Annotated in this window: 405 protein-coding genes, 16 tRNA genes and 3 pseudogenes (2 of these 424 running past the window's edge); 242 read left to right on the top strand and 182 right to left on the bottom strand. The window is 64.7% G+C overall.

All coding sequences use genetic code 11. The features are described from left to right. The 35 genes from rpoB to NDK18_RS04920 form a co-directional block, all read left to right on the top strand. Positions 1-3960: the 3' portion of a DNA-directed RNA polymerase subunit beta gene (gene rpoB / locus NDK18_RS05090; RefSeq protein WP_250625399.1), read on the top strand. It extends 210 nt beyond the left edge of the window; the window shows 3960 of its 4170 coding nt (coding positions 211-4170); the start codon falls outside the window, past its left edge; it ends in the stop codon at positions 3958-3960. Between the two features lie 25 nt (positions 3961-3985). Next, positions 3986-8197 carry a DNA-directed RNA polymerase subunit beta' gene (rpoC, locus tag NDK18_RS05085; RefSeq protein WP_250625400.1) on the top strand — a complete coding sequence of 1404 codons (4212 nt, stop codon included), beginning with the start codon at positions 3986-3988 and terminating at the stop codon, positions 8195-8197. A gap of 174 nt (positions 8198-8371) precedes the next feature. Continuing rightward, positions 8372-8752: a 30S ribosomal protein S12 gene (gene rpsL / locus NDK18_RS05080; protein WP_250625402.1), complete on the top strand. Its 381-nt coding sequence runs from the start codon at positions 8372-8374 to the stop codon at positions 8750-8752. A 12-nt stretch (positions 8753-8764) separates the two neighbouring features. Continuing rightward, complete coding sequence (rpsG, locus tag NDK18_RS05075; RefSeq protein WP_250625403.1) at positions 8765-9232, top strand: 30S ribosomal protein S7; 468 nt, start codon at positions 8765-8767, stop codon at positions 9230-9232. A gap of 51 nt (positions 9233-9283) precedes the next feature. Further along, positions 9284-11401 carry an elongation factor G gene (fusA, locus tag NDK18_RS05070; protein WP_250625405.1) on the top strand — a complete coding sequence of 706 codons (2118 nt, stop codon included), beginning with the start codon at positions 9284-9286 and terminating at the stop codon, positions 11399-11401. A 49-nt stretch (positions 11402-11450) separates the two neighbouring features. Then, the gene (tuf, locus tag NDK18_RS05065) at positions 11451-12641 is read left to right on the top strand and encodes an elongation factor Tu (RefSeq protein ID WP_250625393.1); all 1191 of its coding nucleotides are present in this window, start codon (positions 11451-11453) and stop codon (positions 12639-12641) included. A 153-nt stretch (positions 12642-12794) separates the two neighbouring features. After that, positions 12795-13106: a 30S ribosomal protein S10 gene (gene rpsJ / locus NDK18_RS05060; RefSeq protein WP_250625406.1), complete on the top strand. Its 312-nt coding sequence runs from the start codon at positions 12795-12797 to the stop codon at positions 13104-13106. Between the two features lie 20 nt (positions 13107-13126). Next, positions 13127-13768 carry a 50S ribosomal protein L3 gene (gene rplC, locus NDK18_RS05055; RefSeq protein WP_250625407.1) on the top strand — a complete coding sequence of 214 codons (642 nt, stop codon included), beginning with the start codon at positions 13127-13129 and terminating at the stop codon, positions 13766-13768. A gap of 10 nt (positions 13769-13778) precedes the next feature. Further along, a complete protein-coding gene (gene rplD / locus NDK18_RS05050) occupies positions 13779-14381 on the top strand; it encodes a 50S ribosomal protein L4 (protein ID WP_250625408.1) in 603 nt (200 codons plus the stop codon). After that, complete coding sequence (gene rplW / locus NDK18_RS05045; RefSeq protein WP_250625409.1) at positions 14378-14671, top strand: 50S ribosomal protein L23; 294 nt, start codon at positions 14378-14380, stop codon at positions 14669-14671. The genes rplD and rplW overlap by 4 nt, the downstream gene beginning before the upstream one ends. Positions 14672-14688: 17 nt before the next feature. Continuing rightward, complete coding sequence (rplB, locus tag NDK18_RS05040) at positions 14689-15510, top strand: 50S ribosomal protein L2 (RefSeq protein WP_250625410.1); 822 nt, start codon at positions 14689-14691, stop codon at positions 15508-15510. 12 nt (positions 15511-15522) lie between these two features. Further along, a complete protein-coding gene (gene rpsS, locus NDK18_RS05035) occupies positions 15523-15795 on the top strand; it encodes a 30S ribosomal protein S19 (RefSeq protein WP_250625411.1) in 273 nt (90 codons plus the stop codon). Further along, positions 15795-16130, top strand: a complete 336-nt coding sequence (gene rplV, locus NDK18_RS05030; RefSeq protein ID WP_250625412.1) for a 50S ribosomal protein L22 — start codon at positions 15795-15797, stop codon at positions 16128-16130. The genes rpsS and rplV overlap by 1 nt, the downstream gene beginning before the upstream one ends. 15 nt (positions 16131-16145) lie before the next feature. Further along, positions 16146-16874, top strand: a complete 729-nt coding sequence (gene rpsC, locus NDK18_RS05025) for a 30S ribosomal protein S3 (RefSeq protein ID WP_250625413.1) — start codon at positions 16146-16148, stop codon at positions 16872-16874. An 11-nt stretch (positions 16875-16885) separates the two neighbouring features. Beyond that, positions 16886-17299, top strand: coding sequence for a 50S ribosomal protein L16 (gene rplP, locus NDK18_RS05020; protein WP_250625414.1), 414 nt, complete (start codon positions 16886-16888; stop codon positions 17297-17299). Further along, entirely contained in the window at positions 17299-17484 is a 186-nt protein-coding gene (gene rpmC / locus NDK18_RS05015) for a 50S ribosomal protein L29 (RefSeq protein WP_250625415.1), read from the top strand. The genes rplP and rpmC overlap by 1 nt, the downstream gene beginning before the upstream one ends. An 11-nt stretch (positions 17485-17495) precedes the next feature. Continuing rightward, positions 17496-17759 (top strand): 30S ribosomal protein S17, encoded by a 264-nt coding sequence (gene rpsQ, locus NDK18_RS05010; RefSeq protein WP_250625416.1) that lies wholly within the window; start codon positions 17496-17498, stop codon positions 17757-17759. 15 nt (positions 17760-17774) lie between these two features. Continuing rightward, on the top strand, positions 17775-18143 hold the full coding sequence (rplN, locus tag NDK18_RS05005; RefSeq protein ID WP_250627245.1) for a 50S ribosomal protein L14: 369 nt from the start codon (positions 17775-17777) through the stop codon (positions 18141-18143). Between the two features lie 13 nt (positions 18144-18156). Then, positions 18157-18471, top strand: a complete 315-nt coding sequence (gene rplX / locus NDK18_RS05000) for a 50S ribosomal protein L24 (RefSeq protein WP_250627244.1) — start codon at positions 18157-18159, stop codon at positions 18469-18471. A 12-nt stretch (positions 18472-18483) separates the two neighbouring features. Continuing rightward, positions 18484-19023, top strand: a complete 540-nt coding sequence (rplE, locus tag NDK18_RS04995; protein ID WP_250625419.1) for a 50S ribosomal protein L5 — start codon at positions 18484-18486, stop codon at positions 19021-19023. 16 nt (positions 19024-19039) lie between these two features. After that, positions 19040-19345 (top strand): 30S ribosomal protein S14, encoded by a 306-nt coding sequence (rpsN, locus tag NDK18_RS04990; protein ID WP_250625420.1) that lies wholly within the window; start codon positions 19040-19042, stop codon positions 19343-19345. A gap of 130 nt (positions 19346-19475) precedes the next feature. Then, complete coding sequence (gene rpsH, locus NDK18_RS04985; RefSeq protein WP_250625421.1) at positions 19476-19874, top strand: 30S ribosomal protein S8; 399 nt, start codon at positions 19476-19478, stop codon at positions 19872-19874. 10 nt (positions 19875-19884) lie between these two features. Beyond that, positions 19885-20412, top strand: a complete 528-nt coding sequence (rplF, locus tag NDK18_RS04980) for a 50S ribosomal protein L6 (protein WP_250625422.1) — start codon at positions 19885-19887, stop codon at positions 20410-20412. Positions 20413-20435: 23 nt separating this feature from the next. Next, on the top strand, positions 20436-20792 hold the full coding sequence (gene rplR / locus NDK18_RS04975) for a 50S ribosomal protein L18 (RefSeq protein WP_250625423.1): 357 nt from the start codon (positions 20436-20438) through the stop codon (positions 20790-20792). 126 nt (positions 20793-20918) lie between these two features. Further along, the gene (rpsE, locus tag NDK18_RS04970) at positions 20919-21428 is read left to right on the top strand and encodes a 30S ribosomal protein S5 (protein WP_250625424.1); all 510 of its coding nucleotides are present in this window, start codon (positions 20919-20921) and stop codon (positions 21426-21428) included. Further along, complete coding sequence (rpmD, locus tag NDK18_RS04965; protein ID WP_250625425.1) at positions 21421-21627, top strand: 50S ribosomal protein L30; 207 nt, start codon at positions 21421-21423, stop codon at positions 21625-21627. Before rpsE ends, rpmD begins: the two co-directional genes overlap by 8 nt. A gap of 3 nt (positions 21628-21630) precedes the next feature. Continuing rightward, entirely contained in the window at positions 21631-22062 is a 432-nt protein-coding gene (gene rplO / locus NDK18_RS04960; RefSeq protein WP_250625426.1) for a 50S ribosomal protein L15, read from the top strand. Between the two features lie 4 nt (positions 22063-22066). Further along, a complete protein-coding gene (gene secY / locus NDK18_RS04955) occupies positions 22067-23395 on the top strand; it encodes a preprotein translocase subunit SecY (RefSeq protein WP_250625427.1) in 1329 nt (442 codons plus the stop codon). A gap of 126 nt (positions 23396-23521) precedes the next feature. Then, on the top strand, positions 23522-23878 hold the full coding sequence (rpsM, locus tag NDK18_RS04950; RefSeq protein WP_250625428.1) for a 30S ribosomal protein S13: 357 nt from the start codon (positions 23522-23524) through the stop codon (positions 23876-23878). 11 nt (positions 23879-23889) lie between these two features. Further along, entirely contained in the window at positions 23890-24276 is a 387-nt protein-coding gene (gene rpsK, locus NDK18_RS04945) for a 30S ribosomal protein S11 (protein WP_007513384.1), read from the top strand. 10 nt (positions 24277-24286) lie between these two features. Next, positions 24287-24913 carry a 30S ribosomal protein S4 gene (rpsD, locus tag NDK18_RS04940; protein WP_250625429.1) on the top strand — a complete coding sequence of 209 codons (627 nt, stop codon included), beginning with the start codon at positions 24287-24289 and terminating at the stop codon, positions 24911-24913. A gap of 16 nt (positions 24914-24929) precedes the next feature. Continuing rightward, positions 24930-25928, top strand: coding sequence for a DNA-directed RNA polymerase subunit alpha (locus NDK18_RS04935; protein ID WP_250625430.1), 999 nt, complete (start codon positions 24930-24932; stop codon positions 25926-25928). 35 nt (positions 25929-25963) lie between these two features. Continuing rightward, positions 25964-26347, top strand: coding sequence for a 50S ribosomal protein L17 (rplQ, locus tag NDK18_RS04930; protein WP_250625431.1), 384 nt, complete (start codon positions 25964-25966; stop codon positions 26345-26347). A 159-nt stretch (positions 26348-26506) separates the two neighbouring features. Beyond that, positions 26507-27037: a disulfide bond formation protein B gene (locus NDK18_RS04925; protein WP_250625432.1), complete on the top strand. Its 531-nt coding sequence runs from the start codon at positions 26507-26509 to the stop codon at positions 27035-27037. Further along, the gene (locus tag NDK18_RS04920) at positions 27034-28407 is read left to right on the top strand and encodes a class II 3-deoxy-7-phosphoheptulonate synthase (RefSeq protein ID WP_250625433.1); all 1374 of its coding nucleotides are present in this window, start codon (positions 27034-27036) and stop codon (positions 28405-28407) included. Before NDK18_RS04925 ends, NDK18_RS04920 begins: the two co-directional genes overlap by 4 nt. Here NDK18_RS04920 and rapA read toward each other — a convergent pair. From rapA to ompR, 7 genes are all read right to left on the bottom strand, one after another. After that, positions 28400-31231, bottom strand: a complete 2832-nt coding sequence (rapA, locus tag NDK18_RS04915; RefSeq protein WP_250625434.1) for an RNA polymerase-associated protein RapA — start codon at positions 31229-31231, stop codon at positions 28400-28402. The genes NDK18_RS04920 and rapA overlap by 8 nt on opposite strands. A 74-nt stretch (positions 31232-31305) precedes the next feature. After that, positions 31306-31992, bottom strand: coding sequence for a tetratricopeptide repeat protein (locus NDK18_RS04910; protein ID WP_250627243.1), 687 nt, complete (start codon positions 31990-31992; stop codon positions 31306-31308). After that, positions 31992-34262: a TonB-dependent receptor gene (locus tag NDK18_RS04905; RefSeq protein ID WP_250627242.1), complete on the bottom strand. Its 2271-nt coding sequence runs from the start codon at positions 34260-34262 to the stop codon at positions 31992-31994. Before NDK18_RS04905 ends, NDK18_RS04910 begins: the two co-directional genes overlap by 1 nt. Positions 34263-34472: 210 nt before the next feature. Continuing rightward, on the bottom strand, positions 34473-35282 hold the full coding sequence (locus tag NDK18_RS04900; protein ID WP_250627241.1) for a sterol desaturase family protein: 810 nt from the start codon (positions 35280-35282) through the stop codon (positions 34473-34475). 11 nt (positions 35283-35293) lie between these two features. Next, the gene (locus tag NDK18_RS04895; RefSeq protein ID WP_250627240.1) at positions 35294-35569 is read right to left on the bottom strand and encodes an EF-hand domain-containing protein; all 276 of its coding nucleotides are present in this window, start codon (positions 35567-35569) and stop codon (positions 35294-35296) included. Between the two features lie 98 nt (positions 35570-35667). Further along, positions 35668-36930: an ATP-binding protein gene (locus tag NDK18_RS04890; protein WP_250627239.1), complete on the bottom strand. Its 1263-nt coding sequence runs from the start codon at positions 36928-36930 to the stop codon at positions 35668-35670. After that, entirely contained in the window at positions 36927-37652 is a 726-nt protein-coding gene (gene ompR / locus NDK18_RS04885; RefSeq protein ID WP_250627238.1) for an osmolarity response regulator transcription factor OmpR, read from the bottom strand. The genes NDK18_RS04890 and ompR overlap by 4 nt, the downstream gene beginning before the upstream one ends. A gap of 182 nt (positions 37653-37834) precedes the next feature. Between ompR and NDK18_RS04880 the strand changes: the two genes are divergently transcribed. The 3 genes from NDK18_RS04880 (at position 37835) to NDK18_RS04870 (ending at position 42695) form a co-directional block, all read left to right on the top strand. Continuing rightward, positions 37835-38437 carry a hypothetical protein gene (locus NDK18_RS04880; protein ID WP_250627237.1) on the top strand — a complete coding sequence of 201 codons (603 nt, stop codon included), beginning with the start codon at positions 37835-37837 and terminating at the stop codon, positions 38435-38437. Between the two features lie 19 nt (positions 38438-38456). After that, on the top strand, positions 38457-39293 hold the full coding sequence (locus tag NDK18_RS04875) for an alpha/beta hydrolase (protein WP_250627236.1): 837 nt from the start codon (positions 38457-38459) through the stop codon (positions 39291-39293). A 66-nt stretch (positions 39294-39359) separates the two neighbouring features. Next, a complete protein-coding gene (locus tag NDK18_RS04870) occupies positions 39360-42695 on the top strand; it encodes an autotransporter domain-containing protein (RefSeq protein WP_250627235.1) in 3336 nt (1111 codons plus the stop codon). A 25-nt stretch (positions 42696-42720) separates the two neighbouring features. On the opposite strand, the gene NDK18_RS04865 is transcribed toward NDK18_RS04870, so the two are convergent. Beyond that, positions 42721-43332 (bottom strand): TetR/AcrR family transcriptional regulator, encoded by a 612-nt coding sequence (locus NDK18_RS04865; RefSeq protein WP_250627234.1) that lies wholly within the window; start codon positions 43330-43332, stop codon positions 42721-42723. 57 nt (positions 43333-43389) lie between these two features. Between NDK18_RS04865 and NDK18_RS04860 the strand changes: the two genes are divergently transcribed. Then, positions 43390-43794, top strand: a complete 405-nt coding sequence (locus tag NDK18_RS04860) for a hypothetical protein (protein ID WP_250627233.1) — start codon at positions 43390-43392, stop codon at positions 43792-43794. Here NDK18_RS04860 and NDK18_RS04855 read toward each other — a convergent pair. After that, the gene (locus tag NDK18_RS04855; RefSeq protein ID WP_250625446.1) at positions 43791-44252 is read right to left on the bottom strand and encodes a PAS domain-containing protein; all 462 of its coding nucleotides are present in this window, start codon (positions 44250-44252) and stop codon (positions 43791-43793) included. The genes NDK18_RS04860 and NDK18_RS04855 overlap by 4 nt on opposite strands. A 121-nt stretch (positions 44253-44373) precedes the next feature. Further along, complete coding sequence (locus NDK18_RS04850; RefSeq protein WP_250627232.1) at positions 44374-46164, bottom strand: peptide-N4-asparagine amidase; 1791 nt, start codon at positions 46162-46164, stop codon at positions 44374-44376. A 404-nt stretch (positions 46165-46568) separates the two neighbouring features. On the opposite strand from NDK18_RS04850, the gene NDK18_RS19395 reads away from it, so the two are divergent. Continuing rightward, positions 46569-47009, top strand: a complete 441-nt coding sequence (locus tag NDK18_RS19395) for a tyrosine-type recombinase/integrase (RefSeq protein ID WP_345777068.1) — start codon at positions 46569-46571, stop codon at positions 47007-47009. Positions 47010-47115: 106 nt separating this feature from the next. Here NDK18_RS19395 and NDK18_RS04845 read toward each other — a convergent pair whose 3' ends face one another. The 3 genes and pseudogenes from NDK18_RS04845 to NDK18_RS04840 all read right to left on the bottom strand — a co-directional run bounded on the left by NDK18_RS04845 (position 47116) and on the right by NDK18_RS04840 (position 48731). Next, on the bottom strand, positions 47116-48018 hold the full coding sequence (locus tag NDK18_RS04845) for a DUF2971 domain-containing protein (RefSeq protein WP_250627231.1): 903 nt from the start codon (positions 48016-48018) through the stop codon (positions 47116-47118). A gap of 15 nt (positions 48019-48033) precedes the next feature. After that, positions 48034-48180: pseudogene (locus NDK18_RS19465) on the bottom strand (helix-turn-helix transcriptional regulator); the annotation flags it as partial. A gap of 392 nt (positions 48181-48572) precedes the next feature. Next, entirely contained in the window at positions 48573-48731 is a 159-nt protein-coding gene (locus NDK18_RS04840) for a hypothetical protein (RefSeq protein WP_250627230.1), read from the bottom strand. A 319-nt stretch (positions 48732-49050) separates the two neighbouring features. On the opposite strand from NDK18_RS04840, the gene NDK18_RS04835 reads away from it, so the two are divergent. Further along, positions 49051-49743 (top strand): hypothetical protein, encoded by a 693-nt coding sequence (locus tag NDK18_RS04835; protein ID WP_250627229.1) that lies wholly within the window; start codon positions 49051-49053, stop codon positions 49741-49743. 410 nt (positions 49744-50153) lie between these two features. Here NDK18_RS04835 and NDK18_RS04830 read toward each other — a convergent pair whose 3' ends face one another. Both NDK18_RS04830 and NDK18_RS04825 read right to left on the bottom strand, forming a co-directional pair. After that, complete coding sequence (locus tag NDK18_RS04830) at positions 50154-50552, bottom strand: hypothetical protein (RefSeq protein WP_250627228.1); 399 nt, start codon at positions 50550-50552, stop codon at positions 50154-50156. After that, complete coding sequence (locus tag NDK18_RS04825) at positions 50549-50920, bottom strand: hypothetical protein (protein WP_250627227.1); 372 nt, start codon at positions 50918-50920, stop codon at positions 50549-50551. The genes NDK18_RS04830 and NDK18_RS04825 overlap by 4 nt, the downstream gene beginning before the upstream one ends. Positions 50921-51283: 363 nt before the next feature. Here NDK18_RS04825 and NDK18_RS04820 point away from each other — a divergent pair, with 363 nt between their 5' ends. Next, positions 51284-51841: a glycoside hydrolase family 24 protein gene (locus NDK18_RS04820; RefSeq protein ID WP_250627226.1), complete on the top strand. Its 558-nt coding sequence runs from the start codon at positions 51284-51286 to the stop codon at positions 51839-51841. A gap of 104 nt (positions 51842-51945) precedes the next feature. On the opposite strand, the gene NDK18_RS04815 is transcribed toward NDK18_RS04820, so the two are convergent. The 3 genes from NDK18_RS04815 to NDK18_RS04805 form a co-directional block, all read right to left on the bottom strand. Continuing rightward, entirely contained in the window at positions 51946-54084 is a 2139-nt protein-coding gene (locus tag NDK18_RS04815; RefSeq protein WP_250627225.1) for a M13 family metallopeptidase, read from the bottom strand. A 73-nt stretch (positions 54085-54157) separates the two neighbouring features. Then, positions 54158-55963: a M14 family zinc carboxypeptidase gene (locus tag NDK18_RS04810; protein ID WP_250627224.1), complete on the bottom strand. Its 1806-nt coding sequence runs from the start codon at positions 55961-55963 to the stop codon at positions 54158-54160. Continuing rightward, the gene (locus NDK18_RS04805; protein ID WP_250625450.1) at positions 55963-56619 is read right to left on the bottom strand and encodes a DUF502 domain-containing protein; all 657 of its coding nucleotides are present in this window, start codon (positions 56617-56619) and stop codon (positions 55963-55965) included. Before NDK18_RS04805 ends, NDK18_RS04810 begins: the two co-directional genes overlap by 1 nt. Positions 56620-56809: 190 nt before the next feature. Here NDK18_RS04805 and NDK18_RS04800 point away from each other — a divergent pair, with 190 nt between their 5' ends. Genes NDK18_RS04800 through NDK18_RS04755 form a run of 10 tightly spaced genes read left to right on the top strand, consistent with a single transcriptional unit; the run spans position 56810 to position 67998 of the window. Further along, on the top strand, positions 56810-57433 hold the full coding sequence (locus NDK18_RS04800; protein WP_250625451.1) for an XrtA/PEP-CTERM system exopolysaccharide export protein: 624 nt from the start codon (positions 56810-56812) through the stop codon (positions 57431-57433). Positions 57434-57446: 13 nt separating this feature from the next. Beyond that, positions 57447-58997: an XrtA system polysaccharide chain length determinant gene (locus tag NDK18_RS04795; protein ID WP_250625452.1), complete on the top strand. Its 1551-nt coding sequence runs from the start codon at positions 57447-57449 to the stop codon at positions 58995-58997. Next, positions 58994-59743, top strand: coding sequence for a P-loop NTPase family protein (locus NDK18_RS04790; RefSeq protein WP_250625453.1), 750 nt, complete (start codon positions 58994-58996; stop codon positions 59741-59743). Before NDK18_RS04795 ends, NDK18_RS04790 begins: the two co-directional genes overlap by 4 nt. Before the next feature lie 30 nt (positions 59744-59773). Then, positions 59774-61105 carry an outer membrane beta-barrel protein gene (locus tag NDK18_RS04785; protein ID WP_250625454.1) on the top strand — a complete coding sequence of 444 codons (1332 nt, stop codon included), beginning with the start codon at positions 59774-59776 and terminating at the stop codon, positions 61103-61105. Next, positions 61102-61872, top strand: a complete 771-nt coding sequence (locus NDK18_RS04780) for a serine aminopeptidase domain-containing protein (RefSeq protein ID WP_250625455.1) — start codon at positions 61102-61104, stop codon at positions 61870-61872. The genes NDK18_RS04785 and NDK18_RS04780 overlap by 4 nt, the downstream gene beginning before the upstream one ends. Next, positions 61869-62699: an alpha/beta fold hydrolase gene (locus NDK18_RS04775; RefSeq protein WP_250625456.1), complete on the top strand. Its 831-nt coding sequence runs from the start codon at positions 61869-61871 to the stop codon at positions 62697-62699. The genes NDK18_RS04780 and NDK18_RS04775 overlap by 4 nt, the downstream gene beginning before the upstream one ends. Continuing rightward, positions 62696-63700, top strand: coding sequence for a UDP-glucose 4-epimerase GalE (gene galE / locus NDK18_RS04770; RefSeq protein WP_250625457.1), 1005 nt, complete (start codon positions 62696-62698; stop codon positions 63698-63700). The genes NDK18_RS04775 and galE overlap by 4 nt, the downstream gene beginning before the upstream one ends. A gap of 10 nt (positions 63701-63710) precedes the next feature. Continuing rightward, positions 63711-65327, top strand: coding sequence for an AGE family epimerase/isomerase (locus NDK18_RS04765; RefSeq protein WP_250627223.1), 1617 nt, complete (start codon positions 63711-63713; stop codon positions 65325-65327). Then, entirely contained in the window at positions 65324-66868 is a 1545-nt protein-coding gene (locus tag NDK18_RS04760) for an oligosaccharide flippase family protein (protein WP_250625459.1), read from the top strand. Before NDK18_RS04765 ends, NDK18_RS04760 begins: the two co-directional genes overlap by 4 nt. After that, positions 66865-67998, top strand: a complete 1134-nt coding sequence (locus NDK18_RS04755) for a GNAT family N-acetyltransferase (RefSeq protein ID WP_250627222.1) — start codon at positions 66865-66867, stop codon at positions 67996-67998. The genes NDK18_RS04760 and NDK18_RS04755 overlap by 4 nt, the downstream gene beginning before the upstream one ends. A gap of 3 nt (positions 67999-68001) precedes the next feature. Here the strand turns inward: NDK18_RS04755 and NDK18_RS04750 are convergent, their stop codons facing one another. From NDK18_RS04750 to NDK18_RS04690, 13 genes are all read right to left on the bottom strand, one after another. Beyond that, positions 68002-69534, bottom strand: coding sequence for a polysaccharide deacetylase family protein (locus NDK18_RS04750; RefSeq protein WP_250627221.1), 1533 nt, complete (start codon positions 69532-69534; stop codon positions 68002-68004). After that, positions 69527-70708: a hypothetical protein gene (locus NDK18_RS04745; protein ID WP_250627220.1), complete on the bottom strand. Its 1182-nt coding sequence runs from the start codon at positions 70706-70708 to the stop codon at positions 69527-69529. Before NDK18_RS04745 ends, NDK18_RS04750 begins: the two co-directional genes overlap by 8 nt. After that, positions 70705-71871 (bottom strand): glycosyltransferase family 4 protein, encoded by a 1167-nt coding sequence (locus NDK18_RS04740; RefSeq protein ID WP_250625463.1) that lies wholly within the window; start codon positions 71869-71871, stop codon positions 70705-70707. Before NDK18_RS04740 ends, NDK18_RS04745 begins: the two co-directional genes overlap by 4 nt. After that, positions 71868-72506 (bottom strand): polysaccharide deacetylase family protein, encoded by a 639-nt coding sequence (locus tag NDK18_RS04735; protein WP_250625464.1) that lies wholly within the window; start codon positions 72504-72506, stop codon positions 71868-71870. Before NDK18_RS04735 ends, NDK18_RS04740 begins: the two co-directional genes overlap by 4 nt. Next, positions 72503-73675 carry a glycosyltransferase family 4 protein gene (locus NDK18_RS04730; protein WP_250627219.1) on the bottom strand — a complete coding sequence of 391 codons (1173 nt, stop codon included), beginning with the start codon at positions 73673-73675 and terminating at the stop codon, positions 72503-72505. The genes NDK18_RS04735 and NDK18_RS04730 overlap by 4 nt, the downstream gene beginning before the upstream one ends. Then, entirely contained in the window at positions 73672-74790 is a 1119-nt protein-coding gene (locus NDK18_RS04725) for a glycosyltransferase (protein WP_250627218.1), read from the bottom strand. The genes NDK18_RS04730 and NDK18_RS04725 overlap by 4 nt, the downstream gene beginning before the upstream one ends. Further along, complete coding sequence (locus NDK18_RS04720) at positions 74787-76151, bottom strand: phenylacetate--CoA ligase family protein (protein WP_250625467.1); 1365 nt, start codon at positions 76149-76151, stop codon at positions 74787-74789. The genes NDK18_RS04725 and NDK18_RS04720 overlap by 4 nt, the downstream gene beginning before the upstream one ends. Continuing rightward, positions 76148-77407: an O-antigen ligase family protein gene (locus tag NDK18_RS04715; protein ID WP_250625468.1), complete on the bottom strand. Its 1260-nt coding sequence runs from the start codon at positions 77405-77407 to the stop codon at positions 76148-76150. Before NDK18_RS04715 ends, NDK18_RS04720 begins: the two co-directional genes overlap by 4 nt. Then, the gene (locus tag NDK18_RS04710) at positions 77395-78504 is read right to left on the bottom strand and encodes a polysaccharide deacetylase family protein (RefSeq protein ID WP_250625469.1); all 1110 of its coding nucleotides are present in this window, start codon (positions 78502-78504) and stop codon (positions 77395-77397) included. The genes NDK18_RS04715 and NDK18_RS04710 overlap by 13 nt, the downstream gene beginning before the upstream one ends. Then, entirely contained in the window at positions 78498-79628 is a 1131-nt protein-coding gene (locus tag NDK18_RS04705; RefSeq protein ID WP_250625470.1) for a glycosyltransferase family 2 protein, read from the bottom strand. The genes NDK18_RS04710 and NDK18_RS04705 overlap by 7 nt, the downstream gene beginning before the upstream one ends. Positions 79629-79658: 30 nt before the next feature. Continuing rightward, positions 79659-85724, bottom strand: a complete 6066-nt coding sequence (locus NDK18_RS04700) for a non-ribosomal peptide synthetase (protein WP_250627217.1) — start codon at positions 85722-85724, stop codon at positions 79659-79661. Then, positions 85721-92833 carry a hybrid non-ribosomal peptide synthetase/type I polyketide synthase gene (locus tag NDK18_RS04695; protein WP_250627216.1) on the bottom strand — a complete coding sequence of 2371 codons (7113 nt, stop codon included), beginning with the start codon at positions 92831-92833 and terminating at the stop codon, positions 85721-85723. The genes NDK18_RS04700 and NDK18_RS04695 overlap by 4 nt, the downstream gene beginning before the upstream one ends. A gap of 163 nt (positions 92834-92996) precedes the next feature. Beyond that, positions 92997-93800 (bottom strand): hypothetical protein, encoded by an 804-nt coding sequence (locus NDK18_RS04690; RefSeq protein ID WP_250627215.1) that lies wholly within the window; start codon positions 93798-93800, stop codon positions 92997-92999. 49 nt (positions 93801-93849) lie between these two features. On the opposite strand from NDK18_RS04690, the gene NDK18_RS04685 reads away from it, so the two are divergent. Continuing rightward, positions 93850-94518, top strand: coding sequence for a DnaJ domain-containing protein (locus NDK18_RS04685; protein ID WP_250627214.1), 669 nt, complete (start codon positions 93850-93852; stop codon positions 94516-94518). Between the two features lie 7 nt (positions 94519-94525). Here NDK18_RS04685 and NDK18_RS04680 read toward each other — a convergent pair whose 3' ends face one another. The 6 genes from NDK18_RS04680 to NDK18_RS04655 all read right to left on the bottom strand — a co-directional run bounded on the left by NDK18_RS04680 (position 94526) and on the right by NDK18_RS04655 (position 103010). Next, the gene (locus tag NDK18_RS04680) at positions 94526-95926 is read right to left on the bottom strand and encodes a TIGR03013 family XrtA/PEP-CTERM system glycosyltransferase (protein ID WP_250627213.1); all 1401 of its coding nucleotides are present in this window, start codon (positions 95924-95926) and stop codon (positions 94526-94528) included. Positions 95927-95989: 63 nt separating this feature from the next. Next, positions 95990-96766, bottom strand: coding sequence for a 4'-phosphopantetheinyl transferase family protein (locus NDK18_RS04675; RefSeq protein ID WP_250627212.1), 777 nt, complete (start codon positions 96764-96766; stop codon positions 95990-95992). A gap of 5 nt (positions 96767-96771) precedes the next feature. Further along, positions 96772-98451 carry a GMC oxidoreductase gene (locus NDK18_RS04670; RefSeq protein WP_250627211.1) on the bottom strand — a complete coding sequence of 560 codons (1680 nt, stop codon included), beginning with the start codon at positions 98449-98451 and terminating at the stop codon, positions 96772-96774. Between the two features lie 19 nt (positions 98452-98470). After that, positions 98471-99481 (bottom strand): NAD-dependent epimerase, encoded by a 1011-nt coding sequence (locus tag NDK18_RS04665; RefSeq protein WP_250625478.1) that lies wholly within the window; start codon positions 99479-99481, stop codon positions 98471-98473. Positions 99482-99503: 22 nt separating this feature from the next. Then, positions 99504-100781, bottom strand: coding sequence for a Vi polysaccharide biosynthesis UDP-N-acetylglucosamine C-6 dehydrogenase TviB (gene tviB / locus NDK18_RS04660; RefSeq protein WP_250625479.1), 1278 nt, complete (start codon positions 100779-100781; stop codon positions 99504-99506). A gap of 312 nt (positions 100782-101093) precedes the next feature. Continuing rightward, the gene (locus tag NDK18_RS04655) at positions 101094-103010 is read right to left on the bottom strand and encodes a M61 family metallopeptidase (RefSeq protein WP_250625480.1); all 1917 of its coding nucleotides are present in this window, start codon (positions 103008-103010) and stop codon (positions 101094-101096) included. 359 nt (positions 103011-103369) lie between these two features. Between NDK18_RS04655 and NDK18_RS04650 the strand changes: the two genes are divergently transcribed. Beyond that, positions 103370-104836 (top strand): FAD-dependent monooxygenase, encoded by a 1467-nt coding sequence (locus NDK18_RS04650; RefSeq protein WP_250627210.1) that lies wholly within the window; start codon positions 103370-103372, stop codon positions 104834-104836. A 4-nt stretch (positions 104837-104840) separates the two neighbouring features. Here NDK18_RS04650 and NDK18_RS04645 read toward each other — a convergent pair whose 3' ends face one another. Further along, positions 104841-105155 (bottom strand): DUF417 family protein, encoded by a 315-nt coding sequence (locus tag NDK18_RS04645; RefSeq protein WP_250627209.1) that lies wholly within the window; start codon positions 105153-105155, stop codon positions 104841-104843. 159 nt (positions 105156-105314) lie between these two features. Between NDK18_RS04645 and NDK18_RS04640 the strand changes: the two genes are divergently transcribed. Continuing rightward, positions 105315-106268 carry an AraC family transcriptional regulator gene (locus NDK18_RS04640; RefSeq protein ID WP_250627208.1) on the top strand — a complete coding sequence of 318 codons (954 nt, stop codon included), beginning with the start codon at positions 105315-105317 and terminating at the stop codon, positions 106266-106268. Positions 106269-106281: 13 nt separating this feature from the next. Here the strand turns inward: NDK18_RS04640 and NDK18_RS04635 are convergent, their stop codons facing one another. After that, positions 106282-106695 (bottom strand): winged helix-turn-helix transcriptional regulator, encoded by a 414-nt coding sequence (locus tag NDK18_RS04635; RefSeq protein WP_250627207.1) that lies wholly within the window; start codon positions 106693-106695, stop codon positions 106282-106284. Between the two features lie 263 nt (positions 106696-106958). Here NDK18_RS04635 and NDK18_RS04630 point away from each other — a divergent pair, with 263 nt between their 5' ends. Further along, positions 106959-107486: a hypothetical protein gene (locus NDK18_RS04630; RefSeq protein WP_250627206.1), complete on the top strand. Its 528-nt coding sequence runs from the start codon at positions 106959-106961 to the stop codon at positions 107484-107486. A 7-nt stretch (positions 107487-107493) separates the two neighbouring features. On the opposite strand, the gene NDK18_RS04625 is transcribed toward NDK18_RS04630, so the two are convergent. Next, complete coding sequence (locus tag NDK18_RS04625; protein ID WP_250627205.1) at positions 107494-108444, bottom strand: alpha/beta hydrolase; 951 nt, start codon at positions 108442-108444, stop codon at positions 107494-107496. 188 nt (positions 108445-108632) lie between these two features. Here NDK18_RS04625 and NDK18_RS04620 point away from each other — a divergent pair, with 188 nt between their 5' ends. Further along, the gene (locus NDK18_RS04620) at positions 108633-109394 is read left to right on the top strand and encodes an AraC family transcriptional regulator (RefSeq protein WP_250627204.1); all 762 of its coding nucleotides are present in this window, start codon (positions 108633-108635) and stop codon (positions 109392-109394) included. Positions 109395-109446: 52 nt separating this feature from the next. Then, complete coding sequence (locus NDK18_RS04615) at positions 109447-111339, top strand: M3 family metallopeptidase (RefSeq protein WP_250627203.1); 1893 nt, start codon at positions 109447-109449, stop codon at positions 111337-111339. On the opposite strand, the gene NDK18_RS04610 is transcribed toward NDK18_RS04615, so the two are convergent. Beyond that, a complete protein-coding gene (locus NDK18_RS04610; RefSeq protein WP_250627202.1) occupies positions 111287-111730 on the bottom strand; it encodes a hypothetical protein in 444 nt (147 codons plus the stop codon). The genes NDK18_RS04615 and NDK18_RS04610 overlap by 53 nt on opposite strands. 144 nt (positions 111731-111874) lie before the next feature. Here NDK18_RS04610 and NDK18_RS04605 point away from each other — a divergent pair, with 144 nt between their 5' ends. From NDK18_RS04605 to NDK18_RS04590, 4 genes are all read left to right on the top strand, one after another. Beyond that, a complete protein-coding gene (locus tag NDK18_RS04605; RefSeq protein WP_250633809.1) occupies positions 111875-112255 on the top strand; it encodes a BlaI/MecI/CopY family transcriptional regulator in 381 nt (126 codons plus the stop codon). Further along, complete coding sequence (locus NDK18_RS04600; protein ID WP_250627200.1) at positions 112252-113484, top strand: M56 family metallopeptidase; 1233 nt, start codon at positions 112252-112254, stop codon at positions 113482-113484. Before NDK18_RS04605 ends, NDK18_RS04600 begins: the two co-directional genes overlap by 4 nt. Positions 113485-113558: 74 nt before the next feature. Beyond that, the gene (locus tag NDK18_RS04595) at positions 113559-114878 is read left to right on the top strand and encodes a hypothetical protein (protein ID WP_250627199.1); all 1320 of its coding nucleotides are present in this window, start codon (positions 113559-113561) and stop codon (positions 114876-114878) included. Between the two features lies 1 nt (position 114879). Beyond that, entirely contained in the window at positions 114880-115842 is a 963-nt protein-coding gene (locus NDK18_RS04590; RefSeq protein ID WP_250627198.1) for a DUF3667 domain-containing protein, read from the top strand. A gap of 16 nt (positions 115843-115858) precedes the next feature. Here the strand turns inward: NDK18_RS04590 and NDK18_RS04585 are convergent, their stop codons facing one another. The 3 genes from NDK18_RS04585 to NDK18_RS04575 all read right to left on the bottom strand — a co-directional run bounded on the left by NDK18_RS04585 (position 115859) and on the right by NDK18_RS04575 (position 117892). Further along, complete coding sequence (locus NDK18_RS04585; RefSeq protein ID WP_250627197.1) at positions 115859-116044, bottom strand: 4-oxalocrotonate tautomerase; 186 nt, start codon at positions 116042-116044, stop codon at positions 115859-115861. A 115-nt stretch (positions 116045-116159) separates the two neighbouring features. After that, positions 116160-116525 (bottom strand): nuclear transport factor 2 family protein, encoded by a 366-nt coding sequence (locus NDK18_RS04580; RefSeq protein ID WP_250627196.1) that lies wholly within the window; start codon positions 116523-116525, stop codon positions 116160-116162. A gap of 647 nt (positions 116526-117172) precedes the next feature. Further along, positions 117173-117892: a phytanoyl-CoA dioxygenase family protein gene (locus NDK18_RS04575; RefSeq protein ID WP_250627195.1), complete on the bottom strand. Its 720-nt coding sequence runs from the start codon at positions 117890-117892 to the stop codon at positions 117173-117175. Between the two features lie 571 nt (positions 117893-118463). On the opposite strand from NDK18_RS04575, the gene NDK18_RS04570 reads away from it, so the two are divergent. Beyond that, positions 118464-118760 (top strand): hypothetical protein, encoded by a 297-nt coding sequence (locus tag NDK18_RS04570; protein WP_250627194.1) that lies wholly within the window; start codon positions 118464-118466, stop codon positions 118758-118760. A 51-nt stretch (positions 118761-118811) separates the two neighbouring features. Here NDK18_RS04570 and NDK18_RS04565 read toward each other — a convergent pair whose 3' ends face one another. The 6 genes from NDK18_RS04565 to cyoA all read right to left on the bottom strand — a co-directional run bounded on the left by NDK18_RS04565 (position 118812) and on the right by cyoA (position 124551). Next, on the bottom strand, positions 118812-119324 hold the full coding sequence (locus NDK18_RS04565; protein ID WP_250627193.1) for a hypothetical protein: 513 nt from the start codon (positions 119322-119324) through the stop codon (positions 118812-118814). A 443-nt stretch (positions 119325-119767) separates the two neighbouring features. Then, on the bottom strand, positions 119768-120538 hold the full coding sequence (locus NDK18_RS04560; protein ID WP_250627192.1) for an SURF1 family protein: 771 nt from the start codon (positions 120536-120538) through the stop codon (positions 119768-119770). 2 nt (positions 120539-120540) lie between these two features. After that, positions 120541-120930 carry a cytochrome o ubiquinol oxidase subunit IV gene (gene cyoD / locus NDK18_RS04555; protein WP_250625500.1) on the bottom strand — a complete coding sequence of 130 codons (390 nt, stop codon included), beginning with the start codon at positions 120928-120930 and terminating at the stop codon, positions 120541-120543. Further along, positions 120927-121565, bottom strand: a complete 639-nt coding sequence (gene cyoC / locus NDK18_RS04550) for a cytochrome o ubiquinol oxidase subunit III (protein WP_425502732.1) — start codon at positions 121563-121565, stop codon at positions 120927-120929. Before cyoC ends, cyoD begins: the two co-directional genes overlap by 4 nt. Beyond that, entirely contained in the window at positions 121558-123531 is a 1974-nt protein-coding gene (cyoB, locus tag NDK18_RS04545; RefSeq protein WP_250625905.1) for a cytochrome o ubiquinol oxidase subunit I, read from the bottom strand. The genes cyoC and cyoB overlap by 8 nt, the downstream gene beginning before the upstream one ends. Before the next feature lie 66 nt (positions 123532-123597). Next, positions 123598-124551: a ubiquinol oxidase subunit II gene (gene cyoA / locus NDK18_RS04540; protein ID WP_250627191.1), complete on the bottom strand. Its 954-nt coding sequence runs from the start codon at positions 124549-124551 to the stop codon at positions 123598-123600. A 159-nt stretch (positions 124552-124710) separates the two neighbouring features. Between cyoA and NDK18_RS04535 the strand changes: the two genes are divergently transcribed. Continuing rightward, positions 124711-126054 (top strand): MFS transporter, encoded by a 1344-nt coding sequence (locus tag NDK18_RS04535; RefSeq protein WP_250625502.1) that lies wholly within the window; start codon positions 124711-124713, stop codon positions 126052-126054. A 148-nt stretch (positions 126055-126202) separates the two neighbouring features. Next, positions 126203-126595 carry a hypothetical protein gene (locus NDK18_RS04530; RefSeq protein WP_250627190.1) on the top strand — a complete coding sequence of 131 codons (393 nt, stop codon included), beginning with the start codon at positions 126203-126205 and terminating at the stop codon, positions 126593-126595. A 6-nt stretch (positions 126596-126601) separates the two neighbouring features. On the opposite strand, the gene NDK18_RS04525 is transcribed toward NDK18_RS04530, so the two are convergent. Together NDK18_RS04525 and trxA are read right to left on the bottom strand one after the other, a co-directional pair. Then, positions 126602-127060, bottom strand: a complete 459-nt coding sequence (locus NDK18_RS04525) for a DUF4442 domain-containing protein (RefSeq protein WP_250625504.1) — start codon at positions 127058-127060, stop codon at positions 126602-126604. Next, a complete protein-coding gene (trxA, locus tag NDK18_RS04520; RefSeq protein ID WP_250627189.1) occupies positions 127060-127935 on the bottom strand; it encodes a thioredoxin in 876 nt (291 codons plus the stop codon). Before trxA ends, NDK18_RS04525 begins: the two co-directional genes overlap by 1 nt. Positions 127936-128110: 175 nt before the next feature. Between trxA and NDK18_RS04515 the strand changes: the two genes are divergently transcribed. The 11 genes from NDK18_RS04515 to NDK18_RS04465 all read left to right on the top strand — a co-directional run bounded on the left by NDK18_RS04515 (position 128111) and on the right by NDK18_RS04465 (position 138067). After that, positions 128111-128728, top strand: a complete 618-nt coding sequence (locus tag NDK18_RS04515) for a paraquat-inducible protein A (RefSeq protein WP_250625506.1) — start codon at positions 128111-128113, stop codon at positions 128726-128728. Beyond that, the gene (locus tag NDK18_RS04510) at positions 128725-129351 is read left to right on the top strand and encodes a paraquat-inducible protein A (RefSeq protein ID WP_250625507.1); all 627 of its coding nucleotides are present in this window, start codon (positions 128725-128727) and stop codon (positions 129349-129351) included. Before NDK18_RS04515 ends, NDK18_RS04510 begins: the two co-directional genes overlap by 4 nt. Then, positions 129344-131038: a PqiB family protein gene (locus NDK18_RS04505; RefSeq protein WP_250627188.1), complete on the top strand. Its 1695-nt coding sequence runs from the start codon at positions 129344-129346 to the stop codon at positions 131036-131038. The genes NDK18_RS04510 and NDK18_RS04505 overlap by 8 nt, the downstream gene beginning before the upstream one ends. Continuing rightward, positions 131035-131640, top strand: a complete 606-nt coding sequence (locus NDK18_RS04500; RefSeq protein ID WP_250625509.1) for a PqiC family protein — start codon at positions 131035-131037, stop codon at positions 131638-131640. The genes NDK18_RS04505 and NDK18_RS04500 overlap by 4 nt, the downstream gene beginning before the upstream one ends. Positions 131641-131724: 84 nt before the next feature. Next, positions 131725-134358: a leucine--tRNA ligase gene (gene leuS, locus NDK18_RS04495; RefSeq protein WP_250625510.1), complete on the top strand. Its 2634-nt coding sequence runs from the start codon at positions 131725-131727 to the stop codon at positions 134356-134358. A 5-nt stretch (positions 134359-134363) separates the two neighbouring features. Further along, positions 134364-134906 carry an LPS-assembly lipoprotein LptE gene (locus NDK18_RS04490; protein WP_343219677.1) on the top strand — a complete coding sequence of 181 codons (543 nt, stop codon included), beginning with the start codon at positions 134364-134366 and terminating at the stop codon, positions 134904-134906. A gap of 7 nt (positions 134907-134913) precedes the next feature. Continuing rightward, entirely contained in the window at positions 134914-135924 is a 1011-nt protein-coding gene (gene holA / locus NDK18_RS04485) for a DNA polymerase III subunit delta (protein ID WP_250625512.1), read from the top strand. Between the two features lie 8 nt (positions 135925-135932). After that, positions 135933-136562, top strand: a complete 630-nt coding sequence (gene nadD, locus NDK18_RS04480; RefSeq protein WP_250627187.1) for a nicotinate-nucleotide adenylyltransferase — start codon at positions 135933-135935, stop codon at positions 136560-136562. Positions 136563-136668: 106 nt separating this feature from the next. Beyond that, positions 136669-137016, top strand: coding sequence for a ribosome silencing factor (gene rsfS / locus NDK18_RS04475; protein ID WP_250625906.1), 348 nt, complete (start codon positions 136669-136671; stop codon positions 137014-137016). Between the two features lie 9 nt (positions 137017-137025). Beyond that, on the top strand, positions 137026-137496 hold the full coding sequence (gene rlmH / locus NDK18_RS04470) for a 23S rRNA (pseudouridine(1915)-N(3))-methyltransferase RlmH (RefSeq protein ID WP_250625514.1): 471 nt from the start codon (positions 137026-137028) through the stop codon (positions 137494-137496). A 1-nt stretch (position 137497) separates the two neighbouring features. After that, the gene (locus tag NDK18_RS04465; protein ID WP_250627186.1) at positions 137498-138067 is read left to right on the top strand and encodes a Maf family protein; all 570 of its coding nucleotides are present in this window, start codon (positions 137498-137500) and stop codon (positions 138065-138067) included. Between the two features lies 1 nt (position 138068). Here NDK18_RS04465 and NDK18_RS04460 read toward each other — a convergent pair whose 3' ends face one another. Both NDK18_RS04460 and NDK18_RS04455 read right to left on the bottom strand, forming a co-directional pair. Next, a complete protein-coding gene (locus NDK18_RS04460; protein ID WP_250627185.1) occupies positions 138069-139451 on the bottom strand; it encodes an ATP-binding protein in 1383 nt (460 codons plus the stop codon). Then, on the bottom strand, positions 139448-140113 hold the full coding sequence (locus NDK18_RS04455; RefSeq protein ID WP_250627184.1) for a response regulator transcription factor: 666 nt from the start codon (positions 140111-140113) through the stop codon (positions 139448-139450). The genes NDK18_RS04460 and NDK18_RS04455 overlap by 4 nt, the downstream gene beginning before the upstream one ends. 110 nt (positions 140114-140223) lie before the next feature. Here NDK18_RS04455 and rng point away from each other — a divergent pair, with 110 nt between their 5' ends. The 4 genes from rng to tldD all read left to right on the top strand — a co-directional run bounded on the left by rng (position 140224) and on the right by tldD (position 147699). Continuing rightward, the gene (gene rng / locus NDK18_RS04450; protein ID WP_250627183.1) at positions 140224-141708 is read left to right on the top strand and encodes a ribonuclease G; all 1485 of its coding nucleotides are present in this window, start codon (positions 140224-140226) and stop codon (positions 141706-141708) included. A 27-nt stretch (positions 141709-141735) separates the two neighbouring features. Continuing rightward, the gene (locus tag NDK18_RS04445) at positions 141736-145575 is read left to right on the top strand and encodes a YhdP family protein (protein WP_250627182.1); all 3840 of its coding nucleotides are present in this window, start codon (positions 141736-141738) and stop codon (positions 145573-145575) included. A 108-nt stretch (positions 145576-145683) separates the two neighbouring features. Then, positions 145684-146178, top strand: a complete 495-nt coding sequence (locus NDK18_RS04440) for a hypothetical protein (protein ID WP_250625520.1) — start codon at positions 145684-145686, stop codon at positions 146176-146178. An 81-nt stretch (positions 146179-146259) separates the two neighbouring features. Beyond that, a complete protein-coding gene (gene tldD / locus NDK18_RS04435) occupies positions 146260-147699 on the top strand; it encodes a metalloprotease TldD (RefSeq protein ID WP_250625521.1) in 1440 nt (479 codons plus the stop codon). 14 nt (positions 147700-147713) lie between these two features. Here the strand turns inward: tldD and yjgA are convergent, their stop codons facing one another. Continuing rightward, entirely contained in the window at positions 147714-148277 is a 564-nt protein-coding gene (yjgA, locus tag NDK18_RS04430) for a ribosome biogenesis factor YjgA (RefSeq protein ID WP_250625907.1), read from the bottom strand. Positions 148278-148291: 14 nt separating this feature from the next. Then, the gene (locus NDK18_RS04425) at positions 148292-148522 is read right to left on the bottom strand and encodes a DUF1653 domain-containing protein (RefSeq protein WP_250625522.1); all 231 of its coding nucleotides are present in this window, start codon (positions 148520-148522) and stop codon (positions 148292-148294) included. Positions 148523-148641: 119 nt separating this feature from the next. Between NDK18_RS04425 and pmbA the strand changes: the two genes are divergently transcribed. Both pmbA and NDK18_RS04415 read left to right on the top strand, forming a co-directional pair. Further along, positions 148642-149994 carry a metalloprotease PmbA gene (gene pmbA, locus NDK18_RS04420; RefSeq protein WP_250627181.1) on the top strand — a complete coding sequence of 451 codons (1353 nt, stop codon included), beginning with the start codon at positions 148642-148644 and terminating at the stop codon, positions 149992-149994. Between the two features lie 71 nt (positions 149995-150065). After that, positions 150066-150458, top strand: a complete 393-nt coding sequence (locus NDK18_RS04415) for a DUF4870 domain-containing protein (protein WP_250627180.1) — start codon at positions 150066-150068, stop codon at positions 150456-150458. On the opposite strand, the gene NDK18_RS04410 is transcribed toward NDK18_RS04415, so the two are convergent. The 20 genes from NDK18_RS04410 to rpsB all read right to left on the bottom strand — a co-directional run bounded on the left by NDK18_RS04410 (position 150451) and on the right by rpsB (position 172457). Beyond that, a complete protein-coding gene (locus NDK18_RS04410; RefSeq protein WP_250625525.1) occupies positions 150451-151350 on the bottom strand; it encodes a polyprenyl synthetase family protein in 900 nt (299 codons plus the stop codon). The genes NDK18_RS04415 and NDK18_RS04410 overlap by 8 nt on opposite strands. Beyond that, positions 151334-151579, bottom strand: a complete 246-nt coding sequence (locus NDK18_RS04405) for an exodeoxyribonuclease VII small subunit (protein ID WP_250625526.1) — start codon at positions 151577-151579, stop codon at positions 151334-151336. The genes NDK18_RS04410 and NDK18_RS04405 overlap by 17 nt, the downstream gene beginning before the upstream one ends. A 32-nt stretch (positions 151580-151611) precedes the next feature. Further along, positions 151612-152871: a tRNA lysidine(34) synthetase TilS gene (gene tilS, locus NDK18_RS04400; protein WP_250627179.1), complete on the bottom strand. Its 1260-nt coding sequence runs from the start codon at positions 152869-152871 to the stop codon at positions 151612-151614. Next, a complete protein-coding gene (locus NDK18_RS04395; RefSeq protein ID WP_250627178.1) occupies positions 152868-153602 on the bottom strand; it encodes an NYN domain-containing protein in 735 nt (244 codons plus the stop codon). Before NDK18_RS04395 ends, tilS begins: the two co-directional genes overlap by 4 nt. 42 nt (positions 153603-153644) lie before the next feature. After that, positions 153645-154601, bottom strand: a complete 957-nt coding sequence (locus NDK18_RS04390) for an acetyl-CoA carboxylase carboxyltransferase subunit alpha (RefSeq protein ID WP_250625529.1) — start codon at positions 154599-154601, stop codon at positions 153645-153647. 114 nt (positions 154602-154715) lie between these two features. Then, positions 154716-158255 carry a DNA polymerase III subunit alpha gene (gene dnaE, locus NDK18_RS04385; RefSeq protein ID WP_250625530.1) on the bottom strand — a complete coding sequence of 1180 codons (3540 nt, stop codon included), beginning with the start codon at positions 158253-158255 and terminating at the stop codon, positions 154716-154718. An 8-nt stretch (positions 158256-158263) separates the two neighbouring features. After that, on the bottom strand, positions 158264-158899 hold the full coding sequence (rnhB, locus tag NDK18_RS04380) for a ribonuclease HII (RefSeq protein ID WP_250627177.1): 636 nt from the start codon (positions 158897-158899) through the stop codon (positions 158264-158266). Continuing rightward, positions 158886-160097 (bottom strand): lipid-A-disaccharide synthase, encoded by a 1212-nt coding sequence (lpxB, locus tag NDK18_RS04375; RefSeq protein ID WP_250627176.1) that lies wholly within the window; start codon positions 160095-160097, stop codon positions 158886-158888. Before lpxB ends, rnhB begins: the two co-directional genes overlap by 14 nt. A 4-nt stretch (positions 160098-160101) precedes the next feature. After that, positions 160102-160875: an acyl-ACP--UDP-N-acetylglucosamine O-acyltransferase gene (gene lpxA, locus NDK18_RS04370; protein WP_250625533.1), complete on the bottom strand. Its 774-nt coding sequence runs from the start codon at positions 160873-160875 to the stop codon at positions 160102-160104. A 19-nt stretch (positions 160876-160894) separates the two neighbouring features. Further along, positions 160895-161365 carry a 3-hydroxyacyl-ACP dehydratase FabZ gene (gene fabZ / locus NDK18_RS04365; RefSeq protein ID WP_250625534.1) on the bottom strand — a complete coding sequence of 157 codons (471 nt, stop codon included), beginning with the start codon at positions 161363-161365 and terminating at the stop codon, positions 160895-160897. Further along, positions 161358-162389 (bottom strand): UDP-3-O-(3-hydroxymyristoyl)glucosamine N-acyltransferase, encoded by a 1032-nt coding sequence (lpxD, locus tag NDK18_RS04360; protein WP_250625535.1) that lies wholly within the window; start codon positions 162387-162389, stop codon positions 161358-161360. The genes fabZ and lpxD overlap by 8 nt, the downstream gene beginning before the upstream one ends. Positions 162390-162484: 95 nt before the next feature. Next, a complete protein-coding gene (gene bamA / locus NDK18_RS04355) occupies positions 162485-164878 on the bottom strand; it encodes an outer membrane protein assembly factor BamA (RefSeq protein ID WP_250627175.1) in 2394 nt (797 codons plus the stop codon). Between the two features lie 144 nt (positions 164879-165022). After that, complete coding sequence (rseP, locus tag NDK18_RS04350; RefSeq protein ID WP_250625537.1) at positions 165023-166363, bottom strand: RIP metalloprotease RseP; 1341 nt, start codon at positions 166361-166363, stop codon at positions 165023-165025. 32 nt (positions 166364-166395) lie between these two features. Beyond that, a complete protein-coding gene (locus NDK18_RS04345) occupies positions 166396-167574 on the bottom strand; it encodes a 1-deoxy-D-xylulose-5-phosphate reductoisomerase (RefSeq protein WP_250625538.1) in 1179 nt (392 codons plus the stop codon). A 5-nt stretch (positions 167575-167579) separates the two neighbouring features. Next, a complete protein-coding gene (locus NDK18_RS04340; RefSeq protein WP_250625539.1) occupies positions 167580-168398 on the bottom strand; it encodes a phosphatidate cytidylyltransferase in 819 nt (272 codons plus the stop codon). Continuing rightward, positions 168391-169146 (bottom strand): polyprenyl diphosphate synthase, encoded by a 756-nt coding sequence (uppS, locus tag NDK18_RS04335; RefSeq protein WP_250625540.1) that lies wholly within the window; start codon positions 169144-169146, stop codon positions 168391-168393. The genes NDK18_RS04340 and uppS overlap by 8 nt, the downstream gene beginning before the upstream one ends. A gap of 28 nt (positions 169147-169174) precedes the next feature. Then, a complete protein-coding gene (frr, locus tag NDK18_RS04330) occupies positions 169175-169732 on the bottom strand; it encodes a ribosome recycling factor (RefSeq protein WP_250627174.1) in 558 nt (185 codons plus the stop codon). Positions 169733-169791: 59 nt separating this feature from the next. Beyond that, entirely contained in the window at positions 169792-170514 is a 723-nt protein-coding gene (pyrH, locus tag NDK18_RS04325) for a UMP kinase (RefSeq protein ID WP_250625542.1), read from the bottom strand. A 111-nt stretch (positions 170515-170625) separates the two neighbouring features. Then, positions 170626-171504 carry a translation elongation factor Ts gene (gene tsf / locus NDK18_RS04320; protein ID WP_343219676.1) on the bottom strand — a complete coding sequence of 293 codons (879 nt, stop codon included), beginning with the start codon at positions 171502-171504 and terminating at the stop codon, positions 170626-170628. A gap of 80 nt (positions 171505-171584) precedes the next feature. Then, positions 171585-172457 carry a 30S ribosomal protein S2 gene (gene rpsB, locus NDK18_RS04315; protein ID WP_250625543.1) on the bottom strand — a complete coding sequence of 291 codons (873 nt, stop codon included), beginning with the start codon at positions 172455-172457 and terminating at the stop codon, positions 171585-171587. A gap of 338 nt (positions 172458-172795) precedes the next feature. Here rpsB and map point away from each other — a divergent pair, with 338 nt between their 5' ends. From map to dapE, 6 genes are read left to right on the top strand one after another with little or no spacing between them, the layout of a single operon-like run. Next, positions 172796-173563 (top strand): type I methionyl aminopeptidase, encoded by a 768-nt coding sequence (gene map, locus NDK18_RS04310; RefSeq protein WP_250625544.1) that lies wholly within the window; start codon positions 172796-172798, stop codon positions 173561-173563. Between the two features lie 55 nt (positions 173564-173618). Beyond that, positions 173619-176285, top strand: coding sequence for a [protein-PII] uridylyltransferase (gene glnD / locus NDK18_RS04305; protein WP_250627173.1), 2667 nt, complete (start codon positions 173619-173621; stop codon positions 176283-176285). Further along, complete coding sequence (dapD, locus tag NDK18_RS04300; RefSeq protein WP_250627653.1) at positions 176272-177102, top strand: 2,3,4,5-tetrahydropyridine-2,6-dicarboxylate N-succinyltransferase; 831 nt, start codon at positions 176272-176274, stop codon at positions 177100-177102. The genes glnD and dapD overlap by 14 nt, the downstream gene beginning before the upstream one ends. Then, entirely contained in the window at positions 177102-177464 is a 363-nt protein-coding gene (locus NDK18_RS04295; protein ID WP_250625546.1) for a Spx/MgsR family RNA polymerase-binding regulatory protein, read from the top strand. Before dapD ends, NDK18_RS04295 begins: the two co-directional genes overlap by 1 nt. Before the next feature lie 43 nt (positions 177465-177507). Continuing rightward, positions 177508-177993, top strand: a complete 486-nt coding sequence (locus tag NDK18_RS04290) for a DUF2165 family protein (protein ID WP_250625547.1) — start codon at positions 177508-177510, stop codon at positions 177991-177993. 34 nt (positions 177994-178027) lie between these two features. After that, positions 178028-179158, top strand: coding sequence for a succinyl-diaminopimelate desuccinylase (dapE, locus tag NDK18_RS04285; protein WP_250625548.1), 1131 nt, complete (start codon positions 178028-178030; stop codon positions 179156-179158). Here dapE and NDK18_RS04280 read toward each other — a convergent pair. Further along, the gene (locus NDK18_RS04280; protein ID WP_250627172.1) at positions 179155-181542 is read right to left on the bottom strand and encodes a penicillin acylase family protein; all 2388 of its coding nucleotides are present in this window, start codon (positions 181540-181542) and stop codon (positions 179155-179157) included. The two genes, dapE and NDK18_RS04280, sit on opposite strands and share 4 nt — an antisense overlap. Continuing rightward, complete coding sequence (locus NDK18_RS04275; RefSeq protein WP_250627171.1) at positions 181539-182342, bottom strand: phosphodiester glycosidase family protein; 804 nt, start codon at positions 182340-182342, stop codon at positions 181539-181541. The genes NDK18_RS04280 and NDK18_RS04275 overlap by 4 nt, the downstream gene beginning before the upstream one ends. A 77-nt stretch (positions 182343-182419) precedes the next feature. On the opposite strand from NDK18_RS04275, the gene NDK18_RS04270 reads away from it, so the two are divergent. Further along, a complete protein-coding gene (locus tag NDK18_RS04270; protein ID WP_250625551.1) occupies positions 182420-182908 on the top strand; it encodes an NUDIX hydrolase in 489 nt (162 codons plus the stop codon). 239 nt (positions 182909-183147) lie between these two features. Next, positions 183148-184194 carry an SMP-30/gluconolactonase/LRE family protein gene (locus NDK18_RS04265; RefSeq protein ID WP_250627170.1) on the top strand — a complete coding sequence of 349 codons (1047 nt, stop codon included), beginning with the start codon at positions 183148-183150 and terminating at the stop codon, positions 184192-184194. A gap of 75 nt (positions 184195-184269) precedes the next feature. On the opposite strand, the gene NDK18_RS04260 is transcribed toward NDK18_RS04265, so the two are convergent. The 8 genes from NDK18_RS04260 to NDK18_RS04225 all read right to left on the bottom strand — a co-directional run bounded on the left by NDK18_RS04260 (position 184270) and on the right by NDK18_RS04225 (position 192673). Then, positions 184270-184545: an acyl carrier protein gene (locus tag NDK18_RS04260; protein WP_250625553.1), complete on the bottom strand. Its 276-nt coding sequence runs from the start codon at positions 184543-184545 to the stop codon at positions 184270-184272. After that, positions 184545-186785, bottom strand: coding sequence for a DNA topoisomerase IV subunit A (gene parC, locus NDK18_RS04255; protein WP_250627652.1), 2241 nt, complete (start codon positions 186783-186785; stop codon positions 184545-184547). Before parC ends, NDK18_RS04260 begins: the two co-directional genes overlap by 1 nt. A 98-nt stretch (positions 186786-186883) precedes the next feature. Beyond that, positions 186884-187888, bottom strand: a complete 1005-nt coding sequence (gene gnd, locus NDK18_RS04250; protein ID WP_250625554.1) for a phosphogluconate dehydrogenase (NAD(+)-dependent, decarboxylating) — start codon at positions 187886-187888, stop codon at positions 186884-186886. 75 nt (positions 187889-187963) lie between these two features. Next, positions 187964-188971, bottom strand: a complete 1008-nt coding sequence (locus NDK18_RS04245; RefSeq protein ID WP_250625555.1) for a glutathione S-transferase family protein — start codon at positions 188969-188971, stop codon at positions 187964-187966. 85 nt (positions 188972-189056) lie between these two features. Next, positions 189057-189983 (bottom strand): aspartyl/asparaginyl beta-hydroxylase domain-containing protein, encoded by a 927-nt coding sequence (locus NDK18_RS04240; protein ID WP_343219710.1) that lies wholly within the window; start codon positions 189981-189983, stop codon positions 189057-189059. A 202-nt stretch (positions 189984-190185) separates the two neighbouring features. Then, positions 190186-191565 (bottom strand): PhoH family protein, encoded by a 1380-nt coding sequence (locus NDK18_RS04235; protein WP_250625557.1) that lies wholly within the window; start codon positions 191563-191565, stop codon positions 190186-190188. A 39-nt stretch (positions 191566-191604) separates the two neighbouring features. Continuing rightward, positions 191605-192066 (bottom strand): peroxiredoxin, encoded by a 462-nt coding sequence (locus tag NDK18_RS04230; RefSeq protein WP_250627169.1) that lies wholly within the window; start codon positions 192064-192066, stop codon positions 191605-191607. Positions 192067-192109: 43 nt separating this feature from the next. Then, complete coding sequence (locus NDK18_RS04225) at positions 192110-192673, bottom strand: glycine cleavage system transcriptional repressor (RefSeq protein WP_250627651.1); 564 nt, start codon at positions 192671-192673, stop codon at positions 192110-192112. A gap of 126 nt (positions 192674-192799) precedes the next feature. On the opposite strand from NDK18_RS04225, the gene dapA reads away from it, so the two are divergent. Both dapA and NDK18_RS04215 read left to right on the top strand, forming a co-directional pair. Beyond that, positions 192800-193684, top strand: a complete 885-nt coding sequence (gene dapA, locus NDK18_RS04220; RefSeq protein WP_250625911.1) for a 4-hydroxy-tetrahydrodipicolinate synthase — start codon at positions 192800-192802, stop codon at positions 193682-193684. A 37-nt stretch (positions 193685-193721) separates the two neighbouring features. Further along, entirely contained in the window at positions 193722-194279 is a 558-nt protein-coding gene (locus tag NDK18_RS04215) for a hypothetical protein (RefSeq protein WP_250625560.1), read from the top strand. A 48-nt stretch (positions 194280-194327) separates the two neighbouring features. On the opposite strand, the gene fdxA is transcribed toward NDK18_RS04215, so the two are convergent. After that, positions 194328-194651: a ferredoxin FdxA gene (fdxA, locus tag NDK18_RS04210; RefSeq protein ID WP_250625561.1), complete on the bottom strand. Its 324-nt coding sequence runs from the start codon at positions 194649-194651 to the stop codon at positions 194328-194330. A 23-nt stretch (positions 194652-194674) separates the two neighbouring features. Then, positions 194675-194750 (bottom strand) — tRNA-Glu (locus NDK18_RS04205). Between the two features lie 139 nt (positions 194751-194889). Here NDK18_RS04205 and pcnB point away from each other — a divergent pair. From pcnB to pgi, 6 genes are all read left to right on the top strand, one after another. Beyond that, positions 194890-196251 (top strand): polynucleotide adenylyltransferase PcnB, encoded by a 1362-nt coding sequence (gene pcnB / locus NDK18_RS04200; protein WP_250627168.1) that lies wholly within the window; start codon positions 194890-194892, stop codon positions 196249-196251. Positions 196252-196253: 2 nt separating this feature from the next. Beyond that, positions 196254-196745 carry a 2-amino-4-hydroxy-6-hydroxymethyldihydropteridine diphosphokinase gene (gene folK / locus NDK18_RS04195; RefSeq protein WP_250625563.1) on the top strand — a complete coding sequence of 164 codons (492 nt, stop codon included), beginning with the start codon at positions 196254-196256 and terminating at the stop codon, positions 196743-196745. A gap of 58 nt (positions 196746-196803) precedes the next feature. After that, positions 196804-197643 (top strand): 3-methyl-2-oxobutanoate hydroxymethyltransferase, encoded by an 840-nt coding sequence (gene panB / locus NDK18_RS04190; RefSeq protein WP_250627167.1) that lies wholly within the window; start codon positions 196804-196806, stop codon positions 197641-197643. Between the two features lie 9 nt (positions 197644-197652). Further along, a complete protein-coding gene (panC, locus tag NDK18_RS04185) occupies positions 197653-198498 on the top strand; it encodes a pantoate--beta-alanine ligase (protein ID WP_250625565.1) in 846 nt (281 codons plus the stop codon). 125 nt (positions 198499-198623) lie between these two features. Then, complete coding sequence (gene panD / locus NDK18_RS04180; RefSeq protein ID WP_250625566.1) at positions 198624-199004, top strand: aspartate 1-decarboxylase; 381 nt, start codon at positions 198624-198626, stop codon at positions 199002-199004. A gap of 65 nt (positions 199005-199069) precedes the next feature. Next, the gene (pgi, locus tag NDK18_RS04175; protein ID WP_250627166.1) at positions 199070-200686 is read left to right on the top strand and encodes a glucose-6-phosphate isomerase; all 1617 of its coding nucleotides are present in this window, start codon (positions 199070-199072) and stop codon (positions 200684-200686) included. Here pgi and queG read toward each other — a convergent pair. Then, positions 200683-201732, bottom strand: coding sequence for a tRNA epoxyqueuosine(34) reductase QueG (gene queG, locus NDK18_RS04170; RefSeq protein ID WP_250627650.1), 1050 nt, complete (start codon positions 201730-201732; stop codon positions 200683-200685). The two genes, pgi and queG, sit on opposite strands and share 4 nt — an antisense overlap. 91 nt (positions 201733-201823) lie before the next feature. On the opposite strand from queG, the gene NDK18_RS04165 reads away from it, so the two are divergent. The 5 genes from NDK18_RS04165 to NDK18_RS04145 all read left to right on the top strand — a co-directional run bounded on the left by NDK18_RS04165 (position 201824) and on the right by NDK18_RS04145 (position 208355). Next, positions 201824-203302 (top strand): NAD(P)H-hydrate dehydratase, encoded by a 1479-nt coding sequence (locus NDK18_RS04165; protein WP_250627165.1) that lies wholly within the window; start codon positions 201824-201826, stop codon positions 203300-203302. Further along, positions 203295-203747: a tRNA (adenosine(37)-N6)-threonylcarbamoyltransferase complex ATPase subunit type 1 TsaE gene (gene tsaE, locus NDK18_RS04160; protein WP_250625569.1), complete on the top strand. Its 453-nt coding sequence runs from the start codon at positions 203295-203297 to the stop codon at positions 203745-203747. Before NDK18_RS04165 ends, tsaE begins: the two co-directional genes overlap by 8 nt. 165 nt (positions 203748-203912) lie before the next feature. After that, on the top strand, positions 203913-205526 hold the full coding sequence (locus NDK18_RS04155; protein ID WP_250625570.1) for an N-acetylmuramoyl-L-alanine amidase: 1614 nt from the start codon (positions 203913-203915) through the stop codon (positions 205524-205526). A 22-nt stretch (positions 205527-205548) separates the two neighbouring features. Continuing rightward, positions 205549-207369: a DNA mismatch repair endonuclease MutL gene (gene mutL, locus NDK18_RS04150; RefSeq protein ID WP_250627164.1), complete on the top strand. Its 1821-nt coding sequence runs from the start codon at positions 205549-205551 to the stop codon at positions 207367-207369. A gap of 92 nt (positions 207370-207461) precedes the next feature. Next, entirely contained in the window at positions 207462-208355 is an 894-nt protein-coding gene (locus NDK18_RS04145) for a DUF1684 domain-containing protein (RefSeq protein ID WP_250625572.1), read from the top strand. A gap of 30 nt (positions 208356-208385) precedes the next feature. Here the strand turns inward: NDK18_RS04145 and NDK18_RS04140 are convergent, their stop codons facing one another. Beyond that, positions 208386-209168: an enoyl-CoA hydratase-related protein gene (locus tag NDK18_RS04140; protein ID WP_250627163.1), complete on the bottom strand. Its 783-nt coding sequence runs from the start codon at positions 209166-209168 to the stop codon at positions 208386-208388. A 142-nt stretch (positions 209169-209310) separates the two neighbouring features. Here NDK18_RS04140 and bamJ point away from each other — a divergent pair, with 142 nt between their 5' ends. The 3 genes and pseudogenes from bamJ to NDK18_RS04125 all read left to right on the top strand — a co-directional run bounded on the left by bamJ (position 209311) and on the right by NDK18_RS04125 (position 211695). Continuing rightward, on the top strand, positions 209311-210036 hold the full coding sequence (gene bamJ / locus NDK18_RS04135) for a BamJ family beta-barrel-assembly machinery protein (RefSeq protein WP_250625574.1): 726 nt from the start codon (positions 209311-209313) through the stop codon (positions 210034-210036). A 38-nt stretch (positions 210037-210074) separates the two neighbouring features. Continuing rightward, positions 210075-210859, top strand: a pseudogene (locus NDK18_RS04130) (NUDIX hydrolase). Next, positions 210856-211695, top strand: coding sequence for a sulfurtransferase (locus NDK18_RS04125; RefSeq protein WP_250625575.1), 840 nt, complete (start codon positions 210856-210858; stop codon positions 211693-211695). The pseudogene NDK18_RS04130 and the gene NDK18_RS04125 overlap by 4 nt, the downstream one beginning before the upstream one ends. Here NDK18_RS04125 and NDK18_RS04120 read toward each other — a convergent pair. The 4 genes from NDK18_RS04120 to uvrA all read right to left on the bottom strand — a co-directional run bounded on the left by NDK18_RS04120 (position 211692) and on the right by uvrA (position 217405). Then, positions 211692-212450 carry an enoyl-CoA hydratase/isomerase family protein gene (locus NDK18_RS04120; RefSeq protein ID WP_250625576.1) on the bottom strand — a complete coding sequence of 253 codons (759 nt, stop codon included), beginning with the start codon at positions 212448-212450 and terminating at the stop codon, positions 211692-211694. The two genes, NDK18_RS04125 and NDK18_RS04120, sit on opposite strands and share 4 nt — an antisense overlap. Before the next feature lie 53 nt (positions 212451-212503). Then, positions 212504-213970 carry a DUF4139 domain-containing protein gene (locus NDK18_RS04115; RefSeq protein ID WP_250627162.1) on the bottom strand — a complete coding sequence of 489 codons (1467 nt, stop codon included), beginning with the start codon at positions 213968-213970 and terminating at the stop codon, positions 212504-212506. Positions 213971-214034: 64 nt separating this feature from the next. Beyond that, positions 214035-214469, bottom strand: a complete 435-nt coding sequence (locus NDK18_RS04110; protein ID WP_250627161.1) for an acyl-CoA thioesterase — start codon at positions 214467-214469, stop codon at positions 214035-214037. After that, positions 214466-217405 carry an excinuclease ABC subunit UvrA gene (gene uvrA / locus NDK18_RS04105; protein WP_250627160.1) on the bottom strand — a complete coding sequence of 980 codons (2940 nt, stop codon included), beginning with the start codon at positions 217403-217405 and terminating at the stop codon, positions 214466-214468. The genes NDK18_RS04110 and uvrA overlap by 4 nt, the downstream gene beginning before the upstream one ends. 142 nt (positions 217406-217547) lie before the next feature. Here uvrA and NDK18_RS04100 point away from each other — a divergent pair, with 142 nt between their 5' ends. From NDK18_RS04100 to cgtA, 4 genes are all read left to right on the top strand, one after another. Further along, positions 217548-218279 carry a DUF2059 domain-containing protein gene (locus NDK18_RS04100; protein WP_250627159.1) on the top strand — a complete coding sequence of 244 codons (732 nt, stop codon included), beginning with the start codon at positions 217548-217550 and terminating at the stop codon, positions 218277-218279. Between the two features lie 98 nt (positions 218280-218377). Further along, positions 218378-218692, top strand: a complete 315-nt coding sequence (rplU, locus tag NDK18_RS04095; protein WP_250625581.1) for a 50S ribosomal protein L21 — start codon at positions 218378-218380, stop codon at positions 218690-218692. A 20-nt stretch (positions 218693-218712) separates the two neighbouring features. Beyond that, a complete protein-coding gene (rpmA, locus tag NDK18_RS04090; protein WP_250625582.1) occupies positions 218713-218970 on the top strand; it encodes a 50S ribosomal protein L27 in 258 nt (85 codons plus the stop codon). Between the two features lie 85 nt (positions 218971-219055). Beyond that, positions 219056-220120: an Obg family GTPase CgtA gene (cgtA, locus tag NDK18_RS04085; protein WP_250627158.1), complete on the top strand. Its 1065-nt coding sequence runs from the start codon at positions 219056-219058 to the stop codon at positions 220118-220120. A 352-nt stretch (positions 220121-220472) separates the two neighbouring features. On the opposite strand, the gene rpsT is transcribed toward cgtA, so the two are convergent. Further along, on the bottom strand, positions 220473-220736 hold the full coding sequence (rpsT, locus tag NDK18_RS04080; RefSeq protein WP_250625593.1) for a 30S ribosomal protein S20: 264 nt from the start codon (positions 220734-220736) through the stop codon (positions 220473-220475). Positions 220737-220999: 263 nt separating this feature from the next. Between rpsT and murJ the strand changes: the two genes are divergently transcribed. From murJ to NDK18_RS04040, 8 genes and pseudogenes are all read left to right on the top strand, one after another. Next, positions 221000-222583 (top strand): murein biosynthesis integral membrane protein MurJ, encoded by a 1584-nt coding sequence (murJ, locus tag NDK18_RS04075; protein ID WP_250627649.1) that lies wholly within the window; start codon positions 221000-221002, stop codon positions 222581-222583. Between the two features lie 104 nt (positions 222584-222687). Then, positions 222688-223644: a bifunctional riboflavin kinase/FAD synthetase gene (locus NDK18_RS04070; RefSeq protein ID WP_250627157.1), complete on the top strand. Its 957-nt coding sequence runs from the start codon at positions 222688-222690 to the stop codon at positions 223642-223644. 28 nt (positions 223645-223672) lie between these two features. Beyond that, on the top strand, positions 223673-226537 hold the full coding sequence (ileS, locus tag NDK18_RS04065) for an isoleucine--tRNA ligase (protein ID WP_250627156.1): 2865 nt from the start codon (positions 223673-223675) through the stop codon (positions 226535-226537). Beyond that, positions 226528-227040, top strand: a complete 513-nt coding sequence (lspA, locus tag NDK18_RS04060; protein WP_250625596.1) for a signal peptidase II — start codon at positions 226528-226530, stop codon at positions 227038-227040. Before ileS ends, lspA begins: the two co-directional genes overlap by 10 nt. Positions 227041-227048: 8 nt before the next feature. Further along, positions 227049-227993 (top strand): 4-hydroxy-3-methylbut-2-enyl diphosphate reductase, encoded by a 945-nt coding sequence (gene ispH, locus NDK18_RS04055; protein WP_250625597.1) that lies wholly within the window; start codon positions 227049-227051, stop codon positions 227991-227993. Positions 227994-228036: 43 nt separating this feature from the next. Continuing rightward, positions 228037-228112: transfer RNA gene (locus tag NDK18_RS04050), tRNA-Thr, on the top strand. Between the two features lie 779 nt (positions 228113-228891). Next, a pseudogene (locus NDK18_RS04045) lies at positions 228892-236685 on the top strand (autotransporter-associated beta strand repeat-containing protein); the annotation flags it as partial. Between the two features lie 119 nt (positions 236686-236804). Further along, positions 236805-237740, top strand: a complete 936-nt coding sequence (locus tag NDK18_RS04040; protein ID WP_250627154.1) for a CPBP family intramembrane glutamic endopeptidase — start codon at positions 236805-236807, stop codon at positions 237738-237740. On the opposite strand, the gene NDK18_RS04035 is transcribed toward NDK18_RS04040, so the two are convergent. The 4 genes from NDK18_RS04035 to NDK18_RS04020 all read right to left on the bottom strand — a co-directional run bounded on the left by NDK18_RS04035 (position 237729) and on the right by NDK18_RS04020 (position 239706). After that, positions 237729-238163 (bottom strand): hypothetical protein, encoded by a 435-nt coding sequence (locus NDK18_RS04035; protein ID WP_250627153.1) that lies wholly within the window; start codon positions 238161-238163, stop codon positions 237729-237731. The two genes, NDK18_RS04040 and NDK18_RS04035, sit on opposite strands and share 12 nt — an antisense overlap. Before the next feature lie 118 nt (positions 238164-238281). Next, positions 238282-239121: a hypothetical protein gene (locus tag NDK18_RS04030; RefSeq protein ID WP_250627152.1), complete on the bottom strand. Its 840-nt coding sequence runs from the start codon at positions 239119-239121 to the stop codon at positions 238282-238284. 23 nt (positions 239122-239144) lie between these two features. After that, on the bottom strand, positions 239145-239282 hold the full coding sequence (locus tag NDK18_RS04025) for a hypothetical protein (protein ID WP_250625602.1): 138 nt from the start codon (positions 239280-239282) through the stop codon (positions 239145-239147). Positions 239283-239382: 100 nt separating this feature from the next. Beyond that, entirely contained in the window at positions 239383-239706 is a 324-nt protein-coding gene (locus tag NDK18_RS04020) for a YXWGXW repeat-containing protein (protein ID WP_250625603.1), read from the bottom strand. A gap of 181 nt (positions 239707-239887) precedes the next feature. Here NDK18_RS04020 and NDK18_RS04015 point away from each other — a divergent pair, with 181 nt between their 5' ends. Beyond that, positions 239888-240637, top strand: a complete 750-nt coding sequence (locus NDK18_RS04015; protein ID WP_250625604.1) for a hypothetical protein — start codon at positions 239888-239890, stop codon at positions 240635-240637. Between the two features lie 66 nt (positions 240638-240703). Beyond that, positions 240704-240934: a hypothetical protein gene (locus NDK18_RS04010; RefSeq protein WP_250625605.1), complete on the top strand. Its 231-nt coding sequence runs from the start codon at positions 240704-240706 to the stop codon at positions 240932-240934. Here the strand turns inward: NDK18_RS04010 and NDK18_RS04005 are convergent. Both NDK18_RS04005 and NDK18_RS04000 read right to left on the bottom strand, forming a co-directional pair. After that, positions 240931-241164: a hypothetical protein gene (locus tag NDK18_RS04005; protein ID WP_250625606.1), complete on the bottom strand. Its 234-nt coding sequence runs from the start codon at positions 241162-241164 to the stop codon at positions 240931-240933. The two genes, NDK18_RS04010 and NDK18_RS04005, sit on opposite strands and share 4 nt — an antisense overlap. A 96-nt stretch (positions 241165-241260) precedes the next feature. Continuing rightward, complete coding sequence (locus NDK18_RS04000) at positions 241261-241446, bottom strand: hypothetical protein (protein WP_250625607.1); 186 nt, start codon at positions 241444-241446, stop codon at positions 241261-241263. Between the two features lie 166 nt (positions 241447-241612). Here NDK18_RS04000 and pilV point away from each other — a divergent pair, with 166 nt between their 5' ends. From pilV to NDK18_RS03955, 8 genes are read left to right on the top strand one after another with little or no spacing between them, the layout of a single operon-like run. Next, positions 241613-242149: a type IV pilus modification protein PilV gene (gene pilV / locus NDK18_RS03995; protein WP_250625608.1), complete on the top strand. Its 537-nt coding sequence runs from the start codon at positions 241613-241615 to the stop codon at positions 242147-242149. Then, positions 242146-243267: a PilW family protein gene (locus NDK18_RS03990; protein WP_250627151.1), complete on the top strand. Its 1122-nt coding sequence runs from the start codon at positions 242146-242148 to the stop codon at positions 243265-243267. The genes pilV and NDK18_RS03990 overlap by 4 nt, the downstream gene beginning before the upstream one ends. A gap of 2 nt (positions 243268-243269) precedes the next feature. Next, the gene (locus NDK18_RS03985) at positions 243270-243977 is read left to right on the top strand and encodes a pilus assembly PilX family protein (protein ID WP_250627150.1); all 708 of its coding nucleotides are present in this window, start codon (positions 243270-243272) and stop codon (positions 243975-243977) included. Between the two features lie 12 nt (positions 243978-243989). Next, a complete protein-coding gene (locus NDK18_RS03980) occupies positions 243990-249500 on the top strand; it encodes a pilus assembly protein (protein ID WP_250627149.1) in 5511 nt (1836 codons plus the stop codon). A gap of 8 nt (positions 249501-249508) precedes the next feature. Further along, positions 249509-249919: a type IV pilin protein gene (locus tag NDK18_RS03970; RefSeq protein ID WP_284691523.1), complete on the top strand. Its 411-nt coding sequence runs from the start codon at positions 249509-249511 to the stop codon at positions 249917-249919. Between the two features lies 1 nt (position 249920). Further along, positions 249921-250361 (top strand): DUF4124 domain-containing protein, encoded by a 441-nt coding sequence (locus NDK18_RS03965; protein WP_250625612.1) that lies wholly within the window; start codon positions 249921-249923, stop codon positions 250359-250361. Continuing rightward, on the top strand, positions 250351-250941 hold the full coding sequence (locus tag NDK18_RS03960) for a GspH/FimT family pseudopilin (protein ID WP_250625613.1): 591 nt from the start codon (positions 250351-250353) through the stop codon (positions 250939-250941). Before NDK18_RS03965 ends, NDK18_RS03960 begins: the two co-directional genes overlap by 11 nt. A gap of 40 nt (positions 250942-250981) precedes the next feature. Further along, entirely contained in the window at positions 250982-251578 is a 597-nt protein-coding gene (locus NDK18_RS03955) for a hypothetical protein (protein ID WP_250627148.1), read from the top strand. A gap of 64 nt (positions 251579-251642) precedes the next feature. Here the strand turns inward: NDK18_RS03955 and gntA are convergent, their stop codons facing one another. Further along, positions 251643-252329 (bottom strand): guanitoxin biosynthesis heme-dependent pre-guanitoxin N-hydroxylase GntA, encoded by a 687-nt coding sequence (gene gntA, locus NDK18_RS03950; protein ID WP_250627147.1) that lies wholly within the window; start codon positions 252327-252329, stop codon positions 251643-251645. A 683-nt stretch (positions 252330-253012) separates the two neighbouring features. Continuing rightward, positions 253013-253087, bottom strand: a tRNA-Val gene (locus tag NDK18_RS03945). Between the two features lie 96 nt (positions 253088-253183). Here NDK18_RS03945 and NDK18_RS03940 point away from each other — a divergent pair. Further along, positions 253184-253528, top strand: a complete 345-nt coding sequence (locus NDK18_RS03940) for a lipid-A-disaccharide synthase N-terminal domain-containing protein (RefSeq protein WP_250625616.1) — start codon at positions 253184-253186, stop codon at positions 253526-253528. Here NDK18_RS03940 and metH read toward each other — a convergent pair. From metH to NDK18_RS03925, 3 genes are read right to left on the bottom strand one after another with little or no spacing between them, the layout of a single operon-like run. Further along, positions 253525-256215, bottom strand: coding sequence for a methionine synthase (gene metH, locus NDK18_RS03935; RefSeq protein WP_250627146.1), 2691 nt, complete (start codon positions 256213-256215; stop codon positions 253525-253527). The genes NDK18_RS03940 and metH overlap by 4 nt on opposite strands. After that, positions 256212-257282 (bottom strand): homocysteine S-methyltransferase family protein, encoded by a 1071-nt coding sequence (locus tag NDK18_RS03930; protein ID WP_250627145.1) that lies wholly within the window; start codon positions 257280-257282, stop codon positions 256212-256214. The genes metH and NDK18_RS03930 overlap by 4 nt, the downstream gene beginning before the upstream one ends. A 10-nt stretch (positions 257283-257292) precedes the next feature. After that, complete coding sequence (locus NDK18_RS03925; RefSeq protein ID WP_250625619.1) at positions 257293-258222, bottom strand: ArsR/SmtB family transcription factor; 930 nt, start codon at positions 258220-258222, stop codon at positions 257293-257295. A gap of 171 nt (positions 258223-258393) precedes the next feature. Here NDK18_RS03925 and NDK18_RS03920 point away from each other — a divergent pair, with 171 nt between their 5' ends. The 10 genes from NDK18_RS03920 (at position 258394) to NDK18_RS03875 (ending at position 269435) form a co-directional block, all read left to right on the top strand. Then, a complete protein-coding gene (locus NDK18_RS03920; protein ID WP_250627144.1) occupies positions 258394-259557 on the top strand; it encodes an acyl-CoA dehydrogenase family protein in 1164 nt (387 codons plus the stop codon). 526 nt (positions 259558-260083) lie between these two features. After that, on the top strand, positions 260084-261247 hold the full coding sequence (locus NDK18_RS03915; protein ID WP_250625621.1) for an ATP-grasp domain-containing protein: 1164 nt from the start codon (positions 260084-260086) through the stop codon (positions 261245-261247). Beyond that, positions 261244-262119, top strand: a complete 876-nt coding sequence (locus NDK18_RS03910) for a succinate--CoA ligase subunit alpha (RefSeq protein WP_250627143.1) — start codon at positions 261244-261246, stop codon at positions 262117-262119. Before NDK18_RS03915 ends, NDK18_RS03910 begins: the two co-directional genes overlap by 4 nt. Beyond that, positions 262109-263314 carry an acyl-CoA dehydrogenase family protein gene (locus NDK18_RS03905; RefSeq protein ID WP_250625623.1) on the top strand — a complete coding sequence of 402 codons (1206 nt, stop codon included), beginning with the start codon at positions 262109-262111 and terminating at the stop codon, positions 263312-263314. The genes NDK18_RS03910 and NDK18_RS03905 overlap by 11 nt, the downstream gene beginning before the upstream one ends. Positions 263315-263331: 17 nt before the next feature. Then, entirely contained in the window at positions 263332-264039 is a 708-nt protein-coding gene (locus NDK18_RS03900; RefSeq protein WP_250625624.1) for a dienelactone hydrolase family protein, read from the top strand. Further along, positions 264036-265064 carry an amidohydrolase family protein gene (locus tag NDK18_RS03895; protein ID WP_250625625.1) on the top strand — a complete coding sequence of 343 codons (1029 nt, stop codon included), beginning with the start codon at positions 264036-264038 and terminating at the stop codon, positions 265062-265064. The genes NDK18_RS03900 and NDK18_RS03895 overlap by 4 nt, the downstream gene beginning before the upstream one ends. Next, positions 265061-266437: an MFS transporter gene (locus NDK18_RS03890; protein WP_250627142.1), complete on the top strand. Its 1377-nt coding sequence runs from the start codon at positions 265061-265063 to the stop codon at positions 266435-266437. Before NDK18_RS03895 ends, NDK18_RS03890 begins: the two co-directional genes overlap by 4 nt. Next, positions 266434-267192 carry a class II aldolase/adducin family protein gene (locus tag NDK18_RS03885; RefSeq protein WP_250625627.1) on the top strand — a complete coding sequence of 253 codons (759 nt, stop codon included), beginning with the start codon at positions 266434-266436 and terminating at the stop codon, positions 267190-267192. Before NDK18_RS03890 ends, NDK18_RS03885 begins: the two co-directional genes overlap by 4 nt. A 210-nt stretch (positions 267193-267402) precedes the next feature. Then, on the top strand, positions 267403-268755 hold the full coding sequence (locus tag NDK18_RS03880) for a carbohydrate porin (protein WP_250627141.1): 1353 nt from the start codon (positions 267403-267405) through the stop codon (positions 268753-268755). An 11-nt stretch (positions 268756-268766) separates the two neighbouring features. Beyond that, on the top strand, positions 268767-269435 hold the full coding sequence (locus tag NDK18_RS03875; protein WP_250627140.1) for a dienelactone hydrolase family protein: 669 nt from the start codon (positions 268767-268769) through the stop codon (positions 269433-269435). Here the strand turns inward: NDK18_RS03875 and NDK18_RS03870 are convergent. The 3 genes from NDK18_RS03870 to NDK18_RS03860 all read right to left on the bottom strand — a co-directional run bounded on the left by NDK18_RS03870 (position 269432) and on the right by NDK18_RS03860 (position 275514). After that, complete coding sequence (locus tag NDK18_RS03870) at positions 269432-270319, bottom strand: LysR substrate-binding domain-containing protein (RefSeq protein WP_250627139.1); 888 nt, start codon at positions 270317-270319, stop codon at positions 269432-269434. The genes NDK18_RS03875 and NDK18_RS03870 overlap by 4 nt on opposite strands. A 734-nt stretch (positions 270320-271053) precedes the next feature. Next, positions 271054-274311, bottom strand: a complete 3258-nt coding sequence (locus tag NDK18_RS03865) for a multidrug efflux RND transporter permease subunit (RefSeq protein WP_250625631.1) — start codon at positions 274309-274311, stop codon at positions 271054-271056. Between the two features lie 12 nt (positions 274312-274323). Continuing rightward, positions 274324-275514, bottom strand: a complete 1191-nt coding sequence (locus NDK18_RS03860; RefSeq protein ID WP_250625632.1) for an efflux RND transporter periplasmic adaptor subunit — start codon at positions 275512-275514, stop codon at positions 274324-274326. A 491-nt stretch (positions 275515-276005) separates the two neighbouring features. Here NDK18_RS03860 and NDK18_RS03855 point away from each other — a divergent pair, with 491 nt between their 5' ends. After that, the gene (locus tag NDK18_RS03855; RefSeq protein ID WP_250627138.1) at positions 276006-280931 is read left to right on the top strand and encodes an NAD-glutamate dehydrogenase; all 4926 of its coding nucleotides are present in this window, start codon (positions 276006-276008) and stop codon (positions 280929-280931) included. Between the two features lie 56 nt (positions 280932-280987). Here NDK18_RS03855 and NDK18_RS03850 read toward each other — a convergent pair whose 3' ends face one another. Further along, positions 280988-281755, bottom strand: a complete 768-nt coding sequence (locus NDK18_RS03850; protein WP_250625634.1) for a response regulator — start codon at positions 281753-281755, stop codon at positions 280988-280990. A gap of 155 nt (positions 281756-281910) precedes the next feature. Here NDK18_RS03850 and NDK18_RS03845 point away from each other — a divergent pair, with 155 nt between their 5' ends. From NDK18_RS03845 to NDK18_RS03800, 10 genes are all read left to right on the top strand, one after another. After that, positions 281911-283815 (top strand): YdbH domain-containing protein, encoded by a 1905-nt coding sequence (locus NDK18_RS03845; protein ID WP_250627137.1) that lies wholly within the window; start codon positions 281911-281913, stop codon positions 283813-283815. Between the two features lie 19 nt (positions 283816-283834). Beyond that, on the top strand, positions 283835-284431 hold the full coding sequence (locus tag NDK18_RS03840; RefSeq protein WP_250625636.1) for a DUF1318 domain-containing protein: 597 nt from the start codon (positions 283835-283837) through the stop codon (positions 284429-284431). A 77-nt stretch (positions 284432-284508) separates the two neighbouring features. Next, complete coding sequence (gene rlmD, locus NDK18_RS03835) at positions 284509-285807, top strand: 23S rRNA (uracil(1939)-C(5))-methyltransferase RlmD (RefSeq protein ID WP_250625637.1); 1299 nt, start codon at positions 284509-284511, stop codon at positions 285805-285807. Between the two features lie 10 nt (positions 285808-285817). Further along, positions 285818-286339 carry a CYTH domain-containing protein gene (locus tag NDK18_RS03830; RefSeq protein WP_250625638.1) on the top strand — a complete coding sequence of 174 codons (522 nt, stop codon included), beginning with the start codon at positions 285818-285820 and terminating at the stop codon, positions 286337-286339. Then, the gene (nagZ, locus tag NDK18_RS03825) at positions 286333-287337 is read left to right on the top strand and encodes a beta-N-acetylhexosaminidase (RefSeq protein WP_250627136.1); all 1005 of its coding nucleotides are present in this window, start codon (positions 286333-286335) and stop codon (positions 287335-287337) included. The genes NDK18_RS03830 and nagZ overlap by 7 nt, the downstream gene beginning before the upstream one ends. Next, positions 287334-287891 (top strand): hypoxanthine-guanine phosphoribosyltransferase, encoded by a 558-nt coding sequence (locus NDK18_RS03820; protein WP_250627135.1) that lies wholly within the window; start codon positions 287334-287336, stop codon positions 287889-287891. Before nagZ ends, NDK18_RS03820 begins: the two co-directional genes overlap by 4 nt. After that, on the top strand, positions 287888-288631 hold the full coding sequence (locus tag NDK18_RS03815) for an S-methyl-5'-thioinosine phosphorylase (RefSeq protein WP_250627134.1): 744 nt from the start codon (positions 287888-287890) through the stop codon (positions 288629-288631). Before NDK18_RS03820 ends, NDK18_RS03815 begins: the two co-directional genes overlap by 4 nt. 142 nt (positions 288632-288773) lie before the next feature. Continuing rightward, entirely contained in the window at positions 288774-288977 is a 204-nt protein-coding gene (locus NDK18_RS03810) for a cold-shock protein (RefSeq protein ID WP_250625642.1), read from the top strand. A gap of 117 nt (positions 288978-289094) precedes the next feature. After that, a complete protein-coding gene (locus tag NDK18_RS03805; RefSeq protein WP_425502746.1) occupies positions 289095-290069 on the top strand; it encodes a glycosylasparaginase in 975 nt (324 codons plus the stop codon). A 2-nt stretch (positions 290070-290071) separates the two neighbouring features. Then, positions 290072-290806, top strand: coding sequence for a copper homeostasis protein CutC (locus NDK18_RS03800; protein ID WP_250625644.1), 735 nt, complete (start codon positions 290072-290074; stop codon positions 290804-290806). Between the two features lie 468 nt (positions 290807-291274). On the opposite strand, the gene NDK18_RS03795 is transcribed toward NDK18_RS03800, so the two are convergent. From NDK18_RS03795 to NDK18_RS03780, 4 genes are all read right to left on the bottom strand, one after another. Continuing rightward, positions 291275-293047, bottom strand: coding sequence for an ABC transporter transmembrane domain-containing protein (locus tag NDK18_RS03795; RefSeq protein ID WP_250625645.1), 1773 nt, complete (start codon positions 293045-293047; stop codon positions 291275-291277). A gap of 69 nt (positions 293048-293116) precedes the next feature. Next, entirely contained in the window at positions 293117-294142 is a 1026-nt protein-coding gene (locus NDK18_RS03790; protein ID WP_250627132.1) for a hypothetical protein, read from the bottom strand. Beyond that, positions 294139-294693 carry an RNA polymerase sigma factor gene (locus NDK18_RS03785; protein ID WP_250627131.1) on the bottom strand — a complete coding sequence of 185 codons (555 nt, stop codon included), beginning with the start codon at positions 294691-294693 and terminating at the stop codon, positions 294139-294141. Before NDK18_RS03785 ends, NDK18_RS03790 begins: the two co-directional genes overlap by 4 nt. 62 nt (positions 294694-294755) lie before the next feature. After that, positions 294756-296555: a vWA domain-containing protein gene (locus NDK18_RS03780; RefSeq protein WP_250627130.1), complete on the bottom strand. Its 1800-nt coding sequence runs from the start codon at positions 296553-296555 to the stop codon at positions 294756-294758. A gap of 102 nt (positions 296556-296657) precedes the next feature. On the opposite strand from NDK18_RS03780, the gene NDK18_RS03775 reads away from it, so the two are divergent. Next, positions 296658-297278 carry a YrbL family protein gene (locus tag NDK18_RS03775; protein ID WP_250625649.1) on the top strand — a complete coding sequence of 207 codons (621 nt, stop codon included), beginning with the start codon at positions 296658-296660 and terminating at the stop codon, positions 297276-297278. Positions 297279-297284: 6 nt separating this feature from the next. Here NDK18_RS03775 and NDK18_RS03770 read toward each other — a convergent pair whose 3' ends face one another. The 6 genes from NDK18_RS03770 to NDK18_RS03745 all read right to left on the bottom strand — a co-directional run bounded on the left by NDK18_RS03770 (position 297285) and on the right by NDK18_RS03745 (position 305452). After that, on the bottom strand, positions 297285-298976 hold the full coding sequence (locus NDK18_RS03770; RefSeq protein ID WP_250627129.1) for an ArnT family glycosyltransferase: 1692 nt from the start codon (positions 298974-298976) through the stop codon (positions 297285-297287). A gap of 57 nt (positions 298977-299033) precedes the next feature. Further along, complete coding sequence (locus NDK18_RS03765; RefSeq protein ID WP_250627128.1) at positions 299034-300485, bottom strand: aldehyde dehydrogenase family protein; 1452 nt, start codon at positions 300483-300485, stop codon at positions 299034-299036. Positions 300486-300572: 87 nt separating this feature from the next. Next, positions 300573-301913 (bottom strand): exodeoxyribonuclease VII large subunit, encoded by a 1341-nt coding sequence (gene xseA / locus NDK18_RS03760; protein WP_250627127.1) that lies wholly within the window; start codon positions 301911-301913, stop codon positions 300573-300575. 25 nt (positions 301914-301938) lie between these two features. Further along, positions 301939-303546: a carboxyl transferase domain-containing protein gene (locus tag NDK18_RS03755; protein WP_250627126.1), complete on the bottom strand. Its 1608-nt coding sequence runs from the start codon at positions 303544-303546 to the stop codon at positions 301939-301941. Positions 303547-303695: 149 nt separating this feature from the next. After that, a complete protein-coding gene (locus NDK18_RS03750; protein WP_250625654.1) occupies positions 303696-304088 on the bottom strand; it encodes a hypothetical protein in 393 nt (130 codons plus the stop codon). 182 nt (positions 304089-304270) lie between these two features. Continuing rightward, a complete protein-coding gene (locus tag NDK18_RS03745) occupies positions 304271-305452 on the bottom strand; it encodes an acetyl-CoA C-acyltransferase (RefSeq protein WP_250627125.1) in 1182 nt (393 codons plus the stop codon). A 174-nt stretch (positions 305453-305626) separates the two neighbouring features. On the opposite strand from NDK18_RS03745, the gene NDK18_RS03740 reads away from it, so the two are divergent. Then, entirely contained in the window at positions 305627-308431 is a 2805-nt protein-coding gene (locus NDK18_RS03740) for a S8 family serine peptidase (protein WP_250627124.1), read from the top strand. Positions 308432-308434: 3 nt separating this feature from the next. On the opposite strand, the gene NDK18_RS03735 is transcribed toward NDK18_RS03740, so the two are convergent. The 12 genes from NDK18_RS03735 to NDK18_RS03680 form a co-directional block, all read right to left on the bottom strand. Further along, positions 308435-309592 carry an isovaleryl-CoA dehydrogenase gene (locus NDK18_RS03735; protein WP_425502731.1) on the bottom strand — a complete coding sequence of 386 codons (1158 nt, stop codon included), beginning with the start codon at positions 309590-309592 and terminating at the stop codon, positions 308435-308437. An 86-nt stretch (positions 309593-309678) separates the two neighbouring features. Further along, complete coding sequence (yccS, locus tag NDK18_RS03730; RefSeq protein WP_250627123.1) at positions 309679-311808, bottom strand: YccS family putative transporter; 2130 nt, start codon at positions 311806-311808, stop codon at positions 309679-309681. A 53-nt stretch (positions 311809-311861) separates the two neighbouring features. Beyond that, positions 311862-312590 (bottom strand): 3-oxoacyl-ACP reductase FabG, encoded by a 729-nt coding sequence (gene fabG / locus NDK18_RS03725; RefSeq protein WP_250627122.1) that lies wholly within the window; start codon positions 312588-312590, stop codon positions 311862-311864. Then, positions 312587-313063, bottom strand: coding sequence for a hotdog family protein (locus NDK18_RS03720; RefSeq protein ID WP_250625660.1), 477 nt, complete (start codon positions 313061-313063; stop codon positions 312587-312589). The genes fabG and NDK18_RS03720 overlap by 4 nt, the downstream gene beginning before the upstream one ends. Beyond that, a complete protein-coding gene (locus tag NDK18_RS03715) occupies positions 313060-313515 on the bottom strand; it encodes an acyl-CoA thioesterase (protein WP_250627121.1) in 456 nt (151 codons plus the stop codon). The genes NDK18_RS03720 and NDK18_RS03715 overlap by 4 nt, the downstream gene beginning before the upstream one ends. Continuing rightward, the gene (locus NDK18_RS03710; RefSeq protein ID WP_250625662.1) at positions 313505-314182 is read right to left on the bottom strand and encodes a 3-hydroxyacyl-ACP dehydratase FabZ family protein; all 678 of its coding nucleotides are present in this window, start codon (positions 314180-314182) and stop codon (positions 313505-313507) included. The genes NDK18_RS03715 and NDK18_RS03710 overlap by 11 nt, the downstream gene beginning before the upstream one ends. Next, a complete protein-coding gene (locus NDK18_RS03705; RefSeq protein ID WP_343219675.1) occupies positions 314179-314964 on the bottom strand; it encodes a lysophospholipid acyltransferase family protein in 786 nt (261 codons plus the stop codon). The genes NDK18_RS03710 and NDK18_RS03705 overlap by 4 nt, the downstream gene beginning before the upstream one ends. Beyond that, a complete protein-coding gene (locus tag NDK18_RS03700) occupies positions 314961-316160 on the bottom strand; it encodes a beta-ketoacyl-[acyl-carrier-protein] synthase family protein (protein ID WP_250627120.1) in 1200 nt (399 codons plus the stop codon). The genes NDK18_RS03705 and NDK18_RS03700 overlap by 4 nt, the downstream gene beginning before the upstream one ends. Further along, entirely contained in the window at positions 316160-317383 is a 1224-nt protein-coding gene (locus NDK18_RS03695; RefSeq protein ID WP_250627119.1) for a beta-ketoacyl-ACP synthase, read from the bottom strand. Before NDK18_RS03695 ends, NDK18_RS03700 begins: the two co-directional genes overlap by 1 nt. Continuing rightward, complete coding sequence (locus tag NDK18_RS03690) at positions 317380-318156, bottom strand: glycosyltransferase family 2 protein (RefSeq protein ID WP_250627118.1); 777 nt, start codon at positions 318154-318156, stop codon at positions 317380-317382. Before NDK18_RS03690 ends, NDK18_RS03695 begins: the two co-directional genes overlap by 4 nt. A 12-nt stretch (positions 318157-318168) precedes the next feature. Then, complete coding sequence (locus NDK18_RS03685; protein WP_250625666.1) at positions 318169-318438, bottom strand: acyl carrier protein; 270 nt, start codon at positions 318436-318438, stop codon at positions 318169-318171. Positions 318439-318742: 304 nt separating this feature from the next. Beyond that, on the bottom strand, positions 318743-319846 hold the full coding sequence (locus tag NDK18_RS03680) for a Glu/Leu/Phe/Val dehydrogenase dimerization domain-containing protein (protein WP_250625667.1): 1104 nt from the start codon (positions 319844-319846) through the stop codon (positions 318743-318745). Between the two features lie 215 nt (positions 319847-320061). Here NDK18_RS03680 and NDK18_RS03675 point away from each other — a divergent pair, with 215 nt between their 5' ends. From NDK18_RS03675 to NDK18_RS03660, 4 genes are all read left to right on the top strand, one after another. After that, complete coding sequence (locus NDK18_RS03675; protein ID WP_250627117.1) at positions 320062-320952, top strand: alpha/beta fold hydrolase; 891 nt, start codon at positions 320062-320064, stop codon at positions 320950-320952. A gap of 57 nt (positions 320953-321009) precedes the next feature. After that, positions 321010-322179: an acyl-CoA dehydrogenase family protein gene (locus tag NDK18_RS03670; protein ID WP_250625669.1), complete on the top strand. Its 1170-nt coding sequence runs from the start codon at positions 321010-321012 to the stop codon at positions 322177-322179. A 19-nt stretch (positions 322180-322198) separates the two neighbouring features. Beyond that, entirely contained in the window at positions 322199-322696 is a 498-nt protein-coding gene (locus NDK18_RS03665) for a nucleotidyltransferase family protein (protein ID WP_250627116.1), read from the top strand. Positions 322697-322829: 133 nt separating this feature from the next. Next, positions 322830-325094 carry a thiamine pyrophosphate-dependent enzyme gene (locus NDK18_RS03660; protein WP_250625671.1) on the top strand — a complete coding sequence of 755 codons (2265 nt, stop codon included), beginning with the start codon at positions 322830-322832 and terminating at the stop codon, positions 325092-325094. 2 nt (positions 325095-325096) lie between these two features. Here NDK18_RS03660 and NDK18_RS03655 read toward each other — a convergent pair whose 3' ends face one another. Together NDK18_RS03655 and NDK18_RS03650 are read right to left on the bottom strand one after the other, a co-directional pair. Further along, complete coding sequence (locus tag NDK18_RS03655; RefSeq protein WP_250625672.1) at positions 325097-326839, bottom strand: GGDEF domain-containing protein; 1743 nt, start codon at positions 326837-326839, stop codon at positions 325097-325099. A 238-nt stretch (positions 326840-327077) separates the two neighbouring features. After that, positions 327078-327332 (bottom strand): hypothetical protein, encoded by a 255-nt coding sequence (locus NDK18_RS03650; protein WP_250625673.1) that lies wholly within the window; start codon positions 327330-327332, stop codon positions 327078-327080. Between the two features lie 210 nt (positions 327333-327542). Here NDK18_RS03650 and NDK18_RS03645 point away from each other — a divergent pair, with 210 nt between their 5' ends. The 9 genes from NDK18_RS03645 (at position 327543) to NDK18_RS03605 (ending at position 338846) form a co-directional block, all read left to right on the top strand. Then, on the top strand, positions 327543-331259 hold the full coding sequence (locus tag NDK18_RS03645; RefSeq protein WP_250627115.1) for a bifunctional diguanylate cyclase/phosphodiesterase: 3717 nt from the start codon (positions 327543-327545) through the stop codon (positions 331257-331259). A 26-nt stretch (positions 331260-331285) separates the two neighbouring features. Then, positions 331286-332164 carry a YihY/virulence factor BrkB family protein gene (locus NDK18_RS03640; RefSeq protein ID WP_250627114.1) on the top strand — a complete coding sequence of 293 codons (879 nt, stop codon included), beginning with the start codon at positions 331286-331288 and terminating at the stop codon, positions 332162-332164. Between the two features lie 112 nt (positions 332165-332276). Next, on the top strand, positions 332277-332930 hold the full coding sequence (locus NDK18_RS03635) for a DsbA family oxidoreductase (RefSeq protein ID WP_250627113.1): 654 nt from the start codon (positions 332277-332279) through the stop codon (positions 332928-332930). Positions 332931-333116: 186 nt separating this feature from the next. Beyond that, positions 333117-333686 carry a fimbrial protein gene (locus tag NDK18_RS03630; protein ID WP_250627112.1) on the top strand — a complete coding sequence of 190 codons (570 nt, stop codon included), beginning with the start codon at positions 333117-333119 and terminating at the stop codon, positions 333684-333686. A 68-nt stretch (positions 333687-333754) separates the two neighbouring features. Further along, a complete protein-coding gene (locus NDK18_RS03625; protein WP_250627111.1) occupies positions 333755-334507 on the top strand; it encodes a fimbrial biogenesis chaperone in 753 nt (250 codons plus the stop codon). Positions 334508-334610: 103 nt separating this feature from the next. Next, the gene (locus tag NDK18_RS03620) at positions 334611-337328 is read left to right on the top strand and encodes a fimbria/pilus outer membrane usher protein (RefSeq protein WP_250627110.1); all 2718 of its coding nucleotides are present in this window, start codon (positions 334611-334613) and stop codon (positions 337326-337328) included. Beyond that, positions 337325-337819: a fimbrial protein gene (locus tag NDK18_RS03615; protein WP_250627109.1), complete on the top strand. Its 495-nt coding sequence runs from the start codon at positions 337325-337327 to the stop codon at positions 337817-337819. The genes NDK18_RS03620 and NDK18_RS03615 overlap by 4 nt, the downstream gene beginning before the upstream one ends. Before the next feature lie 14 nt (positions 337820-337833). After that, a complete protein-coding gene (locus NDK18_RS03610; protein WP_250627108.1) occupies positions 337834-338316 on the top strand; it encodes a fimbrial protein in 483 nt (160 codons plus the stop codon). Positions 338317-338327: 11 nt separating this feature from the next. Further along, complete coding sequence (locus NDK18_RS03605) at positions 338328-338846, top strand: fimbrial protein (RefSeq protein WP_250627107.1); 519 nt, start codon at positions 338328-338330, stop codon at positions 338844-338846. 1 nt (position 338847) lies between these two features. On the opposite strand, the gene NDK18_RS03600 is transcribed toward NDK18_RS03605, so the two are convergent. The 3 genes from NDK18_RS03600 to NDK18_RS03590 are packed head-to-tail and all read right to left on the bottom strand — an operon-like array spanning position 338848 to position 342010. Next, positions 338848-339609 carry an ABC transporter permease gene (locus NDK18_RS03600; RefSeq protein WP_250625683.1) on the bottom strand — a complete coding sequence of 254 codons (762 nt, stop codon included), beginning with the start codon at positions 339607-339609 and terminating at the stop codon, positions 338848-338850. Next, the gene (locus tag NDK18_RS03595) at positions 339606-340556 is read right to left on the bottom strand and encodes an ABC transporter ATP-binding protein (RefSeq protein WP_250625684.1); all 951 of its coding nucleotides are present in this window, start codon (positions 340554-340556) and stop codon (positions 339606-339608) included. The genes NDK18_RS03600 and NDK18_RS03595 overlap by 4 nt, the downstream gene beginning before the upstream one ends. 23 nt (positions 340557-340579) lie before the next feature. After that, a complete protein-coding gene (locus NDK18_RS03590; RefSeq protein WP_250627106.1) occupies positions 340580-342010 on the bottom strand; it encodes a DHA2 family efflux MFS transporter permease subunit in 1431 nt (476 codons plus the stop codon). A gap of 171 nt (positions 342011-342181) precedes the next feature. Here NDK18_RS03590 and NDK18_RS03585 point away from each other — a divergent pair, with 171 nt between their 5' ends. Further along, entirely contained in the window at positions 342182-342619 is a 438-nt protein-coding gene (locus tag NDK18_RS03585; RefSeq protein ID WP_250627105.1) for a hypothetical protein, read from the top strand. 12 nt (positions 342620-342631) lie between these two features. Here NDK18_RS03585 and NDK18_RS03580 read toward each other — a convergent pair whose 3' ends face one another. Continuing rightward, the gene (locus NDK18_RS03580) at positions 342632-343576 is read right to left on the bottom strand and encodes an MASE1 domain-containing protein (RefSeq protein ID WP_250627104.1); all 945 of its coding nucleotides are present in this window, start codon (positions 343574-343576) and stop codon (positions 342632-342634) included. 268 nt (positions 343577-343844) lie between these two features. Between NDK18_RS03580 and pdxR the strand changes: the two genes are divergently transcribed. Further along, complete coding sequence (pdxR, locus tag NDK18_RS03575) at positions 343845-345341, top strand: MocR-like pyridoxine biosynthesis transcription factor PdxR (protein ID WP_250627103.1); 1497 nt, start codon at positions 343845-343847, stop codon at positions 345339-345341. Here the strand turns inward: pdxR and NDK18_RS03570 are convergent. Continuing rightward, on the bottom strand, positions 345338-345886 hold the full coding sequence (locus NDK18_RS03570) for a hypothetical protein (protein WP_250627102.1): 549 nt from the start codon (positions 345884-345886) through the stop codon (positions 345338-345340). The two genes, pdxR and NDK18_RS03570, sit on opposite strands and share 4 nt — an antisense overlap. 230 nt (positions 345887-346116) lie before the next feature. On the opposite strand from NDK18_RS03570, the gene NDK18_RS03565 reads away from it, so the two are divergent. Beyond that, entirely contained in the window at positions 346117-346665 is a 549-nt protein-coding gene (locus tag NDK18_RS03565; RefSeq protein WP_250627101.1) for a DUF1579 family protein, read from the top strand. Between the two features lie 47 nt (positions 346666-346712). On the opposite strand, the gene NDK18_RS03560 is transcribed toward NDK18_RS03565, so the two are convergent. Further along, a tRNA-Ala gene (locus NDK18_RS03560) sits at positions 346713-346788 on the bottom strand. Between the two features lie 61 nt (positions 346789-346849). Beyond that, entirely contained in the window at positions 346850-347962 is a 1113-nt protein-coding gene (locus tag NDK18_RS03555; RefSeq protein WP_250627100.1) for a ribonuclease D, read from the bottom strand. A gap of 120 nt (positions 347963-348082) precedes the next feature. Between NDK18_RS03555 and NDK18_RS03550 the strand changes: the two genes are divergently transcribed. Continuing rightward, positions 348083-350032: an SUMF1/EgtB/PvdO family nonheme iron enzyme gene (locus tag NDK18_RS03550; RefSeq protein WP_250625692.1), complete on the top strand. Its 1950-nt coding sequence runs from the start codon at positions 348083-348085 to the stop codon at positions 350030-350032. 16 nt (positions 350033-350048) lie between these two features. Here the strand turns inward: NDK18_RS03550 and NDK18_RS03545 are convergent, their stop codons facing one another. The 3 genes from NDK18_RS03545 to NDK18_RS03535 form a co-directional block, all read right to left on the bottom strand. Next, positions 350049-350516 (bottom strand): YaiI/YqxD family protein, encoded by a 468-nt coding sequence (locus NDK18_RS03545; RefSeq protein ID WP_250625693.1) that lies wholly within the window; start codon positions 350514-350516, stop codon positions 350049-350051. Beyond that, positions 350513-351394, bottom strand: coding sequence for a PhzF family phenazine biosynthesis protein (locus NDK18_RS03540; RefSeq protein WP_250627099.1), 882 nt, complete (start codon positions 351392-351394; stop codon positions 350513-350515). The genes NDK18_RS03545 and NDK18_RS03540 overlap by 4 nt, the downstream gene beginning before the upstream one ends. Positions 351395-351469: 75 nt before the next feature. Further along, positions 351470-352687, bottom strand: a complete 1218-nt coding sequence (locus tag NDK18_RS03535; RefSeq protein ID WP_250627098.1) for an NAD(P)/FAD-dependent oxidoreductase — start codon at positions 352685-352687, stop codon at positions 351470-351472. A gap of 128 nt (positions 352688-352815) precedes the next feature. Between NDK18_RS03535 and NDK18_RS03530 the strand changes: the two genes are divergently transcribed. The 4 genes from NDK18_RS03530 (at position 352816) to NDK18_RS03510 (ending at position 356282) form a co-directional block, all read left to right on the top strand. Then, positions 352816-353418, top strand: a complete 603-nt coding sequence (locus tag NDK18_RS03530; RefSeq protein ID WP_250625916.1) for a rhomboid family intramembrane serine protease — start codon at positions 352816-352818, stop codon at positions 353416-353418. Between the two features lie 151 nt (positions 353419-353569). Then, on the top strand, positions 353570-354529 hold the full coding sequence (locus tag NDK18_RS19305) for a histone H1-like repetitive region-containing protein (RefSeq protein WP_284691798.1): 960 nt from the start codon (positions 353570-353572) through the stop codon (positions 354527-354529). Positions 354530-354626: 97 nt separating this feature from the next. Further along, on the top strand, positions 354627-355208 hold the full coding sequence (locus tag NDK18_RS03515) for a hypothetical protein (protein WP_250627097.1): 582 nt from the start codon (positions 354627-354629) through the stop codon (positions 355206-355208). A gap of 9 nt (positions 355209-355217) precedes the next feature. Next, positions 355218-356282 (top strand): aminopeptidase, encoded by a 1065-nt coding sequence (locus NDK18_RS03510; RefSeq protein WP_250627096.1) that lies wholly within the window; start codon positions 355218-355220, stop codon positions 356280-356282. Here NDK18_RS03510 and NDK18_RS03505 read toward each other — a convergent pair. From NDK18_RS03505 to NDK18_RS03490, 4 genes are all read right to left on the bottom strand, one after another. Next, positions 356251-357072: a cytochrome c gene (locus tag NDK18_RS03505; protein ID WP_250627095.1), complete on the bottom strand. Its 822-nt coding sequence runs from the start codon at positions 357070-357072 to the stop codon at positions 356251-356253. The genes NDK18_RS03510 and NDK18_RS03505 overlap by 32 nt on opposite strands. A gap of 1 nt (position 357073) precedes the next feature. After that, on the bottom strand, positions 357074-357865 hold the full coding sequence (locus NDK18_RS03500) for a MetQ/NlpA family ABC transporter substrate-binding protein (protein ID WP_250625699.1): 792 nt from the start codon (positions 357863-357865) through the stop codon (positions 357074-357076). Between the two features lie 69 nt (positions 357866-357934). Then, a complete protein-coding gene (locus tag NDK18_RS03495) occupies positions 357935-358621 on the bottom strand; it encodes a methionine ABC transporter permease (protein WP_250625700.1) in 687 nt (228 codons plus the stop codon). Continuing rightward, positions 358618-359622 carry a methionine ABC transporter ATP-binding protein gene (locus tag NDK18_RS03490; RefSeq protein WP_250625917.1) on the bottom strand — a complete coding sequence of 335 codons (1005 nt, stop codon included), beginning with the start codon at positions 359620-359622 and terminating at the stop codon, positions 358618-358620. The genes NDK18_RS03495 and NDK18_RS03490 overlap by 4 nt, the downstream gene beginning before the upstream one ends. A gap of 92 nt (positions 359623-359714) precedes the next feature. Between NDK18_RS03490 and NDK18_RS03485 the strand changes: the two genes are divergently transcribed. Further along, a complete protein-coding gene (locus NDK18_RS03485; protein WP_250627094.1) occupies positions 359715-360209 on the top strand; it encodes a glutathione peroxidase in 495 nt (164 codons plus the stop codon). Between the two features lie 68 nt (positions 360210-360277). Beyond that, entirely contained in the window at positions 360278-360760 is a 483-nt protein-coding gene (locus tag NDK18_RS03480) for an FKBP-type peptidyl-prolyl cis-trans isomerase (RefSeq protein ID WP_250625702.1), read from the top strand. Positions 360761-360821: 61 nt separating this feature from the next. On the opposite strand, the gene NDK18_RS03475 is transcribed toward NDK18_RS03480, so the two are convergent. From NDK18_RS03475 to NDK18_RS03465, 3 genes are all read right to left on the bottom strand, one after another. Beyond that, on the bottom strand, positions 360822-361916 hold the full coding sequence (locus tag NDK18_RS03475; protein WP_250625703.1) for a phospholipase A: 1095 nt from the start codon (positions 361914-361916) through the stop codon (positions 360822-360824). A 122-nt stretch (positions 361917-362038) separates the two neighbouring features. After that, complete coding sequence (locus tag NDK18_RS03470; protein WP_250625704.1) at positions 362039-362536, bottom strand: EF-hand domain-containing protein; 498 nt, start codon at positions 362534-362536, stop codon at positions 362039-362041. Positions 362537-362573: 37 nt separating this feature from the next. Beyond that, entirely contained in the window at positions 362574-363086 is a 513-nt protein-coding gene (locus NDK18_RS03465; protein ID WP_250627093.1) for a hypothetical protein, read from the bottom strand. A gap of 338 nt (positions 363087-363424) precedes the next feature. On the opposite strand from NDK18_RS03465, the gene NDK18_RS03460 reads away from it, so the two are divergent. From NDK18_RS03460 to NDK18_RS03440, 5 genes are all read left to right on the top strand, one after another. Then, positions 363425-363634, top strand: coding sequence for a cold-shock protein (locus NDK18_RS03460; protein WP_250625706.1), 210 nt, complete (start codon positions 363425-363427; stop codon positions 363632-363634). Between the two features lie 73 nt (positions 363635-363707). Beyond that, the gene (locus tag NDK18_RS03455; RefSeq protein WP_250625707.1) at positions 363708-363920 is read left to right on the top strand and encodes a cold-shock protein; all 213 of its coding nucleotides are present in this window, start codon (positions 363708-363710) and stop codon (positions 363918-363920) included. An 81-nt stretch (positions 363921-364001) separates the two neighbouring features. Further along, positions 364002-364859: an alpha/beta hydrolase family protein gene (locus NDK18_RS03450; RefSeq protein ID WP_250627092.1), complete on the top strand. Its 858-nt coding sequence runs from the start codon at positions 364002-364004 to the stop codon at positions 364857-364859. 53 nt (positions 364860-364912) lie between these two features. Beyond that, positions 364913-365971 (top strand): NADH:flavin oxidoreductase/NADH oxidase, encoded by a 1059-nt coding sequence (locus NDK18_RS03445; protein ID WP_250627091.1) that lies wholly within the window; start codon positions 364913-364915, stop codon positions 365969-365971. A 12-nt stretch (positions 365972-365983) separates the two neighbouring features. After that, positions 365984-366289: an Mpo1-like protein gene (locus NDK18_RS03440; protein ID WP_250625710.1), complete on the top strand. Its 306-nt coding sequence runs from the start codon at positions 365984-365986 to the stop codon at positions 366287-366289. Between the two features lie 48 nt (positions 366290-366337). On the opposite strand, the gene cqsA is transcribed toward NDK18_RS03440, so the two are convergent. From cqsA to NDK18_RS03420, 4 genes are all read right to left on the bottom strand, one after another. Continuing rightward, positions 366338-367606: an alpha-hydroxyketone-type quorum-sensing autoinducer synthase gene (gene cqsA, locus NDK18_RS03435; protein WP_250625711.1), complete on the bottom strand. Its 1269-nt coding sequence runs from the start codon at positions 367604-367606 to the stop codon at positions 366338-366340. A gap of 327 nt (positions 367607-367933) precedes the next feature. After that, entirely contained in the window at positions 367934-368971 is a 1038-nt protein-coding gene (locus NDK18_RS03430) for a response regulator (protein ID WP_250625712.1), read from the bottom strand. Then, a complete protein-coding gene (locus NDK18_RS03425) occupies positions 368968-370335 on the bottom strand; it encodes a sensor histidine kinase (RefSeq protein ID WP_250625713.1) in 1368 nt (455 codons plus the stop codon). The genes NDK18_RS03430 and NDK18_RS03425 overlap by 4 nt, the downstream gene beginning before the upstream one ends. 27 nt (positions 370336-370362) lie before the next feature. After that, positions 370363-370752: a cytochrome c gene (locus NDK18_RS03420; protein WP_250627090.1), complete on the bottom strand. Its 390-nt coding sequence runs from the start codon at positions 370750-370752 to the stop codon at positions 370363-370365. A gap of 94 nt (positions 370753-370846) precedes the next feature. Here NDK18_RS03420 and tcdA point away from each other — a divergent pair, with 94 nt between their 5' ends. Continuing rightward, positions 370847-371656, top strand: coding sequence for a tRNA cyclic N6-threonylcarbamoyladenosine(37) synthase TcdA (gene tcdA, locus NDK18_RS03415; protein WP_250627089.1), 810 nt, complete (start codon positions 370847-370849; stop codon positions 371654-371656). A 14-nt stretch (positions 371657-371670) separates the two neighbouring features. Here tcdA and phbB read toward each other — a convergent pair whose 3' ends face one another. Both phbB and gluQRS read right to left on the bottom strand, forming a co-directional pair. Continuing rightward, the gene (gene phbB, locus NDK18_RS03410; RefSeq protein WP_250625716.1) at positions 371671-372411 is read right to left on the bottom strand and encodes an acetoacetyl-CoA reductase; all 741 of its coding nucleotides are present in this window, start codon (positions 372409-372411) and stop codon (positions 371671-371673) included. Positions 372412-372463: 52 nt separating this feature from the next. Beyond that, positions 372464-373324: a tRNA glutamyl-Q(34) synthetase GluQRS gene (gene gluQRS / locus NDK18_RS03405; protein ID WP_250627088.1), complete on the bottom strand. Its 861-nt coding sequence runs from the start codon at positions 373322-373324 to the stop codon at positions 372464-372466. 117 nt (positions 373325-373441) lie between these two features. Here gluQRS and htpX point away from each other — a divergent pair, with 117 nt between their 5' ends. The 8 genes from htpX (at position 373442) to NDK18_RS03365 (ending at position 383566) form a co-directional block, all read left to right on the top strand. Continuing rightward, the gene (htpX, locus tag NDK18_RS03400) at positions 373442-374329 is read left to right on the top strand and encodes a protease HtpX (RefSeq protein WP_250627087.1); all 888 of its coding nucleotides are present in this window, start codon (positions 373442-373444) and stop codon (positions 374327-374329) included. Between the two features lie 93 nt (positions 374330-374422). Continuing rightward, complete coding sequence (htpG, locus tag NDK18_RS03395; RefSeq protein ID WP_250627086.1) at positions 374423-376288, top strand: molecular chaperone HtpG; 1866 nt, start codon at positions 374423-374425, stop codon at positions 376286-376288. Between the two features lie 87 nt (positions 376289-376375). Next, positions 376376-377284 (top strand): AEC family transporter, encoded by a 909-nt coding sequence (locus tag NDK18_RS03390; RefSeq protein ID WP_250625720.1) that lies wholly within the window; start codon positions 376376-376378, stop codon positions 377282-377284. Next, positions 377281-377688 (top strand): RNA-binding S4 domain-containing protein, encoded by a 408-nt coding sequence (locus tag NDK18_RS03385; RefSeq protein WP_250625721.1) that lies wholly within the window; start codon positions 377281-377283, stop codon positions 377686-377688. Before NDK18_RS03390 ends, NDK18_RS03385 begins: the two co-directional genes overlap by 4 nt. 47 nt (positions 377689-377735) lie before the next feature. Beyond that, entirely contained in the window at positions 377736-378071 is a 336-nt protein-coding gene (locus NDK18_RS03380; RefSeq protein WP_250625722.1) for a hypothetical protein, read from the top strand. Positions 378072-378237: 166 nt separating this feature from the next. Next, a complete protein-coding gene (locus NDK18_RS03375) occupies positions 378238-379395 on the top strand; it encodes a TolC family protein (protein ID WP_250627085.1) in 1158 nt (385 codons plus the stop codon). 8 nt (positions 379396-379403) lie between these two features. After that, the gene (locus NDK18_RS03370) at positions 379404-380468 is read left to right on the top strand and encodes an efflux RND transporter periplasmic adaptor subunit (RefSeq protein ID WP_250625724.1); all 1065 of its coding nucleotides are present in this window, start codon (positions 379404-379406) and stop codon (positions 380466-380468) included. After that, on the top strand, positions 380468-383566 hold the full coding sequence (locus tag NDK18_RS03365) for an efflux RND transporter permease subunit (RefSeq protein ID WP_250627084.1): 3099 nt from the start codon (positions 380468-380470) through the stop codon (positions 383564-383566). The genes NDK18_RS03370 and NDK18_RS03365 overlap by 1 nt, the downstream gene beginning before the upstream one ends. 43 nt (positions 383567-383609) lie before the next feature. Here the strand turns inward: NDK18_RS03365 and mutS are convergent, their stop codons facing one another. Then, a complete protein-coding gene (gene mutS, locus NDK18_RS03360) occupies positions 383610-386189 on the bottom strand; it encodes a DNA mismatch repair protein MutS (RefSeq protein ID WP_250627083.1) in 2580 nt (859 codons plus the stop codon). 75 nt (positions 386190-386264) lie between these two features. Between mutS and NDK18_RS03355 the strand changes: the two genes are divergently transcribed. The 6 genes from NDK18_RS03355 to NDK18_RS03330 all read left to right on the top strand — a co-directional run bounded on the left by NDK18_RS03355 (position 386265) and on the right by NDK18_RS03330 (position 391893). Next, positions 386265-386774 carry a CinA family protein gene (locus NDK18_RS03355; RefSeq protein ID WP_250625727.1) on the top strand — a complete coding sequence of 170 codons (510 nt, stop codon included), beginning with the start codon at positions 386265-386267 and terminating at the stop codon, positions 386772-386774. A gap of 133 nt (positions 386775-386907) precedes the next feature. Then, on the top strand, positions 386908-387942 hold the full coding sequence (gene recA, locus NDK18_RS03350; protein WP_250625728.1) for a recombinase RecA: 1035 nt from the start codon (positions 386908-386910) through the stop codon (positions 387940-387942). A 77-nt stretch (positions 387943-388019) separates the two neighbouring features. Continuing rightward, positions 388020-388520 (top strand): regulatory protein RecX, encoded by a 501-nt coding sequence (locus NDK18_RS03345; protein WP_250625729.1) that lies wholly within the window; start codon positions 388020-388022, stop codon positions 388518-388520. A 79-nt stretch (positions 388521-388599) separates the two neighbouring features. Beyond that, positions 388600-391233 (top strand): alanine--tRNA ligase, encoded by a 2634-nt coding sequence (gene alaS / locus NDK18_RS03340; protein WP_250627647.1) that lies wholly within the window; start codon positions 388600-388602, stop codon positions 391231-391233. 292 nt (positions 391234-391525) lie between these two features. Further along, on the top strand, positions 391526-391717 hold the full coding sequence (gene csrA, locus NDK18_RS03335) for a carbon storage regulator CsrA (protein ID WP_250625730.1): 192 nt from the start codon (positions 391526-391528) through the stop codon (positions 391715-391717). Between the two features lie 83 nt (positions 391718-391800). Further along, positions 391801-391893 (top strand) — tRNA-Ser (locus NDK18_RS03330). 38 nt (positions 391894-391931) lie between these two features. Here the strand turns inward: NDK18_RS03330 and NDK18_RS03325 are convergent. Together NDK18_RS03325 and NDK18_RS03320 are read right to left on the bottom strand one after the other, a co-directional pair. Then, positions 391932-392006: transfer RNA gene (locus NDK18_RS03325), tRNA-OTHER, on the bottom strand. 147 nt (positions 392007-392153) lie between these two features. Further along, positions 392154-392230 (bottom strand) — tRNA-Pro (locus tag NDK18_RS03320). Positions 392231-392387: 157 nt separating this feature from the next. Between NDK18_RS03320 and hisS the strand changes: the two genes are divergently transcribed. The 11 genes from hisS to hisIE all read left to right on the top strand — a co-directional run bounded on the left by hisS (position 392388) and on the right by hisIE (position 403163). Further along, positions 392388-393782 (top strand): histidine--tRNA ligase, encoded by a 1395-nt coding sequence (gene hisS, locus NDK18_RS03315; protein ID WP_250625731.1) that lies wholly within the window; start codon positions 392388-392390, stop codon positions 393780-393782. 15 nt (positions 393783-393797) lie between these two features. Then, a complete protein-coding gene (locus NDK18_RS03310; protein WP_250627082.1) occupies positions 393798-395693 on the top strand; it encodes an HAL/PAL/TAL family ammonia-lyase in 1896 nt (631 codons plus the stop codon). A gap of 116 nt (positions 395694-395809) precedes the next feature. After that, a complete protein-coding gene (locus NDK18_RS03305) occupies positions 395810-396133 on the top strand; it encodes a YerC/YecD family TrpR-related protein (protein ID WP_250625733.1) in 324 nt (107 codons plus the stop codon). Next, on the top strand, positions 396130-397023 hold the full coding sequence (hisG, locus tag NDK18_RS03300) for an ATP phosphoribosyltransferase (RefSeq protein ID WP_250627081.1): 894 nt from the start codon (positions 396130-396132) through the stop codon (positions 397021-397023). The genes NDK18_RS03305 and hisG overlap by 4 nt, the downstream gene beginning before the upstream one ends. After that, complete coding sequence (hisD, locus tag NDK18_RS03295; protein WP_250627080.1) at positions 397020-398330, top strand: histidinol dehydrogenase; 1311 nt, start codon at positions 397020-397022, stop codon at positions 398328-398330. Before hisG ends, hisD begins: the two co-directional genes overlap by 4 nt. Then, a complete protein-coding gene (gene hisC / locus NDK18_RS03290; protein ID WP_250625736.1) occupies positions 398327-399385 on the top strand; it encodes a histidinol-phosphate transaminase in 1059 nt (352 codons plus the stop codon). Before hisD ends, hisC begins: the two co-directional genes overlap by 4 nt. Continuing rightward, a complete protein-coding gene (gene hisB / locus NDK18_RS03285; RefSeq protein ID WP_250627079.1) occupies positions 399382-400446 on the top strand; it encodes a bifunctional histidinol-phosphatase/imidazoleglycerol-phosphate dehydratase HisB in 1065 nt (354 codons plus the stop codon). The genes hisC and hisB overlap by 4 nt, the downstream gene beginning before the upstream one ends. Next, a complete protein-coding gene (gene hisH / locus NDK18_RS03280) occupies positions 400446-401039 on the top strand; it encodes an imidazole glycerol phosphate synthase subunit HisH (protein ID WP_250627078.1) in 594 nt (197 codons plus the stop codon). The genes hisB and hisH overlap by 1 nt, the downstream gene beginning before the upstream one ends. Continuing rightward, positions 401036-401782, top strand: coding sequence for a 1-(5-phosphoribosyl)-5-[(5-phosphoribosylamino)methylideneamino]imidazole-4-carboxamide isomerase (gene hisA / locus NDK18_RS03275; RefSeq protein WP_250627077.1), 747 nt, complete (start codon positions 401036-401038; stop codon positions 401780-401782). Before hisH ends, hisA begins: the two co-directional genes overlap by 4 nt. Positions 401783-401784: 2 nt before the next feature. Further along, positions 401785-402555: an imidazole glycerol phosphate synthase subunit HisF gene (hisF, locus tag NDK18_RS03270; protein ID WP_250627076.1), complete on the top strand. Its 771-nt coding sequence runs from the start codon at positions 401785-401787 to the stop codon at positions 402553-402555. Continuing rightward, positions 402552-403163 (top strand): bifunctional phosphoribosyl-AMP cyclohydrolase/phosphoribosyl-ATP diphosphatase HisIE, encoded by a 612-nt coding sequence (hisIE, locus tag NDK18_RS03265; RefSeq protein WP_250625741.1) that lies wholly within the window; start codon positions 402552-402554, stop codon positions 403161-403163. Before hisF ends, hisIE begins: the two co-directional genes overlap by 4 nt. On the opposite strand, the gene NDK18_RS03260 is transcribed toward hisIE, so the two are convergent. Genes NDK18_RS03260 through NDK18_RS03245 form a run of 4 tightly spaced genes read right to left on the bottom strand, consistent with a single transcriptional unit; the run spans position 403147 to position 406086 of the window. Next, positions 403147-404178, bottom strand: coding sequence for a C13 family peptidase (locus tag NDK18_RS03260; RefSeq protein ID WP_425502837.1), 1032 nt, complete (start codon positions 404176-404178; stop codon positions 403147-403149). The two genes, hisIE and NDK18_RS03260, sit on opposite strands and share 17 nt — an antisense overlap. A 23-nt stretch (positions 404179-404201) precedes the next feature. After that, positions 404202-404885, bottom strand: coding sequence for an acireductone synthase (gene mtnC, locus NDK18_RS03255; protein WP_250627075.1), 684 nt, complete (start codon positions 404883-404885; stop codon positions 404202-404204). Next, on the bottom strand, positions 404885-405454 hold the full coding sequence (locus NDK18_RS03250) for a 1,2-dihydroxy-3-keto-5-methylthiopentene dioxygenase (protein ID WP_250625744.1): 570 nt from the start codon (positions 405452-405454) through the stop codon (positions 404885-404887). Before NDK18_RS03250 ends, mtnC begins: the two co-directional genes overlap by 1 nt. After that, the gene (locus NDK18_RS03245; RefSeq protein ID WP_250625745.1) at positions 405451-406086 is read right to left on the bottom strand and encodes a methylthioribulose 1-phosphate dehydratase; all 636 of its coding nucleotides are present in this window, start codon (positions 406084-406086) and stop codon (positions 405451-405453) included. The genes NDK18_RS03250 and NDK18_RS03245 overlap by 4 nt, the downstream gene beginning before the upstream one ends. Before the next feature lie 162 nt (positions 406087-406248). Here NDK18_RS03245 and NDK18_RS03240 point away from each other — a divergent pair, with 162 nt between their 5' ends. Further along, complete coding sequence (locus NDK18_RS03240; protein WP_250625746.1) at positions 406249-406587, top strand: high-potential iron-sulfur protein; 339 nt, start codon at positions 406249-406251, stop codon at positions 406585-406587. Between the two features lie 398 nt (positions 406588-406985). Here the strand turns inward: NDK18_RS03240 and NDK18_RS03235 are convergent, their stop codons facing one another. The 3 genes from NDK18_RS03235 to NDK18_RS03225 all read right to left on the bottom strand — a co-directional run bounded on the left by NDK18_RS03235 (position 406986) and on the right by NDK18_RS03225 (position 411158). Next, positions 406986-408470 (bottom strand): amino acid permease, encoded by a 1485-nt coding sequence (locus NDK18_RS03235; RefSeq protein WP_250627074.1) that lies wholly within the window; start codon positions 408468-408470, stop codon positions 406986-406988. Between the two features lie 67 nt (positions 408471-408537). Continuing rightward, the gene (locus NDK18_RS03230; RefSeq protein WP_250625748.1) at positions 408538-410028 is read right to left on the bottom strand and encodes an amino acid permease; all 1491 of its coding nucleotides are present in this window, start codon (positions 410026-410028) and stop codon (positions 408538-408540) included. Between the two features lie 125 nt (positions 410029-410153). Continuing rightward, positions 410154-411158 (bottom strand): hypothetical protein, encoded by a 1005-nt coding sequence (locus NDK18_RS03225; protein WP_250627073.1) that lies wholly within the window; start codon positions 411156-411158, stop codon positions 410154-410156. 116 nt (positions 411159-411274) lie between these two features. On the opposite strand from NDK18_RS03225, the gene NDK18_RS03220 reads away from it, so the two are divergent. Then, positions 411275-411787, top strand: coding sequence for an NUDIX hydrolase (locus tag NDK18_RS03220; RefSeq protein ID WP_250625750.1), 513 nt, complete (start codon positions 411275-411277; stop codon positions 411785-411787). On the opposite strand, the gene NDK18_RS03215 is transcribed toward NDK18_RS03220, so the two are convergent. The 3 genes from NDK18_RS03215 to NDK18_RS03205 form a co-directional block, all read right to left on the bottom strand. Continuing rightward, a complete protein-coding gene (locus NDK18_RS03215; protein WP_250625751.1) occupies positions 411784-412305 on the bottom strand; it encodes a 3-hydroxyanthranilate 3,4-dioxygenase in 522 nt (173 codons plus the stop codon). The genes NDK18_RS03220 and NDK18_RS03215 overlap by 4 nt on opposite strands. Positions 412306-412309: 4 nt before the next feature. Next, on the bottom strand, positions 412310-414199 hold the full coding sequence (parE, locus tag NDK18_RS03210; protein WP_250625752.1) for a DNA topoisomerase IV subunit B: 1890 nt from the start codon (positions 414197-414199) through the stop codon (positions 412310-412312). A 110-nt stretch (positions 414200-414309) separates the two neighbouring features. After that, positions 414310-416109, bottom strand: a complete 1800-nt coding sequence (locus NDK18_RS03205) for an aminopeptidase P family protein (protein WP_250627072.1) — start codon at positions 416107-416109, stop codon at positions 414310-414312. A gap of 107 nt (positions 416110-416216) precedes the next feature. Between NDK18_RS03205 and pyrG the strand changes: the two genes are divergently transcribed. The 8 genes from pyrG (at position 416217) to truD (ending at position 424028) form a co-directional block, all read left to right on the top strand. Beyond that, on the top strand, positions 416217-417893 hold the full coding sequence (gene pyrG / locus NDK18_RS03200) for a CTP synthase (protein ID WP_250625754.1): 1677 nt from the start codon (positions 416217-416219) through the stop codon (positions 417891-417893). Then, on the top strand, positions 417890-418720 hold the full coding sequence (gene kdsA, locus NDK18_RS03195; protein ID WP_250625755.1) for a 3-deoxy-8-phosphooctulonate synthase: 831 nt from the start codon (positions 417890-417892) through the stop codon (positions 418718-418720). The genes pyrG and kdsA overlap by 4 nt, the downstream gene beginning before the upstream one ends. 104 nt (positions 418721-418824) lie before the next feature. After that, complete coding sequence (eno, locus tag NDK18_RS03190) at positions 418825-420123, top strand: phosphopyruvate hydratase (RefSeq protein ID WP_250627071.1); 1299 nt, start codon at positions 418825-418827, stop codon at positions 420121-420123. Between the two features lie 10 nt (positions 420124-420133). Then, on the top strand, positions 420134-420478 hold the full coding sequence (gene ftsB / locus NDK18_RS03185) for a cell division protein FtsB (RefSeq protein ID WP_250625757.1): 345 nt from the start codon (positions 420134-420136) through the stop codon (positions 420476-420478). Next, positions 420478-421161, top strand: coding sequence for a 2-C-methyl-D-erythritol 4-phosphate cytidylyltransferase (gene ispD / locus NDK18_RS03180; RefSeq protein WP_250627070.1), 684 nt, complete (start codon positions 420478-420480; stop codon positions 421159-421161). Before ftsB ends, ispD begins: the two co-directional genes overlap by 1 nt. Next, positions 421161-421634, top strand: a complete 474-nt coding sequence (ispF, locus tag NDK18_RS03175) for a 2-C-methyl-D-erythritol 2,4-cyclodiphosphate synthase (RefSeq protein ID WP_250625759.1) — start codon at positions 421161-421163, stop codon at positions 421632-421634. The genes ispD and ispF overlap by 1 nt, the downstream gene beginning before the upstream one ends. After that, on the top strand, positions 421631-423016 hold the full coding sequence (mgtE, locus tag NDK18_RS03170) for a magnesium transporter (RefSeq protein WP_250627069.1): 1386 nt from the start codon (positions 421631-421633) through the stop codon (positions 423014-423016). The genes ispF and mgtE overlap by 4 nt, the downstream gene beginning before the upstream one ends. 4 nt (positions 423017-423020) lie before the next feature. Further along, positions 423021-424028: a tRNA pseudouridine(13) synthase TruD gene (gene truD, locus NDK18_RS03165; RefSeq protein ID WP_250627068.1), complete on the top strand. Its 1008-nt coding sequence runs from the start codon at positions 423021-423023 to the stop codon at positions 424026-424028. A 10-nt stretch (positions 424029-424038) separates the two neighbouring features. On the opposite strand, the gene NDK18_RS03160 is transcribed toward truD, so the two are convergent. Further along, positions 424039-424587, bottom strand: a complete 549-nt coding sequence (locus NDK18_RS03160; RefSeq protein WP_250627067.1) for a Smr/MutS family protein — start codon at positions 424585-424587, stop codon at positions 424039-424041. 128 nt (positions 424588-424715) lie between these two features. Here NDK18_RS03160 and surE point away from each other — a divergent pair, with 128 nt between their 5' ends. The 4 genes from surE to NDK18_RS03140 all read left to right on the top strand — a co-directional run bounded on the left by surE (position 424716) and on the right by NDK18_RS03140 (position 427888). Next, positions 424716-425498, top strand: coding sequence for a 5'/3'-nucleotidase SurE (gene surE, locus NDK18_RS03155; RefSeq protein WP_250625763.1), 783 nt, complete (start codon positions 424716-424718; stop codon positions 425496-425498). Next, positions 425495-426175: a protein-L-isoaspartate(D-aspartate) O-methyltransferase gene (locus NDK18_RS03150; protein ID WP_250625764.1), complete on the top strand. Its 681-nt coding sequence runs from the start codon at positions 425495-425497 to the stop codon at positions 426173-426175. The genes surE and NDK18_RS03150 overlap by 4 nt, the downstream gene beginning before the upstream one ends. Positions 426176-426203: 28 nt before the next feature. After that, complete coding sequence (locus NDK18_RS03145; protein ID WP_250625765.1) at positions 426204-426812, top strand: YqaA family protein; 609 nt, start codon at positions 426204-426206, stop codon at positions 426810-426812. Positions 426813-426895: 83 nt separating this feature from the next. Beyond that, positions 426896-427888 carry a peptidoglycan DD-metalloendopeptidase family protein gene (locus NDK18_RS03140; RefSeq protein ID WP_425600626.1) on the top strand — a complete coding sequence of 331 codons (993 nt, stop codon included), beginning with the start codon at positions 426896-426898 and terminating at the stop codon, positions 427886-427888. Positions 427889-427891: 3 nt separating this feature from the next. Here NDK18_RS03140 and NDK18_RS03135 read toward each other — a convergent pair whose 3' ends face one another. After that, positions 427892-428269, bottom strand: a complete 378-nt coding sequence (locus NDK18_RS03135) for an Mth938-like domain-containing protein (RefSeq protein WP_250625766.1) — start codon at positions 428267-428269, stop codon at positions 427892-427894. A gap of 14 nt (positions 428270-428283) precedes the next feature. Continuing rightward, on the bottom strand, positions 428284-428580 hold the full coding sequence (locus NDK18_RS03130; protein WP_250625767.1) for a YhbY family RNA-binding protein: 297 nt from the start codon (positions 428578-428580) through the stop codon (positions 428284-428286). Between the two features lie 77 nt (positions 428581-428657). Here NDK18_RS03130 and rlmE point away from each other — a divergent pair, with 77 nt between their 5' ends. From rlmE to NDK18_RS03040, 18 genes are all read left to right on the top strand, one after another. Next, the gene (gene rlmE / locus NDK18_RS03125) at positions 428658-429308 is read left to right on the top strand and encodes a 23S rRNA (uridine(2552)-2'-O)-methyltransferase RlmE (protein ID WP_250625768.1); all 651 of its coding nucleotides are present in this window, start codon (positions 428658-428660) and stop codon (positions 429306-429308) included. Next, positions 429305-431236: an ATP-dependent zinc metalloprotease FtsH gene (gene ftsH / locus NDK18_RS03120; protein WP_250625769.1), complete on the top strand. Its 1932-nt coding sequence runs from the start codon at positions 429305-429307 to the stop codon at positions 431234-431236. The genes rlmE and ftsH overlap by 4 nt, the downstream gene beginning before the upstream one ends. Before the next feature lie 165 nt (positions 431237-431401). Next, positions 431402-431478: transfer RNA gene (locus NDK18_RS03115), tRNA-Arg, on the top strand. A gap of 181 nt (positions 431479-431659) precedes the next feature. Then, positions 431660-431736: transfer RNA gene (locus NDK18_RS03110), tRNA-Pro, on the top strand. A 24-nt stretch (positions 431737-431760) separates the two neighbouring features. Next, positions 431761-431837: transfer RNA gene (locus NDK18_RS03105), tRNA-Arg, on the top strand. A 16-nt stretch (positions 431838-431853) separates the two neighbouring features. Next, a tRNA-His gene (locus tag NDK18_RS03100) sits at positions 431854-431930 on the top strand. 20 nt (positions 431931-431950) lie between these two features. Next, positions 431951-432026 (top strand) — tRNA-Lys (locus NDK18_RS03095). A gap of 66 nt (positions 432027-432092) precedes the next feature. Further along, a complete protein-coding gene (locus NDK18_RS03090) occupies positions 432093-433766 on the top strand; it encodes a phosphoethanolamine transferase (protein WP_250625770.1) in 1674 nt (557 codons plus the stop codon). Positions 433767-433996: 230 nt separating this feature from the next. Further along, positions 433997-434179 (top strand): hypothetical protein, encoded by a 183-nt coding sequence (locus NDK18_RS03085; RefSeq protein WP_250627066.1) that lies wholly within the window; start codon positions 433997-433999, stop codon positions 434177-434179. Positions 434180-434262: 83 nt separating this feature from the next. Then, positions 434263-434347, top strand: a tRNA-Leu gene (locus NDK18_RS03080). 232 nt (positions 434348-434579) lie between these two features. Then, positions 434580-435872 (top strand): trigger factor, encoded by a 1293-nt coding sequence (tig, locus tag NDK18_RS03075; protein WP_250625772.1) that lies wholly within the window; start codon positions 434580-434582, stop codon positions 435870-435872. 54 nt (positions 435873-435926) lie between these two features. Next, positions 435927-436553, top strand: a complete 627-nt coding sequence (gene clpP, locus NDK18_RS03070; protein ID WP_425502744.1) for an ATP-dependent Clp endopeptidase proteolytic subunit ClpP — start codon at positions 435927-435929, stop codon at positions 436551-436553. 97 nt (positions 436554-436650) lie between these two features. Further along, positions 436651-437955: an ATP-dependent Clp protease ATP-binding subunit ClpX gene (clpX, locus tag NDK18_RS03065; RefSeq protein ID WP_250625774.1), complete on the top strand. Its 1305-nt coding sequence runs from the start codon at positions 436651-436653 to the stop codon at positions 437953-437955. 170 nt (positions 437956-438125) lie between these two features. Beyond that, positions 438126-440627, top strand: coding sequence for an endopeptidase La (gene lon, locus NDK18_RS03060; protein WP_250627065.1), 2502 nt, complete (start codon positions 438126-438128; stop codon positions 440625-440627). 299 nt (positions 440628-440926) lie between these two features. Further along, entirely contained in the window at positions 440927-441199 is a 273-nt protein-coding gene (locus NDK18_RS03055; protein WP_250625776.1) for an HU family DNA-binding protein, read from the top strand. 23 nt (positions 441200-441222) lie between these two features. Further along, a tRNA-Val gene (locus tag NDK18_RS03050) sits at positions 441223-441297 on the top strand. A 9-nt stretch (positions 441298-441306) separates the two neighbouring features. Next, positions 441307-441383, top strand: a tRNA-Asp gene (locus NDK18_RS03045). Positions 441384-441443: 60 nt separating this feature from the next. Further along, positions 441444-443351: a SurA N-terminal domain-containing protein gene (locus tag NDK18_RS03040; RefSeq protein WP_250627064.1), complete on the top strand. Its 1908-nt coding sequence runs from the start codon at positions 441444-441446 to the stop codon at positions 443349-443351. A 10-nt stretch (positions 443352-443361) separates the two neighbouring features. On the opposite strand, the gene NDK18_RS03035 is transcribed toward NDK18_RS03040, so the two are convergent. Together NDK18_RS03035 and gloB are read right to left on the bottom strand one after the other, a co-directional pair. After that, positions 443362-444537, bottom strand: a complete 1176-nt coding sequence (locus NDK18_RS03035; protein WP_250627063.1) for a transglycosylase SLT domain-containing protein — start codon at positions 444535-444537, stop codon at positions 443362-443364. Further along, the gene (gene gloB / locus NDK18_RS03030; RefSeq protein WP_250627062.1) at positions 444534-445295 is read right to left on the bottom strand and encodes a hydroxyacylglutathione hydrolase; all 762 of its coding nucleotides are present in this window, start codon (positions 445293-445295) and stop codon (positions 444534-444536) included. Before gloB ends, NDK18_RS03035 begins: the two co-directional genes overlap by 4 nt. 170 nt (positions 445296-445465) lie before the next feature. Between gloB and NDK18_RS03025 the strand changes: the two genes are divergently transcribed. The 3 genes from NDK18_RS03025 to dnaQ are packed head-to-tail and all read left to right on the top strand — an operon-like array spanning position 445466 to position 447350. Continuing rightward, positions 445466-446143 carry a class I SAM-dependent methyltransferase gene (locus tag NDK18_RS03025; protein WP_250625780.1) on the top strand — a complete coding sequence of 226 codons (678 nt, stop codon included), beginning with the start codon at positions 445466-445468 and terminating at the stop codon, positions 446141-446143. A 20-nt stretch (positions 446144-446163) separates the two neighbouring features. Continuing rightward, on the top strand, positions 446164-446616 hold the full coding sequence (gene rnhA / locus NDK18_RS03020) for a ribonuclease HI (protein ID WP_250625781.1): 453 nt from the start codon (positions 446164-446166) through the stop codon (positions 446614-446616). Then, the gene (gene dnaQ / locus NDK18_RS03015) at positions 446613-447350 is read left to right on the top strand and encodes a DNA polymerase III subunit epsilon (protein ID WP_250627061.1); all 738 of its coding nucleotides are present in this window, start codon (positions 446613-446615) and stop codon (positions 447348-447350) included. The genes rnhA and dnaQ overlap by 4 nt, the downstream gene beginning before the upstream one ends. A 10-nt stretch (positions 447351-447360) precedes the next feature. On the opposite strand, the gene NDK18_RS03010 is transcribed toward dnaQ, so the two are convergent. Next, on the bottom strand, positions 447361-448059 hold the full coding sequence (locus NDK18_RS03010) for a PP2C family protein-serine/threonine phosphatase (RefSeq protein WP_250627060.1): 699 nt from the start codon (positions 448057-448059) through the stop codon (positions 447361-447363). A gap of 139 nt (positions 448060-448198) precedes the next feature. Here NDK18_RS03010 and NDK18_RS03005 point away from each other — a divergent pair. Next, a tRNA-Ser gene (locus NDK18_RS03005) sits at positions 448199-448288 on the top strand. Positions 448289-448830: 542 nt separating this feature from the next. Here NDK18_RS03005 and NDK18_RS03000 read toward each other — a convergent pair. From NDK18_RS03000 to NDK18_RS02975, 6 genes are all read right to left on the bottom strand, one after another. After that, positions 448831-449124 (bottom strand): hypothetical protein, encoded by a 294-nt coding sequence (locus tag NDK18_RS03000; protein ID WP_250627059.1) that lies wholly within the window; start codon positions 449122-449124, stop codon positions 448831-448833. 39 nt (positions 449125-449163) lie between these two features. Next, positions 449164-453855 carry an RHS repeat-associated core domain-containing protein gene (locus NDK18_RS02995; protein WP_250627058.1) on the bottom strand — a complete coding sequence of 1564 codons (4692 nt, stop codon included), beginning with the start codon at positions 453853-453855 and terminating at the stop codon, positions 449164-449166. 321 nt (positions 453856-454176) lie between these two features. After that, positions 454177-454569 carry a hypothetical protein gene (locus tag NDK18_RS02990; protein ID WP_250627057.1) on the bottom strand — a complete coding sequence of 131 codons (393 nt, stop codon included), beginning with the start codon at positions 454567-454569 and terminating at the stop codon, positions 454177-454179. Further along, positions 454569-454850, bottom strand: coding sequence for a hypothetical protein (locus tag NDK18_RS02985; RefSeq protein ID WP_250627056.1), 282 nt, complete (start codon positions 454848-454850; stop codon positions 454569-454571). The genes NDK18_RS02990 and NDK18_RS02985 overlap by 1 nt, the downstream gene beginning before the upstream one ends. Before the next feature lie 597 nt (positions 454851-455447). After that, positions 455448-456371, bottom strand: coding sequence for a DNA adenine methylase (locus NDK18_RS02980; RefSeq protein WP_250627055.1), 924 nt, complete (start codon positions 456369-456371; stop codon positions 455448-455450). Positions 456372-456384: 13 nt separating this feature from the next. Beyond that, a protein-coding gene (locus NDK18_RS02975) for a hypothetical protein (protein WP_250627054.1) crosses the window boundary here: on the bottom strand, positions 456385-457532 show its 3' portion. 277 nt of this gene lie beyond the right edge of the window; the window shows 1148 of its 1425 coding nt (coding positions 278-1425); its start codon lies off the right edge, out of view; the stop codon is at positions 456385-456387.

The raw sequence follows: 457532 nt of genomic DNA, 5'->3' as shown, positions 1-457532 counted from the left end.
GCCCTTGAATACGTCGAATACCGCCTCGGCGAACCCGCGTTCGACGAACGCGAGTGCCGTAACCGCGGCATGACCTTCGGTGCGCCCCTGCGCACCACCGTGCGCCTTGTCATCTACGACAAGGACAGCCCGGCATCGAAGAAGGCCGTCAAGTACGTCAAGGAGCAGGAGGTCTACATGGGCGAAATTCCGCTCATGACCGACACCGGCACCTTCATCATCAACGGCACCGAGCGCGTCATCGTCTCGCAGCTGCATCGTTCCCCGGGCGTGTTCTTCGACCACGACCGCGGCAAGACGCACAGCTCGGGCAAGCTGCTGTTCTCCGCGCGCGTGATTCCTTACCGTGGTTCGTGGCTCGACTTCGAGTTCGACCCGAAGGATGCCCTGTTCACCCGTATCGACCGTCGCCGCAAGCTGCCGGTCACCGTGCTGCTGCGCGCGCTGGGCTACAACAACGAAGAGATCCTGCGGATCTTCTTCGAGCACAACGTGTTCCACCTGGGCAAGAAGGGTGGCATCACGCTCGACCTCGTCGCCGAGCGCCTGCGCGGTGAAACCCTCACGTTCGACCTGATGCTCGACGGCAAGGTGCTGGTGGAAGCCGGCAAGCGCATCACCGCGCGCCACGTGCGCCAGCTCGCCAGCGAGAAGATCGCCCAGTTGGAAGTGCCCGACGATTACCCCGTCGGCCGCATCCTGGCCACCGATATCGTCGACAAGGCCACGGGCGAACTGATCGCCTCGGCCAATGACGAAATCACCGTCGAGAACCTCGAAGCCTTCCGCAAGGCCGGCATCGAGACGGTCGCCACGCTGTACGTCAACGACCTGGATCGCGGCGCCTACATCTCGAACACGCTGCGCATCGACAACACGCGCACGCAGCTCGAGGCGCTGGTCGAGATCTACCGCATGATGCGTCCGGGCGAGCCGCCCACCAAGGACGCTGCGCAGAACCTGTTCTTCAATCTGTTCTTCACCTTCGACCGCTACGACCTCTCGGGCGTCGGCCGCATGAAGTTTAACCGCCGCGTCGGCCGCAAAGACGTGGTCGGCCCCGGCGTGCTCTACGATCACAAGTACTTCTCCGAGCGCAAGGAAGAAGAATCCCAGCGCCTGGTGAAGGAACAGGGCGACACGTCCGACATCCTCGAAGTGCTCAAGGTGCTGATCGACATCCGTAACGGTATCGGTACCGTCGACGACATCGACCACCTGGGCAACCGCCGCGTGCGTTCGGTCGGCGAAATGGCCGAGAACACCTTCCGCATCGGCCTGGTCCGCGTGGAACGTGCCGTGCGCGAGCGCCTGTCGCTGGCCGAGTCCGAGGGCCTGACCCCGCAGGAACTGATCAACGCCAAGCCCGTCGCGGCCGCGGTGAAGGAGTTCTTCGGTTCGTCGCAGCTTTCGCAGTTCATGGACCAGAACAACCCGCTGTCGGAAGTCACGCACAAGCGCCGTGTCTCGGCGCTTGGACCGGGCGGCCTCACCCGTGAGCGCGCCGGCTTCGAAGTGCGCGACGTGCATCCCACGCACTACGGCCGCGTCTGCACCATCGAAACGCCTGAAGGCCCGAACATCGGCCTGATCAACTCGCTGGCCGTCTACGCCCGGACCAACCCGTACGGCTTCCTGGAAACCCCGTACCGCAAGGTCACCAACGGCAAGGTCACCGACAAGGTCGACTACCTCTCGGCCATCGAGGAAGGCGACCACGTGATCGCGCAGGCGAACTCGCCTCTCGACAAGGAAGGCGCGTTCCTCGAAGACTTCGTCTCCTGCCGTTTCCGCGGCGAGTCCGAGCTTCGTCCGTCCAGCGAGATCAACTACATGGACGTCTCGCCCATGCAGACGGTGTCGGTGGCAGCGGCGCTCGTTCCGTTCCTGGAGCACGACGACGCCAACCGCGCGCTGATGGGCGCCAACATGCAGCGCCAGGCCGTACCTACGCTGCGCAGCGAAAAGCCGCTGGTCGGCACCGGCATCGAGCGCGCCGTGGCGCGTGACTCGGGTGTCACCGTGTCCGCCCGCCGCGGCGGCGTCATCGACCAGGTCGATGCTGCCCGTATCGTGGTGCGCGTGAACGAGGAAGAAGTCGGCGACAACGACGCTGGCGTGGACATCTACACCCTCACCAAGTACACCCGCTCCAACCAGAACACCAACCTCAACCAGCGTCCGCTGGTGAACGTCGGTGACGTGGTGGCCGTGGGCGACACGCTGGCCGATGGTTCTTCCACCGACCTTGGCGAGCTTGCGCTCGGCCAGAACATGCTGGTCGCCTTCATGCCGTGGAACGGCTACAACTTCGAAGACTCGATCCTGATCTCCGAACGCGTGGTGCAGGAAGACCGTTACACCTCGATCCACATCGAGGAGCTCACCTGCATCGCCCGCGATACCAAGCTGGGTTCGGAAGAGATCACCGCCGACATCCCGAACGTGGGTGAGCAGGCGCTGGCTCGTCTGGACGAGAGCGGCATCGTCTACATCGGTGCGGAAGTGAAGGCCGGCGACATCCTGGTCGGCAAGGTCACGCCCAAGGGCGAAAGCCAGCTCACCCCGGAAGAGAAGCTCCTGCGCGCGATCTTCGGCGAGAAGGCTTCCGACGTTAAGGACTCCTCGCTCCGCGTGCCGCCGGGCATGGACGGCAACGTCATCGACGTGCAGGTCTTCACCCGCGACGGCATCGAGAAGGACAAGCGCGCCAAGCAGATCGAAGAAACCGAACTGAAGCGTATCCGCAAGGATCTCGACGACCAGTTCCGCATCCTCGAGGGCGCGATCTACGCCCGCATGCGCACGCAGCTGCTGGGCAAGGTCGCCAACTCCGGCCCCGGTGGCCTCAAGCGTGGCGCCGAGATCGACAACGCCTACCTCGATACGCTGAAGAAGGACGACTGGTTCAAGGTCAACGTCAAGGACGAGGAAGTCACCGAGTTCCTCGAGCGCGCGGCCGACCAGGTCAAGCGCCACAAGGAAAACTTCGAGAAGCGCTTCAAGGAAAAGCAGGGCAAGATCACCCAGGGTGACGATCTCGCCCCGGGCGTGCTGAAGATGGTCAAGGTGTACCTGGCCGTGAAGCGCCGCATCCAGCCGGGCGACAAGATGGCTGGCCGCCACGGCAACAAGGGCGTGGTCTCCATGATCGTGCCGGTCGAGGACATGCCGTTCTCCGCCGACGGTACGCCGGTGGACATCGTGCTGAACCCGCTGGGCGTGCCTTCGCGTATGAACATCGGGCAGATCCTCGAGGTTCATCTGGGTTGGGCTGCCAAGGGCCTGGGCAAGAAGATCGCCCGCATGCTCGAAGCCAACGAGAAGGCCGGCGAGGTGCGCAAGTTCCTCGAGCAGGTCTACAACCACGGTGATGCCGGTGCCGAGGGCGCCACCCGCCTGGTCAACCTGAAGTCGCTCAAGGACTCCGAGATCCTCGACCTCGCGGCCAACCTCAGGGCAGGCGTGCCGATGGCAACGCCGGTCTTCGACGGTGCCGAGGAGTCCGAGATCAAGGCCATGCTGAAGCTGGCGGACCTGCCCGAGTCGGGCCAGACCACCCTGTTCGACGGCCGCACCGGCGAGGCGTTCGATCGCCCGGTCACCGTCGGCTACATGCACATGCTGAAGCTGAACCATTTGGTCGACGACAAGATGCACGCCCGTTCCACGGGTCCCTACTCGCTCGTCACCCAGCAGCCGCTGGGCGGCAAGGCGCAGTTCGGTGGCCAGCGCTTCGGCGAAATGGAAGTGTGGGCGCTGGAAGCCTACGGCGCGGCTTACACCTTGCAGGAAATGCTCACGGTGAAGTCGGACGACGTCCAGGGCCGCAACCAGATGTACAAGAACATTGTCGACGGCAACCACGAGATGGCCGCGGGCATGCCGGAATCCTTCAACGTGTTGGTGAAGGAAATCCGCTCGCTTGCGATCGACATCGACCTGGAAGAGATCAAGTGATCGGCGCGGTCATCGGAGATTTCGCATGAAAGACTTACTGAATCTGTTCAACCAGCAGCGTGCAACGCCGGATTTCGACGCGATCAAGATCGCGTTGGCGTCGCCGGAGCTGATCCGCTCGTGGTCGTACGGCGAAGTGAAGAAGCCGGAAACCATCAACTACCGTACGTTCAAGCCCGAGCGTGACGGCCTGTTCTGCGCCGCGATCTTTGGTCCGGTCAAGGACTACGAGTGCCTGTGCGGCAAGTACAAGCGCATGAAGCACCGTGGCGTGGTCTGCGAAAAGTGCGGCACCGAGGTCACCCTGGCCAAGGTCCGTCGCGAACGCATGGGCCACATCGAGCTTGCCAGCCCCACCGCGCACATCTGGTTCTTGAAGTCGCTGCCTTCGCGCATCGGCCTGATGCTGGACATGACGCTGCGTGACATCGAGCGCATCCTGTACTTCGAAGCATTCGTCGTGATCGATCCGGGCCTTACCGCCCTGGAGCGCGGCCAGCTGCTCTCCGAAGACCAGTACCTGGAAGCCACCGAAGAGCACGGCGACGAGTTCGATGCCCGCATGGGCGCCGAGGCCGTCTATGAGCTGCTGAAGTCGCTCGACCTTCCGGCCGAAGTGATTCGCCTGAAGGAAGAAATCACCTCCACCAATTCCGAGACCAAGCTCAAGCGCCTCACCAAGCGCGTCAAGCTGATCGAGGCGTTCCTGGAGTCGGGCAACAAGCCTGAGTGGATGGTGCTTACCGTGCTTCCCGTGCTGCCGCCGGACCTCCGTCCGCTGGTGCCGCTGGACGGTGGCCGCTTCGCCACGTCGGATCTGAACGACCTCTACCGTCGCGTGATCAACCGCAACAACCGCCTCAAGCGCCTGCTGGAACTGGCAGCGCCGGACATCATCGTGCGCAACGAAAAGCGCATGCTGCAGGAATCGGTTGACGCGCTGCTCGACAATGGCCGCCGCGGCCGTGCCATCACCGGCACGAACAAGCGCGCGCTGAAGTCGCTGGCCGACATGATCAAGGGCAAGCAGGGCCGCTTCCGCCAGAACCTGCTCGGCAAGCGCGTGGACTACTCCGGCCGTTCGGTCATCGTGGTCGGTCCCACGCTCAAGCTGCACCAGTGCGGCCTGCCGAAGAAGATGGCGCTCGAGCTCTTCAAGCCCTTCATCTTCGCCAAGCTGCAGGCCCGTGGTGAAGCCACCACGATCAAGGCCGCCAAGAAGCTGGTCGAGCGTGAAGAAGGGCAGGTGTGGGACATCCTGGAAGACGTCATCCGCGAGCATCCGGTGCTGCTTAACCGCGCACCCACGCTGCATCGCCTTGGCATCCAGGCGTTCGAGCCGACCCTGATCGAAGGCAAGGCGATCCAGCTGCATCCGCTGGTCTGTACCGCCTTCAACGCCGACTTCGACGGCGACCAGATGGCCGTGCACGTGCCGCTCTCGATCGAGGCGCAGCTGGAAGCCCGCGCCCTGATGATGTCTTCGAACAACATCCTGTCGCCCGCCAACGGCGAGCCGATCATCGTGCCGACCCAGGACGTCGTCCTGGGCCTGTACTACATGTCGCGCGAGCTGGTGAACGCCAAGGGCGCCGGCATGGTGTTCGCGAACATCGCCGAAGTGCGTCGCGCCTATGACAACCGTGCGGTGGAACTGCACGCCAAGGTCAGGGTGCGCCTGCGCCAGGTGTCCACCGATGAAACCGGCAAGTCCAGCGAAACCTTCGGCCTGGTCGATACCACCGTGGGCCGTGCGCTGCTGGCCGAGATCATCCCCACCGGCCTGCCGTTCGCCCTGGTCAACACCGAGCTGTCGAAGAAGAACATCTCTCGCCTGATCAACCAGAGTTACCGCCTGCTGGGCCTGAAGGACACCGTCGTCTTCGCCGACAAGCTCATGTACACGGGCTTCCGCTTCGCCACGCGTGCCGGTATCTCCATCGGCATCGACGACATGAAGATCCCGGCCGAGAAGAAGGGCATCCTGGAAGAAGCCGAGAAGGAAGTGGTCGAAATCCAGGAGCAGTACCAGTCGGGCCTGGTCACCGCCGGCGAGCGCTACAACAAGGTGGTCGACATCTGGTCGCGTACCAACGAACTGGTCGCCAAGGCCATGATCGACGGCATCGGCACCGAGAAGGTGGTCGACGCCGAAGGCAAGACGGTCAACCAGAAGTCGATGAACTCGCTGTACATCATGGCCGACTCCGGCGCGCGAGGCAGCGCGGCGCAGATTCGCCAGCTGGCCGGCATGCGCGGCCTGATGGCCCGTCCCGATGGCTCGATCATCGAGACGCCCATCAAGGCGAACTTCCGTGAAGGCCTGAACGTGCTGCAGTACTTCAACTCCACCCACGGTGCCCGTAAGGGCCTGGCGGATACGGCGTTGAAGACGGCGAACTCCGGCTACCTCACCCGCCGACTGGTCGACGTGGCCCAGGACGTGGTCATCACCACGCACGATTGCGGCACCGAGAACGGCGTCACCATGACTCCGATCGTCGAAGGCGGCGATGTGGTCGAGCCGTTGCGCGAGCGCGTGCTCGGTCGCGTGGTGGTGGAGGACGTCTACGCCCCCGGCGACGACGACCAGCCCATCGTCACCCGCGACACGCTGCTCGACGAGGCCCTGGTCGACAAGCTTGACCGTGCCGGCGTGCAGCTGCTCCAGGTGCGTTCGCCCATCACCTGCCAGGCTGCTCATGGCGTTTGCGCGCTGTGCTACGGCCGTGACCTTGCCCGTGGCCACCTGGTCAACATGGGTGAAGCCGTGGGTGTGGTCGCCGCGCAGTCGATCGGCGAACCCGGCACCCAGCTCACCATGCGTACGTTCCACATCGGTGGTGCCGCTTCCCGTGCCGCCGCCGTGGACAACGTCACCGTGCGCACCACCGGCGCGCTGAAGTTCAACAACCTCAAGACCGTCCAGCACAACCAGGGTCACCTGGTGGCAGTGTCGCGTTCGGGCGAAGTGAGCGTGCTCGATGCCAACGGCCGCGAGCGCGAGCGTTACAAGGTGCCTTACGGCGCCACCATCGCCGTCAAGGATGGCGACCCGGTCAAGGCTGGCCAGACGGTCGCCAACTGGGATCCGCATACCCATCCGATCGTCGCCGAAGTGGCCGGCGTGGTGCGCTTCATCGACTTCCTCGATGGCGTCACCGTGCAGTCGCAGACGGATGAGCTCACCGGTCTTGAAAGCGCGGTGGTCACCGATCCGAAGCGTCGCGGCACGCAGGCGAAGGACCTTCGCCCGATCGTGCGCCTGGAAGATGCCAAGGGCCGTGAGCTCAAGCTCCCCGGTACCGACATCCCGGCACAGTACTTCCTGCCGGCCGGCGCCATCGTCTCGATCCAGAACGGGGCCGAAGTGGGCGTGGGCGACGTGGTTGCCCGTATCCCGCAGGAAACCTCCAAGACCCGCGACATCACCGGTGGTCTGCCGCGCGTGGCGGACTTGTTCGAAGCCCGCAAGCCCAAGGAGCAGGCGATCCTCGCCGAGCGCTCGGGCGTGGTCAGCTTCGGCAAGGACACCAAGGGCAAGCAGCGCCTGGTGATCAAGGACGTCGACGGCAACGAGCACGAAGAGCTGATTCCCAAGTGGCGCCAGGTCATCGTGTTCGAAGGCGAGCATGTGGAGAAGGGCGAAACCGTCGTCGACGGCGAGCCGAATCCGCATGACATCCTGCGTTTGCTGGGTGTGCAGCCGCTCGCGGCCTACCTCACCAAGGAAATCCAGGACGTCTACCGCCTGCAGGGCGTGAAGATCAACGACAAGCACATCGAAGCGATCATTCGCCAGATGCTGCGCAAGGTCGAGATCACCGATCCGGGTGAAAGCCACTACCTCCGTGGCGAGCAGGTCGAGCGGGTCCGCATCAACGCGGAAAACAACCGCGCGGCCAGCCGTGACCAGCGTCCGGCCGAGTTCGAATCGGTCCTGCTGGGCATCACCAAGGCATCGCTGGCGACCGAGTCGTTCATCTCGGCGGCCTCCTTCCAGGAGACCACCCGGGTCCTGACCGAGGCGGCCGTCCGCGGCACCCGTGACATGTTGCGGGGCCTCAAGGAAAATGTTATTGTTGGGCGTCTTATCCCTGCAGGCACCGGCCTGGCGTATCACGCCGCGCGCCGCCGCTCGGGCGGGCTCTCGGCAGCGGACCTCGATACCCTTACGGGTGCCTCGTCCGGCTTGTCCTTCTCCGAAGCCCCGGTCAGCAGCGATACCGCCGAATAAGGCGCAGTTTCCTTACTCGGTTACATACGAAATGAGGCGCATGGATGCGCCTCGTGTTCGGGACAAGGACGGCAGGGCCTAGCTTGCTGGTGCGGGCTGCCCATGTTAAATTCCCGCTTCTTGGCAGACCGAGCTTGATCGGTCTGCCTTTATGTTTCTCAGGAATAGCTTCGCATGACGACAGTCAACCAGTTGGTGCGCAAAAACCGCAGCCCGAAGACCTACAAAAGCGCTTCGCCTGCCCTGCAGAGCAGCCCGCAGCGTCGCGGCGTCTGCACGCGCGTGTACACGACCACCCCCAAGAAGCCGAACTCGGCCCTGCGCAAGGTCGCCAAGGTGCGCCTGACCAACGGGTATGAAGTCATCAGCTACATCGGTGGCGAAGGCCACAACCTCCAGGAGCACTCCGTGGTCCTGATCCGCGGCGGTCGCGTCAAGGACCTCCCGGGCGTTCGTTACCACACCGTGCGCGGCACGCTCGACTGCGCCGGCGTCACCAAGCGTCGCAAGTCGCGTTCGAAGTACGGCGCCAAGCGCCCGAAAGCTGCCAAGTAAAGGATTCAGATAATGTCGCGTAAAGGTTCACATCCCGCCCGTCTGGTCCTCCCGGATCCCAAGCACGGCAGCCAGCTCATCGCCCGTTTCATCAACATGGTGATGAAATCCGGCAAGAAGTCGGTCGCCGAAGCCATCGTTTACGGTGCGCTGGAGCAGATCGGCCAGAAGAACGCCGAGCCGGTCGCCCTGGTCGAGAAAGCCCTGGGCAACATCGCCCCGTCGGTCGAGGTGAAGTCCCGCCGTGTCGGTGGCGCCACCTACCAGGTGCCCGTCGAAGTGCGTCCCGGCCGCCGCATGGCCCTGGCCATGCGCTGGGTGATCGACGCCGCCCGCAAGCGTGGTGAAACATCCATGCCCCGCAAGCTGGCCGCCGAGCTCCTGGAAGCCGCGGAAAGCCGTGGCGGCGCTGTCAAGAAGCGCGAAGAAACGCACCGCATGGCGGAAGCCAACAAGGCCTTCTCGCACTACCGCTGGTAATCAGCACGCGGGTACCCCATATACCCGCTTTCGTTTTTGAGGATCGACGACGTGGCACGCACCACCCCCATCGAGCGCTACCGCAATTTCGGCATCATGGCCCACATCGATGCCGGCAAGACCACGACCACCGAGCGCATCCTGTTCTACACCGGCGTCAGCCACAAGATTGGCGAAGTCCATGACGGTGCGGCCACGATGGACTGGATGGAGCAGGAGCAGGAGCGCGGCATCACCATCACTTCCGCTGCCACCACGGCATTCTGGAAGGGCATGGACCGTTCGCTGCCCGAGCACCGCTTCAACATCATCGACACCCCAGGGCACGTCGACTTCACCATCGAAGTCGAGCGTTCGCTGCGCGTGCTCGACGGTGCCGTGTTCGTGTTGTGCGCCGTCGGTGGCGTGCAGCCGCAGTCGGAGACTGTCTGGCGCCAGGCCAACAAGTACCACGTGCCGCGCCTTGCCTTCGTCAACAAGATGGACCGCACCGGTGCCAACTTCTACAAGGTCGTCGAGCAGCTGAAGGCCCGCCTGGGTGCGAATCCCGTGCCGATGCAGGTGCCGATCGGCGCCGAAGACAACTTCGAAGGCGTGGTCGACCTCGTCAAGATGAAGTCGATCATCTGGGACATGGAATCCCAGGGCATGAAGTTCGAATACCAGGAAATCCCGGCCCATCTCCTTGAGAAGGCCCAGGAAGATCGTGCCTTCATGATCGAGGCTGCGGCGGAAGCCAACGAAGACCTGATGAACAAGTACCTGGAAGGTGGTGACCTCACTGAAGAGGAAATCATCTTCGGCCTGCGCACGCGCACGCTCGCCAGCGAAATCATCCCGGTGTTCTGCGGCACGGCGTTCAAGAACAAGGGCGTGCAGGCCATGCTCGACGCAGTAGTGAACCTGCTGCCGTCGCCGGCCGATCGTCCGCCCGTGGCTGGCCTGGACGAAGACGAGAAGGAAGATCATCGCAAGGCCGATGACTCCGCCCCGTTCTCGGCGCTTGCCTTCAAGATCATGACCGATCCGTTCGTCGGCTCGCTTACGTTCTTCCGTGTCTATTCGGGCACGTTGAACGCCGGCGACGCGGTGTACAACCCGGTCAAGTCCAAGAAAGAGCGCATCGGCCGTATCCTGCAGATGCACGCGAACGAGCGTCACGAACTGAAGGAAGTCCGCGCCGGTGACATCGCCGCCGCGGTTGGCCTGAAGGACGTCACCACCGGTGACACGCTGTGCGCGCAGGATCACATCATCACCCTGGAGCGGATGACGTTCCCGGAGCCGGTGATCTCGATGGCTGTCGAGCCGAAGACCAAGTCCGACCAGGAGAAGATGGGCGTTGCCCTCGGTCGCCTGGCCGCGGAGGATCCGTCCTTCCGCGTGCGTACGGACGAGGAATCCGGCCAGACGATCATCTCGGGCATGGGCGAGCTGCACCTGGACATCCTGGTCGATCGCATGCGCCGCGAGTTCAACGTGGAAGCGAACGTCGGCAAGCCGCAGGTGGCTTACCGCGAGACCATCCGCTTGTCGGACGTCAAGTCCGATTACAAGCACGCCAAGCAGTCCGGCGGTAAGGGTCAGTACGGTCACGTCGTGATCGAGCTCTCCCCGATGACCGAAGCCGACCGTGCCGATTCGAGCGTGAAGGACGACTTCCTGTTCATCAACGACATCACCGGCGGCGTGATCCCGAAGGAATTCATCCCCTCGGTCGAGAAGGGCCTGCGCGAAACCATCACCAGCGGTCCGCTCGCGGGCTTCCCGGTGGTGAACGTGAAGGTCAAGCTCGTGTTCGGTTCGTACCACGACGTCGACTCGTCGGAAATGGCGTTCAAGCTGGCCGCCTCCATGGCGTTCAAGCAGGGCTTCGCGAAGGCGTCGCCGGTACTGCTCGAGCCCATCATGAAGGTCGAAGTGGTCACGCCGGAAGACTACGTCGGTGACGTCATGGGCGATCTGAGCCGTCGTCGCGGCATGCTTTCCGGCCAGGAAGACACGCCGTCGGGCAAGACGATCGACGCCATGGTGCCGCTGGGCGAGATGTTCGGTTACGCGACCACCATCCGCTCGCTCACGCAGGGCCGCGCCACGTTCACGATGGAATTCGACCATTACGCCGAGGCGCCGAACAACATCGCCGAGCAGGTCATGAAGAGGGCCTGATAAGGCTCTCCTCCCATCCAACACCGTTCTTTTTTAGAGGTTTTTAGTCATGGCAAAGGGTAAATTCGAACGCACCAAGCCGCACGTCAACGTCGGCACCATCGGTCACGTGGACCATGGCAAGACGACCTTGACGGCAGCGCTGACGAAGGTTGGCGCCGAGCGCTTCGGTGGAGAATTCAAGGGTTACGACCAGATCGACGCGGCGCCGGAAGAGAAGGCGCGCGGCATCACGATCTCGACGGCCCACGTGGAATATGAATCCGCGGTGCGTCACTACGCGCACGTGGATTGCCCGGGCCACGCCGACTACGTGAAGAACATGATCACGGGTGCGGCGCAGATGGACGGCGCGATCCTGGTCTGCTCGGCCGCCGACGGCCCGATGCCGCAGACGCGCGAGCACATCCTGCTGTCGCGCCAGGTGGGCGTGCCGTACATCGTGGTCTTCCTGAACAAGGCGGACATGGTGGACGACGCCGAGCTCCTGGAGCTGGTGGAAATGGAAGTGCGCGAGCTGCTGTCGAAGTACGAGTTCCCGGGCGACGACACCCCGATCATCCACGGCTCGGCCAAGCTGGCGCTGGAAGGCGACCAGTCGGAAATCGGCGTGCCGGCGATCATCAAGCTGGTCGATGCGCTGGACACCTACATTCCGGAGCCGGTGCGTGACATCGACAAGAGCTTCCTGATGCCGGTGGAAGACGTGTTCTCGATCTCCGGTCGCGGCACGGTGGTCACCGGTCGTATCGAGCGCGGCATCATCAAGGTCGGCGACGAAGTGGAAGTGGTCGGCATCATCGACACGGTCAAGACCACGGTCACGGGCGTGGAGATGTTCCGCAAGCTGCTCGACCAGGGCCAGGCGGGCGATAACGCCGGTCTGCTGCTGCGCGGTCTCAAGCGTGACGACGTGCAGCGCGGCCAGGTGCTGGCCAAGCCGGGTTCGATCAAGCCGCACACGACCTTCGAGGCCGAGGTGTACGTGCTGTCGAAGGACGAGGGTGGCCGTCATACGCCGTTCTTCAAGGGCTACCGTCCGCAGTTCTACTTCCGCACCACCGACGTCACCGGCGCTTGCGAGCTGCCCGAGGGCGTGGAAATGGTGATGCCGGGTGACAACGTGAAGATGGTGGTCACCCTGATCCACCCGATCGCGATGGACGACGGCCTGCGTTTTGCCATCCGTGAGGGCGGTCGTACCGTCGGCGCGGGTGTCGTGGCCAAGATCATCAAGTAATACGCATCAACCCTGCAATTTGCGGGAAAATGCAGTAAGATAGGCGGCTACCGTCCTCAAGGGCGGTAGTCGCTTACGCTTTTCAAGAGTAATCAGGTCACTGATAAGTGCCTGAAATACATAACGTTCTTTCGACAACAGGACACGGTTTTTATGGCGAACCAGAAGATTCGCATTCGGTTGAAGGCGTTCGATCATCGTTTGATCGACCGTTCAGCCAGTGAGATCGTCGAGACGGCCAAGCGTACCGGTGCAACGGTGCTGGGCCCGATTCCGCTCCCGACCAAGATCGAGCGGTACACCATCCTGACGTCCCCGCACGTCGACAAGGATGCTCGCGATCAGTATGAGACCCGCACCCACAAGCGTGTGCTGGACATCATCGACCCGAATGACAAAACCGTGGACGCGCTCATGAAGCTTGATCTCGCCGCTGGCGTAGACGTACAGATCAAGCTGGGCTGAGCGGACAAAGGGATACACATATGAGTATCGGACTAGTAGGCCGCAAGTGCGGCATGAGCCGGCTCTTCACTGAAGATGGCCGCTCGATTCCGGTGACGCTGATTGAAGCGACGCCCAATCGCGTGACCCAGGTGAAGACGGACGAAATTGACGGCTACAGCGCCGTGCAGCTCGCGGCAGGCGTCAAGCGCGCCTCGCTGCTGACGCAGCCGCTGAAGGGCCATTATGCAAAGGCGAAGGTCGAGCCGGGTCGCGTCATCCGCGAGTTCCGCGTGTCGGCCGACGACGCCGCCAAGTACGCCGTGGGCGCCGAAATCAAGGCCGACGACGTGTTCTCCGTGGGCCAGGTGGTCGACGTGCAGGGCGTGTCCAAGGGTAAGGGTTTCCAGGGCACCATCAAGCGTCATCACTTCAAGATGGGTGATGCCACTCACGGTAACTCGCTGTCGCATCGCGCGCCGGGCTCCATCGGCCAGCGCCAGACGCCAGGCCGCGTGTTCCCAGGCAAGAAGATGTCCGGCCACATGGGTGCGGTCAACCGCACGCAGCAGGGCCTGGAAGTGGTCAAGGTCGATGCCGAGCGTCACCTGATTGCGGTCAAGGGCGCGGTACCGGGTGCTCCCGGTGGCGACGTCGTGATCCGTCCGACGACGAAGGGCTGAGGAGAACGCCATGGAACTCAATGTCATTGGCGCCCAGCCGCTTACCGTGTCCGACGAGGTCTTCGGTCGCGAGCTGAACAACGCCCTGATCCACCAGGTCGTCACCGCGTATCGCGCGGGCGGCCGAGCCGGCACCAAGGCGCAGCTGTCGCGCGGCGAGATGTCCGGTACCACCAAGAAATTCAAGAAGCAGAAGGGCGGCGGCGCCCGTCACGGCGACTACCGCGCACCGATCTTCGTCGGTGGTGGCGTCACCTTTGCCGCCAAGCCGCGCAGCTTCGAGCAGAAGGTCAACCGCAAGGCCTACCGTGTCGCGATCCGCTCCATGTTGTCGGAGCTCAACCGCGCCGGCCGCCTGAAGGTCGTCCCGGGTTTTGATTTCGAGAAGGCGCAGACCAAGGCCATGATCTCCAAGCTCGCCGAGCTTGAAGTCTCCGGCCGCGTGCTCCTGGTTTCCGAGGAAGCCACCGAGGCGATGTACCTGTCTGCCCGCAACATTCCGTACCTCCACGTAGTGGACGTGCTGGCGCTGAACCCGGTTAGCCTGGTCGGTTCCGATTACGTCGTGCTCACGGTAGACGCGGTCAAGAAGGTCGAGGAGTGGCTGGCATGAGCAACGAACGCACCCTGAATACGCTGCGCGCGCCGCACATTTCCGAAAAGACCGCCCGTCTTGCCGAGGGTAACCAGTATGTTTTCGTCGTAGCCCCGGAAGCCACCAAGGCTGACGTCCGCGCCGCCGTGGAACACCTTTTCGACGTCAAGGTCGAAAACGTGAACCTCGTCAATGGCAAGGGCAAAGCCAAGTCCTTCCGTCAGCGCGCTGGCGTTCGCCAGGGTAAGCGCAAGGCATACGTGCGACTCGCCGCTGGCCACACGATCGACGTGTCGGCCAAGGCCTGAGCCAGGAGTTATTCGAGATGGCACTAATCACACACAAGCCGACCTCGCCGGGCCGTCGCGACGCTGTAAGCGTCCGCACCCCGGGTCTGCACAAGGGCGCTCCGTACGCTCCGCTGACCGAGTCGCAGTCCAAGTCCGGTGGCCGTAACCATTACGGCCGCATCACGGTCCGTCACCGCGGCGGTGGCCACAAGCAGGCCTACCGCATCATCGATTTCAAGCGCGACAAGGAGTCCATCGTGGCTCGCGTCGAGCGCCTGGAATACGATCCGAACCGCACCGCGCACATCGCGCTGCTGGTGTATTCGGATGGTGAGCGCCGTTACATCATCGCGCCGAAGGGCGTGCAGGTGGGTGACCGCCTGGTATCGGGTACCGATGCGCCGATCAAGGCTGGCAACTGCCTGCCGCTGCGCAACATCCCGGTGGGTTCGACCATTCACTGCATCGAGATGAAGCCGGGCAAGGGTGCGCAGATCGCGCGCAGTGCCGGCGCCTCGGTACAGCTGGTGGCGCGTGAGCAGGGCTACGCCACGCTGCGTCTTCGCTCCGGCGAAATGCGCCGCGTGCCGGTGGAATGCCGCGCCACGATCGGTGAAGTGGGCAACGGGGAGCACAGCCTCCGTAAGCTCGGCAAGGCCGGCGCGAAGCGCTGGATGGGTATTCGTCCCACCGTTCGCGGTGTGGTGATGAACCCGGTGGACCACCCGCATGGCGGTGGTGAGGGCAAGACCTCTGGCGGACGTCACCCGGTATCTCCGTGGGGCACTCCGGCCAAGGGCTACAAGACGCGCAGCAACAAGCGCACCCAGCAGTTCATCGTGCGTCGCCGCAAGTAACGGATATCCAATATGCCTCGTTCACTAAAAAAAGGTCCGTTTGTCGACCTGCACCTCGTAAAAAAGGTGGATGCCGCGGTTGCGGCCAACAACAAGCGTCCGATCAAGACCTGGTCGCGCCGCTCGATGATCCTGCCCGAAATGGTTGGGCTGACCATCGCCATCCATAACGGACGCCAGCACGTGCCCGTGTTGATCAACGAGAACATGGTCGGGCACAAGCTCGGCGAGTTCGCGGTGACCCGCACGTTCAAGGGCCACTCCGGCGACAAGAAGGGTAAGTGATGAGCACCGAAGCCAAAGCAATCCTCCGGGGCGCCCGTATTTCGGCGCAGAAGGCTCGCCTGGTGGCTGACCTGGTCCGCGGACTCCCCGTGGGCAAGGCCAGCGACGTGCTCGCCTTTACCAACAAGAAAGCCGCCCACCTGGTTCGCAAGGTGCTGTTGTCGGCTGTCGCCAATGCCGAGAACAACCTTGGCGCGGATGTGGACGAGCTTCGCGTGTCCAGCATCTTCGTCGACGAGGGTCCGGCCATGAAGCGTATGTTCGCCCGCGCCAAGGGTCGTGGTTCGCGCATTCTCAAGCGCACCGCGCACATCACCGTTGTCGTCGGCAACTGACTGAGGAAATAGACGATGGGTCATAAAGTACATCCCACCGGTATCCGCCTCGGCATTGCCAAGGACTGGAACTCGAAGTGGTACGCCAACAAGGGCGACTACGCCAAGTATCTCTCGGCCGATCTTAAGGTCCGCGAGATGCTTCGCAAGAAGCTGGCTCAGGCCGGCATCAGCAAGATCCAGATCGAGCGTCCGGCCAAGACCGCCCGCGTGACGATTCACACCGCCCGTCCGGGCGTGGTGATCGGCAAGAAGGGCGAGGACATCGAGAAGCTGCGCAAGGAAGTCACCGCGATGATGGGTGTTCCCACCCACATCAACGTGTCCGAAGTGCGCAAGCCCGAACTGGATGCCCAGCTGGTGGCCGAGTCGATCGCCCAGCAGCTCGAGCGTCGCATCATGTTCCGTCGCGCCATGAAGCGTTCGGTCGGCAATGCCATGCGCCTCGGCGCCCTGGGCATCAAGATCAACGTTTCCGGTCGTCTGAACGGCGCCGAGATCGCCCGCTCCGAGTGGAGCCGTGAAGGTCGCGTCCCGCTGCATACCCTGCGCGCGGATATCGACTACGGCACCGCCGAAGCCAAGACCACCTACGGCATCATCGGTGTCAAGGTGTGGATCTATAAGGGTGAAATCTTCGACCTCGCGGCCGCTACGGCCGAGGCGTCGAAGGAAGAACAGTCGCAGCCGCCGCGTCGCGAGGGTGGTGAAAACCGCCGCGATCGCGAGCGGGCTGCCAAGTAAGGAGCGTTGCCATGTTGCAACCAAAGCGCACCAAGTACCGCAAGATGCACAAGGGTCGTAATGACGGCCTGGCATTTTCCTCCAACCTCGTCAGCTTCGGCGAGTACGGCCTGAAGGCGACCACCCATGGTCAGCTCACGGCCCGTCAGATCGAAGCTGCGCGTCGTTGCATCACCCGCTTCGTCAAGCGAGGCGGCAAGCTGTGGATCCGCGTGTTCCCGGACAAGCCGATCACCCGCAAGCCGATCGAAGTTCGAATGGGCGCGGGCAAGGGCAGCGTCGAGTTCTGGGTCGCCCCGATCCAGCCCGGCCGCATGCTTTATGAAATCGAGGGTGTCGACGAGACCACGGCGCGCGAAGCGTTCCGCCTGGCCGCGGCGAAACTCTCTGTCCAGACGCAATTCGTTTCCAGGGCGGTGATGTGATGGCCACCAAGCAGATCAAAGACCAGTCGGCAGACGAGCTCAAGAAGCACCTGCTGGACCTTCGCAAGGAGCAGTTCAATCTGCGCATGCAGAAAGGCTCCGGCCAGCTCACCCAGCCGCACCAGCTGCGCCGCGTTAGGCGCGATATTGCCCGCACGAAATTCGTGCTCGGCAGCAAGAAGTAAGGACGGCGGATATGAGCGATAACAAGAAAGCCGCGCGCACCCTCGAGGGCCGCGTGATCAGCAACAAGATGGTCAACACGGTTACCGTGCTGGTCGAGCGCCAGGTCCAGCACCCGCTGCTGGGCAAGATCGTCCGTCGTTCCACCAAGTTGCACGCCCATGATGAAACGGGCGCCAACGAGGGCGACGTGGTGCGGATTGCCGAGTGCCGTCCGCTGTCGAAAACCAAACATCATCGCGTGGTGGAAATCATCACCCGCGCTGACATTGTCTGACGGGAGGGTGCAGCCATGATCCAGATGCAAAGCACGCTTCAAGCCGCGGACAATAGCGGCGCCAAGGAACTGATGTGCATCAAGGTGCTCGGCGGCTCCAAGCGTCGGTACGCCTCGGTTGGCGACGTGATCAAGGTCACCGTCAAGGATGCCATCCCCCGCGGCAAGGTGAAGAAGGGCGAGGTCTACAACGCCGTGGTGGTTCGTACCGCCAAGGGTGTTCGCCGCGCCGACGGCTCCACCATCCGTTTCGACGGGAATGCGGCCGTCCTCCTCAACAACAAGCTCGAGCCGATCGGTACCCGTATTTTCGGGCCGGTGACCCGCGAGCTGCGCAGCGAGAAGTTCATGAAGATCGTCTCGCTCGCGCCTGAAGTGCTCTGAGCGGAGGCCAGACATGAACCGTATCCGTAAGGGTGACAACGTCGTCGTTATCACCGGCAAAAACAAAGGCCAGCGCGGTGACGTGCTGCGCGTTGATGGCGACCGTGTGGTCGTCTCCAACGTTAACGTGGTGAAGCGTCATACCAAGCCGAATCCGCAGGCCAACCAGGCCGGTGGCATCGTCGAGCGCGAGGCTTCGATCCACATCTCCAACGTACAGCTGTTCAACTCCGCTACCGGCAAGGGTTCGCGCGTTGGCATCAAGACTCTCGGTGACGGGAAGAAGGTGCGCGTGTTCCAGTCCAACGGCGAAGTAGTGGACGCGTAAGGAAGACATGTCATGACGCGCCTCGAAAACTTTTACAAAGAATCCGTCATCAAAAAGCTCACCGAGCGTTTTGGTTACGACAATGTGATGCAGGTTCCCCGCATCACCAAGATCACGCTGAACATGGGCGTGGGTGAAGCCGCCGGCAACAAGAAGATCCTGGACAACGCCGTGGCCGATATGGCCGCGATCGCTGGCCAGAAGCCGATCACGACCAAGGCCCGCGTGTCGGTAGCCTCGTTCAAGATCCGCGACGGTTGGCCGATCGGTTGCAAGGTCACGCTGCGCCGTGCGCAGATGTGGGAATTCCTTGACCGCCTGATCAACATCTCGCTGCCGCGTACCCGCGACTTCCGCGGTGTCTCCGGTCGCGCCTTCGATGGCCGTGGTAACTACAACTTCGGCATCAAGGAACAGATCATCTTCCCGGAAATCGACTTCGACAAGGTCGATGCGATGCGCGGTATGGACATCGCCATCACCACGACGGCGAAGACCGACGAAGAGGCCAAGGCGCTCCTCGAGGCCTTCAGCTTCCCGTTCCGTAACTGATAACGCGAGACAAACCATGGCAAAGACCTCGATGGTCAACCGCGACATCAAGCGGACCAAGCTCGTCAAGAAGTACGCTACCAAGCGTGCGGAGCTGAAGGCGCTCGTCCTCAGCCCCACCGCTTCGTACGAAGAAAAGATGGAAGCACAGGCCAAGCTGCAGAAGCTGCCCCGTGATGCCAGCCCCTCCCGCCAGCGTAACCGCTGCGCGTTGTCGGGCCGCGCACGTGGCGTCTACCGCAAGTTCGGCCTGGGCCGTAACAAGCTCCGCGAAGCCACCATGCGTGGCGACGTGCCGGGCCTGCGCAAGGCCAGCTGGTAAACCACGCTAGCTTTTCGCTGCAAAAACCTGCTATAGTCGTCGGTCTGCGTTCTCGCAGGCCGGCGCGTGCCGGCATACAACTCAAGATTTCCGGTCAATCGGATATCGGTGGACTCATCAGGAATTACCCATGAGCATGACTGATCCTATCGCCGACCTGTTTACGCGCATCCGCAACGCCCAGTCCATGGGCAAGCCGGTTGTCCGTATGCCGTCGTCGAAGCTGAAGGTGGCAATTGCCAACCTTCTGAAGAATGAAGGCTACATCCTCGACGTCGCCGCCACGGCTGACGAAACCGGCAAGCCGGTCCTCGAATTGAAGCTCAAGTATTTCGAAGGCCAGCCGGCCATCGAGACGATTTCCCGTGTCAGCCGTTCGGGCCTCCGCGTGTACCGCGGCAAGGACGAACTGCCGAAGGTGCTGGGTGGTCTGGGCATCTCCATCATTTCCACCTCCGCCGGCCTGCTGACCGACGCCCAGGCCCGCGCTCGCGGCCTCGGCGGCGAAGTCCTCGGCCAGGTGGCGTAAGGAGCGAACGATGTCCCGCGTATCCAAACAGCCGATCAACCTGCCCAAGGGCGTGGAAGTCACCGTCGGTAACGACGCCATCACGGTCAAGGGCCCCAAGGGCACCCTGAGCACCCATCGCCTGCCGGGTATCGACGTCAATGTCGACGGCGGCGTGACGCACGTGGTGGTCACCGAAGGCGCCGACCACAAGTTCGGCGGCACCGCCCGCGCGATCCTGGCCAACATGGTCACCGGCGTGTCCACCGGTTACGAGCGCAAGCTCGAGCTGGTCGGCGTCGGCTACCGTGCCGCCATGACCGGCAAGTCGCTCAACCTCACCCTGGGCTTCTCGCACCCGGTGGTCTTCGAGGCGCCCGCTGGCGTCACCATCGAAGTCCCCACGCAGACGGAAATCCTCATCAAGGGTGCCGACAAGCAGGTCGTCGGCCAGGTTGCCGCCAAGATCCGCGCCTACCGCGCTCCCGAGCCGTACAAGGGCAAGGGCGTCCGTTATGCCGGCGAGAAGATCACCCTGAAGGAAGCCAAGAAGGCCTAATCGGCCTATCCGCTTTCGAGGAAATGAGCATGAACAAGAACGAATCCCGCCTGCGTCGCGCCAAGTCCACCCGTTCGCACATCCGCGAGCTGGCGGTCCATCGCCTGAGCGTCCACCGCACCGGCCAGCACATCTATGCCCAGGTGTTCGCACCCGATGGCAAGGTCGTCGCTGCCGCTTCCACGGTGCAGAAGGCCGTCGCCGAGGGTCTGAAGAGCAAGCGCAACATCGAGGCCGCCACGGTCGTCGGCAAGACGGTCGCCGAGCGCGCCCGGGCTGCCGGTGTCGAGTCGGTCGCCTTCGATCGCTCGGGTTTCCGCTACCACGGTCGCATCAAGGCCCTGGCCGATGCCGCCCGCGAAGCTGGCCTGCAGTTCTAAGTAGTCGCATCACAGGGCACGGCTGGGCTGCTGGCCGCGCACCTTAAGTTCCATACAACTCCAAGCGGCGACCAAGCCGTAAACGAAAGTCCCGGGCAAAACGTCCCGGGCGTACAGGAAACGAAGATGTCTTCGAATGATCGTGAAAATTCCGACGGGATGCTGGAAAAGCTCATCGCTGTCAACCGCGTGGCCAAGACGGTCAAGGGCGGTCGCCAGATGAGTTTCACCGCGCTCACGGTAGTGGGCGATGGCGAGGGCCGCGTCGGCTTCGGTTATGGCAAGGCACGTGAAGTGCCGGTCGCCATCTCCAAGGCCATGGAGCGCGCGCGCCGCCAGATGGTGAGCATCGAACTGAACAACGGCACCCTGTGGTACGCCATCAAGGCCAACCACGGCGCTGCCCGTGTCTACATGCAGCCCGCTTCCGAGGGTACCGGCGTGATCGCTGGCGGTGCCATGCGCGCCGTGCTCGAAGTGGTCGGCGTGAAGGACGTCCTGGCCAAGGCCGTGGGTTCGCGTAACCCGATCAACCTGGTCCGCGCCACCATCAAGGGCCTGCAGGCCGTGGCCTCGCCCAAGCGCATCGCCGCCAAGCGTGGCAAGACGATCGAAGAGGTGCTGGGTAATGGCTAAGAAGAACGAAGCCGCCGCTAACGCCGGCACCGTGCGCGTACGTCTGGTCAAGGGCCTGCGCGGCGTCAAGGGCCGCCATCGCCTGAGCGTCAAGGCCCTTGGCCTTGGGAAGCTCAACAGCGTGCGCGAGCTGAAGGATTCCCCCCAGGTCCGTGGCCTCATCAACACGGTCTACTACCTGGTTCAGGTTGAGGATTAAATCATGCGTCTGAATGACATCAAGCCCGGCAAGGGCGCCCGCAAGTCCCGTCTTCGCGTGGCCCGCGGCATTGGTTCGGGCATGGGCAAGACGGCTGGCCGTGGCCACAAGGGCCAGCACGCCCGTGCCGGTAACACGCACCGCGTCGGTTTCGAAGGCGGCCAGATGCCGTTGCAGCGCCGCCTTCCCAAGGTGGGCTTCCGCTCGCTGAAGAAGGTCGAGACCCAGCAGGTGTTCCTGTACCAGCTCAACAACCTCAAGGGCGACACGTTCGACCTGGTCACGCTGCACGCAGCAGGCCTGGTGGACAGCCGCGCCAAGAAGGTCAAGATCGTCGCCAAGGGCGAGATCGGCCGCAAGATCAAAACGACGGGGCTTCTGGCCACCGTCGGCGCCAAGGCAGCCATTGAGGCTGCCGGCGGAAGCGTGGAGTAGTCGCATGGCCGGAGCTCAGGGCAATACGCTCGGCTCGCTGGGCAAGCTGACGGAACTGCGTCAGCGCATCTTCTTTGTGATTGGTGCGCTGATCGTCTTCCGCCTGGGCTCGTTCATCCCGGTCCCGGGCGTCAATCCGGAAGCGATGACTCGCCTGGTGGAGCAGGGCGGCGGCCTGATGGGCATGTTCAACATGTTCTCGGGTGGCTCGCTGGCTCGCTTCTCGATCTTCGCGTTGGGCGTGGTGCCCTACATCTCGGCATCGATCGTGGTGCAGATGATGGGCTCGGTCATCCCCTCCCTGGCGCAGCTGCGCAAGGAAGGCGAGGCCGGTCGTCGCAAGATGACCATGTACACGCGTTTCGGTACCGTTGGCCTGGCCGCCTTCCAGGCGTTCATGCTGGCGGTGGGGTTCCAGGGCCAGGTGGCCCAGGGTTCGGGCGCTCCGGTGGTGTACCTGCCGGGTGCCGGGTTCGTGATGTCGGCGGTGGTTGGCCTTACGGCTGGCACCATGTTCCTGATGTGGCTGGGTGAGCAGATCACCGAGCGCGGCATCGGTAACGGCATCTCGCTGTTGATTTTCGCCGGTATCGTGGCGGGGCTTCCGGGCGCCGTGGCGCATACCCTGACCATGGCTTCGAACAACGAGCTCACGCCGCTGCGCCTGATCATGGTGGTGGTACTGATGCTGGCCACGATCGCCTTCGTGGTGTTCATGGAGCGCGGACAGCGACGGATCACGGTCAATTACGCACGCCGCCAGGGTGGCCAGCGGGCGTATATGAACCAGACCTCCCACCTGCCGCTGAAGATCAACATGGCGGGTGTCATTCCGCCGATCTTCGCCTCGAGCCTGTTGCTTTTCCCGGCTACCGCCGCCAATTGGCTGGACAAGTCGCATCAGTCCCGCTGGCTGCAGTACCTGACGACGTCGTTGACCCAGGGTGAACCTGTCCACGACCTCGTGTTCGCTGTGCTGGTGATTGCGTTCGCCTTCTTCTATACGGCGATCGTCTTCAACTCGCAGGAAACGGCTGACAATTTAAAGCGCTCCGGCGCGCTGATCCCAGGCATCCGCCCGGGTCGCGCCACCGGGGAGTACATCGATGCCGTGATGACCCGTCTTACCGGTGTGGGCGCGCTGTACCTGGTGCTGGTCTGCCTGGTACCGACGTTCATGCAGAACCTGTGGCACGTGCCGTTCTACTTCGGTGGCACTTCGCTGCTGATCGTGGTGGTCGTGGTGATGGACTTCACTGCACAGGTGCAGGCGCACCTGGTCAGCCACCAGTACGAGAGTTTGCTCAAGAAGTCCAACTTGCGCCGTAGCTGAACGCGGCGCAGGCCCCCAAAAACCGTGGAGGGCAGTGGCCTTAGGGCCACAGGGCTTTCCGTTTGATTCAATTCAGGTTAGAATTGCGCGTTTACCGCGCACGAAACGCATCGGAGATAGAACATCATGGCGCGCATCGCGGGTGTCAATTTGCCGGTCCAGAAGCATGTCTGGGTCGGTTTGCAGAGTATTTACGGCATCGGCCGTAGCCGGGCCAAGCAGGTCTGCGTGGACGCGGGTGTCACCGCGACCACCCAGATCAAGTCGCTGAGCGAGGGCGAAGTGGAGAAGCTTCGCGCCGAGATCGCCAAGTACACCGTCGAGGGCGACCTCCGCCGTGAGATTGGCATGGCCGTCAAGCGCCTGATGGACCTGGGCTGCTACCGCGGCCTCCGCCACCGTCGTGGCCTGCCGGTGCGCGGTCAGCGCACGCGTACCAATGCACGCACCCGTAAGGGTCCGCGTCGCCCGATCAAGAAGTAACGGATTCCATTATGGCTAAGCCGGTTAAAACCAAGAAGAAGATCAAGCGTGTCGTCACGGATGCCGTGGCCCACGTGCAGGCTTCCTTCAACAACACCATTGTCACCATCACCGACCGCCAGGGTAATGCCCTGTCGTGGGCGACGGCTGGCGGCGCGGGTTTCCGCGGTTCGCGCAAGTCCACCCCGTTCGCTGCCCAGGTCGCCGCCGAGAAAGCCGGCCGCGCCGCCGGCGACTACGGTGTGAAGACGGTCGAGGTTCGCATCAAGGGCCCCGGCCCGGGCCGCGAGTCCGCCGTACGTTCGTTGAACGCCCTGGGTTACAAGGTGCTCAACATTATTGATGTCACGCCGATTCCGCATAACGGCTGCCGTCCCCCCAAGAAGCGTCGAGTCTAAGGAGACCACCATGGCCCGTTATCGTGGAGCTACCTGCAAACTCGCCCGTCGCGAGGGTGCGGATCTCGGTCTGAAGAGCCCGGCGCGCGCGCTGGACTCCAAGTGCAAGCTGGAAAACAAGCCCGGCCAGCATGGCGCCAACAAGCGCGCCCGTCTGTCGGATTACGCCGTGCAGTTGCGTGAGAAGCAGAAGGTCAAGCGCATCTACGGCGTGCTTGAGCGCCAGTTCGCGAACTATTACACCAAGGCGTCGACCCAGAAGGGCAACACGGGTGAAAACCTGCTGCGCCTCCTGGAACAGCGCCTGGACAACGTCGTCTACCGCATGGGCTTCGCGGTCACCCGCGCCCAGGCCCGCCAGCTTGTCTCGCACAAGGCTGTCGTGGTCAACGGCAAGAAGGTCAATGTCCCCTCTTTCCACGTTCGCCCGGGTGACGAAGTCTCCCTCACCGAACGTGCCAGGACGCAGTTGCGCGTACAGGAAGCGGCCACCGTGTACGACACGATGGACCTCCGCCCGATGTGGGTCGAAGTGGATGCCAAGAAGTTCGCGGGGACCTTCAAGTCCGTGCCGGACCGTGGCGATCTGCCGGCCGACATCAACGAAGCGCTGATCGTCGAGCTTTACTCGAAGTAATTCACCGGAGCCTTGCATGGCAGTTTCGTCAACTAGTGTGCTGCGGCCACGCGGCCTCAGCGTCGAGCAACTTGGTGCGAATCGCGCCAAGGTCGTGGTCGAGCCGCTCGAGCGTGGTTTCGGCCACACCCTGGGCAACGCGCTGCGTCGCGTGCTGCTCTCGTCCATCCCTGGCAGCGCGATCGTCGAAGTTGAAATCGACGGCGTGCTCCACGAGTACACCACGCTCGAGGGCCTGCAGGAAGACGTGATCGAAGTCCTGCTGAACCTGAAGGACGTCGCGATCCGCCAGCACAGCGGCGATGAGGTCACCCTCACGCTGTCGAAGAAGGGCAAGGGCGTGGTCACCGCCGGCGATATCGCCGTCGACCACTCGGTGGAGATCGTCAACCCCGAGCACGTGATATGCCACCTGACCAAGGACGTCGCCCTCAACATGCGCCTTAAGGTGCGTCGCGGCGTCGGCTACCAGCCGGCCAGCGCGCGCCAGCACCCGGACGATGACACCCGTCCGATCGGTCGCCTGCAGCTGGATGCTTCGTTCGCTCCGGTCCTGCGCGTGGCCTACGAAGTGGACGCCGCCCGTGTGGAGCAGCGCACCAACCTCGACAAGCTCGTGCTCGACATCGAGACCAACGGCACCATCGGTGCCGAAGACGCGGTCCGCAAGGCCGCTGAGATCATCAACGACCAGCTGGGCGTGTTCGGCGATTTCTCGCGCCGTGAAAGCGACACCAGCAAGGCGGAGAAGGGCGGTTTCGATCCGCTGCTGCTGCGCCCGATCGACGACCTCGAGCTCACCGTTCGTTCGGCCAACTGCCTGAAGGCCGAGAGCATCTACTACATCGGCGATCTGGTTCAGAAGACCGAAGTGGAGCTGCTCAAGACCCCGAACCTGGGCAAGAAGTCGCTTACCGAAATCAAGGACGTGCTGGGCGGTCGTGGACTCGCTCTCGGCATGAAACTGGAAAACTGGCCGCCGCCGGGCCTCTCGCACGGCATGCAGCTGGGCTAAGCCCGCTTAGCCCTCTTTAGAACTGGAACAAGACCATGCGCCACCAAAAATCCGGACGCAAACTCAATCGCACGAGCAGCCATCGTGAAGCCATGTTCCGTAACATGGCCTCCTCGCTGGTCAAGCACGAGCTGATCCGCACGACCTTGCCCAAGGCCAAGGAACTGCGTCGCGTCGCTGAACCGCTGATCACCCTGGCCAAGAGCGATGGCGTTGCCAATCGTCGTCTTGCTTTCGCGCGCCTGCGCGACAAGCAGGCCGTCGGCAAGCTCTTCGTCGAGCTCGGTCCCCGTTATCGCGAACGCGCCGGCGGTTATCTGCGCATCCTCAAGTGCGGCTTCCGTCCGGGTGACAATGCGCCGATGGCGTACGTGGAACTGGTCGATCGCCCGCAGGTCGAGGCTGTCGACGCCGAATAACGCCCTCAAAAGCGTTCTTCAAACGAAAAGCCCCGGCCGGGAAACCTGCCGGGGCTTTTTCGTTACCGCGATTGTTTCAGCTGTAACGCTTGCGCCGCGGGACTTCCCTCATCGCCAGCTTGCGCGTAACGTGACTATCCCGCACTGCATCATGACTCTATGAATCCCCTCGCCTGGTCCTTCCGCTCCCGCTATGCCCTTGGTTTCGTCGTTTGTGCCGGCCTGATGGGGTTCGCCCTGTATGCGCAGTACGTGATGAACCTCGATCCGTGTCCGCTGTGCATCTTCCAGCGCGTAGCGGTGTGCTTCATGGGCTTGTTCTTCCTGGTCGGCGCGCTGCATGGCCCCGCGCGCGGTGGCCGCAAGGTGTACGCCACGCTGGTGCTGCTGGGCGGGCTTGCCGGCATCGCGGTGGCCGGGCGCCATCTTTGGCTGCAGAGCCTGCCGGCTTCCGAAGTGCCTTCCTGTGGGCCGGGGCTGGCCTATCTGTGGGACACATTCCCACTGCTGAAGATGTTCAAGCTCGCATTCACCGGTTCCGGTGAATGCGCCAAGATCGAACCCATCCTGGGCCTGCCGATGCCGGCCTGGACGCTCCTCTGGTTCATCGTGCTCTCCATCTGGGCCCTGCTGCCCGGTACCCGCCGCAACCGCAACACCCTACGTCCGCTACAGGCCAGCCGCTTATGAAACTGCATCCCGTGAACGAAGCCGCCCAATGGGCCCCGGAATCCTGGACGGCGCGCACCGCGCTCCAGCAGCCGGCCTATGAGGACGCCGCGGAACTTCGCGATGTGCTGGCCGAGCTCGGGCAGCTGCCGCCCCTGGTGACCTCATGGGAAGTGCTTGCGCTCAAGGAGCGCCTGGCCGAGGCCCAGGAAGGCAAGCGCTTCCTGTTGCAGGGGGGCGATTGCGCTGAGAGCTTCGCCGACTGCAACAGTTCGATCATCTCCAACCGGCTCAAGGTGCTGCTGCAGATGAGCCTGGTGCTGGTGCATGGGTTGAAGCGTCCGGTACTGCGCGTGGGCCGCTTCGCCGGGCAGTACGCCAAGCCGCGCTCGGCCGACACCGAAACCCGCGACGACGTCACCCTGCCAGCCTTCCGTGGCGACCTCATCAACAGCCCGGACTTCACCCCCGCCGCCCGCCGCGCCGATCCGCGTCGCCTGATCAAGGCCCACGCCCGCTCGGCGATGACGATGAACTTCGTCCGCGCGCTCATCGATGGTGGCTTCGCCGATCTTCACCATCCCGAATACTGGGACCTGGCCTGGGTGGAGCATTCCCCGCTGGCTGCCGAGTACCGCCGCATGGTGGCGAGCATCGGCGACTCGCTGCGCTTCATGGAGACCCTCGCCGGCCAGTCGATCAACAGCTACCAGCGGGTGGATTTCTATACCTCGCACGAAGCGCTGTTGCTGCACTACGAGCAGGCGCTAACCCGCCAGGTGCCGCGCCAGTGGGGCTGGTTCAACCTGTCCACGCATTTCCCATGGATCGGCATGCGCACCGCCGCGCTCGATGGCGCGCATACCGAATATTTCCGTGGCATCCGCAACCCGATCGCGGTGAAGATCGGCCCGTCGGTGAAGCCCGATCAACTCATGCGCCTGGTGGATGTACTCAATCCTGGCGATGAACCCGGCCGCCTCACCCTGATCCACCGCATGGGCAACACCGGCATCGCCGAAGCGTTGCCGCCGCTGCTCGATGCGGTGAAGTCGGAAGGACGCCGCGTGCTGTGGGTGGCCGACCCGATGCATGGCAACACCGAATCCACCAGCAACGGTTACAAGACGCGCCGCTTCGCCAACATCAGTGGCGAGCTCGACCAGGCCTTCGATATCCACGCCGCCGCCGGCACCCGCCTGGGTGGCGTGCACCTGGAGCTCACCGGCGAGGACGTCACCGAATGCACTGGCGGTGCGCGCGGGCTCGATGAAATTGGCCTGGAGCGTGCCTACAAGTCGATGGTCGATCCGCGCCTGAACTACGAGCAGGCGCTGGAAATGGCCATGCTGATCGTGCGCAAGTCCGGAGGCATGGCAACGCCTATTTAAGCGCCAGGAAATCGCCGCTCACCACGAAGCGCACGGCGTCCAGCCGCATGCGCGCCGCGGGCAGGGCGGCGAGCAGGGCATCGCGTTCGGTGGCGACGGCGTTGAGTTCCGCTTCGCTGATCGACGGATTCACCGCGCGCAGGGCGGCAAGGCGTCCATGTTCGCCATCAAGTTCGGTGCGAGCGGCCTCGATGGCCGCTTCCACCAGGCTGTCCGCGTGCGTCTTGGCCAGCGCCTCGGCCTTTTCCAGCATCGGCGGCACCAGTTTGGCGAGGAACTTGCGATAGCGCAGCACTTCGATGTTGCGGTCGGCGGCGCGGCGCAGCCCTAGGTCACTCGGCGCGAAATTGGCCCGTTCAGCCAGGCGGGTATCCACCGTGTAGACGATCGGCGTGGCGGGTAGGAACCGCTCCGCGTCGAGCTTGCGGTCGGCCACGCATTCCACCACGTACACCGCCTGCAGCAATGCGGTGCGCGCGGGCAGCACGTCGTCCACCATGAAAGCGGCGTTGCCGGTTTCGCCACCGACCATCAGCTCGACGGCCGAGGCCACCATCGGATGGTCAAGGCGCAACAGCGGCAGTTCCTCGCGGGCCAGAGCCAGCTCGCGGGAGCCGGTCACCGATACCGGGCCGTCCTCGAAGCCAGGCAGGCCGTCGGTGGATAGATATTGCGGGTCAAGCAGGGTGACCTCGCGGGCCAGTTCCTCCGAATGCACGCCGAAGTGCTCGAACAGGCGATGGATGAAGTCATCGCGCCCGGCATCGTCGTCGTCGGTTGCGAAGGCGCGGACCAGGTCGTCCGCGTGCAGGTCGCGGCTGGAGGCCAGTTCCAGCAAATGATCGCGCCCGGACTGGATCAGCGCCGAGAGCTCGGCATGGACGCCTCGCGTTTCCACGATCAGCCCCTCGAGCTCCTGGTCGCGATTGTCCACGCCGCGGGCGTGTTCATCGGCAAGGTGGGCTAAGTCCTGGCCAAAACGGCGCAGCAGCTCGCGGCCATCGGCCGGGCTGGAACGGAAGGCATCGAGCCCTTCGTCATACCAGCGGGCCAACACGTGCTGTGCGCTGTCGGCCACCACCGGCACATGGATGATGATGTCGTGTTTCTGGCCGATACGGTCCAGGCGACCGATACGCTGCTCAAGCAGATCCGGATCTAGCGGAAGATCCCATAGCACCAGCCGATGGGCGAACTGGAAGTTGCGGCCTTCCGAGCCGATTTCCGAACACAGCAGCAGGCGTGCTCCACCCTCGGAGGCGAAGAACGCCGCGTTGCGATCGCGCTGCACGATCCCCAAGCCTTCGTGGAAGCGAGCCACGCCCACGCCGCTGCGCGTGCGCAGGGCTTCTTCCAGGGCAACCACCTTCGCCTGGCTGCGGCAGATCAACAGGAACTTGTCGTCGGGGTGGGTTTCGAGCAGGCGCACCAGCGCTGCCAAGCGCGGATCGTCGGCGTAGTCGGGTTCGATCGGGCCAGGCGGTTGTTGCGCATCGGCGCGGAATTCCGCCAGCAACGCCTGCTTGTGCGTCTCGTCGAGGCCGTCGGCGTCCAGTACCTCGATCGCGGGCTTGCGCGAGGGGAAACCGCCAATGCCGGCACGCCGGTTGCGAAACATCACTCGTCCAGTTCCGTGGCGGTCGATCAGGGCGGCCAGGATCTCGCGCGAGGCGTCTTTCTTGTCCAGTGCGGCCAGGATCTCCGCATCGTTGGTGAAGCGGTCGGCAAGCAAGGCGCGTTGCGCTGCGGACAGGGGCGATCCCTCCACCAGCGTGTTGGCGACCTCGGAAAGCTCGTGGAAGCCGTCCGATTCCCCGATATAGGCTTCCAGCGAGTGGTAGCGCTGTGGATCGAGCAGGCGCAGGCGGGCGAAATGGCCCGTGCGGCCCAGTTGTTCGGGAGTGGCGGTGAGCAGGATCACGCCCGGAGACGTCGCGGCCAGGGCCTGGGCCAGTTCATAGCGGGGACTTGCGCCCTCGGGCGACCATTCCAGGTGGTGCGCTTCGTCCACTACCACCAGATCCCAGGCAGCATCGCGCAGCTGCCCAGCCCGTTTGGGATGGTGTTCGAGGAAGGCGAAATCGGCGATGACGAGCTGTTCGTCCTCGAAAGGATTACGGCCGTCACCGGATTGCTCGATGGCCTCGCAGCGATCTTCGTCGAAGATGGCGAAGGCCAGGTTGAAACGACGCAGCAATTCGACGAACCACTGGTAAACCAGGGTGTCGGGCACCAATACCAGCACGCGGCCGCTACGTCCGGTGGCCAGCTGCCGGGCGAGGATCATGCCGGCCTCGATGGTCTTGCCCAGACCCACTTCGTCGGCCAGCAGTATGCGCGGCGGCCGACGGGCGGCGGCGATACCAGCCACGCGCAGCTGGTGCGGCACCAGGCCAATACGGGCCGACTGCAATCCCCACGAAGGTGAACGACGCGCCGCGGCGTGGCGTTGCAGCGCTTCCAGGCGCAAGTCGAAACGGTCGACCGGGTCGGTGCGGCCGCCGATCAGGCGGTCGTCGGCCTGCGAGACGCTTTGTTCATCGTCGAGCTGGCCTTCTTCCAGTTCACGGCCTTCGCCGCGGTAAACGAACAATCCTTCGCGAACTTCGATGCGCTCGACAAGGAAGGCCACGCCCTTGCCAGCCACGCGCTGTCCGGCGCGGAACTCTGCGCGTACCAGCGGCGCGCTGTCCGATGCGTAAGGGCGCAACACCCCCGCCTTGGCGAACAGCACCTGGACGCCACGCCCTTCCACGCGCAGGATGGTGCCGAGGCCAAGCTCGGGTTCGGCGGTGGAGATCCAACGTTGGCCAGGCTGATACATCGATTAAGGCACTTCATGGGGCTTCGGGTCGTAGATTATCCCCCTACCTTTGCCGTGCTGCCTACCCGTAGTTCCTATAAGCGTCCGCTGGCACGGATCTGAGTGGCGATATCGTGCAACGCCTGATGTGGTGAAGCATCAAGCGCGCCAGCCAGCGGTTCGAGGAAATGGCCCGGTGCATCGGGTATCGCGGCCCGCAGCAAGGCGGCGGCATCGTCCACCTGTCCGCGGCCGGCCAAGACGGACGCCCAGGCACAGCGCCCGCGGTAATCGCCCAATTCGGCTGATTTCTCGTACAAGGCACAGGCGCGGGCCACGTCCACCGGCACGCTTAAACCGTGCTCGTGGTAATGGCCCAAGAAATACATGGCGCGCGCATGGCCCATGGATGACGCATGGGCAAAAAGGGCAAAAGCGCGCGTTACATCGTGCGCGGCGCCGCGGCCATTGGCGTGGGCGTGGGCCAGGTTATAGAAACCCCAATCCAGTCCATGGTCGGCGGCACGCCGGTACCAGGCCACGGCACGCTCGCAGTCAACCTGTGTACCCCAGCCATTCTCATGGCAGCGCCCGACCATGTTCATCGCCATCGGCACGCCGCGGTGGGCGGCTTCCTGGAACCAGTAGAAACCTTCCGCCGCATCGCGCGGCAGGCCATGGCCGTCCAGATACAACTGGCCCAGCGTGGCTTGCGCCGCCGCGTCGCCGCCGCGCGCGGCGTCGCGCATTCGCGTGGCGGCGTTGGCGGCGTCGATGGCCATCAGAAGTGCATGTTGGCCGTGATCAACGCCGAACGGCCCGGGGCCACCGTGGCGTAGTGCGAGCTGTAGATCTTGTCGTAGTACTTCTTGTCGGTGAGGTTCTGCACGTTCAGCTGCAGGTTCAAGGTGTCGTTCACCTGCCAGGCGGCCATCGCGTCGAAGCGTGTGTAGCCTGGGATGTACTTGGTGTTCTGCACGTTGCCGTACTGTTTGTCGATGGCGAAGGCACCCACGCCCACGGTGATCCGCCTGGCCACCGCATAGGTTGTCCAGAGGCTGCCGCTGTTGCGCGCGGTGTTGGGGAACTGGTTGCCGTTGTTGGCGATATTCGCCGCACCCGGACCGTTGTCCACCAGCACCGGGTTCAGGTGGGTGACGCCGCCGAACACGCTCCACTTCTCCGTGATGCGCCCGGTGAGGCCCAGTTCGATGCCCTCCACGCGCTTGGTACCGGCCAGCACCGTGGTGGCCGCGTCAATCGCCACGCGCGCGTTGGTGATCTCCGAGCGGAACACGGCGGCAGTCAGGTTCAGGCGTTCATCGAACACGTCCCATTTCGCACCCACTTCGATGTTCTTGCTCTTCTGGGGCTTGAGGTCCTGCGTCTGCACGCTGATGTTCGCGTTGTCGCCGCTGCCCTCGCCGTTAGCCACGCCCGAGGGGTTGGCCGAGGTGCCGTAGGAAACATAGATGCTGCCGTTGGATACCGGCTTGAACACCAGGCCTGCCTGGTAGGTCCAGAAATCCACGTCCGAACGAAGGTTGCGCGCCGCCGGCGTGGCGCCGGTGGGCACGAACACGCGGGTGCTGAAGTCGTCGTAGCGCAGGCCCAGGTTCAGCAGCCACTGCTCGTTGAAGGTGAGCGTGTCGAAACCGTAGGCCGAGCGGGTGAACGAGCGATTCTGCGTGGGCGTGTTGCGCGGTGCGTAGCTGCCCAGGAACGGATCGTGCGGATTGGGATTCTGCAGCGACGTGCAGGCGAACTGGCTCAAGAAGAGCGGGCTGGCCGCGCAGTTGCGACCGGCGATGCCCGGGCCCGGCGGTTGCACCACGTTGTACTGGTCGACGTTGGATTTCTCCAGCGCGAATTCCAGGCCGGTGGCGAAGTTGTGCTTGATCGAGCCGGTGGTGAATTCACCTGTAAGGTCGGTCTGGTTCACACCCGTGCGGGTATCGGCGATGCGGCTCTTGGCCGAGCGGTAGACATAGCCGAAGGGCAGGTTGCCGGAGCTGTCGTCCGGGTTCGTCCAGATGTAATTGTTCGAGGTAACGCCATAGCGTGTGGTGTTGCGGATGGTGAAGGTGTCGGCGAAGTCGTGCTCGAAGCGCACCGTGCCGATATCGGCTTTCGTCTTGCGGAAATCGCGGTCGGCGAAGCCGTAGAAATTGTTGCGGTCCACGTGCGCGGGTTTGCCGGTACCGGTACCGGCGAAGGGGCCGGTGGTGTACGGGCCGTCGAGCGGAATGCCGCTATCGGGCAGGTCGTAGGTGTTGAGGTGGTAGTAGTCGAGCGTGAGGCGCGTGGGCGTGTTGATGCCGAAGGTGACCGACGGGGCGATGCCGAAGCGCTTGCCCCAGACTTCGTCGCGGCCGGGCACGTCGTTCTTGTGGCCCATGACGTTCAGGCGTGCTGCGATGTGGTCGCTCACCAGGTAGTTCGCGTCCAGCGTGCCACGCTTGTAGTTGTCGGTGCCCAGGCCAAGGCTTGCATCGGTGAAGTTCTCGGCCTTCGGTGCCTTGGTGACGATGTTGATGCTGCCACCCGCCGACCCTCGGCCGGTGTATACCGACGACGGACCCTTGATCACGTCGATCTGTTCCACGTCGAAGGTTTCTCGGGTCTGAGTCCCTGAGTCGCGAACGCCGTCGACATAGATATCCGACACCGCGTCGAAGCCACGTATCAGCGGGCGGTCGCCCACAGCCGTGCCGCCTTCGCCGGCGGCGAAGGTGATGCCCGGCACCGTGCGCAGGGCCTCGGTGAGGGTGGTGGAAGCGGTGCTCTGGATCACCGCCTTGGGGATCACCGATACCGCGCGCGGCGTATCGAGCAGCGGGGCGGTGAGCTTGGGAGAGGCAGCGTTGACGGTATTGGCGCGGACGGCGATCTCGTCGAGCTTGGTCGCTTTCTGGGGGTCCAGGGCGTCGGGCGCGGACGCGGCGGCAGGTTCAGCAGCCGTGGCGGGAACGGCAAAGGCCAGACCCAGGGCGGTAGCAAGCAAGCGGCGGGGGCTCGAGGCCGCCGCGGTCACGAAGTCGAGGGAACGCATCGGGGAGGATCCTTGGCAAGTCAGTTCGGTTCGCTGGCTCGACCGGTGCTGCCGGCCTGGCTCTGGGATGTCGAATCGAAGACCGGCGCGTCCGTTGCGCACTGCCTGCAGGCTGCTTTCCGGTCCCGAAGACCCGGGTAAAACCCGGGCAGACCATCAAGATATCATTAATTACGAATGATTCGCAACTTCATGCGCATTCGCAATTACTCACGGCGGCCCTATCGCCGCCATGACTCGGGCCCACGTTCCCCTCGCCCCACGGACCTTTCGCCACAGCAGCCACCAGCCATGCGTGGCGATGCGGAACGGGTTGTGCGACAGCAACGGCTCGGTAAGGCCGTAGCGACAGGGCTCGCCCGCCTGCTCGGCCGCAAAGCTGCCGAAAAGGCGATCCCAGACGATGAAGACGCCGCCGTAGTTGCGGTCCAGGTAAGGAGCGTTACTGGCGTGGTGCACGCGATGATGCGAGGGCGTGTTCAACACCCACTCCAGCCAGCCAAGCTTGCCGATCAGTTCCGTATGCAGCCAGAACTGATAGAGCAGGTTCGCCGCCGTCACCAGCAGGATCGCAGGCACCGGGAAACCCAGCCACGCCAGCGGTGCGAAGAATACCGCGTTGCTGGTGATGCGCGAGGTCCAGCCCAGCCGGTAGGCTGCGGACAGGTGAAAGCCATTGGTGGAGTGGTGCGCCGCATGCGAAGCCCAGAACCAGGCCACGCGGTGGTCGGCGCGATGCATGGCGTAGTAGCAGAGGTCATGCAGCACCCCCAGCAGCGGCCACGCCCACCACATGTGCATTGGCACCGTCGCCACGCGATGGGCGAAGACGAAAGCCAGTACTGAGCCGGCGATTCCCAGGCCCAGGACGCGCGTGACCACGGCGCGGCCGATCACGTCGCCCAGCGAGGCGAAGTAGTCGCGCCAGTCAAATCGGTCCGATCGCTGCAACCAAAGGTAGATGCCTTCGGCCGCGGCAAGCACCAGCAGCACAGGCGCGGTATATGCAAGCTGGTGCATGCCCGCGGGCATTACGAGCTCTTGGACTGGCGTGTAGCCACCGCATAGGCGCGGATTTCATCCAGTGACACCTGCCCGTCGTGATTGGCATCGATCTCGTCGAAATGCGAGGAAACGCGCGGCATCGCCTTGGCTTCCTCGCGCGTGAGCATGCCATCACCGTTGATGTCAGCCTTGGTGAAGCGTTCCGCCATTTGCTGGGCGATCTTCTGCATGCGGCCGTTGTCCTGCGCGCAGGCGCTGACGGCGATGAAGCAGAGCGAGAGGAGAATGAAACTACGGCGCATGGCAGGTGCCTTAAGTGGGGGAGGTGCGGACACTTTAGGCACGGCGCCCATGCGGGGCTTTTCGCCGGTGTAGTTAATTTGTAAGCGGATGTTGCCCGTCAGCCGCTGGCCTTGAGAGTCAGCACGGCAAGGAATCCGGTGCCGGGCTGGTTCTCAAGGTCAAGCGAGCCCCCGTGGGCCATCGCCACGCGCCGCACACTGGCAAGCCCCAGGCCGCTGCCAAGGGCATCGCTGCGCGCACTGTTGCCACGCACGAAGGGTTCGCCCAGCAGCGGCAGCAAGGCTGCCGGTACGCCTGGTCCATGGTCGGCGACGGCGAAACGCACAGTGCCGGCCGATTGCGAAAGTTCCACGCGGTAAGGCGGCGCGCCGTGCCTGCGCGCGTTGGCGATAAGGTTGTCCATCGCGCGACGCAGCGCCATCGGCCGGCCGCGCACGTTGAGCGTGGCCGGGCTTTGCACAAGCCATTGAGTCCGGTCGCGTGCGAGCGTTGCGATGAGCTCGGCCAGCACGGCGGCCAGATCCACATCGGCCACGGGTTCTTCCGTGCCATCGCGAACGAAATCGATGAATTGCCCGCTCAGCGTATCGATGGCCGCTATGTCGGCCTCCATGCCTTCGCGCAGCGTGGCATCACCAGGCGGCGCGATCTCCAGCGCAAGGCGCATGCGTGCCAGTGGTGTACGCAGGTCGTGTGACAGCGCCGCCAGCATCAGGTCGCGATCGCGCCGGCTACGCTGCCGTTCGGCTGCGGCCTGGGTAAGGGCTGCGTGCAGTTCCTTGAACTCGCGCGCCGCGCGTGGCGGCATCGGTGGCACGGTACCGCCGGAGACGACGTCGCCCGCGGCATCGGCCAGCATCTTCAAGGGCCGGGTGAGGCTGCGTGCATAGGCCGCGGCGATCAGCAACACCAGCAGGCCCGCCAGCACCGCCGTGACGATCGCCGTGCGGAACAGCGGCGCGCGGAAGCCCGGCAGCGAAAGGCCGATCCAGCCTCGACTGGGTGCGGCGGCCGACACCCAGACGAAGGCACGTAGCCGGCCCTGCATGCGCACCTGACGGTCGGGAAGCTGCGCTTGTAACTCCTCCTGGAGGTTGCGCAACATCGGAAGCACGGGGCGAATGGCCAATGGCGCGGCGGCCGAATGCTCGATGCCCATGGAGGCCAGCTGATCGTCGTGACCTTGTGCCAGCAGGATATCCGCGGCATGTACCTGGGTGGCCAGCACCCGTGCCTCGTAGTCGCTGGCGACGCGGCTGCCGCTGTAACGCAAGGTCGTCGCGCCGATCACCACGATCAGCAGCACCGTAGCCAACAGCAACCACAGCAGGCGGCGAAACAGCGAGGTCGAGGATGTCATGCGCCAGCTTCGTCGGGCACGAACACATAACCATGCCCCCACACCGTCTGCAGGTAGCGTGGCTGGCGCGGGTCTTCCTCGATCAACCGGCGCAGGCGGCTGACCATCACGTCCATGCTGCGGTCGAAGGCGTCATGTTCGCGTCCCCGTGCCGCGCTCATCAGCTGATCGCGGGTGAGCGGCAGGCCCGGCCGGCCGACCAGGGCAGAGAGCACGGCGAATTCGCCGGTGGTCAGCCGCTGCGGTTCGCCGTCGCGCAACAGCCGGCGCGTGCCTAGTTCCAGCACGAACCTGCCGAAGCAAACCTGGCCGCCGTCGATGCGCGGGCCGCCGCCGGGTGCGCGGCCCCGGCGCAGCACGGCATTGATGCGCGCCACCAGCTCGCGCGGGTTGCCGGGCTTCCCCAGGTAGTCGTCGGCGCCTATTTCCAGGCCGACGATGCGGTCGATGTCGTCGCCGCGGGCGGTGAGCATGATGACGGGTGTTTCCACGCCCTGGCCACGCAGGCGCCGGCAGATCGAAAGCCCGTCCTCGCCCGGCAGCATGAGGTCGAGCACGATCAGGTCGACGTGGCCGCGCGAGAGTGCCTTGTCCATTTCCTTGCCGTCACCCACGGCCTGCGCGCGGAAGCCTTGCTGCTCCAGGTAGCGCACGAGCAAATCGCGCAGGCGCGCATCGTCGTCGACGACGAGAATATTTGCAGGGGGCGGGGTTTCGGCCATGGGGGAATTCTGCACCGTGTCCACCGGGGCGACGAGTGCTGCGTTTGTAACAGGATGTTTCCCGGTGCCCGGATGGCAACAGCCCGTTGCAAGCGCTTGCAACGGGGCTGCGGATCGCGGCAAGGGAAGCGCGCAGCATGGTGGCCGGGGCAATCGGCCCCGTCGATGCGAGGAGCGGAACCATGGTACGCATGATGATGTGTGGTGTTGCCCTGGCCGTGCTGGCCGGGATGTCGCTGCCCGCCGATGCCGCGGGCCGTTTCGCGGCCGGCGGCATTGCCCGTGGCCCTGCCGGCGGCTTCGTTGCCGGGCACGCAGGTGGCTTCCGGGGCCCGCGCGGCGCCGCAGGTATCCACGGCCGCACCACTACCGGCGATGGTGCCGGCGATCGCCGTACCGCCAGCGCAGGCGCGGTGCGTGGTCCCAATGGCAGTACGGCCGAACGCGCGGGCAGCACCACGCACTCGGCGGACGGCTCCATGCAGCACCAATCCGGTTTCAAGGCCAATGGCGCCACGGGCGGCTCGATCAGCAGCCAGGGGTCGTCGTACCGCAATGCCGATGGCAGCGCCGGTGTCAGCCGCACGACCACCGCCACCGGTGCCAACGGCGGCACCTACCAGGGCTCCACCACTGGCGCGACCGGGCAGGGCGTGACACGCACGCGCGAGGTGACCGGGGCCAACGGCAACACCTATAACGGGCAGACCACGGTAAGCAAAGACGGCATCACCCATACCGGTGGCTGCACCAACGCCTCGGGCCAAGCCATCGCCTGCCGCTGACATCTTACGGAGAACCACGATGTCCCGCCGAAACCTCCTCACTTTCATGCTGTTGCTTTGCGGGTTCCTGCTCGCCGGCATGGGCCGGGCCGACAGCGTGCTGCGCGACGAGTCCTGGGGCACGGGGACGAGGCGGACGATGGATGTCTATACGGTGCCGGCGAGGTCGCTGGCACCGGTCATCGTGATGGTGCACGGTGGCGGCTGGCGCATCGGTGACAAAGGCAATCCTGGCCTGGCCGAACCCAAGGCCGCGCACTACAACGCGATGGGTTATGTATTCATTGTCATCGACTACCCGCTCCTGCCTGAGGCCGACCCGCTGACCCAGGCACGCGAGGTGGCGCACGCACTGGCCTTCATCCAGCAGCACGCAGCCCGCTGGCATGGCGATGGGCGCCACGTGGTGTTGATGGGCCACTCGGCGGGCGCGCACATCGTGTCGTTGCTGGCATCGTCGCCGGAACTCGTGCGCCAGGCCGGCGCCGTGCCGTGGCTTGGAACTGTGGCGCTGGACAGCGCGGCGCTGGATGTCGGGCGGATCATGCGCGGTCCGCATTTGCCGCTTTACGACCAGGCTTTCGGCAACGATCCTGGCTACTGGTCGCAGGTGTCGCCATTGGCCCGGCTGGGTGCGCGGCCTGCACCCATGTTGCTGGTGTGTTCGAGCCTGCGGCTGGAATCATGCCCGCAGGCGCGCGCATTCGCCGCGAAGGTTGCGTCGCTGGGTGGCACTGTTCGCATGCAGCCAGAAGCGCTTTCCCACCGCAACATCAACATCACACTGGGCAAGCCAGGTGCGTACACCAACGCCGTCGACAATTTCCTGCGGTCGCTCGGCGGAGCCATGCCATGAATCGGTAAAGATTCTGTCATTGATGCCTCCCCACACTGGGACTTTTATCCCACCTGGCAGGCATCGATGAAAAAGCTCACCCTCGTCCTCGGCATCCTCATGGCGCTGGAGGGCGGCCAGGCGATGGCTGCGAACTTCACCGTGACCAATGGTCAGACCCTCACGGCGGGGCAGACGCTTGCCGCAGGTCAGGCCGGCACGGTGGCGGCGGGCGGCACGCTGCAGGTGGGCGGCAGCACCAACGCCGTGACCATTACCGGTTCATCCACGTTTACCAATAGCGGCACGGTTGCCCAGACCGGTACCGGTCGCGCCATTCGCGACAACACCGGCAGCCTTACCCTCACCGTCACCAACAACGCCGGCGCCAGCATGAGTGCGGCCGATGGCGATGTGATCCAGATGAACAAGGCCAACAGCAACATCACTTTCTACAACAGTGGCCTGCTGAGTTCGGCCAACGCCTCCGCGGGCGGTTCGCAGGCGATCGACTTCAACGCCATTACCACCGGCCAGAACACGCTCTACAACTACGCCACCGGTGTGATCACGGCCAACGAGGCGGACGCTGTGCGTCCCGGCGTCAACGGCTTCGTCTACAACGACGGTATCATCCGCGCCACGGTCAACCCCGGCAGCACCAGCAGCAGCGATGGCGTGGACTTGCAGGCGAACAGCGGCATCACCATCGTCAACGCCACCACGGGCTCAGCTTCCGTGGTGGGAACCGGGACGATTGAAGGCGCGCGCCACGGCATCACTGGCGGCAATACCGATACCAGCACGGATGGCACGTTCACCCTGAACGTCACCAACAATCTCGGCGGCACCATCCGTGGCGACAGTGGTTCGGGCATCAACCTGGACGGTTTCAACAACAAGGAGAAGGTAACCGTCGTCAACCACGGGACGATCACCGGCGGCAGCACCACCGGCGATGGCGATGGCGTGGACATCGACGGCGTGGTGAACCTCATCAACACCGGCACCATCATCTCGCGCCAGGCCTTCAACGACACCAGTGAAGGCGTTACCGTCGGCGGTGGCAGCATCGTCAACAGCGGCACCATCGAGGGCGACAACGTCAATGGTGGCGTCGGCCGCGGCATCACGCTAGCGGGCCTGGATAAAGATCCGGTAACGGGCAACCCGATCCCGGTGCAGGGTATTTTCGCCGACACGTCGGTGACCAACAGCGGACTGATCCGCGGACAGAGCGATTCGGCCATTGCCTTCACCGGCGCCGCCACGCCTTTCAACGTGACCTTGACCAACCTTGCCGGTGGCACGCTCGAAGGCGGCGGCAGCGCAGCCGTCGTGTCGACCGGCGCGCAGGACGCGACGGTGGTGAACTACGGCACGATCACTGCCGATGGCGGCGGCAAGGCGGTGGACCTCGGTAGTGGCCATTCGCAGCTGCAGATCCTTGGGGGTTCGGCGGTGGTCAACGGAGATATCTCCGGTGGCACCGGCGACAGCTCGTTGCTGGTGGCGCCTGGTTCCGGCAACGCCTTCAGCTATGGCGGGATCATCTCGAACTTCGCCTCGGTCGGCACCGGTGCTGGCACGGTGACGCTCACGGGCGCCAATACCTATACGGGCGACACCACCGCGACCGACACACGGCTAGTGCTGGGCAACGCCAGCGCACTGGGCACGGGTCGCCTGCTAGCCGTACGTCCGACGGTGGTTTACGGCAGTGGCCTGTCTATTGGCAATGCGATCGTGCTCCAGGGGGACACCACGCTGGAGGTGGACGGCGCGGACATCGCCACGCAGGCAGGCGTGATCTCCGGTGCGGCGGCATGGCAGAAGGCCGGCACCGGCACCCTGGTGCTCTCGGGCGTCAATACCGCGACCGGTGGCACCACCGTGCAAGCGGGTAGTTTGCAGGTGGGTAGCGCCGCGGCGCCCTCGGCGAGCCTGGCGGGCAACGTGCAGGTGGCTGCAGGCGCCACGCTCACCGGTGGCGGCAGCATCGGCGGCAATGTGGTCAATGCAGGCACCGTGGCTCCTGGCGTGGGCCTGGGCACGCTCACCATTGCTGGCAACTACACGCAGCAGGCCGGTGGCACGCTTGCCATCGACGCGACACCCGCGGGCCAGTCCGACCAACTGATGGTTAGCGGCAAGGCTGCCATCGCTGGTAGCACGCTGGTGTTGGGGCTGGGTGGAAACTGGGCGCCTCGCACCAACTACACCATCCTTACTGCCGCGCAGGGCGTCAGCGGGCAATTCGCCAGCGCTTCATCCAGCCTGGTGTTCCTCAACCCCGTGCTTTCGTACACCGCCAACACCGTGGGCCTGTCGCTTGAGCGCAACGACATCGCCTTCGCCTCGACGGCAGTTACCGCCAATGAGCGTAATGCCGCCGGTGCGCTGGAGAGCCTGGGCTTTGCCAGTCCGCTTTACAGCGCAGCCACCTTGCTCGATGCGGCATCCGCCGCGAAGGCGTTCGACCAGGTATCGGGTGAACTTCATGCCAGCACGCGCACGGCGCTGATGGACGATAGCCGTTACGTGCGCGATGCCATCAACCAGCATCTGGCCAGCACCGCTTCCGGCGGCGGAGCTCCTGCCGTTGATGCCTGGACGGCGGCCTGGGGCCACGGCGGCGACCACGACGGCAACGACAATGCTTCGCGCCTGCAGGCCAACGGCAGTGGCCTGCTGCTCGGTGCGGATATCGCCGCCGGTGCCAATGGTCGCGTCGGTGCGGTGGTCGGGACAGGGCAGAACTCGCTGAGTGTGGACGGTCTGGAGTCCTCGGCGCATGTGACCGCCACGCATGCCGGCATCTACGGCGGTACCGCGTTTGGCGGCCTGCGCCTGCAGGCAGGCGTCGCTCACGCATGGCAACAGGTGGACAGCCACCGCTTCCCGGTCGTTGGGAATTTCAACGGCGCCACGAGTGGCAGTTACGACGCATCGACCACGCAAGCCTACGTGGAAGGTTCGTATCGCTTCGAACTGGGCGGCGAGTCGTCGGTTGAGCCGTTCCTCAACGTGGCTGACGTACGCCTGCATACCGATGGCTTTACCGAGCATGGCAGTGATGCCGCGTTGGTCGTCCAAGACCAGACGAGCCACCAGGTGCTGGGGACGCTTGGGCTGCGCGGTAGCTTCGAACTGGCGCCGGGCGGCATCTTCGCGCACGCAAGCCTGGGCTGGCAGCACGCCTCAGGCGACCGCGACGCGACGGCACGCGAGCGCTTCGCCGCTGGCGGCGTGGATAGCTTCAATGTCGATGGCGTGCCTGTGGCGGCTAACGCCGGGGTCGCCACGCTGGGCGTTGGCTTCCCCATCGGTCGCTACACCACGGTCGACGCCAGCTACCAGGGCCAGTTCGCCAGCCATGCCACCGACCAGGGCGCACGGCTGTCGTTGTCCGTGGCGTTCTGATCGGCAGCGGTGCGATGGACTGGCGTCAACCGGCCCGTCGCACCGCGTCGTCCGTCGCGCCTTTGATCATCTTCAGGGCTGACGCCTTGCTTCTGCCCTTTGCCACAAGCTGGCTATAGACCGGCAGACCGGTCAGCACGAACAGCATGTCGGCAAGGTCGGTGGCTGAACGCGCACGGATGTCGCCTTGCTTCACCATGCGATCAACCACGGTCGACATGGTCATCCGTCGCCGCTCGTGGCGCGATGCAAGGCTTTCGGTGAATTCAGGATCCGACCCCGCGGCATCGTGCAACCGGGCCAGGGGTACGTGGTCGATACTCCAGAAATCGCAAAAGATATTCACCAGGGCGTCGAGGGTGGCATGGGGATCCTCCAACGCCATCGCCTGCGGGATGCGGTGCAGGCCGCCACGCTGGGCGACATCATCGAACACGGCTTCCAGCAACGCGCGGCGTGAGCCGAGTTGGTTGTAGACGGTCAGGCGTGTCACACCCGCCGCCTTCGCTACGTCTTCAAGAGAGAACGACGGGCCTGCACCTTCCCGGAGCAGGGTCAGGGCGGCCTCGACGATGCGCGCGCGCGTCTGCGCGGCGGCTTCCTCGCGTGACTGGTTCTTGTACGGCCGGGTGGCCATGTTGCGAACTCCAAAAATTAACTATACAGTCTGTATATCCAAATGAGGAATACAACCATGCAGTGGATCGTGATCGCGTTGATTGTGTTGCATGTGGTGACCGGTGTCTTCTGGGCCGGATCGTCCTTCGTGCTCGCCCGCATGGGCGGCCTCCTGGTCGAAAAGCTTGCCTTTCCGCAGTTTGGCGCGGGCGTTGCCACGCTGTGCTTGGGGATGGCTACGTGGTTTCTAGCCCTGCGCGGGCTGCCGCCGACGCCCGGATTTCATGTGCTGGGAATCGGCGCGGCATGTGCGGTGCTGGCGCTTATCGTCCAGGCCAGCGCGCTACCTGCGGTAAAAACGCTGAAGGGTGCCCAAGGGGACTCATCACCCCAGCAACGGCGGGTACTGATCAGCCAGCGTGTGGCCGCCGGCCTTTTGTTGCTGGCGGTTCTGGCAATGGCTTCCTGGAGCCATGTCTAGCTGGTAGCGGGTTTTTCTTGCCCGGCAGAGTCCATCGGGACACAAAGCAGGATGCCGCCGACGCGATTGCCGTCTTCGTCGTGCAGCGGGTAGGCGGAGCCTGTGGCGGCAAGCACCGAGCCATCGGGGCGCCGGATGCGCCAACGCGATTCGAGCACGGTTTCACCGTGGCGTACCGCGCGGACCAATGGCAGGTCGGGTGATGGGAAGGGGCGGCCTTCCACGGTGAACAGGCCATGCAGCAGGCTGTAGTCGTCCGGCACGGCGCCCAGGCGTATCGTGCCGTGCATCGCCATCGCGGGTGGATTGGCATAGACCAGTTCGCCCGTGGCGTTGGCGATGATCACGCCTTCATCCCACGCGTTCAGCCGTTGGCGGGCGTCCTCGTCGAACACCCATGGTTGGTCGAGCAGGGTATTGAGGTCGACGAAGTGCAAAGCCTTTAGGCCCCCTTCCATCCACGCCCGACGCGTGGCTTAGCTTGGCACCGCCGGCCACGCGCGCGCAATCGTCCAAACAGAAGAGCCCCGCCGATTGGCGGGGCCCTGTCTGAAGCCTTCTTCCAATGATCTGCTGCGGTTAGAAGATATAGGGCGTTTCCGTCCGCGAGGTATCGGGCGAGCCATCAGGATGGGTGAACCACAGCAGCAGGTTCTTCCCGCGCGGGCAGCCGGTGCCGTCCACGACGCTTGCCAGCGTGCCGCTGCTGGTGCCGATGTCGCGGGCGTAGCAGCTGCCCAGGCTGTCACCAAAGCGGAAGGCCTGGGTGCTGGCCTGGCCGGTGTGGCCGGTGACAGCGTTGTCGGTGAAGGTGAGGGTGTCACCGGTATGGATGGTGTTGCTGGTGTCGGTACGGTAGAGGGTGAGGCCCCCGGCCTTCTTGATGAAGTGCCGTTCGAAGCCCTGCGCTACGGAACTGGGCGCCGACACGTAATTGCCGGCGTCGTCGAAGTTGTAGGTGAAGTCGGCCTTCAGGGGATAACTGGCCGTCAACGTGGCCGTCACCGGCAGGCCGAAGATGCCTTCGCGCGTGGTGGTGGTGCTGTTGACGCTTGTCGTCTGGTCGATGGCCTGGTTGTAGGTGGTGGTGTTGATGGAGAAGGCCTGGGTATTGGCGAAGGCCACCGTCTGTTTCACGCTGGTGCTTACGCGGCCGTGCGAGGTATCGACATAACCGGCGAGCTCGAATGTGCGCGACGCGTTGGTGACCACGTTGCCGCCGATCACGCCATCGGTATCGGTGAGGTTGTTCGCCACCGTGGCCTGCGGCGGCTGGCTTGCCAGCGTATTGGCGGTCACCGCACCCGTTACCACTTTGCGATGGTGGTCCAGGTAAACGAAGAGGTTTCCCGTGACCGAGAAATAACTGTTGGCGCCGGTAACGCCGATCGCAAGCGTATGCGCCTTGCCGTCGTTCAATTGCGAGGCGAAGGGCGTGAGGTCTACACGGTAGGGCAGGAAGTTCAACGTCTGCACGCCCGTGGTGGGCCGCCACATGTACGGATCGATGCCGCCAGTGAAGATCCACGGGTAGATCGGTGCCACACCAGCCGCCTTGCCATCGATGCTTACCTGTGTCTCGCGGTAGGCGCCGCCGCCGCAGCTTTCCGCTTCGTCGGCGACTTCATTGGGAACGCACGAATACCAGAACTCATCGCCTTGCTGGCCTTGCGCGAATACGTCCACATAGGCCCGTTCGATGTTGGTGGGCAGGGTGATGCTCCGTGACAGCAGGTCCGCGCCGGTGTTGAGGTTCACCGGGCTGCCGGCGCCGCCATCGGAAAGTGCATATACCGCATCGGGCGATTGCGCCGCCGGGACGAGCAGGGATGATTTATAGAACACCAGCTTCGCCGAGCCATGGATCACGCCGGTATAGGTGTCGTCGACGATGTTTCCCAGCACCGCCTGGCCCGTCTGCGCGCTGCTTAGAAGGCTTGAGAAGTCGGTGACGTCGCGCTCGATGTGCCAGCTCGGCGCCACCGCGGCGGAGGGCTCCTCCGTGGTACCGAAATAGATGTTGGAGCCAGCCAGCCACAGCGACGCCGTGCGGTCGAACTGGCGCCCGGCGGTGACGGAGAAATCGCCTTCCAGCACGACCTTCGACCAGGGTCCCTTGCAGCCGGCGGGCGGCGCATAGGTGTAGGGGTGGTTGGAGAAGTCGGTGAAGGTGAAGTCGCTGAAGAGCTGCACCGTGCAAGACGCCGTGTTTGGGCGCGGCACGGACGGATCGGCCACGGCCACGTTGGGCGAGCCGAGCGTGAAGCCGGGCGGCGTGGCAGCGGATGCGCCACCGGCAAACAACGCCGCCAGGGAAATGAGTGCAGCCAGGCGCAAGTTCTTGCGCCAAGGAACGCGGATAACGGACATGTTTTTGAGCCCTCGCGAACAGCCGATGACCCCCTGTCCGCCGAACGTAGCATGCCCGAACCCTACAAAGACATACGTGGGTCACGATTGGACGGCCATACGCGGTCGCCAGCGTTGAGATTGAGCATCGTCCGATGTGTCGGCCGAGTTCATTTTGAGAAAATCCGTATGGATTCGCCTTGCGGGGCCCGCGATCATGCACGCGCTGCCGGGGTACCGGCAGCCGGGGAATAGAAGCCCCCGTCGCATGGTCCGGCCCCGCAGCAAGTGTTGCGGGGTTCGGGTTTCCCGCCTTCCGGCGGGCGACCAGGTGGGCGCAAGCCCAGCCGTCCATGTGCGGTCTTCTATCCTGGCTCGCCCGCCACTCCTACCTCGAAATAGGGACCGGCGAGCTATGAGGGCGAATGGACGTGCCCGGCTTGCTGAAGCAAGCCCGCGTTGTTTCACTGTCGTGTAGAAAGCGGCACGCGGACCAGGGCGCAATGCCTGGTGCGTTCATTCGCTTAATCCGTTTGAAGCAAAATTCATCTCGGGTCCGACGCTTTTCGCGAACTCGTTGTTCTCTAAAACTTCACGGTAGTCGTCCAGGGAAAGAATTGTCGCGCCAGGTCCAGGCGATCCTCGAAGAACTTCGTCCCCTGACAGGCAATGGGAAGTATGTTTTCCCTTCACTGCGGGGTCTGACGCGGCCGTTTAACGAGGGCACCATAAACATGCCTCTGCGTAATATGGGCTACGCGAGCGACGTTCAGGCGGTCCATGGCTTCCGGTCGATGGCGTCGACGATCCTCAACGAGGACGGTTGGAATCCCGACTGGATCGAGCGCCAGCTGGCCCACATTTAGGCTAGCACCCCGGTCGACTATAACTATTCGCAATACCTTCCCGACCGCCCGCGCATGATGCAGGCTTGGGCAGACCTGCTCGACACCCTCCGAAAGGGCGCCGACATCATTCCGCTGTTTCGTAAAGGCTCTGCTGCGTAAAGGCCATTTTCCACCGATCACGGGCGAGTACCGCTCGACTCAGTGCTGCATGCGGATACTTGGCGTCGGCAAGGGCTTTCACCTTGTCGACGAATTGCGGTGTAGCCCTGCATCCAAGGTAAATCGCTGTTAGCTCTCGTGGGTCAAACGGCGCAAACTCGAAGTCATCATTCGGATTTCTGCCCGCTCCGGTTGCGATTCGCCATTCTTGCTCATAGCTCCAAGCCGAAGCTTTCGCGGCAATGATGTTTCGCGTAATTCGCCTGTCAAAAGCGTTTTCATCGCCAGCAAACATAGCCGCTATAGCAGTGGTCGTAGCTATCATCGGGACTTGTTCCAAATAATCCACGGGGAAAGCTTCTTTGTAGGGGCTGTCGAGATCCGGATGATCCTTGAATTCAAGGACGGCGCCACGGTGATCTTCCGCATAGTGCGACCACATCAAAAGGCTATCGTTGATCTCGCTAAGACAAAGGATCTTCGTCCTCGCCATATCTTCCCTAATGTCGCGGCAAAATCGTTCGGTTAGACCGGGAAGCCCCACAAGTGATTCGCGAATACCGACCGCAATATGGTCGCGGAAATTGTGTTCACCCATGCTCAAAAAGTGATCAGAGAACCGCGTGAGCAGACGGCCCATTTCGTTTTGCGGCGGATTGGCCGCCCGGCCACTCACTCTTGCCCAGCATCTGTCGGTCGCTAACACTAGGACTTCTTCGTGGTCATAGTCCGCACGAAGATCGAAATTCATATCGAACGGATCGTTAAAACAACTGGGTCGAGACCACTTTAGTGATTCGTTTCCCAGAATGGCTAGAGCGGATGCCGACGTTACATACTTATAAAAAGCCGCCGGTTGTTGTGGCATTGACGTTTCCCATAGCTAGGCGGCCATATTATCTCGTTCGGCAATTCTTGAGTCGATCCAGCCTTGAACCTCTATGTCTACCCACGCCGATGAAGTGCCAAACTTCACTGGCTTGGCGAATGTGCCGGCAGTCATGCGAGCGTAGATGGCGCTTCGGCTGAGCGCCGTCCGGCTTTTACTTCTTCAAGCTTTAGCAGCTGGCGATCGCTCATCGCCTTACCTTTTCATTGCTTGCGGTGTCCTCGGTCTCATGACCGGGGGATCCATGGTTTTTTCCTTTTCGAAAGTGGGTGTGCCGTGTGGCGGGGGTATGTAGAAACGGCACGCCAGTAGGCCGCCATTAGCCCTTTGCGCTTGCCCCAGGCCTTCTCGGCCTCATCATTCGCCTGATGACGCAAGTCCCTCATCAGGGCTTCAAGCGGTGCACGCAGCCTAGCTGGCAGTGCTGTGAGGGTGGCGCCGGCGGGCAGGTCGAGCAGGGGGTTCTTGTAGCCCATTAGTTGCAGCGCCTCTGGATCGCGAGCACCATCGGTGCAGAGAAGTGAATGGGGATATCACGCATGGGCTTGGCTCTCCTGCTTCGCCCCTACAACGCGGAACTGGGGTTGTGGACGAACGTCGCGTTCGGCGTTGGGCTGCTGTTGTTTCTGGCGGTCGGTCTTGTGGCCGGGTTCGTTCATCGATGGAAGACCCGACACGAGCGGGGACGCCATGCAGCCCTGCACCGGGTCCGTGAACGGCAGAACAGGCGCCCCTAGCGCCGCGCCCACCTCTAGGCGCACCTTGAAGGGTGGATACTGAGATTGGAAGTGCAGGCATGAATGAGTACAGCGCGCCGGACTTTGTTCCATATGTCGAGCGTGTGGAAACTAAGGGGATGTCATCTGGTTCGGCCTATTGCTGACGAGTTTTGACCGCAAAGAGGTGTAGCGATCGCTGGCATGCATTGATGAGGCGTCCGCCTTGCGAGCGGCGAGAGATGAGTTGTTCAATAACATCGATCGGTAGTCGTCACGGAAGGGGGGATTACGCATGGCACTGGCCTTTGCATCAGGCAGTAATTGGCTGGCCGAACATCCGCATACTTTGATCAGCTTCGCTTTGGGGCTGCTTGCAGGTTCGGTCATCACCATTCCGCTGGGATGGACCTTGCCGGGCACCGCGGCCTCTCTCGTCGGAGCGACCGTTGGAGTAGCAGGAGCGGTGGGAGGCGGCCTTTGGGCGGCGAACGCTAAGCAACGACAGGAGGAGCGGCGTGCGGACATGGCGAACCATGATATGGCTGCCATGGTTGCTTCGGCGATCGTTCCTGAAATTGCATCCGCGCGCAAAACTCTCCTCCTCATATCCACGTCCCTTAGGTCGGCAATTGATATCGCCGATAAGGACAAGAGTACGGCTGCCGTAGCAGGCGTTTTGGGTGCGGCAAATATTGAGACCGCAATGTGCGAGCGATTTATGGGCCAATTCCAGGTCTTCGGATCGCATGCCGCAGAGTTGGTGGAGGCTGTGGGTGCAATGATGGATGTAACGAAAACGAGTGAGACGGCGTTCCGCTTGGTGAAATCTGTCTCTTGGAGTGAAATGCGAGAGGTCATGGTCCAGCGCACCAAACTTGCGAACTACTACGCAGCCAATTTGGAATCTGCCATTAAGATTCTTCGTACATTCCATCCTCGCGGCTCTCAGGACCAGTTCTGGAACATTTGGCTTGGAGTGGTGTAGAGAAATGGAGGCCATTTTGGCGATCACGCGGTCTCACCATCACAACCAGCCCCGATAGCACCACGATCAGTTGTGGCTGTGAACGTCTTCCAGTTGACCCAGCCGCGGCGGCAGTGAAAGCCCCACTCCCGGAGCCGCGGCCCGGTAATGAACAGTGCGGCACGTCTCGCTCGGCAGCAGGGAGATGCGGTGCGCGGCCCGAGCCCTGCGGAAGACCGCGGCGCCTGGCTGGCGCACCACCTAGTGCTCGATGCCCCCGGCGCGGATGGTGTGCTCGGTATACCGGCCCTCGATGAGGATGTTGCAGTTCCGCCACGGATGGCCGCCTGGCTAAAGTTGCCTTTTGACGAGCCTCTGGACCCAGATGAGGCGGGCGCCATGCTCGAATACATCGCGAACTAGAAGCTGAATCACTCGGGCTTCCAGTCCTTTCCTAACAAGTCGGACAACGATCCCGGGGTCGCCCGCGGAGGGAGTCCAGAAAAGGGCGGAACGAGGGGCGGAATGAGGGGCGGCATAGCCGGATCGGGCATATGCTTATGAGCGTCCACGGGGCTCTTAATGAACTCCCACGCCGGTGGCGGAAGCCACCCATAGGAATTTACTCCACCGGAAACGTCGACGATGATGAAGATCCGGGTGGGGAACGTCTCATGGATAAAGTTCGTCAACTCAACGGGCGTGCGCCACGATGCAATCAGCACTCCAGTGTCCACGACCTTCATCCAGTTTCGAACCATGAAAGTGCTGTCCAGCAGCGCGATATAGCTGTCCCGATCGTAGTCGACCGTTAGAAGGAAGGATTTCATGCGTTGTCTCCGTGTTCGATCACAGGATTTGGGACAGGCTGTTCAGAGACGACGCGCGCAGTGTAATCGTGGCTGGGGCTCTGGCGGGCATTGAACTGGAGATTCAGATTCAATGCCTCGATCCGATATGGCTCTGTTTGCAGTCGGTCGGGGTCCTTAAAGCTCCAGAAGACATAGGCGGTTCCGGTCAACACTGCCGATCCACCAAACAACCAGCGACTCAGGGATCGCAAATGCTCATCTGGCTGTAAGTGGCAAACGAAACATATGATCCCCAACGCGACCGTGAGCCACAGCAATGGCGCGACGATGCTTCTCGTCCGAACAATACCGAGCTTGTCCGTAAGGCCTTTGAAGGCATTCTTCATCTAGTTCCCCTATACCGACTGGCGGTGCCAGCTGGCCGCAAGTAGTTTACCTGCCGTAAGGCGCGTGGCCCCATTGATTCTTATAAATAATCTGCTGCGATCCTGTCATCGCAGGAAGTAACCACTCATCAAAGCCTCCGCCAAAGCCGGGGCTTTTTCGTTTTTGACGGGATAGATCAGCGGTCAGATCGCTGGGCCCATAACCCGGAAGTCCCGGGTTCGAATCCAGGTGCCGCCTCCACCGCGCCGTCCTCATCGGGGGCGCCGGGCATCGTCGCAGCCTCCCCCTCTGCGACGGTGGCCACTTATTCGAGGATCCAGCTATGGCCCGATCGCCGCAGATCAGGCTGGCGGCGAGAACGTGTGCACATTTCTGGATATGCGCCCGCCTGGTCGGAGATCGGTAGCGACCTGCTCGCTCGGTCGGACGACGGCTACAACGTCCTGGTGGGCTCTACGGCCGCCGTGCCGCTGCTGTTTAAGAGCTATGCCGAACCCCCGATGGTGCACAACGCGGCCATGAACTCCGATGCCGCCGGCCGCTACCAGTTCATGGTCCGCTATTGGCGTGCCTATCAGGAGCAGATGGCGCTCCCTGACTTCGGACCGGTGAGCCAGGACATCTGGGCCATCCAGGTCATTCGCGAGTGCAAGGCCCTGGAAGACATCAGGGCCGGGCGCCTAACGCTTGCCATCGATAAGTGCAAAAGCTGCTGGGCCAGCTTTCCCGGTTCGCCTTATGGGCAGGACACAAACACCGCCATGCAGCGAACCTACCTGGCAGCAGGTAGGAAGTTCGGTGTCGCCTGTTGGATATGCCGCAATTGCCGGATATCTGGCTCGGCTAGTCCACAGCCGTCCGAGGCCAACCACCTCAGATTGCAAGTATGGGTGTGGCTAGGATTGCGTGAGGGTGACTGAAAGTGTGGTGCCCAAGCGCCTGTCGGCCATACTTCGATTCCTATTTCCGCAAAAAAAACCCCGCCACGAGGGCGGGGTTTTGTACTTCCATCAAGCCGCTTCGATTACCAGATCTTCACCTGGTGATCGGCGTCGCGGACCATCTTGTCGCCCGGCTTGCACTGGTAAGCCTTGGCAAAGGCTTCCATGTTCGACGGGGCGCCGATGGCGCGGAGCTGGGCCGGGGCGTGCGGATCGACGTTGAGATACAGCAGCGCCTGTTTCTCGCGGATGGCGCCGCGCCATACGCGGGCCCAGTTCAGGAAGAAACGCTGGTCCTGGGAGTAGCCGTCGATCTTCTCGTCAGCTTCCTTCGGGTTCTTCTTAAGCGCTTCCTGCAGCGCGTCGTAGGCCACGTTCAGGCCGCCGAGGTCGGCGATGTTCTCGCCCAGGGTCAGCTGGCCGTTGACGTGCGCATCGGGCTTGTCCTTGATCGGGGCGTAATCGTTGAACTGGGCCACGAGCTTGGCGGTACGGGCGTCGAACTTGGTGCGGTCGTCCTTGGTCCACCAGTTCTCGTTGTTGCCGTCGCCGTCGAACTGGCTGCCCTGGTCGTCGAAGCCGTGGCTGGCCTCGTGGCCGATCACGGCGCCAATGCCGCCGTAGTTGATGGCGTCGTCACCGTTTGCATCGAAGAACGGAGGCTGCAGGATCGCGGCCGGGAAGTTGATCGTGTTGTCGGTGGGGTTGTAGTAGGCGTTGACCGTCTGCGGGGTCATGCCCCATTCCTTGCGGTCGGTCGGCTGGCCGATCTTGGCGATGTCGTAGTGGTAGTTGAAGTCCGCCGCGGCCATCACGTTGCCGTAGTAGTCGTCGCTCTTGACGTTCAGGCCCGACCACTCACGCCACTTGTCGGGGTAGCCGATCTTGGGCAGGAAGGTGTTCCACTTGGCGATGGCCTTGGCCTTGGTGGCGTCGCTCATCCAGTCGAGGTTCTGGATGCGCACCTTCAGTGCATTGCGCACGTTGTCCACCAGCTCCTGCGCGCGGGCCTTGGCCTCGGGCTGGAACACCTTGTCGACGTACAGCTTGCCCAGCGCCTCGCCCATGGACGAGTTCACCGCCGTCAGCACGCGCTTCCAGCGGGGCTTCTGTTCCGGCTGGCCGGCGAGCGTCTTGCCGTAGAAGTCGAACTTGTTGTCCTGGAAATTCTTCGAAAGGTACGGCGAGGCGTCGTCGATGGCATGGAAGCGCAGGTACGCCTGCCAATCGTTGACCGGAGTGGCGGCCAGCATCTTGTCGAACTCGGCGAAGAACTTCGGCTGCGACACCGAGAAGCCCTTGTCGACCTTCACGCCCTGGGCGTCGAAGAACTTCTCCCAGTTGAAGTGCGGGGTGATCTTGTCGGCATCTTTCACCGAGACGAAGTGGTACTGGTTTTCCGGCTTGCGCAGTTCCACCGGCGCCAATGAGGCCGCCGCCAATTGCGTTTCGAACTTCATCACGGCGTCCGCCTGCTTCTGCGCGTCGGCCTCGGCCACGCCGCCCAGCTGCAGGGTCTTGGCGATGTATGCAACGTACTGCTTGCGTAGCTCCGCGTGCTCGGGCTTGGTGTAGTAGTCCTTGGTGGGCAGGCCCAGGCCGCTCTGATTCACGTAGCCGATCTGCATCTTGGCGTTCTTGAAGTCGGCGCCGGAGCTGAAGTCGAACACCTTGCTGTCGCCGTGCGAGAAGCTGTCGTTGATGAAGGCGACAAGGTCGGCCGGGGTCTTCAGGCCGTCGATCTTCTCAAGCTGCGGCTTGACCGGATCGATGCCCGCGCGGTCGACCGAGGCTTCGTCCATGCCCGAGTGATACAGCCAGCCGATCTTCTGCTCGACCGAACCTGCAGCCGCGCTGTCGGCGTTCTTGGCTGCGGAGTCAACGATATCGTGCTGGGTGTTGAGGCTGGCTTCGGCCAGCTTGTCGAACGCACCCCAACGGGTGCGGTCATTCGGGATCGGGTTGGCGGCGATCCACTTGGAGTTCACGAATCCGTTGAAGTCGTCGCAGGCCTGGATCGAGGTGTCGATATCGGCAATGTTGAACGTCGGGCCGGCTGCGGACGCGGCGGCGGCCGGGGCAGCGGCGGTCGAGGCGCTGGCGGCGCTCTGTGACGGGGCCGGCGTGCTGGCGGGGGCGGCATCGTCGTGTTTGCCGCAGGCGGTAGCCGCCAGGGCCAGGCTGACGGCGAGCGCCAGCGGCTTGATGAACTGGGTGGTCATGGATGTCCCTCTGTGTGGAAACGACCCCGGCGGCCGGGGGTGACGGTCGAGACTAGGCAAAAAGTCATGGTGTCTACAGTGTCGAAGGTAACGCCGGTTTCTGCTGCAACCGCAGCACGGGGTAGGCCCCCACGCCCTGCACGGTGTACCAGGGCGAGCGTACGAAGAAGAAAAACAGCCGCGCCCGGGCATTGGCGGCGAACGCCTTGTCGTCGTTCAATTTTTTCTCAAATTCGGCTTTGAGGGCAGGATCGGAGTCCATCATCTTGCGGGCCAGGGCCTCCAGTACCCGGGGTTCACCGTATTCCTTCGGCTCGAAGGTGGCATCGAAGAAACCCCAGTGCAGGAGCGAATCAGGTGCCTGGGGCTCGAGCAGTTCGATCGCCACGTTGGCGGCGCGCTGGTCCATCGGCACGATCACCGAGCCTGCCGGCAGGGTCACGTGGCGCTTGACGGTTGCCTGGGTGAACGATTGCAGCATCAGATGCCCTTCGAAGGGCTTGGAGGCCCAGACCGGGTTGTCCAGCTGGTAGCCGTCGGCATCGACGGTGAGGGGCGCTAAGAGCCTGTGGTAGGTGATGCCGTGGGCGTCGAGCCGGGCGATGGCTTGCGTCCACTGGGCGGGGACGGCGTAGGCCGCTGGCGGCGTGATGCTTATGTCCGGCAGCAGGCCGTCCTGGTCTTCGATCTGGTAGGTCTTTTTCTTCGTTGGGTCGTATTGCACCCAGATGTCGCCGGAGACGTCGCTCTTGGTCTGGCTGAAGGCGTAGCCCTTCAACGCCCGAGTGGTGGTGGCCGGATCCGGTTTGAAGGTGATCGGCACGCTGGCACTCAACTTCGAAGCCCGGGCGACGGTGGCGGCATCGGCCTTCGTGGTGGCGGCGGTAAGTTCTTCCGGATGTGCCGCGATATCCCGCAGCAGTTGGGCCACCAGATCGTACGTGGCGCGCACGCGCACTTCGTAAGATTTAAGCATGTGGGTTTCGATCAGCAGCGCCGGGCGGTTCTGCAGCGCCGCGTAGCCGGTGGAGAAGCGTGGCCCGGAGCCGAAATTCTCGATGCCCTTGGTGATGTCCCGACCGTCCTTGAATTCAAGATAACGGGAATTCAAATGCCCCATGCGATCGAAGGCCGGCATCACCCGCGCCAGGGTAGCGCGCTGCCAGGCATCGATGCCTGGATCGAGCTTGTGCGGATCCTCGGTGTACCAGGTGAGGTCGTACTGGTAGTCCGCGCCATCGGTGGTGTGCACGTCCACCAGGAAATCCGGCAGCCACGTGTTCCAGAGCGAAAGCCACGCGAGCATCTCCGGCGCATCGGCCTTGATGTAGTCGCGGTTCAAATTGAGGTACTGCGACTGCCCACGGAAGCCCATCGATTCGGGGCCGTCCTGGTTGATGCGGTTATAGGGGCTCGACTGCTCGTGGCCATCGACGCTGAACACCGGGATGTACACCAGCACCACATGGTCGAGCACGCCTTTGAATTTGCCGCCCAGGGCGAGGTCACGCAGCAGCAAAAGGCCGGCGTCCTTGCCCTCGATCTCACCGGGGTGGATGCCTGCCTGCACCAGCAGCACAGGAAGGTGACGCTCGCGGGCCACGGCGGGGGTGATGCCAGGGACATTGCTTGCCACGACCACTTCCATCGGCCGGCCCTGGGGCGTGGTGCCGAAGGACATCAGTTGAAGGCGCCCCGGGGCAGCCGTGACCAGGCGCTTGAGGTAGTCCACCGTGGTGGCGTAGTCGGGCGTGGTATGGAAAGCCGAAGCCTCGGCGGGGGTTGTCCATGTCCCCTTGTCCGGGGAAGGGGTCGCCCAGGCGTGGGCAACCATGGCAAGGGTGGCAAGCAGGGCAGGGGCCAAGGCGATACGGCGCATCAGTGTCCTTCCACGGGCAGTCGGGATGGCAGGGTGTCCGGCGCAACGGCGCCGCCGGAGATGATGAAGGCCATCGCCTGGTCCATGGTCCAGTCGGTAGGCGTAAGTTCTTCCACGGGCACCAGTTCCAGGTAACCGCCGGTAGGGTTGGGCGTGGTGGGGATATACACCGCGGCGATCTCCCTTCCTGAGTGTTCCTCCACCATGACCCGGGTGACGAAGCCCACCACTTTCATGCCGTCACGGGGAAAATCCACGAGCACCACGCGCTGCAGGCCGCCGGGCTGGTTCTGCAGTACCGACATCAGCTTTTTGGTGCCGCCGTAGATTGTCTGCACCAGCGGGATGCGGTTGAGCACGGCATCGAACGCGCCGATCAGGCGCTTGCCGACCACTCGGCTGGCCAAGAGGCCCACCAGGTAAAGCGTGGCCAGGGTAAGTACCAATGCCAGCAGCCAGGTAAACCAGCTGTCGCGGATGGCAGCTTCCGTGGCAGGCGATACCCAGCCCACGGCATGCATGGCAACTACCACCAGGGGCGCGCCGATGCCGGCCAGCAGGTTCACCACGAAAGAGAGCACCAGCCACGTCACCCATAGCGGGATGAAAGTGAGCAGGCCCGTGACCAAGTAGCGTTTGATGCGAAGCGATGGCATGGGTAAAGGCAATGGCTGGGGGAATACCTAGTGTAGCAACGTGGCTTTCCCGGGCCGCCGGAGCCGTTCAAGGTCTACCCAACCAAAGTACTAGACGCCATGGACGAGCCTTTCCAGCCGTGTAGTGAATCGTTTTGCCGTGGGCATCTGGTTACCGTGACATCAGTTCCAGCCACTGGCAGTGATGCTCATGAAGATGCTCCGTTTCCTGGCGACCGTAGGACTGGCAGGCGCGCTCACCGCGTGTGCCACGGGGGGTTCCACCGAACCGCCGCCCAAAGTGGATTCGGCAACGCAGGCGGTCAATACGTATCTGATCGGCGTGGACGACCAGTTGCAGGTAACGGTGTGGCACAACCCCGACCTTAGCGTTAGCGTGCCGGTACGGCCCGACGGCAAGATCACCGTGCCGCTGATCGGCGACGTCGAGGCGGGCGGCAAGACCACCGCGGACGTATCGACGGAAATCAGCGCGAAGCTCTCTTCGTTTATCCGTGACCCGCAGGTGGCGGTGATCCTTACCGCCCTGCGCAGCCACGAATACCTCTCGCGCGTCCGGGTGACCGGCGCGGTGCGCAGCCCCATTTCCATTCCTTACCGGCAGGGCATGACCGTGCTCGATGCGGTGCTGGCCGCTGGCGGCACCACCGAATTCGCAGCGCCCGATCGCACGGAACTCTACCGCCACGGCGAGACGGGGGCGACCACGTCGTACGCGATTCGCCTGGAGAAGATCCTCCAGCAGGGTGACCTTGCCAACAACTACCCCGTACAGCCCGGTGACGTGATCACCGTGCCGCAACGCGCGTTTTGAAGAGGGGAAACCGATGAGTGGTGAACTGATGCCGTTGAGCGGCCTGTTGCCGGCGCTGGTCAGCGAAGCGAAGCGTCGCCGGCTGGCCATTGCCCTGGTATTTGCCGCCATAGCCCTGGCGGCCCTGGCGACGGGCCTGTTGTGGCCGCGCAAATACGAGGCAAGCACCACCATCCTGGCCCAGGAAAGCAGCATCATCACGCCGTTGATGGAGGGCGCAGCCTCGACCACGGGGAACAAGAACCGCGCCGGTATCGCCCGCGACGTGATCTTCAGCCGTAAGGTGCTGTCGGAGATCCTGGTGGCCGGCGGCTGGATGGCGACGAACCCGACGCCGATCGAGCAGGACAAGATCATCGAAGGCATCAAGTCGCGCACGAACCTGCAGACCACGCGCGACAACATCATCACCATCTCCTATTTCGATTCGGACCCGCGGCGCGCCTTCCTGGTGACGCGGCAGTTCGCGCAATTGTTCATTTCCGAAAGCCTGGCTTCCAAGCAGCAGGAAAGCCGCGACGCCTACGACTTCATCAACAGCCAGGTCGAGGCCTATCGGACCAAGCTCACCGATGCCGAGGACAAGCTCAAGGCCTATCGCGACGCCAACGCCGATGCGCGCCCAGGCAGCGAGACCGACACCAACGCACGCATCGGCCAACTGCGCAACCAGATCGAAAACACGCGCATGATGCTGATGGAGAAGAATTCCCAGGCCGCGGCGATCCAGGCGCAGCTATCGGGCGAGTCGGAGGTCAACGCCGTGCAGACCGCGCAGGGCGTGGCGCAGACGCAGATGGCAGCGCTGCAGCAGCAGCTGGACACGTTGCTGTTGACCTACACCGATTCGTATCCGGACGTGATCCGCCTGCGCCACCAGATCCAGGACCTGCGCGTGCAGGCCCAGGGCGAGGAAGCACGCCGCAACGCTGCCAGGATGGCCGGCGTGCCGATCCCGGTGGACAACGGCACCCAGATGAATCCGATGTACCAGCAGTTGCGCATGCAGCTGGCTGCCACACGCAGCGAGGCGGCCGCCGCCGGTGCCCGTATCGGCGCCAGCGAGGGAATGCTGCAGAACGAACTGGAGCGTAGCCGCCGCATCGCCAATTCCGAAAACGTCACCTCGGAGCTGACCCGCGACTACACGGTGAACCGCGACGTCTACCAGGATCTGCTCAAGCGCCGCGAGAGCGCCCGCGTGTCGATGAACCTCGATGCCGAGCAGCGCGGCCTGACCTTCCTGGTACAGAACCCGGCGGTGATGCCGCTGCAGCCCACCGGCATCCGCTTCATGCACTTCGGCCTGGCTGGTGTGGCGTTGTCGCTGGCCATCCCCTTTGGCCTGCTCTTCGGCGTGACCCGCTTCGACCCGCGCGTGCGCTCGGTGTGGCAGCTGGAGCAGGGGACCGGGCTTACCGTGCTCGCCGCCATTCCCTACTACCCCACGCCGCGCGATCGCCGCCGCGACCGGGTACGTAATTCCCTGCTTGGTTTCATCGTGGCCGGTGTCGCGGTCGTGTACCTGGTGGTTTTCTGGCTTCGCCTGAAGGGGTGGGTATGAACGCGTCGACCAATGATTCGACCGTGGTGTCCTCGGCGGAATTCACCCGCGGTACTGGCCATTCGATCGCCAGGATGGAGGAACCGGGTGGTGCCCTGGCGCCGCTGCAGCTGGAAGAACGCCGGCTGATCCATCGCGAGGAATCGGTGAGGCTTCAGTCCGATGCCTTCCGCAACATCCGCACGCGCCTGCTCGGGCTTGCCGGCGAAGGGAATTTCGTCACCCTGGTGGTGCCTGTGAGCCCGCGCTCCGGTGGCAGCTTCGTGGCACGCAACCTTGCCGCGGCCTTTGCCTTCGACGAGGCACGCACCAGCCTGCTGCTCGACTGCAACCTGCGTTATCCCGAACAGCATCGCGCCCTGGGCGTGGAGGTCGGCCACGGTGGCCTGATCGACTACCTGGAGCATCCATCGCTGGGCATCGAACGCATCCTTTACCACACCGGTATCCCGCGCCTGCGGTTGATCCCGGCGGGCAAGGCGCGGGAGAACAGCAGCGAGTACTTCTCGTCATCGCGCATGCGCACCGTGCTTGATTCGCTGCGCTCACGCTACAACGACCGCTATGTGTTCCTGGATGGGCCGGCGATCAAGGGCTCGCCCGACGCACGCATCCTGGCCGACCTTGCCGATTTCGTGGTGGTGGTGGCCGGCTACGGCCGCGATACCCCCGGCGCGATCAGCACGGCCGTGGCCAACTTCGAGCCGGGCAAGCTCGCCGGCGTGGTTTTCAACCAGGCGCCCTGACGGGTGCCGGCAGGGGAAGGGAGCAGGGGCATGCTGGCACGAAGGGCCGTGGCGGGTGCGGTATTGGTGGCGTTGGCCGCCGGGCCGACGGCCGTTTGCGCCGGACAGTTCGATTATTCCCTGTACGGGGGCATCGAGCACAGCAACAACGTTGCACTTTCCACCGACAATCCACAGTCGGCGAATATTTTCATTCCGGGTGCCAACTTCACCTATCTGCAGCAGGGCTCCACTTTCCAGGCCAACGTGGCAGGGACCGTGGAATACCGCCACTACGCCACCAGCAGCTTCGACGATACGACGCAGACGGAACTTGCCGCCACCGGCAACTGGACGGTGATTCCCAGCCGGCTGGACTTCACCGTGGCCGACTATGCAGGCGTCCGTCCGGTGGATTCGCTGGCCAGCGACTCGCCGGATAACCAGCAGCAGACCAATGTGCTGACCCTGGGGCCCGTATTGAAGCTTCGCTTCGGCGATGCCATGCGCGGCCAGGTGGAACTGCACTACATCAACAGCTACGCCTCGAAGGTGGATGATTTCAATTCGTCCCGCGGGGTACTGGCTGGCCGGCTGTTCCGCGACATAAGTCCCACCGACGTGGTGTCGTTGAACGTCGAGACGCAGCGGGTGACCTTCCAGAACGATGCCGCCGGCTCCAATTACAGCCGCGACGAGGGGTTCCTGCGCTACACCAGCCAGCTGGCGCATTTCGACGCCGACCTGACAGTGGGCTACTCGCGCCTGGACTTCGATCACGGCGGCACCGAATCCAAGCCGCTGCTGCGCGCGGCTATCGGCTGGCAGCCGACCACGCGGAGTTCTTTTGGCATTTCCGGTGCCTACCAGTTCTCCGATGCCGCGCAGGATCTCTCAACCCCGCTGTCGCCATTCGTGCTTAGTTCCACCCTGGAGCCGGGGCCAGGACAGACCAGCCTTGGCGGAAACACCGTGGTCGGCAATACCGTGGTCGACTCGGACGTGTACCTGCAGCGTGAACTGCAGGCCAGTTATTCCTACCAGGGCACGCGCCTGTCGTTCACCGTCTCGCCGATGTTCCGCAAGCTCGAGTACATCAACGACCACACCTTCGACCAGACCGGCCGCGGCGGAAGCGCCGCGCTGACCTACCGCGTGCGGCCGACGATGGACCTGTCGTTGTTCGCTACCGCGGAAAAGCTCGACTACAACGTGATTTCCCGCACCGACAAGACCTGGCGCTTTGGCGCGGCTTTCCAGCACACCCTTACATCGCACTGGAGCTGGCGCGCGGCGATTTCGCGCGAGAAGCGCGACAGCAACGCCGCCGGCCAGAGCTATCGCGAAAACGAAATCTTTGTGGGCGTGGTGTACCGGCGATGATCGACGACGACGCTGAACTGCCATTCTTCTTCGGGCCGCGGCGTGAGCTGTTTGGCATGTACCACGCCAGTGGCGGCCATCCGCGGAAGGCCGTGCTGCTGTGCCCGCCGCTGGGCCAGGACCAGATCCGCTGCCACCGGCTTTACCGCCAGCTGGCCCAGGCGCTGGTGGCCGACGGCGTCGCGGTGCTGCGCTTCGACTACTACGGCACCGGCGATTCGGCAGGCGCCAGCGCCGATGTCGATCTTGCCCGGTGCATCGCCGATACGGTGCTGGCGGCACACGAATTGCGTACCCGCAGCGGAGCGGGGCGGGTCACCGCCTTCGGCGCAAGGCTGGGCGGCAACATCGGCCTTGGCGCGGCGTCGGCCGCTCAGTTGGCCGGCATCGTCGCCTGGGATCCCATCCTGGACGGGCACGCCTATGTCACCCGGCTGGACGCCATGCAGGCGGCGATGGGCATGGACGCGCAGCGGTTCAGCCAGCCGCGCATGGTCTCGGATGTATCGGCGCAGTGGCTGGGCTTCAACGTTTCGGACCGGCTTCGGCACCAGCTTGTTGAATTGAAGCTGGAGGCATCGCCCGTGCCATTGCTGGTGCTCGATACGATCGGCCAGGAAATTCCCAGGAGCCTGAGCGTGCGCGAGGCGGTGATACGCAGCCTGCAGCCACCGACCCCCTGGGACGACCTGGCCCGGCTGGAGATGGCCATCCTGTCCCACCCCCTGATCCAGACCGTGACGGGCCACGTCCGGGAGGCCGCATGATGCAGGAACAGGCCTTCCGTTTCGGCCGCGCCCGACACCTGGTGGGTATCGCCGGCTTGCCGGCGGCAGCGAGTGATGGTGTAGGCGTGATCGTGCTCAATGCGGGCCTTGTCAATCGCATCGGCCCGTTCCGCCTGCATGTTGAAATGACCCGGCGGCTCAATGCCCGCGGGTACCCTACGCTTCGATTCGATCTGTCCACCCTGGGCGACAGCGGCGCCTCCCAGGAATCACGTACCCGCGTGGAGCAGGTGCGTGCGGACGTCGACGATGCGATGAGCCTCCTGGAAAGGCAGGCCGGGTGTTCGCGCTTCGTCCTTGTGGGCCTTTGTTCCGGAGCGCAGAACGCGCATTCGGTGGCCTGCACCGAAGCCCGGGTGGCGGGGGCGGTATTTCTGGATGGTTATGCCTACCGCACCCTCGGCTACAAACTGCGGTACTACCTGCCGCGCCTGATCGATCCTGCGCGCTGGAAACGCCTGCTGTCGCGTGGTGCGCCCAAAGCTGCGGAAAAGAATGCCGAGCCTGTGTTTTCCGTGGCGCCCCTGCCGCAGGCAGTGGTGAAGGCCGACCTGGCCAGCATGCTCGATCGGGGCTTGAAACTCTGCCTGATCTACAGCGGCGGCATCAGCAACTACTTCAACCACCAGCGGCAGTTCGGCGAACAGTTCGGGCCGCTGGTGAAACACCCTGGCATCTACACGCGTTTCCTCAAGGAAACCGACCACACCTACATCCTGACCGGCGATCGCCACCGCCTGTTGGACAGCATCGAGCACTGGCTCGGTGCCAGCTTCCCGGTGGCGCACGCGGGAGTACAACCATGAAAACCGTCCTGGTCACCGGCGGCGCCGGTTATATCGGCAGCCATGTGGTGCAGCAGCTCACCCGGCGCGGCGACCGCGTGGTGGTGCTGGACAACCTATCCACCGGCTTCCGCGACGCGGTGGTGGGCGCCGAGCTCATCGTCGGCAACGTCGGTGACATGGCCCTGGTAACGCGCGTGCTCACCGATTGGCAGGTCGACGCGGTGATGCATTTCGCAGCGCATACCGTGGTGCCTGATTCGGTAACCGATCCGCTGCGCTACTACGGCAACAACACCTGCAACACGCGGAACCTTTTGGCCGCCTGCGCGGAAGTGGGTGTGGACAAGTTCATTTTCTCATCCACCGCGGCGGTGTACGGGATCACCGCCGAGGGTATCGCCGACGAAGACACGCCCACCGCGCCGATCAACCCGTACGGCACGTCCAAGCTGATGTCCGAGACGATGTTGCGCGACCATTGCGCCACCGGTGCCATGCGCCATGTGATCCTGCGCTATTTCAATGTGGCCGGTTGCGATCCGACGGGCCGCATCGGTCACTCGACTCCCAACGCTACGCTGCTGGTAAAAGTGGCCTGCGAGCATGCCGTGGGCAAGCGTGAGTGCCTGTCGATCTTCGGCACCGACTACGACACGCCCGATGGCACCGGCATCCGCGACTTCATCCACGTCGAAGACCTCGCTGCCGCGCACCTGAACGCCCTGGACCACCTGCGCCAGGATGGCGAAAGCCTGGTGCTCAATTGCGGCTACGGCCATGGCTACAGCGTGCGCCAGGTGATCGAATCGGTGCAGCGTGCCGCCGCCCGCCCGCTCACCGTGGTGGAATTGCCGCGCCGGAAAGGTGATATCCCGCACCTCATCGCATGCTCGGACCGCCTCCAGCAGCGCCTGGGATGGGCACCGCGGTATGACGACCTCGATGTCATCGTGGCCACGGCGCTGCAATGGGAAGAGACGCTGTTACGGCGCGAAGCGCCGTTGACAAGCGCGGCGTGAGGTGGCAGCGGTGATCCGTTGGCTGGCCGTGTTGCTGCTTCTGCTGCCGTTGGCTGCCGTCGGATCGCAAGCGATCATCGTGCACAGCGATGCCGCAAGTACGACGCCGCGATTGGTATCCGTGGGCATTCCGTTTCCCCCCGGCGCGCTGCGCGATGCAAGGCTGCTGCGCGTGCTCAATGCCGGGGGGGAGGAAATTCCCGCCGCGGTGCAGCCGACCTTGCACTGGGTGGGCGGCGATGCATCCATTCGCGCGGTAAGGGTGCAGTTCTCAAGCGCCCTTGCCAAGGGCGAGACCCGCTTCAGCTTCGACCTTGGCAAACCCCGCGCGAAACAGTTCACGCCAGTTCCCTATGACACTGGCCTTGTCGATGGCGGTCATGGTGTCCGCGTGCCGGCGGTGATCGCCACCCTGGATGCGGCCTGGTTGTGCGATTCGCTGATCGCCGGGCCGCAGCGGGCGGCACGCAGCGGCGAGGCGTACGCTGCTTACGTCGATCGCCAGTTCCAGTGGGCGCGCGCACTTCCCACGGACGATCCGACGGCCTGGCTGTTCGATCGGCCGACCACCCTGTTCAAGGCTTACGTACGCACCGGTCGCGCCGACTACCTCGCCTCGGCTGCCGAGAGCTACCGCTTCTATATGAAGTACATCAAGCGCGACGGCATGGCGATCCATCCATCGTGCGCGGGCGGCTGGACGCTCGGCGGCAAGCCGTGCGACGTGAAGTACGTTTATGTCGAGCCCATCGTGTTGGCGATGGGCCTGTTGGGGGACGATGGCGCCCACGACAGTGCCACCGTGGACAACATGATGGCGTTGTGGGATTCCGGTGGCTGGAACACGCGGCCCGGTCCCTATGAGCGGCCCTCCACTTATTTCACTGAGCGACTGGCAGGGCTTGGCCTGATCGAGACTGTCAGTGGTTATGAACTGACCGGCGACACGCGTTACCTGGAGCAGATACGTGCGCGCGTGGGCTGGCTTGCCGACCACCAGGCAAAGAATCCCGATGGCCTGGGCGATGACGGGTCGTGGCGCAACAGCTGGAACCTGCACGAAAACGACGACTGGAACCCGGCTACCGATGTCCGCGGAACATCGCCGTGGATGAGCGAGAACATCATCGACGGCCTGTGGCATGCCTGGCTTGCCACCAACGATGCACGCATCCCGCCCATGATCGCAGCCTATGGGCACTACCTGGAGCGTTACGGCTGGATCGACGGCGCGATGCTTGTGAATCCGCACGATTGGCGAAATTCCTGTTCAGGACCCGGTGGCCAGATCGCCTGGTACTGGTCGTCCAGCCACGCCACCCAGGCGCAGCTGATGAAGATCCAGGAATCGGAAGGCTGGTACAGCGACGCACATACGGTGGAACTGGCCCTGGCGGTTGCCGCGGCCCGTTACTTCGATGCGGACGCCGCGGACGGCGCGGCCTACGAAAAGCGTTTCCGTGCCATTGGCGGTTCGTACGCCGCCGGGTGTGCGGCGCAGAACGACACGCTTCGCCGCTTCAACTGGAACAACCGGGGCAGCGGCGTGGCCCAGTGGATGATGAGCCAGCCGGCGGGCGCCGGTTTGTCCGGCTCGCCGATGGCCGCGCGGCGGGCTTCGCCATGAACAGGCGGCTGGAAGTACTGCGCAGCGTCACCATCGTTTCGGTGTCCACGTATATCGAATACGCACTGGGCCTGGTGGTAAGCATCTGGATCGCCCGCGCGCTGGGGCCGGCGGACTTCGGCCGCTACGCATTCACCATCTGGCTGTGCGGCTGGCTGATCACTTGCAGCAACCATGCATTGACCACCTCGAGCACCAAGTTCATCGCCGAGGCCGACGGAGCGGGCGCGCGTTCGATCGCAGCGCACATCGCCTGGCGCCTGGGGCGCGTGCAGACCATCAGTTCAGTGGTGGTGATCGGCCTGTTCGTGCTCGGTACCTGGATCACCCGGCCCACCGAGTGGTCCGACCTCTGGCTGCCGGTAACAGCCCTGGTGGCCGTGGCGGTGGTGGCCAAGGCCAACTACGCGATGCTGGTGGCCATCGCCAAGGGTCAGGAGCGGTTCGAACCGGAGGCCATCGCCACGGTGCTGGCGGGCCTGATCGGCGTGGTGCTTATCATCGCGGCCACGTGGCTGCACGCGGGCCTGCTTGCCTTCGTCGCGTTGTTCGCCGTGGCCTGCCTGATGCTGAACCTGTTCAACCGCGTGGCCTATCGCCGCTACTGCAGTCCGCCCGAAGTGGGCGAGGTGCCGGCAACGCTGCGCACGCGGATCAACGTGCATCTTCGCCTGACCGCCGTGCTGGTGCTGCTGGGCTCGCTCAAGGCTGGCACCATTGAGATCTTCCTGCTCAATGCGCTGGCGTCGCCGACGGCGGTGGGATTCTTCGCCATCGCGCAGACGCTCACCCGCGGCGCCGTGCAGCTGTTCTCGGTGGGCCTCACCGCCACCTTGCTGCCGTACATGGCGCGTTCCTACGGCGAACGCGGCCAGGAGCACGCCACACGGTTCCTTTCCGAGGCCACGCGCTTCTACTGGGCGGTGGGCCTTGCCATTGCCGGGATCGGCATGGTCACCACCCCGGGCCTGGTGACGCTGCTGTACGGCCAGAAATATGCGCAGGCCATTCCCGCCATCGAGGCGACGCTGGTGCTGGCCGGCCTGTTGTTGATCGGCAATGGCATTGCCGCTTTCCAGACGGTGGTCGATCGCCAGGCCGACCGTGTGCGCATCACCGTGTTTGCGCTGGCGGCCAATGCCTTGCTGGGCTTGTTGCTGATTCCGTCCTTCGGCCTCGCCGGCGCGGTGCTCACTTATGCCGGCACGCGCGTGACGGAACTTGCCCTTGCCGTGTACTACCTGCGCCGGGCCACGCGCGGCGGCATGCCGCTGGCAGCCATGTCGCGCCTGCTGGCGGTGGCATTGCTTGCCACGGCCCTGGCCTGGCTTGCCGGGGAGGCCACTCCCGGCCGCTTCGGCTTCGTCGTCGGCGGCGCGGTATTCACCTTTGTCTACGTGCCCGCCAGCGTGCTGGTTCGCTATTGGAACAACGACGACATGTTGATGATCGGGGCGATCACGCGGCGGCTGGGGCCACCCGGCCGCTGGCTGATGGCGGTGCTGAAAATGCTGCAAGGGCCAGCGAGGGTATTGCCATGATCTACACCTCTGATGCGCGGCTGCCGCGCCTTGTGCTGGATTCGGCACAGGAACTCTCGGCCATGCATGGCGAGTTGGCCCGCCTGGCGGAAATGCCTGGCGCGGCATCCTCGCCCGTGCAGCACCCGGACTGGCTCGCTTACGAATTGGCAAGCCGCGGCGACCGGGCGCGGGCGCATGTCCTGTTGGCCCGCGACGACCGCGGCCGATTGCTTGGTTACGCGCCGTTCCTGGTCGAAGACCACCACGCACGGATTGCCTTCGGCGACCATCGTCTGGGGGTGTATCGGGGGCGCGTATTGCGCCTGCTCGGTAGCGGGGTGGTGGCCCAGCCGTCATCCCGCGCAGCGGCGGAGGCTGCCATCGCCATGCTGCTGCGGGCCGATCGTGGCGCAAGGGTGTTGCGTATCCAGGAGACGACGCTTCCCAATACCTTCATGCAGGCACTCGCGGGGCCCGGCCGGGGGTTTTCAAGCGTTGCCGCGAACCTGCTCGACCAGGTGAACTGGACGATTGCACCGCAGGCCGATGCCGCCGGCTGGTTGGCCGGCATGGACTCGAAGAAGCGCAACGACCTGACACGCCGTTTACGCAACGTGTACAAGAAGCTCGGCGATGGCGCCCGCCTGCGCGTGTTCACCACGCCTGGGGAGATGGATGAATACTGTGCGTTGATGAACCAGGTGTATGCCCGCAGCTGGCACGCCGACGCCCAGGCGATCGACTGGAACGAGCCTGCCAGGCGTGCGTGCTTCGCCACGCTCGCTTCCAGTGGGCGCATCGTCGGGCACATGTTGCTGCTGGGGGAGCGACCCGTTGCCTACGTGCACGGTTACCGCCTCGGCGGCCGCTACCTGCTCGACGACACCGGATACGACGAGGCCTTCGCGGCGCTGGGTGTGGGTTCGGCGCTGGTGTTCCAGGCCGTGCAGGACCTCATGGCACGCCATCCGGGCGAGACCATCGACTTCGGCTACGGCGACAACCAGTACAAGCGCGTACTGGCCACCGACCAGGCGCATTGCGCGTCGCTGTACCTGGTTCGCGGTCCGGCTGCACGCCTGCGCTTTGCCATGGTCGGGCCCATGCGCGCGGCCTATCGCATGGCGCGCCGGCTACGCCAGAAATAACCTTCAGGCCCGCGCGGCCATCATGCGATGCCGCACCAGGCGGTAGACGGGACCTGCAAAGCGCTTGAGCGGCTTCTTGGTGTTCCATAGCAGCCACTGCCGCATCCTGGCAATACCATCGCCATTGGCCAACGCTACCGCCACCGGCGCGCCCATGCCGCGCCACAGCGCATAGCGGCCGACCACCAGGCAGTCGCCCACCCGATGCGTGCGCACCGTAGGTTCGGAGGTGAAGAGGGTGCGGATGCCGGCCGCCGCCGCCGATGCCGCCACGGCAGGGGAATAGAACCCGCCGGGTATCGAGGCCACGGTTACCGGCGATCCCAAAATGCCTTCCAGTATGCGTACGCTGCTGAGCCACTCCGCGTCCAGCGCCGCGGAAGACAGCCGCGATATTTCCGACGGATGGGTGTGCGAATGGCTGCCCACCACATGGCCGGCGGCATGCAGTTCGCGCAACGCATGGGCATCGATGAAGCCCGGGGTGCCGATGCGCGAGGTGGTGATGAAGAAGTGGCCGCGCATGTCCCGGCGTAGCAGTTCGCGGCCGATGGCACCGGCCGAGGCGCCGCCATCGTCGAAGGTCAAGGCGTAGGGCGTAAGCGCGCCGAAGTCCAGCCGTGTGCGTTCGAGCGCATTCATGTGGCGTGAGAAATCGTCGGTGTCGAGCTTGTACCGGCCGGCCGCGGGGCCGGAAAAGCCGCTGCTGTCGCTGGCGCCGGGCGCCACCACGTCGTGGTACATCAGGGCCACGCGGTGCCCGTCGCGCCTTGCTGCGCGCTTCCAGGCGATATGGCGGCTCAGCCACGGCTGGCCCCAGTCAGCGCCTGCGCGGTGGCCTGTATCCACCGGCTGCGCGAAGCCTGCAACGATCTCCTTGAGCTTCATGGCCACCGCGTCGAGGTTTTCATAGACGGCGCGATACTGGATGCGGGAGTGGCTCTCTGCCCGCTCGTCGAAGGCATAGCTGTAATGCCCGTACACCGGGCCCGTATCCACGCCGGCATCGATCTTGAGCAGGGTCATGCCCACCTTGCCCATGTCGCGGCGTGCCAGTGCCCAGAAGCAGCCATGGGCGTTGCGATATTCCGGGCAGATGCCCGGGTGCATCACGAAGGTGCCGGTGCGAGCCACCGACAGGGTCTTCTTCTTGAGCAACTGTTTGGCGCGCGCGATAACGATGTCGGGCCGGGCCTGGCGAAGGAAGGCGAGCACTGCATCGTCATTGACGTTCGCAGCCTCGATCGTGGGCACGTCGCCGGCCACGCCGTAACGCACGCGCATGGCCTGGACAGTGGCTGCCATCCAGGCCGCATCGCCTCGATGGGCAAGCTTCTGCCACAGGCGCATGGCAGCGACGTCGGCGAAACGGATGGGGCCCACGCGTTTGAGCTCCCGCTTTAAGCGGGCGATCTTCTGCGCACGCGTTTCTTCCAGCACCACGATGCCGGTGAGGGAACTGAACGACGCCAGCCACGCCGCCAGGCCCTCGCGGTCGAAGGTGTCGCCAGCGTGGCAGATAAGCACGCTACGCATGATGTCGGATCGGCATGTGGTGTGGCGCGGGAAGCTCGAAATCGCGCCACTGGTTAGGGTTGCCTTCCTTGCCGGCTTCGGCCGCCTTGACGATGTTGTACATCTCCCGCGCCGTCACGTAGTGCAGGATGTAACGCTTGCCATCGTTGTACTTCGATTCCAGGTGCGCATGCATGGCGTGCACGGCATCGCCCAGCAGCGTATCCATGTCCCGCTCCTGGGTGCCGTGGGTGTGGACCTTGACGAATACCCAGTCGGGCTTTCCCTGCACATGGATGCCGGTATCCACCCATGCGTCAACGCGCGAAGGCGTGGGCGGGCAGGCACGGCGCACATCGGAATTCTCGATGCGGGGAATGATGCCGAAGCGCCGCTCGCGCCAATTCAGCCCGAGCGGGCCCTGGATGATCATCAGGTCGCCCGAGGGCTTGCCACCCACGCGCACCGGCTCACCGGTGTCGTGCGACTTGGGCTTGAGCGGATCATCCGTGGCGTAGTAGATGGTGTTGATGGTGCGGGTCTGGGTTTCGCTGGGTGCGGAGGGCAGGGTGAAGTCGGCGTAGCAGCCCAGTTCGCGCAGCAGCACCAGTTCGTTGTTGATGCCGCACCAGCGTCCGTCGGCACGCGAGTTGTCAAGGCACCAGTTGCCGTGGATGAAGGCGAAGCGCAACTTGCCGGTGACGGGATCGCGCGGCAGGGCGCCATGGCGCTCGTGCAGGAGCTGGTTGAAGCGGTCGATGGTGGCGCGGAAATTCTCCGGCGTGTCGTTGTCGTGGTGCAGGTGGATTTCCAGCTCGCCGAAGCCGTCGGCACACAGGCCCGCGATCTTTTCCAGGTGTTCCTCGACGTATTCCTCTTCCGGGTAGAAGAAGCTGTGTTGCGGATGGCGGCCGTCGGCATCGCGGTGCCGCGAAGCCATGGCGCGGTAATCGGTGCACCAGCGGTCCACGCGGGCGCGCTGGGTGGGCATGTCCACGCGTCCCCAGTTGGGTTCGAAATGGTCGACGAAGGCAAACATCACGTGGGTCGGGCCGTCGCCGCGGGCAGGCTTGCGACGCCGGATATACGAACCCAGCCATACCTGCATGTTGCGCGCGCGGATGGCCCAGGCCACGGCGAGCAAGGCCACCAGGGCAACCACTACCACCAGGGCAAGGATCATCATGGCCATCATGCGACCGTCCGTTCGCCGACGAGGCTCAGCAACTGCTCGGCATTGTTGCGCCACTGCCGTTCGCGCTGGATATAACTGCGCGCGGCCGCGCCCACGCGGCGCCGTTCTTCCTCACGCGTGGCAAGTTCCAGCACGCGCTCGACGCAGGCGGCGGTTTCCCCCCGCGGGAACAGCCATCCCGTGGCGCCGTCGCCGATCACCTCGGCGACGGGTGCGTAATCGGGAGCCACCACGGCCACGCCCATGCCCATGAACTCGAACAACTTCATCGGCGAGCCGTAAAGATTGGAGTCGGGAAGCACCGCGTAGTCCATGCAGGCGATCCAGCTGGCGATCTCGTCGTGCGGGACACGGCCGGGCAGCAGTACGCGATCGGCCAGGCCACGGCCGGCAACGAGCGCGCGCACGGCCGGCAGCGTCTTGCCATCGCCCACGAACACCAGGGCCAGGTCCGGCACCTCGGCCAGGCGCGCGGCGATCGCTTCGACGAAGCCGTCCACGCCATGCCAATGGGCGAACACGCCGATATGGCCGCAGACGATGCGCTGGTCCAGGCCCCGGGCAAGGCGCAGCGCCTGGCGATCGAAACGCGCAGGGTCGAAACGAGCAAGGTCGGCGGCATTGGGCGAGATCACCGACGGAGCGATGTCACCGTGGGCCTTGATCGCCTCGTCGCGGAAATAACTTGAGATGAACACCAGGCCCGTGGCGTTGCGCAGGCACCAACCTTCAATGCGACGCGCCAGCGACTTCAGTTTCAACGGCCGCACGCGATGGACCAGGGCCGAGTCGTTGATTTCCAGTACCAGCGGGATGTTCCGGCGCCGTGCCATCCATACCGTGGCGCACAGGAACAGCGAATAGCGCTCGTAGATCAACGCTGGTTCGTGCGCGGCGATGGCACGCGCCATGCGCGGCACGGTGATGATGTTGTAGCCAAGCTCCAGCAGTTCGAACAGCACGCCGGGAAGCCGTGCGATGAAGGCCGCCAACCGGCCCTGCTTGCCCGGTTCATGCGCCGGTGCCTCGTGCTCGGGGTCCGCGCCGGGGAATGACAGTACGCTTACCCGGTGCCCGAGGTCGCGTAGCGCATGCACGATGCCCCGGATGTGCACGCCCTCGACGTGGCGTCCGCGGGTACGGTGGTGATAGAGGATATTCATGCCTGCACCGGTAGCGGCGCGAAGGTATATCCGCGTTCGAGCCATGCCGGTATCACATCGACCAGCGCGTCCGCCGCCGCGCCGCTGTCGTCATGCATCAGGATGATGTCGCCCGGGGCAGGCGGTGCGTCGAGCAGGCGCGCCACGAGATCGTCGTGACCGGGTTTCTGGTAGTCCATGCTGTCGTACGACCAGTGCACCAGGTTGCGGCGATTCAGGGCGAAATGCCACAGCAGGGCCGGAGCCATGTGCCCCGCGGGCGGACGCATGCGATGGATCGAATGTCCCGTATGGGGTTCGAGAAGTTCGTCGGTCTGGCGGATTTCCTTCAGTCTGCAAGCCTGGGTCATCGGCTTGAACGACCAGTGCGAGTAGGAATGATTGCCCAGCATGTGTCCTTCGGCCGCGATGCGCGCAACGATCTCCGGATGCCGTTCGACCTTCTGCCCGACGACGAAGAAACTCGCCTTGATTCCGTGCGTGGCCAGGACGTCCAGCAGGCGCGGTGTGTGCTGGGGATTCGGGCCGTCATCAAAAGTAAGGTAGAGGGCGCCGCCGTGGCGACGCTGATGCGTCACGACGAGGCTCGGAGGCAGCAGGTCGAGAAAGTCCTGCTTGCGTGGTTTCAATGTCATGCCGAGGCCCCTGCGGAAACGGCGTGGATGGGTGGCAGCGTGGCCAGGATCGATTCGAGCCGGTCGATGTTGTCGTCCCAGCGGAAATGTGACGCGTGCGCGGTGATGGCGGCGGTGTCCCAGTCGCGGCCCAGGGCCTCGAGCAGGGCACCGGACAAGGCCGGCTGCATGCGCGGTTCCACCAGCATGCCGGCAAGTTGCGGCAATACCTCGGGGATGCCGCCGACGTTGGTGGCGACCACCGGCGTACCGCAGGCCATGGCCTCGAGCACCACGTTGGGCACGCCTTCGTTGTGGCTGGGCAGACACAGCACGCTGGCGGCGCGGAACCAGTGGGGAAGATCAGCGTGCGCCACGGCGCCGGCGAATCGTACGTTCTCCAGACAGCCCAGCGCTTGCGCGCGCGCAGCCATCACCGCTTGTTCGCGGCCCTCGCCCACATAGACAAGCAGCGTGTCGGGCCGCTGCGAAAGCACGGCCGGGAATGCTTCGAGAAGGTCGTTGCAACCCTTGGTGTCCTTCAGATTGCCCACGAACAGCACCAACGGAATGCCGGCGGGAAGCGAAAGATGCTCACGGGCCGTCTCGCGCTGGCCAGGCCGGAACAATTCGCCATCCACGCCGTTGTAGAGCACGTGGGTGCTCGATGCATCGGCGCCAAGCTCACGCGCCTTGTCCGCGAGCGCGCCGCTGACCGTGATCACGGCGCCGGCGCCGTGGAGCGCCGAGCGGATCTGCTTGCGCCGCATGGCGTGGTTGGCCTGCACGTTGAGATCGCTCCCATGCAGTTTCACCGCATAGGGAATACCCAGGTGGCGCGCCAGCACACTTGCACCCACGGCATCCGGATAACCCCAGCTGGCAAGCACGGCGTCGTACCGCGCGCGGCGGATCGCCCGACCCTTCTGCAGTTCCAGGCTCGCCCACCAGCACGCTGCATGCAATGCGCGACCGATGCGCGGCGGGTAGAAAAAAGTGAAATAGTCGCAGCGCAGCCCCGGCACGCCGGCGAAGGGCTGGCGTTTGCCCATGCGCTGGCGGAAGTCGACCGCAGTGATGACATCCACCTCGTGCCGCCGGCCCAGGCGTTCGAACTGTTGGCGGTTGAAGGTGCCGCGCAGCGGATCCCAGGGCGTGGGGAACAGGTTGGTCAATACCAGGATCTTCATACCGTAAGGCCGTTGCCGCCGTCGTAGAGTCGGGCATAGTGCAAGGCCATGGCTTCGAGCGAACCATTGGCCTGTACCCACGTGCGCGCAGCCTCGCCAAGGCCCCGTGCCTGGCGCGGCTCGCGCAGCATGGCAAGCATCGCGTCAGCGAGTTTGGGCGCGTTGCCCGCCGGCACCAGGCGGCCGGTCTGGCCGTCGTGCACGATCTCGCGGTTGCCGCCGACGTCAGTGGCAAGGATCGGCAGGCCCGTGGCGCTGGCTTCCAGCAACGCCATGGAATAGCCCTCGCTGGTCGATGACAGCACGAACAGGTCCAGGCCCTGCAGCAGTTCGTGCACGTCGTTGCGGTCACCCAGGAAATGCACGCTGCCGGCCACGCCCTCGTCGAAGGCCAGCATGCGAAGGTCTTCGCGCAATTCGCCGTCGCCGATCAGCACAAGCGCCGTATCGGTCTTGCGCCGGTGCACGCGGGCGAAGGCGCGGATCAGGTTCACCTGGTCCTTGGCCCAGTTAAGGCGCCCCACCGTGCCCACCATCTGCGTGCGCTGCGGCACGTTGAGCATCCGCGTCAGGCGCTCGTGCATCGAATCGGAGGCCGGGGCGAAGGCATCCACGCGGATGCCATTGGTGACCACGCGGAAGTTTCTCGGCGGCACGATGCCGCGGGCCACCGCGTCGCTGCGCGCGGCCTCGCAAACGGCCACCACGGCATTGGTACGCGCCAGCGCCCGGCGGTAAAGCCATTCGCGGCGCGCGGCGCGGCGATTGCCGCCCATGCCGTGGCGTGTGTTGATCACCTTGCCGATGCGAAGGCCCCAGGTGGCCAGCACCGCCTGGTAGTGGGCCACGGCGTTGTGCGTATGCAGGATATCGGTGTCGTGTTCGCGCACGTAGTGGCGCGCACGCTTGAGCGCGCGAAGATCCAGGCCGTTGCGCTTGCCGCAGGCATATACCGGGATGTCGTGGGCGGCGAGTTCGGAAGCTAGTGTGCCTTCGTCGTACAGGCACACCACCTGGCAGGCATGGCCTTGCGCCTGCTGCAGCTTCACCAGCTCCAGCACCATCCGCTCCAGGCCACCACGGTTGAGGTTCTCGACGAAGTGCGTGATGTTCATGGCATGCAGTCCAGCTCGCAAATGGTCACCCGGTGCTTGCCGCTGGCGGTGAGCGGGATATCCGGGACAAAGCGGCAATCCACCGTGACGCTGTCGCCCAGCACCTTGGCTACTTCGCGGCGGATGTAGGCCACCGAGGCATCGTTGAATTCTTCTCCGCGCACGATGGAAAGTTCCAGGCGTTCAAGTTCACGCTGCACCAGCTGGAAACGCAGCAGGCCCGGGACGTCCTTGAGCATGTGCGGGAAGAATTCCCCGGGCAGGCGATGGCCGTTGGCGGTGATGATGGCGTCGAGCACGCGGCCATCGACGCTGTCGAGCATCGGCAGGCAGCGGCCACAGGCACATACGCGCGTGCTCATGGTGGCCATGTCGCCGTTGGCATAGCGGATGAAGGGGAAGCCATAGTTGAAGAGATCGGTCACCACCACTTCGCCCGAGCATCCCAGCCGCGTGGGCCGCTCACTGGAGCGCAGTTCCAGCACCAGGTGGTCGGCATTGACATGCAGCCCCTGCCGCTCTTCGCATTCGCTGGCCACCAGCATGAATTCCCGGCAGCCGTAGGTGTTGTAGGCCGGGCAACCGAAGGCCTCCTGGATCACTTCCCGCTGGAATCCGTGCAGGGCTTCGGCACCGCCGATCACCGCCGACGGACGCCAGACGGTGCGCTTGTTGTCGACGATCCATCGGGCCAGGCGTACCAGCGGGCCGACGTAGCCGACGATGACCTGCGGCCGGTAGCGGTCGATCGCCTCGGCGTATTCGTGGAGGTTTGCCTCGGTCATGTGGAAGCTGTCGAGGATCTTGCGCGCGAAGGCGGCGTTGTACAGGCGATCCTTCCACTGCTTCGATCGCGTGGGGTCGCCCACCGCGCCGCCCCAGAGGTAAAGCGTGCGGCGGCCCATGCGTGCACCTGCCCAGCCGTAACCGCGCCACATCACCGCGGCGCGACGGTCGTTGCTTTCGCGCGTGTAGCCGAAGCGAAGCGGGTCGCCGGTGGAGCCGCCGGTGGCCTTGAACAACAATTCCCCGCGCATGGAGTCCGCCTGGAGGCCGGAAAAATTCGCGCGAATGTCGTCCTTGCGCAGCACCGGGAGCTGGGCGAAGTCTTCCAGGTCGCGCATGCCCCGCGGTGAGAAACCGATCTTGCGCCATTGCTCGCGATAGTAGGGAACGTCGCGTTCGCAGTGCTCGAGCAGGCGCCGCAGGCGGTCCAGTTGCAACCCGGCAAGTTCATCAGCGGAGAGCCACTGGTCGTGCCGGTAGGCCGCCAGGTGTTCGAGCGTGCGGCGGCCGCGAAGGCCAGCTTCGTAGGCCGGATACAGCACGCGCTGGAAGGCATGTTCGTAGAAGGCGGTCATGTGGTGCGCAACAACACGGCAACGAGGAGGAACAGGGCGGCGATGCTGCCCATGGAAATGGGGACCCAGCGCCAGCCCCCGCGCGAGAACTTCAGTTCCGGAAGCTCCGGGAAGCGCTCGCGGGCGCCCATGTAGGCGCCGGTGGCCATGGCGGCGAAGAAATACAGCACGATCATGTAGCTGCGGCTAAGGAAGAAGGCGCAGGTGAACAATCCCAACAACGCCAGCAGCAAGGCCAGGGCAGTTATCCGCTCGTCATGCCATCGCCGCGCGAGCGCTGCGTCGCCGCCCGCATCGAACTTGTGGCGCAGGATATTGGCGAGCATCCAGAAGGTGTAGCCCACGAACGCCAGCCACAGAAGGAAGCCGGCGAAGCCGGTTTCGGCCAGCACCAGCACGAAGGAGTTGTGCGCGGTAAGGTCGTTGTACTCGGTGAAGTTGCCCGCGCCCACGCCGAAGGTCGGGTGCGACATGAACATGTGCAGTCCCGAGTACCAGGCATCCACACGACCAGAGGCTGATTCTTCTTCGGCATCGAGCTCGCCCATGCGCGAGGACACCAGCTTCATGCAGGCCAGGCCCGCCACCCCGAGCACACTTGCCGTGACCACGCCGCGCCGGTACCACACGTAGCTTCCGGCCACCATCAGCACCGCCAGCATCGCGCCGCGGGAGTTGGTCAGGTACACGCCGTAGAGAATGAGCAGCATCCCGGAAAGCCAGAACAGCTTGCCGATGAACTTCGATCGCATGGCCAGGTATGCGGCCAGCGGCACCGTCGCTGCAAACAGCAGGCCCAGGTCGTTCGGATCGTTGAAGATGCCCACGTACTGGATGCGGCCGTCTTCGCCGATGGGGATGCCGGTCCAGCCCATGCCGGTCTTGGCCTGGCCCACGCCATGCATGGCCAGCACCATCGAACAGACCACGAGGGTGGCCATGGTGAGGGTGAGGCGGCGCGGCGAGGTACAGGCGGTGGCCAGGATGTAGAACGCGATCACCGTCGGGCCGAACTTGGCCAGCTCGTCGATCGCACCGCCGCTCCAGCCATTGGTGACCTGGGAGATCATCAGCACCAGCATGAAGGCCGGCAGGATGAAGAATTGCGGCGCGGCGAAGCTCTTCTTGCCCACCGCCCACGCGCCGAAGGCCAGCACCAGCACTGCAGGCAGCAGCGGCACGCCTTCGAGCCCCGGGACATAATCCTGGGGACGGATGACGGTGAGCACCACGTAAAGGAGGATCAGGACGAACATGCGGGCTCGGCCTCGCGTTCGATCTCCCGGTGTTGCGTGGGATAGCTCATCAGGCTCGGCAATGCCAGCATCGCGGCGAACCAGCCCGGGCCCATGTTGCGCTCTACCGGCAGGCGGTGCAGGGCGTAACGGTTGGAGGCGGGATTCGGATTGGTGCCGCAGATGTAGCAGACCGCGGCGTCGAAACCCGCCTCCCGGGTGGCATCCATCACCGTACGGTCGTAGGCGCGGTCGCCACCCACCGGATAGGACATCACCACGGTATCGGCGCCGATCTCGCGATCGAGCGTAGCCTTCGATTCGCGTACCTCTCGCACCATGGCATCGGGGGACATCTTGGCCAGCATGCGGTGGTGCACGCCATGCGATCCGATCTCGAGCCCGGCGGCGGCCATCTGGCGCAATTGGTCCCAGCTCATCGGCCGGCAGTCGTCGGGCGTATGGTCGCAGGGTAGGTTCCACTCGCGTTCAAGCCGCGCGATCAACGCCTCCTGCGCGAAGGCATCGATGTTCTTCATCTGCAGCAGCACATTGCCGCCCAGTTCGCGGCGCCGGGCGCGTTCGGCGGGCATGGGCACGTCGATGCCCAGTTCCGGCAGGTCAAGCCGCGGGGCGTGCGTGAGCAGGATCATGTGCATCAGCCAGTCGTAACCGAATGGCCTGCCGGTATCGATGTGGCCGGTGGAGACGAAGAAGGTGGCCGGTATGCCCAGGTCCTTCAGGATGGGATAGGCGTAGCGGTAGTTGTCGTCGTAACCGTCGTCGAAGGTGATGGCCACGGCATTGGGTGGCAGCGACTGGCCGGCGTCCATCGCCGCCACCACATCGGTCAACCGCATCGGCCGGAAGTGGCGCTTGATGCGCGACATCTGTTCGTGGAAGCGCTCAGGCGTGGCGCTGATCAACTCCAGGTCGAATTCATAGGTGTCCGGATCGGGAACGGGCATGATCCGGTGATAGGCCAGGATGCGCAGTTCCTTCTGCAGCATGGCGCGCATGGCCTGCAGCGGCGGCAGCAGGCCGCTGGAGTAACACATCTCGCCGATCCTGCCGCGGATGCCGGTTGCCCGGCCGTCGCCTTCCACCTGGCTTACCATAAATGCAATCCCCGTTTCCGGGCGAAGGCAAAAAGTGCCTGCGCCGCGAATAGATTGAGGTAATAGAAGGCCAGCGCCAATCGCACGGGCAGCCATCGGCCAAATGGGGGAAGCAGCTTGCCGGCGGCGACCATCAGCGCGGCTGCCACCAATCCGGAGAACATCAGCGCATACAGCGGGCTGCGCGTGAAGAGCGCCGCCGTGGACAGCGTCAACAGCAGCACCAGCCAGGGTGCGGCCAGGCGCAAAAGCTTGTGGCTGACAAAACGAAACCACAGCGGGTTGCGCCACGGCGACAGTAGCCATGGCGCCAATTGCGCCAGCTGGTAATTCCCGGCGAGGGTGCGGATCTTGCGCCGGCTCTCAGCGACCGGCTCCTGCGACGGCTGGTCCCAGGCCAGGGCCTTCGGTTCGAACACCACGCGATAACCGTGGGCCGCCACCTGCATGGGCACCAGCACGTCGTCGAGCACCGTGCCCTGGGGCAGGCCTTCCCAAAGGTCGCGTCGCATGGCGTAGATCGCGCCACTGACGCCAATGGTGGAACCGGACTGGCTCTCCGACTGGCGGATCAGTTTTTCGTAGCGCCAATAGGCATCCACGCCCTTGGCAAAGCCCGTGCGCACGTTTTCAAGATGCAGTTCGCCGCCCACCGCGCCCACTCGGCCGTCGGCGAGGTTGGCCACCAGCTCGCGCAGGGCCATGGGGGAGAGTTTCTGGCGGACGTCGGTAAGCAACAGCACGTCGCCGGTGGCCGCGGCCACGGCATCGTTCAGGCAGGCGGCCTTGCCGCGGCGCACGTCGAATTTCAGCAACCTTACCCGCGGATCCCGGCAATGCCGTACCAGCGCCGGGGTGACATCCGTGCAGCCATCGCAGGCCACGATGATCTCCACCAGGTGCGCCGGATAGTCCAGGGCAGCAAGATTACGCAGCTTGCCGCGGATATAGCGATTGCCATCGTGCACGGCGATCACCACCGATACCGTGGGCGTGACCGGCTGTTTGTCGACCGGACGTGGATGCAGGATGGCCTGCATCCACACCAGCAGCGGATAGCCCACGAAGATATGCGCCAGCAGGAAAAAGCTGCCCCAGCAGGCGAGCCATGCGATCATCGTCATGTGTGCGTCCCCCCGACGCGCGTGTTCATGTCAACGAAGGCCAAGCAGGCCCAGCAGGCCGCCTCGCGAGGACTTCGAAGGCTTCGCCGACGGCGGCGGCGCCGCGGCGATCTCCGCAGCGAGCGTCCCCAAGGTGCCATTGGCGATGTCCAGGAGGTTCAGCCGGACACCGGTTTCCTGTTGCACGCGGGTTGCCATGTCCACGGCAAGCAGCGAATGGCCACCGACGTCGAAGAAGTTGTCGCCCGTACGCACGCTTTCCAGCGACAGCAGCGATTTCCAGATCGCCGCCAGCTTTTCCTCAGCCGGGTTCATGGGCGTTGCCGAAGGCGCCGGTTTGACCGGTGCCCGCCATGCCTGTTCCTGCATGGGTCCGGTCACCTGAAGCTGGCCGCCGGGCAGGCGGCGGCCACGGAAGCCGGTGCGCACAAGGCCCGGCGCTGCCGGATGGGCGCCACCGCGGTGGCCAAACGGCACACTGCGCAAGGTCCCGCCGATGGCCACTTCGCCCAGGGCCCCGATGGGGCGTGGCAGGTCGTCCGGACCCAGTACCTGGATATCGGCATGGAACAGCGGATGACCGGCGTGTGCGCCGTCGGCAGGGTTCTCGACCTTGCCCGCGGCAGCCACTGGCGCGATGCCGGTGATGCCGAAGAGCGTCCACAGCGCCTGGCAGCGTTCGCCGATCTGGCGCGCGGTTTCAGGCGCCAGGCTGCCGCCGGTACACACGGCGTTGAGGTCCGCCTGGCCTTTCCAGCCGGCCGCCTGCAGCGATGCCCAGGCTTCGGCTGTTGCGAAGAGGTAATCCGGCCGCCGGCTGGCGACGAGTTGCCGCAGGTCATCGGTATCGGTGGCAAGGATCAGTTCCGCACCACTGGCCAGCGGCAGGAGATGCTGCACGATGGCCTTGGGTGAGGATGGCCGCGCCGTGACCAGGGCCCGGCTGGCCGATGGCATGGCGAATGTGGCGGCAAGGTCACCGAGCATCTGGCCCAGCGCCCGCTGGCTGATACCCACAGCTTCCGGATGGGCATCGTGTCCATGCGGGTAGCCCGCGATCGCGATGTCATCGGCAGCGGGCACCGCGGCAGGGGCATCGGCGCTGGCGGCGACCAGTTCGAGGTTGTCCACGTCGAACCACAGGGCGCGCCCGCGTGACCACTGCAGCGGTGCTTCGAGCGTACTGTCGCCCAGCAGCACCGTGACACCACTGTCGGCGATGCGGTCGGCCAGCGCGGCCAGGCCGTCGGCCGGGTCCAGCAACACGCAAGTGATGCCGGTCTTAAGGCAAGCGATCAAGGCAGCGACGCGGTTGATCCCGGACTCCACCGCCAGTCCCACCACGGTGCGCGAGGTGCCGGCGCGCTTGCGCAGGCAATGGGCGATGCGGTTGGCGCGTCCGTCAAGTTCCGCGTAGCCGATCGACCAGCTTTGCGAGGTAAGCGCCGTGGCATCGGGGGCGCGGTCCACGTGCGCCTGGAACATCGTGGCGAAGCTGGTCGCGGTGTCCTGGGCACCGATCTCCGGTGCAACTGCCTGCGCACCCACGTCCGCGCCGTTGAGCTGGGACAACGTTTGCATCGGATCGCCGTCCACCCGCGACATCAGTTCGATGTAGCGGTCGCGCAGCATGCGCGCGGTGTCCCCTTGCAGGATGTCAGCGTTGTACGTGACGCCCCCGACCATGCCGCCAGCACCTTCCAGGAACCAGAGCCCCAGGTCCTCGGTGGCCCCGCTCTGGAACAACAGGATCTGTTCATGGGCCAGGCCGCCCCAGTCGACATTGCGGCCGCGGGCGTCCTGGAAGGAGAACAGCGCCTGGTAGAGCACCGCTCCCTGGCCATTACCCACTTTCAGTTCCCGCTGGAGGTATTCCAGCGGGACATCCGGGTGACCGAAGCTGTCGATCGCCACTTCGCGCACATGCCGGACGAAGTCCACGAAGGAGAGGTTCTCGTCCACGTTCACGTGCAGGGGAAGCAGGTTGTTGAAGTAACCCATCACCGATTCAAGCTCGGTGTGGTTGCGGCCGCGTACCGGTGTGCCGATCACCAGTTCCCGCTGGCCGGTCATGCCCGACAACAGCACGTAGTACAGCGCCAGCAGCGTCATGTTGAGCGTGGCGTCGGCCTTGCGCGCCACCTCGTGCATGGCATCGGTGGTTTCGCGCGTGATGCGGATCCACTCGGTGCGGCCAAGGCCCGACATGCCCGGGCGGCGCGGGTAATCGGTAGGCAGTGCGGTGATGCCCTGCATGTGTGCGAGGCGGTCCTTCCAGTACGCAAGCTGCAACTTGAACTGGGGACCCTCCAGCCAGCGCGCGTGCCACTGGGCGAAATCGCCGTAGCTGATCGGCAGTGCCGGCAGTACGGGCTCCGTACCTTCGGCAAACGAGCGGTACAGGTGCGACAGTTCGTTGTACAGGATGTCGAACGACCAGCCGTCCCAGATGATGTGGTGCGGCATGAAGAAGAACACGTGTTCATCGTCGGCCAGGCGGAACATGCTGGCGCTGAACAGGGGGCCCTGGCGCAGGTCGAACGGCGTGTCGGTAAGTTTCTGCAGGCGCTGCATCAGCACCTCTTCGCGCTCGTCGCCGGCAAGCCCCGAGAGATCCTCGGCGGGGAACAGCTTCAGTTGTACCGTCCTTGCCACCACCTGCTCGACGGCATCGTCGATGCGGTGGAACGAGGTGCGCATCGACGACTGCCGCGCAATGAGCGCGGCAAAGGCGCGTTCGAAGGCGGCCTCGTCCAGCTTGCCGCGCAGGCGATGCGCAGATGGCGCGTTGTAGGTCACCCGGCCCGGCTGCAATTCTTCCAGCGAATACAGGCGCTGCTGCATCAACGACAACGGCGCGCGGTCCTGCTGGAGCTGGGCCACCAGTGGTTCAGTCGCCAGGGCCTGGCCACCGTCGCGTTGCCTGGCCACGGCCAGGGCAAGGTCGGCGATGGTCGGCGCATCGAACAGCGTGCGGAACGACAGCGCCACGCTGAACTCGCGGTTGAGCCGCGCGGTAAGCTGCGCGGCCAGCAGCGAATGGCCGCCCAGCGCGAAGAAATTGTCGCGCACGTCCAACGAGGGTAGCGCAAGGATCGCCTCCATCGCCGCCGCCACGCGGAGCTCGTCCTCATTGCGCGGCGCCAGTCGCACCGTGTCGGCCGCCACCGAGCGCACGGTGGGCGCGGGCAGCGCCTTGCGGTCGATCTTGCCGTTGGGCAGCAGCGGGATCGACGGCATGTCGATGATGTGCTGCGGCACCATGTAGTCGGGCAGGCGGGTTTTCATCCGCGCCACCAGTGCTTCTTCGTCGAAGGCGGCGCCGTCGCGGGTGACCACGTATGCCACCAGTCGCACGTCGCCTGGGCGGTCTTCCCGGGCAATCACTACTGCGCGCGCCACCGCCGGCGCATCGGCCAGCACATTCTCGATCTCACCAGGCTCGATGCGATAGCCGCGCACCTTCACCTGGAAATCCAGGCGGCCCAAGTGTTCGAGCTGGCCGTTGGCCAGCCACCGGCCGCGGTCGCCCGTGCGGTACATGGTGGCGCCGGCATCCTCACTGGAGGTATCGGGAATAAACCGGTCCGCGGTGAGCTCGGGGCGGTCGAGGTAGCCCAGGGTGACACCGGCACCACCGATGACGATCTCGCCCGGCACGCCCAGAGGGCAGGGCACACCATGCGCGTCGAGCACGTGCACCTGGGTATTGGCGATCGGCGTGCCGATCCAGATGCCTTCGCGAGGCGCTGCCACTTTCCACCACGTCGACCACACGGTGGTCTCGGTGGGGCCATAGGCGTTGAACACCTGCCCGCAGCGCGACAACAGCGCCTCGGCAAGGTCCAGCGCGAGCGGTTCGCCACCGGTGATGGCGCGGAAGCCACGGCTACCTTGCCAACCGGCCTCGATCAGCACGCGCCATCCGGCCGGCGTGGCCTGCATCAGCGTCGCCTGGCTTTCTTCCGCCAGCGTGCGCAGCGCCGTGCCGTCGCGGACATCGTCGGCACCGGCCAGCACCACGGTGGCGCCCACGCATAGCGGCAGCATCAGTTCGAGGAAGGCGATATCGAAGGAGAGCGTGGTGACTGCCACCAGGCGGTCATCGGCGCCTATGCCGGTGAGCTCCTGCATGGAAGCGAGGAAATTCGACGTGGGCCGGTGCGGTACGCGCACGCCCTTGGGCCGGCCGGTGGAGCCGGAGGTGAAGATCACGTACGCGATCGACTCTGGCGTCGCGGCGGACTGGTCGCGTGGCAGGCGCGTACCATCCAGTGCATCCAGGAGTGCGGCGTCGCGGGAGAGCGACAGCACGCGGGCCTCATCCAGGGCGATGCCGACGGGCGCGGTGTCGTCGGCGATCAGCGCGGCGAGTTTCGCGTCCTCGGCCATGAAGCCCAGGCGTTCGGCCGGGAACAGCGGATCCATCGGCACGTAGCCGGCGCCGGATTTCATCACACCCAGCAGGGCGGCAAGCATGTCCGGACCGCGGCCAAGGCAGATGCCGACCAGGTCGCCGCGGCCCACGCCGCGCTGGCGCAGCGCGCGCGCGATGCGGTTGGCCCGGGCTTCCAGCTCGCCATAACGCAAGGCTGTCTTGCCATGGCGCACGGCAACGCGATCAGGTGCCTGGTCGACGGAAAGTTCGAAATGCTCGTGGGCAAGGCGCTGGCGCGGAAACGGCGTGGCCGGCGGTTGCAGGGCGGCAATCGATTCGCGCGCGGTGGGCGAAAGCAGGTCCAGTGCGCCCGCGGGCGTGGTGGCGTTCGCCACGGCGCTCCGCAACAAGGTTTCATAGGCGTCGAGCCAGCCACGGATGGTTTCACCGCGGAACAGCTGGCTGTTGTACTGGCATTCCAGGCGCAGGCCGCCGTCAACCTGCACGGCGTTGATGAAGAGCTCGAAATTCTCGAAGGCGCGGGGGACGCCGGCGAATTGGAACGACAACCCCGGGAAGGTCACGGTCGACTCATCCAGGGCCTGGTCGAGGTTGAACAGCACGCTTACCAGCGGCAGGCGCGACGGGTCGCGCGGCAGTGCCAGGCGGGCGAGGAGGCTGCCCAGGGTGTATTGCTGGTGTTCGAAGGCATCGAGGAGATCTGCGCGTACCTGCGCCAGGACGCCCTCGAACGGCGTGGCGGGATCCGGCGAACAACGCAGCGGAAGCACGTTCACGCAATGGCCCACTAGCGCATGATGGCCGCCCGCCGCCTGGCCGGCGGTCGGGATGCCGATCACCACGTCGTCCTGTCCGGCCAGTCGCTGCAGCAGGATGCCAAACCCGGCCAGCAGCGTGGCATAGAGGCTGGCGCCGCGCTTGGCACCAAGTGCACGGATGGCCGATACAAGCTCGCGGTCAATGGCGTGGTCTTCCCGCTGCGAGGAAAAGCCTCGCTGCCGCGGTCGCGCACGATCGGTGGGGAGGTCCAGCGAAGGCGCCCCGCTGGAGAACCGTTCCACCCAGTAATGTTCGTCGGCAGGATCGCTGCCCGATGCCTGGGCGCGTGCAAAATCGCTGAAGGCCTCGGCAGCGCCGGGCGACGGTGCCTGGCCGGTGGCCTCGGCGTACAAGGCGGCCAGGTCGTTCACGATGACGCCGAACGACCAGCCATCGCAGATCACGTGATGGGCGGTGAGCACCAGTACATGCTCGTCGGTGGCCAGCCGGAGCAACTGGGTGCGCAGCAGCGGCCCGTGTTCCAGGTCGAAGGGAACGGTGACCACATGGGCCAGCACCGCCTTGACCTGTGCTTCGCGAGCGGCTTCATCCAGGTTCGAAAGGTCGTCCAGCGGGCATGCCAGGCTGAGCGCATCGACGATGAGCATCTCCTGGCCGTCCGCGCTGATGGTGGCGCGCAACGATTCGTGGCGATCGACCAGGCGTTGCAGCGCAGCCTGCAGCGCGGCGATATCCAGTGCGCCGCGCAGGCGCAGCGAGATCGCCTCGTTGTAGGCCAGCGATGCCTCCGGTTCCAGGGAGGCCGCCAGCCAGATCTCGCGCTGTGGCGCCGTGGTGGGCGCGACCTTCGAAAGTGCTGCCTGGGCGAACGGGTCGTACTCGACCGCCGTGGTGGCGATGATGTCCTGCGCACTCATGCACTCACCCTCATGTACTTGCCCGGCGCCTCGGGATTGGGCACGAACCAGGCGGGATTGCCCTTCTCGTCCTTGCCCAGGCGGGCGCCGGCGACGGGCGGGTTGTCGGCGTCGAGCGAACGCACGTCGATGCGCCGCGGCAGGAATTCAGCTTCCTGCAGTTCCAGCACCGATTCGCGGAAGGCCGTGGCGATGGTGGCGAAGTCATTGGCCGAATGTGCGGTGGTGAAGAAGCAGGGGAAGTTGTCCAGCACGTGGATCCCGCGGCTGCGCATCATGGCGAACAGCAGGTCCTGCAGCGGGTGTTCCTCCATGAAATTCACCTTCCACACCGAGGCGAAGTGGGTGAGCTTGATGGGCGCGCCCACCGCGGTGCAGAAGGCGTTCAGTTCGTCGATCATCGCCGTGGTGCGGCCGTTCAAACCCTTTTGCAGCTCGCCACCTTCGTCGGCCAGGTGGGTGAGCACGGCGTGGGCGGCGGCCAGGGCCAGCGGATGACGGACGAAGGTGCCGGCGAAGTAGGTCACGCCGACCGTCGGGATCGAGGCGTCGCCAAATTGCCAGCCGCCGCCGTCCAGCGCGTCCATGAACTTGCGCTTGCCGGCGATCACGCCGATCGGGAAGCCACCGCCGACGACCTTGCCGTAGGAAGCAAGGTCCGCATCGATGCCCAGCACCGCCTGCGCGCCTCGCGGGTGCGAGCGGAAGCCCGTCACCACTTCGTCGAAGATCAACAGTGCACCGGCGTCGGCAGTGATGGCGCGCAGTTCCTGCAGGAATTCACGCGGCTGGAAATCAGGACGGCGGCTTTGCACTGGTTCCACCAGTACGGCTGCAATGGTGGAAGCCCGCTCGCGGATGATCGCCAGCGACTCGGGCGTGCCGTAGTCGAGCACCAGCACGTTCTCGGAAGTGTTCTTCAGGATGCCTGGTGCTGCCGGTACCGAGCGAAGCTTCTTGGTGCCGCGCACGATCACTTCGTCGAAGATGCCGTGGTAGGAGCCGGTGAAGATCACCAGCGTGTCGCGGCCGGTGACGGTGCGGGCAATGCGGACGGTGCCCATCACCGCTTCGGAACCCGTATTGCAAAGCGCCGCGCGGTCGAAGCCGGTGAGCTCGCACACCTGCTTGGCCACCACGCCTGCCAGCGGATGCTGCGGGCCGATCTCGTAGCCGTCGTCCAACTGCTTGCGAACCGCGTCGATGACGAAGTCAGGCTGCCAGCCGAACAGGTTCATGCCGAAGCCGTTCAATGCATCGACGTATTCATTGCCGTCCAGGTCCCATACCCGCGATCCCTTGGATTTGCCTACCACCACCTGGTAGATGATTTCCTTCAGCAAGGGGCGGAAGCCATTGACCACGCGCGGATCGGCCAGGTGGTCGCGATGCTCCTGGGTATAGGCCTTCGATGCCTTGGTGCGTTCGATGTAGCGGCGGGTGAAGGCTTCCAGGCGTGCACGCTGGCGCGCGGTGAGATCGGTATTGCCCGAGTGGATACGGGCGATGGCGCCAAAGGCCTTCTTCACGTCGTAGCTGGTGTGGGCAAGCGCGGCTTCCTCGTCCTGGCCGTCGTTGGCGGCTGGGGGAGGGGTGTTCACGACCGGAGCCGGAGCGCTGGTCGCGGCCATCGCGGCCGGCTGCACGGGCGCGGCGGCGACTGGTGCCGCGGCGACCGGCGGTGCCGCCATCGGCGCGCCGGAGAGCAGGGCCAGTTGCTGCTGCATGATGGCCATCTGCTGGGCGATCACATCCTGCACCAGGTTGCCGCTGGCCGCCATCGGCATTGATACAGCGGCCATGGGCATGGCCGCGGGCGCACTGGCGATGCTTGCGGGGCTTGCCGCTGCCACCGGGGCAGACGCGGCTTCCGGCGGCAACAGGCGATCGATGTGCTTGGCAAGGGTCTCGAAGCTCGGGCACGATTCCATCAGTTCGCGGAAGGTGATCTTCAGCGCGAAGGTCTTCTGCAGTTGCAGCGCGACCTGGGTCAGGGACAGCGAATCGAGCCCCAGTTCCATGAAGGTCGATGTCGGATCCACGTCGTCCATGTCGGCGCCGGAGACGTCCTCGAACAAGGCGGTGAGCTGGCCGATGAGGCGGCTGGCGCGACCGGATGAAGTGTTCGGCTGGGAATTCTGGACGGGCATGACGGGCTCCGGAAGGGCGGTCGGGGCGGGGACAAAAGTGGCGGCCTGGATAGGCGCAGCCTCAATGGCAGTACGAAGCGCCGGGGTGGCATCCACCCAGTGGCGCTTGCGTTCGAAGGGATAGGTAGGCAGGCGGATGCGCAGCTTGCGTGCGCGTGTATCGAGCGAGGCCATGTCCAGCGGCATGCCGGTGGACCACAGCGCTCCAGCGGCATCGAGCCATGCTGCCTGTTCGCCGGCGGGCGTGTCACCGAGGCTGGCCACAATGGTGCGGCCACGGGCAGCCTTCTGCATGCGCGTGAGCGCGGCCAGCGTGCCGCGAGGGCCAGCGTCGACGAAGACCAGGTCCGGTTCCTCCAGCAGGCTTGCCACCGCCGTTCCGAAGCGTACGGTGCCGCGCAGGTGGCGCGTCCAGTAGTCGGCCGAGGTAGCCTCCGCGTCGGTGAGGGTGTCGCCGGTAAGCGTGGAGACGATGCGGATCGACGGCGTGGCAAGGCGGATCGACGCCACTTCGGCGGCGAAAGGCCCCAGCACCGGATCCATCATCGATGAATGGAAGGCGTGCGAGGTGTGCAGGGCGCGGCAGGCCACGCCATCGGCCTCGAGTCGGGCTTGCAGCTGGGCGATGGCGTCGGAAGGGCCGGACACCACGCAGGCCGTGGGACCGTTCTCTGCAGCCAGCGACAACACCGGCGGAAGCATCCGTTGCAGATCGGCCGCGGCCATCTTCACTGACAGCATGTTGCCGGCAGGCAATGCCTGCATCATGCGGCCGCGGCGGGCCACCAGGCGCGCGCCATCTTCAAGGCTCATCACCCCGGCAAGCACGGCAGCGGTGAATTCCCCGACGCTGTGGCCGAGCATGGCCACCGGCTTGATGCCACGGGCCATCCAGGCGCGGGCCAGCGCGTATTCGATGGCGAAGGTCGCCGGCTGCGTCAGCCCTGTTTCGCGCAGCGCGTCGGCGTCGTCGGCGAACATGCGCTCGCGCAGGTCGAAGCCAAGCTCTTCTTCCAATGCCTGTGCGCAGGCATCGAGCGCGTTACGGAAGTCTGCGTCCGTGGCATGCAGGACACGTCCCATGCCTGCGTACTGCGAGCCCTGGCCCGGGAACATGAAGACGATGCCTGGTTCCTGGGCCGAGGCTTTGCGTAACGTCGCCGCGGCAAGCCGTTCGACGGCCTCGGTAGCGTTGGCAGCGACCACATGGGCGCGGTGGGCGAACACCTTGCGTCCCACCACCAGGGTGTGTGCGGCGTCGGCGAGGTTGATCGCCGGGTTCATCGCCAGGTGGTCGCCAAGGTTCAGTACGGCGGCCTGCAGCGAAGCCTCGCTGCGCGCTGAGAGCACCAGCAGCTGCGGGCCCTGCGCTGGAGTGGAAGCTTCGCGTTCGGGTGCTTCTTCCAGGATGGCATGGGCATTGGTACCGCCCACCCCGAACGAACTTACTCCCGCGCGGCGCACGCCATCGGACGTCCATTCACGTAGGGCAGCATTGACGACGAAGGGTGACCCTTCCAGCCCCAGCCGCGGGTTGTTCGCAGTGAAATGCAGGGACGGCGGAAGCTGTCGCGACGCCAGCGAGAGCGATGTCTTGATCACCCCGGCGACGCCTGCGGCCATGACCAGGTGGCCGACGTTGGATTTGAGCGAACCGATGGCGCAGAACGCTGCATCCTTGGTGTGCCGGCGGTAAGCGCGCGACAAGCCCTCGATTTCGATCGGGTCGCCAAGCGGCGTGGCTGTACCGTGCGTCTCGACATAGGAAATCGAGCGGGGATCGACACCCGCCACATCCAGCGCCCGCGTGATCACCGCTGCCTGCCCGGCGGCGCTCGGTGCGGTGAAGCTGGCCTTGATGCCGCCGTCGTTGTTGACCGCGCCACCGCGCATCACCGCGATGATCGGATCGCCATCGCGCAGGGCGTCGGCCAGGCGCTTCAACAGCACCACGGCCGACCCATCGCTGAATACGGTGCCCTGGGCACCGATATCGAAACTGCGCGTGTGGCCATCGGGCGAGAGCATGGAGCCCTCCTGCGCCACGTAGCCACTGCGCGGTGGGCAAGTGATCGACGAGCCACCGGCCAGTGCCATGTCGCAATGGCCCAGGCGCAGCGCATCGAAAGCCTGGCAGATGGCCACCAGCGACGTGGAGCAGGCGGTGTTGAGGCTGACCGCCGGGCCATTCAGGTTCAACTTGTGCGCCACTCGTGTCGCGATGTAATCCTTCTCGTTGGCCAGCATCACCTGGAACGCACCGAGCTTGTCGATGAGGTCTGGGCGATGGGCCAGGTGCTTCTGGAAATACGTGGCGTTGTGCATGCCGGCGAACACGCCGACCGTACCGCCGGCGTTGTCGGGCACATGGCCGGCACGCTCTAGGCATTCCCAGCACAACTCAAGGAAAACGCGTTGCTGCGGATCGGTAAGCTCCGCTTCGCGCGGCGACATGCCGAAGAAGCCGGCATCGAAATCTTCCACGCCATCGACGATGCCACGCGCGGCGACGTAGCCTGGTTCGTTGCTTTCCGATCCGTCAATGGCAGGATCCAGCTCACCAGGCCCGAAGAACGTGATCGATTCGCGGCCTTCGCAGAGGTTCTCCCAGAAAGCCTCCACGTCGTGTGCACCGGGGAAGCGGCCGGCCATGGCGATGATGGCGACCGGCTCGGCAAGCTTGGCGCCGGCGTTGCTTGCTTCAGGGGTTGTTTGCACCGCGACGCCGTCGATCAGCGCACCAAGGGCCGCGGGCGTGGGCTCGCCGAAGAAGTCGACGATGCTTGGCCGGGTGGAAAGCTCGGCATGGATCCGCGCCAGTGTCTTTACCGCCAGCAGGGAATTGCCGCCGAGGTCGAAGAAATGATCGTTACGCCCGACACTATCGATGCCAAGGATTTGCGCGAAGATCGCGCAGATCCTGGCTTCGGTCTGGCCATGGGCCGGTACGTAGCGGTCGGCGAGCTCCGAGCGGCTGGCGTCGGGCGAGGGCAGGGCGCGGCGATCAAGCTTGCCGTTGGCCGTGATCGGCAAGGCATCCAGGCCCATCCATGCCGAAGGCAACATGAAGTCGGGGAGGGTTTCGGCCAATGCCGCACGCAGGCCGCGCGCGTCCACCGACGGATTGGACGCCACGTAATAGGCCACCAGGCGCTTCTGGCCCCGATCGTCCATCGGCACCACGGCGCAGGCACGCACGCCTTCCAGGCGCAACAGTGCAGCTTCAATCTCGCCGACCTCGATGCGGTAGCCGCGGATCTTCACCTGGCCATCGGCGCGGCCGATGAATTCGATGCTGCCGTCGGCGAGCCAGCGCACCAGGTCGCCGGTGCGGTAGAGCCGGCCGCTGCCGGTGCCGAATGTATCGGCAACGAAGCGCTCGGCGGTGAGTTCGGGCCTGGCCAGGTAACCGCGGGCCACGCCGGCACCGCCGATATACAGTTCGCCGATCACGCCTACCGGCAGCAACTGGCCGCGTCCTCCAAGCACGTACAGCGTGGTATCGGCGATCGGCCGGCCAATGGGAATGGAGGTAACGGTATCGGCAAGGTCGCGCGGTATGCGCCAGGTCGTGGCGAAGGTGGTGCACTCCGTCGGACCGTAGCCGTTGATCAGCACCACGTCATCGAGCGCGGCGTAGGCCTTGCGGATGTGACCGGGCGACAGGGCCTCGCCGCCGGTCAGCAATTGCTGAAGGCCGCGCAGGTGGGTAGGGTCTTCATCGACCACGGCATTGAAGAGCGCCGCCGTGAGCCAGGCGATCCTGGCGTCGTGGCCACGGATGGTCGCGGCCAGGCCCAAGCCCGTGGGAATCTTCTCCGGGTGCACGATCACCGTGCCGCCGTTAAGCAACGCGCCCCAGATCTCCAGGGTCGAGGCATCGAAGCCAAGCGGTGCGGCGTGCAGCATGCGCGGCGCCGTGCCGAAGGCGACGTAGTCGACGCCGCGCACCAGGCGGATGATCCCGCGATGGGGAATTTCCACGCCCTTGGGCGTGCCGGTGGAGCCGGAGGTGTACATCACGTAGGCCAGCGCATTGCCGTATACCACGGGCGTCGACAGCGGCGAGCTCTCAAACAGCCCGGCCAGCGAGACGACGGGCGCTTCGGCGCCCGCCAGCGGATCGCTGCCTTCGGCACGAACGATCAACGCCGCCTTGGCATCATTGGCAACGAAGGCAAGGCGGCCAGCAGGTTGCAGGGGATCGAGCGGAAGGTAGGCGGCACCGGCCTTGAGCACGCCCAGCAAGGCCACGATGGCGTCGGCCGAGCGGTCCAGCAGCAGCGCCACGCATTGACCCACGCCCACGCCGCGCGCGATGAGCGCACCGGCCACGCGGTTGGCCTGCTCGTCGAGCTCGGCATAGGTAATGGCGCGGTCGCCTTCCTCGATGGCGATGGATGCTGCGTGCTCGTGCGCCACCTGCGAGAACAGGCCGTGGACCGTGTCGGTGACCTGGCGGGAGACGGCCGTCCGGTTCCACTGGCCCAGCATCTGGCTGCGCTCGGACGGATCGACGATGTCCACCGCGTTGCCGGCACTGAGCGCGCGCAGGGCGTGCACGGTGGCCTGCCCCATGATCCGGGCGGCTTCTGCACCGAAAGGCGCGCGGTAATCCACGCACAGGCGATCGCCGTGAAGCGTCCACACGCTCGCCGCATCAGCGGCAGGCTCTGTGCCATCGCCGACCGACCACGCACCGTGTGCATCATCGCCGGCTTCGCCCGCATGCATGCCATCGGTACCGGTGAGCGCGGCATCCACCGCCGCCAGGGCGCGACGCAGCTGCGTTGCAGGAAAGCACCCGGGCCGCTCCGAGGCGCTGTCGATGGCCGCGGCGAGGGCCGGGTCGAGGATGAGCTCAAGATGCGACGGCGCCGCGCCGAGGCCGGCGGGAGGCAGCACGTCGAAGAGGGGCGACGTCGTTTCCGTCGCTGGCGCGGTGGTTGTGTTTGGCACCTGGGTCTTCCCCTCTCGCGCATGCGGCATGCAGCTAGTGTCGAGGGCACGCACGTGGGCTTCCATATGCAGTTCAGTCGTCAAACGGCATGGCCGTAAGGAATAGGTTGCGGTGCCCGCCACGTTGCCGCGGCGGCGCGAAACACCCTCTAGGCCGTATGGGCTAGTGCGCGCGGGCTACCGATGGCGGCACGTCCGGTGTGCCTGGCGGTGCCTGGAAAGCAATCAGCCAGAGAATGGCGCCCTGCACGGGTGCTCCGGTCCAGGTCACGCTGTAGGTGCCGGCGGCGTCCACGCTGCGCGAGGCCACGGCGCACTGCACGCCGCTTTCGTCGGGAAGCTTCAGGAAACTGTCGACGATGGCGAAGCCATCGCCAGGCTCGGCGGTCATGCGCTTGACCCCGCCATCGCCCCACCAGAAGGCCAACAGCAGGGCAGGCCCGGTGGTGGTCACCTTGCCGCTGGTCACCTGCAGGCCGGGTTCGGCATAAGTCTGGGCGATGTCCTTCACCACGCCGCCACGGATTTCGATGAAAGGCACGGAAATCTCGCCCTTCGGCTCGCCGCGCTTGGCGAACGTCAACCGGTGGCCCTGGCCGCCCTTGGCACCGACCACGACATAGCTGGAAACGTTGAAGCGGTCGTAACCGTTGCCGAAGGCCACCGCGCGCTGCAGCGATTTGAAACGATTCCTGTAATTGTCGCTGGGCGTGTCCGCGTTGCTGGCGTAGCCGCCGTTCATCAGCAGCAAGGTGCTGCCCGGCTGGGTATCGATGGGGTCGGTGACGGTAGGGCTGACCCCTAAGCCTTCGCCGTGGGCGAGCAGGGTATGCGCGCCGAGTACCGGTGCAGCATGCAAGGGCGAGGCGATCATGGTGAAGCACCCCAGGGCGAGAAAAGCCAGCAAACACCTTGCGCTGGCGGTAAGCATGCGCGACGCTAGCGCCCGCAGGCGGGACATGTGCATGGACGCATCGACGTCGTGGTGCCCGCCATCGAACCCCTGGGGAGCTGGCTTGGCCGTCGAGACCGATTTCCTCGCGTTGTATCGCCAGCTTGGCTTGTCGCCAGGCTGCAAGCTCGCCGACTTCAAACAGGCATACCGCCGCCACGTTTCCATCCTGCATCCGGATCGCAACGACGCCGCCGCGCCGGAAGACCACGAGCGCTTCGGCCGCCTGGTATTGCAGTACAACGCGGCCATGGACTTCCATCGCAGGCATGGCCGGCTACCCGGCGCCCCGGTCGGCGCGCGTTCGGCAGCGCCCGATGCGCCATCGCCGGCCGAACCTGTCGCACCCAGTCCGCTACCCCCGCGACGCGAGCGTGTCACGCACACGCCGCGACCGATGTTGCTGGTGGTCGTGGCGCTGGTGGTGATCGCGTTGATCGCCTGGGGCGTTGGACCGATCGGCTCGACATCCGGTTCCGACACCAGCAAGCCGGCGCCGGAACCGGCTGCGGCCGACAGCGAACCCACGGTGCAGGCGCCGCAGCTGAGCGTTGGCATGACGCGGGAAGATGTGAAGGCGATCGAGGGCGAGCCCACCTCCGTGCAAGGTGACCGTTGGGAATATGGACCATCCTGGGTGCGCTTCGAACGCGACGTGCTGGTGGACTGGTACAGCTCACCCTTCCGTTCGCTCAAAGCCGCCAGCACACGGCCACGCGGCGAACGCGACTGAGCCATCGTCAGCGCGCGCCTCGGCCGAACAGCACGATCTCGAACGTCTCGACCAGGATCACCAGGTCAAGGAACATGTTGTGGTTCTTGACGTAGAAAAGGTCGTACTTGAGTTTCTCGGCGGCATCTTCTTCCGATGCGCCGTACGGATACGAAAGCTGTGCCCAGCCGGCAAGGCCCGGCTTTAGGGAGTGCCGCAAGCCGTAGTAGCGGATCTTGGTGGCAAGGTCGGCGACGAACTGCGGACGTTCCGGGCGCGGTCCGACGATGCTCATTTCACCCTTGAGCACGTTCCACAACTGCGGCAGTTCGTCGAAGCGAAGCTTGCGGCAGATGCGTCCGACGCGGGTGACGCGGTCGTCGTTCTTGGTCGCCCAGCGCGCCACGCCGTCCATCTCGGCGTCCGTGCGCATGCTGCGGAACTTGTATAGCCAGAACGTGCGGCCATGTTCGCCGACGCGTTCCTGACGATAGAGGATGGGCTGCCCCTTGCCCGACTCCAGCCGGATGGCAAGGGCAGTGAGCAGCATCAGCGGCCACAGCAGCAGGGTCATGGTTGTGGCCATCAATACGTCGAAACCGCGCTTGAGCATCAGGTTCAGCGGGGTGGCATTGAAGCCGCCGGAAAACACCAGCCACGACGGGTCGAGCAGGTTCAGCTGCACGCGGCCGGACTCCCGCTCGACGAAGGTGGTGAGGTCGGTCACGGTCACGCCGGCCTGGCGGCAGTCGAGAAGGTCGTCCATCGGCAGGTTGCCGCGGCGATCGTCCACGCCCACCACGATCTCATCCACCTGGTGGCGCCGGCACACGTCGCGCAGCGAACCGGTGCGATGCAGGATGTAGTCGTCGGGCACCACGCTTTCTTCGTGGCAGCCACGGATGTAGCCGACCACGAAGAACCCGCGGCGATCGGCGCGGCGACGCATGCGGGTGTGGATCTGGCCAGCGCGCTGGCCGGCTCCAAGGATCAGCACGCGGCGCTTGAAGGCGTCCACTTCCACCAGGCGCATGAACAGCGTGCGGAAAGCCGCCAGCAGCACGAAGCCAATCAGCAAGGCCATGCCGAGTACGCCGCGGCCGAGGTAGGCCTGCGGCAGCAGGTAGAACACCACCACCAGCGCCAGGCCGCCCATGCCGAAACCCAGCGCCTGGCGTGCCACCAGCCCGATCCAGCTACTGCGAAGGTGCGCGCGGTATTGACCCAGCGCCGCCATGGTCACGAACACCACGCCGGCGAACAGCAACGATCGCTGCGGCAGCGCCGTGGCGTAGGTAGCCAGATCGTCGGGGCTCAAGAAAAAACGAAGGTAGGTCGCCAGGTTCAGCGCCGCTGCCAGAAGAAGGAATTCACTGACCCCAAGGAGCAGGAGCCAACGTACGAATTGCTGTCGCAGGAAACGAAGCATGCGGTAGTCCCCAGGGATGCCGCGGGAAGGGCTTGAAGGAATCCGCCGGCAGTGTGTGGAAAGCTACGCGTGCGAACTGCCCGGCGCTATTGGCTGGACGTAAGAGCGGGATAGGCCATCCGGGGTGACTGGCCTGGCCAGTACCCTGGCCAAGGGCAAGGTGGTTACCGTGTCCAGATGCAGGGGAGCGGCAAGCGCCCCTTTCAGGCTTGGGCCGGTATCGAGCGCATGGATGCGCAGCGTGGCATGGCCGGGGTGGGCAAGTTCGATGCCGCCGTCGGCATCGATCGTGGCCGGGTCCATGCGCAGGCCCGTGCCGTAGGCCTTGAGCAAGGCTTCCTTGCGCGTCCACAGGGCAAGCAGGGCGTCTTCGCGCGTATCGATGGCCAGGGCCATCACCGCCGCATGCTCGCGCGGTGTGCAGATCGACGGCGCCAGCGCCTGCAGTTTCCTTCGTGGAGGGTCGCGCTCGATGTCCAGGCCAACGGTGGCGGCCATGGCGATGGCGATGGCAATGAAATGGCCCGTATGGCTAAGGCTGGTGGCCAAGCCTGTGCCGGGCAGCATCGGTTGCCCAGCCTCGGAAAAGGTAAGCGGCACATGGTGCGTGCCCAGCGCCAGGCTCAATGCGCTGCGCCACAATGCATGGGCCACCAGGTACGTATCGGCGTCACGGGCAAAGCGGAACCGCCCGGCGCGCGCACGTTCGCTGTCGTCCAGCATCATCCGCGCGGCGTTGAATTCCCCTGTGAAGTCCGTTGCCGATGCCAGTAGCACCAGGGCCTCGCCGGCGCGGGGCCGGGTGAAACCGGCCTCGTGTAAGGTGTCGGCGGCGAACATGAGGACTAGGTAATGCCCGCCACGTTGCAGTCGGTGAGCAATACCTGCAGGTGGGTGGCCAGGCGCAGGCTCAGCGCGACGATGGTGAAGGTGGGAAAGGCCCATCCTCCCGTGGGGAATACCGAGCTTCCGGCCACGTGCAGGTTGGCCAGCCCGTGGACGCGGCAATCGCGGTCCACCACGCCTTCCTCGGCGTGTTCGGCCATGCGCGTGGTACCCAGGTGGTGCGCCGTGCCATGTACCGGCAACGGCGCGTCGTCGTTGGCGTCTACCCAGGGTTCCGGCTCGAAGCGGCCGTTGCAGGTGCGCGCCAGGTGCTCGCCGAACAGGCGGGCCGCCGTGCGAATGGTATGGCGGTCGATGTCCGAAAGTTGCCAGTCCACGCTCACCTTGCGCAGGCCCAGGGCGTCGGTGTCCTCACCGAGCATGACGCGGCTGTCGCGGTTGGGCGCCTGCTCGAAGTAACCGATCAATTCCACATGCTGGCTGCGCACGGTGGGGCGGTCGGCGAGTTTCTTGGCGAATGCACGCACGATGTCACCGGCACCCAGCCCCATGCGCAGCGCCAGCATGCCCAGGTTGGGCGTGGCTGCGGGGAGTGCGGTTGCCAGCATCGGACCATTGCGCATGCTTTCGCACATGCGCATCTCAAGCAGTTCTGCCTCATCGCGCACCGGGGGCCTCATCGCGGCGCGGAATTCGCGCAAGGCGCGCACGCCGAAAGGCACTTTTCCCTCGATCGGGAAGGGATGCACACGGCCAGCGAGCATCTGGTGCTCGCGTTGGGCCTGCACCGACAACGCTATCTCGGGGGACACCGGGGCCGCGGCCTTGCCCAGGTGACGCTCGTAGGGGCGGGTGAGAGCGTCCGGATCGTCAGTGGCCACCACACCCAGCCTACCGCTGGGATGGTCCATGAAATAGCGGCCTACCAGATCGTGCGCATTGCCCAGCCCTTCGGGAGAAACCGAATCGGAGAGCAGCAGCAGGCGCGCATTCTCGATGCCGCCGGCAGCAAGCACGTACTGGCGAGCGGTGATGCGGCCGCGGCGTCCATCCATGCCGCCGATGCAGGCGTGGGTTACCGATGCGCCGTCGGCCGTGGCCTCGAGCGACATCAGGTTCGCATGCAGCAACACCATGATGTTCTCGGCAGCGTCCAGTTGCGCGCGGTAATGCTTGCCGAAGAACATCGGACTGCGCGCGAACACGGGATTCACCAGCGTGCCTTCGTCGAAGCTGCATGGCGTGCGCGCCGGCGGCGTCAGGAAACTGCCGTCGGTGAAATCATGCGCATCGATGCCCAGGTAGCCGCGGGCCTGCGCGTACCAGGGTTCCAGTTCATCGTAGCTGAGCGGCCAGCCGGAGCCGGGGACCCAGTCGCGTTCCGCCAGGTCGTGTCGCGAGAAGGTAATGCAACCGCCACCCCACAGCGTGCAGCTGCCGCCGAACACGCGCATGCGCGAACTTGACGTGTCAAAGGGCGTGGAACCGATCGATTCACCCTCGTACAGCGACTGGCTGCGTTCTTCACCCGCAAGACCGCCACCCTCCACCACGCATACGCGTGTGCCGGTGCCGATGAAGCTACGGGCAATGGCGATCCCTGCCGCGCCTGCGCCCACGATGCACAAGTCGGCTTCGACGTCGTTGGGCGACGTCGAGTCGAGGTAATCGATGATCACAAACGCTAGCCTTTGGCGATCAAACGCCGTAGTAATCCCGGTACCAGCGTACGAAGTTAGCCACGCCTTCCGCTACGGGGACCTTAGGCGTATATCCAACGGCCTGCATCAGGTCACGGACATCCGCCTCGGTATCGGGAACATCGCCCGGCTGCAGGGGAAGCATCTGCATTTTGGCCTTCTTGCCAAGGCAGGCTTCGAGCACTTCGATGTAGCGCAGCAGCTCAACCGGTTCAGCATTGCCGATGTTGTAGATGCGGTACGGCGCCACGCCGCTGGAGGCGGGATCGGGCGTGAGGCCATCCCATTCAGGATTCACCCCCGGCACCGTGTCGAGCGTGCGGATCACCCCTTCGACGATATCGTCGACATAGGTAAAGCTGCGCTTGTGCTTGCCATGGTTGAACACGGGGATGGGTTCATCGGCCAGGATCGCCTTGGTGAACATGAACAGCGCCATGTCCGGGCGGCCCCAGGGGCCATAGACGGTAAAGAAACGCAGGCCCGTGCACGGAAAGCGGTACAGGTGCGCATAGGCATGGGCCATCTGTTCGTTGGCTTTCTTGGTGGCCGCGTACAAGGTAAGCGGGTGCTCGGTGCCCTGGTGCTCGGAAAACGGCATGGCCAGGTCCGCGCCGTATACCGAGCTTGTGGACGCGAACACCAGGTGTTCCACGCCGTGGTGGCGGCAGCCTTCAAGGATGTGCAGGAAGCCGGTGACGTTACTTGCCACGTACACATGGGGGTTCTGCGCGGCATAACGCACGCCCGCTTGGGCTGCCAGGTTCACCACGCGCTGCGGCTTGTGTTCGGCGAAGGCGGCTTCCACCGCCGCGCGATCGGCAAGGTCGGCCTGGATATGGGTGTACTTGGGGTGGTCGATGAAGCGCGCCAGGCGCGCCCTCTTCAGGGTGACGTCGTAGTAGTCGTTCAGGCTATCGAAGCCGATCACCTCGTCGCCGCGCTCGAGCAGGCGTAGCGCGACGTGCGAACCGATGAAGCCGGCGGTGCCGGTAACCAGGACTTTCATGGGGCAGCCTTATCGGGCAGTGCTACAGGCGCCCATCGACCGCGGCGCGGGGAAGCACGTATTTTACATCGTAAAGCACGCTCTGGCCCTTGCCGAAGGCGCGGATGCCTTCCGGCCCCATGGCCACGAACTCCCTGTGGCCCACGGCCACGATCACCGCGTCGTAGCTGCCGTTTTCAGGGTTGTCGATGGGTGTAAGGCCGTATTCGTGCTCAGCTTCAGCGCTGTTCACCCAAGGATCGTGCACGTCGACATGGGCGTTGTAGCCGCGCAGCGCACCGACGATATCCACCACGCGGGTATTGCGAAGATCCGGGCAGTTTTCCTTGAAGGCCAGGCCCAGCACCAGCACGCGCGCCTTCACCGGATTGATGCCCTTGCGCACCATCAGCCGGATCACTTCGGAGGCCACGTACGGGCCCATCGAGTCGTTGGTGCGGCGCCCGGCAAGGATCACGTCGGGATGGTGGCCCACTTCCTGCGCCTTGTGGGTGAGGTAGTACGGGTCCACGCCGATGCAATGCCCGCCCACCAGGCCCGGCCGGAACGGCAGGAAATTCCACTTGGTGCCCGCGGCCTGGAGCACTTCCAGGGTATCGATGCCCAGTTTATTGAAGAGGATGGCAAGGTCGTTGACCAGGGCGATGTTGAGGTCGCGCTGGGTGTTCTCGATTACCTTGGCGGCCTCGGCCACCTTCAGCGAGCTCGCCTTGTGGGTGCCGGCGGTGATTACCGAGCCATACAAAGCGTCGACGAAATCGGCCGTTTCCGGCGTGGAGCCGGAGGTTACCTTCAAGATGCTGGTGACCCGGTGCTGCTTGTCGCCAGGATTGATCCGCTCGGGGCTGTAGCCGGCGAAGAAATCCTCGTTGAACTTCAACCCCGAGACACGCTCGAGGATCGGCACGCACACTTCCTCGGTGCAGCCGGGGTAGACGGTGCTTTCGTAAACCACGATATCGCCACGGTTCAACACCTTGCCCAGCGACTCGCTGGCCTTGACCAGGGGGGTCAGGTCCGGGCGCTTGGCCTGGTCGATGGGGGTGGGCACCGTCACGATATAGACGTTGCAACCGGCGATGTCGGCCAGGTCGCTGGAATAGGTAAGGCGCCCGGCATCGGCCAGCTCCGCAGCATCGAGCTCCAGCGTATTGTCCACGCCGCGCCGCAGCTCATCGATGCGATTACGGTTGATGTCGAACCCGGTGGTGTCGTACTTCTTGCCGAATTCCACCGCCAGCGGCAGTCCTACGTACCCCAGGCCGACGATAGCCAGCCTGGTGTCCTTTAGATTCCCCATGTCTAACATCCCGGTAAGAAGCCTGCGTTCGGGAGGAAAGATAACAGGCGCGATGAATTCCGGCTGCTAGGGCGAATGGTTGGCTGGTCGAAAGGCGTAGCGTCGCTGGCGTCGCCAGGGGCGGGAGCGGGCGGCGGTCACCCTGGTCGCTAAGTCCTCGTCGGGCTTTGCCCTCCTGCGGAAGCGCTCCCAGGGTGACCGCCGCCCGCTCCCGCCCCTCCGTCCGGTGGCGCAATACGGGTCGGCAAAAGCGGCAAAAAAGCGGGGTCAGAGTGATAACTCTGACCCCGACCCTCAACGCTCGAGCGCGGCTTATTTCACCGGTGCGGTGATGTCGCTGATCAGGTCCTTGCCAGTGGATCGCTCCAGGTGGGCGTACTGCAGACCCCCGTGGTAATCCACTTTCACGGTGCTGAACTCGTCGACGTTCTTTACCAGCAGTTCGATGGGCGCCGAGCCGCCCTTGGCGGTCTTGATGGCGTCCTTCAGGGCATCGGCTGAGTAGTCCTTGCCGTTCACCGCCACCACCGTCAGGCCCGGCACCAGGCCCGCCTTGGAAGCGGCGCTGCCCCACTGCACGTCGCTGATGTCGCCCTTGCCCGAAATGGCAATGCCGAGCGAGGCCGACAGGTTCACGCCGTGGCGGATCTTCTCCGCGCCCTTGTCGAATTCGCTGGGCTGGTCGTTGTACACCACTTTCCAGCCGCCGCCTTCGATGCCCTTTTCCGGCAGCGTGTCGCCGACGTAATCCAGGCGATCGCGCAGGAACTTGGCCCAGTCATAGGCCTGCACGCCGTTGAGCGTGGAAACGACATCCTCGAAGGTGTAGGTCTTGGTGACGTAGCTGCCGTTCTCGATGCCGTAGAAGGCCTTGGCGAAGTCGTCAAGCGAGTGCTTGCCCTTGGACAGGTCGCGGATCTTGGTATCCACGTCCAGCCACAGCAGCTGGCCTTCGGGGTAGAAGTCGGTGCCGCGGCGGTAGTTGGCCCAGCCGCCACCGCCGTAATAGGTAAGCGGAGCGGCGTCCGCAGTGTCCTGCAACGAACGCCAGGCGCGGCCGGTGCGGTGGCTCATGGTGCCGACGATTTCGGCGATGGAATCGCGGTACTGGGCCGGGGTCCAGATGCCTGAGCGGGCCGTCAGGACGCCGCACCAGTAATCGGTAAGGCCCTCATACACCCACAAGAGGTCGTCCTGCATCGGCTCCATGAAGGTTGGCGTCCACAGGTCCGCCGGGCGGCGGAACTTGCCGTTCCACGAATGCACGTACTCGTGCGGCATCAAGCTGCCGGCCAGCTTGTTCATCTGCGGATCGGTGAAGAATTCCGCCGGCAGGCGGTCGTCGCTGGACTGATGGTGTTCCAGGCCGAAGTGGCCGGTATGGTCCGAAAGCGTCAGCAGGAAGTCGTAGTGCTCGTAGTGGTGAGCGCCAAACAGCTTGTTGGTCTGCACCACCACGGCGCGCTGGTCGGCCAGCTGTTTGTCGGTCAGCTTCACGTCCTCGGCCGAGTCGCCCACCACGTTAAGGTGCACGGGAGTCTTCGCGCCGGGGGCAAGGTCCACCCGGTTGAAGTACTTGCCGGCGATGATCGGCGAGTCCACCAGGTTGTTGAAGGTGATCGGCTTGAACTTGGTGGTATCGCCCGACTGGCTGGCCGTTTCCATCGCGGTGGCGAATTTCCACCCGGCGGGCAGGGTGACCGTCGGCTCGATGGTGATCTGGCGGGTGAAGTGCCCGGCCGGATAGAACGCCACCTGGTTCAGCTCAAGATCCACCAGCGACGGCGTGGACGAGGCCGAGGCACCGAAGGAACCGCCGCCGCCCGGGGAGAGGAATTCGAACGAGAGATCGATGGACGACACGCCCTGGGGCACGTCCACGTGCAGCGCGTACATTTCCTTCAGGTCGCGGCGCCAGGGAATCTGCTTGCCACCGGCGGTGATGACGACACCGGCCACGTTCTGGATCGGGCCCGACGGCGAATGCTCGCCCGGGATCCACTTCGGGTAGTACAGGATATTCGCGCCCGCGGTAACGGGTATCGTTTCCTTGACGTGGAAGATCCGCTGCGGGGCCTGGGTAAGGTCCACGTTTAGCGTGAGGTTGCCGCTGTAGGGCGTGTCGGCTGCGGCGGGCAGCTCGTCGGCCAGTGCAACGCCAGTGGGAACGGCAAGTGCGGCAACGACCGCCGCGGACAAAAGACGGTGGCGCAACGTGGAAACGATCAAGGCATGGCTCCTGCGAGGGCTCGCCGGGCGGCCCCAACGGCACCGGCGATCAAGGGGCTCCCCCGCGCGGCGAAAACGTCGCGGGCATCCCTTCGGGGAGCGGTATCGCCCGATGGTAGGTGGCCGGTTTACAGGGGGCGTATGCCAGAGGTCACGGGGAGGGTGGGCAGGTTCTTGCGGCAGCCGTGCTGCTATCTCATTCGGCGCGAGCGATACGAGACCGCCTTCGCCAAAACAGCAACGAAAATCCACCTCTTCCCGTTTCAATATCTTATCAAACAGGGGACTTGCGGCAAGGCCCCTGTCGTAGTGCCCAATCTCCCGCCCAAGCAGCAGGGCTTGCGTAGCGGAGAAGCAGTATGACCGAGCATGCGGTGGCGATTGCAGGATGTGGTCCGACAGGGATGATGCTGGCGGCAGAACTGGCATTGGCCGGGGTGGATGTCGTGGTCATTGAACGACGCAGCAATCAGGATCTGGACGGGTCGCGCGCGGGAGGTCTTCACTCGCGCACGGTCGAAGTTCTTGATCAGCGTGGCGTCGCCGAACGATTCATTTCGGAGGGGAAGATCCACCTGACATTTCCCCATTCATTGGTCTGCCTGGACTTCAGCGAACTGCCCAGCCGCCACAATTATGTGCTTGGGTTATGGCAGCGCCATATCGAGCGCATCATGTCCGCCTGGATCGAAGAGCTCGGCATCCGGATCCTGCGCGGTTGCGAGGTGGTTGGCTTTGCCCAGGACAACACTGGCGTCGACGTCAAGCTGTCCAACGGCAATTCGCTTCGGGCTGAATATCTCGTCGGCTGCGATGGAGGGCGCAGCGTGGTCCGCAAGGCCGCGGGCATCGACTTCACTGGATTGGAACCATCGACAAGCTGGCTGATCGCCGAGGTCGAGATGGATCAGGAGCCCGAGGCCGGCCTGCGTCGGGACAGCCATGGCACCCACGGCATGGGTCGGACGGAAGAGGGTGGACCGATTCGGGTTGTACTGACCGAAAGGGCTCTCCAACGTGCTGGCGATCCCGGTATGGACGAGCTTCGCGAAGCCCTTGTCGCGGTGTACGGCACGGACTATGGCCTTCGCAGTGCCAGCTGGATATCCAGGTTCACCGACATGACGCGCCAGGCGGTGTCTTACCGCAAGGGCCGTGTGCTGCTGGCTGGAGATGCCGCGCATATTCATCCCCCGCAGGGCGGGCAGGGCCTCAATACCGGTGTGCAGGATGCGATGAATCTGGGGTGGAAGCTTGCGCAAGTGGTGAAGAGAACATCACCGGAGAGCCTGCTGGACACCTACCATGCCGAACGGTATCCAGTGGGCGCCCGTGTGTTGCGTAATACAGTGGCGCAAGTGGTGCTGAGCATGCCTGACGACCGTCATCAGGCCCTGCGCGCGACGATGATCGAACTGCTTGATACGAACGAGCCGCGCAGGCGCTTTGCCGCGATGCTCTCCGGTCTGGACATCCATTACGACCTTGGTGATGGACACCCGTTGCTCGGACGGCGCATGCCCGACCTGGACCTGCATACCGCCGATGGGCCTATGCGTGTTTTCACCCTATTGCACCAGGGCCGGCCGGTCCTTATCAAGTTCGAGGAGCGGGGGAATTTCGATAAATCCTCGTGGGCGGATCGAATCCAGTTGGTCGACGCCAGCTATGACGGCAAATGGGAGCTGCCGGTACTCGGTGAGATCGCTGCCCCTTCCGTCGTGCTGATTCGACCTGACGGATATGTGGCTTGGGCAGGGGATCACGCGAACGCGGGACTCACCGAAGCTTTAACCGCGTGGTTCGGTCCCGCGCCTCATCACTGATGGATCAAGCGTCATTCGCGGGCACGGATGCCCGCACGACATCCTGCTTCCTCCAGAAGCCCGCGAGGATCAAGGCGCCAAACGTCCATTCCGATACGCCGAGGAACCAGCTGGCACCACGGATGCCCAACGCCGGATACATCCAGGAAATAAGCGGGCCATTGCTTATGAATGGAATCAGCGTCTGCGCTTCGTATTCGAACCACTTCTGGTAGCCGAAGAAGAAGAACATGATCACCGTGGAAGCGCGAACCAGGTGGTAATCGAGATCCTTCTTTAAAAGCCCTGAATTTGCCAAAACGTTGATGAGCGATTTCATGATCGATACCTCATCCTGTCGGAATGGGTGAATTGGGAAACCCCCGGAGCCGGCGACGGATCGCCTGCTTGATGGGTATGCACTTTACGTAGGGGATTCGAGCCTGTTAATGTCGAAAATGATCATTTTCATGCTTATTCGGCTCACTGGAATCCTCACGTGTCCCCGCCCCTGGACTGGCTAAGCCGCCTGCTGGAAATGACGCCTGTTCGCGGCCAGCTTGACCTGCGCTGTTATTACAGCGCGCCCTGGCGTATCGATCAGGACGCTTCCGCCGCGGGTGAGATCCCGTATCACGTCGTGGTAAGTGGATCTGCCTTACTGGAGGACCCGGCAGGCGGAGCAGCGCAGCGTCTTGCCCCGGGGGACATTCTTCTGCTGGCCAATGGCGAAGCCCATTCGCTGCACGATGGCAGCGGCGCTCGCCCCAAGCCTGCTCGCGAGCGCATGGCGGCGAATCTTGTCTTCAGTGAGAACATCGGCAAAGGCGATCGCCTGGACATGTTGTGCGGCCGTTTCGTGTTCACCGCCGCGCACGCGCGCCTATTGCGCACCTATTTGCCGGAGCGATTGATCGTGCGGTCGTCCGGTCAAAACGGCTTTGGAGAAACACTTGAATCAGGCGCGGATCTGGCTGGCTTGCTGGCGCTCATGCGCAAGGAATCGGGCGTGGACAGTCTTGGCGGCCGCGCCATGCTCAATGCATTGTCCGCCGCGCTATTTGCACTTACCTTGCGCTTTGCCAGCGAGTCGGGCGAAGCGCCGGCCGGCATGCTTGCCCTTGCCGGCTACCCACGCCTGGCCCCCGCGATGGAAGCCATGTTTCACAGCCCAGGGCATCCCTGGACTCTTCCCTCGCTGGCAAGCCTTTGCAACATGTCCCGGGCGACGTTCGTGCGCCTGTTCCGGGAGAAGCTGGGGCGTTCGGCCAGTGATTTCCTGACCGATATCCGCATGACGCTCGCGTCCAACGAACTTCGCAAACCGTCTGCATCCACCGGCGCCGTGGCGGACATGGTCGGCTATCAATCGGAGGCAGCATTCCAGCGGGCTTTCAAGTTGCATATCGGCGTGACGCCTGCGCGCTGGCGGAAGACGGCAGATCTTGATTAGGACCACTGGAACGTTATCGAGCCGCTCCCACGCGCCTGTGGCGTGAGGTCTTCTCCGGCGTCTTGGTTCCATCGCTCGCCTGGCCTGCCTTCATCACCACCGTACCCGGTATGTGCTGCGTGCCCCAGCGCACGAATGCGAGCAGCACATTGCCAAGGTCCTTTCCTTTCGGGGTGAGCGTATAGGAGTAACGCACGGGGCGTTCCTGGTACGGCGCCTTTACAAGGATGCCGGAAGCTTCCAGGCGCTTGAGGCGATCAGCAAGGATGTTGGTGGGAATGCCCTCCCGCGAATCGGCGAGCTCCCCGTAGGTGTGCTTGCCCTGCAGCAGGTCACGCACCACCAGCAACGACCACCTGTCGCCAACCAGGTCGAGTGAATTGGCGAGGGCGCAGGGGGAGCGCAGGAAGGCCTTGTGGGTGCTCACGTGTCCGGTTCTCCGTTGCCCAGGGGCAAGTTACTTGCAGAGTGCAAGTCATAGTGCTACGTTCGCCACACACTTGCAAAATGCAAGTTACTGGAGAGCCCATGGAAACTACCGCCCTTCAACACCCGGCCGGGTTGCCGACAACTGGATCCCGCGGTGTTCGCGTCAACATGATCATCGTTTTGGCCGTTTGGTTCGTGCTTGTCTTATCCCTGGGTGCAGAGGGGCTTTTCCTTGGCCCTCCGGGGAAGCCGCCCATTGCCATGGCGCTAGGCTTCAGTGCGCCCTTGCTGCTGTTCTTTGCATGGCTGCGGCTCTCGCGGTCATTCCGCGAATTCATTCTTTCGCTTGATCTGCGTCTCATCACGGGTATGCAGGCATGGCGGTGGGAGGGCTTCGGCTTCCTTGCCTTGTACGCCAACCACGTGTTGCCTGCGGGTTTCGCCATAACGGCCGGGCTTGGGGATATGGCCGTCGCTTTCGCCGCGCCGTGGATGGTGCGTGGACTGATACGGCGACCGGAATTCGCAGCCAGCGCCGCCTTCGTCCGCTGGAACGTCCTGGGCATACTGGATCTTGTCGTGGCGGTCAGCCTTGGCGCCATAAGCGCCACGCTAGCCGCAGCGCATCCGGGAGAGCTCAACACCACGCCCATGGCAACCCTGCCATTGATTCTGATCCCTGCATTCCAGGTGCCGTTGTTCATCATGCTGCATGCAACGGCGCTGATGCAGAGCCGGCAGATGGCCCGTGAAGTTGCAGGCCGCTTACCCGTCCAGGCAAGCGGCTAGCCCGAATCTACGGTGCGGCCACGGGAATCATCCCGATGCTGCCCATCCACGTCTCGGCCAGGGCAGGCCAGTGCGTAATCGGATTCTCCGTCGGCCTTAGCCCGAACGCGTGCCCCCCGTGGGGATACAGATGCATTTCCACGGGCACGTCGGCGTTCTTCAAGGCGGCATAATAAACCTGCGTTTGGTGCACGCCATCCACATGGTCGTCCTCCGCCTGTAGCAGGAAGGTCGGTGGCGATGCATGCGAAAACGGCAGGTTGGGATTCAAGGTGTCGCGATCGGTCGCCACATGCCCCGGATAAATCGCCAGCGCAAAGTCCGGGCGGCTGCTTTCCTTGTCGGCCGCATCGACCGGTTTATAGGTCTGGCGCTTGAAGTTCGTGCTGACCTCCGCCACCAGGAATCCACCCGCGGAAAATCCGAGCACTCCCACCTTGTGGGGATCGATGTGCCATTCCGCGGCGCGGGAGCGCACCAGCCGTATCGTTCTTTGCGCGTCCTGCAAGGACGGCATCGACAATTGCAGGTTGTGGGGGCGGCAATCGCACTGCCATTCATAGGGAATGCTTGGCACGCGATACTTGAGGAGCACGCAGGTAACGCCTTTGGCCGTCAACCAATCGCAGACATCGGTGCCCTCCAGGTCCATGGCCAGTATCTCGAAGCCGCCGCCTGGAAACACCACGACCGCAGCGCCGGTGTTTTCCCCTTTCGGGGCATAAACCGTCATCGTCGGTTGCGATACGTTTTTTACACCGCTTACGGTTTTACCGCCGATCAGATCTTTCTGGTTTGTCCACGTGTCTTCCGGTCCGGGCATGGGCTTGGAGTCGGGCGGCGGTCCTGGCCATATCGGTGTTTGCGTATACCCGGCTGCGGGCTGCCAAGCATTCGTCTGTGCATGTGCGCTTCCGCATGCCGCCAGCAGGCACACGGCAATGACCCAAAGCTTCATAACGCTTCTCCCTTGTGGCGCTCGGCCAAGTGAAACCCCTTTCCCGGATCCTGCGCGACGCATCGGCCCGATGGCGGTCGCTTCCATGGATTTCTTCGGGCAAGCTTCTTTCAAGCTCATGGCGCGTGTCTTGCCAGCCAGCGCCTCGCGGCGTCATAGTCTGGTGCATCGTTGCGGGGAGGACGGCAATGGGCTCAATCGTTGATCTGCATGTTTCGCGGTACCAACCCAATGGCCAGATGGCCGAGCACCGGCATGATGAGGCCTGGTTCTGCCTGGTGTTGGACGGTGCCTACGAGGAAACCGTGCTGGGCATGCGCAACGAACACGCGCCGGGCGACCTGCTGTATTGCCCCGCCCACGCCGCGCACGCCCAGCACTTCGGCCAGGTGGGCGCCCGCAAGGTGATCTTCGCTGTCGACGAAAACCTGGCGGCGATTCTGGCCGAACACCGCACGCGGATGGATGGACGTCCGTTGCTGCGCCGCTCGCGTCGACTTCTGGCGATGGGACGTGCCATCGTCGATGCCATGGCGGTCGGTGACGTCTTCGCCCCGATGTCCGCGCAGGCGCTCGCGCTCGACCTCCTGGCCGAGACCGGGCGTGGGCTGGCCGAACTTACCCATGCCGAGCCAGGCTGGCTGCGACGGGTGCGCGCTCGCCTGCATGAAGATCCCGCTGCGGACATGACGCTGGAGACCTTGGCCAAACTGGCCGGTCGCCATCCCGTGCACCTGGCCCGGAGCTTCCGTAGCTTCCATCACTGCACCGTGGGCGACTACGTCAGGCGCCTGCGCGTGGAGCGTGCCGCACACTTGCTGCGCACGACGCGCCGGCCCCAGCTGGAGATCGCCCTGGATTGTGGTTTTGCCGGTGCCACGCAATTTTCGCGCTCGTTCCGGGCCGTGCATGCCACCACGCCTTCCGCGTGGCGCCAGGCCATGCGCTAGCCGCGCTAATCCTGGTAAAGCAAGCCACGTGCTCCCTTGTTAGGGTGCGCGAATGAAAACACTCCCTATGCTTTGCCTGCTGGCTTTCGCCAGCCCCGCGGTGTTTGCTCAGGATCATCGGATCGACGGCGGCGCCTATTTCGCCAGCCCGGCCCAGGAAGCAACCGATCGAGCCCAACTGGCCACCGACATCGCCGCGTTGCCGGTGCTCGATGCGCCCACGCCAACGGCCTTGCTGGACTATCTACATCGCAGCGAGGCCTTGCTCTCGCGCGCCCAGCGCCATGGCGCCTGGCTGCACCTGCAGACGGCGCGGGACATCGACGACCAGGCAGCGGCCCAGGCAAGTTCCGATGTTGGTGCTGAGCGCGACACCCTGGTGACACGCGCCCAACAGACCCTGCGCAAACTCGGCAAGGACGGATTCGATCGCGACGTCGCGGCGTTGCCCGAACTGGGCCGCTACCGCTGGCTGTTCGAGGGCGCCACGCGCAACCTTCCGCACGAGTTGCCCGAGGGTGAGCAGAAAGTTATGGATGACCTTTCCGACCAGGCCAGCACCGCCTACTGGAACATCTACCAGAAGACGCGCCGCGCCACGGCCTACGGCAAGGTGCTGGGCAGCCACGGCGAGCTCGACGCCGGTAAGGACGCCGACGCATTGGCGACGGACCCCGATCGCAACGTGCGCCAGCGCGCGTGGCTGCAGCGCGAGCAAGCGCTGGCCGCGCAGGGTGAAACCTACGCTTCCATCCTGGTCGGCATCGTCGGGGTCAACGACCATACGGCCAGGTTGCAGAATTTCGCCGACGCGCCCGAGGCTATTTATTTCGCCCGCATGTTCGACCGCGCCGACGTCGACGCCACGGCCAGGGCCGTCCAGGCACAGGCCTCGGCGCTGATGGACTACCAGCGCCTGCGCGCGGCGCACATCGGACGCCAGCTCGGCTTGGAGACGGTGCACAGCTGGGACCTGGCCGTGCCACTGGCGGGGTTCACGCCGCCGGCTTTCGACTACGACGAACTGCGCCGGATCATTCCGCTCGCGCTTGCACCCCTGGGCCGGGACTACACCGAGCATTTCCGTCAGCTGCTCGATCCCGCCAACCAACGCACGGATCTGGCCACCGCGCAGGGGAACCGTGTCAACGATTCCTTCTCCATAGAGGCTCCAGGCGTTCCCACTGGCCTGTTCCTGGGCCAATGGAAGCCCACGCTGAAGGCGGCCAGCGTGGTGGCCCACGAAGGCGGCCACGCCCTGCACAGCCAACTGATGAACGAGCACGGCGTGTCGCCCTTCTATAACCACGGGTCCAGCTGGATGCAGGAAGGCGTGGCCATCCTCAACGAGATGCTGTTCTATGAATACCTTTACCGGCATGCGGACAGCCCCGCCGCCAAGGCGCACTACCTGCAGGCGCAGCTCGATGAAATGACCTTCGAGATATTCACCTCGGCCGAGGAAGCGCAGCTGGAAGCAGGCATCTACGACGGCGTTGTCGCCGGGAAGATCCATGGTGCCAGCGACATGGACAAGCTCACATTGGAGACAACGCGCCGCTTCGAGATCTGGCCGTCCGTCGACCCGGAGCTGGCCCATGCATGGATCGGCAAGCGGCTGATGTTCGAAGACCCGTTGTACCTGGCCAATTACCTGTACGCCGGCCTGTGGGCGACGAAGATGTTCGATATGGCCACTCACGACCCGGCCGATTTCCAGAAGCGCTACGCCGCGCTGATGGCCGAAGGCTTCGACGCTTCGCCCAAGGTGTTGCTAAACCATTTCTTCGGCCGCGACCTCGCTCCGGATCAACTGGTGGGTGACGCCAGTGGCGTCATCCGGCGCAAGACTGCGGCCCTACAAGCCCTTTACCGGCAGCTCGACAGCCATATTACGGCGACTGTGTCGGCCGCTTCGCACGCCAAGGCTCCATCGGAGCCTTGATATAGCGCCTGTATACATACCCCCAGGGCAGTGCGATGGGCACCAGCACCACGCCCATCATGCAGGCGAAAAGTGTTTGGGCCGCATAGTCGTCCAGGCCGCCGTGGAGCCACATGCGGAACGCGAAGGCCACGACCCAGATCACCTTCCAGATGAGCTCGAAAAGCAGGATCGGAATCATCTGCACTGGATAACGAAGGCCAAGCGCGCACATCACCGACAGGCCTCCCAAGAGGGCGTGGATCACGGTCTCCTGGTTGGCTGCCGTTCCAGGCGGCGCGATGATGTCCGGCCATACGGTTAGTGCCAGGCCCACGGCAATGAACAAGTACATGCCACGCAAAAGGAAGAGCCGAAGGGTGCTGACTTCATAAACAGGTGTGTTGTTCATGTCGGTCGCCTGGACGAGGGAGCTTCGAAACTTCTCACGAGAGTTGCTGATCGACCCGAATCGAGCTTACGCGTGTCGAGGTCGGCCAACAATCCGTTTGGCGGTCCCCTTGCGTCGTGCCCATTACCGCTGCATCCTGCGCCGATGAAAGCAATCGCTCCCACCGCGGCGGAATTGACGATCCTGCGAGTGCTTTGGCGCCGAGGGCCCTCCACCGTGCGTGACGTTCACGAAGAGGTTTATGCCGAGACCGGAACCGGCTACACCAGTTCGCTGAAGATCATGCAGAACATGCTGGCCAAGGGGCTGGTAACGCGGGCAGAGGATGCCAGGCAGCACATCTACGCGGCGGCGGTTTCCGAACGCCCCACGCTCAACCACCTGGTGAGCGGCTGGATGGACAGCGCTTTTGACGGATCTTCCCTTGCGCTCGCCATGCAGGCGCTTGACGCGCGCCCGGTGGCTGCCGACGAACTCGCGCAACTCAAAGCCCTGATCAAGAAGCTCGAGAAAAACGTGTCGTGAGCTTCTTCACCTTCGCCTACCTGATTCGGCTTGGCGTGTGGGGATTGGCGGCTGCACTGGTCCAGGGCGGACTGCTGGCGTTGTCCTGGCTTGCTTGGGAACGGGTCATGGCGAATGCGACGGCCGCCTTGCGGCATCGCATGGCCTGCATCCATTTTGCGGCACTCGTTGTCCTGCCGGTGTTGACCGTCGTGGTCGTGTACTGGACGGTCGCAGGCATGGGCGTTCCTGCCTTGCCCGGCTCGCCCGCGGCCGAACTGCCATTACTCATGGCCAGTTATCGCAAGGTCTTCTGGCTCTGCCTGTCGCTGGTCATGCTGTGGTTTGCCGGGGCATTGTTGATGATGCTGCGGTTGGCCATGGATGCACGCCGAGTGGCTCGACTCCATCGTAGACGCGCGCCCGAGGCGCTGGTCGAATCGGTGCACCGGTTGGCTCGCGATCGGATGAGCGTAAGGGTGCAAGACATCCAGATAGCCGATGTCGCCACACCGCAGATCATCGGCGCGTGGCGGCCGGTACTCCTGATACCGCGCGATCTGGCGTGCGTCCTGTCGATGGCGCAATGGGAAGCCGTGCTGCTGCACGAACTGGCGCACGTGCGGCGACGCGATTTTGGCTGGAACCTGCTGCAGCGCCTGCAGCTTGCGCTTCTGTGGTTCCATCCCGCGGCCTGGACGCTCTATGGCCGCGTGTCGCGGGAGCGCGAGGCCTGCTGCGACGCCCTGGCGGTACGCCACGGCGCGTCGGCCACGGGCCTGGCCCAGGCGCTGGTTTGCCTGGCGGAAAACCGTGTCTCGCCGCATTTGGGCATGGCGATTTCAAGCCAGGGCGAGCTCACCACTCGCGTCCATCGGCTGCTTGGCGTCAACCGCACAGGCCCTCTGCCGGCCGGCCTGCGCTTGGCAGCCATCGCAACCTCGATGCTTTGTCTCCTGGCGCTTGGGGCAGGGCGGCTGGGGCTCGTCGATCCGTCGATGGCCGATGTCTACAACGCAAGCGCCTTCGGGCCCATGATCCTGGTCGACGCTCATGACGACGCAGGGTCGTTTGCGCTTCGCATCAAGCAGGGACGGGTGATCGAAGCCTCGGTCGGGAACCAGCAGCTTCCGAGCGACCGCATCGTGCAGGAAAACGACCGCGTCCTCCTGATGAGTGCCAGGCGGCAACCCATCGTGGCACTGACGGTGACGCCGCAGGCCCGGATCGAATGGGAAGGCCGGCGCTGAAAATTCCCGTGCCGGATTGACAAGGTACGATGCTCGTCGTACAACGCTACGACGCTTATCGTAGAGGTGCCGTTATGCCTACTGCCCGTGGTTCGATTTCGCGGATGCTTGCCCTGTCCATCAGCCTGGCCGGGCTGGCGGCGACACCCGCGATCGCGGCCATCAACCCCGACGATGCCGCCAGAGTTTTCGACGAGGCCAAGGTTATTTGCAACCGCGATGCGGGGGCCCTGTGGGGGCACACGCTGTGCGGTCCGATGCTGCTGGTCGACCCGGCCGATCGCTCCGCGGTGGCCAACCAGGCCGATGCCGGCGGCGTGTTGAAGGCCTCCGGGCCGGTATTCATTGGAGTTTTGCCACCGTCGGAGATCATGGCCAATACTTCGATCCAGTGGTCGGGAACCCGCTGGAGTGAAATTCTGTGGCCCCTGCCGGAGAACACTGAAAAACGACACGTGATGATCGCGCACGAGTCGTTCCACCGTATCCAGCCTGACCTGAAGATGGTGCTGCACGAAGGCGACAACCGGCACCTGGACACCCTGGAAGGGCGATATCTATTGCAGTTGGAATGGCGTGCCTTGGCCAAGGCGCTGAATGCGACGACCAGCGCCGACCGCAAGGTGGCGATCGGCGATGCGCTTTTATTCCGGAGCGAGAGATATCGAATCTTCCCGAATGCGGCAGAAGGCGAGGGCGCGCTCGAGTCGAACGAAGGGGTGGCCGAATATACCGGTGTGAGGTTGGGGCTTCCGACGCCGAAGGCTCGCATCAGCTACGCCATCGGCGACCTCTCCGCTTTCGTGGAGGTCCCGAGCTTTGTCCGTTCCTTCGCCTATGCCACCGGTCCCGCCTACGGCCTGATGCTTGATCAGGCCGATCCCGACTGGCGCCGCAAGCTCGCCTCCGGCCAGCGGCTGGACCAGTTGTTGAGTGCGGCACTGAAGCTTCCTTCGCCGGCGTTCGCCACCCTCAAGGCCCGCGAGGCGATCTACGATGACGGAACCTTACGCACCCACGAGGTGAAACGTGAGCAGGCGAAGATCGCGCACATGGCGGCGTTGAAGGCCAAGCTCGTCGATGGCCCTGTGTTGACGCTGCCACTCAAGCACAGCAACTACCAGTTCAACCCGCAAACACTGCAGCCGCTGGGCGACTTGGGCATCGTCTATCCCACCATGCGCTTGACCGATGAATGGGGCGCACTGGATGTGGATGGCGACGCCCTGGTCAACCAGGAGAAGAAGGTGGCGAACGTCTCGGCCGCGGGCTTCGATCCGTCGAAGCTGAAGGGTGCAGGCTGGAGCCTCACTTTGAACAAGGGTTGGATCGTCGTGCCTGGTACGCGCAAAGGTGACGTGATCGTGCAGAAGGTTGAAGACCCAGGTCACTAGCATGTCTGCCCCGATGGAGGATCCAGGGCACGCGGTGCTGGACAAGGAGTGCCTGAACTGCGGCGCAAACCTGCACGGCCGCTATTGCTCGGACTGCGGTCAGTCATCCGATGACCATAAGCGCCCGATCCTGCATCTTCTGCGAGAAGGCTTGGAGGGGCTGGTTCATCTCGATGGACGATTAATCCGGACGCTGCCGCTTCTCTTCTTTCGTCCAGGGCAGTTGGCGCGCGATCACATGGACGGCCGCCGCATGCGCCACGTGCCGCCGTTTCGTCTGTTCCTGGTAAGCCTCTTCCTGTTCATGCTGTCGATGGAAGTTGCCGTGCATGGAATGCCCCATGGACATGGGATGACGATCACCGTGCATGAAGGGCCTGTTACCCGGGTTGTCGAGGCAACGCCAAGCCAGATGGCCGATATTCTTTCAGGTGAGAAGACACCGGAGCAGATTGCCAACGGAGTCGGTGTCGCGAGCCCTAGTGCGGGCCGAGAAACACAGGCCGGGCCGAACGAACATTTCTGGTCCGATCCTCGATCATGGACTCGCGGACGCCTCCAGCGCGCGCTGTCCAACCCGGAGTACTTCGAGCTGCTGGTGTTCACCTGGGCGCACAGGCTGGCCATCCTGCTTCTGCCGATCTTCGCCGTCGAACTGATGCTGCTTTATTCGCGGCACAGGCAGTTCTATGCCTATGACCACCTGGTGGTGTCGATGCAGTTCCTGGCCTTCGTGTTTCTCGTCACGGGCCTGGCTTGGCTGGCGCCCGGCCCGTTACGTGGCGCTGCAATCTTTGGCGCGGCGGTGTGGGTTCCTGTCAACCTGCACGGGCTGCTCCGAGGCGCTTATGGCTCAGGCTTCGCGGGAGCTCTTACCCGAACCATCGGCCTGTGGCTTAGCACACAGATCGTATTCATCGTGCTGGTGGTGGGACTGTTGGCCTTTGGCCTTCAGCTGCTTTGACGGGCGGCTTCGGAAGTCAGCCGTCCGAACGCAGCTTGCCGCCCTTGGCCCAGGCGTCGCGCGCCACTTCGGTGATCACGATTTCAACGGTATCCTGCGGGCATTGCAGGATCTCCACGGTGACGCGGGTGGCTTCCTGCACGAAGGCACGCTTTTGCTCAAGCGTGCGTCCGGGATGCATTTCCAGGCGTAGAACGGGCATGGTGATGACGCTCTCATGGATGCCCTGAAGGCGGGCGGTGGCAACATGATGCGCGTGGGCAGGGCGCTGATAAACGTGCGGTAATTTTGCACGCGGTGAACCTATAGGTTCTCAATCAGCTCGACGTCATAACCTTCTGGACGATCTTCCACGTTCCATGAACCTTCAGGCATGACAGCATGTCCGTGAAGACACGCGGCGGGACTAGTAATGTTACCTTCAGGACCGCGAGCTCCTTCTCGACATCTATTGAAAGAATCCGGTCATCGCGCTCGAAGCCCTGGTCCTTTGGCGCGGGTATGTTGCGTACGGCTGCGAGCCACGTTGCAATCGGCGTCACGCTTACGTTGCCGTCATCACCGATCCTTGTCACCGAACTCGATGGATGAAATAGGGATGCAAATTTCTCGGCGTCCATTTCGTAAGCGGCGTCGAAGTAGGTCTGCGCAATCGAACGCAAAGCGGAAACATCCGGAGTCATAGCTGTCCTGGAAGGTTGTTACGCGGAATCGATTCATGCGCCTGGCAATCTGTGCCAAGCGTCGAGTGCCTCGGTATCGGCTGAGTCTTGGCGTTAACTGGCCGACCAAGCCTAGGGCAGGATCTCTATGGCGACTAGCGCTGTTGCGAACGAAGGTGTCATGACCGGGGTTCATAAGTCATGAGAACGAACTGAACTTACTCGCTTCAGTTCAACGGGTACATTCGGAAAGACACGAGTCTTCAAAGAGTATGAACGACTTCGTGCGAAAGTCGTCTGGTGCCCCAGGGCATCGCGAGATAACGGTCATGCCCCATTGCTGCGTGCATACCTGTCGGCACGTCGTAGTACACATCCACTACAAAAGGCCAAGTCACCTGTGATCTCACAGGAATAGACTCGAGTCCGACAGTGCGTCCGTCAAAGGTAAATCCCTCGACACGATTCACGACTAGCTGGTGCGATGTGTCTCTCATGCAGTCATTCTTTGAGGCGACCGCCAGACCAAACCCACCGGTCGCGAAGCATGCGGCTGTCAGGGCACCTACGCCAATCCATTTCTTTGCTGCCGACATCCCCATCGCCATCTCCATTGTTGTGCTGTTCAAACACGCTCCTGGCACGGCTCGAGGTCCCCGGTGTAAAGACTACCTTGCCCAGGAGATACCTGCGGGTAGAGGAGGGCCGTAGAGGTAGTGCAGAACGCGGCGGGGCATGGAAGCTCGTGGCTTGCCGGAGGAGTGGATGAGCAGCGGGTGCATGACTAGGACGCCGCCCCTCGGGACAGTGCAACTGACCCTGTGTGCGGCATGCTGGCTGACCGAAGCGCTCGTCATCCGCCCATTTGCATGGCTTCCGGGTACGACCTCGAGCGGCCCGGTTTCCGAGGCATGATCGTCCAGTTGAAGGCGTACGGCGATCAGCTGTTCCAGGACCGATGTGGGCGGCTGGACGAACCACACGTTCTCTTTCCTTGACCAGCCGGACCAGCCAGGGGTGTCGACACGGTCAGAGACAGGAATACTCAGGTCTTGATGGGGCGTTACCGACCAGGTCGCATCCACTCCCTTGGCGAATAAAGAGCATTGCACGACCCGGTGTGCTTCGCTCATCAAGCCCATGGCGATGAGTTGCTGTTGTAGTTCCACGGCTGTTCGATCGACAGCTGGCAAACCCAGCAGACTACGTGAGCCCGGTTTGCCCGGAGCTGTCGTCGAGATGGTTTCGATCAGTTCATCGCACGCCTGAAGCGAAATGAGCTCCGGCACTATGACAAAGCCATCGTCTGGAAACGCCACGGCGAGTCCTTCCGTTCGATATTGGCCGCCTTTATGACCGCTTTGTGATGTGGACTCAAGCGATGGCATGGCAGTCAATCCGACGTGGACGGAAGAACACGATTCCTTCGGTCGAAATTCGGGCTCAACTTTGAGACGCTTCTGATGGAAGTGCCGATGCGGATTCAGGAGAATGTTCGTGTTGCCGGTACATCGGCAACCGGGTGTAGCAACCTGAAGAAGTGGCGGACGCCGTGGACATCACGGCGCTTCGCTTCCCCCTTTTATGGCGGGCGGTCAGGCGGACTTCGGTCCGGCCGGCTACTTCTCCGGTTTGCTACCCTGGCTCGCTCGCCGCTCCTTCTGCTTTTCCGTAAGCGGTGTACGAGTCTTGTGGAACGGCATGGACGCATCGGGCAGGTGACAATGTTCCGGGGTACGCTGGTCGGGAGCGTGACAACGACCGATCTCGCTTCGTCGGCGCAAGCCGGGGGCGTCCATTCCGTCCCAACCGTTCTGGGACGCGACACCCGGGGGCATGACCCCACCTGAACGGAAAGGAACTATTCCAGGCTACCCGTTTATCCGGGCGCAAGGAATTGCAAGGCACACTCGAGCCGGTAATAACCCCGGCCTCGTGCCTTGTACGGAGATAAACCCCATGCGCAAGCCCGCCCTGCTACTGGCCACTTCCCTTGGCCTTGTCCTGGCCTCGCACGCCTTTGCTTCCGACCGGCCCGATCCGGGCAAACTCACCACCCGCTGCCTGGATGCCGCAGCGAAGAAATTCGACGTCAAGAACGACTACATCCAGCTGCAGCCGGTGCAGGCCGCCGACAGTGGCTCGGGCTATTCGATCGCCGGCGTCGCCGACGCGGGCATGGACGGCAAGAAGAGTTTCACCTGCCAGTTCGACAAGAAGGGCAAGCTGGCGAACCTCGTCCCCGAGGGTAAGTAAGCGAAACCTCCGCGTCGCGCGCAGGGCGCGGCGCGGAGATTTACCGGCTGATCAGTCCTTACCACCCGACGAGCAAGGCTTGATGATCGGCTTGAGGGTTTCCTCAAGTTGGCCTTGCTCATCCTTCTGCGACAAGTCGTCGATGAAGGGGATGCGATCAGCAGGGTGCGCGGCGATCATCGACCGGTAGGCAAGGATCATGCTGTGTACGCCGGCCACCTGGTTTGTCAGCAATTGGCCCTTCCGCGTGGGGTCGATCAACTGTGAGGCTGCGCTGCCGAAGATGTATTGGCGCATCAGCTGCGAGGCATTGGGCGTCTTCTTCGCCATCAAGGGAGTGACGACACCCGGACAGACAACGTCCACCACATCCTTGCTCTTGTCCTCCCAATCCAGCAGCCATACTTGCACGGCGGCTGCGTTCGGGTCGAACGGATGGGCTTCCAGGAAGGCGGTGAACTTGACCACCTTTTCGGCGTCGCTCATGTCTTCGAGTTTTTTCGCCGGCTCGGCGAAAGCAGTCAAGGCCAGCATGACGCCGGCCACCATCAATGCAGCTCGCATGGGTTCCCCTTGAGAGTCGCCTCCCCGGCGACGCGGGCAACTATAAGGCACTCCGCTCCAGCTCGAACGAGGCTGGAACAATAATTCGGGGCGCTACGCCAGTGCCAGTGCCGTTATCAGCGACAGCCTGCGCGCGCTGCAAGCGCGCGATGCCGCCATGGAGCGATGGCTTCGAGAAGAAGTAGTCCCGGCGTACAACGAACTGCGCGCCGATCCTTCGAAGGGGTTTACCGTTGAGCAGGCCCGCGCCGAAGTGAGCCGCCGCCTTAAGCAGCGAGGGTGACGTTGGCAGTGTTGTGCCATAAGGTCATCGTGGCGCGGCAAGTGGTGGCCAAGACTATGAAAGCGAGTTGCACGCACTCAACATCGAAGCCATCAAGCGCGATGCGGATGCGGAATCGGCGCGTATGGCGTGATGCCGTGGCAATCGAGCGGGAAATTCCTCAATCCCGCCGCTTCTTCCGCTCGTCCTTCCAGACGATCCAGCCGCCGAACAGCGTCATCAGCGCCAGGCCGAACCAGGTGAGGGCGTACATCAGGTGATTGTCGGGGAAGGCGATCACGGTGAGGCCGCCGACGGGGCTATCGCTGCCGTCCCGTCCGGGGGACGATGCGGCATCGGCATCCACGAAATAGGGTGCAGTGGCATCCAGCCCCTTGGCGGCGGCGATGGCAGCAACGTCCCGCGAATACCAGCGATCATGCGCCGGGTCGTTTGCCTGCAGGAAAGCGCCTTTTGGTTCGCTGATGCGCAACAGGCCTACGACCGTTGTCTCGCCCGTGGGGCCGGATGCACAGATCGCCTTGCCACCGCACCACGTCGTCGCAACGAAACCACGGTTTACGATTACCTCGCTGCCGTCCTGCGTGCGCATCGGCGTCAACAACCAGGAACCTGCGCCAAGCTCCGTACTGGCACGCACCCGCACGCTCTTTTCAGGCGCGAATGTACCAGTGAGTTTCACCCGCCGGTATTCATCGTTCGCCGTATTCACCGCAAGCCACCGGTCGCGGTCCGGTGCCATCACCGGCTCCGCATGCACCCGCGCATCCACGCGTGCAACAAGGTCATGCTTCCACGCACGGCGATGCACCTGCCAAAGTCCCAGCGCGATAAATCCCGCGAACACCGCCGCGCCAAGCACGGCTAGCAACCCCAGAACGAAAACGCCGCGCGGTCGGCGCGGCGTCTTCGTGTCGTCTGGCGCATGCATGCTCAAGGCAGGTTCTTGGCCTGCTGCTCGGTCATGTCGTGGGACATGCCCGGCATCATGTTCGAGTTGAGGTGGAACATCACCCAGATGGATCCACTGAGCGTGATCACTACCAGGATCGCCGTAAACATCAGCGCCAGCATGTTCCAGCCGCCTTCGGAGTGGGCGTTCATATGCAGGAAGTAGATCATGTGCACCACGATCTGCATGGCCGCGAACACCAGGATCACCACCGCCAGCGTCTGTGCGTTGGGTATCACCTTGCCCATGACCAGCCAGAAGGGAACCGCCGTCAGGAACACGGCCAGGAAGAACCCCATCAGGTAGCCCTTCAGCGTGCTGTGCGGCGCACTGTCATCGTGGTGGTCGTGCGACTCGGCATGTGCGCTCATGGCAGCGCTCCCATCAGGTAAACGAAGGTGAAGACGCCGATCCACACCACATCCAGGAAGTGCCAGAACATCGACAGGCACAGGATGCGGCGCTTGTTGGCCGGCGTGAGGCCGAAGCGGCCCACCTGGAACAGCAGGGTGACCAGCCAGACGATGCCGAAGGTCACATGCAGGCCGTGGGTACCCACCAGGGTAAAGAACGACGACAGGAACGCGCTGCGTTGCGGGCCCGCGCCCTGGCCGATGAGCTCGGAGAATTCGTGCAGCTCGATGCCAAGGAACCCCAGGCCGAAGAGGCCCGTGATCACCAGCCACGCCATCATCGTGCCGCGGCGATCCTTCTGCATCTCAAGCACGGCGAAGCCGTAGGTGATCGACGAGAGCAGCAGCAAGGTGGTGTTGATCGCCACCAGCGGCAGGTCGAAGAGCTCGGCGCCCGTGGGACCGCCTGCGTAACTGCGTCCGAGCACCCCATAGGTGGCGAACAGGCAGGCGAAGATGAGGCAGTCGCTCATCAGGTAGATCCAGAACCCGAGCAACGTACCGTTGGCCGGGTGGTGGTCTTCCTTCATCCAGAACTCGACGTCCTGGTTTCCGGCGAGGGCCGCGGAAGGCGTGGCGTTCATGTCAGACATGGGCGGCAAGCGCCTCCGTGCGGGCGGTCTCTGTGCGGGCCACTTCGTCGGCGGGGATGTGGAAATCGCGCTTGTAGTTGAAGGTGTGACCGATCGCTGTCACCAGCAGGCCAAGGAAAGCCAGGCCCGCGATAAGGAACATGTGCCAGATCATGGCGAAGCCGACCACGAAGGCGAAGGCAGCGAGGTAGATACCGGCGCTCGTATTCTTCGGCATGTGGATGGGCAGGTAGCCCTCGGTGCGACGCCTCTGGTTGCGCTCTTTCATGTCCCACCAGGCATCGGCCTCGTGGATGATCGGGGTGAATGCAAAGTTGTAGGCCGGCGGCGGCGAGGAGGTGGACCACTCCAGCGTACGGCCATGCCAGGGATCGCCGGTGACGTCACGCAGCTCCTCGCGGCGCTTGTAGCTCACCCACAGCTGGACCAGGAACGAGCCGATGCCCAGCGCGATCAGCACCGCGCCGAAGGCGGCGATCTGGAACCAGATCTGCAGCGACGGATCTTCGAAGTGGTTCATGCGGCGGGTCACGCCCATGAAGCCCAGGATGTACAGCGGCATGAAGGCGAACCAGAAGCCCACCAGCCAGAACCAGAACGAGCACTTTCCCCAGAACGGATCGAGCTTGTAGCCGAAGGCCTTGGGGAACCAGTAGTTGATGCCGGCAAACAGGCCGAAGATCACGCCGCCGATGATGACGTTATGGAAGTGCGCCACCAGGAACAGGCTGTTGTGCAGCAGGAAGTCGGCCGGGGGGATCGCCAGCATCACGCCGGTCATGCCACCGATCACGAAGGTGAACATGAAACCCATGGTCCAGAGCATCGGCACTTCGAACTGGATGCGCCCGCGATACATGGTGAACAGCCAGTTGAACATCTTCGCGCCCGTGGGGATCGAGATGATCATGGTGGTGATGCCGAAGAACGAGTTGACGCTGGCGCCCGAACCCATGGTGAAGAAGTGGTGCAGCCACACCAGGTACGAAAGCACCGTGATCACCACGGTTGCATACACCATCGATGCGTAACCGAACAGGCGCTTGCGGCTGAAGGTGGAGACGACTTCCGAGAACACGCCGAACACCGGCAGCACCAGGATGTACACCTCCGGATGGCCCCAGATCCAGATCAGGTTCACGTACATCATGGGGTTGCCGCCCATGCCGTTGGTGAAGAAGTTGGTGCCCACGTAGCGGTCGAGCGAGAGCAATACCAGCACGGCGGTGAGCACCGGGAAGGCGGCCACGATCAGCACGTTGGTGCACAGCGAGGTCCAGGTGAAGATGGGCATCTTCATCATGGTCATGCCCGGTGCGCGCATCTTCACGATGGTGGCGATCAGGTTGATGCCCGACAGCGTGGTTCCCACGCCCGCCACCTGGAGCGACCAGATGTAGTAGTCCACCCCGACATCTGGACTGGCCTCCAGGCCTGCGAGCGGCGGATAGGCCAGCCAGCCTGTGCGGGCGAATTCGCCCACGAACAGAGACGCCATCACCAGCACGCCGCCGGCGACCGTCATCCAGAAGCTGAAGTTGTTTAGGAACGGGAAGGCGACGTCACGCGCGCCGATCTGCAGCGGCATGATGAAGTTCATCAGGCCAGTGACCAGGGGCATGGCCACGAAGAAGATCATGATCACGCCGTGGGCGGTGAAGATCTGGTCGTAGTGGTGCGGTGGCAGGAAGCCCGGATTGCCGTTGAAGGCCATGGCCTGCTGGGCGCGCATCATCAGCGCGTCGGCGAAGCCGCGCAGCAGCATGACCACGCCGAACACCATGTACATGATGCCGATCTTCTTGTGATCGATGCTGGTGAACCATTCCCTCCAGAGGTAGCCCCAGAGCTTGTATTTGGTGATCAGCCCAAGCAGGACGGCGCCAATGATGGCCACGCCGGCGAACGTGGCCAGCAGGATCGGCTCGTGGTACGGAATCGCCTCGAGGGTGAGGCGTCCGAAGATCAGTTTTTCTGCATCGGGCATGTTCATTACGGGACTCGCTAAGGCTTCAATCGAAAGAGGCTGCCGCTATTCGTGCGGGTGCCCGGCAGGTGCCATGCCAGCCATACCGTGATCATCGTGCTGCTCGTGTTTCACCATGTCGCTCATGCACATCTGGCCTGCCGCGACGCACTGGTTGAGGATGGCGTTGTAGAGGCCAGGATCCACCGTGCCGTAGTAGTGGACAGGTTCCTTTTCGCTGGGCTTTTCGAGCTTGATGTAGTCCGCGCGGGCAAGGTGGCCGCCATCGGCCTTCGCCTTGGCCACCCACGCATCGAAATCGGCATCGGACACGCTATGCAGCGTAAAGCGCATGTCGGAGAAGCCCGCGCCGCTGTAGTTGGCCGAGATGCCTTCGAAGTTGCCGGTTTTGTTCATGACGCCGTGGAGCTTGGTCTCCATGCCCGGCATGGCATAAATCATGCCGGCCATGGATGGCACGAAGAAGGCGTTCATCACGGTGGAGGCGGTGATATGGAATTCGATGGGGCGATCCACCGGGGCGGCCATCTCGTTGACCGTGGCGATGCCCTGTTCCGGATAGAAGAACAGCCATTTCCAGTCGAGCGCCACCACTTCAACCACCAAAGGTTTGGTATTGGGCGCCACGGAGCGGACGTTGTCGACCCGCTCTAGCGGCCGGTACGGATCGAGCTTGTGGGTGCTGGTCCAGGTGACCGCGCCCAAGGCGATGATGATCAGCAGCGGAGCCGCCCAGATCAGCAGTTCCAGCACCGTGGAGTGGTTCCACTCCGGGTCGTACTCGTGGTGCGCGGCTTTGTTCGATTCGCGGTATTTCCAGGCGAAAACGAAGGTCATCACGATCACCGGGATGATGATGATGAGCATCAGGACGACGGAAATGATGATCAGGTCGCGCTGCTGCCTGGCGACATCGCCGGCAGGGCTGAACAACACGGCATCGCAGCCTGACAAAAGCAGGGCAAGGGCGAGGACCGGCAAGCCGCGCAACGTCTTCATGAACATTCGCATGGTGGAGGAATTACCCTTGGGACCGGTAAAAGTTACGCCAAACCGTCGCCGGGGGCGATAGGACACTTTGTCCCATGGCGCTGACGCGTCTTCGGGTTCATCCTTGGCTATGCTTTAAACAACACCTCCCCCGACCGGGCGAACACGATGCCGAGCATTTCACAAGTTCATCACGGTGCCGAGAAAGCGGAAGAAGACGTCCGCCGCCAGCACCAGGGAAGCCATGCCGCCGTAGCCCCCGGCGAGATCGCCGTGGGGGTGGTCATCGGCCGGGCCTCAGAATATTTCGATTTCTTTACTTACGGCATTGCCTCGGTCCTGGTATTCCCGTCGGTGTTCTTCCCGTTCTTAAGCCGGGTAGACGGCGTCCTGCTGGCGTTTGCCATCTTCTCCTTCGCCTTCATCGCGCGCCCGATCGGCACCACCTTGTTCATGGCGATCCAGCGGCACTGGAGCCGCGGCACCAAGCTCACCGCCGCGCTGTTCCTGCTGGGCACCTCCACGGTCTGTATCGCCTTCCTGCCGGCGAACACCTCGAACGGCTACGGCGTCATCGTGATTCTCTCGGCCCTGCGCTTCCTGCAGGGCATCGCCCTGGGGGGCTCGTGGGATGGCCTGCCTTCGCTGCTTTCGCTCAATGCGCCGAAGGCCCGCCGCGGCTGGTATTCGATGCTTGGTCAGCTAGGCGCCCCCACTGGCTTCCTGATCGCCGCATCGCTGTTCCTGTTCTTGCACACGCAGCTGTCGAACGAAGATTTCCTTAGTTGGGGATGGCGTTACCCGTTCTTCGTCGCCTTCGCGATCAACGTGGTGGCCTTGTTCGCCCGCCTGCGCCTGGTGGTCACCGAGGAATACACGCACCTGATGGAAGAAGGCCAGCTCGAGCCGATCGGCACCCTGGAGATGCTCAATGCCCAGGGCTACAACCTCTTCATCGGCGCCTTCGCTGCGCTTGCCAGCTACGCCCTGTTTCACATCGTGACGATCTTCCCGCTGTCCTGGATCACCTTGAACCGTTCGCAGGCGATCAACGACGTCCTGATCGTGCAGATCATCGGTGCCTTTATTGCCATCGGCGCCACCGTAGCCTCGGGCGTCCTCGCCGACAGGTTCGGCCGCCGCAACATGCTCGGCGCCATGGCGGTATTGATCGGCCTCTTCGCCATCGCTTCGCCCTGGTTGCTCGGCGGCGGCAGGGCGGCGCAAGATGCCTTCCTGTTGATCGGCTTCGCGCTGCTGGGCCTGTCTTACGGTCAGGCGGCAGGCACGGTCACGGCGAATTTCGCCAAGCGCTTCCGTTATACCGGTGCGGCCCTGACGTCCGATTTCGCCTGGCTGATCGGTGCGGCATTTGCGCCACTGGTGGCGCTGAGCCTGTCGATGCGCTTCGGCTTAGGGGCCGTCAGCGTCTACCTGCTGTCGGGCGTGGCCTGCACCTTGCTGGCGTTGCGCATCAACCGGGCGCTGGAGACGGATCGTAACAAGGCCTGATTGCCGGGGGTGATCAACCTTGGATCGCCGTAAAACATCATTCCTCGCGAAGCTGCCAGGCCTTCTCTGCACAGTGCCGATGGCGGCGGCGCCACTATGGCCACTCCTGGCGCAGGCAGCGATGCCCACCCTGGCATCGACAAGTCCCATGGACGTTGTCAATTCCATACTGAGTTTCCGGCTTGCGCGCGGAGCTGTCACGATCGAGGAATTCGCTCTGGTCGAGCGCTGGATATCGCCAGGGCTGATGCAGGCCTGCAGTGAATATCGGCGGCGCCTTGATGGCCCGAATGCGGTGAACATAGGAGTGCCCAGCGTCCAGACCGATCCGGTGACAGGCGCGCAGGAGGCCTTAAGCGAGAGATTCCTGCTTGATGCGCCGCAGGACAAAGGCAGCACCCAGATCATCATCGCCCACTTGTTCCATCCTGACGGAACGCCGTACGGTTCCCGCCGCTTCGTCCTGGCAAATTTGCCAAGCTACGGATGGCGGATTACCAACATGGGTTTTTTGAGGACCCAATGTGAGCAAGGTCCTTAGCGAGGCTTACGTCGGCCGTACCCTCGGCTTCTGCCGCACATAAAGCTGCTTGCGCACTTTCGCTACCAGGTCGCCTTGTGCGGTGGTGATGTCCACTTCGAACCACCGCAACACCTTGGCCCCACTGGCGGCTTCGGCGCGTAGGGCTTCCACGGCCTGATCACTCATCACGAAGTGGGCGTAGACATCTTCCTTGCCCGGCGCGATGAATTCGATCTCGCCGGCCTTGTCCCACACGTAGTAGTCGTCACCCAGCCGATGCATGCCCATCAGCATGAAGAACGGATCGGCCATGGCGAAGAGGTTGCCGCCGAACTGCGTGCGCACGAAGTTCTTGTTCCAGGGACGAAGACGCAGGCGTACGCGGACTTCCGACCAGTCGTCGCTGATGTCGGTCACGGCGATGCTGTTGAAGAGGAAGGGCGGCCACAGGTTCATCAGCCGCCTGAAAGTGCCAGGTTTCATCAGAACAACAGGCTTGCCATCTTGCGGCGATAGCGGCCGACGAGTTCGGCATCGTTGAGCGTGGTGAAGGCAGCCAGCAGGCGCTTCTTCGCCGCGCCGTCGTTCCAGTCGCGCTGGGTCTTGAGCAGTTCCAGCCACTGGTCCATGCCGGCGGCGGGGTCGCCCTCGAGCAACAGGCGCACGCCCAACTGGTCGCGTGCCTCGGCATCGGCGGGATTGGCCTCGACGCGGGCGCGCAGTTCTGCGGCGGACGGCGCGCCCGCGGCGGCCTTGGCCAATTCCAGCTCACTGCGCAGCCGTACGGCGCGAGGGTCCACCGAAAGATTGGCGGGCAGGCCGTCCAGTTCCGCCGCGGCGGCATCGGTGCGGCCGGCGTGCATCAGGGCCACGGCCAGATCCAGCTTCAAGCTCGCAGTGTCCGGCTCGGCGGCGATGGCCTGCTGCAGGCGGTTGATGGCGCCTTCGGGCGTTTCGGCCTCGATTTCGGCGGCCGGCTCCGGGGTGTCGTCCTCGGCGGCATCCAGCGGCTGCAGGTGGCGGCTAAGGAATTCCCGCAGCTGGCCTTCGGGCAGGGCCCCGGCGAAGCCGTCGAGCACCTGGCCGTCCTTGACCAGCATCACCGTGGGGATGCTGCGGATGCCGAACATGGCGGCGATCTGCTGCTCGGCGTCTACGTCGACCTTGGCCAGGGCGAAGGCGCCGTTGTATTCGGCGGCGAGTTTATCCAGGAGCGGGCTGAGCGCCTTGCAGGGCTCGCACCAGCTGGCCCAGAAATCCACCAGGATGGGCGTGGTCAGCGACGCCTTGAGCACGGCGTCCTCGAAATTGGCCGTGGTGACGTCGAAGACGTAGGTATTTTCGCTGGCCTGGCTCACTGGGGAACTCCGGAAAAACGCTTGTGGAATGCCCGCATAGGTCGGGCAAGCAGGCAAGGATATCAAGTGGCTTGCCGTTCCGGGGAGCGTTCAGGCAACCTCCCGCACCCTTCGTCGCGCTATCTCCACGTTAATTTGCGACCATAGGCGGGAAAAGGAAAGGACACCCAAGGATATGCATGTGACACCCGGGCAACCGTTGATGGTCTGTGAGCACTGCGACGCGGTCTATCGGCGCCGTATCCTTGCGCGTCGCGAGGTGGCCCATTGCACGCGTTGCGGAGCGATCCTGGAGCGCCACCAGTGGCTGAGCCTGGATAAGCAATTCGCCCTGATCGTGGCCGCGGGCATCGTCTTCATCATCGCCAACGTCGAGCCGATCGTGCAGGTGAGCCTGGGCAGCAGCAATGCCACCACCACCCTGTGGGGCGCTGCCATCGCCATGTGGAACGATCAGTCGCAGGTGGTGGCGGTGCTGGCGGCGCTTACCCTGTTCTTCTTTCCGTTGACGCAGATACTGACTTTCGGCTGGCTGCTGGCCTTTGCCCGGCGCGGCGAGCGTGCGCCGGGATTCCGCCAGGCCATGGTGATGGTCCACTACGTGCGCCCCTGGAGCATGATCGAGGTGTTCATGCTAGGCACGCTGGTGGCGGTGGTGAAAGCCTCCAGCTACTTCAAGGTGGTGCCCGGCGCGGGTATCTGGTCGTTCGGCGTGCTCACCTTGCTGATCACCGTCTTCGCCAGCCACGATCCCCGCCAGCTATGGCACAAAACCGTGGGGAGCAACGAATGACGGGCGTGGTGACGGCCCGCGAGCGGGGCTTGGTGGGATGCCATGTCTGTGGCCTGGTCAGCCGCGCCAAACACGTGCCGCCGGGCGCCATGTGCCCGCGATGCCACGCGCCGCTGCACCGGCGCAAGACCAACTCGCTCACGCGCACCTGGGCGCTGTTGATCGCCGCCGCCTTGCTCTACCTGCCAGCCAACCTGTTACCGATCATGCGCACGGTGAGCTTGGGCAACGTCGACGACAACACCATTCTTTCCGGCGTGATCGAATTGTGGCGCAACGACTCGTGGGACCTGGCCATCATCGTCTTCGTGGCCAGCATCGTGGTGCCGATGATGAAATTCCTGGTGCTGGGCACGCTGCTGGTGTCGGTCCAAAGAAAAAGCCGCTGGGCGCTGAAGCAGCGGGCGCGCTTCTACCGGTTGGTGGAGCTGGTGGGCTACTGGTCCATGCTCGATGTCTTCGTGGTGGCGCTGTTGTCGGCGCTGGTGCATTTCCAGGTATTGAGCCGGGTGGAGCCTAAGCCCGGCGTGATCTACTTCGGCCTGGTCGTCGTGCTGACGATGCTGGCCTCGATGAGCTTCGACCCCCGCCTGATCTGGGATCGCAAGGAAACCGATGACTGAGCCTGAACAACCGCGCGACGAGCGCGACGACCTCCCCGAACCTGTGGTGCAAAAGCGCCGCGTGGGTATCTCGCTGATCTGGCTGGTGCCGCTGGTGGCGGCCATCGTCGGCGCCTCGCTGCTGGTGCACGGCTGGCTGGGGCAGGGGCCGAGCATCATCGTGACCTTCCAGACCGCCGAGGGACTGGAGGCCAACAAGACCCAGGTCAAATACAAGAACGTGGTGATCGGCAAGGTCACGCAGATCGCCCTGAACCGCGATCACAGCCAGGTGAAGGTGAAGATCGACCTGGAAAAGAACGCCGAGAGTTTCGCCACCAAGGACACCCGTTTCTGGGTGGTCAGGCCCCGCGTGGGCATCGGCGGCGTATCGGGTGTCGATACCTTGTTCTCCGGCGCCTTCATCGGTGCCGACACCGGAGACTCCACCGACGAACAGGATGAGTTCAAGGGCCTGGAAACGCCGCCCCCGGTGCTGCACGGCCAACCCGGCAGGCGCTTCACCCTGCACAGCGGCGACCTGGGTTCGCTGGACATCGGCTCACCGGTATATTTCCGCCGCGTGCAGGTGGGCCACGTGGTGTCCCATGCGCTCGATGAAAACGGCAAGGGCGTGAGCCTGCAGGTTTTCATCGATGGGCCCAACGACAGGTACGTGTCGAAGTCGTCCCGCTTCTGGAACGCCAGTGGCGTGGATGTATCACTCGGCGCCGATGGCCTGAAGCTCAACACGCAGTCCCTGGCCACGGTGCTGGCCGGCGGCGTGGCTTTCCAGTCGCCCAACGGTCCGCACGATGACACCCCTGCTGAAGAGAACACCGACTTCGACCTCTACAACGACCAGGCCTCGGCGATGGCGCCACCCGATGGCGAACCGCGTTATATCCGCATGCGCTTTGACCATTCCCTGCGAGGCTTGCGCGTGGATTCGCCGGTGGAGTTCCTCGGCATCAACGTGGGCAAGGTGGTGTCGCTGAATCTCGACTACGACATCCAGACACAGCGCTTCCCGGTGATCGTGGGCGCCGTGGTGTACCCCGAGCGCCTGGGCAAGGCCCATCAGAAACTGATGGCCGCGGCGATCGGCAGGGGCGATACCGACTGGTCGCAGATGGTCGGCCGCATGGTCGAGCACGGTCTGCGCGCGCAGGCGCGGACCGGTAACCTGCTCACCGGCCAGCTGTATATCGCCATCGACTTCGATCCGAAGGCCAAGCCTGTCGCATTCGATTCCGCGGCCAAGCCGCTGGAGTTGCCCACGACGTCCGGCGACTTCGACAAAATCCAGGAACAGATTGGCAGCATCGTCGACAAGATCCAGAAGATCCCCTTCGACACCATCGGCAAGAACCTGGATGAAAGCCTGAAGCAACTTTCCGGTACCTTGAAACAGGTGAATGAGAGCCTGGCGCCGGAGGCCACCAAGACCTTCAAGCAGGCACAGCAGACGCTTGGCGCGGCCAACAATGCCTTGTCGAACGACTCCCCGTTGCAGCAGAACCTTGGCCAGACCCTGCAGGAACTGCAGCGCACGGCCCGCTCGCTGCGGGTGCTTACCGATTACCTGTCCCGCCATCCGGAGTCGTTGATCCGCGGCAAGGGCAAGGACGCGGCGCCGGCGCAAGCTTCGCCTCCGCCGGCCGCCCCGGCCACTTCCACGAACCCGCCGCAAGGAGCCAAGCCATGATCCGCCGGTTGCCGTTGTTAGCCCTCGGGATGCTGGCCGGCTGCGCCTCGGCACCCACGCAGTACCACACGCTGGTGCCGCGGGCCGTGGCACCCACCACGCCGCCGGCGGGCTTCGTGGTGGAGGTACTTCCGGTGACGGTGCCGCCCCAGGTAGACCTGCCGCAACTGGTGCTGCGATCGGGTGCCTCCGACGTGCAGGTGCTGGAAAACCAGCGCTGGCTGGCGCCGCTGGGCGATGAGGTGCGCGGCGCGTTGTCCGCCGATATCACCTCTGCACTGAACACCCACGATATTTACGGCCTGTCAAAGCCCCCAGGCAGCACCGACATCCGCATCAAGGTCGACATCCGCCGCTTCGACTCCGAGCTTGGCGGCAGCGCCACGGTCGAAGCCAGCTGGACGCTGCGCAAGGTCGATGGCACGGAAGGTCCGGGCCTTGCCTGCGCCACGCGGGTGAGCGAGCCGGCGGGCAGCGACTACGCGGGCCTCGTGCAGGCACACCAGCAGGCCCTGGGCAGGCTCTCAGGTGCCATTGTCCAGGCTGCGCGCGCGCTGGCCTCCGGTTCGGCATCGGGCTGCCCCATGGTCGACGGGGGCTGAAAAGCGCCGCGGCCATGGCGAAGCGGGCCGGGCTTGGGCTAACCTGTCGCGTTAGCCCATTTCGCTTTACCGGTACGGATATCCATGCAGCACGACACTGACCAGGCGCCCCGCGAAGCCGCAAGCTACCACCCGGCCGCCGTGGAAGAAGGCGCGCAACGCTTCTGGAACGAGCAACGCGCCTACGAGGTGAAGGAAGATCCTTCCCGCGAGAAATATTATTGCCTTTCCATGCTGCCGTACCCGTCCGGTGCGCTGCACATGGGTCACGTGCGCAACTACACCATCTCCGACGTGATCAGCCGCTACCAGCGCATGCTGGGCAAGAACGTGCTGCAGCCGATGGGATGGGACGCCTTCGGCCTTCCGGCCGAAAACGCCGCCATCAAGAACAACACGGCCCCGGCGAAGTGGACGTACCAGAACATCGACCACATGCGCACGCAGTTCAAGCGCCTGGGGTTTGCCTACGACTGGACCCGCGAATTCGCTACCTGCGATCCGGACTACTACCGCTGGGAACAGTTGATGTTCACGCGGTTGATGAAGAAGGGCCTGGCCTATCGCCGCAATGCGGTGGTGAACTGGGATCCGGTCGACCACACGGTGCTGGCCAACGAGCAGGTGATCGACGGCCGCGGTTGGCGCTCAGGCGCGCTGGTGGAAAAGCGCGAGATCCCGCAATGGTTCCTGCGTATCACCGATTACGCGCAGCAGTTGCTCGATGGCCTGGATACCTTGCCCGGCTGGCCGGATGCGGTAAAGACCATGCAGCGCAATTGGATCGGCCGCAGCGAGGGCCTGGATATCCAGTTCACCGTGCCGGGCGAAAGCGACCCGCTCACCGTGTTTACCACCCGCCCGGATACGCTGATGGGCGCGACCTTCGTTTCCATCGCCGGCGAGCACCCGCTGGCGCAGAAGGCCGCGCAGTCGAACCCGGTGCTTGCGGCATTCCTTGCCAATTTGCGCCAGGGCGGCGTGTCCGAAGCCGAACTTGAAACGCAGGAAAAGCGCGGCATGGACACGGGCATCAAGGCCGTGCACCCAGTGTCGGGCGAAGACATACCCGTGTGGGTGGCCAACTTCGTGCTGATGGGCTATGGCACCGGCGCCGTGATGGCCGTGCCCGGCCACGACGAACGCGATTTCGAATTCGCCAACAAGTACGGCTTGCCGATCCGCCAGGTGATCGCGGTGGAAGGGGAAACCTTCGATCCGAAGCAATGGCGCGACTGGTATTCGGATAAAACCCGCAGCGACATGCGCGTGGTCAATTCCGGCGACCTGGACGGCAAGAGTTATCGCGAGGCCTTCGAATTCCTCGCAAGCAAGCTGGAGGCATCGCACCTGGGTTCACGCCGGGTGAACTGGCGCCTGCGCGACTGGGGCGTGAGCCGCCAGCGCTACTGGGGCTGCCCGATCCCGGTGATCCATTGCCCCTCGTGCGGCGATGTCCCCGTGCCCGAAGACCAGTTGCCCGTGGTGCTGCCCCAGGATGTCGCCTTCAGCGGCGTGGTGTCGCCGATCAAGGCCGACCCGGAATGGCGCAAGACCACATGCCCCACCTGCGGCGGCCCGGCCGAGCGCGAAACGGACACCTTCGATACCTTCATGGAGTCGAGCTGGTACGTGGCGCGCTACACCAGCCCCAAGGCCAACGCGATGGTGGATGAGCGCGTCAATTACTGGATGCCGGCCGATCAGTACGTCGGCGGCATCGAGCACGCGATCCTGCATCTTCTGTACTTCCGCTTCTATCACCGGCTCATGCGCGACGAGGGCATGGTCAACAGCGATGAGCCGGTGACCAACCTGCTGACCCAGGGCATGGTGGTGGCCGAAACCTTCTATCGCGACGAAGCCAACGGCGGCAAGCACTGGTACAACCCGGCCGACGTCGATGTACTGCGCGATGACCGTGGCCGCATCACCGGTGCGATCCTGCGCGAAGACGGCGCCCCGGTGCACATCGGCGGCATCGAGAAGATGTCCAAGTCGAAGAACAACGGCGTGGATCCCCAGTCGATGGTGGGCAAGTACGGTGCCGACACCGTGCGCCTGTTCTCAATGTTCGCCGCCCCGCCGGACCAGTCGCTGGAATGGAACGAGGCTGGCGTGGAAGGCATGAGCCGCTTCCTGCGCCGCCTGTGGCGCGAAGTGCAGGCGCATGCCGATGCCGGTGCCGCGCCCGTGCTGGACATTGCCTCGCTCGACGGCGCCCAGAAAACCATGCGCCGCCAGTTGCACGAGGCCATCGCCAAGGTCGGCGACGACGTCGGCCGCCGGCAATCCTTCAATACGGCCATCGCAGCGCTCATGGAACTGATGAACGCCCTGGGCAAGTTCGACGATGCCTCGCCGCAAGGCCGCGCCGTGCGCCAGGAAACGCTCACCGCCGTGGTGCTGCTGATCAACCCGTTCACCCCGCATGCCAGCCACGCCTTGTGGCAGCTGCTGGGTCATGCGGAAACCGTGCTGGAAGACCAGGCCTGGCCCGTGGCCGACCCGGCCGCCATGGTCCGGGACTCCCTGACCCTGGCCGTACAGGTCAATGGCAAGCTTCGCGGTACCATCGAGGTACCGGCGGCGGCTTCGAAGGAAGACGCCGAGGCCGCGGCGAAGGCCGATCCGGCCGTGGCCAAGCAGCTCGAGGGGCTCACCATCCGCAAGGTGATCGTGGTCCCGGGCAAGATCGTCAACATCGTCGCAGGATGAATTCCATGCTCCGCATGCTCCGCCTCCCGCTGTTGCTCGTCGCCCTGGCCGCCCTGTCGGCCTGCGGTTTCCACCTGCGCCGAAGCGCGGCACTGCCTGAGTCGATGAAGCAGGTGCACCTGACGGTAAGCGGCGGCGGCAAGCTGGAGCGCAGCTTGAGCCGCGCGCTGGAACTTGCCGGTTCCACCGTGCTCGACCACGGCGGTACCGGTATCGCGGAGCTGAAGGTGCCCACGGCCGCCTTCAGCACGCAAACGCTCACCGTCGGCGGCACGGCCCGCGTCACGGAATATTCCGTGCGCTACCACGTCGACTTCAGCCTCTCCGATGGCCAGGGCAACGTGGTGATCCCGCAGCGTGGCATCGATATGTCGCGCGACTTCAGCTACGACGCGCTCAACACCATCGGTACGGCGGCGCAAACCGAACAGCTGCAGAACAGCCTGGTGGACGACATGGTCCAGTCGATCCTGTTCCGCCTGGAAGCTGCGGCAAAGCATCCGGAAGTGATCCAGCCCGCTGTTACCCCGGCGCCCAAGGCCGACTGACGCACCCATGCCGCTCAGTCCGGGACAGTGGCACAAGCAGCTCGCTGGCAGCGAGCTGGCCCCGGTGTACCTCCTGGCCGGCGAGGAGCTACTGGTGCTCGAGGCTGCCGACGCCCTGCGGGCCCAGGCCCGGCGCCTGGGGTACGACGAGCGCGAGGTGCTGGAGGCCGACGCCCGCTTCGACTGGGACGACCTCGCCCGCGCCGGCGCGGGCATGTCGCTGTTCGCCACGCGCCGCCTGATCGACCTGCGCCTGCCCGGCGGTCGCGCCGGCAAGGAGGGCGGGGCGGCGATCACGGCATTTTGCGCGGCGTCGCCACCGGATACCACCTTGCTGGTCACCGCCACCGAATGGAGCAGCAAGCATGAAAGCGCCTGGAGCAAGGCGATGGACGCCGCCGGCGTGCAGGTGGTGTTCAATGCGCCGCGGCCGAACGAATGGGCCGCCTGGATCGGCGCGCGCCTTGCTTCGCGCGGGGTGAAGGCCACGCCGGGTGCGGCGGCCCTGTTGGCTGAGCGGGTGGAAGGCAACCTGCTTGCCGCCGCCCAGGAAATCGACAAGCTGGTGGTGCTGGCCGGCGACGCGCGGGTGGACGAAGCCGCGATGGAAGGCTACGTGGCCGACAGCGCCCGCTTCGACGCCTTCAAGCTGACCGACGCCGCTTTTGCCGGTGACGGCGGCCGAGCCTTGCGCATCCTTGCGGGCCTGAAGGCCGAGGGCGAAGAACTTATCCCGCTGATGGGCTGGCTGGTGAACCAGTTGCAGATGGCCATGCGCCTGGCCAATGCCCGCGACTTCGCTTCGCAGGCCCGGGCCGAGCGCCTGTGGCCAGCACGCGAACAGCTTTTCCGCCAGGCCCTGCGCCGCGCGCCGCGAGAGCACTGGCTCGCGTGCCTGGCCCGCGCCGCCGCCATCGACCGCATGGCCAAGGGCCGCGAGCAGGGTGACCCCTGGCGCGCCGCCGAGCGCCTGGTGGCGGCGATCGCCGAGCCGCGCGCGACGGCGGCCCTGGCCTGAGCCGGCCGATGCGTCCACTGGCGATCCTGGGCGGCACTTTCGATCCGGTCCACCTGGGCCATCTGTGCGTGGCCTGGGAAGCGGCCGAGGCGCTCGATGCCGAGATCGCCCTGGTGCCGGCACACGTGCCTCCCCACCGCCCTCCGCCTCGCGCGACGGCGGCGCAGCGGGTAGCCCTGCTCGAGGCAGCGCTTGCCGGCCAAGACGTGCTGCGGCTGGACACACGCGAACTGGAGCGGGAAGGCCCTTCCTATTCGGTGGACACCCTCGCCGAGCTCCGCGGCGAGATCGGCCCGGACCGGCCGCTGCTGCTGCTGGTGGGCGCCGACGCCTTCGCCGGCCTGCCGCGCTGGAACCGCTGGCGTGAAATCTTCGGCCTGGCCCACGTCGGCGTGCTGACCCGGCCAGGCGAACATCCGGTGCTGGACCCTGAGCTCGCCGACGAAATCGCGCCCCGGCGCGCAAGGGTGCCCGCGGGACCGGCGGGGCAGGTGATCCCGATCACCGTGACCGCGCTGGACATCTCGGCCACCGCCATCCGCGATCTGCTGGCCGCCGGACGCATGCCGCGTTACCTGCTGCCGGCGGGGGTGGTGGACCGGCCCGGCCTGTTGGCGCCCTATACGGAAGTCCCTTAGGCCCTTTCGCTGGCGAAGCTGGACGGGGCTATAATCGGCCCACCTACCCTTCAGGTCCGCCCTTTTGAGCCAAAAGTCCAATCGCAAACCGTCCCACGCCCCCAACATCAACGAGACCCTGCGCAAGCGAGTGATCGACGCGCTAGAGGAACTGAAGGCCAAGGACGTCCGCGAACTGGATGTGCGGGGCAAAACCTCCATCGCCGATACCCTGGTGATTGCCTCGGGCACCTCCGCCCGGCACGTCAAATCCATCGCCGACGAAGTGATCAAGTTCGCCAAGGAAGCGGGCGTGATGCCGCTGGGCGTGGAAGGCCAGGTCGAGGCCGAATGGGTCCTGGTGGACCTGGGCGACATCATCGTCCACATCATGTTGCCGCGCATCCGCGAGTTCTATGGCCTTGAGCGGCTGTGGACGCTTGGCGACGATGGTGCGGAAGCCGCCAACGACTAACGTGCACTGATGCGGGCGCGTCTGATCGCCGTTGGCGAACGCATGCCTGCGTGGGTGGCTGAAGGTTTCGGCGAATACCGTAAACGCCTGGCGCACGATCTGCCGCTGGAGCTCATCGAGCTCAAGCCCGGCTTGCGTGGCAAGGGCCGTGACGATGCGCGCGCGATGGCCGACGAGGGCGCGGCGATCCTCGCCGCCTTGCCGCGCGATACCCACGTGGTGGCCCTGGATGGACGCGGTAAACCGTGGTCGAGCGAAGAACTGGCCACGCAACTGGCTGCGTGGCGGATGTCCGGACGAGACCTCGCTTTCCTGATCGGCGGCCCCGACGGTCATGCCGCCGAAGTACTGGCGCGCGCCGACCAGCGCTGGTCGCTGGGTCCGCTTACCCTTCCACACATGCTCGTTCGCCTGGTGCTTGCCGAGCAGCTTTACCGCGCCACCACGCTGCTGGCCGGCCACCCCTACCATCGGGCCTGACATGCTTTACCTTGCATCGCAATCACCGCGCCGCCGGCAACTCCTGGCGCAGATCGGCTTCGCTTTCGAACCGCTGGACCTGGACATCCCCGAAGTCCGCGAGCCACACGAAACGCCGCTGGGTTATGTCACGCGCGTCTCGGGCGAAAAGGCCGCGGCAGGGCGGCGCAAGGTGTCGGCGACGGACTTCGTGCTGGCTGCCGATACCGAGGTGGTGTTGGACGATGAAGTGTTCGGCAAGCCCGTGGACGACGATGACGCGGCCGGCATGCTGCGGCGCCTGTCGGGTCGCACGCATGAAGTGATAACCACGGTGTGGCTGGTGGGACCGGAATTCGCCCGCTCGGTGACCTCGACGTCACAGGTGCGCCTAACGACACTGGATGAAGACGCCATCGCCGAATATCTCACCACTGGCGAGCATCGCGGCAAGGCAGGTGCCTATGCCATCCAGGGCCATGCAGGCGCTTTCATCGAACATCTCTCAGGCAGCTTCACCGGTGTCATGGGCTTGCCGTTGCACGAAACATATCTGTTGCTGCAATCCGCCGGTATTCGCCGCGCCCCTTGAGCTAGCGCACCCGGGCATGCAGCCGCTGGGCCTGGTCCAGCTCGAAGCTTAAATTCCGGCCCAGCGCATGCGCGGCCGCGGCCGCCAACGATACCCCCAGGCCCGCATGCCCCGCTTCGCCGGTGTGCTTGCGCCAGAAGCGGTGGCCGAGCTGCCCGACGTCGGCCTGGCTAAGCTCCGGCGCGTCGTTGGACACATCCAGGGCCTCGCCATGGCGGGCCAGCGACACGCGGCCGGCTTCCGGCGCATGGCTCACCGCGTTGGCAATAAGGTTGCCCATGAGCATGTCCAGCAGCGCCGGGTCGGTGATCATCGTGCTGCCGGGTTCGAAGCCTTCGATGTCCAGTACCAGCCCGCGCCGCGTGATGGTGGCCTGGTGCAGGGCAAGCGTGCGGGCCAGCCATGCACCCATGTCCACGCTCTCGCGGCGGGCTGGCTCGAAGCCGGCCTCCAGCCGGGTCAGTTCCAGCAGGGCGGTGACGGTGGCCTCGAGTTCCGCGCCGATCGCTCCGACTTCGGCCATCACCTCCCGCGGGCTTCGTTCACTGGGGAAGCGCGTTTCAACGTCCACGAGGCTGCGCAGTTCCGCCAGGCGGGTGCGAGTCTCGTGGGCCAGCCCGCTGGCAAACTGCCGTTCGCGGGCGAGCACTTCGTCCATCCGGGCCAGCACCTCGTTGAAGCGCGCCACCAGGGGCTCAAGCTCCTCCACCCCGGCCTCGGGCAGGCGGCTGGCTGGCGCCTGCGGACCGATGCCACGCATGCGTTCGGCCAGCGTGCGCAGGGGAGCCAGCCCGCGGCGCACCAGCCAGGGCACAGCCAGCAACATGGCCAGGGAGGCCGCCACCGGCCCCAAGGCCAGGATCCAGTCCATGGTCAGCAGGAGCTGGTCCATGTCGTGACGTGGGCGGCTGACCAGCAGCCAGCAGGTCCGGGGAGCCTGCGCGGTGGCGTGCGGACGCACCCCGCGGGCGGCCGGGTAGGGGGCGTCGAAACGAAACATCACCGTCTGCGTGCCGCCAGCGTCGTCCAGTTCGTCGAAACGGGGCGTGGTGGTGGCCTGTTCCGGCCAGCCGGGCGGCGCGGGTGGCGCCGGATCGCTGCGCGAAGCCGCACGCCCCTCGCAGCGAAGTTCGTATGAAATGGGCGCATCGCCGCCCAGCAGCGACGGTTGGGTGCCGTTGGAAGACGCCACCAGGCGGCCTTCCTCGAACTCCACCACTGTGGTCAGGGCCTTGGCCTGGGCCAGCAGGGCATCGTGGAAGCGGGCATCGAGCTCGCTGTCCACCTGGTGGTCCATGAACAGGGCGACGGCGCCCATCGCCAGCAGTACTGCCAGCGCCAGTGGCGCGGTCAGCCGCCACGCCAACGACGCGGATCGGCTCACGGGATGATGTATCCGGCGCCGCGACGGGTTTCGATCAAGAGGGGTAGGCCCGCCGCGTCGAGCTTCCGCCGCAGGCCGAAGACCATCACCTCCACGCTGCGGTCCGAGGTGCCGGTATCGCTGCCGGCTGTGCGTTCGAGGATTTCCGCCCGGCTGAAGGCGCGCCCGCGGTGGCGCAGCAGCAGCGAGAGTATGCCGAATTCACGTGGGGTGAGGGCCAGTACATGGCCGTTGACACGGGCTTCGCGGGCCCGGGGATCCACGGACAGGCCACCGAGGGTCAGCGTGGCCGGCTGGGCCTCCCTGGGACGCCGGGCCAGCGCATGCAGGCGGGCCAGCAGTTCGTCAAAGGAAAAAGGCTTCACCAGGTAATCGTCGGCACCAGTGTCCAGTGCCTGGATGCGGTCGCCCACGGCGTCGCGGGCGGACAACACGATCACCCCCGGCCGCTGGCCGCCGCGGGGCAGCTCCTTGAGCACCCCAAGGCCATCCAGGCGGGGCAGCATGAGGTCGAGCACGATCAGTTCGTACTCGTAGGCAGCCAGGAACGATAACGCCTCCACGCCGTCGGCGGCGGTGTCCACGGTAAACCCGGCGGCCGCCAGGCCCCGCGACAGGGTGCCGCGGAGGCGGTCCGAATCCTCAACCAGAAGAAGCTTCATGGGCGCCGACAATAACCGATGTGCGGCCCATCGCTGCAGGGTTGGCATTACTGCATCGACAGGTTCTTGATCCAGCAGCTATAAAGATGGATCAAAGAAGGATCAATGCGGTGAGTGAAGAAATCCTGATCAACGTCACCCCCCGCGAAACCCGCGTGGCCGTGGTCGAAAACGGCATGCTGCAGGAGGTCCACGTCGAGCGCGCGCTCAAACGCGGCTATGTGGGCAACGTCTACAAGGGCAGGGTGCAACGGGTCATGCCGGGCATGCAGGCGGTGTTCGTGGAAATCGGCCTGGACCGGGCCGCCTTCCTTCACGCCTCGGACATCGTCAGGCCGCAGCCGACCGGCGGCGAAGGCGAAGCCAACGGCAATGGCAACGGCGGCCCCACGCCCAGCATCAGCGAGTTGGTGCACGAGGGCCAGGAAATCGTGGTCCAGGTGGTCAAGGACCCGATCGGCACCAAGGGCGCTCGCCTGTCCACGCACCTTTCCATCCCCTCCCGCTACCTGGTGCTGCTGCCGCAGGCCCGTACCCTGGGCGTGTCGGTGCGCATCGAGGACGAATCCGAACGCCAGCGCCTGAAGGATGTCCTTACTCCCCTGCTGGGGGAAAAACCGCTTGGCTATATCGTGCGCACAAATGCCGAGGGTCAATCGGAAGAATCACTCGCCTTCGATGTCACCTACCTTGGCAAGGTCTGGCGCGTCGTGCAGGAAAACATCGTCAAGGCGAAGGTCGGCGAGCGCGTCTACGAGGAACTCTCCCTGCCGCTTCGCGCTTTGCGCGATTCACTCAACGACGGCATCGAGAAAGTGCGGGTGGATTCGCGCGAAACCTTCGAGAAGGTCGCAAGGTTCGTGCACAAGTTCATGCCGGTGCTCGACGACCGCATCGAACACTACGCCGGCGAACGGCCGATCTTCGACCTCTACGGCGTCGAGGACGAAATCCAGCGCGCGCTACGCAAGGAAGTGCCGCTCAAATCCGGCGGGTACCTGATCGTCGACCAGACCGAGGCGATGACCACCATCGACGTCAACACCGGTGGTTACGTCGGCAGCCGCAACCTGGAGGAAACGGTCTACCGCACGAACCTGGAGGCGGCGCAGGCGGCCTCGCGGCAGCTGCGGCTGCGCAACCTCGGCGGCATCATCATCATCGACTTCATCGACATGGTGGACGACGAACACAAGCGCCAGGTGCTGCGCATGCTCGAGAAAGGCCTCGCCCGAGACCACGCCAAGACCACCGTCTACCCGATGTCGGCGCTGGGGCTGGTGGAAATGACGCGCAAGCGCACCACCGAGAGCCTCGAACGCCAGTTGTGCGAACCGTGCCCCGCCTGCAGCGGCCGGGGCACGCTGAAGACCGCCGAAACCGTCACCTATGAAATTTTTCGGGAAATTACCCGGGCGGTGCGCCAGTTCAATGCCGAGAAACTGCTGGTGATGGCCAGTCCCAAGGTGGTGGGCCGCATCCTCGAGGAGGAGTCCGCCGCCGTGGCCGAACTGGAGGAGTTCATCTCCAAAAGCATACGCTTCCAGGCCGAAGAACATTATTCGCAGGAACAGTTCGATGTGGTCTTGCTCTGACCGACCGCGCGCCGTGGCGTGCCGTCGGTGACGCACCCCTGGCTGCACCGCTGGCGCCGGCTGCGCTTCGCCCTCATCGGCCTTGTCGCCGGTGTGCTGATCCTTGCCGCCGTGACGATGGCACTGGGGCAGTTGCTGCTGCCGTTGGCGGCACGTTATCCCGCGCGCGTGGCGTCGATCCTTAGCGACCGCCTGCACCGCGACATCCGCTTCGCCACCCTGGAAGGGCACTGGCAGCCATCCGGGCCAGTACTGGTAGCGCACGATGTCACCCTGCAGGGTGTCGACGGCGCACCGCCGCTGATGTTGCCCACGGCTGAATTCAAGCTCGACTTCGGTGCGCTGTTCATGCGCTCGCGCAATTGGCTGAACTTGCGCCTTGGGGGCGTGCGACTGCAGTTGCGCCGTGATACGGCCGGTGTGTGGCATGTCGACGGTTTTGGTGCGGGTGGTGGACGGCAGGCTTCATTGGGCGATCTGTCGGCTGACCTCTGGGTAAGTGATTTCGGTGTGTCGCTGCTCGATGAAAGCACCGGTCACCGCTTTGAACTGCGCAGCCCGCAGGCGCACCTGCGCAAGCGTGGCGGCAGCGTGCGTTTCGCCGGCGACCTGATGCGCGTGGGCAGCCCCGGACGTCTGCATGCGGTAGGGCTGTTCGCCGACGACGGCAGCTTCGGGCGGGTCTACGGGCGTGGCGACAATGTCGACCTCAAGGCCATGGTCGGCGACCTGGATGTCGATGGCTATGGCGTGAGCGCGGGTACCGGCAGTTTCCAGCTTTGGAACGACTGGCGTCGTGGCGTGGTGGTGCGCAGCGTCGCGCGCCTGGACCTGGCCAATCTCGCCATGCACGGGCCCACCCAGGCCGTGGCCACCAGCGGGCTGCACGGCCTGGTCGATTTCCAGCGCCGCGCCGATGGCGACCATGTGCTCTGGGCCGACGACGACAAGGGCGTGCTGACACTCACCATCGGCGCGCAAGGCAACCTGGACATCGCGGCCCACGAAGTGGACCTTGCGCCGCTGCTGCCCTGGGCGGCAGTGCTGCCAGCCACACCGCCGGGCGTGGCGGCGTGGCTGGCCGGGGGGCGGCCGCGCGGCAAGCTCACCACCGCCACCGCGCATTGGGGTGACGACGTCGACGCGCGCTCGGTGGCGGCCAGTTTCCAGGGCCTTGGCATCGACGCCGTGGGCAGCCTTCCCGGCATCGACCACGTCCAGGGCGATGTGCGCGGCGATGGCAGCGCGATGGCCTTGCAGTTGCCACGCCAGGCCATCACGGTGTCCTTTCCCAACGTGTTCCGCAAACCCTTCCTGATGTCGGCGATCGACGGCGATATCGCCGCCTGGCATGACGACGGCAACTGGCACCTGGGCGTGGATACGCTCGACTTCACCGGCGAGCAGTTCGCCGGCCAGGCCCGTGGCGAGATCCTTTTTCCCGATGCCGGCGGCCGTCCGTTCCTGGATCTCTACGCCAGTATTTCAGGCGGGCAGGTTTCCGCCGCCAAGCTGTTCTGGCCCTACCATTCCATGCCCGAGGGCACCATCCACTGGCTCGACCGCGCGCTGGTATCGGGCACGATTGAATCGGCCGCGGCGCTGGTACGGGGGAGCCTGGCTGACTGGCCCTTCAAGGGGCACGAAGGCCGTTTCGAAGGTCGCGCCGTGCTTCGCGACCTCAACCTTAATTACAGCGACAACTGGCCCGCGGCCGAGCACGTCAATGCCGTGGCGAGCTTCGTCGACAACGGCATGCAAGTGGATGTGACCTCTGGCCAGGGGCGCCAAGTGCGCGTGGAGAAGGGTCAGGCCACCATCGCCGACTTCGGCGATTCGGTGCTGGACCTTGGCGCTTCCGGGGGAGGTACGGCGGCGTCCTTGCTGGACTTCGTCCGCAACAGCCCGGTGGCGCGCAACAGCGCCGATACGCTGGACAAGCTCAAGCTCGGCGGCGATGCCAGCTTCGACTTCCACCTGCTGATGCCGCTGAAGAAAGGCGAGGATTTCAACCTGCAGGGCACGGCCCAGCTCAAAGGCGCCGACCTTACCGCCGATGCCTGGGGATTGAAGCTGGGCAAGCTCACCGGGCCGCTTACCTTCGATGGCAAGGGCATGAAGGCCGGCCCGTTGCAGACAACCTACCGTGATCGGCCCGCCACGCTTGCACTGGGCGTGGCCGATGGCACGGGTGATCCGGACAAGATCTTCAACGCACGCCTGCAGGGTGATTTTTCCGTCGCCGAACTCGTTGCCGGTTACGACAACATCAAGTGGCTCGGCGACCTGGCCAATGGCCGCGCCAGCTTCGATGTCGGTTTCGATGTCTCCCGTGCAGGCAACGACAAGACCACGCAGGCGCTGCATGTGAGTTCGGATCTTCGCGGCATCGAGCTGAAACTCCCGGTGCCTGCCAAGAAGAAGGCCGACACGGCGCTGCCGATCAGCGTGGACCTGGGCCTGCCCACCGACGGCGCGGAACTGCGCCTGGCATTGGGTGACGCGGTGCGCGCGCGCATGCGCCTGGGCGCCGACAAGGGGCCGCCGTTTGCCGCTACCTTCAACCTGGGCACCTCCATGCCTACCACGCTGCCGGACAAGGGCATGCGTTTTGCCGGCCACGGCGACGTGGTGGATGTTTCCGGATGGGTGCAGTACGCAACCAGCGTTGGCGATGGCGGGCAGGGTCCCGGCCTGGATGGCATCGACATCAATGCCGATCATGCGTTGGTGTTCGGCCAGGACTTCGGCCAGATGCACCTGGCGGCCACCCCGGGTGCTGACGCGCTGAAGATCACCGTGGACAGCCCCAACCTCGCCGGCAGCTTCGATGTGCCTTCCACTGATCTCACGCGCCGCGGGGTAACCGCACGTCTGCCGCGTGTCTATTGGCCACGCGACGACGCGGCCACCGCCAAGGGCAAAGCCGGGACCAAGGCGTCTACAGCATCGGTGGTGGCGCCCGCCGCCGCGAGTGCTACGGCAGCCGTGCCGCCGTTACCGAAGCCTGCCGAGCCCGGCATCGCACCGGCCAGCGTGCCGCCGCTGCACCTTTTCATCGGCGACCTGCGGCTGGGCGATGCCAAGCTTGGCGAGGCGCGCCTGGAAACCTGGCCCACCGACAAGGGCATGCACATCGACCAGCTGCGCAGCCAGTCCAGCAGCATCCAGGTCACCGCCAGCGGCGACTGGAATGGCAATGCCACGGCCAGCCGTACGCACCTGGCGATGGATTTTGCCGCCGAGAACCTTGGCGGCATGCTCGATGCCTTAGGCTTCGGTGGCCTGTTCGAAGGCGGCCGTACCCAGGCGCGCCTGGACGCCACCTGGGCTGGCGGACCGTCGGCGCTGACACTTGCCAACATGAATGGCCAGCTGCGCGTGGACGTGGCCAAGGGGCGGATTCCCGAGGTGCAGCCGGGCGTGGGACGTTTGTTCGGCCTGGTCTCGCTGTCGGAGTTGCCGCGGAGACTGTCGCTGGATTTCGGCGACGTGCTTGGCAAGGGCCTTTCCTTCGATTCGATCAAGGGCGATTTCCAGTTGGCCGATGGCAACGCCTCCACCAACAACCTGCAGATCCTCGGGCCGGCGGCGGACATCACCATCACCGGCCGCACCGGATTGCGCGCACGCGATTACGACCAGCAGGTGCTGGTGGTGCCTCACCTGGGCAACAGCCTGCCGGTGGTCGGTGCCCTGGCTGGCGGGCCGGTCGGGGCGGCGGCGGGTTTCGCCGTGCAGGGACTGCTCGGGCGCGGCCTGAACAAAGCCTCAGGCAAGCGCTATACGGTAAAGGGCGGTTGGGACAAGCCGGTTTTCACACCGGTGGACAAGAAAGAAGGCGCTCCGCCGAAGACCTACGAATAATTGCGGCTTGCAGGCCTACAAAGCCTCATGGCAGCTTACGCCCCTCGGGGCCTTCGCCGGGATCCTTAAAAGATTCCTCCGACATTGGCCGTCAGACGGAAAAGCAACATGTATTCCAGGAAGGAAATCGTCAGCCTCGGTATCGCCACGGGATTCTGCCTGGCCTGGGTGCTGGTGCTTTTTGGCGGCCTCGTGGCCACGGGCGACTTGTCTCCGCATGGCCTTGTTGCCGAATTCGGGCAGGGGCCGGTGCTCGGTGCATGTATTTCCGTGGTCGTCATGGTGGCTGGCTTGCTGGTGTCATACCTGCATGCGCTGGTATACGGCACGGCTGTCAGCGAAGAGCGCAAGCGCTTGTGGGCAGTACTGTTGGTCGTGGCCCATGTCTTCGCCATGGCGGCGTTCTGGACCATGCACATGTATTTGCCCTTTCGCCGTGAGAACGCCGCGCGAGCGGCCCGTCGCCCGCTGATGCTCAGTGCACGTCCGATACCGCCTCGACCGCCGCCCAGCCGCAAGACACGGCCTGGAGCCGTCGATGTGCCACCGGTCGAGGTCGGGTCAACACCTGAGGCGACGGCAAGCGACCGTAGCGATGCCTGAGGCTTGCGCCGGCGGGTTTAACCCACCAGCATCAGGCCCCATGTAAGCGGTTTCCCCAGCCGCATGGCCCAAGAAGTGACGATGGATTCCACCCTAGCCCTCGCCGAACGCCGCCTGCTCGCCCCGGGTGGCCTTGCCACCGGTGACCTCGACCGTGTGTTCTCCCAGCTGATGGGCCCGTCGATCGATGCCGCCGACCTCTACTTCCAGCACTCGCGTAGCGAGTCCTGGGTGCTTGAGGAAGGCATCGTCAAGGACGGCAACCATTCGATCGAACAAGGCGTGGGCGTGCGCGCCATGTCCGGCGAGAAAACAGGTTTCTCCTACTCCGACGACATCGTGTTGCCGCAGCTGCTCGAGGCCTCACGCGCCGCGCGCGCGATCGCCCAGGGTGGCGCCGGCCAGGGACGCCCGCTGGCACTGGCCACCGGCCGCGCCCTGTATCCGGCGATCGATCCGGTGGAGAGCCTGCCCAACGAAGAAAAGATCGCGGTGCTGCGCGAAGTCGACGCCTATGCCCGCGCGCGCGACCCCCGGGTCAAGCAGGTGGTGGTAAGCATGTCGGCCACGTTGGATACGGTATTGATCGCGGCCTCCGACGGTACGCTCGCCGCCGACGTGCGCCCGCTGGTGCGCCTGAACGTACAGGTGATCGTGGAACAGAACGGCCGCCGCGAGCAGGGCCACAGCGGCGGCGGCGGCCGCTATGGTTATCGCCAGTTGCTCGAGAATGGCCGCGCCCATGCGTTCGCCGCCGAGGCCGTACGCCAGGCGTTGGTGAACCTGGAAGCGGTGGATGCGCCGGCCGGCGGCATGACCGTGGTGCTGGGACCGGGCTGGCCTGGCATCCTGCTGCACGAAGCCATCGGCCACGGCCTGGAGGGTGACTTCAACCGCAAGGGCAGTTCGGCGTTTGCCGGGCGCATCGGTGAGCGCGTGGCGGCGAAGGGTGTGACCGTGGTCGACGACGGCACGCTCGATGGCCGCCGCGGATCGCTGAACATCGACGATGAGGGCACGCCCACCGAATGCACCATGCTGATCGAGGACGGCATCCTGCGTGGCTACATGCAGGACAAGCTCAATGCGCGCCTGATGGGCGTGAAGTCCACCGGCAACGGCCGCCGCGAATCGTTCGCGCAGCTGCCGATGCCGCGCATGACCAACACCTACATGCGTGGTGGCGACCGCGATCCGCAGGAGATCATAGCCTCGGTCAAGCGCGGCCTGTACGCGGTGAATTTCGGTGGCGGCCAGGTGGACATCACCAACGGCAAGTTCACCTTCTCCGCCAGCGAGGCCTACCTGATCGAGGACGGCAAGGTGACGCGGCCGGTGAAGGGCGCCACCTTGATCGGCAACGGTCCTGAGGCACTCACGCGCGTGTCGATGATCGGCAACGACATGAAGCTCGACGAGGGCGTGGGCGTGTGCGGCAAGGATGGCCAGAGCGTGCCGGTGGGCGTCGGCCAGCCCACCTTGCGCATCGACAACATGACGGTGGGCGGCACCGCTACCTGAAAACGGGTCGCGGTTTAGAGTTCGTCGCTGGCTTGTACGCGGCTTTCGGGCGCGTCGTCTTCGGCGTCGGCATCACCGGCGCCTGAAAGATCCTTGAGCATCTGGAAAATTTCCCGGTAGGCGCGCGGGGGCTTGTTGGCCTCGCGTTCGCTGCGCGCCTGGCGGATAAGTGAACGCAGATGCTGGCGGTCGACGCCGGGATGTTCGGCGATGAACGGCGCCAGCGCGTCGTCATCGGCCAGGAGCTTGTCGCGCTGGTTTTCCAGCCGGTGCATCGCGGCGGTTTCCTGCCGCTGGCGCTCGCGGTTCTCGCCCATCGCCGCGCGCGCGTCGTCGAAATCGGCGTCGTCGTGGCGTCGCATGATCTTGGCCAGGTACGCCAGCTGCCGTTTGCGCGCGCCATGGGCGGTGATGCGCCGCACGTGGCCGATTTCAGTCAGGACGTCGTCGGGAAGGTTCATCTTGCCCACGCGCGTGGCCGGCAATTCGCACAGCTGGGTGGCAAAGGCGAGCACGGCCAGGGCATCGCGGCGTTGCTGGGTGCGGGTGGGGCCGAAGTCCTCGCCGGTATCGGTCATGTCGGTGTCGTTGCTCACGAGGCGGATCCTTCGTTCTCTTCGGTGAGGGCAAAGCGCGGCACGCACTCGCCGGCCACCTCCACCGATTCGGCGAACATCGAGGCCGGGCGCACCCACAGGCCGTGGTCGCCATATAGCGCGCGGTAGACCACCAGTTCCTCCATGGTCTCGCTATGCCGGGCGGTACCCAGCACGCTGTAGAGATTTCCCTTGTAGTGGCGGTAGAGGCCGCAGATGACAGTCATGACGGGGGTTCCGAGGCGCTGCTGCGCTTTTGATCGGCTGGGCCGGACCCCATGTCGGGTCGGGCAGGGCACGCCGTGGCCCGTTATTCTACCCCGTCGTCCAAGCAGGAACCTACGTAGTGAACCAAGTCGCCCGTGTCGCCGACACCAGCCTGCAAGATTCCGACCGCCTGGCCAACCTCGCCGAGGACGTCATCAGGCGCGCCCTGGCGGCTGGCGCCAGCCAGGCCGAGGTCTCGGCCAGCATCGACACCGGGCTGAGCGTGAACGTTCGCCTGGGCGAGGTGGAGACCGTCGAGCACACCCGGGACCGCGGTTTCGGCCTCACGGTGTATTTCGGCCAGCGCAAGGGCTCGGCGAGCACGGCGGACCTGCAGCCGGATTCGATCCAGGCCACCATCGAACAGGCCTGCGCCATTGCCCGCTACACCGAAGCCGATGCTTTCTCGGGCCTCGCCGACGCTTCGCGCATGGCCACGCAGTTCCCCGAGCTTGATCTTTATCACCCGTGGGACCTGGATGTGGAAGCGGCGATCGCGCTGGGCATCGAGGTCGAACAGGGCGGCCGCGCCATCGATGGCATCACCAATTCCGACGGCGCCAGTGTCAGCGCCGGCCAGAGCATCTCGGTCTACGCCAATTCCCATGGCTTCGTCGGACGCGAGCGTGGCACCCGGCACGGATTGTCGGTGGCATTGATCGCCGGCGACGACGAAGGCATGCAGCGCGACTACTGGTATGAAAGCGTGCGCGATGCGCGCCGCTTCGGCGATGCGGCGGCGATCGGGCGTAAAGCCGCCGAACGCACGCTGGCCAGGCTTGGCGCACGGCGCCTGTCCACGCGCCAGGCGCCGGTGCTGTTCGCGCCGGAGGTGGCCCGCTCGCTTATCGGCCACCTGATCGGCGCGGTCAGCGGTGGTTCGCTGTACCGCAAGGCCAGTTTCCTGGTCGACCATGCCGGCAAGCAGATCCTTCCCGAATGGTTCGCCATCGACGAACGGCCGCATCTGAAGGGCGGCCTGGCATCGAGCGCATTCGATGCCGAGGGTACCGCCACGGCCGATTCGGCCCTGGTCACCGGCGGCGTGTTGCAGCGGTACATCCTGGGCAGCTATTCGGCCCGGAAGCTGGGGCTTCAATCCACCGGCAATGCCGGTGGCGTGCACAACCTCATCGTGAGCACCGGCGAGGACGACTTCGCCGGCATGCTGCGCCGCCTGGGTACGGGCCTGCTGGTGACCGAGGCCATGGGCCAGGGCGTGTCGATCATCACCGGCGACTACTCCCGTGGCGTGTCCGGGTTCTGGGTGGAAAACGGACAAATCCAGTTCCCGGTCGAGGAAATCACCATCGCGGCGAACCTGCGCGACCTTTACGCGAACATCGTGGCGGTGGGCAACGACGTCGACCACCGCTCGCACGTGCTGACCGGATCGATCCTGGTGGAACGGATGACCATCGCCGGGGAGTGACCCTTGCGCCTTGACAGGGGGCCAGCGGTTGCCGACAGTGGCTGGGCGAATGATCGCGGGGAGGAATAGCCATGAGCATACCGCCGGACCAGGTGCCACCGTCCACGCCGCCACCGTATGAGGCCGCTCCACCATCGGCCGCGGCCGACGACCGCAACCTGGCCATGCTGACGCACCTGTCAGGGTTTCTCTTCAGTTTCATCGTGCCGCTGATCGTGTGGCTGGTCCACAAGGACCGCCCCGAGAAGGCCTACCTGATCACCGAGGCAAAGGAAGCACTCAACTTCCAGATCACCGTGATCATCGGCTACGTGATCTGCTGGATCCTCACCATCATCATCATCGGCGTGTTCCTGACCTGGGTGCTTTGGATCTTCAACCTGGTCATGTGCATCATCGCCGCCACGCGGGTGAGTTCGTCCGGGTCGTACCGCTACCCGTTCGCCCTGCGCCTGGTCAACTGACGCGTTCGACGGCGAACCGGGCGAGCGCGGCAAGGGTATTGCCGCGTTCGCCCAACGGCTCGACCGCGGTTAGCGCTTCGTTGACGAGTTCGTCCAGGCGGTGATGCGAAGCGTCCATGCCGATGATCGAGACGAAGGTAGGTTTGTCGGCCGCGGCATCCTTGCCTTGAGTCTTGCCGATCACGGCGGCGTCGCCTTCGACGTCGAGGATGTCGTCGCGTACCTGGAAGGCCAGGCCCACGGCACGGCCAAACCTGTCCAGTGCATCGAGCGTCGCTGAGTCGCGGCAGCCACTGGCTAGCGCGCCGAGCATCACCGAGGCCCGGATCAGCGCCCCGGTCTTGTAGTCGTGCATGCGCTCGAGTTCGGCAAGATCCAGACGATGCCCTACGGCCGCCAGGTCGAATGCCTGCCCACCCGCCATGCCTTCGGCGCCGCAGGCGCGGCCGAGCACCTGCAGCATGCGCAAGCGCGTTTCCGCATCGTCGATGTCGGCCGCATCGGCCAGGATCTCGAAGGCCAGCGCCTGCAGGGCGTCGCCGGCGAGGATTGCCATGGCTTCGCCGAAGACGATGTGGCAGGTAGGCCTGCCGCGGCGCAGGGCATCGTCGTCCATTGCCGGCAGGTCATCGTGCACCAGCGAATAGGCATGGATGAATTCCACCGCGCAGGCGGCGGCGTCCAGTGCATCCAGGTTAGCGCCCAGCGCGATGCCGGCGGCGTAGACCAGCAACGGGCGTAGCCGCTTGCCGCCACCCAGTACGGCATAGCGCATGGCGCGATGCAGTTCGACGGGTGGCTGGTGTTCGGCGGGAAGGGCTTGGGCGAGGGCTTGGTCGGCGCGTGCGATCAGGGTGTCGATCGACGGCGCGGCCTCATGATTCTGGTTCAAAGGGTTCGGCGGTGTCGGGCGCGTCGGGATCGAGCAGCAGGCGCACCCGCTGTTCGGCCTGTTCCAGCGCGCGCTGGCAGGTGCGATACAGTCCGATGCCGCGCTCGAAGGAGGACAGTGACTCGTCGAGCGAAAGCTCGTTGCCTTCCATGCGCGTGACCAGTTGTTCGAGTTCGTCCAGCGAGTGTTCGAATTCAGCGACGGACGGCGTGGCAGGGGGAGTCGACATGGGCGACAAACTAGCTCAGCAGCGGCTTGGATTCAATCGTTTACGTGCGTAACGTGCACGCTTTGGATCCATGGCAGGGCCTGATCGGACCACCACAGTCCGGGTACCGCCACCAGTTCAGGGCCGACGAAAAGCAGCGGCAGCCGCTGACGCCGCCAGGGCGGCACCGCATCGCGCTGGAAGAGGTCGCGCAGCTCCCGGGTATGGGCCTCGCCGGCCGGCCGGATACGCTCGCCCCCGCGGCGCAGGCGCACGGTGAGTCCGGGGAGGCTCGATCCGGCCTCGGCCTGCAAGGTGGCGCCGCCGGGTACGGAAAGCGCGCCGCCGCTCCAGGGGGCTTCCCAATGAGCCGGCAGTGGCGGATGGCGGCGCACCGCGTGCAGCGCGCCACGCCATACATGTACCTCGGTGTCCCGCCAGCCCACGCAGGGCAGGCGGTCGGCCGCGGCGTGGGCGATCTGTGCCTCGAGCTGCCGGCGCTGGGCGGTGGTGGGTGCGCGCAAGCCTCGCCCGTGCAGCCACGCTTCGAGCAGCGGCACGCGCAAGGCTTCATGCAGGGCCAGCCAGCCGGTGGCATCCAGCGCGCCGCCGCGGTCCAGGGCCTGCCAGGCCTGCCGCCAGTTCCCTTCGATGAAATTCGCGGCAGCCAGGCTCGCGTTCGCCGCATGCACGATGCTCTCGGCGGCCTGGGGCCAGTGCCGCGCCAGGCGCGGCACGATTTCGGCGCGGAGGTATGAGCGGGCCATCGCATGGTCGGTGTTGGAGGGATCCTCCAAGGGCGTGAGCCCATGGCGATCGAGGTACTGGCGAAGCTCGGCCTGCGGCACGTTGAGCAAGGGTCGCAGCAGCCGACCCGGCCCGAGCGGACGGGAGGAAGGCATCCCGCCGAGCCCCGCCGGACCCGCCCCGCGCAGCAGCTTCAGCAGTACCGTTTCCACCTGGTCGCCGCGGTGATGGGCCAGCAGGAGCACTTCGTCTTCGCCAAGCTGCGCGGCGAAGGCCGCATATCGTGCGTCACGGGCTGCGGCCTCCGGGCCCTGGCCACCGGCCACATCCACCTCGACCCTGGCGACGGTGAGGTGCACACCCAGGCCATCGCAGAACGATGCACAGCGCCGCGCCCAGTCGTCGCTTGGCTGCTGCAATCCATGGTTCACATGCAAGGCGCGCAGCTTCGCCGGCCGCAAGGCTGCGACCGCGTGCAGCAAGGCCATCGAATCGCCACCGCCGCTGAAGGCGATGCAGAGCGGGGCATCGGCGGGCAGCGCCGCCAGGGCCGTCGCCAGGTTCACGGCTTTGGCTTCGCCCGTACGAAGATGGCCTTGCCGTTGCCCACCTGCTGCTCCTCGATCTCGAACAGGCCAATGCCGTTCAGGAGTCCGGAGAGCTTGCTATAGCCGTAGTTGCGCGAATCGAAGTCGGTGGACTGTTTGCTAAGGATGCTGCCCACCGCGCCGAGGGAGGCCCAGCCGTCGTCGTTGGAGGCGCCGTCGATGGCGTTGCGCAGCATGTTCATAAGCTTCGTATCCGATCGCAGTTCCTTCGCCGTGCGCTGTACGGGGGCCTGGTTGGGCTCTTCCTTGGCCACAGTGCGCATGAAGACGTCGGTGTAGATGAACTTGTCGCAGGCCATGCGGAAGGCCTCGGGTGTCTTGCGCTCGCCGAAGCCGAACACGGTGAGGCCCGATTCACGGATACGCGATGCCAGGCGGGTGAAGTCGCTGTCGCTGGAGACCAGGCAGAAGCCGTCAAGCCGGCCGGTGTAGAGCAGGTCCATCGCGTCGATGATCATCGCCGAGTCGGTAGCGTTCTTGCCCTTGGTGTAGGCGAACTGCTGGATGGGCTGCACGGCGTGCGCCGGGAGCGCATCCTTCCAACCGGAGAGATTGGTGCGCGTCCAGTCGCCGTAGATGCGCTTGACGTGCGCCGCGCCGTAGATGGCGACCTCGGCCATCAGGCCTTCGATGATGGCCGGCGATGCGTTATCCGCATCGATCAGGACGGCTAGCTTGGTGGTGGCCATGGGGGCTCAGCGCGTAGCGGAACGAGCCTAGGATGATGCCACTTACTCGGCGTAGGCGCCGTAACCGCGCAGCCGCGCATAACGCTTTTTCAGCAGATCATCGATCGGCATGGCTTCCAGTTCGTCGAGCTGGTTCATCAGCACGGCCTTCAGGCGCGTGGCCATCGATGACGGGTTGCGGTGGGCGCCGCCCAGTGGCTCGCGGACGATCTTGTCGATCAGACCGTTTTCCATCAGGCGGGGGGCGGTGAGGCCCATGAATTCGGCCGCGTCCTTGGCCTTGTCGGCGCTTTTGAACAGGATCGAGGCGCAGCCTTCCGGGGTGATCACCGAGTAGGTGGAATATTGCAGCATGATGGTGCGGTCGCCCACGCCGATGGCCAGCGCACCGCCGGAGCCACCCTCGCCGGTGACGGTGCAGATGATCGGCACGCGGAGCTCGGACATTTCCATCAGGTTGCGGGCGATGGCCTCGGACTGGCCGCGTTCCTCGGCATTGATGCCCGGCCATGCACCGGCGGTGTCGATGAAGGTGAAGAGCGGCAGGCTGAACTGCTCGGCCATCTTCATCAGGCGCAGCGCCTTGCGGTAACCCTCAGGGCGCGGCATGCCGAAGTTGCGCTTGACCTTGCTCTTGGTGTCGCGGCCCTTCTGGTGGCCGATGATCATCACCGAGCGGCCATTGATCCGGCCCAGGCCACCGACGATGGCGGCGTCGTCGGCGAACATGCGGTCGCCCGCCAGCTCGTGGAATTCCTCGCACATGCCGTTGATGTAGTCCAGCGTGTACGGCCGCGCCGGGTGGCGCGAGAGCTGGCTGATCTGCCAGGGGGTGAGGTTGCGGAAGATTTCCGCCGTCTTGACCTTGAGCTTCTCGCGGAGCTTGCCCACTTCCTCGTCGATGTTGAACGCCTGGCCATGGCTGGCATGGCGAAGCTCTTCGATCTTCGCGTCCAGTTCGGCGATGGGTTGTTCGAAATCGAGGAAGTTGGGATTCATGGTTTACGCGCAAAGGGCTAAACGAGAATTATACCGGGGCGGCAAGCCTGCGGGTGTGCGCTGCCGTATGGTCTTGCGGTGGCGGCTTTTTCCATCCGTCCGGGCCGCCGTGGGCTATTCCTGCGGCCTGGCAAGGCGAAGCTCGGCGGCCAGCACCCCGGGGATCACCCTCAGCGCCCGGAGGAGGTCGGGCAGGGCCTTCACCTTCCACTCCTCACCGAACTCCATGTCGGCCTGGGCGACCGTGTTCCGGTAGCCCTGCAGCATCAGCGGGGTGCGGCCGCCCTTGTAGCCGGCCAGGGCGTGGCGCAGGTGGGTGTTGAAGTCGGGGCCGATGCCGTTGACCTTCACACGTAGCAGGCGAGCGTAGTGCTCGCAGGCATCGGAGAGCGAATAGGCCCGGCGCGCCCGCAGCTGGTAGCCGCCGGCGAAATCGTCAAAGCGCAGGCCGCCCTCGACGATGATCATCTGGTCGCGCGTAAGCAGGGGCGAGGCCTCGGTAAATACCTCGCGGAAGAAGCTGCATTCGATCTGCCCGGTGCCATCCTCGATCCGCACGAAGGCATCGCTGTCGCCGCGCTTGCGCATGCCGGTCACCATGCCGGCCACGGTCCAGGGCGTTTCCGGCGTACGGCGGAAGCGGTTGGCGTTCTCGTCGTCATCCTGGCGCCGCGGGCGCGGCGGCTGGTAACGCTGGGCGATCTCGCCGATCGGGCAGCTGGCGAGCTGGGCCAGGGTGTCGGCCCAGGGATCGGTGGGATGCCCGGAGAGGTAATGGCCCAGCGTCTCGCGCTCGCCGTGCAGCAGTTGTTCGAGCGGCCATTCGGGCACGGATCCGGACAGCTGGATCACCACCGGTTGGCCTGCCGCCTGGCCGAAGATGTCCACCTGGCCGGCGGCGCGGTTCTTCGCATCCTGGTCGGCGGCCTTCATCGCCTCGGGGATGTGCATCATCATGGTGGCGCGGTTGATGCCAAGGCCGGTGAGCGCACCGGCCTGCACCAGGGCTTCCATGGTGCGCTTGTTGAGCTTGGAGCTACCCACGCGCTGGCAGAAGTCGACAAGCGAAGTAAACGGCCCACCGGCGGCCCGCTCGGCGACGATGGCCTCGCACACGCCCTGGCCCACACCCTTGATCGCTCCCAGGCCGTAGCGCACGACCTTCGGCTCCGTGGCGTGGAACATCCAGCCGGAACTGTTGACGTCCGGTGGCAGCACGTTGATGCCGATCGCGCGCGTCTCGTCCAGGAAGGTCACCACCTTGTCGGTGTTGTCCATGTCCGAGGAGATCGTCGCCGCCATGAACTCGGCGGGGTAGTGCGCCTTCAGCCACGCCGTCTGGTACGACACCAGCGCATAGGCGGCGGCATGCGACTTGTTGAAGCCGTAGCCTGCGAATTTTTCCATCAGGTCGAAGATGGCATCGGCCTTGTCGCCGTTCAGGCCGTCCTTCGCTGCGCCTTCGCGGAATTTGGCCCGCTCCTTGGCCATTTCCTCGAGTTTCTTCTTGCCCATGGCGCGGCGAAGCAGGTCCGCGCCGCCGAGCGAGTATCCGCCTACGATCTGCGCCATCTGCATCACCTGCTCCTGGTAGACCATGATGCCGTAGGTCTCTTTCAGGATCGGCTCGACGCGCGGATCGGGGTATTCCACGACCTCCTTGCCGTGCTTTCGCGCGCAAAAGCTGGGAATGAGGTCCATGGGGCCCGGGCGGTACAGCGCGCCCAGCGCGATGATGTCTTCGAAGCGGTCGGCCTTGGCGTCTTTGAGCAGGCGCTGCATGCCCGCCGATTCGAACTGGAAGATCGCAACCGTCTGCGCTTTCTTGAAAACTTCGTCGTAGGTGAAGGCGTCGTCCAGCGGGAGCGCTGCGATGTTCAGCGCTTCTTCGCCCGTCTCGGCGCGGCGCACGTTGATCGCCTTCACCGCCCAGTCGATGATGGTCAGCGTGCGCAGGCCAAGGAAGTCGAACTTCACCAGGCCCACGGCTTCCACGTCATCCTTGTCGAACTGCGTGACCACGCCTGCGCCACCCGGCTCGCAATAAAGCGGGGCGAAGTCGGTCAGTGCGGTGGGTGCGATGACCACGCCGCCGGCGTGCTTGCCGGCATTGCGCGTAAGGCTTTCCAGCTTCAGGGCCAGGTCGATCAGCGAGCGCGATTCGTCGTCCTGGTCGTAGAGGTCGCAGAAATCCTTGACGACTCTTTCGGTTTCCTTCTTCGACTTTTCAGATATGCCCAGTGCGTCGCTCAAGGTGAGGTCGAGCGGGCGGTTGGGAATCAGCTTGGCAAGTTTGTCGACCTGGCCGTAGCCCATGCCCAGCACGCGGCCGGAGTCGCGAAGCACGGCCTTGGCGGCCATGGAGCCGTAGGTGATGATCTGGCTGACATGGTCACGGCCATACTTGCGCGCAACGTAGTCGATCACTTCGTCGCGGCGGTCCATGCAGAAGTCGATGTCGAAGTCGGGCATCGATACGCGTTCGGGATTGAGGAAGCGCTCGAACAGCAAGGCGAACTGCAGGGGGTCCAGGTCGGTGATGTTCAGCGCCCAGGCCACCAGCGAGCCCGCACCCGAACCGCGGCCCGGCCCCACGGGAATGCCGTTTTCCTTTGCCCAGCCGATGAAGTCGGACACGATCAGGAAGTAGCCGGGAAAGCCCATGTTGACGATGACGTCGACTTCGCGCTCAAGGCGGCTTTGGTAGTCCTCCAGCGCGCGACCTGGGGCCATCGGGTGCGCGGCCAGGCGATCGGCCAGGCCCTCGCGGGCGCGGACGCGGATGTAGCTGGCCAGGTCGTGTCCTGCGGGGACGGGAAAATCCGGCAGGTAGTACGTGCCGAATTTCAGTTCCAGGTTGCAGCGGCGGGAGAGCTCGACGGTGTTTTCCAGCGCCTCGGGGACGTCGGCGAACAGCTCGGCCATTTCCGCCGGTGTTTTCAGGTACTGCTCGGAGGAATAATCGCGCGGGCGCTTCGGATCGGCCAGCACGCGGCCCTGGTTGATGCACACGCGCGCTTCGTGCGATTCGAAATCGTCCTGGTCGATGAAGCGCACGTCGTTGCTGGCGATGACGGGCAGGTCCATCGCGCCGGCCACGGCAAGGGCTGCGTTGTTCCACAGTTCCTCGCCCTCCCGGCCGGTGCGCGTGAGCTCCAGGTACAGGCGGTCGGGGAAGATGCGTGCGAGCGGCGTTAGCTTCAGCACCGCGGCCTCGACGCCACCGGAAGGCGCCACCCGCGCTGCCTCGCTTTCGCGGCCGCAGATGGCGATCAGGCCTGCCATGGACGGTGATGTCATCCAGCCGGCCTCGACGAAGGCCTTGCCGCCGTGCTGCCCGTCACGCCAGGCCTTCGACACGAGCCGGGACAGATTCAGATACCCGGCGTGGTCCTGGCAAAGCAGGGTGAGTCGCCAGGGGCGGGGATCGTCATGGCCCACCACCCAGACATCGGCGCCCGCGATCGGCTTGATACCGGCGGCCTGGGCGGCCTTGTAGAACTTCACCAGGGCGAACAGGTTGCTTTCGTCCGTCAGCGCGACAGCCGGCATGCCGGCCCGTACGCAGGCGGCGATCAATGCCTTGATGCGGATGGTCGAATCGACCAGCGAATATTCGCTGTGCAGATGCAGGTGTGCGAAGGGCGTGGACATGGCGGTGATCAGACTTCCATCGCCAGTTGCATGGCTTCGAGTGCAAGCAGGCTACGCACTGGCGCGAAACTGCGGCGGTGTTCGTGGCAGGGGCCAAGCCGTCCCAGCGCTTCGACGTGTTCGGGCACGGCGTAGCCCTTGTGCCGGGCGAAGCCGTAGCCGGGATATACCAGTTCCAGCGCGTGCATGTGGCGGTCGCGGCTGACCTTGGCCAGGATCGAGGCCGCACTGATGGCCGGCTCCAGGGCATCGCCGCCAACCACCGCGCGTGCCGGGCACGGCAGCGTGCGCGGCAGGCGATTGCCGTCGACCAGGGCGAACTGGGGGGGCACGGCCAGCTGCATCAGCGCACGGGTCATGCCGAGCATGGTGGCCTGGAAGATGTTCACCCGGTCGATTTCCTCGCGCTCGACGAACACCACCGACCATGCCACCGCGCGTTCGATGATGCGCGCGTAGAGCACTTCGCGGCGTTCCTCGGTGAGCTGCTTGGAATCATCCAGGCCGCGAATCGCATGCGTGGCATCCAGGATTACGGCGGCCACCACCACGGGGCCCGCCAGCGGACCGCGGCCAGCCTCGTCGACACCGGCGAAGATCGTCCCCGGGTCGAGTTCGCGGCTGGCAATCCTACGGCGTGGCATGGGGTGTGATGATCTCGGCGATGGCTTCGGCGGCATGGTCGGCGGCATCGCCTTCCAGGCTGCCGCGCAGTGCATTGTGCAGGTATTCGAAGGCGGCCACGATATTGCCGCGGCGCTCGGGATCGCGCAGCAGTTCGAGCGTCGCGGCGGTGAGTTTTTCCGTGGTGAAATCGTCCTGCATCAATTCGGGCACCAGGCGTTCGCGGCCCAGGCCGCAGGCGCGCGCCAGGATGTTCGGCAGGGCGTAGACGTCGGTCTTCAACATGTTCATCAAACGCGCGATGCGGTAGCTGACCGGCGACACCTTGTAGCCCACCACCATCGGTCGCTTGGCCAGCATGGCTTCGAGCGTGGCGGTCCCTGAGGCCAGCAGTACGACGTCCGCGGCCAGCATGCTGTCGTGGGCATGGTTCTGAAGGACCAGCGGCGGCACGCCTGGAAACGGTGCGCGGGCGATCATCTGCTCAATGGTGGTCATGGCAGTGGCGTTGGCCGCGGGAACCACCGCGCGCAAGGCGGGAATGGCCTCGGCGACCTTGCGCGCGGCTTCAAGGAAACCTGGGCCCAGGCGCTCCAGTTCACTGCGGCGGCTGCCCGGCAGCACGGCGAGCACGGGGGCATCCTGGGGCAGGCCCAGGCGCACGCGGGCGGCAATGCGGTCGGCCACCAGGGGGAAACGGTCGGCCAGGGGGTGGCCTACGAAGCGGGCATCCACCTTGTGCCGGGCGTAGATCGGCGGCTCCATGGGAAACAGGCACAGCACGCGGTCGGCAGCGCGGCCGATCTTCTCGGCGCGTTTCTCACGCCACGCCCACACCGACGGACTGACATAGTGCACGGTGCGCAGCCCGGCGCGGCGGACGCGCTCTTCCACCCCGAGGTTGAAATCCGGTGCATCGATGCCGACCACCACGTCGGGCCGGAGCGCGATCAGCCGCCTTACCAGCGCGCGGCGCAGCTTTAAGAGGCGCGGCAGGTGTTTGATCACTTCGGCAAAGCCGAACAGGGAGAGTTCGCGCATGTCGAACCAGGAATCGAGCCCCTGGGCCTGCATGCGCGAACCGCCGATGCCGACGAAGCGGGCGTCGGGGAAGCGGCGGCGCAATGCTGCGATCAGGTCGCCACCGAGTTGGTCGCCGGATTCCTCTCCCGCCAGGATGGCGATGACGGGCGAGCCCGTTGTGCGGGTGGTCGCCATGTCCTTACCGCGCGAGCGAACGCTCGCTACGGTCGAGGAAGGCAAGCATTTCGCGCACGTCCTCGCTGTCCTGTGCCTGGACTTCCAGTTGCTCGCGGGCTTCGGCCAGCGGCAATCCGGCCATGAACAGGGTGCGATAGGCGCGCTTGATGGCCCCGATGCGGGCGGCGTCGAAGCCGCGGCGCTTCAGGCCCTCGCTGTTGATGCCGCGGGGGCGGCCGCGGGCTTCGTTGGCCATCATCACGAAGGGTGGGACATCCGAGCCCACCAGGCAGCCCATGCCGATGAAAGCATGCACGCCCACCTTGCAGAACTGGTGCACGCCTGAATATCCGGAGAGGATCGTCCAGTCGCCGATCTCCGCATGCCCGGCCAGCGCCGAGTAGTTGGAGAACACCACGTGGTCGCCCACGATGCAGTCGTGGGCGATGTGGACATAGGCCAGCAGCCAGTTGTCGTTGCCTATGCGGGTGAGGCTGCCGCCCTCACCGGTACCGCGGTTGATGGTGACGAATTCGCGGATGAGGTTGCGATCGCCGATCTCAAGCTCGGTACGCTCGCCGGAGAATTTCTTGTCCTGCGGCGGCCCGCCAATGGAGGCGAACTGCGAGATGCGGTTGTCCTGGCCGATGCGGGTGGGGCCTTCGATCACCACGTGCGGGCCGACGACGGTGCCGTCACCGATGGACACGTCGGCGCCGACGATGGTGTAGGCACCGATGGTGACGTTCGCACCGATGCGGGCGGAGGGGTCGATTTGCGCGGTCGGATGGATCATGGCTGGTGCCGTTCCTTCGTCAGTCTGCGCGACGCGCGCTCATCAGCTCGCAACTGGCCACTTCCTGGCCATCGACCAGCGCGCGGGCCTCGAAAATACCCATGCCGCGGATCATCCGCTTCAGGCGAACTTCCATGCGCAGCTGGTCGCCCGGTACCACCGGCGCGTTGAAGCGGGCCTTGTCCACCTTCACCAGGTAGAAGAGCGGGTTTTCCAGGCAGCTGCCCGCCGCGGCGGTCAGCTGGATCAGGAGGCCCGAAGCCTGCGCCAGCGCTTCGATGATCAGCACGCCGGGCATCACCGGGTGGCCGGGGAAGTGCCCCTGGAAGAACGGCTCGTTGCTGGTGACGTTCTTGATCGCCACGATGGTTTCGCCGGCAGTGAATTCCAGTACGCGGTCGACCAAAAGGAACGGATAGCGATGCGGCAGCAAGCGCTGGATGTGTTCGATGTCGACGGGTAGTGTCACGCCCGGGCCCTGCTCATTCATGTTTCTTATCCTTTTCCAGCGCCGCCACGCGACGCGCGTACTCGTCCAGGTGCTTGAAGCGGGCCGCGTTGCGCCGCCACTGGCGGTTTTCCTGCAACGGGGTACCCGAAGAATATTCACCAGGCTCGGAAATCGAACTGGTCACCAGGCTCTTGGCGGTAATGGTAACGCGGTCGGCTACCTCAAGGTGCCCCAGGATGCCGGCATTGCCGCCTACCATGCAGTAACGGCCGATTTTCGCACTGCCGGCCACCGCCGCGCAGCCGGCCATCGCCGTGTGCGCACCCACATACACGTTGTGGGCGATCTGGATCTGGTTGTCCAGGCGCACGTCTTCCTCGAGCACGGTGTCATCCAGCGCGCCGCGGTCGATGGTGGTGTTGGCGCCGATCTCGCAGTCGTCGCCGATGCGCACGCCGCCCAGCTGCGGCAGCTTGATCCAGTGGTCGCGGTCGAAGGCCAGGCCGAATCCGTCCGAGCCGATCACCGCGCCCGGGTGGATGAGCACGCGCTTGCCCAGGGTCACGCTGGTGACCAGGGTAACGCGGGCCACCAGCCGGCTTTGCGCGCCGACAACGCAGCCTGCGCCCACCATGCAATGGGGGCCCAGCATCGCGCCGTCCTCGATCACCGCGTTGTCTTCGACCACGCAGCAGGGGCCGATGCTGGCGCTGGCGGCCACGCGCGCGGAGGGCGATACCACCGCACTGGGGTGGATGCCCGGCGGGTAGGCCGGCAGGCGTTCGAACAAGGCCGCGATCTTGGCGTAAGCCACATAAGGGTCGCGGGCGATCAGGCTGGCGCCCTGGCGGGCGCCGGCATCCTCGGCGCGCAGCACCACGATGCCGGCCTGGCTCACCGCCAGCTGCGAGGTGTATTTCGGGTTGGAGAGAAAGGTGAGCTGGCGGGGGGTGGCCGCGGCCAGCGTGCCCACGCCGTCCACCTGCGTGTCGCCGTCGCCCCGGGCTTCCAGTTCGAACATCCGTGCAAGCTCGGCCAGCGAATAGGGCCTGGGTCCGCTCATGGTCCGTTCCCGGCTTGGAGAAAAAAGAAAGGGTGGCATGGGTTTCGCGCCCATGCCACCCCGCGATGATAGTACGTCGGCGCGATAGCGCTGGTTTAGAACTGGCTACCGAAGGTGAACTGGATGCGCTCTTCGTAGTGCTTGTCTTCGTCCTGGTCGCGGAACGGGATGGCGAAGTTGATGATCAGCGGTCCGATCGGGGCCTGCCACTGCAACGACAGGCCGGTGGAAGCGCGCAGGTCCTTCGCCTTGAAGGCGCCGAAGTCGGAGTACACGTTACCCACGTCCATGAACCAGGACACGCGCGCGGTGTTCACGTCCTTCAGGAACGGTAGCGGCAGGAACACCTGTGCGGTACCGAGCACCTTGAACGCGCCACCGATCGGCTGGGCGTAGTTGTAGTAGCTGTCGGTACACTGGCCCTTCTTATCGGGCGGCACGCTGACCTGCTTGGTCGGATCGTTCGGGAACCTCGGATCCTGCATTACGCCCGAGCACAGCTTCGGACCGAGCGTGTTGTCCTGGAAGCCGCGCACGTCGCGAACGCCGCCGGAGAAGAAGTTGTTCCAGAACGGGAAGGCGAGGTCCTTATCCTTGCCGTAGGTATTGCCGTAGCCGAGCTTGCCGTCGAGGTACAGCACGAAGCCGCGGCCGACCGGCCAGTAATGGCCCAGATCGGTGTTGATCGTGTAGTAGCTGACGGTGGAACCGGGCAGGGCGATTTCGCTCGAGATGCTCATCACGCCACCGCGCGTGGGCGCCCAGTAGCCGTTGCGGGTGTCGTGCGACCAGCCCAGATTCGCCGTCCACGAATGGATGGTCTGGTTGCCCACCGTGTTCTGGTAGTTGATCAGTTCCTGCGGGGTGAAGCCCGGCGAGGTGTTGATCTTGTTGCTGGAGATGCCAAGGCCGGCGGTGACCGAGTCGAAGTCGGTGACCGGGATGTTCAGATAGGCCGAGAACGCCGTGGTGCTGTAGGTGTAGTTGGCGAAGTCGGTGTCGCCGTAATCCAGCTTCGAGTAGGTGGCGTTGTAGCCCAGCGCGATGCCCGAGTCGGTGAGGTACGGGTTCACGTACGAGGCGTTGACGCGCTTGTAGTAGTCGGAGGTTTCAGCGCCGACGGAGAAGCGGTCGCCCGTGCCCAGGAAGTTGTTCTGCGACACGGAGGCCGACAGGATGATGCCTGAGTACTGCGAGTAACCCACGCCGAACATCAGGCTGCCGGCGGACTGTTCTTCCACCTTCACCGTGACGTCCACCTGGTCGTCGGTGCCCGGCACCAGTGCCTTGTCTATCTTCACCGTCTTGAAGTAGCCCAGGCGGTCAAGGCGCGTCTTGGAGCGGTCGAGGGCTGCCTGCGAATACCAGGTGCCTTCGAGCTGGCGCAGCTCGCGGCGCATGACGTCGTCTTCGGTGCGGGTGTTGCCCTGGAAGACCACGCGGCGCACATAGACACGCTTGCCAGGCTCGATGAAGAGCGTGAGGTCGACCGTGCGGTTGTCGCGGTCGAGCTTCGGGATCGGGGTGACCTTGGCGAAGGCGTAGCCAAGGTTGGCCAGGATGCCCTTGATCGCATCGGAGCTGGCTTCGATGGCCTTGCGGTTGAAGATCTCGCCCTTGTGGATGAAGACCAGCTTGCGCAGCATGTCCTCAGGAAGGATGAGCTCGCCCAGCAGCTTCACGTCCGACACGGTGTAGATCTCGCCTTCCTTCACCGAGGCGCTGATGTACATCTCGCGCTTGTCGGGGGCGATGGTGACCTGGGTGGAGTCGATGCCGAAGTCGGCGTAGCCGCGGTCCATGTAGTAGGAGCCGAGTTTTTCCAGGTCGCCGGAGAGCTTCTCGCGGGAATACTGGTCGTCCTTGGAATACCACGACAACCAGTTCGAGGTGTTCTGCTCGAAGCCGCTGCGGATATCCTTGTCGGTGAAGGCCTTGTTGCCGACGACGTTGATTTCCCGGATCTTGGCGGCCTTGCCCTCGCGGATCTCGATATCGATGGCCACGCGGTTGCGATCCAGGCGCGTGACGTGCGGATCGACCGATACGTTGTACTTGCCGCGGTTGTAGTACTGGCGGATCAGTTCCTGCTGCACGCGGTCGAGCGACAGGCGGTCGAAGGTTTCACCTTCCGACAGGCCGATTTCCTTCAGGCCCTTGCGCAGATCATCTTCCTTGATGTCCTTGTTGCCGCGCAGCGTGAGCTTGGCGATGGCCGGACGCTCGATGACCTTGATCACCATGATGCTGCCCTGGCGATCAACTTCTACGTCAGAGAAGAATTTTGTCTGGTAGAGGGCGCGGATGGCGGCCTGGGCGCGATCGTCGGTGAGGGTGTCCCCCTTCTCGATCGGCAGGTAGCTCAGCACCGTACCCTGTGCGATGCGGGTCAGGCCATCGATGCGGATATCGGAAACGACGAACGGTTCAAAGGCAAGGGCCTGCGCAGAGAGGGAGGCGAGCAAGATCAGGGCGGCGATACGCTTCATCGTCGATTCCGTAAGGTTAATCGTGGCGACCGGCGACGAAACCGGGCGCTGGATATTCGCGCGTGGCAGGCACGGGGCCGGCAACGCAAGAGGATGGTAAAGCCGCAAAACCGATGGCGCTGGCGCCGGGCCCCGAAGTCACGGTCACGATACGAAGTGACGGTGAATGTCGTTGAAGAAGGCCAGGCCCATCAGCGTGAACAGCAAGGCCAGGCCAACGTACTGGCCGGCAATCATCGTTCGTTCGCTGACCGGGCTGCCCTTGACCAACTCAATAAGGTAATACAGCAGGTGTCCGCCGTCCAAGACCGGGATCGGCAGCATGTTGAGAATGGCAAGGCTCAAGGACACCATGGCCAGGAAATTGAGGAACCAGGCCACGCCCCGGCCGGCCGAATCGTTGGCTGCCTCGGCGATGCCGACGACGCCTGAAAGGTTCTTGGTGGAGGCCTGGCCCGAGACCATCTTGCCGATCAGGTTGAAGGTGGTCTGGGTGCTGGTCCAGGTGGCTTTCAGCGCCTGGCCGAGCGCCGGCACCAGCGCATAGCGCTCGGTGGCTTCCTCGCCGGCGCGGCCCATCACGCCGACGATCCAGCGGGTGGTGCCGTCTTCGGTGGAGCGGCGGGCGGTGACGGCAAGGGTGAGGTCCTGGCTGCCGCGGTGCACGCCCAGCTGCACGCTTGGGTTCTTTTCCGCCGCCTTGGGCAGCAGTTTCATGAAGTCGGTGAAATTGCCCACGGCCTGGCCATTGACCGAGGTGATCAGGTCGCCGGCCTTGACGCCGGCAAGTGCTGCCGGGTCGCCGGGGCGTACGGTATCGACGATCGCCGGGCGGAAGGCATCCAGCCCCAGGGCGTCGAACCCCTTGCCGATGTCCTGGCTGTTGTCCAGGGTCTGCAGGGGCAGCACCACGTTGCGCTCGCTGCCATCCTGGCCACGAACATGCACGGGTAGCGCTTCGTGGTTGAGCAGGCCGTTGGAGAGGGCCTCCAGGGCGGTGCTCCAGGTGGTGACCTCGTTGCCATTGACCGAGATCAGCCGGTCGCCTTCGCGAAGGCCCGCTTGGGCCGCGATGCCGGCGGGATCAGGGCTGACCAGCGGCGCCATGTCCGGGCGGCCGATGATGAACATGGCCCACAGTGCGACGATGGTGAACAGCAGGTTGAAGGCGGGACCTGCCACCACGATGGCGATGCGTTGCCAGACGGGCTTGGCGGTGAATTCATGGCCGTGATCGGCCGGGTCGACGTCTCCCTCGCGGGCGTCGAGCATTTTCACGTAGCCACCCAGTGGAATGGCGGCAATCTGGTATTCGGTGCCGTCGCGACCCACCCGGCGCCATATGGCCCGGCCGAAACCGACGGAGAAGCGCAATACGCGCACGCCACAGCGGCGGGCGACCCAGTAATGGCCGAACTCGTGGAAGGTCACCAGCACGCCGAGCGTGACAGCCAACCAGAATATCGAACCGAAGAATGGACTCATGTATCAGGAAGCGCCGTAAGTGTCGGGCAATATTAGCAGTAAGCGCGGCTGAGCACCCGGCGCGCTGCAGCCCGCGCCGCCCCGTCCCGTGCCACGAGGGTCGGGATATCGACCACGGGTTCGGGCGGCAGTTCCGCAAGTACCGTCTCGACGATGTCGGCAATGCCCAGGAAGTGCAAGGTGCCGCCCAGGAAGGCGGCCACCGCAACCTCGTTGGCGGCGTTCAGGATCGCCGTGGCATCGCCGCCGGCCCGCAGGGCCGCGAAGGCCAGCGCCAGGCAGCGGAAGGTCTCGGTGTCGGGGTCTTCGAATTCCAGCTTCCCGGCCGTGGCCAGGTCCAGCGGAGGCACCCCGGCCTCGATGCGTTCAGGATAGGCCAGCGCATGCGCCAGGGCCGTGCGCATGTCGGGATTGCCCAGCTGGGCCAGTACCGAGCCGTCGAGGTATTCCACAAGCGAATGGACCAGGCTCTGGGGGTGCACCAGCACCTGGATGTCGTCGGGCGCGGCGTTGAAGAGGTAGTGCGCCTCGATCACCTCCAGGCCCTTGTTCATCAGGGTGGCCGAATCCACCGAGATTTTCGGTCCCATCGACCAGCGCGGATGGGCTACGGCCTGGGCGGGGGTAATGGCCGCAAGGTCGGCCCGGGTGCGACCGCGGAACGGGCCGCCGGACGCGGTGAGGATGATCCGCCGCACACCCGCCGCTGCCAGGGCCGGGCGGCCGCCGGGCAGGCACTGGAAGATCGCATTGTGTTCGGAATCGATCGGTACCAGGTCGCCGCCACCCTCGCGCAGGGCGGCCAGCAGCAGGGGCCCGGCCATGACGATGGATTCCTTGTTGGCCAGCAGCAAACGCTTGCCGGCGCGGGCCGCGGCGAGGGTGGATTCCAGCCCCGCGGCGCCGACGATGGCGGCGACCACGGTATCGCAAAGCTCGCCCGACGCCGCGGCGGTCACCGCATCGGGACCTCCGGCCACGGCACAGTCCACGCCGGCATGGCGGAGCTTGCGGGCCAGTTCGTTCTCCAGCGCCGCGTCGGCGATCACGGCAAGCCGGGGCCGGAAACGCACGCAAAGGGCGACCAGTTCGTCCACCTTGCTGTGGGCGGCCAGTACGCTGGCGGTAAAGCGTGCCGGGTGCCGTGCAATGACATCGAGCGTGCTGGCACCGATGGAGCCGGTGGCACCCAGGACGGCAACGCGGCGCATGGTGCTCACAGGCCCAGCAGCAACGTGCCGGCGGCGAACACCGGCAGGGCGGCGAAGACGCTATCCATGCGATCGAGCAGGCCCCCGTGGCCCGGGAACAAGGTGCCTGAATCCTTCACCTGGGCATGGCGCTTGAGCAGGCTTTCGAAAAGGTCGCCGATCACCGATGCGCCCACCACCAGCACGCCCAGTATCGCCATGCCGGCCACGCGCGCATCGTGCACGCCCAGCAGCCATCCACCACCCACCGCGACAGCCGCGCCGGCTACCAGGGCACCGTACACGCCGGCCCAGGTCTTGCCCGGGCTGATGGTGGGCGCGAGCTTGCGCCTGCCGAAGAAGCGACCACTGAAATAGGCGCCGGTGTCGGCAGCCCAGACGATGACCAGGGCGAGCAGAGTCCAGTAGTGGCCGTTCGGGCCGCTCCCATGGATCGAAACCAGCGCGACCCAGGTGGTGACGACCACAAGCACCCCGATCGCGGCCTTCAGCCAGGTGTTCTCGGCATTCGGGGCGGCGGCGAAGCTGAATTGCCGCAGCCAGAAGCAACAGGCCACCCACCAGGCCACGCCCAGGCCCAGCACAAAGGCCCAGCTGCCGTTGCCGCGTATGGCCCAGCACAGCAGCACAAGCGCCGCGACCGCGACGATATAGGCCACGCGCAGGGCTGTGTTCCGGATGCCGGCCAGCGCGCTCCATTCCCAGGCGCCGCCCAGGAAGACAAGCCCCGCCACCGGGGCGAACCAGGCCGTGGGCAGCGCCAGGATAACCGCCAGGACGATCGGCAGCAGGATCAGGGCGGTAACGACGCGCTGCTTAAGCATGGGTGTCCTTCAAGGAGCGCGTGACCTGCGCACCGGTGCGGCCGAAGCGGCGTTCGCGTCCAGCGTAATCGGCCAGGGCGTCGGCAAGCACGGCCTGGTCGACGTCGGGCCAGAGAGTATCGGTGAAATACAGTTCCGCGTAGGCCAGCTGCCAGAGCAGGAAATTGCTTACGCGGTGTTCGCCGCCGGTACGGATGAAGAGGTCGAGCGGGGGCTGGTCGGCCAGGCACAGGTGCTGGCCGAGCCAGGCCTCGTCGATGGCCTCGGCGGCGATCTCGCCACGGGCTACGGCGTGGACTGCCATTTGCGCGGCCTGGGCGATGTCCCAACGGCCGCCGTAATTCACCGCCACGTTCATGTTCAGGGCCGTATTGCCACGGGTATGGGCCATGGCCTTGAGCATGCCCTCGCGCAGGGCCGGCTCGAAGGCGTCGAGGTTGCCGATGAAGCGGATGCGCACGCCGTTCTGGTGCAACTGGTCGACCTCGCGCTCAAGCGCGCGTACGAACAGTTCCATCAGCGCCCGCACTTCAGCCGGCGGCCGTTGCCAGTTCTCACTGGAGAATGCGAACAGGGTGAGCGATCCGATACCTTTCCCAAGGCAGAACTCCACGGCCTGGCGCACGGCCTTCTGGCCGGCGCGATGGCCGAAACTGCGCGGCCGCCGGCGTTGTTTCGCCCACCGGCCGTTGCCGTCCATGACGATGGCCAGGTGGCGCGGTACGCGCCCGGCGGCGGATCCGGTCATGAGGAATTAAGAGCCGTTGGCGCGCTTCTCAGAGCGCCATCAGCTCTTCTTCCTTGGTCTTGCAGACCTGGTCCACTTCCTTCACGAAGCGGTCGGTGAGCTTCTGCACGTCGTCATCGGCGCGGCGCTCGTCGTCCTCGGTGATGAGCTTTTCCTTCAACATTTCCTTGATGTGCTGCAGGGCATCGCGGCGCACGTTGCGGATGGCGATCTTGGCGTTCTCGCCTTCGGCGGCCACGTGCTTGGCAAGTTCCCTGCGGCGCTCCTCGGTGAGCGGCGGCATGTTCAGGCGGATCACGGTGCCGGCGGTATTGGGCGTGATGCCGATATCGGAGGCCATGATGGCTTTTTCGATCAGGGCCACCAGGCTTTTGTCGAACGGCGTGATGATGAGCGAGCGCGAATCGGCCAGCGACACCGTGGCCACCTGGTTCACCGGGGTATCCGCGCCGTAATAGGACACCTTCAGGCCGTCGACCAACGCCGTGCTGGCGCGGCCGGTGCGCAGGCGCATGAGGTCGTGGCGAAGCGAGTCGATGCTCTTGCCCATGCGGGTCTGGGCGTCGGACTTGATGTCGTCGATCATGGGGCGATTCCGGCCAGCCAAGGTAGCCGGGGATTATAGCAAGCGGGGGGCTTAGGGTGTCAGGAGGCGTCGACCAGGGTGCCGATGTGCTCACCGTGCATCAGGCGCATCAGGTTGCCCGGAACCGTCATGTCGTAGATGCGCATGGGCATCTTGTGGTCGCGGCACAGGGCGATGGCGGCGGTATCCATCACCTCCAGCCGGTGCTCGATCACCTGGTTGTAGCTCACGTGCTCATAGCGGCGGGCGCTGGGGTCGCGCTTGGGATCGGCGGTGTAGATGCCGTCCACCTTGGTGGCCTTGAGCAGCAGGTCCGCGCCGATTTCGATGGCACGCAGCGCCGCGGCCGAGTCGGTGGTGAAGAAGGGGTTGCCGGTGCCGGCGGCGAACAGCACGATGCGGCCCTTTTCCAGGTGGCGCACGGCGCGGCGGCGGATGAAGTCTTCGCAGACCTCGTTGATCTTGATAGCGCTCATGGTGCGCGCGTCGCCTCCGGCCTTCTCGATGGCGTCCTGCATGGCCAGCGCGTTCATCACCGTGGCCAGCATGCCCATGTGATCGCCGGTGACGCGGTCCATGCCGGCCTTGGCCAGGCCCGCCCCGCGGAAGATATTCCCACCGCCGATAACCACGCCCACCTGCACGCCGGCACGCTGCACTTCGATGATCTCGCGGGCCAGGCTGCCGATGACCTTCGGGTCGATGCCGTAGTCTTCGGCCCCCATCAGGGCTTCACCGGAAAGCTTGAGCAGGATGCGGCGGTGCTTCACTTCATTGCTCATGGTGTACTCCGGTGTTGATCGTGATGATTGTAGCGTGAGGCGCATGCGGTGGTCCGCCAAAAAAAAAGGCCGCGACATGCGCGGCCCTTTTTCATTCAGCGTGGCGTGCCATTAACCCTGCATCGCCTTGGCAACTTCAGCCAGGTAGTCTTCCTGGATCTTCTCGATGCCTTCGCCGACTGCCAGGCGCAGCACGGAGACGACATCGGCGCCTTCCTTCTTCAGTGCCTCGCCAACGGTGATGTTGGTGTCGAGCACGTACGGCTGGCCGACCAGCGTGACGTCGGAAATGATCTTGTTGATCTTGCCCGAGATGATCTTCTCGAGGATTTCAGCCGGCTTGGCCTTGTCCTTTTCGGTCATCTGGCTGAGGGCGATTTCCTTTTCCTTGGCCACGAATTCGGCCGGGACGTCGCTGGGCTTGATGTGCGCGGGGTTCATCGCCGCCACGTGCATGGCGATGCCCTTGGCCAGCTCTTCGGAGCCGCCCTTCAGCGCCACGATCACGCCGATGCGGCCGCCGTGCGAATACGTGGCCAGCGGACCGTCGGCCTTGACTTCGAACATGCGGCGCAGCTCGATCTTCTCGCCGATGGTGGCGATCTGCGACTTCACCGCTTCCTGCACCGTGCCGCCGGCGGGGTAGGCCGCGCCGTTGAGGGCAGCGATATCGGTTGCGCCGGACTTCAGCGCGACATCGGCGATCTCATTGGTGAAGGCGATGAAGTTCGGGGCCTTGGCGACGAAGTCGGTCTCGCTGTTGACTTCGACCAGCACGGCCTTGTTGCCGGCCTGGGCGGCCGCGACGCGACCTTCCGCAGCGATGCGGTCGGCCTTCTTGTCGGCCTTGGCCAGGCCGTTCTTGCGCAGCCATTCGATGGAGATGTCGAGGTCGCCGTTGTTTTCGACGAGCGCCTTCTTGCACTCCATCATGCCGGCGCCGGAACGCTCGCGCAGTTCCTTCACCATCTGTGCGGAAATCTGGGTCACGGGAAAATCCTCTTGGGAGATGCTTTCGCTGCGCGAAGCGACCGGTGAGGGCCGCCCCGCGCGCGGGTGGTGCTTATCTATCAGGCGCTGGCGCCGTCGCGCGGACCACGGCCGCCGTCACGCGGCGCACCCTTACGGGCCGGGCCACGGTCGTTGCGGTCGCCGCGGTCGTTGCGGCGCGGGGCGGGCTTGCGGTCTTCCTTGGCCACCGGGTTGCCTTCCTCGTCGAGTTCGACGAAGTCATTGGCATCGCCGGCACCGGCGTTCGGCGCTGCGGCCTTGCCTTCCAGGATGGCGTCGGCAGCGGCGCGGGCGTACAGCTGGATGGCGCGGATGGCGTCGTCGTTACCCGGGATGGCGTAGTCGACCAGGGCCGGATCGTAGTTGGTGTCGACCACGGCGATCACCGGGATGCCGAGCTTGCGGGCTTCCTGAACAGCGATGTCTTCATGGCCGATGTCGATCACGAACAGGGCATCCGGCAGGCGGTTCATGTCCTTGATGCCGCCCAGCGAGTTCTGCAGCTTGTCGCGCTCGCGGCGGCGGGCCAGCACTTCGTGCTTGACCAGCTTCTCGAACGAACCGTCGGTCTCGGCTGCTTCCAGTTCCTTCAGGCGGGCCACGGACTGCTTGACCGTGCGGAAGTTGGTGAGCATGCCGCCGAGCCAGCGGGCGGTGACGAAGGGCTGGCCGGCGCGGGCGGCCTCTTCGGCCAGCGTCTCGCGCGCCGAGCGCTTGGTGCCGACGAAAAGGATGGTGCCGCGCTTCTGGGCCAGGCCCGAAAGGTAGTTCATCGCGTCGGTGAAGAGCGGGAGGGTCTTCTCGAGGTTGATGATGTGGATCTTGCCGCGGGCGCCGAAGATATACGGGGCCATCTTCGGGTTCCAGTAACGGGTCTGGTGGCCGAAGTGGACGCCGGCTTCGAGCATCTGGCGCATGGTGACCTGGGGCATTTCTTTATTCCTTTGAAGCTCGATCCATTAAGGATCGAAGGGGGTTGGGACCTCCACGTGCCCCCGGTTTCGACCGCGGCGCCTCCGGTGGGAGAGCTCCGCAGCACCCCGAAAACGGTGCCGGCACGTGTGTGGCGTTGGGTTGCGGCTTGCGCCGCCGATCGCAGCGCCGCGGACCATTGGGGCGTCCGGGCGGTTACAATCGTGTTTCGCCATGCGCTCGCGGGCCCGATTCGCGGGTGTTGGGCGACGCGCATAACTCGCTGATTATAGCTGGACGGCGTTATCCGCAGCAAGTTGCTGGAAATGCCCGTCTACAGGCCACATCTGGGTCCATTATGGCAGTCATCCCCAAAACCCCCGAAGAAATCCAGGCCATGCGTGTGGCAGGCGCCCTTGCCGCCGACGTCCTGGCCATGCTCAAGGACCACGTCAGGCCCGGCGTGACCACCGAACACCTCGACCGCCTGGCCCACGACTACATCGTGGACGTGCAGAAGGCGATTCCGGCCAATGTGGGCTACCGCGGCTTTCCCAAGACCGTCTGCACCTCGGTCAACCACGTGATCTGCCATGGTATCCCCACCGAATCGAAGGTCCTGAAGGACGGCGATATCGTCAATATCGACGTCACGGTGATCAAGGACGGCTGGCACGGCGATACCAGCCGGATGTATTTCGTCGGCACCCCCGGCGTACTTGCAAAGCGGTTGGTGGACACCACCTACGAGGCCATGATGCTGGGCATCGGTGCGGTCAAGCCTGGCGCCACCCTGGGCGACGTCGGCGCAGCCATCCAGAAGCACGCGGAGGCTGCGGGTTTTTCCGTGGTCCGCGAGTACTGTGGCCATGGCATCGGGAAGGTCTACCACGACGAGCCCCAGGTGCTGCACTACGGCCGCAACGGCACGGGCCTGGAACTCAAGCCCGGCATGACCTTCACCGTCGAGCCGATGATCAACGCCGGCAAGCCACAGACCAAGCAGCTGCCCGATGGCTGGACGGTCGTTACCAAGGACCACTCGCTCTCGGCCCAGTGGGAGCACACGGTGGCCGTGACCGAATCGGGTTTCGAAATACTCACTCCCTGGCCTGACGCCGCCTGACGCACCTCCCGTTCGAAAGAGCAGTACAACTTGAGTTCCACGCTGACGAGGCCCCATGACCGCACCCGCGCTGCCGCCCTTGCCCCGTCTGCCGGCCGTGGTGCCGCGTTCAGGCGTGTCGCCGGAGGCGCGCCGGGCCCTGCGGCAGCTGCTGGGCGATACCGAACGGGCGATCGCCACCGCCTTCGATGAGGGCGGTGACGCCACGGCGCTGTCCCGGCGCCGCAGCGAGGCGATCGACAAGGTCGTGGTGCATGCGTGGAAGGCGTGCCTGGGCGATCTTGCCGCCGCCACGTTGTTCGCCGTAGGCGGCTACGGCCGGGGCCTGCTGTTCCCCCGCTCAGACGTCGACCTGCTGGCCATCGTGGGGGAAACCTCGCCGCCGCTCTATCGGGCGTTGGAGAATTTCTTCGCCTGCTTGTGGGATATCGGCATCAAGCCGGGGCACGCGGTGCGCGAGATCGACGAATGCCGTGCGCTGGCGATGCAGGACGCCAGCGTCTTCACCAGCCTGATCGACGCCCGCCGCCTGGTGGGCCAGCCCATCCTGGAAACCCGCTTGCGCGGCATCCTTGAAGATCCCGCCGTGTGGCCGCCCCGCGAATACCTGGCGGTGCGCCTGCGCGAGCGCGATGCCCGCCACGCGCGCTTCGACGACACCGCGCACAACCTCGAACCCAACCTCAAGGACGGCCCCGGCGGCCTGCGCTCGCTCGACGCCATGCGCTGGCTTGGCCGCCGTCTCGCCAATGCGCCGGATTTCGACGCCATGGTCCAGGAAGGGCTCCTTGATCAGGTGGAATGCGATGCGCTGCTTCGCGCCGAGCAAACCCTCCGCCGCTACCGCTTCGCCTTGCACCTGGAGGCCGGCCGCGCCGAGGAGCGCCTGCTTTTCGACTACCAGCGGGCGATCGCCGCGCGATTGGGCTTTGAAGACGAACACGAAAAGAACCTCGGCGTCGAACAATTCATGCAGGGCTATTACCGTGCCGCCAGTACCATCGAACGGGCCGGCGTGCAGGTGGTGGAGCGATTCGAGGAAATGCTCGAGCCGGCGATCGAACCCCGCGCGGTAGGGCAGGATTACGTCCGCTTCGGCAATCGACTGGCCTTGCGGGACGCTGAGCTTTTCGTCGGGCAGCCGGCGGCATTGGTGGACATCTTCATAGCGCGGCTGGACGAGCCGGGCATCACCGGCTTCACCGCCCAGACCATGCGGCGCATCCAGCACGCCGTCTCGCTGCACGATGGCAAGCTGGCCGACGATTCCTCGGTGCTGTCGAGCTTCCTCAAGCTCCTGCGCCGCGGCGCGCCGGCGGTGGAGGCCCTTTGGCGGATGAACCGCTACGGCCTGCTCGCCGCCATCATCCCGGCCTTTGGCAGGATTGTCGGCCGCATGCAATACGACCTCTTCCACATGTTCACCGTGGACGAACACACCTTGCGCGTACTGCGCAACGTTGCCCGCTTCGCCGATCCGGGCTCACATGGCGAATTCCCCTACGCGGTGGAAATCTGGCCAACCCTCGACAAGCCGGAGCTGCTGTTGCTGGCCGCCCTGTTCCACGACATCGCCAAGGGCCGCGGCGGCGATCATTCGGTGCTGGGCGAGGAAGAGGCCCATGCCTTCGGCAAGCGGCTGGGCCTGCCGGCGGAAGACATCGCGCTGGTGGGCTGGCTGGTTCGCTGGCACCTGTTGATGAGTACCACCGCGCAGCGCCAGGACATCACCGATGCCGACGTGGTGCAGCGTTTCGCGGGCCTGGTCGGCGACTGGGAACACCTGGACAACCTCTACCTGTTGACCATCGCCGACATCATCGGCACCAGTCCGAAGCTGTGGAACGCGTGGAAGGACCGCCTGATGGCCGACCTCTACACTTCCGCCCGCTATGCGCTGCGCAGCGACCAGGCGCAGAGCCCGCGCGTGGACGCCCGCGCCCGTGACTGCCGCGATCGCGCCCTGGCGATGCTGGTATCGCCTGACGTGGGTGCGACGGCGGTGGAGAAAGTCTGGGCCGATTTCCCCGAGCTCTCCTTCCTGCGCCACCGGCCTGAGCAGATCGCCTGGCAAACGGCTGCGATCCTGCGCGCCGGCAAGGTGCGGCCGGTGGTGGAAGTCCATCCGTTTTCCGTTCGCGGCAGCACGGAGCTGTTTCTTTACGCGCCCGATCGCGACGGGCTTTTCGCCACCGTCACGGCGGTCCTTGACCGCCTGCGGTTTTCCGTGGTCGAGGCGCGGATCCTTTCCTCGCCCACCGGCATGGCGCTGGATACCTTCCTGTTGCTTGAATCCGACTCCCAGGCGCCGGCCAGCCTGCAGCGTGCCGAAGAATTGCGCACGCGCATGTGCAAGGCGCTCAGCGATAACCGCGTGGCGCAACTTGCCAAGCGCGGACTGTCACGCCACCTGCGGTATTTCCAGATGGCACCGCGCGTGGAATTTACCGACGCTGGCGAGCGCACGCAGCTGGCCTTCGTGTGCACCGACCGCCCGGGATTGCTTGCTGCGGTGGCGCAGGCCTTGGCCGAAGCGAAGGTTCGCGTGCATGATGCGCGGATCGCCACCTTCGGCGAGCGCGTTGAAGACTTTTTCCAACTGACCGACCGTCACGACAAACCGCTGTCGGCCAACCGCAGGAATATCCTGCGCGAAGCCCTGCTGCGGCATGTCGGACATGCACCGAGGACCGAAGTACCCCATGCAGATGCAAACGCTTGAGACCCTGATCGACGACGCCTTCGAACGCCGCAACGAACTGGCCCAGACGGAAATCGACACGCACCTGCGCCCGGCGGTGGACCAGGTACTTGACCTGTTGGAGACTGGCGAACACCGGGTGGCCGAGCCCGACGGCCAAGGCGGCTGGAAGGTCAATGCGTGGATCAAGAAAGCGGTGCTGCTGTACTTCCGCATCAACGGCAACCGGGTGATGGACGGCGGCGTGGCTGCTGCATTCGACAAGGTGCCGGTGCGCTTCGGCGGTGCGGACGAAACCACCTTCGGGCAGGTCGGCGCGCGGGTGGTGCCTGGCGCCATCGTGCGCCGCGGCGCGCACATCGCGCGCGATGCGGTGTTGATGCCCAGCTATACCAACATCGGCGCGTATGTCGGCGCCGGCAGCATGATCGATACCTGGGCCACGGTGGGTTCTTGCGCGCAGATCGGCAAGGGCGTGCACCTTTCCGGCGGCGTGGGCATTGGCGGGGTGCTCGAGCCGCTGCAGGCTAATCCCACCATCATCGAAGACAACTGCTTCATTGGCGCGCGGTCGGAAGTAGTGGAAGGCGTAGTGGTGGAGAAGGGCAGCGTGATCGGCATGGGTGTGTTCCTGGGCCAGTCCACCCGCATCTACAACCGCGCCACCGGCGAGGTCAGCTATGGCCGCGTCCCCGCGGGCAGCGTGGTGGTGGCAGGCTCCCTGCCGGCGAAAGACGGCAGCCACAGCCTCTACGCCGCGATCATCGTCAAGCAGGTGGACGAGAAGACACGCAGCAAGACCGGCATCAACGAACTGCTGCGCGCGGGCGACGCCTGATGGCGGCGGTCACGCTTTACGGCTTGCCCAACTGCGATACCTGCAAGAAGGCGCGCAACTGGCTCGGCCGCTTCGAGGTGGAGCATGTTTTCGTCGACTATCGCGCGCAGCCCGTGCCAGCGGCCACGCTCAAGGCCTGGGCGGCTGAACTGGGTGGCTGGGAGAAGCTGGTGAACAAGTCCAGCACCACCTGGCGCAACCTGCTTCCCCAGCGGAAAGATCCCCGCAGCGATCCTGAGTGGACCTTGCTGCTGAAGGAATACCCCGCGCTGATCCGGCGGCCGGTGGTCCTGCGCGAAGGCGAGCCGGTGACGGTAGGTTTCACCGACAACGGCTTCAAGAATCTTTTTTCCAGGGAATAGGTTCCAAACGCGAAGCCAGGGAATCCAACCAGAAGGAAAAGGCATGCGCACGGTCAAGATTCTCGGCACGGCCTCGATGGGGCTCATGCTCGGGCTATTCGCCTTCGGCAACCTCACCGATTACAACGTGAATTTCCAGTTCGTCCGGCACGTGCTGTCGATGGATACGATCTTCCCCGACTCGGGTATCCAGTACCGTGCCATCACGGCGCCCTGGGCGCATCACCTGGCTTATGCCCTCGTCATCGCCACCCAGGTAGTCGCCTCCGCGGCTACCTGGCTCGGCGCGTGGCGCATGTGGAAAGCGCGCCATGCGCCAACGGCGGTGTTCGTTCAGGCGCGCCGCGCCGCGGTGTTTGGCCTGGCGCTGGGCGCTGCGCTTTACTTGGTCGGCTTCATGACTGTGGGCGGCGAGTGGTTCGGCATGTGGATGTCGTCGCAATGGAACGGTATCGCCAGCGCCTTCCGCTTCCTCGTGTGTTTAGGCGGCATGCTGGCTTTCCTTGGCATGCGCGAGGACCACGGCTAGGCTGTGACGCTAGTCCCGCGAACGATACCCTGCCATGCCCGATGTCCTTGATCTCGCCTGCGAACTGATCCGCCGACCCTCCGTGACACCGGCTGACGAAGGCTGTCAGGCGATGATTTCAGAAAGGCTCGCCACGGCCGGCTTCATGTGCCGGCACCTGCGTTTCGGTGAGGTCGACAACCTCTGGGCCACCCACGGTACGGATGGCCCGGTGCTGGCGTTTTTAGGCCACACCGACGTGGTGCCCCCAGGTCCGCATGGCGCCTGGGCCAGCCCACCGTTCGAACCGACCGTTCGCAATGGCCTGCTGTATGGCCGCGGGGCTGCGGATATGAAAGGCTCGGTAGCGGCGATGGTGGTGGCGCTGGAAGACTTCGTCCGCGCCTACCCGGATCACCCGGGAATCGTTGCGCTCCTGATCACCAGCGACGAGGAAGGCGTGGCGGTCGATGGCGTCAAGCGCGTGGTGGAAACCTTCCAGGCTGAAGGCGTGCGCATCGACTACTGCGTTGTGGGCGAGCCGTCGGCGAAAGCGGCACTGGGCGATCTCATCCGAGTCGGCCGGCGCGGATCGTTGTCCGGAACCGTGCGCGTACGAGGCATACAGGGCCACGTGGCCTATCCGGAAAAGGCCCTCAATCCCATCCATGCCTTCGCGCCGGCCCTGGCCGAGCTTGCAGCCGAACACTGGGACAACGGGAACGAGGATTTTCCGCCCACCTCGTTCCAGGTTTCCAACCTCAACTCAGGTACCGGCGCCAACAACGTGATCCCCGGCGAACTGGTGGCGCTGGTGAATTTCCGTTATGGCACGGTGAGCGCGGCGGCCGACCTGCAGGCTCGTGCCGAAGCCATCCTCGCCCGCCACGGCGTGGATGCGTCCATCGAGTGGTCCACGTCAGGCGCGCCGTTCCTGACACCTGCCGGCGGCCATCTGCGCGAGGTGGCGGTGGAGGCCTGCCGTGCCTTGCGTGGCGAAGCGCCCGAACAGAGCACCGGCGGCGGCACATCCGACGGACGCTTCATCGCGCCGATGGGTGCGGAGGTGGTGGAGGTGGGGCCGGTGAACGCAACCATCCACAAGGTCGACGAATGCGTCCGCATTGCCGACCTCGAACGCTTGCCAGGCCTCTACCGCGACATCATGCAGCGGATGTTCGCTTAAGGGTCAAGTTCCAGCGTGTGCGCGGTCTGTCCCGGAAGCAGCGGTGTTGCTCGCCCTTCCACCCAGTCGCGGTGCCCGCTGCCGTGGAAGGGCGACAGCGGATGGTCCGACTGTCCGCCGGGCATCTGCAGGTAACTGATGCCCTCGTGGCCGGGCATGATGCCGAAGCGCTCCGAGGCACCGAAGGCCGGCGCCTGCACACGTGGCATGTCGCGGTCGCCGGGCAACGGTTCACGCGGCATGTCGATCAACCTCGCCAAGAATGGCGGCAACGCGCGCGAAAGCGGATGCACGATGGCAGCCGTATTCGCTTCGCCCCAGGTGCGCGCGGCAAGGCCGCCGGGCTGGCTGCCCAGGTCATCGACGACTTTCTGCGCGGCGGCCCGGAGCAGGTCGTTCCAGTCGGCATAGCGGGGGTCGAGCAGGTTCGGCGGCTGTTGCTGCACCATCGCCCACACCGCAGCTTCGGTGCTGATGTCATGGGGCCAGGCAAAGCCCGGGAAGCGCCTGGCCACCCGCTCGACGAAGGGCGCAAGGACGGCGGCGCGCACATTGTCACGGAAGGCGCGTACCAGCCGGTAATCGACATTGCCGACGTCCGCCCGCGCGCTCCATCGTTCGGTCAGTACACGCAGCTGCGACAGGCCCTCGTCGTTGCTGCGCTTAAGCGTCGCCTGCAACAGCTGTTGCCAGCGGGTGAGGAATACCGCGCGGTCGTCGAGCTGGATCGACAGCATGTCACCTGGCGCGAAGCTGGCGCGTGCTTCCAGGTCGTCGGCGATCTGTTGTGCGCGGGCGCCGACATCATGGCCGCCATCGCCCAGCACGGCGAGGTCGCGGCCTGCCACCACGCGGTTGTTGGCTGTCCACAGGCGGTCGCGACCGGTGATGCGGGGGTAATCGCCGGGCGCCAGGAAACCCGCCCAGCCGCTGCCGGGCATGGACCAGTCCGATGGCAGCAGCGCGTTGTAATCCGAGCGCACGGGGATGCTGTTGCCGACGATGGTCCATGCCACGTGGCCCCGGGTATCGCCGAAGAGGGCATTCTGCGGCGGGATGCCGGCAAGCGGAGCGATGGCAAGCGCCGCGTCCACGTTCGGGGCCTGCTCCAGTTTCATCAACGCCATGTTGTAGGCACGGGGCAACTGGCCAATCCACGACAACGCCAGCGGCGCGCCGTCGGCATCGCGCGCGAGGATCGGACCGAAGCGGGTCTGGGCGACATCCAGGTGGCGGTCTGCTGCCCCCTGCACATGGATCACTTCGTCGTAGTGGGTGACTTTTTCGTTCGGCACGCGTACCCAGTCGGCCCAGTCGCCGTAGCTATTGGTGAAAGCCCACCCTACCTGGCCATTGGAGCCGGCCACGAGCGCCGGCGTGCCGGGCAGGGTGACGCCGTTGAGGTCGCGCATGCCGCCGGGTGCGCTGGCGTCGGGGTAGCGCAACCGTGCGCGGAACCAGATGTCGGGGGTACGCAGGCCCAGGTGCATGTCGCCGGCGACGATCGCGGCTCCGCTGCCGGTGAGCTTGCCCGACACCGCGAAGCTGTTACTGCCTGGCTTGCCCGCTTCAGGCGATACGCTGGCGGCGGGCGCAGGAGTGATGCCTGCATCGGCATGGCGCAGGTCCAGGTCCGTGCTTTCGGGCATATAGGCCGGTGGCGATGCCACCCCTTGCATCGGCGATTCCCAGCGACCGTCGGGCGCGGTCAGGAAGCTGACCACCACGCGCGGGAACGTTGCCTGCAACTGTGCCAGCGCCATTTCACGCTCGTTCTCGCCGTTGGCGTTGAGATCCAGGTACATCGCCGCCGTGCTCAGCAGGCTGTCCTCGCTACGCCAGGGCGTAGGCTTCTGGCGCAGCAGCAGGTATTCGAAGGGCGGCACGCGCAGCGCCGCAAGGCCGGCATTGACGCCATCGCGATAGGCATCGAGCATCGAGCGTTGGTCTTCGGGAAGCTGGGCGAGCGCGGCTTGCGCGACGCTGCGCAAGCGATGCCGGCGGACATCGAGATCCCGGTCGATAGCGCCGGCACCGACAAGCTCGGACAGCTCACCTGCTGCCACCCGCCGTTGCAGGTCCATCTGGAAGTAGCGCTCCTGCCCATGGACGAAGCCAAGCGCAAAGGCAACGTCCCGGCGATTGGCGCCTTCCACGGTGGCCGTGCCCAGGGCATCGCGGGTGATGGTAGTGCGCGCGCCGAGGCCTGCGACACGGCGATGGCCATCAAGCTGCGGCAGGCTGCCGGACAATTGCCACCAGCCGTAGCAGGCCACGCCGGCCACCAGCAGCAACACCAGCACCAGCAGCGTGCCCACGACCTTCGGCCAGCGCCGTCGGCGGCGGGAGGCCGTGGAGGCGGGCAGGGCGACGCCGCGGTTCATGGCGCCTTGTCGAATACGGCGAACATGCCGGCGTAGGGCTTGAGCATGAAGGCAGGCGCACCAGCATAGCCCTGACCGTCGATATAAGCCTGCGAAATGGTGCCGTCCAGGAACAGGGCGTCGCGGCATTGCAGCCGGTCGCGGAAAAGCCGGGCGAATGCGTGGAAATTCACCGGCGACTCGGATACGGCGAATACCACTTCATCGCCCGACACCGCGCAGACGCCACTTCGCCATTTCATGCTTTCCGACGCATCGGTAAACGCAGGATTCACTGATCCATCGATCAGCAGCATGGGCCCTGATTGCGTGGCCAGGCGTGGAGTGGGCATGGCCGCCGACTTCCACGCTTCGCTGGTCATCACATGGGCCTTACCCTGCGCGTCGATGGCGAACACGCCGTTGGGCAGCAGGGAGAAATTCCCCGACGCCGGATTGCCGCGCGCCAGGTTCAACGGCACGCGCTGGCGGCCGTCCTCGACGTACAGCCCCAGCGGCGCGAACTTGTGATCGTAGATGCCCGCGTTGGTGGCAAAGGCCAGGTGGCGGCCCCGGGACTGTCCCCAGGCCCGGAGCGACTCGATATCACCAAAGGGCTGGCCCGAGCCGTCCTTCCAGTGCAGTTCCAGGTTGTCGGCGCGAAGGTCCACGCGGATCACGCGGAACCCTAGATCCTCGAACACCATGCGCTGGCTTTGCACGGCATGGGCGGCGGGAACGATGGCGAGCAGCACAAGAAGGCACGCGGCGAGACGGCGGGGCAGGCGTCGCGTCGACGCGGGGGGATTCGGGAACGTCATGCGCCTACTGTGGCGGCGCGCCCGGGCGGCTGGCAAGGGGGCGTTGTAAACTTAGGGTTTCCGTGCCTGGCCAGACCATGCCCTACACCCCGATCGCCGCCACCCTGGGCTATGTGCTCTCCGCCGACGGCAAGCGCGTGCTGCTGGTGCATCGCAATGCCCGACCGGACGACCAGCACCTGGGCAAGTACAACGGCCTGGGCGGCAAGATGGAACTGAACGAAGACATCGCCGAGTGCATGCGCCGCGAGATCGCCGAGGAAGCGGGCATCGAATGCACCTCGATGCAGTTGCGCGGCACCATCAACTGGCCGGGCTTCGGCAAGCAGGGCGAGGACTGGCTCGGCTTCATCTTCCTGATCGACGGTTTCACCGGCCAGGCACACGGCGAAAACGAAGAGGGCACCCTGGAATGGGTGCCCCTGGAATCGATGTATGACCTGCCTATGTGGGAAGGCGACCGGCATTTCCTGCCGCTGATCTTCGACGGCGATCCGCGTCCCTTCCATGGCGTGATGCCCTACAAGGACGGTCGCATGCAGAGCTGGGCATTTAGTAGGTACTAGGCCCCACATAGGCGAACAAGGGAGTGGCATGCCCTGGGCGATCCGGCGACGGAAGATGCGCTCTACGAAATCGAGTCGATGCGCCGATGGGAGATGCCCCGGATCACGGCCAGGTTTCTGCGTAGTACTGCGCCTACAAAGCGCGGTGGAAGACCCCTATCGGCTTCTGTCCAGAACAAGCCCACCATTCGTGCGTGCCGCCGACAGCGGCTTTCAGCCCCCAACGAATGGAGACAGCCATGTATCAACTCCCCGCACGCAGTCGCTCCCTATCACGCCATCTTGGTTTACTCCTCGCACTGGGCGCGATCATCGTTCCCCCGTCCCATGCCGGGATTGTCCCGCCCGACACCAGCTATGCCCTCGCTGGAGACCAGGTTTTTCCGGAAAGCATCGCCATCGATCAGGCGAGCGGTCGGTTCTGGGTCGGCTCGGTCAAGGACGGCACGATCTTCACCGGCATCGTCGGCAATGATGCCCCCGTCGAGGTCTTTTCGCCCGCGGGCGCCGATGGCCGCAACATCGTCACGGGCGTTGCCTTCAGTGGTGGCCGACTTATCGTCCTGGGGCGGCAAAGCGGCCAGGCCTTCGTCTATGACGCCAAAACGGCACGCTTGCTCGGCAAGACACAAAATGGCCTGGCACCTGCCGAAACGTTTCTCAACGATCTTGTGGTAACCGCCAACGGCGACATCTACATCACCGACTCGGTTGCCGCCGTGTTGTGGAAGTTCAACATCCAGAACCACCATTACACCCTGGAACGGTTCATCGACTTTTCCGGAACGATCGTCAGGTATCGCACGGCCAAAGGTGCGGACGGGATCAACGTCAACGGCATCACGGCAAGCGGGGATGGTAAATACCTGATTATCGGCAAACGGAACGACAACGCGCTGTTCCGGATTCGCGTGGCCGACAAGAGCATTAGGCGTATCGACGTGGCGCCCCATGTGCTGAGCACGGCGGATGGCCTGGTGCTGTCGGGGCAGACCTTGTATGCCGTGGAAAACATACCGGGTAGCGTCGAGACGCTGACGATGTCACACGATTTCACGCAGGTCCTGGTCAGCCGGGAAACCATGCATGCATCGTTTGCGTTTCCTACCGGCGCAGCCCTCTGTGGTTCCCGGTTGCTGGTCGTGAATTCGCAGTTCAATTCGCTGGGTAGCCCTGCCGCGGTGGTGGGAACAACGCCGCCTGTGCTGCCGTTCCGGGTGACGGATATGGCTGTGCCGGGTAAGCAGGCTGCAGGTGCTGCGGCGGGTGGGTGCGTCGATCAGTGATAGCGGGTTGGTGCGCGGCGTGTTCTGTAGGAAGAGCGGAACATGCCGCGCTGGGAGTGTCCTAAAGCGCACCGCCTAGCCTGCCGGGCGCATGTCGTCCACCAGGTGGCGGCGTTCCAGTGCAGAAAGAGTCATCGACACCATCTCGCCTACGCGCAGGTCGCGGCTCACCGTGGGCTCGAAGATCTGCACCTGGTACTGGCGCTCGATGTCCATGCACAGGGATACCGCGGTGAGGGAATCTACCCCCAGGTCGCGCAGGCTCGATTCTTGTGTGACCACGGCGACATCGGTGCCGATGCCGCGCGCGATCATGGTGGCGATTTCGACCCCGAGCGCTGCGCGATCCATCAGCTGGTGGTCTCGATCCGCTCGACACGGCGCAGGCCGCGGGGCAGCAGGCCGCCGCGGCCGGCACGGTTGCCGCCGTATTCGACCAGGTCCGCCCAGCGCAGGGTGAGCTTGCGGGCGCCGGCGTACAGGGTGACCTCGCCCTTCGATTCGGCGACCACGGCTACGCCTGCTACGCGCTCTTCGCCCGAGGAAAGCTTCGCCTTGGGAATTTCCACCAGCTTGTTGCCCTTGCCCTTGTCCAGTTCCGGCAGTTCGGCCACCGAGAACATCAACAGGTGCCCCTCGGTGGTGACCACCACGATGCGGTCGCGTGACGGATCGGCGCTGATCGCCGGCTGCAGCACGCGTGCACCGTCCGCCAGGCTGATGATCTGCTTGCCGGCCTTGTTGCGGCCGGTGAGGGCCTCGAAGCGGGTGACGAAGCCATAGCCGAAGTCGGTAGCCAGTACCAGGCGCGTGTCGTTGTCGCCGGCGACCACCGCGTCCATGCGAGCGCCCGCGGGCGGACTGAAGCGGCCGGTGAGGGGTTCGCCGTTGCCGCGCGCGGAAGGCAGCGTGTGGGCCGGTGTGGAATAGCTGCGACCGGTGGAGTCGATGAAGGCCACCTGTTGCGTGGTGCGCGCACGCACCGCGGCCAGGAGGCTGTCGCCTTCGCGGTAGGACAGGCCTTCGGCGTCGATGTCATGGCCCTTGGCAGCCCGTGCCCAGCCCTTGGCCGACAGCACCACGGTGACCGGCTCGGATACCACCAGGGCGCTTTCGTCCAACGCCTGCGCAGCGTTGCGCGACACCAGTGGCGAGCGCCGTTCGTCGCCGTGTTTTTCAGCGTCGTGGCGGAGTTCTTCCTTGATCAGGCCCTTCAGCTTCGCCGGCGACTTCAGCAGCACGTTGATGCGCGCGCGTTCTTCCTCGAGCTGGTCCGCCTCGGCGGTGATCTTCATTTCCTCGAGCCGGGCCAGCTGGCGCAGGCGGGTCTCCAGGATGTAGTCGGCTTGTTCTTCGGAAAGGCGGAAGCGGGCCATCAAGACCGGCTTGGGTTCTTCCTCGGTGCGGACGATGCGGATCACTTCGTCCAGGTTGAGATAGGCGATGCGCAGGCCTTCGAGCAGGTGCAGGCGGCGCTCTACCTTGGCCAGGCGATGGCTCAGGCGCTTGGTGACGGTATCGGTGCGGAAGCGCAGCCATTCGGTAAGGATCATCTTCAGATCCTTCACCTGCGGGCGCCCGTCCAGGCCGATCATGTTGAGGTTGACGCGGAAGCTCTTCTCAAGATCGGTGGTGGCGAAGAGGTGCGGCATCAATTCATCGGCGTCGATGCGCGAGGATCGCGGCACCAGCACCAGGCGGATCGGGTTCTCGTGGTCGGACTCGTCGCGCAGGTCTTCGATCATCGGCAGTTTCTTCGCGCGCATTTGCGCTGCGAGCTGCTCGAGGATCTTCGAGGGCGATACCTGGTGCGGCAGCGCCGTGATCACGATGTTGTTTTCCTCGCGGCGGTAGATCGCCCGCGCGCGGAGGGAGCCGGTGCCGGTCTGGTACATCGAGAGCAGTTCGGCGCGCGGGGTGATGATCTCGGCGGGCGTGGGGTAGTCCGGTGCCAGCACGTGTTCGCACAGGTCCGCTACCGTGGCGTCGGGATCATCCAGCAGGCGGATGCAGGCGCTGGCCACTTCCCGCAGGTTGTGCGGCGGGATGTCGGTGGCCATGCCTACCGCGATGCCCATGGAGCCATTGAGCAGCACATGCGGCACACGTGCCGGAAGCCAGGACGGCTCGTCCATGGTGCCGTCGAAATTGGGTACCCATTCCACCGTGCCCTGGCCAAGCTCCGACAGCAGTACCTCGGCGATCGGGGTGAGGCGGGATTCGGTGTAGCGCATCGCGGCAAAGCTTTTCGGATCGTCCGGCGACCCGAAGTTGCCCTGGCCGTCCACCAGCGGATAGCGGTAGGAGAACGGCTGGGCCATCAACACCATGGCCTCGTAGCAGGCGCTATCGCCGTGCGGATGGAACTTGCCGATCACGTCGCCGATGGTGCGGGCGGATTTCTTCGGCTTCGCCGTGGCGGCGAGGCCGAGCTCGCTCATGGCATAGATGATGCGGCGCTGGACAGGCTTGAGCCCATCGCCCAGGAAGGGAAGGGCGCGGTCCAGCACCACGTACATGGAGTAATCCAGGTACGCGCGCTCGGCATATTCACGCAGCGGGATCTGTTCGTAATTGGCTTGCAGGGTCATCGGGGGCATGGCAATCCGTGATGCTCAAGCCCCGAATGGTGCCATGGGTAAGTCTCAGGGGGTGAGCCCCAATGAGCCTGTACCCGCTAACGCCTTGATCAGGAAGCCTCGCCCTGCTTGGGCGGGGCGCCCCGGCCTTCCACGTGTCCACCGAAGCCCAGCCGCATGGCCGACAGCAGCCGCTCGGCGAAGGTGTGCTCCTGGCGCGAACGGAAGCGCGCGTACAGGGCGGAACTCAAGACCTCCGCGGGCACCGCTTCCTCGATGGCGGCGTTGATGGTCCAGCGGCCTTCGCCGGAGTCGTCGACGAAGCCTGAGAACCCATCCAGCTGCGGTGCCTTGGCCAGGGCGCTGGCGCACAGGTCCAGCAGCCACGAGGACACCACGCTGCCGCGGCGCCACACCTCGGAAATGTCCGCCACGTCCAGGTCGAAACGGTCGTCCTCGGCCAGCGTGGCCTGGTCGCGGTTGCGCAGGATGTCGAAGCCCTCGGCGTAGGCCTGCATCAGCCCGTATTCGATGCCGTTGTGGACCATCTTGACGAAGTGGCCGGAGCCCGCGGGACCGGTATGCATGTAGCCCTGTTCCACGCGGGCGTCGCGGCCCTCGCGGCCGGAGGTCCGGGGGATGTCGCCGTTACCCGGGGCAAGCGTTGCGAAGATCGGATCCAGGCGGTCTACCTGGGTTTTGTCGCCACCGATCATCATGCAATAGCCACGCTCCAGGCCCCAGACGCCACCGGAGGTGCCCACGTCGATGTAGTCGATGCCCTTGGCTTTCAGTGTCTTGGTGCGGCGAACGTCGTCGCGGTAGAAGGTGTTGCCGCCGTCGATCACGGTATCGCCTTCGGACAGCAAGCCACCCAGCTGGGCGATGGTCGTCTCGGTGATCTCGCCGGCAGGGAGCATCACCCACACCGCGCGCGGCCCCTTGAGCGTCTGCACCAGGGCTTCGACGGAATTGACCGCGGTGGCACCGTCCTTGGCCAAGGATTCGCGGGCCTGGGCGTTGACGTCATACACCACGCACTGGTGGCCGTCGCGAAGCAGGCGGCGCACGATGTTGCCGCCCATGCGGCCGAGGCCGATCAGTCCAAGTTCCATCGCGTTGATCCTTATGGTGGGGGCTTAGGAGAAGGCAAGGCTCCCAGCATAGCCGCCGAAGGGTCAAGCCGCCGTTTATGCCGGCTGGCCGAAATCCACCACCACGCGGGGCCGCCCCCAGTCGGTGGGCGTGGCAAGGTCCATATCCGGGCCCACGGGAACGATGCCGGTGGGGTTTATCTGGCGATGGCTCATGTAGTAATGCTTCTTGATGTGTTCGATGTCCACCGTCTGGGCGATGCCCGGTTGCTGGTACATCGCGCGGGTGTATTCCCACAGGCGCGGGTAATCCACCAGGCGCCGCACATTGCACTTGAAGTGCCCGTGGTAGACCAGGTCGAAACGCAGCAGCGTGGTGAACAGGCGCCAGTCGGCCTCGGTCTGTAGCTCGCCGCATAGCCAGGGCCGGTCGGCCAGGCGTTCCTCGAGCCAGTGGAGCGTGTCGAACAACGGGCCTATCGCAAGTTCGTACGCCTCTTGCGTGGTGGCGAAGCCCGCCTTGTACACGCCGTTGTTGAGCGTGTCGTAGACGCGCGCGTTCACCGCGTCGATGTCTTCGTGCAGGGGGCCGGGGTAGTAGTCGCCCAGCTTCGCGCCCACGCCATCGAAGGCACTGTTGAACATGCGGATGATGTCGGCCGATTCGTTGCTGACGATGGTGTCCCGCTCGCGGTCCCAGAGCACGGGCACGGTGGAACGGCCGGTGACGGTGGCATCGGCCCGCTGGTACAGCTGGTAAAGGAAGCGCGTGCCATGCAGCTTGTCGCCGGTGACGCCGGGCGCGGGTTCGAAGGTCCAGCCGTCTTCGCCCATCAGCCAGTGCACCACCGAGTAATCGATGATGTCCTCCAGGCCCTTGAGTGTCCGGAAGATCATCGCGCGGTGGGCCCAGGGACAGGCGCGGGCGATGTACAGGTGGTAGCGGCCAGGTTCCGCGCGGAAGCCGCCGTCGCCGGTCGGGCCGGGGCTGCCGTCGGCGGTCACCCAGTGGCGGAACCGGCTCTCCTCGCGGACGAACTGGCCCTGGCTTTTTCCGGGGGCCGGGGCCTGGCGGGTCCAGTGTCCTTCGTTCAGGTAACCCATGGCGGCGGCCTCATCATCTGATCCGCCGATGGTGTGGCCTTGGCGATGAATTTGGCATCTAGGCTTGACGGCCTATGACCGGACGCTAGCCCTTGTAGAAGGGGTAGGGCGCGAAGAAGATCACCCATAGCGCCAGCACGATGCCGGTGTATTTGATGGCTCGGAAGAGTTTCGGATTCTTCTTCTTGAAGCGTTTTGAGCGTGCGCGGCCGCGTGCGTTGAGCGCAAACATGCGGTTGACGAATCCGACCGACTCCTTTCCGTCGTCGGCATTGGGCGAGGCGGTGATCGAACCCATGAAGGCGCCCACGCGATGATTGATCGCGCTCATCAGCTTCGTGCGCAGCGGACGCTCGACGTCGGCGAACAGGATCACGCGCGTCTGGTCGGTACGGTTCTCCGCCCAGTGCACGTAGGTTTCATCGAAGACGATATCCTCGCCGTCGCGCCAGCTATGCATCTGGCCATCGACGAAGATGCGGCAATCGTCGGAGTTGGGGGTGATGAGGCCCAAGTGATAGCGAAGCGACCCTGCGAACGGATCGCGATGCGGGTTGAGCTTCGAGCCCGGAGGCAGCAGGGCGAACATCGCCGCCTTGACGTTGGGGATCGAATTGAGAAGCTTCACTGTGTTCGGGCACAGTGTCTCGGCCGAGGCCAGCGGCTCGCCATACCACTTCAGGTAAAAACGCTTCCAGCCCTGCTTGAAGAACGAATTGAAGCTGGCGTCGGCGTGTTTCTCCGCCGCCTTGATGAAACCCTCGTCGAAAAGGTGCATCGCTTCATCGCGAATCACCTGCCAGTTCTGCTGCAGCGGGTCGAGCTGCGGAAAGCCGCGGCGATCGAGGATCGGCCGCGCAGGCACTGCCGAGAACGCGTACATCAAAAGGTTGTACGGCGCGAAGATCGCCGAGTGGTCCACCAGCTGGCGGTCGAAGCGCAGCCGCGAACGCCCGCGCAGGTGCACCAGCAGCACGCACAGGGCGAAAGCCAGCAGCACGTACAGGATGATGAAACGGGGGCCTAGCAGATTCATCGGAGCGCTCGGGGGACCTGAAGGGGCGATAGGGAAGGTCAGGGCGACTGGGCCCCGGTTCAATCGGGGCTGCCGGTGTCCATGATAACGCTGCATGGGCCCTGATCGGCGCCAAAGGCCCCGCGGCCCGTTTGGGACCGCGGGGGCGTTACCCGGGAAAACCCTTCGATCCTTAGGGCTACAGCGCCTCGGAAGCGAAGTCGGCCAGGCGGGAGCGCTCGCCGCGCCGCAGGGTGATATGGCCCGAATGCGCCCACTGCTTGAAACGGTCCACCGCGTAGGTGAGGCCCGATGTCGTTTCGGTGAGGTAGGGCGTGTCGATCTGCTCCACATTGCCCAGGCAGACGATCTTGGTGCCGGGGCCAGCACGGGTGATCAATGTTTTCATCTGCTTGGGCGTGAGGTTCTGCGCCTCGTCGATGATCAGGTACCGAGACAGGAAGGTACGGCCGCGCATGAAGTTCAGCGAGCGGATCTTCACCCTGGAGGCGAGCAGGTCGTTGGTGGCCTGTCGGCCCCAGGAGCCGCCTTCCTCGGGGTTGGCCAACACTTCGAGATTGTCGGTAAGCGCGCCCATCCACGGCGTCATCTTTTCTTCCTCGGTGCCGGGCAGGAAGCCGATGTCCTCGCCCACCGATACCGTGGCGCGCGTCATGATGATCTCGCGGTAGCGCTGCTGGTCCATCACCTGGGCCAGGCCCGCGGCCAGGGCCAGGAGTGTTTTGCCGGTGCCGGCGGTTCCCAGCAGGGTGACGAAATCCACGTCCGGGTCCATCAGCATGTTCAGGGCGAAATTCTGTTCGCGGTTGCGCGCGGCGATGCCCCACACCGCGTGGTTGGCGTGGGAGTGGTCGTCCATCAGCACCAGCGTGGCGCGATCGCCGTTGAGTTCGAGTACGCGCAGTTCGACCGAGTTCTCGCCGGGAAGATACAGGCACTGGTTGGGATACCAGTCTTCGTCTTCGCGTTTGGTCAATTCATAGTACGTGCGGCCGCGCTCGGTCCAGGAACGCACCTCCGGGTGGCCATCCCAGAAATCCTCGCCGGTTTCCTCAGCGCCTGTGAACAACAGCGCGAAGTCGTCCAGCGCACGGTCGTTCTCGTAGTCTTCGGCGTGGATGCCGAAGATGGTGGCCTTGATGCGGAGGTTGATGTCCTTGGTGACCAGGATCACCAGCGCATCGGGGTTCTCATCGCGCAGGTCGATCACCGATGCCAGGATCTGGTTGTCGGCCTTGCCGTTGTTGGCAGTGGTGCGCTGCTGGAAATGCAGCCGTCCTACCGCCTGGCCACGTTTCAGGTTCAGCCCGCCGGGGCTTTGCAGCGGAATGCCGTCGGCGATGCCGTGGCCATTGCCTTGCTCGATCAGTTCGTTGAGGAAGCGACTGACCTGGCGCCCGTTTCGCGAAACTTCCGATGCACCTTTCTTTTTTTCGTCGAGTTCTTCAAGCACCGTCATCGGGATGAAGACGTCGTGTTCCTCGAAGCGGTAGAGGGAGGTCGGATCGTGGAGCAGCACATTGGTATCCAGGGCATAGATACGCTTAGCTACGGTCATGCGTGGGCGACCTCTTGCGTTGGGATGTGGTGCGGAGGGTTAGCGTGGCGGAATCCTTTCCAGCACGGCGTCGACGTGACCGGCAACCTTGATGTTGCGCCATTGATGCGCAAGCTTGCCGTCGGGATCGATAAGGAAGGTGGAGCGCACCACGCCCATGTGGCGCTTGCTGTACAGCACTTTTTCGGCGATCACGCCGAAGGCGTTGCACCAGGTTTCGTCGGTATCGGCGATAAGGGGAAATGGCAGTGACTGCTTGGAGGCGAAGTTCGCATGTGATTTCTCAGAATCACGTGACACGCCGATGACTTCGGCGTTGCGTTCGCTAAATTCGTCGTAGGCGTCGCGGAAGCCCTGGGCCTCGGTGGTGCAGCCGGGCGTGCTGTCCTTCGGGTAGAAGTAAACCACCACCCATTTGCCTTTTAGCGACGACAGGGAAAGCGACTGGCCGCTTCCCGTGTGACCCTTCAGTGCTCCGACTTTCTTGCCTACTTCTACCATGATGCTTGGATACCCCTAACGCGGGTTCTTGGCAAGAGGTTTTTCAGAACTTGACCGGGTCCATGATCGCATCGAGGTTGAGCCCGTCGCACAGCTCGAGGAAATCGTCGCGCAATGCGGCGATGTGCGTCTCGGAGGGAATGCCGATGGTGATCTGCGCCTGGAACATGTCCGCACCGGTTTGCATGGCCTGGTAGCGCATGGAGGTGAGCTGCTCGGTGCTGATGTCGCGCCGCGAAAAGAATTCCACGATCTTCACCAGGATCCCGGGGCGGTCGGCGGCGATCACTTCCACCAGGTAAGGCAACAGGTGCGCCGCAGGCTCGCGCGGTGTGGTGCGGTAGTGGATCAGCTGGACGTCTTCATCCCGGGCGAATTTGCCCAGGGCCGTCTCCAGCTTGGCCACCGCGTCCCATGCGCCGGAGGCCAGCAGCATCACCGAGGTGTCGCTGCCGATGGTGGAAACCCGGGCGTCGGCCAGGTTGCAGCCGGAATCGGCGATACGGCGGGTGAGGGCCAGCAGGGGCGCGCGCTGCGCGGGGGACAGGGTCTGGATCAGCAGGTGGTTGTCCGAAGGAGCTGCGCGCGGCGCGGAAGGATTCAAGATGAACTACCTGACTTAAAGGGGCCGTGCGAAGCGCGGCCTTGGCCTCCGGGCAGCTTACTTGCCCGCGCGAGGACCCCGCAAGTAACATGCAGGGTGTTCGTTTCTCCTTTCCCGTTGGGCTTGAAGTTGACCATTTCCGGAAGTATCTGCGCGCTGGTGACGCCTTTCACGGTGTCCGGCGAACTCGACCTTGAAGCTTTCGGCCGCCAGCTGGAGTACCAGCTCGAGGGCGGCACGCAAGGCGTGGTGGTGGCCGGTTCCACCGGTGAATCACATTTCCTCGAGCACGGGGAATGGGACCAGCTGCTGTCGTTCGCGGTCGACCGCATTGCCGGCCGAGTGCCGGTGATCGCCGGTACCGGCGAGGCTGGTACGGCGAAAACCATCGCCCTGACCCGACGCGCCAAGTCGTTGGGCGCCGACTTGGCCCTGGTGGTGGCGCCGTTCTACGTGCGCCCCACCCAGGAAGGCCTGCGCCGCCATTTCACCGAAGTGGCCGACCAGGGCGGCCTGCCGGTGCTGCTCTACAACGTGCCCTCCCGCACCGGGTGCGACATCGAGCCTGCTACCGCTGCGATCCTGCGCGACCATCCGGCCATCATCGGCATCAAGGAGGCCCGGGGCGATGCCGCACGTATTTCGGCCATTGCGGAACTTGTGCGCGCGGATTTCGTCTATCTGTCCGGCGACGACGGTACGGGCCACCAGGCGATGCTGTCGGGCGCTGCCGGGGTGATCTCGGTCGCTGCCAACCTGGTGCCGCGGGCCTTCAGGGCGTTCTGCGACGCCTCGCGGGCGGGCGACACCGGGGCCTACGGCGGTTCGCTGGCAAGGCTCGTCGAGGCCCTTAATTGCGCGCCCAACCCCATCGCGGTCAAGGCGGGGCTGGCGGAGCTGGGGCTGGGCCTGGACATCCCGCGGCTGCCGCTGGTGGCGCTGGCGGAGGGTCCTGACCGGGCCCGTTTGCGCGAAATGCTCGGCTCTCTGGCACCATTGGCGACTGCGGCCTGATTCAACGCAGGCGTTTTTCCCCTTACGGAACCTCTTCATGAAGAAAAATTCGCTCCTCCTGGCCGTGCCCGCCGTGGCCATGTCCGCCGTCCTCCTGACCGGCTGCGGCATGTTCCGCTCGCACAAGGCCTGGGACAAGGCGCAGCAGGAGAGCCCGCTGGAGATTCCGCCGGGCCTTGATACGCCCTCGACCAGCGCTGCCCTGGTGATCCCGGAACCGGGTGCGGGCCAGGCCAACCGGCCGCGTGAAACCACCGACAGCTTCGTCATGCCGGGCACCGTGGATGACGTCTACAAGCGCGTGGGCGAGTCGTTCAATGCTGGCGATCTGGGTCAGGTCACCGCGCACGACGACAACGCCCACACCTACGAACTGGCCGTGTCGCAGCAGACCATCGATGCGAAGAAGCCGGGCATGTTCAAGCGCATGTTCAACGGCAAGTCGAAGGAATCCACCGATGCGTCCTCGCCCGATGCCCGCAAGCTCACCGTCTCGGTGGTGGCCAGCGGCACGGGTAGCCAGGTCAGTGCCCAGGGTGACGGCGCCGCCGTGACGAAGGTGATCGAGTCGCTGCGCGGCCGCCTGACCAAGTAAGTCCAACGGGTTGCCGACAATAAAAACCCCGCATCGAGCGGGGTTTTTTTATTTTTCCAGCAGGTCGATCTTGTCCGGCTTGCCTTCCCATTCCTTGGCATCGGGCAGGCCATCCTTGCGCTCGGTGATCACCGGCCAGGATTTGGCGAGCTCAGCGTTGAGCGCGACGAAGCCTTCCTGGCCGCCGGGGACGTCGTCCTCGGGGTAGATGGCATTGATCGGGCATTCGGGTTCGCACAAGGTGCAATCGATGCACTCGTCAGGATTGATGACGAGGAAGTTCGGGCCTTCATGGAAGGCATCGACTGGACAGACTTCGACGCAATCGGTGTACTTGCACTTGATGCAGTTGTCGGTGACGACAAAGGTCATGCGGACGCCAAGCAAGCGGTAAGTGGTGCTCCCTACGAGACTCGAACTCGTGTTCCCGCCTTGAGAGGGCGGTGTCCTGGGCCACTAGACGAAGGGAGCGGGGTACGACGAAGCGCGGTAGTATAACGGAAATCATCCGCCCGGCAATGGCGTCACAAGCCGACCATCGTAAGCGGCGGCAAGTTTGGTTACATTAAGAAAATGTCGGGCGCGGGGCGTCCGCAAGGACCACCAACGCTTGAACTCCGACCCAAGGAACGACGCCGCCACCGCGCCACGGATCATCCCGCGCGAGCAGCACTCCATCTCGCGCAAGAACATCTCCAAGGCCGCGCTGCGGGTGCTCTACCGCCTCCATGAATCCGGTTACTCCGCGTTCCTGGTGGGCGGAGCGGTGCGCGACCTGCTGCTAGGCGGTCACCCGAAAGACTTCGACGTGGCCACCAACGCCACGCCTGACGAAGTCAAGAAGCTCTTCCGCAACTGCCGCCTGATCGGCCGGCGCTTCCGCCTGGCCCACGTGGTATTCGGCCCGGAGATCATCGAGGTGGCGACCTTCCGCGGCCTGGGCGAGGAAGGTGCCGAGGGTGGCGACCGCCATATCGTCGATGGCCGCATCGTGCGCGACAACATCTGGGGCAGCATCGAGGAAGACGCCGTCCGCCGCGACTTCCGGGTCAATGCGCTCTACTACGACATCGCCGATTTTTCCGTACGCGACTACGTCGGCGGCATGCAGGATCTGGCCGATCGCAGCATGCGCCTGATCGGCGATCCGGAACTGCGCTACCGCGAGGATCCGGTGCGTATGCTCCGAGCAGCCCGGCTGGCGGCGAAACTCAATTTCCGGATCGACCCGGCTGCGGCCGCGCCCTTTGAAAACCTGGGCTACCTGCTGGCCGAGGCTCCATCGGCACGCCTGTACGACGAATCGCTGAAAATGTTCCTGTCCGGCCATGGGCTGAAGAGCTTCCGCATGCTCGAGGCTTGCGGCCTGCTGAAGTTCCTGTTCCCGGCTACTGCGCGCGCGCTCCAGCGTGGCGACCAGGCGCTTCGTTCGTTGGTGGAGCAGGGCCTGGCCAACACCGATGCCCGCGTCAAGGAAGATAAATCGGTCACCCCGGCCTTCCTGTTCGCCGTGCTGCTGTGGGGCGAGGTGCGCGATCAGGCCTTGGGCTGGATCGCCCGCGGCATCGAACCTACCGAGGCCTGGCAGCGGGCCGCGGTGCGAGTGGTGGGCGAGCAGTGCCAGCGCGTGGCGATCCCGCGCCGTTTCACCCTCACCATGGAAGAGATCTGGGCCCTGCAACCGCGCTTCGAGCAGGTGCAGCGCAAGCGCGTGTTCCGCCTGATGGCCCACCCGCGTTTTCGCGCGGCGTTCGATTTCCTCCTGCTCAGGGCCCCGGAGTCGGCCGCCATGGCGCAGTTGGGTGCATGGTGGCAGCACGCCCAGGCCTTGCCGCAAGAGATGCTGGCCACGGCCCTGGGAGGCGGTCCGTTGCCACCCTCGCCCGACGACAAGCCGTTGACGCCCGAGCGTCCGCCCGTGCGCCGCCGCCGGCGTGTGCGTCGACCCAAGGGCGGCAAGGCCGAATCCTGACCATGTCGGTGTCCGTGCTTGCCCACGTCGGGTTGGGCAGCAACCTGGGCGATTCCCGCGCCACCGTCGCCCAGGCCGTCCAGGCCCTGGGCGGCTTGCCCGGTTGCGAACTACTGGCCCGCTCGGCCGACTACCAGAGCCCGCCCTGGGGGCCGGTGCCCCAACCCGATTACATCAATGCCGCGGTGCGCCTGCGCACCCGGCTTACCGCCCCGGACCTGCTCAAGGCCCTGCTTGCCACCGAACGCGCCTTCGGCCGGATGCGTCCGGGCGAGCGCTGGGGTCCGCGCACGCTGGATCTGGACCTGCTGCTCCATGGCGACACGGTGTGCGATACGGAGCATCTGCAGATTCCGCACCCGCGCATGGGAAGCCGGGCCTTCGTGCTGCTGCCGCTGGCCGATATCGACCCTTTTCTTGTGATCCCGGGGCAGGGGACCGTGGCGTCCCTGCTGGCCCGGGTGGACGCTACAGGCTGCCGGCGCCTGGACTGATCGAAGTCCGTCCTTGAGCTTTGCTGCGTTGCGGCAGGATAATCGAAGTTTCAACTTCATGACGGAGCGCCACGTGTACGCGCAAGATCCGAATGCTCCCGAGCGCAAGGCCGTGACGGTACCCGCCTTGCGGGCCATGAAGCAGGCGAAAACACGCATCACCATGCTGACCGCCTACGACGCGAGCTTTGCCGCGAAGCTGGAGGCCGCCGGGATCGACGTCGCCCTGGTGGGCGATTCGTTGGGCATGGTGGTGCAGGGGCACGGCAGCACGCTGCCGGTGACGGTCGAGCACATGGTCTACCACACCGCCGCGGTGTCCCGGGGACTGAAATCCACCCTGCTGGTGGCGGACCTCCCGTTCATGAGCGATCGCGACGTGGCCACGGCGATGGCCACGGCCACCCGCCTGGTGGCCGAGGGCGGCGCGGCGATGGTGAAGATCGAAGGCGCCGGGCATATCTGCGAGGTGATCAGCGCCCTGGCCGACCGGGCCATCCCGGTGTGCGCCCACCTGGGCCTGACCCCGCAATCGGTCCACAAGTTCGGTGGCTACCGGGTGCAGGGCAAGGGTGAAGAAGCCGCGGCGCGCCTCCTGGCCGATGCCCACGCCGTGCAGAAGGCCGGCGCCGACATGCTGGTCCTGGAATGCGTGCCTTCGGCGCTGGCCGCCGGCATCACCGCGGAGCTTGAGATTCCCGTGATCGGCATAGGCGCGGGTGCCGACTGCGACGGCCAGGTGCTGGTGGTCTACGACATGCTCGGCCTTACGGCCGGTAAGCGCCCCCGGTTCAGCAAGGATTTCCTCGCCGGGCGTGACAGTGTCGCAGCGGCGATCGAGGCCTACATCAAGGATGTGCGCAGTGGCGCCTTCCCTGCTCCCGAACACAGCTTCTAGAAGAATCCTATGCAAACCGTGCAAGACGCCGTCGCCCTGCGAGCCATGGTCCGCGGCTGGCGCCAGGCAGGCCAGACCATCGGCTTCGTGCCCACCTTAGGCAACCTGCACGCGGGCCATCACTCGCTGCTGAAGCTGGCCCGTGCCCGTACCGACCGCGTGGTGGCGAGCATTTTCGTCAACCCCACCCAGTTCGCCCCGGGTGAGGATTTCGAGCGCTACCCACGCACCATGGCGCAGGACCAGGCGGGCCTGGCCGAGCTCGATATCGACCTGCTGTTCGCACCGGAGGTGTCCACGATTTACCCGTTCGGCCCCGAAAACAGCGTCAGCATCCATGTGCCGGGCGTGAGCGAAACCCTGGAAGGCGCCCACCGGCCCGGCCATTTCGACGGCGTGGCCACCGTGGTGAACAAGCTTTTCAGCCTGGTCCAGCCCGACATCGCAATGTTCGGCCAGAAGGATTTCCAGCAGCTGAAGGTGATCGAGCGGATGGTGCGCGACCTGGCCCTGCCGGTGAAGGTGATGGCAGGTCCGACCCTCCGCGATGCCGATGGCCTGGCGCTGAGTTCGCGCAACCAGTACCTCACACCCGCCGAGCGCACCCGCGCGCCCCAGCTCGCTGCGGCGTTGAAGCAGATGAAGGCGCTGTTCGGGCAGGGCCATGCCCGCCTGGCCATCGAGCAGGCCGCGGCCGCCCGCCTGCAACGGGCGGGTTTCGTACCCGACTACATCGTGATCCGCCGGGAAGAAGACCTCGCCGAGCCGGCCGACGACGAGCGGACGGGCCTGGTGGCGCTGGCCGCCGCCCGGCTGGGTGCCACCCGCCTGATCGACAACCTGTCGTTCGACTGATATCCCCTTGATCGGCAAGGCCCCAGCCCCATCTTCTGGCCCGAAAGGCGCTGCTTAACCTTTCGCCAGCGCGTGCCGATACACTGCGCAACTTTTAACGCCTACCCGCACACCCGGACTTTCCCATGCACCTGAACATGCTCAAGGCCAAGATCCACCGCGCGACGGTGACCCACGCCGAGCTCCACTATGAAGGTTCGATCGCCATCGACGGCAACCTGCTGGACGCGTCGGGCATCCGCGAGTACGAGCAGATCCACTGCTGGAACATCAACAACGGCAAGCGCTTCACCACCTACGCGCTGCGGGCCCAGGAAGGCTCCGGGATCATCTCGGTGAACGGTAGCGCGGCACATCGCGCCGCGCCCGGCGACCTGGTGATCATCGCTGCCTTCGTGGGCCTCTCCGAGGCCGAGCTTGCCGCGTTCAAGCCGACCATGGTGTACGTCGACCGCGACAACCGCATCACGCACACCAATCACTCGATCCCCAAGCAGGCCGCTTAAGCCACGCTTTCGTCAACTTCGCTGCGCTACCATCGGAGGCTTACCGTCACTGTCCGGAGCCTCCCATGGATGCCATCACCGATCGCGTGCCATCGTTCGCCGAGCACGCTTCCCGTCTTGCCAATACCCACCTGCGGGAATTGCTCAAGGACAAGGCGCGCGGTGACCGCCTGCGCAAGCGGGTCGGGCCGGTACTGCTGGACCTCTCGCGCCAGAAGCTCGACCTGGCCGCGCTCGACGCCGTGGGCGCCTACGTGCAGGGCACGAACTGGGAAGCTGCACGCGACGCCATGTTCTCAGGCGCGCACATCAATACTTCCGAAGACCGCGCCGTGCTGCATACGGCGCTGCGCGCCGGTGGCTCGAAGCTGAAGTCCCCCGCGCCCGCCGCGGACCTGGAAGAAATCGAGGCCACGCTCAAGCGCATCGAGTCGATCGTCGGCGCCGTACACGCGGGCAAGGGCCCTGAAGCAGGCTTGCCGGCCACCATCACCGACGTCGTCAACATCGGCATCGGCGGTTCCGATCTCGGCCCCCGCCTGGCGGTCGATGCGCTGGCGCAATTCCACGTGCCTCATCTTCGCAGTCATTTCCTCACCAACGTCGACGGCCACGCCGCCGCTGGCCTGATGAAGTCGCTCGATCCGAAGACCACGATCGTGCTGCTGGTATCGAAGAGCTTCAATACCCAGGAAACCCTGCTCAACGGCAACGTGCTGCGCGACTGGATCGCCACCGTCTACGGCGGCGACCTGAAGAAGGCCGCCGGGCATTTCCTCTCCGTCAGCTCCAACACCAAGGCTGCCGCCGACTGGGGCATTCCCGCCGACAAGGTGCTGCCGATGTGGGACTTCGTCGGTGGCCGTTTTTCGCTGTGGTCAGCGGTAGGATTGTCGATCGCCTTTGCCGTGGGCATGGAGCACTTCCGCGCGTTGCTCGCAGGGGCCGCGATGATCGACGACCATTTTCGCAGCACGCCCTGGCAGGAAAACCTGCCCGTGCAACTGGCCATCGCCGAGATATGGAACCGCAACGTGCGTGGCAGCACCAGCCGTGCGGTGGTGCCCTATGTGGATCCGCTGATCGACCTTCCTTCCTACCTGCAGCAGCTGGAGATGGAAAGCCTCGGCAAGCACGTCACGCCGGAGGGCAAGCATGTCGGCGGGCGCACGGTGCCGGTGGTGTGGGGCAGCATCGGCACCAACGCGCAGCATGCGTATTTCCAGGCGCTGCATCAGGGCACCGACATCGTGCCGCTGGAGTTTATCGGCATCGTCAAGCCAGGCCATGCGCTGGCAGAAAACCACCGCGTGCTGCTGTCGAACCTGTTGGCCCAGGCGGCGGCGCTGGCACTGGGCAAGACCACCGAGGAAGTCCTGGCCGAATCGAAGGACGGCAACCAGGCGATCGCTGCCCAGCGTACGTTTGAAGGCGATCGTCCGAGCACGGTGATCCTTCTCGATGCCCTCACGCCCGAAGCCCTGGGCGCGCTCATCGCGTTGTACGAACACAAAGTGTTCATGCTTGGCCACCTGTGGGGCATCAATGCGTTCGACCAATGGGGCGTGGAGCTCGGCAAGCTGATCGCCAAGCAGATCCAGCCGGCGCTGGCGGGCAAGCCCGACCCGAGCTTCGACGCTTCCACCCAGGCACTGATCGCGGAAATCGCCGCGCGCAGCTAACGCTCGGCGTGCTCGGCCAACGCCCAGGCGACGTGCTCGCGCACGATGTCCGATGCATCGAGTTGGCGCGCTTCAAGCGCGCCCACGACATCATCGGATGTCGGCGCATTGCCTAACGCCACCGCGATATTGCGCAACCATCCTTCGTAACCGGTGCGGCGTATCGCCATGCCTTCGGTGCGCGAGAGGAATTCCTCTTCGCTCCACGCGAACAGTGATGTCAGCTTCGCGCCATCCAGGCTATGCCGTGGCGCGAAATCAGGTTCGGTGGTTTCCTGGGCGAACTTGTTCCACGGGCATATCAACTGGCAATCGTCGCAGCCAAAGATGCGGTTGCCGATGGGCTTGCGCAGGTCCTCAGGAATGCTGCCGCGCAGTTCGATCGTGAGATACGAAATGCAACGCCGCGCGTCCAGCCGGTACGGTCCCACGATGGCCTGCGTCGGGCAGATGTCGATGCACCGGCGGCAGGTCCCGCAGTGCGCCGTGGCCGGTGTGTCCACGGGCAGGGGAAGGTCCGTATAAAGCTCGCCAAGGAAGAAATAGGAACCGGCATGCCGATTGATCAGCACCGTGTGCTTGCCGATCCATCCCAGTCCCGCGTTGCGTGCCAGGGCTTTCTCCAGCACCGGCGCGGAATCCACATAGGCGCGGTAGCCGAAATCGCCCACCACCTCGCCAATGCGCTGCGCGAGCTTCTGCAGGCGGTTGCGCATGAGCTTGTGGTAGTCGCGGCCAAGCGCATAGCGGGCCACGTAGCCCAGCTCGCCATCGGCGATCACGGGCCACGCGTGTTGCGTGCCCGGGGGCACGTAATCCATGCGTACCGAGATCACCCTTTGCGTGCCGGGTTCCAGTTCCGCCGGACGGCTTCGTTTGGAGCCGTGGCGCGCCATGTACTCCATTTCCCCATGGTGTCCCTCGTCCAGCCAGCGCAGAAGGTGGGTTTCGTCCTCGCCAAGCGACGTGCCGGAAATGCCGGCCTCGGCGAAGCCGAGCTCACGTGCCCAGAGCCTGATGTCGTCGGCGAGCTTCCGGTAGTCCATGGGCGCATTGTAGTGAATCGGGCCGGCCACCCCTTCGCTTGAGGTCCGTTGTGCAGTCACCGTCACGGCCAGCCTCCCTATAATAGCCGCCATGACCACGCCAACGCTTGCCGCGGCACTGTTCACCGCGGCCCAATCGCATGCGATCGACGCCCAGGCCATGCAGATCCTGGGAGTTGATTCCCCCACCTTGATGGCGCGTGCCGCCGATGCCGCCTTCCGTGCCTTGCGGCGGCGATGGCCGGAGGCGCGGCGCATCGTGGTGTTGTGTGGCCCGGGGAATAACGGCGCAGACGGCTATCTGCTGGCGCTGCGTGCACGTGAGGAAGGACTTCCCTCACGCGTGGTGGCCGTGGTTCCGCCTGCGACGGAAGGCGCCAGGGCAGCGCACGACCGTTTCGTCAAAGGCGGCGGCGATGTCTCGGCAAGGCTCGATCTTGGCGGTGCCGACGTGCTGGTCGATGCCTTGCTGGGTACGGGCCTGTCGCGGCCGCCAGGCGATGCCATGGCCGAGGCCATTGACGCGATCAACGCTGCTGGTTTGCCGGTACTGGCGGTGGATATTCCCTCCGGCCTTTCCGCCGACACAGGCACCACGGCAGGCCGCTGCGTGCGCGCCGATGCTACGGTCACTTTCATCGCGCACAAGCGCGGCATGTTCACCCAGGATGCGGCCGACCATGTCGGCGTGCTGGAACTGGCGAGCCTGGGCGCGGACGATCGCGTGATCGCCGATCAGCGTCCTTCGGCCATCCTGATGCAGCCGCAGGCGCTGCCGCGCCGGCCACGGCAGTCGAACAAGGGCCAGTACGGCCATGTGCTGGCGATCGGCGGCGACCATGGCACGGGCGGTGCGGTGCTGATGTGCGCAAGCGCGGTGTTGCGCGTGGGTGCGGGACTGGTGAGTGTCGCTACGCGCGCGGAGAACATCGTGGCGTTGCACGCGGCGCGGCCGGAGCTGATGCCGCGTGCCGCAGACGGCCCGCAGTCGCTCGAGCAGCCGCTGGAGAAAGCGAGTGTGCTGGCCGTGGGGCCGGGGCTGGGACAGGGCTCCTGGGGCCATGCGTTGTGGCTGACGGCGCTCGACGCCGGCAAGCCCATGGTGCTCGATGCCGATGGCCTGAACATGCTGGCCAAATACCCGCGCCGTTTCACTGCGCCGACCATCCTTACCCCGCACCCGGGCGAAGCCGGTCGGTTGCTGGGCTGCGACACCCGCGACATCCAGGCCGACCGCTTCGCCGCCGCCGCGGCGATTGCCGGCAAATACCAGGCAGTGGTGGTGCTCAAGGGCACCGGCAGCATCGTCGCCGCACCGGACGGACGCCTTCAGGTGTGCCCCTGGGGCAACCCCGGCATGGCCAGCGGCGGCATGGGCGACATCCTTACCGGCGTGATCGCGGGCTTGCTGGGGCAGCATGCCGAGGACCCCTTCGCCGCAGCATGCCTGGGTACTTCGGTGCACGCGCGCGCCGGCGACCTTGCCGCGACTGGTGGTGAAATAGGGCTTGCGGCCACGGACCTTCTGGACACCCTGCGCGCGGTCCTCAACGGCGTCGACCATGCGTGAGTTCATCCTGGCCGACGAGGCCGCAACGCAAGGCATTGCCCAGGCGCTGGCCACGGGTGTCGACGGCGGCCTGGTGATGTACCTGCACGGCGACCTAGGTGCCGGCAAGACCACCTTTGCCCGTGCATTCCTCAGGGCACTGGGCGTGGGCGAACGGGTGAAGAGCCCGACCTACAGCCTGGTGGAATCCTATGAGTTTCCCGGCCACGTCGCCTGGCACCTGGACCTGTATCGCATTGCCGATCCGGGTGAACTGGAATGGCTGGGGCTCGATGCGTTGTCCGATGAGGCCGCGCTGGTGCTGGTGGAGTGGCCAGAGCGGGGCGCGGGAGCCTTGCCGACGGCCGATGTCCATCTTCGCCTCGCCCACGACGGCGAGGGGCGTCGGTTGCGGCTCGAATCGGCCACAAAGCGGGGCGACCGCTTCCTGGAAGGGATTAAGTGATTGTTTTTTAGTCGCAAACTGTCTTGCGACGGCCCGGCGACTCCTGATCGAAAACCGTCGCTTGGCGACACTTCCTGCACGAACGCTGACGAATGATGTGCAGGTTATGGATTTTTCAGGGAATTCCTCTTGCTTTCGGCTGACCGTTGCAGTTCAATCCCGGCCATGAGGGGAATTATCGCCACCATTGCCGCCGCTTGCCTTGCCACCATGGCAAGCCAACCCGCCGTCGCCACCGATATCAAGGCGGCCCGCGTCTGGGCCGGCCCTGAATACACGCGCGTGGTGTTCGATCTCTCCGACAATGGCAAATACAGGGTTTCCCCGGGCGACAAGCCGGGCGACATGGTGATCGAGCTTCCAGGTGGAAGCCTCGCCGGGAGTTTCCGTGCGCCAGGAGCGCAGGGCCTGTTCAAGGGGCTCGATACCACGGGCAAGTCGGCGCGTCTGGTCGCGCATGTGGATCCCACAGCCAAGCCCAAGAGCTTCATGGTCAAGCCCGCGGGCGACTACGGTTACCGCTTGGTGCTGGATCTTTACCCGGGCGATCCAGCGTTGGCTAAGGTCGGGCAGAAGAACGCCGGCACCAGCGACGACGACAGTTCCGACGATGGCGATGACACGGCGGCGCCCGCCGCGGTCCGCGATCCCCAGCCGCTACGCACGGCCTCCACGGGCAAGCGCGGGCGCACCGCGCCGGTGTCATCCGCTCCCGTGGCGTCGATGCCCTCCAGCGAACGCAAGGTGGTGGTGGCGGTCGATGCCGGCCACGGTGGCGAAGATTCCGGCGCCCGCGGGGCCACGGGCCTGCTCGAGAAAGACGTCACGCTGAACGTGGCCCGCGAACTGGCCGCGCAGATCAACGCACAGCCGGGCATGCAGGCGGTACTCACGCGCAATGGCGACTACTTCATCCCCTTGAAGCGCCGTTACCAGATCGCCCGCGAACACAACGCCGACCTCTTCGTTTCGGTGCACGCCGACGCCTTCAAGAACAGCGATGCCAAGGGCTCGTCGGTGTGGGTGCTCTCGCCGCGTGGCAAGACCAGCGAAGCCGCACGGTGGCTTGCCGACCGGGAAAACCGCGCCGACCTCGTCGGCGGCGTGTCACTGGACGACAAGGACGACACGCTCGCCGCGGTACTGCTGGACCTGCAGCAGGGCTACGCCATGCAGGCCTCCGAAGCCATCGCCAACAACGTGCTCAAGGCCGTCGGCCAGCTCGGTCCTACCCACCGCGGCTATGTCGAGCGCGCCAATTTCGTGGTGTTGCGCTCGCCCGATGTGCCCTCGATCCTGGTCGAGACGGCTTTCATCACCAACCCCTCCGAAGAAACCAAGCTGCGTAGCAGCGCCCACCGGCAATCGCTGGCCACGGCGGTGCTTGGCGGCATCCGCAACTATTTCGCCACCACGCCGCCCCCGGGTACCTGGTTCGCCGCCCAGGCCGCGCGCCGCAACGGCAACACCCTGGTGGCCATGGCGAAGCAGGCTGAGCCGATGGTCGAGGCAGCCTCGCAAATCCAGGCGTCGCCGGTGGTCGGTACTGCCACGGCGGCCAGCAAGGCCGCCAACAATGCGGCCAAACGAACCGCCAAGGCGGCAAACATTGCGCGCGCCGACGACAATGTGCGCGACCTGCACCGTGTCGAGCGGGGTGAGACGCTCCGCGGCATCGCCCAGCAGTACGGCGTCAGCGTCGGCTCGCTGCGGCAGGTCAACCAGATTCCCGACAGCGGGGTAAGGGTAGGCACGGTGCTGGCCATCCCGTCATCCTGACGGCCTTTGCTATCCTGCGCCGATGGCATCCATTCGCGCGCTTCCCCCTGAACTGATCAACCAGATCGCCGCCGGCGAAGTCATCGAGCGCCCGGCCTCGGTGGTCAAGGAATTGGTCGAGAACAGCCTTGACGCAGGCGCCGGGCGCATCGAGATCGACATCGAGCAGGGCGGCGCCCAGCTGATCCGTGTGCGCGACGACGGCGGCGGGATCGCCCACGACGAACTGGAGCTTGCCGTGGCCTCGCATGCCACCAGCAAGATCGGCAGTTTCGACGACCTCGAGCACGTAGCCAGCATGGGCTTCCGCGGCGAAGCGCTGGCGTCGGTGTCGTCGGTGGCAAGGGTGGCGCTGACCTCCCGCCAGCGCGGCGCCGATGCCGCCTTCCGCCTGGAAGTGGATGGCGGCAAGTTGCGCCAGGCGCGGCCGGCGCAACATCCGCAGGGCACCAGCATCGAGGTGCGCGATCTTTTCTACAACGTGCCGGCGCGCCGGAAATTCCTCCGTGCCGAGCGCACGGAGTTCGCGCATATCGACGACCTGCTCAAGTCGCTGGCGCTGGCGCGCGAAGGCGTCGAGTTCCGCCTCAGCAACAACGGGCGGCCGGTGCGCATCATCAAGGCAGCGCGCGACGAGGCCGGTGCCCTGGCAAGGGTGGCGGAGGTACTGGGCGAGGAATTTCCCTCGCGAAGCCTGCGCGTGGACCACTCGGCCGCGGGCTTGCACCTGGGAGGCTGGGTGGGTCTGCCCACCGCTTCGCGTTCACAGGCCGATCAGCAGTTCTTCTACGTCAACGGCCGCCTCGTGCGCGATCGCGTGGTGGCGCATGCGGTGCGCCAGGCCTATGCGGATGTGTTGTTCCATGGGCGCCATCCGGCGTTCGTGCTGTTCCTCACCCTCGATCCCGCCGGCGTGGACGTAAACGTGCATCCGGCCAAGAGCGAAGTGCGTTTCCGCGAGCAGCGCCTGGTGCACGATTTCCTTTACCGCACCTTGCACGAGGCACTGGCGCAGACCCGGGCCGGCGTGGCGCCAGTGCAGGCCGTGGTATCGGCGCCCAACGTATCGTGGACACCGGCGTTGACGGGCGCGGCGAACGAGCCAGGCCTTTCGCCGATGCCATGGGGCGCACGGCCGCTCAACCAGCCGCGCCTCACCCTTGGTGTGCGCGACGAACCGCTTGCCGAGTACGCCGCATTGTTCGGCAACGCGGCCTCCGCCGTGCAGGTGCCGTTGCCCGATACCGACGACAGCCAGGCACCGCCGCTGGGCTTTGCCATCGCGCAGCTGAAGCAGGTGTATGTGCTGGCCGAGAACGAGCAGGGCTTGGTACTGGTGGACATGCACGCAGCGCACGAGCGCATCACCTACGAGAAACTCAAGAACGGGCGTATCACCAGCGCTCTGCGCTCGCAGTTGCTGCTGGTGCCGCTGTCGATCGCTGTGGGTGCCAAGGAAGCGGCCGCGGCCGAGGAACACGCCGACGCGCTGGCCGAATGGGGTCTTGAACTTTCGCGCAGCGGTCCCTCGGCGGTGGTGGTGCGCCGCATTCCCGCACTGCTCGAGGGTGCCGACGTCAGCCAGCTGGCGCGCGATGTCCTGTCCGAGCTTGCCGCCCATGGCAGTTCGCGGCGCCTTGAGGAACTGGAAAACGAATTGCTCTCGACCATGGCCTGCCATGGCTCGGTGCGCGCCGGCCGACGGCTGGGCATCCCGGAGATGAATGCCCTGCTGCGCGAGATGGAAGCCACCGAGCGATCGGGCCAGTGCAACCATGGCCGGCCCACCTGGATCCAGCTGTCGCTGACGGAACTGGACAAGCTCTTCATGCGTGGGCGCTAAAGCCGTCTAGATGGCTATTCGTGACAGGCGCCCTTGATCAAGGCGGCTTGAGGCCTCATTGTCAGGCTTCTACCCTTTCCAAGGCGCCACCCATGCTCCGCTCCCTTGCCATCGCCTCAGTCCTTGCCGCAGGAACAGCGAGTGCCGCCGGGGCGGACCCAGACTTCATCCGCCAGACCCAGGCCTGGCAGGCGACGCGCGCGGCCAACCTCACGGCTCCCGATGGCTGGCTGAGCCTTATCGGCCTGGAGTGGCTCAAGGAAGGCGCCAACCGCGTGGGTTCGGCAGCCGACAACGACATCGTGCTGCATGCCGGCCCCGCCCACCTGGGTACGGTGACCCAGGCGGCCGATGGCTCGCTTTCCATCACGCTGGCTGGAAGCAGCGGCGCCACCATCGATGGCAAGCACGTGGCCAGCGCGCCGCTCATCGATGATATGCACGCCACCGGCAAGCCCACCACGGTAGCGTTCGGATCGGCCAGCTTCTTCATCATCGACCGCGATGGCAAAAAGGCCTTGAGGGTGAAGGATGAAAAGGCCGGCACCCGTACAGGTTTCCTGGGCCTTGATTACTTCCCGATCGACGCCTCCTGGCGCGTGGAGGCTACCTGGGTGCCATTCGATCCGCCGCACGAGCTGGAAATCGGCTCGGTGCTCGGTACCGTGAACAAGGAGAAAGTGCCTGGCAAGGCGGTGTTCACCCGTGATGGCCATACCTTCGAGCTGTATCCCATCCAGGAAGACGCCGATTCCCTGTTCTTCGTCTTCGCCGATCGCACCAGCGGCAAGGAAACCTACGGCGCGGCGCGGTTCATCACCACGGGCCTGCCGAAAGACGGCAAGGTGGTGGTTGATTTCAACCAGGCGTATAACCCGCCGTGTGCGTTCACGCCGTATGCCACTTGTCCGCTGGCGCCGCCGGAAAATCGCCTGGACCTCCGCGTCACGGCAGGCGAACTGAAGTACCGCGGCAGCCATCACTAAAATCGCACGCGGCACGCCAGGTGCCGCGGGTTAGCGGCCGTGGAAGGTGGCTTTGCGTTTTTCCAGGAAGGCGCCGGTGCCTTCGCGCATGTCGTCGGTGGCGAAGGCCAGCGCAAAGCCCTGGGTTTCGAATTCGAGCCCGACGTCGATGCCGGCCTCGCCACCTTGCAACACGGCGTTGAGGATGCCCGCCATCGCCAACGGCGCGGAGGCCGCCAACTGGTCGGCTACCTGGGCCACGGTCTCATCCAGCGCCTCGGGCGCGACCACGCGGGTGACGACGCCCAGGACCGCCGCGCGGGCAGCATCGATGGGCGTGCCCAGCAGACACAGTTCAAGCGCCGCGGCGCGGCCAGCCAGCCTCGCCAGTCGCTGGGTGCCACCGAAGCCCGGGATCAGGCCCAGGTTCACTTCCGGCTGGCCAAAGCGGGCCTTCTCGCTGGCGATGCGCAGGTGGCAGGCCATGGCCAGTTCCATGCCGCCACCCAGCGCGAAGCCCTGGATGCGGGCCACCACGGGCTTGCCCAGGCGCTCGATCGAGGTCATCAGGCGTTGTCCGGCCCGTGAGAACGCTTGCGCCTGCGCTGGTGTGAGGCCGTTCATTTCGCTGATGTCCGCACCAGCCACGAAGGCCTTGTCGCCGGCGCCGGCGAGCACCACGGCGCGTACAGCGTCGTCCTGCGCGGCCTGGGCGAATGCCAGGGTGAGTTCGCCCAGGGTCTCGCGGTTGAGCGCGTTGAGCTTGTCGGGGCGGTTGACGGTGAGGGTACGGACCGCGCCCCGGTCGGCGACGAGAACGTTACGGAAGGCCATGCTCTTCTCTCCGGTGAAATAGCCCTCGATGGTAGCGCCGGGGACCGGACGGCGGGAACCTTCCGGCCCTTAAGCTTTCCAAGAGCATCGACGGATCGCTTATGCTGTGCCGTCGCCCCCAAGGGCGAAAGTGGAGGTTCGAATGTCACGACTGCGTTGGTTGCTGCCTTGCCTGGTGTTGGGGACGGCCCCCGTACACGCCCAGCAAGCCGCATCGAAGGCAGCGCCGGCACAACCGGCCACCGTGGCGGTGGAGAAGGGCAAGCTGTCCTACGCCATCGGCTACCAGATCGGTGCGCAGTTCGCCCGCGACGGCAGCCCGGATGTCGATATCGCCACGCTGGTGCGCGCGTTGCAGGACGGCTACGCCAAGCGCACCCCCGCCGTGGCGATGCAGCAGATGCACGACCAGCTGATCGCCTATGACACCCGCCAGCACAACGATGCATTGGCCGAGTTCCAGCGCATCGGCCAGGAAAACGCCCGCAAGAGCGCGCAATTCCTGGCGCGCAACAAGGCGCAGCCTGGTGTTGTCACGCTGCCATCGGGCATCCAGTACGCGGTGATCAAGAACGGCACCGGTGGCGTGCATCCCCGCGTGGATAGCACCGTCACGGTGAATTACCGCGGCGCGCTGGTCGACGGTACGGAATTCGACAGCTCATGGGCGCATGGCAATCCGGTGACTTTCACCGTCAACCAGGTGATCCGCGGCTGGCAGGATGTCATTCCCCGCATGCAGGTGGGTGATACCTGGCGCGTGGTAATCCCCGCATCGCTGGCCTATGGCGAGCGTGGCGAGTTGCCGCGCATCGGCCCGAACGAGGCCCTCGTTTTCGAGATCGAATTGCTGCAAATCAAGCAGTAAGCGCGCCTTTAGGCGAAACGCGATAATATTCCCGGTCGATGACCGACTCTCTTGCGCAAGCCATTCTTTCACCCTGCACCGGCATTTGCCGGCTCGATGCGCGCGGCCTTTGCGAAGGCTGCCTGCGTACGGGCGACGAGATTGCACGCTGGCGCAGCATGAGCGATGGCGAGCGCCGCCATCTGATGGACAACATATTGCCTTCGCGGGAAACGCACTGATGGACGGCGATCGCGACTCACTGGCGCGCGCGCTGCTTCCGCTCGACGCGCCGCCGGCAGGTCCAGGATGGAACCAAGCCGAGATGGCCGACCTCCTGGGCCAGTCGCCGCGCGCGCCGGCAGCGGTGATGCTGGGCTTCCGTGATGATCGCCAGCAGCGCCTGGTGCTCACCGTGCGCACGCACACCTTGAGCGAACACGCCGGACAAGTGGCGCTTCCCGGTGGACGCGTCGATGAGGGCGATGCCAGCGTGGTCGATGCAGCCCTGCGCGAAGCCGAGGAGGAAATCGGCCTGCACCGTTCGGCGGTGCGGCCATTGGGTTTCCTCGATCGATACGAAACCATCAGCGGCTTCGTGATCACGCCGGTGGTGGCGCGGATCGACGCCGACGCGCGGTTGCATCCGGCGCCGGGCGAGGTGGCAGAGATCTTCGAGGTACCGCTGGCCTTCCTGGTGGATCCTGCAAACCTGCGCCGCTATACCATGGACTATCGTGGCCACCGGCGGGATATGGTCGAATTCGTCCATGCCGGCCATCGCATCTGGGGTGCGACGGCGGCTATCGTATTGAACCTGCTGCGACGGATGGGACACGCATGAGCCTTGCACCTGTAATCGATGCCGGCACCGCGGCAGGCTTGCAAAGCCCCCTCTTCGTTGACTGCCGTTTCGAGCTTGCCGACCCTGAAGCGGGCGAGGCCGCCTACCAGGCCGGCCACTTGCCCGGCGCGGTCTACGCCCATCTTGATCGCGACCTTTCCGATCATGGCTCGCGTGCCGAGCACGCCGGCCGGCATCCACTGCCGACGGCCCCCCAGTTTGCCGCGCGCCTGTCGGCGTGGGGCTGGCTGCCGGGCCGGCACGTGGTGGCCTACGACGGGGCAGGCGGCGCATTGGCGGCGGCGCGCCTGTGGTGGCTGCTGGTGATGTCAGGCATCCCGGCCTCCGTGCTCGATGGCGGGATCCAGGGCTGGACAGCGGCGGGGCAACCCCTGTCCACCGATATCCCGAAACCCCCGGACACCCACGTAGATATCGCCTTCGATACCGACCTGCTGGTGGATGCCGACGAACTTACCCACCTGATGGCGGAGAACCACGCGGTGCTGGTGGATGCCCGCGCCCGCCCGCGTTACCTGGGCGAGGTCGAACCCATCGACAGGGTGGCCGGCCACGTGCCCGGCGCGCTGAACCGTCCCTTCGAACAGAACCTCGCCGACGGGCGCTGGCGGACTTCCGCGGAACTGCGCCAGTCGTTCGAAGCGCTGCTGGGAAGCCGCCACCCGGGCGACGTGGTGCACATGTGCGGGTCGGGTGTCACGGCCTGCCACAATGTGCTGGCGATGGCCCAGGCGGGCCTGGAAGGCTCGCGCCTGTTCGCACCGTCCTGGAGCGGCTGGTCGAGCGACCCGGACCGCCCCGTCGCGCGCGGTTAGCGCGGTTTCTTCAGTCGCGCGACCAGCGCGGCAAGCGTGGCCTGTGTTTCCTCGCTGAAGAAATCATCCAGGAACCCATCCAGTGGCAGGGCGTCGACATCGGCGAAGGTAGCGGCAAGGTCCGCACGCGCCAGTGCGCGTGTGCGCAGCATCGCCTGGCGGGGAAGCGCAAGCAGTTCACGTAGCCAGACGTGGGCGCGGGTAGTGACCTGTTCCAGGCCGGCAAGTTCGTCCACGAATCCCACCGCTTGCGCCTGCTCGGCATCGAGCATGGCTCCGGCCACCAGAAGGCGCTCGGCACGATAGGGACCCACCACGCGGCGCAGCGCCACCTGGATCGCGTCAGGTACCGACAACCCTACCTGTACCTCGTTCAGGCCGATGCGATAGGGCCCGTGCGCCATCACGCGGTAGTCGCAAAACAGCGCCAGCACCGCGCCGCCGGCGGGGCTGTGCCCAGTGACGGCTGCCGCCAGCGGCAGCGGCGAGTTGGCCAGGGCGCCGCAAAGCAGGAAGAATTCCCGCCAGTATTCGCGCACCGTGGCACGGTCCGCGCCGATCAGCGAAGGCACGTCCACGCCGGCGGAGAACATGCCCTGCGTGCCCGACAGCACGATGCCCTGGGTTCCCTGCGCCGGGCATTCTTCGATCGTCTGGCGCAGCAGCCGAACCAGTTCGACGTTCAGCGCATTGACCGGCGGCCGCGCCAGGCGGATTTCGACGATGCCGTCGTCTTGGGGAAGGATGTCGAGCATGGGGCGGGTCCTTTGCGTACGGTCGGTCGCTGTGGCTTAAGGGTGGATACCGGTCAATGCGCCGGAGCGTCGGCGGCCGTCCAGTTATAGGTTACCGCGTAGTCGAGGGTCGTCTTGCCATTGGCGGGTACGTCCACGTGGAACTCCAGCGTGTCCGGCGTCTGCTTGGTGGGTTTTGCCGACGACGAAACGAGCTTCCAGTGGTTCCAGCGATAGGGATGGACGATCACCGTGACCGTCTTCACTTCGTCGCCGCCATTGCTCAGGGTGATCCGGCGGCCTTCATCCATGCGGTGCGCAGCCTGGTCGACATTGAAGGTGGTCAATTCGTTCTTGCCACGCAGGTCGATCGCATTGCCCAGCACGACATTGGCCTTCTCGCCCTTGGGGGTGTCGGCCATGCGCGTCTCGCCCAGAAGCTCGGCGTTGCCGTCGCGGTCGACGGTCAGCACGCGCAGGTAGCCGGCCGGCAGCGTGTCGAAGGCGTCGAAGCGAAGTTTGCTCGTCACTTCCTGGCTATCACCCAGGTTGAAGGAACGGTTGATCATCGGTTGGCCCGACTGGAAGCCCGTGCCGGGCAACTCGTAGACGCTCTCGCGCTCGCAGGCCACGTCGCGTGTGGCATATAGCGGCACCTGGCTGATGCTGCCGTCGGGCAGCGATACAGCACCAGGCAAGGTGTAGGTGCGGTAGTCGCCAAGGGTCTGCTGGCGTACGTCGGTGCTCGACGAGTCCATCGCCATCAATCCCGCCTTGCGCATCATCGGGGCTGGCGCCGCGTTGGCATAGGCGACGGGCTTCTCCATGTTCGGCGAACCGGCCACCAGCTTGACCTGGGCATCGGTCCAGTCACGGCCGCTGCGGTTGGCGACGCTGGCGCGTGCCTGGAAGCTCATGCGGCAGCTGCTGCCGGCTGCCAGTGTGCCGATGTAGGAGGCGCGCCACCCTAAACCCTGGGTGGGGTAATCGAGCGCGGCGGCATCGTTGCCGGCGCTGCCGTCGGCTACGCGCACGGTAAGCGTGGCGCCGGTGTCGGGGAAGTCGCCATGCGAGGACACGGCTGCGAAATCCCGGACCACGATGGTGGAGCCCGTCCCATCGCGCAGCTGCAAGCCATCGCCTGCACGCAACAGGGTGCCGGTGGTGATGGGTTGACCGGCGGTACCGATCACGGTCACCTGCTTGCCCACCATGGCCGCCAGGGTGGCATTACCGCCGGCAGCCGACGTCAGCCGCTGCGAGGCGACGCGTGCCTTGCCGGAAAAGCGCAGGGACAACGCCTCGGTATCGAGGAAATAGGGGAAGCCGCCCAGCACGATGTCCTGGGTGCCGCCGGTGAGCGCGATGTCCCGCTTCTCGTGCACCACGGCGTAGCCGTCCTGCACCGGTCCATTGGCCTGGACGCCGAACAATTCCGCGCCATCGGCACGATAGATCGTGAGGTTCACGCCGTCGGCGGCGAACGCCACCGGGGTGGCAGCAAGGAAGCCAAGCAGGCAGGCAAGCGGTCGCTTGATCACGGACGAACTCCATTCGTGGCGGGTCCGCCGATCATAGCGACCGACCATGAACAAAAGCATCAGGTCAGTCGGCCAACGCGCGCTCGCCCGCCCTCCGAATACCTGCCGGCAACGGCACCGGCTTGCCGTCGTGCGGATTCATCCATACCAGTACCACGTTGCCATCGCTGTACAGGCGATGGCGGTCGGCGATGTCGACGATGCGGTGGGCGATGGTGAGCGAGCTGTTGCCAAGCCGTTCGCAGTAAAGCTCTACCGCCAGCTCCGCGGGCCACGCGATGGGCGCGCGGTAGTTGAGCGAGCTTGCCGCCAGCACCGGCACGGCGTTCTCGTCGTACCAGCCTGGCACGTGGTGCAGCCATTGCAGGCGGGCTTCTTCCAGGTAGGTGAGGTAGCTGGAATTGTTGACGTGGTTGAAGGCATCGAGGTCCCTCCAGCGCACGAGAATCGGTGCGCGGTGGAGAAGGCCCGGGGTGTCATCGACGGCACCTTCGGTCACGCGGTCTTCCTTTTCTTCTCGGCCGCCTGTGTTGTCGTGGTGGCCTTGCTCGCTGCGGTGCCCTTGCTGACGGCGGTCTTGCCGGATTTTTTTGCTGCTGCCGGCTTCGCCTGGGTTGCCAGGTGCGATTTCAGGAACCGGCCCGTGTGCGACGACGGCGTGGCCGCCACCGTCTCGGGCGTGCCGTTGACCAGGATGCGACCGCCGCCGGCACCACCCTCGGGACCGAGATCGACTACCCAGTCGGCCGTCTTGATCACGTCCAGGTTGTGCTCGATCACCACCACGGTGTTGCCCTGTTCCACCAGCTGGTGCAACACGTCGAGCAATTGTTCGATGTCGTGGAAGTGCAAGCCCGTGGTGGGCTCGTCCAGGATGTACAGCGTGCTTCCGGTATCGCGCTTGGACAATTCCTTGGACAGCTTCACGCGCTGGGCCTCGCCACCGGAGAGGGTGGTCGCGCTCTGTCCGAGCTTGATGTAGTCAAGGCCCACTGCGCGAAGCGTCTCGAGCTTGCGCGCGATCACCGGCACCGGTTCGAACAGCTTCAAGGCATCTTCCACCGTCATCGCCAGTACGTCGGCGATGGTGTGGCCCTTGTAGTGGATCTCCAGCGTTTCGCGGTTGTAGCGCTTGCCGTGGCACACGTCGCATGGCACGTACACATCCGGCAGGAAGTGCATCTCCACCTTGATCATGCCGTCGCCTTCGCAGGCCTCGCAACGTCCACCGCGCACGTTGAAGCTGAAACGGCCGGGCAGGTAGCCGCGGACACGCGACTCGGGCACCTGCGAGAACAATTCCCTGAGCGGGGTGAACAGACCCGAGTAGGTGGCCGGGTTCGAACGCGGCGTGCGGCCGATCGGCGACTGGTCGATGTCCACGACCTTGTCGAACAGTTCCAGGCCCTCGATCGATTCGTACGGCGCCGGCTGTATCGACGAGCCGTTGAGCTCGGCGGCGGCTAGCGCGAACAGCGTGTCGTTCACCAGCGTCGACTTGCCCGAGCCCGATACGCCGGTAATGCAGGTGAACGTGCCGGTGGGGATCTCAAGGTCCACACCCTTCAAGTTGTTGCCGGTAGCGCCACGCAGTGCTAGCCAGTAGTCGTCCTTGGCTCGGCGCCGCTTTTCGGGAACCGCGATGCCGCGCTTGCCCGAAAGGTATTGGCCGGTGATCGAGCGCGGCGAGTTGAGCAGGTTGGCAAGCGTGCCCTGGGCAACGATCTCGCCGCCGTGCACACCAGCGCCCGGGCCGATGTCCAGCACGTGGTCGGCGGCGCGGATGGCATCTTCATCGTGTTCGACCACGATCACCGTGTTGCCGAGGTCGCGAAGGCGCGTGAGCGTGCCCAGCAGGCGCTCGTTGTCGCGCTGGTGCAAGCCGATGGAGGGCTCGTCCAGCACGTACATCACGCCCACCAGGCCCGCGCCGATCTGGCTGGCCAGGCGGATGCGCTGCGCTTCGCCGCCGGAGAGCGAATCGGCTTGACGATCGAGCGTGAGGTAGTTCAGGCCCACATCATTCAGGAAGGTCAGGCGCTCGCTGATCTCCTTGACGATCTTCACCGCGATCTCGTTGCGCCAGCCGGTGAGTTTCAGCGTGCCGAAGAATTTGAGCGAGTCGTCGATCGGCAATGCGGTGATCGACGGCAACGGCTGGTCGGCCACGAACACATTGCGTGCCGAACGGTTCAGGCGCTGGCCGCCGCAATCGGGGCAGGGATGGTCGCTGATGTACTTGGCCAGTTCCTCGCGCACGGCTGCGGATTCGGTTTCCTTGTAGCGACGTTCGAGGTTGGGCAGGATCCCTTCGAAACGATGTTCGCGGGTGACCTTGCCGCCTCGTTCGGTGAGGTAGCGGAAGGCGATCACATCCTTACCCGAGCCATGCAGCACGGCCTGCTTGGCCTTGGCCGGAAGACCCTGCCACGGTTCGTCAGGATCGAAGCCATAGTGCTTGGCCAGCGACATGATCAGCTGGAAATAGTGCGCGTTGCGCCGGTCCCAGCCGCGGATCGCGCCGCCGGCAAGGCTCAGCTCCGGATGGCCCACTACGCGCGTGGCATCGAATACCTGGGTGACACCCAGGCCGTCGCAACCGGGGCAGGCACCGGTGGGTGAGTTGAACGAGAACAGCCGCGGCTCGAGCTCCGGGAGCGAGTAATCGCACAGCGGGCATGAAAACCTGGAGGAATACAGCTGCTCGGGTGCCTTGGCATTGTCCATGTTGACCACGATGGCGATGCCGTCGCCCAGGCGCAGCGCGGTTTCGAACGACTCGGCCAGGCGCTGCTTGATGTCCGCGCGCGGCTTGAAGCGATCGATCACCGCTTCGATGGTGTGCTTCTGGCGCAGGGTGAGCGGCGGCACGGCGTCCAGGTCGTACACCACACCGTCCACGCGCGCACGGACGAAACCCTGGGCGCGCATCTGCTCGAACACCTGTACGTGTTCGCCCTTGCGGTCGCGGATCACCGGGGCCAGCAGCATCCAGCGGGTGTCGGCGTCCAGGGCCAGGGTGTTGTCCACCATCTGGCTTACCGTTTGCGCTTCCAGCGCGATGCCATGGTCGGGGCAGCGCGGCGTGCCCACGCGTGCATAGAGCAGGCGCAGGTAGTCGTAGACCTCGGTGATGGTGCCCACGGTGGAACGCGGGTTGTGCGAGGTCGATTTCTGTTCGATCGAAATGGCCGGCGAAAGGCCTTCGATATGATCGACGTCGGGCTTTTCCATCATCGACAGAAATTGCCGGGCATACGCGGAAAGCGACTCCACGTAACGACGCTGGCCTTCGGCATAGATGGTGTCGAAAGCCAGCGAGGATTTACCCGAGCCGGACAGTCCCGTGATCACGATCAACTTATCGCGCGGGAGGTCCAGGTCGATGTTCTTGAGGTTGTGCGTGCGGGCGCCGCGTATGCGGATGGTATCCATGACGCCTTAGATGGGGAGAAAACCCCATGATAGCAAGCGGCGGAGCACGTTCCGTCGAAGGAGAATTTAATGCCCGTCACGGGCCGGTGGTCTACACTCCGGCGCCTTGTGTTTGCTGACTTTGAGCCGGAGGAAAGCTCCCATGCGTGTGGCGTTGCGTTTGATCCCGGGCCTCGCCCTGGCCATGTTGTCCTGGGCGGCCGCTGGCGCCCCCGTCGCCGCCCCCGCCCCGGTATCGTCCGGGGCCCCGGCCACCGCCACCCAGGTACACGACCTGATCGTGCTGATGGGCGTGCCGCAAAGCCTTAGCGACATGAACCAGCAGATGGCCACGGCGCTGAAGGCCCGCCGCCCCTGCATCGGCGACGAAGTGTGGTCGGGCTTCATCAACGACGGTAACCGGCAGGAATTGCTCGACGCCATGATCCCGGCCTACCAGAAGCATTTCACCGGGGAAGAAATCGACGGCCTGCTGAAGTTCTATCGCACCCCCCTGGGGCAGAAGGTGATCGCCCAAATGCCCGAGGTGTTCGCCGAGAACGTGAAGGTCACCCGCGAATGGGGCGAAAAGCGCCGCGACCAGCTGGTGGGGGAACTGAAGGCCAAGGGCCAGCTCGACACCGAGGGCCAGTGCCCGGGCACCAAGGAAAAGCCCGGGATGGTGCCGCCGGAGGTCGCCTCGGGACCGGAGCCCACCCGCAAGGCCTCCAGCCACAAGAAATCGACCAAGAAGCCAGCCTCCAAGACGCCGGCGAAGTCGACCGCCAGGCCGGCAAGCCAGGGCTCGACCAAGGCGCCGGCCAAGGCCCCGGCGAAAAAACCGGCGAAAAAGACCGATTCATCCGGGTCTTCCACCCCTGCCAGTGGCACCTAAGCCCCTAAAAACAGTCGGGTTGTTGACCCTGGCGGACACGGTCGTGTATAGTCGCCGGCTCGCAGCACCCAAATAAGAACTACACAAGGGCTATTTCCATGAGTTACGCAGTCATCAAGACTGGCGGCAAGCAATACCGCGTGATGCAGGGCGAGATCCTGCGCGTGGAGCTGCTCGACGCCGAAGTCGACGGTACGGTCAACTTCGACCAGGTCCTCCTGGTTGGCGAAGGCGATTCGATCACCGTAGGTGCCCCGGTCGTCGCCGGTGCCGTCGTCACCGCTAAGGTGCGCGCCCACGGCCGCCACGACAAGATCCGCATCATCAAGTTCCGCCGCCGCAAGCACCACAAGAAGCAGATGGGACACCGTCAGCATTACACCGAAATCGAGATCACTGGCATCACTGCCTGATCGGCCGGAGGAATTAAGTCATGGCACATAAGAAAGGCGTAGGTTCCAGCCGCAACGGTCGCGACTCGAACCCGAAGTATCTGGGCGTGAAGATCTATGGTGGCCAGGCTGTCGAAGCCGGCAACATCATCGTCCGCCAGCGCGGTACCAAGTTCCACGCAGGTGTCGGTGTCGGCCTCGGCCGCGACCACACCCTGTTCGCCCTGGTCGATGGCACCGTCGCGTTCAAGACGCGTGGTGACAAGGGTCGCAAGTTCGTCGACGTCGTCACGGCGTAAATCGCCGCCGGCTTCGAAGCGATGGCCCCGCCCACCGGCGGGGCTTTTCGTTTCTGGCCTTTCCACTTTTAGGTTGCTCTCCATCATGAAATTCGTCGACGAAGCCATCATCAAGGTCATTGCCGGGGACGGCGGCAACGGCTGCATCAGCTTCCGCCGCGAAAAATTCATTCCTTTCGGCGGCCCCGACGGCGGTGACGGCGGCGGTGGCGGTTCGGTGTGGCTCATTGCCGACGAAGGCCTCAATACCCTGGTCGATTTCCGCCACCAGCGTGCCTTCCGCGCCCAGCGCGGGCAGAACGGCATGGGCAGCCAGATGTACGGCAAGGGCGGCGAAGACACCGACATCCGCGTGCCGGTAGGTACCGTGGTAACCAACGTCGACACTGACGAGGTCATCGGCGACCTCACCGTCAACGGCCAGCGCCTGTTGGTGGCCGAAGGCGGTCGTGGCGGCCTTGGCAACATCCACTTCAAGAGTTCGGTGAACCGTGCACCGCGCAAATCCACCCCGGGCACCCCGGGCGACATGCGCGAGCTGAAGCTGGAACTGAAACTGCTGGCCGACGTCGGCCTGCTGGGCTTCCCCAACGCCGGCAAATCCACCTTCATCCGCGCCGTGTCGGCAGCGACGCCGCGCGTGGCCGACTACCCCTTCACCACCCTGCACCCCAACCTGGGCGTCGTGCGCATCGGCACCGACCAAAGCTTCGTCGTGGCCGACATCCCCGGCCTGATCGAAGGCGCCGCCGACGGCGCAGGCTTGGGCATCCAATTCCTCCGCCACGTCTCCCGCACCAGCCTCTTGCTGCACGTCGTGGACATCGCCCCGATCGACGGCGGCGACGCGGTGGAGCAAGTCAGGGCGATCGAACAAGAACTGGCCAAGTTCAACCCCGAACTCCTGGAACGCCCCCGCTGGCTGGTCATGAACAAGGCCGACGTCCTCGACGAAAACGAGCGCCATGCACGCGCCAAAGAGATCGTCGAACGCCTGGAATGGAAGGACCCCTGGTTCCTCATCTCCGCCATCTCCCGCGAAGGCACTTGGGACGTCTGCCAGAAAGTGCAGCAGTTCTTCGATGCAGCCCGGGCCGCAGCCCGCGACGCCGAAGAGGCCTCGGCTGACGTGCGTATGCGCGAAGGCTGACTGCGCTCGGGCTTGGTCGAGGAGCCGGAGAGCGGCGGAGCCGGGGGCGGTCACCCTCGTCGCTCCGGTTTCACCGGCGCTTGGGAGAAGAGGCCGCTGCGCGGCTTTTTCTTATGGCTGCGCCCCGGCGCGCGCGCGTTGCGGGCGGGGGTTTTCGAGGCGGCCTGCGGCCTTCGCGAAAACGGCCGACCGAGGCCGGCCCCCTTCGGGCCTTTTCCGCCCGCAACGCTCGGTTCCACAAGTCGCTGACGAGGATGACCGCCCCCGGCTCCGCCGCTCTCCGGCTCCCCGCGAAACGCACGAGCAAAAAAAACCGGCCAGCGGCCGGTTTTTTTCGGAGCGCGAGAGAGGCTTAGGCCAGTTCGCGGATCTTGGCGTTCAGGCGGCTCTTGTGGCGGGCGGCCTTGTTCTTGTGGATCAGGCCGCGGGCGGCGTAGCGATCCATAAGCGGGGTGGCGGTGGCGTACGCCTCGGTGGCGGCTGCCTTGTCCTTGGCTTCGATTGCCTTGACCACCTTTTTCAGTGCGGAACGCACCATGGAACGCGCGGAGACGTTACGCAGGCGGCGCTGCTCCGACTGACGCGCACGCTTCTTCGCGGACTTGATGTTGGCCAAGGGAAACTCCGAATCTGTAGGTTGGGCTTGAAAAAGACGCTAATTGTGGCGCCAATGCGCCGCTGCGTCAACAGCTTAGGCCGATGACGTTACCGGCCTTGGGACGGGCAGGAACCTGCCGGCAGGGCCGAAGGCCAGTATTTTGCCACAGAATTGCCTGTCATGTGAGGTGGGTGCCCTGTCAGACTATGACGCCCGCCGTGCCGTCTGGCCGCGGATTCCCGATTCATAGAGGCCGCGACCGTCGCATGAAGTCCCCCAGCATGTTCCGTGGGCTGCTTTCCTTCAGCAGCATGACGATGGTGTCCCGTGTGCTGGGGCTGGTCCGGGACCAGGCCATCAGTTACGCCTTCGGTGCCACCGCCGCCACGGATGCCTTCTGGGTGGCCTTCCGCATCCCGAATTTCATGCGCCGGCTGTTTGCCGAAGGATCGTTCTCGACGGCCTTCGTGCCGGTGTTCACCCAGGTGAAGGAAACCCGCCCGCACGCGGACCTGCGCGAGCTGATGTCGCGGGTGTCCGGCACGCTCGGCGGCGTGTTGCTGGTGGTCACCGCGCTCGGTTTGATCTTCACTCCCCAGCTCACCGATCTCTTCGTCCATGACGATCCGGTCAAGTACGACTTGATGGTGCAGTTGTTGCGCCTGACCTTCCCCTTCCTGCTGTTCGTTTCGCTGACGGCGCTGGCGGGCGGGGCATTGAACAGCTTCCATCGCTTTGCCATGCCGGCGTTGACGCCGGTGATCCTGAATCTGTGCATGATCGCCGGCGCGCTATGGCTGGCACCGCGCCTGCATACGCCTATCCTGGCGCTGGGCTGGGCGATCCTGGCGGCCGGCATCCTGCAGCTGTTGTTCCAGGTGCCGAGCCTTGCAAAACTCGATTTGCTGATCCTGCCGCGTTGGGGCTGGACGCATCCGGATGTGCGCCGGGTGATGAAGCTGATGGTGCCGACCCTGTTCGGTTCGTCCGTCGCGCAGATCAACCTGCTGCTCGATACGGTGGTCGCGGCGTTGCTGATCAACGGCTCGCAAACCTGGCTGTCGCAGGCCGACCGCTTCTTGGAGCTTCCGCTGGGCGTGTTCGGTGTGGCCCTGGGCACGGTGATCCTGCCGTCGCTGTCGCGCCACCACGTGGCCACCGATAGCGCGGGGTTTTCGCGCGCTCTGGACTGGGGTCTGCGGATCACCCTGTTGATCGCGGTGCCGGCCATGTTCGCGCTGATGCTGCTGTCCGAACCGTTGGTGGCCACGTTGTTCCAGCATGGCAAGTTCACCGCCTTCGATACGCGGATGTCCTCGCTGTCGATTACCGCGCTGTCGTTCGGCCTGCCGGCCTTCGCCCTGGTCAAGGTATTGCTGCCGGCGTTCTATTCGCGCCAGGACACCAAAACCCCGGTCCGGGCCGGCGTGGCCTCGCTGGTGCTGAACATGGTTTTCAACGGACTGTTCCTGCTGCTGCTTTTTTCCCTTTGGGCGCCCGAGGACATCAAGGCCGGATCGTGGCTGGAGGGGCTGTCGAAGGTTCCGGGCCTGCACATGGCCCTGGGGATGGCCAGCGCGCTGGCCAGCTACGTGAACCTGGCGCTCTTGTGGTACTGGCTGCGCAAGGCCGGGGTGTACGTGCGCCAGCCGGGCTGGGGTCGTCATCTGGGCCGCCTGGGTGCGTCCTGTGCCGTGATGATCGCCGTGCTGGCGCTGGGGCTTTATCTGGCGCCGGCGTGGCCGGGCATGGATGTGCATCATCGCGTGGGCTGGCTGTCCGCCCTGATCGCTGCTGGCGGGGCAGGCTACCTGGTGACCCTGTTCGCCCTGGGCTTCCGCATGAGGGAACTGCGCGAGCACTGACACCTAAGGCGCGTTGTGCGCCGCAACGCTGCGGCTATACTGGCTGGATGACCTTTTTCCCAAGCTCCATGCCGGTTGCCGGCCTGCCAGGGGCCCGCTGAACGATGGCCCTGCGGTTGTTCCGTGACAGCTCCGGACCGTCCATTGCGCCCGGTGGCAGCATCGTTGCCATCGGTGCTTTCGACGGGCTTCATCGTGGTCACCAATCGTTGCTGGGCACGGTGCACGGGCGCGCCGTGGCGCAGGGCATTTCGGCGGCGGCGATCAGCTTCGAGCCCCTGCCGCGCGCGTTCTTTTCGCCTCAGCCCTTGCCGCGCCTGTCCACCATGCGCGAGAAAGTCCAGGGCATGCAGGCGGCAGGCCTTGATGCCGTGCTGATGCTTCGCTTCAACCAGAAGCTCACCGCCATGTCAGCGGAAGATTTCATCAGGAACATCCTGGTGGGGCGGATAAACGCTCGCGAGGTCTGGGTGGGTGGCGACTTCCGTTTCGGCCACGGCCGCCGGGGCGATTTCGCCATGCTCGAAACCATGGGCAAGCAACTGGGATTTACCGCCCATGCCTTGCCACCGGTTCAGATCGACGAGGTGCGCGTGTCGTCCTCACGCGTCCGTGCGCTGCTGGCCGAAGGCCGCTTTGCCGAGGCCGCTCCGCTCCTGGGGCGGCCGTTCGTGATCGAGGGCCACGTGGAACACGGCAACAAGCTGGGCCGCACCCTTGGGTTTCCCACCGCGAACATCCACCTTCGTAAACGGGTGAGTCCAATCCAGGGCATTTTTTCCGTACGCATCGGCGTGGGCGAAGGCCCCTGCAGCTGGCCTGGCGTGGCGAGCCTTGGCGTGCGGCCCACGGTGAACAGCGTGGCCGAGCCCTTGCTCGAGGCGCACCTGTTCGATTTTGCCGGCGACCTCTATGGGCGCCGCATCGCGGTGGAGTTCGTCACCAAGCTTCGCGACGAGCAGAAGTTTGCGGATCTGGACACCCTCACCGCACAAATGAAACTTGACGAGACCCACGCGCGCCAGGCGCTGGGCATGAACCCCATCCTCGTCGACGCATGACGATCCTTTCGCATTACCGGTTGCCGACATGAGCCAGGACTACAAGAACACGATCAACCTGCCGCAGACGGATTTCCCGATGCGCGGCGACCTGCCCAAGCGCGAGCCGGGCTGGCTGGCGCATTGGGAGAAGGTTGGTCGCTACCAGCAGATCCAGGCCAAGACCGCCCATCGCGACCGCGTGTTCGTGCTGCACGATGGCCCGCCTTACGCCAACGGCGTGATCCACCTTGGCCACGCGGTGAACAAGGTGCTCAAGGATGTGGTGGTCAAGTCCAAGCTCCTGGCCGGCAATCGCTCGCCGTACGTTCCCGGCTGGGACTGCCACGGCCTGCCGATCGAAATTGCCATCGAGAAGAAATTCGGCAAGGTCGGCGACAAGCTCGATGCCGTGGCCTACCGGCAGAAGTGCCGGGAATATGCACTGGAACAGATCGACCTGCAGCGCGTGGACTTCAAGCGCCTGGGCGTGCTGGGCGATTGGGAACATCCCTATCGCACCCTCGATGCCAAGTACGAAGCCGACATGCTGCGCGCGCTGGCACGCATCGTTTCCAACGGGCACGTGGTGCGCGGCGCCAAGCCCGTGTACTGGTGCTTCGACTGCGGCTCGGCCCTGGCCGAGGCTGAGATCGAATACGCCGATAAAACATCCCCGGCCGTCGACGTGGCCTACGCCGCGATCGAGCCGAAGTCGCTGGCAGCGAAGTTCGGCGTGGCCTCGGAAGACGCCATCGTCGCCATCCCCATCTGGACCACCACGCCGTGGACGCTGCCCTCCAGCCAGGCCGTGGCGCTTGGGCCCGAGATCCCTTACGTGCTGGTGGAAGGCCCGGCAGTCGATGGTCGCCGCCTGCTGCTGGTGCTAGCCGAGGCGCTGGCCGAGAAAGCCCTGGCGCGTTACGGCGTAAGCGAGGTGCGCGTGCTCGGCAGCGTGCAGGGTGCGGTGCTCGAGAACGAACTACTGCACCACCCGTTCTACGACCGCAAGTTGCCGGTGGTGATGGGCGAGCACGTGTCGGACGAAGACGGTACCGGCGCCGTGCACACTTCGCCCGACCACGGCGCGGAAGACTTCGCCGTAGCCCAGGGCTACGGCATCGGACCGCTGAACTATGTCGACGGCCGCGGCGTGTACCGCGCTGATGTACCGCCTTTTGGCAGCCTGCAACTTGCCGGCCTGCATATCTGGAAGGCCAACGACCTCATCGTCGACGCGCTGGGCGGCACCGGCATGCTGCTGGCCTCGGCCAAGCTCACGCATAGCTATCCGCATTGCTGGCGCCACAAAACCTCGCCGGTGATCTTCCGCGCCACGCCGCAGTGGTTCATCTCGATGGAGCAGGCCGACCTTCGCCGCACGGCGCTGGATTCGATCAAGCAGGTGCGCTGGATCCCCGGTTGGGGCGAAGAGCGCATCTCGGGCATGATCGCCGGCCGCCCGGACTGGTGCATCTCGCGCCAGCGCACCTGGGGCGTGCCGATCGCCCTGTTCGTGGACAAGGCGACGCACGAGCCCCATCCGCGCAGCGTGGAACTGCTCGAGGAAGTCGCCAAGCGGGTGGAAGTGGGCGGTATCGATGCCTGGTTCGCGCTCGACGCGCATGACCTCCTTGGGCACGAGGCCGACCGCTACGAGAAAGTCACCGACGTCCTGGACGTCTGGTTCGATTCGGGCGTCAGCCATTTCGCCGTGGTCGGTGCGCGTCCGGAACTGCAGGCGGGCGCGGCCAGCGATTACAAGGTGATGTACCTGGAAGGCAGCGACCAGCACCGCGGCTGGTTCCATTCCTCGCTGTTGACCTCCGCCGCCATCCACGGCCGCGCGCCCTACGAGGAAGTGCTCACGCACGGCTTCACCGTGGACGCGCAGGGTCGCAAGATGTCCAAGTCGCTCGGCAACGGCATCGAGCCGCAGGACATCATGAAGACCATGGGCGCGGACATCCTGCGCCTGTGGATCTGCAGCACCGACTATCGCAACGAGATGTCGCTGTCGGACGAGATCCTGAAACGCGTGGCTGATACCTATCGCCGCATCCGCAATACCGCGCGCTTCCTCCTGGGCAACCTCGAGGGCTTCGATCCGAAGCAGCACCTGCTGCCCGTGGCCGATTGCCTGCCGCTGGACCAGTGGGCGATCCAGGCCTGCGTGGACACCCAGCAGGCGGTGGTTGCCGCCTACGATCGCTACGACTTCCCGGAGGTCGTGCAACGCGTGCAGAACTACTGCACCAACGAGTTGGGCGCGCTGTACCTGGATATCACCAAGGACCGCCTGTACACCATGCCGACGGCGAGCCCCGGCCGCCGCAGCGCACAGAGCGCGATGTACCGCATCCTGGAATCACTGGTGCGGTGGCTGGCGCCGATGACCAGCTTCACTGCCGAGGAAATCTGGGCGTCGATGCCGGGCGAGCGCAGCGAATCGGTGTTGTTCGAGACCTGGTATGAAGGCCTGGAAGGCCTGCAGGCAACGCCTGCGCAGCGCCGCTACTGGACGGACCTGCTCACCATCCGCGAGAGCGCCTCGCGCGTGCTCGAGGGCATGCGCAAGGCCGGTGACATCGGCGCGTCGCTGGAAGCACAGGTGGACGTGTTCCTGGACGAAGCGCTGCTGGCCCGCTACACCCCGGCCGCCAGCGAACTCCGCTTCGTCTTCATCACCTCCGAACTGACCCTCGCGCCGCTGGCCGCCAAGCCCGCCGATGCGGTGAAGGTGGAACTGGCCGAGGGCGAAGCATGGCTCGCGGCAAGCGTGCGCACGGCCTCCAAGTGCATCCGCTGCTGGCACCTTCGCCTCGATGTCGGCGTGAATCCGGACCATCCGGAGATATGCGGCCGCTGTGTTGAAAACGTCACAGGCCCCGGCGAGGTGCGTCAGTGGTTCTGAGGACGGGCAAGCCGGCCAGCGCCCTGTCGTGGCTGTGGCTGTCGCTGGTGGTGTTGGTGCTGGACCAGGTCACCAAGTTCTGGGCTCTCCAGGCGCTGGCCCCCGCCGGCACCCCGCACCCGGTGATCCCGGGGTTCCTGAACTGGACGCTGGCCTTCAACACGGGCGCGGCCTTCAGCTTCCTGGCCACGGGGTCGGGCTGGCAGCGCTGGTTCTTCGTGCTGCTGGCGGTGGTGATAAGCGTTGCCCTGGCCACCTGGCTTAAGAAAACACCCCGCGGCGACTGGAAATCGGCCCTGCCGCTGGCGCTGGTGATCGGCGGGGCGGTGGGCAACCTGATCGACCGCCTGCATGCGGCCCAGGTGACCGACTTCATCGAGGTGTACTGGCGTACCTATTACTACCCGGTATTTAACGTGGCCGACTGCGCCATTTCCGTGGGTGCGGTGCTGCTGGTGCTGGGCAGCCTGTTCCAGGGGAAGAAAACCACCACCGTGCGATAATCGCCGCCATGGATATCCTCCTCGCCAATCCCCGTGGGTTCTGCGCCGGCGTCGACCGCGCCATCGCCATTGTCGATCGTGCGCTGGAATCTTACGGCGCCCCCATCTATGTCCGGCACGAAGTGGTGCATAACCGCTACGTGGTGGAGCGCCTTCGGGCAGACGGCGCCGTCTTCGTCGAGGAACTCACCGACGTCCCTGACGGCGCCACGGTGATCTTCAGCGCTCATGGCGTGCCCAAGGCGGTGCGCGAGGAAGCTGATCGCCGAGGTCTCACCGTATTCGACGCCACGTGCCCCCTGGTGACCAAGGTGCACATGGAAGTCGCCCGCCTGGGACGCGCCGGCTACGACGTGGTGCTGATCGGCCATGGTGGCCATCCGGAGGTCGAGGGCACCATGGGCCAGTGGAACCGCGCCCACACCGGCACCATCCACCTGGTGGAATCGGTGGAGCAGGTGGCAGGCTTTGCCCCGGCGCAACCGGAAAAGCTCGCCTTCGTCACCCAGACCACCTTAAGCGTCGATGACACCATCGCCATCATCAAGGCGCTGCGCGAAAAATTCCCGTCCATCGAAGGGCCGCGCAAGGACGATATCTGCTACGCCACGCAGAACCGCCAGGATGCGGTGCGCCGGCTCGCCGACGCAGTGGACCTGGTACTGGTGGTGGGTTCGGTCAACAGTTCCAATTCCAACCGCCTGCGCGAGCTTGCCCAGAAGCAGGGCGTGCGTGCCTACCTGATCGACGGCGCCGAGCACATCGAGCAGGCATGGCTGGAAGGCGCCAGCCGCGTGGGAGTAACCGCCGGTGCCTCCGCCCCGGAGAAACTGGTCAGGGAAGTGATCGCCCGCCTGCAGTCCTGGGGCGCGGGCACGGTGAGCGAACTGGACGGGGAAGCGGAGAACATCACCTTCGCCCTGCCACGCGAACTGCGCATGGCCGCGGGTTGAGGCTTGCTTCCTAAGGCTCGGCCCCCTAAAATTTCGCCTCTTCGCCGGAATAGCTCAGTTGGTAGAGCGGCGCATTCGTAATGCGTAGGTCGTAGGTTCGATTCCTATTTCCGGCACCAATGATGGCTCCAGGGTTGCCCGCAGGCGTCCCCCGGCAAGCCCAGAAAGCCCACCGCAAGGTGGGCTTTTTTGTTGGCGCCATCCCATGCGCTTCTGGCTTTTCGGCCGGTCGTCGTGATGCTCCCAGCGGTTCATCGATCCCTTGACGGTTGGCTTGCACTTGCTGACCGACACCTCCTTGGCCCGCCTGGATAGATGCCGGGCGTTGCCGACATTTGTTTCGAATCGAATGCTTTTCACGAATTTAATTCGTGGCAGGTCGGGAAATCCAATTGTATGACTATGCGCTGTTAATTCGACTCCAGAAAATGCCTAGCCAACGACGGTTATTACGCTCCTCATTCACGTGAAGAGTCCTGCCCGCCTCGCGTATACGTTTCATCGACGTGAGTGCCGATTAAGCGCAGTAATAACTATGAAATGTGCTAATTCCGTGCATCCGGCAGTGCACGTTTCCACCGATTCTGCAGAGGCGCAGATTGTACGGTCGCGATGATCAAGCAGCGTTCGCTCTATATCAGAAAGCACTTCACGTCATCGAAGTAATTCGAACAAAGGGGATCACGTTCGGACTTTCGCGGTAGAGGAAAACCAGGGGAACCATCAAGCACGCATGTTGCCGGAACGTCGTTCCTGCATTCGTTCGAAGGTCGCTGCACCCGCTTTCCAGTGAGGCGTGATGCGGCCTGGGGATGAGCGTGCGCGCTTTATGGCCAACGCGTGCCTGGAAGCCGTGCTAACCACCCATGTCAGGAGAAACATCTTGAATCGCATCTACCGGCTCGTATGGAATCGTGCTCTCCGTGTTCTGCAGGTGGCGTCGGAGCTTTCCACGCAACGCAATGGAAGCCAGGCTGCGGGTGGTAGGTGTCTGTCGACACGGTTGTGGTTGAAGCCGTTGGCGATGGCCATGGTGTTGGCCACGCCCTGGCTGGGCGGCAGGGCATACGCTGCCTGCACGCCTGCCAATCCAACGGCGGGTGCAACCGTCACCTGTACTGGCGCGGCCAATATCCTTGCACCCAGCTATGCGGCCACCGCCAACAACCTGACCGTCAACGTGCAGGCGGGCGGGTCGGCGGGGGTGCTCCTGGGCATTGGCGGCACAGCGATGACGCTTACTGGCAACAACACCACCCTCAACAACGCCGGAACTATCGACCCAAGCCTGCTCGGCCTGCTCAGCCTGCTGTCATCGGGAACGTTCATCGGTAACAGTGCGGCGAGCACGGTGACGGTGAACAACCAGGCCACCGGCGTGATGAACGGCACCTCGGGCCTTCTCGGTGTCAGCATCAACGGCCTCACCGGCATGGCGTTGGCGACGCAGAACGGCACGGGCGGCGTCACCAATATTACCAATGCGGGAACGATCGGCGGCAACGCGCTGCTGGGCGTCTCACTCATACCGTCGGACATTCCGGTGGTCGCGGCCTACGGCGGCGCGCAGGTCAACTTCGTCAACACGGGTACCATTAATGGTCGCGTCGGCTTTCAGGCGTCCCAGACGCCGGGCACGGGTAATACCTTTGCCAATGCCGGTACGATCAACGGCGGCGTGTCGATGGGTATCAACAGCACCAATACATTCACCGCCGTTTCCGGATCGTCGGTGAATCTGGCAGGCGGCATCGGCCTGGACCTCAATGTCCTCGGGCTGGTGGGTGTGACCCTCGGCTTCGCGCCCACCGGCGTGGTCGACGGCGGCGCCGGCGGCAACAACACATTGGTGCTGCAGAACGTACTGCCCTCCTCGGGCACCGGTAGCGGAACGGGCGGCGCGATCAGCACCTTGTCCAGCGGCACGTACATCAACTTCCAGCATCTTCGCGTCAACAGCGGTACGTGGAATTTGCAGGGACCGCTGGTAAGCGGTGACGCCACGCTCAATGGAGGACTGGTCAATTTCAATAACGGCGGCGTCTTCGGCACGAATGCCGTCAGCGCCAATGGCGGCGCCATCGCCGCAAGCACCGGTGGCCTCACGCTCGCCAACAACATGACGCTCGGTACCGGTGGCCTCACGATCGCGGGCACCAACAATTTCACGCTGTCAGGCACGTTTTCAGGTTCCGGCGGACTGACGCAATCGAGCTCAGGCGTCACGACCCTCACGGGCGCCCATACTTACACCGGTCCCACCACCATCAGCGCCGGCACGTTGGCCCTGGCTTCGGCGGGCGCGTTGCCCTTGACGGGGCCGGTGAACCTCTCCGGCGCCACCGCTATCTTCGATATCTCTGGCACCGCGTCAGGTGCCACCATCGGATCGCTAACCGGTGTTGCAGGCAGCCAGGTCACGCTGGGCCCGCGCACGCTCACAACGGGTGATGCGAATAACACGACGTTTGCCGGCAGCGCCTCGGGTACGGGAGGAGTGGTCAAGCAAGGCACGGGCACGCTAACGCTGGCCGGCGCAAATACGTATATCGGCGGCACCACCGTCAGTGCAGGCGTCCTGTCGATCGCCGGCGGCGGTTCATTGGCGGCGACCGGCGCGCTGACGCTTGGCGCGGGCACGGCGTTGGACATTTCCGGTGCCACGGCGAACCAGGCCATCGGCGACCTGACGGGCGCCAGTGGCAGCCAGATCCTGCTCGGCGCACGCACGCTCACCGCTGGTGGTGCGGCCAGCACGCTATACAGTGGTGTCATCAGCGGCGGCGGGGGGTTGGTCAAGCAGGGCGCGGGCACGTTGACCCTTTCGGGCGCCAACACATACGCCGGTGGGACCACCATCAACGCCGGTACCTTGCAGGGCGATACCACCAGCCTGCAGGGAAACATCCTCGACAACGCCACCGTGGCGTTCAACCAGGCCGGCAACGGCCTCTATGCAGGCGTCATCAGTGGCACCGGCGATCTGGCCAAGTCCGGTGCCGGCACGCTGACACTCGGCGGCGTGAACAGCTACACGGGCAACACGCGGATCGATGCGGGCACTCTGGCGCTGGCTGCGGGAAGCAGCATCGCCTCATCCAGCGGCGTGACGTTGGCCACCGGAGGTACGTTCGATCTCTCCGCGGCGGGCAACCAGACGCTGGGCCTGTTGAACGGTGCTGGCGGCACCGTCGCCCTGGGTGCGAACACGTTGACGTTGAATGGTGTCGGCAACGCTACGTTCGGCGGTGTGCTTGCCGGCAGCGGCGGGCTGGTCATGAATGGTTCGGGCACACAAACGCTGACCGGCGCAAACCTCTATGCCGGCGGCACGCTCATCGAGAATGGCACGCTCGCCCTGGGTGCCGGCGGGTCGCTGGCTGCCGGATCACCGGTTACCCTAACCGGTGGCGTGCTGGATCTCTCCACCAGCGGCAACCAGTCCATTGCAAACCTGGGTGGCACGGGAGGCCAGGTGCAGTTGGGCGGCGGCAGCGCGCTGACGGTCGACAGCGGCAACTTCGCCGGAGCGATCACCGGAAACGGCAGTCTGATCAAGGCGGGCTTGGGCAACCTCGTGCTGGACGGCGCCAACAGCTACAGCGGCGGAACGCAAGTCGTGTCCGGTGGGCTGGTCATTGGCAGCGATGCAGCGCATGGCGCGGCCGGCATTCAGAGCGATGTCAGCGTGGCATCCACCGGATCCATTGGCGGCTTCGGGCACGTCGATGGCAACATCGATGTGCTTGCCGGCGGACATCTGGCGCCCGGAGCGCCGTCGGGGACGTTCACCGTCAACGGCAACCTGACGCTGGCGCAAGGCAGCCTGATCGACGCGTCCTTCGGGGCGCCCGGCCCCGACTTCAACACACCCGGCGCAAGCCATGGCGTTCAGGTCAACGGCAACCTCGCCTTGAGTGGCGCGGCGCTCACGCCCGTCGACGCGGGCGGCTTCGGCCCGGGCCTGTACAACCTGTTCAACTACACCGGCACGCTGACGCAGGCCAACGGCGGCATTTCCACGCCAGTGGGCTATGCCATCCAGAACCTCACGGGTAGCAAGCAGATCAACCTGATCAATGCGCTGGGTATCGATCTGAACATCTGGAACGCGGACGGGCTGGCCAGCCCCACGCAGATGGGTGGCGGCAGTGGCGTGTGGTCGCAAGTCAATGCCAACTGGACCGATGCGACGGGCAGCATCACCGGTGTGCGTTCGCCAGCGGATGCATTCGTCATCTTCGGTGGCAACGCGGGGACGGTCACGGTCGATGGCGCGGGCGGTGCACAGCCGGTGACGACGCAAGGCATCCAGTTCGCCAGCGACGGCTATCATCTCAACGGCGATGCGCTGGGACTGGTAGCGCCCTCGGCGGGCGCATACAGCGAAATCCGCGTGGGCGATGGAAGTGCAGCCAGCGCCGGCTGGACCGCCACCATCGATAACGCCATTGCAGGCAATGGCTTGCAGAAGACGGGTGATGGCACATTGGTATTAAACGGGGCAAACACCTATACGCAAGGCACGCAGCTGGTCGCCGGCACGCTTTCGGTATCGTCCGACGCGAACCTCGGTAGCTCTGGCAATGCCGTCGATTTTGAAGGCGGCACGCTGCAGGTCACCGGTACCGCCTACACCAGCACGCCGCGAGCGATTGTATTCGGCGCAGCCGGCGGTGGCTTCGACATCGCGGACGCCGCCAACACATTTACCGTCGCGCAGCCGCTGACGGGCACGGGTAGCCTGACCAAGCTCGGGGACGGCACACTGGTGCTTGCGGGCGCCAATGCCTACAGCGGTGGCACCACGATCAGCGCCGGCACCTTGCAAGGCGACACGGGGAGCCTGCAGGGCAACATCACGGATAACGGGTCACTGGTATTCAACCAGGGAACGGATGGTACGTTCGCAGGCGTAGTGTCGGGCACAGGCTCGCTCACCAAGGACGGTGCCGGCACGCTGACGCTTGATGGCGCCCATACGTATACCGGCATCACGTTGATCGACAACGGTACGCTCAAGATCGGGCCTGCCGGCAGCCTGGCCAGCTCCGCTGGCGTGGGACTGGCCGCAGGGACGACGCTTGATCTTTCCGGCAGTGGCGATCAATCGCTGGGCTTGCTCAATGGCGCGGGTGGCACGGTGGATCTGGGGCCCAACACCCTGACATTGACGGGAACAGGCAACGGAAGTTACGCCGGTACGATCATCGGCTCGGGCGCCTTGGTGAAGGATGGCGCAAGCACGCAGACACTGTCCGGCACCAATCTCTACTCCGGTGGCACCACCGTCAATGACGGCGCTCTCATCCTGGGTGCTGGCGGAAGCCTCGCGGCTAACTCCGACGTCACCGTGAACGGCAATGGTGTCCTGGATGTCTCCGCCGCCGGTAACCAGGCGTTGGGCAATTTCAACGGCAACGGCGGACAGGTGCAGCTGGGCGGCAATACGCTGGGCGTTGGCGCAGGCACGTACGACGGCGTCATTGCGGGAACAGGCGGTCTGCAGAAATCCGGCAGCGGCACCCTGACGCTCAATGGCAGCAATACGTACACCGGCCCCACGCAGGTGACGGCAGGCACGCTGCTGGTGGGTGATGCGGCACACGCGTTGGCGAGCGTCCAGAGCGATGTTACGGTGGCCAATACAGGGGTGCTTGGCGGTTTCGGACAGGTCAACGGCGATGTGGTCGTGCAATCAGGCGGACATCTTGCACCGGGCAATCCCGTGGGCATATTCACCGTCAACGGCAACCTCCTGGCTGAACAAGGCAGCCAGCTCGATTTTTCATTCGGCGTGCCAGGCGTAAACAGCAACACGCCAGGGCAGGGCCATAACGTGCAGGTCAATGGCGACCTGACGCTGGAAGGCGCGGCGCTGAACCCAAGGGACGCCGGAGGCTTTGGGCCTGGCCTGTACAATCTTTTCGACTACACCGGCACGCTGACACAGGCGAACGGAGGCATAACCCCGCCCGCCGGTGGCTATACGATCCAGTACCTCACTGGCAGCAAGCAGGTCAACCTGATCACCACCGCCGGCATGGCGCTGAGTTTCTGGAATGCCAACGGCCTGGCAAGCGCCACACGGATGGGGGGCGGTAATGGCGTCTGGGCGCAGGCGAATGCGAACTGGACAGACGCACAAGGCGCTGTCACCAGCGTGCGCGTACCCGTCAATGCGTTCGTGATCTTTGGCGGCGACGCCGGCACGGTGACAGTCGATGACGCCGGTGGCACGCGGCCGGTGCCCACGCTGGGCATCCAGTTCGCCACCGACGGCTACCACCTCAATGGCGATACCCTGACGCTGGACAGCGCGACGCAGACACCGCTCAGCGAAATCCGGGTGGGCGACGGCAGCGCGGGAAGCGCCAACTGGACGGCCACGATCGACAACGTGCTCGTGGGCGCCGGCGTCAACAAAACGGGGCTTGGAACCCTCGTGCTCAATGGCGTCAATGCGTACACGCAGGCAACGCAACTCACCCAGGGCACATTATCCGTATCGTCCGATGCGAACCTGGGTGCGCCTTCGGCGGGTATCGACTTCGAGGGCGGCACGCTGCGCGTTACTGGCACTGCATTCGACACGACGGCACGCGCGATCACCCTTGGCGCGGCCGGTGGTGGGCTGGATATCGCCGATACCGGCAATACCTTCACCGTGTCGCAGGCACTTACCGGCGCAGGCGGGGTGACCAAGCTCGGTGACGGCACGCTGGTGCTTGCCGGCGCCAACACCTATAGCGGTGGCACCACCATCAGCGGGGGCACGCTGCAGGGCGACAGCTCAAGCCTGCAAGGCAATATCACCGACAACGCAGCGCTGGTATTCGATCAGGCCGGCGATGGCACGTTCTCCGGCATCGTTTCCGGCACGGGTTCGGTCACCAAGCAGGGCGCCGGCATGCTTACGTTGAGTGGCGCCAACACGTATGCCGGTGGCACCACGATCAGCGCGGGCACGCTTGCGGGAAATGCCACGAGCCTGCAAGGTGCGATCCTCGACAACGGCTCACTTGTCTTCAACCAGGCAGTCGACGGCACGTTCCAGGGCAGCATCACCGGTACGGGCACCTTCGCCAAGACTGGGCAAGGCATGCTGCTCCTCACCGGGCAGAATGCATTTGCCGGAACCACCTCCATCGAAGATGGTTCACTGGCAGTGGGCAATGCAACGACGCCCTCGGCCACGCTGGGCGGTAACGTTACGGTGCAGGCAGGAGGCACCTTGCTGGGCAGTGGCACCATTGAAGGCGACGTGACCAACAACGGCGTCATCCATCCTGGCAACCCGGTCGGCACATTGACCATCGATGGCAACTTCACGCAGAACGCCAGCGGCAAATTCATCGTGGAAATTGCCGCCGACGGTACGGGCAGCCAGCTTGCGGTAAGCGGCAAGGCATCGCTGGCGGGCAGTGCATTGCTCGTGATGCCGTCGAGCAACTGGCAGGCCAATGCGGACTATCGCATCCTCACCGCGAACGGCGGCGTTAGTGGCCAGTTCGGACTGGTCAATTCCAACTTCGCCTTCGTCAATCCCACGCTTGTGTACGACGCCACCAGCGTGGGGCTTTCGCTACAGCGTAATGCGGTGACTTTCCCATCCACCGCTTCCACCCGAAACGGTCAGGCCGTGGCCGCCGCGACCGAACAACTGGGTCCTGGCAATCCGGTCTACGACGCCGTCGTGATCCTGGACCGACCCACCGCGGCTGCGGCGTTCCAGCAGCTGCAAGCGGACATCCACGCCAGCACGCGCACGGCCATCCTGGACAACGACCGCTACGTCCGCGATGCCGTCAATGCACATCTATCTGGAACGACGAGCCAGGCCAGCGGAAGCGAGGCTAACACCGCCGAGGGCGGATCGGTATGGACATCCGTGTGGGGACACTGGGGTGACCATGACAGCGATGGCAATGCCACGGAGCTCTCGGCCAATGGCAGCGGTATCGCGCTTGGTGCCGATACCAGCATAGGAAGCGCCGGCCGCGTGGGTGCGCTCGTGGCAAAAGGCCAGGGCACGGCGCGCAGCTGGACGCCGGATACATCCTCCCGCCACGTCGACAGCTACGCGGGCCTCTACGCCGACTTCCGCCTCGATGCCTTCCACCTGCAGGCCGGGGCCATATACGGCTGGCAGAAGGTGACGGCCAATCGATTCATCGCGGTCGACAATATCCGTGGCTCGGCGGGCAGTCGCTACGACGCCAACACCAGCCAGGGCTACCTGGAGGGCAGCTACGAGGTCGGCATTGGCCATTCGTCGCTCGCACCATTCATCAATATCGCCTATGACCATCTGAGTACCGATCCCATCCACGAGCACGGCAGTGTCGCCGCCTTCAATGTCGATGGCGAGGGAAGCTCGATCACCGTGGGTACGCTGGGCGCACGTGGCAACTTCCAGCTCAACGACGATGGCGGCCTGCGCGCGATTGTGAGCCTGGGTTGGCAGCACGCCTGGGGCGATGTCACGCCGATGAACAGCATGCGTTACGTAGCGGGCGGTCCATCGTTCACCATTGCTGGCGTGCCGGTGGCGAAAAACGCGGCGGCCTTCACGGGTGGCGTCAGCTTCCTGGTGGCCCCGAAGGTATCGGTCGATGCCACCTATAGTGGCCAGTTCGCCAGCCACGCCACCGATCAGGCTGCTCGCCTGAGCCTGACCTGGATGTTCTGACGAAGACACGGCGACCGGCCTCGCCGGTCGCCGTTCACCATGACCTATGGCACCGTGCCTTGGCTTTCCGCGGCGTGGAAGATAGCCTTGCGCGAGGCCATCCAGGCCAGGGGAAACCGATGAATACCTACGTGATGGACGTTCCGCCGCCGCTGCCGATCGACGCGCGTCCTGCCTGGAAGCGCTGGCTGATCGATTCTCCGCTGGCGCGGATCGTGATATTCGCGGCCTTGTTGGCAGCGTCGCTCACGTTGTTCAACTTCGCGCTCAAGCTAGTCGGTCTGCCCAGTGCGGGGCTGGATTCGATAACGCCGGCATCCACGTTGCGACGGCTGGTGATGATCATCCCGTTCGTATTGTCGTATTGGATCCTGGTGCGCTTCATCGAGAAGCGACGCATCGCCGAACTGGCGCCCTCGCGCGCGCCGGTGGGTATCCTGACGGGCCTGGCGGCCGGCGCGCTGCTTTTCAGCACGATCGTCGGCGTGATCGCGCTGGCCGGTGGCTACCAGATCGGTGGCTACAACAATGATGTTGCCTGGCTAGCGCAGATTGTGATGCTGGGGATTGCCCCGGGCATTACCGAGGAGATCGTCTGCCGCGGTGTTCTGTTCCGGATCGTTGAAGAGGGCTTGGGCACGTGGGCCGCGCTGGTGATCTCGGCGTTGTTCTTCGGCGCCGCACACCTGGGTAACCCGAACGCCACGCTTTGGAGTGCGATGGCCATCGCCATCGAAGCCGGCCTGTTGTTCGGCATGCTCTACAACGTGACCCGCTCGCTGTGGCTTTGCATGGGTCTGCATGCGGCCTGGAACATCATGCAAGGCTCGGTGTATGGCATTTCGGTTTCCGGCATCGCGGAGAAGGGCTGGATCGCGCCGCGCATTTCCGGGCCGGACTGGCTAACCGGCGGCAGCTTCGGCGCCGAGGCATCAGTGGTTGCGCTGGCCTGCTGCAGCGTGCTCACCGTAGTGCTGGTGGTGGTGGCCGTGCGGCGTGGGACTTTGGTGGCGCCCTCGTGGGTGCGCCGCCGGCGTGGACAATCAACCCCCTGAGGCTCTGAGGGCAGGCAGGAATGTCTGGATGAACCACGCGAGCACAATGGGGCCGACCGTCGCACCGATAGTCCACAGCATGCGCGATTGCAACTTGAGCAAGTGTTGCTCAAGCTTCCGGTCAAGGCGTGAATCCATGGCGGTTATAGCCAGGCGCATGTCACCCATTTCATGGCGCAGGCTGCCAATCTCGCCACGCAGTTCCGTGAACTGTTCCTGCCGCTTGGATGATTCGGCCTGAATGGTGTGCCACATCTTGCCAAAATCGACTCGTAGCTCGTCTACATCACGACGTATGTAGGCGATGTTTACTTCCATTCGGGCCATGCGATCGTCCATGCCCGGATAGTTATGTGCTTTGAGGAATTCGTCAACCGTCGATGGCTGTTCCCTGCAAGGAATATTTGAGTTGGTCGCGTCCATGATGGCGGCCTGTCGATCGCACGGAGGGACGACAATACTGCCGTGTGGCGATGCTTGCGTATGTCGGACTCATGCGCCGACTATTATCGGCGGCGCATGAGTCCCTTACGACGGCTATTTAGCTCACAACCTGCCGAACAGGCCGGCCTTCATAGCGCCTGAGGTGAAATACCCGGTGCAGGTTGTTTGCTCCCATCCACCCGCCGCCAGCCGCGGCGAGCAACGCCAGGAAACCGCTCAGGAACGACACCCACATCGCAAGCGACGTGTAGTGCGCCACGCGATCAGCCTGCGCCAGGGTTGTATTGCGTGCAGCCTGGGTCTGCGCCGCCATCGATGCGAGCAGGCGTTGCGCCTCGGCGCCGGTAGGTCCTCGCGCTTCGATCAACCGTCGCGCGGCATCGTCGTGGCCGGCGAGCAAGGCGGCGGTGACAGCCGAGTCGTTGCGTTCGCCGCGAAGCGCCTGGTGAACCTGTTCGTCGAGGATGGCAACTTCTTCGGCGGCAGGGCCGCTGGCGACGATCGCAGCGGTATTGCCACCACGCGTGTTGTTGTCGTGGCTGGCCGCTGCCATGGCAACGCTACCTGCCGCTGCATGACCCAGCCCCATGGAAATGAGCAACGCAGTTGCGGTGATGGAAAGGCCCCAAACGGCCACGCCCTGCAACGCGCCCATGGTGTGATCCACCTGGTTGTCGAACCAACTGGCCGCCATTCCGCCAAGGAACAGGGCGGCAGCCCAGGTCAATACGAACCAGATGCCCGTGCCGATGCCTACGCCTTTGGCGGTGCTTGCCAGGTCTGTGGCGTCAAAGGCCGCAAAACCCAGGGCCATGCCCGCTACATAAAGTAATCCAGCTACCGCCGTGGCAACCAGCCAGCCGGCGATGATGGCGCGCCAGGACAGGCGCGGATAAGTGACGACGACGTCAGTCGCGGAATTTGCTACGTAAGCCATGGGATATCTCCGTGCGTTGGGGATCAGGCGCAACCGCGCAGGAGCGCGATCAGGATCAGCACGGGGATGGGCACGCCGAGCAACCACAGCACGACGTAGCCGATACCGCCTTTCTGCTTGCCGGGCGCTGCAACGCCCTTGGACTCAGGTATTTCGTTCATTCACCGCCTCCCTCGTCCGGGTGCTCCGGACGTTCCGTGTCCGGAGGCTGGACGCGGCGCCGTGGAGCGCCGGTGACGAGGGGGTGAGGGGGCGGCTAGATCAACGCACCCAGCCGCCGCGGCTGTAGTACCAACCCGGACCGCGATGGTCCCAGCGTGGCGGAGCCCAGCGATAGCCCGGACGGCCACGGACCCAGTAGCCGCCGATCCAGACATGGCGTGCGCCGTTCCAGCGCCAGTAGCCCGGCGCCCAGACGTAACCCGCACGCGGCGGCGGTACGCGTTCAAAGCGCGGCGGTGGCGGGGCGACGCGGGTGGTAACGACCACCACCTCGCGGGCTTGCACCGGCGCGGTATAGGCGGTGGCGCCAAGGCCAAGGCCGGCAAAAGCCGCCAGGGCGAGAGTTCGGGTGATGCGGTTCATTTGTCACTCCTCCAGTAACAGCGGACCCTTGTGTCCGCGGCAGGATGAAAAAACGGTTGCCGACACGGTGCGTTGACGACGCGTGCCAAGCCCGTTCAGGTTTCACTGGCCTTTCGCTTGGCTCAAGCATCCCCACCCACCGCCGATACCTGTGAGTAGACCGGAATGACACGGGGAAAGCATGGACGGCAGCACCGAGGCGTGGCTTAACGATGCACTGGCTGAGTATTCGGCCGGTTTCGGCGAGCACGCGGACATGCTCGATCCACGCGGCGAACTGACCTCGGCTTTGACCCGCTTCGGTGCGAACCCATACGCCATCGAAGCCTGGCACCTGCTCGACGGCGATTTGTCCGGGATGAGCCAGGAAATGAAGCGGCTGATGGCCTTCGACGTGTTCTGGATCGTCGAACGCGCCTTTACCGACCGGGACGGGCTGGAGTGGGCCTCGCCAGATGACGCCGGCCTGCATGGCCGTGCCGTGCTGCATGCGATCGACACCCTGATGCGCATGGACACGCACCTGTTCGAGCAGGCCTGTGCCAAGGGCGAAATCGGCCGGGCGGTGGAGGGTTACTTGGCCACGCGCGGCACCTGGATTCCGCAGGTGGACAGCCGGGCCGAGTACGCCGATCTGCTGCGGGCATCCTTGATGGGCCTTCGCACCGACGTCGGCAGCTGGGTGCAATCCAACGCCGACCAGGCTCGCCAGGATCATGTCAGCCGCCAGCGATTGCGCATGGTGCGCGAGCTGTACGATCTCTTCCACCAGCACCTGGGCCAGAGTCCATCGCCGGTGGTCGCCGCCCTGGTCAACGCCACCTTCCCGCGCCTGGCCCCGATCGATGCCGACCACGTGGCCGTTTTGCTTGGCAAGTGCGACCCTTCGGCCAATGAGCCGGACTATTCGCCCCTGCAAGACCACGCCTGAGCGGCTTCATCCAACCTTCGCCCGTCGCGGCGCTAAGATGCCGGCCGACTCCTATGGAGACGTCCGATGACCCGTGAAGACGATTCCCTGATCACCGTCCGTGCCCCGCGCTCGGATGAAGGCAGCATCCGTTACGGCTGGAGCTACACCGTGCTCAACGACGACGGCCACACGATCCTGGCCACCAGCGATAGCGGCAGCTTCACTTACGAAACAGAAGCCCTGGCGCTCAGCGAGGGTTGGCGCGAAGCCCGCGAGGCGCAGAAGCATGGGCTGCACAAGCGCCGGGAGCGCTAGGCCGCGCGCGGATTGGGAAGGCTGGCCAGCGGGTGATCGTCCGTGAAGCGCCACTCGGGAAGACCCGGCACGCGGGCCGACGGCTCACCTTCGCGCAGCGCGTTCACGGCGGCCTCGGGTGTTTCATGGCGCCCGTATTCGGCATCGTTGATCAGGGCGCGCCACTGGCGGCCATGGCGGATAATCCGGGCGATCCCCAATCGGGTTGGGGCGACGTATTGCGCGAGCACGCTTGAAACTCCAGGGCGTTCGAAGGCCGCGCAAGTTAACCATCGGGTTGTGACCATCTCGTCACGGCGGCGGGACAATCCAAACCCTTGTTCAGGTTAATCCAGGGGCTTGGCCGGCACAAAGGGGGACACCGGGTCGCTGGCGGGGAACGTCTCTTCCAGGGCCTGGTCCTGGTTATCGCTCTCCTGGAGCTTTCGCCGGGCTTTTTCCCCAGCCGTTTCTGGATGGGTCGGCTGGCCATGGTCGGGGTGGTGGACGTCTTTGCGGTCGTGGCTGGACATGGGGCTGCCTCCTCGGCGGCGGGTTCATGGCCATTGACGCCCGGGGGCGGTGAACCGGCCGTATACCGTTTGTCGGCGGAATCTAACCGCTCGTCGCCCGGCGCTGGCGCCCTGCCGGAACCTTAAGACAGGATGTATGCGTCGGAAAGGGATTGGGGGAAGCACCGTGGCAAAGTCGCCGTCGTCGCGCGTCCAGCGTGGCGTCTCATTGCTCGAAGTTCTGGTCGCCATCGTGATTTTCAGCGTGGGCGTGCTGGGTCTCGCCCTGATGCAGCTGAAGGGCGCGCAGTTCACCAAGCAAGCCGGTGCACGAACCGTGGCGGTGCTGCAGTCCCGCAGCCTGGCCGACGCCATGCGGGCGAACCCCGCCGGCGTGTTCGGGGTCAGCCAGGCCAGCCTCATTGCCGCCAAGAATGGCGATGTCAGCGCCAGTTACTACAAGTACACCAGCGGCATTCCTGATGCCAGCAAGTGTGGCGATGACCCGTGCAGGGTTGCCGCGGCGGACATTACCAACTGGATCAACCAGATCAGCAGCACGCTGGCCGTGCCCGTAGGTACCGTGGGCATTGCCTCGATCACGCCCAGCACCACGCGCGGCACGCTCACCATCACCACCACGTGGAACGGCCTGTCGCAAAGCCGCGACAGCACCGGCACCGATACCAATAACGAAAGCTACTCTTTCGACTACCTGCCATGACCATGACGCGAACGGCCAAACCCGTAAGGCAGCGGGGTTTCTCCCTCGTCGAAATGATGATCGCGGTGGTGCTTGGCATCGTGGTGGTCGGTGGCCTGATCAACCTGTTCATTGCCAATCGCAAGGGCTACCAGCTTCAGTCCGGCGCCAACTACCTGCAGCAGAATATTCGCGTGGCCTCCGACCGCCTCGGCTGGTCGCTGCGCATGGCCGATTTCTGGGGCGGTAACGCCTATACCGACATCAACATCAATTCCACCGCGACGGGTGCGATCACCTCGGCGGGCGGTAGCTGCACCCAGGCATGGGCGACGTCCCTGGCGCCCAACAGCACCGGTGGCGGCAGCGTATTCGGCTACAGCGGTTCGACGACCTTTCCCCTGGGCGCGGCCTGCATCGGCACCGCGGCGAACTACGTCAAGGGCAGCGACGTCATCGTGATGCGCTACGTCGACACGCAGATCCTCTCACCGGGCCCAGTCCCGGCCGAGGCCGCCACCATCGCTGCCAATCCCAACCAGGTATACCTGGTGACAGCGGTGGGAGGGCAAGCCACGCTGTTTGCCAACAGCCCGGTTCCAACCACCCCGACCAATTCCAGTTCCATCCGCCAGTACGTATACCCGTATCGCGTGGATATGTACTACCTGCGTCCATGTAGCGCGCCAGCGGGAGCGGCGTGTGCCGCCACCGATGACAACGGCGCGCCGCTGCCCACGCTGATGCGTCAGTACCTGCGCTCGGATGGCACATTCGTTTCCGAAGCAGTCGTTGACGGCGTGGAACAGATGAAGGTGGCCTATGGTGTTTCGGTGTCCGGTGGTACTTCACCCGCGCCTACCAGTTACATGACGGCATCCGCGGTCACCGCCGCCAACGCCTGGGATCGCGTGGTGTCGGTGGCGGTCAGCGTGGTGGCTGTGTCGCCCGTGCGCGACATTGCCGTGCCGCACGAAGCTACCTACAAATTGAGTTCGGATTGCACGTACAAGATCGCCGCCGCTGGCACGGACGTCACGGCCTGCGCCAACTTCACCCCTTTCGGCGACAAGCCCTGGCAGTACACCCGGGCCGTGCAACAGTTCGTGGTGCAACTGCGCAACCGGAACGAGAACTGACCATGACCAAGCACGACATGCTCCGGTTTCGTCGCATGGGCCATCAACAGGGCGCCGCCCTGCTGGTGGGCCTGATCTTCCTGGTGATGCTGTCGCTGGTGGCGATCATCGCCATGCGCGGCACCCTGCTTGAAATGAACCTGGTCAACGCCACGGCCAAGCACGAGCAGGCCTTCGAGACCTCCGAGGCTGCGCGCGCGGTGCCCCTGGCACTGTTCGACCAGCACGTGTTCTATCGCGGCTGGCCCACCACCTGGGGTGGTGCGATCGCCATCACCGACTTCAACCCCGCGGTGACCTTCGCCAATACCCCATTGTGGTTGACGAAGATGGACCCGGCCAACGGCGGCCTGCAGAAGCAGTGCGGCAGCCCGATGAATTTCTATACCGATCCCACCTGCGTTACCCGCGCCGCGGGGTATTACTACGATCCTTCCCTGTGGGATACCGACGTGGTGCTGACAACGTGCACCACCACGTCCGATACCTGCACGACTGCCCAGCAGGCGGTGACCAAGATCGCCATCGTCAAGGACGGTTCGGTGGTCAGCGCCGGTGCCGGCGGTGCCCAGGCGCAAGGCTACTCCAGCAAGGGCGTGGGCTCGGCCACCGGCGGCGGTTCGATGATTTTCCAGATCAAGAGTGCGTCGGTGGTGCCCGGTGGCGGCACGGCGACCACGATTACCCAATACAACCAAGTCATCAAGTAACAGGGGCAATCCATGGCCAGGTTCAAGCGTTCATACCAGGCGACCGTCGCCTGCCTGCTGATCGGGATGCTCTCCTGCGCAGCCCTGTGGGCGCAGTCCGCAGCCACCACCGGCCAGATCTCCGACCTTACGTCGATGACGATGTCCAACTACGAGGCCTTCCCACCGGGCTCCGTGGCCACCGCCGCGCCGAAGGTGGCGCCGCTGATCATGCTGGTGATGTCGCGCGACGAGCAGCTGTTCAACAAGGCCTACCCTGATTACACCGACCTTGATAACGACGGTACGGTGGATACCACCTACAAGAACAACTTCGATTACAACGGCTACTTCGATCCGAATCTCTGCTACACCTACGCCGGCGGCACGTTCAGCGCCACCGGCTCCGCTACGGCGCATGCGTGCTCGGCCTCGCTTGGGCCCTGGAGCGGCAACTTCCTCAACTGGGTGGCGATGAGCCGCCTGGACATCATCCGCTGGGTGCTTTACGGCGGCACGCGCAGCACCGATACCGCCGCTTCCACGGTGCTCGAGCGCGCGGAGATCCCCGACGACCTGCACGCCTGGGCGAAGGTCTATACCGGCAGCGACATCGGCAACTACACGCCGTTCACCAGTGCCGCCACGTTCTGCAACGTCTCCAACGGCAAGACCGGCGCCTTTACCACGCCCACCACCACGACGTCGGGCATTACGCCGGCGCCGGTGATCCGCGTGGCCGGTGGCCAGTGGCCGGACTGGGCCACCACCGCCAAGCTGCAGTGCCAGTGGAACGGCGCCGGCGAAGGCGACAGCAACCGTCCGAAGAGTGGCGGCGCCAACAAGGACTACACCGCACGCGTCACGGTATGTAAGCAGGACGGCAGCCCAACCGAGGCGTTCTGCGTTACCACTGGCACGAGCTTGAAGCCCGAAGGACTGCTGCAGAAATACAGCAAGAACGACAACACCACCGCCAAGCGTTTCGGCTTGATCACCAATGGCTGGAAAACCCCCCGCAAGGGTGGCCAATTGCGGCGCAATATCGGCAAGCTCGCCTACAACGACACCACGGTTGCAGGTTGCGCCACCGGCGATGAATTCAGCAATGCCGACGGTACCTTCTGCTACAAGCAGGGCACCAACACCAACGAAGGTATCGTGATCACGCTCGACCGGCTGCAGATCGTTGGCTGGACGGGCGCCGATTACGGCACCACCGGCACTACGGGTTGCTATTCACCTACCAATACGGCTTGGGGCGCCCGCAGTTATTTCATCCAGACCACCGCCACGATGTGCCCGGACTTCGGCAATCCTCTGGCCAGCATGTATGCCGATGCCCTGCGGTACATCATTGGCGACACAGGTCCTTCGCAGACTGGCGACACCACGCTGCCGACGCCGGCATGGGTTGACCCCTATGGCACCGATAGCGGTGCGACGAAGCCGCGCAACCAGCCCTGCGCCACCTGCTCGATCGTGGTCATCAGCAGCGGCCTGAACAGCTTCGATAGCGAAAACGTATCGAGCGTGGAGAACATGAATTCGGCCGCGACGCTTACCAACAAGGTGCAAACACTTGAAGGAATAAGCGGCAACTACCTGCTTTCGACCTACTACAACACGTCCACGCTGACCGGCGCGCCAACCAATGGCACGCTCACGTCCGTAGGCAACTTCAGCGATATCTCCATCTGTACGCCGGCCACCATCGGCAACATGTCGACCCTGGTGGGCGTGTGCCTGGGAACGCCCGGGCAGGGCGGTTCGTATTTCATCGCGGGCCTGAGCTACGGCGCCTGGACCACCTTGATCCGCACCGACGGCAAGGTGGACAGCAGCTTCCGGGTCAAGACCTACGGCATTTCGCTGTCGGACAACCTGCCTTCGTTCACGATTCCCGTGGGTTCGAAGAACATCTCGGTCTCGCCGACCTGTCGTGCCGACCCGGCGGGCGTGGGCACGTATTCCAGCTGCTATATCGGCTCGGTGTCGCTGGGCTCGCGCCAGAACCTCAACGGCAATACCACGTACGGGCTGGTGCCGACGACTTCCTATCCCAACGTGGGCAGCTTCTACTTCGTGTGGGAAGACTCCCAGTACGGCTCGGACCACGACCAGGACGCCACCAACGTCATTTCCTATTGCGTGGGCAGCAGCTGCCTTATGCCCTCGACGGTGAAGGCCGGCGGCGTGGCCATCTGTGATCCTATCGTGATCGCTGGTGCGATCAGCGGCGGCACCGGCGCAGGCACAAGCGGCAGTGCCTGCAACACCAACGGTACGCTCAAGAACACGCCCACCGCCACCACGCTGATCATGCGCAACCAGTGGCTGGGCTACAGCTCCGGCGGCATGTTCATCGGCTACCAGTTGGCGGGCACCACCGCCGATGGCGTGACGGAGTTCAACAATAGCGGCGTGACCTTCGGTTGTAACAACCTCGCTGATTCGGTCTGTAACTCCAATCCGCAGGTCACTACATTTACCGCCAGTTCCGCTGCGTCGGTAAGCGCCCTGCAGACTCCGTTGTGGTACGCGGCCAAGTACTCAGGCTTCAACGGCACCGCACCGGTGCTCGCTGCCGGGGCCGACCCTGCAAACTACTTCTTCGCGCGCAACGCGGGCAAGCTGAAGGACCAGCTCGACGCCGTGTTCCAGGCCATCGCCGCCAGCAGCGGCAACGACACCGGCAATGCGGGCCTGGCCGATTCCAGCAACGACTTCGTCGGCAACGGCCTGGCCTACCAGGTGAAGTACTACAGCCTCTTCGACGGTGTGGCATGGACGGGCAGCCTGCGGTCGTTCTGGACCGATGCCCAGGGCTTCTTGCGCGAGGGCGGCTTCAAGGACTCCGCGGGCAACCAGGTGCTGTCTTCGTCGGCGGCGTACATCGCCAGCGGCCGTCCGTCCAGCGCGGCGGCAGGCTCCGCCACACTTGCCACTTTCCGCTGCACGGCACCCCCGGGCAACGATCCGGCGACCGATCCAAATTGCACGCAGTCGAACACGGTAACGCCGGTGTGGGACGCGGCTGATCTGCTTAACCCCTATTACGACCCCACCAAGGCGGCCGATGCGACAGCGCTGACGAACATCCCGATACAGCGTAACTACGGCGACGCCGCGGACTCGGCGGCCAATCGTGGCCAGCGCTATATCTTCACCACCGTGGGCGTGCAACCGCAGAATCTGCTGTCGATCCTGACCGGCAAGGTCATGCAGAACGGTTCGGCGACCGGTGCCATCACCACGGGCGTGCAGGTTCCCTTCGTCTGGACGGATGCCACCGGCGACTGCATCACCAGCGACAATTCGGTGACACGTAGCAACAACACCACTTACACGGCCGTGACCGGCACGGGGCTGTGCGGCACGACGGCGAAGACGCTACTGGGCCTGAATTACCGCATCGGCAACTTTGGCCTGCTCAATGAGATCAGCAGCACCAGGGCTGCGGCGATGGTGAACTGGGTGCGCGGCCTGGAAGATACCGACGATTTCCGAAGCCGCAGTTCCGGCGGCGGCGCCGTGCCCCTGCAGAACGTCACAGCTTCCGCGCGTACCTACCGGCTTGGCGACATCGTTAATTCCTCGCCAATTGAAGTGAGCGTGCCGGCGGAATCGTTCGACTTGCTCTACAACGACAATAGCTACCTGGCCTTCCGCACCAACTACCTGCATCGCCGGCAGATGGTGTACGTGGGCGCCAACGACGGCATGCTGCATGCCTTCAACGCCGGGTTCTATACGGCAGCCCAACCCGCCGCTGGAACCACCGCGGCTACCTTGCCGACCCTTACCCGCACCTTGCCGTCAGGCACGACCGGCTCGCCGGTATCGACTTCCGGCAACAACTGGGCGCTGGGCCAGGAAGCCTGGGCGTATGTACCCAGCAACCTGCTGGCGCATCTGCGCTGGGTGGCGGACAAGAGCTACTCGCACGTGTTCTACGTGGACGGCTCGCCGACGGTGAGCGATGTGAAGATCTTCGGTAACGCCACGGCCACCGGCTGCAGCAGCGGTACGCCCAATGTCGACGCCCAGGGCCATGTCTGCGGTTGGGGCACGATCATGGTGGTGCCTTTCCGCACCGGTGGCGGCCCGATCAGCGTGAACACGCTCGGCTGCTCCGGCACTGCCGCCGCGTCGTGCCCGTCGACGGTGCAGACCTCCAATTCGTCCTACGTGATCATGGACATCACCGATCCGGAGCAGCCGCCGATCGTGCTGGGCGAGATCCCGTCCATCGCGTTCTCCGCCGATGGCAAGTCGTCGGTCCCCACCTTCACCACGCCGTCGCCTGCTATCGCCATTGAAAAGGATTCATCGGGCAACCTGAAGTTCTTCCTTGGCTTCGGCACCGGTCCCGTGGACAACGGCGGGCCGGGCAAGCTGGTGCAGGGCTCGCCCACCATCCCGCTCAATGCCTATATCTACGATCTGTCGAGCCTGGTTGGCAATGGCACCACCGAGGCGACGTTCGCCAAGCAGTTCTCCAACGGCCCGGCCAGCAGCTTTGCCGGCGACATGGTGTCCTCCGACTACGACCTGGATAACAGCGCCGAGGGCATGTACTTCGGCGTGGTGACCAATCCGTCGGCTGTCGGCGGTGCCTTTGGCGGCGGACTGTGGAAGATCGACCTGCGCACCTCAGCTGGCGTGGAAAGCCCCTTGCCGAGTGCCTGGAAGGGCCTGCTGCAGATCTACAACGGCGGCACGCCGGTAACGGTACGCCCAACCCTGGCCCGCGATCCGTCCGGACGCGACTTCATCTACTTCGGTTCAGGACGCGCCTTTACCGACGCGGACGATGCGGCCACGACCTCCCAGGGCACGCAGCAGCAGTACATCTATGGTATTTCCGACAATAGCCTGCTGCTGGGCCTGAACGCCGCATGCCAGACACTGGCGGTCAGCGATGCGAGCCTGTTCGTATCCACCAACGTACAAGTGCTAACCGACGGAACGCTCGGCGCCACCACCGCAGGTGCCACCACGCTTGCGAGCCTGACGTCGGCCTTGCAGGCCAAATCCACCACCACGCCGTTCTGCTTCACGTACTCCGGCTGGAAGCTGGCACTGACCCCGGGCGATGGCACCGCCAGTGCACTGGTGCCCTCCGAGCGCGTGGTGAACAGCCAGACCTTGCTCGGCGGCATCCTGTTGACGCCCACCTACGTGCCGCCGACCAAGGCGGATAAGGACGCCTCCAACAGCTCCGATTGCAATCCGAGCTCGGTATCCGGTACCAGCTACCTGTATGCGCTGAATTACATCACCGGTACCGCCGATAGCCATGCGGCCAGCTTTGGCAGCGCGGCAGGAAGTGGCGGCAAGGCGGGCGAGGTGTACAAGAAGACCACCATCGGCAAGGGCAAGGCGTCCGCGCCCAGCCTGCACACCACGCCAGGGTCCGGCGCGACGAAGGTCACCGCCTGCATGCAGATCGGCGACAAGGTGGTTTGCAAGGATGTCGGGACCATCAGCCCGGTGAACAGTCACCAGATTTCCTGGCGCGAGCCGGTGGATCAACAGTGAGGATGACCATGCCACGTTCCCGCGGTTTCAGCCTAATCGAGCTCATGATCGTGGTGTTGATCATCTCGATCCTGGCGGCGATAGCCCTGCCGTCCTACCGGTCCTACGTGCTGCGTTCGCACCGCGTGGATGCCACGCGCACGCTGCAGGACCTCGCCGCGCGCCAGGAGCGCTACTACTTCTCCAACAACAAGTACGCCACCTCGCTGGCCTCGCTCAACGGCACCTCGACCATGGCCGGGCAGTTCTACACGATCACCGACCCGATCAGCGCGACCTCCGTGGCTTACACCCTGGAGGCGACGGCCATCGGTGCGCAGCTGAAGGACAAGTGCACCCAATTCAGCCTTAACCGCGCTGGCGTGCAGGCGTCGAACAGTTCGACCACGGCCGACACCCTCAATTGCTGGGGCCGATGACATGCGTTGGGCAACGACAGGTCTGATGGTGGCGTTCTCCCTGTGGGCTGGCGTGTCGGCGGGGCAGGAGGTCTACAAGTGGAAGGACGCTTCGGGCGTGACCCACTATGACCAGCAGCCGCCGGCCAAGGTCAAGGCCAGTCGCCTGCAGCTGAAGAACGACCCGGCCGCTCCGCTGGTACCGGCGCCGGCGGCCTCTGCCGGCAGCGGCGCCAACCTTAGCGCCGCCGATGCGGCCTACCGGCGCACCGCCTGCGATACGGCAAGGCGCAACCTGCAGGCGTTGTTGACCAATGGCGTGGTGGTACAGAACGGCACCGCTACCCAGCCGGCCGATCCCAATACCGCCACGGCGCTGAACGACAAACAGCGTATCGAAGCCAAAAGCGTGCAGGAAGGGCTGGTGCGGGACAATTGCGAAGGAGTAGCTCATGGCGGCTAAATCGCAGCGAGGCTTTTCGCTGATCGAGCTGATGGTGACGGTGATCGTTGCCGCCATCCTGCTGGCGGTGGCCGTACCCAACATGCGCAAGTTCATGCAGCGCAACCGCGTTGCCAACCAGTCCAACAGCATCATGGCGGACCTCACCTTCGCCCGGGGACAGGCGGCATCCACTCGTTCCTACATATCGATCTGTCCGCGCGCCACCACCACGGACAATACTTGCGCCACTACGGGCAACTATGACAACGGCTGGGTGATCTACACCGCCGTGAAGCCCAATACCGCGTACGATCCGACGGCCACCGATGCTGTCGCGCGACTTGTGCGGGTGACGCTGGTGGCTGATGCCGCGTCGATCCGTGCTTCATCCACCGGGCCGCTTACATACAACGGGCGCGGTGAGTTGCTGGCGGCCACGGCGCTGACCGCTGACATGACCGTGACGGTCTGTGCGAAGGCTTCGCCCAGCGACAGCATTGGTACAAATACCACCAGTGTTCCCGGGTCGCAGCTGCTGGTGAGCCATTCTGGTCGCGTGGCGACCAAGCCGTTGGCGGGCGGGGCAGCCTGCACCTGAGGCTAGGGGTAGGCAACACGGATAGGCCACCGGAGTGGATATGCAGGGGAACGGAGCATCCAATGGCTGCGCGACAATGCGGCCGCGGCCGAAAGCGCGCTTTCAGGTAATTGCATTCGCCGCATTGGTGACGGGTGGTATTTGTGGGTGTGATAACAGGCCGGCGCCCAGTCCCATCCTCAATCCAAATTCCCAAATTACGAAAAATCTCAGAATTACCGTAGAAAAGTCTGAGGTAAATCGTGTAGAGGTGGACGCAATCTGGTCCGTTGGGAATCTAGGTTGCGCACCAATCAGCCTTCCTGCCGGCAATGAGCGGGTAAAGCAGGTAGTTACTTCTGAGGAAGTAGATAAGGAAGGGGATAGCTACATAGCAAAAATTGCTATGGATAGATTCCTTCCGGACCCTTGCCGTTGGAATACCGGCGTTGTGCAGGTGAAATTTTATCGAGATGGCTATCTGGTTTCTAGAACGGGAGTTAATGGCGACGTCTTAAGTGGCGAGAGGGTCGATCGTTTAACTTGTCTGACGATGCCTATCGACGTTGCTTACTGCGGACAAAAAGCTTCGATCGAAAAGTTCTACAAGAGTGAAGACAAGAACGCGTTTAACGCAACAGTGGAGCTTGTGAAATGACAAATATAGTCAGCTCACGCCGCCGGCGTTGCCAACCCGGACAAGCGGTGCGGCCTCTCGGACTTTAGTTCGCTGGCGTAAATGCGTGAAACGGGCAACGCCAGTTGTTGGCTTCCACTTCTCTCCCGCTGTATTGCGGCGCTTCCAGGCCTTCGCCGTGGGTAGCCAACATCGGGTTGGCCGAACCTGAGAACTTGACGTCGCGCTCCGCGATGGCGTCGTGGAACCGCTCGTAGCGACCTTCAGCGCGCAACGCTTCGAACTGGCTATGCAGGTTCAATACCAGCGCGGCCTGGGGAAAACGCCGCGCGCGCCGGCTTGACGCCGGATGCAGGCCCACCACGTAAAAGGCATGGCCGCCCAGGCTAAAGCTGAACTTCGGCGAGGATGGGTCATCGCTTACCGATGGATCCCACTGCGCCGTGCGTGCATCCATCGCGTGCAAGGCTTGCAGCCGCGCCCACAGCGCCTGTTCGAAAGCCACTTCATCCATGGGCGGCGTGCTCGGGAAGAGCAGGGCCATGCTGTGGAATCCCTTCGACGACCCCGCATCCGCCGCGAACGCACGTGCCTGCGCCACGATCGCTTCATCGGCGTCGGAGGATGCAAGGCTTCCCGCTACGAAGAAGTGCACGTGGTCATTGTCCGTGGCAGTGCGGGCGGCAAGACAGGGGAAGCCAGTCTGCTGCACGTAGTTGCGAAACTGGGCGATGGCATCACCATCGCTTCGTTGGATGCCATCGGCAGGCATGCAGTCATTCCGTCTGGAAGGTGAGTCGAGCTTGCAGGCCTCGTCAGGAAGCGAGCGTGACGGGTTCGTTGTGGGCGGCGAACGAACAAACTCGTCTACCGAGGCTTCTTCCAGGACATGGATTGAGCATCGTTGGATGTTCATGTCGACATCACTTTTGAGAAGATTCGTATGGACCCTTCGTGTGTGACACGGAATCATTAACGGGTTGCCGGGGTACCGGCAACCGGGTGTAGAAACCCGTTGAACAGCGGGCCCCGCAGCGTTGTCTGCGGGGCCCGGGGTTTACCGTCTCGCGGCGGGCGACCAGGCGGGCGTATGCCCGGCCGTCTGTTCACGGTTTTCTACCCTGGCTCGCCCGCCACCCTTACCCTTTCATGAAACAGGGCCCGGCCATGCGAGCCATGTGAGCGGATGAACGCGTTGGGCTAGCGTGAAGCAGCCCGGGCCGTCGCCAGGTGGTGGTCGGCCCGGCAAGGGTGCAGTGCCTGACGTGTTCATCCGCACTGTCCGTTTTCCAAGCGAAAACAAAAAAGCCCCCTTTCGGAGGCTTTTTCGTTCGATTCGTATGGTGGGCGGTACAAGGATCGAACTTGTGACACCTGCCGTGTGAACGGTTCGCTGCTGTGCGCTAACCGGAGTACGAAAAAGCCCCCTTTCGGGGGCCATTTCGTCGATTCGTATGGTGGGCGGTACAAGGATCGAACTTGTGACACCTGCCGTGTGAAGGCAGTGCTCTACCGCTGAGCTAACCGCCCGCCGGGAGCGCGGAATTCTACGCAGAGCGGGGCGGGCGGTCAACATCCCGGGGCTATCGTGGGTAAAATGGCCGACTTTTCCAGGTGGCCGACCCCATGGACTATTTTCTCCGCGAGTGGCAGCACGTGCTGGCCGCCCTGTCCCATTTCTCCTTCACCCCCTGGAAGGTGATCGGCTTTGCCGGTTCCCTGATGTTCACCAGTCGCTGGTTCGTCCAGCTGTACTACACCCGAAAATACAAGCGGGTGGTGATGCCGCTGTCGTTCTGGTGGCTGTCGGTGGTGGGTTCGGCCCTGCTGCTGGCCTATTTCATCTTCGGCAAGAACGACTCGGTGGGCATCCTGTCCAATTTCTTCCCGGCATTCGTGTCCGTCTACAACCTCTGGGTGCACATGCGCGAGGCGCGGCTGCGCCACCAGGTGCCCAACGAGGTGACCTAGTCCACGTCGTAGTCCAGGTAGGGTGCCAGCCAGCGCTCGGCCACCTCGCGCTTCCAGCCCTTGCGGCGGGCGTAGTCTTCTACCTGTTCGCGGCTTAGCTTGCCCACCACGAAGTACTGGCTGCCCGGATGGGAGAAATACCAGCCGGAGACCGCCGCCGTGGGGTACATGGCAAAGCCCTCGGTGAGCTCGATGCCGGTGTTGCCCGGTGCATCCAGGAGGTCGAATAGGGTGGCCTTCTCGGTGTGCTCGGGGCAGGCCGGGTAGCCCGGGGCCGGGCGGATGCCGCGGTATTTCTCGGCCACCAGGGATTCGTTATCCAGGGTTTCATCGGGCACGTAGCCCCAGAACTCGCGGCGCACGCGTTCGTGCAGGCGTTCGGCGAAGGCTTCGGCCAGGCGGTCGGCCAGGGCCTTGAGCATGATGGACGAGTAATCGTCGTGGTCGGCTTCGAAGCGCGCGACGTGTTCGTCGATACCATGGCCGGAAGTGACGGCGAAGCCGCCTACCCAGTCGGCCACGCCAGTGTCTTTCGGGGCGACGAAATCAGCCAGGCAGAAGTCCGGGCGGTCGGCCGGCTTGTCGACCTGCTGGCGCAGGAAACGCAGCATGGCCAGCTTCTTGCCATCCTCGCCACGCACTTCCACGTCGTCACCCACGCCGCTGGCCTGCCAGAAGCCGATCACGCCACGGGCGGTGAGCCACTTCTCCGAGACGATCTTGTCCAGCATCGCCTTTGCATCGGCGAAGAGTTCGCGCGCCTGAGGCCCGACGATCTCGTCGTCCAGGATCGCGGGAAACCGGCCGGCCAGTTCCCAGGCATTGAAGAAGGGACCCCAGTCGATATACGGCACGAGCTCGGCCAGGTCGTAGTTGTCCAGGACCGTGATGCCAGCCTTGCGCGGGGCAGGGGGCGTGTACGACTCCCAGCCGCCATTGAAACGCTGCCCACGGGCCTTGGACATCGGCACCAGCGGCTTGCCGGTGCCGCGCTCCTTGTGGCGTTCGCGCACTTCGGCATATTCGCTGCGCACCTTGGCGATGAACTCGTCGACCAGTTCCTTGCTCACCAGCGACTGCGCCACGCCCACCGCGCGCGAGGCATCCTTCACCCACACGGTGGTGGCTTTGTAGTGGGGCTCGATGCGCAGCGCCGTATGCGCGCGCGAGGTGGTGGCGCCGCCGATCATCAGCGGCAGCTCGAAGCCCTGGCGCTGCATCTCGCGGGCTACCTGGCTCATTTCCTCAAGCGAAGGCGTGATCAGGCCAGAGAGCCCGATGATGTCCGCCTTCACTTCGCGCGCGGTGTCCAGGATCTTCTGCACGGGCACCATCACGCCAAGGTCGATCACTTCGAAGTTGTTGCAGCGGAGCACCACGCCTACGATGTTCTTGCCGATGTCGTGCACGTCGCCCTTCACCGTGGCCATCACGATCGTGCCGTTGTTCTTGCCGGCGTCGCCCGTGCGCAGCTTCTCTTCCTCGATAAAGGGAATAAGGTGGGCCACTGCCTTTTTCATCACGCGCGCGGACTTCACCACCTGGGGCAGGAACATCTTGCCGGCGCCGAAGAGGTCGCCGACGATGTTCATGCCGTCCATCAGCGGACCTTCGATCACATCCAGCGGACGTGAGGAAAGCTGGCGGGCTTCTTCGGTGTCTTCCACCACGAACTGGTCGATGCCATGCACCATGGCGTGCGACAGGCGCTCGCGCACGGGCTTTTCGCGCCAGGCGGCGGTCTCGACCACGGCCTCGGCCTTGCCACCCTTGTAGCGGTCGGCGATCTCCAGCAGGCGGTCGGTGGCGTCGGGCCGGCGGTTCAGCACCACGTCTTCGACCCGCTCGCGCAGTTCCTCGGGAAGGTCGTCGTAGATGGAAAGCGAACCGGCGTTGACGATACCCATGTCCATGCCGGCCTTGATGGCGTGGTACAGGAACACCGAGTGGATCGCCTCGCGCACGGGGTTGTTGCCGCGGAGGGCGAACGACACGTTCGATACGCCACCGGAGACGTGGCACGAAGGAAAGCGTTTTTTAAGTTCCCGCGTGGCTTCGATGAAGTCCACGGCGTAGTTGTTGTGTTCCTCGATGCCCGTCGCCACGGCGAAGATGTTCGGGTCGAAGATGATGTCCTCCGGCGGCATGCCGACCTTTTCGGTCAGCAGCTTGTAGGCGCGGGAAGAGATATCGACCTTGCGCTCGCAGGTATCGGCCTGGCCGACCTCGTCGAAGGCCATCACCACCACGGCGGCGCCGTACTGGCGCACCAGCCGGGCATGCTCGAGGAAGGTTTCTTCGCCTTCCTTCATCGAGATGGAATTGACGATGCCCTTGCCCTGCAGGCAACGCAGGCCCGCCTCGATCACCGTCCACTTGGAGGAATCGACCATCACCGGCACGCGGGCGATGTCGGGCTCGGACATGATCAGGTTCAGGAAGCGCGTCATCGCCGCTTCCGAATCGATCAGGCCTTCGTCCATGTTGACGTCGATGATCTGCGCGCCGCTCTCCACCTGTTGGCGGGCGACATCGACTGCTTCTTCGTAGCGGCCTTCCTTCACCAATTTGCGGAACTGGGCGGAGCCGGTGACGTTGGTGCGTTCGCCGACGTTGACGAAGAGCAGGTCCGGGGTGATGACCAGCGGCTCGAGGCCGCTCAGGCGAGTGTGGCGAAGGGTACTCATGCTGCTTGCTGGCTTGCCTCGAACATGCGGGGACGACAGGGGGCCACGGCGTCGGCGATGGCCTTGATGTGGGCGGGGGTGGTGCCGCAGCAGCCACCGACCAGGTTCAACAGGCCTTCGCGGGCGAAATCGCCGATGGTGGCGGCCATCTGCTCGGGCGTTTCGTCGTATTCGCCGAACGCATTGGGGAGGCCCGCGTTCGGATGCGTGCTCACGTAGGTGAGCGCGATCGACGAGAGCGTCTGCACGTGCGGGCGAAGTTCATCCGCGCCGAGCGCGCAGTTGAAGCCTACCGAGATGGGATCGACGTGGGCCACGGAGTAGTAGAACGCTTCGGCGGTCTGGCCCGACAGCGTGCGCCCGGAGCGATCGGTGATGGTGCCTGAGATCATCACCGGCATGCGGCCGCCGCGAGCCCGGAAGAGCTCGGACAGGGCGAACAGCGCTGCCTTGGCGTTGAGGGTGTCGAAGATGGTTTCCACCATGATCGTATCGGCGCCACCATCGATCAACGCGCCGGCGGCTTCGGTGTAGTTGTCCACCAGTTCCTGGAAGCTCACATTGCGATAGCCCGGATCGTTGACGTCCGGTGAGATCGAAGCCGTGCGGCTGGTGGGCCCGAGCACGCCGATCACGAAGCGGGGTTTTTCAGGCGTGCTGGCGGCATCGCAGGCGGCGCGCGCAAGGGCGGCACCGGCACGGTTGAGCTCGGGCACTAGGTGCTCGAGGTGGTAGTCGGCCTGGCTGATGCGGGTGGCATTGAAGGTGTTGGTTTCCACCAGGTCCGCACCAGCGGCAAGGTAGGCCGCGTGCACACCCTGGATGATCTCGGGCTTCGTGAGCGTGAGCAGATCGTTGTTGCCCTTCAGGTCGCAGGCGCAGTTTTCGCCATGTGTGTTGTGGGCATCGAAGCCCTCGGCGAAGCGCTCGCCGCGATAGCCTTCTTCGTCCAGCTGATGGCCCTGCAGCATCGTGCCCATGCCGCCATCGAGCACCAGGATGCGCGAGGCGAGGGCGTTTTCGAGCTGGGCCACGCGGTCGGGGAAAAGCCAGGGAAGATTGCTCACGGGTACATCCTCAAGCGGGTTTGCGTGCAACGAGGCTCAACACCTCGAAATGGGGCGTGCGGCGTTCGCGGCTGATGCTGGTGGCGCTGACCACCGACAGCCCTGCATCCACGGCCATCTGCTCGAGCGCTTCGGTGCTGAAGCCGAGGTTGCGGTGGTCGAAAGGCTCTACGGCCGCCGGATGGTCGTGCTGGCCGAGCGTGGCGGCCAGTACGCGGCCGCCGGGGCGCAGCACGCGGGCGGTCTCGGCGAAGACCTTCTGTGGCTGCGTGCTGTAGGTGAGGGCGTGCAGCAGCAAAACCAAATCGAAGCTGCCGTCGGCGATATCCAGCGCATGCATGTCGCCCTGCATCACCTGGACATTGGCGAAGGGCGCCAGGCGTTGGCGGGCGGCTTCCACCACGCGCAGGCTCGAATCCACGCAGGTCACCGAGTGCGCATGCGGTGCCAGCAACTCGGCGGTCACGCCGTCGCCGGAGGCGATGTCCAGCACGTCGCCGGTTTCGAGCAACTGCAGCAGGGCGCGGGCGAGCGTTTCCCAGGTGCGACCGGGGGAGTAATGCCGCTCCATGTCGCCGGCCACAGTATCGGCCCACCCGGCTTCCCCGGCTCGCTGGGCCAGCACCGTGGGCAGGCGGGCGGCGTCGGCACGCAACATGGCGTCGTCGATGCTTTCGCGCAGGGCGGCGATCAGGCCGTGCATGCGCGGATCGAACTCCGCGTTGGCTCGGTAGTAAGCGGATACGCCAGCCCGACGGTCACGGACGAGCCCGGCTTCCTTGAGCTTGGCCAGGTGCGTGGACACGCGGGGCTGGGCCAGGTGCAGGATGGCGGCGAGTTCGGCCACGGTCAGTTCCTCGCGCTCGAGCAGGGCCAGCAGGCGGACGCGGGTAGCGTCGGCAAGCAGGCGCAGCACCCCGGAGGCGGTGGCGAGATCCAAGGCCTATCCTTTCATCGCGATATAAAGATGGTAAAGGCTAGGCCCCACCCGCCCCCGCGTCAAGGCGCATTGTTGCGCTGCACCGCGCCCGGGATTGGAACGACCGTTAGAATAGGCGGCTGCGCGGGGATTGTGTCGCCCCGGCTTAACGCTAAGAGGCAGGAGAGTTCCATGGATTTCCGTTTCACCGACGACCAGCTGTCGATCCAGGCGGTTGCGCGCGATTTCGCGCAGAAGCGCATCGCCCCCGTGGCCGCCGAATTTGATGCGAAGGGGGAATTCCCCCTGGCCAACATCCAGGAGATGGGCCAGCTGGGCCTGATGGGTATCGAGGTGCCCGAGGAATACGGCGGCGCCGGCATGGATACCACGGCCTATGCACTGGCAGTGATCGAGGTCTCGGCCGCCGATGCCGCCCACGCCACCATCATGTCGGTAAACAATTCGCTGTTCTGCAACGGCATCCTGAAGAACGGCACGGAAGAGCAGAAGCAGAAATACGTGCGCGCCATCGCCTCGGGCGAGGAAATCGGCGCCTACGCGCTCACCGAACCACAGTCAGGGTCCGATGCATCGAACATGCACACCCGCGCGGTGAAGAACACCGACGGCGACTGGGTGATCAACGGCAAGAAGAGCTGGATCACCTCCGGCCCCGTGGCCCGCTATATCGTGCTGTTCGCCGTCACCCAGCCGGGGATCGGCGCCAAGGGCATCTCAGCCTTCATCATCGACACCAAGATCCCGGGCTTCCACGCCGGCAAGACCGAACCCAAGCTCGGCATCCGCGCCTCGGCCACCTGCGAGATCGAATTCAACGATTACGTGTGCCCGAAGGAAAACATGCTCGGCGCCGAGGGCAAGGGCTTCTCCATCGCCATGGGCGTGCTGGACGCCGGCCGCATCGGCATCGCTTCGCAGGCGGTGGGCATCGCCCGCGCGGCATACGAAGCCACCATCACCTGGGTAAAGGAGCGCAAGGCCTTCGGCCAGCCGATCGGCAGCTTCCAGATGACACAGGCAAAGATTGCCGACATGAAATGCCGCCTGGATGCCGCCATGCTGTTGACCATGCGCGCAGCCTGGGCCAAGACGCAATCGGAAAAGGTCGAAGGCGGGCGCTTCAACAACGAAGCAGCCATGGCCAAACTCGTGGCATCGGAAACAGCAATGTTCATCGCCCACCAAGCCGTCCAAATCCACGGCGGCATGGGCTACTCCCGCGAAATGCCCCTGGAACGCTACTTCCGCGATGCCAAGATCACCGAGATCTACGAAGGCACCAGCGAAATCCAGCGCCTGATCATCGCTCGCAACGAGACCGGGTTGCGCTGAGGCAAGTCGAGGGTCTCGCTCGCCCCGCCACGCCCGAACGGTGAGGTTCGCGGGGGAGGCACATAAGGCCACTGCCGCGTGGCGCCTGACGGTCTGCACGTGCGGTTCGCATCACGCCCACCGCCGCACAGCTTTCCCGTCAGCGTGCCTCGGACGTGTCTAGAGCCGGGGGCCGTTGCCCTCGTCAGCGACTTGTGGAACCGAGCGGTGCGGGCGGAACAGGCCCGAAGGGGGCCGGCCCGGCCGGCCGTTTTCGCGAAGGCCAACGGCCGCCTCGAAAACCCCCGCCCGCAGCGCGGGCGCGCCGGGGCGCAGCCATAAGAAAAAGCCGCGTAGCGGCCTCTTCCCCCAAGCGCCGGTGTAACCGGAGCGACGAGGGCAACGGCCCCCGGCTCCTGCGACGCGTCCGAGCGCCGATGCGCAACGGCCTCATGAAGTTTCCTCATGAGGCGATGTCAAATCGTCCGTGGGCAAATGTCGTGGGATTGCCTACCTTCGTTGCCACGGTGAGATTTGCCGGAAACGCATGAAGGATGGACCGACGGTGCTGTTGCTTGAACACGATGCGAAGGAACTTGCTCAGGGTCGGGGCATACCGGTGCCGGAAGGGCGCTTTGTTGCGATCGATCGCTCCGGTCCGATCGAACTGGTGGGCAGTGGGCCCTGGGTGGTCAAGGCGCAGGTGCCGGTGGGCGGGCGGGGCAAGGCTGGTGGCGTGGGTTTCGCGGCTACGCCGGCGGATGTGGCAGATTTTGTTACGGGCCATGCTGGGGACGTGATCAAGGGACGCTCGGTTTCCGGCTTCCGCGTGGAAGAGCGGATCGACTTTATCCACGAGATCTACCTGGCGTTGATGGTGGATGCCTCGGCACGCGCGGTGCGCTTGATGTTGGCCACGGCAGGTGGCGTGGACATCGAGGAACATGCCGACCAGGTGCGCTACGCACTGGCCGCGCCGGACGCGCTTTCGCTCGGCGCAGCGGCATGCAGCCTGGTGGACGGCGAGCCGGCGGAGCTTCATGACATCCTGTTGGAGGCCTTCGAAGCGCTGGCTGGCATGTTCCTGGCACTCGATGCCACATTGCTGGAAGTAAACCCCTTGTTCGTGACGGCCGATGGCCGCTGGATCGCCGGCGACATGAAGCTGATCGTTGACGACAACGCGTTGCCCCGGCAGCCGGCGGTGGAGGCAGTGCTGCGCGCTCGCGCGGATGCCTACCGCGAACCTCTCTTCAAGCTTGACCACGATTTCGACTATGTGTGCATCGATCCGCGTGGCCAGGTCGGCTTGCTGACCACCGGCGCCGGTCTGTCGATGATGCTGATCGACGAGATGCTCCAGGCGGAGCGGCGTCCGTTCAATTTCTGCGACGTTCGCACTGGCCAGCTGCGCGGTAGCCCCGAGCGCCTGGTGCAGGTACTTCGGCAGTTCACCTTGGGCCGCGAGCTTGCGGTGGTGCTGGTGAATGTCTTCGCGGGCATCACCGATCTGGATGAATTTGCCCGCCTGCTGCTGGAAGCGCTGGACGCGGTACCTGCACTGAAGGTGCCCGTGGTCGCACGCCTGATCGGCAACAACTTCGAGGCGGCGCGCGCGCGGATCGAGGCGTCCGGCCGTCCGATCGAAGTGGAGCACGACCTCGACCGTGCGCTGCAACGTGCCATCGAACGCGCAGGGGTGGCCGTATGAACGCTTTTCATCTGGACCCTGCGATGAAGGTGGTGGTGCAGGGCGCTACCGGCAGGATGGGTTCCCGCCACGCGCGGCTTATGAAGGATTACGGCACGCAGGTGGTTGCGGGCACCGCCGGTGTCAGCGGTCGCCGCGAGGACATCGGCATACCGCTGTTCGACGACTGCGCCCAGGCCGTGCAAGCCACGGGCGCCACCGCCAGCATCACCCTGGTGCCGCCGATGGACGTGCTCGGTGCGGTGACCCAGGCCCTGGATGCGGGCATCAGGCTTATCGTCTCCCCCTCCGAAGGCATGCCCGTGCGCGATGCACTGGTGGCGGTGGCGAAGGTGCGGGAGCACGGCGCCCACTGGGTGGGTCCCAGCACGCCCGGTATTGCCATACCGGGGCGCATGAAACTCGGTTTCATCCCTGATGTGTCGTTGCTTCCAGGGTCCCTTGGCGTGATGTCCAAGAGCGGCACGTTGTCCTACGAGGTATGCCACCGGCTCGCCCGCCGCGGCATCGGCCAGTCGGCCTGGGTAGGCGTGGGCGGTGATGCGGCCAAGGGCATGCGCTTCGCCGAACTGCTGCCGTTCTTCCACGATGACGCCGATACGCGAGCTGTGCTGGTGCTGGGTGAGATCGGCGGCGACGAGGAAGAGGAACTGGCCCAGGCCATGGCGCGTTCGTGTTTTACCAAACCGGTATTCGTGTTGCTGGCCGGCGCTTCGGCGCCTGAAGGCGTGACCATGGGCCATGCCGGCGCGATGGTCCACGGCGGCACCGGCAGCATGGCCACCAAGACCCGCGCGCTTCGCGACGTGGGTGCCGAGGTGTTTACCAGTATCCAGGCACTTGTCGACGGAGTGGTTGCCAGTGACGTCTGATATCGCACAAGCACGCCTGGTGGCTTCGCCAGGCATCGCGCTCAGCCGCGAACAGCGCCATCGCATCGACCAGGTACGCGAATTGGTGCAGGGCGAATTCAAGGGACGGGGAAAAGAGCTGCTCGACGGTTCCTTTCCCTGGGAGAACATGCGCAAGCTCGCCGGCATCGGCGTGCTGGGCATGGCGGTGGCCAAGCAGTACGGTGGCTCGGAACTGCCCGTGTTCGACACCGCCCTGGTGCTGGAGGAAATCGCCAAGGGCTGCTACATCACCGCGATGGCGGTGCTGGGCGAAGTGGGCACGCAGGCGAGGGTGATCTCGGCCTTCGCCCCCGAACGCATCAAGCAGCAATATCTTCCGGCCGTGTGTACCTGCGACTGCGTGCTGTCCATCTGCCTCACCGAACCCCACGCCGGCACCGACGTTGCCGCCTACACCACCAATGCCGACATCCGCGGCGACAAGGTGATCATCAACGGCACCAAGTCGCTGATCAGCCGCGCCGAGGAAGCCGGGCTGTTCGTGGTGTTCACCCGGGTCAATGGCGAGCCGGGGCTCGATGGCATCGGTTGCGCGCTGGTGGAGCAGGGCACGCCTGGGCTTGAACTCACGTCCCGGGTGCATACGCTGGGTGGCGAGAACCTGCACGAAGTGACTTTCACCGATTGCGAGATTCCGCTCGACCAACTGGTGGTGAGGCAATCGGGCCTGAAGTCGTTGCTGTCGGCATTCAACACGCAAAGGTGCCTGAACCCAAGCATTTCGCTAGGCCTGGCCGAAGGCGCCTTCGACGAAGCCGTAGCCTATGCCGGCAAGCGTCGCGCGTTCGGTCGCCACATCGGTGAATTCCAGGGCATGCGCTGGAAGCTGGCCGACATGTACATCGCCATCGAAGCCGCGCGCGGCCTGCTCTATCGTGCCTGCCTGTCGGCCGACCCGTTCCCCGATCCGCTGCTGGCCGCCACGGCCAAGATCCGCTGCAACGAGATGTCGCTGGATGTCACCAGCGAAGCGGTGCAGATCCACGGCGGCTTCGGTTTTACCGACGACAGCGTGGTGTCCCGGCTCTATCGCGGCGCGCGTTATGGCACGCTCGGCGGCGGCACTTCGGAAACCCTGCGCGATCTCATCGGCAAGCGCGTGACCGGCGGCTGGGACGAGCGCGCCGGGATCTCCGGACTTTCTTTTTCCTGATGCACGGAGTCACGCCCATGGGCCAGACCATCCAGATCACCGCCAGCGACGGCCATGACCTCTCCGCCTTCGTTGCCGCGCCCGAAGGCACCCGACGCGGCGCGCTGGTGATGCTGCAGGAGTTCTTCGGAGTGAATGCGCATATCCGCGACATGGCCAGGCAATACGCGGGCGATGGCTACCACGTGATCGCACCGGCCATCTTCGACCGTGTCGAACGCGGCGTGGAACTGGGCTACGACGAAGCCGGCATGAACAAGGGCAGGCAGCTGCGCGCGCGGCTGGTGATGGACCAGACCATGCTGGATGTACAGGCGGCGATTGATGCCGTGCTGGCGCACGGACCGGTGGCAACGCTTGGTTATTGCTGGGGCGGCTCCCTGGCTTATCTTGCCGCTGCCCGCTTGCAAGGAGTTGCCTGCGCCGTGGGTTACTACGGTGCGCAGATTGCCGCGCATGCCACGGAAACGCCGCGGGCACCGGTGCTTCTGCATTTTGCCGAACACGATGAGTACATCCCGCTCACGGACGTGGAGAAGATTCGTCTCGCACAGCCAGCGTTGACCATTTACATGTACCCCGGCACTGAGCATGGCTTCAGCTGCAACGACCGCCGTTTCTACGAGCCTGTCGCTGCCGCTTTGGCCAGGGAGCGATCGCTTGCCTTCCTGGTCAGCCACATGGCGGCCGGACAAGTCGCGGACACACAGGACATGCAGCGATGAACGTCGACTTCCACACCCATATCATCCCGCCGCCGGGAAGCTTGCCTGACTGGGCGGGGCAGTATGGCGCCGGGCGCTGGCCTCGCCTGCAGCCAGTGGACGAGGATGGCAAGGCGGCGCTGATGATGGGCGAGAACGCCATCATGAAGCTCGACAGCCGCTTCTGGTCGCTCGAGCGCCGGCTGCAGGACATGGATCGCACGGGCGTGCAGTTGCAGGTGATTTCCCCGATCCCGATGCTCAGTTGCTACTGGTCGCCGCCCGCGGCGGGACAGGCGGTGGCGCGGTACCTCAACGAGCACATCGCATCGCTGGTGGCCTCGCGTCCGGACCGTTTCGCCGGCATGGGCACGGTGCCCTTGCAGGATGTGTCGCTGGCCATCGACGAGCTTGCACACCTGCGCGAAGTGCTGAAGATCCGTGCCGTGCAGATCGGCAGCTGTCCGGCGGGACGCGACCTGGATGATCCTGCGCTGTTCCCGTTCTTCCAGGCGTGCGACGACCTTGGGATGGCCGTCTTCGTGCACCCGATGCAACCGCTGGTGGGCGGCGACCGGCTCAATGCATATTACCTGCCGAATATCGTGGGTAATCCGCTGGAGACGGGGCTGGCGATGACGCGCCTGATCGTGGGTGGCGTGCTGGAGCGGTTGCCCCGCCTGCGCATCTGTTTCGCCCACGCCGGCGGTGCCTTCCCGCTGATCCTCGGCCGCGTGGACAAGGGGCACGAGGTGCGGCCGGAGATGCGCGTGAACACGCCGCACCGCCCAAGCCATTACGCGCGGATGATCTACGTCGATGCGCTCACCTTCGACGGCGATAGCCTGCGCCTGGTGGTGGACAAGCACGGTAGCGATCGCGTGCTGATGGGTAGCGACTATCCCTTTGGCCTGGGCGACGATGACCCGGTGCAGGCCGTGCGAGCGGCCGCGCTGCCCCCGGAGGCCACGCAGGCGATCATCGCCGGCAACGTCTGGCATTTCCTCGACCAGGCGGCGCCCGCAGGCACGGCGGTGACGGCATGAAGATGCCGGGTGTCGTTTCCCTTGATGAGCTGGTCGACGGCCAGAAGATCGGCTCGCTGGTGATCCGCATCGTGGTGCTGTCGCTGCTGGTGCAGTGCGCCGACGGCTTCGATCTTGCCGCCATGTCCTATGCCGCACCGGAACTGATCCGCGCATGGCATTTCCCGCCTGCAGATCTTGGCCCCGTGTTCAGCGCGGGACTGGTGGGCATGGCCCTGGGCGGGCCCTTGCTTGGTTACGTGGGCGACCGCTATGGGCGGCGCGTGGCGATCATCGTGTCTACCGTGGTGTATGGCTTGTTTAGCCTCGCCACCGTGTTCGCGCCCAACCTCACCGTGATGCTGTTGCTGCGCTTCGTCCTGGGCGTTGGACTGGGCGGCCTGCTGCCCAACACGGTGGCGCTCAATGCGGAGTTCGCGCCGCGTCGGCTTCGTGCCACGCTGATCATCATCATGTTCATGGGCCTGGCGGTGGGCGGCATCCTTCCCTCCGTGGTGGCCACTACCTTGTCCCGCTTCGGTTGGCAGGCCTTCTTCGTCGTCGGTGGCGTGGCGCCGCTGCTGCTGGCGGTGGCGCTGTACTTCCTGTTGCCCGAGTCGATCAAATTTCTGGTGGCGAAGAAGGGCGGTGGCCCGGAAGCCACGCGACTGGCCGCGGCACTTCGGCCCGACCTTGCCATCACCCCTGAAACCCGGCTGGTGATGACCGCGCCGCGCGACGGTGCCAACACGTTCTCGCCCGCGTTGCTGTTCGCTGATGGCCTGGCCTGGATCACCGTGCTGGTGTGGCTGCTGTTCTCTGCGGCGCTGGTGGTGAACTTCTTCGTCAACAGCTGGATGCCCACCCTGTTCCGCGCCGAGGGCCTTACCGCCAACCAGACGGCGGTGACCCAGGCTGCCTACTACGTCGGCGGCATCGTGGGTGGCCTTGCCATCAGCCGCATGATCGACCGCTGGGGGATCGTCGCCATTGCCGGTTATTTCCTGCTCGGCTGCCCTGTGGTGGCATCCATCGGCACGCCCGGCCTGTCGCATGTGGCGCTTACCTTCGCGGTGTTCCTCACCGGAGCCTGCGTATTGGGCAGCCAGCTGGGCATGAACGCGGTCACCGGCATGATCTACCCCACCACCATTCGTTCCAAGGGCGCCGGCTGGGCGAGCGCCGTGGGTCGCATTGCCTCCACGCTCGGGCCCGTGGCTGGTGGTGCATTGATCGCCCGGCACACACCCCTGCCGAAGCTTTTCCTGGCGCCGCTGGTGCCGTTGGCGATCGGTGCCATGGGTGCATTCGCCCTGCTTTATTTCTGCTACCGGCGGTTCCGTGGCCTGCGCTTGCACGAGACCGCCGCGACCGCGCCGGAATTTTCACGATGACCGAGGACCGATCCATGGCCGATGCCACCACCGCCACTCCCGTCGAATCGGAGGCCGAGCTTCGCCGCAAGACCGCCGTGATGTGCCGCATGCTGAACCTGCAGGGTTCCATCGGCATGTTCGGTCATGTGTCGATCCGCGTGCCCGGCACCGATCGGGTGTTGCTGAGCCCGGGTGCGGGGTCGGAGAAGGCCATGGTGCAGCCGGAGGACGTATTCGTCTTCCACATCGACGGCGAGATCCTGGAGCATCCCGGTGGCGAGGTGCCGCTGGAGTGGCGCATCCATACGCAGATCCATCGCGACCGCCCCGAAGTCATGAGCGTGACCCACCTGCACGGCGAGCACTCCACCTTGCTGGGCATCGCTGGGCGCGAAGTGAAGCCGGTGTTCCTGCACGGCGCCTTCCTGCATACGGGCGTGCCCACCTGGGACGATCCGCGCCTGGTGGTGACCGATGCCCAGGCCGCGTCGCTGTCGGCGGCATTGGGCAAGCACGCGGTGGTGCAACAACGCGGGCACGGCAGCGTGGTGGTGGGCGAGTCGGCCGAGATCGCCTTCTTCCGCAGCACCTTTTTCGAGGAAAATTCGCGCAAGCAGGTGGAAGCCGAAGTGCTTGGTGGCGCGCTGGAACTCAAGCCCGAAGAAGCCGCCGACTGTGCACGCGGCACCTTCAATCCGCGATTGCTCCGGCTGTTGTGGGGCTATTACGAACGCAAGTCCGAACAGGCGCTGGCGGCCATGAACGGCAGCTAGCATCGCGGCCGCGAAAGGCCGCGCCCAAATCACCACGCAACGACGACGAGAACCGCGCGCGACGCGGCACGGGGCCGGCTTGCCCGCGCACAAGAAAACACGATTGGCACACCTCCCATCGACGGTCCAGGCATGAAGGACGACCGGCAAGTGACAGGGACACGAGGCACGCCAAGCGACCGATGACCTTTTCATCCGGGAGGGATGGCCATGCAACAATCGAACAGCAGCAAACCCCGTCGATGGCCGGCGATGCGCGCACTTGCGCGTGCATGGCCCATGCTGTTGGCGTTCGCCGCGCCCGGGGCGTACGCGCAGGACACATCGGCACAAGCGAAGTTGGATCAGGATCCGCCCACGCCCACGCCAACCATGGACTGGCTGCACCAGCCAGGCATGACCGGCGACTGGGGTGGTGCACGCACGCAGCTTACCCGCGAGGGCGTGGATATCTTTTCCAGCTATCAGGTACAGACGGCCGACATCGTGCACGGTGGCGTGAAGCGTGGCACCGAGACCAATAACCAGATCCTGCTCGGTGCCAATTTCGACATGCACAAGCTCGTCGATATCGACAATGGCATCTTCACCTTCGCCGTATCCGACCGTTATGGCGCCAACGCTTCAACGCTTGCCGGCGTGCGCGTCACCATCGACAGCAACTACGGCGAAGGCGAGAATTTCCGCCTCGCCAACATGAGCTTCCGGCAGAACTTCTACCAGGGGCGCTTGAGCTACCAGCTGGGCTGGTTTCCCGCCGCGGCGGAGTTCGACTACACGGCGATCCTGTGCAGTTTCCTCAACCAGGGATTTTGCGGACATCCCAATTCGCTGGCGGCCGATACCAGCGGTTTCCAGAACCCCCCGGGCGCACAGCTTGGCGCACGCGTCACCGGTTTCATTACCAAGGATGTGTACCTGAAGGTAGGCGTGTTCGACGTCAATCCCACGCGATTCACCGACGAGAAGCAGGGCTTCAGGCTATCGCGTGAGGGTCGGACGGGTGAGATCTACTTATCCGAGCTCGGGTGGAATGCATCGCTGGGCGAGCAGGGCCTGGTGGGCCACTACAAGATCGGCGCCTACTACGACACCAGCGAGGCGCCGGACGTGGTGAACCCCAAGATCATGCACACCGGCCGCGACAGTGGCTGGCTGGCCGTGGACCAGATGGTGTACGGCATCGGCCCCGATGCCAGGCGCGGGCTGGTGCTGTTCCTCAACCTGACCCAGGCGAACGCCAGCAGTTCGATCATCGAGAGCTACAACTCGGCCGGTTTCGTTTTCCAGGGCCCATTCGCCAGCCGGCCCGACGATGTGCTGAGCCTGGGCTGGGCTAAATCGAACCTCAACCATCGCAAGCTGGAAGCGCAGATCGAGCGCCGGCCCAGCTTCGGCTACATCGGCGCCGAGCGCTACATCGACCTGTCGTACAAGATCCAGCTCACGCCGTGGATGTTCATCACGCCCGATGTGCAGTACCTGATTCATCCGGGCGTGTTCAGCGCGGCAAAATATCCAAACGCCACCGTCATCGGCGGCGCCATCGCCTTCAAGTTCTAAAGGAGCAAACCATGGCCGAGTGGATCGAACTGACTGCCGCCGACGGGCATCGCCTGAAGGCGTGGCGCGACGGGCCGGCGCATCCGCGCATGCATCTGGTGGTGGGCATGGAGATCTTCGGTGTGAATGGGCACATGCGCTACGCCTGTGCCCAGTTCGCCAAGGCCGGCGTGGCCGTGGTTTGTCCCGCGCTGATGGACCGTGTGGAACGCGACCTTGACCTTGGCTACGGCAAGGACGACCTGGAGCATGGGTTCCAGTTACGCGCACGGCTGCCGTCCGGTGGCCCGGAGCTCGACGTCGAAGCCGCGCGCGCAGTACTCGATGCACCCAGGGTGGGCATCATCGGCTACTGCTGGGGTGGTCGCGTGGCCTGGTGGGGCGCGACCCGCAGCGACCGCTTCGCTGCCTCCGTGGCCTGGTATGGCGGCGGCATCGCCGCGGATCGCGATGAAACACCGCGCATTCCCGTGCAGCTGCATTTCGGCGAAGTAGATCATTCCATCTCGATGGATGACGTGGCCGCCATCCGCGCTGCGCAGCCACAGGTGGAAACCTTCCTGTATCCCGGAGCGCACCATGGCTTCGGCTGCGAGGAGCGTCCCACCTTCAACCAGGCGGCCTACGAACTGGCCCAGGCGCGCACGCTCGCCTTCTTCGACAGGCACCTTGCCGGCTAGATCGTCGCCAGCAGCCAGTCGGAGAATTCCTGCACCTTGGCCTCGCGCCGCTGGTCGCTGGGCGTTACCAGGTGATAGCCCAGCTCGCGCCGCAGCACCGGTCCGCAGGGCACCACCAGGCGCCCCTCGCGGACGTCGTCGTCCACGTAGGCCTTCTGCAGGATGGCAATGCCGCTGCCCTCGATGGCGAAGCGGTGGACGATTCCCAGGTCCTCGAACGACATCAGCTTGCGCAAGGCCTGCGCATCGTCGACGCCCGCGCAGGCAAACCAGTCAGGCCAGTCGCGTGCACGCGCATGCGTCTGCAGCAACACCTGGCCGGCAAGCGAGGGCGCATCGTGCAGCGACAGATTCTGGGCAAGCTCCTTCGTACACACCGGCACCAGCTCGTCGGCGAACAACAGGTGGCTGGTAAGGCCACGCCAGCGACCGCTGCCATAGCGAATGCCCACATCGATGCCCTGGTTCTCGAAGTCCACCAGGCTCGCGCCCGACACCGACATCAGGCGCACATCGATATCGGGATACTGGCGACTGAAGGCAGGAAGTCGCGGCGTCAGCCACCGACTGAGCAACAGGGGATAACCCTTGATGGTAAGCGTAGAGCGAATGGACGCCGACGCATAAAAGGCGGACGTCGCCCGCCGCATCTCCTCGAACGCCCCCTGCAGGGCCTGCGCATAAGCCTGCGCCGCAGGCGTAAGCACCAACTGATTGCTGCGCCGCTCAAACAATCGCGCGCCAAAGTACTCCTCCAGCGTAGCAATCTGGTGACTGATGGCACCCTGCGTAACACTCAACTCGCGCGCCGCGCGAGTAAAACTCAAATGGCGCGATGCCGCCTCAAAGGCAAGCAACGGATTGAGCGGAGGCAGCGATCGCATGAATGAAATGGCCAGCACAGGTCTGCCACAAAGAATATCGCCAGCAGCCGCAACAGCCTTGACGCGCTGCATCAGGGCGGGGAGAGCCGGCAGGGCTTAGCGGCGGTGCTCCTGGCTGCGGCGACCCTCGGGGAAAGGAGGCCGCTACGCGGCGGTGTCTTAAGGCTGCGCCCCCATCGGGACGGGCTTCGGCCGGGGGTTTTCGATTCGCCATCCATGGCTCAGCGAAAACGGCCGGCCATCCATGGCCGGCCCCCTGGCGGGCCTGATCCGACCGAAGCCCTTCGCCTTCGCACGGAGCGCCGCCGCTAAGCCCCGCCGGCTCTCCCGAGCCTGAGGTTTGCGATGGGAAAGCCCAGGCAGCGCTGCCTGGCATTTGGCATGCTCTCCCCGCACGCCGTCTCGGACGTGTCCGGAGCCGGGGGCGGCTACCCTCGTCAGCGACTTGTGGAACCGAGCGCTGCGGGCGGAAATGGCCCGCAGGGGGACGACCTCGGTCGGCCGTTTTCGCGAAGGCCGCAGGCCGCCTCGAAAACCCCCGCCCGCAGCGCGAGCGCGCCGGGGCGCAGCCATCAAACACAGCCGCGCAGCGGCCTCTTCTCCCAAGCGCCGGTGCAACCGGAGCGACGAGGGTCGCCGCCCCCGGCTCCTGCAACCACGCCCGAGCGCCGCGGCAACGCCGAGCAAAAAAAAGACCCCGGCGTAAGCCGGGGTCGGAGGGTCTCGCGTGGACTTTAGCCTCGGGGGCCGGGGTCCAGGTGGCTGGTGTCGCCCACGTTCGGCGCGTGCGGATCGTTCGGGCCCTTGCCGTCGTGGTCGCCTTCGCCGTGCTCCGTGTGGTCGCGGGAATGGGGCAGCTTGTGCGATACCTCGTCGAGCTTGTCGCCCAGCAGGCGGCGTACGCTGACGTAGAACACCGGGATCAGCAGCAGGCCCAGGAAGGTGGCGAACAGCATGCCGCCGATCACGCCTGTGCCGATGGAGTGGCGGGAATTGGCGCCGGCACCGGACGAGACGAACAGCGGGAACACACCCAGGATGAAGGCGATGGAGGTCATCAGGATCGGGCGGAGTCGCAGGTGCGAGGCTTCGATGGTTGCCTGGCGCAAGGTCTTGCCCTGGGCCTGCTGCTCTACCGCGAACTCGATGATCAGGATCGCGTTCTTCGCTGCCAGGCCGATCACCGTGATCAGGCCGATCTTGAAGTAGATGTCGTTGGGCATGCTGCGGAGCATGGAGAACACCACCGTGCCCAGCATGCCTAGGGGGACCACCAGCAGCACCGACACCGGGATCGACCAGCTCTCGTACAGCGCGGCAAGGCACAGGAACACAATCAGGATCGACAGGATCATGAGCAATGTTGCCGAGTTGCCCGAGAGGATTTCCTGATAGGACTGGCCCGTCCAGTCGTAACCGAAGGTTGGCGGAAGCTTCGAATCCACGATGCCCGACAGCGCGTTCATGGCCTGGCCGGTGGAATGGCCCGGGGCTTCGCTGCCGACGATTTCCACCGCCGAGTAACCGTTGTAGCGGCTAAGGGCGGGGGAGGCCATCTGCCACTTCGCCGACACCACGTTCGACAGCGGCACCATCTGCGGCGTCGCCTGGGTGGAGCCCGTGGACGTGGTGGTGGTCAGGGTGCTCGGCGTGAAGATGTGGCCGAAGGCATCCGGGCCCATGCGGTAGGGGGTGTCTGCCTGCATCAGCACGCGCTTGACGCGGCCGGCATAGGAGAAGTCGTTGATGTACACCGGCGCCAGCGTGAGCTGGATGGCGGTATAGACATCGCTGACCGACAGGCCCATCGACTGCGCCTGGGTGCGATCGACGGTCAGCTGGATCTGCGGCGCGTCTTCGAGCGTGTTCGGACGCACGGCCACCATGTTCGGATCCTGCGAGGCAGCCCCAAGCACGGTATTGCGCGCCGCGGTGAGTTCGTCACGGCTTTGGCCGGCGCGGGCCTGCAGCCACATGTCGATACCGCCGAACTGCGACAGGCCGCGGATGGTTGGCAGGTTCACCACGAAGATCTGCGCGTCGCGGATACCATGCAGGATGCCGTTGGCCTGCTGGATGAATTCATCCGCGGTGGTTTTTCGGTCGTCCCAATCCTTCAGGCGGATGAACGCCATGCCGGTGTTTTCACCCGAACCGACGAAGCTGAAGCCGGAGATCTGGAAGATGCGGTCGACATTGGGGTTGCCGTGCAGCTTCTCGCGGATCTGTCCCATCACGTTCTGCGTGCGCTGCAGCGAGGCACCGGGCGGCAGCGAGACGATGGCCAGGGCGAAACCCTGGTCTTCGCTGGGCACGAAGCTGGTCGGCAGGCGGCTGAACAGCCAGCCGCACAGCACGCAGATCACCAGGAACACAACCATCCACAACGGCGCACTGCGTACCGCGCCACCGATGTGGCCCCGGTAGATCTTGTTGACCTTGTCGAAGCCGACGTTGAAGCCGCGATAGACGAAGTTCTTCTTGTGCTCGTGTGTAGGCTTGAGGATCGAGGCGCACAGCGCTGGCGTGAAGGACAGCGCCAGGAAGGCGGAGAAACCCATCGACACGGCGATGGTGAGCGCGAACTGCTTGTAGATCACGCCCGAGGCACCGGCCTGGAAGGCGGAAGGCACGAACACAGCGGCCAGCACCACGGTGATCGCTACCACCGCGCCGGTGATCTGGCCCATGGCCTTGCGCGTGGCTTCCCTTGGCGGAAGGTTTTCTTCCGTCATGATGCGTTCGACGTTCTCGATCACCACGATCGCGTCGTCCACCACGATGCCGATCGCCAGCACCATGCCGAACAGCGTGAGCTGGTTGATGGTGAAACCCAGCGCCAGGAGGCCTGCGAAGGTGCCCAGCAATGCCACTGGGATCACCAGCGTGGGGATGATGGTGGCGCGGATGTTCTGCAGGAACAGCAGCATCACGCCGAACACCAGCACGATGGCGATGATCAGCGTCTCGATCACTTCCTTGATCGAGATGCGCACGAACGGCGTGGAATCGTACGGTGCCTGCCAGGTCACGCCCGGCGGGAAGCTCTTGGCAAGTTCGGCCATCTTGCCGCGTACCGCGGTGGCAACATCCAGCGCGTTGGCGCCGGGCAACAGCTGCACGCCCAGCGCGCCTGAAGGCTTGCCATCGAGCGTGGAGCCCAGGCCGTAGGTCTGGCCGCCGAAGTTGATCTTGGCAACGTCGCTAAGCTTGACCGAGGTGCCGTCGGGGTTGGCGCGCAGGATGATCTGGCCGAACTGCTCGGGGCTTGAGAACCGCCCCTCGGCCGACACGGTGGCGCTGAAGCCCTGGCCATCGCTGGCCGGATCCGAACCCAGGGCGCCGGCGGCGAACTGCACGTTCTGGTTGGCGATGGCCTGCTGCACCTGGCTTGCGGAAAGGCCATAGCCCTGCAGCTTGTCGGGGTTGAGCCAGACACGCATCGCGTATTCGGCGCCGATCTGGCGGGTGGAACCTACGCCCGAAATACGGCCCACCTGCTCGTTGACCTGCGCGGCGACGATGTCGTTCAGGCGGGCGTTGTCGATGTCCGGGTTGTCGGAGGTCAGCGCCAGGAACATCAGGAAGTCGGGATTCGACTTCGCCACCACCACACCCTGCTGGGTGACTTCCGTCGGCAGACGGGGCGTGGCCAGCGAGACCTTGTTCTGCACCTGCACCTGCGCGATGTCAGGATCGGTACCGGTCTGGAAGGTCAGCGTGATCGACGCCGTGCCTGCGGAGCTGGACGACGAGGAGAAATACAGAAGGTGGTCGATACCCGTCAGCTGCTGCTCGATCACCTGGGTGACCGTCTTTTCCGTGGTGTCCGCCGACGCACCCGGATAGGTGGCGTTGACCGTCACCTGCGGCGGGGCGATGTTGGGATACGACTCCACACCCATGTTGAGCAACGAAATCGTGCCCACCAGGGATATGAGGATGGCGATCACCCATGCGAATACAGGGCGATCGATGAAGAAACTCGGCATGTCGTGTCCCCTTTACTGCTTGCCGGCCTGGCCAGTGGACGCAGCCGTCTGGCGCTGCAACGGGCTGGGTTCGCTTGGCTGGTAAGGCGAGGCCTTTGCCTGGCCACCTTCCTTGACGGTCTGCAGGCCAGAGACGATGACCTGGTCGCCGGTGGCCAGGCCGTTGGTGACGATCCAGTTGCCACCGCTGGTGTTCGCTGCGGTGATGTTCTTGCGGACCACCTTGCCGTCGCCGCCGACCGTCATCACGTAGGCACCCTTGGTGTCACGTACCACGGCGGCTTGCGGGATCAGGAACACCTTGTTCTGTTCGCCCAGGTCCGCGGCGATCGTCACATAGGTGCCCGGCAGCAGGGTGCGGTCCTTGTTGGGAATGACCGCGCGCAGGCTCACCGCGCCGGTGCTGGGGTTCACCTGGGTATCGGAGAAGTCGAGCGTGCCCTTCTCGTCATAGAGGCCGCCGTCGGGCAGGGTGATGGTGACAGTGGCCTTGTCCTGGTCGCGCAGGGTGACACCGCCGGTGGCGGCGGCGCGGCGCATGGTGGCGAGGTCGCCGATGCTCACGGTGAAGTTCACATAGAGCGGATCGACCTGGTCGACCGTGGTCAGCAAGGTGGTATCACCCTGGCCCACGAGCGCGCCTTCAGTCACCTGCTGCTGGCTGGCCCGGCCGTCGATGGGCGATTCGACCTTGGTGTAGCTCAGGTTGATGCGGGCGGTCTGCACGGCCGCCTGGGCCTGCTTCACCGCGGCGTTGGCGGTGCGCTCGTTGGCCACGGCGGTGTCCAGGTCCGAACGCGACACGTAGTTCTTGCCGATCAGGCCGCGGGCGCGGTCGGCGGCGGCCTTGTTGTTCAGCGCGGTGGCCTGGGCCGAGGCGAGGTTCGCCTGCGACTGGTCCAGTTCCGCCTGAAGCGGGGCCGGATCGATAAGGAAGAGCACCTGGCCGGCCTTGACGTCGGAGCCTTCGTTATAGACGCGCTTTTGCAGGATGCCCGGCACGCGTGCGCGCACATCGGCGGTACGGAACGCCGAAAGGCGTCCGACCTGGTTCTGCACGAGCGGAGCGGAAGAAAGCTGGGCCTGAACCACGCCAACTTCGGGAGTGGGCGGTGCCTTGGGCGCTTCCTGCTTCTTGCCGCAGGCAGAAAGCGCGATGAGGCCGAAGCACAACAAAGATGTGCGCAGGGGCAGGGGCTTCATGGGGACTCCGTTCATTTTCTTGTGCGGTTGTTCTTCCACATCCGCCCTCTGGGGTAGGGGGCAGGCGCGCTCATATAACAGTTATCGCAAGACAAGCCGTGTCGTCCTGTGCCGGATGGCCCTTCCGGCGAGAATTGGCGATGGTTCGGGGCAATGCCTGTCGATATCGGGAAGGGCATGGATCGGGCGCCTGCGCCACCGGGCAGACGGGGTACCGATTCACTGTACCGCTCAGTTTAAAAACTATTGACGTGAAGAGTCAATGCTATAGGGAGCCTATTTCCAACCCCGTTGGCGCGATGCACAAGCTTGCGGTGGCATCGGCGGTGTTCCCCGGTACCCCGTGAGCGTCGCCGACGCGGTGCGATATGTCATGAAAGCAAGCTGAAAATGCCGCATTGCGGGAACACAAGAAGTGGCCTTGTCATCAGTCTCGGCGGTATGCTTCGCCGGATAACTTTCCCTTCCCCCATCAAGGCGACAGCCAGCTCATGAACGCGATTCGCGCAGCCGAGGACGGCAGCTTCCCAGCCCTCGTGATCGAGGAATTCAGCAAGCAAGGCAAGTCGCAGCTCACGGCGGACCAGGCGCGGTTCTTCATCGGCCTGTTCTTTTCCCGTATCGCCCAGTCGGACCTGGGCCTGCATACCCCTGAGCGCTGGGCCGCGCTGATCGGCGAATTCCTGGCCTTTGCCGCGAAGCGATCGCCGGGGCAGGCCCTGGTGCGGGTGTTCAACCCCGGTGCCAGTGGCAGCCGCACGATCATCGAGATCGTCAACGACGACATGCCCTTCCTGGTCGACACCGCCAGCATGGTGGCGGCCAACCATGCCGCCATCCACGCCCTGATCCATCCGGTGGTGCCGGTGACCCGCACCGCCGATGGCAGCATCGCCGCGCTCGGCGCCGATGGCGCATCGGGCGAATCGTTCATGCGCCTGGAGATCGACCGCCTGGATGGTGAAAGCCTGGAAACCGTCCGCAAGGAACTGGACATCGCCCTGGCCGACGTGCGTGAGGCCGTGGACGACTGGCAGGCCATGGGCCAGAAGGCGTTGGCCGTCGCCGAGGACCTTCCACACCGTGCATTGCCCCTGTCGGCCGACGAAGTGGACGAGGCCACGCAGTTCATGCGCTGGCTTACCGAAGATCACTTCACCTTCCTGGGCTATCGCGAATACGAGGTGGTGAAGACCGCCGACGACGAAGTGCTCCGTTCGGTGGAGGGCTCGGGGCTTGGCATCCTGCGTGCCGCTGACCGCTCGCTGGCCCCGCGCTCGCTGCGCTCGCTCGTTGCCAGCGAGCTGCCGCAGTCCGGTTCCACCGACGCGATCATCCTGACCAAGACCAATGCCCGCTCGCCGATTCACCGCCCCGGCTACATGGACTACGTGGGCGTGCTGAAATTCGATGCCCAGGGCCGGCCGGTGGCCGAGCAGCGGTTCCTTGGGATGTTCTCGTCCAACGCCTATATGGCGCGTCCGAAGCAGGTGCCGCTGGTGCGGCGCAAATGCGATGCGGTGATGGACCGCTCGGGCCTGAAGAAAGACTCCTACTCTGGCAAGTCGCTCCGGCACATCCTGGACACCTTGCCGCGCGAGGAACTGTTCCAGTGCTCGGCCGACGAACTGTTTGCGCTGGCCTCGGGCATCCTGGAGCTGCAGCAGCGGGCGCGCACGCGCCTGTTCATTCGCCGCGACAGCTACGGCCGGTTCTTCTCCTGCCTGGTGTACATCCCGCGCGAGCGCTTCAATACCGCCGTGCGCGAGCGCATCGAAGCGACCTTGCGCGATGCCATGCATGGCGAGCACGTGGATTCGGCCGTATTGATGGGCGAGGCGGCGCTGGTGCGCCTGCACGTGGTGGTGCGCCCGCGCATCGGTGACCACCCGGTGTACGACACCACGGCGCTGGAAACCACCATTGCAGCGATCGCGCGCAACTGGCACGACGACCTGCGCGACCGCCTGGTGGCGGACCTTGGCGAGCAGCCGGGCATCGTGCTGGCCAACCGCTATGGCCGGGCGTTGCCCGCAGGCTACGTCGACGAAGTGGCGGCCCCGGTTGCCGCGGCCGACGTGCGCGCGCTGTCGGGCCTGAAGGGCCCGGACGCCATCAGCATGTCGTTCTATCACCCGGCCGCACGGCCGGAGGAACTGCGCTTCAAGATCTACCGCAGCGGTTCGGATATCGCCTTGTCCGAAGTGCTGCCGTTGCTGGAAAACCTCGGCCTTCGCGTGCTAACCGAGCACATGTACGAAGTGCGCGTGGGCGATGCGCCGCTCTTCATCCAGGATTTCGAAGTGCAGCCGGTGGGCGCGCTTGCCTTCGACGTGGCCCAGGTGGGCGCGCTGTTCGAAGACGCCTTCGAGCAGATCTGGCGCGGCAACGCCGAGAACGACGGCTTCAACCGGCTTGTGCTGGGTGCCAAGCTCGGCTGGCGCCAGGTGGCGGTGCTGCGCAGTTACTGCAAATACCTCCTGCAGACGGGAGTGACCTTCTCGCAGGCTTACATGGAGGACGCCCTCAATGGCCATCCGGCCATCGCGGGCCTGCTGGTGGAGCTGTTCAACGCCAAGTTCGATCCGCAGCGCACCACGCTTGGCCCCGATGAACGCGCGCGCGCCGCGGCCACCCTTACCACCGAGATGCAGGTGCTGTTGCCTGAATCCGCCTCCGCCATGCAGCCGGGTCCGATCGATCGCCTGGTGGATTCGCTTGGCTCACCGCGCGACGAACAATTCGCCGCGGTGGAGGAAGTGGTGGGGATGCTGCTTGAGAATGTCTCGAGCCTGGATGAAGACCGCATCCTGCGCAGCTTCGTGGCGCTCATCCACGCCACGATCCGCACCAGCTTCTTCCAGCAGTTCGATGGCGCCTTCCGCCCGTACCTGTCGTTCAAGTTCGACTCGCACCAGGTGCCGGACCTTGCCAAGCCCGTGCCCTATCGCGAGATCTTCGTCTACGCTCCGCGCGTGGAAGGCATCCACCTGCGATTCGGGCCGGTCGCCCGCGGCGGGTTGCGCTGGTCCGATCGCCGCGAGGATTTCCGCACCGAGGTGCTGGGTCTGGTCAAGGCGCAGATGGTGAAGAACACGGTGATCGTGCCGGTGGGTTCGAAGGGCGGTTTCGTGGTCAAGCGTCCGCCCGTGGGCGGCGACCGTGACGCGCAGCTTGCCGAAGGCATTGCCTGCTATCGCATGTTCATCAGCGGCCTGCTCGATATCACCGACAACCTGGTCGAAGGCAAGCTGGTGCCGCCGCACGACGTGGTACGCCACGATGCGGACGATCCGTACCTGGTGGTCGCCGCCGACAAGGGCACGGCGACGTTTTCGGACATCGCCAACGCCATCTCCACCGAACACGGCTTCTGGCTTGACGACGCCTTCGCCTCCGGTGGTTCCAACGGCTACGACCACAAGGGCATGGGCATCACCGCCAAGGGTGCGTGGGAATCGGTCAAGCGCCACTTCCGCTCGCTCGGGCGCGACTGCCAGTCGGAGGATTTCACCACCGTCGGCGTGGGCGACATGTCCGGCGATGTGTTCGGCAACGGCATGCTGCTTTCACGGCGCATCCGCCTGCTGGCTGCCTTCGATCATCGCCACATCTTCCTGGATCCCAATCCCGATGCAGAACGTTCCTTCGTAGAGCGCGAGCGCCTGTTCGCCTTGCCGCGTTCCTCGTGGGACGACTACGACAAGTCGCTGATCTCCGAGGGCGGCGGCGTGTTCCCGCGCAACGCCAAGTCGGTACCGGTGTCGCCGCAGGTGCGCGCGGTGCTGGGTATCAAGGGCGATGCCGCGCACATGGCGCCGGTGGACCTCTTGAGCGCGATCCTGAAGGCACCGGTGGACCTCTTGTGGAATGGCGGCATCGGTACCTACGTCAAGGCAAGCAGCGAGACCCACCAGGAAGTGGGCGACCGTGCCAACAACGCGTTGCGCGTGAACGGCAACGAACTGCACTGCAAGATCGTCGGCGAGGGCGGCAACCTGGGCATGACCCAGAAGGGCCGCATCGAGGCCGGGCAATCGGGCGTGCTGCTCAACACCGACTTCATCGACAACTCCGCCGGCGTTGATACCTCCGATCACGAGGTAAACATCAAGATCCTGCTCAACGATGCCGTGCAGCGCGGGGAGCTGACCTTCGAGGGACGCAACCAGCAGCTGGCGGCGATGACCGACGAGGTCGGCAAGCTCGTCCTGTGGGACAACTACCGACAGAACCAGGCCATCACCGTGATGGAGCACCAGTCGGTGCGCCGCCTTGGATCGATGGCTCATTTCATCCGCACGCTTGAGGCCGAGGGCACCCTCGACCGCGGCGTCGAATCGCTGCCGTCCGATGCGGAGCTCGTCGAGCGCAAGACGCGCGGGCAGGGCATGACGCGCCCTGAACTCTCCGTGCTGCTGTCGTACGACAAGATCCGCCTGTTCCAGCAGTTGCTCGATTCGGATGTCCCGGAAGATCCCTACCTTTCGCGCGAGCTGGTGCGCTATTTCCCGGAGCCTTTGCACCAGAAATATGCCCAGCACATGCAGCGCCACCGCCTGAAGCGGGAGATCATCGCCACCGCGGTGACCAACTCCACCATCAACCGCATGGGCGCGACCTTCATGATGCGCATGCAGGAAGATACCGGCCAGGGCCCGGCGGCGATCGCCAAGGCCTATACCGCGGCCCGCGAGATCCTGGACGTGCGTACCCTCTGGAGCGAGATCGAGGCGCTGGACAGCCAGGTGGCCGAAGACACCCAGATCGACGCCATCCTGCAGATCTGGTCGCTGCTGCGGCACCTGACGCGCTGGTTGCTCAACCGCCCCGGCGGCACACTGGACATCGCTGCCAACGTGGAGCGTTACCAGGCATCGGTGCTGGCGTTGCGCCAGGCCATGCCCGGGGTCCTTACCAACACCGGCCGCGGGGATTTCTCCTCCAGCCAGGAGAAGTGGGCTGGCATGGGCTTCCCCGAGGCGCTCGCCCTGCGCATGGCCCGGGTGCCCGTGCTTCGCGCCGCTTTCGACATGGTGGAGGTTGCCCAGCAGAGCGGGCAGCCGATCGATGCCGTGGCCCGCGTGTTCTATCAGCTGGGTGAAGCACTCGACCTGGAGTGGCTGCGCGGTCAGATCGAGGCGCTGCCGGTGGATGGCCATTGGCACGCGCAGGCACGCGGCTCGCTGCTGGACGAACTCAACACCCAGCATCGCGCCCTGGCGGTGCAGGTGCTGGCATTGGGCGCCACACGGCCTGGCGAGAACGCCGTGCAGGCGTGGCTCGACCGCGACGATGCAACGCTGCGCTACACCCGCAGCATGCTGGCCGAGATCCTCAGCCAGAATGCCGACTATCCCATCGCCTCGGTAGCGGTGCGGCGCCTGGCCCAGCTGGCACAGGTCCCCTTGGCCTGATGGCCAGCGATGTCCTGGCACGGCATGCCCCGTGCCAGGACATCGTTATCGGTTCTTCAGGCGGCAGCCGGGGGACCCTGCTCGTGGCCGTCGAGCTTCAGTGCGGCGATCGTTGCCATCAGGGTGCGGTGGAAGGCTTCGAGGTCGTCCCGGGCGGGTATGTGCCCGGCACGGATCGTCCGTTGCAGGTCGATCGTCAGGTGCTGCAGTTGCATGGCGCCGCAAAAACCGCAGGCCGAGCGCAACCGGTGCAGCAGGTCGCCGAAGGCGTCGATGTCCAGCACCAGGGTGTCGAATTCCTGCGCCAGCTGGGCCAGTTCATCGCGCAGGAGCCCGCGCAGCGCGCGAGTGATCGTTGCATCGCCACTGCTGGCAATGGCTTCGGCATCGTCCAGGATCAGTGCCGGGGAGCGGCCGAAACGGTTGAGCAGGGCGCGCAGCTGCGCCACCTCGAAGGGCTTACCGAGCAATTCGACGAAGCCCAGTTGACGCATGTGCTGCCGCGTGGCGGCATCCGCACCCGCCGTGGTGGCGATTGCTGGCGACCGGGCGGAAGCCGCATGGGGATGGTGCAGCAACGCATGCATGATGCTGGCTGCGCCGCCGCCGGGCATGCGGCAATCGAGCAGCAGGAGGTCGAAGCGACGGGTCGTGGCCTGGCGTACCGCTTCGGAGTGGCTGATGCACGCGGTGACGTGGCAATGCAGCGCCTCGAGCGCTGCACGGCAGAAGTCGAGCGTGGTGGGGTCGTCGTCGGCCACCAGCACCCGCAACCCTTGCTGGGGCTGCGCACGCGCCGATGTGGCGGTTTGCGTCTTGAGCATCAACGATCCGTATCGTTCAGCTGGCTTTGGCAGAATGGGTGGACATGAGGCCTGGATCAATCGCGCGAATTCTCAATTGGATGGTCTTTGTAATGCTTGTGGGGTGTCCGATGCCAGCTATGGCAGGCATCCAACTGGCGGCGGACCACCTAAGCGTGCCCGGAATCGACCTGGCCGGCCTGTCAGTGTGGGCTGAAAACGAGCCCGGCGGAGGCCTCCGCGTGCATGTGCAAAGCCAGGAGGCCACGATTCCCGCGCTGGGCTGGCGGAAGCTTCCCCTGGCCTGCGAAGGCAGTTTCCAACGCGATGCGGCCGGCCGGCTGGTGCTCGATACGTCCCTGAAGCTCGCCCGTGCTCCCGGTGGTGCCCTGGGCGACGCGCGCCTGAGGGTCCAGTGGGACGAGGCCGCCAATACGCTGCAGGCGACGATTGCCCAGGGTGCCGCGCGCGGTGCCCTGGCGATGCCACTGGACCAGCCCACGCACCTGCAGATCGACCTGGAAAGCCTTCCGGCGGCATGGCTGAAGGGGGCGCTTGCCGCCTCGGCCGTGCAGCCGAAGGCGGGCAGCATCAATGCGAGCCTTGCCGTGGACCTGCGCGACGATGGCCTGCAGGCGGCCGGCCAGTTTGACGTGGCAGGCATCGATTTCGACGCACCCGGCGGCCGCCTGGCTGCGGACAACCTTGCCGCCAACAGCCGCATCAGCGTGGATACCACCGGCCGTGCCACGCGCCTGGGCCTGGATGGCAGTCTTCGTGGCGGCAAGCTGTTGCTTGGCGACCTCTACGCTGAACTACCCGGCCATCCGGTGATGTTGTCGGCGGACCTGGAGCAGGCTGCCGGCAGTACCCAGTTGCGCCGGCTGCACCTGGTGGACCCGGATGCGTTGACGCTGGACGGTTCGGCCAGCTTCGGCCCAGGCAAGGCCATGGGCCTGCAACTTGATGATATCCAGGCGCATTTCCCCGCGGCCTATGATCGTTATGGAAAGGGCCTGAGCGCCTGGCTGGGCGTCCCGGCGATCAGCATCGCAGGTTCCATGCAGGGAGCGCTGTCATTGGCTCCGTCGGGATTGCGCTCGTTCCGCTTCGATACCCAGCACATGGACGTCGCCCTGGCCGGTGGCCAACTCGGCGCGAAAGGCCTGCGCGGGGGCCTGGACTGGGCCGCCGGGCAGACGCGTCCGGCGACCACCCTGGGCTGGTCGTCGCTCGATGTCTGGCGCATTCCCAACGGCGCAGCCGTAGGTCATTGGCAGAGCGACCACGGCGTACTGGGGCTGACACGGCCACTGCAGGTGCCGGTGCTGGACGGCACACTGTCGGTTCGTGAGGCAACCTGGCAGCCGGGCAAGCCGACCACCGCGTCGCTGGTACTTACGCAGGTCGACATGGCCGCGCTTTCCCGCGCGCTGGGCTGGCCAGAATTCCACGGCACGCTGGCCGGCGCAGCGCCATCGTTGCGTTACGACGGCGACCGCCTGGAGCTTGCCGGCGGCCTTTCGATCAATGTGTTCGATGGATTCGTCGACGTCACCCAACTGACCTTGCAGCAGCCGTTTGGCAGCACGCCGGTGCTTACCGCGGATGTCGCCCTGCGCCAGCTCGACCTCGCCCTGGTCACTGGCGTGTTCGACTTCGGCAACATCACCGGGCGCATGGACGGCAACGTCGGTGGCCTGCGCATGGTCGGCTGGCAGCCCGCTGCGTTTACCGCGCAACTGCACGCCGACACCGGGGGCAAGATAAGCCAGCGCGCGGTGGACAACCTCACGTCTGTCGGCGGCGGCGTGGCCGCTGGCGGATTGCAAGGCAAGGTGATGAAGCTCTTCCGGAGCTTCAGCTACCGCCGCCTGGGGCTGGGCTGCGAACTGCGCGGCGATGTCTGCCGCATGACGGGCCTGGCCGATGGTCGGCCAGCGGCAGAGGGCTACACTATCGTCGAGGGCAGCGGCCTGCCGCGCCTGACCATCGTCGGCCACCAGTCGCAAGTGGACTGGCCCACCCTGGTACGGCGGCTGCAGGCGGCCATCCACGGTGGCGGCCCGGTCATCGACTGATCCCACCGGAGCAAAGCGCATGCGCAGAACGTTCACCGGCGCCATCCTGGCCATAATCATGGCCGTGGCTGGCTGCGTCACCATCAACGTGTACTTTCCCGAGGCGGCCGCGCAGAAGGCTGCCGACCAGTTCATCGGCAATGTCCTGGAAGACACGCAGGCTCCGCCAAAGCAGCCCGCGCCCGCCACGGACAAAAAACCCGTGCAGCCGTCAGCGAGCGTGCTGGACCTGCTGATCCCGGCAGCCTATGCCGCCGACACCCCCGATATCCGCGTGCAGACGGCCACCACCCAGGCCATCGGCGATCGCATGAAGGGCCGTCTGCGTGACGGCCTGAAGGCCTTGCTGGACAGCGGCGGCGTGGGCCTTTCCGCCGATGGCGACCTGGCCGTACGCGATGCCAATGCCATTGCGCTGGCACAGCGCGCCCAGGCCAGCGCCTGGGTCGTCGAGGACAACCGCGACCGCGCCGCGTTGTACCGGGAAGTAGCCAATGCCAACGGCCATCCCGAATGGGAAGGGCAGGTGCGTGCCACCTTCGCCCGGGGCTGGATCGAGCGTGCTCCCGCTGGCTGGTATTATCGTGATGCCGCGGGTCAATGGCACCGAAAATAGCCGTCGCCCGTTTCCTTAGTCCCTCTTAGCCTTCCGGCCGCTGGTTTCCAGATGCCGGGGCCCGTATTGAAGAAGCAATGACCGAGTTCGAAACCACCATCGTCAACGTCGGCCACGATGGCCGTGGCGTTGCCCGCATCGACGGCAAGGCCGTCTTCGTCGCCGGCGCCCTTGCCGGCGAAACGGTGCGCCTGCGCATGCGCAAGCGCCACCGCAATTACGACGAAGCTGAAGTTGCCGAAATCATCACCCGCTCACCTGAGCGCACGGAACCGCGTTGCATCCATGTCGCCGCCTGCAGCGGGTGCAGCCTGCAGCACATGCAGCCGGCCGCGCAGATCGCGATGAAGCAGCAGGTGCTGGCCGACAACTTCCAGCGCATCGGCAAGGTGGAACCTGCGCAATGGCTGTCGCCGCTCACCGACGAGGCCTGGGGCTACCGCCGCAAGGGTCGCTTGTCGGTGCGCCATGTGGCGAAGAAGGAACGCGTGCTGGTGGGTTTTCGCGAGGAATCCAATCCGCGCTTCGTCGCCGACATCCAGCGCTGCGAGGTGATCCATCCGGCCCTGGGCCCGAAGGTCGGCCTGCTGGCGGAACTGGTGTCGGGCATGGATGCCGCGCGCCATATCGCGCAGATCGAATTCGCCGCCGGCGATGCGGACGTCGCCCTGGTGTTCCGGCACCTCTCCCCGTTGTCCGAGCGCGACCGCGATGCCCTGGTGGCTTTCGCCAAGGAACACGGTTTCGCCATCTACCTGCAGCCGTCGGGCGTCAGCAGCGTGCATGCCTTGTGGCCGGAAGGGCACCAGCTGTCGTTCGGCATTCCCGGGCAGGACGTGGACATGGCATTCGAGCCGCTCGACTTCGTCCAGGTCAACGCCGGCATGAACCGCCGGATGATCGAACGCACGCTCGAGTTGATGGCTCCGGAGCCACACCACCGCGTACTGGACCTCTTCTGCGGCCTGGGCAACTTCACCCTGCCCATCGCCCGCCACGTGGCACAGGTGACTGGCGTGGAGGGCGAGCATGGCCTGGTGCAGCGCGCCGCGGCCAATGCCACGCGCAATGGCATCGGCAATGCGCGATTTGAAGTAGCCAATCTCTTCGAAGACCAACGTGCCACCGCCTGGGCCCAGGCCGACTACGACACCGTCCTGCTGGATCCGCCCCGCGCCGGCGCGGACAAGGTGCTTGAGTATCTCCCGCGCGCGTCGACGCGGCGGGTGGTGTACGTGTCGTGCCATCCCGGATCGCTCGCCCGCGATGCCGGCATCCTGGTCAACCAGCATGGCTTCCGGCTTTCCAGCGCCGGCGTGATGGACATGTTTCCGCATACCGCGCACGTCGAATCGATCGCGCTCTTCGAACGCTAGAAGGCTTTCCATGGGCAAGGAAATCGAACGCAAGTTTCTCCTTACAGGCGAAGGCTGGCGCGAACGCATCGAGTCGAGCGTGCCAATGGCGCAGGGTTATCTGATGGGCGTGGCCGCGCTGATGGCCGGGCATGCACGCGCGTCGGTGCGCGTGCGCATCGCCGGAAACCAGGCGTGGCTCAACATCAAGTCGTCCGTGCGCGGCATCGAGCGCGACGAATTCGAATACTTAGTTCCCCTGGCCGATGCCCGCGACATGCTCGATACGCTTTGCGATGGCAAGGTGGAGAAAACCCGCCATCACGTCCACGTCGAGGGCACCATGTTCGAGATTGATGAATTTGCCGGCGCCAACCACGGGCTGGTGGTAGCGGAAGTCGAACTGGACCACGCAGGCCAAGACATTCCCCGCCCGTCGTGGCTCGGCCGCGAAGTCAGCGACGAGAAACGCTATTACAACGTATTCCTGGTCGACCATCCCTTCACCCAGTGGACCGATACCGAACGCTCGGGCGAGGCCGCCACATGTTGATCATCGGCGTTGCCGGCACGACGCTTTCGGACGAGGAGAAAGCATGGTTGCGCGCGCCGAACGTCAGCGGCGTGATCCTCTTTGCACGCAATACCGGCAGCCGTGACGAAGTGATCGCGCTGGTCGATGCCATCCGCGAGGCTGGCGGTGAGGACATGCTGGTCTGCGTCGACCAGGAGGGCGGCCGCGTGCAGCGGTTGCGCGAAGGCTTTACCCGGCTGCCGCCGCTGTCCACGCTTGGCCTGGCTTACGACCGCGACCCGGCCGAGGCCGTGCGCCTGGCCGAGGAGCACGCCTGGGTGATGGCAAGCGAGCTGCGCGCCACCGGTATCGATTTCAGCTTCGCCCCCGTGCTCGACCTTGCCCGTGGCAGCGCCGCCATCGGCAATCGCGCCTTCCATGCGGACCCGGCCGTGGTGGGTGAGCTGGGCCAGGCCTATGTGCGCGGCATGCACCTGGCCGGCATGGCGGCGGTGCTCAAGCACTTCCCGGGCCACGGCTCGGTGGCGGCGGACACCCACCTGGCGGCGGCCACGGATCCGCGTAGTCGTAGCGAATTGGACATGGCCGACATGGCACCCTTCGTCGAGGCGATCGAAGCCCACGCGGAGGCGGTGATGGTGGCGCACGTAACCTACCCTGCGGTGGACCACCGGCCCGCCGGATTCTCGCCGGTGTGGATCGAGTCGATCCTGCGCGCTGAACTGGGTTTTCGCGGTGCGGTGATCGGCGACGACATCAGCATGAAGGCGGCCGAAGTCCATGGCAGCGTGGCCGACCGCGTGCACGCCCACCTCGATGCCGGCTGCGACCTGGTGCTGGCCTGTTTCCCGGACGTCGTGTCCGAGGCGATCGCCGCCGTGGCCGATCGCCCGGCCGACACCGCCAGCCCCATCGCCGGCTTGCGCGCCACCATCGGCGCCACCTGGGAAGGCCTGGAAGACAATCCCCAACGCGACCGTTTCGTCGCGCGTGTTACTGCCCTGGAGTCAGCATGAGCATTCCCCCGTTGGCCGAAGCCGTGGCCACTGCCGATATTCTCTTCGACCGTGCCACCGTCGAGGCCCAGATCGCGCGCATGGGCGGCGAGATCGACCTGGCGCTGGCAGGCGAGCGGCCGGTCTTCCTGACCGTCATGCATGGCGCGCTGGTGTTCGCCGCGCAACTGGCGCTGTCCATCAGGACCGACCTCGAATTCGACTATGTGCATGCCACGCGGTACCGGGGCGGTACCACCGGCCACGAGCTTCACTGGCTGCGCGAGCCTGTCGTACCCCTGGCGGGCCGCGTCGTGCTGCTGGTCGACGACATCCTCGACGAAGGCCATACGCTCAAGGCCGTGCGCGATGCCTGCCTGCGCATGGGCGCGAAGCGGGTGCTGGTGGCGGTGATGTGCACCAAGCTGCATGGCCGTCGTGCCGAAGGCATCGAAGCGGATTTCAATGGCGTGGCTGTACCGGACCGCTACGTGTTCGGCTATGGCATGGACTTGAACGAACAGGCTCGTAACCTGCCTGCCATTTACGCGCTCGCCGATGAGGTTTCTCCATGAGCATCGACCTGGCCGTCATCGGCGGCAGTGGCCTGTATCAGTTCCCGGACCTTGGCAATGCCTCGCGCCACGCGGTGGACACCCCCTACGGCAAGGCATCGGGTGACATCGTTGTCGGCGAATTCCGCGGCAAGCGCCTGGCATTCTTAGCCCGCCACGGGGAAAGCCATAGCCTGCCTCCGCACAGGGTGAATTACCGCGCCAATGTCTGGGCACTCAAGTCCATCGGTGCCAGCCGGGTGATCGGCGTAAACGCCGTGGGCGGCATCCGGGACGATATGGGGCCCCGTGCCGTGGTCGTTCCCGACCAGCTCATCGATTACACCCACGGCCGCCTGACCAGTTTTTGCGATGTGGAGGGTGCCGAGGTTCGCCACATCGATTTTTCCGATCCCTATACCCCGTCCCTGCGCAAGGCGTTGGTGGCCGCTGCTGCCGCGGCAGGTATCGACGTGGTCGATGGCGGTTGTTACGGCGCCACCCAGGGTCCCCGGCTTGAAACTCGTGCCGAAATTGCCCGTATGCGGCGCGATGGCTGCGACCTGGTGGGCATGACAGGCATGCCCGAGGCCGTGCTGGCCCGCGAACTTGGCCTTGAATATGCCTGCCTGGCGCTGGTGGCCAATTGGGCGGCCGGGGTGGTGGACGAGGACGAGATAAGCATCGAGGAAATCTTCGCCCACCTGGCCGCGGCCACCGCCGCGGTACCGGCGATCCTGGCCGGGCTGGTCGATTCCTAGGAATCACCCGTGCAGAACATGTTGTGTTTTGCCAGCAAACATGGTGATACTTTGCCTGCACCAGGGGGGCAGGCGGGGGCCTAACACGATCGGACCCAATTGCAGGGGTGCATTTTTAGTCAATGATGCAGAGGTTTTAGCAATGGCGACTGGTACGGTTAAATGGTTCAACGATGCGAAGGGCTTTGGTTTCATTACGCCCGACGGTGGTGGGGAGGATCTCTTCGTCCACTTTTCCTCGATCCAGGGTAATGGCTTCAAGTCCCTTCAGGAGAACCAGAAGGTCACCTTCGAGGTTACCCAGGGTCCGAAAGGCAAGCAGGCGTCTAACGTCACGCCAGCCTGAACGACTAGCAAGGTCTGAAGACACGAGCCCCGCGCCGTAATGCGCGGGGCTTTTGTTTTTCTTTGAAACAGAAGGAATGGGTAGATGACCGATCGGCGACGCTTCATCCAGGCATCAATGCTGGGCTCGGCTGTCCTGGCCACCGGAGGTGGCGTGGCCCGCAGCGTGCCCGCCGCCGCCGTGGGCAAGCCACGGGTCGTGTCCACCTGGGACTTCGGCGTGGCCGCCAACCAGGAGGCCTGGAAGGTACTGTCGGCTGGGGGCACTGCCCTCGATGCGGTGGAAGCCGGCGTGCGCATCCCGGAGGCTGATCTTCGCAACCACAGCGTGGGCCGCGCCGGCTATCCCGACCGCGATGGCCATGTGAGTCTGGACGCCAGCATCATGGACCAGGCCGGCAATTGCGGCGCGGTGGCCGCCATCGAACACATCGCCCATCCCATATCGGTAGCGCGTGCGGTGATGGAGAAAACCCCACACGTGCTGCTGGTGGGCGAGGGTGCCTTGCAGTTCGCCCTGGAACAGGGTTTCCCGCGCGAGGAACTGTTGACGCCCGAGTCGGAAAAGGCCTGGAAAGAGTGGCTGAAGACGGCCAAATACAGCCCGTCGATCAACAGCGAGGTGAAGGATTTCCGCAACCTCCCGGGCGGTGCACGCAACCACGACACCATCGGCATGCTGGCCCTGGACGCCCACGGCAACCTCTCCGGTGCATGCACCACCAGCGGCATGGCCTGGAAACTGCGCGGACGGGTAGGCGACAGCCCGATCATCGGTGCGGGGCTCTATGTCGATGGGGAGGTGGGCGCGGCCACGTCCACTGGCGTCGGCGAGGAAGTTATACGCAATTGCGGCAGTTTTCTCGTGGTGGAATTGATGCGCCAGGGACGTTCGCCGCAGGACGCCTGCCGCGAGGCCGTTGAACGCATCATCCGCAAGAAGCCGGCCACGGCCAAGGAGATCCAGGTCGGCTTCCTGGCCATGAACCGCGCTGGCGAAGTGGGAGCCTGGGCCATCCAGAAGGGGTTCTCGTACGCGGTGTGCGATGCGGTGAAGCAGGATGCATTGATCCCAGGCAAGAGCAGCTACTGACCATGCTGCTGGAAGTGGCGGCCAACTCGGTGGCATCGGCGATCGCCGCTCGCGATGGCGGTGCCGGCCGCGTGGAGCTTTGCGCGTCGCTGGCTGAAGGCGGCGTCACGCCCTCGCATGCCACCATCGCCATAGCGCGCGACGCGATCGCGCTTCCGCTGTACGTACTGGTGAGGCCCCGCGCCGGCGACTTCGTCTACGCGCCCTACGAGTGGGACCTGATGCACGCCGACATCGCGCATTGCCGTCGGCTGGGGTGCGACGGCGTGGTGGTGGGCGCGCTCGATGAAGCCGGCCGTGTGCATGCGCGTTGCCGGGAACTGGTGGAGGCGGCAGGCCCCATGGGCGTGACGTTCCATCGCGCCATCGACGTCAGCGCCGACCCGGTGGCGGCCGTCGATGATGTCATCGCTGCCGGATGCGAACGCATCCTCACTTCCGGCAGCCGGGCGCACGCACACGCGGGTGCGTCGGTCATCCGCGCGATGGCCTCGCGCGCCAACCAACGCATCGCGATCATGGCGGGCGCCGGCGTAACGTCGGGTAACGTCGCCGAGCTTGCGCGCCTGACAGGCTTGCACGAGTTCCACGCGTCGGCCAAGCAGCGCTTGCCGTCGCGCCAGCCCAAGGGGGTTGGCTTGAGCATGGATGCCGGCGAATGGCGAACCGACGAAGCCGAGGTTGCCGCGATCGTCCAGGCGCTTGCGGCCATCGATACGAAGTCCATCGGTCGCTGACAGGAAAACTAATCCTTCCGGCAGATGGCCCTAGCCGTGGCTTGCCAGGTCCCATCGCCCAACATGTATGTGCTTTCGCTGTGCACGGAGATGACATTCCCGTTTGCCTTCGTGCATCGCCGTGCCGCGTTTTGACCGGCGTCGCGGTCGGCGAGGTATTCGTTATCCGCCCACGCCCTTGCGGAGAAAGAAACGTCGGTCGGGGCATGGCCGCCGGAAGGGGACTCCGTTCCCTGGCCGATGGCCAGTAACGGTGCCGCGGTGAGGGCGATGGCCAGGGTGGTGCGCTGGAAGAGTGGCATGCTTGCTCCATGATTAACGGGCCGTATCACGGCCGCTTCCGTAGGAGCATTAAGCAGGATTCTCCCGGTCTTTCATGCCGGGCATGGCCGGGGCTTGTTGTAGGAAAAAGCTGACAGAGACGTCATGCGTCGGCATGTCGGCCGACGCATGTCTATCGCCGATTACCTAAGCGACGAATTGCAGTCGCGCCAACTCTGCGTACAGGCCGCCCTCATGCAACAGGCTTTCGTGCGTACCTTGTGCAACGATGCGGCCGCCGTCCATGACGACGATGCGGTCGGCGCGTTTGACGGTGGCCAGGCGGTGCGCAATCACCAGCGTGGTCCGGCCTTGCTCCAGGCGTTCGAGCGCCTGCTGGATGGCGGCCTCCGACTGGGCATCGAGGGCCGAGGTGGCTTCGTCCAGTAGCAGCAACGGGGCATCGCGCAGGATCGCCCGGGCGATTGCCATACGCTGGCGCTGGCCGCCCGACAGGCGCACGCCGCGCTCGCCCATGGCAGCGTCATAGCCATCGGGCAGGGCGCTCAGGAACCCGTCCGCTTCAGCCAGGCGAGCGGCCTGGCGCACATCGGCATCGCTGGCATTTTCGCGGCCGAATCGGATGTTGTCCGCGGCGCTGCCGCCAAAGATCACGGTTTCCTGGGGCACCAGGGCGATGGTGCCGCGAAGGTCCGCCAGGGTGAGTGCGCGCAAGTCCACGCCATCGAGGCGGATGCTGCCGGTCTGCGGGTCGTAGAAACGCAGCAGCAGGGCCAGCACCGTGCTCTTGCCGGCCCCGGAAGGGCCCACCAGCGCTACGGTTTCCCCAGGCTTCACCTCAAGCGAGAAATCCTTCAGCGCCGGGACGTCGCTCCGCGTGGGGTAGTGGAAGGTGACGTTGTCAAAGCGCAGCGACGCGCGCACTGGGCTGGGCAGGGCCACCGCCTGCGCCGGATCGGCAATGCCGGGTTTTTCGGCCAGCAGCTCGCCGATGCGTTCCATGGCACCAGCGGCACGCTGTACGTCGCCCCACACTTCGGCAAGGCCTGCCACCGAGCCTGAGGCGAACACCGCATACAGTACGAACTGGCTCAACACGCCGGCGGTGAGTTCACCGGCAAGCACCTGCCGCGCGCCGGCCCATAGCACCAGGATGATCGCGCCGAATACCAGCACGATCACCGCCATCGTCAGCAGCGAGCGCACGCCGATGCGCTTGCGCGCGGTATCCAGGGCGCGGTCCACGGCATGGGAGTAGCGACGGCTTTCGATGTCCTCGCGGTGATAGGCCTTCACTGCGGTGGCTGCATTGAGCGTTTCGTTGGCGATCGCCGAAGCGTCGGCCAGGCGGTCCTGGCTGTAACGCGAAAGCTTCTGCACGCGGCGGCCGAAGACCAGGATGGGTAGCAGCACGCCGGGGATGACCAGGGCGGTAAGGCCTGCCAGGCGAGGGATGGTGATGGCCATCATGACCGCCGCACCCAATAGCGTAACCATGCTGCGTAAGGCGACCGAGATACCCGAGCCGATCAGCGCCTGCACCACTTCGGTGTCCGCCGACAGCCGCGAGGTAAGTTCGCCTACGCGCGTGCGCTCGAAGAACCCGACGTCCAGTCGAATCACGCCGTCGTAGAGATTCTTCCGCAGTGACGCCAGGGCGCGTTCGCCAAGGAGGGTGATGCAGAAGAAACGCGCCGCCGTTGCCACCGCCAGCACGGCGGCCACCAGGAAGAGCAGGCCGAAGGTACGATTGATGGCGCCGGAATTGGACGCGGCGAAGCCGTGGTCGATCATCTGGCGGACGGCCATCGGGAACACCAGGGTCGACCCCGACGACAAAGCCAGGAATATCAGCCAGCCACCGGCAAGCGCCCGGTGCGGGCGCATATATGGCCAGAGGTTGCGCAAGGCGCCCAGCCGGCGGGTTTTTTCCGGTGTGCCCGGTGCAGCGTCGCTCATCGTCTGTTCCTGGCCTTCGTGCCCTTCCGGTGATGGGGGCAAGGTTGGGGTATTCAATCGGCGCAGGGGCTACTTGGCAAGCGGCGCAAGGTCGCGGGGAACGACGAAACCTGGAAAATCCCGGCGCAAATCCGCGTAAGCCTTGCGCGCGCTGGCTTCATGGCCATCGCGAAGCATCTGACGGATGGCAGCTACACGCCGCCTGGGTTCGGCGTCGCCGGGGGAGCCCATGACGACGCTGATCTCCTCCAGGGCCGGGCGCTGGTCGATCGACGCACGCGCGGATTCGGCAAGTTCAGGGGATGCAGCGGCCACGGGAGGGGGCGGCGATCCGATCTCGGCGGGGGGGGGAGGCGGTGCCGGTGCTGCCGCAACGACGGGTGCGGGTGCGGCCGCTTTCGCCAAGGCATCCGCGGCCGTGGCGGGCGGTGCCCGTGATTCGGGTGGCTGCTGTGCAGGAGCGGTCCTAGCTAGCTCCGGCAACGCCTGATCGGCCTCCGGCGGTGGCGGAGTCTTGACGGCGCGCGGTGCTGTCGAGGCATGCCTGGCTTGCGCGGCAACAGAAGGTGCAACAGGAGGGGCTGCAGGTGGGGGAAGGGTGGCTACGTACCGTTCGGCCTTGGCGAGTTCACGTGCCTGGCTGAGGGTCGCCGCCTTCTCGCCTACAGGTTCGGACTGCGCGGCCTTGCGTGCTGCGACTTCCCCTTCAACCGCAACGGCGGGCGCCGGTTGCGGCTCGCCGCCCATCCCGAGTGCGGTGGCGTTTTCCCCGGCAGAGACCGCTGGCGCCGATTCGGCCTTGTCCTTGGCCGACTCCAGGCGAGCCTGTGGCGCGGGCAGCTGCCGTTGTTGCCAGGCCAGGTTGGCTGCCAGCACCAGGCTTGCCGCGACGGCCAACGCGCCGGCCCAACGAAGCCCATGACGCGGCCGGCTCTTCGGGTTCGATGCCGGAGCATCGGTCGCGGGCACTGCCTCGCGCGCCTGCCGCAGCACGGCTTCGTCCAGCGCTGGCGACGGCGTCGCGCGCGGCAGCTTGCCGTACAGCCGGGCAAGCTCGCGTTCTTCGTCGTCGAAGGGGGGCAGCTGGTTGCTCATGGCGTCATAAGCTCGCGGATGCGGTTCATGGCATAGCGTAGTCGCGATTTGGCGGTTTCGCGGCCCACGCCCGTGACTTCGCCAATCTCCTCGATGGTCAGTTCGTTTTCCATGCGCAGCAGGAAAGCCACGCGTTGTTCGCCTGGCAGGCCATCGATGGCCTGTTGCAGGCGGAGGCGCTGCTGGAAATCCGACAGTGCGTGCTCGGGCTGGTTGCTTTCGTCGCCCGGATGGCTGGCCACGGCGGCGTCATAGGTTTCACCGGTGCTCTCCGGGCGCTGCCGCCTGAAGGCATCGACGATCAGGTTGTGGGCGATCTGCAGCAGCCAGGTGGAGAACCGCGCACCGGGTTGATAGCGCTCCCGCGCGGCGATGGCCCGGCTCCAGGTTTCCTGGAATATTTCCTCGGCCATTTCGCGCTGACGCACGCTGCGCAGGATGAAGCGGTACAGGCGGTCCTTCTGCCGGGAATAAAGCAGTGGGAACGACGCCGCGTCGCCAGCCACCCAGGCCAGCATCAGCGCGGCATCGTCGTCGGTGGGCCGGTCCATGGCCCAGGAGATTACGGCATCGACGGCCCCTGGTGGGCGTCGATGCCGGTGTCCGGCGGCAATCAACGCGACACGGTTGCCTCGTTGCCGTCCGTGCCGCCGCCTTGGGCCGTGGCGGACAGGCCGCCAGCACTGCGCACCATCTGTACGAAGCCCGCGCGGTAGCCCATGTCGTCGCTACCGCGCGCACCGTTGGCCAGGGCTGCGATCTTCGCGTAATCCCAGCCGTCGATGTATTTCCCACCACGCAAGGCATCGGCGAACGCGGCTACGGAAGCGGCGAAACGCAACCTTTCGCTGGGCGCGGCCGCAACGCTTGCCGGGAGCGGTCGTTCGATCAGCTTGCTGGTGTTGCCGTCGGGTGCTTTGTAGCGGATGCGCAGGAAGGCCAGTTCGCCATGGCCGGTCTTGTCGTTCGCCTCGGGGCGTGCCGGGCCATAGCGCAGCGGGTCGACGCGGGCACCGCCGGCGTTCGCCAGGGTAACTTCGTACAACGCCGTCACGTTGGCGCCCGCACCGATCTCACCGGCATCCACCGCATCGTTGTTGAAGTCCTCGCGGGCCAGCGCGCGTTTTTCATAGCCGATCAGGCGATATTCCTTCACCACGGCGGGGTTGAATTCCACCTGGATCTTCACGTCCTTGGCAATGATCATCATCGTCGAGGACATCTCATCCACCAGCACCTTGCGGGCTTCGGCAAGGCTGTCGATGTAGTGATGGTTGCCGTTGCCGGTATCGGCCAGCTGCACGGCCATGGCGTCGTTGTAGTTGCCCTGGCCAAAGCCGAGCGTGGATAGCGCCACGCCGCCCTTGCGCTCTTCGGTGATGCGCGTCTTAAGCGCTTCTATGCCAGTGGTACCCACGTTGAAGTCGCCATCGGTGGCCAGGATGATGCGGTTCACCCCGCCCTTGATGAAGCCCTGCTTCGCCTGGGCGTAGGCCATGTCGATGCCGGCGCCGCCATTGGTGGAACCACCGGCGCCCAGGGCGTCGATGGCGGCAAGGATCTTCGCGTGCTGGTTGCCGGGTGTTGATTCCAGCGCCACGCCGGCCTCGCCGGCATAGGTCACCAGAGAGACATGGTCCTGTGGGCGCAGGCGTGGCACCAGTTGCTTGAGCGACGCCTTCAACAGGGGCAATTTATCGGGTTCGTCCATGGAGCCTGACGTGTCGACCAGGAACACCAGGTTGGCCGGTGGTACCTCGGCGCCGGGCACGCGGTAGCCCTGGATGCCCACCATCAGCAATTCGCGCTTTGTATTCCACGGTTCCGGGGCAAGCTCGGTAGTGACGCTGAAGGGGTCATCGCGCGTGGAAGGCGGCGCATAGCCATAGTCGAAGTAGTTGATGAATTCTTCCGCGCGCACGGCGTCCGCCGGCGGCAGGTTGCCGCTCGCCAGCATGCGGCGCACATTGGTATAGGCGCCGGTGTCGACGTCCAGGCCGAAGGTGGACACCGGCTGCTCGGCCACCTGCTGCAGGCCGTTGTCCTTGAAGTGCGTGTAGTTCTCGCGGTCGATGTCGCCGGCCATCGGCATCTGCATGATCACATAGCCTTGCGCAGAAGGTGCCGGTGCCGGCAACGACATCGAAGCGGGCGCTCGCTTGGCCATCACATCGATGGCCGCCAGGGACTCACCCCGGCTCACCGGCTGGCTGGGCGGCGGCGGTGGCGGGGTATACACGGCGCGGCTTTCCTCGACCACGGGCTCCTTTTCGGCCTTGTCGTGGGCAGGCGACGCCTGGCTGGCGTCGCTGGACGCTGGCGGCGCGGTCTGGGCGGGATTCTGCGATGTGGCGCAACCGGCCAGGGCCAGCATGATCGCGGTGCAAAGCGGGGCGAGGGCGTGCGTTTTCATCGTTTTACCTCCTTGGTGGGTAACGATGAAACGTAGCGGGGGAGGAAACGGGGTTACCCAAGATGCGAGAATGTTCCTTTCTCTTCGCATGGGACCGGCATCATGATCCTGCTCAGCGGCCTTGCGCCCGTGGCCACCGGCCATATCCGGTATGTCTATCAGCACCCGGCGCAAGCCAACTTGCTGATCAAGGTGATGCGGCAGGACGCCATCGTCGAGCGCTGGGAGAACGGGCCGTGGTACCGGCGCCTGACGCGTGCGAAGTACTACAAGGGTTATATCCGCGAATTCCGCGAATTCGTCACCTCGTATGCGGTGTCGCCCCACGGTGTGTCGCCGCTGGCCCGCGTCGTGGGCATCGAGCTCACCGATATGGGCCTGGGCCAGGTGGTGGAAAAAGTGGTTGCGCCCGATGGTTCGCTGGCGCCGACGCTCGATGCCTGGGTGCGCCGCGATGGCTATACGCCGCAGGTACAAGCCGCGCTGGACGACTTCCTGGCGCGCCTGCTCGAGCACGACACCATTGCAGCCGACCTGCATGCCTGGAACGTGGTGTACGGTTCGGACTCGCGCGGCGGCCCGCACCTGCTGATGATCGACGGCTTCGGCGAGAAGAACATCATCCCGCACCAGTCGATGAGCCGCGGCCATAACCGCAACCGCACCATCCGCCGCTTCAATCGCATGGTCGAGCGCACGAAGAAGACACCGCGGGACGGTTGAGCCCCGTCAGGGGCCTTCCGTTTCGTTGGAGCCTTTCATCGGGTCGCAACCTTCGATCACCGCCGAGGCTTCGAACAGCCACCAGTCGTAGCGGTTGACGCGCCCCAGGTCCACGGCCTTGGATTTGTCGATGCACGGGCCCAGGGCATAATCACCGGCGAAGATCCACCGCTGCGCCGGATCCTTCCCCTGCCAAGCCAGGCCATCGCGCATCTGCACGTTGAAGCCGCGGCTGAAGCCGAAATCGGTGGGCGTGCGTGGCGACATCAGCCGGTGCTCCTCACGCCAACCGACCAATCCCAACTGGCCCTGAGGCCCGATGGTTGCGTCCACGCGCTGCATCATGGCGAGCGTGGATTCGGATGGATTGAACTGCGGATACACCCCGAAGGCCCAGGCTACCCAGGCCGCCGACATGCCCACCACGAGCGCCAGTGCGCCGCGCCTTGCCCGGAAGAACGCAGCCGCGGCCAGCAACAGCGCTCCCATCGTGGCCACCGCCAGCCAGAAATGCCGGCCGCCGTCGACGAGGTTGCGGTCGGCTACCCGCTCGGCGAACTTCGGATGGCCGAACACTGCCCACAGACCGCCACCAAACAGCACGATGCCAGCCAGTACCGCCAGGCCCACGCACAACCAGCGCAGCCAGCGCATCTTCACCACTTCTTCCAGATATGGCGCCAGCGCCAGCGCCATCATCGGGATCGCGGGCAGCAGGTAGACCTCGCGCTTGCCACTGGGGATGGAAAAGAACACCAGCACGATCAGCACCCACGCCAATGGCATGACCACGCGTGCTTCGCGCCCGGCAAAGGCCTCGCGCCAGCGCGGCAGCATCGGTAGATACGCAAGGCACAGCGGAAACCATTCCACCACCAGCACCGGCAGGAAATACCAGAACGGCTCGTGGTGTTGCCACGATGCCGCGTAACGCCCCGCCGTTTGCCGGAACAGGATGTCATTCACATAGGCATGGAAGTCTGGACCCGGTGCTGCCAGCGCATGCAACAGCATCGGTGCCAGCCACACCGCGATCGCCAGGAAGAACGCTAGTGCGCCGCCGGCCCACCGCCAGACGTCGCCGTGCGTTTGCGTCACGCCGGGCCAACCGCGGCGGCGCATCACGGCATAGGGGACCAGCATGAACAGGGCCAGGATGCCCACGCCCTTGGTGATCACGCCCAGGCCCGCGGCGAAGCAGCCCAGCCAGAACGCCCGCCAGTTCGGGCCGCGCAGGCAATGGCGGAGGATGCCCCAGTTGCCCAGGGTGATCCAGCACATCACGATCGGGTCGATCTGCGCGCGGTGGGACTGTTCGACGAACTGCACCGTGGCAAGCACCGCGATGGCGGCGTACAGGCCCACGCGTGGGTTCCATAGCCGGCGGCCGATATCCCAGGTCAATGCCAGGGTGGCCATGCCGGCGATGAGCGATGGCAACAGGAAAGCGATGCGCCACTGGCCGGTGACAGTGAATGCCGCCGCTTCCAGCCACATCAGGAACGGCGGTTTGTCCGAATACAACTCTATGCCGCGGTGCGGGAACAGCCACTGGCCCGACTCGACCATCTGCCGGGCGATCAGGGTAAAGCGGGGTTCGTCAGGCGGCCATGGGTCGCGCAGGCCAAGTCCCGCGGCCAGCACCACCAGGGCCAGCAGCATGAACCACCAGAACTGGCGACGGTCGGTGGTTTCCATGCGCGCTCGGCAGAAGGGAAGGGCGCTAGAGTTTAAGGCCTTTGCCTTACCTTGGGCTTATCCGGCGGGCGAGGCCCAGCCGGACTCGCGCATCACCATCAGGCGCAGGTCGCTCATGTCGTCGATGGCATAGCGCACGCCCTCGCGGCCGATGCCCGACGACTTCACCCCGCCATAGGGCATGGAATCGACGCGGAAGCTCGGAACGTCGTTGACGATCACGCCCCCTTGCTCAAGCTCCGTCCAGGCACGCATGGCGTGGTCCAGGTCCTGGGTGAAGATGCCCGCCTGCAGGCCGAAGTCCGAGGCATTGACCGCGGCCACGGCGTCGTCGAAGTGGCGATAGGGTGCCAGCAGCACCACCGGGCCGAAGGCTTCACGGCGGCTTAGATCCAGGTCCGGGTTTACACCTTCCACGACCGTGGCATCGAGCATGTTGCCTTTGCGGTTGACTCCACACAGCACCTTCGCACCGTGTTTGCGTGCATCGGCGATCCAGCCCTCAAGACGCTTGGCCGCCGCCTCGTCGACCATGGGGCCCAGGAAGGTGTCCTTCTTCTTCGGGTCGCCGGTTTTAAGTTTTTTTGCAGCATTGACCAGGCGCTTGCGCAGCTCATCATAAATGGACTCGTGGGCATAGATGCGCTGCACGCTGATACAGCTTTGTCCTGACTGGTAGAACGCGCCGAAAATAAGGCGATCCACCACCGCGCCCAGTTGCCCCGCCTGCGTATGGTCGACGATGCACGCGGCATTGCCGCCCAGTTCCAGCGTCACTTTCTTCTTCCCTGCACGGGCCCGCAAATCCCAGCCCAGCAGGCTGCCGGTGAAGGAGAGCAGGCGGAAGCGGTCGTCGGTGACCAGCGGGCCTGCATGGGCGCCATCGAGCGGCAGCACCGAGAACGCACCTTTGGGCAGGTCCGTTTCGGCCAGCACCTGGCCGATGATCAACGAGCCGAGCGGCGTGCGCTCGGCGGGCTTCAGTACGAAAGGACACCCGGCCGCGATCGCCGGGGCCACCTTGTGCGCCACCAGGTTCAACGGAAAATTGAACGGCGTGATAAACGACACCGGCCCCAGCGGCACGCGCCTGGTGAAGCCGTGGTAGCCGGCGGTGCGCGCGGAAATTTCCAGGTTCAACGTTTCACCGTTGATACGCACGGCTTCTTCGGCTGCTATCTTGAAGGTTTCGATCAAGCGGGTGACCTCGCCCACGGAATCCTTGATCGGCTTGCCTGCCTCAACGCATAGCGCATAGGCAAGTTCATCGCGTCGTTCCGTGAAGCGCCTGACGCAATGCTCGAGCACCGCCTGGCGTTGGAAGGGCTTGAAGTTGCGCATCGCAGGTGCGGCGGCCGCTGCGCTGGCGATGGCCTTCTCCACCTGTGCATCGCTCGGCACCGAAACTTCCGAGGCCACCTCGCCGCTGTATTTGTCGATGACGCTCATGCGCGTCTTGGTGGTGACGGCCTTGTTGGCAATGTAGCAAGGGTAGTGGGCATCGAGCATGGTGGGCTCCGGGCGTGTTTGCACCGCCGCATGGTGGCGCGGCAGGCGTTCAATGGTCGTGAGGTCACCCCATGCGAGGGCAACGTGTCAGGTTTTATCCACGCGTGCGGGGAATTCGCCATCGGCCAGCCGGATGCGCACGGCGTCACCTGGTGCGACATCGGCGGCGCGCCTGAGCACCAGTCCCTTGGCATCGAAGGCGATGGCATAGCCGCGGTCGAGCGTGGCCAGCGGGCTCACCGCCTGCAGGGTGCGCGCCTGCTGGCGCAAATTCGTACGCTCGCGCTCCAGGCGATGTTGCATGGCCTGGCGTAGCCGGTCTTGCAGGGCCCGCATACGTTGGCGTTGCAGGTCGAGCAAGCGGCCCGGATGCCTTGCCAGCAAACGTGCCTGCAGGCGTGCCAGGCGATGGCGATTGGCGCCGCCCAGTTGCGTGGCAACGAGGCGCAGGCGCCTGTCCAGGGCGGCCATGCGCTCGGCATCCCGGCGCAGCCGCGCCTGCGGACGCTGCGCCTGCAGGCGCGTGGCGAGATGGTCGGTGCGCTGCTGCGCGTGCCGCAGGCGCCGGCTAAGCAAGGTGGCCAGGCGATCGCGCTGGCGGTCGAGGACGCGGAAGAGATCGGCCTCGTCGGGCACCAGCAGTTCCGCCGCGGCCGACGGGGTGGCGGCACGCAGATCCGCGACGAAGTCGGCGATGGTGAAGTCCACCTCGTGGCCGACGGCCGACACCACCGGCACTTCGCTGGCATGGATGGCACGGGCCAGCGATTCGTCATTGAAGGCCCAGAGGTCTTCGAGCGAACCGCCGCCACGGGTGAGCAGGATCACGTCGTAGCGGCCACTGGCCGCAGCGCGCTGGAGCATCGAGCGCAGGATGGGCGGTGCCTCGCGGCCCTGGACGGGCGAGGGCAGGATATCGATTTCCACCAGTGCGAAGCGCCGGCGCAAGACACTGATGACGTCGCGTACCGCCGCGCCGGAAGGTGAGGTAACGATGCCGATGCGCCGCGGCATCGGTGGCAACGGGCGCTTGCGGGCGGCATCGAACAGACCTTCCTCGGCCAGCCTGGCTTTGAGCGCATCGAACTCGCGGCGCAATGCGCCTTCACCGGCCAGTTCCATGTGGTCGGCCACCAGCTGGAATTCGCCGCGGGCCTCGTACAGGCCCACCCGGCCACGAAGCAGAACGTGCATGCCGTCGACGGGGCGAAAGCGCAGCTGGCCTGCCTTCATGCGGAACATCGCGCCGCGGATCTGCGCGCCGGCATCCTTCACCGTGAAGTAGATATGCCCGGACGCCGGGCGCGACACGTTGGACAGCTCACCTTCGATCCACACCAGCGGCAGGACATCTTCCAGCAGGTCGCGCACGAGGCGGTTGAGCGTCGTGGGGGTGTAGACCTGTCGCGGGGCGTCGGTGGTCGACATGGACCGGCGAGGTTAGCACGCCTGCCTACATGCGGAAAACGCCGAACTTGCCTTCCACGTCCGGCGCATTCTGCGTGGCCGAGATGGCCAGGCCCAGCACCCTGCGGGTATCGGCCGGATCGATGATGCCGTCGTCCCACAGCCGCGCGCTGGCGTAGTACGGGTGTCCCTGGCGTTCGTACTGGTCGCGCACCGGGGCCTTGAAGGCTTCCTCGTCGTCGCTGCTCCAGCTGCCGCCGCCAGCCTCGATGCCGTCACGGCGCACCGTGGCAAGCACCGACGCTGCCTGTTCACCGCCCATCACGCTGATGCGCGCGTTGGGCCACATCCACAGGAAACGGCCGCCGTACGCGCGCCCGCACATGGCGTAATTGCCGGCGCCGAAGCTGCCGCCCACCACCACGGTGAATTTGGGTACGTGCGAGCAAGCAACCGCGGTAACCATCTTGGCCCCGTCCTTGGCGATGCCGGCGTTCTCGTACTTGCGGCCCACGATGAAGCCGGTGATGTTCTGCAGGAACACCAGCGGCACGTTGCGCTGGTTGCAAAGCTCGATGAAGTGCGCGCCCTTGAGCGCCGACTCGGCGAACAGGATGCCGTTGTTGGCGACGATACCCACCGGATAACCGTGGATGTGCGCAAAACCGGTGACCAGCGTCTTGCCGTAGCGCGCCTTGAATTCGTGGAATTCCGAACCGTCGACGATGCGGGCGATCAGCTCGCGGATGTCGAACGGGCGGCGCGTATCGGCGGGGATCACGCCGTAGAGTTCGCTGGCCGGATACCGTGGCTCGACAGGCGTGCGCACGGCCAGGCGCACATGTTTGCGCCGATTGAGGCTGGCAATCACGTCGCGGGCGATCGACAGCGCATGGGCATCGTTCTCGGCGAAGTGGTCGGCCACGCCCGACACCGACGTGTGTACGTCGGCACCCCCCAAGGCCTCGGCGTCAACTACCTCGCCGGTGGCGGCTTTCACCAGGGGCGGCCCGCCCAGGAAGATCGTGCCTTGTTCGCGCACGATGATGGTCTCGTCGCTCATCGCCGGCACATAAGCGCCGCCGGCGGTGCACGAGCCCATCACCACGGCTACCTGGGCGATCCCCAGCGCGCTCATGCGCGCCTGGTTGTAGAAGATGCGCCCGAAATGTTCGCGGTCGGGGAACACTTCGTCCTGCAGCGGCAGGAAGGCGCCGCCCGAATCCACCAGGTAGACGCAGGGCAGGTGGTTTTCCAGCGCCACTTCCTGCGCACGCAGGTGTTTTTTCACGGTGACAGGGAAATAGGTGCCGCCCTTCACCGTGGCGTCGTTGGCAATCACCAATACCTCGATCCCGTGCACACGGCCGATACCGGTGACCAGGCCCGCCGCGGGCGCGGCGTCGTCGTACATGCCGTGCGCGGCGAGCGGCGAGAGTTCTAGAAACGGCGAGGCGGGATCGAGCAGCGCGCGGATCCGCTCACGGGGCAGGAGCTTGCCGCGGGCCTCGTGTTTCTTGCGCGCCTTGGTGCCACCGCCGCCAGCCACGCGGTCCAGTTGCGTGCGCAGGTCGTCGACCAGTCCTTGCATGTGGGCACTGGCGGCAAGGAAATCGGGAGAGTGCGGATCAAGCTGCGAAGTGATGATGGGCATGCGTAGGCCGCGCTGGTGGGCAGCGGGTAATCATAGCGGTGCCGGCGGCCGCGCGGTCGTGGCGGTGCAGCATAAGTGGCTGATGCGCGGGGCTCGGGCAAAAAAAAGCCGGCCGCGCTAGGCGGCCGGCCCTTGGTTTCGCGAAGCTTTTACTTCTTCTTCGCGTCGTCAGCCGACGACTTGGCATTGTCGGCCGCGTCCTTGGCGTTGTCGGCTGCCTTGCCAGCCTGGTCGGCGGCATTGCTGGCGGCGTCCTTGGACATCGAGGACATCGCGCCACCGGAGGTACCGGCGGAGGCAGCGGCATCGGAGGCCTGGTTGGCCGCCTGGCTGGCCTGGTCGGCCGAGCTCTGGGCCTGCTGCGCGGCCTGGGTGGTGGCCTGGTTCTGCGCGGACTCCGCAGCCTGCTGGGCCTTGTCGGCCTGCTGCTGGGCATCGGCAGCCTGCTTCTGGGCATCCTGCGCGGAATCCTGCGCGCCGTTGCTGCATGCCGCCAGCAACGCGACGAGGGCGGAGGCGAGTAGGGTACGCGTAACAGTCATTGGTATATCTCCTTAGCCGTGGAATGCCGTTTGGCGGGCGTATTAATAGCGCAGCTATCGTGGATAAGCCACCGCTACGCGGATGTGTCTTCAGGGCGCATTAAAGGCGGACAAAACATCGTGCCTGCGGGCACGACTCAGGTGCACGTGGCGTGTTCGCGCCACGTGCACCTGATCTTCACCTACGGAATTTGTACCGCCACCGCGGTGGCTTCGCCGCCGCCGATGCAAAGCGACGCCACGCCCCGGTGCAGGCCTCGCTTGCGCAGGGCGTGGATCAGCGTCACCAGCACGCGCGCGCCGCTGGCGCCGATGGGGTGGCCGAGCGCGCATGCGCCGCCGTTGACGTTGATCTTGTCGTGCGCAATACCCAGTTCGCGCATCGCCGCCATCGGTACCACGGCAAAGGCTTCGTTCACTTCGAACAGGTCGACGTCGTCGACTTTCCAGCCGGCTTTCTCAAGCACCTTGGTGATGGCGCCGACGGGAGCGGTGGTGAACCATTCCGGTTCCTGCGAATGCGTGGCGTGGGCGACGATGGTGGCGAGCACATCCAGGCCACGGCGGTTGGCTTCGCCTTCGGAGGTAAGCACCAGTGCCGCGGCGCCGTCGGAAATCGACGAGGAACTGGCCGCGGTGATCGTGCCGTTTTCCTTGCGGAAGGCGGGCTTCAACTGCGGCACCTTGGCCACGTCCGAACGGCCGGGTTGTTCATCGGTGTCGACATCCACCGTGCCCTTGCGACCGGCAACGCTCACCTTGACGATTTCTTCGGCGAAGCTGCCATCGGCCTGGGCAGCCTTGGCGCGTTCCACCGAAGCGATGGCGAAGGCGTCCTGTTCTTCACGGGTGAAGTGGTACTTGTCGGCGCACGATTCGCCGAACACGCCCATGGCCTTGCCGTCGTACGGGTTGGTCAGGCCGTCCCATGCCATGTGGTCGACCAGTTGGCCGTCACCGTAGCGGATACCCGTGCGGGCGTTGACCATGTGCGGCGCATTGGTCATCGACTCCATGCCGCCGGCCACCACGATGGTGGCGGAGCCGGCGCGAATGATGTCGTGTCCCAGCATCACCGCCTTCATGCCCGATCCGCAGACCTTGTTGATGGTGGTGCAGCCCGTGCCCACCGGCAGGCCGGCAGCAAGCGAAGCCTGGCGCGCAGGAGCCTGGCCGAGGTTGGCGGGCAGTACGCAACCCATGATCACCTCGCTTACATCGGCCGCAGGAACCTGCGCTTGGTCCAGCGCGGCACGGATCGCCGTGGCGCCAAGCGTGGGCGTGGGAACGCCGGTGAACTGGCCAAGGAAGGAACCGATCGCCGTGCGCCGAGCGCCGGCAATGACCACGTTCGTGTCGCTCATCAGGGGAACTCCAGTTGACAGCGGGGCGCCATCTATAACTTCCGATTATCGCAGCGGGGTCTTGATGCGGCAAACGTGCATTCGGTCGCTGATATTTAACGACAATATGCGAATATCACCCCAACACGGGGGTAAGTGGCATCGAAGCCCGGAAAACGCAAGGGGAATTCAAATATGGTGGGCAAAGAAAACACCTGGGTCCGCAAGGACCTCGCCGTTGCCGTGTGCATGGCACTCGCTTTGGCCGGTTGTTCGGGCGGTGGCGGAAGCAAGCCTTCGAACGTATTGACTCCGCCGGTCACGCCGCCGGTCACACCGCCCACGGTGCCCAACCCGCCGGTTGATGCGCAAATTGCACTGACGCATGCCGACGTTGCCCAGGCCGCGGGGTTCAAGGGACAGGGCGTTGTGATCGGGATCGTCGACACCGGCGTATCGCGCAATCATCCGGCGCTGGCAGGGCGGGTCACCGCCAACCTCAATTTCGTCACTTCGCCCCCTGACAACCTGAGTGTCGACGACGTCGTCGGACATGGCACGGCCGTGGCCGAGATCGCCGCGGGCGTTCCGTTCGGCAAGTTCGCCGGTGGCATCGCACCGCAATCCACCATCATTTCGGCGCGCATCATCGACGATAAGGAGCCGACCGACGATGGCAGCGGCAACGGCAACCAGGTTACCGACGCCGGCGACCTCGGGGACGTAAGCCAGAAGCTCAGCACCTACGGCGTCAAGGTGATGAACAATTCCTGGGGCGGCCTGTACTGGGACGCCTCCGCCACTACCACCACGCAAAGCTTCCACGATGCCTACGCACCATTCATCGCCGGCGGCGGCCTGGTGGTGTTTGCCGCGGGCAACGATTCGAAGGCCAATCCGTCAGACACGGCGGCCTTGCCATCGCGTGCCGCGGACCTTGAACGCGGATGGCTTACCGTCGTGGCGCTGGACAGCAACAACCCGACCCAACTGGCGAGCTATTCGAACCAGTGCGGCGTGGCCATGAGTTACTGCCTGGCGGCTCCCGGCGATGTCATCGTCAGCGGCCAGAACGACACCCAGAGCAGCGAGACCTATTTCGTCTACCAGGGCACGTCGCTTTCAGCGCCCCAGGTCACGGGCGCAGCGGCCGTGGTCTGGTCGGCGTTCCCGTACTTCACCAACGACAACGTCCGGCAGACCCTGCTTGGCACCGCGACTGATCTTGGCACCACGGGGCCGGACTCGACCTTCGGATATGGCGCGCTCAATGTCGGCAAGGCGATCCTCGGGCCCGCCCAGTTCGACTGGGGCGACTTCACGGCCAACATCGGTACTACCAAGTCGGTCTGGGGTAACGATATCGGCGGTGACGGCAACCTCGTGGTCAACGGAACGACCGGCCAGCTGACGCTCAACGGCGCAAATAACTATACGGGCCTGACCACCGTGAACGGTGGCACCTTGACGGCGCTGCAGCCTTTCACCGGCACCGTTCAAACCGCAGGCCTGGGCACGCTTGAGCTTGGCGGTGCATCAGGCAGTGGCGTGGGCGGCAACCTGCTCAACCAGGGCACCGTGAAGATGCAGGGCAACGTGACGGTGGGTGGCGATTTCAACCAGTCCGCCGGCGCCACCCTCTCCACCTACCTCGGGGCCGTGTTGCAGGTGGGTGGTACTGCCTCGCTTGGAGGCAACCTCTATTTCGCCGGAGCCACGCAGGGCTACGTCAGTTCTTCGCATCAGCAGGTCCTGACCGCTTTCGGTGGGGTCACCGGCACGTTCGCCAGTGTCGGCTCGGCGCCCAACGTGATGGTCAACACCTCGGTGGTCTATGCCGCCAATGAGGTCTGGATCGACGCAACCCGGGTGAACGTCACGCAGGTGACCGGCGTCAGCGCCAATCCGGTGACCCTGGGTTCGGCACAGCGTGTGGAAGGTGCGTTTACACAGCTCGATGCGGCGGCCAAGACCCCGGGTTCGGGCGTGTCCACCACGACCTTGCTGGGCGCGGCGATGATCCAGCAAGCGCCCACCGCGCAAGTGGCGCAGCAGTCGCTGGCGTCGTTGTCCGGCCAGTTGCATGCTGCCAGTGCGGCGATGACCATGGAAGCCATCGACGAAGGCAACCAGGCGCTGTCCAGCCGCATGGCCAACCTTGCCTCGAACCAGCTCGCCGGCGCCTGGACCCAGCGCCTGGGTTACAGCGGCGGCATGAGCCGCAGCGGTTACGGCAACGTGGGAGTGGATGTCTCCGGGTTCATGGTGGGCCAGGACCACAAGCTTGGCGTCAATGGCATCGTCGGTTTCGCACTCAGCCAGTCGCAGGGACTGGGCCAGCTGGCCGAGAGCGTGGACCAGGGCCGCAGCCACGCCACCGAGGCTTCGGCGTACCTTGGCACCGTGCGCGATCGCTACTACGCGGTGGGCCGCGTCGGCGTGGGCCAGTATCGCGAATCGATGTATCGCAGCGTGCAGCTGGGTGAAGTGGCCTCGGGCGTGTCCAGCAGTTCGCAAGGCCATTACGCGGTGGCCTACGGCGAGAGCGGCATGCGCCTTTCCTCAGGCGCCGTATCGATCACTCCCTATGCCGACCTCGAATACGACCGCATCGACCGCGGCGGCTTCAGCGAAACCGGCGCCGCAGGCTTCGGCCTGACCGCCGATGGCCAGGTGCTTTCGCGCTGGCAGGCAGGCATGGGCCTGCGCGCAGGCCGCGACTGGCTGCTGCCTTCCGGCGGCCGGGTAAGCCTGAACGGCCACGTGGCCTGGCAGCATGCCTTCGCCACCCAGGGCGATGTCTTCGCCGCCCGCTTCACGGGGATCGACTCGTGGGGTCCGGTCGGTGGCATTGGCCTGGCGCGCAACGCCACCCTGGTGGGCGCCGCGCTCGATTGGAGCATGACGCCGCGCTCGGGCCTGAAGATGTCGCTGGACCAGCGCTTTGGCGACCGCGACAGTTCGAAGTTGGCCATGGTGAGTTACAACATGGCCTTCTAGCGGTCAGCTCTTGCCGTGGAACAGTTCCCGGCCGATCAGCATGCGGCGGATTTCATTGGTGCCGGCGCCGATCTCGTAAAGCTTGGCGTCGCGCAGCAGGCGCCCGGCCGGGAATTCGTTGATATAGCCATTGCCGCCCAAGGCCTGGATCGCTTCCAGGGTCACCTTCACCGCATTGGTGCTGGCGTTGAGCAGGCACGCGGCCGGGTCGATGCGCGAGCGGATACCGTCATCGAACTGGCGCGCCACCATGTAGGCAAAGCCACGCGACGATTGCAGCGCGGTGTACATGTCCGCCACCTTCGCCTGCATCATGCCGAAGGTACCGATCGGCGCGTTGAACTGCTTGCGTTCGCGCACGTAGGGCAGGGTGAGGTCCATGGCCGCCTGCATCAGGCCGATCGGGCCGCCGGACAGCACCAGGCGTTCGGTATCCAGGCCGCCCATCAAGACGCGCACGCCCTCGTTCACTTCACCGACGATGTTCTCGGCGGGGATTTCGCAGTTGTCGAACACCAGCTCGCAAGTGTTGGACCCGCGCATGCCGAGCTTGTCGAGCTTCTGCGCGGTGGAAAAACCCTTCATGCCCTTTTCGATGATGAAGGCCGTCATGCAGCGGCTTCCCGCCGCGCGCGGCGCGGTGCGCATGTACACCAGCAGCACGTCGGCGTCCGGACCATTGGTGATCCACATCTTGCTGCCGTTGGCCACCCACACGCCGTCTTTCTCTTCGGCACGGCAGCTCATGGAGCCCACCACGTCGGAGCCGGCGCCGGGTTCGCTCATCGCCAGTGCGCCCACCCATTCACCGCTGCAAAGCTTCGGCAGGTACTTGCGACGCTGCGCATCGTTGCCGTTGTGGTTGATGTTCTGCACGCAGAGATTCGAATGGGCGCCATAGGACAGGCCCACGGAGCCGGAGGCGCGGGAGATTTCCTCCATCGCCACCAGGTGCGCCAGGTAGCCCAGGCTGCTGCCGCCGAATTCCTCAGGGACCGTCATGCCCAGCAGGCCCATTTCGCCGAATTTCAGCCACAGGTCGTCGGGAAAGGCGTTGTCGCGGTCGATGCGGTCGGCGCGGGGGGCAATTTCCTTCTCGGCAAAGCCGTGGACGCTTTCGCGAAGGGTGTCGAGATCGTCGCCGAGGGGGAACGGACGCATGCGCAAAGCTCCTGGATACATTGAAAAGCCACCCATGGTAGCGCGCGGGCCGGCGGGGGCCTTGGCGCAACGCACAACGGGTGCGGTCAGCCTGATGCTGCGCCTATATCCGTGAACCCTGCTTGTGCCTTCGCCAGCAACAGGGCCTGCATGCCCACCAGGCGCGGCAGCCCGGCAGCCTGGCTTGCTTGTGCATCAAGCGACCCGAGCCAGGCGGTGTCCGCCGCCGGCAGGGGTTGGCCCTCGCGCGCCAGGCGGCTCAGTCGCTCGTAGCCGTCCGCCACCTGTTCGAGCGCCCGCCGGGCCATGGCGCCTTCCGGCCCGTCGGGCAGGGCTTCCCGGTGCGCGCCCAGCGTGGACAAATGGGCCAGCACTTGCTGCGAATGGGTCATGAGCCGCAACGCAGCCTCCGTCGCCGGACGGGTATGTGCAGGTTCCGCCAGCATCTGGTTGATGGATCCGGCCAGCGCAGCAAGTGCGTTGTGCGCATCGCGGCGGGCCACGCGGTAGGGGAGGTCGTCATGGCGGCCACGCGTGTACTGCATGGCGATGTGGCGAAGGTAGGCCGCATCGGCGGCGAGAGCATCGGCCATGAGATCGGGCAGGCTGCGGCCACGCCAATCGGGCAGGATGAAACGCAGTGCCGTCGCCGCGACGGCCGCGCCCATCAGGGTATCGAGCAGGCGCGGCGCGATCGCGTCGTAGCTTGCCCCAGGTTCGTCGAAGCAAAGCAGCACGAACAGGGTGATGGTGGCGGTGGCCAGGGTGTAGCGCCTGCGCCAGAAGGCGAAGAAGCCCGCGCCGGTGGCCACCACCACGGGCAGGCGCCAATCGCCGTCGGGCAACACGTGCAGCAGTGTCCAACCTGCCACTAGGCCAAGCGCGGTGCCGGCCACGCGCTGCAGCAGGCGCAGCCGCGTGGCGCCGTAGCCGGGCTGGCACACGAACAAGGTGGTCAGCAGGATCCAGTAGCCGTGCTTCGGGTGCACCGCGAGCAACAACAAGTAGCCGGCGAGCAGGCCCAAGGAGAGCCGTACCGCATGGCGAAATCGCATCGAGCGACGGGTTACCTGGACCCGGATCCGTGCCAACGCTTCGCCGAAGGTGGGAGGATCGGGATTCTGCAATGCGTAGTCGGTGTCCCATGCCGCCTCGTTGCCCGAGGCGAGCGTCTCCTGCAGGCGCTCGACGTTGCGCAGCAATCCGGACAGGGCTTCATCGATGCTTGCATCGCGCGTGCCGGCGCCGAGCTGCACGGCGCTGCGCACGTCTTCCAGCGCATGCCGCGGCAAGGCGAGGGAGCCGGGCGGCAAGGTACGCCGGATCTCGTCCGCGCGGGCACGACAGGCCATGGCCTGCAGGCGGATCAGTCGGCCGAAGCGGAACATGATGTCGCTATGGAATAGCGCGTCGGCCAGTTTCTCGTAGGGGTAGTGCGAGGAACTGATGCGCTCGTGGATATCCTGGGCTGCGAAGTACAACCGCAGCCGCGCGGCCATGCGGCCCCTCGGCTGGCGGCGGCCGAGGCGGTCGAGCAGGGCCGTGCGTGTCTCGTTCAACGCATCCACCGTCCGCGCCGATAGCGAGGCCAGCTGGATGTCGAGCGCGCTACGGTCCAGGTCCCTGACCGGTTCGAACAGTGCCGCCTTGACGTCCAGCTGCGCGGCCAGTGCTTCAAATAGCCGCGCCAATGACAGGCGCAATGCCCGCTGCGGCGCAAGCGCGCTCCAGGTGAGCGACAGCAGGCCATACCAGGCGGCGCCGAGCAGCATCGCCATCGTGACGAGCCACGGGCCGCCCGTGGCCTGCGACGGATCGGACGCGATCATCGTGTATACCGAAAGGATCAACGTAGCCGCGGCGATCGTGGCGTAGCGGCCACTGACCGCGCCGAGCATGACCAATACGAACGTTCCCGCGGGCAGGGCAAGGGCGAACAGCCAGGGCAGGGCAATGGTTTGCCGCACCGTGACTGCTGCCACCGCGAAGCAGGCCAGGGTAACCAGCAGGCCGCGCAGCCGCGCGCGCCATGCATCGTCGGTTTCGGCCAGGGCGCAGGCGATCACGCCAAGCATCGCTGGGACCGTGCCTGCATGTTCATTGCGCGCCACGCACCACGCCAGCACGCCGATAAGCGCCAGCAGGACGCGGACGACGTCGGCGGTCCGGTCCGATTCAGTCAGCGCGGCTAGACGTTGTCGCAAGGTTGTCGGCATAGCCCAAGCCTAGCGCAGGGCCTGGGTCCGCCGCCGCAACAGCAGATATTCTTTCAGCAAAGACCGCCGTTGACCGCGATCACCTGGCGGGTGATGTATCCCGCATCGGGCCCCATCAGGAAGCGCACGGCGCTGGCCACTTCGTCCGGAGTGCCCACCCGCTGCATCGGGATCATCGCCAGGATCGCTTCCATCGGAACCTCGCCGTCCACCATGTCGGTGTCGATCAGCCCGGGCGCCACGCAGTTCACGGTGATCTGCCGTTTGGCCAGCTCCACCGCCAGGGCCTTGGCCGCGCCGATCACGCCGGCCTTGGACGCGCTGTAGTTGACCTGGCCGCGGTTGCCGATGATGCCCGACACGGAAGTGATGCAGACGATGCGCCCCGGTGCGCGACGGCGGATCATCGGCATCACCAGGGGGTGCAGCACGTTGTAAAAACCATCGAGGTTGGTTCGCAGCACATTGTCCCAGTCCTCGCCGCTCAAGGCGGGGAAGGCGCCATCACGGGTGAGGCCGGCATTGCACACCACGCCGTAATAGGCGCCATGGCCTGCGATGTCGGCTTCCAGTGCCGCGGCCGTGGCGGCGCGGTCGGCGATATCGAACTGAAGTACGCGCGCGGTGCACCCCAGGGCATGTATCTGTGCCTGGACGGCGAGTGCTTCGTCTTGGCGTGAACGGCAATGAACGACGATGTCATGGCCGGCCTCGGCCAGGCGTAGCGCGATTGCGCGGCCGATGCCACGACTGGAGCCGGTGACCAGGATGGTTTGCGTCATGATGAATGCCCGGGTTCAAGGAGCGGATGGTCCGGTGACAATAGCGCCGCCGCGTCGGGAGGGCTGAATACCGTCAGGCGCGCCTGCGCCAGCGTGTGGCCGTGTTCGATCGAGCAGTTGAAGGCGGCCATGCCTTCCGGGTCGTTGAAGCTACGCTCGGCCAGCACGCGCAGCTTCGCCCCGATGGGAAAGCTCACCGCCGTGCAACGGTAGCTTCGCGTGCCCAGCAGGAACCCCACCCGCACGTCTTCGCCCTGCGTGCGCGCCGTACAGCCATTCCAGACGGCGATGGCCTGTGCCATCAGTTCGATGCCAGCCCAGGCGGGAAAGCCCGAGCGGGCATCGACGAACATCGCGCCTTCACGCACGGTCAGGGCGCAGGCGACATGGTCGGTGCCGAAATCCAGGAGTTCGTCCAGCAGCACCATGGCCCCGGTGTGCGGGACGAGGTCGGCGATGCTCCAGTGGTTCATTCTGGCGTGCCTTCGTTGCCGCGGGCCGCAACCAGGGCGCGCTCCACCGCTTCGACGAAAACCGCCGGCGATTCCAGTTGCAGTTCGCCTGAGGATGCCGTCACCGCCACCTGCACGGTGCTGGCGAGGGTGATGCGCTCGCCCGTTTCGGCGTCGAGCACGCGGTAGTGCACCTTCAAACGGTTGCGCCACTCGACCAGGTCGGCGCGTACGATCAGCCGCTGGCCGAAACGGGCCGCACGCACATAGCGAAGCTGCAGGTCGACGATTGGCCATAGGTAACCGGAGGCCTTCATCTGGCGGTAGTCGTGGCCGATCCGTTCGAGCAATGCGCAACGGGCCAGTTCCAGGTATTTCACGTAGTGGCCGTGCCACACCACGTCCATCGAATCGACATCGAAGAAAGGCACCTCCACGGGTATCTCGACCCGAAGCACACCGCTAGCCCGCATGGTCGGCGCCTTCAGTGGGCACCACGTGCAGCCGCGCCGACGAACACAGGACGCCGCCGATGCGGACGGTGAAGTTCAGGTGGCCTCGTGCGGCCTCGTGCGTCACCTCAAGCTGCAGGCGATCGCCCGGACGAACCAGCCGGCGGAATTTCACCGCGTCCATCGTGCCGCAGGCCATCGGACCGTAATGCCGGGCGGCGAAGGCGAGCGCCCACGCCACCTGCATCACGCCAGGCACCACCGGCGCTGAGCGGAAATGGTCGTCGAACAGGGCCAGGTCCAGCGGCAGTTTCAGTTCGAATACATGGCCGGAGGGCGTGGCGTGTTCGCCCAGCAGCAGCGGTTCGCGGGGCGGCGGCCGGGCGATTTCCTCGTCCAGTGACGAGCCTTTAGGCATGGGGAAATCCTGGTCGAACAATCGCCAGGCGCAAGGCTCGCCTTCGGGCCATGGTCCATTGGCTGCGCGGTGCGCGTCGAACAGGGCAAGCAGATCCGCGCGGCCGTGCTGCAACAGGTGCGCGATGCCGCGGTCGTTCAACCATATGGCGAGGCCTGGTCGTGGCGCCTGGGAGCCCGAGGTCCGGGCCTCTGCGACCCACGGATGGGTGCGCATGCACGCAGCCACATCGGCATGGCGGTCTCGCGCCTGGCCTTCATGCAGCGTCACAAGCCAAGCTCCCGCTGGTACAACCGGTGCAGATGCTCGTTCAACCGGCGCGAGGCGATCGGCATCGGCGCTGCGTCGCGGAACACGGCAGGATCGATGTCCTCGCCCACGCGCAGGCTGAAGCAGGGCCGGCGCAGGGGGATGCGATACCACGGCTCCGCCTTGGTCAGGGTGGTGGGTGTTACCGAGATATACACCGGCGTGACGATGCGTGCGCCGCGCAGGGCGATCGCGGCGGCGCCACGGTGGAACTCCGGCGGCTGCCCAGGCGTGGTGCGCGTGCCTTCGGGGAAGACGATCAGCGTCTCGCCCCGTTGCAGCACCTCGGCGGCGGTGTCCAGCATCTGCGCGCTGCCGTCGTTGCTGATGTACTGCGCAGTGACGATCGGTCCATGCATGCATGGGTTCTTCCAAAGCTTGTGCTTGACCACGCAATTGGCGTCGCGGACGTGGCCGATCAGGAACACCACGTCGATCAGCGAAGGATGGTTGGCGATGATTACCTGGCCCGGGCGGCCGAGTCGCTCGACGCCTTCGAACCGATAGTCGAGGACGCCCGTGCGGGCCATGAACCGCACGTGGGCCCAGAATGCCTTTTGAATCGCACGCCGCGCGCGCAAGCGCCGTGCCTCGGCCACACCCGGCCAGTGGCACAGCACCGGCAGCACCAGCACGCGCAGCACGATGCCGCCGATGCCGAACAAGGCGAAACTGAGTGCGGTGCCGACGAATCGCCACGCCCAGGCGTCGGTGCGACGGTCCGGGGCGGCCATGGCGATCATGCGGCGGCGCGGGCGAACATCAGGCTGGCGCAGCTTCCGCCAAAACCGAAACTGTTGGAGAGTACGTGGTCGAAGACCAGCGCTTTTTTGGCGAAGACGATCGGGGCTTCGGCGAATATCGCATCGGGCATGTCCACCGCCGCACCCACCACCACCTGGGCATCAAGCATCGCGATCGAGGCAATGGCGTCGAAGGCACCCGATGCCCCGGGAGCGTGGCCGATCGCGGCCTTGATGCTGGACACCGGCGGCACTGCGCGGCCGTGCCTGGCGGCGACGCGCTCGATGGCCCGCCATTCCATGGCATCGCCTTGTTCGGTGGAGCAGGCATGCGCGTTGATGTAACCCGGGAAGACACGCGCCTGCTCGATCGCCTGGTGCATGGCCTCGACGATACCGTCGACATCCGGGGCGACCATGTCGTGCGGGTCGGTAGCTGCGCCGTAGCCTGTGACTTCGGCCAGGATGACGGCACCCCGCGCCCGGGCGTGGTCGAGTGTCTCCAGCACCAGCACACCGGCGCCTTCGCCCAGCACGAAGCCGTCGCGCCGCGTATCCCAGGGCCGGGAAATACCGGTGACGGACAATGCACCCATGGTGTCGAAGCCCATGGCCGATTTTGGGTCCAGTTCCTCGGCCCCGCCACAGATGACCACGTCCTGGCGGCCGGCCTGCAGCAGTTCCATGGCCTGGCCGATGGCATGCGCGGCGCTGGCACAGGCGGCGCTGACCAGCGTGCTGCGGCCACCGATGCCGAAGGCGTGCGCAAGGCTGGCGGGCAGGGCACTGGTCATGCAGCGCGGCACGATGAAGGGCGAGAGCCTGCCAATGCCGCGGGCGTGGTATTGGGCCAGGGCTGCCTCGTGCTCACTCAGCGCGGCGTTGCCGCCCATGACCACGCCGCAGCGCCGGCTGGCAAGGCTGGCAGGTTCCAGTTTCGCTTCGTCGATGGCTTCGCGCATGGCGTGCCAGGCGTAGGTGGCCGGCGTGGACAGGAAGCGCCGGAGTTTGCGCGGAAGCTCCGGCAGGCCCGTGGCATCCACTGCGGCGCCGGTGCAGCAGGTCATGCCAAGTTCCGAGAACGCCGCGACCTTGCCGATGCCGCTACGGCCGGCCAGCAGGGCATCGAAGAAGACGCGCCGACCGATGCCAAGGCACGAGACGGCACCCATGCCGGTGACCACCACCCGGTTCATCAGGGGTGCTTCCTGAAGATCAGCGAGGTGTTGATGCCACCGAACGCGAAGTTGTTGTTCATCACGTACTCGGTGTCGATGAGGCGCGCCTGGCCGCGGATGTAGTCCAGGGCCGCGCACTCGGGGTCGGGGTCGTCGAGGTTGATGGTGGGCGCGAACCAGCCTTCACGCATCATCTGGATCGCCCACCACGATTCCAGCGCGCCGCAGGCACCCAGGGTATGGCCGACATAACTTTTCATCGAACTGACCGGCACGTTCTCGCCGAGCACGCTGGCCGTGGCGTGGCTTTCGGCCACGTCGCCGCGGTCGGTTGCGGTGCCGTGCGCACTGACATAGCCGATGGCACCGGCAGTGAGCGAGGCCTCGGCCAGTGCCATCTGCATCGCCACCGCCATCGTCTCGCGCGTGGGCTGGGTAATGTGCTGCCCATCGGAGTTGCAACCGAAACCGACGACCTCCGCATGGATGCGCGCGCCGCGCGCCAGGGCGTGGTCGCGTTCTTCCAGCAACAAAGTGGTTGCGCCTTCGCCGACCACCAGGCCGTCGCGCGCGCGGTCGAACGGCCGCGGCGTAAGCGCCGGCGTATCGTTGCGCGTACTGGTGGCGAACAAGGTATCGAACACCGCAGCGCCGGGACCTGAGAGTTCTTCCGCCCCGCCGCAGAGCATCAGGCGCTGCTTGCCGTGGACGATGGCCTCGTAGCCGAAGCCGATGGCCTGGCTGCCCGAGGTGCATGCGCTGGAGGTCGGGATGATGCGGCCCTTCAGGCCGAAGAACACACCCACGTTCACGGCCGTGGTGTGCGCCATCATCTGGATGTAGCTGGTGGCCGTCACGCCCTGCATGGAGCCGGTTTCGAGCATCCGGCCGATCGTGCGCGCCGGATCGATGCTGCCGCCTGAGGAACCATAGGCCACGCCCATGCGGCCGTCGGCGATGGAAGGATCGCCCAGCAGGCCCGCATCAGCGAGCGCTTTTTCACTGGCAGCCACGGCCAGTTGCGACACGCGGCCCATCGAACGCAGGTGCCGGCGCGGCCAATCCGGCACGACGAAATCATCGACCGGGCAGCCCAGCCGTCCGTTCAGGGCATCGAAGAAGTCCCACTCGTGCATGCGCCGCACGGCATTGCGGCCCTCGTGCAGGCGGGCGGCGATGGTGGTCCAGTCCGATCCCAGTGGCGTGATGCCGCCGATGCCGGTAACGACCACGCGCTTCATGCCGCTTTCCTGTGCGCGGCGCGCCAGATCAGCCGTGGCGCACGGGGCAGCATGCCCAGCACCAGGCGGGTGTGCATGGCGGTGATACGGACGTTGTCGCGCCACATGCGAAAGTGCGACAGGCCGTTCTCCGGATAGATCACCCGGGTGGGCAGGTTATGCACCGGCACGCCACGCCAGAACAGGCGCACCGCGGCTTCCGTATCGAAGTCCATGCGCGAGGGGAACGGCGCACGGGCGATCTCGGCACAGGTTTCACCCAGTGGGTACAGGCGGAAGCCGCACATCGAGTCCTGGATCTGGAAGGAGAGTGTTTCCAGCCAGACAAAGGCGTGCGTGAGATAACGGCCGTAGAGCCGTGCGCGCGGGACCGAGTCGTCGTACACCGGGCGCCCACAGATCATCGCCTCGGGCGCGGCGCGGGCGGCGGCAAGGAAGCGCGGCACGTCGGCGACGTCGTGCTGGCCGTCGGCGTCGATCTGCAAGGCATGGGTGAAGCCTGATTCACGCGCCGCGAGCAGGCCCGCGGAGAGCGCGCGGCCCTTGCCCTGGTTGCCTGGCAGGCGGATCAGGCGCATGCCGGGCGTTTGCCGGGCAAGCTCATCGAGCACCTCGCGCGTGGCCTGGTTGCTGCCGTCGTCCACCACGACAACATCAAGGCCGTGGCCACGCAACGAACGTACCGTTGCGGCGATGGTGTCCTTGTGGTTGTAGATCGGTACCACGGCGCAGGGAGCGAAGGCTGGCGCGTCGACGCGCTCTGCTGGCGACATCACACCGGTTGCTCAGCGCTCGATCAGCGCGCGAACCGTGGCGACGACGTCGCCGACCGTACGCACGCTCTTGAAGTCCTCGGGCTTGATGCGCGCGCCGGTCATGTCCTGGACCTGGATGGCAAGGTCGATGGCATCGATGCTGTCCAGTTCCAGGTCAGTGAACAGATGCGCCTCGGGCGTGACCTTCGCCGGATCGATCTCGAAGGTTTCGTGCAGGACATCCTTCAGCCGGGCCAGGATGTCGTCGTTGCTGAGGGCTTCTGCCGGGATCGTGCTCATGCTCGGTATTCCCTTCCGTCGTTACATTTTCTTTCCTGGCCCACATCGCCCGATGGATCACCATGCGAGGACGACGACGCTAAAGAAAGCTGCATGTCGTGATCGAAAGTTGCTGGTTGTGTACCGCACCCGCCGTGCGGGCCCCCTGGTCGAAAACATCCGAATAAGCAGTTACTTACAGCTTGCGCGAATGACGGTAACAGTATAGCAGGTTGCTTCGCCCGGGTCGTGAAAGTGCGCCTGGATCGCAAAAAAAACCGCCGGGCATGCCCGGCGGTAGGTTCAACGCGGGGGCGTGCCTGCCTTACTGGCCGCGCATGCGGCCCTGGAAGCGCGGCGCACCATTGCCCATGTGGGGCAGGCGCATCTTGCCGATGATGCCGATGCGCTCCTCGGCCATGCGGTCGGCCGCCTTGTAGGTGGGGATGCCGTCGCGCTGGGCGATCTCGAAGATGCGGCCCACGTTGTAGTAGATGGTGCGCATCATGCGCATGGCGCGCTCGCGGTTGTAGCCGTCGATTTCCAGCGAGACGTTCATCACGCCGCCGGCGTTCACGGCGTAATCCGGGGCATACACCACGCCACGGCGTGAAAGCTCATCGCCGATGGCGTCGGTGGCAAGCTGGTTGTTGGCCGCACCGCAGATGATCTTGGCCTTGATGCGGTCGATGGTCTGCTCGTTCACCGTGCCGCCCAGGGCGCAAGGGCTGTAGACGTCGGCGTCGACGTCGTAGATTTCGTCCAGGCCCACCGCTTCGCAGCCCAGTTCGTCCACGCAGCGCTGCACCGCATCCTTGTTGATGTCGGTGACGAACACCTTCGCGCCCTGCTCGCGCAGCAGCTTGATGAACTCCGAGCCGACGTGGCCGGCGCCTTGCACCGCGTAGCTGTACTTGCCCACGTCTTCGTTGCCGTGCTTGAACTGCAGCGCGGCCATCAGGCCCTGCAACGTGCCGTAGGCGGTGAAGGGTGAGGGGTCGCCCGAGCCGCCGTGCACCTGGTGCACGCCGGTGACGTATTCGGTTTCACGGAACACGTGTTCCATGTCGTTGACGTCGATGCCGACGTCCTCGGCGGTGATGTACCGGCCGTTGAGCGAATTGACGAAGCGGCCGAAGGCGCGGAACAGCACTTCGGACTTGTCCTTCGACGGATCGCCAATGATCACCGCCTTGCCGCCGCCCAGGTTCAGGCCGGCCACCGCGTTCTTGTAGGTCATGCCGCGCGACAGGCGCAGCACGTCGTTGATCGCATCCTGCTCGCTCTTGTAAGGCCACATGCGCAAGCCGCCAAGCGCCGGTCCGAGGACCGTGTTGTGGATGGCAATGATGGCCTTCAGGCCCGCGTCCTTGCTGTGGCAGAAGACGACTTCCTCGTGGCCTGTATTGGCGATGGTCTCAAAAATCATCGAACTTCGAACTCCAGTGGCCAGGACGCCATGGGGATGGGCGTCCCGCGGATGATGGCCGTTATAAATTCGGCGGCCAGGTGGTTGATAAGACTAAAAAAAGACCGCGCAAGGTGGGTCTTGGGCGGTCATCAGCGGCGTATTCTAGCCCCTTGGCGAGGGCGGCGCTCATTGCGGCGCAGCACGGCCCGGAGCCGGTGGTATCTTTCGCCGCCATGACTCCCCATCCGACATCCCGCAAGACCCGCCGTGTCGGGCCTGGCTTCCTGGTCAAGCTCGCTGCCGTGCGCGCCCGCTATACGCTGGGCAGCCGTTTCGCCCCGGGCAATACCCTGCGCCATGCCGCACGGCTGTTTTGCACCCCGTTTGCCAGCAGCCGCACCCGGGCACGCGCTGCCGCCCCGGATAGCCAGGCCGTCCGCCGCGACATCACTGTGGATGGCGTGCAAGTGGCGACCTACACCTGGGGCGACCCGGTACGCCAGCCGTTCGTGCTGTTTTCCCACGGTTGGTCCAGCTTTGGCCTACGTTTTGAGCCCTGGGCGCTGGCCCTGCGCGAGGCGGGCATGGCCGCGGTGGCGTTCGACCAGCCCTCCCATGGACACAGCGGTGGCCACCTGGTGACGCTGCCGGAATTCATCGCCACCTTGCGCGGCGTCGGCCAGCATTTTGGCGAGGCGGCGGCCGTGGTCGGGCACTCCCTGGGCGGGGCGGCAGTAAGCCTGGCGCTGTCCCAGGGCCTGGCCGCGCGCCGGGCGGTGCTGATCTCGCCTTCGATCGACCCGGTGGCCGCCGTGGCGCGCTTCGCGGACCTCGTTCGGCTGCATCCGCGCCTGCGCGAGCCGCTGCATGCACAGCTCACCGAGCGCACCGGCGTTCCGATCGCCGACCTGCAGGCCGCACCGCTGCTGCCATCGCTGGCCCAGCCGGTCCTGGTGATCCACGACCGCGACGATGCCGACGTGCCGTTTTCCGAGGGTGAGGAATATGCCCGGCTCTGGCCCGGTGCCGAGCACCTGTGGACTTTGGGCCTGGGGCACCACGCGATCCTTGCCGATCCTGATGTGGTGGCCCGCGCGCTGGACTTTTGCCGCACCACACCGTGATCTTCGGGGGTCCCGCCCGCTAGAATGGGCGGATTGCCCGTTCCATTGGAGTAGACCATGGCCGCCCGCCTGGATCCGTTCGACCTTTTCGATATCCGTTCGTTGCTCACCGACGAAGAGCGCATGGTGCAGGACACCGTGGCCCGCTTCACCGACGAGCGGGTGCTGCCGATCATCGGCGACTGCTTCGACCAGGCGCGCTTCCCGACCGAGTTGATCCCGGAGATGGCCTCGATGGGCCTGCTCGGCGCCACCTTGCCCGAGGAATACGGCTGCGCCGGCATGAACGCCGTGAGTTACGGGCTGATCTGCCAGGAACTGGAGCGCGGCGATTCAGGCCTGCGCAGCTTTGCTTCGGTGCAGAGCTCGCTGTGCATGTATCCCATCTACGCCTATGGCTCGGAAGAGCACAAGCGCCAGTACCTTCCCGCGATGGCCAGGGGCGAGGTGATCGGCTGCTTCGGCCTGACCGAACCGCACGGCGGCTCGGATCCGGCCAACATGAAGACCACCGCGAAGAAGGATGGTGGCGACTGGGTGATCAACGGCGCCAAGATGTGGATTACCAACGGCAACCTTGCCCACATCGCAATTGTCTGGGCGCAGACCGAGGAAGGCATCCAGGGCTTCATCGTGCCCACCGACACGCCAGGGTTCAAGGCGCAGGAAGTGCACAAGAAGATGTCGCTGCGCGCATCGGTTACCTCGGGCCTGTTCTTCGACGATGTGCGCATTCCCGACGCCAATCGCCTGCCCAACGTCAAGGGCCTCAAAGGTCCGCTGGGCTGCCTCACCCAGGCCCGCTACGGCATCACCTGGGGGCCGATCGGCGCCGCCATCGCATGCTTCGGCGAGGCGCTTGAGTATTCGAAGGAACGCATCCTGTTCAATCGTCCGCTCGCCGCCAACCAGGCCGTGCAGCTGAAGCTCGCGGAGATGGCCCGGCAGATCACTTCCGCCCAGTTGCTGTCGCTGCAACTGGGTCGTCTGAAGGACGCGGGCAAGATGCAGCCGACCCAGGTGAGCCTGGCCAAGTGGAACAACTGCCGCATGGCCATCGATATCGCGCGCACCTGCCGCGACATCCTGGGCGGCGCGGGCATCACCACCGAACACTCCGCCATCCGCCATGCGCTGAACCTTGAATCGGTGATCACCTATGAAGGCACCGAGACGGTGCACCAGCTGGTGGTCGGCCGCGAGGTCACCGGCATCAACGCATTCTGATGTTCGAAAGCGCCGCGGCATGATCGCTTCGCACGACCCAGGCCATGACGCAGCATTGCGCGGCCAGCTGGCTGCACTTGCCGGCGAGCTGAACCTGCGATGCCGCGACAAGTGGACCATCATCGGCAGCGCCGCCGCGTGGCTGGTGGGTGCCGACGTCGAGGTCGCCGACATCGACGTCATGACCAGCGTGCGCGATGCCGATACCTTGCTGGCATGCTGGGCTTCCCAGCGCCTGCCGGTGGTGCCGTCGGATGTGAGCGACCTGTTCCGTTCGCGGTACGGACGTTTTGCCTTCGAGCCCTGGCGCGTGGAAATCATGGGCGGGCTCGAGCTGCATGTCGACGGCACCGGGTGGCAACCGGTGCGTGCGCGGAACGTGACGCCGGTGGATGTGCTCGGCCACGCCGTGATGATTCCCACGCGCGCCGAACAGGTGCGCATCCTGCGCTCATTCGGCCGCGAGAAAGACCTCGCCCGAGCGGCCCTCCTCAGTATTCGCCAGGAAGCCCACTGATGTTTACCGTGTACGGCAACCGCACGTCCGGAAACTGCTACAAGCTGCAGTTGCTGCTTGACCAGCTCGACCGCGTCGCGGCGCAGCCTGGCTACACTTCCATGCGCCAACACGCCTGAACAAGAAGCATAAGATGGCCACCGAGTTTGTCATTCCCGCCCGCCACAAGGGTTTCAACCGCGCCGAAATCGTTGACGCGAACTTCGCCGAGTACGTGCAGCAATTCGATGGCGATGTGTGTCAGGTGCCGCATGACGACGACCCGGTACTGCCCGGTAGCCGGCTGAGCGCACGCGGTTTCCTGGATCTGTTCGAATCGCAGCTCATCTCGCGCCACCTCGACCTCATGGCCCGGGTACTGCGCGTGAAAGACAAGGTGTTCTACACCATCGGATCGTCCGGCCACGAAGGCAATGCGATGGTGGCGCGGCTCACGCGCCATACCGATCCAGCCTTCCTGCATTACCGCAGCGGCGGTTTCATGGCCGAACGTTTCCGCAAGCTTCCGGGCATGGATCCGGTGATGGATTCGGCATTGTCCTTTGCCGCCAGCAGCGACGATCCGGCCTCCGGTGGCCGGCACAAGGTGTGGGGCAGCAAACCGCTGTGGGTGTTGCCGCAAACATCCACCATCGCCTCGCACCTGCCCAAGGCCTTGGGTACGGCAGTGGCCATCGAGCAGGCGCGGCGCATCGGCCATGCCTTGCCGATCCCCGACGATTCGATTGCCATCTGCTCGTTCGGCGATGCGTCCAGCAACCACGCCACGGCGCAGACCGCTTTCAACACCGCGGCCTGGACGGCCTACCAGAAGCTTCCCGCGCCGGTGCTTTTCGTCTGTGAGGACAATGGCATCGGCATCTCGGTGAAGACGCCGGGTGGCTGGGTGGAAAGCAACTTCCAGCATCGCGCCAACCTGGATTATTTCCAGGCCGACGGCCTGGACCTGGCATCTGGCTACGCCGACGTCGAGCGTGCGGTGGAACATTGCCGTCGCACGCGCCGCCCCACATTCTTGCACCTTAAGACTACCCGCGTGATGGGCCACGCCGGTACCGACTTCGAGATCGAATGGCGGTCGGTGGAAGAACTTTATGCGCTGGAAGCCACCGATCCGCTGCTTCGTTCGGCAGCCATCGCGCTGGAGTCGGGACTGTTCGATCGTGCGGGCCTGATCGACTTCTACGAAGCGATTCGCAAGCGTTGTTTCGCCGCTGCCGAGGAAGCCGATCGCCGGCCGAAGATCGGCAGCCTAGCCCAGGTGATGGCACCGCTGGCGCCTTATTCGCCCGACGCGGTGCGCGCCGAGGCGACACGCGCGGCGGACCCGCAACGCCGCGAGGCCGCCTTCGGGGGCACTGCGAAGTTGCCCGAGGCGCAACCGCCCAGGCACCTGGCCATCTTGATCAACCAGGCCCTGCACGAACTGATGGCGAAGTACCCCGAAAGCCTGCTGTTCGGCGAGGACGTGGCGCAGAAGGGTGGTGTGTACACGGTGACCAAAGGCTTGCACAAGGCGTTTCGCAACGCGCGGGTTTTCAACACCCTGCTTGATGAAACCATGATCCTTGGCCTGGCCCAGGGTTACGCCAACATGGGCATGCTGCCGATCCCCGAGATCCAGTACCTGGCCTACTTCCACAATGCCTGCGACCAGATCCGCGGGGAGGCTGCTTCGCTGCAGTTCTTCTCCAACGACCAGTTCCGCAACCCGATCCTCATGCGCGTGGCCTCGCTCGGCTACCAGAAGGGCTTCGGCGGCCATTTCCACAACGACAACTCCATTGCGGCACTGCGTGATATCCCGGGCCTGGTGGTGGGTTGTCCCAGCCGTGGCGACGATGCCGTGGCCATGCTCCGCACCCTTGCCGCGCTTGCCCGCGTGGATGGACGCGTGTGCGCGTACCTGGAGCCGATCGCCCTGTACATGACCAAGGATCTTTACCAGCCCGGTGACGGTGGCTGGCAGTTCGCCTATCCGCCGGAAGGTCACGCCCTTGAACTGGGCGAGGGCCGCGTCTACGACCCGGCCCACGAGGATCTTGTGATCTTCACCTTCGGCAATGGCGTACCGATGAGCCTTCGTGCCGCCCGGGACATCGAGGCCGCGCACGGCTGGAAGGTCCGCGTGGTGGATCTGCGTTGGCTCGCTCCGCTCAACAACGCCTTCATCGCCGCACAGGCGGCCAGCGCCCGGCGCATCATCGTGGTCGACGAAGGCCGTCGCAGCGCTGGCGTGGGGGAGGGCGTGATCACGGCCATCGTCGAGGGCGGTTTCGGGGCCACGCCGCTTCGCCGCGTGGTCGGTGCCGATACGTTCACCCCGCTGGCCGGCGCTGCCTTGCTGGTACTGCCGGGCGAAGCGGACATCGTGGCCGCCGCCGGAGAGCTGGCTTAAGCTTATTCCGACTGCGCGGTGCGCTGCGTGGTCGGCCGGCGGCGGTTGGCGCCTGGGCGCAGCTGCGTTTCAAGCATCACGCGGTTGCGCCCGGCAAGCTTGGCGGCATACATCGCCGCGTCCGCGCGTTCGATCAGGTCGTCGACACTGTCGCTGGCGTTGCGCATGGCCACGCCAATGCTCACCGTCAGCAGGTTGCCGCTGGTGCCCACGTTCAATTCCAGTCGATGCACGCGCCGGCACAGCCGCACCGCCACATGCACCGCGTTGTCGGCGTCCACGCCGTCGAGCAGCGCTACGAATTCTTCGCCGCCGTAACGTCCCAGCAGGTCGCCGGGGCGCAATTCCGCCCGCAGGGCATCGGCCACGGCGATCAGTGCACGGTCGCCGGCGGCATGGCCCTGGCAGTCGTTCAATTCCTTGAAGTGATCAAGGTCCAGGAACAGCACGCTCAATGGCCGCGGCGGGCTGGAAGCCAGCAGCGCATCGGCGCCCTCGTTCCACGCGCGGCGGTTGAGCACCCCGGTCAGCGCGTCGTTGTCGGCCAGCACCTGGGCGCGGTCGCGGTCGCGGCGCAGGATCAACGCACGGTCGGCGAGGCCCACGGACAGCACCACCGCCTCGAAGGCCCCGGCGACCAGCGGCGCGTCGGACAGCCAGAAGGCGTCGGCCAGCAACCCGCTGACCTGGATGGCGCGCAGCGACGTCAGCGCCAGCAACGGCGTCCACCCGACAAGGAAGAACCAGGCATAGCGCGATCCGCGTACGGCTGCGATCACCGAGGCCAACAGCAGCAGGGCAGAGCCCAGGATCAGCAACGGTCCTGTCAGCAGCTGGCTGCTGCTCATCAGTGCTTCGATGCCGGTCAACCGGGCCAGGGCCACCAGGGGCATGCCAAAGGCCAGGGCGAGGATCGGCACGCGCAGCAGGGGCACGTATTGCCGGATCTCGGCAAAACGCAGCAGGAAGATCGCGGCGAAACTCACCGAGACCGCCACCGTGGCTCCCGCGATCACCGCGCCCAGCCCCGAGAGGAATTGCAGTTCCAGCGGGTGGTAGATGAAACCGGTCTGGGTGGCCTGGATCAGCACGTAACAGATGAGGTAACCGGCATACCAGGCGAACAGCATGTCGCGAAGCATCAGCGCGAAACACAGCGCCATCGCCGCCATGGCCAGCATCACCGCGAAACAGCTGGTGGCGAACACCAGCCAGCCGGCATCGGTATCGAGGTAGTCGGGCCAGGACTGCATGCGGAAGGTCACCGGGGCGGGCATGCTTCGCGCCGGTTCGAACTTCAGCAGGATCGGGTCGGCCGCCCGTTGCCCGGCGGTGAAGGCGAAGGCCAGGCGCCCGTGGCCGTGGACCACATTGGAGAAGTCGTCCATGGCCATGCGCACAGGTGCGCGCCCGCCGGGGTAAAAGCTGACCGCTCCAGCTGGCGGCGTGTCCACGTGCAGCACACGGTCGTCGGCGATATAGGGTGGCTGCATCTGCAACACGACCCAGGCGCCATCGCGCTGGGTGGGGAATAACTGCAGTCGCGAGGGCGAAAACGGCAGCAGGTGGCCTTCGCGGAACTCGGAAATCACTTGCTCGGGCGTGTCTCCGGGACGTACTTCCCGCCACGCGCCACTGAGCTCCTGGGCGTGCAGGGCGTCGAATCCGGCGCACAACAGCAGCATCGCAAACCAGATGCGACGCCACTGCCAGCCCGGAGCGATCCGCCTGCTCTTCCGCTTCACGTTTTTCCCGCCTGTGCCCGCCACGGATGCCCGCGCCGATGCGAATGTCCAAGGCGCCCCGTTCCCCCGTGGCGCCCCCGTGTGACCCGTCGTGACTATTGTGCCCGCGCGTGCAGGAAAAGATACAAAAGTCTGTGATTTTGATCACAAACTAGCATGCTGATATTGAGAACTTATCTGTATTATCGGCAGAACTCCCGTGTACTTAAGGAGTTGCAGCATCTTGCGCCAGTGCCGATTAGGTGCCGGGTGTATTTCCCGGACCGGTCCCGGCGCGAAGTTGTTGAAGGCGGCGCATCGCCCGGGCGCCCATCAGGGTGCCCAGCAGGACCAGGGCGAAAGCAAGGGCGCTCCCGGCCACACGCCAGGTGGGATCCGGCGAGGCCACGGCACGGAATACCAGCATCAGCCCCAGCAGGGTGACCAGGGTGCTGCGGGCCAGGGCGATGTACTGGACGGCGCGGGCCTGTCCGGGTTTGCGGGGCGATTGCATGGCCGGTAGTGTAGCGGGAGCGACCTATGTGCAAATTCGGCCGATTCTTCGGCCGGGCATGTCCTGCCATTGCCACACAACGGTAGCCCCGATATGGTCGGCCGCAGGGGTTGGGCCAGCAATGGGGGCCGCTGTTTACAGGGGGCCATGACCGCGCGCAAGCCGGTTGAGGCGAAGGGGTAGGCGAGCCGGAGCGAGGTATCGTCCCTGATGGATAGCCTGCGCGTGGCCAGGAGCGAAAGCGCCCCGGAGCAGCAATTGCGTTTCCGGCGCTTGATGCTGATGGCAGCGCTTGCCTGTGCGGCTGGCATCATCGTGCTGGTGGCCATGGTGCAATTCATCGCCTGGCGCAATACCGTGGCCAATGCCACGCGCCGGGTGAACTCGGCCGCCGCCAGCATCGTGCGCCTGACCGATCTGCAGGTCGCAAGCACCGAAGGCCCCTTGCAGGCATTGATCGAGGTTGCCCGTAACCCCCAGGGAGACCTCGCCACGGCGGTGGCGCGAGTCAAGGCCCGGCATCCTGAACTCGACCGTCTTGTCGTGCTCGATGCGAACGGCCACGTGCTGGCAGGATCCGATCGACGCAGCGGCGACGACTGGTCGCGCGTCACTTCGCGCCCAGCGGCGGACCTGGGTGGTATCGCCTTGCGCCTTGCCTCGTCGCCGGAAGGTTCCGACGGTGCATCGCTGCGTGTAGTTGCCGCCCTGCCATTGCAGATGGAAGGCCACCCCGCCGCCTGGGTCGGCGCGCAGATCGCCCCGTCGACGATTCGTGGAAATCTGCTCAATTCGCCTTTCGGCGCCACGGGCGCCTTTGAAGTGTTCGACCGCGACGGCGTACTGGTGACTCGCACTGGTGAAGGCGGAGTACAGGCAGTAGCCCTCGGGCGCGACTGGTTGCGACACATGCATCCGGGGCAACGCCTGCCACGCGACGATGGTGATGGCCGCTTCTACGGTTCGGGTTCTTCATCTCATTTCGGCTATGCCGTCTTCGCCAGCATGTCCCGCGCCGACGCGCTGGGCATGTGGAGCAGCCAGGCGTGGCCAGCCCTGGCGGGCATGGTGCTTTTGCTGGGCCTTATCGCCGTGGGCTCGCGCCATGTGCTGCGTGCCCAGGGCAGGCAGGCGGAACTGGTGGCGTTCCTGCTCCGCCAGGCCGAACAGCTGGACAATGTGCAGCGCATCGGCGACGTCGGCCTTTGGGAGCTGGACCTTGCCAGCGGCCGGCTGGCCTGGTCGGGTGAGGCGGCGCCGATCCTGGGCCTTGCTGAAGGGGAAAGGGTCAACACCATCGCAGGCTACCTGGCGCGCGTGCATCCGCATGATCGGCAGGATGTGTCGTCGTGGTTCTGGCAATGCATGCACCAGGATGGTCCCTTCGAATGCGAATACCGGGTGATCCGCGCCAATGGCGACGTCGCATTCATGCACTTGCGTGCGCGGCGCCAGGGCGAAGGGGGCGGACAGCGCCGGATCGAGGGAACCATCCGCGAGGTGACGACATTGCGCCACACCCAGGCGCGCCTGCGCGAGAGCGAATCGCAGTACCGCTTCCTGTTCGATCACAGTCCATTGCCCGCCTGGGTATTCGACATGCAGTCGCATGCGGTCCTGGCCGTCAACGATGCTGCGGTGGCGACGTACGGCTACGAACGCGAGGCCTTCCTTCGCCTGCGCATCGAGGCTCTTCGGCCGACCTCCGAACCGCCGCAGCTGGATCGCGCGGTGGACAAGCCTGATGCAGGCGATCGCGCCAACCCCATCTCGCTGCATCGTGATCGCGAAGGCCGCCTCCTTCACATGCGCTGTTCAGGGTCCGAGATCGAGTTCGCCGGTCGTGCGGCGCAGCTGGTGGTGGGCATGGACTTCACCGCGAAAGTGGCCGCGGAAAGGGAGCTGGCATCGAGCAACGCACGTTTCCAGATGCTTGCCAGGGCCACCAACGATGCGGTGTTCGACATGGACCTGGTCACGGGTGATGCATGGTGGAGCGAGGCGTTCTACGCCGGCTTTGGCTATGCGCGCAAAGAAGACAACGGCTTCGAGGCCTGGTGTTCGCGCGTGCATCCGGACGACCGTGAGCGCATCGTCGGCGGCTTGAACGAATTCTTCGCCGGATCCGGCGTGACCTGGGCCGGTGCTTATCGCTTGCGGCGCAAGGATGGCAGCTATGCCGACGTGTTCGGCCGCGCCTACGCCTTGCGCGACGATAACGGCAAGGCCGTGCGTACCATCGGCGGCATGATGGACCAGACCGCCATCGTGGCCACGCGGGCGGCCCTGGCCGAGAGCGAGGAGTCGTATCACGGGCTGCTTGCGCATATGCCGCTGCCCTTGCTGCTGTTGCGCAACGGCAACATCGCCTACGCCAACCTCCTGGCCGAGGAATTGCTCGGTTCCGCCGGGCAACTGGTCGGCGCATCGGTTTACCAGTACATCGACGGTGACTTGCGCCACGTACTGGACGCACCAGACCTGGCCGCGACACGCATCGATGCCCAGGTATCGCCACCTGGACGGTCGCCCTTCGAAGCGGAACTGTCCGTGTCGTTGTACCGCGATGCGATCGGCAGTGGCGTACAGGTGATCATCCGCGACGTCACCGACCAGCGCCATTACGAGCAGAAGCTCAACTACCAGGCGATGCACGACGAACTTACCGGCCTGCCCAACCGCCGCGCGCTGCACGATGCCGTTTCGGCCATGATCACGCAGGCCTGGGAAGATTCACGGCAACTGATGCTGCTGTTCATCGACCTGGATCATTTCAAGTACATCAACGATGCGCTCGGCCATCTGGTGGGTGATGAAGTGCTGTGCCAGGTAAGTTCGACCTTGCGCCAGGCGGTGGGCCCAAGCGGGTACGTGGCGCGCTTCGGCGGTGACGAGTTCGTCGCTGTGGTCCCGTGCAACGAAGCAGACGGCGTTGTTCCGCCGGTGATCCCTGCGCTCAAGGCCGCGATCGAACGGCCGTTGATGGTCGCCGGCATGCAACAGCACCTGTCCTGCAGCATCGGCGTGGCTTACCTGGGAATAGATGGCGACGATGCCAACACCTTGATCCGCAACGCCGACACCGCGATGTACCACGCCAAGCGCATGGGGCGGCACACATGGCGTCGTTATTCCGCCGCGCTGCACGATACGGCGCTGGCACGGTTGGCGGTGGTGTCGCGGCTTACCGAGGAAGCCCTCGACGACGAGCTGGAATTGCACTATCAGACCCAGCACCGCGGCGTGCAATCGGAGGTATTCGGTGTCGAGGCCCTGTTGCGCTGGCCGTCGGGGCCAGGTGAGCTCAGCCGCCCCAACGTGCTTGTTCCGTTGCTGGAGGAAACCGGCTCCATCGTCAACGTCGGCCGTTGGGTACTGCGCCAGGCCTGCCGCGACCAGGCGGCGATTTCCTCGATCATGGGCCATCCGGTGTGCATGGCGGTGAACCTGTCGGCGTTCCAGCTGGCTCATGACGACCTCATTGGCCTGGTGCGTGACGTGCTGGACGAAACCGGCGTGGAGCCACGCTACCTGGAGCTTGAGCTGACCGAGAGCGCGTTCCTGACGGAGCCCGAACGCGCCATCGAGACCCTTCGCAAGATAAAGGCTTTGGGGGTGACGATCGCCCTGGATGACTTCGGCACCGGTTTCTCAAGCCTCAACTACTTGAGCCGCATGCCGATCGACAAGCTGAAGATCGACCGGTCGTTCGTCAGCAAGCTGCCGCACGACCGCACCGACGGCGCGCTTTGCGAATCCATCCTGTTCCTTGCCAACAGCCTTGACCTGCTGGTGATCGCCGAAGGCGTGGAAACGTCCGCCCAGCGCCGCTGGCTGCTCGACCACGGCTGCCAGGCCATGCAGGGCTTCCTGTTCGCAAAGCCCCTGCCGCTCGACCAGCTGCAAAGAGCCGCCTACACGGTTTGATCAGGTTCGATGGCTATGCTTGGCCCATGAACCTCTGGAAGCTGGCCGTCCGCACGATCAAGACCGCCGTCGCCGGTTTCGACGACGACGAGCTGATGACGCGCGCCGCCGCGCTCGCATTCTATTCGGCGCTTTCCTTCGCTCCACTGCTGGTGCTGCTGCTGTGGATCGTCGCGGCGATGCAGGCCCAGTGGCAGCAGGAGCTGGTCGATGCCCTGACTGGCGTGGTGGGCACGCAGGCGGCCGGTGCGGTGAAGCTTGTGATCGACAACGCTGAAAAGCGCCCGCACCTTGGCAACGTGGTGGGCCTGGTCGGCCTAGGCATCACGCTTTTTTCCTCATCCGCAGTATTTGCCCAGCTGCAATCCACGCTCAACCGCGTGTGGAAGTTGAAGGTGAAGCCCGGCGCGGCGGTGGTGGGCTGGTTACGCACCCGTGCGCGGGCCTTCGGATTGATCATTGGCATCATCTTCCTGCTGATCATCTCCTTCGTGGTCAGCGGCCTGATCCATGCGGTGATGCCGGCAAACATGCAGGTGTTGACCGGGGTGGAATACGGCATCTCGGCGGCGGTGTTCGTGGTGGCCTTTGGCGCGATGTACCGCGTGCTGCCCGATGCCGATATTCCCTGGCGTGATGCGATACGGGGCGGCATCCTTACCACGGTGCTGTTCCTGGCCGGTAAATACGTCATCGGCATCTACATCGAACAGGCGCGCATCGGCGGCGCGTACGGGCCGGCCGGGGCCATCGTGGTGCTGCTGACTTGGGTCTATTACGCCTCGATCATCGTGCTGCTGGGTGCCGAGCTGACCCATGGCCTAGCCGTTGCCCGCGGTGAGCGGATCCGCCCGGACGCCCATGCGCAGCCCTTGGAGGAGCACGAACCCGGCGACGCGCCATGACAAGGTGCCAAAAGCCACTTTGCCGTGCCGATGGCTTGAAACCGGGGCCGCCGCCTTGATTTACTAGTGCGAGCGATCGCCTCTCTAGCGATCCATACAGGCCTTTCAGATCATGTCCACCCGCATGAAGATCGATTTCGTTTCCGATGTTGCCTGTCCCTGGTGCGCGGTGGGTCTCAATGCGCTGCAGCAGGCGCTGGCGCGGGTGGGCGACGAGGTAGAGGTGTATCTCCGTTTCCAGCCCTTCGAACTCAACCCCGGGATGCCGGCCGAAGGCCAGGACGCGGTGGAGCACCTGGTGGAGAAGTACGGCAGCACGCCGGAGCAGATCCGCCAGAACGGCAAGGCGATCACTGACCGCGGTGCTGAACTGGGCTTCAGGTTCGACATGGCGAAGCGCTCGAACATCTACAACACCTTCGACGCCCACCGCCTGCTGCACTGGGCTGGCGAGCTCGGCCAGGCGCAGCAGCTGGCGTTGAAGAAAGCGCTCTTTGCTGCGTATTTCACCGATGGTCGCAATGTCAGCGACCCGGCCGAATTGCTGCGCGTCGTCGACGAGACGGGCCTGGATGTCGAAACGGCCCGGCTTGTCCTGGCCAGTGATCAATATGCCGCTGAGGTTCGCTCCCAGGAGGCGTTTTTCATGGGGCAGGGCATACGTGCCGTTCCGGCGGTAGTCATCAATGACCGGCATCTGATTTCGGGCGGGCAGCCCGTCGAGGTGTTCGAGCGGGCGATACGGCAGATTGCGGCGCAGGCGTAAAAAACGTGCGGCTTGAGTGATTTTTGGAACATTGAGCATTGTTCCATGGGCGGTAAGTAAGGGAATTCCTACACTGCGTTACCACAGTGGTAGCCATGGTCGGCATGAGCCGGTTAGTGGTGCCGCACGGAAGCGGGCTGCTGTGGATTTCTCCCTTTTCCTTACCTGTTCCCAGGAATCATTACTATGAAGCAGCTTCAGATTGCGGCCGCGATCGCCCTGGCCATGGGCCTGGGCTTTGCCAGCCATGCCAATGCACAGTCCTTCAACGGCGGCACCATCACCTTCACCGGCACCGTCACCGACGACACCTGTCCTGTGAAAGGCGGTGCCGGCACCGACGGTGGCGCGAATAATTTCATCGTTGCGCTGAGCGCGGTGAATACGTCCGCCCTCGCTACCGACGGCGCGGTCGCCGGCAAGAAATCGTTCAACGTCGTCATTGGCGGTGAGGATACCGGCTGCGACACCACGAAGGTCGCTTCGATGAAGTTCCTGGCCACCAGCCCGCGCGTGGACGCTACGACCGGCACCCTGACCAATGCCCTGCCTGGCGAAGCCACCAACACCAACATCCAGTTGCTGGATGCTGCCGATGCAGTGATCAACTTGGCCGATGGCAGCAATAGCTTCTCGTCTGCTTGGGTCGGTGATACGGCCACCATCACGTACGCCGCTCAGTACAAGGCCATCGGCGGCGCCGCCACCGCCGGCCTGGTCAGCACCAGCGTTGTTTACTCGGTGGAATACAAGTAAGCCAACCCGCAAGCCATTCCGGCGGTCCGCATGGACCGCCGGAACTGCCACCATCCTTGAGGTGATGTATGACTAGCAAGATGCGCCACGCGATAGCAGCCCTCGCCCTGTTTGCCGGAATGTTTTCCGGTGCCGGCCAGGCCAGCGTCGTCATCGGCGGCACACGCGTGGTATACCCGGCCCAGGACAAGGAAGTTACGATCAAGCTCACCAACGAAGGTGCCAAGCCTGCCATAGTGCAGGTATGGCTTGACGATGGTGATGAGAAATCGACGCCCGATACCGCCAAGGTACCGTTTACGGTATCGCCCCCCATTTTTCGCATGGACCCCGACAAGGGCCAGTCAGTGCGTGTGATGTATACGCAAGAAGCACTGGCCAAGGACAAGGAGACCCTGTTCTGGGTGAATGTCCTGGAAGTGCCGCCCAAGGCGGCAGCTTCCGCTTCAGGCGACAGCAACATGTTGCAGTTCGCGTTCCGTACGCGGATCAAGATGTTCTTCCGGCCACAGGGATTGGCCGGCAACGTGACCGATGCGCCGGATAAGTTGACCTGGAAGCTCAAGCCCGCTGCCGATGGCAAGGGCATGGCGGTGGAGGTAAGCAATCCGACGCCGTACCACGTGAACTTTACCCGCGTGGCCGTGCAGTCCGGTGACAAGGAAGTGGCCAGCGCCGACGGTGGCATGGTTGCGCCCGGCAGCAGCACGGACTTCGCCATGTCGGCATTGTCGGCAAAGCCTGCCCACGCCAAGGTCGCGTTCTCGATCATTACCGACTATGGCGCGGTGACGCCGATGACCGCCCTGCTTAATCCTTAGATCGCGGGCGCCACCCGGCGCCCGTTCCCGAAGCCCTCCCCCGACGCGCTGCTTCTGGCAGCGTGGTGGGAGCTGGCGCCCTGAATTTTCCGGAGCTGCTTCCATGTACCGCACCCACTCGCACATACCGTGCCTGCGCTTGCGTTGGGCATGCCTGCCGGCACTTATCCTGGCGGCTTTGACCCACCAGGTCAGCGCGGCAGCCGCTCCGGCCGCGCACGCGCCTGAGGACGTCAGTTTCGACGCTGATTTCTTCCCCGCCGGTACCGCGCCCAAGGTCGACCTGTCGCGCTTCTCGCGAAGCGACGCGGCGTTGGCTGGCAACTACCGCGGCGACGTCATGGTTAACCGCATCTGGCAGGCGCGCCAGGAGATCGTCCTGCGTGACGTCGATGGCCAGGATTCCGCGCAGCCGTGTTATACGGCCAAGCTCCTTGGCGAGCTGGGAGTGGACCTTGCAAGCGTTGCCGCCGACAAGGAGAACCCGGCGGCCAAGCCGATACCCGCAGGCACGTTCTGCGACGTTATCGGTGACTACATCCCCGGGGCCACGGCAAGCTTCGATCTGTCCGAACAGTCGCTGGGCCTGACGATCCCGCAGGTCTATACCGTGCGCTCGGCCCGTGGCTACGTGGATCCTTCGCAATGGGATGCGGGCATCAATGCCCTTACCAGCAGCTACATGGCGAACATGTACCGCAGCCAGGGGCAGGCTGACAACGCTACCCGTGGTTACCTGGGCATGAATACCGCCCTGAACCTGGGCTCGTGGCATATACGCCACCAGGCCGCACTGAACTGGTCCAGCGCATCGGGTCGCAAATACCGCGCCAATGCGACGTTCGCACAGCATGACATCCCGCAGCTGCAAGCCCAGATGATCGCGGGCGATACCTTCACGCCTGGCGTCATGTTCGACAGCGTGCGCATGCGCGGCCTGCGCTTGGTCACCGATGACCGCATGCTGCCGCAGTCCATGCGTGGTTTCGCGCCGACGGTGCGTGGCGTTGCCGATACCAACGCGCGCGTGGTTGTTCGCCAGCGTGGCTACATCGTCAGCGAAACCAGCGTGGCGCCCGGCCCCTTCGCCATCGACGACCTTTACTCCACCGGTTACGGTGGCGACCTGGATGTCGAAATAAACGAGGCCGATGGCCGCGTTCGCCGCTTCGTGGTGCCGTTCTCGGCGGTGCCGATGCTACTGCGCCCGGGCCAGCAGCGCTGGGACCTGGCCACGGGCCGTGTGCAGGAGCAGGATCTCAGCGCGCAGCCGTTCTTCCTGCAGGGAACCTATCAGCGGGGCCTGTCCAACCGCGTCACCGGCTACGCAGGCGGCACGGTGGCCAACGGCTATCGCGCCACCTTGGTGGGAGCGGCCCTCAATACCAGCGTCGGCGCGTTTTCACTCGATGCCACCCGTTCGCGGAACCAGACACCCGGGCAATCGGCGACGCAGGGCATGAGTCTCCGGCTTGGCTACAACAAGAATTTCGTCAATACCGGAACCGACTTCGCGCTGGCGGCCTATCGCTATTCCACCGAAGGCTATGTCGGCTTCCGCGACTCGGTGATCATGCGCGACCTTGCCGCCGGCGGCGTGGATGGCAGCATCCTTTCGCGTGAACGCAGCCGTCTGAGCGCCAACATCAACCAGCGGTTGGGCGAAAACGGTGGCCAGCTCTACTTAAGTGGCGCAGTGCGCGAATACTGGGGCGGTGGGCAGCGCCAGGTCGACTTCAGCGCCGGCTACAGCAATCGCTTTAAAGACTTAAGCTACTCGTTTAGCGCGCAGCGCACCCTCGATACCGGCGTCCGGGGACGCCCCTTGCTCGACCTTATTCCCGGTGCGGAAGATACCGTCACGGCATCGCAGTTGGGTCGTCGCGACACGCGGCTGATGCTGACCTTCTCGCTGCCGCTGGGCCGCGGCTTACAGACGCCACAACTCATCGCCATGGCCGACCGGGACAGCAGCGGTAACAGCAGCGCCCGCGCCACGGTCTCCGGCCAGGCGGGCGAGGACAATCGTTACAGCTACAACGGCTCGCTGGGCCGCACCAACGGCAGCAATGCGCTTGACTTGAGCGGCCAGCGCGTGGGCTCAAGCGTCAACCTTGGCGCCGGCTACAGCCGCGGATCCGGCTACCAGCAGGTCAACGGTAGTGCCATTGGCAGTGTCGTCGTGCATGGCGGTGGATGGACCTTTACGCCGCCTTTGGGCGAGACGGTGGGTCTGGTACACGCGCCCGATGCCGCCGGAGCGCGCGTGGAAGGCGGGCAGGGCTCGGTCGTGGACAGCAAGGGCTATGCCGTGGTGGTGGCCCTCCAGCCCTATGAGATCAACACGGTAACGCTCGATCCGAAGGGTACGTCGACCAATGTCGAACTGAAGGCCACCACGCAACGCGTCGCGCCGCGCGCGGGCTCGGTGGTGAAGCTTACCTACGAGACGGTTTCGGGCCGGGCGGCGATCATCGACACGAAGCTGGCCGACGGCAGGCCCGTGCCGTTCGGTGCCGACATATTCGATGCACAGGGCCAAAGCGTGGGCGTGGCCGGCCAGGCCAGCCGCCTGATGGTACGCGACATGCCAGCGTCGGGCGGGTTGGTGGTCAAGTGGGGCCAGGCGCCCGATGAGCAATGCCGGGTAAGCGTGACGCTTCCGCCGCAGGCGAAATCCCAGGCGACCGATGTCGAGCGCTACGACGCACCATGCCTGCTCACCGTAGACCCCACCGCGGCCGTGAAGCGCTATCCGGGTGTGTACGGCACGCCAGGGTTTGAGCGGATCCATCCATTGCGCATGAGGACCACGGCATGAACGCTTTTTCTTTTGCGATGGCCTTGGGCCTGGGCATGGCCTGTGTTCTTGCGGCTCCCGCCCGCGCCCAGGACCTTACGATCAACTTCACAGGCTCGTTCGCGCAAGGCACCTGCGCCTTCAGTGTCGCCGACGTCGATCTGGGTACCTACGCGGCGCCTGATTTCGCCACCACACCGCAGACGCCGTGGCAAAGAGTGCGCATCGTCCGGACCAGTTGCACGTCCAACATCAGCACGATCCACACGACATTCGCCGGTACGCAACATCCGAACAACGCGGCGCTTTGGCGGGTGAACAACATCGCCGGTCTGGCGGTGGAAATGCAAAACAGGGACGCCGTTCCCGTTCGCATGAGTCCCGGCTCCGTCATCAACTGGCCGTCCACGTCTGAGAACTACGACCTGGACGCGCGCTTTTCACGCGTGTCGGCAATTACTTCCTATGGGGCTGTGAGCATCCCCGTAACCCTCACCTTCACCTACAACTGATCACGAGAACAGTCATGTACCGGATTCGCATCGTCATCTCGCTGGGCCTTCTGTTTTGCATTCCCGCCATCCAGGCACAGACGTTGAACTTCAACCTCACCGGCACCATTACGCCCGGTGTCTGCCAATTCACTGTCGCCGATGTAGACCTTGGCACCTACTCCGCGGCATTGTTCACCGGGAGCTATTCCACGACAGCTGTCGACGTTCCGGTAACCATACAAAGGTGCGATCCGCTGGTGACCGCGGTACGCATGGATGTTTCGGGAGAAGCCGACGCCGCCGATTCGAACCTGTTCAAAGGCGTCGCTGGCATCGGCATCGACTTGCGCAGTGCCCTGAACGGAGTCATCAGGCCGGCGGGTACGCGGGTGAACTACAATCCTAACACCGGCGGCGGCACGTACACCTTCAAGGCGAAGTTCAAACAATCGGCGGCCACGGTCGCCGCCGGGACCGTGAAAGCGCCTATCACGATCACTGTCACCTATAACTAACGGGTATCGCCGTGAGAGCCGCCATCATTGCTGGAACGATTCTTCTTGCCCTTACGGCCGGTTCCACCGGAGCGTGGGCGCAAAGCGTTGAGTTCAACCTGACTGGAACGATCCAGGAACCGACATGCGACTGGTCACTGGGCAGCGACGAGCGCAAGGTGCTGCTTGCGCCGATCGGCAGCAAGGAGCTCCCGGCAAGCGGTGCGGCCAGGTTCACGGATTTCTCACTTTCGCTGGAAAAATGTTCGTCATCGACTACCCAGGCCCGGTTTACCTTCACCGGTACCTCCGAACCCAAGGCTCCGCCGCGTTTTAAGAACACCGGCGACGCTACCGGCGTGGCCGTGGAACTGCAGTCGGCAGACGGCGCCACGGTCGGCGCCAATGGCGTTGGCAATGTGCGTACCCAGGCCGTGACTGGCGGCGCTGCCGAGCTTAAGCTCAGGGCCGGCTACTGGCGAATTCCCGGCGAGCCGGTGGTTGCCGGCTCCGTGGCCGCCGTGGCGGCCGTCACCGTGGAATACCTGTGATCTAGGAGCGCAGCTTCCACCCGGTACGGAAGATCCACCACACCACCGCCACGCACGCCAGCAGGAAACCGAAGGTCGCCACCAGGCTGATGCCTACGCTCACGTCGGATACCCCGTAGAAGCTCCAGCGGAAGCCGCTGATCAAATACACCACGGGGTTGAACAGGGCGATCTTCTGCCACAACGGCGGTAGCATGCTGATGGAATAGAACGCGCCACCCAGGAAGGTAAGCGGCGTCACCACCATCAGCGGGATCACCTGCAGCTTCTGGAAGTCGTCCGCCCACAGGCCGATGATGAAACCGAACAGGCTGAAGGTGGCGGCGGTTAGCACCAAAAAGCCAACCATCACGAACGGGTGTTCGATGTGGTACGGCACGAAGAACCGCGCGGTGACCAGGATCAGGATGCCCAGCAGCACCGACTTGGTGGCCGCCGCGCCCACATAGCCGAGGATGGCTTCGATGGCGGACACGGGCGCCGAGAGCAACTCGTAGATGGTACCTGACCATTTGGGCAGGTAGATGCCGAACGAGGCATTGGAAATGCTTTCGTTCAACAGCGACAGCATGATCAGGCCGGGAATGATGAAGGCGCCATAGCTCACGCCGCCAATCTGGCCCATGCGCGAGCCGATGGCGGTGCCGAAGACGATGAAATACAGCGACGTGGACAGCACCGGCGACGCGATGCTCTGTGTCAGCGTACGAAAGGTGCGCGCCATTTCGAAACGGTAGATGGCGGCGATGGCATGGACGTTCATGCGCGAGCTCCGTGTACCAGACTCACGAAAATGTCCTCGAGCGAACTCTCCTCGGATTTGAGGTCCTTGAAATCGATGCCCTGTTCGTTGAGGCGGCGGAGCAGGGCGGCGATGCCGGTTTCCTCGGCCTGGGTGTCGAAGGTATAGGTGAGGCAGTGGCGGTCGTCGGCAAGCGTGAGCGGCAGGTCGGCCAGCGCCTCGGGAATCGCCTCCAACGGGGCCTGCAGGGTGAGCGTGAGCTGCTTCTTGCCCAGCTTGCGCATCAGCGTGGCCTTGTCTTCCACCAGGATCAGCTCGCCCTTGTTGATCACGCCGATGCGATCGGCCATGTCCTCGGCTTCCTCGATGTAGTGCGTGGTGAGGATCACCGTAACGCCTGTTTCGCGCAGTGCGCGGACCATCTCCCACATGTCATGGCGCAGCTCCACGTCCACGCCCGCGGTGGGTTCGTCCAGGAACAGGATGCGCGGCTCATGCGCCAGCGCCTTGGCGATCAGCACACGCCGCTTCATGCCGCCGGAGAGCGTCATGATCTTGGCGTCCTTCTTGTCCCACAACGATAGCCCGCGCAGTACTTTCTCGATATGCGCATTGTCGCGCGGCTTGCCGAACAGCCCGCGGCTGAAGCTCACCGACGACCATACCGTTTCGAAGGCGTCGGTGGACAGCTCCTGCGGCACCAGGCCAATGGCCTCCCGCGCACGGCGGAAGTCGGTCAGCACATCGAAGCCGTCGGCCGTGACGGTACCGCTGGTGGGCCGGACGATGCCACAGATGATGCCGATCAGGGTGGTCTTGCCCGCGCCGTTGGGGCCGAGCAGGGCGAAAATCTCGCCGCGGCGAATATCCAGGTCGATGTTCTTCAGCGCAGTGTGGCCGCTCTTGTAAGTCTTGCCGACTCCCTTGATCGACACGACCGGTCCGGCGTGGGCTGCTTCAGCGTGCATGAGTTCGCCTTGTATGGAGTGCATCAGTGCACCGCGGGTGCGGCACCAGTACTGGGGGCGGCTTCGCGCAGCCACAAGGCGCCGATCACCGCGGCCAGGGCCGCGAAGGCCGCGCCGATCAGGAAGGCCAGCCGGTAACCCGTGGTCAGGGCCACAAGTGGCGAGTCCGTGCCGGCGTGGTCGGTGGCCACCGCCGCGACACTCGCCAGCACCGCCAGGCCCAGCGCGCCGCCCAGCATGAATGCGGTGTTCACCACGCCCGACGCCAGGCCCGAGTCACTGGGACCCACCTCGCTCATGGCGGCCATCAACACCGGGTTGAAGGCGATGCCGGCCCCGAGGCCCAGGAGGAGCATGGGCGGCAGGATATCGATGAGAAAATTCCCTTCCACCGGAGCGCGGGCAAACCACAGCAGCCCCACCGTTGCCAGGACAAGCCCTGCCACCAGCGGTTTGCGCACGCCAAAGCGCATCACCAGCTTCGCCGACAGGCCCAACGAGAATACGGCCATCAGGACATTGGCCGGCAGGAACGCCATGCCCACCTTCATCGGGTCGTAGCCCAGCACCAACTGCAGGTAAAGCGCGGACAGGAAGAACCAGGCGAACATGGAGGCGCACCAAAGGACGCCCACGATCGATGAGATGGAAAGATTGCGCAGGCGGAACAGGCCCAAGGGCACCAGTGGCGCCCGTACGCGCGATTCGTTCACCAGGAAGGCAATGAACAGCAGCACCGCCATGCCGCCGAAGCCGAGCGTATGAGCCGAAAGCCAGCCCATCTCGCGGCCACCGACCACGGCGTATACCGCCAGCATCAATGCAGCCGTAATCGATACCGCGCCAACCAGGTCCAGGTGCCGCGTGGCTGGCGGCGTGTGCACCACTGGCAGCAGCCGCCACGACCAGGCGATCACCAGCAGGCCGATCGGCAGGTTCACCAGGAATACCCAGTGCCAACTCAGCGCGCTGGTCAACACGCCGCCCAGCATGGCGCCGATGCTGCCACCGCCGGCACAGACGAAACCATAGGCACCCATCGCCTTGGCGCGGTCGGCGGGGGCAGGGAACAGGTCCATGATCAGCGACAGCGCCACCGCGGTAACGACCGCACCACCGATGCCCTGCACGGCGCGCGACACCACCAGCACGGTTCGCGTGGTCGACATGCCGCAGGCAAGTGACGCCAGCACGAAAAGGCCGATGCCCAGCAGGAACAGCTTCCGATGGCCGTAAAGGTCCCCCAGGCGTCCTCCCAGTAGCAGGAATCCGCCGTAGGTGAGCATGTATGCATTGATCACCCAGGCCAGCGCCGTTTCATCGAAGCTAAGGCTCGCCTTGATGGAGGGCAGGGCGACATTCACGATGGTCGTATCCAGCACGATCATCAATTCACCCAGGCAAAGCAGGATCAGGGCCAGCCAGCGGCGATCGGCAAGGGGATGGTCGGTCATTCGGCGTCCATGGTGGGGGAGTACGCATGCGTCGAATGGGCCGGCCACTTTTCGACATCGCGCATGGTACACCCGGTGCGATGGGCCGCCGCCGGGTGACACAGGTTTCCACTCAGGAGCGCTAGGCTAGGTTCGCAGTTCCCAACCCAACCTAAGCTCCGGAGTGTTGCCATGCGTTCCATCTATCGCCGTGCCCTCGTATCCACCCTTTTGCTGGCATCCGCTTCGGCTTTTGCCGCTGCGTCGCCTACGACGGGACTGGGCCAGTCCTGGCCCAATGCTTCCGACGTCAGCGCCAGTCCGGGCTATCACGTTTACGTCTTCGAAAAGCAGGGCGTGCGCTACGTCCAGGTCAACGATGCCGCCGGCACTGTCCGCGGCGCCGTTGCCTACACCGACCCCGATACCGTCCTGGATCTGCCCATCGGCGTGGATGCGGCCAATTGGGTCACGGTGGCCGATAACACCGTGCCGGCTGCCACGCAGCAGGTTTACCAGGACGATGCCGTGACGGTGATCGTGGCCCCGCAGCCCGATGGCTCGGCCCGCATGATGCTTGCCCCAGGCGAATGCGATAACCCGGCGCAGTGCTCGATCCGGGTCCAGTAAAAGCTAAGAAGGTCAGGAACGCTCGGGCCGGGCTTCGGCCCGAAGCGTCTGTTTTTTTCGCGTGCCCACCAGCAAGGTACCGGAGAGCGCGAACGCCAGGACCACTTGAACCTGGATCGTTGCCGGGTCGAGCAGGCCCTTGGCGGTGAAGGCCAGGGCCAGGCTCGCCCCCATGCCACCCACCGCCGTCCCATGCCACCCGTGGCGCCATGCCAGGCCCAGGACCGGCCAGAGCAGGGCAAGACGGCATGCCTGGCGGAGGGTATCGTCGTGGGTGGTGGCGGCAAGCCACGCCATGCAGGCGAGCGCCGGAAATACCCACCAGAAGATGTCGCGGAACAGGGAACTGTGCCAGATCACCGAGAGCTTCAAGGGAGCGTCGCCAAGCGCACGCGTGCGTTCGTGGAGTGCGAGGATGACGGGTGTGAGAGTGAGCGCTCCAAGATAGGCGCCGAGCACATAGGCGAAGAAAAATTTCATCGGGGAAATGTCTGGCCACTTGCCTGGCGAATGCAGTAGCGCCGCTTGCAAGGTGGCCGTGGTGATGGCGGCCGTGATCAAGGCGGCGCCCAGCGTCGCTACCAGGATCATCGGCATCCTCAGCCGACCTTCGGCGTCGTGCAAGGGCCAACGCTCGCGCAAGGGCTTCAGGAACGGCATCCACAAGGCCACCGTCGGAAACGAGGCCAGGACTGCCCAGGGAATGCCGAATTTGTCGGCGCAGAGGACGGCGTTCTCAACTAGCGGCAGGCCCTCGCCGATGGCAATCGCCGGCCAGTAGCGCATTGGCAGCAGCAGCAGGCAGGCCAGGCGCAGGCCCGTGGTGAGCAGGAACTGCGGAAACGAAACGTACAGGGCGACCTGATAGATCACCCCATAGGCAGCGGCGATAGCAACGTGCTGACCCCACACCCAGGGTGCCGCCCTGACAATTTCGCCCTCCGTGCTTCCCTTCACGCCCAATCGCCCCTAGCTTGATGGTTGTGGTCCGCCGCTACCCTCACAAGAATGCCACGACTGCAATTAAAACGTGGGTCATAAGTCTCACGTCTGCAACACCCAAGCCAACTTTGCCGAATATACCTAACGAGCGCCGTCTGATGGATGGCGGCTGCAAAGCGCTGCAGGGACGAGTGGCGCGCAGGGATGGCGTGGGGCAGGAACTTGCGGTGTGCGGCGGGTACCATCGCGCTGCAGGAGCATCACCAAGGCTCCGGGAAATGTCATGGATGCCCTGTTCGAGATCAAGCTGGACATCGCCGGACGCGGGACGCGCGCATCGGGCCGTACGCTGTATGAAGAGCTCAAGGCCGCGATCACCGATGGGCGCCTGCATCCCGGCACCCAGCTGCCGGCCACGCGTGCTTCGGCCGACTACTTCGCCGTCTCGCGGAACACGGCGGTGCAGGCCTATCACCGGCTGTTGAACGAAGGGCTGCTGGTGAGCCGGCAAGGGTCGGGCACCTTTGTCGCCGATGCGCCACCAATATCGCGGGGGAAAAGGCCGGCCACCGTTCCGGCCACGTCCCATCCCGCGCTCAATCCTTTCTGGCTGCGCGAGGATGTAACCTCCGCCATGGGATTCTGGCGCGACACGCCCGATACCACGGCGGCCTCCGCTCCAAGCCTGGATTTCCGGCCGGCATTGATCGATCCGCGGCTCTTTCCCTTCGACATCTTCCGGCGGGTGATGTCCGGGCAGCTGCGCGGCCTGGAAAAGCGCCCGGCGCGCTACAAAAGCCCGCAAGGCAACCAGGGCAATTACCAGCTTCGCGAAGCGATCACACGCCACATCGCCTTGATGCGTGCCGTGGTGTGCGGCGCCGACGACATCCTGGTGACCTCCGGTGCACAGCAGGCCTTCGACCTTCTTGCACGCGTGCTGGTGACGCCGGGCCAGACCGTCGTTGCGGTGGAAGACCCAGGCTACCCACCCATGCGCGTGGCCTTTGCCGCGGCAGGCGCCACCCTGGTGCCCGTGCCCGTCGACGATGAAGGACTGATGGTCGATCGCCTGCCCACGAATGCCGGCGTGATCTGCCTTTGCCCGTCGCATCAGTTCCCTCTTGGCGTATCGATGTCACCGCGGCGGCGCCAGGCCTTGCTGGACTTCGCAAGGCAACACGGCGCGGTGATCGTCGAGGACGACTACGACGGTGAATTCCGCCACGAAGGAAGCCCGCTGGAAGTGTTGCGCAAGCCCGAACACGCCGACACCGTTTTCTACGTCGGTACCTTCTCCAAATGCATGCTGCCCTCGCTGCGCCTGGGTTACCTGGTGGCGCCGGCGTGGGCCATGCCCACCCTGGTGGCCGCGAAGAACTGCATGGATTGGCACTGCCCCACGCCCATCCAGCTTGGTGTCGCCCGCTTCATCGACGAAGGGCACCTCGCCGCGCACGTGCGGCGCATGCGCCAACGCTATCGCGAGCGGCGCGAGGCGCTGGTCAGCATGCTGGCTGGGCTTGTTCCCAAGCTCACGCCGCTGCCTTCGGCCTACGGCATGCACATGTCAGCGACCGTTGCAGAGGACATCGATGCCGAGGCGGTTGCCGAACTTCTCCAACGACAGCGGATCAGGTTGCACACGCTCAGCCGCTACTACCACGGATCCGTGGACCGTCATGGCTTCGTGTTTGGCTTTGGTGCTGCCGAGCCCGAACAAATCCTGGGAGTAGGCGAGGCATTGGCCGAAGCGCTGTCTGCGAGCCGTCATCGCTAACGGGTAAACGTCATGACCCAATTCGTCTCCCAGGTCTTGCCGCCGTCGTCGGAGAACGCCTGCTCGAATCGGGAAGAGTTGGGTGTGATGTCGGAGAAACTGTTGCGCACCAGGATGCTTCGCCCATCAAGCGTGTCGTTGCCATAGAAATCCCCGCGGCCACCTTTGAACTCTCCGATCATCGCGCCGTCCAGCATGCCGACGCTGCTGTTCGTCCAGTTCAGGTTCCACTGATGCGACTTCGGATCATACAGGCGAAGCCCGACGCCTTCGATATGGCCCGCCGGGCCTTCGACTTCCAGTTCGAAAATGCTGGCCTTGCCGTTCCATACCTTGCGAACGACTGACTCACCGTCGTACGCAGTCCAGGTGGTTGAGCCCGTCAGCGGATGCATGAGCCGCGACACGTGCGTCTTCCAGGTGCCGAAATGGAAGTCGAAGTCGTGCTGACCGTCGGGTTCCGCGGCCGCTAAGGGGCCCGCTGCGGCCAGGACGATTGCAGCTGACAACAACCGGGCTTTCCAGGTTTTTTTACGCTTGCTCATAAGGCCCACCTGAGGGTTGATAAACCAGAGGCGGATCACGTTATTGCAGCGATACCCGGGAACATAGGCGCCACTTCGCTGGAAAACATGCGGGCCAATCAGGCGGCCTGTACCTAAGGACGGCCGCAGAGGAAGTGGACCACCTTCAATTCCTGCGATTGGCCCTTTTGTGCCGCCACAGGCTTTCCCTAAAGTGCTCCCGCGGATTGATCATTACGGAGGGGCTTGTTATGTGGAAACAGCTATTGCGTGGCGTCATGGTGGCCGGCACGATCGCTTGTCTGTCTTTCAACGCGAGGGCGGAATCGCCCCGGGACGGCTCGCACGATTTCGACTTCGCCAGCGGCGCCTGGCATACCCATGCCACGAAAGTGCTAGACCCGTTCGATGGCGGCACCCATACGGTGGTGATGGATGGCACGAAGACAGCGCGACCGGTCTGGAACGGCCGGGCGTGGCTCGAGGAAATCGAGGCTGACGGCCCCAACGGACATTGGGAAGGCGCGACGCTCTTCGTCTATGACCCCAAGGCCGGGCAATGGAGCCAGACCTATATCGACAGCGAGTCCGGCAAGGTCGAAGCTCCGACTATTGGGTCCTTCAAGGACGGTCGTGGCGAGCTCTACGGCACGTCGGTCTACAAGGACCGCACGGTGCTGGTGCGCGGCGTCTGGTCGAACATCAAGGCCGACGCCCATCATTTTGAGATTTCCTACTCACGGGACGGCGGCCATACATGGGTGACGGCGTTCAAGGCCGACCTCACGCGAATCAAGTAATCGGCCTGGCGCAAAAAAAAGCCCGGGAATGACCCGGGCCTTGAATATGGTGGAGCGGAGGAGGATCGAACTCCCGACCTTCGCATTGCGAACGCGACGCTCTCCCAGCTGAGCTACCGCCCCACTTGAGCGCCGCATGTTAGCAGCGGGCGGGGCGACGATGGAAGGGGAGCCGGCTGGGGCCTTACGGCAACAGCGGCGCCAGCTTCGGTTCCAGCGCCTGGCGCCGCCAGCCAGCGAGGCCGTCGGGCCACTGGCCCGACACCACGTATTCATCCAGGTTGCGTCGTGCGCAGACCAGGCCCTGCGGCAGGTCCAGTTCCAGTGAAATGGCGTCCACCACGGTCTTCATGGCGGTGATGGCTTTTTTCGCCTCGCCGGAAGGATGTCCCGGGATGGGCAGCGTCGCGGCCACTTCATCAGGCGTCACCGACTGGTGCAACAGCTCGAACAATTCCTGCCGTTGCGCCGAACGCAATGCGCGCTGGCCGCGGCCGCGGGTATCGAGGTCGGCCTGGCTGTGCGGCAGGTTGTTGGCAAGGCTCAACGCCAGGGTTTCATCGAGCAGCCACGGGCGCGGACGGTCGAGCTTGCGCGCGGTGGTGTCGCGCCAGCGCAGGATGCGGCGGAGCAGGGCCTGTCGTTCATTGGGCCATTCCGCAGCGGCACGCACGCTGCGCTGGGGCTGGTCGTCACCGGCACTGGCAGCGCGTGCCAGCAGGCGGCGGCAGTCTTCCTCGAACCAGGAGAAGTGGCCACGTACCTGCAGGCGTGAGACGAGTTCGGCATGGATGCGATGCAGGTGCACCACGTCCAGCGTGGCGTAGGCCAGCTGGCTGGGCGTGAGCGGGCGCTGCATCCAGTCCGAGCGGGTCTCGCCCTTGTCCAGGTCGTCGCCGATGACCGCGGCCACCAGCGCGCGATAGGAGAGGCCTGCACCCATGCCGGCATAGGCGGCGGCAATCTGGGTGTCGAAAAGCGTATGCGGGCCGCGCGGCAAGAGCGGTGCCAACGCCTCGAGGTCTTCGCTGGCGCTGTGCATGATGCTGGTGACCGCACGCTTGCCGAAGGTGTCGTCAAGCAGGGTGCCTGCGTCGAAAGCCAGGGGATCGACCAGGGCATGGCGACCGCCGTATGACAATTGCAGCAGTGCAAGCTGCGGATAAAAAGTGTCGCGGCGCATGAACTCGGTGTCCATGCCCACCGCGGCATCGGCGGGAATATCGCCCAGCCATGCGCCCAGCGCCGCCGCATTGTCGATCCAGTCGGCGGCCGGAACCGGCGAAAGTGCATCCATCTTGAATCCTTTGGTGAACCTGGGCCTGTGCGCGCGGGCACCGCCCGTTGCCCTGTGTGCGTCGATTGCCTATGGTGACGGCGCAAGATAGCAGGCCGCCACCCGGGACGCCCGAAGACCATGCCCAGCACCGAGACCGTCCGACGACAGCGCGCGCTAGGCGGCGGGTTTGGCCTGGTGGTGCTGTGCTTTGGACTTTCCTACCACTTTTTTCCCGGGTTGCTGCGTACTTCGTCACAGTTGCAGGGTCCCGCCGTGGCGCCGTCCGCGTCGCCGGCACCGAACATGGGGTTCGATCAGCGGCCGCAAGCCGCTCCCCGCCTGGTTTCCGAGGTGGATTCAGGTCCGCCCCTGATGCTCGCGTCGGCCGCGGTGATCGCCGCCCATCGGCGTGAACCGGCGCCCGCGCCGGAAGGCGCAGCCGTACCCGATAGCGCCGAATCGAAGAAGCTGCTCGAACGCGCCACCCAGGCCCTGGCCGCCGATCACCTCACTGGCGGGGCCGATAGCGCGCTGGCGTTGTACAACGAAGTGCTCAAGGCGAACGGCGATAGCGTCAAGGGCAAGGCCGGCGTGGCCGAGGTCCATGCCCGATTGCTGGCCGAAGCCGAGCAGGCGCTGGCGCTGGGCGACGGCGATACCGCGCGTGAGCGCGTGAAGGCGCTCAAGACCATCCCCGATAGCGCTGCGGATACGGTGGCCCTGGACGACAAGCTCAAGCTCCTGGACCAGGTGCAACCCCTGCTGGCGCAAGCGGCAGATCTCGTACGGCAGGACAAGGCGGCATCTCCCGCTGGCGGCAGCGCGCTGGACCTGTATCGCCAGGTGCTGTCGATGGATCCGGGCAACGCGGTGGCGAGCCAGGGCATGGCCCAGGTGCAGCGCGTCGTGCTCGACCAGGCGCTGACGGCCGTGGCGAAGAACGACTTCGCCGGTGCCGACAAGGCCCTGGCCGACGCTGCCGCGATCCAGCCCGACTCCCAGGCCCTGCAGGACACGAGGGGCCGGGTGGAAGGCATGCGGCGCCAGAGCGCCGAAGGGCTGCTGGCCCAGGCACGCTCCGCGCTTGATGCCGGCGACCAGGCCCTGGCGGCAAGGCTGGCCAAGCAGGCCCAGGGCATCAGCCCGGACCTGGCTGGCCTGGACGAATTCAACGAGCGCATGACCAACGCCCGCCTGTATGCCAGCTACAAGCCCGGCCAGGTCTTCAGCGATCGCTTTGTCGATAGCGGCGGGCAGGGCCCGGCGATGGTGGTGCTGCCCACCGGCAGCTACCAGATGGGCTCGGTCGACGAGGAAAAAGGCCACGACGTGAGTGAGTCGCCGCGCCACACCGTGGACATGGCCAAGGGTTTTGCCCTGTCGCGAAGCGAAGTGACCGTGGGCCAGTTCCGCGAGTTCATCCGGGCCACCGGCTATGTGCCCGATTCACAGAAGCTGGGCGGTTCGAGCATTTACGACGAGGCCAGCGGCGGCTTGCGCGACGACGCCCAGGCCACCTGGATGTCGGACTACGTAGGCAAGCCCGCGGCCGATGGCCTGCCGGTGATCAACGTGTCATGGAACGACGCCCGTGCTTTTGTCGCGTGGCTGGCCAGCCGCAGCGGCCAGCGCTATCGGCTGCCCAGCGAGGCGGAGTTCGAATACGCCGAACGCGGCGGCAGCACCACGCGTTTCTGGTGGGGTGATGGCAGTCCCACCAGCCGCGTGGAGAACATCACCGGCAGCGGCGACCGCACGGCCAGCGGCAGGCGCTGGAGCAACGCCATGCCCGGGTATCGCGACGGCTATTGGGGGCCTGCGCCCGTGCAATCCTTTGCGCCCAATGCATTCGGCCTGTACGACATCGGCGGCAACGTATCGGAATGGGTCCAGGACTGCTGGCACGACAACTACATCCGGGCACCGCGCGATGGCAGCGCGTGGGACAACCCCGGTTGCACACGACGGGTGATCCGCGGCGGTTCCTGGGGCAGTGCGCCGGACATGCTGCGTTCGGCATTCCGCCAGGGTGCCGGTGCCGATACGCGCAGCGCCCGCGTGGGTTTCCGCGTCTTGCGCGAGCTGTAGCGAGACTGGCCGTGGATCAGCGCGGCCGCTTTGCCAGCCAGCTGTCCAGGGCATTGGCGAAAGATTGGCGGTCGCGTTGATTGAATGCCGCCGGGCCGCCGGTGTCCACGCCCGTGCCACGCAATTCCTCCATGAAATTACGCATCGACAAGCGCTGGGTAATCGTTTCGCGGGTATAGAGTTCACCGCGCGGATTCAATGCCAACGCACCTTTTTCCAGCACGAGCGCCGCCAGCGGGATGTCCTGGGTCACCACCATGTCGCCTGCCGCGACGCGGCGAACGATCTCGCCGTCGGCCACATCGAAGCCGCCGGGCACCTGCACGGCATGGATGTAGCGCGACGGCGGGGTCCGCAACCACTGGTTCGCCACCAGGGTGACGCTGATTTTTTCCCGTTCGGCGGCGCGGAACAGGATTTCCTTGATGACACCCGGGCAGGCGTCTGCATCGACCCAGATCGCCGCGCCCGTGCCCTGGTTCATGCGTGCGGCCAGTCCACGGTGCCATCGATGATGGTGTTGGTCTGTCCGCCTACCCATATCGATGCGCCGTCGATGCGCACGGTGATGCTGGCGTCATGTCCCACTTCACGCCCCTGGCTTACCCGATAACCACGGGCCAGTTCGCCGGTAGGCTCCGCATGCGCGATGTAGGCCGCGATCAAGCCGTTGGCGGCGCCGGAGGCGGGGTCTTCGACGATGTCCACGCCTGAAGGAAACGCGCGTACCGCAAGTTCGACGCCCGGTTCACTGCTGCGCGCGAACACGCACAGCCCCAGGCTATCGGTATCGCGCGCCAGCATGCCGATGGCGGCATGATCTGGACGCCACTGGCGCAACACGGCCTCGTCGGCGAATTCAGCAACCCACCAGCGGCGGCCGCCCTCGACGAAGGCGGGCGGCAGGGGGCCGGTCTGGATGCCGTGCAGCACGTCGCGAAGCGCGCTCTGGCCGATCGGCGCGGGTACCACGCGAGCCGGCGGCGACTGCACGAACAGCACGCGCTCACCGTCATGGATTTCCACGCGTATCGGCAACACCCCGGCGCCGCATTCCTGGTGCAGCAGGCCGTCGGCGCTCGGCCGGCAGAGCCCGGCGTCGAGCGCGGCATGCGCGCTGCCGATGGTGGGATGCCCGGCGAAGGGAATTTCCTTGCGCGGGGTGAAGATGCGCGCGCGATAACTGGCCCCCGGTTGCGTCGGCGGCATCAGGAAGGTGGTTTCGACCAGGTTCGTCCAGCGGGCGAAGGCCTGCATCGCGTCGTCGGCCCAGCCTTCGGCATCAATGACAACGCCAAGCTGGTTGCCACCGCCCGGCCTGGCGGCAAAGACGTCCAGCTGCTGGTAACGGATATGGGGCATGGGGAAGCGCCGTGGTGGGGACACGAGCCGTTTATCTTAACCGCTATGCCTGGGGCGTGGCGTGGCGGCGTTGCCTTATCGCCCGATGCGGCCAAAGCCGAACAGCGCGGCACGCGGATGCGCGCGCCCGTGGATCGCCTCGCGCAGGATGTCGGCCGCGATCACGCTGTAGGTGATGCCGTTGCCCCCATAGGCCATGGCAAAGTGCACGCGCGGGTCACCGTCAGAAAGCGCACCGATGTAAGGCAGCCCGTCGGTGGTCTCGGCAAACGTCCCCGCCCAGGCAAATCCTGTTTCGAAGGTCTGGCCACCGGCAAGCCGGGACAACTTCTCGAGCAACCGGTCGACCTTGCGCGGCAGGGCGGCGTCGCGCTTGCTGGCGATGTCCAGCTTGTCGTCCTCACCGCCCACCAGCACGCGCCCGTCATCGGTGCTGCGCAGGTAGAGATAGGGACGGGCCGATTCCCAGGCCACGTTGCTGTCCAGGGCGAAGGGCAGGTGACCCACCGGCTCGGTTACCAGCGCATAGCTGCTGTGGTTGCGCGCCACGCGGTGTTTCAGCCAGCGCTGGGATTCATAGCCGGCGGCGATCACCAGGTGCCGGCAGCGGACATGCGCACCGGCACGGGTGGCCAGGTCCAGCCAACCGCCGCCGGCATCCTGCCAGCCGGTCACCTCGGTGCGGTCGTACACGCTGGCACCGCGGTCGACCAGTTGACGCAGGGCATGGCGGCAAAAGCGGTAGGGATCCACGACCGCCGCCTGTGGTGTCCACATCGCCGCCGGCGCCTTGAGTCCGAAGCGTTCCACGACATCGCCTGCGTCCAGCCACTCCGTGGCCAGTCCCGCTTCGCGCCGGGCGGCGAACTCCCCCGGAAAATCACCCGCATCCTTTGCCGAGGACGCGAAGTAAAGGCTTCCGGTACGCCGGAATCCGACATCGGCATCGACATCCCGGGCATGGCCTTCGAAATCATCGATCGCCTCGCTGCAGGCCCGATACGCCTCGTCGGCAAAGCGCTGGCCGTACATGCCTCGAAGCTCTGCCAGGTCGGTGTCGATCTCGTACTGGAGCAATGCGGTACTAGCCGACGTGCTGCCCCAGCCGGCTTCACGCCGGTCCAGCACCACCACGTCCAGCCCGGAAGCGGCAAGTTCGCGCGCGATGAGCGCGCCGGTGATACCAGCGCCTATTACGGCCACGTCGCACGACAGGTCGCCCGAAAGGGCGGGAAACGCGCCGATCAGGCCATGCTCCAGTGGCCAGAAGGGGTGACCGCTTTTGATGTCCATCGCCTGCCCAGTCAACCGGATGCGCTGACCATTACCGGCCCGGCGTCAACGTCGCGTATCGACAACGTGGGGTCCGGGACGCCACTATGCCGCGCCTGACAAGGAGATCCACCCGTACCATGGCCTCGATGCCCATCACCCTGATCATCATCGCGCTCACCGGCGTCGTCTCGTTCATGGCCTTGCGCGATGGCCGGCTCATGGCCCGCCTGATCTTCTGGCCACCCGCCGTGGCCCGCGGCCGCGAATACCAGCGCCTGGTCACCTACGGCATCGTGCATGCCGACTTCAACCACCTGCTGGTGAACATGCTCACCCTGTTTTTCTTCGGCGGGTTCCTGGAGCGGTTTTACACGGCGCAACTAGGCGTCCTGGGCTACGTGTTGTTCTACGTGGGCGGCTTGATCGCCTCGATCCTGCCCAGCTATTTCAAGCACCGGGAAGACCCCAATTACCGCAGCCTTGGCGCCTCCGGCGCGGTATCGGCCATCCTTTTCGCCTACATCCTGTTCCGGCCGTGGTCGATGATCGGCGTGATGTTCATCATCCCGATGCCCGCCATCGTCTATGCGGTGCTTTACGTGGTGTATTCGGTGGTGATGGAGCGTCGCGGCGGCGGCAACGTCAACCACAGCGCGCATCTGTGGGGTGGTGCATATGGCGTGGCGGCCACCCTTGTGGTGGAGCCGCGACTGGTCGGTCATTTCGTGCAGACGCTGCTCAATCCATAAAGATCGCATGTGACTTCCACACGCGCTTGCGAGATGATGCAGCACGCGTACATCACGAACGGGATGTTTTATTCCCGAATGCAAGAGCGCGAAGCCTGTACACGGTGAGCCAGGCGCGTCGCGCGACCCGACCGGAACGAGGAGCTAACGCATGGCAACCACCCACAAATCCACCGCGAAGAAATCCGCGGCACGCAAGGCTGGCAAGAAGGCAACCGGCAAGAAAACTGCCGTAAAGAAGACCCTCGCCAAGAAGGCCGTCGCCCGCAAGAAGCCTGCGAAGAAGGCAGCGGCACGGAAGGTCGCGGCAAAGAAAGCCGTTGCGAAGAAGTCAACGGCACGGAAGGTCACGGCGAAGAAAGCCGCGGTGAAGAAACCGGCGGCCCGCAAGGCCGCAGCGAAGAAAGTTGCGAAGAAAACCGCCCGCAAGACAGCCGCTCGCAAGGCTTCCCCGCGCAAGGCCGCCGTGAAGAAGGCTGCCTCACGCAAGGCGCCGGCGAAGAAAGTTGCGAAGAAATCCTCGGCCAGGAAATTGCCGCCGACCAAGAGTGCCGCTCGCAAGGCAGTGAAGAAAGTCACCCCGCGCAAGGCGCCAGCCCGCAAGGTTGCCGCTACCAAGGCGCCCGTGGCCAAGTCGCCAGCGAAGAAGGCACTGGTGAAGAAGGCTCCGGTCAAGAAGGCATCGGTGAAGCCGACAGCCGCCGTGCAGTCCAAGCCGGCGGCAACCGTCAAGCCCGCCGTGGCGCAAGTGAAGAAGGCTGCTCCCGCTCCGGCGGTGAAACCCGCTTCCGCACCGCGCAAGGCAGTGGCCAAGCCCGCAGCGCCTCGCCCTGCCGAAGCGGCAGCGGTTCCGCCGCGTCCAAGCGAACTAGGCGTGGAGACCGAGCACGTTCCGTTGATTACGCAAGAGGAAGCCGTGGCCAATATCCAGGCCTTGCTCGATGCCAAGCGCGAACGCGTCCGCCAGGGGCCGTCCTGGCCCAGCGAAGGCGGTGCGGCAGGTCCCGCGCCAGCAAGCGAGGCGCACGAGGCGCCGCCCGTGCCATCGCCGGAGTCCACCTATGCCAACCAGGCGCACGAGCGTGGCGAGCAGGCCAAGCGCAAGGGCTGAACGGCAGGCATCTACCGGAAGCCGGCACGCGCCAACTTAAGGACTCATTCAACGCCGCCAGCGCAGCTTGGTGGCGTAAAGCAGACAGGGTGTCGAGATGAAAACCGTTTGGCGTTGTGCCGCGCTTGCCGTGATGGCAGGGGCGTTGTCGGCCTGTTACTACGAGCCTGCGTACGTCCGTTCCGGCGGCGGCGCCTACATCGGCGAATCCGCACCGGTGTACTCAAACCCGTACCCGGCCTATCCGGCTTACTATCCCGGGTATGACGATTACTACGGTGGCGGCTTTGGCGTCTCGACCATCTGGGTCGACGACGGCTATGGCCACCGCTATCGCCGTCCGTCCAATTGGCGTGATCGCGATCACGACGGCCATGGCCGCCCGGATGGATGGAACGGGCGTCCGGGCGATCGCCATGACGGTGCGGTCGGTGATCGCCGTCCGCCTCCCGGTGGATGGCGAGGCCGGGACAATGATGGGAATGGGCGGCCTGGCGGCTGGCAGGGACGCCCAAACAATGGCCAGGGCGGTTGGCAGGGGCGTCCGGGTGGTTCCGGCCAGAGTGGCCGGCCATCGGGATCACGTCCGTCGGGCGGCGACCATGGCAACGGTAGCGGCAACCGCGGCGGGTCGCGCGGCGACAACAACCGCGGCGACAACAACCGCAGCGACCACTGACGGCGGCGCATGACGCGGAGCGCGCAAACGCTCCGCTCATGTCTGCTGGCGGCAGTGCTGTTGTTGCCCGGAGGCTGCTATTACGCACATGTGGCACGGGGGCAGGCTTCGTTGCTGGTGCATCGTCAGCCGATCGATCATGTGCTTGCCGATCCGGCTACCGATGCAGCCATTGCGGACCGGTTGAAACTTGCCCTGCAGGCGCGACGCTTCGCCTCCGACGCGCTGGGGTTGCCGCGCAATGGCAGCTACACCCGATACGTGGATCTTCACCGCCCCTACGTGGTGTGGAATGTGTTCGCCACGCCGGCTTATTCCATCAAGGCCGTCAATCACTGTTTTCCCATTGCCGGTTGTGTTGCCTACCGAGGGTATTTCTCGCAGGTGCAGGCCACGCGTGAAGCCGATCGACTGCGTGCGCAGGGCAATGATGTGAGCGTGGGCGGCGTGCCTGCCTATTCCACCCTTGGCTGGTTCGACGATCCGGTGCTCAGCAGCATGCTGCGCTGGGACGACGACGAGTTGGCCGGCGAGGTGTTCCACGAACTGGCCCACCAGCGTGTCTACGTGGCCGGCGACACAGCCTTCAACGAGTCTTATGCCACGTTCGTCCAGCGGCAGGGACTGGATGACTGGCGCCACGCGAGGGGATTGGGTCCGGTGGATCCACGTGGAGACCGGATGGAAGCGGCCTTTACGCATTTGGTGATCGACTTCCGGCAGTCACTGGCCGATATCTACGCTGGCGGTGGCGACACGGCGGCGTTGGCAGAGAAGAAACGCGCCGCCTTTGCCGACTTCCGTGAACGCTACGCCCATTGGCGTGATGCGGACTTCGCAGGCGACAAGCGCTACGACGCCTGGGTGGCGGGGGATCTCAACAACGCCAGCCTGCTGCCGTTTGGGCTGTACGAGCAATGGGTACCCGCTTTCACCGCCTTGTTCGCCCAGGTCCACGGCAACTGGAGCGCCTTCCATGCGCGCGTCGCAGCGCTGGCCAGGAAGCCGAAACAGGCACGCCAGGCTGAACTTGAAGCGCTGGCTACTTCGACCTGCGCGACGCCATGTGGCTGAGGTAAGCCACCAGGTCGTCAAGATCCGCATCGCTGAGCGTACGCTGGTCGAAGGCCGGCATCTTCGCCTCTGGCCAGTGGCGCAGATCCTGAGGGTTGCGCACCAGTTTCTTCAGGTAGGCGGTGCCCAGGTATTCGGTTGGCCCATGTGGGATGTTGAGGTCCGGTCCAAGCCTGGCATCGCCCTGGCCATTGAGCGTGTGGCAGGTGACGCAATCCTTCTTGAATACGGCGAAGCCCCGCCGGGCCGGTGCGTCCGCGGGCACAGCAGGATCCGGCAGCATGGCGGGGAAACGGGTGTCGAGGTTGGTGGTGACGCGAACGATGGCTACCTGGAAGGGCCACTGTTCGCGGCCCACGCCGGCCGCCGAAGGATCGGTCCACACCACATAGAACGGGCCCGCCGATGGCTTGCCCGACGCCACCGGAGGCCAGGGATGGCCCTCAGGTTCGATCGCGAGCCAGCCGGCGGTGCGACCGGCGTCGACCACCAGGTGCGCCGGCACTTCGCCGGTGAATCCGTCAGTGGCGACGAACTGCACATGCGCATCGGCGGTCAGGCCCGATAGCAGCGAGCGCAAGGGCACCGCCCGGTAGTGCATGTCCCGGTGGTACACCGGGTCGTCGGGAACCAGGATGTCGCGGGCGTCCGGGCGTGCGCGCAACTGGGCTGCCGTCAGTACGCGGGATTGTCCCAGGCCCTCGATGCGCAGGTCCTGGGCCGCGCCGATCCCGGGCACGGCGAGCAGCAGCGCAAACAACGGGCCGAACAGCGTAGAGGGCCTTCGCATGTCAGAAGGCGGGTAGGACCGCGCCCTGGTAATGCGACTGGATAAACGCCTTGACCTCGGGGCTGGTCAGCGCCTTGGCCAGCTTCTGTACTCGCGGATCGTCGCGGTTGTCGTCCCTCGAAACCAGGAAATTGACGTAGGGCGAATCCTTACCTTCGATCAACAACGCATCCTTCACCGGGTCGAGCTTGGCCGCCAGCGCGTAGTTGGTGTTGATCAGGGCCAGATCCACTTCACCCAGTACGCGCGGCAGCATCGCCGCTTCCATCTCACGGAACTTCAGGTTCTTCGGATTGGCCGTGATGTCCTTGAGCGTTGCCAGGCGGTCGTTCGGGTCGGCCAGGGTGATCAGCCCGTTTTTCGCCAGCAACAGCAGCGCGCGGCTGTTGTTGCTCGGATCGTTCGGGATCACCACGCTGGCGCCGTCGGGGAGTTCGGCGATCGACTTGTACTTGTGCGAATAGGCGCCGAACGGTTCGATATGGACGCCGACCACCGTCACCAGGTGGGTACCGCGTTCACGGTTGAACTGGTCCAGATAGGGTTCGGTCTGGAAATAGTTCACGTCGATCTGCTTCTGCGCCACCTGCTGGTTGGGCTGCACGTAGTCGGCGAATACCTTGATGTCCAGGATGATGCCGTCACGGGCCAGCAGGGGTTTGACCACATTGAGGATTTCAGCGTGCGGCACCGCGGTGGCGGCCACGGAAAGATGCGTATCGTCGGCGGCCTTCTGCCCACAACCGGCCAGGGCCAGCAGGGTGGCGGCAAGGAGGGGCAGGAGGGTCTTCATCGGTGCATGTCCGTGTTTTGTTGCGGTGCGGCAGCATAGCCTTCCAGACGTCCGGAAGGCAAAGGCTGCCTAGCGATGGGACATCCGTCGCACGATGGCGTCGCCCAGCATCTGCAGCAGCTGTACCAGCAGTACCAGCAAGGCGACGGTCACGAGCATGTAGTCGGGCTTGTAGCCCAGGTAACCGTATTGGTAGGCAAGGCTTCCAAGCCCCCCGGCGCCGATGATGCCGCCCATGGCCGTATAGCCCACCAATGCGATGGCGGTCACGGTGATCGCGGCGACGATGCCGGCGCGGGCCTCCGGAAGCAGCACGCGCCGCACGATCTGCCCGGTGGTGGCGCCCATGGCCTGGCTGGCTTCGACCACGCCCGCGCCCACTTCGCGCAGCGAGCTTTCCACCAGCCGCGCGAAGAACGGCGCGGCGCCGATCACCAGCGGCGGGATCGCGCCGCGGATGCCGATCGTTGCGCGCATCAGGAAGAATGTGAGCGGCATCAGCAGGATCATCAGGATGATGAACGGGATCGAGCGCAGCACGTTCACCACCAGCGATAGCGCTGCATAGCTGCGCGGACTGTCATGCAGTTGGTCGCGGCTGGCCAGGAACAGCCATACGCCCAGCGGCAGGCCGATCACCACCGTCAACAGCAGCGAGCCGCCGAGCATCAGCAGGGTATCGATGCAGGCCTGGCCGATTTCGGTCCAGTCGGTGATGTTGGGGAACCACTGTTGCAGCAGCGAAGGCGCATTCATCGGGCGATCTCCTGCACCACCACGCCCGCGGCGCGAAGCTGCGCCACGGCGGCATCCATGCGTTCCCCGCGCATGGCCAGGGTGAGCTGGCCGTAGGGTATGTCCTTGATACGGTCGATCCGCCCGGACAGGAGGTTGTATTCAATACCGGTGTCGCGTACCACTTCCGACAGCGTCGGGGCGTAAGTGGTTTCGCCGCGGAACGACAGGCGCATCAGGTTGCCTGCCACGCCACTGTAGTCCGGGCCGCCTTCATCACCATGCTCTGCCTCGCTGACGAAGCGCCGCGTGGTGGGATGCTCAGGGTGCAGGAAGACATCGACCACGTTGCCCAGTTCCACCACGCGCCCGGCATCGAGCACGGCGACCCTGTCGCAGACGCGGCGGATCACGTCCATTTCGTGGGTGATCAGCACGATGGTAAGGCCGAGCTCCCGGTTGATGTCCAGGAGCAGGTCCAGCACCGAGGCGGTGGTTTGTGGATCGAGCGCACTGGTGGCCTCGTCGCACAGCAGCACCCGCGGCTTGTTGGCCAGGGCGCGCGCGATGCCCACGCGTTGCTTCTGGCCACCCGACAACTGGGCAGGGTAGTTGTCCGCGTGCCCGGCAAGCCCCACGCGCTCGAGCAGTTCCTGCACCCGCAGGTTGATGGCCGCCTCATCCATGCCTGGCCGCAGGCGCAGGGGAAAGGCGATGTTCTCGCGCACGGTGCGCGAGGACAACAGGTTGAAATGCTGGAAGATCATGCCGATACCGGCGCGCAGGTCGCGAAGCGCCGCGCCGTCGATGCCGGTGACGTCCGCACCTTCGATCACCACGCGCCCCGCAGTGGGCCGCTCCAGCAGGTTGATCAGCCGCAGCAGGGTGGACTTGCCCGCACCCGAGTGGCCGATGATGCCGAACACCTCGCCCGCATCGATGGCCAGGTCCGTCGGCTGCAGGGCGGGTATGTCGCGGCCGCGCACGCGGTAGGACTTGGCGACGGCTTTCAGGGTGATCAAAGCGGGGTGGTCGGTCATCCACGGATCTTAACCTGCATGGATGGCCGGCGAGGGTTTAGACTTCCGTATCTTGATACGCGCGGGGACTACCGATGGCTTCCATCTACGACTTCAGCGCCAGCGACATCGACGGTCGCGAGCGCTCGCTCGGGGAGTTCGAAGGCAAGGCGCTGCTGGTGGTGAACGTGGCCTCCAAGTGCGGCTTCACGCCGCAATACACGGGCCTGGAGCAGCTGCAGCGGGACTTCGCAAGCCAAGGGTTCGACGTGCTGGGTTTTCCCTGTGACCAGTTTGGCCACCAGGAGCCCGGTGACGAGGCGCAGATCCGCGACTTCTGTTCGCTCACCTACGACGTTTCGTTCCCGATGTTCGCCAAGGTCCAGGTTAACGGCGACCAGGCCCATCCGCTGTACCGCTGGCTCAAGCACGAAGGCAAGGGCATCCTGGGCAGCGAGGCGATCAAGTGGAACTTCACAAAGTTCCTGGTGGATCGGCAAGGCCAGGTCGTGCGCCGCTACGCGCCCACCGACACGCCGGAAAAAATCGCCCGGGACCTCCCCGGCGTATTGGGCGGCAAGCCGGCGTAGCGGCGAGGTTTGCAGTTGCGCGCTGTGTCACTTAGCCTTATCGATCCCCCAAGGCACAGAGCCATCCGATGAAGATCGCCAAGAACACCGTTGCATCGTTCCATTACACCCTCACCAACGATGCCGGCGAGGTGATCGACAGCTCCGATGGCCGTGAGCCGCTGGCCTACATTCATGGCGAAGGCCAGATCGTCCCGGGCCTGGAGAACGCGCTGGAAGGGCGTGAGAAGGGCGACAAGCTGAATGTCGACGTCGCACCCGCCGAAGGCTATGGCGTGAAGCACGACGAGCTCGTCCAGGTGGTGCCGCGCGAGGCATTCCAGGGTGTGGAGGATCTTCAGGCCGGCATGCAGTTCCAGGGCCGCAACGACCACGGCGCGATCAACGTCACGATCACCAAGATCGAAGGCGACCAGGTCACGGTTGACGGCAACCATCCGTTGGCCGGTGAAACCCTGCACTTTGCCGTTGAAATTGCCGATGTGCGTGAGCCGACCGCTGAGGAACTGAGCCACGGCCATGTCCATGGCGTGGGCGGCCATCACCACTAAGCACGCGGTCAGGGTAGTTGGGGGGCAGGATATTTATCCTGACCCCCATCCTTCCACCCTCTTAGTACCAGTCGAGCAACGACACGCCCAGACCCAGGTAGTTGGCGCTGTGGTTGTAGTCGATCAGGCTCTCGCCGTAACCGTTGAAGGCTTCCAGGTAACCGCGCACGTTGCCCACCAGCGGGAAGCTCCAGGTGAAGCGCAACGAGCCATGCGAGCGGTCCCCGGCGCGGAAGGAATGCCGCGCCGTCAGGCCGAACTCGTTGGAATTCCATTCGCGGATCACCTGCACTTCGCCCCGGCCCATGTAGTCGGAGATATCCGGGTTGTCGTCGGTCTTGCGATCCTCCGGGATACGCCACCACGGCCTGAGCATCACTACCCAGCCTGGACGCTCGAAGCCGACGTCCGCCACCACGCGGTTCCAGCTTCGCGAGAGCGGATCGGCGCGTCCGTTGGATTGATGGTTCACGCCAATCGTAAGCAGCCGGCCCTCCCAGCCGAGCACCTGGTAGTGGGTGTCGAATGCCAGCAGTGCCTCGGGTTCGTAGTCGGTTTCGCGGAAGGGACGGGAGAGGTCCTTGTTGTAGACCTGCCAGCGGGACGATTGCGTATAACCGACCCACAGGTCGCCCACGTCGCCGAACACGCCCTGCCACGCCTTGGTCTTCAGGCTGAGCTGGAACTTCGCCTCCACGCTGTCCAGGCCCTGGTCCTGGCTCACTGTGTGGTTGGGCGCCGGGCTCGAAGGCCGCTGGTTCTGGTCGCTACTGGCAAATACCGGCAACGCGTAAGTCGGCTTGTAGCCGCGCAGGTTCATCGTGCCGAGCTTCGATTCAGGTGAGAGTTCCCAGCGGCTGTCCAGCAGCGAGACGGGCGCAACCACGCCTTCACCGATGGCACCGGTACCCTCCACATCGCGGTGCGCGGCCTCGAAGCTCGCCAGGTCGCGGGTGGCTTCGGGATTGCCCTTCTTCTGCGCGGTGACGAGGTTGGGCCGGCCCACGGCCTTGTCGTAGCAGGCAAGGCGCTGGGCGTCGGTTTCGATGGCAGAGCAGGCCCGGATATCGAGCGGGCTGGGGTTTTGTGCGCGGGCAAGGCCCATCGCCAGGCACGCAGCAGCGCCTAACGCCGCTGTGGTGGCGGTATGTTTCATACGGTGCTCTCCCTTCAATCCATCACTTTTATAAAAAGCACGCGAAGGAAGAGTGTAGCGAACGCTCTTTGGGGAGAATGTGGAACAGGCCCCGGATCATCCCGGGGCCTGTTCCATCGCGTTTACTTTCCCTGCGTCCAGCGTTCGTACTCGGACTTGGAGATCCGCCCGTCGCGGTTCTTGTCGGCGAACTGAAAGTCGTTGGCCAGCGCCGGATAGGCGGCGGCATCAGCTTCACTGATCGATTTGCCGCTCTTGGCGAGCGTGGCGAAATCCGGCGGCGTGCCTACCGTGGCCACTTGCGGCTGGCTGTTGCGCACTTCCACCTGGGCGCCTGGAGGCGCCATGCCAGCGCCGGCAGGCGGCGGTGGGGCCTGGGTAACAGGAGCCGGCGCGGTACCCGGAGGGGGCGGTGGCGGCAATGGCGCGTCGCTTGGCGGCGGTGGTGGCTGGTCGGCAGGCGGCGGGGGAGGCGGCGGGACCGGCGGTGCCGGGGCGGTCGGCGGAGGCGGTGGCACCGGCGGCTGCGACGTGTCGGTCTGGGCGATGGCCACGCTTGCTGCAAGCAGCGAGGTGGCCAGGGCAAGGGCGCGCAGGCCGGTGGTGGGTTTGATCTTCATGGGCAATTCCTCCAGTGGGGGACGGGGGGATGGCTGCCTAGCCTCCACTGCCGGCAGCAGCAGGCGAGGTGCTCGCCGGGGCGGCATCGGGCGCACAGCTCTTGCCGTGCAGCGCCTGCTTCAGGTTCGATGCCAGTGAATTGCAGCGGTTGGACAGCTGCGGGCGGATATCGGGATCTTGCGAATCGCGCAGCAGCGTGTGGCGCATCTGGTCGTAGCGGGAATCGATCTGGTCGGCCGGGTAGATTGCCGCCGCCCGGTGGCAACTGCGGTAGCTGGCCAGGTAATCATCGCAGGCCGGGATGCCGGTGCTCGAGGGCAGGCCGGCGTCCGAAACCGAAGACGAGGCCTTGCGGACAGTGTTGCCGGTGCCGTGCGGGCTGCCAGTGGTCGATGTCGTGCTGCGCGTGGCCGGCGCCGCGGTGCTGCTGGTCGTGGTGCTGGAGGTGGTCGATGAGGTCGTCGGCTTGGTCGCCTGGTGCGTACAACCGGCCAGGATCAGGCCGGCCAGGCCAAGCGGTACAATGAGCTTATTGGTCAAATTTTTCATGGTGAACCCCCGTTTTGTCGTTTTGGTCTTCAAATGGCTACCCGCACCGTCCCGTACGGCGGGACTTTCCAGTGAACGGGGCAAAGCATGCGGCCCGCACCGGTGAACGGGGCGTGTTGGCTTGACATCCTGCCGGCATCGCTATTTCGCCGCAGGGGGGGTATGATGCCCGGACTGTGTTTGCCGGGGATGGGATCGTCCTGTCCCGATGCGCTGATCCAAGATCTGCCACATCGCTTCGCTCCTTGCGTTTCTTGCACACCCAGTAAGTCGGCCGTTCGACCCTTGGAACAAGGTCACGGTTGAGCTCAGTAAATCGTTCCAGGAGTGGTAAAAGCATGTCAGAACGTCAGCTCGGCACCGTTAAATGGTTTAACGATGCCAAGGGTTTTGGTTTCATCAGTCGCGGCAACGGTCCAGACCTTTTCGTGCACTTCCGCGCGATCCAGGGCAACGGCTTCAAGACCCTCGCCGAAGGCCAGCAGGTCAGCTTCAAGGTCGTGGACGGGCAGAAAGGCCCCCAGGCCGAAGAAGTTCAGGCCGCCTGATTTCGTGTGGTAAGTCGCCGGCCCCCGTGGCCGGCTTAATTGTTGTGTAACTCGTCTCGTATTGGAGTGTTTTATGTCGGATCGTGAGATCGGCACTGTCAAGTGGTTCAACGATGCCAAGGGCTTCGGCTTCATCAGCCGCGAGGGTGGCAAGCCGGATGTGTTCGTACACTTCCGCGCCATCCAGGGCAACGGCTTCAAGAGCCTTGCTGAAGGCCAGAAGGTCAGCTTCAAGGTGGTGCCGGGCCAGAAGGGCGAGCAGGCTGAAGAAGTCTCCGCCGTCTGATTCATAGGCGTCATGCAGGACAAGAAGGCCGGGCGGCGACGCCCGGCCTTTTTCATGGACACGACCATAAGGCCTTGAGGCTTGGCTGCATCGACTATCGAACCTTGCGTGATACCCGTGACCAGTACCGACAGGGCATCGGCGGAACTGATCCTGGTGCGGGCGCCCGCGCCACTTCCCGGTTCGCCCTACCTTTTGTGGCTGCCGGCCCTCGGCGTGCCTGCCCGGCATTACCTGCCGCTTGCCCAGGCCGTGGCAGGGCTCGGTGTGGGCGTGGCGCTGCACGAATGGCGTGGCCTGGGTAGCAGTGACCGGCGCGCTGGTCGTCGCTGTGACTGGGGATATCGCCAGTTGCTCAACGATATCGATGGCTCGGCATCCGTCGCGGCGGCGGCATGGCCCGGTAGCCGCTGGTGGGTGGGTGGCCATAGCCTTGGCGGGCAGTTTGCGTGCCTGATGGCATCACGGGCGCCTGCGTCCCCGGCCGGAATCCTCCTGGCCGCCAGCGGCGCCCCTTACTGGCGATGCTTCGCCCATCCGAACTGGGTCCGACTGGCCTACCTGGCGGCGCCCTGGCTCGCGCGCCTGGTCGGATATTTGCCTGGCCGCCGTATCGGCTTCGGCGGTAACGAGGCCCGTGGCGTGATCAGCGATTGGGCGGCGACGGGGCGCACCGGTCGTTACGGCGGCTTCGGCATCAACGACGATCTTGAGTGCTTTCTCGCCAACCAGCGCGCACCGGTGCTGGCCTTGAGAATGACCGGCGACTGGCTGGTACCGGCAGCATCGATCGACTTCCTGCTGGGAAAGATGCCCCATGCCCAGGCACAGGTGGACGTGCTGGCGGGTACGCCGGGCGCGGGCGCCGCACACTTCGAATGGATGAAACAACCCGACGAGGTGGCGCAGCGCTTTGCGAAAGTTGTTGCGAATGCTTGATATGGGTCGACTGTAGCGGCACGTTGGATGTTTACCTCGGTTGAGGAATATCCATGTCCCTGTTCGAACCGCTGCAGCAACGCGGCCTGCGCCTGCGTAACCGCATCGTCGTGTCGCCCATGTGCGAATACAGCGCCACGGACGGACTCCCCAATCACTGGCACCTGGTGCACCTGGGCTCGCGCGCCGTCGGCGGTGTGGGCCTGGTGATCACCGAAGCCACCGCGGTGTCGGCTGAAGGGCGCATCTCCCACGGCGACACCGGCATCTGGAACGATGCCCAAGTGGCGGCCTGGCAGCCGATCACCGCATTCATACGTTCGCAGGGCGCCCATGTCGGCGTGCAGCTGGCCCATGCCGGGCGTAAGGCCAGCGCCCAGCTGCCCTGGCAAGGCGGTGGTCCGCTTGGCAAGGACGAATCGCCCTGGCCGACGGTAGCGCCCTCGGCCCGGCCCTTCGACGAGGGCTGGCACGTGCCGGCCGAGCTCGACGAGGCCGGTATCGAAGCGGTGATCGAGGCGTTTCGCATCGCCGCCGGCCGTGCGGCCGCTGCTGGCTTTGAGCTGGTGGAAATCCACGCCGCGCACGGCTACCTGCTGCATCAATTCCTCTCGCCCCTTTCCAACCATCGGACGGACCGGTGGGGCGGCGACCTTGAAGGACGCACCAGGCTGCTGCGGGAAGTGGTTCGCGCGGTGCGGGAGGTGTGGCCGGAAACCTTGCCGGTATGGGTGCGGCTGTCGGCAACGGACTGGACCGATGGTGGTTGGGACGACACGATGAGCGTCGAGTTATCGCGCATGCTCAAGGCATTGGGCGTGGATCTGGTGGACGTTTCGTCCGGCGGCAACGTGCCCCACGCGAAGATTCCCGCGGGGCCTGGCTACCAGGTTCCCTTTGCCTCGCGGATTCGCCACGAAGCGGGCATCGCCACGGGCGCAGTGGGCATGATCATTGACTCAGCCCAAGCCGATGCGGTGATCAGGGAGGGTGCCGCGGACGTCGTCCTGCTGGCCAGGGAACTCTTGCGCGACCCGTACTTCCCCCGTCGCGCGGCTTCGGAGCTGGGCGTTACTATCCAGGCACCGGTCCAGTACAAACGAGCCTGGTAAGGGAGCTTCGTGATGGCGCGTTTTGCCAGCTTCGCCCAGTTCTACCCGTTCTATCTTTCCGAGCACAGTGACGTGCGCAGCCGGCGTTTGCATTTCGCCGGCAGCGTGCTGGTGATCGTGATCCTCGCGCTGGCAGCATCGACCGGGCGCATGGCCTGGCTATGGCTGGTGCCGTTGGCGGGCTATGGCTGCGCCTGGGTCGGCCATTTCTTCTTCGAGAAGAACCGACCGGCCACCTTCAGCCACCCGTTCTACAGCTTGGCGGGCGACTGGGTGATGTTCTGGGACATCCTGCGCGGCAGGGTCAGCATCCGCTGACCCTGTCCCGCACCGGCTGGCCGTCGTCCAGGGGCTTTCCTTCCCCTGTCAGGCCACGTTTTCCAGTTCGCGATCGTTTGCCCGACGGGCGGCACGCTTGTGCGCGCTCCACGAGGAAATATCGAGCTTGTCGCGAATGAGCGCGCAGGTATCGATCAGGCGGTCGACATCCGCCTCGCTCATGCCGGCGTTCAAGGTCAGCCGCAACAGGGAACGGTTGAGTGTGGTGGCTGGCGCGCTGAACACCGACCCGAAGATGCCGTGTTCTTCCATCACGTCGCGCACGCGCCCGGTAAGCAGTTCCGCGCCGGCTTCGAAGGCGATGATCTGCTCTGTGCCATCCTCGATGGGATAGCCCAGGTCCGTCAGTGCGTCGCGCACCTGGTGGGTGACCTGGCGCAGGCGGGCGCGGCGCCAGCCTTCGTTCTGGATCACCCGATGCGAGGCGGCCATGCCGGCCAGCTCGTGCGGCAGCAGCGATGAACTGAAGATCGCCGGCAGTGCCTCGCAGCCGAAGTAGTCCTTGAAGCGATGTCCGCAGCCGATGAAGCCGGCACGCGAGCAATAGGCCTTGGCCAGGCTGGCGGTAACGAAATGCACCTTGTCGTTCAGTCCCAGGCTTGCCACCAGGCCTTCGCCGCGGGCGCCATGGGTGCCCAGCGAGTGGGATTCGTCGACGATGAATACGCAGCCGAACTGTTCGGCGATGTCGGCGATGGCGGCAATGGGGGCAACGCTGCCGTTGGTGCTGTACACCGAGTCGACCACGATGATGCCCGGGCCGTGCCGCAACACATGGCGCTCGAGGTGGCCCAGGTCGTTGTGCAGGATCGGCACGGGTTTGGCGCCGGCACTCTTGATGCCCTCCCACAGCGACGCATGGGCGAGCATGTCCACGTACACCGGTACGCGCTCGTCGGCGATGGACTGGATCAGGCCGACATTGGCGGCGAAGCCCGACTGGGCCAGGATGCCCGACTCGGTGCCCACGGCGCGGGCAAGTTCCGCTTCCACCTGGTGCATCGGTTCGTCTTCGTGCTGTATGAACAGCGCGGACATCATCATGCCCAGCCCACCTGTAGCCAGGGCTTCACGTTGGGCCTCGACAATCTGCGGATGGCCGGCGATGGCCAGGTAGTCGTTGCTTTGCAGCATCAGGTCGCCGGGCTTGGGATGGCGGCCGCGCAGGATGTGCCGGCCGCCCCAGTCCACTGCCACGCGCTGGGTATGGAAGCGCTCGACGCGGCGGGTGACGAAAGAAGGAAGCGCCGGTGCTGCCACGGGAGTGGAACGGTGGATCGGGGAAACGTTGGTCATGTTGGCCTCTCGGTTGCCGGGGATAGGGCACATCCCTGTCTGAACGGCACCGCAGCGCGGATGTGCGGGACCGTGCACCAGCCCTGCCTGGACCGGCGGTGTTGGAGAGAGCAGCGGATGGCCCGATGGCTCCATCATGGCAGCGAACTACGTCACAATCACTGCAGATGGAGTGAGTAGCCTGTGATGGAATCGCTATTCTGCCGATATTGATCAGCCACGATTTCCATTGCAACCGGTAAAATATCAGACGATTCGCATCGCTTGCGTTTTCTTCCGGGTAAAAAAACGGTAACTTGTCGTTTCGCGGTCAGCGCGGCCTTAACTTCAGATCAGCTTCGGCGCGTGGCTTATGGAGGCGTTGAGATCCTGCTCGCGCAGCCAGCTTCGGTACGACTTCACGTGCTGCAGGCGGAAGCGTTCAACGTGGTCGATCAACGCGTAGTAGTACCACTGCTCGCCGGAAATCGCCGTGGATGGATAGAGGCTGGCTTCCGGGTTTTCCAGGCTCTTGTGATAGAAGCCGTCGCGCGAGGGGAACCAGGGCAGCGCCTCGCCACCACGCAGGGCTTCGAGCAAGGAGGGCGGGGCGCCGAGGTCGGCGGCGATCTCGTAATGGGCGCGGAGGTCTTCGTCGGTCTGTACCAGCAGGAAGCGACCGATGCCCCAGGCGTCGAGCAGCAACAGGCCCGTGGGATTGCAGTGCACGTAGCATTCCACCGGCTGGAAGGTGGCGGTAATGCCCTGCAGTACTTCGCGGAAGGCAGGGTCGCGCAGGAACCGGAAGTTGCCCAGGGCGAGGGTCTCGGCCACGAAGGCGCTGGCGCGGTCGAAGTACCGGCGCTGCAGTTCCACGATGGCGGTCTGCAGCTTGTCGATGGCGGCCGGATCGTTCTTGCGGATGAACCGGTCGATGATCCCCGCATTGAAGGCCTCGATCGCGGTGGCATCGTCGGCCCGGCCCGTAAGCAAGATTTTTCCTACATGCGGATTCGGCAAACGCTTGCAAAATGTAATGCCGTCCATCTCGGGCATGACCTGATCGACCACGACCACGGACACCTCGGCGAAACGCTCCGGGTCGTAAACCACCCGGTGGATGGAATCGATATCCAGTGCGACCAGTTCCTGCGTATCCGACGGCCGATCCTTCCAGCGGTACAGCCAGCCACCCCCGGGCACCGGCCGGCTGCCATTATTGCCCAGCGTCGCCAACGCCTGCCGCGGTGAGGAATACGTCCGCACGCGCAGCATCGGGTCGAGCAAAAGCGGCACGACATCGAGGTATTCCTCGTGGTCGTCCACCAGGACCGTCGTGGTCGGGAAGTGGAAGGGCTGGATATCACCCTGCACGTTGAGCGTCATGGTTGCCGTTCGGGATCGGGTGGAGGAAAGGTCAGGGTGAACTCGGTGAATTCCCCCCAGCGAGAACTGCATCGGATGGTCCCGCCCATATGCTCCATGGCTGCGCGGGAAAAAGCGAGCCCGATCCCTAAGCCGTCCACGCCATGTTTATCGTCCGAATGTGAATAGAATCGGTTGAAGATGCGCGGCAGGACGTCCGGCGGGATGCCGGGACCCGTATCGTGGACCCGGATCACGTGGTCTTCGGCACCCGGCTCGATATAGATCCGGATGACACCCTTGCCGGCGCGCCCGGTGTGCAAAAGGGCATTGCGCACCAGGTTGAAGATCACGTGGACCAGCAGGCTTTCCACGCCCATGAACAGGAAATCCCCGGCCGCCTCCAGGCGGACCCGCTCCCGTTCGCCCCGGGAGCCGTAAGGATACCGGTTGAGCGCCTGTTCCACGCATGCCAGGGCGGAAAGCTCCGTCGGGCGCACCTCGCCGATCGGCCGGGCGGCCAGCAGCAGCATGTCGATGATGGTGTTGGAGTACTCCACCTCCCGCTCCATGATGCCGATGCTGCGTTCCAGCGCCATCAGGTGGTTGCCGCGCAATTCGGCCACCGACAGGCCCGCTTCGAGCGCCATCTTGTGACTTTGCAGCAGATCCGGCAGGTAACGGCGCACGGCCTGGGCGGCGATGCGGACCGAGCCCAGCGGGGTGCGGAGTTCGTGGGCGATGTTGTTCGACGCGGCTGTGAGGGCGTCCAGCCGGTTCTGCTCGGCCATCGACGCGGACACCGTGCACACCGCACCGCCCGCCATGGCGAACATCAGGAGCGGGATGTACTCGATGAATGCTGCCGAGTTGAAGGGCAGGTGAGGGGTGACCAGGTAGGCCACCGCGGCCATCAGGCTGCCGACCACGAACACCAGCACGAAGCTGGACACGTCGAACAGCATCATCAGCAGCATGATCACCGCCAGGTGGGTCATCAGCCACACGGCCGTGCCGTTGCGCAGCGTCATGTAGCCCACGAAGAAGGGCATGCAGATGGTCATCACCGTGTACCAGTAGCTGGGCAGCCACGCACGGGTGCGCCGGGGCCACCACGGCAGCAGGGCAAGCGGGACGAACAGCACGCTACAGGCCAGGCGCAGGCCGAAATTCTCATAGGGCTGCGGGAACAGCCACGCCCAGATCGGGTAGTAGAACATCAGGCTGAGCGCGCCGACCACGCCGATCGCCACCATCTTCGGTTGCGAGTAGCGGGTGCGCGCGAACATCGTGGTCTCGAACCGCGTCAGCGCGCGGTACAGCAGCCACGCCCGCATGCGCAGGAAGCGCAGCGGCCCGGAAGAGCGTTGGACGGGCGGTTTCATCCGTGGGCAAGGCTTCCTTGGGAATGCCTAGCGATAAAGCTCGTGGCAACTCTTGCAGGTTTCCCCCACTTTCGCCATCGCCAGCTTCAGTGCCGGGCAGTCCGCGGGCGGGTTGGCAAGGGTGGTGGCCGCAGCATCGGTGAGCGCATGGGCATGCTTGAAGAAGTCAGGATCGGCGCCGGCGAAGGCCGGTTCAATTTCGGCGGCGGCGCCATTGATGCGGCGGAGGTGGTCCAGGCTTGCGTCGGCACGACACTGGCCGGCCTTGGCCTGGGCTCCCAGTGCCGAGACGTGGTGCCCCATGATGGCCATGACACCCCTTGTATAGGCATGGCGCGCCGCCATCGTATTGGCCGCATAGGAAGCGGCGATGGCGCCAACGGCCAGACCAATGACCAAAAGGATGATGGCTCGCATGGTTTCCCTCCGTAGCAACGAAGCCAAGCATATCCGACCGCCGTAACTTTCGCTTTGAAATATAATCCATTCAATGCATTAAGCGGATACCCTGATGTCAGTTCCCTCATTGGCCCTCGCGCCCCCGGCCGCCACCGCGTACGAACGCTTCGCCGGCATCGAGCGCCTGTATGGCGCGGGCTCCCTTTCCCGCCTGGTTGAGGCCCATGTCTGCGTGGTGGGCGTGGGCGGGGTGGGTTCGTGGGCGGCCGAGGCACTGGCAAGGTCAGGCGTAGGAAGGATCACCCTGATCGACGCCGACGACATCTGCCTTTCCAATACCAATCGCCAGTCGCATGCCCTGGACGGCCAGTACGGCCGCAGCAAGGTGCAGGTGGTGGCCGAGCGGTTGCGCGCGATCAACCCGGATATCGTGGTCGATCCAGTGGAGCAGTTCCTCACCACCGGCACGCTGGATGAACTCCTCGGTCGCGGCTACGACGCGGTGCTCGACGCCTGCGATGCGTTCCGGGTGAAGGTCGAAGCCATCGCCTGGTGCCGCCGGCGGAAGATCCCCACGGTGACGGTGGGTTCGGCCGGTGGCCGTACCGACCCCACCCAGGTGCGCGTGCGCGACCTCTCGCGCACCGAACACGATGCCATGTTCAGCCTGGTCCGGAAGAAACTCCGCCAGGAGTTCGGCTTCCCGAAAAACGCCGATCGCTACTTCGGCGTATCGGCGGTGTATTCGCTGCAGAACGTGCAATACCCGCAGGCGGACGGCAGCGTGTGCGGTACCCGCCCGGAAGGCGGCGATGCGCTGAAGCTCGATTGTGGCGGCGGCCTGGGCGCGGCCACACATGTCACGGGCACCTTCGCCTTTGCGGCGGTGGGCAAGATCCTGGAAAAACTCCTGGCCAGGTAACGGGTGTAGCGTCGCTACCAGCCCATGTAGTGCCCGCCATTGATGGCGAGGTTGGCGCCGGTGATCCATTCCGATTCCTGCGCGGTGAGGAACGTCACCGCGCGGGCAACTTCATCGGGATGGCCCATCCGGCCCATCGGGATCTGCGCCACGATCTTCTCACGCACTTCCAGAGGTACGGCCTTGACCATGTCGGTGGCGATGTAGCCGGGCGACACGGTGTTCACGGTGATGCCGTAACGGGCGTTTTCCAGCGCCAGGGAAATGGTGAAACCGTGGATGCCGGCCTTGGCCGCGGCGTAGTTCGCCTGGCCGTACTGGCCCTTCTGGCCGTTCACCGAACTGATCTGCACGATCCGGCCCCAGCGCCGCGCACGCATGCCCTCGATGATCGGCCGGGTGACGTTGAAGCAGGCGTTCAGGTTGGTCTGCACCACCTCGCTCCACTGCTGGTAGTCCATCTTATGGAAGGTGCTGTCGCGGGTGATGCCGGCGTTGTTGACCAGGATGTCGATCGGCCCGAGGGCGGCCTCCACTTCCTCGACCATGGCCTGGCTTGAGGCGTTGTCCGAAACGTCGCCATGCACCAGGGTGACTTCGTAACCGAGTTCGCGCATGCGCTGGCCCCAGGCCTGGGCCTTGTCGCGGTCGCGGTAATTGCTGGCAACGCGATGCCCCTGGTCGATCAGATGCCTGACCAGGGCGGTGCCGATGCCACCGGTGCCGCCGGTGACCAGGGCCGTGCGTTGCGTCATTGGAGCTGTTTCCTAGGAATGTTTGGTCCGGCGAACGCCGGTTGATCCGACGTTATAACGGTTCGGCCATATGGATGGCTACTTTGCCCGTGAGTGAAGCCAGGTCAAACCGTGGCAAGGCCCAGCAAAGCATCGTGGCGGCATCCGAATCGGGCGCGCCGGGGAGGCCCAGGCGCGTGAGCGTCCGGCGCAGGGCCGGCAGGCCATCGGCGTCGACGGCAGGCGCTCGGGTGGACTTGGCAAGCTTGCCGCCGCTCGCATCCACCAGCAGGGGAAGGTGGGCATACGCAGGCGCCGGCAGGCCCAACAGGCGCTGTAAAAGGATCTGGCGTGGCGTGGAGTCGATCAGGTCGCGCCCGCGCACCACCTCGCTGATGCCTTGCGCCGCGTCATCCACCGCACAGGCAAGCTGGTACGACCACAAGCGGTCGGCACGCAGCACGACGAAATCGCCGCCATCGGCCACCGGCCAAGTTTGCCTGCCGGCCACCAAGTCGTGCCAGGCGATCACCGCATCGCCAACGCGCAGGCGCCAGGCGGGCTGCCTGTCGCGCGGCGGCGACAGGCAGGAACCATGGTGGACGCCGCCACCGGCAGCGAGATCCGCGCGCGAGCACCAGCACTCGTACACCAGCCCGCCAGCTCGCAGGCTCTGGAAAGCATCGCGATAGGCGCCTTCGCGCGTCGACTGCAACCACACCGGTTCGTCCGGGTGCAGCGCCAGCGACGCCAGGGTGGACAGGATCGACGCCGTCGACCCAGGCACCTCGCGCGGCGGGTCGATATCGTCCACGCGCACAAGCCATGTCCCGCCTTGCTGGCGTGCCCGCAGCCAACTGGCCACGGCGGCCAGCAGTGATCCTTCGTGGAGGTCGCCGGTGGGCGAGGGGGCGAAGCGGCCGCGGTAGCTCATCGGGCAATTTTACCTGCCGCGACAGCAAGATGGGGAAGGGCATTCACCTTGAAACGAGGAACCGCAGCCCACAGAAATGGTCTTCCCTCTATCCACGGACGCAGGAGAGAAAACCACGTGCTTCGCATTGCCCTTTTCCTTGGTACCAACATCGCCGTCCTGTTGCTGTTGTCGGTGGTCTGCCGCCTTTTCGGCATTGATGAATGGGCAGCGCGCCAGGGCGTAGGCCTTGGCGGACTGCTGGCCTTCGCCGCCGTCTTCGGCATGGGCGGCGCGTTCATTTCGCTGGCCATGTCCAAGTGGCTGGCCAAGATGTCCACCGGCGCCCAGGTGATCACCGAACCGCGCAACGACACCGAGCGCTGGCTGCTGGCCACCGTGCGCAGACATGCGGAGAAAGCCGGCATCGGCATGCCGGAAGTGGCCATCTACGACGCCCCGGAGATGAACGCCTTCGCCACCGGCATGAGCCGCAACAGCGCGCTGGTGGCGGTCAGCACGGGCCTGCTGCAGCAGATGGACCGCGAACAGGTGTCCGCGGTGCTTGGCCATGAGATCGGCCACGTCGCCAACGGAGACATGGTGACCCTCACCCTGGTCCAGGGCGTATTGAACACGCTGGTGATCGTGCTGGCGCGCATCGTCGGCCGCGTGGTGGACAGCTGGATGTCCGGCGGACGCGATCGCGATGGCGGTGGCGGCATCGGATACTTCGTGGTGGTGATGGTGCTGCAGCTGGTCTTTGGTCTGTTTGCCTCGATGATCGTGGCCGCGTTCTCGCGCTGGCGCGAATTCCGCGCCGATGCCGCGGGCGCGAACCTCGCCGGCCGCGCATCGATGGTTTCGGCCCTCCAGCGCCTGGCCGCCAACCACGGCGAGTCCACCTTGCCGCAGACGATCGCGGCCTTTGGCATCGCCGGGCCGCTTGCCGAGGGGCTGAAGAAGCTCTTCATGAGCCATCCGCCGCTGCCCGAGCGCATCGCAGCCCTGCAGCGCGCGGCGTAAACTAGCGGGCCAACAGTACCGAAGGGCCGCGGCGATTCGCCAGGCGCCGCGGCCTCTTCTTTTCATCAACATCTGCAAGGTTGCATATCACCCATGACCACCGGTACCGAAACCCGCCGCTTCGAAGCTGAAGTCGCCCAGGTCCTGCACCTGGTCACCCATTCGTTGTACTCGCACAAGGAGATCTTCCTGCGCGAGCTGATCTCCAACGCCTCCGACGCCTGCGACAAGCTGCGTTTCGAGTCCCTGGCCAATCCCTCCCTGGCCGCGGAAGATTCCGAACTGCGCATCGAGGTCAGCTGGGACCCCGACGCCCGCACGGTAAGCGTGCGCGACAACGGCATCGGCATGAGCCGCGACGAGGTGATCGCCAACATCGGCACCGTCGCCAGCTCCGGCACGCGCCGTTACCTGGAAGCGCTCTCGGGCGAGCAGAAAAACGATGCCCGCCTGATCGGCCAGTTCGGCGTGGGCTTCTATTCGGCGTTCGTGGTGGCCGATCGGGTCACTGTGCTCAGCCGCCGCGCCGGCAGCGACGAGGGCGTGAAGTGGGAAAGCGACGGCAAGGGCGAGTACACGCTCGACGATGCAGCCGATCTTGCCCGCGGCACCACGGTGATCCTGCACCTGAAGGCTGACGAAGACGAATTCCTCCGCCCGTGGACGCTGCGCCAGACCATTCGCAAGTACTCCGACCATGTCGCCTTCCCGATCCGCGTACCGAAGGACAAGGACGGCAAGCCCGAAGACGGCGAGTTCGAGACCATCAACGCCGCTTCCGCGCTGTGGGCGCGCCCGAAGTCGGAGATCACCGAGGACGAATACCAGGGCTTCTATAAATCCCTGGGTCACGATTTCAACGATGCGCTCACCTGGACGCACAACCGCGTCGAGGGCAGCCAGAGCTTCACCACGCTGCTCTACCTCCCCAGCCAGCCGCCATTCGACCTGGCCATGGGCGGCCGCGACGAGCGCAAGGGCCTGAAGCTGTACATCAAGCGTGTTTTTATCATGGACGCCGCGGACGAACTGTTGCCCAACTACCTGCGCTTCGTGCGCGGCGTGGTGGATGCCGACGACCTGCCGCTGAACGTGAGCCGCGAGATCCTGCAGCAGAATCGCCAGCTGGAGAAGATCCGCGCCGCCTGCGTCAAGCGCGTGCTTGATCTCATCGAGAAACTCGCCCGCGACGACGCCGACAAATTCGCCACCTTCTGGAAAGCTTTCGGCAACACGCTCAAGGAAGGCATCGTCGAAGACAGCGCCAACCGCGAGCGCATTGCCAAGCTGCTGCGCTTTGCTTCGACCAAGGGCGAGGGTGCCGCCCAAGTGGTGTCGCTCGATGACTACATCGGCCGCATGCAGGTGGGCCAGGACGTGATCTGGGCCATCACCGCCGACAGTCATACCGCGGCTGCCGGCAGCCCGCAGCTGGAGGTGCTCAAGGCCCGCGATATCGAGGTGCTATTGCTGTCCGACCGCATCGACGAATGGATGCTGGGCAACCTCACCGAATACGCCGGCAAGAAGATCCAGAGTGCGGCCAAGGGCGAACTCCCGTTGGACGAAGCGGGCAAGCAGAAGCAGGAAGAGGCTTCCAAGCAGGCGGCGCCGCTGGTCGAACGCATCAAGGCACTTCTGGGCGAGCGTGTTGGCGATGTGCGCGTGTCGGCACGCCTTACCGATTCGCCCTCGTGCCTGGCCCTGGCCGATTTCGACATGGCCCCGCACCTGGCGCGCCTGCTTCGCGAGGCCGGCCACGAGATGCCCTCGGCCAAGCCGACGCTGGAGATCAATCCTGGCCATCGGCTGGTCCAGCGCCTGGAAGGTGAGGGCGACGATGCGAAGGCAGGTGATCTTGCCGCGCTGCTGCTCGAACAGGCGGAGATTACCGCCGGTGCGCAACTGGAAGATCCCGCCTCCTTTGTCCGCCGCATGAACCGTGTGTTATTGGGCTGATACGCCCACGCTTAGGGGGGAGCTGGGATGGACATCATCCGGCTCCCCTCGCGATGAGTGGCATCGCCGCACTGGCATAATGGGTTGATGTCTCCCCTTGTCACCTTGTTCGCTTGCCTGCTGCTGGGCATCGCGTGCCGCCGCTTCGCCCGCCTTCCCGAGGGCATCGTGCCCGGCATCAACTGGTGGGTCCTCAATATCGCCCTGCCGGCCCTGGTGCTGGCTCTCGTTCCGCGCCTGCATCCTGAGCCATCGCTGTGGTTGCCTGCGGCCGGTGCCTATGTAGTGTTCTTCGGCGCCTGGCTGGTGTTCGCCACGGTGGGTCGGTTCCTGGGATGGTCAAGAGCGCGCATCGGTTGCCTCACCCTGGTGTGCGGACTTGGCAACACTTCGTTCATGGGCTACCCGATGATGCAGGCGCTGCACGGCACGCCGGGGCTTTCCGTGGCCGTGGTGGCCGATCAACTGGGAACGTTCCCCCTGCTGGCCATCGGAGGTATCGCCGTGGCCTCGCTGTATTCCGGCTCGAAGCCGTCGGTTGCCGTGATGGCGCGTCGCCTGTTCACCTTCCCGGCCTTCCTGGCCCTGTTGCTTGGCGTGGCCATCGGCATGCTTGGTGGCTGGCCGGCCACCGTTGAGGGTGCGCTCGAGCAGGTGGGAGGGACCCTTACGCCACTGGCGTTGTTCTCGGTGGGCCTGCAATTCCGCCTGCATCTGGAAGCTGGGCAAGCAGGCGCGCTTGTGCTGGGACTTGCCTGGAAGCTGATGTTGGCCCCGGTGCTGGTCTTGCTGCTGGGACTTGCCTGTGGTTACGGTGGCGTGGTGCTGGTAGTAGCGGTGCTGCAGGCCGCCATGGCCCCGATGATTTCCGCCGCGATTCTTGCCGATCAGTACAACCTCGAACCGCGGCTGGGGAACACGGTGCTGGGCGCGGGCATCGCGTTGTCGTTGCTCACCATCACCGCCGGCAACGCCTTGTTGATGATGATGCGATGACGTCCAGCCCGGCCGCTGAAGATGGTGTGGTACGTGCCGACGTGTGGCTTTGGGCTGCGCGCATGTACAAGACGCGTTCGATCGCCAGGCAAGCGATCGATGGCGGTAAGGTCGATCTCAACGGGCACGCCGTCAAACCCGCCAGATCCGTGCGTGCCGGCGATGTGTTCGAGTTGACGCGGGGCAACGAGCGCATCGAAGTACGGGTACTTGCCGTTTCCGAGCGCAGGGGCCCGGCACCCGACGCCGCGTTGCTTTACGTGGAGACTGAACGCAGCATAGCCCGCCGCCAGGCCGAGGTCGCGCTGCGTCGCCAGCATGCCGGCGCGCCACGTCCGCCAGGGCGTCCGGACAAGCAAGACCGACGTCTCCTGCAGAGGTTGAAGAAGTCCATCAGGGATTGAGCAAATTGTGATTGTCTAACGGCACGGGCGCTCAATAAGATCCCTGGATGTTTCATCGCCCCGACATGCGACGCGGCCTCTGGTTCCGGTTCCAGATGATGTTCCTGCTTGCCTTGCTGGCTGCCGGCCACGGCGTGCTTACCCGTACGACTTGCCTGGTCGCTGACACGCTTGATGGTGCATCGGCCGTGGCAATCGTGGCCGACACCCCTTGCGCCACCGGTGAAACCGGCTGCCACGCCGACTGCGGCTTGACTGCCATGCCGGCTTGCGCCTTCGCCGCGCGGCTGCTCGCCGCGCCGTCCGCGGGCACCGATCCTGCGTGTGATTCGGGCTACATCGCGCGCGCCACCGATCCACCGATCCGGCCTCCCATCGTCTAGGCGTATCAGCCTCGGTCCCCCGGCCGCTTTCACCCTTTGATGGAGAGATACCTTGCGAGCCTTGATGCCTGCGGCGTACGCGTGCGCCGCCTTGATAGCTTGTTCCCCGTCGTTCGCGCGAGCGGCTGGGTCCCTTCCCCAGCCATCCGAGGTGGCGCCTGCCGCCGTGCGTGACGCCGCTCGTGCGTTGTGGCTGTCCAGTCCCGATGTCGAGGCCGCTCGTGCCATGCTCGACGCGGCGCGCGCCCGCGCGCGCGCCGGGGCATTGCCGGTATACAACCCCCAGCTGCAGGCAGGAATCCAGAACGCCGACAATCAGCAGCGGAGCGTTGGCGTGGGCATCACGTTGGACGTGACCGGCAAACGAAAGGCCTTAACTCGCCAGGCTGATGCTGGCGTGCGCGTTGCCAGCGCCGGCTACGAGCGCTCCCGTCGGGACGTCACCTTGCGCTGGCTCAAGACGTCCGCCGCGGTGAATGTTGCTTCGCTGGCGCGCCAGGTTGGTGAACGCCGCGTGCAGGTCCTGGAACGATTCGATGCACTGGCCGCGCGACAGCTCGCCGTGGGCGACGTGGGGCCGCCCGAGCGCGACCTTGCCTCCCTTGCGCTGGCCGAAGCACGCGTGGACCAGGCCGCGAGGCTTGCAGACGAAGCCGCCGCGGTGGCCAACCTCGTGGCGGTGGCGCCGGTGCCCGCCGCGCCCTTGCATGCAGTGATCAATGCCGGTCGTTTGCCGGCGCCCGCAACCGAGCAAGCAATGATCGACACGTTACCCGAACTTGCCCAGGCCAGGGCCCAGGCTGACGCGTCCGATGCGGCGGTGTCCGTCGCCGACCGTGCGCGTCGTCCCGATCCCACGCTTAGCCTCGTCGCCGGCACATCGCGCGCAGGACGGCGAAATGATTCATTGATTGGCCTGAATGTCTCCATTCCGTTACCGGTGCGCAACAACGGCCGTGACCTGGTGGCGGCCGCCAGCGCGGAGGCCGCCGCCGCCAGCGCCCAGGTACGGGCGCTGCAGATGCGCACCGACGCCGACGCTCTGGCGGCGCGGACGAGTTATGTAGCGCTGCGCGAGGCCGCCGCGGCCGTCGGCGGCACGCGCGCTGCCGCCTTCGACGATCGCGTGGCGATCCTCGAGCGCCTTTGGCAATCGGGCGAAATAACCACGTCCGACTACCTGCTGCAATTGCGGCAATCACTCGATACCGCCTTGTCGGTGACGCGCTTGCAAGGTGATGCCGTGCAGGCGTGGTTCGACTACCTGGCCGCGTCCGGGCAACTGATGGCATGGATCGGCGACAACGATGGAGCGACCGAATGAAAGCTTGCATGACCGGTGTGGCAATGATCGCCGCGTTGTTACTGTCGACGGCCCGGGCGGCCGAGGACAATCCGCTGCAATTGGATGCAGAGGCAGTGAAGTCCACCAATATCGTGGTCCGCAAGGCATCAGCGCGAATGCTTGCCGAGGAATTGCGCGCACCTGCCCAGGTGCGCGCCAATGCCTACGCCAGCACCCTGGTCACCTCGCGCGTGGAAGCGCAGGTGGTAGCCCGGCGAGCGCGCCTGGGTGATGAAGTGGCCGCGGGTCAGCCCCTGGTGGAGCTGGCCAGCATCGAAGTGGCGCAGGCCCAGGGCGATCTGATCGTGGGCGAGCAGGATTGGCAACGCGTGCAGTCACTGGGCCTGCAGGCGGTTTCGGCGCGGCGCTATTTCACGGCGAAGGTCCAGCGCGACCAGGCAAGATCGAAATTGCTTGCCTATGGTTTGACCCCGGGCCAGTTATCCGCATTGCTCAAAGCCGGTTCGGCCAGCGCCGACGGCCGGTTCGCTTTGTACTCGCCATCGAAGGGAAGGGTCACCACCGATGATTTCCTGGTTGGCGAGCGCGTGGCGCCTGGCCGCACGTTGCTTACCGTCACTGACGAGTCTTCGGTATGGGTCGAAGCCAGCGTGGTCCCGTCGGATGCGTCGCGCATCGACACCGGCGCATCTGCACGCATCCTGGTCGGTGGTCGCGAGTTGGCTGGACGCGTGGTGCAACGTGCCCATACGGCCGATGAAACCTCAAGGACGGTGCCGGTGCGCATACGCGTGGACAATGCCGACGATGCCCTGCATGCGGGCGAATTGGTCGATGCGCGGATTGCCGTCGGGCAGGCACGCGCCGTGCTGGCAGTACCAACCGAAGCCGTCGTGCTCATCAAGGACTCAAGCTTCATCTTCGTGCCCGTCGGCAACGACACCTTCGAACCGCGCGCGGTGAAGACTGGGGCCAGCCGCGGCGGCTGGACGCCGGTCGACGATGGCCTTGCCGTGGGTGCGCCCTATGTTGCCAGCGGGGCATTCGAGCTCAAGGCCAGGTTGCTGCGCTCGCAATTGGGAGAAGAATGATGCTTGGGGCGATCGTCTCCTTCGCGTTGCGCTACCGCCTGCTGGTGCTCATCGCCTTCGCCCTGGTCGCCGCCTTCGGCGTCAGGACCCTGATGCGCCTTCCGATCGACGCGTTCCCAGACGTCACCCCGGTGCAGGTGAATGTGTACACCGAGTCCGCGGGGCTTGCCGCCGAGGACGTCGAGCAGCTCTTGACCACCCCGGTCGAATCGGCCCTCGCCGGCCTGCCCGATGTCCAGGAAATCCGCTCGGTCAGCCTGTTCGGCCTTTCCTACGTGTCGGTGAATTTCGACGATGCGGTCGACATCTACTTCGCGCGCCAGCTTGTCAACGAGCGCCTGCAGCAGGTTGGCGCCGAGTTGCCCGCTGGCTATGGCAAGCCCGAGCTCGGGCCCAACAGCTCGGGGCTGGGCCAGGTGCTCTGGTACACCGTCGAGCGCAGTGGTGATGGCGACTCCCCCAGTGACATGGACCTGCGTACGCTGCAGGACTGGACCATACGGCTGGCATTGCGCACAACGCCCGGCGTTGACGACATCACGTCGTGGGGAGGCCAGCAGAAGCAGTTCCAGGTGCGGGTGGACCCTTCGAAACTGGTGGCCCACGGCCTGAGCTTCGGTGACATCGCCCGCGCGCTTGAGGCCAATAATGCGCAGGTCGGTGGCAATGTGCTTAACGTGGGGCGCGAACAATACCTGGTGCGTGGCCTGGGGCTGCTCCGCAACGGCGATGACATTGGCGCGATCGTCCTGAAGACCGCCGAAGGCGCGCCGGTGTTCATGCGCGACGTCGCTGTGGTGGTGGAAGCGGGCGCCCCGCGCAGCGGCGCGGTCACCCGTGATGGCCGCGAAGTGGTGCTGGGGCAAGCGCTGGCCCGCACGGGCGAGAATGCGCGGAACGTGGTGGAAGCGGTCCGCGCGCGGTTGTCCAGGGTGACCGATACGCTTGCCGACGGGGTTAGTGTGTCGACGGTCTACCAGCGCACGGACCTGGTCGACGCGGCCGTGGGCACGGCGGTGCGCGCCCTCATCGAGGGCACGGTGCTGGTTGCCGTGGTGCTGTTCCTCTTTCTTGGGGAGATACGCAGCGCGGTGGTGGTCGTGGTCACCCTTCCGTTGGCCATGCTGATGGCCTTCATCGGCATGGGGCAGGCCGGACTATCGGCCAATCTGATGTCGTTGGCTGGGCTTGCCATCGGCATCGGCATGATGATCGACGGGGCCATCGTGGTGGTGGAGAATGCCTATCGTTTGCTCGCCGAGCAGCGCGCCGCCGGTGGAACGATCGACCGCACCGCCGCTGTGCTAGAGGCCAGCCGCGAAGTGGCAGCGCCCGTGGCCTTCGCCATCCTCATCATCATCGTGGTCTTCATGCCGCTGTTCAGCCTCGAGGGGCTCGAGGGCAAGATGTTCCGTCCGATGGCCATGAACATCGCATTTGCCATGGGCGGCTCGCTGGTGCTGGCACTGACCCTGGTACCGGTGCTCGCTTCCTTCCTGCTCCGGCCCGGCGAGGAAAAAGACACGCGGATGATGGCGTGGTTCAAGCGTGTCCATGCGGCGCTGCTTGGCTATGCACTGCGCCACCGGCGCATCGTGGTCGTCGCTGCCGTTGCTGGCCTGGCCAGTTGCGCGGCGCTATTTCCCTTCCTGGGCAAGGAATTCATTCCAACGCTCCGCGAGGGATCGATCATCTGGCGCGTTACCTCGATTCCTTCTGCGTCGCTGGACGAATCCATCGCCGTCTCGCGCCGGATCGCCGACGCGGTCAAAGCGGGCATTCCCGAGGTTGAAACTACCCTTGCCATGATCGGGCGCGCCGAGAAAGGCGAGACGGTGGACGTCAACAGCATGGAGATATTCACGCCGTTGAAAGGACGCGATGAGTGGGCGCCGGGACGCACGCTCGAATCGATCGAGGCGCAGATGCAGGCGGTGATCGAGGCAGCCGTGCCCACGGCGGTGGTCAGCTATTCCCAGCCGATCCAGTCGCGCGTGGAGGAACTCATCTCCGGGGTGCGGGCCACCCTTGCATTGAAGATCTACGGCGATGACCTGGGCCAGATCGAATCCCTCGCGGCACGCGCGAAGGAGATCCTCAAGGGCGTGCCCGGCGTGACCGACCTTGCGCTGGAAGCCAACGCCGGCAAGCCCCAATTACGCATCGCCGTCGATCGCGACGCGCTGGCCCGGCACGGCCTCAATGCCGACGATGTGCTCTCGGTCGTGCGCGTGGGGATCGGCGGCGAACCCGTGTCCAGCCTAATCGAAGGCGTCCGCCGCTTCGATATCGCCGTCGGGCTTCCCCCAGGCGACAAGGCGTCACCCGAGGCCATCGCCCAGTTGCCGCTGCGCACGCCCACCGGAGCGATCGTCCGTCTGGCGCAGGTGGCGTCGGTGGACCTGGCCGAGGGTTATTCGTTCATCCGACGCGAGCAGCTGCAACGCTATGCGGTAATCACCATGGATGTGCGCGGCCGGGATGTTGATGGCTTCGTCGCCGATGCAAACGTGGCGCTTTCCGCAATGACGCTTCCGCCCGGCTTCACCACCACCTGGGGCGGCGCCTTCGAAAACCAGCAGCGCGCGCTGGGTCGGCTTGCACTGATCGTCCCGGCGACGATCTTCTTCATCTTCCTGCTGCTCTACGCGGCGTTCAATTCCCTGAAGATCGCGGCGCTGATCCTCGCCAACGTGCCATTCGCGGCCATCGGCGGGGTAGTGGCGCTGGCCTTGACCGGCCAGTACCTGTCGGTGCCTTCGGCCATCGGTTTCATTGCTGTATTCGGCGTGGCCATGCTCAACGGCATCGTCCTGGTGACCTTCATGAACCAGCAACGGGCCCGCGGGCTGTCGCCACGCGAGGCGGTGTTGCAGGGCACGGCGCTTCGCCTGCGGCCGGTGCTGATGACCGCAAGCGTGGCCATTCTGGGGCTGCTGCCGATGCTTGTCTCGCGCGGAGTTGGCGCGGAAACCCAACGGCCACTGGCGACCGTGGTGGTGGGCGGGCTGATAACGTCCACGCTGCTCACATTGCTGCTGTTGCCAGTGATCTACGAATGGATCGAGGAGCGGGCGATGCGCAAGTCCACGCGCTGAAGAAGCAAAGGCGTCGGAGTGAGGCTACCCTGGCGCCTTTCGATCAAATGCCGCGTGCCAGGCGATGCAGCCGGTACAGGGCGTCCAGTGCATCGCGTGGTGTCATCGCATCAGGATCGAGCGCACGCAGCGATTCTTCAACCACTGATGGCAGCGGCGGGCTAAACAGCCCCATCTGCGGGGTAGGGGCTGCCACCGGCGGCGCACTGGCGTGGGCGATCTGCTGGCCCTGTTCCAGGGCCGCCAGGTAACGCCGCGCATCGGCCACGACGGTGGGTGGCAAGCCCGCTAGCGCAGCCACCTGCAGCCCGAAGCTGCGATTGGCAGGGCCTTCCTTCACGGCATGCATGAACACCAGCTGGTCGCCGTACTCCACCGCGTCCAGATGGACATTGGCCACACAAGGCATCTCGCCGGCCAGCGCGGTCAGTTCAAAGTAGTGCGTGGCGAACAGGGTATAGGCGCGGCTGGTCGCGGCCAGGTGCACGGCCGCGGCGCGGGCGAGCGCCAGGCCGTCGTAGGTGCTGGTGCCACGACCCACTTCATCCATCAGCACAAGGCTTTGCGCAGTGGCGTTGTGCAGGATGTTGGCGGTCTCGGTCATTTCCACCATGAAGGTGGACTGGCCGCGCGAAAGATCATCCCCGGCGCCGATGCGGGTGAAGATGCGGTCCACCGGGCCAAGGCAGGCCTCGGCGGCGGGAACGTAGCTGCCAATATGCGCCAGCAGCACGATCAGCGCGTTCTGCCGCATGTAGGTGGATTTACCGCCCATGTTCGGCCCGGTGATCACCAGCATGCGGCGGGAGTCGTCCAGGCACAGGTCGTTGGGTTCGAACGGGTCGTCGCGTACTTTTTCAACCACCGGATGGCGGCCCCGCACGATGCGCAGGCCGTCGCGTTCGGTCAGTTCCGGCTGTGCCCAGTCCAGCACGTCGGCACGTTCGGCGAGGTTGGCCAGCACGTCCAGTTCCGCCATCGCGGAGGCTGCGGATTTCAAGGGTGCAAGCTGCTCGATCAAGGTATCGAGCAGCGCCTCGTAAAGGGCGCGCTCGCGCATCAGCGAGCGTTCCTTGGCCGACAGCACTTTGTCCTCGAAGCCCTTCAGTTCCTCGGTGATGTAGCGCTCGGCGTTCTTGGTGGTCTGGCGGCGCGTGTAGTGCGTGGGTGCGCGGCCGCTCTGGCCCTTGCCGATCTCGATGTAGTAGCCATGGACGCGGTTGTAGCCCACTTTCAGTGAGGTGATGCCGCTGGCGGCCTTCTCGCGCTCCTCCAGTTCCACCAGATACTGGTCGGCATGCGTGGACAAGCGGCGCAGTTCGTCCAGCTCGGCATCGTGGCCGTCGGCGATCACGCCGCCGTCGCGGATCAGCGCCGGCGGTTGTTCGATCACCGCGCGCTGCAGCAGCGCTGCCAGTTCGTGATGCTCGCCGATGCGCGACACCAGGGCATGCAGCAACGGGCTGTCCAGCGCTGCGATTTCATCACGCAACGAGGGCGCCGCAAGCAGGCCGTCGCGCAGGGTCGATAGATCACGCGGTCTGGCCGAACGCAAAGCCACGCGGGCCAGGATGCGTTCCAGGTCGCCGATGCCGCGCAGGCGTTCGCGCAGGGAAAGGTGCCGGCGGGTATCGAGAAGAAGCGCAATCGCCTGGTGGCGTTCGCGCAACAGGGGTTGCGAACGCAGCGGGCGGTTCAGCCAGCGCCTGAGCAGGCGCGCGCCCATGGGCGTTACGGTTTCATCGAGCACGCCGAGCAGGGTGTGCTCGGTGCGGCCGGTGGGATGGGTATCGATTTCCAGGTTGCGCCGGGTGGCCGCGTCCATGGCGATGGTTTCACCGGCGCTTTCCACTGCCATGCCCGAAAGATGGGGCAGGGCGCTCTTCTGGGTTTCCTCCACGTAGCCGAGCAGGCAACCGGCGGCGGCCACCGCGACGGGCATGCCTTCGACGCCGAATCCGGAGAGATCACGCACCTTGAAGAAACGGCACAGTTCACGCAGGGCTGCCGCGCCGTCGAAGTGCCAGGGCTGGCGCTTGCGCAGGCCAGGCAAGCTGCTGACCATCCGGGGCCATGCGACATCTTCGCCTACCAGCGTCTCGGCCGGCGCCAGGCGGGCGAGTTCCGCGGCCAGCCCTTCGGCGCCATTGACTTCGCTCAACAGGAAGCGGCCGGTGGACAGGTCCACCCAGGCCAGGCCGTAACGCGCGCCATCAGCCGCGATGGACAGCAACAGGTTGTCGCGGCGGTCTTCCAGCAGGGCGGCGTCGGTGACCGTGCCCGGGGTGACGATGCGCACCACCTTGCGCTCCACCGGCCCCTTCGACAGCGCCGGATCGCCTACCTGTTCGCAAATCGCCACCGATTCACCCAGTTTCACCAGGCGGGCCAGGTAGTTCTCCGCGGCGTGGTAGGGGACGCCCGCCATCGGGATCGGCGCGCCGGCCGACTGGCCGCGCTGGGTGAGGGTAATGTCCAGCAGTCGCGCGGCCTTGCGCGCGTCATCGTAGAAAAGCTCGTAGAAGTCGCCCATGCGGAAGAACAGCAATACATCCGGATGTTCGGCCTTTGCGGCCAGGTACTGGCGCATGAAGGGAGTGTGCGAGGTGGCGTCCTGCGTCATGGCGTCAAGTCTTGGCGATACGGTGATGGGGGAGTAGAACGTGCGTTCCCTTCCCCGCAAAAGCGAAAGTCTCGCATGGAGCACCCCTCCATTCCCACCGATGGCGATCTGTACCAACTGGCCGGCAAGGTGGCCGTGGCTGCGCAGGAGCGCCGCCTGATGGTCGTGACCGCCGAATCGTGCACTGGCGGCTGGGTCGCCAAGAGCCTCACCGATCTTCCCGGTAGTTCCGCCTGGTTCGATGCCGGCGTGGTTACCTACAGCTACGAAGCCAAGGAGGCCCTGCTCGGGGTGAACCCGCGCACGCTAGAGGCCACGGGCGCCGTGAGCGAATCGACCGTGACGGAAATGGTCTCCGGCGCCTTGTCGCGCTTTGGCGCAGGCCTTGCCGTGGCTGTTACCGGTATCGCAGGGCCCTCCGGCGGCACGCCCGACAAGCCCGTCGGCACGGTATGGATTGGCTGGAAACGGCGTGGCGGCTATGCGCATGCCAAGTTGTTCCATTTCGACGGCGACCGCGAAGCGGTGCGCCGGCAGACCGTGGGCGCCGCCCTCGAAGGCATGCTGCTTGCCCTGACGGGTTAACAGGCCACATCCGCCAGGGCAAACCCGGATGGGTATGGGATAATTGAATTTAGTCCTGGTGGATCGCAGTCCCTGAGATCGCCGCGGCGCAAGATACACCTACATCAAACGACCTCACGCGGGAATGCAAACGATGGATGACAACAAGCGCAAGGCGCTCGCCAGTGCCCTCGGCCAGATCGAAAAGCAGTTCGGCAAGGGCGCGGTCATGCGCCTGGGCGACCGCCCCGACGACACCATCGACACCGTGTCCACCGGCTCCCTGGGCCTGGATATCGCGCTGGGCATCGGCGGCCTGCCGCGCGGCCGCGTGGTCGAGATCTACGGCCCGGAATCCTCGGGTAAAACCACGCTCACCCTGCAGGTCATCGCCGCCTGCCAGCGCGCTGGAGGCACCGCGGCCTTCGTCGACGCCGAGCACGCCCTCGATCCGTCCTATGCCGAAAAACTCGGTGTGAAGGTCGACGACCTCCTGGTCTCCCAGCCCGATACGGGCGAGCAGGCGCTTGAAATCGCCGACATGCTGGTCCGCTCCGGCGCCGTGGACATTGTCGTGGTCGACTCGGTCGCCGCTCTCACGCCCAAGGCGGAAATCGAAGGCGAGATGGGCGACTCCCACGTCGGCCTGCATGCCCGCCTGATGAGCCAGGCCCTGCGCAAGCTCACGGCCAACATCAAGAAAACCAACTGCCTGGTGATCTTCATCAACCAGATCCGCATGAAGATCGGCGTGATGTTCGGGTCGCCGGAAACCACCACCGGTGGCAATGCGCTGAAATTCTATGCCTCGGTGCGCCTGGACATCCGCCGCATCGGCGCGGTGAAGAAGGGTGACGAAGTGATTGGTTCGGAAACCCGCGTAAAGGTGGTAAAAAACAAGGTGGCGCCGCCGTTCCGCCAGGCGGAATTCGAAATCCTCTATGGCGAGGGCACCTCGCGCGAAGGCGAGATCATCGAGCTGGGCGTGCGCGAGAACCTGATCGACAAATCTGGCGCCTGGTACAGCTACAAGGGCGACCGCATCGGCCAGGGCAAGGAAAACGTGCGTCAGTTCCTGCGCGACAACCCGGCCATCGCCAACGAGGTCGATACGGAGCTGCGTGCGCGCCTGCTGGTCAAGCCCGCTCCCCGTGGCGCGGCACCGGAAGAGGCCCTCGAAGAGGCCTGATACACAGGCGTGCTCTTGCATTAACCTTGAAGAAGCCGCGCCCCGTGCGCGGCTTCTTCATTTTTCAAGGAACTGCCATGCCGCGTCGCGAGCGACCGGGGAAGCCTGCGAAGGGTGAGAAGCCCCAACGCACGGCGTACGACAAGGCCCTGGGCCTGCTGGCACGGCGCGAACATTCCGGGCGTGAGCTTTCCCGGAAGCTCGGCCAGGGTGGTTACGACCGCCAGGACACCACTGAAGCGATCGGGCGCCTGGGCGAGCAGGGCTACCAGGACGACGACCGCTTCGCCTCCATGCTGGTGCGCAACCGCGCCAGCCATGGGTACGGTCCGGCCCGCATCCGGGCCGAATTGCGCAACCACGGGATTGGCGAGGCCGTAGCCCGGCGCCTTCTGGACGAAGCAGAGGTCGACTGGCACGAACTGGCCGCCGACATCCTGCGTCGCCGCTACGGTGGTCCCACGGCCGACTACGCCGAACGCGGCCGCCGGGCCCAGTTCCTCTTGCGCCGCGGCTTCGCGGCCGCCACAGTACGTAGTCTCACCCACGCTGAAGTGGACGACGCAGCCGACGATTGACCGGGTCCGACCGGCTAGTGTCCTGCCGCCGCCACTCCCCGTGGCGACCGAAATCCAAGGCATGGCCCTACCGTCCCCGATGAAAACCGCGCAGATCCGCTCCACCTTCCTTGAGTATTTCCGCAGCAAGGGACACACCATCGTCCCGTCCGCGTCCCTGGTGCCCGCCAGCGACCCGACCTTGCTGTTCACCAACTCAGGCATGGTGCCGTTCAAGAATGTCTTCCTGGGCAGCGAAAAGCCCGGATACGTTCGCGCGGCTGACGTCCAACGCTGCCTGCGCGCCGGCGGCAAGCACAACGACCTGGACGCGGTGGGCTACACCGCGCGCCACCACACCTTCTTCGAGATGCTGGGCAACTGGTCGTTCGGCGACTACTTCAAGCAAGACGCCATTGCCTATGCCTGGGAATTGCTCACCGGTGTGTTCAAGCTGCCGGCCGATCGCCTGTGGGTCACGGTGTACCACACCGACGAGGAGGCCTACCGGATCTGGAACCAGACCGTCGGCGTGCCGGCCGAGCGCATTGTGCGCATCGGCGACAACAAGGGCGCGCCGTATGCCTCGGACAATTTCTGGCAGATGGCCGACACCGGCCCCTGCGGCCCCTGCACGGAGATTTTCTTCGACCATGGTCCGGACGTTTCCGGCGGCCCCCCGGGCTCGCCCGATGAAGACGGCGACCGCTACATCGAGATCTGGAACCTGGTGTTCATGCAGTTCGACCGCGCGCCCGATGGCACGCTCTCAGCCTTGCCCGCACCGTGCGTCGATACCGGCATGGGCCTGGAGCGCCTGGCCGCGGTACTCCAGCATGTCCATTCCAATTACGAGATCGACCTTTTCGCCCACCTGATCCGCAAGGCGGGTGAATTCACCGGCACCACCGATCTCGCCAACAAGTCGCTGCGCGTGATTGCCGACCATATCCGCGCCTGCTCGTTCCTTATCGTCGATGGCGTATTGCCGTCCAACGAAGGCCGGGGCTATGTACTCCGCCGCATCATCCGCCGCGCACTGCGCCATGGATGGATGCTGGGCGTGCGCGGCGATTTCTTCTGGAAGATGGTCGCGCCGCTGGTGGAGGAAATGGGCGAGGCCTACCCGGAACTGCCGGCCAAGCGCGCACTGGTGGAACAGGCCCTGCGCACCGAGGAACTGCGGTTCGGCGAAACCTTGGAAAAGGGCATGCGCCTATTCGACGAGGTAGCCCGCAGGGCCCATGGCAGCATACCGGGCGAGGACGCATTCCGGCTTTACGACACCTACGGCTTCCCGGTGGATCTCACAGCCGACATTGCCCGCGAGCGGGGCTTGTCGGTGGACATGGCAGGGTTTGAAACGGCCATGGAACAGCAACGCGCCCTGGCTCGCAAATCCAGCCAGTTCGAATCGAAGGGCCAGCTGCCGGCGGACGTGGCCAGCGCGCTGGCGCCGACTGTATTCGAGGGCTACGACGCGCTCGAACGCGAAGGCGGCAAGGTGGTTGCCATCGTGCGCGAGGGCAAATCCATTGGCGTCCTGGACGATGGCGTGGAAGCCACGGTGCTGCTGGACCGCACGCCGTTCTACGCCGAATCCGGCGGCCAGGTGGGCGACACCGGCAGGCTCAATGCCGGCGACGGGCAATTCGATGTCGCCGACACGCGCAAGCTCGGCGGCGTGTTCTTCGGTCATGTCGGTCGCTGGAAGGGTGCCCAACCGCTACGCGTGGGCGACATCGTGGTTGCCAGCGTCGACGTCGAGCGCCGCCGGGCCACGGTGCTGAACCACTCGGCCACCCACCTGTTGCACGCGGCGCTGCGCACCGTGCTTGGCGAACACGTGGCGCAAAAGGGCTCGCTGGTCGCGCCCGACCGCCTGCGATTCGATTTCTCGCACTTTGCACCCGTCACCCCGGCGGAGCTTGCGCAGGTCGAGGCCATGGTCAATGCCTCGGTGCGTGGCAATGCCGAGGCCGAGGTACACCAGATGGGCTACGACGATGCCATCGAATTCGGCGCCATCGCCCTCTTTGGCGAGAAATACGGCGACGAAGTACGCGTGTTGCGCATGGGGGAATTTTCCACCGAGCTGTGCGGCGGCACCCATGTCGGCCGTACCGGCGACATTGGGCTGTTCAAGATCATCAGCGAAAGCGGCGTGGCGTCGGGCGTGCGCCGCATCGAGGCGGTGACCGGTGACGGTGCGTTGGCCTTCGTGGCCGACGAGGAGCGCCGGCTGGCCCAGGTGTCGGCCTTGCTGTCGGTCAGTGGTGACGAAGTGGTGGAAAAACTCCGCCAGCTTTTCGATCGACAGAAAAAGCTCGAGCGCGAACTTGAATCGTTCAAGGCGAAGGCCGCCGGTTCAGCTTCCGCGGACCTGGCCGCCTCGGCGGTGGAGGTAAAGGGAATCAAGGTGGTTGCCGCGCGCCTGGAGGGCCTGGATGCCAAGGCCCTGCGCGACGCGCTGGACCGCCTGAAGCAGGAACTTGCCGACTGCGCGATCGTCCTTGCCGGTGCGGCCGACGGCCGGGCCTCGCTGGTCGCCGGTGTCGGCGGATCGGCGCTGGGACGGATCAAGGCCGGCGATCTCGTGGCCCATGTGGCGGCGGCGATCGACGGCAAGGGCGGCGGCCGCCCGGACATGGCCCAGGGCGGTGGAACGGATGGACCGGCGCTGGTCAAGGCCCTGGCAGAGTTGCCCGCATGGATTGCCACGCGCGTCGGCTGAAAGGAAGATAACCGGGAATCGACGTTCCCGCGGTACACCGTCGGCGGTTTGGTACGTTGTTTGCGTTGCGCACCCCGCTTCGGCTCGTTAGTATCACCCGACTATCGATGCCGCCGCAGTGGGGGGGTGTCGAGTCGAGTGGTCGTGATTGGCCGCTGGTTATCCGAGTGTGTTGAGCCGGACAGGGTTAAGGTCCCTGGCCCGGGCGGTACGTCGAACCGTCGAGCGACGATCTCGGGGTGAGTCGTCGTCCGGTGGCTGGCCAATGACCTGAGTAAATGGAGTAACTATCATGTTGATTCTGACCCGCCGGGTCGGTGAAACCCTGATGATCGGCGACGAGGTGACCGTCACCGTTCTCGGTGTGAAGGGCAATCAGGTGCGCATTGGCATCAATGCTCCGAAGAATGTCGCGGTGCACCGCGAGGAGATTTACCAGCGCATCAAGAACGAGAACGATCCTTCCGACGGCGAGGTCGGCTAGGGTCATTGAGGCTTGTCGCACGCTCCCAAGGTCGGTATCCTTGGCGGCTCTTTCGGACCAAACACCCGAAGGCCCATGTTCACGGAGAGATGCCCGAGAGGCCGAAGGGGCTCCCCTGCTAAGGGAGTATAGGGTCAAAAGCCTTATCGAGGGTTCGAATCCCTCTCTCTCCGCCAGACACAAAAATGCCCCCGCAAGGGGGTTTTTTTGTGTCTGGCGGAGAGAGAGGGATTCGAACCCTTCGTTCGACGCGCGCAGCGCGAACGGCCGAAGGGCCGGTCATCCCTCCCCATGCCGGCAGTGAAGTGAAGCGGAGCGGCTGTAGAGCCGAACGAAGCGCCCTTGATCTTCGACGCCATCGCCACTTCCGAATCTCATCAACGAAAAAACCGGCCGCGGCCGGTTTCTTCGATACTGCATACAACGGGAATTATTTTGGTCGGGGAGACAGGATTCGAACCTGCGACTTCTACGTCCCGAACGTAGCGCTCTACCAGGCTGAGCTACACCCCGACAGCGAGCCGCGTATGTTAATGGGCCGGCCGGGGCTTGGCAACAGTTCCAGTCGCAGGCCCCGGGGATGGCGTGTCGCGCGGCGGCGCGGGCCTCATCTGGTAACCTAGGCGGCTGCATTTCGCCCCTTTGAAACCGCCTTCTTCCCGAGGATTCCATGGCACTGACCCAGGCCCGCACCATGCCCGGCGTGCTCGAGCTGCTCCCGCTGGACCAGATCGCTTTCCAGCGCATGCTCGACGTCATCCGCCGCAACTACGAGCGCTTCGGTTTCCTGCCCGTTGAAACCCCGGTGATCGAGTTTTCCGACGTCCTGCTGACCAAAACCGGCGGCGAGACCGAGCGCCAGGTGTACTTCGTTCAATCCACCGGCGCCCTGGCGCAAGAGAAGGACCGCCCGGAGCTTGCGCTGCGCTTCGACCTCACGGTGCCGCTGGCCCGTTACGTGGCCGAACACGAACACGACTTGAGCTTCCCCTTCCGCCGTTACCAGATGCAGCGCGTCTATCGCGGCGAGCGCGCCCAGCGCGGCCGCTTCCGTGAGTTCTACCAGTGCGACATCGACGTGATCGGCAAGGACGCGCTTTCGGTCCGTTACGACGCGGAGATCCCCGCGGTGATCTACAGCGTGTTCCGCGAACTGGACGTCGGCGCCTTCACCATCCAGATGAACAACCGCAAGTTGATGCGCGGTTATTTCGAAGGGCTTGGCATCGACGATGCCGAGAAGCAGATGCTGGTGCTGCGCGAGGTGGACAAGCTCGACAAGCGTGGCCCGCAATACGTGCGCGACACCCTCACCGGCGAGGCGTTCGGCCTGAGCCACGAAGCTGCCGACCGCATCCTGGATTTCGTCCAGGTGCGCTCGACCTCGCTTGCCGATGCTCTTGCCAAGCTCGACGCGCTTGGCAGCGGGGGTGAAACCTTCGAACAGGGCAGGGCGGAACTGAAGGAAGTGCTCGGCCTGCTGCGCGACTTCGGCGTGCCCGATACCCATTTCGTGCTGAACCTGTCGATCGCCCGTGGCCTGGACTACTACACCGGCACCGTCTACGAGACCACGCTCAACGATCATCCGGATATCGGTTCGGTGTGTTCGGGCGGCCGTTACGAGAACCTTGCCGGCCAGTACACCAAATCGCACCTGCCCGGCGTGGGCATCTCCATCGGCCTGACCCGCCTTTTCTGGCAGTTGCGCGACGCCGGTCTCATCGCGCGCGCGCAGAGCACCGTGGATGTGCTGGTGACGCAGATGGACGCCGCCGACTTGCCGCACTACATCGCCCTGGCTACCGAGCTTCGCCAGGCCGGCATCGCCACCGAGGTGGTGATGGAGGGCGGCAAGCTCGGCAAGCAGTTCAAGTATGCCGACCGCGCCGGTATCCGCTTCGTGCTGGTGCTGGGCGAGGACGAACTTGCCCGCAACGTGGTCACGGTCAAGGACCTTCGCCGTGAGGATCAGTTCGAAGTGGCCCGTACCGAATTGATCAAAGCCCTGCGCGTGGAACTGGCCCAGGCTGACATCAGCCTGCACCAGTCATCAAAGCCTTAAGCACCTGGTAACCGCATGAACGACAACACGAGCATCCTCCTTGACGGCGCCAGCCTCACCCGCGCCGACGTGGTGCGTGTCGCGCGCCACGGTGCGACCGTCCGCCTGGACTCCGGGCAGTTGGCGAAGGTTCGCCGCGCCGCGGATTTTCTCGCCGAGAAAGTGAGCTGCGGCGAGCCCATCTACGGCGTCACCACGGGCTTCGGCAGCAATGCCGACAAGCTCCTGGGCGCCCACCGCGTGCGCGACGAGCTGTCTGGCGGCAACCCTGAACACCACGAGGGAAGCCTGCTTGAGGAACTGCAGCACAACCTGATCATCACCCACGCGGTATGCGTGGGGCGGCCGTTCGCACCGGAGGTCGTCCGCGCGATGCTGGTCATTCGCGTGAACACCCTGATGCGCGGTCATTCGGGCATCCGGGTCAGCACGCTTGAGTCACTGGCCGAACTCCTGAACCGCGATATCATCCCGGTGATCCCGGAGAAGGGTTCCGTCGGTGCCAGTGGCGACCTTGCTCCCTTGTCGCACCTGGCCATCGTGTTGCTCGGTGGCGGTGAGGCGTTCTACCAGGGCGAGCGCATGCCCGGTGCCGAGGCGCTCGTCCGCGCTGGCCTGCAACCGGTGCGCCTGTCGTTCAAGGAAGGCCTGGCGCTCAACAACGGCACCACGCAGATGCTGGCTTGCGGTGTGCTGGCACTGGACCGCCTTCAGATGCTGATGGACACCGCGGACCTCGCCGCGGCAATGACGCTCGACGCCTTTGCCGGACGCACCCGCGCGTTCGCGCCGGAGGTGCATGCACTGCGCCCGCACCCGGGACAGGTGGCCACGGCCAGCCGTTTCCTTGAGCTGCTCGAAGGCTCCACCCTGGCCGATATCGCCTACCACCTGGTGCCGAGGTTCCGTCCGTGGCTGGCCGATGCCTGGAGCACGCCCGAAGGCCAGGCGCATCGGTTCGATATCAGCTGGGACTACGTGCCCGCCAGCCAGCGCCACGGCAAGGAAGCCTTCTACAGCCGCTTCCTGCCCTTCAAGGGTGGCAAGAAGCACCAGCCGCAGGACGCCTATTGCCTGCGCTGCGCCCCGCAAGTACACGGCGCCGTGCGCGATGCCTGGGACCAGGCTTGCCGTGTCTTCGACATCGAGTTGAACGCCGTCACCGACAACCCGCTGGTCTTTCCCGATGCGGAGAATGCCCAGGTGATCGAGGATCAGGTGATCTCCGCCGGCCACTTCCATGGCATGCCGCTGGCCTTGTCGATGAGCTACGTGAAGGCGGCGATCCCGGTATTGGCATCCATTTCCGAACGCCGCACGGCGAAGCTCGTGGATCCGGCCAATAACGACGGCCTGCCGGCCTTCCTGATCGGCAATGAAGACGCCACCGATTCAGGTTTCATGATCGTGCAGTACACCGCGGCGGCCCTGGTGAACGACCTGGCCACGCGCGCCCATCCGGCCTCGGTGTACTCGGTGCCCACCAGCGCCAATGCCGAGGACCATGTCTCCATGGGCGCCAACGAGGCGCGCCACGTGCTGGAGATGACTGAGGACCTCGGCCATGTGCTGGCCATGGAGCTCTATACCGCCGCGCAGGCCCTGCAGTACCGCCAGGACATGCTCAACGCGGCACGCGAATTGGCTATCAGCGGCGACTGGGCAGCCCTGGCAGGGAAGATCAACGGTGCCCCGCGACAGGATTCGCCGCACTACCCGCAGTTCGAGCGTGAGGTCAGGCAGTTGATGCAAGCACTTGCGGAAGCGGGGGATTTCCACGGTGGTACCGCCGTGCGCGAGGCGTTGGAGAAGCTCCGCGGGCAGATCGCCTTCATGCAGCGCGACCGCGCGATGGACGGCGATGTGAAGCGTATCTGCGACATCGTCGCCAGCGGCGTCCTGGTGGCTTAAGCCCCGGCGCCGGGCCCGGTCGCAGGCCTACTGCGACCCACACACGTTTCAGCGCCTTGCCGGGTAGGGCCAGTCATGGCATCATTTGTCCTATCGTACTAACGCGTTAATACATTATGAAGCGACGCTCCCTCGATCCCCAGACCACGGCCGGCGATGCCGAGCGCAGCCTTTGCGAGGCCCTGGTGGCCTTGGGGAAGGTCGACGACATGCAGGCCTTCCTGCACGACCTGTGCACCCCGGCGGAAATCGAACTGCTGGTGGACCGCTGGCGGGTCGTCCCTTACCTGCTTGAAGGCCTTTCCTACCGCGCCATCCACGAGAAAACCTCCGTGAGCATCACCACCATCGGCCGCGTCGCGCGCTACCTCAATCAGGGCAGCGGCGGCTACATGGCCGCCGCTGCACGTTCGCTCAACGAGCGCGGGGTATCGGCATGAAGCCCCGCGACCGCTTGCGCATCGCCATGCAGAAATCCGGCCGGCTCACCGAGCCTGCCCAGGAACTGCTGGCGCGTTGCGGCCTGAAGTTCCGTCAGAGCCGCGACAAGCTGTTCTGCTTCGGCGAGGGCGAGCCGGTGGATCTGTTGCTGGTGCGCGACGACGACATCCCGGGCCTGATCGCAGAAGGCGTCTGCGACCTTGGCATCGTCGGGCGCAATGTCCTGCGTGAGTTCCAGCTGACAGCCGATTCCTCGGTGCCGCGCATCGAAGAGCTGCGCCCGCTGGGATTTGGTGGCTGCCGGCTGTCGGTGGCGATGCCGCAGGAAGACGCCTACACCGATCCCTCGCAGCTGGGCGGCCTGCGCATCGCTACTTCCTACCCTGGCCTCCTGGGCGAATGGCTGCGCGAGAACGGCGTGGAAGCGAAGGTGGTGATGCTCGCCGGTTCCGTTGAAATCGCCCCGCGCCTGGGCACCGCCGACGCCATCTGCGACCTGGTATCGAGCGGCGCAACGCTTAACGCCAACCAGCTTCGCGAAGTGGCGGTGGTGATGGAAAGCCAGGCGGTCCTCGCCGGCCCCGCCACGCTTCCCACCGACGAACGGGGTGACCTTGCCGAACTGATGTTGCGCCGCCTCGACGGCGTGATCCAGGTGCGCGACTCGCGACTGGTGATGATGCAGGCGCCGCGCGACGCCCTGGATGCCATCACCCGCCTGCTGCCCGGGATGCCGCGGCCCACGCTCACCCAGGTCGACGGCGAGCCCGGCCAGGTAGTGCTTCAGGCGCTGTGCGCCGGTGCGGTGAGCTGGCGCCAACTGGAAGAAATGAAGAAAGCCGGTGCCCGCGACATGCTGGTGCTGCCGGTGGAGAAGATGCTGGCATGAAGCGCGTGGACTGGAACACCCTCGACGACGCTGGCCGTGACGCGGCCCTGGCCCGTCCTGAGCAATCGCGCTCGGCGGCGTTGCAGGGCGGGGTGGCGGCCATCATTTCCGATGTGCGGCGTCGCGGCGACGACGCTCTGCGCGAGCTTACCGAGCGGTTGGACGGCCACAAGCCTGCTGTGCTTGAAGTAAACGAGCAGGAATTCATCGACGCCGAAGCAAGGCTCGATGTCGCCTTGAAGTCCGCCATTGCCGAGGCCGCTTCCCGCATCGAAGCTTTCCACCGCGCGGGTGCGCCGACGGCCGTGTCGGTGGAAACTGCGCCCGGTGTCTGCGTCGAGCGGATGCTTCGCCCGATCCAGCGTGTAGGCCTGTACGTGCCTGCCGGCGGCGCACCCCTACCGTCCACGGCCCTGATGCTGGGCATCCCGGCGAGCCTGGCCGGGTGCGCCGAGGTGGTGCTATGCACGCCCTTGCAGGAGCACGGCCGCTGCGATGATGCCGTGCTGTATGCCGCGCGCCTGACCGGCGTGCACCGGGTATTCAAGCTCGGCGGCGCCCAGGCGATCGCCGCAATGGCTTATGGCACGGCGAGCGTTCCCCGCTGCGACAAGCTGTTCGGCCCGGGTAACAGCTGGGTTACCGAGGCCAAGCTCCAGGTCGCCGCCGATCCCGCTGGCGCTGCCATGGACATGCCGGCGGGTCCCTCCGAAGTGCTGGTGATCGCCGATGGCGATGCCGACCCGGTATTCGTTGCGGCAGACCTCCTTTCGCAGGCCGAGCACGGGGTCGATTCGCAAGTGGTGCTGGTGAGCGATGCGCCCCGGATGCTCGACGCAGTGGCGCGCGAGGTCGACCGCCAGGCACCGCTCCTGCCGCGTAGCGATATCGCCCGCGCATCGCTTGCCAACAGCCGGTTGATCGAAGTGCGCGACATCGACCAGGCCATCGAAGTCAGCAATCGCTACGCGCCCGAGCACCTGATCCTGCAGGTGGAGGAGGCGCGTAGCTGGCTTGCCTCGGTGCAGAGCGCAGGCTCGGTGTTCTTAGGTCGCTGGACACCCGAATCCATCGGCGACTATTGCAGCGGCAGCAACCATGTCCTTCCTACGTATGGCCATGCCCGCAGTTACAGCGGCGTATCGGTGGCAAGCTTCGTCAAGCAGGTGACCGTGCAGGAACTCACTGCCGAGGGCTTGCGCGCGATCGGTCCGTGCGCCGTCACGCTTGCCGCGGCAGAGCGGCTGGACGCACACGCCTTGGCGGTAACGCTGCGTCTGGATGCCCTGGGCGAGGTGGCCGCATGAGCGTACTGGACCTGGCACGAGCCGACGTGCGCGCACTGGTGCCGTATTCCAGCGCGCGCATGGAAGCGGCAGGTGGCGAGTTGTTCCTCAATGCAAACGAGTCGGCCTGGGACGATGGCCTGGGCTTGAACCGTTATCCCGACCCGCAGCCCAAGGCGCTGGTTGAACGACTGGCCCAGCTGTACGGCGTTGCCCCGGGCCAGGTGCTGGTGAGCCGCGGCAGCGACGAAGCGATCGATCTGCTGGTGCGTGCCTTTTGCGCTGCGGGGGAAAGCGCGGTACTGATTTCACCGCCGACCTTCGGCATGTATGCGGTGTGCGCGCGCGTGCAGGGTGCGACGGTGATCGAGTCGCCCTTGCGTCCGACGGATTTCTCACTCGACATCGACGCCTTGCTGGCCGCGGTGACTCCATCCGTGCGCCTGGTGTTCGTGTGTTCACCGAATAACCCTACGGGCGCCCTCGTGCCGCGCGATGGCATCGAGCGTCTGGCGAAGGCGCTGGCGGGCCGCGCCGTGCTGGTGGTGGACGAGGCGTATATCGAATTCGCCGGGCAGGGCAGCGCCGCGACCCTGGTGCAACAGCATGACCATGTTTGCGTGTTGCGCACCTTGTCCAAGGCCTACGCCCTGGCCGGTGCGCGCATCGGCTGCCTGCTCGGCGATGAAAGCCTGGTAGGGCTGCTTCGCCGGATCATGGCGCCATACCCGCTGGCAACCCCGTGCACCGACGCCGCCTTGCAGGCCCTGGCATCGCCTGCCTTCGACGAAGCACTCGTGCACGTTGGCACGATCCGCCACGAGCGCGAACGCATGGCCCGACGATTGCGGACCTTGCCATCAGTGCGTGAGGTGATGGCCTCCGATGCCAACTTCCTGACCGTTCGCCTGCATGATGTCGCTGCAAGCCAGGCGGCCTTGCTGGCCGCCGGCATCGTGGTGCGCGACGTGCGCCGCTATACGGGACTGGACGACGCACTTCGCCTGACCATCGGCCGTCCGCAAGACAACGACCGTGTATGGGACATACTCGCCACCATCGCGGTGCCGGCATGAGCGGCAAGATCCTGTTCCTCGGCCGTGAAGGCTGCATCGTCGCCAGGCCCGCGAAGGGCCCGGTGGATGCGTACGACAAGCTGGCCCTGGTTCCAGGCGTTCTCAACGCATTGCAGCAGTTCGTGGGTGCAGGCTTCGACCTGGTGATGGTGTCCAGCCAGCCGGGGCTTGGCGGCCCGGGTTTCCCGCGCGAAGGCTTCGCCGGTCCGCAGGCGCTTCTGCTGGGCTTGCTTGCATCCCAGGGCGTCGTTTTTCGCGACGTATTCATCGACGAAAACCTGCCGGGCGATGGTGTTCCCACGTGCCTGCCAGGCACCGGCATGCTGCGCGCATACCTGGGCGATGACGGCTGGAGCCGCACGCAGTCGATGATGGTCGGCGACTCCGATATCGACATGCAGCTCGCCGCCAACATGGGCGTTCGCGGCCTGCGCATCGGCCAAGACGGCCTGGACTGGCCCGCCATCGCGCACGCGCTGCTGGATTCGCCACGCACGGCCAGCGTCACGCGCCGGACGAAGGAAACCAATATCCGCGTAAGCGTCGACCTTGATCGCGCCACCGAGCCACATGCGCGCACGGGGCTGGGCTTCTTCGACCACATGCTCGAGCAGATCGGCAAGCACGGCGGCTTCGCCCTGACTATCGATTGCGATGGCGACACGCATATCGACGAGCACCACACGATCGAAGACTGCGCACTCGCCCTGGGCCAGGCACTTCGCCAGGCACTGGGCGACAAGCGCGGCATCGGTCGCTACGGCTTCACCCTTCCGATGGACGAAAGCGCAGCCAGCGCCGCGCTCGATCTCTCCGGCCGTCCGTATTTCGTTTTCGAGGGAAACTTCCCGCGCGAACGTGTCGGTGAGGTGCCTACGGAGCTTGTACCGCACTTCTTCCGTTCGCTGTGCGAGACGCTGGGTGCGAACCTGCACCTGACGGTGCGTGGGGAGAATGCGCACCACATGGTCGAGGCGTGTTTCAAAGTGGTGGCACGGACCCTGCGCCAGGCACTGCGGCGCGAAGGCGCGGATCTGCCCAGCACCAAGGGAGCTCTCTGATGGCCGACGTGGTGCTGGTGGACGCCGGCGGCACCAACATCGGGTCGGTGCGTTATGCCTTGCTGCGCCTGGGGGCCGAGGCGGAACTCACGGCCGATCCGGAACGCATCCGCGCAGCTTCGCACGTGATCCTTCCAGGCGTGGGCGCCGCGCCGCCCGGCATGGCGCGGTTGCGCGAGGCGAACCTGGTTCAGGTGCTGCGCGGCCTGGCGCAACCGGTGCTGGGCGTGTGCCTGGGCATGCAACTGCTTTGCGAGTCGTCCGACGAGGGTGACACCCTATGCCTGGGCGTGGTGCCGGGCCGGGCACGCCGTTTCACCGCGACCCCAGGATTGCGCATTCCGCACATGGGTTGGACGACCCTGCAGCCGACGCAACCGCATCCGCTGCTTCGTGGCATCGGCGAGGATGCCTGGACCTATTTCGTGCACAGCTTTGCGCTGCCGGCGGGTGAACACACGCTTGCCACCAGTACGCACGGCGAGCCGTTCTCGGCCGTGATCGGCCGCGGCAACTTCTTCGGCATGCAGTTCCATCCGGAACGTTCCGCGCGCACCGGTGCGCGCCTCCTGGCCAACTTCCTCGACCTATGACGACGCAAGTCATTCCTGCCATCGATCTTCGCCAGGGGCGCGTGGTCCGCCTGCGCCAGGGTGATTACGCACAACAGACCAACTTCGACGTCGATCCTGCTGTCCTGGCCGGCCAGTATCGCGACTCGGGCGCCACGTGGCTGCACGTGGTGGACCTCGACGGCGCACGCGATGGCGGCTTTGCCAACCTCGCCTATATCGAGGCGATCGCCAAGGCCGGCTTGAAGCTGCAGGCCGGTGGCGGCGTGCGTGACGCCGCCGGCATCGAGCGCCTGCTTGGCCTGGGTGTGGCGCGGGTGGTGGTGGGCAGCATCGCCGTACGCGAGCCCGATACGGTGTCCGGCTGGTTGGCGCGGTTCGGGCCTGAACGCCTGACGATCGCGCTCGATACCCGCTGGCGCGAGGGTGCCTGGCAGCTGCCACACGCAGGATGGACTGAGCAGGCAGGCGCCACCCTGGAGGTGCTGGCGCCGCTGTTCGCCAAGGCGGGCGCCGTGCATCTGCTATGCACTGACATCGATCGTGACGGCATGATGGCCGGCCCAAATCTCACCCTATACCAGCGCCTGGCCGCGCTGGCGCCGGGCTTGCAGGTGCAGGCGTCGGGCGGCGTGCGTTCGGCCGCCGACGTCGCCGCGGTGGCGGCAGCGGGCATCGCCGGTGTGATCGTCGGGCGTGCCCTGCTGCAGGGCTCGCTGGCCCTGGCCGATGCCTTCGTGGCAGCCGGCGGCGTGGAGGCCTGAGCATGCCGGCACGCCGCATCATTCCTTGTCTTGACGTGCGCGATGGCCAGGTGGTCAAGGGCGTGCGCTTCCGCGACCATGCCGTGGTTGGCGGCATCGTCGAGCTGGCTTTGCGCTACCGCGACGAAGGCGCCGATGAACTGGTGTTCTATGACATCACGGCAAGCCCGGAAGGGCGTCGGGTGGACCGCGATTGGGTCGAGCGCGTGGCCCGCGTCATCGACATCCCGTTCTGCGTAGCTGGCGGCATCCGCAGCGTCGAGGGCGCCCGCGAAGTGCTGCATGCCGGCGCCGATAAAATATCGGTAAATTCCCCAGCGCTGGAGCGCCCGGACCTCATCGACGAACTGGCCACTGCTTTCGGCGTGCAGTGCGTGGTGGTGGGCGTGGACAGCCTGCGTGACGATGACGGTACCTGGCGCGTCCGCCAGTACACGGGTGATCCTTCGAAGACGCAGGCACTGGCCCGCACCACGCTTGCCTGGGTGGCCGAAGCCTGCGACCGCGGAGCGGGGGAGATCGTGCTCAACTGCATGGGTTCCGATGGCGTGCGCCAGGGCTACGACATCGAGCAACTGCAAGCGGTACGCGAGGTGTGCCCGGTACCGCTGGTGGCGTCCGGCGGGGCGGGAACACCGTCGCACTTCATCGACGCGTTCACCCATGCGGACGTCGATGCCGCGCTTGCTGCCAGCGTATTCCACGCAGGCACCATCGCCATCGACGATCTGAAAGACCAGTTGCGCCGCGCCGGCGTGGAGATAAGGGCATGACCGTGCAACCAGATTGGGCCAAGGGCGACGGGTTGTTGCCCATGGTGGTGCAGCACGCGCGAACGGGCGAAGTGCTGATGCTTGGTTACGTCGACGAAGCCGCCTTGAAGGAAACCGAAGCCAGTGGCCTGGTCACTTTTTTCAGCCGCAGCAAGCAGCGGTTGTGGACCAAGGGCGAGACCTCGGGCAACGTGTTGCGCCTGGTCGACCTGCATCTGGATTGCGACGGCGATACCTATCTTGCACGTGTGGAACCTGCGGGTCCTACCTGCCACCGAGGTACATCCAGCTGCTTCGGCGATGGCGTGCGTCCGCCGCTGGCCTTCCTGGCCGAGCTCGACGCATTGGTGGCGCGCCGCCATGCCGAACGGCCCGAGGGTAGCTACACCACCGCCCTGTTCGATGGCGGTACCCGCGGTATTGCGCAGAAGGTGGGTGAGGAGGGTGTCGAGGTGGCGCTGGCTGGCGTCGCCCAGGACGACGGCGCTTTACTGGGGGAAGCAGCGGACCTGGTGTTTCACCTGACGGTGCTTCTTCGTGATCGCGGCCTGGACCTTTCCGCCGTGGCCGCGGTGCTGGCCGAGCGGCACGCTACTTCGCCGCGCTGAACCCGATGGTGGGGCCCGCCTTGTGGCCGGCCCGCCATTTTTCCAGTTGGGCTTCGATGCCGAACCCGAGGTCGAGCTGCGGTTCGCTCGGGGTGAGCTTGTCACGCTGCTCCCACTGGTTGATTTCCTTCTTAGCGTTGGCGAAGGCGGCCAGGATGTCGTCGGTCTGGTTCAGGCCATCCACCAGCCACGCACGGCCGAAGTAGGTGATGTCTGAATCCGATCCGCACCCGAACGAGCTTCGATCGCTTCGCGCGGCCGTAAGCACAGCCGTTCCATCACCGCGCAGCGACGGCAGGAAACCGCCGGAGTAGCAGGCGTTCACCACCACGACTTTGTAGCGGATGTGGCGGCTTGCGAGCATCTGCGCCAGGCCGTCCGGATCGAGCTGGTCCAGGGGCAGGGGATTCATGTCCACCAACAGCGTGTGGTCTTCGGTGCCGTGGCTGGTGAGGTAGAGCAGCAGGATGTCCTGGCCACGGTCCATGCGCGAGGCTATGGCGTCGAGCCCGGTTTCCAGGTTGCTCCAGGTGGCAAGTGGGCGCGTGTTGAGCGTGGCCGGATTGTTCTGCAGCACCAGCACATGGCCTTGGGCATCGAAGCGCCGTGCGAAGAGGTGCTGGGCATATTCGGCCTCGTTGCGGAAGACGTCCTCGCCACCGTCGCCGGCGAATGCGATCACCCAGAGGTTGGGCTTGCCGGGCACGCGTGGCGTGAGTTCGCCGACGGACTTTTCCATCATCCGGGGCTGGGCGTAGAGGACTTGTTCGGGGGAAGGGGCATCGGCTGGCCAGTTGTCTGCGTTGTCATCCTCGCCGTCGTCGGCGCTGTCGACATCGCTGCCCTCGTCGGCCACGGTCGATGCTCCGGCCGGCGGCGCGGCCGAGGTTGCCGGGGCAGCGCCCACCGCTGGCGATGCACTGGACGGGATGTGCCCGCCAGCCACGCTGGCGGAGTGGAAATGCGCCAGCACATGCATGGCCAGCCCGCCGCCGACGAAGGCCAGCAAGGCCACCAGCAACAGGCGCGCGGAGGGTTTCAGACGATGATCTCGTCGAAGCGGGCAAAGGCCGGATGCGCCGACTGCGCGGGCTTGGGGTCCTTGCGCAGCAGCCAGGCGGTCTGCAAGCCAGCCGCGCGGGCGGCATCGAGCTCCTGCTCGATGTCGGACAGGAACAGGATGCCGGACGGTTCCTTACCGATGGCCTGGGCAATGGCCGCGTACGAGGCCGCCTCGCGCTTGGGGCCGGTGGTGGTGTCGAAGTAGCCGGAGAACAGCGGTGAAAGATCACCCGCCTGGCTGTAACGGAAGAACAGCTTCTGTGCAGGCACCGAGCCCGACGAATACACGTAGAGGGGAATACCTGCCGCGTGCCAGCTGGCCAGCACCGTGGGGACATCGGGATAGACGTGGGCCCGGTAATCGCCGGCTTCGTAGCCGTCCTTCCAGATCATGCCCTGGAGCGCTTTGAGCGCCGTGGATTTGCGGTCTTCGTCTATCCAGCGCAGGAGAAGGTCCACCACATCGTGCCGGCTGGCTTCCACGAGGCCTGCCTCGCGCGCGGCCTCGGAGAGCCAATGCTGCACCGGCGCCGTATCGATATGCGTTTCCACGTACGCCGGCAGGCGTTCTCGGGCGTAAGGGAACAAGATGTCGTGGACGAAATCGATGGAGCTGGTGGTGCCTTCGATGTCGGTGACGATGGCGTGGATCGCGCTCATCAGGCGGCCCTGGGCGCGGACGGGTGCGGATCCATGCGTGGGAAGCGCGTGGCGATGTCCTGGCCGGTGAAATTGGCCACCCAGCCTTCGGTATTGGTGAACAGGCGGATGGCAACGAAGTACGGTGATTCGCTCATGTCGAACCAGTGCGGCGTGCCGTCGGGTACCCCGATCAGGTCGCCTGCCTCGCACAGCACCTCGTAGACCTTGCCCTGGATGTGCAAGGTGAACTGGCCGGCACCGGCGACGAAGAAGCGGACTTCGTCCTCGCTATGGGTGTGTTCGTCCAGGAATTTCTTGCGCAGCGTGGCGCGGTCCGGGTGGTCGGGCTTGAGGCTGATGACATCGACCGCGCGATAGCCTTCCTCGCGCATCAGCCGATCGATGTCGCCCTGGTAGGCGGCGATCACTTCCTCCTGGCTTGCGCCGGGGATGATCGGCTGGGCGGCTTCCCAGGCTTCGAAACGGATGCCGACCTTGGCAAGTTCCGCGGAGATAGCGTCGTGGTCGCGGATGTCGGCGAGAGCCGAGTCGTGGGCGTTATCGGCGTAAATGCGCAGGCGGCTCATGATGACAACCTCTTCAAGTCCAGTTCGCAGGCCAGCAGGAATTCCAGCGCTTCCAGGTGGCGGCGGGTTTCGGGCATGTCGCGACCCCAGGTATAGATGCCGTGGCCATCGATCAGGTAAGCATGCAGCGGCTTGCCTGCATCAAGCCAGGCGTCGATGCGCGCGACAAGCTCGGGCATATGCTGGGTATTGGGAAATACCGGCACTTCCAGGCGGCTTTCATGCGTGGTGTAGCCGGTAATGGCCTTCTGCAGTTCCCAGCCTTCCAGCACCACGGCGCCGCCCTGGGCGAACAGGCGCGAGGCCACGCTCTGGTTGCGCGAATGAGTGTGCAGCACGACGCCAGCTTCCGGGAAGCGGCGGTAGATCTGCGTGTGCAGGCCGGTTTCGGCGCTGGGCCGGTGAGTGCTGCCCACGGCATTGCCGTGGAAATCCACCACCATGATATCGCCGCGGGAAAGGCGGCCCTTGTCCTTGCCCGAGATGGTGATCGCCGCGTGGGCGTCGTCCAGGCGCATGGAGAAATTGCTGCTGGTGGCCGGTGTCCAGCCCAGTGCCGCCAGCTCGCGCGCGGCGTCGGCGATCTCGTCGGCGTGGCGGGCAAGCAGGCTCATGTCGATGCTGGCGGTCATGTGATTTGGACGTCCAAACGATTGTTGATGATAACACGCCGGCCATGGCCGGCCGGCGAGGAATACGAGCCATTCTCACGACTCATGAAACGTTCGCTGTCATGGCGTATATTCCGCCGCAGGCCGCGCGTTGCGCGGGACCCAACGCTGGAGAAGCTACCCATGCCGCATCACGAACATAGTAATGAGTCGCGCCGCCGCTTTCTCAAGGCGGCCGCGGGTACTGCCGCCGCCGCTGCCGTGGTCGGCCTGTTGCCCGAAGTTGCCCACGCTGCAGATCTTCCGCACCTGACATCCGCCGATCCCACGGCTGCTGCCCTCAACTATGTCGAGGACGCTTCCAAATCCACCAATGCCACGCGCAAGCCGGGCGACGTGTGTACGAACTGCCGGTACTTCCAGGGCAAGGCCACCGATGCGTTTGGCCCGTGCCAGTTGTTCCCGGGGAAGGCTGTTGCCGGCAAGGGCTGGTGCATCTCGCACGCGCCGAAGGTTGCCTGATGCTTTTGCGCGCAACGTGAACCTAAGTACCGTTGCGCGATCTTCCATCACGAAGTGCATGTAAGCGCGTGTAAGCATGGATGTTCGTGCGCTAGTTATAAAAAAACCGCCAAAAGGCGGTTTTGTTCGCGCGCTGCGCATAAAAAGACTAGAAAATGCTACCCGACGCGCCAGGCTGAGGAGCTGACCCGCCTGCACGCGCCGGGTGGCAATCCGGGGCCCACTGCCAAGTGATCAACCTCGGAGGAAGGATCATACTCTTTCTCCCCTTGGCCGCCATCGACCGGCGCACAAAACCATTCGAAAGCTTTGTGAAATCGTTTGATTTCAGCGGCTTGCAGTATATTTATCAGGCTTTATCGAATAAACCATACGGTCGGCCGGTTAGCCGACACAAGTCATTGATTTGACGGACCGGGCAGGACGTTTTCGGCACGCAGACGGCTGTGCCGACGCCCATATCCGAAGTAGATCACCAGCCCGATCGCCGTCCAAATGCCCATGAGACTCCAGTTGAGGGTGCCCATGGTGTACAGGAGCGCCGCGCAGCTGAGGACGCCCAGGGTGCAGACCACCGGTGCCGCCGGCACGCGGAAGGTCCGGGGGAGGTCGGGTTGGGTCTTGCGAAGGATCAGCACGCCGATGCACACCGCCATGAAGGCGATCAGCGTGCCCATCGACACCAGGTCGCCCAGGAGCTCCAGCGGGAATATCGCCGCCAGAAAGGCGATGCCCGCTCCGGTGATCAGCGTGTTCAGGTGCGGGGTGCGGTAGCGCGGGTGCACCTTGGCAAATACCGGCGGTAGCATGCCGTCGCGACCCATGATCATGAAGATGCGCGGCTGGGCGATGATCATCACCAGCACCACCGATGACAGGCCAAGCAGGGCGCCGAGTTCGACGATCCAGCGCAGCCAGCCCAGGGCCGGGTGAGCGCGGATGGCGCTGACCACCGGTTCATCGGTGCCCAGTTGCATGAACGGCACCAGGCCGGTGAGTACCGCGGCCATGGCGATGTACAGCACCGTGCAAATACCCAGCGACGCCAGGATGCCGATGGGAAGGTCACGCTGCGGATTGCGCGATTCCTGCGCGGCCACGGACGTTGCCTCGAAACCGATGTAGGCGAAGAACACCATGGCCGATGCACGCAGGACACCGGCCCAGCCGAACTTGTTGCCGCCCTGGTTCTCAGGGATGAACGGATGCCAGTTCGCAGGCTCCACGTACTGCCAGCCCACCACGATGACCAGGCAGATCAGCAGCACCTTGATCACCACCATGGCCGAATTGGTCCAGCTTGATTCCTTGATGCCCACATAGCAAAGCCAGGTGAGCAGCAGGGTGAGCACCACCGCCGGCAGGTTCATGATGGCGCCGGTGGTCACCAGGTGGTGGTCGGCGGTAAACATCAGGGGCGCGCTGGTAAGCGCCTTGGGAATGGTGAGGTCCATGTGCAGCACGCCGCCAATGTGCTCAAGCAGGCTGACGAAATACCCCGTCCAGCTGACAGCCACTGCCGACGCCGACACGCCGTATTCCAGCACCAGGTTCCAGCCGATGAACCAGGCCATCAGTTCGCCCAGGGTGGCGTAGGCGTAGGAATAGGCGCTCCCGGAGATCGGGATGAGGGTTGCGAATTCGGCGTAGCAAAGCGCGGTGAAGGTGCTGCAGACCGCCGCGAAGATGAAGGCCAGGATCACCGCGGGCCCGGCGTGTTCGGCCGCGGCCTGGCCGGTGATGACGAAGATGCCGCCGCCGATCACCGCGCCAATGCCCAGCGCCGTCAGTCCCCAAGGCCCGAGCGTGCGACGCAGGCCAGGGCCATGGACGTCTTCGGCATCAGTGAAGTTGGTCTTGCGGGCGAGGAGCTGGGAAAGCATGGAAACCTTCGACGGGTACGGCCAATAGAAGAGGGGCCGGCACTTGGCCGGCCCCCGGGACAGGAGTTTACGCGTTCTTCGGCCGGAGCTTGCTGTGTGCGTAGCCGTAACCGATGTAGATGAGCTGGCCCAAGGCGATCCAGATCAGCATCAGCCGCCAGTGTTCCTCGAAGGCCTGCCAGAACAGATAGAGGCAGATCACCGCACCCAGGATCGACACCGGCCATACGAACGGCACGCGGAAGCTGCGCTTCAACTGGGGCTGCGTATAGCGCAACACCAGGATGCCGATGCACACGGTGGCGAAGGCCAGCAGGGTGCCCATGGATACCAGCTCGCCCAGCACGCTCACCGGGAACAGGCCGGCAAGCACCGCGGCGGCAACGCCGACGATCACCTGGCCGATGTACGGGGTGCGGAACTTCGGGTGCACCTTGCCCAGTGCCGGCGGCAGCAGGCCGTCGCGGGACATGGAGAAGAAGATGCGCGGCAGGCCCATCAGCATCACCAGGATCACCGACGACAGGCCGGTAATGGCACCGAACACCACGATGGTCTTGAGCCATGCCAGCTGCGGGTAGTGGGTGAGCGCGGTGGCCACGGGCTCGGCTGTGTTCAGTTCACGGAAGGGGGCAATGCCGGTGAGCACCAGGGCCATGGCGATGTACAGCACGGTACAGACCGCCAGTGAACCCAGGATGCCGATCGGCATGTCGCGTTGCGGGTTCTTCGCCTCGCCCGCGGCGGTGGAGACAGCGTCGAAACCGATGTAGGAGAAGAACACCAGCGTGGCCGCGCGGAACACGCCGCTCCAGCCGAATACGCCGGGGCCTTCGTTCTCCGGGATGAACGGGTGCCAGTTGTCGGGATTGATCAGGTGCACCGTGACGGCGATGAACAGCAGGATCACCGTGACCTTGATCGCCACGATGATGGAATTGACGAAGGCCGACTGGGTAATGCCGACGTAGCACAGGCCCGAAAGCGCTGCCACGATCAGCACCGCAGGCAGGTTCACCAATGCGCCGGTCGACTGGATGTGGCCTTCCACGAACGCATAGGGCGCGGACGCCAGCGCATCGGGCAGGGCAATGTTGGTATTGGTCCAGCTTCCTATCAGCCGTAACAGTTCATTGAAATACCCCGACCAGCCCGCCGCCACCGTGGATGCGGCGAAGAGGTATTCGAGAACCAGGTTCCAGCCGACGAACCAGGCCACGTACTCGCCGAGGGTGGCGTAGGAGTAGGAATAAGCGCTGCCGGAGATCGGCAGCATCGCTGCGAATTCGGCGTAGCACAGGCCCGCGAGGGCGCAGGCGATACCGGCGATGACGAAGCTGATGGCAAGTGCGGGGCCGGCGTGCTGCGCGGCGGCCTGGCCGGTGATGACGAAGATGCCCGCGCCGATGACCGCGCCGACGCCGAGCAACACAAGGTGCTTTGCCGTGAGCACGCGGACGAGGTTCGGTTGGGCATGCGCACCGGTGCTGATGTGCTCGCCCGCGTCCACATGGGGTGACGACTCAATGGCGTGAGTCGCTAACAGGTTTTTCAGCATGGATATCCCCTACTGCTGGTCATTATTATTAGAGGCTGATGCGACCCGGCGGTATGGCATCGACGCTGAACCATACCGGTCGCGGGGGCCCCGTACAAGTTGCGGTGCGGCGCAATGGCCTGGTTTCAGAACACCATGACCACCGATGCCTGCGGTGTTACCGTGGCCCCGCTGTTGCGTCCGGCGAAGGCAAATTCGGCTCCGGCGATGAAGCCGACGCTGCTGGACAGGTGGTATTCGACCGCGGGCGAGGCATACCAACGCGCCGACGGCCCGCTGCTGGAAGAAACCGCAAACCCCTGGCCGTCCACGCCACGCACGCGTGTGTCGGAGTCGTGCGACCAGCCCAGGTCCATGGCCAGCCCCCAACGACGACTGATGCTGTACTCCGCAGCCACCAGTGCGTTGACGTTGCTTCCGGGGTTGGCGGAACCCACGAAACCACGACCGGTACCGTAGACACTTGCGCCGCGCAGCGAGACATGACCTGGGCGGGGCGCCCAGCCGAGATTGGCCCTTACGCGTAGGGGGCGCCCACTGCCGAGCCAGAACCACTGCTGGTAGAGCGCGGCGAAATTGTTGCCTTCCACGCCGCTTCCGCCGCCATTGAAGCCGTTGCTGCCCAGGCGGTCGTAGCGGCCCACGGCGAAACGATGGCCGGCAATGAGCGAAAACGCCGCCCGCGTGCCGTCGGCGTTGGGCGCCTGCAGCATGTACTGGAATCGGATCGACGTATCGCCCGAGCGGATGCCGTCGGTACTTTGCCCGGCGCTGCTGGCTCGCGAGACGCTGGGCGTGATGGTGGCGGCGAAGCGGTCGGTGATGCCGTAGGTCACCACGGCGATCGAGCGCCAGCTGCGCGAGGGCGTTACCGCGTACCGGTCGCTGTGGTTGTCGAATGCGTTGCGGGTTTCCGAATAGAACACGTAAGGCTGTACCACCAGTCGTCCGGCGGCTGGGGTGGCGCCGTTGAGCGAGGCAAGGCTTCCGGTCCAGTTCACGTCGGACGTGTCGTGTGGCGTGGCGAGGGCAACGGGTGCGGCCAGTAGGCCGCAAGCGGCGATGGCATAACGGATCAAGAGCATCTCTCCCTGGTCGATGTGCCGCGCGGTGCGCGGTGCCGGTTCCACCCGGCGGTTCGATGCTAGGCTTCGATTGCACGACGGCGCTGTCAGGTATCGCTCTTTTTTTAGTAGTTTTTCCTACAGGCTCTTCTTGTTCCCCTACAAAGCATCCACCCAACTGCATGACATCCGCTGACGAGTTTTCACCCTTCGGTGAGCAGGGCCACGCTTTCGTCCAACTGGCAAGCGAGCCCAACGCCTTCGAGCGCACGCGAAGCGACGCGCATTTCACCGGCTCTGCGTGGCTTGTCAGCGGTGATGGGCAGCGCGTGTTGCTGACCCATCATCGAAAGCTCGACCGCTGGCTTCAGTTGGGCGGCCACGCTGATGGCGACAGCGACCTTGCCCAGGTGGCTTTGCGCGAGGCGGAAGAGGAGTCGGGATTGACCGATCTGGCGATCGAGGGCGGTGTCTTCGACATCGATCGCCACCTGATCCCCGCGCGAGGCGAGGAGCCTGCGCATTGGCACTACGACGTGCGTTACGTGGTGCGGGCACGGGGAAGCGAGCAGTTTGCCGTTAGCTCCGAATCGTTGGCCCTTGGCTGGTGGCCGATCGCCGATATCGCCGCCGATGCGTCGGCGGATGAGTCGTTGCGGCGGATGGCCATGCGCTGGCTTGCGCGCGGGTCTTAGCCGTAGCGCGCCGGGGCTGGATTGAGATGGCCGCAGGCGCCGCAAGTGCGCGCCTGTACCGAACCATAGAAGCGGTCGAACACTGGCGGGAAATCGCGCTCGATGTTGTCCAGGACGAAGTATTCCTCGTAGAGCTTGTGGTTGCAGCGTTCGCAGAACCACAGCAGGCCGTCTTGCTCGTTCGCCAGGCGCCGCCGCTCGATCACCAGTCCAACGGAGCCGGGCATGCGCTGCGGCGAGTGCGGTACGCGCGGCGGCAGGTAGAACAGCTCACCCGCACGGATGGGGATATCCCGGGCGCCGCCATCATCTTGCACCTTCAGTACCATCTCGCCTTCGAGCTGGTAAAAGAACTCCGGGCCTTCGTCGTGGTGGTAATCGGTGCGCGCGTTGGGGCCGCCGACGATCATCACGATGAAATCGCCATCGACGATGCACTTGTTGCCGACCGGCGGCTTCAACAAGTGGCGGTGTTCGTCGATCCAGCGGGTAAGGTTGATCGGTGGCACCAGGCTCATGGCGTCATACCTCCAGGGTGGCCAGGTCGCCCTTCTCCTCGAGCCAGGCCTTGCGGTCGCCGGCACGCTTCTTGGCCAGCAGCATGTCCATCAAACCCTGGGTGCCGTCGGCCGCGTCCACGGTGAGCTGCACCAGGCGGCGGGTGTCGGGGTGGATGGTCGACTCGCGCAGCTGCGGCGCGTTCATCTCGCCCAGTCCCTTGAAACGGGTGACGCTGATCGCGCCCTTCATCTTCTCGCGCTCCACGCGCTCGAGCATGGCGCGCTTTTCGTCTTCGTCCAGGCAATAGAACACCTGTTTGCCCACGTCGACGCGGAACAGCGGCGGCATGGCTACGAACACATGGCCTTCGTGCACCAGGGCCGGGAAGTGGCGCAGGAACAGCGCCGAGAGCAGGGTGGCGATGTGCAGGCCGTCGCTGTCGGCATCGGCCAGGATGATCACCTTGCCGTAGCGAAGGCCGGAAATGTCGCTCTTGCCCGGGTCGCAGCCGATGGCCACGGCCAGGTCATGCACTTCCTGCGACGCCAGCACCGCACCGGATTCGACTTCCCAGGTGTTCAGGATTTTGCCGCGAAGCGGCAGGATGGCCTGGAAGTCCTTGTCGCGCGCCTGCTTGGCCGAGCCGCCAGCGGAGTCGCCTTCGACCAGGAAAAGCTCGGTGCGGGCAAGGTCCGTGGCGGCGCAGTCGGCGAGCTTGCCGGGCAGCGCCGGGCCTTGCGTGATTTTCTTGCGTACCACCTGCTTGGCGGCTTTCAGGCGCGCGCTGGCGCGCTCGATGGCCAGTTGCGCAATGCGCTCGCCGATGTCCACGTGCTGGTTCAGGTACAGGCTGAAGGCATCGTGGATCACGTTCTCGACGAAGCCCGCGGCGTTGCGCGAGGACAACCGCTCCTTGGTCTGGCCGGCGAACTGTGGATCCTGCACTTTGATGCTGAGCACGAACGACAGGCGCTCCCAGACATCTTCCGGTGCCAGCTTCACGCCGCGCGGAAGCAGGTTACGCAGGTCGCAGAACTCGCGGATGGCGTTGGTAAGGCCCGTGCGCAGGCCGTTCACATGCGTGCCTCCCTGCGAGGTGGGAATGAGGTTCACGTAGCTTTCCTGCACCAGCTCGCCTTCCGGCAACCAGGCCAGGGCCACGTCCAGGCCTTCGGTTTCGCGGGCCAGGTGGTTGACGAAAAGCGTGGGCGGCAGGATCTCATTGCCATTCAAGGCGCCGCGCAGGTAGTCGGGCAGGCCGTCTTCGTAATACCAGTCGATCGTCTCGCCGCTGGCTTCGTCGGTAAGGCGTACCGATAGCCCGGCGCACAACACCGCCTTGGCGCGCAGCAGGTGCTTGAGCTTGGGAAGCGAGATGCGCGGGGAGTCGAAGTACTTCGGATCCGGCCAGAAGCGCAGCGTCGTGCCGGTTTTCTTCTTCGGCACCGTGCCGATCACTTCAAGGTCGCTGATGCGGTCGCCGTTGGCGAATACCACCTGGTATTCCTGGGCGTCGCGGCGGATGGTCACTTCCACCCTCGTGGACAGCGCATTGACCACCGACACGCCCACACCGTGCAGGCCGCCGGAGAATGCATAGTTCTTGTTCGAGAACTTGCCGCCAGCGTGCAGGCGGGTAAGGATCAATTCCACGCCGGGCACGCCTTCTTCCGGATGGATGTCCACCGGCATGCCGCGGCCATCGTCGACCACGGTCACCGAACCGTCTGCATGCACGGTGACCTCGATCGATTTCGCATGCCCGGCCAGGGCTTCGTCCACCGAGTTGTCGATCACTTCCTGGGCCAGGTGGTTCGGCCGGGTGGTGTCGGTGTACATGCCCGGGCGGCGCTTGACCGGATCCAGGCCCGACAGTACTTCGATGTCGGCGGCGTTATAGCGGGAAGTCATAGATACCAGGGTGCTCTAAGGTGATTCAGCGGGGCAGGATGGGTTGGCCACGGGCCTGTCGTCAATACGGCTGCGCCACTATGGGCGTTGCCGGTCTCATTCGTCGCGATTCAGGCTGCAAGCGGTGCGCAGTGCCACTCCAGCCACGCCCGCTCGGCGCCGTCCAGTAGCGGGGCCAGGGCGGCGCGCACGCAGGCGTGGTAGTCGTCGAGCCAGGCGCGCTCGGCCGGATCGAGCAGGCGAGGTTCCAGTGCGCGGCGATCGAACGGGCACAGAGTGAGGGTCTCGAACGCCAGGAACCGGCCGAACTCGGTTTCGTTCGATTCCACCACCACCGCCAGGTTCTCGTGGCGGATGCCGTGCCGGCCCGGCTTGTAAAGACCCGGCTCGATCGAGGTGATCATGCCCGGTTCCAGCGGCACCAGGGCGCCGCCCTGCACCGGCGGGCGGATGCCATGCGGACCTTCGTGGACATTAAGGAAATAGCCCACGCCGTGGCCCGTGCCATGGCCAAAGTCCATGCCGGCGGCCCAGAGCGGTGCGCGGGCCAGGGCATCGAGCTGCGGTCCGCTGGCGCCGGCGGGAAAGCGCGCGCGGCTGAGGCCGATCATGCCCTTCAATACCAGGGTGGCATCGCGCTTTTGTTCGTCGGTGACCTCGCCCAGTGCCAGTACGCGGGTGATGTCGGTGGTGCCGCCCAGGTACTGGCCGCCGGAGTCGATCAGCAGCAGGCCGGCCGGGCGGAGCGTGCTGTGATGCTCGGGCGTCGCGCGGTAATGGGGCAGGGCGCCATTGGCCTGGTAGCCGGCGATGGTGGCGAAGCTTTCGCCAACGAAGCTCGGGCTGGCGGCGCGGGCCTGCCGGAGGATCTCGTCGACGGAGACCTCGGTAAGTGTGTCGCCGGCGGCCAGACGGGTTTCGATCTGGTGGAAGCCGCGCGCCAGGGCTGCGCCGTCATGGCGCATGGCTTCGCGGATATGGTCAAGCTCCGCTGCGTGCTTGCGTGCCTTGAGCAACGTGGACGGATTGGCGCCGTGAACCAGGGTGACATCAGGGCCGATGGCGTCGATGAGCGCGCATACCACCCGGGAGGGATCCACCAGCAGCCGGCTGCCGTCAGGCAACCCGGCCAGCGCGGAAGCGGCGGTGGCGTAATCGGCGATATCGAAGCCGTCGGCGGCCAGGCGCGAGAGCAGCGCCGGTTCCACCTTGGCGCGGTCAACGAACAGCGTCGCCCGCAAAGGGCCCACCAAGAGATGCGCCAGGAACACCGGGTTGTACTGCACGTCACTACCGCGCAGGTTGGTGATCCACGCGATGTCGTCCAGGGTGGAGACGAAGTGGTAGCTGGCATCGAGCTTCTTCATCGCATGGCGGACCCGGCCGAGTTTCTCGTCGCGGGCACTGCGGGCGTACTCGATCGGGTGCTCCACCACCGGCGCGCGGGGCAGCGGCGGCCGGTGGGACCAGTTTTCCCCGGGGAGGTCCAGGTCCGTACGAAGGTCGGCCGCCAGTGCGCGGCGCAGCTGCTCGCGCCCGGCCAGGGACAGGCTGTCGCCGGCCACCGCGACCGTGTCGCCTTCGCCCACGACACCGGCAAGCCACGCCACGTGTTCGCCGGTGTGCGCCACCTGCAGCTTCACCAGCCGGACGCCGGAGCCGGCCAGTTCCTGCTCGGCCTGCGAGAAATACCGTGAATCGGTCCAAAGACCGGCGTCTTCCGCGGTTACCACCAGGGTGCCGGCGGAGCCTGTGAAGCCCGAAGTCCAGGCACGCGCCTGCCAGTGGGCGGGCAGATATTCGGAAAGATGGGGGTCGGCACTGGGAATGATGCAGGCCGCAACGCCGTGGCGTCGCATGGCCTGCCGCAGGCCCGACAGGCGGGCGGCGTGGGAGGGAGGGCTATCCATGGCCGCGATGCTAGCTGAACGGCCCCCGGAACGGCCAGAAACCAACTGCCCCTCGCCCCCACCACCACCTTCCGCTAAAATACAAATTTCCAGCACGGCTGCGACTCATGACTCCCCTGATTTTCGTCACTGGCGGCGTGGTGTCTTCCCTCGGGAAGGGCATCGCGGCGGCCTCGCTTGCGTCCATTCTCGAGGCGCGCGGGCTCTCCGTCACCATGATGAAGCTCGACCCGTACATCAACGTCGATCCAGGCACGATGAGCCCCTTCCAGCACGGTGAGGTGTATGTCACCGACGACGGCGCGGAAACCGACCTGGACCTTGGCCACTACGAGCGCTTCGTCAAAACCCGTCTCACCGGCAAGAATTCCATCACCACCGGCAAGATCTACGAATCAGTGATCCGCAAGGAACGCCGCGGCGACTACCTGGGCGCCACCGTGCAGGTGATCCCGCACATCACCGACGAAATCAAGCACGCCATCCACGAGGCCACCCGTGGTTTCGACGTGGCGCTGGTGGAGATCGGCGGTACCGTGGGCGACATCGAGTCCCTGCCATTCCTGGAGGCCATCCGCCAGCTGCGCATCGAACACGGCCCGGACAAGTGCCTGTTCATGCACCTCACCCTGGTCCCCTACATCAAGGCCGCCGGCGAGATCAAAACCAAGCCCACCCAGCACTCGGTGAAGGAATTGCGCTCCATCGGTATCCAGGCCGATATTTTGTTGTGCCGTTCCGAACAACCCCTGCCCGAAGGCGAGCGCCGCAAGATCGCCCTGTTCACCAACGTGCCCGAGCGCGCGGTGATCAGCGCCATCGACGTGGACGTCATCTACAAGCTGCCGCAGTGGCTGCACGACCAGGGCCTGGACGACCTGGTCATCAACCAGCTGCGGCTCGATGCCCGTCCGGCCGATCTTTCGGCCTGGAAGCGCACGGTCGAAGCGGTTGAGCATCCCAAGGACGAAGTCACCGTCGCCATCGTCGGCAAGTACGTCGAGCACAAGGATGCCTACAAGTCGCTGGGCGAGGCCCTGCGCCACGGCGGCATCAAGCAGACCACCCGGGTGAACCTGTCCTGGGTGGATTCCGAAGAGGTCGAGGCCCGCGGCGCCCGCGAAACGCTTGGCCATGCCGATGCCATCCTGGTTCCCGGCGGCTTCGGCAAGCGTGGTTTCGAAGGCAAGGTGCTGGCCGCCCGCTACGCGCGCGAAAACGGCGTGCCGTACTTCGGCATCTGCTACGGCATGCATGCGGCAGTGGTGGAGTTCGCCCGCAATATCGCAGGGCTCCCCCAGGCCGATTCCACCGAGAACGACCGCAACGCGGTGGACCCGGTGATCGCGCTGATCACCGAATGGACCACCGCCAGCGGTGAAGTGGAAATGCGTACGGAGCGTTCGGACCTCGGTGGCACCATGCGCCTGGGCGCCCAGGAATGCCGCCTGAAGGCCGGCACGCTGGCCCGCGAGCTCTATGGCGAAGACATCATCCGCGAGCGCCATCGCCATCGCTACGAATTCAACAACCGCTATCGCCAGCCGTTCGAAGACCTGGGCCTGGTGATCTCGGGCAAGTCGATGGACGACCTGCTGGTGGAGATCGTCGAGCTGCCGCAGCAGAAGCACCCGTGGTTCTTAGGTTGCCAGGCACATCCGGAATTCACCTCCACGCCGCGCGATGGCCACCCGCTGTTCATTGGGTTTGTCCGCGCGGCCCGCGAATACAAGGCCGTGCGCCAGGGCGAGCGCCTGGCCGCCGTGCAGGAGACCGCCGCATGAAGCTCTGTGGGTTCGAGGTTGGCCTTGACCAGCCGCTGTTCCTTATTGCCGGTCCCTGCGTGATCGAGTCGATGCAACTGCAACTGGACGTCGCCGGCACGCTGAAGGAAATCACCGGCCGCCTTGGCATCAACTTCATCTTCAAGTCGAGCTTCGACAAGGCCAACCGTTCCTCGGACAAGAGCTTCCGCGGCCCGGGCCTGGAAGAAGGCCTGAAGGTACTGGCCGCGGTGAAGTCGCAGATCGGCGTGCCCGTCATCACCGACGTGCATGAATACACCCCGATGGACGAAGTGGCCTCGGTGGTCGACGTGCTGCAAACACCGGCCTTCCTCTGCCGCCAGACCGATTTCATCCAGAACGTTGCCCGCGCCGGGAAACCGGTGAACATCAAGAAGGGCCAGTTCCTCGCCCCGTGGGACATGAAGAACGTGGTGGCCAAGGCACGCGATGTCGGCAACGACCAGATCCTGGTCTGCGAGCGCGGTGCAAGCTTCGGCTACAACAACCTGGTATCGGACATGCGCTCGCTGGCGGTAATGCGCGAAACCGATTGCCCGGTGGTGTTCGACGCCACCCATTCGGTGCAGCTGCCCGGCGGGCAGGGCACCAGCTCCGGCGGCCAGCGGGAATTCGTTCCCGTGCTGGCTCGCGCGGCGGTGGCGGTGGGCGTTTCGGGCCTCTTCGCCGAAACGCACCCGGATCCGTCCAAGGCCCTGAGCGACGGCCCGAACGCCTGGCCGCTCGGCCAGATGGAAGAACTCCTCGAAACCCTCATGGAGCTCGACCAGGTGGTGAAGAAGCGCGGTTTCCGCGACCACGCCTAAAACGCGCGCCATGGGGCGCGGGGGACCCAACCTAAGCGGCCACCTACCAAATCACCGGTCGGCAGGGCCATCATGTATCGATCTTTTCATACCTCGGGAAGCGCATGACCACCGATATCACCCGCATTCACGCCCGCGAAATTCTTGACTCGCGCGGTAATCCCACCCTCGAGGCCGAGGTCGTGCTCGGCAATGGCGCTTTTGGCCGCGCCGCCGTGCCCAGCGGTGCCTCGACGGGTTCGCGTGAAGCGGTGGAGTTGCGCGACGGCGACAAGTCCCGTTACGGCGGCAAGGGCGTGCGCAACGCGGTTGCCAACGTCAACGGCGTGATCGCCAGCGGCCTGGTGGGCTTCGATGCCGCCGACCAGAAGGGTCTGGATGCCAAGCTGATCGCCCTGGACGGCACGCCGAACAAGGGCAAGCTTGGCGCCAACGCCCTGCTGGGCGTTTCCATGGCCGCCGCCCACGCGGTGGCCGCTTCGCACGGCCAGGCGCTGTGGCAGTACCTGGCGCGCGACCGCGCCGGAGCCCTGCCGGTGCCGATGATGAACATCATCAACGGCGGTGCCCATGCGGACAACAACGTCGACGTGCAGGAATTCATGATCCTGCCGGTGGGCCTGCCCAACTTCGCCGAGGCCCTGCGCGCCGGTGCCGAGATCTTCCACGCGCTCAAGTCCGTGCTCAAGGGCCGGGGCATGAATACCGCGGTGGGCGACGAAGGCGGCTTCGCGCCGAACCTGAAGTCGAACATCGAGGCGCTGGACACCATCCTGGAAGCCGTGCACACCACCGGCTACAAGGTCGGCTCGGACATCCTGCTGGGTTTGGACGTGGCCAGTACCGAATTCTTCAAGGACGGCAAATACGACCTGGAAGGCGAGGGCAAGAAGTACGATCCGGCGAAATTCGTCGACCTCCTGGCCAGCTGGGCCAAGCAGTACCCGATCGTTTCCATCGAGGACGGCATGGCCGAGAACGACTGGGATGGCTGGAAGCTGCTCACCGAGAAGATCGGCAAGGACGTGCAGCTGGTGGGCGACGACCTGTTCGTAACCAACCCCGCGATCTTCCGCGAAGGCATCGACAAGCACATCGCCAATGCCATCCTGATCAAGGTGAACCAGATCGGCACGCTGTCCGAAACGCTCGAAGCCATCGCCATGGCCGATGCGGCGAAGTACGGCGCGATCATCTCGCATCGCTCGGGCGAAACCGAGGACACCACCATCGCCGACATCGCGGTGGCCACCACGGCGACCCAGATCAAGACAGGCTCGCTCTGCCGCACCGACCGCGTGGCCAAGTACAACCAGCTGCTGCGCATCGAGGAACAGCTCGGCGTCGCTGCCCGCTACGCCGGCCGGGAAGCCTTCCCGAGCCTGTCCAAGCTGCCCGGCTGACGACCGCCCCGTGCTGCGCTGGATCGGCCTCGCGCTTGCCATCCTCATCATCGCTCTGCAGCTGAAGCTGTGGGTCGGCGCTGGCAGCATGCACGAGGTCGACGCGTTGCGCGCCAGCGTCAAGCAGCAGAAGGACGCCAACGATGCCTTGCAGCAGCGCAACGCCGCGCTGGCCGCGGACGTTGAAGATCTCAAGCACGGCGAGCAGGCCACCGAGGCCCGCGCGCGGTCGGAACTGGGGCTGATCAAGCCTGGCGAAACCTTCTACCAGGTGGTTGAGCCGGGTACGCCCACCACGGTGCCGCCCCCGCCGCCGGCGACGCCGCCGGCAGCATCATCCAGCGGCGGCCACTGATGGACGCCTTCTGGTGCGTGGTGCCGGCCGCCGGCGTCGGTAGCCGTGCCGGTGGCGACCGGCCCAAGCAATACCAGCCGCTGGCGGGCCGGTCGATGCTCGATATCACCCTGGACAGGCTGGCGGTGCACCCGCGCATCGCCGGCATCATGGTGTCGCTGGGCCCGGATGACCCTTATTGGCCCGGCTATCGGTCGATCCACGGCAAGCCCATACTTACCGTGGTTGGTGGCTCCGAACGAAGCCATTCGGTACTCGCCGGCATCGAGGCGGCTCCGGTGGAGGATCAGGATTTCGTGCTGGTGCACGATGCCGCGCGGCCTTGCGTGCGCGCTGCGGACATCGAGCGGCTGGTGATCGAAGCGGTGCCTTTCGGTGGCGGCCTCCTGGGCGCACCGTTGCGCGATACGCTGAAGCTGGTGGACAGTGAGCGGCGGGTGCTGGGCACCGAGCCCCGGGAACGGCGCTGGCGGGTATTCACCCCGCAGGTATTCCGCCGCGGCGAACTGGCCGAAGCCCTGCGCCAGGCCCATGCTGTGGGAAAGCCGGTGAGTGACGAAGCGATGGCCATGGAACTGGCCGGATTCTCGCCCTTGCTCGTCGAGGGCGCCGAGGACAACATCAAGGTGACGACGCTGGCGGATTTCGCGCTGGCGGAGTACCTGCTAGGGAAGCTCGACTGATGCGCATTGGACAAGGTTACGACGTACACGCCTTCGGCCCTGGCGACCACGTGATGCTGGGGGGCGTGCGCGTGCCGCATACCCACGGCGTGATCGCGCATTCCGATGGCGACGTGGTAATCCACGCGCTTTGCGACGCCCTGCTTGGCGCCCTGGCCCTGGGCGACATCGGCCGGCACTTCCCGCCGAACGATGAGCGCTGGCGCGGCGCGGACAGCCGGACCTTCCTGCGCGCCACGCGGCAGATGCTCGAAGAGCGCGGTTATCGCCTGGGCAATGCCGACATCACGGTGATCTGCGAAGCACCCAAGGTGGGGCCGCACGCCGACGCCATGCGCGTGCTGCTGGCCGATGCCATGGGCTGCGAACTTGATTGTGTCAGCGTCAAGGCCACCACCACCGAAAAACTCGGTTTCACCGGACGCCGCGAAGGCATCGCGGCCATGGCCACGGTGCTGGTAACGCCGCTGTGACCGAAGCGGAGCTGCGTCCCGGTCACACCACCCGTCTGCACGAGCGCGTGGAAAGGGTGCAGGACCTCCTTGAGCGCAGCCACGACGATCCGGCCGTCCAGGCGGAATTGCAGAAAGTATTAGACGGGCTGCATCCGGCCGACATCGCCAACGTGCTCGAGGCCCTGCCGCTGGCCGAGCGCCTGGATGCCTGGCAGCGGGTCAAGGCCGATCGTGACGGCGACATCCTGCTGGAAGTCACCGACTCCGTCCGTGAGTCGCTGATCGCCGACATGGACGATCGGGAGATCCTGGCGGCGGTGGAGGATCTCGACCCGGACGAACTGGCCGACCTCGTCGATGAGCTCCCAACGTCCGTGCTGCCGGAAGTCATGGCCAGCCTGGATGCCGAGGAACGCCGGCGCGTGCAATCGGCGCTGTCGTACAGCGACGACCAGGTCGGCGCGCTGATGGACTTCGAGATGGTGACCATCCGCGAGGATGTCAGCCTGGAGGTGGTGCTGCGTTACCTGCGCCGCTTCGACGAACTCCCTGCGCAAACGGACAAACTCTTCGTGGTCAACAGCGCCCATGTGATGGTGGGTGTATTGCCGCTGCACTGGCTGCTGGTGAACCACCCCGAGCGCATGGTGCACGAGGTGATGGCGCCGGACGTCAACACCTTCCGCCCCGAAGACGACGCCTACGACGTGGCCCAGGCCTTCGAACGCTACGACCTGGTCACAGCGCCCGTGGTGGATGAAAACCACCGCCTGGTGGGACGCATCGCCGTGGATGCCATGGTCGATCTGATCCGCGAGGAAGGCGAGGCCGAGGCGCTTTCGCGCGCGGGCTTGCGCGAAGAAGAAGACATTTTCGCCTCGGTATGGCGCTCGGTGCGCAACCGCTGGGCGTGGCTGGCGATCAACCTGGTCACGGCCTTCGTCGCTTCGCGGGTGATCGGCCTCTTCGAACATTCCATCGAGAAGCTCGTGGCGCTGGCGGCGCTCATGCCCATCGTCGCCGGCATCGGCGGCAACTCGGGCAACCAGACCATCACCATGATCGTCCGTGCCATGGCGCTGGAGCAGCTGGGCGTGTCCAGCGTGCGCCGCCTGTGGCGCAAGGAACTGGGCGTGGCGCTGGTCAACGGCCTGGTTTGGGGCGGCGTGATCGGCGTGGTGGCCTGGCTGCTTTACGACAACATGGCGCTGGGGCTGGTGATGACGGCAGCCATGACATTGAACCTCTTGCTGGCAGCCTTCATGGGAGTGGCGATCCCCATGGTGATGACCTGGTTCGGCCGCGATCCCGCGCTTGGTTCAAGCGTGCTGATCACCGCCACCACCGACAGCGGTGGCTTCTTCATCTTCCTGGGGCTCGCCACCCTGTTCCTGTTGTGAGCCCATGAGCCTGGACCTTCCCTTTGCCCACGGCGGCCCGGCGTTGACCGGTCGCCTGCGTTCTTCCCTTATGGATTTCCGCGTCGAGGAAATCCTGGGTTACGGCCCCGATGGCGAGGGCGAGCACGTCTTCCTTGAAGTGGAAAAGCGCGGCGAGAACACCGAGTGGGTGGCCAAGGAATTGGCCAGGTTCGCAGGCGCGAACGTGGCGGGCGTCGGCTTCGCTGGCCTGAAAGATCGCCATGCCGTCACCGTGCAGGCGATCAGCGTGCAGTTGCCGGGCAAGGACGAGCCGGACTGGAGCGCTTTCGGCGGCGAGTCGGTGACGGTGCGCAGCCTTGGCCGCACGCGACGGAAGATCAAGCGAGGCGCGTTGCGTGGCAACCGCTTCGTGATCACCGTACGCGGCATCGAGGGTGACCGCGCGATCGCCCAGGCACGCCTGGAAGCCATCGACGCGATGGGCGTGCCCAATTATTTCGGCGAACAGCGTTTCGGCCGCGAAGCCGGGAATATCGGCCAGGCCCGCGCGATGTTCGCCGGGCGCCGGGTGGACCGCAGCAAGCGCTCGATGCTTCTCTCGGCCGCGCGATCGCAGCTGTTCAACGCCGTGCTTGCCGAACGCGTGATGTCCGGGCAATGGGCGACGCCGATCGATGGCGAGGTCTATGCGCTGGCGGGTTCCCGTTCGTTCTTCGGCCCGGAGCCGATGAGCGATGCCCTTGCCGAACGGCTGGCGAGCTTCGACATCCATCCGTCGGGACCCTTGTGGGGACGCGGCGAGCCGCCCACCGCAGGCGCTGCAGCGGAACTTGAGTTGCGCATCGCTGCTGCCGACAACGACCTGGCGCAGGGCCTGGCCGCTGCCGGCATGGATCAGGAACGGCGCGCTTTGCGCTTGCGCCCGGAAGGGCTGGCCTGGCAGTGGCAGGACGATGCGCTCGAGGTTTCGTTTACCTTGCCCGCGGGTGCCTATGCCACCACGGTGCTGCGCGAAGTAGCCCAGGCGTGAACTTTCCCGCCTAGCGGCCCTTCAGCAACACGACAACCGCCCCGGTGCCGCCCTGCATCGGCCGCGCCGAGGCGAAGGCGATCACGTCGTCCAGGCGCCGGAGCATGCGGTCGGTCATCATCTTCAGCACCGGACCCTGCGCCTTCGAGCGCAGGCCCTTGCCGTGCACGATGCGCACGCAGCGGATGCCTTCGCGGCGCGCATGGGCCAGGAAGTCGAGGATGGTCGCCTGGGCTGCGGCCAGGTTCATCTGGTGCAGATCGATGTCGTCCTGCACGCTGAACTGGCCGCGTTTCAATTGCTTCAAGAGTTTCGGAGGGTACCCATCGCGCAAATACGACAGTTCCTCGCCCATTTCCATCAGGGCCGGGTCGAAGGCCAGGTCCAGCAGTTCCTTCGGCACGGCGGCTTCGTCGGCCTCGAACTGGCGAGCCCGCGGAGCCGGACGGGGCGCGGCCGGCGGTAGCGGTGCGTCGTTAAAACGGCGGACCTCGCCGATGGCCTCGCGGAAGAGCAGGGCGTCATCGTCGGTCACGCTCTTGTTCGGCCTGCGGTTCATGGCCGCATGCTAGCCCAAAGCATCGTTCACGCCACGTCGACGGCCGTGAATCGATCGGCGCGCTCGGGTAGACTCGACAGGATCAAACCGGCCCGTTGCGGGCTGGCAGGTTTACTCCACGGAATACGATGCGCGTACTCGTAAGCAACGATGATGGCGTGGATGCCCCGGGTATCCGCATCCTTGCCGAACGGCTCCAGGCGCTAGGTGAGGTCACGGTGGTCGCACCCGACCGGGATCGGTCCGGTGCCAGCAACTCGCTGACGCTGGATCAGCCGGTCCGTGTCACGCGCATGGACAACGGTTACTTCCGTGTCGCCGGAACGCCTACCGACTGTGTCCACCTGGCGCTGGCGGGCATGCTTGAAGTGGAGCCCGACATCGTGGTTTCGGGCATCAACAACTCGGCCAACCTCGGCGACGATGTCATCTATTCAGGCACCGTGTCCGCCGCCATGGAGGGCCGTTTCCTGGGCCTTCCGGCCATCGCCGTGTCGCTGGCCAGCCGCGACCATCGCGGCGAGCATTTCGAGTCGGCTGCCCAGGCCGTGCTGATGCTTACCCGCCGGCTGCTGGTGGATCCGCTTCCCGCGGACACCATCCTCAATGTGAACGTGCCCGATCTTCCCTGGGAAGAGATCCAGGGTTTCGAGGTCACCCGGTTGGGCAAGCGCCATCGCTCGGCGCCCTGCATCGAACAGACCGACCCGCGCGGCCGCCCGATCTGGTGGATCGGCCCGGCGGGCGACGCGGCCGATGCCGGCCCCGGCACGGATTTCGACGCCGTGGCACGCGGTTTCGTTTCCGTCACGCCGATCCACGTCGACCTCACCCGTTTCCAGGCGCTGGAGAAAGTCGCCAGCTGGATGCAGGCGCTTTCCACCCAGAAAGACCAGGACGAAGCGGCATGAACATGCATTCGTTGCCGCCCTCGGCCTTGCGTGGCGAAGGCATGACCTCCCAGCGCGCCCGCGACCGCCTGGCCGCCAAGCTCGTGGAAGAAGGCATTACCGACAAGCGCGTGATCGATGTGATCCGGAACCTTGCCCGGCACCATTTCATCGACCAGGCCCTGCATTCGCGCGCGTACGAAAACACCGCGCTGCCGATCGGCCATGGCCAGACGATTTCGCAGCCATACATCGTGGCGCGGATGTCGCAGGCGCTGATCGAACATGGCATACCCGACCGGGTGCTCGAAGTGGGCACGGGCTCTGGCTACCAGGCCGCCGTGCTCGCTGCACTGGTGCCGCAGGTGTACACCGTCGAGCGCATCGAGGAACTCCTGCGCCAGGCGCGCCGCCGATTCCGCCAGCTGGGAATCACGAACCTGCGTTCCAAGCATGACGACGGCAAGCTTGGCTGGCCCGAGGAAGCGCCTTTCGACGCCATCATCCTTACCGCCGCCGGCGATTCCATCCCGCTGCAGCTCTTGAACCAGTTGCGCCCCGGTGGCGTGCTGGTGGCACCGGTAGGCTCGCCCAGCCAGCAGATGTTGCTGCGCCTGCGCATGGGCGAGGATGGCGACTTTACCCAGGAAGAACTCGGTTCCGTGAGCTTCGTGCCGCTTCTCGGTGGCATCGGCTGATTTTTCTTTTCAAAGCTTAGGGAACCGCATGCGTCTTTTCGGCAAGCTCTACGAACGCGCCCTGGGCTGGGCGAGGCATCGCCATGCCGAGCGCTACCTGGCCTTGCTGAGCTTCGTGGAGGCGTTCATCTTCCCGGTGATGCCCGAAGTGATGTTGGCGCCGATGATGCTGGCGCGCCGCGAACGCGCCTTCCGCTATGCCAATGTCAGCCTGTTGTTTTCGCTCCTGGGCTCATTGGTGGGTTATGCCTTGGGCCACTACGCCTTCGAGGCATTGCGGCCGCTGCTCGATTCACTGCACCTTCTTGCGCCGATCAATACCGGCGTTGAAAACCTTCGTGAAAAGATGAGCGCGCATTGGCTGGCGCTGCTGCTGGTGCTGGCCCTGGCCGCGCTGCAGCCGGTGGTGCCGATGAAATTCGTCACCTGGGCCTCGGGCATCGTCGGCGTGCCGGTGATCCCGTTCCTGGTGTGCATGCTGGTGGGCCGTGGCAAGCGCGTGTGGCTGCTGGCGATCCTGATCCGCGTGTTCGGCGAGCGCGCTGAGCGCATGTTGCACAAGCATGTCGAATGGATCGGCTGGCTTGCCATCGTGACGCTCATCGGCCTTGGTGTGTGGTGGTACGTGGCGCATTGACACCCTGCATGGGTATGCTTGTGCGCATGCACCCCATTCGCCTCGTGCCCTGTGCCGCCCTCGTCGTCCTCGCCGGCTGTGACATGCAGCGCAGCTCCGTGGTCTTCGAGCCTTCCGGTCAGACGGGCTCCCAGGTCATCACGCCGGCTTCGCGGCCCCCGCCGCCGGGCGGCAGCTACCGTGTAACCAAGGGCGACACGCTCTACAGCATCGCCTTCCGCAACAAGGTCGATTTCCGCGAACTGGCCCGGTGGAACAACATCGCCGAGCCGTACACGATCTGGCCTGGCCAGGATTTACGCCTTTCGCCCGCTGACCACCGCGCTACCGTTGTAGCCGCGGCGCCAGCTACCGCGCACGCTCCGTCCGCGCTGGCTGCTGCACCGCCGCCGCCCGTCCATGGAAATCCGCCTTCGCAGGGCGCGGCGCCCGTGGTTGCCGCGGTGCCGCCGCCGGCGTCGTCAGCCGGCAAGGCCGCAGCGCCAGTGTTCGAGCCCGCCAGTGATGAACCCGCACCCCCGCCGCCGTTGCCGCCCGATGCGCCCGTATCGGCGGCCAGTACCGTGGTGGTGGCGGGTGTCGGCACGCTGCCAGCCACGCCGACCCAGGCGGCCAAGGGTGCGCCGCCGAACGTGGCAGCGCCTGCGCCCAGCGTGGATGCCTCAACGCCCACCATCGCCTCCGGCGCCACGCGTTCAGCCAGCGGCATCACCTGGCGCTGGCCGGCCGATGGTTCACTGATCAAGAAATTCAGTGCGGGCGACGCCATTCCTGGTATCGAGATCGCTGGCAAGGGCGGCGATTCGGTTCGTGCCGCAGCCGACGGCGTGGTGGTGTACAGCGGCAATGGCCTGGTCGGCTATGGGGAGCTAGTGATCATCAAGCACAGCGATTCCTTCTTGTCCGCCTACGGCCACAACCGCAAGCGCCTGGTGAAGGAAGGCGAGCACGTGAAGTCGGGCCAGCAGGTGGCCGAGATGGGCAACAGCGGTGCTTCGCGCGACGAGCTTCAGTTCCAGATCCGCAAGGACGGCAATCCGGTGGATCCGCTCAGTTACCTGCCGCCCTCGAAGTAGGGGTCAGGTTCCCTCAAGCACGAACGCGGCCACCACGCGGCGGCCTTCGCCGGCGAGCAGGCTGTACGTCCGTGCTGCGGCGGCATTGGTCATGGCTTCGATGCCGATCCCGAGCTTCAGGAACGTGGCCATGATCTGCGCCGAAGGGAACACCTGGCTTTCGCCGGTGCCCAGCAGGAAGATTTCCGGCTTCAGGGCCAGCACCGCCTGCATGTCGGCCACGGTGGCCGTCTTCACGTCGGTCACCGGCCAGTCTTCGACCACCTGGTCCGGCGCCAGCAGCAGGCTGCGGTGGAAGTCGCGGTCGACGATGGTAACCAGGCCCGGGCCTACACGGCGGGCGAAAAGATAGCTACCGGGATGCTCGAACGACAGTTCCATCGCGGCTGGGCACCTTAGCGGGGCAGGGCGATCTTCGGATCGTCGTTATTGCGCAGGAAGATCACCGCGACCGAACCGATCTGCTGCACGGCCTCGGCGCCGGTGGCTGCGATCAGGGTGTCGAGCTGCCCCTGGCGTTCATCCTTGTCGCCCCCTGAAAGCTTGATCTTCACCAGCTCGTGATGAGCCAGGGCCAGGCCCAATTCCTTGGACACAGCCTCCGTGGCACCCTTGTTGCCGAGCAGGATCACCGCCGGCAGGTCGTGGGCGAGGGACTTCAGGTAACGGCGCTGGCTTGGCGAGAGGGGCATGTGTTCAGGTTCGAAGTGCGGGGGCGTGACCGCTAAGGGTATCATGGCCTCCACGCCGCTCCCCCAAGTCCCGCCCCATGGCCCGCAGTAAAAGCAGTTCCTCGTGGCTTAAGGAACACTTCGACGACCCCTACGTCAAACGCGCCCAGGCCGAGGGGGTGCGTTCGCGCGCCGTGTACAAGCTCGAGGAATTGATCGACAAGGACAAGCTCCTCAAGCCCAACATGCGCGTGGTCGACCTTGGCGCTGCCCCTGGGGGCTGGTCGCAGCTGGTGCGTCGCCGCATGGGTGAGACGGGAGCCGTGGTGGCCATGGACATCCTGCCGATGCAGGGTTTGGGCGGGGTGGATTTCCTCCAGGGCGACTTCCGGGAAGAAAGCGTGGTGCGTGCCCTTGAAACCATGTTGGAAGGGCAGAAAGTCGATCTTGTGCTGTCGGACATGGCCCCCAATATGTCAGGTGTAGCCCTGGCCGATCAGATCCGCGCCATGGACCTGGCCGACATGGCCCGGGATTTCGCCCTCGACTGGCTCAAGCCTGGGGGGGCCTTCCTGGTCAAGTTGTTCCAGGGGGCAGGGTTCGATGAGTACTTGCGCAACTTGCGCGCCGACTTCAGTCGCGTGACGATGCGTAAACCGAAGGCCTCACGAGCCCGTTCCCGTGAGGTCTATGCGCTTGCCGTGGGTTTGAAATCCCCCGGCCGGCAACCGAGCGAGAACCGCGCATGAATGAAATGGCAAAAAACCTGTTGCTCTGGCTGATCATCGCGGTGGTGTTGCTCACCGTGTTCCAGAGCTTCAGCCCGCATAGCGGCTCATCGACGGACATGTCCTATTCCACCTTCGCCCAGGCGGTGGACAACGGCAACGTTGCCAATGGCACGATCACCGCGACGGTGCCTGCCACCATCACCGGCAAGCTGAAGGACGGCAACTCCTACCGCACGGTGATCCCGGCGGTGGGCACCAGCACCAACGACATCGTCAAGCAGTTGAACGCCAAGGGCGCCGATGTCCGCCAGGAACCGGCTGACAGCGGCTTCAGCCTGCTGGGCCTCTTGATCAACTGGCTGCCGATCATCATCTTCGTCGCTGTCCTGATCTGGTTCATGCGCCAGATGCAGCAGGGTGGCGGTGGACGCGGCGCCATGAGCTTCGGCCGTTCGCGCGCCAAGCTCCAGGGCGAAGACCAGGTCAAGGTCAACTTCTCCGATGTGGCCGGCTGCGACGAGGCCAAGGATGAAGTGGGCGAGCTGGTCGAGTTCCTGCGCGATCCGGGCAAGTTCCAAAAGCTCGGCGGCAAGATTCCCCGCGGCGTGCTGATGGTGGGCCCGCCCGGTACCGGCAAAACCCTCCTTGCCAAGGCGATCGCCGGCGAGGCCAAGGTGCCGTTCTTCTCCATCTCCGGTTCCGACTTCGTCGAGATGTTCGTGGGCGTTGGCGCCAGCCGCGTGCGTGACATGTTCGAGCAGGCCAAGAAGCACGCGCCGTGCATCATCTTCATCGACGAGATCGACGCCGTGGGCCGCCATCGTGGCGCGGGCCTTGGCGGCGGTCACGACGAGCGCGAGCAAACGCTCAACCAGCTGCTGGTGGAAATGGACGGCTTCGAAGGCACCGAGGGTGTCATCGTGATCGCCGCCACCAACCGTCCCGACGTGCTCGATCCGGCCTTGCTGCGTCCGGGCCGCTTCGACCGCCAGGTCGTAGTGGGCCTGCCGGATGTGAAGGGCCGCGAGCAGATCCTCAAAGTGCACATGCGCAAGGTGCCCACCGGGGCGGACGTCGACGCGATGACCATCGCGCGCGGCACGCCTGGTTTCTCCGGTGCGGACCTGGCCAACCTGGTCAATGAAGCAGCGCTTTTCGCCGCTCGCGAGGGCAGTCGTGACGTGCGCATGCTTCATCTGGACCGCGCCCGCGACAAGATCCTGATGGGCTCGGAGCGCCGTTCACTGGTGATGAGCGACGATGAGAAAAAGCTCACCGCCTACCACGAAGCCGGGCACGCCATCATCGGTCGCCTGGTGCCCGAGCACGACCCTGTCTACAAGGTCACGATCATTCCGCGCGGTCGCGCGCTGGGCGTCACCATGTACCTGCCCGAGGGCGACCGCTACAGCATGAACCGCGTGGCGATCGAGTCGCAGCTGTGCTCGCTGTACGGTGGCCGCGTGGCCGAGGAGCTGATCTTCGGCGCCGACAAGGTCACCACGGGCGCGTCCAACGACATCGAACGGGCCACCAAGATGGCGCGCAACATGGCCACCAAGTGGGGCCTGTCCGACGAGCTTGGCCCGATGTCCTACGGCGAGGACGAAGACGAAGTGTTTCTGGGCCGTTCGGTCACCCAGCACAAGAACGTCTCCAACGAAACAGCGCGCAAGATCGACGAAGTGGTGCGCCACATCCTTGACCGCGCCTACGCGAAAAGCAAGGGACTGCTCACCACCAACATCGACAAGCTGCACAAGATGGCCGACGCTCTCCTGCTGTACGAAACCATCGACGCACGCCAGATCGAAGACATCATGAATGGCCGTGAGCCCGGTCCGCCTGCCGACTGGGAGCGCAAGGACAACCCCAGCCCGACGCCTCCGCCGCCGCCCAAGGGTGATGCGGGGTCCACGCTGGGCAAACCTGCCACGCAAAGCTGATCAGGAAACGGCGACCGAAGGGTCGCCGTTTTGCTTTGGCACTTTGTTTCCGTACCGATGCAAAGAAATTTCACCAAAAGTGTTGACGCATCGGGTGTAACCCTGAATAATTCCGCTTCTTGGTTGACCGGCACCTCAGGCGCGGGTCAACCAAATCGTTTTAGTGCGCCCGTAGCTCAGTTGGATAGAGTACCAGGCTACGAACTTGGTGGTCGGGAGTTCGAATCTCTCCGGGCGCACCATTTTTTTTCAAGGTAGGCGAGGCGAGTGGTTTTCGTCTCGTTGGTGGCTTCTAAGCAGGGCCATCGGTAAAAAGTTGTTCGATGTGGTGTCCGGGTTTCAGGCAGTTGGATTGACGGGGTGTGTCGCTACCCTTAACATTTGAAGGCTTGTTTCGCGGTCGCGAACGATGGTTTCGAATGTCGGGGTATAGCTCAGCCTGGTAGAGCGCCAGCTTTGGGAGCTGGATGTCGAGAGTTCGAATCCCTCTGCCCCGACCAAGCGTTCGCTCCGTGTAAGAGTCTGCGCCTGTAGCTCAACCGGATAGAGCATCGGCCTTCTAAGCCGACGGTTGCAGGTTCGATTCCTGTCGGGCGCGCCACACGAAGAGTTTTACGGTGGACGTAGTTCAGCTGGTTAGAGCACCGGATTGTGATTCCGGATGTCGTGGGTTCGAGTCCCATCGTCCACCCCATTTTGGTAAAATGTTTCAAAGGGCCGTTAGCTCAGTTGGTAGAGCAGTTGACTCTTAATCAATTGGTCCAAGGTTCGAATCCTTGACGGCCCACCAACGTAAAAACACCTGGAGAAATCCAGGTGTTTTTTTTTGCATGGCTAACGCGAGAAGGGATGCCGAATGATTATCCAAGACGGCCCGGTCGCACGCCGAGCGAAATGGGCGCTGCCGGCCTGGGGGCTTTGCGCCGTCGTCGCCGTCTATATCTTCATCGCGCTCAACCATAGCCTTTGGCAGGAAGTGCACGAGGCCCTTGAGGCGTCTCGGGGCACGTCGGGATTTTATGCCCTGAGTGTGACGGTGTGCTGTCGGCTGGTTGGCAACCTCGGCTTGACCCTCGCCCTGCTCACGTGGCCGCGCATCGGCAAGGCGTTGCTTGCCGTGCTGATCCTCGTGTCGGCAGCCAGTGCCTACTATGCGGACACCTTCGGCGTGCGCCTGAACGAAGAGATCATCCAGAGCATCTTCGAGACGCGGCGCGCCGAGGCGATGGGGATGATCACCACAGGCTCGGTGGGCTGGATTGCCCTGTTCGGCCTGTTGCCGGCCGTGCTTGTCCTGCTGATCCCGGTTCGCTTCATGCCGAAGTGGCATGGCCTTGGCTGGCGCGCTGGCATCGTTCTGTCAGCCACCACCCTGATGCTCGTGCCGCCCATGCTCGCCGGCCGCAATTACGTCTATTTCGAGCGCAACCACCGCGTGATGTACGAAGTGTTCAATCCATACGCGGCCCTCAGCGGTACGTTCCACTATTTGCAGCGCGATGTATTCCGCCCGAAGACCACGATGACGCCGATCGGCACCGATGCCACGCTTGCGCCCAATGCCACCATGGCGGCGCGCAAGCGGGTGGTGGTGCTGGTGGTGGGCGAGACGGCGCGGGCTGAAAACCAGTCATTGCAGGGCTATGCACGCGAGACGAACCCCGAGATGAAGCGGGTCGGCGCGATCTATTTCCGCGATGCCTGGTCGTGCGGCACGGCGACCACGGTGTCGGTGCCGTGCATGTTCTCGAACATGACACGCGAGAAATTCGACAAGCCCGTGGCCAAGGCACACTGGAATGCGCTGGATGTGCTGCAGCATGCCGGCGTGGACGTGTTTTGGCGCGACAACGACGAAGGCTGCAAGGACGTCTGTCTGCGCGTGCCCAACGACGACCTCACCGACGGCAAAGTGGCCGGCCTGTGTGACGCTAACGGCTGCCTCGATGACGTGCTGGTGGCTGATCTTCCCGAACGCCTGGCACGGATGCGCTCGCCTGCACTGCTGGTGCTGCACATCAAGGGCAGCCATGGCCCGGCATACTTCCAGCGTTACCCGGCCGCCTTTAATGTTTTCAAGCCCGGTTGCGACACCGCCGAGGTGCAGACCTGCAGTTATGCGCAGGTCGTTGCGAGCTATGACAACACCATCCTCTACACCGACCACATCCTGGGGCGGGTAGTGGATGCATTGAAGGCCGCCCCCGAGGTCGACAGCGCGATGATGTACCTCTCCGACCACGGCGAATCGCTGGGCGAGAACGACATCTACCTGCATGGCGCGGATTGGGACACCGCGCCAACGCAGCAGAAGCACATTCCGATGCTGATGTGGCTGTCGCCTGGCTGGGTGCGCGATGCCGGCGTGCAGCTGGACTGTATGGCGCAGCGACGCGTGCAGCCGGCGAGCCAGGACAACGTCTTCCATACCCTCCTGGGCTTCTTCGACGCCCGTACGGCGGCATACCGGCCGGAGCTCGACCTGCTGGCTGGTTGCCGGCCCCAGGCCCTCGCGGGGACCAGGGAGTAGCGAAGTGAACCACGCGAAAGAAGCGAGGCAACACGCCAGTTCGAAGCGCGGCATTGTGAGCCGGATACTTTGGTTTCCACTTCCGTGGGTACTTGGGGTGAAAACACACTTCACGGGTCGGGATGCTTCAGTCAGTAGAAGACCTGCTTGCGACGCCTACAGAAGGTTGGGCTTTCGCTGAAACAGACATCGCTGATATCAAGTCTTCAATCTCGCGCCTGGACGCTGCCGTGGCGCGAATCGACGAAACGCTTGCGCGCATGGACGAGAGGCTTTCGCATATGGCGAGCAAGGCATGGGTGTTACGAGCCCTCGTTGGCCTGCTGATCGCGATCCTTGGTGGCTCTTTCGCGCTGGCAGGCTGGATGTTGCAGCGCTTCCTCGATCCACTGGTGAAAGCGATCGGGGGCTAGTAAGTCGATCCTTGTGCCTGCACGGCGCGGCCCCTAGAATCGCGGCGCCGGCGGAGTGAAATCGTCCTTGCTCCTCGCCCCATGCGAAAGTGGCGGAATTGGTAGACGCACCAGATTTAGGTTCTGACGGGGTAACCCGTGGGGGTTCGAGTCCCCCCTTTCGCACCATTATTCCCCGCGCGGATCCTCCCGCATTGCCGGTGATGGATTTTCGGGCGACTCCGCCGCCCCACGCCCCGCCAAATACGGGATTTGATATCCTAAGCGGCTGGGGTGAAGGTCACTTCGAGGTGGTTTAACGACCACTTAAACGTAAGTGATTGAATTTATTCATATACACACACGGCGGCCCTGGGCCGCTTTAGCGCCTGCACAAGCAGGTGGTTTCGCAGGAGTCGTCATGCAGGTTTCGGTTGAGAACGTCAGCAAGCTCGAGCGCAAGATCACGGTCAAGTTTCCGGCCGATCGCCTTGAGTCGCAGGTCAGTGCGCGCATTGCGGAAATGGGCCGTACGGTCCGCCTGAAGGGCTTCCGCCCGGGTAAGGTGCCGCTGAACGTGATCAAGCAGCGCTTCGGCGCGCAGGTCCACGGCGAGGCGCTTTCCGAGCTGATCGGCAGCACGCTGCGCGAGGCGGTGGAGAAGGAAAACCTTCGTCCGATCGCCAATCCATCGGTGGAGACCACCGGCAACGCCGAAAATGGCGAGATCGCCTACACCGCCACCTTCGAAATCATGCCGGAATTCCCGGAAATCGACGTCGCCGCGCTGGAAATCAGCCGCCCGGTCGCCGTGGTGTCCGACGCCGACATCGACAAGATGATCGAGACCCTGCGTCTGCAGCGCCGCAGCTTCGACGAAGTGTCCCGGGCCTCGGCCGAGGGGGACTTCGTGATGTTCGAGTACTCAGCCCAGGCGGGCGATTACCGCTTCCCGGCCGAGGGCCTGGAGCGCGCCGGCAGCGTGCTGGGCTCGGGCAACCTGTTCAAGGCGCTCGACGAGGCCCTCACCAACCGTAGCGCGGGTGACGAAGCGACGACCGAGATCGAATTCCCGGCCGATTTCCGTAATACGGATCTAGCCGGCAAGAAGGCCCAGGTGAGCATCAAGATCATCAAGGTGCAGGCACCGAACCTGCCCGCCGTGGATGCCGACTTCGTCAAGGCCTTCGGCGTGGTCGACGGCGACATCGAAACCTTCCGCAAGGAAGTGCGCGCCAACCTCGAGCGCGAGCTCAAGGGCACCCTGATGGGTCGCCTGAAGGCCGAAGTGGCCGAGAAGCTTGCCGATGCCTACCCGAACCTGGACGTCCCCAACCTGATGGCCCAGGGCGAAGCCCGCTCGATGGCAGCAGGCAGCGTGCCGCGTGGCCAGGAGCCGCCGGCAGAGCTCGTCGCCGCCGCCGAGCCCATTGCCCGCAAGCGCGTGGCGGCCGCATTGCTCATGGGTGAAATTGCCCGGAAGAACGAAATCCGCATCGACCGCAGCCGCATGGCCGAGATGCTTACCACCATTGCCTCGACGTACGAAGAGCCCGAGAAGGTCATTGAGTTGTATAACGGTGATCCCCAGCTTATGTCGGGCCTGCAGAACCGCGTCATGGAAGACCAGGTAGCCGAGTGGGTGGCCGATCATGCCAAGACCACGGAGCAATCCCTGAGCTTTGACGAGGTCATGCGCCCGGTCGGCGGTTGAACCGCCGATCTTTAGGCTAGGGCACTAACCTCACCGGAGCGCACTTTCATGTCCATGGACCCCATCCAGAGCCTCAACCTGGTGCCCATCGTCGTCGAGCAGACCGCCCGCGGCGAGCGCTCCTACGACATCTACTCGCGCCTGCTGAAGGAGCGCGTGATCTTCATGGTCGGTCCCGTCGACGACTACATGGCGAACGTCGTGGTGGCCCAGCTTCTGTTCCTTGAGTCGGAAAATCCCGACAAGGACATCAACCTTTACATCAACAGCCCCGGCGGTTCGGTCACGGCGGGCCTGGCGATCTACGACACCATGCAGTTCCTGAAGCCCGATGTCAGCACCATGTGCATCGGCCAGGCGGCGTCCATGGGCGCCCTGTTGCTGTCGGCCGGTGCGGCGGGCAAGCGTTATTCCCTGCCGCATTCGCGGATCATGATCCACCAGCCCTGGGCTGGCGGCATTTCCGGCCAGGCCACCGACATCGAGATCCACGCCCGCGAGATCCTGACCATGCGCGAGCGCCTCAATGCCATCCTGGCGCAGCACACCGGCAAGCCCGTCGAGCAGATCGCCAATGACACCGAGCGAGACCGTTTCATGAGCGCAGCCGACGCCCGGACCTACGGGCTGATCGACTCCGTGCTCGAAAAGCGGACCGTTGAAACCATTAAATCTGCTTAATTTTTCGTAACTTAAGGCAGGTTCCCGACCCTGGTCCCAGGGTTGGGACCCTGTGCTATTCTCAAGACGTACCTCGATCCGACGCAGGACCAACAGCATGAGCGATGAGCGGCAGAGCCGTTCCAACGACAGCGGCAAGATTCTCTACTGCTCCTTCTGTGGCAAGAGCCAGCATGAAGTGCGCAAGTTGATTGCCGGTCCCAGCGTATTCATCTGCGATGAGTGCGTTGAACTCTGCAACGACATCATCCGCGAAGAGCTAGAGGAAAAGGCCGCCTCCGGTCGCACGCAGCTACCCAAGCCGCGCGAGATCATGGAGACCCTCGACCAGTACGTGGTCGGCCAGACGCGCGCCAAGAAAGCCCTGTCAGTGGCGGTCTACAACCACTACAAGCGCATCGAATCGCGCCAGAAGGCCGACGAAGTCGAACTGGGCAAGTCCAACATCCTGCTGATCGGGCCCACCGGTTCGGGCAAAACACTGCTGGCTGAAACGCTGGCGCGCCTGCTCAACGTGCCCTTCACCATCGCCGACGCCACCACGCTTACCGAAGCGGGCTACGTGGGCGAGGATGTCGAAAACATCATCCAGAAGCTCCTGCAGAAGTGTGATTACGATGTCGAGAAAGCCCAGTCGGGCATCGTCTACATCGACGAAATCGACAAGATCTCCCGCAAGAGCGAAAACCCGTCGATTACCCGTGACGTGTCGGGCGAAGGCGTGCAGCAGGCGCTGCTCAAGCTCATCGAGGGTACCTTGGCCTCGGTGCCGCCGCAGGGCGGTCGCAAGCACCCGCAGCAGGAATTCCTGCAGGTCGACACCCGCAATATCCTGTTCATCTGCGGCGGTGCCTTCGCAGGCCTGGAGCGAGTGATCCAGCAGCGTTCGGACACCACGGGTATCGGCTTCGGCGCCGAAGTGCGTAGCAAGGAGCGCACCGAGAACGTCGGCAAGCTGTTGTCGGAAGTCGAACCGGCCGATCTTGTGCGTTTCGGCCTGATTCCCGAGTTCGTCGGCCGCCTGCCGGTGGTCGCCACGCTCGATGAACTGGACGAACCGGCCCTGGTGAAGATCCTCACCGAGCCCAAGAATGCCGTTACCAAGCAGTTCAAGCGGCTGTTCGACATGGAAGGCGCGGAACTTGAGTTCCGTCCGGAGGCGCTGGCCGCCATTGCCCGTCGCGCCCTGAAGCGCAAGACGGGCGCCCGTGGCCTGCGCACCATTCTCGAGCAGGTATTGCTCGACACCATGTATGAACTGCCCTCGCTCGAGCACGTAAGCAAGGTGGTGGTAGACGACGCGGTGATCGACGGACAGGCCGAGCCCTACCTCATCTACCGCGGCAACCTGCAGCAGCAGCGGGCGATCGGCGGTGCGGAAGGTGGCGGGGACGCCGCGTAAACATCAGCTTGCATCGGCAACTCCTTGAAGGCCCCGGTGTTTCACCGGGGCCTTTTTCTTGGGCCCCGCGGCCTTGAGTCGCATGCGCGCCACCACCACTTGACGATCATGGGGCGCGCGGTTCAGTGTCGGAACCAAAGAGCCCCCGGCCTAATCCCATGGAGCCCTAGATGGCAAAGAACCAACCCGTTCCCACCAGCGGTGCCGCCCTGGATGTCCTGCCGGTCCTTCCGCTGCGAGATGTGGTGGTTTACCCGCACATGGTCATCCCGCTGTTCGTTGGCCGCGACAAGTCCATGCGTGCACTTGAGCGCGCGATGGAAGGCGAGCGGCAGATCCTGCTGGTGGCACAGAAGAGCCCGGACATCGACGATCCGGAAATCGCCGACCTGCACACCACCGGTACCCTGGCGGGCGTGCTGCAGCTGCTCAAGCTCCCCGACGGCACCGTGAAGGTGCTGGTGGAGGGGCAGTCGCGCGTGGACGTGCACGATTACGTGGATGAGTCGGGCATGCTCAGCGCGCAGGCGAGCGTGATCGAGCCCATCTACAGCAGCAACGAGCGCGAGCTCGACGTGGTTTCCCGTTCGCTGGTGTCGCTCTTCGAGCAGCTGGTGAAGCAAAGCCGCAAGCTGCCGCCGGAGATCCTGGCCACCCTTTCGGGTATCGACGATCCGTCGCGCCTGGCCGACTCCATTGCCGCACACCTCTCCGTGCGCATGGCCGACAAGCAGCGCGTGCTGGAAACCGCGGATGTCGGCCAGCGGCTGGAGCTCCTGATTGGCCTGGTCGATGGCGAGATGGATCTGCAGCAGGTCGAGAAGCGCATCCGCGGCCGCGTGAAGTCGCAGATGGAGAAGAGCCAGCGCGAGTACTACCTCAACGAGCAGATGAAGGCCATCCAGAAGGAACTGGGTGAAGGCGAGGAGGGCGGCAACGAGATCGAGGAACTGCAAAAGAAAATCGAAGCTGCCGGCATGCCCAAGGCTGTGCTTGCCAAGGCCAAGAACGAATTCAACAAGCTCAAGCAGATGTCGCCGATGTCTGCCGAGGCCACCGTGGTCAGGAATTACCTTGACTGGCTGGTCGGCGTGCCGTGGAAGAAGCGCAGCAAGGTCCGCAAGGATCTCGCGCTCGCCCAGGAAGTGCTCGATGCCGACCACTTTGGCCTGGAGAAGGTCAAGGAGCGCATCCTGGAGTATCTCGCCGTGCAGCAGCGCGTGAACGCCATGAAGGGCCCGATCCTTTGCCTGGTCGGCCCGCCGGGCGTGGGCAAGACCTCACTCGGCCAGTCCATCGCCAAGGCCACCAACCGCAAGTTCGTCCGCATGTCGCTGGGCGGCGTGCGCGATGAAGCGGAAATCCGTGGCCATCGCCGCACCTACATCGGTTCGATGCCGGGTCGCATCGTGCAGAACCTCAACAAGACCGGCACGAAGAACCCCCTGTTCGTGCTGGACGAAATCGACAAGATGTCGATGGACTTCCGCGGCGATCCGTCGTCGGCCCTGCTCGAAGTGCTCGATCCGGAACAGAACCATGCCTTCAACGACCATTACCTGGAAGTCGACCTCGACCTCTCCGAGGTGATGTGGATCGCCACGGCCAATTCGCTGAACATCCCCGGCCCGCTGCTCGACCGTATGGAAGTGATCCGCATCCCCGGTTACACCGAGGACGAAAAACTCGCCATCGCGCAGAAATACCTGTTGCCCAAGCAGCTGAAGGCCAATGGCCTGAAGCCCGAGGAGCTCAGCGTGAAGGAAGACGCGCTGCGCGACATCGTGCGCTACTACACGCGCGAATCGGGCGTACGTAATCTCGAGCGCGAGATTTCCAAGATCTGCCGCAAGGTGGTGAAGGAAATCACGCTGCGCGAGTCGGCCAAGGCAAAGAAACCGGCCAAGGGCAAAGTAGCCGCGAAATCCGCGACGGTGAAGCCGTTGGTCGTTGCCGGCAAGGCCAAGGTCGAATCGGCCAACCTCGACCAATACCTGGGCGTGCGTCGCTTCGACTTCGGCCGCGCGGAACTGCAGAACGAAGTGGGCCTGGTAACCGGGCTTGCCTGGACGTCGGTCGGCGGCGATCTGCTCAGCATCGAAAGCTCGGTGCTGCCGGGCAAGGGCAGGCTGGTGCATACCGGCCAGCTGGGCGATGTCATGAAGGAATCGATCCAGGCGGCGTTGTCGGTGGTGCGCGCACGTGCATCGTCGCTCGGCATCGATCCGGACTTCCACCAGTCGCTGGACATCCACATCCACGTGCCCGAGGGCGCCACGCCCAAGGACGGCCCCAGCGCAGGCATCGCCATGTGCACGGCGCTGGTGTCCACGCTCACCCATATCCCGGTGCGTTCGGAAGTGGCGATGACCGGCGAAATCACGCTGCGTGGCCGCGTGCTGCCGATCGGCGGGCTTAAGGAAAAACTGCTGGCAGCCCATCGTGGTGGCATCACCACGGTGATCATCCCGGACGAGAACAAGAAGGACCTGGCCGACATCCCGGACAACATCACCGGGTCGCTGGAGATCATCCCGGTGAAGTGGATCGACGAGGTGCTCAATATCGCGCTGGAGCGTCCGCCCACCCCGTTGGAGGTGAAGACCGGCGATGGCACGACGGTGGATGGCAAGAAGGACGAAGGAAAGGCAGCACCGTCGCTCACGCACTGATAGACGGTTCTGGCAAATCCGGAAAAAAGGGAGGCATGCCAACGGCATGCCTCCCTCAACATGTCCGCCATCACCTGCGCGTAACGTGCACGTGGGCTGAAAGCGTTGGTACATCTCGTATTGCGGGTGCCGGAGGCCGCTGGTATAAAGGTCCGACCGCTAGCACCAAGCGCCCGCGCAGCAAGCGCAACAGCGGCCCGCGACGTTCCCTTCGCGAACCGCTGGCCGTCCAAGTAGCCCAGGCATGCTTCTCGTCCCGAATACACCGCGGACTCTTTCACGTGATAAGGAAATAACCAATGAATAAATCTGAATTGATCGCCGATCTCGCCGAGCGCGCCGAGCTGTCCAAGGCCGACGCCGGCCGCGCCCTCGAAGCGCTGATCGATGCCGTCAAGGCCAGCCTGCACAAGGGTGAGGACGTCTCCCTGGTGGGCTTCGGCACCTTCACCGTCCGTCAGCGCGCCGAGCGTACCGGCCGCAACCCGCGTACCAACGAAGAAATCAAGATCCCGGCCTCCAAGGTCCCGGCGTTCAAGGCTGGCAAGGCGCTGAAAGATCACCTAAACTAAGTAGTCAGGTCTGCCTTTGACCTGGGTGCTTAGCTCAGCGGTAGAGCGTCGCCTTTACACGGCGCTGGTCGGGGGTTCGATCCCCTCAGCACCCACCAAAAAGTCGCGGAGTGGTAGTTCAGTCGGTTAGAATGCTGGCCTGTCACGCCGGAGGTCGCGGGTTCGAGTCCCGTCCACTCCGCCATACCCTTCAAGGGCGCCCGCGTGGCGCCCTTGTTTTATGTCCTGCTTGCGAGCGAAACCGATGCTTCATTCATTGCGTACGAAGATGGAAGGCTGGCCGACGATGGTCGTGCTCGGGGTGAGCGTCTTCGCCGTTGCCTTCTTCGGCATCGAGAATTACCTGCAAGGCGATCGCGCCAGCTACCTCGCCAAAGTAGGCGACACGGAAATCCAGCAGCAGGACTACCAGGAGCGCGTGAACAACATCCGCGAGCAGATGATGGCGCAGCAGGGTGATCGTTACGATCCGACCTATCTTGAGCAGCCGGCCACCAAGCAGAAGATCCTCGATGCGATGATCAGCCAGGCGGTGCTCCGCCAGGCCAACGGCAAGCTCGGCCTCACCGTCACCGACGCACAGGTGGTCAGTGCCATCGCGGCGGAGCCTGCCTTCCAGAGCGACGGCAAGTTCGACCAGAAAGCCTATAGCGCGTACCTTGCGGGCACGCGCACCTCGGCGGCCACTTTCGAGGCGCAGCGTCGCCAGGAAATGGCAACCCAGCTCCTTCCCAATGCCATCGGCCAGAGCGTGCTGGTGACCGATGCCGACATCGATCGCGTGCTGCGCCTGACCGAACAGAAGCGCGATGTGCGCCTGGTGGATATCCCCGCGCCGGCGGCGCCGAGCACGGATGTCTCCGACGCCGAGCTCAAGGCCTATTACGACGCGCACCGCGCGCAGTACATGACGCCCGAGCAGGTCACCTTGCAGTACATCGAAGTCAACGCCCGGGATCTGAAAGACGACGCCCCGCCGAGCGATGCGGACCTGCGTGGCCTGTACGAGCAGCAGAAGTCGCGTTACGTGCAGCCTGAGCAGCGCGAGGTGTCGCACATCCTGGTGAACGTGCCCAAGAACGCAACGCCCGAGCAGCAGAAGGCGGCGCTGGAGAAGGCGCGCAAGATCGCCTCCGAGGCCACCCCGGCGAACTTCGCCACGCTGGCCGGGCAGAATTCCGACGACTTGGGTTCCAAGCGCCAGGGCGGCGACCTCGGCTTCATCGAGAAGGGCGTGGCCAATGCCTCGTTCGACGCTGCGCTGTTCGCCATGAAGAAAGGCGAGATTTCGCAGCCGGTACTTTCGCCGGACGAGGGTTACCACATCATTTACCTGCGCGATGTCCGCAGCGGCGCAGCCAAGCCGTTCGAGGAAGTGCGCGGGGATATCCTGGCCAAGGCCACCGCCGACGCACACGGGCGCAAGTACAACGAAGTTGCCGGTCACCTCGCCGACGAGGCCTACCAGAGTCCCTCGTCGCTGGAGCCTGCCGCCAAGGCCAGCTCGCTGCCGCTGCAGGTCACCGAGCCGTTCGGCCGTGATGGTGGCAAGGGCATTGCTGCCAACCCGAAGGTGGTCGCCGCCGCGTTCTCCGACGACGTCCTGGTACAGGGCAACAGCTCGGGCCTGATCGACCTCGGCGACAACCATGGCGTGGTGATCCACGTCGACAAGCACACGCCGTCCGTGGCCAAGCCCTTGTCCGACGTGCAGGCTGCCGTGCGCCAGGCCGTGATCGACGACCGCATCATCGCGCAGGCGAAAAAGCAGGCCGACGACCTCGTTGCCCGCGCGCAGAAGGGTGAAGACCTCACCGCCATCGCCAATGCCGCCCACGGGCAGGTCAAGACTGTCGCCGGTGTCACCCGTGGCGCACAGGACCAGCCGCCCGCGGTGGTACAGGCGATCTTCGCCCAGTCGCGTCCCGCCGACGGCAAGCCCGCGCTGGTGGCGGTGCCGATGGAGAAGGGTGCCTACACCCTGGTGGCCGTGGACAAGGTCGTCGATGGCGATACCTCGAAGATCACCGCCGAAGAGCGTGCAGGCTTCCGCCAGCAGATGGGGCAGGCCGTGTCCGCCGCGCAGACGCTGGGCTTCATCGAGGCAATGAAGGCCAAGACCGAGGTCAAGATTTCCAAAGACCGCCTCTAACGGGGCGGTATCACGGGGACAGGCGCAACACCTGTCCCGGTTTCACCTTGTCGCTGGTCAGGTGGTTCCAGGCCATCAATTGCTTCACCGTTACCTTGTTGGCGTGGGCAACGTGCGACAGCGTCTGGCCACTGGCCACTTTCACCGAACGCGGCTTCCCACTGGTCTTGCCTTGTGCTTCGGTGTCGTCCACCGGTGCTGCGATGCTGGCAGGGCTCGGCTGGCGTCCGCTGGCGGCTGCCTCGCGGTAAGCCTCGGCTGCCGCCGATGGCATCAGGATCGTGGTATTGGCCTGGGCATTGGCCGAGGTATGCGCGGGATTGAGCGCCAGTACGCGGTCCACCGGCATCGACGACAGCTCCGCCACCTGGCCCACGGTCTTTGTGCCGGACACAGTCACTTTCTCAAGCGATCGCTTTGCATCCACGGGCGGCAGACGCACGCGGAAACGTTCGGGCTGACGCACCACGCAGGCGATCGCCAGGAGCTTGGTCAGATGCTCGCGTGTTACCGCCTTCATGGGCATCTTCGGCACCGCTGGTTGCGCGGGCGGCACGCCATATTTGTCCACGGCCTTGCGAACGTTGAATTCACCGGCGTTGAAGGCCATGGCCACCAGGCGCCAGTCGTGCAGTTCATCGTGGTAGCCGGCCAGCATCTTCATCACCGCATCGGTGGAGGCGGCGGTGTCCAGCCGTGCGTCGTAGCCCTTGCGCGACGGCAGGCCCATGCTGCGCGCGGTGGAAGGCACGATCTGCCATATCCCCGCCGGGCGGCCTTTCTTGCCTTTGACCGGCTGAAACGAACTTTCGATCCAGGGCAGCAGCGCGAATTCGCCGGCTACGCCGTGGGCCTGGGCGGACTCCTTGGCGTACTCGACCACGGGCAACACGGCGGCGAGCTGTTCTTCGAAACGATCCGGCCGCTGGGTGAAGGTGCGCGCCCATCGGGCCACGCCGTCGTCGGAATCGCAGCCATCCATCTGGAAGCTCGCGCGCATCTCACCCCAGAAGTCCGTCACCACCGGCGCCGCCGGTGCAGGCGTCGCCATCAACGGCGGCGCAGGGTGCATGGCGGGCGTTATGTTGATCGGCGGTGCACTGGGCATCACCGGTGCAGTGGACGAGCAGGCGGCCAGGGCCGTCGCCAGGGTAGCGGCCAGGGCGGTGCGCAACGGATGGTTCATCGAAAGGTGTCCTTGGCGTTGCGCAGCGCGGCGAAGCGGGACACGCGATCGTGGGCATCAGCCTGGCGGGCGGCCCAGGCGGCGATGGCATCACTATCGGTGCGCAGGAAAGGATTGGCCGCGCGCTCCATGCCCATGGTGCTTGGCACGGTCGGCTCGCCGCGCAAGCGTTTGCCGTCGACGTCCTTCGCGCGTGCTTTCAGCGCGGCATTGTCGCCGTCGATGGACAGCGCGAAGCGCGCGTTCGTCTGGGTGTATTCGTGGCCGCAGCAGACCAGGGTGTCGTCGGGCAGCGTGGCCAGGTGATCGAGGGAATCAAGCATCTGGGCCGGCGTGCCTTCGAACAGGCGGCCGCAGCCCAGGCTGAACATGGTGTCGCCGCAGAAGAGCAAGCCTTCGCCCGCATAGGCGATGTGGGTGGTGGTATGGCCGGGCACGGCCATCACTTCGAAGCGCGCGGCGGGCAGGGCAAGCGTCACCACGTCGCCGTGACCCACGCGACGATTGGCGTGCGGGATGCGCTCGTCGATCGGGGCGATGACTTCCACGTTGCGTCCCAGGCACAGTTCCGCGATGCCTCCGATGTGATCGGGGTGATGATGGGTGATCAGGATGCTTCGCAGGGTCAGCCCACGGCCGGCCAGCACGCGCTCGACGGGAGCGGCCTCACCCGGATCCACCACGGCGGCATTCCCGGCCGCGTCGGCAAGAAGCCAGATGTAGTTGTCGACAAGCGCCGGGATCGGTTCAGGACGCAAAACGAGCACTCGACGGGCGGCCTTGGCCGCGGGGCCGCCGGACTATATCAGCGCCCCGCCAGGCCTCTTGTTATCAACACGTTAACCCGTTCAGGTCGCCGAATCCTGCGTCGGAGCCGATACACTTGGCGCCAGGACATGAGTCCGTCCTTGCCAAAGCACCCACGCCGATGCCACAGCTGCCCCCCGACCTCTACGCCTTGCCGCCCATGCGCGCGTTGCTGGCCAGCGAGTCGGCGGTGCTGGCGCCGGAACTGGCGCGCTCCACCGGCGACCACGCGCTGCACATCGCACCGGTGCCCGAGATCGTCCCACCGCCGCTGCCTTTGCTCGGACGCTGGGCACGCCTGCACCTGGCGCGCGGCGGCTGGCAGGGCGACGTACAGGCTCGCGCCAACGAACCCCTGCCATTCCAGGACGACGCGTTCGGCGTGGTGGTGCTGCGCCACGCCGTCGAAATCGTTCCCGATGGCGACGACCTGATCGCCGAGGCCGCCCGCGTGCTCGCGCCCGGCGGCTTCCTTGCGATTACCGGCGTTCACCCGGTGAGCGCCTGGGCGCCGTGGTTCCAGTGGCGCGCCCGTGGCACCCGGGCCAGCCTGCGCCAGCCAGTGATGCTGCGCTCGGCCTGTGGCCGTGCGGACTTGCACGTTATTGCCGTGCACCGTGCCGGCCAGGTGTTGCCGTCCATCACCACGGGCGAGGGCAGCAGCCTGGCGGGCGGGGCGTACATCCTGCTGGCACGCAAACAGCGCGTCGCCGCCACACCGCTACGCGTGATCAAGGCTGTCAACGCACCGGTGCAGTCCGGTAGCCTTGTATCTGGCGCGCGCCGCGCGGCGCGCTGAACTACCGCATGAAGGAAAGCATGAACGAAGTTGAAGCATTCACCGACGGCGCCTGCCTCGGTAATCCGGGCCCCGGTGGCTGGGCCGCCTTGCTCCGCGCAGGCACTACCGAGCGCATGGTCGCCGGCGGCGATCCGGCCACCACCAACAACCGCATGGAACTGATGGCCGCCATCGGCGCCCTGGAGGCACTGACGCGCCCCTGCCAGGTACGCCTGACCACCGACTCCCGCTACGTGATGCAGGGCATCGAAGACTGGATGCCCCGCTGGATCGCCAACGGCTGGAAAACCTCCGACAAGAAGCCGGTGAAGAACCAGGATCTCTGGCAACGCCTGTCCGCTGCCAAGGCGCCGCACAGCGTTCGCTGGCAATGGGTGAAGGGACACAACGGCCACGTGGAGAACGAGCGCGTGGACGAAGCCGCGCGCGAGCAGGCGCTGGTGTTCAAGGACGGCGGTGTGGCCGCATGAGGCAGATTGTCCTTGATACCGAAACCACGGGCCTGGAAGTACGCCAGGGTCATCGCCTGATCGAAATTGGCGCGGTGGAGTTGCTTGAGCGCCGGCCCAGCGGCCGCACCTTCCATACCTATCTGAACCCCGGGCGCGCCATCGACGAAGGTGCGCGCGCCGTGACCGGCATCGAGGATGAGTTCCTTCTCGACAAGCCGAAATTCGCCGAGGTGGTTCACGATTTCCTGGACTTCATCAGGGGCGCGGAGCTGATCATCCACAACGCCAGCTTCGACGTTGGCTTCCTGAATGCCGAGCTTGCCATGGCGGGCGACTACGGCAAGGTGACCGATCACGCCACCGTGCTCGACACCCTGGTGATGGCGCGCGAACGCTACCCCGGGCAGCGCAACAGCCTGGATGCACTGTGCAAGCGCTTGGGCGTGGACAACACCCATCGCGACCTCCACGGCGGCCTGCTGGACGCGCAGCTTCTGGCGGATGTGTACCTGTACATGACCACCGGCCAGGTGGTGCTGGACCTGGCCTTCGACGCTGGCGCGCCTTCGCGCAACCACGTATCGCTGCAGGGCTTCACCATCACAGCTCGGCCCAAGGTGCTGCGTGCCAACGAAGCGGAAGCTGCGCTGCACGAGCAGCGGCTGCAGGCGATCGACAAGGCATCGAATGGTGCCACGGTGTGGCGTACGTTGGTCGATGAATCGGTGGAATCTGGCCAGTCGGTGGCCTAGCCGCGGTGTTTCAGCCGTGCCGCACCAGGATCGCGGTGACGTTGTCCCGGGCTCCGCCATCGAGCGCCGCCAGGATCATTTGCTCCACCGCTTCCTGCGCGCCGAGCTCCGTGCGCGTGCCGATGGCTTGAAGCTTTGCATCATCCACGATTTCGGTAAGCCCGTCGGTACACAGCAGCAAGCGCATGCCCGACGTCCAGGTACCCCGGCACATCTGCACATAAAGTTGCTCGTTGCCGGTGACGCCCAGCGCCTGGTTCATCACCCCGCGCGGGGCGACCGTATCGCGTGACTCCGGCCACTCGCCTTTTTCCGCCAGGGCCTCGGCCAGCTTTCCGTCATGGACCAGCCGGCAGAGTTCACCGTCGTCGACATAGATGCGGCTGTCGCCTACCCAGGCGGCCTCCCAGCCACCGTCCGTCAGGCGCACCGCGGCCACCGTGCTGCCCATCGGCCGGGCGTGAGGCAGGTTGCGGGTATGCATCAGCAGTTCATCGTTGGCGGCCGTCAGCGCCGACAGTAGGGACTGCCCCCGTGTCACCCGCTCCACCACGCCGTCGCGCACACTGGCCGAGGCCAGTTCCCCATGCCGGTGCCCGCCCATGCCGTCCAGCACCAGGAACAGGCCCAGGGCAGGGTCCGCGTAGTAGGTATCTTCGTTGCGCGACCGGGCCATCCCCGGGTGCGTGCCGTGCCCAAATTCGATCATGGAAGCGTCGTTTCATTCATTTACAGGCGGAAATCCCCGCCCAAAGGGGAGGATGCCCCACCGCCCGGGAGTTGTCACGGATCACCCGCCCCCGTATCATTGCGAGCTCGACGCGGCATGCCCGTGCTCGACGACCAAAGGAGAGGTGGCAGAGTGGTCGAATGCGCCGGATTCGAAATCCGGTTTAGGTTTAGGCCTAACGTGGGTTCGAATCCCACCCTCTCCGCCAGACGCGAAAAAGCCCTGCAAGTGCAGGGCTTTTTTGTTGGCGGAGACATAACGTCCAGGGTCACAAATCGGGTCACACGAGGCCGCCGGGTCGCCATACCTGGCCGCATCGGTCTTGCCGTCCCAATCGGGTGAGGCGCTGTCGAACTGGGCGCAAACGACGACCACATCACCTGTTGACCTGTACTCAATAGGGTCTATGGCGCACGGGGTCGAGCGGTACGCAAAGTGACGCTTGGCGAGATCTAGGTAGTTTGCCGGGGTTTCATTGAAGGCGCCCCCATATTCCGGACACCCCAGATGATTTCAAAGACGCTGTCCTCGCGAACCTTGTCGGCGAATGGCGCCTTTGGGGCCACATCCGGCAACGGAGAGCGAACTGCCAAGGGCGACAAGAAGACCAACCGCTAGAGTGCAGATTCGCATCCCGGCCAAGGTGTCGAGTCATCCCCACAGTCAGCCGCCCTGAGCCGGACCGGGGTTCCGGAGCCCTTCCTAGCCGTCATTCACTGGCGCATACCCTTTTTGGGGAGTGGCTCACTTCTAAAGGTCATCTCCATGCTGCTTAAATTCCAAGGATTTTCTTGTTGGATAGAACTGCTTTTTCTCTGGACATTGATAAAAAATCGTCCCATGGATGCCGTTTGCCTCAGCCTTGGCAACGGGGCGGCTCCATGCCGGGTTGATCACTCTAGCCGCAAGGTCATCGCCAAGACGCTCAAAAAGCTCATCTGCAAACTCGATATCTCGGCCGTCCGGAAATATCAGTTCGAACTCCTTATCCGTGAGGGCAAAAATGCTGTAGGTACAGTTGATGGCATCATCGATGACCTGCATGTTTTTCATCCGAATACTTACCTTTGCGGGAGGATGTTTTTATTGCGGGAAGATGTTTTTATTTCCGCCGCCGGGTGTCTGTACATCCCAGTGTGGACCACCATGGGCTCGGCCACCGGGTCCCGACGGGCACCACACCTTACCGCTCTTGTCGAGCCATCCCCATGCAGAGCCACCCCGGCCAGGGTTGGGATTCGGTACCCACTGCGGGCCACCCTTCGGCGGAACGTATCCGTCTTCTGGTGTCGGCAGCCCGGGCGCTTTTGGACCGTCCTTATCGTAAGCATTCTCAGGCGGCTTGGCATAGACGGGATTGTTGGCCTGCGCTTCTACCCAGTCGGCAAAGCTCCCCAGGGCGCCGAAACCAGCGGCACCGACTGCGGCGCCTCCAGCGACAATTGCGCCGTCTGCAGGGATTGCTAGGCCGGCGGTCCCATAGTCGGCGCCGATAGCCAAGCCGCCGCCGACAATGGCCCCCGTTGCTGCACCCCATCCAGCCCATGAAACACTCCGTGGAACCCCGCCTGTCGGGTCAATGAAGTTGAGCGGAGATTGCATGGCGTATGCGTAAAGATTGACGCCGCCATTGAACCCGGAGGGGTCGTTCTGCAGATACCGTCCTGTGGCGGCTTCAAACGTCCGTTGGCCGTTGTCGACAAGACCGGACTCCACATCGAAGTACTGGCCTGCATAACGCAGATTGAGGGTCAGGCCTCCGGCGGGCTGCTGCTCGCCGTACGGATTGCCCTGGTAGGGCCATTGCCACACCACGGTCGTTCCCGTCGTGACGGCCCTCGGTGTATTGAGGCCATCGGCATGGATGTAGGAGATGGAAGTGCCTTGGGACCCGGAATCGAACAACGCAACGGGAAGGTCATCGACCCAGACATAGTCCCGGTTGGCGGTTCCCTGCTCGGAAAGCAGCTCTCCCGACACCCCGGTGTTGAACCGCTCGGTTGTTGAGGAAGGAGTGGTCGCAGTCTTGCTGACACGCTGGCCGAAGGCGTTGTAGATGTACGTACCAACTGTCTGCCCGGCCGCCTGGACGACCGTGAGGCGGTTCCGGCCGTTGTACCCAAGACCAAGGTTCTGTCCGGCTGCGACCACGGCACTCGTGTTGCCGTTAGCATCGAAAGTTCTGGCCCCCGACCCGACCACGTTGAGCCGGTGCGTCCCGGTCTGGTAGCCGTAGGTGCCGGTAGCGAGGCCTGCCGCGACCTTGGACAACCGGTCACCAGAGGCATTGTAGGTATAGGCCTCGACCGGAGAGCCGCCGTCCGAGAGGTCCGTCAGATGATGGAGCGCGTCATAGCTGAACGTTTCATCGGCGGGTGTTGCACCGGGAGACTGCCCCAGGGCGACAATGTTTCGCCCGGCATCACGCGCGACGTGAAGTGAGAACGCCGGACTGGAGACATCTGACACCTCGTAGTTTAGGTCATATGTGCGTGCAACCGTCTGGCCGTTTCCGAGCTGGTACGACAACACCGTGCCGAAGGGCAGGTAGGTGATGCCCGAAACAACGGTCGTTGCGGCACCCCCGAACGGGGTGAACATCGCGGATGCAATCCTTCCATTCGCGTCCCGCGTATAGACGACCATGCCGCCGTCCGGATAGGTCTGAGACTTGACTCGGTTCGCTGAGGTGTAGGCAAAGGACGTCTTGTCCGTATTTGTGCCGAGCGCCTGGAACCTTGAGGTGACGTTCCCGCGTGCGTCGTAACAGTAGGTCGTGGTCACATTGAGCTCGACCACACGTGTCAGCCTTCCGACTGGCTCTGAATTCACACACCCGGTGACCGAGTTGGCCTCGTCATAGTGGTAGCTGACATTCAGCGACGTATCCACATAGGATGTCGAGGTTTGTCGGCCTAGGGCATCGTACGCGCGGGTTGCGGTGATGGCCCGGGCGTCGGTGTGCACCAGTCCATTGCCCGCCGCATCAAATGTCTCACTCGACATTCCGGCATCAGGACTTGTGGTGCTGGTGGGATTGGAAAGGCCATCCAATGGCGTCATGGTTGTCAGGCCAGCCGCATCAGTCAGGCTCGTCAGCGCATCTTTTGCGTCATATCCATACAAGGTCTGCGCATTTTTGGTGGAAGCATTGGTGCCGTTGTAGTCGTTGGTGACAGCCTTGACCCGGTTGAGTGCGTCGAAAGCCTGGTTGGCCTGTACGCCCAGCGCATCAGAAAAGTGCACGAGGTTTGCATTTCCGTCATAACTGTCAGCGTAGTCGGCGCGGAAATTCTGCTGATTCAGGCCATCCGTCACGCCGATAAGCTTGCCCGAAACATCAAATGCCCTCGTCACCTTGCGGACCACCGCGCCAGTCGTGTTGTATGTCACTTCGGCAGTGCGGTTTCCAGCGGCGTCCAGCGTGTAGTGAACATGACTGCCCAGCGCATCAGTCACGTCGGTGAGCCGGTGGGCCGCATCATAGGTGTAGGTAGCGAAAACATTGTCCGCGTCGGTTACCTTATTGATGTCTCCCATGGCGTCGTAGCCATAGGTTGTCACGGCGCCACCGATAGTCTTTGTCAGCACCCATCCGCGCGGCGTATAGGTGAAGTCTGTGTTGGTGCCATTGGGGTCGGTGATGCGGGTGACGCGCCCATTTGCGTCATAGGATGCAATCGTTGTCTTTTGGCCCAGCGCGTTGTTGACCTGGTACAGGTCGCCCGCCTGGTGGCATGCCGCGCCGGGTGTCCCGCAACCCGTCATACTGCTGGATGTGTAATAGGAGTAAGTCGTGACGTCCGTGACATCTGTCCGGGGGCCATCCATGGTCAGGACAAGTCCAATCAGCGGACAGTTCGCCGAAATTGCATCGCAGTAGGTGTACGTCGTCCGCCTTACACCATCGGGCGGCGTCCCTGTGGCGGCACAGGCATACGTGCCTGCCTTGACGGGGTCGATGTCACACTGGGCGACGGGTTGCCCACGGAGGTTGTAGATCCACTCCCGCTTGGTAACCAGATTTCCGGCCGCGTCCTTGAGTGTGTGAAGTGTCGGGCGACGGAAGGTGCTATCCCAGACGACGTCTGTGGTCCGCTGAACTGCGGTACCCGACCCCTCAACCATCTCTGCGAGAAGGCCGGAGGAAGAGTAGGTAACCTGGGTCAAGTTGCCATTGAAATCCGTATAGCTCGACGGATACCCATTGGCGTCGTAGGTGCGGCTCTGCCATTGGGTGCCACAGGCCGGCTTGCAGGTCGCATCGTAGTTGGCGGTGCGGATATGTCCATTGGGAGCCAGGAATGTCTGCGTTGCGCCGCCGCCCAGGGCAAAGGTAATGCCAGAAGAGGAAGCGTTGTAGCTGATGGTGGTTTGCCCGGCACCGCCGGCGAGGGACGTAAATGTCGCCCGGCCGAGGCCATCGAACGACGTGCTCTCAAACCGGCCGCCCGCCTCGTCGATGATGCCCGTCATGGCCGAAGGCAGGTTGTTGCCACCTGTCAGATTCTGCTCGTTATAGAGGTACTGGCGGACTTTCGTGTCCGGGTACTGGACGGTGGTCAGGTTGCCCGTGCTGTCGTAACCGTAGACGAACGTGCCGCCATCCGGCTGCGTCATCTGGTGAAGATGACCCGCGCTGTCGTACGTAAAATTGAGTGCCCGGCCATCGGAAGCTGTGGCAACGAGAAGAAGGCCAGACTTGGGTGCAACAGCCGGGTCTGTCAAGGTGGTGCTGTAGGTCAGAACAATCCCTTGACTGTTTTCGTCGGCCACGGATTGCAAGAGTCCGGACGCGTCGTAGGTCTCGATGTGATGCAGCAAGGCGACGTTGAGTGTGTAGCCGGTGGGAGTGCCGTTGACGTCGTCGGTCTCGACAAGCGTGTCTGGGTTGTCAACATCGGAGTTCCACTCGGCCCCTGACCGCGTAAACCTTTCTGAACGGCCATCAGGGCGTGAAGCGCTGACCGCTGAAGGCCCAGCACTGCCGCTCATGACTGTCAGGGACCTGTCGAAGGAGTGGCGCCAGCGCATTCCCATGCTGGTTGAAACAACCGAAGGGTCGCTGTTGTAGAACCTTCGAAAGGTCAACCAGTCGCGCGCATTGAAATCGGTGGCCTGTAGAACCTTGTTGCCGGTAGCAACGTTAATGGGGTCGCCCGCAAGAGGCGCGCCCATCGCATCTTCATTTCCTGAATTTTCAGTGCCTGTACTTGTGTCAGCGGATGCGTCACCTTCACCGCAAGAGCAGTCTGAACCACCGAGGTTTCGAGCTGGGTCAGTATTGTAAGACGTGGCAACGACTCGCCCCCAGCCGCCACAGGTTGAGCCGACAAGGGGCATCGTCACAACTTCACCAAATATGCCGTCAGCGTTATCAGGGGTATACGGGTCTGTCATTGTCTGCGTGTACGAGCAGCCAGGAAAAGCACTCGGATAAACGTTCTGATAATCAGCCCACCATGCGGCAACTGCTGTTCCGATGTCGCCGAACGGTCCGTTGTTGTTGTATCCGTATTGCATATACGGTGCACCCCAATAAGGAGGACCGACCGGTGGTGTCGTTCCTGCCATCGATGAGGTGCCAGCGTGTGGAACGCTCAAACTTTGTCTTACGGGTATGAAGTTGGCGCCGGCCGTTGAGGAACCAGATGCGGGCGAAAAGGCAGCAGATGCAGCCGCCCAATCGACCACACAAGCGAGTACAAGCGTAAGAACGCCTTTTAGAATCAGCTTCATTTCTTTCCCCTGCGCTTGACCACCGTGCCGAAACATCCTGGACAGGCGTCCGGATGCCGCGCAGATATACCAAACGTGGTTCCCGGGCGCTGTAGGCGAATGCCTACAAACGTGTCATCCATCGATGGATGTGCACTGCCTCACAGTTCGGACATCTTTTCGCAATTTCCTGCGAACCCCAAAGGTGGTAGTCGGAGTTCCATTGCGGGCGGTGGCTACAGTTAAAGTGCGTATCAACAGGAAACGGACGATGGGGTTGTGGTTACCGCTGCTCTTGCCTGTCTCCGATACCCGGGGTTGGGGAGACTGGATGTGGGCGCAACTGAGTCCGAAGATACGAAGGAAACTCGGTAACCCTTAAAGTCTTGCACTCATTGCGTGTATCAGCACGGCGTAACTTGCGACCAGCAGGACAAGCTTTGAATAGAAAAAGCACGTATGTGGATAATTGAGCCAGGCCGGGGCATCGGCAATGTTGTCGGTTCCTTCTTTTGCGCCGGTCTTTTTTTCCTGCCGGCTGGTAAACAGCTGCCACTCCAGACTTCCGGCAATGTAATGGAGCAAGTCGGCCAGCAGCGTCAGGACAAGTAGGAAGAGGGGGAGGACGAGGTCGTCAGGCACTAGATTGCTCGTGCCCCCGTTCTTGAAAATCCAGATAACGGCAATCCCCGAGAACCCAAGCTGACGGGTTATCTCACTTGCCTTGCTGGTAAAGAGATCTCGGTTCTCCCAGGCTTTTTTCAGTTCCATCAGCCTACCCTTTTCGGCCCGCCGCCGTTGCCTGAGCCGTCCCTTGAACTCGTAGAGGCGCCCGACCGGCGTGCGGCGCTCTTTCTGGCTGTTTTTCTTGCCGCCTTTTTCGCCGTCTTTCTGGCAACAGTCTTCTTCGCCGCCGCCTTTCTGACGGCCTTCTTCGCGATTCCTCTCTTGACGGCCTTCTTGACGGCCTTCTTGACGGTTTTCTTGACGGCCTTTTTTGCAGCTTTCTTCGCCGTCTTGCGTACGGAGGCTTTTCTCGATGCGACAGCCATGTCTGTCTCCCCTGTAATTGACTATTTCAGTCTAGACGCGGATTTATTGACTCGCAAGGGAAGTGTTATCGCAAATGCATATTTATTTAAATCCATGAAACCAAGCTAATTTAGAGCCATCTCTCTCTTCAATCGACATCATCCCCGTCTGGAACCCCCTTCCAAGCCCCTCTTGACCCCACCCAAAACCTAGTACAACAGAGTGTCGCAGCAGCCAGTTTTTATATGCGTTTTCTTACATTGAGCAGGAGGCCCACCCATGCACATGGAGTTGCAACGCCAACTGCAAGACGCCGCCTGAAACGGTGACCACCTCACGGTTGAGGGCTTGCTCACCCTGCCGCACGTCCGGGCCTCTGCGGACCTATGGACCGCCCTGCTACATGCCGCTCATAGGGACCACGTCCGCTGTTTGGTTCTAGCAATCAAATGCTGAAGGATCTCGGGCGCCTCGCCTGAACTTTTCACCGACCGCTATTCCGGATGGCAGAACGATTCGGTCAGCGGCAAATCCGCCCATAGACCGGCTGCCAATACGACCGATTCAACAAGGGCCCCTGATTGGGCCCTTGTTTTTGGCCGACATCAAGGCCTCGCCTACGCCGCCGCACGGCTGCTTCTGCGAGCCCTCAGGCGTGTTTTGTTATCAAAAAGGGCGTCGTCGATATAGGGGAGTTCCGACACCTTGGGTACCCTGAGGTCGTCGGAAAAAATGAAGACCTCACGACCCTGGTATACCCTTGAGGCATTGTATTGAAGGTCGTACAGAAACGACCGGCGCTTTTTATAGTAGGCCAGAATCTCAGGCGCGCTGTCGTACGAAACCATCCATTTGTGTCGCACCTTTGCCTGGATGTATTTGGCGATGCGCTCGTGGTCATCCGGTCCATATGAATTGAGATACAACCGGCTGGCTTTCTCAAAATACGGAGGGTCGCAGTACACCAACGTGTCATCCGGAAGGCCGCCTACGTGGTCCGTCATGAATCGTTCGGCATCCCAGTTCTTGACCACGATGGAAGATTTACGGTCCGCGATGGTTTCTATGCGCCGGATAAGCTCATTGCGAGTGAATCGGGCATCCATCTTCCAGTTGCCGGTCTGGTCGAGGCCTCCAATGACGCCGCCTGACAGAACACCGGAGCGGTTGCAGCGATTGAGGAAAAAGGCGCTGTATCCGACCTCAAGGAGGGTGTGCCCCTTTGGGTTCCGGACGATGTCTTGCCGTTTCCTCCATTCCTTCACAGTCAGGGATGCCGAAGCAATCATGCTGTTTAGGGCATCGGTTTCCTTCAACACCGAGCGCCAGAAAGCATAGATGGGCAACGCCGAATCGTTGAGGTGAATCTTGCGCACATGCTTCCGTAGGAGAAGCTCCAGAGCCACCCCGGCGCCACCAGCATAGGGCTCTGCATACTCACCCCCAATCATGTTGTTGGCTTCGAGGACTTCTACCACGAAGGGGGTGAGTTTCTGCTTGCCACCTGGGTAGCGGAGTGGTGTGTGGTATCGGGTTGCCATGGCTACCGCCGCCTCAGTTCATCGCTTCAAGGAGCGGAAAGACATTTCCGAACAACACCACGATGTCGCCGGACCGCAGGGAGAAATTCGGGTTATGGACAAGCTGGTTCATAGATGTCACGGATAGGAGTCCATCATTGCGGCCAAGTTCGGTCATGGCCCCATGGAGATGCTTGAGTGCTTCCTTGTCGTTCTTGTCATTCGTTAGATGCTTGGTGATGTCCCGGAGGACTTCAACCAGCGGCCTATCCCGCCCGTCCTTGGCCGCCTTGAGGCCAGCAGCCTTGTGGTCGGTGCAATAGGCTTTTGCTGACACCTCAAACATGCTTCGAAGCAGAAAACAGAAAGCAATCGGGTTTTTATCGAGGTTGAGCTCCAGTAGCTCGCTTTGGAGGGACACAACCTTTTCACGGTTTTTACCCCTGGGAGTGAAGGCCCGAAGGACACGTTTGACCCGCCGAGGGTCGTTCATTGCAACGGCCTTGAGGCCTTTTCCCTGCCCAGGAGCGCCGCCCGCTCCAGGACCATTGGCCCCTCCGGAGTTGTCGCCACTAGTCCCGCCCCCAGATTTGCCGCCCTTGGTTCCGTCCCCAGGGTTGCCGCCCCCGCCAGCAGTTCCTCCCGAACCACCCTTGTCCGGCAGCGGCGGAATGCCATAGGCCGATGCAAAATCTGTCTTGCGGATGGTGTCGAAGCCCAGCTCCTGCTGGCCGATATCCTTGATGATTTCTTCCAGCTCGGTACGGTTCTTGATTCTCGGGTAAGTCTTGGCAACATCGGGGCTGTTGGCACAGCCCAAGCGGATTGCGATGCGCTTCATCGCCTCTTCAAGGACGGTAAGGTGGAAATCACCCGCCCACCGTTGAGCCTGCTGGGCAGTGAGGTTCTTGCCCTTATTCAAGTACTTTTCAAGAAGGTCGAGGGCTGGCTCGGATGTTCCGTTCTCGGTCCGGTTGTGCCTGGCCTTTGCCACTGCCGTCCATTTGTCGCGTCCTGCCTTTTCACCCTTGCCGTGGGTCAGGCTGCGGATGCGGTTGACGACCTCGGTTTCGTCGGGGCCATAGATGGCCGTTGGAACGTTGGCGTTATCTTTTTTCCAACCCCTTGGCAAGGACTGAATGGCGCCCAGAATGCTTGCGGGAACCGGGAGGCCCTTCGTCG

Source organism: Pinirhizobacter soli, from assembly GCF_015905305.1.
In the GTDB taxonomy this organism is placed as follows: Bacteria; Pseudomonadota; Gammaproteobacteria; order Xanthomonadales; family Rhodanobacteraceae; genus Pinirhizobacter; species Pinirhizobacter soli.
The sequence above is the reverse complement of the archived record's forward strand: the minus strand, read 5'-3'. Positions and strand labels throughout refer to the sequence as shown.

What these genes read in the sequence shown, in the direction of transcription:
- NDK18_RS04100 (WP_250627159.1), top strand. Translation starts at nt 217,548, where the DNA reads ATGCGTGTGGCGTTGCGTTTGATCCCGGGCCTCGCCCTGGCCATGTTG.
- NDK18_RS03645 (WP_250627115.1), top strand. Translation starts at nt 327,543, where the DNA reads ATGGATAGCCTGCGCGTGGCCAGGAGCGAAAGCGCCCCGGAGCAGCAA.
- NDK18_RS04725 (WP_250627218.1), bottom strand. Translation starts at nt 74,790, where the DNA reads ATGAACATCACGCACTTCGTCGAGAACCTCAACCGTGGTGGCCTGGAG.
- gluQRS (WP_250627088.1), bottom strand. Translation starts at nt 373,324, where the DNA reads ATGAGCTACCGCGGCCGCTTCGCCCCCTCGCCCACCGGCGACCTCCAC.
- NDK18_RS04585 (WP_250627197.1), bottom strand. Translation starts at nt 116,044, where the DNA reads ATGCCCGTTCTACGCCTGGAAATGCATCCCGGACGCACGCTTGAGCAA.
- NDK18_RS03840 (WP_250625636.1), top strand. Translation starts at nt 283,835, where the DNA reads ATGCGCAGAACGTTCACCGGCGCCATCCTGGCCATAATCATGGCCGTG.
- NDK18_RS03715 (WP_250627121.1), bottom strand. Translation starts at nt 313,515, where the DNA reads ATGCGGGCTAGCGGTGTGCTTCGGGTCGAGATACCCGTGGAGGTGCCT.
- NDK18_RS04865 (WP_250627234.1), bottom strand. Translation starts at nt 43,332, where the DNA reads ATGGCCACCCGGCCGTACAAGAACCAGTCACGCGAGGAAGCCGCCGCG.
- NDK18_RS03860 (WP_250625632.1), bottom strand. Translation starts at nt 275,514, where the DNA reads ATGAAGCCCCTGCCCCTGCGCACATCTTTGTTGTGCTTCGGCCTCATC.
- NDK18_RS03780 (WP_250627130.1), bottom strand. Translation starts at nt 296,555, where the DNA reads ATGAAAACGCACGCCCTCGCCCCGCTTTGCACCGCGATCATGCTGGCC.
- rpsK (WP_007513384.1), top strand. Translation starts at nt 23,890, where the DNA reads ATGGCTAAGCCGGTTAAAACCAAGAAGAAGATCAAGCGTGTCGTCACG.
- NDK18_RS04810 (WP_250627224.1), bottom strand. Translation starts at nt 55,963, where the DNA reads ATGCGCCGTATCGCCTTGGCCCCTGCCCTGCTTGCCACCCTTGCCATG.
- rplR (WP_250625423.1), top strand. Translation starts at nt 20,436, where the DNA reads ATGAGCATGAACAAGAACGAATCCCGCCTGCGTCGCGCCAAGTCCACC.
- secY (WP_250625427.1), top strand. Translation starts at nt 22,067, where the DNA reads ATGGCCGGAGCTCAGGGCAATACGCTCGGCTCGCTGGGCAAGCTGACG.
- NDK18_RS03855 (WP_250627138.1), top strand. Translation starts at nt 276,006, where the DNA reads ATGAACGCGATTCGCGCAGCCGAGGACGGCAGCTTCCCAGCCCTCGTG.
- NDK18_RS04780 (WP_250625455.1), top strand. Translation starts at nt 61,102, where the DNA reads ATGATCGACGACGACGCTGAACTGCCATTCTTCTTCGGGCCGCGGCGT.
- NDK18_RS03915 (WP_250625621.1), top strand. Translation starts at nt 260,084, where the DNA reads ATGAAGGATGGACCGACGGTGCTGTTGCTTGAACACGATGCGAAGGAA.
- yccS (WP_250627123.1), bottom strand. Translation starts at nt 311,808, where the DNA reads ATGCCGACAACCTTGCGACAACGTCTAGCCGCGCTGACTGAATCGGAC.
- NDK18_RS04595 (WP_250627199.1), top strand. Translation starts at nt 113,559, where the DNA reads ATGCCTACTGCCCGTGGTTCGATTTCGCGGATGCTTGCCCTGTCCATC.
- rpsJ (WP_250625406.1), top strand. Translation starts at nt 12,795, where the DNA reads ATGGCGAACCAGAAGATTCGCATTCGGTTGAAGGCGTTCGATCATCGT.
- NDK18_RS03505 (WP_250627095.1), bottom strand. Translation starts at nt 357,072, where the DNA reads ATGCGAAGGCCCTCTACGCTGTTCGGCCCGTTGTTTGCGCTGCTGCTC.
- rplQ (WP_250625431.1), top strand. Translation starts at nt 25,964, where the DNA reads ATGCGCCACCAAAAATCCGGACGCAAACTCAATCGCACGAGCAGCCAT.
- cqsA (WP_250625711.1), bottom strand. Translation starts at nt 367,606, where the DNA reads ATGACCAACGTTTCCCCGATCCACCGTTCCACTCCCGTGGCAGCACCG.
- NDK18_RS03550 (WP_250625692.1), top strand. Translation starts at nt 348,083, where the DNA reads ATGCCCAGCACCGAGACCGTCCGACGACAGCGCGCGCTAGGCGGCGGG.
- NDK18_RS03745 (WP_250627125.1), bottom strand. Translation starts at nt 305,452, where the DNA reads ATGAGCGACACGAACGTGGTCATTGCCGGCGCTCGGCGCACGGCGATC.
- NDK18_RS04745 (WP_250627220.1), bottom strand. Translation starts at nt 70,708, where the DNA reads ATGATGGCCATGATGATCCTTGCCCTGGTGGTAGTGGTTGCCCTGGTG.
- NDK18_RS04230 (WP_250627169.1), bottom strand. Translation starts at nt 192,066, where the DNA reads ATGGTAGAAGTAGGCAAGAAAGTCGGAGCACTGAAGGGTCACACGGGA.
- NDK18_RS03955 (WP_250627148.1), top strand. Translation starts at nt 250,982, where the DNA reads ATGCAGGGGAACGGAGCATCCAATGGCTGCGCGACAATGCGGCCGCGG.
- NDK18_RS03385 (WP_250625721.1), top strand. Translation starts at nt 377,281, where the DNA reads ATGACGTCCAGCCCGGCCGCTGAAGATGGTGTGGTACGTGCCGACGTG.
- NDK18_RS03500 (WP_250625699.1), bottom strand. Translation starts at nt 357,865, where the DNA reads ATGAAGACCCTCCTGCCCCTCCTTGCCGCCACCCTGCTGGCCCTGGCC.
- NDK18_RS03910 (WP_250627143.1), top strand. Translation starts at nt 261,244, where the DNA reads ATGAACGCTTTTCATCTGGACCCTGCGATGAAGGTGGTGGTGCAGGGC.
- NDK18_RS03960 (WP_250625613.1), top strand. Translation starts at nt 250,351, where the DNA reads ATGGCGGCTAAATCGCAGCGAGGCTTTTCGCTGATCGAGCTGATGGTG.
- NDK18_RS04700 (WP_250627217.1), bottom strand. Translation starts at nt 85,724, where the DNA reads ATGAGTGCGCAGGACATCATCGCCACCACGGCGGTCGAGTACGACCCG.
- NDK18_RS03865 (WP_250625631.1), bottom strand. Translation starts at nt 274,311, where the DNA reads ATGCCGAGTTTCTTCATCGATCGCCCTGTATTCGCATGGGTGATCGCC.
- NDK18_RS03345 (WP_250625729.1), top strand. Translation starts at nt 388,020, where the DNA reads ATGCCGCGTCGCGAGCGACCGGGGAAGCCTGCGAAGGGTGAGAAGCCC.
- clpX (WP_250625774.1), top strand. Translation starts at nt 436,651, where the DNA reads ATGAGCGATGAGCGGCAGAGCCGTTCCAACGACAGCGGCAAGATTCTC.
- NDK18_RS04590 (WP_250627198.1), top strand. Translation starts at nt 114,880, where the DNA reads ATGTCTGCCCCGATGGAGGATCCAGGGCACGCGGTGCTGGACAAGGAG.
- NDK18_RS03615 (WP_250627109.1), top strand. Translation starts at nt 337,325, where the DNA reads ATGAACGCTTTTTCTTTTGCGATGGCCTTGGGCCTGGGCATGGCCTGT.
- frr (WP_250627174.1), bottom strand. Translation starts at nt 169,732, where the DNA reads ATGATCGACGACATCAAGTCCGACGCCCAGACCCGCATGGGCAAGAGC.
- phbB (WP_250625716.1), bottom strand. Translation starts at nt 372,411, where the DNA reads ATGACGCAACGCACGGCCCTGGTCACCGGCGGCACCGGTGGCATCGGC.
- NDK18_RS04565 (WP_250627193.1), bottom strand. Translation starts at nt 119,324, where the DNA reads ATGCGAGCTGCATTGATGGTGGCCGGCGTCATGCTGGCCTTGACTGCT.
- NDK18_RS04155 (WP_250625570.1), top strand. Translation starts at nt 203,913, where the DNA reads ATGAGGGGAATTATCGCCACCATTGCCGCCGCTTGCCTTGCCACCATG.
- parE (WP_250625752.1), bottom strand. Translation starts at nt 414,199, where the DNA reads ATGACTTCCCGCTATAACGCCGCCGACATCGAAGTACTGTCGGGCCTG.
- NDK18_RS03470 (WP_250625704.1), bottom strand. Translation starts at nt 362,536, where the DNA reads ATGAAGATCAAACCCACCACCGGCCTGCGCGCCCTTGCCCTGGCCACC.
- NDK18_RS04275 (WP_250627171.1), bottom strand. Translation starts at nt 182,342, where the DNA reads ATGACGTTCCCGAATCCCCCCGCGTCGACGCGACGCCTGCCCCGCCGT.
- rpsN (WP_250625420.1), top strand. Translation starts at nt 19,040, where the DNA reads ATGGCAAAGACCTCGATGGTCAACCGCGACATCAAGCGGACCAAGCTC.
- NDK18_RS03515 (WP_250627097.1), top strand. Translation starts at nt 354,627, where the DNA reads ATGAAAACCGTTTGGCGTTGTGCCGCGCTTGCCGTGATGGCAGGGGCG.
- bamA (WP_250627175.1), bottom strand. Translation starts at nt 164,878, where the DNA reads ATGAAGCGTATCGCCGCCCTGATCTTGCTCGCCTCCCTCTCTGCGCAG.
- rnhB (WP_250627177.1), bottom strand. Translation starts at nt 158,899, where the DNA reads ATGCCACGCCGTAGGATTGCCAGCCGCGAACTCGACCCGGGGACGATC.
- NDK18_RS02990 (WP_250627057.1), bottom strand. Translation starts at nt 454,569, where the DNA reads ATGGAACTGAAAAAAGCCTGGGAGAACCGAGATCTCTTTACCAGCAAG.
- NDK18_RS03805 (WP_425502746.1), top strand. Translation starts at nt 289,095, where the DNA reads ATGCTGGGCTCGGCTGTCCTGGCCACCGGAGGTGGCGTGGCCCGCAGC.
- rplX (WP_250627244.1), top strand. Translation starts at nt 18,157, where the DNA reads ATGAACCGTATCCGTAAGGGTGACAACGTCGTCGTTATCACCGGCAAA.
- NDK18_RS03215 (WP_250625751.1), bottom strand. Translation starts at nt 412,305, where the DNA reads ATGAGCCTGGTGCCACCGATCAACCTTACCCGCTGGATCGACGAACAC.
- rpsD (WP_250625429.1), top strand. Translation starts at nt 24,287, where the DNA reads ATGGCCCGTTATCGTGGAGCTACCTGCAAACTCGCCCGTCGCGAGGGT.
- folK (WP_250625563.1), top strand. Translation starts at nt 196,254, where the DNA reads ATGTCGGTGTCCGTGCTTGCCCACGTCGGGTTGGGCAGCAACCTGGGC.
- NDK18_RS04010 (WP_250625605.1), top strand. Translation starts at nt 240,704, where the DNA reads ATGACCCGTGAAGACGATTCCCTGATCACCGTCCGTGCCCCGCGCTCG.
- NDK18_RS03680 (WP_250625667.1), bottom strand. Translation starts at nt 319,846, where the DNA reads ATGATTTTTGAGACCATCGCCAATACAGGCCACGAGGAAGTCGTCTTC.
- NDK18_RS04835 (WP_250627229.1), top strand. Translation starts at nt 49,051, where the DNA reads ATGGCACTGGCCTTTGCATCAGGCAGTAATTGGCTGGCCGAACATCCG.
- NDK18_RS03990 (WP_250627151.1), top strand. Translation starts at nt 242,146, where the DNA reads ATGACCATGACGCGAACGGCCAAACCCGTAAGGCAGCGGGGTTTCTCC.
- NDK18_RS04125 (WP_250625575.1), top strand. Translation starts at nt 210,856, where the DNA reads ATGAGCCTTGCACCTGTAATCGATGCCGGCACCGCGGCAGGCTTGCAA.
- NDK18_RS04845 (WP_250627231.1), bottom strand. Translation starts at nt 48,018, where the DNA reads ATGCCACAACAACCGGCGGCTTTTTATAAGTATGTAACGTCGGCATCC.
- NDK18_RS04785 (WP_250625454.1), top strand. Translation starts at nt 59,774, where the DNA reads ATGCTGGCACGAAGGGCCGTGGCGGGTGCGGTATTGGTGGCGTTGGCC.
- NDK18_RS04145 (WP_250625572.1), top strand. Translation starts at nt 207,462, where the DNA reads ATGCTCCGCTCCCTTGCCATCGCCTCAGTCCTTGCCGCAGGAACAGCG.
- NDK18_RS03135 (WP_250625766.1), bottom strand. Translation starts at nt 428,269, where the DNA reads ATGGAACTGTCGTTCGAGCATCCCGGTAGCTATCTTTTCGCCCGCCGT.
- glnD (WP_250627173.1), top strand. Translation starts at nt 173,619, where the DNA reads ATGACCGCACCCGCGCTGCCGCCCTTGCCCCGTCTGCCGGCCGTGGTG.
- NDK18_RS04405 (WP_250625526.1), bottom strand. Translation starts at nt 151,579, where the DNA reads ATGTCGACTCCCCCTGCCACGCCGTCCGTCGCTGAATTCGAACACTCG.
- mutL (WP_250627164.1), top strand. Translation starts at nt 205,549, where the DNA reads ATGGCATCCATTCGCGCGCTTCCCCCTGAACTGATCAACCAGATCGCC.
- NDK18_RS04870 (WP_250627235.1), top strand. Translation starts at nt 39,360, where the DNA reads ATGAAAAAGCTCACCCTCGTCCTCGGCATCCTCATGGCGCTGGAGGGC.
- NDK18_RS04295 (WP_250625546.1), top strand. Translation starts at nt 177,102, where the DNA reads ATGGCGGCGGTCACGCTTTACGGCTTGCCCAACTGCGATACCTGCAAG.
- NDK18_RS03885 (WP_250625627.1), top strand. Translation starts at nt 266,434, where the DNA reads ATGACCGAGGACCGATCCATGGCCGATGCCACCACCGCCACTCCCGTC.
- NDK18_RS03695 (WP_250627119.1), bottom strand. Translation starts at nt 317,383, where the DNA reads ATGAAGCGCGTGGTCGTTACCGGCATCGGCGGCATCACGCCACTGGGA.
- NDK18_RS04775 (WP_250625456.1), top strand. Translation starts at nt 61,869, where the DNA reads ATGATGCAGGAACAGGCCTTCCGTTTCGGCCGCGCCCGACACCTGGTG.
- leuS (WP_250625510.1), top strand. Translation starts at nt 131,725, where the DNA reads ATGCAGCACGACACTGACCAGGCGCCCCGCGAAGCCGCAAGCTACCAC.
- NDK18_RS04140 (WP_250627163.1), bottom strand. Translation starts at nt 209,168, where the DNA reads ATGGCCTTCCGTAACGTTCTCGTCGCCGACCGGGGCGCGGTCCGTACC.
- NDK18_RS03600 (WP_250625683.1), bottom strand. Translation starts at nt 339,609, where the DNA reads ATGAACGTCCATGCCATCGCCGCCATCTACCGTTTCGAAATGGCGCGC.
- NDK18_RS03240 (WP_250625746.1), top strand. Translation starts at nt 406,249, where the DNA reads ATGCCGCATCACGAACATAGTAATGAGTCGCGCCGCCGCTTTCTCAAG.
- NDK18_RS03800 (WP_250625644.1), top strand. Translation starts at nt 290,072, where the DNA reads ATGCTGCTGGAAGTGGCGGCCAACTCGGTGGCATCGGCGATCGCCGCT.
- NDK18_RS04735 (WP_250625464.1), bottom strand. Translation starts at nt 72,506, where the DNA reads ATGACATTGAAACCACGCAAGCAGGACTTTCTCGACCTGCTGCCTCCG.
- queG (WP_250627650.1), bottom strand. Translation starts at nt 201,732, where the DNA reads ATGGACTACCGGAAGCTCGCCGACGACATCAGGCTCTGGGCACGTGAG.
- NDK18_RS04530 (WP_250627190.1), top strand. Translation starts at nt 126,203, where the DNA reads ATGGACGTTGTCAATTCCATACTGAGTTTCCGGCTTGCGCGCGGAGCT.
- NDK18_RS03370 (WP_250625724.1), top strand. Translation starts at nt 379,404, where the DNA reads ATGACCGGTGTGGCAATGATCGCCGCGTTGTTACTGTCGACGGCCCGG.
- NDK18_RS04345 (WP_250625538.1), bottom strand. Translation starts at nt 167,574, where the DNA reads ATGCGCCGCGTTGCCGTCCTGGGTGCCACCGGCTCCATCGGTGCCAGC.
- NDK18_RS03570 (WP_250627102.1), bottom strand. Translation starts at nt 345,886, where the DNA reads ATGAGCAAGCGTAAAAAAACCTGGAAAGCCCGGTTGTTGTCAGCTGCA.
- hisH (WP_250627078.1), top strand. Translation starts at nt 400,446, where the DNA reads ATGGCCGACGTGGTGCTGGTGGACGCCGGCGGCACCAACATCGGGTCG.
- NDK18_RS04630 (WP_250627206.1), top strand. Translation starts at nt 106,959, where the DNA reads ATGGCGCTAGGCTTCAGTGCGCCCTTGCTGCTGTTCTTTGCATGGCTG.
- NDK18_RS02980 (WP_250627055.1), bottom strand. Translation starts at nt 456,371, where the DNA reads ATGGCAACCCGATACCACACACCACTCCGCTACCCAGGTGGCAAGCAG.
- NDK18_RS04490 (WP_343219677.1), top strand. Translation starts at nt 134,364, where the DNA reads ATGCTCCGCATGCTCCGCCTCCCGCTGTTGCTCGTCGCCCTGGCCGCC.
- NDK18_RS03790 (WP_250627132.1), bottom strand. Translation starts at nt 294,142, where the DNA reads ATGAGCAACCAGCTGCCCCCCTTCGACGACGAAGAACGCGAGCTTGCC.
- NDK18_RS03820 (WP_250627135.1), top strand. Translation starts at nt 287,334, where the DNA reads ATGAGCATTCCCCCGTTGGCCGAAGCCGTGGCCACTGCCGATATTCTC.
- rpsB (WP_250625543.1), bottom strand. Translation starts at nt 172,457, where the DNA reads ATGCCCCAGGTCACCATGCGCCAGATGCTCGAAGCCGGCGTCCACTTC.
- NDK18_RS03480 (WP_250625702.1), top strand. Translation starts at nt 360,278, where the DNA reads ATGAAGATCGCCAAGAACACCGTTGCATCGTTCCATTACACCCTCACC.
- ompR (WP_250627238.1), bottom strand. Translation starts at nt 37,652, where the DNA reads ATGGCCGAAACCCCGCCCCCTGCAAATATTCTCGTCGTCGACGACGAT.
- NDK18_RS03040 (WP_250627064.1), top strand. Translation starts at nt 441,444, where the DNA reads ATGCTTCATTCATTGCGTACGAAGATGGAAGGCTGGCCGACGATGGTC.
- NDK18_RS04030 (WP_250627152.1), bottom strand. Translation starts at nt 239,121, where the DNA reads ATGGCTTACGTAGCAAATTCCGCGACTGACGTCGTCGTCACTTATCCG.
- NDK18_RS03765 (WP_250627128.1), bottom strand. Translation starts at nt 300,485, where the DNA reads ATGCTCGATGCCCACTACCCTTGCTACATTGCCAACAAGGCCGTCACC.
- lon (WP_250627065.1), top strand. Translation starts at nt 438,126, where the DNA reads ATGGCAAAGAACCAACCCGTTCCCACCAGCGGTGCCGCCCTGGATGTC.
- holA (WP_250625512.1), top strand. Translation starts at nt 134,914, where the DNA reads ATGCCGCTCAGTCCGGGACAGTGGCACAAGCAGCTCGCTGGCAGCGAG.
- panB (WP_250627167.1), top strand. Translation starts at nt 196,804, where the DNA reads ATGACGGAGCGCCACGTGTACGCGCAAGATCCGAATGCTCCCGAGCGC.
- NDK18_RS03665 (WP_250627116.1), top strand. Translation starts at nt 322,199, where the DNA reads ATGATCGCTTCGCACGACCCAGGCCATGACGCAGCATTGCGCGGCCAG.
- cgtA (WP_250627158.1), top strand. Translation starts at nt 219,056, where the DNA reads ATGAAATTCGTCGACGAAGCCATCATCAAGGTCATTGCCGGGGACGGC.
- NDK18_RS04235 (WP_250625557.1), bottom strand. Translation starts at nt 191,565, where the DNA reads ATGACCGTAGCTAAGCGTATCTATGCCCTGGATACCAATGTGCTGCTC.
- NDK18_RS04905 (WP_250627242.1), bottom strand. Translation starts at nt 34,262, where the DNA reads ATGCGTTCCCTCGACTTCGTGACCGCGGCGGCCTCGAGCCCCCGCCGC.
- NDK18_RS04290 (WP_250625547.1), top strand. Translation starts at nt 177,508, where the DNA reads ATGCGCACGGTCAAGATTCTCGGCACGGCCTCGATGGGGCTCATGCTC.
- NDK18_RS04015 (WP_250625604.1), top strand. Translation starts at nt 239,888, where the DNA reads ATGGACGGCAGCACCGAGGCGTGGCTTAACGATGCACTGGCTGAGTAT.
- ispH (WP_250625597.1), top strand. Translation starts at nt 227,049, where the DNA reads ATGGATATCCTCCTCGCCAATCCCCGTGGGTTCTGCGCCGGCGTCGAC.
- rlmD (WP_250625637.1), top strand. Translation starts at nt 284,509, where the DNA reads ATGACCGAGTTCGAAACCACCATCGTCAACGTCGGCCACGATGGCCGT.
- NDK18_RS04895 (WP_250627240.1), bottom strand. Translation starts at nt 35,569, where the DNA reads ATGCGCCGTAGTTTCATTCTCCTCTCGCTCTGCTTCATCGCCGTCAGC.
- dnaQ (WP_250627061.1), top strand. Translation starts at nt 446,613, where the DNA reads ATGAGGCAGATTGTCCTTGATACCGAAACCACGGGCCTGGAAGTACGC.
- NDK18_RS03585 (WP_250627105.1), top strand. Translation starts at nt 342,182, where the DNA reads ATGCGTTCCATCTATCGCCGTGCCCTCGTATCCACCCTTTTGCTGGCA.
- NDK18_RS03475 (WP_250625703.1), bottom strand. Translation starts at nt 361,916, where the DNA reads ATGAAACATACCGCCACCACAGCGGCGTTAGGCGCTGCTGCGTGCCTG.
- rpoC (WP_250625400.1), top strand. Translation starts at nt 3,986, where the DNA reads ATGAAAGACTTACTGAATCTGTTCAACCAGCAGCGTGCAACGCCGGAT.
- NDK18_RS04730 (WP_250627219.1), bottom strand. Translation starts at nt 73,675, where the DNA reads ATGAAGATCCTGGTATTGACCAACCTGTTCCCCACGCCCTGGGATCCG.
- NDK18_RS04805 (WP_250625450.1), bottom strand. Translation starts at nt 56,619, where the DNA reads ATGCCATCGCTTCGCATCAAACGCTACTTGGTCACGGGCCTGCTCACT.
- rpsE (WP_250625424.1), top strand. Translation starts at nt 20,919, where the DNA reads ATGTCTTCGAATGATCGTGAAAATTCCGACGGGATGCTGGAAAAGCTC.
- cyoD (WP_250625500.1), bottom strand. Translation starts at nt 120,930, where the DNA reads ATGAGCGCACATGCCGAGTCGCACGACCACCACGATGACAGTGCGCCG.
- NDK18_RS03430 (WP_250625712.1), bottom strand. Translation starts at nt 368,971, where the DNA reads ATGACGCTCAACGTGCAGGGTGATATCCAGCCCTTCCACTTCCCGACC.
- NDK18_RS03810 (WP_250625642.1), top strand. Translation starts at nt 288,774, where the DNA reads ATGGCGACTGGTACGGTTAAATGGTTCAACGATGCGAAGGGCTTTGGT.
- mtnC (WP_250627075.1), bottom strand. Translation starts at nt 404,885, where the DNA reads ATGAGCGCGATCCACGCCATCGTCACCGACATCGAAGGCACCACCAGC.
- NDK18_RS03650 (WP_250625673.1), bottom strand. Translation starts at nt 327,332, where the DNA reads ATGCAATCGCCCCGCAAACCCGGACAGGCCCGCGCCGTCCAGTACATC.
- metH (WP_250627146.1), bottom strand. Translation starts at nt 256,215, where the DNA reads ATGAGTACCCTTCGCCACACTCGCCTGAGCGGCCTCGAGCCGCTGGTC.
- NDK18_RS04890 (WP_250627239.1), bottom strand. Translation starts at nt 36,930, where the DNA reads ATGACATCCTCGACCTCGCTGTTTCGCCGCCTGCTGTGGTTGCTGTTG.
- NDK18_RS04500 (WP_250625509.1), top strand. Translation starts at nt 131,035, where the DNA reads ATGATCCGCCGGTTGCCGTTGTTAGCCCTCGGGATGCTGGCCGGCTGC.
- NDK18_RS03940 (WP_250625616.1), top strand. Translation starts at nt 253,184, where the DNA reads ATGGACTATTTTCTCCGCGAGTGGCAGCACGTGCTGGCCGCCCTGTCC.
- NDK18_RS19305 (WP_284691798.1), top strand. Translation starts at nt 353,570, where the DNA reads ATGGCAACCACCCACAAATCCACCGCGAAGAAATCCGCGGCACGCAAG.
- NDK18_RS04855 (WP_250625446.1), bottom strand. Translation starts at nt 44,252, where the DNA reads ATGGAAGGGGGCCTAAAGGCTTTGCACTTCGTCGACCTCAATACCCTG.
- surE (WP_250625763.1), top strand. Translation starts at nt 424,716, where the DNA reads ATGCGCGTACTCGTAAGCAACGATGATGGCGTGGATGCCCCGGGTATC.
- NDK18_RS03625 (WP_250627111.1), top strand. Translation starts at nt 333,755, where the DNA reads ATGACTAGCAAGATGCGCCACGCGATAGCAGCCCTCGCCCTGTTTGCC.
- NDK18_RS04465 (WP_250627186.1), top strand. Translation starts at nt 137,498, where the DNA reads ATGCTTTACCTTGCATCGCAATCACCGCGCCGCCGGCAACTCCTGGCG.
- NDK18_RS04270 (WP_250625551.1), top strand. Translation starts at nt 182,420, where the DNA reads ATGCCCTACACCCCGATCGCCGCCACCCTGGGCTATGTGCTCTCCGCC.
- NDK18_RS03775 (WP_250625649.1), top strand. Translation starts at nt 296,658, where the DNA reads ATGATCCTGCTCAGCGGCCTTGCGCCCGTGGCCACCGGCCATATCCGG.
- fdxA (WP_250625561.1), bottom strand. Translation starts at nt 194,651, where the DNA reads ATGACCTTTGTCGTCACCGACAACTGCATCAAGTGCAAGTACACCGAT.
- NDK18_RS03770 (WP_250627129.1), bottom strand. Translation starts at nt 298,976, where the DNA reads ATGGAAACCACCGACCGTCGCCAGTTCTGGTGGTTCATGCTGCTGGCC.
- NDK18_RS03985 (WP_250627150.1), top strand. Translation starts at nt 243,270, where the DNA reads ATGACCAAGCACGACATGCTCCGGTTTCGTCGCATGGGCCATCAACAG.
- NDK18_RS04025 (WP_250625602.1), bottom strand. Translation starts at nt 239,282, where the DNA reads ATGAACGAAATACCTGAGTCCAAGGGCGTTGCAGCGCCCGGCAAGCAG.
- NDK18_RS03850 (WP_250625634.1), bottom strand. Translation starts at nt 281,755, where the DNA reads ATGCTCAAGACGCAAACCGCCACATCGGCGCGTGCGCAGCCCCAGCAA.
- NDK18_RS03970 (WP_284691523.1), top strand. Translation starts at nt 249,509, where the DNA reads ATGCCACGTTCCCGCGGTTTCAGCCTAATCGAGCTCATGATCGTGGTG.
- rpmC (WP_250625415.1), top strand. Translation starts at nt 17,299, where the DNA reads ATGGCCACCAAGCAGATCAAAGACCAGTCGGCAGACGAGCTCAAGAAG.
- NDK18_RS03035 (WP_250627063.1), bottom strand. Translation starts at nt 444,537, where the DNA reads ATGAACCATCCGTTGCGCACCGCCCTGGCCGCTACCCTGGCGACGGCC.
- NDK18_RS04455 (WP_250627184.1), bottom strand. Translation starts at nt 140,113, where the DNA reads ATGAAGCTTCTTCTGGTTGAGGATTCGGACCGCCTCCGCGGCACCCTG.
- NDK18_RS04650 (WP_250627210.1), top strand. Translation starts at nt 103,370, where the DNA reads ATGACCGAGCATGCGGTGGCGATTGCAGGATGTGGTCCGACAGGGATG.
- NDK18_RS03540 (WP_250627099.1), bottom strand. Translation starts at nt 351,394, where the DNA reads ATGCCCCATATCCGTTACCAGCAGCTGGACGTCTTTGCCGCCAGGCCG.
- NDK18_RS04720 (WP_250625467.1), bottom strand. Translation starts at nt 76,151, where the DNA reads ATGACCGCCTTCTACGAACATGCCTTCCAGCGCGTGCTGTATCCGGCC.
- NDK18_RS04680 (WP_250627213.1), bottom strand. Translation starts at nt 95,926, where the DNA reads ATGCTTCGTTTCCTGCGACAGCAATTCGTACGTTGGCTCCTGCTCCTT.
- recA (WP_250625728.1), top strand. Translation starts at nt 386,908, where the DNA reads ATGGATGACAACAAGCGCAAGGCGCTCGCCAGTGCCCTCGGCCAGATC.
- kdsA (WP_250625755.1), top strand. Translation starts at nt 417,890, where the DNA reads ATGAAGCTCTGTGGGTTCGAGGTTGGCCTTGACCAGCCGCTGTTCCTT.
- NDK18_RS03160 (WP_250627067.1), bottom strand. Translation starts at nt 424,587, where the DNA reads ATGAACCGCAGGCCGAACAAGAGCGTGACCGACGATGACGCCCTGCTC.
- hisIE (WP_250625741.1), top strand. Translation starts at nt 402,552, where the DNA reads ATGACCGTGCAACCAGATTGGGCCAAGGGCGACGGGTTGTTGCCCATG.
- NDK18_RS03980 (WP_250627149.1), top strand. Translation starts at nt 243,990, where the DNA reads ATGGCCAGGTTCAAGCGTTCATACCAGGCGACCGTCGCCTGCCTGCTG.
- NDK18_RS03900 (WP_250625624.1), top strand. Translation starts at nt 263,332, where the DNA reads ATGGGCCAGACCATCCAGATCACCGCCAGCGACGGCCATGACCTCTCC.
- NDK18_RS04580 (WP_250627196.1), bottom strand. Translation starts at nt 116,525, where the DNA reads ATGACTCCGGATGTTTCCGCTTTGCGTTCGATTGCGCAGACCTACTTC.
- NDK18_RS04415 (WP_250627180.1), top strand. Translation starts at nt 150,066, where the DNA reads ATGAGCATACCGCCGGACCAGGTGCCACCGTCCACGCCGCCACCGTAT.
- rnhA (WP_250625781.1), top strand. Translation starts at nt 446,164, where the DNA reads ATGAACGAAGTTGAAGCATTCACCGACGGCGCCTGCCTCGGTAATCCG.
- NDK18_RS03635 (WP_250627113.1), top strand. Translation starts at nt 332,277, where the DNA reads ATGTCCACCCGCATGAAGATCGATTTCGTTTCCGATGTTGCCTGTCCC.
- pdxR (WP_250627103.1), top strand. Translation starts at nt 343,845, where the DNA reads ATGGATGCCCTGTTCGAGATCAAGCTGGACATCGCCGGACGCGGGACG.
- hisF (WP_250627076.1), top strand. Translation starts at nt 401,785, where the DNA reads ATGCCGGCACGCCGCATCATTCCTTGTCTTGACGTGCGCGATGGCCAG.
- ileS (WP_250627156.1), top strand. Translation starts at nt 223,673, where the DNA reads ATGAGCCAGGACTACAAGAACACGATCAACCTGCCGCAGACGGATTTC.
- NDK18_RS03740 (WP_250627124.1), top strand. Translation starts at nt 305,627, where the DNA reads ATGGTGGGCAAAGAAAACACCTGGGTCCGCAAGGACCTCGCCGTTGCC.
- NDK18_RS03750 (WP_250625654.1), bottom strand. Translation starts at nt 304,088, where the DNA reads ATGACTGTTACGCGTACCCTACTCGCCTCCGCCCTCGTCGCGTTGCTG.
- rpsM (WP_250625428.1), top strand. Translation starts at nt 23,522, where the DNA reads ATGGCGCGCATCGCGGGTGTCAATTTGCCGGTCCAGAAGCATGTCTGG.
- rplU (WP_250625581.1), top strand. Translation starts at nt 218,378, where the DNA reads ATGAGTTACGCAGTCATCAAGACTGGCGGCAAGCAATACCGCGTGATG.
- rseP (WP_250625537.1), bottom strand. Translation starts at nt 166,363, where the DNA reads ATGAGTCCATTCTTCGGTTCGATATTCTGGTTGGCTGTCACGCTCGGC.
- NDK18_RS04925 (WP_250625432.1), top strand. Translation starts at nt 26,507, where the DNA reads ATGAATCCCCTCGCCTGGTCCTTCCGCTCCCGCTATGCCCTTGGTTTC.
- pyrH (WP_250625542.1), bottom strand. Translation starts at nt 170,514, where the DNA reads ATGAGCAATGAAGTGAAGCACCGCCGCATCCTGCTCAAGCTTTCCGGT.
- NDK18_RS03920 (WP_250627144.1), top strand. Translation starts at nt 258,394, where the DNA reads ATGGATTTCCGTTTCACCGACGACCAGCTGTCGATCCAGGCGGTTGCG.
- NDK18_RS04910 (WP_250627243.1), bottom strand. Translation starts at nt 31,992, where the DNA reads ATGGCCATCGACGCCGCCAACGCCGCCACGCGAATGCGCGACGCCGCG.
- dnaE (WP_250625530.1), bottom strand. Translation starts at nt 158,255, where the DNA reads ATGTCCACGCCCTTCGCACACCTGCATCTGCACAGCGAATATTCGCTG.
- NDK18_RS03880 (WP_250627141.1), top strand. Translation starts at nt 267,403, where the DNA reads ATGCAACAATCGAACAGCAGCAAACCCCGTCGATGGCCGGCGATGCGC.
- NDK18_RS03590 (WP_250627106.1), bottom strand. Translation starts at nt 342,010, where the DNA reads ATGACCGACCATCCCCTTGCCGATCGCCGCTGGCTGGCCCTGATCCTG.
- rpsH (WP_250625421.1), top strand. Translation starts at nt 19,476, where the DNA reads ATGAGCATGACTGATCCTATCGCCGACCTGTTTACGCGCATCCGCAAC.
- NDK18_RS03235 (WP_250627074.1), bottom strand. Translation starts at nt 408,470, where the DNA reads ATGCTTTCCCAGCTCCTCGCCCGCAAGACCAACTTCACTGATGCCGAA.
- NDK18_RS04505 (WP_250627188.1), top strand. Translation starts at nt 129,344, where the DNA reads ATGACTGAGCCTGAACAACCGCGCGACGAGCGCGACGACCTCCCCGAA.
- NDK18_RS03150 (WP_250625764.1), top strand. Translation starts at nt 425,495, where the DNA reads ATGAACATGCATTCGTTGCCGCCCTCGGCCTTGCGTGGCGAAGGCATG.
- yjgA (WP_250625907.1), bottom strand. Translation starts at nt 148,277, where the DNA reads ATGACCGATACCGGCGAGGACTTCGGCCCCACCCGCACCCAGCAACGC.
- NDK18_RS03670 (WP_250625669.1), top strand. Translation starts at nt 321,010, where the DNA reads ATGGCCGCCCGCCTGGATCCGTTCGACCTTTTCGATATCCGTTCGTTG.
- NDK18_RS03660 (WP_250625671.1), top strand. Translation starts at nt 322,830, where the DNA reads ATGGCCACCGAGTTTGTCATTCCCGCCCGCCACAAGGGTTTCAACCGC.
- NDK18_RS03595 (WP_250625684.1), bottom strand. Translation starts at nt 340,556, where the DNA reads ATGCACGCTGAAGCAGCCCACGCCGGACCGGTCGTGTCGATCAAGGGA.
- clpP (WP_425502744.1), top strand. Translation starts at nt 435,927, where the DNA reads ATGGACCCCATCCAGAGCCTCAACCTGGTGCCCATCGTCGTCGAGCAG.
- NDK18_RS03815 (WP_250627134.1), top strand. Translation starts at nt 287,888, where the DNA reads ATGAGCATCGACCTGGCCGTCATCGGCGGCAGTGGCCTGTATCAGTTC.
- NDK18_RS03555 (WP_250627100.1), bottom strand. Translation starts at nt 347,962, where the DNA reads ATGGATGCACTTTCGCCGGTTCCGGCCGCCGACTGGATCGACAATGCG.
- map (WP_250625544.1), top strand. Translation starts at nt 172,796, where the DNA reads ATGGCAGTCATCCCCAAAACCCCCGAAGAAATCCAGGCCATGCGTGTG.
- NDK18_RS04760 (WP_250625459.1), top strand. Translation starts at nt 65,324, where the DNA reads ATGAACAGGCGGCTGGAAGTACTGCGCAGCGTCACCATCGTTTCGGTG.
- NDK18_RS04560 (WP_250627192.1), bottom strand. Translation starts at nt 120,538, where the DNA reads ATGCATGCGCCAGACGACACGAAGACGCCGCGCCGACCGCGCGGCGTT.
- NDK18_RS03455 (WP_250625707.1), top strand. Translation starts at nt 363,708, where the DNA reads ATGTCGGATCGTGAGATCGGCACTGTCAAGTGGTTCAACGATGCCAAG.
- NDK18_RS04875 (WP_250627236.1), top strand. Translation starts at nt 38,457, where the DNA reads ATGTCCCGCCGAAACCTCCTCACTTTCATGCTGTTGCTTTGCGGGTTC.
- nadD (WP_250627187.1), top strand. Translation starts at nt 135,933, where the DNA reads ATGCGTCCACTGGCGATCCTGGGCGGCACTTTCGATCCGGTCCACCTG.
- NDK18_RS03250 (WP_250625744.1), bottom strand. Translation starts at nt 405,454, where the DNA reads ATGAGCCGCCTGCGCATTTACGCCGATAACGCCCACGACTCGGCTCTC.
- NDK18_RS04900 (WP_250627241.1), bottom strand. Translation starts at nt 35,282, where the DNA reads ATGCACCAGCTTGCATATACCGCGCCTGTGCTGCTGGTGCTTGCCGCG.
- NDK18_RS04020 (WP_250625603.1), bottom strand. Translation starts at nt 239,706, where the DNA reads ATGAACCGCATCACCCGAACTCTCGCCCTGGCGGCTTTTGCCGGCCTT.
- NDK18_RS04340 (WP_250625539.1), bottom strand. Translation starts at nt 168,398, where the DNA reads ATGCTTAAGCAGCGCGTCGTTACCGCCCTGATCCTGCTGCCGATCGTC.
- ispD (WP_250627070.1), top strand. Translation starts at nt 420,478, where the DNA reads ATGGACGCCTTCTGGTGCGTGGTGCCGGCCGCCGGCGTCGGTAGCCGT.
- NDK18_RS19395 (WP_345777068.1), top strand. Translation starts at nt 46,569, where the DNA reads ATGGACGTGCCCGGCTTGCTGAAGCAAGCCCGCGTTGTTTCACTGTCG.
- pgi (WP_250627166.1), top strand. Translation starts at nt 199,070, where the DNA reads ATGGATGCCATCACCGATCGCGTGCCATCGTTCGCCGAGCACGCTTCC.
- NDK18_RS04880 (WP_250627237.1), top strand. Translation starts at nt 37,835, where the DNA reads ATGGTACGCATGATGATGTGTGGTGTTGCCCTGGCCGTGCTGGCCGGG.
- NDK18_RS04935 (WP_250625430.1), top strand. Translation starts at nt 24,930, where the DNA reads ATGGCAGTTTCGTCAACTAGTGTGCTGCGGCCACGCGGCCTCAGCGTC.
- NDK18_RS04830 (WP_250627228.1), bottom strand. Translation starts at nt 50,552, where the DNA reads ATGAAATCCTTCCTTCTAACGGTCGACTACGATCGGGACAGCTATATC.
- tsaE (WP_250625569.1), top strand. Translation starts at nt 203,295, where the DNA reads ATGCGTGAGTTCATCCTGGCCGACGAGGCCGCAACGCAAGGCATTGCC.
- NDK18_RS03380 (WP_250625722.1), top strand. Translation starts at nt 377,736, where the DNA reads ATGTTTCATCGCCCCGACATGCGACGCGGCCTCTGGTTCCGGTTCCAG.
- rpsQ (WP_250625416.1), top strand. Translation starts at nt 17,496, where the DNA reads ATGAGCGATAACAAGAAAGCCGCGCGCACCCTCGAGGGCCGCGTGATC.
- NDK18_RS03205 (WP_250627072.1), bottom strand. Translation starts at nt 416,109, where the DNA reads ATGGATAGCCCTCCCTCCCACGCCGCCCGCCTGTCGGGCCTGCGGCAG.
- NDK18_RS04790 (WP_250625453.1), top strand. Translation starts at nt 58,994, where the DNA reads ATGAACGCGTCGACCAATGATTCGACCGTGGTGTCCTCGGCGGAATTC.
- NDK18_RS03510 (WP_250627096.1), top strand. Translation starts at nt 355,218, where the DNA reads ATGACGCGGAGCGCGCAAACGCTCCGCTCATGTCTGCTGGCGGCAGTG.
- NDK18_RS02995 (WP_250627058.1), bottom strand. Translation starts at nt 453,855, where the DNA reads ATGTTTCGGCACGGTGGTCAAGCGCAGGGGAAAGAAATGAAGCTGATT.
- rplP (WP_250625414.1), top strand. Translation starts at nt 16,886, where the DNA reads ATGTTGCAACCAAAGCGCACCAAGTACCGCAAGATGCACAAGGGTCGT.
- cyoA (WP_250627191.1), bottom strand. Translation starts at nt 124,551, where the DNA reads ATGAAGACGTTGCGCGGCTTGCCGGTCCTCGCCCTTGCCCTGCTTTTG.
- fabG (WP_250627122.1), bottom strand. Translation starts at nt 312,590, where the DNA reads ATGACGCAAACCATCCTGGTCACCGGCTCCAGTCGTGGCATCGGCCGC.
- NDK18_RS04535 (WP_250625502.1), top strand. Translation starts at nt 124,711, where the DNA reads ATGCCGAGCATTTCACAAGTTCATCACGGTGCCGAGAAAGCGGAAGAA.
- eno (WP_250627071.1), top strand. Translation starts at nt 418,825, where the DNA reads ATGACCACCGATATCACCCGCATTCACGCCCGCGAAATTCTTGACTCG.
- NDK18_RS04120 (WP_250625576.1), bottom strand. Translation starts at nt 212,450, where the DNA reads ATGCTCGACATCCTTCCCCAAGACGACGGCATCGTCGAAATCCGCCTG.
- hisG (WP_250627081.1), top strand. Translation starts at nt 396,130, where the DNA reads ATGAAGCCCCGCGACCGCTTGCGCATCGCCATGCAGAAATCCGGCCGG.
- rplF (WP_250625422.1), top strand. Translation starts at nt 19,885, where the DNA reads ATGTCCCGCGTATCCAAACAGCCGATCAACCTGCCCAAGGGCGTGGAA.
- alaS (WP_250627647.1), top strand. Translation starts at nt 388,600, where the DNA reads ATGAAAACCGCGCAGATCCGCTCCACCTTCCTTGAGTATTTCCGCAGC.
- bamJ (WP_250625574.1), top strand. Translation starts at nt 209,311, where the DNA reads ATGTCACGACTGCGTTGGTTGCTGCCTTGCCTGGTGTTGGGGACGGCC.
- nagZ (WP_250627136.1), top strand. Translation starts at nt 286,333, where the DNA reads ATGTTGATCATCGGCGTTGCCGGCACGACGCTTTCGGACGAGGAGAAA.
- NDK18_RS03355 (WP_250625727.1), top strand. Translation starts at nt 386,265, where the DNA reads ATGGAGCACCCCTCCATTCCCACCGATGGCGATCTGTACCAACTGGCC.
- NDK18_RS04000 (WP_250625607.1), bottom strand. Translation starts at nt 241,446, where the DNA reads ATGTCCAGCCACGACCGCAAAGACGTCCACCACCCCGACCATGGCCAG.
- NDK18_RS03545 (WP_250625693.1), bottom strand. Translation starts at nt 350,516, where the DNA reads ATGAACCAGGGCACGGGCGCGGCGATCTGGGTCGATGCAGACGCCTGC.
- NDK18_RS03675 (WP_250627117.1), top strand. Translation starts at nt 320,062, where the DNA reads ATGACTCCCCATCCGACATCCCGCAAGACCCGCCGTGTCGGGCCTGGC.
- NDK18_RS03245 (WP_250625745.1), bottom strand. Translation starts at nt 406,086, where the DNA reads ATGACCGCCAGCATCGACATGAGCCTGCTTGCCCGCCACGCCGACGAG.
- NDK18_RS03620 (WP_250627110.1), top strand. Translation starts at nt 334,611, where the DNA reads ATGTACCGCACCCACTCGCACATACCGTGCCTGCGCTTGCGTTGGGCA.
- rpsS (WP_250625411.1), top strand. Translation starts at nt 15,523, where the DNA reads ATGCCTCGTTCACTAAAAAAAGGTCCGTTTGTCGACCTGCACCTCGTA.
- NDK18_RS03495 (WP_250625700.1), bottom strand. Translation starts at nt 358,621, where the DNA reads ATGAATGCGCCTTCGCTGCTGCAACAGTGGTTCCCCAACATCACCGAC.
- NDK18_RS04440 (WP_250625520.1), top strand. Translation starts at nt 145,684, where the DNA reads ATGTATTCCAGGAAGGAAATCGTCAGCCTCGGTATCGCCACGGGATTC.
- cyoC (WP_425502732.1), bottom strand. Translation starts at nt 121,565, where the DNA reads ATGTCTGACATGAACGCCACGCCTTCCGCGGCCCTCGCCGGAAACCAG.
- fabZ (WP_250625534.1), bottom strand. Translation starts at nt 161,365, where the DNA reads ATGAATGAGCAGGGCCCGGGCGTGACACTACCCGTCGACATCGAACAC.
- tviB (WP_250625479.1), bottom strand. Translation starts at nt 100,781, where the DNA reads ATGGGGAATCTAAAGGACACCAGGCTGGCTATCGTCGGCCTGGGGTAC.
- galE (WP_250625457.1), top strand. Translation starts at nt 62,696, where the DNA reads ATGAAAACCGTCCTGGTCACCGGCGGCGCCGGTTATATCGGCAGCCAT.
- NDK18_RS04245 (WP_250625555.1), bottom strand. Translation starts at nt 188,971, where the DNA reads ATGGGTTACCTGAACGAAGGACACTGGACCCGCCAGGCCCCGGCCCCC.
- NDK18_RS03530 (WP_250625916.1), top strand. Translation starts at nt 352,816, where the DNA reads ATGCCCATCACCCTGATCATCATCGCGCTCACCGGCGTCGTCTCGTTC.
- panD (WP_250625566.1), top strand. Translation starts at nt 198,624, where the DNA reads ATGCACCTGAACATGCTCAAGGCCAAGATCCACCGCGCGACGGTGACC.
- NDK18_RS03720 (WP_250625660.1), bottom strand. Translation starts at nt 313,063, where the DNA reads ATGAACCACTGGAGCATCGCCGACCTCGTCCCGCACACCGGGGCCATG.
- lpxB (WP_250627176.1), bottom strand. Translation starts at nt 160,097, where the DNA reads ATGGCGACCACCCGCACAACGGGCTCGCCCGTCATCGCCATCCTGGCG.
- rplE (WP_250625419.1), top strand. Translation starts at nt 18,484, where the DNA reads ATGACGCGCCTCGAAAACTTTTACAAAGAATCCGTCATCAAAAAGCTC.
- NDK18_RS04515 (WP_250625506.1), top strand. Translation starts at nt 128,111, where the DNA reads ATGCATGTGACACCCGGGCAACCGTTGATGGTCTGTGAGCACTGCGAC.
- NDK18_RS04705 (WP_250625470.1), bottom strand. Translation starts at nt 79,628, where the DNA reads ATGACGATGATCGCATGGCTCGCCTGCTGGGGCAGCTTTTTCCTGCTG.
- rpmD (WP_250625425.1), top strand. Translation starts at nt 21,421, where the DNA reads ATGGCTAAGAAGAACGAAGCCGCCGCTAACGCCGGCACCGTGCGCGTA.
- pyrG (WP_250625754.1), top strand. Translation starts at nt 416,217, where the DNA reads ATGACTCCCCTGATTTTCGTCACTGGCGGCGTGGTGTCTTCCCTCGGG.
- NDK18_RS04570 (WP_250627194.1), top strand. Translation starts at nt 118,464, where the DNA reads ATGCGCAAGCCCGCCCTGCTACTGGCCACTTCCCTTGGCCTTGTCCTG.
- NDK18_RS04860 (WP_250627233.1), top strand. Translation starts at nt 43,390, where the DNA reads ATGCAGTGGATCGTGATCGCGTTGATTGTGTTGCATGTGGTGACCGGT.
- NDK18_RS04840 (WP_250627230.1), bottom strand. Translation starts at nt 48,731, where the DNA reads ATGGCGTCCCCGCTCGTGTCGGGTCTTCCATCGATGAACGAACCCGGC.
- NDK18_RS03890 (WP_250627142.1), top strand. Translation starts at nt 265,061, where the DNA reads ATGAAGATGCCGGGTGTCGTTTCCCTTGATGAGCTGGTCGACGGCCAG.
- NDK18_RS03610 (WP_250627108.1), top strand. Translation starts at nt 337,834, where the DNA reads ATGTACCGGATTCGCATCGTCATCTCGCTGGGCCTTCTGTTTTGCATT.
- rplN (WP_250627245.1), top strand. Translation starts at nt 17,775, where the DNA reads ATGATCCAGATGCAAAGCACGCTTCAAGCCGCGGACAATAGCGGCGCC.
- NDK18_RS04710 (WP_250625469.1), bottom strand. Translation starts at nt 78,504, where the DNA reads ATGGTAAGCCAGGTGGAAGGCGACGGCCGGGCAACCGGCATCCGCGGC.
- NDK18_RS03830 (WP_250625638.1), top strand. Translation starts at nt 285,818, where the DNA reads ATGGGCAAGGAAATCGAACGCAAGTTTCTCCTTACAGGCGAAGGCTGG.
- ispF (WP_250625759.1), top strand. Translation starts at nt 421,161, where the DNA reads ATGCGCATTGGACAAGGTTACGACGTACACGCCTTCGGCCCTGGCGAC.
- NDK18_RS04165 (WP_250627165.1), top strand. Translation starts at nt 201,824, where the DNA reads ATGACCACGCCAACGCTTGCCGCGGCACTGTTCACCGCGGCCCAATCG.
- NDK18_RS04800 (WP_250625451.1), top strand. Translation starts at nt 56,810, where the DNA reads ATGAAGATGCTCCGTTTCCTGGCGACCGTAGGACTGGCAGGCGCGCTC.
- NDK18_RS04425 (WP_250625522.1), bottom strand. Translation starts at nt 148,522, where the DNA reads ATGACTGTCATCTGCGGCCTCTACCGCCACTACAAGGGAAATCTCTAC.
- NDK18_RS03390 (WP_250625720.1), top strand. Translation starts at nt 376,376, where the DNA reads ATGTCTCCCCTTGTCACCTTGTTCGCTTGCCTGCTGCTGGGCATCGCG.
- NDK18_RS03685 (WP_250625666.1), bottom strand. Translation starts at nt 318,438, where the DNA reads ATGAGCACGATCCCGGCAGAAGCCCTCAGCAACGACGACATCCTGGCC.
- NDK18_RS03420 (WP_250627090.1), bottom strand. Translation starts at nt 370,752, where the DNA reads ATGCGAGCCATCATCCTTTTGGTCATTGGTCTGGCCGTTGGCGCCATC.
- NDK18_RS03425 (WP_250625713.1), bottom strand. Translation starts at nt 370,335, where the DNA reads ATGAAACCGCCCGTCCAACGCTCTTCCGGGCCGCTGCGCTTCCTGCGC.
- NDK18_RS03220 (WP_250625750.1), top strand. Translation starts at nt 411,275, where the DNA reads ATGACATCCGCTGACGAGTTTTCACCCTTCGGTGAGCAGGGCCACGCT.
- NDK18_RS03895 (WP_250625625.1), top strand. Translation starts at nt 264,036, where the DNA reads ATGAACGTCGACTTCCACACCCATATCATCCCGCCGCCGGGAAGCTTG.
- rlmE (WP_250625768.1), top strand. Translation starts at nt 428,658, where the DNA reads ATGGCCCGCAGTAAAAGCAGTTCCTCGTGGCTTAAGGAACACTTCGAC.
- NDK18_RS03000 (WP_250627059.1), bottom strand. Translation starts at nt 449,124, where the DNA reads ATGCAGGTCATCGATGATGCCATCAACTGTACCTACAGCATTTTTGCC.
- murJ (WP_250627649.1), top strand. Translation starts at nt 221,000, where the DNA reads ATGTTCCGTGGGCTGCTTTCCTTCAGCAGCATGACGATGGTGTCCCGT.
- NDK18_RS03445 (WP_250627091.1), top strand. Translation starts at nt 364,913, where the DNA reads ATGTCCCTGTTCGAACCGCTGCAGCAACGCGGCCTGCGCCTGCGTAAC.
- htpG (WP_250627086.1), top strand. Translation starts at nt 374,423, where the DNA reads ATGACCACCGGTACCGAAACCCGCCGCTTCGAAGCTGAAGTCGCCCAG.
- NDK18_RS03870 (WP_250627139.1), bottom strand. Translation starts at nt 270,319, where the DNA reads ATGCGATCGCTGCCTCCGCTCAATCCGTTGCTTGCCTTTGAGGCGGCA.
- NDK18_RS04390 (WP_250625529.1), bottom strand. Translation starts at nt 154,601, where the DNA reads ATGAATCCCAACTTCCTCGATTTCGAACAACCCATCGCCGAACTGGAC.
- NDK18_RS04690 (WP_250627215.1), bottom strand. Translation starts at nt 93,800, where the DNA reads ATGCACATGTCCCGCCTGCGGGCGCTAGCGTCGCGCATGCTTACCGCC.
- uppS (WP_250625540.1), bottom strand. Translation starts at nt 169,146, where the DNA reads ATGACCGGATCCGCCGCCGGGCGCGTACCGCGCCACCTGGCCATCGTC.
- rpsL (WP_250625402.1), top strand. Translation starts at nt 8,372, where the DNA reads ATGACGACAGTCAACCAGTTGGTGCGCAAAAACCGCAGCCCGAAGACC.
- rpsC (WP_250625413.1), top strand. Translation starts at nt 16,146, where the DNA reads ATGGGTCATAAAGTACATCCCACCGGTATCCGCCTCGGCATTGCCAAG.
- NDK18_RS03055 (WP_250625776.1), top strand. Translation starts at nt 440,927, where the DNA reads ATGAATAAATCTGAATTGATCGCCGATCTCGCCGAGCGCGCCGAGCTG.
- NDK18_RS04715 (WP_250625468.1), bottom strand. Translation starts at nt 77,407, where the DNA reads ATGTTCGTCCTGATCCTCCTTTACGTGGTGCTCACCGTCATCCGTCCC.
- NDK18_RS04610 (WP_250627202.1), bottom strand. Translation starts at nt 111,730, where the DNA reads ATGAACAACACACCTGTTTATGAAGTCAGCACCCTTCGGCTCTTCCTT.
- rapA (WP_250625434.1), bottom strand. Translation starts at nt 31,231, where the DNA reads ATGTATCAGCCTGGCCAACGTTGGATCTCCACCGCCGAACCCGAGCTT.
- NDK18_RS03700 (WP_250627120.1), bottom strand. Translation starts at nt 316,160, where the DNA reads ATGAACCGGGTGGTGGTCACCGGCATGGGTGCCGTCTCGTGCCTTGGC.
- NDK18_RS04665 (WP_250625478.1), bottom strand. Translation starts at nt 99,481, where the DNA reads ATGAAAGTCCTGGTTACCGGCACCGCCGGCTTCATCGGTTCGCACGTC.
- NDK18_RS04395 (WP_250627178.1), bottom strand. Translation starts at nt 153,602, where the DNA reads ATGGCCACCACCAAGCTAGCCGTCCTGATCGATGCGGATAACGCATCG.
- NDK18_RS03310 (WP_250627082.1), top strand. Translation starts at nt 393,798, where the DNA reads ATGAACGACAACACGAGCATCCTCCTTGACGGCGCCAGCCTCACCCGC.
- NDK18_RS03640 (WP_250627114.1), top strand. Translation starts at nt 331,286, where the DNA reads ATGAACCTCTGGAAGCTGGCCGTCCGCACGATCAAGACCGCCGTCGCC.
- NDK18_RS04825 (WP_250627227.1), bottom strand. Translation starts at nt 50,920, where the DNA reads ATGAAGAATGCCTTCAAAGGCCTTACGGACAAGCTCGGTATTGTTCGG.
- tuf (WP_250625393.1), top strand. Translation starts at nt 11,451, where the DNA reads ATGGCAAAGGGTAAATTCGAACGCACCAAGCCGCACGTCAACGTCGGC.
- NDK18_RS04645 (WP_250627209.1), bottom strand. Translation starts at nt 105,155, where the DNA reads ATGAAATCGCTCATCAACGTTTTGGCAAATTCAGGGCTTTTAAAGAAG.
- rplB (WP_250625410.1), top strand. Translation starts at nt 14,689, where the DNA reads ATGGCACTAATCACACACAAGCCGACCTCGCCGGGCCGTCGCGACGCT.
- lpxA (WP_250625533.1), bottom strand. Translation starts at nt 160,875, where the DNA reads ATGATCCATCCGACCGCGCAAATCGACCCCTCCGCCCGCATCGGTGCG.
- NDK18_RS03485 (WP_250627094.1), top strand. Translation starts at nt 359,715, where the DNA reads ATGGCTTCCATCTACGACTTCAGCGCCAGCGACATCGACGGTCGCGAG.
- NDK18_RS04920 (WP_250625433.1), top strand. Translation starts at nt 27,034, where the DNA reads ATGAAACTGCATCCCGTGAACGAAGCCGCCCAATGGGCCCCGGAATCC.
- NDK18_RS03965 (WP_250625612.1), top strand. Translation starts at nt 249,921, where the DNA reads ATGCGTTGGGCAACGACAGGTCTGATGGTGGCGTTCTCCCTGTGGGCT.
- NDK18_RS04740 (WP_250625463.1), bottom strand. Translation starts at nt 71,871, where the DNA reads ATGAATATCCTCTATCACCACCGTACCCGCGGACGCCACGTCGAGGGC.
- rplO (WP_250625426.1), top strand. Translation starts at nt 21,631, where the DNA reads ATGCGTCTGAATGACATCAAGCCCGGCAAGGGCGCCCGCAAGTCCCGT.
- NDK18_RS03795 (WP_250625645.1), bottom strand. Translation starts at nt 293,047, where the DNA reads ATGAGCGACGCTGCACCGGGCACACCGGAAAAAACCCGCCGGCTGGGC.
- NDK18_RS03705 (WP_343219675.1), bottom strand. Translation starts at nt 314,964, where the DNA reads ATGATCGCCATGGCCGCCCCGGACCGTCGCACCGACGCCTGGGCGTGG.
- NDK18_RS04625 (WP_250627205.1), bottom strand. Translation starts at nt 108,444, where the DNA reads ATGAAGCTTTGGGTCATTGCCGTGTGCCTGCTGGCGGCATGCGGAAGC.
- mutS (WP_250627083.1), bottom strand. Translation starts at nt 386,189, where the DNA reads ATGACGCAGGACGCCACCTCGCACACTCCCTTCATGCGCCAGTACCTG.
- NDK18_RS04605 (WP_250633809.1), top strand. Translation starts at nt 111,875, where the DNA reads ATGAAAGCAATCGCTCCCACCGCGGCGGAATTGACGATCCTGCGAGTG.
- NDK18_RS03785 (WP_250627131.1), bottom strand. Translation starts at nt 294,693, where the DNA reads ATGGACCGGCCCACCGACGACGATGCCGCGCTGATGCTGGCCTGGGTG.
- rplD (WP_250625408.1), top strand. Translation starts at nt 13,779, where the DNA reads ATGGAACTCAATGTCATTGGCGCCCAGCCGCTTACCGTGTCCGACGAG.
- NDK18_RS03755 (WP_250627126.1), bottom strand. Translation starts at nt 303,546, where the DNA reads ATGCCCATCATCACTTCGCAGCTTGATCCGCACTCTCCCGATTTCCTT.
- ftsH (WP_250625769.1), top strand. Translation starts at nt 429,305, where the DNA reads ATGAATGAAATGGCAAAAAACCTGTTGCTCTGGCTGATCATCGCGGTG.
- uvrA (WP_250627160.1), bottom strand. Translation starts at nt 217,405, where the DNA reads ATGGATACCATCCGCATACGCGGCGCCCGCACGCACAACCTCAAGAAC.
- NDK18_RS03565 (WP_250627101.1), top strand. Translation starts at nt 346,117, where the DNA reads ATGTGGAAACAGCTATTGCGTGGCGTCATGGTGGCCGGCACGATCGCT.
- rlmH (WP_250625514.1), top strand. Translation starts at nt 137,026, where the DNA reads ATGCGGGCGCGTCTGATCGCCGTTGGCGAACGCATGCCTGCGTGGGTG.
- dapD (WP_250627653.1), top strand. Translation starts at nt 176,272, where the DNA reads ATGCAAACGCTTGAGACCCTGATCGACGACGCCTTCGAACGCCGCAAC.
- NDK18_RS03145 (WP_250625765.1), top strand. Translation starts at nt 426,204, where the DNA reads ATGCGTCTTTTCGGCAAGCTCTACGAACGCGCCCTGGGCTGGGCGAGG.
- NDK18_RS04620 (WP_250627204.1), top strand. Translation starts at nt 108,633, where the DNA reads ATGGGCTCAATCGTTGATCTGCATGTTTCGCGGTACCAACCCAATGGC.
- NDK18_RS04260 (WP_250625553.1), bottom strand. Translation starts at nt 184,545, where the DNA reads ATGGATCGCGCAGCGCTCGGGGTCGAAATCGCCACCATGATCGCGCGC.
- NDK18_RS03460 (WP_250625706.1), top strand. Translation starts at nt 363,425, where the DNA reads ATGTCAGAACGTCAGCTCGGCACCGTTAAATGGTTTAACGATGCCAAG.
- NDK18_RS03630 (WP_250627112.1), top strand. Translation starts at nt 333,117, where the DNA reads ATGAAGCAGCTTCAGATTGCGGCCGCGATCGCCCTGGCCATGGGCCTG.
- rplC (WP_250625407.1), top strand. Translation starts at nt 13,127, where the DNA reads ATGAGTATCGGACTAGTAGGCCGCAAGTGCGGCATGAGCCGGCTCTTC.
- NDK18_RS03230 (WP_250625748.1), bottom strand. Translation starts at nt 410,028, where the DNA reads ATGCTGAAAAACCTGTTAGCGACTCACGCCATTGAGTCGTCACCCCAT.
- xseA (WP_250627127.1), bottom strand. Translation starts at nt 301,913, where the DNA reads ATGTCGACCACCGACGCCCCGCGACAGGTCTACACCCCCACGACGCTC.
- NDK18_RS04510 (WP_250625507.1), top strand. Translation starts at nt 128,725, where the DNA reads ATGACGGGCGTGGTGACGGCCCGCGAGCGGGGCTTGGTGGGATGCCAT.
- NDK18_RS03010 (WP_250627060.1), bottom strand. Translation starts at nt 448,059, where the DNA reads ATGATCGAATTTGGGCACGGCACGCACCCGGGGATGGCCCGGTCGCGC.
- NDK18_RS04525 (WP_250625504.1), bottom strand. Translation starts at nt 127,060, where the DNA reads ATGAAACCTGGCACTTTCAGGCGGCTGATGAACCTGTGGCCGCCCTTC.
- hisS (WP_250625731.1), top strand. Translation starts at nt 392,388, where the DNA reads ATGGCACTGACCCAGGCCCGCACCATGCCCGGCGTGCTCGAGCTGCTC.
- NDK18_RS03365 (WP_250627084.1), top strand. Translation starts at nt 380,468, where the DNA reads ATGCTTGGGGCGATCGTCTCCTTCGCGTTGCGCTACCGCCTGCTGGTG.
- NDK18_RS04815 (WP_250627225.1), bottom strand. Translation starts at nt 54,084, where the DNA reads ATGACCACCCAGTTCATCAAGCCGCTGGCGCTCGCCGTCAGCCTGGCC.
- gnd (WP_250625554.1), bottom strand. Translation starts at nt 187,888, where the DNA reads ATGGAACTTGGACTGATCGGCCTCGGCCGCATGGGCGGCAACATCGTG.
- NDK18_RS04035 (WP_250627153.1), bottom strand. Translation starts at nt 238,163, where the DNA reads ATGGACGCGACCAACTCAAATATTCCTTGCAGGGAACAGCCATCGACG.
- parC (WP_250627652.1), bottom strand. Translation starts at nt 186,785, where the DNA reads ATGACCCTGCAAGCCAATTACGAACAGATCCCGCTGCGTGAATATGCC.
- hisC (WP_250625736.1), top strand. Translation starts at nt 398,327, where the DNA reads ATGAGCGTACTGGACCTGGCACGAGCCGACGTGCGCGCACTGGTGCCG.
- NDK18_RS04070 (WP_250627157.1), top strand. Translation starts at nt 222,688, where the DNA reads ATGGCCCTGCGGTTGTTCCGTGACAGCTCCGGACCGTCCATTGCGCCC.
- NDK18_RS03130 (WP_250625767.1), bottom strand. Translation starts at nt 428,580, where the DNA reads ATGCCCCTCTCGCCAAGCCAGCGCCGTTACCTGAAGTCCCTCGCCCAC.
- panC (WP_250625565.1), top strand. Translation starts at nt 197,653, where the DNA reads ATGCAAACCGTGCAAGACGCCGTCGCCCTGCGAGCCATGGTCCGCGGC.
- rpsG (WP_250625403.1), top strand. Translation starts at nt 8,765, where the DNA reads ATGTCGCGTAAAGGTTCACATCCCGCCCGTCTGGTCCTCCCGGATCCC.
- hisD (WP_250627080.1), top strand. Translation starts at nt 397,020, where the DNA reads ATGAAGCGCGTGGACTGGAACACCCTCGACGACGCTGGCCGTGACGCG.
- tldD (WP_250625521.1), top strand. Translation starts at nt 146,260, where the DNA reads ATGGATTCCACCCTAGCCCTCGCCGAACGCCGCCTGCTCGCCCCGGGT.
- NDK18_RS03875 (WP_250627140.1), top strand. Translation starts at nt 268,767, where the DNA reads ATGGCCGAGTGGATCGAACTGACTGCCGCCGACGGGCATCGCCTGAAG.
- tig (WP_250625772.1), top strand. Translation starts at nt 434,580, where the DNA reads ATGCAGGTTTCGGTTGAGAACGTCAGCAAGCTCGAGCGCAAGATCACG.
- csrA (WP_250625730.1), top strand. Translation starts at nt 391,526, where the DNA reads ATGTTGATTCTGACCCGCCGGGTCGGTGAAACCCTGATGATCGGCGAC.
- hisA (WP_250627077.1), top strand. Translation starts at nt 401,036, where the DNA reads ATGACGACGCAAGTCATTCCTGCCATCGATCTTCGCCAGGGGCGCGTG.
- tcdA (WP_250627089.1), top strand. Translation starts at nt 370,847, where the DNA reads ATGTCAGTTCCCTCATTGGCCCTCGCGCCCCCGGCCGCCACCGCGTAC.
- NDK18_RS04265 (WP_250627170.1), top strand. Translation starts at nt 183,148, where the DNA reads ATGTATCAACTCCCCGCACGCAGTCGCTCCCTATCACGCCATCTTGGT.
- NDK18_RS04280 (WP_250627172.1), bottom strand. Translation starts at nt 181,542, where the DNA reads ATGAACCGCGGCGTCGCCCTGCCCGCCTCCACGGCCTCCCGCCGCCGA.
- NDK18_RS04215 (WP_250625560.1), top strand. Translation starts at nt 193,722, where the DNA reads ATGAAGAAAAATTCGCTCCTCCTGGCCGTGCCCGCCGTGGCCATGTCC.
- NDK18_RS04615 (WP_250627203.1), top strand. Translation starts at nt 109,447, where the DNA reads ATGAAAACACTCCCTATGCTTTGCCTGCTGGCTTTCGCCAGCCCCGCG.
- NDK18_RS03090 (WP_250625770.1), top strand. Translation starts at nt 432,093, where the DNA reads ATGATTATCCAAGACGGCCCGGTCGCACGCCGAGCGAAATGGGCGCTG.
- NDK18_RS03140 (WP_425600626.1), top strand. Translation starts at nt 426,896, where the DNA reads ATGCAGCGCAGCTCCGTGGTCTTCGAGCCTTCCGGTCAGACGGGCTCC.
- NDK18_RS02985 (WP_250627056.1), bottom strand. Translation starts at nt 454,850, where the DNA reads ATGGCTGTCGCATCGAGAAAAGCCTCCGTACGCAAGACGGCGAAGAAA.
- hisB (WP_250627079.1), top strand. Translation starts at nt 399,382, where the DNA reads ATGAGCGGCAAGATCCTGTTCCTCGGCCGTGAAGGCTGCATCGTCGCC.
- NDK18_RS03465 (WP_250627093.1), bottom strand. Translation starts at nt 363,086, where the DNA reads ATGAAAAATTTGACCAATAAGCTCATTGTACCGCTTGGCCTGGCCGGC.
- NDK18_RS03025 (WP_250625780.1), top strand. Translation starts at nt 445,466, where the DNA reads ATGCCACAGCTGCCCCCCGACCTCTACGCCTTGCCGCCCATGCGCGCG.
- NDK18_RS04575 (WP_250627195.1), bottom strand. Translation starts at nt 117,892, where the DNA reads ATGCCATCGCTTGAGTCCACATCACAAAGCGGTCATAAAGGCGGCCAA.
- rpmA (WP_250625582.1), top strand. Translation starts at nt 218,713, where the DNA reads ATGGCACATAAGAAAGGCGTAGGTTCCAGCCGCAACGGTCGCGACTCG.
- truD (WP_250627068.1), top strand. Translation starts at nt 423,021, where the DNA reads ATGAGCCTGGACCTTCCCTTTGCCCACGGCGGCCCGGCGTTGACCGGT.
- NDK18_RS03305 (WP_250625733.1), top strand. Translation starts at nt 395,810, where the DNA reads ATGAAGCGACGCTCCCTCGATCCCCAGACCACGGCCGGCGATGCCGAG.
- lpxD (WP_250625535.1), bottom strand. Translation starts at nt 162,389, where the DNA reads ATGAGCGGACCCAGGCCCTATTCGCTGGCCGAGCTTGCACGGATGTTC.
- NDK18_RS03735 (WP_425502731.1), bottom strand. Translation starts at nt 309,592, where the DNA reads ATGCGTCCGTTCCCCCTCGGCGACGATCTCGACACCCTTCGCGAAAGC.
- gntA (WP_250627147.1), bottom strand. Translation starts at nt 252,329, where the DNA reads ATGCCTGCCGATGGCATCCAACGAAGCGATGGTGATGCCATCGCCCAG.
- rplV (WP_250625412.1), top strand. Translation starts at nt 15,795, where the DNA reads ATGAGCACCGAAGCCAAAGCAATCCTCCGGGGCGCCCGTATTTCGGCG.
- NDK18_RS04850 (WP_250627232.1), bottom strand. Translation starts at nt 46,164, where the DNA reads ATGTCCGTTATCCGCGTTCCTTGGCGCAAGAACTTGCGCCTGGCTGCA.
- NDK18_RS04755 (WP_250627222.1), top strand. Translation starts at nt 66,865, where the DNA reads ATGATCTACACCTCTGATGCGCGGCTGCCGCGCCTTGTGCTGGATTCG.
- NDK18_RS04040 (WP_250627154.1), top strand. Translation starts at nt 236,805, where the DNA reads ATGAATACCTACGTGATGGACGTTCCGCCGCCGCTGCCGATCGACGCG.
- rplW (WP_250625409.1), top strand. Translation starts at nt 14,378, where the DNA reads ATGAGCAACGAACGCACCCTGAATACGCTGCGCGCGCCGCACATTTCC.
- NDK18_RS03535 (WP_250627098.1), bottom strand. Translation starts at nt 352,687, where the DNA reads ATGGACATCAAAAGCGGTCACCCCTTCTGGCCACTGGAGCATGGCCTG.
- NDK18_RS03440 (WP_250625710.1), top strand. Translation starts at nt 365,984, where the DNA reads ATGGCGCGTTTTGCCAGCTTCGCCCAGTTCTACCCGTTCTATCTTTCC.
- dapE (WP_250625548.1), top strand. Translation starts at nt 178,028, where the DNA reads ATGCCCGATGTCCTTGATCTCGCCTGCGAACTGATCCGCCGACCCTCC.
- NDK18_RS04795 (WP_250625452.1), top strand. Translation starts at nt 57,447, where the DNA reads ATGAGTGGTGAACTGATGCCGTTGAGCGGCCTGTTGCCGGCGCTGGTC.
- NDK18_RS04675 (WP_250627212.1), bottom strand. Translation starts at nt 96,766, where the DNA reads ATGTTCGCCGCCGACACCTTACACGAGGCCGGTTTCACCCGGCCCCGC.
- NDK18_RS03690 (WP_250627118.1), bottom strand. Translation starts at nt 318,156, where the DNA reads ATGTCGCCAGCAGAGCGCGTCGACGCGCCAGCCTTCGCTCCCTGCGCC.
- NDK18_RS04750 (WP_250627221.1), bottom strand. Translation starts at nt 69,534, where the DNA reads ATGCGTAGCGTGCTTATCTGCCACGCTGGCGACACCTTCGACCGCGAG.